The organism is Mesorhizobium sp. ES1-6 (assembly GCF_020164775.1).
In the GTDB taxonomy this organism is placed as follows: Bacteria; Pseudomonadota; Alphaproteobacteria; order Rhizobiales; family Rhizobiaceae; genus Mesorhizobium.
This window is the reverse complement of record NZ_JAIUGU010000003.1, coordinates 113,291-556,127: the sequence shown is the minus strand read 5'-3', so window position 1 is coordinate 556,127 and position 442,837 is coordinate 113,291. Positions and strand designations below refer to the sequence as shown.

The window sequence follows — 442,837 nt, the reverse complement described above, 5'->3', positions numbered from 1 at the left end:
CCGATCAGGTCCTGATAGGCCCTGTTGAGCCTCGCGTCGGCGGCCTGATAGTCCTCGCCGGCACAGATGTTCATCATTTGCTGGCTGTCGTCGGAGCGGTCGCATTCCTGCGCGCGTGCAGCCGCCCCTGCCGCCAGGACGGCGAGACCGGCGAACAGGAAGATTCGGCGCATCGTTGTCCCCAATCAGTTGATGGTCGCGGCATCATCCCAGCCCGCCCATGGCCACGCAATGCCACGGGGCCGACTTGGCGGATATTTGATGATATAGGGGGCGCGGAGCACGCTTGCGGTTGACTCACGGTTGACATGGGCAAGACTCCTCGTTTATGAGCCACCCACCGTTCAAAAGGCGCGTCTTCTGGCGCGCCTTAAAATTTCGACCCGGAACCGGGTCCACACCGACAGGCAAGACCATGAAGATCAAGAATTCGCTCAAGGCGTTGAAGGCGCGTCACCGCGACAACCAGCTGGTTCGCCGCAAGGGCCGCGTCTACATCATCAACAAGACCGCCCCGCGCTACAAGGCGCGCCAGGGTTGAGTTTTCGGCCGGAGGCTTTTGTCGCCTCCGCCCATTGATGCTTGTTGGCCAACCGACCTTCTCACGCTAAAATCACTTTGATGTTCCGCCGCCCGGGACTAAACTCGGGCGATGCGGATTCTTTTTGCGTTTTTGACGACTTTCCTCGTTTCCGGCGTCATTTCCCTGCCGACGCGGGCCAGTGACCAGCCGATCGCGGCGGCGGTGCCGGATGGTCAGCCGGCCCCCTCCGATGCCCAGCCCGCGGCGCCGGACGCCCCAGCCCCGCCGATGACCAAACAGGCCCGGCTCGACAAGCTTTTCTCCGACCTGAAGCGCGAACGCAACGAAAAGGCCGCCGAGCGCATTGCCGGCAGCATCTGGACCGAATGGTTCCGGTCCGGCAGCGCCTCGATCGACCTGATGATGCAGTGGTCGCAAAAGGCGATGAACGATCAGAAGTTCGACGTCGCGCTCGATTTCCTGGACCAGGTGGTGACCTTGCAGCCAAGCTACGCCGAAGGCTGGAACCGCCGCGCCACCGTGCATTTCATGATGAAGAACTACGGCAAGTCGATGGCCGATATCGACCGCACGCTGCAACTCGAGCCACGCCATTTCGGCGCGCTGTCGGGCCTGGCCCAGATCATGGCGGAGACCGGTCACAAGCAATCGGCGCTCGAGGCCTGGCAGAAGGTGCTCGCCATCTATCCGATGATGCGCAGCGCCCAGAACCAGGTCGCAACCCTGTCGGAAGAGCTTGCCGGCGAGGGAATTTGAGGCCGTAGGTATTAGTCAGTAGTGAGGAGGGCAGGTGTCGAGGGAACCTACTCCCTACAACTTATCCTCCCTCCACCCCGTATCTCCCGCATGAACCTGATCTACGCCGTCCTCGCTTTCCTCGTCGCACTCATCTTGACCCTTGTCGGCGTGACCCGCGTCGGCTCATGGCTGATCGAGCGCCGCGGTCCGCCGGTCGGCGTGTTCGCCGACGTTGGCGGTGCCCGCATCCACTATATCCACATTCCCCCGCCAGCCAACGCGGACCTGCCACCGATCGTCTTCATCCATGGCGCCAGCGCCAATTTGAAGGACCAGATGCTGCCGCTCAGGCCGTTGCTCGAAGGTCGCGCCGAAATGCTGTTCTTCGACCGGCCGGGAGCCGGCTGGTCGGGACGCGGTCCCGGCAACAATGAAAATCCATCGGCACAGGCCAACACCATCGCCGCGCTGATGGACCATCTCGGGATCAAGAAGGCCATCATTGTCGGCCATTCCTTCGGCGGCGTGGTGACGGCGGCCTTCGGCCGCGAACATGCCGACAAGACGCTCGGCCTCGTCTTCCTGGCGCCGGCTACCCATCCCTGGCCTGGCGGCGCGACGTCCTGGTACTACGATGTGACCACTCTTCCGGTGATCGGCCGGCTGTTTTCCGAAACGCTGACCTATCCGGCCGGATCGCTGCAGATGGCCGATGCCACGACCTGCGTCTTCTCGCCCAACAAAGTGCCGGACAATTATCTCGCCTCGGCCTCGATCCCCCTGGTGCTGCGGCCATCGGCCTTTCGCGCCAACGCCACCGACGTCGCCGGCCTCTATCGCTATGCGCTCGGCGCGGCACCGCACTACAAGGAGATCACGGCGCCGACCGTGGTCATTTCGGGCGACAGGGACAAGGTCGTCTACGCGCATATCCATTCCGTTGGCCTGGTGCGCGACATAGCGGGCGCCGAGCTTGTCTGGGTTCACAATCTCGGCCACAAGCCGGACTGGATCGCCTCGGATCTCGTCGTCGGGGCCATCGAGAAAGTCGCTGGCAAGGATATCGATCTGGAGGCGATGGCCAGGACGGTGGAGACCCGGATATCGGGCGACGCCTCTGGCGTGGGCAAATGCGCCGACCTCAAGGAACCTGAAGCGGAGCTTGCGCCGACTTGACGGATGTCATCCAGGAGTCATCCGACGCGTGCGCCCTTCTCGGCAGACGTCGCCAGCCGCTAGAGCGGTTCAGCGTCTGGTAGAATCGCTGACCCGCTCTAACTCTCTGTTTTTACGCAATTCCGGACGGAAAACCGCTGCGCACTTTTCCTGGAATTGCTCTAGTCTAGATAACCAGCAGCGGCGTCTTGCCGGGAACCCGAGCGTAGAGGTCCATGACGTCCTGATTGAACATGCGCACGCAGCCGGATGACGCGGATTTGCCGATCGACTTCCAGTCCGGCGATCCATGGATCCGGTAAAGCGTATCGACGCCGTCTTTGAAGATGTAGAGCGCACGCGACCCGAGCGGGTTGCTGATGCCGGGCCGCATGCCCTGGCGCCATTTTTCCAGCTTCGGATCCCGGCGGATCATCGCCGAAGGCGGCGTCCAGGTCGGCCATTTGCGTTTCCACTGGACGATCGCGCGGCCCTTCCAGGAATAGCCCTGGCGTCCCAGTCCGACGCCGTAGCGCATGGCCTTGCCGCCCTCGAGCACCCAGTAAAGGTGCTTGTCGGTCGTATTGACCACGATCGTGCCGGGTTTTTCGCCTGTCGGATCGTCGACGATCTGCCGCAGGAACCGCCCGTCGACCTTGGCGAACGGGATTGCCGGCAGCGCATGGCCGCCGTCTTCGACCGCGCTGTACATGCCGGCATAATCGGGCGACGCCGGGCTTACGGTTTCAGGCGCGGCGGCGTCGATGGTCGCCTTTTCCGGTTTCGGTTCGAGCGGAACCGGGGCAGGCGTGCTCGCCAAGCTGATCGACTGCCTTGGCAGTTGGGCACAGGCGGAGATGGTCGAAACGCCAATAAGCGAAAGCCCGGTCAGCAGGGACCGGCGTGAAACGGCAAATGACATTCAATATACTTTCAAGCGAAGGAAATTCAGGCGGGTGAGCGGCTGTCAGCGCCGCCTCACCGTGTCTTGTAGAATGGATCGCGGCAGCCCTGTGTCGAGACAAGGGCGGCGATGATTGTCCAGACTTTTGTTGCACTGTGGCCACAGTGGGCTCTGCGCCAATGCATGTCGCCCAAAGGTGACATCGGTTCGCGCGGTGTTCCCTCGGGAAAGGCTTACCGGCCGGCTGTTTCCGACCCCACATAGGCGATGCGCAGCATGTTGGTCGATCCTGGCGTCCTGAGCGGCACACCGGCGGTGATGATGACGCGATCGCCGGGCTTGCCGAATTCTTCTTCGAGCGCAATGCGGCAGGCGCGGTTGACCATGTCGTCGAGATCGGTGGCATCGGGCGAGACGACACAGTGCGTGCCCCACAAAAGTGACAGCCGCCGCGCCGTGTTGAGGATCGGCGACAGCGCGATGATCGGCACTTGCGGTCGCTCGCGCGCGGCGCGCAGGCCTGTCGTCCCTGATGCCGTGTAGGTGATGATCGCCGACAGTTTTAGCGTCTCGGCGATCTCGCGGGCGGCCAGCGAAATGGCGTCGGCGCCCGTTGCTTCCGGCTCGGAGCGTTGCGCGTTGATGATGCCGGCATAGGTGGGATCGGTTTCGACCTTGGCGGCGATACGGTTCATCATCGCCACGGCTTCGACCGGATAGGCGCCTGCTGCCGATTCCGCGGACAGCATGATGGCGTCCGCGCCCTCGAAGACGGCGATCGAAACGTCGGAGACCTCGGCGCGGGTCGGCACCGCGGCGGTGATCATCGATTCCAGCATCTGCGTGGCGACCACCACCGGCTTGCCGGCGCGGCGCGCGGCGCGCGTGATCTGCTTCTGGATGCCGGGCACGGCTTCGAGCGGCATTTCGACACCGAGATCGCCGCGGGCGACCATCAGCGCGTCGGACAGTTCGATGATCTCGGCCAGCCGGGCCACAGCCTGCGGCTTTTCGATCTTGGCCATGATCAGCGCCCGGCCACGGGCGATCTTGCGCGCCTCGGCCAGATCTTCCGGCCGCTGCACGAAGGATAGCGCGACCCAGTCAACGCCCGTCGCCAGCACCGCGTCGAGGTCCTTGCGGTCCTTCTCGGTCAGCGCGCCGACCGGCAGGTCGGTGTCGGGCAGGCTGACGCCCTTCTTGTCGGAAATGGTGGTGCCGGCAATGACGGTGCAGACGATCGACTTGCCGTCGCTCTTCACCGCCTTCAGCTCGAGCTTGCCATCGTCGATGAGGAGGCGATGGCCTGTTTCGACCGAGCTCAGGATTTCGGGATGCGGCAGATAGACCCTGGTCGACGTGCCGGGTTCGGGATTGTCGTCGAGCGTGAACGTCTGGCCCGGCGTCAACACTTCCTTGCCATTGGCGAACTTGCCGACACGCAGCTTCGGGCCTTGCAGGTCGGCCAGGATGCCGATCGGCCGGCCGACCTTTTCCTCGACGGATCGGATACGGCCGACCAGCGTGCGCATCAGTTCATGATCGGTATGGCTCATATTGATGCGGAACACATCGGCGCCCGCTTCGAACAGCTTCTGCAGCATCTCCTCGGACGAGGAGGCCGGACCGATTGTGGCTAGGATCTTGACCTTGCGGCTACGTCTCATTGACTATTCGTTCCCGGGGCGGCTGGGGCGCCTCCCGTTGCGGGCTCGTCGGTCAGCTGGACCATCCAGCTTGCCTGCTCGCCCGTGTCATATTCTTGGAATCCGGCGCGCTGGAAGCCCCGGGCGACGCAGTCGTTTACGCCGGCAATCTTGAACTCTTTTTCAGCCACGCACATGTTGATCGGGCCGTCCCAGCGTCCACCGCGCTCGGCGTCTTCTGCATAAAGATAGTAAAACCTTGATGACAGCGGCCCTTCGATCAACGTCTTGCAGCTCGATCCTTCGATGTGCCACCAGCCCTCGGTGATCCAGCCGGCCTTGGCGCGGTAGCCGATGCCGACGCCGACCAGGTTTTGCGTGGCGTTGCAGACGCGGAAATCGGCGCGCGCCGGTGAGGCCGCCACCATCGCGGACAGGCTCACGCCGAGCGTCAGGAGCGGCATGGCAAAGGCAAGGCGCGCGCGCTGCCCGCCGACGGAACCCATCCCAAAACCCCTGAAGAACCACATCAGCATCTCTCTGCGCCCCTTTTCGGAAAAGTCCGGGCGCATGTCAACGCGCCGTTTTGACCAATTCCAATCGATTTAGGAAGGCTCCCGGCGCACGATCCGTCGCCCTTGCCAGATTTCCCGGGAAACCTTGGCCAAACAACGGCATTGCGCACACGTCGTCTTCGTGGAATGACGATAGCATCCTCCCCGAAGGCCAGCGAACGACCATTTCCCGCCAATGACCCGATCCACAGTTTTCGCGCCCTTCGATATTGTCGAGGGCGACCGCAAGCGGGGCGTCGTCCTTCTGGCCGATCATGCCCGCCGCGACCTGCCGGAGGAGTATGGCAGCCTGGGCTTGCCTGCGGCCGAGTTCGATCGCCATATCGCCTATGACATCGGCGTCGAAGCGGTGACGCGCGAACTGGCGGCCTTGCTGGACGCGCCGGCGGTGCTCGCCAATTTCTCGCGGCTGCTGATCGATCCCAACCGGGGCGAGGACGATCCGACCCTTATTCGCCAGCTCTACGACGGCACCATCATTCCGGGCAATTATCCCCTGGCGCCGGAGGAGCGCGAAAGGCGGCTCGATCGCTTCTACCGCCCCTATCACGACGCCGTCGGCGCCATGATCGCGTCGGTGGCGCAGGCTTCGGGGCAAGCGCCCTTCATCTTCTCGGTGCATTCCTTCACCCCGGCCATGCAGGGCAGGCAGCGGCCCTGGCATGTCGGCATCCTCTGGGACAGGGACGACCGCGTGGCGCGGCCACTGATCGACATGCTCGCCGCCGATGCCAACCTCGTCGTTGGCGACAACGAGCCCTATGACGGCGCGCTGCGCGGCGACACCATGTTCAAGCATGCCATCGTCAATGGCTATGCCCACGCGCTGATCGAAATCCGCCAGGACCTGATAGCGGACCAGAAGGGCATTCTCGCCTGGGCCGGGCGGCTGGCCCCGATCGTTGACGCGATCGATCGCCGTGCCGATATACATGCGGTAAAGATGTTCGGCTCGCGCACCGGGCCGTTATGACGGAGGTTTCGATGACCCAACTCAGCGACGAGCAGAAGCGCGACTTCGAGGCCGGCGCCTTTCGCCGGCTGGTGAGCCATCTGCGCGAACGCAGCGACGTCCAGAACATCGACCTGATGAACCTTGCCGGCTTCTGCCGCAACTGCCTGTCGAACTGGTATCGAGAGGCGGCCAATGCCGAGGGCGTCGATCTCGGCAAGGATCAGTCGCGCGAGATCGTCTACGGCATGCCTTATGCCGAGTGGCAGGCGCTCAACCAGACAGAGGCTTCCGACGCCAAGAAGGCCGAGTTCGAAGCACGGCGGCCTAGGGATCACTAAGTCCGTTTGGCCCAAATGCTTTCCCACAACAGCGCTTGACTGGAAATTGAATCGATCTAATTTGCCGCGCAGAGCCATTTTCTGACCGGAATCGACCCATGAATGCTTCCAACGCCATGCAGACGGCCATTCGCGGGCGATGGGCGGTGGCGGCCATTTTCCTCGCCAACGGTTTCCTGACCGGCAGTTGGGCGCCGCAGATCCCGGTGTTCCTGACCCGGCTCGATATTTCGAAATTCACCCTCGGCCTGCTGATCCTTTTGTTCGGCGCCGGCGCGGTCACCGCCATGACATGGTGCGGTCACCTCATCTCCAGACATGGCTCGCGCACCGTCCTGCGCTGGTTCGCCCTGTGCGGCAGCCTCGGCCTGCTGGTCGTGGCGCTGGCGCCCGATGTGCCGCTGGCGGCCGTCGCCATGTTCATCTTCGGCGGCTCGATCGGCGGCATGGATGTCGCCATGAACGCCAACGCGGTGGTCGTGGAACGGCGGCTGGGGCGCGCCATCATGTCGTCCTCGCACGGCTTCTGGAGCCTTGGCGGCTTTGCCGGCGGCGCCCTTGGCGGCTTTGCCATCCAGACCTATGGCCATCTCGCCCATGCCGCGGTGGTGACCGTGCTTGCCTTCGCGGCCATCGCGGCGGCGGTGCCCCATATCGTGGCCGAAAACAGGCCGCAGGTGGCCGAGCATCATAAATTTACGTTGCCGGCAAACCCATTGGTCTACCTGATCGGCCTGATGGCCCTGCTGACGATGATTTCCGAGGGCGCGGTGCTTGACTGGGCGGCGCTGTATCTGCGGCAAGAACTCGGCGCCGACCTTGCCGTTGCCGGTCTTGCCTATGCGGCCTTCTCCGGCGTCATGGCGATCATGCGCTTCTTTGGCGATGGCGTCCGCAACCGCTTCGGCGCGGTGACGACGCTGCGCGGCTCGGCCATCGTCGCGGCCGCCGGCATGCTGATCGCCGGCCTGTCACCCTCGCCCTGGCTGGCCATCGCGGCCTTCGCGCTTTGCGGGTTCGGCATCGCCAACATGGTGCCGATCATCTTTTCGGCCGGCGGCAACCAGGAAGGCATGTCGTCGGGTACCGGCATGAGCGTCGTAACCACCATGGGCTATTCCGGCATTCTGGTGGCGCCGTCGGCGATCGGCTTCGTCGCCGAACATTTCAGCTTCGGCCCGATCTTCATCGCCATGTCGGCTCTGCTGATCGTCGTGCTTCTGATGGCCGGATTGGCTCACCGCGCCGAGTTTGCGGCCGAGCCGGCGCCTGCCGAATAGCGTTTCAAGTCCTCGTGCAGAAAGTCCGCCACGCGGCGGATGCGCACGCTGGTGCGCACGTCGCGATGCATGGCCAGCCATACCGGGAGGGTGGGCAATGGCAGCCCGGGCAAAACCTTCTCCACCAGCGGATCGCGGTCCGCCAGCGGATCCTGGCCAAGACCAATGCCGTTTCCCGCCCGCACCGCTTCCCATAGAACGATCTGGTTGTCGGCCCGGAAACGAAAACTGTTTCGGTTGACCGAGGCGCCATACTGGGAAAAGGCTCGGATCATCTCGTCGCTGCGATCGAAGCCTATCAGGGCGTGATTGACAAGATCGGCCGGCTCCGCCGGGCGGCCGCGCCTGTCGAGATAGGAGGTCGCCGCACAGGCACAGAGCGCGATATCGCACACCTTGCGCGCCACCAGTTCGTTCTGCGCCGGCTTGACCATGCGAATGGCGATGTCGGCATCCCGGCGCAGCAGGTTCTCGACCTGGTTCGAGGCAACGATCTCGACCTCGATGCCGGGTTCCTCGATGCCCAGCCTTGCCATCATGTCGGGCAGCACATAGGCCGCCACCACTTCGCTTGCGGCAATACGCACCGTGCCCTCGATCGCCTCGACCGAGCCCAGCGCGAGCCGTGAAAAGGCACTCGCCTGTTCGCTGACCGCCTTGCCGCGTTCGAACAGCGTGGCTCCCGCTTCCGTCAGCGCATAGCCGCTTCGCCCACGCCGGAAAAGCGTGACGCCGAGCACCTGTTCCAACTCCCCGATGTGACGGCCGAGCGTCGGCTGGCTTGCCGACAGCTTTCGCGCCGCAGCCGACAGGCTGCCGGTTTCCGCCACGGCGACGAAGCTCTTGATCAGGTCCCAGTCGATGTCGTCCATTCAATAATGAATATCAAGACTGCATTCGTAGTCAATTTTAATTCATCGATGAAACGGCGATATTCACCCTGCAGACACCGATAAGGACTGCAACAACCATCCATCCAACCAACCAGGAGAAACTCAAATGACCAAGATCGCACTCACCGCCGCCGCCCTCCTCATCGCCGCCAGCACCGCTTTTGCCGGCAGCGACAAGTTTGGCTCGGACAATGCGAGCCAGCCGGCCGTCGCCAGCACCGACAACACGGTCACCAATTCGATCCGCAAATCCGAGGCGACCAATCAGAAGCCTGTCGTGCAGGGCAGCAACCGCGACCTCTTCGGCAGCCGCTGAACGGCGATGCCGGAGGATCCGGAAAGCGGCGGGCTTGTCCCGTCGCTTCAACTCAACCTCAGCACTTCAAGGCAAACCCCGCACTTCAAGGCAAGCAAGGAGACCAGAAATGACCAAAATCGCAATTCTCGGCGCCAATGGCCGGCTGGGCCGCACAGTCGCCAAGGCCTTCATAGACGCCGGCTACGATGTGCGCGCCGTCACCCGCAACGGCAAGGTACCAGCTGAGCTCAAAGGCGCCACCGCATTTGCCGGCGATGCGCTGGACCGCCAGTCGCTGATCCTCGCCACGCAAGGTGTCGACATCATCTTCAACGGCTTGAACCCGATCTACACCGACTGGGGCAAATGCCTGCCGATGGCCGAAAACGTCATGGCCGCCTGCCATGCCAACGGTGCGCTACACCTCTTCCCCGGCACGGTCTACAATTACGGCTCGCCGATGCCGGTGGTGTTATCGGAAGATACGCCGTTCCATCCGACCACCGAAAAAGGCCGCATTCGCTGTGCCATGGAGGATCTGTTCCGCCGCGAGGCCGAGGCGGGCAGGGTGCGCACCATTCTCCTGCGCGCCGGCGACTTCTTCGGCGGCACCGGCAGCGGATCGTGGTTCGACCTGATCGTCGCCGCCAAGATCAACAAGGGCATCTACACAGCACCCGGTCCCGCTGACCTGGTACATGAATGGGCCTATCTGCCGGACTTCGCCGCCGGCTTCGTCGCGCTTGCCCGCAATCTCGACAAGCTCGGTTTCTATGAGGCGCTGAACTTCCCAAGTCACGCCGTCACCGATCTCGAGATCAAGGCCGCCGCCGAGAAGGCCGTCGGCCATCAGTTGAAGATGACCGCGATGGCTTGGTGGGTGCTGCGCGTCGGCAGCCCGTTCGTGGCGATGTGGCGCGAGATCGTCTCGATGTCCTACCTGCGTTTCGAGCCGCATCGGCTGGCCTCGACGCGTCTGGAAAGCATCATCGGCGAGATTCCCCACACGCCTCTCGACCAGGCGGTGAACAAAGCCTTGCAGGATATTGGTATCGCCGTCGCACCCTCCCGGCGCCAAGCCGCCTGATCACTGAACTTGCTGGCGTGAGAACGGCCGGGCTCGGTAAAGGCCCGGCCCTGAATCGTTGCCGATCAGATCCTTCCCATCACCAGCAGGATCAGCACCACGACCAGGATGACGCCGACAATGCCCGAAGGGCCGTAGCCCCAGGAGCGCGAATGCGGCCATGCCGGCACAGCGCCGATCAGGATCAGGATCAGGATGATAACGAGAAGTGTGCTGATCGTCATTTTAAGCCCTCGCCGTCTGGTTGCATTGGAGGGAACAATGCAAAAGGCCGCCCGGTTGTTCCCGGACGGCCTTTGTTGCTTGGCTTGCGAAACGCTCTATTCCGCGGCCTTCGGGAAGCTGACTGCCGGCTCGGCGCCGACATCCGCCAGAGGCTCATGGGACGAGATCTCGCCCTTGCCGCGCCGAAACAGCCGGCTGAACCAGCCGCGTTTGGCGCCCGGCTTGACCTTGGCGCGGGTGAACACCATCAGCATCGACGGGGTCACAACCAGCGTCAGAATGGTGGCGAAGGACAGGCCGAAGACGATCGCCGAAGACAGCGAAATCCACCATTGCGTCGACGGCGCGTTGATCGTCGTCTCGTGATGGAAGATTTCCAGGCCAAGGCCGAAGGCGATCGGCAGCACACCAAGAATGGCCGACACTGCGGTCAGCACGACAGGGCGCGCGCGCTCGCGGCAGGTCTGCAGCACCGCCTCCATCTTGTCCCAGCCTTCCTCGCGCAGCCGGTCATAGGTGTCGATCAGCACGATGTTGTTGTTGACCACCACGCCGGCGAGCGCGATGACGCCGATGCCCGACATGACGATGCCGAAGGTCTCGCCTGTAATCAGCAGTCCGAGGAACACGCCGATCGTCGCCATGACGACGCAGGACAGCACCAGCCAGACGCTGGTGAACTTGTTGAACTGCGCGAGCAGCACCAGGAAGATCAGGAAGATCGCCGCGCCGAAGGCCTTGCTGAGGAAGGCGCTGGCTTCCGCGCTGTCCTCGTTCGAGCCGGCCAGCTTCCAGCGTATGCCGCTGCCCAGATTCATGTCGGTGACGGCCTGGGTGACCTCCTGCTGTACGACGGCGACTTGGCTGCCGGCCGTGACGTTGGCCTGCACCACCACGGTGCGGGCGCCGTCGATGCGGTTGAGGATGCCGACCGTCGGCTCGGGCTTGCGCACGACGAAGTTCGAGATCGGAACCGACCCTTGCGAGGTCTGCACCCTGAGCTCGTCCAGCGTCGACAGCGTGCGTCGGTCTTCCGGCAGACGCAGGCGGATGTCGACGGCATCGTCGGCGCCGGCGGGCCGGTATTCGGAGAGCTTCAGCCCGTTCGTCACCAGCTGCACCACTGTGCCGACCGAAGTCGGGCTGATGCCGTATTGGGCGGCCTTGGCGCGGTCGACCTCGAGCGCCCAGTCGACGCCAGGCGGCGGCAGCCCATCGGAGATATCTATGACGCCAGGCACCTTGGCGATACGCGCAGCCACGGCGCGCGCCTTGTCGTCGAGGCCGGCGGGATCGACGGCCGAAAGCCTGATCTGGATCGGCTTGCCGGTCGGCGGGCCGGCTTCCGGCACGCGCACCTCGACGTCGACGCCGGGAATGCCGGCCATGACACCGCGCAGATCGCTCAGGATCTGGTTGGCGGATTTGCGTTCGCGCCAATCGATGAATTCGTACTGGATGACGCCGACCACGTCCTCGGGCACATCCTGGCCGCCGCCCTGCGTCTTGCCGACTCGGGTGTAGACCGATTTCACGCCGGGCCAGCCGAGCAATCTGTTTTCGGCGATCTTGGTCGCCGTATCCATTTCGGCCAGCGAAAGGTTGCCGCGGGCATGCACGTAGAGCAGGCCGTAATCCGGTTCGACACTCGGGAAGAACTCGACGCCCGCGCCATATTTCGAATAGCCAACGAAGATGCCCGCCAGCAGGACGACGGTCAGCACCAGGACCGTGATGGGAAAGCGCACCGCTTGCTTGACGACGGCCATGTACCAGCCATCGCGGTTGTCGTCTTCGTGATGGTCCGGCGCCTTGGCGAAGATGGCGCCCAGGGTCGGCGCGAACACCAGCGCATAGAGCATCGAGGCCGACAGCGTCACGATCAGCGTGATCGGCATGTATTTCATGAAATCGCCGATGATGCCGGGCCAGAACAAGAGCGGCGAGAAGGCGGCGATACGCGTCATCGTCGCGGCGATGACAGGGCCGGCCATGCGCTTGGCGGCCAGCGCGAAGGCCTCCTGCTTCGGCATGCCCTCGCTCATGCGTCGTTCGGCGAATTCGGTGACGATGATGGCGTCGTCGACCAGCATGCCGACCGCCAGGATGAGGCTGAACAGCACGATCATGTTGATCGTGTAGCCCATCATCGCAAGCAGCAGGATACCGATCAGGAAGGACGACGGAATGGCCAGCCCAATCAGCAACGAGGCACGGCCGGAGAGCGCGTAGAGGATGACGATGAACACCAGGATCACGGCGATCATCACGTGGTTCTGCAGGTCGCCGAGCAGCTGGTTGACGAAGACCGACTTGTCCTGCGTGTAGGTGACGTGCATGCCTTCGGGCATGGTTTTGACGAAGGCGTCGGAGACCTCCCTGACCTTGGTCAGTGTGTCGATCAGATTGGCGCCGATGCGCTTCTTGACTTCGATGGCGATGGCCGGCTTGCCGTTGAGGCGCGTGATCGTCGTGGCGTCGGCAAAGGTCGAGCGGATGGTCGCGATGTCCTTGGCCTGAACCACCGCATTGGGCCCGGCGACCACGGGAAGTGCAGCGACATCCTCGGGCGTCTCGATCAAGGACGGCACCTTGACGGCATATTTGCCTTCCGAGCCCTCGATGTTGCCAGCCGCGACCAGGCTGTTGGAGGCGCCGACCGCGCCGATCAGCTGGTCGAGTTGCAGGCCGTAGGAAGACAGTTTCATTGGATCGATGACGACTTCGACGAGATCGTCGCGCGAGCCCTGCAACGAGCCTTCGAGAACGCCAGGCACTTCCTCGATGCGATCGCGCAGTTCACGCGCCGCTGCCGTCAAGACGCGCTCGGGCAATTCGCCCGATAGCGTGACGACGAGCACCGGGAATTCCGAGATGTTGACCTCGGTGACGACAGGCTCCTCGGCCGCCTGCGGCAGGTCGGCCTTGCCGTCCTGCACCTTGGAGCGCGTATCCTGCAGCGCCGTCGCCAGGTTCGTCTGCGGCTGGAACTCGACCAGGACATAGCCGCCGCCCTGGAACGCGGCCGAGCGCATCTCCTTGAGGCCCTTCAGGCTCTTCAGCTTGCTTTCCATCGGCCGCAGCAGAAGGCGCTCGGAATCTTCAGGCGAAATGCCTTGATAGATCAGGCTGACATACATCATCGGAATCGGAACGTCCGGTTCCGCTTCCTTCGGCGTCGACTGATAGGCTATCCAGCCGGCGATCAGCAGGAAAACCAGGACCGAGATGGTCAGGCGGGCATTGTTGATTGCGAGTCTGACGATATCCATGACTTATGCCTGCTGTTGGCTTCGGGAGTGGCGAACGGACATGCTGTCGCCGGGCAAGCCCGGCGCCGGCGCCCTGCGCTACTGCGTCCCGGCAGTGGCTTCACCGATCAGCTTGTTGATGGTCGCCTGGTCGGCCTCGACCGGGTTGACCTCGTCGCCTTCCTTCACCAGTTCCTGGCCGGCGACGATGATGCGCGCATCGGCCGGGATGCCGCCAAGCACGAGACCGGTCGGCGTGTCGTCGACCAGGTCGATCGGGAAGAACGCCACCTTGTTGTCCTTGCCGACGGAGCGGATGCCGAGATCCCCCTTGTCGCCCAGCGTCACCACCGAGCGCGGCAAAAGCACCGCGTCGGTCGGCAAGGCGCTGAGCTGGATTTCCGCCGTCATACCGGCCGGCACCGAGCCATCGGCATTGGGGATGGCGATCTCGACGCGGAAGGTGCGGGTCGCCGACGAAGCGTCGCGGCTGATATAGCGCACGGTGCCTTCGACGGTCTGGCCGCTGACCAGCCGGACGTTGGCCTTGTCGCCGATCTTTAGATAGCCGAGGTCGCGCTCGCTGATCTCGCCGCGCGCGATCACCGGGTCGAGCTTGAGGATGGTAGCCACCTCGCCGCCCTGCATGACGGAGCTGCCTAGTTCCACCGGCACCCGGTCGATGACGCCGTCGAACGGCGCCTTCACTTCGTTGCGGTCGAGCTCGGCCTGCGCGGTATCCAGCTGCGATTGCGCCAGGGTCAGATTGGAGCGGGCGGTGTCGAGCTGCAGCTTGGGCAAATTACCGGTCCTCATCAGCCGCAGCGAGGCGTCCAGTTCGGCCTGCCGCTGCGCGACGAGTTGCTTGGCATTGTCGCGCATCGAGATCTTTTCTTCCGCCGCCAGCATCAGCACCAGGTCGCCGGTCTTGACGTGATCGCCTTGCTTGACCGGCAGCTTTTCGATGATGCCGGCGACGCGGGTTGCCAGCACCGCGCGCTTATCGGCCTCGGTCAGCCCCGAAATGCGGATGGCGCGCGCATAGGTCTTGCGCGGCGGTGTCACCACCGCGACGGTGCGCAACGGGGCCTTGGGTTCGGCTTCCGCCGTCTTCGGCTTGCTCGCGTCCGGCGCCTTGCCCTGCTCGACCTCGGCTGCCTTGGCCTTGTTGGCCGCTACGCTGCCGACCGACGAGAACTCGCCTGTCGCCATCCAGGCCGCGAAACCGATGAGCACAACAATGGCTGCAAGCTTGTGAAACCTGATTTTAGGCATCGTCGTTTTTCCGTTGCGGGTTCGGCCAGCACCGCGCCGTGCGTAGCGCGGGCGCGTCGCCGATATGGGTGCGCGCCTGACTGTGTTCAAATTGCCGTGATCGGCGAGCGCGCTTCTACATCAAAGTTGCACCGCAATATAGTCCGAAAGTTGCAGCAGCATTGCGTAGCCGGACAAGGTGTGACCGCGATGAAACGGTTCTCGTGACTTGCCCTGTTACTCTGCCGATGCCTGCCCCCGGTTGCCGATCCGCCCTTGAAACGCCGACCACGGGCGGCCGGTCCGGCCGGCCATGGGTCCGTCCGCAGGTCCCGAAATACAGCCGCCATGCAAATCGCGTCTCTGATTGGAAGCGCCGGTATGAAGCCAACGATCCTTATCCGTTCGGTTGGCAAGGGTTCGATTGCCGTAGCGCGGCCAAATAACTGAAATTGCTTTAGAAATGGCTACACAATTCCTTCAGATCGCGTCCGCCCGACCCCAGTCCGCCGAAGTCCAGACAGATGCTGAAAACGCCAATGCGTCGACGCTACGAAACCCGGATCGGTATATCTTGACATGCGCGAGATCGGGTCCGAAGCGACGACAGCGCTTGTATCTCACCCCATTGACGATTCCTTGTCGACCGTTGCGCCTTTTGTTCGCGACCCCGCCACGGACCCGCGCCGCTCAAACCGTCGGTGGCAGCAGGCGTCAGCATGATGTGGACTCGCACGCACGCCAGGGTTGCTGTCAGGCCAACAAGCTTTCTCCTCCGCGGCCCTTGCAATGCGTGCAGGCAAACGATGCCGACGGGCTCAGGCCCGACGGCGCTCTGCCTCCGGGTTCTTGCGCACGGCGAGGAATTCCTTCACCCGGCGGCCGGGTGCGGGACCACGCACCGGCTTGAAACCGTCATCGAGTTCGCCGGAAAGATCCAGCGTAGCGCGCTTGCCGACGGCGTCGTAATTCTCTTCAAGCCAGTCGCTGGCTGCGGTGCGGCCGAGGTCGCGCAGATAGGTCAGGAACGCCCATTCTGCGTTGACCTTCGAGGATGCCGACAGATCCTTGAACGCCTCGTCGGCATCAATGCGATGCATGCGGATGTCGCGGTATTCGCCATGCGGCAGGCGGCCGGCGGCGATCAGTTCCTTGACGAAGGCGATCGAGCGGAACTCGCGCAGCAACCCGGCATTGAAGGTGATCTCGTCGATGCGGTTCTGGATCTCGTTGGCGCTTCTTGGTGTCCCCTCGCGCACCACCGGATTGATCTGCACCAGGAGCACGTCCTCGGTCGCCGCCGTCTTGAAGAACGGATAGAGCGCCGGATTGCCGCCATAGCCGCCATCCCAGTAGGGCACGCCCTTGATCTCGACGGCGCGGAACAGTTGCGGCAGGCAGGCCGACGCCATCACTGTGTCGAGGTCGATCTCGCCATCGGAAAAGACCCGCAACTGCCCCGTCTCGACATTGGTGGCGGAAATAAACAATTCCATCGACTTGCAGGCGCGGACATTCTTGAAATCGATCTCTTGGGCGACCACGTCGCGCAGCGGATTGAGGCCGAGCGGGTTGGCGACATAGGGCGAGAACACCCGCGACATGGTGTCGAAGAAGACATAGCCCGGCGTGTTCTCGATCGACCAGTTGCCCCAGGCAACGTCCCACGGCATGCGCTGCACCGGGCTGAACCGGCCCTTGGCCGCCACCGCGTGCCAGAAATCGTCGAGCTTTTTCCGCGCGCCCTCGACCCCGCCGCGCACGAAACCATCGGCCAATGCGACCGCGTTCATGGCGCCGGCGCTGGTGCCGGAAACGGCCGATATATCCAGCCTGCCGTCCTCGAGCAGCCGGTCGAGCACGCCCCAAGAGAAAGCGCCGTGCGAGCCGCCGCCCTGGAGCGCGATGTTGATTTTCTTCTTTTCCTCCGCCTTGCCGTTCTTCGTCATGGCGTTCCTGTCATCCCGATGCGCCGGCCTGCCTGGGCAAGAACACGAACACGGTCGCGTGATCACATGAAATTTCGGTCATGCGAAAAGCCCCTCCGCTGCAAGGCGGAGAGGCTATAGCTTTCGAACAGGCATGAACCTTGGCGGACAGGGCTTAGGCGACGAGGTCCGGCACCGGCCCGACATACCGTGACTGCGGACGGATCAGCCGTCCGGTGGTCTGCTGTTCGCGGGCATGCGCAACCCAGCCGGCGACGCGCCCGGCGGCAAAGACATTGCTGAACGCGCCCGGCGGAAAGCCCGATGCTTCCAGGACGAGCGCGGTGTAGAACTCGACATTGGTCTGCAGCGAGCGCTGCGGCTTGGCGATCCGAAGCACCTCGAGCGCCGTCTGCTCGATGGTTTCGGCGAAGGCCAGCCGGCGGCCGGTCTCGCCGTCGCCGCCAAGCTTGCGCACCACCGCTTTCAGCACATCGGCGCGCGGATCCCGCACGCGGTAGATGCGATGGCCGAAGCCCATGATGCGCCGGCCTTGCGCGATCTCGTTACGCAGCCAGCCGGCCGCGTCGCCATGCGCGGCGATGGCGTCGAGCATCTCGATGACCGGCCCGGGCGCGCCGCCATGCAGCGGTCCCTTGAGGGCACCGAGGCCCGCCAGCACCGACGACGTCAGCCCGGCCTGCGTCGAGGCAACCACGCGAGTGGCGAAGGTGGAGGCATTGAGGCCGTGGTCGCAGACGGTCACCAGATAGGTGTCGAGGGGCTTGGCCAGCTCGGGCGAAACAGACTCGTCGTTGAGCATGCGCAGCATGTCGGCGGCATGGTCGGCCTTGCCGTATGGCGCGACCGGCTGCTCGCCGCGCCGCAGGCGCAGCAGCGCCGGCGTCAGCACCACAGGCGCCGCGATCAGCCGCAAGGCGTCCGTCAGCGTCTCGCCATCCGGCAGCAGCGCCATGCCGGCGCGCATGGCGCTGTAGACCTCAAGCGGGGCCAGCAAGGGCAGCGCTGGCACGACCCGGTCGAAGACATCGACGCGTGCCTCACCCAGTCTTGCCGCCAGTTCGGCGTCATCGGGCAGATTTTCGAAGAATCCGTCCAGCAGCAGGCGCACGACCTGGACGAAGCTCCATCGTCCAGCCAATTGCGCGAGCGCATGACCGCAGATCGTCAGACGACCGCCAAGTCCGTCCACATCCGACAGCGAGGTTTCCGCCGCCACCACATCATCGAGCCCATTCGCCATAGCCTTGTCTCCTTGAAGCTTTTCCCGATGGGAGATAAGGGTGAGCGCCATATCCATCAATCTTGATCAACAGAATCAATATCAGGGCCGAAAATGTCGGAATGGTTGTCGCGGGAGGAGGCACTGGAAAGGCTTCGCGTGAGGCCGCAGACACTCTACGCCTATGTCAGCCGTGGCCGCATCGGCATGCGCCCGGACCGCGACGATCCGCGCCGCAGCCAATACCGCGCCGACGACATCGTCGCGCTGGCAACGCGAAGGGCGCGCGGACGCAGCCCCTCGGCCATCGCCGAAAGCGCGATCGCCTGGGGCGAGCCCTCGATCGTCACGGCGATTTCGACCGTCTGGCACGGCCGCCTCATCTATCGGGGCCGGGACGCCGCAGCGCTGTCCGACCATGCCACGCTGGAAGAAACCGCTGGCGTGCTTTGGGCCATGCCTCAACCCGTTCGTTTCGAAGCGCCACCAACAGATGCGCCCCGCCCGCCCGGCCGCGCCCAGGCCTTTGCGCAACTCGCTCTGCTTGCCGGCCAGTCGCGGCCTTCCCTGGGACGGAGTGCCGCCTCGCTGTGCGCTGATGCCGCGCATGCGATCGGCGTCCTGGCCAGCGCCCTCGGCGCCGAGGCGGGGCCGGATCCGGTGCATATGCGATTGGCACGGGGCTGGTCGGTGGACGACGATGGCGCGGACGCGATCCGGCGCGCCCTTGTGCTGCTCGCCGATCACGAACTCAACGCTTCGACCTTCGCCGCCCGCGTCGCCGCCTCGACCGGCGCCTCGCCCGCCGCCTGTCTGATGACGGGCCTGCCGACGCTATCCGGCCCACGCCATGGCGGCGCCGGCGAAGCGGTGATGCAGTTGACCGAAGACGCGGCGCGGCATGGCGCCGATGCCGCGATCCGGCGCTGGCTCGGCCACGACCGGCCGCTGCCGGGTTTCGGCCATCAGCTCTATCCCGAGGGCGATCCCCGGGCCACGGCGCTTCTGGCGGCCATCGGCAACACCGACGAGACATTGCGGTCGCTGGAAACCGCCGCCATTGCCGCGACCGGCGCGCCAGCGAATATCGACTTTGCCCTGGCCGTGCTGACGCGCGGCCTTGGCCTGCCGCGCGATGCACCGTTCCACCTGTTCGCGCTTGGACGCAGTGTCGGCTGGGCCGCGCATATGGTTGAGCAGATCGTGAGCGGCAGCATCATCCGGCCGCGCGGCCGCTATGAGGGATTGCTGCCGTAAACGGCGTGAGCGCTATGTGCTCACGACATCGTGTCGAGCTTGCGCTGCATGGCCGCGATCTGGCTTTTCAGCTCCTGAAGGTCGTCGGACTTCTCAGGCGCTTCCTTCCTGGCTGGCTCGGTCGGGGCAGCGGCCGGCGCCGGGCCAACGGGCGGAAATGGTGTGAACAGCCGCATCGCGTTCTGGAACATTTCCATGTTGCGCCGGGTCTGCTCTTCGAGCGCCTTCATCGGCGTCGCCATCTTCATCACGTCGAGCGGCGACTTGCCGATGGCGCCCTTCATCTGCTCGCGAAAGCGCTCCTGCTCCTTGGAGAAAGCCAACATCGACTGTTCGAGGAAGCTCGGCACGATCATCTGCATCTGGTCGCCATAATAGGCGATCAGCTGACGCAGGAACGGGATCGGCAGCATGTTCTGCCCGTCCTTGTTCTCCAGCTCGAAGATGATCTGGGTCAGCACCGGATGGGTGATGTCGTCACCGGTCTTGGCATCCTGGACGGTGAATTCCTCGCCCTTCTTGACCATCTCGGCCAGATCCTCGAGCGTCACATAGGTGCTCGTCCCCGTGTTATAGAGGCGGCGGTTGGCGTATTTCTTGATAATGATCGGGTCGTCTTTTGCGGCCATCTGCATCCTCCCCGGACACCGGCAAGCCTGCGTAAGCAGCCGGTAACGATTGCGCCCTTTTTGAGGATATGCGCAAAAGCCTCACAATTCCAAGCAGTTTGTGCACTGCGGGATCATATAATGCTGCATAGCAGGCAAAACATGCTGCGCAGCAGCGGCCGTACCCTCGGCGCGGCGAGACGCGACCTGCTTGCGGCGCATGGGCGCCATGCCGATTTCCGGTTTGACTTGGGGTTGGGAAACGGCAAGAAAAGTCCCCAACGGCACAACAACACCTTGAAGTCTGGAGAAGAAAATGTCCGCTTCCATCGTCATTGCCAGCGCCGCGCGCACGGCCGTCGGCTCCTTCAACGGCGCCTTCGCCGCCACCCCCGCGCATGAACTCGGCGCCGTCGTCGTCAGGGAACTTTTGGCGCGTGCCGGTGTCGAGGCGGCCGAGGTGGACGAGGTCATCCTCGGCCAGGTGCTGACCGCGGCGCAAGGTCAGAACCCGGCCCGCCAAGCCTCGATCCTTGCTGGCCTGCCCAAGGAAACCACCGCCTGGGGCCTCAACCAGGTGTGCGGCTCGGGCCTGCGCGCCATCGCGCTCGGCATGCAGCAGATCGCCACCGGCGACGCCAAGGTGATCATCGCTGGCGGCCAGGAATCGATGTCGCTGTCGCCGCACGCCGAGCACCTGCGCGCCGGCGTCAAGATGGGCGACTACAAGATGATCGACACCATGATCAAGGACGGGCTGTGGGACGCCTTCAATGGCTATCACATGGGCAACACCGCCGAGAACGTGGCGCGCCAGTTCCAGATCACCCGCGACGACCAGGACCAGTTCGCGCTGGCCTCGCAGAACAAGGCCGAAGCCGCGCAGAAGGCTGGCAAGTTCAAGGACGAGATCGTCGCCTTCACCATCAAGGGCAAGAAGGGCGACACCATTGTCGACCAGGACGAATATATCCGCCATGGCGCGACGATCGACGCCATGACCAAGCTGAAGCCGGCCTTCGACAAGGACGGCACGGTGACCGCCGCCAACGCCTCCGGCATCAATGACGGTGCGGCCGGCGCGCTGCTGATGACCGAAGCCGAAGCCGCCAGGCGCGGCATCACCCCGCTGGCGCGCATCGCCTCCTGGGCGACCGCCGGCGTCGATCCCGCTATCATGGGCACCGGCCCCATCCCCGCCTCGCGCAAGGCTCTGGAAAAGGCAGGCTGGTCCGTCGGCGATCTCGATCTTGTCGAGGCCAACGAGGCTTTCGCGGCGCAGGCCTGCGCCGTCAACAAGGACATGGGCTGGGATCCCTCGATCGTCAACGTCAATGGCGGCGCCATCGCCATCGGTCATCCGATCGGCGCCTCGGGCGCCCGCGTCTTCAACACGCTGGTCTACGAAATGCGCCGTCGCGGCGCCAAGAAGGGCCTCGCCACGCTCTGCATCGGCGGCGGCATGGGCGTCGCCATGTGCGTGGAAGCGCTCTGAAGAAAGTGAGCAGTGAATAGGAGTAGCGAATAGGGAAGAATGGCTTCAGCGCGGCGGGACATCAAATCCCTACTCGCTATTGGCTACTCCCTACTCACTCTTCCGACCAAAGGGAGGACATATGACCAAGGTTGCAATCGTCACGGGCGGATCGCGCGGTATCGGCGCGGCCATCTCGATCGCTTTGAAGAACGCCGGCTACTCGGTTGCCGCCAATTATGCCGGCAATGACGAGGCTGCGGCGAAATTCAAGGCCGAGACCGGCATTCCAGCCTACAAATGGTCCGTCGCCGATTATGACGCCTGCGCCGCCGGCATCAAGCAGGTCGAGGCCGATCTCGGCCCGGTCTCGGTGCTGGTCAACAATGCCGGCATCACCCGCGACGCCATGTTCCACAAGCTGACGCGAGAACAGTGGAAAGAGGTGATCGATACCAATCTGTCCGGTGTTTTCAACATGACGCATCCGCTGTGGGGCGGCATGCGCGACCGCAAGTTCGGCCGCGTCATCACCATCTCCTCGATTAATGGCCAGAAGGGCCAGGCGGGCCAGGTCAATTACTCCGCCGCAAAGGCCGGCGACATCGGCTTCTCCAAGGCGCTCGCCCAGGAAGGCGCGCGCGCGGGCATCACTGTCAACGTCATCTGCCCCGGCTACATCGCCACCGAGATGGTCAAGGCGATCGACGAGAAGGTGCTCAACGAGCGCATCATCCCGCAAATCCCGGTCGGCCGCCTCGGTGAACCGGAGGAGATCGCGCGCTGCGTCGTCTTCCTCGCTTCCGAGGATGCCGGCTTTATCACCGGCTCGACCCTCACCGCCAATGGCGGCCAGTATTTCGTCTAGGCGTTGATTTTCGACTGGCCCACCGGCCGGCGGCCTTGACCGGCGGGTCGGGAAACCGATCCGTTTTTCAATTGATGCTCTGGAGCTACAGCGCCCCGCTGGCACCGGCTGCCCCAATCCGGCACGCAAGGGTTAATGGGGGTGGCGCCTCTGTGCGAAACCCTGTGGCCAAGTCTGTGGATTCTCGGTGGATAAGCTGTTCACAACACAAGATATTGAGGGAACAAACCAAGAAAATATCGCCGGCGCCGCTTTGTCGCCGATTCGTTCCGGCTTTGAGCGCAATGTTAACATTAATGGCCGCGATTGCCTGCAATTCCTTAACACCGAGTTCAGAAAGATTAACAATATCATAATGTTGAGCGGGTCGCGTCATGCCTCGCGCATCGTTTACTGGCAAAAGTTAAGGGCAGGATACACTTAGCATAAAACGGGCCAGTTCGGTGATTCAGCATGTGGTGAGACTCATGGTCACAAAATCCATATCTAGCCGTGAACAAAAGCCGAATCTGACGGAGTCACCGATTCGTCGCTGATTCGTTCCAGACTCGTTCCAACTGTTAAGCAGGGGCTGATTTGCGGGCTGACGCGGGCACCTTCGGAACCCGGACGGAACATTCCGCTTTCGCTTCGCGCCTGAAATCCCTATGTGTCGGCTGTCATACGCGCCGTCCAGGCACGCTCCCGACAACGAGAGGCCAGAAAGCCTTATTTCCGAGCCGATGAACATCCAGCAGAAACACACCGAGCCGCTGATCCTGTCGGGCCGCGACGTGACCGCCGTGCTTGGCCCGACCAACACCGGCAAGACCCATCTCGCCATCGAGCGCATGGTGGCGCACGAAACCGGCGTCATCGGCCTGCCGCTGAGGTTGCTGGCCCGGGAGGTCTACAGCCGCGTCTGCGAAAAGGTCGGCGCCCACAAGGTCGCGCTGATCACCGGCGAGGAGAAGATCCAGCCGCCGGGCGCCAAATATTCGGTCTGCACCGTCGAGGCCATGCCGCGCGAGACCGACGCTGCTTTCGTGGCAATCGACGAGGTGCAACTGGCCGGCGACCTCGAGCGCGGCCATATCTTCACAGACCGCATCCTGCATCTGCGCGGCCGCCAGGAAACGCTGCTGCTCGGTGCCGCCACCATGCATGGCATTCTCCAGCGGCTGCTGAAAGGCGTCTCGGTGGTGACGCGGCCAAGGCTGTCGCATCTCGCCTATGCCGGCTCCAAGAAACTGACCCGCCTGCCCAGGCGCACCGCGATCGTCGCCTTCTCCGCCGACGAAGTCTACGCCATCGCCGAACTGATCCGCCGCCAGCAAGGCGGTGCGGCCGTCGTGCTCGGAGCGCTCTCGCCGCGCACCCGCAATGCCCAGGTGGCGCTGTTCCAGTCCGGCGACGTCGACTATCTCATTGCCACCGACGCCATCGGCATGGGCCTCAATCTCGATCTCGACCATGTCGCTTTTGCCCAGAACCGCAAGTTCGACGGCTACCAGTACCGCAATCTGACCGCGGCCGAGCTTGGCCAGATCGCTGGCCGCGCCGGCCGGCATCTGCGCGACGGCACCTTCGGCGTCACCGGTCAGGTCGATCCGCTGGACGAGAATCTGGTCCAGAAGATCGAGAGCCATGATTTCGACCCGGTGAAGGTGCTGCAGTGGCGCACCGCCCAATTCGATTTCGCCAGCCTTGAGGCGCTGAAGCGCTCGATCGAAACCAACGCCCCGGTCGAGGGCCTGACACGCGCGCTGCCGGCCGTCGACGCGCAGGCGCTCGAACATCTCTCCCGCGACGAAGACATCTGCGCGCTCGCGACCAATGCCAAGCGCGTGGCGCTGCTTTGGGAAGCCTGCGCGCTGCCCGACTACCGCAAGATCGCGCCCGCCCAGCATGCCGACCTGATCGCCTCGATCTACATGGACCTCGCTCGCCACGGCCATGTCGACGAAAACTACATGGCCGAGCAGGTGCGCCGCGCCGACACCACCGAGGGCGACATCGACACGCTGTCGCACCGCATCGCCCAGATCCGTACCTGGACATTCGTGTCGAACCGGCCCGGCTGGCTGGCCGATCAGGCACACTGGCAGGAAAAGACGCGCGAAATCGAAGACAGATTGTCGGATGCGCTGCATGAGCGGTTGACGAAACGCTTCGTAGACCGCAGGACTTCCGTCCTCATGCGGCGCCTTAGAGAAAATACCATGCCTGAAGCCGAAATCAGCCCTACCGGAACCGTCCTTGTCGAAGGCCATCACGTCGGCGAGTTGCAAGGGTTCCGCTTCACCGCCGACCAGACCGCCGGCGGCGAAGACGCCAAGGCGGTGCGCACGGCCGCGCAAAAGGCGCTGGCCGCCGAATTCGATGCCCGCGCGGAGCGCTTCGGCGCCTGCGCCAATGGCGACCTCGCGCTCGGTTCGGACGGCACGCTGCGCTGGATCGGCGCGCCGATCGGCACGCTGGTTTCGGGCGAGGACGCGCTGAAGCCGCGTCTGGTGCTTCTGGCGGACGAACAGCTCACCGGCCCGGCGCGCGACAAGGTCGCCGCGCGTGCCGAGCGCTTTGTCAATTTCCAGATCGAGTCCCTGCTGAAGCCGCTGGTCGACCTGAAAAATGCCGAGCAGATTTCCGGCATCGGCCGCGGCATCGCCTTCCAGCTGGTCGAGAATTTCGGCCTCATCAACCGCCGCGACATCGCCGAGGAGATGAAGTCGCTCGACCAGGAGGGCCGCGCCGCACTGCGCCGGCTCGGCGTACGCTTCGGCGCCTACCACGTCTTCGTGCCGGCGCTGATCAAGCCCGCGCCGGCCGGACTGGTGACCTTGCTGTGGGCGTTGAAGAACGACGGCAAGGACAAGCCTGGCTTCGGCGACGTCGTCCATGCGCTGGCATCGGGCCGCACCTCGGTTGTCATCGATCCGGCCTTCGACAAGGCCTTCTACAAGCTGGCCGGATACCGCAATCTCGGCCGCCGCGCCGTGCGCATCGACATTCTGGAGCGGCTGGCCGACCTGATCCGCCCGGCGACCAACTGGAAGCCCGGCCTCGGCCAGCGCCCGGACGGCGCCTATGACGGCCAGGCCTTCATGGTGACGCCACCGATGATGTCGATCCTCGGCGCCACCGCCGACGACATGGAAGAAATCCTCAAGGGGCTCGGCTATCGCGCCGAGCCGAAGCCGGCGGCGGAAGTCAAGGCACGGCTGGAAGCACAGGACAGTGCCGCGCGGGAAGCCGCAGCGGCCAAGCTCGCGGCCGAAGAGGCCGCGCGAGCCGAACAAGCCAAGGCAGCGGAAGAGGCGGCGGCGCCGGCCGTCGTCGAGGGTTCGGAGTCGTCGCCCGATGTGGACGCGGAGACCGTATCCGAGGTTCCAGCCGAAATCGTTGCGGACGCCCCGGCGGAGGCTGTCGCGGAAGAGCAATCAGAAGCGACCGCCGAGGTTGCGGATGAGGAGACGCCTGTAGCTGAAGCCGCCGAGCCGGCACAGGTTGAACCACAAGCCGAACCTGAAACCGCCGAACCTGAAGCTGCGGCGGTTGAAGCCTCGCCCGCGGACGAAGCAGCGCCGGCGGAGCCGGCCGCTGACGCTTCCACCTCGACGGAGGCGGCCGAACCCGTTGCCGTGGCGGAAGCCGCGGCTGAACCGGCCGCCGAAGCCGAAGCGCCAAAGCCTATCCTGCTGTGGCGGCAAGGGCGCTTCGACCAGCGCCCCCGCCATCACGAAGGCCGTAACAATCGCCAGCGCAACGGCCAGGCGCGCGGCCGCGGCAACGCGCCGGCCGATGCCGCCGCCGCGCCCGTCACGCCAGGAGAGCGTCCCGCTCATGAAGGACGCCGCGACGGCGCCGGCAAGCCGCGCTTCGACCGCTCGAAGTTCAAGCCCAAGCCTGGCGCCGAAGGCGAACAAAGGCGCGAAGGCCGGCCGGACTGGAAGGGCGGCAGGCCGGAAGGCAAGGGCGGGCCGCAAGGCGGCAAGCCTGCATTCCAGGCCAAGCCACGCGAGGAGCGCCCGGTGCGCTTCGACCCGGATTCCCCCTTCGCCAAGCTCGCCGCCTTGCGCGACCAGCTAAAGAAGTAGGCTCGGCACTTCGATGGTTGCTGAAGGCCGCCAGCGCATCGACAAATGGCTGTTCTTCTCGCGTGCGGTCAAATCGCGCTCGCTGGCGGCCAAATTGGTGGTCGCTGGCCGCGTGCGCATCAATCGCGACAAAGCAGCGCAGGCTTCCGATCTGGTCAAGCCGGGCGACGTGCTGACCATCACGCTCGACCGGCGTATCTTCGTCTGGAAGGTGCTTGGCGCTGGTGCGCGGCGCGGCCCGGCCGAGGAAGCCCGCACCCTTTATGAAGACATGTCGCCGCCGCCCACACCCAAGGGCGACGCCCTTCCCGATGCCATCCCGGCGCTGCGCGAGGCTGGCAGCGGCCGGCCGACCAAAAAAGAGCGCCGCCAGACCGACCGGTTGCTCGACGAAGATTGAGCCCCCGTCGACCAGACGCGCGGTGCTCCGCAGGGCAACCGCAGGCAAAAAACAAAACCGGCGCCGGCAAACGGGCGGTGCGCGAGGCATGCCAGGCCTTCGCGGCGGCGCCCTTGCGGATTTCCATTCCCAAACCTTGGCGTCGCTGGGAATGGCCACCCTTGCAAGCGACCGATAAAGGCGTTACCTCACGGAAAAAGCCAGCAAAAACTGGACGTCCCGGAGCCGCCCGATGACCTATGTCGTGACCGACAACTGCATCAAATGCAAATATATGGACTGCATCGAGGTCTGTCCGGTCGACTGTTTCTACGAAGGCGAGAACATGCTCGTCATCCATCCCGACGAGTGCATCGACTGCGGCGTCTGCGAACCGGAATGCCCGGCCGACGCGATCAAGCCCGACACCGAGTCGGGCCTCGACAAATGGCTGCAGATCAACACCGAATATGCCGACAAATGGCCCAACATCACCGCCAAGAAGGAGCCGCCGGCCGACGCCAAGAGCTTCGACGGTGAGGCCGGCAAGTTCGAGAAATACTTCTCCGCCGAGCCCGGCGAAGGCGATTGACAACACCGCTGTAAAGGCTTGTATGACGTAGCGTAACAGGCAAGTCGGATTAACCGCCTTGACAGGCGGCGATTGGTTATGACCTCCGCTTACGCAGCAAAACCTTGATTCTTCCGACTTTTTGTGTTACATCAGCGAAACATGCCGGTGACACAACGTCGATTTATGGCGCAGACGCCCCAAATCACTGAAAGGTGAAAATCCCACTCCGGACCAGAGCGATCTGGGCCAGGCGGTCGCAATTCGTGCGGTTTGCCGGTCCCGGCTTTTCCGGTGGGTTCATCTGTTGTGCGGCTAATGATCGGTGACCCCGATCACGTGAGTTCAGCCGGCACCGCCGCCGGCCCACAACAAGGAGTTCAGGGCGTAATGGCAACGATCACCCCGCAGAAGAAGTCCACGGCCGCGCGTCACGGTTTCAAGACCGGCGAGTACATCGTCTATCCGGCGCATGGCGTCGGCCAGATCGTCTCGATCGACGAGCAGGAAGTGGCTGGCCACAAGCTGGAACTGTTCGTCATCGACTTCCAGAAGGACAAGATGCGCCTGAAGGTGCCGGTCGCCAAGGCGACCTCGATCGGCATGCGCAAGCTGTCGGAAGAGGATTATGTCGAGCGCGCGCTGAAGGTCGTGCAGGGTCGCGCCCGCGTCAAGCGCACCATGTGGTCGCGTCGCGCCCAGGAATATGATGCCAAGATCAATTCGGGCGATTTGATCTCGATCTCGGAAGTCGTGCGCGACCTCTACCGCGCCGACAACCAGCCGGAACAGTCCTATTCCGAACGCCAGCTCTACGAGGCGGCACTCGACCGCATGGCGCGCGAGATAGCGGCCGTCAACCGTATGTCGGAAACCGAAGCCGTGCGCCTGATCGAGGTCAACCTCAACAAGGGACCCAAGCGCGGCGCCAAGGCCGACAACGAGGAAGCCGAGCAGGAAGAAGCTGCCTGAATCCCCTCGTCCTAGAGTTCACGAAAAACCCGGCCTCGCGCCGGGTTTTTTGTCTTTGGCATTGCCGGAGATTGCCGCGGCTATGCGCCGCCTTCCTTCTCCGCCTCCTGCTTCAGCGTCGCGATGAATCGCTTGGTGCGTTCGCGCTCCGGATTGCCGAACAGCGTGGCGGACGGCCCCTGCTCGACGACGACGCCGGCGTCGAGGAACACCGCTTCCCGGGCGATCTTGGAGGCGAGGCGCAGATCATGCGTTGCCATCACCATGGTCGTTCCCTCGCTGGCGAGTTGACCGAGCACATCGACCACCTCCTGCGCCAACTCCGGGTCGAGGGCGGAAGTCGGCTCGTCGCACAGAAGCACCTTGGGTGACGGCGCCAGCGCCCGGGCAATCGCCACGCGCTGCTGCTGGCCGCCCGACAGCGTCGCCGGCCAGGCATCGACCTTGTGTGCCATGCCGACCTTCTCCAGCAGGGCCAGCGCCCGCTCACGGGCCCGAGCCTCCGGCCATTTCAGCACCGTGACCAGGCCTTCCATGACGTTCTCGATGGCCGTGCGGTGTGGAAACAGCTGGAAATTCTGGAACACCATGCCGGTCTGCAGCCGCAGGCGCCTAATGTCCGCGGCCGGCACCTTCACGCCCGGGCGGAACTCAAGCGTCTCGTCGCCGATGCGCACCGTGCCCGAGGTCGGGATCTCCAGCAGGTTGATGCAGCGCAGCAGCGTGCTTTTTCCGCCACCCGAAGGGCCGACCAGCGCGGTGACGCTGCCTTCGGCAATGGTAACCGTCACGCCCTTCAGCACGAGATTGTCGCCGAACCGCTTCTCGATGTTGGTCAGGCTGATCATGAGCGTGCCTCCAGGAAGCCGCCATACCGGTTGAGCCGCTCCTCCAGCCGCGTCTGCAGGGCCGACAGCACCGAACTCAAGGCGAGATAGAGGATCGCCGCCTCGACATAGAGGATGAGCGGCTCATAGGTGGTGGCGACGATGCGCTGCGCCGCCTGGAACATCTCCGGCACGGTGATGGCGGCGGCCAGCGAGGTATCCTTGACCAGCGAGATGAAGGTGTTGGAGAGCGGCGGCACCGCGACGCGTCCGGCCTGCGGCAGGATGGTGCGCTGCATCGCCTGGCTCCAGGTCATGCCGATCGAATAGGCGGCCTCCCACTGGCCCTTGGGTACCGAACCGATGGCCGCGCGGATGATTTCCGATGTGTAGGCGCCGATGTTGAGGGTGAAGCCGATCAGCGCCGCGGTAAAGGCATCGAGCAGGATGCCGACCGAAGGCAGGCCATAGAAGATCAGGAACAACTGCACCAGGAGCGGCGTGCCGCGGAAGATCCAGACATAGAAGCGCACGAGCGCCACAAGCGGCTTGGGGCCAAACAGCCGGCCGAGCGCCGCGCCCAGCCCCACCGTCAGGCCAAGCACGAAGGACAGCAGCGTCAACGGCACGGTAAAGATCAACGCGGCCCACAGCAGCGAAGGCAGCGACTCCAGCATCAGTTGCAGCCAGTGCGGCACGAAATATCCTCCGGAATGGACGAGCGGCGTCATCGAAGCGCGAATGCGCCGGCCATATCACGACAAAAGCGGCGAGCCGTCAAAGACGGCTCGCCGCTGAGCGGGGTTCGGACCTGCGGAAGGCCCCGTGCGTGAAATTACTTCGACACGTCCTGGCCGAAATAGGTGTCGGCGATCTTCTGATAGGTGCCATCGGCCTTGATGTCGGCCAGCGCCTTGTTGATGGCCGCGACCAGTTCCGGGTCGCCCTTGCGGACGATGACGCCGGAGTAATCGGCATTCTCTTCCTGGGCGGCGATCTTCACATTGGCGTCGGGCTTGTGCTTCTTGAAGTCGAGGAACGACAGGCTGTCATTGATGGTGGCGTCGGCACGGCCGGTCAGAAGAAGCTGGATCGACTGGTCGAAGCCATCGGTGCCGACCAGTTCGGCGCCGTTCGATTCGGCCAGCTTGCCAAAATTGGAGGTCAGCGACTGTGCCGACTTCTTGCCCTTGAGGTCGGCGAAGGTCTTGATGTCGGTGTTGTCGCCGCGCACGATCAGCACCGCCTTGGAGGCGATGTAGGGATCGGAGAAGTCGTACTTGGCCTTGCGGGCGTCGGTGATGCCGACTTCGTTGATCACGGCATCATAACGGCTGACGTCGAGGCCGGCGATCAGCCCGTCCCACTTGCCTTCGAGGAACTCGACCTTGACGCCGAGCTTGTCGCCGATCGCCTTGGCGATTTCGACGTCGAAGCCGACCAGCGCGCCGGAAGCGTCATGATAGGTGAAGGGCGCGTAAGTGCCTTCCGTGCCGACCTTGATGATGCCGGCCTGCTTGATCTGGTCGAGATTGGCGCCGGCATGGCCCGATGCAACGGCGAGCGCCTGCAGCGTTCCGGCGATGATGAGCGACTTAAGCCATTTCATTTTTCTGTGATCCCGTCCTTGGCCTGATGTCAGGCATGTTGTGAGGGCTGGAAAATGCCAGATGCAGGTCGAAAAAATAAGGAATGAAATTTCAAAGACAGGAAATTCCAGAAATCAAATTCTCTGAAGACATTTCTTCGCACATTCGGAGGCTGCAGGCAGCCGCGCCGAAATTGCCCGGACTTCGGCGCGCGCCAGCCTGCGGCGGCGGAACCTTTCCCGCGCACGGCAGTTTTGGCTGTTCTAGGGCACGACGCCGTCATTTCAAGCCGGTGCCTGTCATTCGCACCGCCTGAGCCAGGAGCGCCTTATGATGGAAGACACGGCAGGTCGGATCATGGTCCGCGCGGCAATGAGGGCGCCATACCTCGAGCGCGACGAGGAGCATCGTCTCGCATTGCTCTGGAAAGAGGACAACGACCAGAACGCATTGCACAGCATCACCGTGGCCCACATGCGGCTGGTCATTTCCATGGCCTCCAAATTCCGTCATTACGGCCTGCCGCTCGGCGACCTGATCCAGGAAGGGCATGTTGGCTTGCTGGAGGCAGCCGCCCGCTTCGAGCCCGAGCGCGAGGTGCGGTTTTCGACCTACGCGACGTGGTGGATCCGCGCTTCTATGCAGGACTATATCCTGCGCAACTGGTCGATCGTGCGCGGCGGCACCAGTTCGGCGCAGAAGGCCCTGTTCTTCAATCTCAGACGTTTGCGCGCCCGCCTTGCGAATGGCGCCGAGCCGCTTTCCAACGAGACGCTCTATCGTGAGGTTTCGGTTGCGCTCGGCGTTTCAGAGGCCGATGTGGCAATGATGGATTCGCGGCTGTCCGCGCCGGATTCCTCGCTGAACATGCCGCTTGCCGACGATTCCGGCGCCACCGAGCGGATGGACTTCCTGGTCGCGGACGACCCCCTGCCCGATGAGGTCGCCAGCGACACGATCGATGTCGAACGCCGTTCTGGATGGCTGAAAACAGCGCTCGGCGCGCTCAACGCACGTGAACTCAGGATCATCGAGGAGCGCCGGCTGAGCGATGAGGGCGCCACGCTCGAGGCGCTCGGCGAGACTCTCGGCATTTCCAAGGAGCGCGTCCGCCAGATCGAGGCCCGTGCCATGGAAAAGCTGAAAGTGGCGCTGGTGAAGCAGAACCCGGAATTCCTGGCGACCGCCGCCTGATTCTCGCAACGAGCGCTACTTGTCGGTGACGATCTTGACCTTGTCGCCGGCCGAAACCGCGGCACCCGGCGACAACGCATTAAGCACGCGGAACAGGTCGAGCTTGCGATCGACCCCCACCATCTGCGCGGCAAGCGAGCCCATGGTCTGACCCGGCTGTACCGTTAGCACGCGGATATGCAGCGGCTTCAGGGCCGCTTTTTCAGCCGGGCTCAGGATGCGGAAGGATCCGCTGACCGACCGCGCCACTGTCTCGAGCGAGGTGCTGGCCGAGGGCGCCGCGGTCAGCAGGCGATAGACCTGGCCGCCGGCGCGGATCACCGCGATGTCGAACTGCCAGCCCTCGGCGCCGGCATGCGCGGTCGCCGCCTCATTGCCGTTGATGGTCTCCTGCTTGACGGTGCTGTCGTCGAGGCCTGCCACCCAGCCGCTTCTGATATAGTCGGTCAAGGCGCGGTTCTTGTCGATCGAAACGCCGTCGAAGCGGATCGCTATGTCGCCGGGACCGGTCGCCGTCACCGCTGCCGCCGAATTGTCGATGATGAAACCGTCCGGCACCGTGAACGACACGCCAAGGCCCGGATGCAGGAAGGTCTCGCCCCGCACATACCCTTCTTCCGGCGTATCGCCATAGAGCAGGCCATCTATGCCGGCAAGAAAGGAATCGCGGTCGCGCGTGCCGAAGCCCGGGGCGCCGAACTGGCGCGCGTGGCGCTGCGCCAGGTCAATGCGCTGCGGTGTGTTGGGATGCGTGGCCAGGAAGTCGAGGCTGGCGTCGGTGGCGCCTGATATCGAGCGGAAATCGGTATAGGCCGACATCGACTGCAGGAAGCGGCCGGCCGCGTAAGGATCGTAGCCCGCCTCGCCAATCGACTTGATGCCGATGGCGTCGGCCTCCAGTTCCTGGTTGCGCGAGAACTGCGCCAGCCTGAGCTTGCCGCGGATCAGCGCCGCCTTGGCGGTCGGGCTGTCGCCGAGCACATCGGAAACCACCTTGGTTGCCAGGCCTTCCTCGGCCTCCAACTGCTGGCGCTGCAGCCCGTGATTGGCGGTGACATGGCCCATTTCATGCGCGATGACGGCGGCGAGTTCGGACGAATCATTGGCCAGCGCGAGCAGGCCGCGCGTGATGTAGAGATAGCCGCCCGGCAGCGCGAAGGCGTTGACGTTGGGCGAATTGAGGATGGTGATGCGATAGGTCTGGGTCGGGTTGGCCGACACCACGGTCAAATTGCCGACCACCTTGGCGACCATGCGCTCGAGCTTGGGATCGGAATACTCGCCGCCATAGGTCGCCAGGATGCGCGGATGCTGCGCCTTGGCGAGTTCGGCAAGCTTGCTGTTGGCGGCGACATTATCCACCGTGATCGGCTTGTCGGACGGCTGGAAGCCGGATTCCTGCACGTCCGGCGGCGTGAACATCTGGCAGCTGGCGAGAGCCACGGCAAAGCCGGACAGCGCCAGAAAGCGTGCCAGCGGATTGCGTCTTGCTCTGTCAACGCCGATCGCCAGAACGGCTTCCTTTCAGATCCTGGGCGCATGACCATGAAAATCGGGGGCGATCTTCGGAGCCGTCATGCGCAAGAAAACAAACTGCTACAGCATCCGTCACGCGGCCCTCGGGGCGTGCGGCGGATGCTGTAGGCAAATCACGGCCTGTGCCGGACCATTGGGCGGACCTAGCCACACTACATGGACCATGGCAAGCAAGCGTCCCTTCGCCAGAAGCCGGTTTGACCGTAAATTATGTCGGCTTCCGGGCAATATCTCGTGATACGGCATCCCCTCCACTGGCGCCGATATAGCGCCGGAATGCCTCTGGACCAGCCCCGGCGAAGAAATCGTCCGCGGCGCCTGCGGCGGCGACGGCGCCATTGTCCAGAAACACCACATTCTGGCCGATGCGGCGGGCATCCTGCGGCTGGTGCGTGACGAACAGCACCGTCATGCCACGCTCGGCATGCAGGTCGGCAACCAGGTCGAGCATGTCGTTTCGCAGGGCGGGCCCAAGCGAGGCGAAGGGCTCGTCGAGCAGCAGCACCGGGCGGTCACGCACCAGCACGCGGGCAAGGGCGACACGCTGGCGCTCGCCGCCCGAGAGTTCGCGCGGCAGCCGCTTCTGCTTGCCGGCGAGGCCGGTGCGCGCAAGCGCCTCCGCGATATCGGCATGGTCGGCTTCTGTCAGCCGCAACGATGGCGAACGGCCGAGCCCGACATTCTGCTCGACGGAAAGATGGGCGAAAAGATTGTTTTCCTGAAACACCATCGACACCGGCCGCGAGGCTGGCGGCGAGGCGCCGACATCGGCTCCGCCGATCAGCACGCGGCCGGACAGTGGCGTCTCGAACCCGGCCACCAGATTGAGCAGCGTCGACTTCCCCGATCCGCTCGGCCCCATGATGGCGGTGATTTCGGCCGCCGCGAACGCGACATCGAAGGAAAGCGGAGCCTCGCCATAGGTGAACGAAACCTTGTCCAGCTGCACTGGAACACCCTTCCTGGCAATCGCTCCGTCAGACATCGCGGCCCTTCTCCCTTCCCAGCCAGTCCGCTGCCAGCACCAGTGCCAGGCAGACCAGGCCGAGCAGCAGCGCCAGGCCGGCGGCGTCCTGCGTGCGGTAGCTGCCCATGCGTGCCAGGAGAAGGTAGGGCAAGGTCTGCACGGAATCACTGCCGAACAGGGCGATGACGCCGAGATCGCCAAGCGACAGCGCCATGGCGAAGGCAAAGGCGGTGGCAAGCGGGCGCCGCAGCGACGGCCAGTCCACCAGCCGCAACCTGGCCAGGCCGGAAATGCCAAGCTGCGCGCAGAGCCGTTCGTGCCGCTCGCTCGCCGCATCATAGGCGGGGCGGATGGCGCGCAGCGCGAAAGGCATCGCCATGACGGCGTTAACGGTGACGACCATGAGCGGGGCGATGGCAAAGACGTCGCCGGCATGGCGCAACAGAAGGAACCAGCCGGCGCCGATGACGATTGGCGGAACCACCAGGACAAAGCCGGCACCGGTGTCGGTTGCGTGTTCGAGCAGCGTCCTCGGACCGGCGCGTCGGTTCAGTGCCAGCGCCCGGCGCGCCATGGTCAGCGCCAGCGACAGCATCACGGAAAGCCATGCCGACAGGAAGGCAAGCGCGGCACTGGTCAGTGTCGCTTGCCGCACAGTGGCCTCGCCGGCCAGCCGGCCGAGATCGGCGCCCAATCCGGCCATCACGGTCGCGGCCATCGGTCCCGCGACGAACAGCAGCGTCAGCACGATGAGCAAGGCATTCAGCGAAGTCTCGGTCCCGTTGACGAAACCGTAACGGCGCGGCGCGACCGGCAGGTTCGCGTCGCCGACGACATTGGCGCCAAGCCGGGTCAGCGCCAGCACCACGATGAAGGTCAAGGCGATCTGCAGCAATGTCAGAGCCACAGCCCTCGCGGGATCGAAATCGAAGCGCAAGGCCTGATAGATGCCGACTTCGAGCGTCGTCGCGGCCGGCCCGCCGCCGAGCGTCAGCACGATGGTGAAGGATGTGATGCAGAGCATGAAGACCAGCCCGGCGACACCGGGCAGATCGGCGCGCAGCGTCGGCCATTCGATCAGCCGGAACGCCGGACGCGCGCCCATGCCGAGCTGGCTTGCCAGCCGCCACTGGTCGGAGGGAATGGTTTGCAACGCTTCCAGGAACAGGCGGGTGGCCAGCGGCAGGTTGAAGAAGACATGCGCGACGAGAATGCCGGACAGGCCGTAGATGCCCCGCCAGCCCTGGCCGCCGACGGCACCGAGCATGCCGGCGAAGTAACCGGCACGGCCATAGAGCGCCAGGATGCCGAGCGCCGCGACGATCGCCGGCAGCGCCAGCGGCACGGCGAAGAGTTGCAGAATGAAAGCGCGGCCGAAGAAGCGTGGATGCCGCGACAGGGCTCGCGCCACGAACAACGCCGGTATCACCGAAAGCAGGGTCGATAGGGTTGCCTGCCAGAGCGTGAAGCGCACGACGCGCAGCAGGTAAGGATCGAAGGCCGCCCAGGCGCCGGAGAGGTCATGCGCGCCTTCGAGGAGCAGTCCGGCAAAGGCGCCGCCGATCAGCAGCGCGATCCCGGCGAGCGCGACGACGCCGGCGGTGATGCGGGGATCAGACGCGCGTTGCACGCCGCACCGTCGGCAAATGGGCGAAGCTTAGAGCACTCATCTCAGGATGATTAGCCCATAAAACCTACTTGCTCATCATCGCCAGCCATTCGTCCACCCAGGCCTTGCGGTTGGCCGCGACCTCCTCCGGGCTGAACAGCAAGGTCTTGGTCGGCTTGACCAGCTTGTCGAAGGCCGGGTTTAGCGGCTTGTCGGTCTTGCCGGCCGGGAACATCCAGTTGGTCTCGGGGATGGCGTCCTGGAATTTCGGTCCGGTCATGAAGGCCATGAACTTTTCCGCCAGCGGATTCTTGGCTCCCGTGGTGGTGATGCCGGCGACCTCGATCTGCAGGTATTCGCCCTCTTCGAACGACGCGGCCTGGTAGCGCTCGGTATTCTCGGCGACCATGTGATAGGCCGGCGAGGTAGTGTAGGACAGCACCATCGGCGCCTCGCCCTTGGTGAACAGGCCATAGGCCTCGCTCCAGCCCGGCGTCACGGTCAAAACCTTGGTCTTGAGCTTGGCCCAGGCTTCCGGCGCCTTGTCGCCATAGACCGACTTCACCCAGAGCAGCAGGCCGAGGCCGGGCGTCGAGGTGCGCGGATCCTGGATGACGATCTTGTCGTCGGCGCTGCCCTCGACCAGGTCCTTCAGGCTTTTCGGCGGTGACTTCAGCTTCTGCGTATCGTAGACGACGGCGAAATAGCCATAATCAAAGGGGACAAAAGTATCGTCGGCCCAGCCGCCCGGCACATTGACATCGCTCACCGGGCCATGCGGCGCGAACAGGCCCGTGGCCTTGGCATCGGCGGTGAGATTGGTGTCGAGGCCAAGCACGATGTCGGCCTTGGTCGAGGCGCCTTCCAGCTTGACGCGGTTGAGCAACGCGACGCCGTCGGCGACCGAGACGAACTCGACATCGCAGCCGCATTCGGCCTCGAATGCCTTCCTCACCACGGGACCTGGACCCCAATCGGCGGTGAAGCTCTCATAGGTGTAGACGGTGAGCTTGTCCTTGGCCAAGGCCGGCCCGGACAAGGCCACTGCCGTGGCTGCGATGAGAGAATATAAAAGCGTGCGCATCGGCGCCTCCTTCGTTTGCGTTGAAAGGAATTGAGGCGTCGGACTGTCCGAAACGTCTAATCCCTCCGCCGGTACAAACCGGATCAGGTTCAGCGGGTTGGCGAGACTGCCTCTCAGCCGGCCCGCGAAATTCGCGTCCGGCACCCCGTTAGAGCGTTCCGACACATAGGCCGGCCCGAAGACCCGCGCAAGTGGGAGTTTGCCGCCTTCCGTTTCCCGTGCCGGGCTGGTAAGGCGACGGGATATGAGCACATTCACCATCCTGCTTGGCGGCGATCTCATCCGCACGCCCCGGCTCGACCGCCAGGTCGAAGGCTCGCGCGTCATCGCCGCCGACGCCGGCATCGGCCATGCCCGGGTGCTGGGCCTTGTCCCGGAATTGTGGGTGGGCGATTTCGATTCGGTTCCGGCCGATCTGCCTGCTGACCTGGCCGCCGTGCCCCGCCAGACCTTCCCGGCGGAAAAGGACAAGACCGACGGCGAACTGGCGATCGCGGCGGCACTCGGGCACGGGGCGACCCGTCTCGTGCTGGCGGGCGCCTTCGGCGGCAAGCGCGCCGATCACGCCTTCCTGCATCTGGCGCTTGGCCTGCGGCTGGCCGAGGCCGGAACGGATGTGCTTTTGACCAGCGGCGCCCAGGAGGCTGTCCCCTTGCTCAACGGCAGGACGAGCTTCGATTATGCCGACGGCACGCTGTTTTCCATTCTCGGCTTTTCCGAACTCTCCGGTCTGACCGTCACCGGCGCCAAATGGCCACTCGACAAGGTCGAGGTGGCTTTCGGTTCGTCGCTGACCATTTCCAACGAGGTCAAGTTCGACAAGACCGGGGGCCGCCTCGACATAGCGCTCGGCAACGGCCGCGCACTGCTGCTCGCCCATCCCCATCCACTGCCTGAAAGCTGACATGGCCCCGCCTCTTCTCAATCTCGACGGGATAAGACTGACTTTTGGCGGCACGCCGCTGCTCGACGGCGCCGCCTTGACCGCGTCGGCCGGCGACAAGATCGCGTTGGTCGGCCGCAACGGGTCGGGCAAATCGACGCTGCTCAAGATCGCCGCCGGCCTGATCGAACCGCAGGACGGCGAGGTGTTCCGCCAACCTTCGGCGACGGTGCGCTATCTGCCGCAGATGCCCGACATGGACGGTTTTGCCTCGGTGCGCGCCTATGTCGAAGCCGGGCTCGGGCCTGCCGACGATCCCTACCGCGCCAGCTATCTGATGGAACATCTCGGCCTGTCGGGCGATGAGCGGCCTGGCGACCTCTCCGGTGGCGAGGCCAGGCGCGCCGCTTTGGCCCGCGTCATGGCGCCGGAGCCCGACATTCTGCTGCTTGATGAGCCGACTAATCACCTCGATCTCTCGGTGATCGAATGGCTGGAAGAGGAACTCGTCCGCACGTCCTCGGCGCTCATCGTCATCTCGCACGACCGCCGCTTCCTGGAGCGCGTGTCGCGCGCCACCGTCTGGCTCGACCGTGGCCAGACCCGTCGGCTGGATAAAGGTTTTGGCCATTTCGAGGAATGGCGTGACCTTGTGCTGGAAGAAGAAGAGCGCGAACAGCACAAGCTCGGCCGCCAGATCGTGCGCGAGGAACACTGGCTGCGCTATGGCGTGACGGCACGGCGCAAGCGCAACATGCGACGCCTCGGCGAACTGCAGACCATGCGCCAGCGGTTTCGCGGCCATCGCGGCGCCGAAGGCAGCGCGACCATGGTCGCCAGCGACGCCGCCGAGTCCGGCAAGCTGGTGATCGAAGCGAAGAATATCGAGAAGAGCTTTGGCGACCTCACCGTGGTCAAGGGCTTCTCGACCCGCATCCAGCGTGGCGACCGCGTCGGTCTGGTCGGACCGAACGGTGCCGGCAAGACGACGCTTCTGAAGATGCTGACCGGCGAATTGGCGCCGGATGCCGGCTCGGTGCGGCTCGGCACCAATCTGGAGATCGCCACGCTCGACCAGAAGCGCGAGGCGGTCGACCCGCAGGAGACGCTGGCCCAATACCTGACCGACGGGCGCGGCGAGAACCTCGTCATCAATGGCGAGCAGCGCCATGTCGTCTCCTACATGAAGGATTTCCTTTTCAAGCCGGAGCAGGCGCGCACGCCGGTGCGCGAGCTTTCCGGCGGGGAGCGGGCGCGGCTGATCCTGGCGCGCGTGCTGGCGCGCCCGGCGAACCTTCTGGTGCTCGATGAGCCGACCAATGATCTCGACATGGAGACACTGGAACTGCTGCAGGAATTGGTCGCCGGGTTCGCCGGCACCGTCATCCTGGTCAGCCACGACCGCGATTTCCTCGACCGCACCGTGACCAGCGTCATCGCGCCCGATAGCGGGGGCCGCTGGGTCGAATATGCCGGTGGCTATTCCGACATGCTGGCGCAGCGGGGCGGTACCAGGCTCGACGACCGCAAGGCGCGCGCCAAGTCCGAAACCAGCGATGCGCCCACTGCCAAGGCTGAACCCGCCGCACAAAAGGGGCCGGTCAAAAAACTGTCGTTCAAGCAGAAATTCGCGCTGGACTCGTTGCCCAAGAAGATCGAGGCGGTGACCGCGTCGATCTCGCGCCTGGAGAACAACATCGCCGATCCGGCCTATTACGAGCGCGATCCGGTCTCGTTCCAGAAAACCATCGCCGCCCTCGACAAGGAGCGCGCCACCTTGGCGGCGCTCGAGGAAGAGTGGCTGGAACTGGAGATGCTGCGGGAAGAGATGGAAGGGTGAAGAGCGTTCGGCCGTAGGCCGATCGCGATCGACAACGATCTTTCGATTGAAGCCACAAACGGCGAAAGCTTGAACGCCCGAAAGGCTGGGAGCCGCAGCGAAGGCCCGACGCTCCGTCCGCAGCCAGAGTTGACTGATTATTGCCTCTGCACCGGAATGCGCATACATTATGCGCATGTTGCGGAGGCTATTATGCGTAAGATTGCCCTGAATGCGATCCGCCAACCGGCAAATCTATCGATCGACTCTAACCTCATGAGGGAAGCCAAGGGGCTTGATGTGAATGTCTCGCGCGCCGCGGAAGCCGGTATCGCGGAAGCGGTGGCGGCCGAAAAAACGCGGCTATGGAAGCTTGAGAACCGTGCCACGATGGAGTCGTGGAACGACTACATCGACAAAAACGGCATCCCGTTGGAAGAGTACCGGCAGTTCTGATGCCCCGCTATGATGTCTTCGCCGGTCGCGTCGAAGGCAACTATTTGCTCGACGTTCAATCCGATCTGCTCGACAATTTCAGGACGCGCGTGGTCGTCCCGCTTCTGCCGGTCGCAACGGTGCCGCCGCCGATGCGAAAGCTTCATCCGATCTTTGACATCAACGGCCGGAAGCTGGTTATGGCGACACACCTGATTGCTACCGTTCCGGCAAGCGAATTGGGTGAAAGTCGGCTGAACTTGACGAAACATCACGATGACATCGTCGCCGCGCTCGACATGCTGTTCCAGGGCTTCTGATCGAAGGCGGCCGTTACGCCGCCTGCTCAACCCGCCGTCTTCGCCTGCCAGGCCTTGATCGCCTCGTCGAACACTTTCTCGCCGGGAATGCCCTTTTCCATGGTCAGCAGCGCCCGCCGTCCGGTCTTGTAGACGACCGGCACGTCGATCCAGTCCTGGCCGCGCAACAGGGTCATATTGGCGTCTTCGTCGGCCTTGGTGTCGTTGAGCGCGACGAGGAAGAAACCGTCGGCGATCTTGGCCGGAATGCCGATCAAGGGGCTGCCGGCGTCCTGTTCCGAACTCTTCATGGCGACGCGCAATATGTTGTCGACGCCGCCGCCCTCGAAGCCGTCGGGCGTCAGGAAGATCATCTCGATAATGTGGCTGGCCGGCAAGGTCTGGTCGGTGTTGCGGCGGATGGTCATGCGCAGCTGGATGTCCTTGCCGGGAATGGTCGCCTCGGCGCGGATCGCCGGCTCTGGCGGCAGGTCGCCGCCGGGCGATTCCTGCACCAACGACCAGACGATGTTGCCGGGTTCGGCCGAACCTTGGGCGGTGCTGGTGCGCTCCTCATAGAAGATTGCCTTCTGGCCGACCGGAACCGAGGCTGGAGCCACGGCCGGAGCCGCCGGCGTGGCACCTGCCGGCGCGGGCGGCGGTGTGGCGGCCGCATCGGCCGGTGCCGCGGGCGCGGCTCCGGCGGCGGGCGGTGTCGCCGGCGTGGCGCCTGGCGCGGGCGTGGTCGCGGTCGGCGTGCCTGCCGCAGGCGTATCGGCCGGTGCCGGAACCGCCGGCGCCGCGGTGGCCGGCGCATTCGTTGCCGTTGGCGGCGTCGTCAGCGCGGCGACGGATTCACCCTCGCCTATGCCGCTTTGTCCACCGGCCGGGCCGGGATCGGTTTCGCCACCCTCGGGCGTCAGCCGCTGCGTGAATTTCGTGCCTTCGGCACCCGCGGGCGCCGGTGGCGTCGCCGCCGCATCGGTCGCGGGCTTGGCCGGCGCCGGTTTCACCGGTTCGACCTTGGCGACAACCTTGCTGTCGCCCAGGCCCAGCATCTTGCCGAAGGCGTCCTTGTTCAGCCAGATACCGTAACCGCCGCCGGCAACGACCAGCAGCGCGACGGCGGCGGCGATCAACCCGCCATAGCCGCGCTTGCGTTCGGCCGGGCGCAAACGCTCGAAAGTGTCGGCGCCCGCAGGCCTTTCATCATTGGCAAAGACGTCGTCCTGATCGTCCTCCCGATCCGTTTCCATCCCCGCCAAGGGCTTTTCCGAAAAGTCCGGAACGGGCTGCACCGGCGTCGGCCTTTGCCAGCCCGGTTCGGCCTTGGCGGCTGGAGCGGGACGGTAGGGTTCGGGGTTCGCCACGGGCTGCGCCGGCTTGTACGGCTCCGGCCTGGCCGGGGCAGGGGCGGGCCGATACGGAGACGGCGCGGGAATGGCGGCAGCCTCCGCCTTCACTGGCTGCTTGGTGTGGTTCGACTGGTTCTTGTTACGGTCGATGGAGGAAAAGATGTGCTCCAGCTCCGCGAGCGGATCCGTTTCCGGCACAGTCTTGGCATAGTCCCGTTCGACGCCTGCGATGGCGTCCTCCAGCGAGCGTTTCTGCCTGTCTATGGCCTCGGGAGCCATCGGCGGCGAATATTCCGCAAGCTTCTTGGCCAGCATGGAACGAACGCTGCTATAGATGCGCGCACGCTTCTCGGGCGTCTCGTCGCCGTGCTTCTCGAAGGCGTTTTTCAGAACAGCAACGAAATCTGCCATGCTTCAGTCGACCTGTATTTTGCTTCCGCGCCGGCCCCCGCAAATCAGCCGCGATGCCCGGAAAGGCTTCAGAAACTAGTCTTGAAACGGATCGGTCACAAGTATCGTGTCGTCCCGTTCCGGACTGGTGGAAAGGAGTGCCACCGGCGCGCCGATCAGCTCCTCGATGTATCGGACATACTTGACCGCCTGCGCCGGCAGATCGTTCCAGCTGCGTGCGCCGGCGGTGGTGCCTTTCCAGCCTTCCAGCGTCTCGTAGATGGGTTCCACGCGGGCCTGCGCGCCCTGGCTTGCCGGCAGGTAGTCGATCGTCTCGCCATCGAGCCTGTAGCCGGTACAGACCTTGATCTCGTCCAGCCCGTCGAGCACGTCGAGCTTGGTCAGCGCGATGCCCTTGATGCCGTTGACGGCGACAGCCTGACGCACCAGCACCGCGTCGAACCAGCCGCAGCGGCGCTTGCGCCCGGTGACGACGCCGAATTCATGGCCGCGCGTGCCGAGGAACTCGCCAATCTCGTTCTTCTGCTCGGTCGGGAACGGGCCTTCGCCGACGCGCGTCGTATAGGCCTTGGTTATTCCCAGGACATAACCGATGGTCCCGGGGCCGACACCGGAGCCGGCGGCGGCCTGGCCGGCGACCGTGTTCGACGAGGTGACGAACGGATAGGTGCCGTGGTCGATGTCGAGCAGCGTGCCTTGCGCGCCTTCGAACAGGATGCGCTCGCCGGCGCGGCGCTTGTCGTCGAGCACCTTCCAGACGCGGTCCATATAGGGCAGGATCTCATTCGCGACCGTGGTCAATTCCTGCATAATCGCATCACGCGTGACTTCGTCATGGCCAAGCCCGCGACGCAGCGCATTGTGGTGCGTCAGCAGCCTGTCGACCTTCAAGGGAAGCGTTTCCAAATCCGCCAGATCCATCACCCGCACCGCGCGCCGACCCACCTTGTCCTCATAGGCCGGACCAATGCCCCGGCGGGTCGTGCCAATCTTTGTTCCGGAATTTGAAGCGGCATCCTCGCGGAACCCGTCCAGCTCCCGGTGTACGGACAGGATAAGCGCCGTGTTTTCGGCTATTTTCAGGCGATCCGGCGTCACGTCCACGCCCTGCGCTTTGAGTTTTTGCACTTCGGCGACGAAAGCATGCGGATCGAAGACCACGCCATTGCCGATGATGGACAGCTTGCCTTCCCGCACGACGCCCGAAGGCAAGAGCGAAAGCTTGTAGATCTTGCCGTCGACGACCAGCGTGTGGCCGGCATTGTGGCCGCCCTGGAAACGCACCACGACATCGGCGCGCTCCGACAGCCAGTCGACGATCTTGCCCTTGCCCTCGTCGCCCCACTGCGAGCCGACGACCACCACATTGGCCATGTTTCTTTTCCCTTGAGACGCCGCAGCGCGGCTTGGATATGGTTCGAAACGACAGGCCTCTATAGCGTCAAGACCTCGCGAGTGCGACCTTTCTTTGGCGCCGAAAATGCCCTGAGGCACAACAATTTTCGGCTTTGACATCATTTACTTGGGCCGACGGGGGCAATAGGCCGGCAAACACCGCGGCCCATGCCGCGGCCGGAAGCCCGGCATGCATCGAAACGCCTACATGTTCCTGTTGCTCACCACCTTGTTGTGGGGCGGCAATTCCGTGGCCGGCAAGCTGGCGGTCGGCCACGTCTCGCCGATGACGCTCGTCTTTCTGCGCTGGATGCTGGCCGTGGCGATCCTGCTGCCGATCGGCTGGCGCACGATCCAGGAGGATTGGCCTGTCGTGCGCAGGCACTGGCTGGTTCTGGCTGCGCTGGGCGCCAGCGGCTTCACCCTGTTCAACACGATCTTCTACACCGCGCTCAATTACACCACCGCGATCAATGTCTCGATCGAACAGGCGGCGATGCCGATCCTGATCATGACAGCCAATTTCATCTTCTTCCGCCTGCGCGTGAACTGGGCACAGATCGCCGGCGTGGTGCTGACCATCCTCGGCGTCATCCTGACGGCCTGTCATGGCGATCCGCGCCGGCTGCTGACGCTGGAACTCAATTTCGGCGACGCCATCATGCTAGTCGCGGTCGTCCTCTACAGCGGCTATTCGGTCGGGTTGCGGCTGAAGCCGGCGATGCGCTGGCAAAGCCTGATGCTGGCCATGTCCTTCGCCGCGCTCATCACCTCGCTGCCCTTCTTCCTGTGGGAAGCCGCCGCCGGCAAGGTGATCGTGCCCGATGCGCGCGGCTGGGCTGTCATCGTCTACACGGCGATCGGCGCCTCGGTGATCTCGCAGATAACCTATATCAGGGGCAACGAGTTGATCGGCGCCAACCGCGCCGGCCTGTTCATCAACCTGGTGCCGATCTTCGGCACGCTGCTTTCGGTGCTGATCGTCGGCGAGACGTTCCAGCTCTATCAGGCGCTGGCGCTGGTTCTCGTGCTGGGCGGCATCGGGCTCGCCGAATACAGCGGGCGCAGGACCTCCCGCCTCTGACGGCGCGCCGAAATTACGGTTCCAATTCCTTGCGCACCGCCGCGATATCGTCGGGCGAGACTGCCGGAGCGGAATTGCCCCAGCTGCCTCGCACATAGGTCAGCACGTCGGCGATTTCCTGGTCCTTCAGCCGCCATGCCAGCGAAGGCATCGAAGGCGTCGTCGGCGCGCCGGCCGTGTGCACCGCCTGGCTTCCGGCGAGAACGACGCGGGCAAGCGTTTCGGGATTGCCTTGCGCGACGATGGAATTGCCGACCAGCGTCGGGAACAACGCCCCGGCCCCGGCGCCATCGCCGCCATGGCAGGCCGAACAATTGTCGTGGTAGATCGCCTCGCCGGCCACCATCCGCGCCGCGTCGGGTTTGGGCGCCTGCGCATTGCCGGTGTCCGACCCGAGGCTCTTGAGATAGACGGCGACGGCCTTGAGATCGGGATCCGTCATCTTGGAGGTCGAGTTCTCGATCGCCTCGGCCATCGGACCGGACGCGATCGAATGCGCGTTGACGCCGGTCTTGAGGTAAGCGACCACATCCTCTTGCGACCATTTGCCAAGGCCGGATTGTGCATTGTTGGTGATGTCGGGAGCGAACCAGCCCTGCAGCGACGCCCCTTGCAGGAAGCTGGAGTCCTGATCGGCGCCCAGGAAGGACTTGGGCGTGTGGCAGGTGCCGCAGTGCCCGGCGCCCTGGACGATATAGGCGCCGCGATTCCACTCCGCCGACTTGGAGGGATCGTCCTCGAAGCTTACCTCGCTGAAGTTCAGCAGGTTCCAACCCCACATCGACAGCCGGATGTTCAGGGGAAACGGCAACTGGTTGGCCTCGACCTTGTTCGAGACCGGCTCGACCGTGGTGAGGTACGCCCAGAGATCGGAAATGTCCTGCTCGGTCATCCTGGTATAGGCGGGGTACGGCATGGCGGGATAGAGCCGCACGCCATCGTGGCCGACGCCGGTCTTCATCATGTTGCGGAAATCGATCTCTGACCAATTGCCGATGCCCGTCTCGTGGTCCGGCGTTATGTTGGGCGGCACCAGCGCGCCGAAAGGCGTTTCGAGCGGCAGGCCACCGGCCAACGGCTTGCCGCCCGGCCTCGTATGACAACCCGCGCAATCGCCGAGCACGGCCTGGTATTGGCCGCGGATGATCTGGTCGGCCTGGTCGGCGGCAAGTGCCGGCGTGATCGCCAGCAGGGCCGCGCTGGCGTAGAGTGACGCTGCGAGCGCTTTCATGCCTGCACCAGCGGCGCGCCGGGATTGCGCAAATAGTGATTGCGGATGCCGTCGGCCGCGCGGTAGGCGAGCGCGCCGACCGTTCCCGTCGGATTCTTGCCGGCATTCTGCGGAAAGGCCGAGGCGCCGATGACGAAGACGTTGGGCACATCCCAGCTTTGCAGGAAGCTGTTGACCGCGCTCTTCTTCGGGTCCGTTCCCATGATGGCACCGCCGGTATTGTGGGTGCTTTGATAGGGGACGCTGTCCCATCCCTTCTTGCGGCGGCCGACATTGTACTGCTTGCCGCCAAGCGTCTTGGCGATCTCCTCCATCCGGTCGCAGAGATAGTTCGACATCCTGATATCGTTGTCTGGAAAATCGAAGGTCATGCGCATCAGCGGCCGGCCGAAGCGATCCGTGTAGGTCGGGTCGAGGTCGAGATAGTTGGTGCGTGTCGCGTAGCTGCTGCCCTGCGAGGAGAAGCCGAGCGTGCTTTTGTAGCCCGCGACGGTCGCCTTCTTCCAGGCGCTGCCCCATTTCGGCGTGCCGGGCAGCGTCGGCCTTGTCCCGATCGGACGTCCATTGGTGGGGATGCAGTTGATGCCCGCGCCGCCGACGAAATCGAGCCCGCCATGATCGAAGGCGTCGCCATTATAGTCATCGATCGTCTGGCCAAGCGCGCCCGCGGCAATGAACGGATTGAAGTTCTTGTCATCGAAGAACACCTGCACGCCGGCATTGGTCTGGTAGCAGTAATTGCGCCCGACCGTGCCCTCGCCGGTGACGGGATCGTAGATCTTGCCGATGCCCGACAGCATCATCAGCCGGGCATTGTGCAGGCCGTAGGCGCACAGCAGCACGAGATCGGCCGGCTGGAAGAATTCCTGTCCCGAGGTGTCGACATAGGTGACACCCCGCGCTGACTTGCCGCCGGCGGCGAGATCGACATGCAGCACCTCGCTGTCGGTCCGGACCTCGAAATTGGCCTTCTTCATCAGGACCGGAAGGATGGTGGTCTGGGCGCTAGACTTGGAATAGTTGGCGCAGCCGAACCGCTCGCAGAATCCACAATAGGTACACTGCCCCATGGTGATGCCGAGCGGATTGACATAGGTCCGCGACATGTTGGCCGACGGTGTCGGGAACGGGTGCAATCCCATGGACCGGCCGGCATTGGCGAACAGGGTCGGCGCGTAGGTCATCTCCATCGGCGGGTTCGGATAATCCCGGGACCGCGGATCCTCGAACGGGTTGCCGCCTTCCTGTATCTGCCCCTTGATGTTGCCGGCCTTGCCCGAGATGCCCGCCAGATATTCGAACTGGTCGTAATATGGCTCCATCTCGGTGCCGGTCACGCCCCAGTCCTCGACCTGGAGATCGGCGATCCGCGCCGCGCCATACCTCTTGGTGAGGTTGGTCTTGATCTGGAAATCCGAATCCCAGAACCGCCAGGTGTGGCCGTTCCAATGGACGCCTGCGCCGCCGACGCCGTTGCCGGGCAGGAACGAGCCGAAATCGCGCATCGGCAGCGCCGTCTGCGAAGGGTCGTTGCGCATCGTCAGGGTTTCGACGGCGGGCTGCAGGAACAGGTCGCGCCGCACGCTGTAGCGCAGTTCGTCCTGAGCGTAGCCGATGTTGAAATCGGTTGCCGTGTCGCGCCAGGGGCCACGCTCGATGGCCAGCACGTCCAGGCCCTGATCGGTCAGTTCATGTGCAAGGATGGACCCAGTCCAACCGAGGCCAACGATCACGACGTCCTTGCGGGGCAGTATCGTCGTCATGGTCAGCTCCTTTTCACCAGCCATTCCGGGCTGCCCTCGATAGAGACGGGCGGCCTCGGATAGGGTTGATTGTGCTTGCTGACGTGGTCCCGGTAGTCATAGCGCGCGCCGGGAAAACCGAGCATGCGCCACGAGACCATGTCCTTGTTTCCGCCATAGACCGGATCGGCGAAGAACCCTTCCATGGTGTTCTGCAGCAGAAGTCCGAAGAAGCCGGCGGCCTTGACGCCACCGGGCAATTCGACCTTTCCGGCTTCCATGGCGGTCAGGAACGCATCCTGGTCGGCCGGCTGGAGCTCGACGAATGTCTTGCCGTCGCGCAGCTTCAGGAAAGCGTCGATGGCGGCAAGGCCCGAGCGATAGCGTTGGGCCGGGTTCGGCTCGCCCTGATATCCCTGCGTGGGCAATCCCGGCAGGAACGGTCCTTTCGTGTAGAGCCGGCTCGACGTTCCGAACGCGCCCGTCAACTGACGGTCTATATAGACGGCGCAGCCAGCCTCCTTGCCGCCCATCGACAGGTCGTCGGCGGGAATGATGCGGTCGACGATGGCTTCGACCAGGGCGGCTTCCTGCGGCGTGAAGAACTGCCAGCCGCCTGACACGACCTGCACCGGCGGATCGGACGACAGCGGCGCCCAAGGCAGCGAGCCCGACAAGGATCGGGCAAAGCTTGCCGATGTTGCCGTGACCGTGAACATCGCGACCGAAGACAGAAAAAGACGCCGGCTCAGGCGGACAGTATTATAACGATCCATCGAAGGCACTCCGGCAGTAACAGACACGCGCCACGGAACACGCACAAATCATGACCAAACCAGTTTAGTTTAAGTCATGCCCATCCATTGGAGTCAGCGTGCGGAAAGAAACCGCCATCGTCAAGCAGATCACGAAATCGTTAGATTAGGCCAAGCCGCCTGCTTATCGCCGTCCGCTAATGTATTGGCGACTAAACCATATAATCTTAGTCGATGGAGGCAAAGGGGACCGCCAGCCGCCGCTCCGGCGATAGCCGAATTGACCGGGATATGACAGGCCAACCATCCGTTCCGCGCGGCGTCTGGCTGCGACGGCGCAATCCGCCGGATGGTGTCGGCGCTGATGGAAACGCCCCGCTTGCATGCCTGCAAACGGGGCGTCGTAAATGGTATCGCTTGTCGCCCGTGATAGGTGCGGGGATTAGATCCCGCCGACGTCGAACTGCAGCCGCTTTGCCGAGTCGATCGACTTGTGGTCCCGCACCTGCGCCAGCACCTTTTCCGGGAACGGCGCGTCGAGATAGAGCAGCGCGATGGCGTCGCCGCCCGGCCGGTTGCGGCCAAGCTGGAAGTTGGCGATGTTGACATCGTTCTCGCCGCACACCGTGCCGAGCAGGCCGATGATGCCGGGCGCATCGGCGTTGGTCGTATACAGCATGTGCTGGCCGACTTCGGCGTCGAGATTGATGCCCTTGATCTGGATGAAGCGCGGCTTGCCGTCGGAGAAGCAGGTGCCGGCGATCGAGCGGGTCATATGCTCGGTCTTGACGGTCAGCTTGATATAGCCGTCGAACACGCCCGACTTGTCGCGCTTGACCTCGGCGACAATGATGCCGCGCTCCTTCACCATGATCGGCGCCGACACCATGTTGACGTCGGCGACCTGCGGGCGGATCAGTCCGGCAAGCGCGGCACTGATCAGCGCGCGCGTGTTCATCGTCGCGGTCGAACCATCGAACAGGATCTCGACCTCGCTGATCGGATCGTCGGTGACCTGGCCGACGAAGGCGCCCAGCACTTCGGCGAGCTTCACGAACGGCTTCAGCCGCGGCGCTTCTTCCGCCGTGATCGACGGCATGTTGATGGCGTTGGAGACCGCGCCCTTGATCAGGTAGTCGGCCATCTGCTCGGCGACCTGCAGCGCGACATTCTCCTGCGCCTCCGCCGTCGAGGCGCCAAGATGTGGTGTCGCCACCACGTTCTCCATGCCGAACAGCGCATTCTGCTCGGCCGGCTCGACCTCGAACACGTCGATGCCGGCGCCCGCCACCTTGCCGCTCTTCAGCGCCGCGACGAGGTCGGCCTCGACCACCAGCCCGCCGCGAGCGCAATTGATGATGCGCACGCCCTTCTTCATCTTGGCGATCGCCGCCGCGTCGATGATGTTGCGCGTCTTGTCGGTCAGCGGCGTGTGGAGCGTGATGAAGTCCGCACGGGCGAAGAGTTCGTCCAGTTCGACCTTGTCGACGCCGAGTTCCTCGGCGCGCTTGTCCGACAGGAACGGGTCGAAGGCCACGACATGCATCTTCAGCCCGACGCCGCGTGTGGCGACGATCGAACCGATATTGCCGCAGCCGATGACGCCCAAGGTCTTGCCGGTGATCTCGACTCCCATGAAGCGGTTCTTCTCCCATTTGCCGGCATGGGTCGAAGCATTGGCTTCCGGGATCTGGCGGGCGAGCGCGAAGATCATCGCCACCGCGTGTTCGGCCGTCGTGATCGAATTGCCGAAGGGCGTGTTCATCACGATGATGCCCTTGCGGCTCGCCGCCGGGATATCGACATTGTCGACGCCGATGCCGGCGCGGCCGATGACCTTGAGATTGGTTGCGGCGTTGATCAGCTTCTCGGTGACCTTGGTCGCCGAGCGGATGGCGAGGCCATCATACTGGCCGATCACTTCAAGCAGCTTTTCCTTGTCCTTGCCGAGATCGGGCAGATAGTCGACTTCGACGCCGCGATCCTTGAAGATCTGCACGGCGGTGGGTGAGAGTTTGTCTGAGACGAGAACGCGGGGCGCCATGGCGGCCTCCTTGAAAATGGGATTGGTCCGGAAATGGGCGGCCCGCGAGCCGCCACAGGATTATCAGGCAGCCGCTTTCAGCGACGCCTTCTGGCTGGCAAAAGCCCAGTCGAGCCAAGGCAGCAGCGCCTCGAGATCGGAGGTTTCGACGGTTGCGCCGCACCAGATGCGCAATCCCGGCGGGGCGTCGCGGTAGGAACCGATGTCGTAGGCAACGCCTTCCTTGTCGAGCGTCGAGACAAGGCCCTTGGCGAACGCCGCCTGCCCGTCGGCGTCGAGCGCCGCGATATCCGGGTCGCTGAAGGACAGGCAGACCGACGTGTTCGAGCGCGTCGCCGGCGCGGCGGCGAGATGGCCGAGCCAGGATGAGCTCTCCACGAACCGGTCGAGAACCGCGGCATTGGCATCCGCCCGGGCGACCAGCGCATCGAGCCCGCCGATCGACTTCGCCCAATTGAGCGCGTCGAGATAGTCCTCGACGCACAGCATCGACGGCGTGTTGATGGTTTCGCCCTTGAAGATGCCCTCGATCAGCTTGCCGCCCGAGGTCAGGCGGAAGATTTTCGGCAGCGGCCATGCGGGCTTGTAGCTCTCCAGCCGTGCGACGGCACGTGGGCTGAGGATCAGCATGCCATGCGCGCCCTCGCCGCCCAGCACCTTCTGCCAGGAGAACGTCACGACATCGAGCTTCTCGAAATCGAGCCTCTGCGCGAAGGCGGCCGACGTCGCATCGCAGATGGTCAGGCCCTTGCGATCCGCCGGGATGAAATCGCCGTCCGGCACGCGCACGCCCGAGGTCGTGCCGTTCCAGGTGAAGACCACGTCGCGGTCGAAATCGACATTGGTCAGATCGGGCAGCGCGCCATAGCCGGCCTCGATCTTTCTGGTATCGGCGAGTTTCAGCTGCTTGACCACATCGGTGACCCAGCCGGAGCCGAAGCTTTCCCAGGCGACCATGTCGACGCCGCGCTCGCCGAGCAGCGACCACAGCGCCATCTCGACAGCACCTGTGTCCGAGGCCGGCACGATACCGATGCGGTAGTCCTGGGGAACCTTGAGAATCTCGCGCGTCAGCTCGATCGCCTGCTCGAGCTTGGTCTTGCCGATCTTGGCGCGGTGGGAACGGCCGAGCGCGGCGGATTTCAGCGCCTCGACCGACCAGCCGGGGCGTTTTGCGCAGGGACCTGAGGAAAAATTGGGATTTGCCGGACGGAGTCCGGGCTTCGCATGCGTCGTCATCGTGGTCTATCCTTCCAGATAGTGGCCCCTCGTTGGGGAGGGGTGGCCCACGGACGGCGATATGCGTTCAAGCCTCGGGCGTCAAGAGGAAAGTTTTTGTCGCTGGCAGGATACCAGATGCACGTCGCCCAAAGTGCACAGCGGTTTTGGCGAACGGCGCGCTATCAGGATCTCGCGCTTTCAAACGCAAACAGCGGACCACAGGATCCGCCGTCAAGGTCCCGATTTTTCCCGACGCTACCAGAGATCGTAGCGCAGCCCGAGCTTGACCTGGTGATTGCTGATCCCCTTGTGGACCGGAAAGGAAGTCAGGCTCTCGGCCGTCTGGTATTCGGCACTCGGAGCGGAGAAATACTGGTAGCCCACATCGACCGAGACGTTTTTCGTCACCTGGTAAGCCAGCCCCGCATTCAGCGTATAGGCGAGGGAGTATTGTGTCGCATTGTCCTGCACGCTGAAACTGTTGGCGGGGACATTGTTGTCCGTGTAAATCGCCGAAAGCTTCCGCGAACTGCGGACAAAACCGATGCCGGCGCCGACATAAGGCGTGACCCCGACATATGTGCCGAGATCGACATAGCCGTTGAGTATTCCCGAGAAGGCATAGTTCTTCAGCGATCCCGATCCCTGGGTCGGCAATGTCGGCAACGCGATGACCGCAGAATCGTCATAGCCGAAGCTGGCCTTGTTACCCGGCAGATAACCGAAATTGACATCGGCGCGGAGGTAATCGTTGAAATGGTAGCCGAAGCCGACGCTCGCAAACACTGCGTCTTCGCTCTCGCTGAAGTTCTCGTTGTTGAGCGTTGAGGGGAAGGTGAAATCCCCATTCTTGAAGCTCTTCTGCACCAAATAGGAGACGTCGCCGCGCAAGTACCAACCCGAGCCAACCTCGACCGGCACATAGTCCGGCGCCTGGTCGACATAGATCGGCGGATCGTAGTCGGCGGCGAGTGCGGACGTTAGCGGCAACAGGGCGAATGTGCCAAGCGCCAGCGCCGTACGCGATATTGATATCATGGTCCCCGGCTCCCGAATTCAGCGCCGTCAAACAAGCAACGGCGGCCAACGTTTCATGAGCCATTGTTAACCATAGTGGTTAAGTGCCGGTTAAGGCTAACAGAGCGTTAGCGAATTGATTTTCGAACGGGCTGACTTCGGATCGTCTCAAACGAAAACCGCCCGGCTGATACCGGGCGGTCGACGAATTCTGGAAGTCCGAGGCGGTTACTTGGTATAGATCGGCTCGGGTTCCGGCTGGTAGGCCACCACAGGTGCGGCGCAACCATTGTTGCCGCCGAACTGGTAGCGCAGGCCGCCGCGCACCTCGTGGGTGTTGAAGCCATGGTCGAAGCCCGGCCCGGCGCCCGGCGTGGCGCCGGCTGGACCATATTCGAACATGCGACCGCCCTGGATATGGGAGAAGCGGTAGCCGGCATCGAGGATGACTTTGTCGGTCAGGCAGTAGGAAGCACCGGCCATGACCGCATAGGCGAAGCGCCAGCTGGATGTTCCCGGGTTGGACTCGGTAGCGCCCGGGGTCGGGTCGTAGACAGTATCCCACTTGACGCGCGCGCCACCGATACCGGCGCCAACATAAGGCGTGATGCCGTGCCAGGTGCCGATATCGACATAGGCATTGGCGAGCAGCAGCAAGGCGCTCATCTTCGACGATTCGACCGAGGTCGTGGTGGCGTCCGAAGTGCCGCCGCTGAAGTTCGACTTGAACCAGTAGTCGGCGGTCAGGTCGGTGCGGAAGTGTTCGTTGATCTTGTAGCCGACGCCCGCGCCGAGCGAGAATCCGCCCTTGAGCTTGCCATAGTCGAAGGACTTGCTGCCGGCGACCCCGACAGGAGGTCCGCACGGGCAAGGGTCGGCTCCGTAAGTGATGTAGTCGATGTCGCCCACCTTTGACTTGTGGTAGTCGATGTCGCCACGGATGTACCAGCCGCCAACGTCGACCGGTTGCTCGTAGACCGGCGGCGGCGCCTCTTCGACCTGCGGCTCGGGCAGGTCGGCTGCGAACACTGGCCAGGCCAGGCCCGCGAACAGCAGCGCGAACAGGGCCTTTCTTGCTGTATTGAACATGCTTGTCACCCCTAGAAATCCTCGGAACGCCGATCGTGTCCGAATGAGATTGGCTTTCAGGCGTGGATAATGAATTGCAAAAGTTAAAAGGCGTTTAACCCTGTCGATTAACCACGAATCTCTAAAATTCGAGGGATTCGGCGATGATTTCGACAGAAATTGACCGGTTCCGCGGCCAACAAAAAAGCCCGCCGAGGGGCGAGCTTTCGATGCGTTGTCTTCCAGGCGGAGCGCAGATCAGGCGGCGCTGCGGGTTTCCGAAATGACCTCGACGATATCGTTGACGACCGCCTCGACCAGTTGCGGATCGTCACCCTCGGCCATGACACGGATCAGCGGTTCGGTGCCGGATGGACGGATGACGAGGCGCCCCGCCTTGCCGAGGCGATTGCGGGCATCCTCGATCGCGGCCTTGACCGGGGCTTCCTCCAACGGCTTGCCGCCGGCGATGCGAACGTTCTTCAACAATTGCGGCACCGGCTCGAACTTCCTCGACAGTTCGCTCACCGGGCGGCCCTGCCGCTTGATGCAGGCCAGCACCTGCAGCGCCGAGACCAGCCCGTCGCCGGTCGTCGAGAAATCGGACAGAACGATGTGGCCCGACTGCTCGCCGCCGACATTGAGCCCATGCGCGCGCATATGCTCCACGACATAGCGGTCGCCGACCTTGGTGCGGTGCAATTGCAACTTCATGTCGCCGAGGAAGCGTTCGAGGCCGAGATTGGACATGACGGTCGAAACGACGCCACCGCCGGCCAGCCGCCCGCTCTGGTGCCAGGACTCGGCAATAAGCGCCATGATCTGGTCGCCATCGACGATGGCGCCGTTCTCGTCGACGATGACGACACGGTCGGCGTCGCCGTCGAGCGCGATGCCGATGTCGGCGCGCACTTCATGCACCTTCTTCTGCAGCCCGGCCGGATGGGTCGAGCCGCATTCCCTGTTGATGTTGAAGCCGTTGGGTTCGACATTGATGGCCACGACCTCGGCGCCGAGTTCCCACAACGCCTCGGGCGCCACCTTGTAGGCAGCACCGTTGGCGCAATCGACGACGATCCGCAGACCCGAAAGCGACATCGAGCGCGGCAGCGTGCGCTTGGCGAATTCGATGTAGCGGTCATGCACGCCGTCGACGCGCTTGGCGCGGCCAAGTCCGTCGGAATCGGCGAGCGCCAGTTCGATATCCTTGTCGAGCATGCTTTCGATGCGTTCTTCGATCTCGTCGGAGAGCTTGTAGCCATCCGGCCCGAATAGCTTGATGCCGTTGTCGTAATAGGGGTTGTGGGAGGCCGAGATCATGACGCCGATGTCGGCGCGCAGCGAGCGTACCAGCATGGCCACCGCCGGGGTCGGGATGGGGCCGAGCAGGAACACGTCCATGCCGGCGGCGCAAAGGCCGGCCACCATCGCGTTTTCGATCATATAGCCGGAAAGCCTGGTGTCCTTGCCGAGCACGACGCGATGGCGGTGGCTGCCGCGCTGGAACGAGAGGCCGGCGGCCATGCCGACCCGCATCGCGATTTCGGCGGTCATCGGAAACTTGTTGGCGCGCCCGCGAATGCCGTCCGTGCCGAAGTAATTCCCTGCCATGCTAGCCAGTATCCCTGATTGTCCTTAGCCGGCACGTCATGCCACAATTGGCCGTCGCGCCTCGATCACATTGTGTGATTATATGTTACCAATCCTTAGAAAATCATTGTTGTGCGCTGCACACAACATGGCCACCGCGTTGCATGGGAACACTGTTGCGCCACAATATACCAGTTTTGCGAGCCATTCGGCGCAGATGCACCCTGAAAATTCTTGCCACGCCGGCGCTGACGCCCAATGATTTCATCACCTTGTCGTTAGAACGCGACTTTCGGCGATATATAAGCCACCTGGCATCTGGCGCAACCGATCGTTGAGCGTTATTGATTCGCTGGGACGTATAATGGGCTGCAGCAACGGAGAAACGCTATGCTCATCCACCGACTTGCCACTCTGACCGGCCTTGCGGTCGCGACGTTGTTCCTGGCGGCGCCAGCCAATGCGCTGACGATGGCCGAGTGCAGCACGAAGTATAACGCCGCCAAGGACGCGGGGACACTTGCCGGGGCGACCTGGAACCAGTTCCGCAAGGCGCAATGCGGTACCGACGCCGCAGCCACCACGGACACCAAGGCGGCCACGACCAAAGCCGCCGAGACGAAGCCGGCCAAGACGACCAAGGCCGCGGCCGCCGCCGATGACGGCGCTGCCAAAGGGCTGACCGCCAAGGAATGCAGCACCAAGTATCAGGCGGCCAAGGCCGCGGGCACGCTGAACGGCATGAAGTGGAACGACTTCCGCAAGACCGAATGCGCCGCTGGCGCATCCGCTGCAGCAACCACCACCAAGCCGGCCACCACCAAGGCGGCTGCCGCTCCGGCGGATGGCGGCAAAGGGCTGACCATGGCCGAATGCAGCACCAAGTACCAGGCGGCCAAGACGGCAAACACGTTGAAGGGCCAGAAGTGGAACGACTTCCGCAAGGCCGAATGCGGCGCCGGCGCGTCCGACGATGACAGCGTGCCTGCCCCCAGCGAGGCGACCTACACCAAGGAGCCGGCAAAGCCGACGACGGTTGCACCCAAGGGCGTCACTTTCCCCTCCGCGATCTCGGCGAAATATGCCAGCGAGACCCCCGGAAAGGGCCGCATGCATACCTGCCTCGACCAATATTACGTCCTCAAGGACGCCAACGCGCTCGGCGGCCTGAAGTGGATCCAGAAGGGCGGCGGTTTCTACAGCCTTTGCAACGCCAAGCTGAAGGGCTGACCGCCTAGCCACATTCTCCAAACAAAGGCCCGCGCATCGCAAGATGCGCGGGCCTTTTTTTGTTGCGCGCTAAAGCGCCTGCGGCCTTGCTCGCATCTGCATACCGGGGAAGGGTCGGCATCATCAATTCGCCCACGCCGATAACGCGCAAGATTCTGATTGAACATATCAAGAACAAACAGTATACAAAAAGACGTCTGCTTGTTATCAACCAGGAGGGTTTTATGCGCGGTTTGAAATTGGCGGTATTGGCTGTGACGGCATCGGTTGCTTGGAGCGTCGCGCCGGCAAGCGCCCTGACGATGAAGGAATGCGGAGAGACCTATCGAGCAGCCAAGGAAGGCGGCACCCTGAACGGCATGGACTGGTCCGCTTTCCGCAAGGAGAAATGCGCGACATCAGCTACGGAAGGTGCCAGCGCGGATACGGTCAAAACCGAGCCGCAGCCGACAAAGGAAGCCAGCGCGGCGGTCGCTCCCACTGTAGCCCCGGCGGGCGTGACATTCCCGACCACCCTTGCCGCCGAGTTCAAGGCCGAAAAGCCCGCGAAGGCGCGGATGAAGACCTGCCTGCAGGGTTACCACGGCAACAAGGAGGCGGGGACGTTGAACGGCCTTCGCTGGATCCAGAAGGGCGGCGGCTATTACAGCCTTTGCAATGCGCGGCTTAAAGCTGAATCATAAAAATCGAATACGGCGGATAAAACGGTCACCGTTTTCCGCGGACGTTGGACCTTCATCCTCGGGCTTGTCCCGAGGATCTGCTGTCGCGGGCGACATCTGGGCGCCGGATATGAGTTTGAAAACCGCCAACTCGGTTGCGTTGGCAGGTCCTCGGGACAAGCCCGAGGATGGCGCTCCAACGTACGTCCGGCCGGCTCATGGCGTTCCGTGAACGGTGAACCGCTCTGGCCTAGCTCGACGGCTGTGGCTCCATGCCGCCTTCCGGCTCGGGGCCCTTCTTGCGGCGACCACCGGACTTCGGCACGGCCGAGCCACGGCTGGGCGGTGTGTCGTCGCCAAGATCGCGCGAGGGTTTGTTGCCCGCGATCAACTGCTTGATCTCCTCGCCCGACAGCGTCTCGTATTCGAGCAGGCCTTGCGCCAGCGCGATCCATTCCTTCTTCTTCTTGGTCAGGATGGACTTCGCGGTCGAGTAGGCCTCGTCGATCAGGCGGCGCACTTCGCCGTCAATGATCTGCGCGGTCTCTTCCGAGATGTTCTGCGTGCGCGCCACCGAATGGCCGAGGAACACTTCCTCCTGGTTGTCGCCATAGGCGACATGGCCGAGCTTGTCGGAGAAGCCCCAGCGCGTGACCATGGCGCGCGCCAGCTTGGTCGCCTGCTCGATGTCGGAGGAGGCGCCCGACGTGATATTCTCCTTGCCGAACTTGAACTCCTCGGCGACGCGGCCACCCATCATGATGGCGAGGCGCGAGACCATGTATTTGTAGCTCATGGAGTAGCGGTCGCCTTCCGGCAACTGCATGACCATGCCGAGCGCCCGGCCGCGCGGGATGATTGTCGCCTTGTGCAGCGGATCGGCCGACGGAACGTTGAGCGCCAGGATGGCGTGGCCGGCCTCATGATAGGCGGTCAGCTCCTTCTCGGCCTGCGTCATGGCCGAGGAGCGGCGCTCCGCGCCCATCATGATCTTGTCCTTGGCGTCCTCGAACTCGGCCATGGTGACGAGGCGCTTGTTGCGCCGCGCCGCCATCAGCGCGGATTCGTTGACCAGGTTCATCAGGTCGGCGCCGGAAAAACCGGGCGTGCCACGGGCGACCACCTTGAGGTCGACATTGGGCGCCAGCGGCACGTTGCGCACATGCACCTTGAGGATCTTCTCGCGGCCGACGATGTCGGGGTTGGGCACCACCACCTGGCGGTCGAAACGGCCCGGACGCAGCAGCGCCGGATCGAGCACGTCGGGCCGGTTGGTGGCGGCGATCAGGATGATGCTTTCGTTGGACTCGAAACCATCCATCTCGACCAGCAGCTGGTTCAGCGTCTGCTCGCGTTCGTCATTGCCGCCGCCGAGACCGGCGCCGCGATGACGTCCGACGGCGTCGATTTCGTCGATGAAGATGATGCAGGGCGCGTTCTTCTTGGCCTGGTCGAACATGTCGCGGACACGGGACGCACCGACGCCGACGAACATTTCGACGAAGTCCGAACCCGAAATGGTGAAGAACGGCACGTTGGCTTCACCGGCGACCGAGCGGGCAAGCAGCGTCTTGCCGGTGCCGGGAGGGCCGACCAGCAGCACGCCGCGCGGAATCTTGCCGCCCAGGCGCTGGAACTTCTGCGGATCGCGCAGGAATTCGACGATCTCTTCCAGATCTTCCTTGGCTTCATCAACGCCGGCGACGTCCTGGAACGTGACGCGGCCATGCGCCTCGGTCAGCAGCTTGGCCTTCGACTTGCCAAAGCCCATGGCGCGCCCGGAACCGGATTGCATCTGGCGCATGAAGAATATCCATACGCCAAGGATGAGGATCATCGGCAGCCAGGAGATCAGGTAGCCGAACAGCGAATTGGAGCCGTCGGTCTCGGGCCGCGCATTGATGGTGACGTTCTTGTCCTGCAGCCGCGAGACCAGTTGGGGATCGCCCGGCGAATAGGTCTGGAAGCCGCTGGAATTGTCGGTGTAGGTGCCGGTGATGCGGGCGCCGGCGATGGTCACCGTCTTGACCCGGCCCGCCGCGACATCCTGCAGGAACTGCGAATAAGGCACATCGCTCGAAGCCCCGCGCGTCTGCGGCGTCTGGAACAGATTGAAGAGGGCGATGAGCAGGACCGCTATGATCGCCCAGAGCGCGAGGTTGCGATAATTCGGATTCATCAATTGTCCCGTTGGCGTCCGCGAGCGGACACGCGTCGTGAGAGGAAACTTGGGCCTAACATAGGGAGAGCACCTCCCCTTGCCAAGCAGAACAGCATGTCTGGGTTAAGCTTTCGCGCAGCATCAACCGGCACTGTGGCCGCGCCATGGCAAGGCAGGAAGCGGCGCCGCTCCGATCAACCCTGCCACGGAGCGCGCCAGAGCCAGATCGAAGGACGGCAGGAAGCGGCCAAAGGGAGCAACGACGGGTGAGGCCACGAACCCTTGCGATGCCGGCCAATCGGCAGCAGGCCCACCCCTCTCGGCGGTTTGCTGCAAGGCCGGTTCGGCGGCCAACGCCGCGCGCATCAGGCTTGGCGGAGTTTCGCCCCGGGCGACAGCCAGCCGCTTCGCCGCCGCTGCCCCGAAGGGCGCGATCAACAATGCGTTGCTGGCGTCGTTCAACGTGATCTGGCGCCGGCCGTCCCAGATGGCGGCGTCGACCGCTGCCGCGGCCACCGGCAAGCCTCGCATCTCCCGGCGCAGGAAGATGCCGGCGCGCCGGAAGTCGACCACCGTCCGCGACAATGTGGCGCAAAGAAATCCGGCCTTCAGCCGGCCGAACAGCGCCTCGCCGCGGGCCTGGTCCGGCGGAAAGGCCATCCCGCCCGAAGTCGCCAGAAGAATGCGCAATGCGTAAACGGCCGCCCGCTCATCGGCCACGCTGAGCAGGGCCGGATCGAGCCGGATGAGGCCCGCTGCCGGCTGGCTGGCAAAGCGCTCGACCAGACAGCCGGCAGCGTCGCCAAGCCGCGTCCGGGCGTCGGCCTCGCGCGCGGCCAATGCCAGCGCCTCGGTCCTGCGCCGCGCGCCGGCCTCGCCGGCAAGGGTTGCGCGCATGCGCGGTCGCTCGAAGGCTTCATCGGCATTGCTCGGGTCCTCGGCCCAGCCCACCTGCTGGCGCCGCAGGAAATCGCGCAGCGCCTGGCGCCGCACGCCAAGAAGCGGTCGCACGATCCAGTCGCGCCAGTCATGCAAGGTGGCGGGCGCCATGCCGGCAAGGCCCCGGCCCTCGTCGCCGGCCGCATCGCTGCGGTCACGCCGCATCAGCACGGTCTCGGCCTGGTCGTCGGATGTATGTCCGGTCACGATCAGGCCGATGCCTTCCGCCCGGGCGGCGCCCGCCAGCAGCCGGTAGCGCGCCTCGCGCGCCGCCGCCGGCAGGCCGGTCGACGGTTTTTCTCCGCCCCAGGCCAGGATGCGATGGTCGACGCCGCGTTCCGCGCAAAGCTTCGCCACGGCCCGCGCCTCATCGGCCGAACCTTGCCGCAAGCCGTGGTCGATCGTGACCGCGAGCAGCTTCGCGGACGGTGCGGTTTTATCGAGATGTTGTTTGAGAAGGAGAAGGAGCGCGGTCGAATCGCTGCCGCCGGACACGGCCGCAACGGCGCCGTTGGAAAAATCGATATGCGAAAAAATTCCGGTCGAAAGATCAGGCCCGATGTCGAGCATCAATGCATGTCGCGCAAGAGAGGTCCCGGTTTTGGGACGACGACATGCCTCGGAAAAATCAGCACGCAGCCAGGGCCTTCTCCTGCTTGACGCGTTCCTTGAGCGTGGCCGAAATATCGGGGTAACGCTTGCCGACCTCGCTGAAGGTGGCGCAGGCGACATCGTGCTGCTTGAGGCCGACCAGCGACACACCGAGCTTCAACAGCATGTCGGGGGCCTTCTTGGCCTTGGGGTAGTCCTTGCTGGCGGCGAGAAACACCTCGGCCGCGTCGCGGTATTTCTGCTGACCAAGCAGCGATTCACCCAGCCAGTAATGCGCGTCCGCCGTCTTGGCGTCCTTGGGGAAGCGGGAGATATGGTCGCGGAAACCCTGTTCGGCGGTGCCGTAGTCGCCCGACAGGATGAACTGGTAGGAGTTGCGGTAGAGCTCTTCGGGATCCTTGGTGGAGGGCAGCGCCGCGACCACCGTGCCGCCGGACTTGCCGGCCTTGGCCGGTGCGCCGGTGGCTGGTGCCGTGTCCTGTGCCGGCGCGGTTGCCTGGGTGCTGCCGCCGGCATCGATCACATTGCCATTCTTGTCGACGGTGATGGAACCAAAGGTCTTTTCGGGCGCTCCGGTACCTGGAATCACCTTGCCAGGGTCGCCATCGGGGGACTCGACGATGACGTCCTCGACCGTCTTGCCGCCCGCGGATTGATCGCCGCCGGGCGCGGCGCCGGCATCAGCCGGCGCCTGGGTTGCAGGCGCCGAGGCCACGTCGGTGTTGGTTCCGGTGGTGGCATCGGACTTCTTCTGCGCCGGCGGTTGTCCACCTTGCGAACCGCCTTCGAGCTGCTGAAAGCGGAACTCGTTGTCTTCCTGCTGTTTGCGGATCTGTTCCTGCATCTGCAGTATCTGGAAATTGAGTTCCTCGACCTTGCCGTTCAGCTGCCGCAACTGGTCCTCGAGCCCGGTCACGCCGGCGCCGCTCGACTGCGCGAACTGGACCTGATCCTGCTTTTTCTTCTCACCGAAAAGGCTGGGCAACTCAAGTGTCGGCAGATGGAAGGAAAAGCCGCTCTCGGTTGGTTGCCCGGTACCGCTCGCCAAAGCGGTTACGCCTGATAGGAGCAGCAGCGCCAGGGTGCCGCTCAGAACCGATCTCAAATGCATGTGCCTCTCGCCGTCCAATCGTTAGCTTGTTCGCGCCTTCCAATCGATGTGAGACCAGCCAAGCGCCCTCGGCTCATAGCAGGGCGCGAGACTTCGGCCAAATTTTGTTTCGGGCGTCGGGATATGAAAAAGGCGGCCCGAGGGCCGCCTTTCACAAAGAGGTGTTGTATTTTTGCCGATCAGGAACCGGCGCCGCTGAGCGTGGTGACCGCGCGGCGGTTCTGCGACCAGCAGGAGATGTCGTCGCACACGGCGACCGGACGTTCCTTGCCGTAGGAAATCGTCTTGAGGCGGCTGGCCGAGACGCCCTTGGAAACCAGGAAGTCGCGGGTGGCCGCGGCGCGGCGGGCGCCGAGCGCCAGATTGTATTCGCGCGTGCCGCGTTCGTCGGCATGGCCTTCGACGACGATGGCATACTGCTTGTACTGGTTCAGCCACTGCGCCTGGCGTGACAGCGTCGTCTGTGCATCGGCACGGATCGAGGTCGAGTCCGTGTCGAAGAAGATGCGGTCGCCGATGTTGACGGTGAAGTCCTGCGCCGAGCCCGGCGTTGCCGCGCCCGCGCCGTTGAGGCCAAGATCAGCCGCGTTGTTCGGCGTCTTCTTCGAGGCGCAACCGGCGACGGCGAGCATCGCCACCAGCGCGATCATGACTGGGTTTCTGGTAAGTGCTGCGATACGGCCCATGCCGCCTCTCCTTCGTATTCGAGTGGTCGTGTTTCGAGTGATTTCGTTGATCACCCAGTAACCACGTTTGGGTTAACCGGCATTCAAGAAACACGGTTAAAATTTGGTTTAGGCCGCCCGTCCGCAGCCGTTTGGTCATAGGCCACAGTTGGCGCGGACCCTAGGCGGAAATGCGGCCAAAACGCGACGGGGCTATGAAAAAAGAGGAATTGAAGAACTGACGAATTGAAGAATTGATGAAAAGAACCACTTTAGCCTTTCCCTCAGATTTACCAGCATTCCATAAATGTGGACGTAGGATTGCAACCATTGCTCGCGCTGGGCTTGCGTAATGTAATCAAGATCGAACGCATACGAAATCCATGTCTCTACTTCGCTGCACGATCCCATAGCCATCGAGACGAACCGCGCGAATTCAGCCTTCGAATGGCTCTGCTTGGCGAAGCCTTCGGCAAGGTTGGCGCAGATTGCCTTGCTGGATCGGCGCAACTGGTCGGCTAATGCGTATTGCTCGATTTTCGGGAAACCGAGCGTGGCTCTGTGAACGTCGAGGGAAACTGCATAAGCACGCTTATAGACCTCCAAATCCTTCGCGCGCTTGATGTAGCTACCCTCCGTCTCCATTTTTGCGTTCCACAATTCCTCAATTCTTCAGTTCTTCAGTTCCCCTTCACTCCAGCAGCGGCGACCAGGCCGGATCCGAAGCAAAATTCGCCGTCGGGACCGGCTGCTCGTTGCGGCCGCTGAGATCGACGGAAACCAGTTTCGGGCCGCCATTGGAGTCGCGAAAGAACATCAGCACGCGGCCGTTGGGTGCCCAGGTCGGCCCTTCCTGCTGGAAGCCGGACGACAGGATGCGCTCGCCAGAGCCGTCGGTCTTCATGACGCCGATCTGAAATTCGCCGCCGCTCTGCTTGGTGAAGGCGATGAGGTCGCCGCGCGGCGACCACACCGGCGTCGAATAGACGCCGTCGCCGAAGGAGATACGGGTCTGGCCCGAACCGTCGGCGCCCATCACGTAGATCTGCGCGCGACCGCCACGGTCGGAGGTGAACACCACCTTGCTGCCGTCCGGCGAATAGGAGGGCGAGGTGTCGATGGCGGTCGAGTTGGTCAGCCGCGTGGTCGAACGGCTGCGCAGGTCCATGGCGAAGATGTTGGAATTGCCGTCGTCGCGCAGCAGGCTCATGATCACCTTCTGGCCGTCGGGCGAGAAGCGCGGCGCGAACGTCATGCCCGGAAAATTGCCGACCAGTTCGCGTTGCCCGGTCTCGATCTGCAGGAGATAGACCCGGGGCTGCCCGCTCTCATAGGACATGTAGGTGATTTCCTGCCGGTTCGGCGAGAAACGCGGCGTCAGCACGATCGACCTGCCGTCCGAGAGATAGCGCACATTGGCGCCGTCCTGGTCCATGATGGCGAGGCGCTTCTTGCGCGCGTTCTTAGCGCCGGACTCGTCGATGAAGACCACGCGTGTGTCGAAATAGCCCTTCTCGCCGGTGATCTTCTCATAGATCGCATCGGCGATGATGTGGGCGACGCGGCGTTGATTGGCGTCGTTGGCGAAAAACTGCTCGCCGGCCAGCTGCGTGTTGCCAAAAATGTCCCACAGCCGGTACTGGGCGCGGATGCGGCCATCCGCTTCCTTGCTGACGCTTCCAGTCACCAGAGCCTGCGCGTTGATGACCTTCCAGTCTTCATAACGGGGAGGGGCGTCGGGGTTCGAGATCTTTTCGACAAAGGCGGCCTTGTCGATCGGCGCGAACAGTCCTGACCGTTTCAGATCGGCTGTGACGATTGCCGATATCTGCGCTCCGAGCTCTCCCTGAAAGTCGGGGATGGCGATCGGCATCGGCTCGACATTGCCTTTGTTGACGTTGAGCTCGAGGGTTGCCCGAGCAGGCAAGGTGGCGACAGAGATTATGCCCATCGCCATCGCGGCGACCATCAGGAGCGGCTTGAGGATGGATTTCATGTCTTCTCGCTTCTCTTGCTGATTTGTGGGTGCTCAGGCTAAAGGCCAAGCATCGCTCTTGGATCGAAGTTGACGCGAACGTCAGACCATATGTCCTGCTTCCCCGCGGGAACCTGCAATCCGGCAACGTCGCATTTCTGCACGGCGCGAACCGCACTGGCGTCGAATTGGGGGTTGCCGCTGGACTTTTCGACAGTCGGGCGGCCTTCCAGCTTGCCCGAGGCGTCCAGGTTGAAGCGGATGACCACGGTGAAATCCTCGGACCCTTCGAGGCCAACCGGAAGGGTCCAGCAATGACCGAGCTGATCTTCCAGGGCCCCCTGCTCCGACTTCGACAGCTTCTGGCCCTGATCCTTGTCACCGCCGAGCGAAGCCTGCTGCGTCGAGCGCTTGGCGCCGCCGCCGGACGGTTTCTGCTTGTCGAGCAGGGCTGATATCTCGTCGGCATTGTACTGCTTTTCATCTGACTTCGGCTTCGATGACGCTTCCTTGACCGGCTTTTCCGCATCCTTGCGGTCCGGCGCCTTGGCGCTTTCGGCCTGTGCCGGCTGCGGTTTCGGCCGCGCTTCCGGCGCGGGCGCCGAACTCGGCAGTTGCGTCTCTTCGGTCGGCGGATCCTTGGCTATCGCTTCGGCGACGGCATCCGGCTTGACCTCGGGCGTCGGATCGATAGCGGCGGTCTTGTCCTGCGGCGGCGGGGTCGGCGCCGGCTTGGCCGGTGTCGGCTTGGGTTCCGTCTGCTTGACCGGCTCGGGCTTGACCTCTTCCTTGGGCGTCGGCGCCGGCGCCACTTCCGTCGCCGGAGTGGGTTTCGGCTTTTCCTGCGGTTTCGGCACGTCCTCGGTCTTCGGCTGTTCCTTGGGCGTGGGCGCGGGGGGCGGGGCCGACGTCGTGTCGACCGGTTTCGGCTTGGCTTCCGGCGTTATCGGTTTGTCCGTGTCGGTGCTGTTCTCGCCCACTTTCTGCGCATCGGGCACGATATCGGGACGCTTGGTCGGCGTTGGCGCCGGCTTCTCATGCATCACGGCCTTCTTGTCGCCCTGCAGCGTCTGCGCGATGGCTTCCATCGGCACGATATCGACCGCGACCGACTCCACGTCGGCCGACGGCAGCGCGGCCGGCGCCGACAGCGTGAACAGGCCGAAGGCCAGCGCCGCCGTATGCAGGATCACCGATGTGGTGAGGCCGGTCCTCATCGTGGGTCTATTGATCCTGTTCCTGCAGTGAAACCAGGCCGATGTTCTTGTAGCCAGCGGCCGAAATGCGGGCCATGACCTTCATCGCCGTGCCGTAGTCGGTCGACTTGTCGCCACGAATGAAGATGCGTTCCTCGTAGCCGGTCTTGGAAATCGCCTGCAGCTTGGCGACCAACTCGTCCATCGGAATCTCGGTCTCCTGCAGGAAAATCTTGCCGGTGGCGTCGATCGAAACGGTGATCGGCTGCGTGTCGGCATTCATCGCCTTGGCCTGCGTGTCCGGCAGATCGATCGGCACGCCGACCGTCAGCATAGGTGCCGCGACCATGAAGATGATCAAAAGCACCAACATCACATCGACCATCGGCGTGACGTTGATTTCCGACATCAGCGCGTGATGGCGGCCGCGCCGCCTGTGGCCGCGCCCGCCGCGTCCTCCACCCATGCCTACGGACATACCCATCAGTTACTCCTCAGGCCTTCGGCGCGACTTTTTCATCGATTTGGCGCGAGAGTATGGCGGAGAACTCGTCGGAGAACCCTTCCATGCGCACCGCGATCTTGCTCGCGTCGGACGACAGCTTGTTGTAGGCGATGACCGCGGGAATGGCGGCGAGCAGGCCGATGGCTGTCGCCAGCAGCGCCTCGGCGATGCCGGGCGCGACCACCGCCAGGCTGGTGTTCTTGGAACCGGCAATGGCCTGGAACGAGGTCATGATGCCGATGACGGTGCCGAACAGGCCGATGAAGGGTGCCGCCGAGCCGGTGGTGGCGAGGAAGCCGAGGCGGCCTTCGAGCTTCTCCATCTCGCGCGTCAGCGCCAGGTCCATGGCCTTGTCGATGCGGGTCTGCAGGCCGAGCGGCGACTTGGCGCCTTTCTCGAAACTCTTCTTCCATTCGCGCATGGCGGCAACGAAAATGGCGCCCATGCCTGTCGTCTTGCGGTCGGCGAGGGTGCGGTAGAGCTCCTCCAGCGACTGCCCGGACCAGAAGACCTGCTCGAAGCGGTTCAGCGCCAGCCGCATGCGGCCATAGGCGACCAGCTTGTCGACAATGATCGCCCAGGTCCACACCGAGGCGCAGAGCAGCCCGATCATGACCAGCTTGACCACCCAGCTGGCCTGCATGAACAGCGCCCAAATCGACAATTGCGCGCCCGGGTCGGCGAGTGCGATATTTTCCATCGTTACGTCCTTAAGATTTTCCGGGCGAAGCTGGCGGCTGGCCCATGGCATCCCTTGTGGTCGGTTCGCACGAAGCTACCGGACACCCCAAACCGTGCCGTTAGCGGCCTTTTCGGGGCAAATATTGGTGAAAGGAAGGCGTTGGATAACGCCAATCTTCACCAATCTCTTCATGAACCGTTATGGTTAAGGATGGGTTAGTATATAAGGCGCGGCGCATTGCCGCGCCCGGAGCAGGGCGACCGGTATTTGCCAGCGGCTGAGACCAGGGGTCTAGCCGGAGGTCTTTGGCATAAACGCCGCGACCCATTCTTTTGGAAACCGGCGCGGCCGGCCGTTCTCGCCGATGATCGCCGCCTCGACCTTGGCCTCGACCAGCACCTCGTCGCCCCGCTTGAGTTGCTGCGCCATGAAGATGCGCGCGCCGGAAATCTCCTGCGTGCGGGTGTCGACGGTCAGAATGTCATCGATGCGGGCGGGGACGCGAAAGTCGATCTCCATGCGGCGCACCACCCAGACGATCTTCTCGCCATGCTTGCCTTCGGCGAGTTCGGTGTGATGCACGCCGGTGAGCCTGAGATAGTCGGAGCGGCCGCGCTCGAGGAATTCGAGATAGCGCGCGTGGTAGACGACGCCCGAGAAGTCGGTGTCGGCATAATAGACCCGCGCCATCAGCCGGTGGCCGGACGTCGTCAGCGCGCCGGAGAGCCCAGCCAGCAATGCCGTGGATTCACCATGATCGCCCATTGCGCTTCCCTTTTGGATGCCGACACGGCAGGTATTTTTGGCGCAATGATCCGATGGCACTGTTGACGACGATGATCAAGACCTTGACGGCAGTCGTGCTGGCGCTGGCGGCTTCGACACTTTCGGGTGAGGCGGCGACCTTCTCGATGAAGCGCGGTCTCAACCTCGACCAGTGGATCACCTGGCCGAGCGAGGATCGGTGGGGCGATGCCAAAGCCATCCTGCCCTACCCGGAATGGCGCAAGTTCCTCAATGAGGATGACCTCAAGGCGCTGAAGGATGCCGGCTTCGATTTCCTGCGCATGCCGGTCGACCCGTCGCCTTTCCTCTCGGACAAGACATCCGGCCTTCGCGACGAGCTCTATGCCAGCGTGCTGGACTCGGCGCGCATGATCAACCGCGCCGGGCTGAAGGTCATCGTCGACATGCACCTGATCCCGGCCGGCGGCAGCCGCAAGATCGGCATGGCTGAGGTGATGGACGACCCCGCGACCTTCGACCGCTACGTCGAGATGGTGCGCCGCATGGCGCGCACGCTGGCGGGCGAGGATCCTGGAAAGGTCGCTTTCGAACCGATGAACGAACCGATCGTCGATTGCGACAGCGACGGCACCAGCCTGTGGCCCGACCGCCAGCGCAAGCTGTTCGCCGCGGCGCGCGCCTCGGCGACGAAATTGACGCTGATCCTGACCGGAGCCTGCTATTCTTCTGCCTCGTCGCTACAGAAGATCGACCCGAAGGCGATCCCTGACGACAACGTGATCTGGACCTTCCATTCCTACGATCCGTTCCTGCTCACCCACCAGGGCGCGACCTGGGCTGGCGACTTCATCCCTTACGTGACCGGCCTGCCCTATCCGCTGACGGCGGTGCCCAAGGCTGAGCTCGACGTGACGCTCGACACCATCCGCGCCCGGATCAAGGTCGAGGCGCCATGGGCGAGGCAGAGCGGCCTGCTTGCCTATCTCGACGAGCAGGTCGCCAGCATGGACAGCCCCGAGAAGCTGCTTGGCCTGATGGACGCGCCGTTCAAGGCCGTCGAAGCCTGGGCGAAGGCCAACGGCATCAAGCCGGAAGACATTACGCTGGGCGAGTTCGGCATGATCCGCCAGGAATACGGCAATGCCTATGTCATGCCGGCGCAATACCGTGCCGCCTATGTCAGGGACATGATCGCGCGCGCCGAGGCGCACGGCTTTTCATGGTCGGTGTGGAGCTATGGCGGCGCTTTCGGCGTCGTCGATGCCTTCAATGGCGACAAGGCCGAGCCTGATGTGATGGACGCGATCCGAAGCCTGCCCTGAAGTGCCGGTCAGCCGAGGTCGATCTGCAGGATTTCCGGGCGCATGCCGAAACGGATGGGCAGGTTGCTGAAGCCGAGCCCGCCCGAGACGATCAGATTGCGGTCGTTCTCCACGACATGGCCATAGGCATAGCGATTGCCGTACTGCGACGGCACGATGGGCGAATAGCCGAACAGCCGCACCTGCCCGCCATGAGTGTGTCCCGACAGCGTCAGCGACACACGCCACGGCACTTTTGGAAATATGTCCGGCTCGTGCGCCAGCAGGATGACAGGCGAGGCGTCGCTGACCTTGGCCAGCGTGCCGTCGAGATCGTCCAGTCCCCTCGGAGGCTCGTGCTTCCTTTTCGGCAATAGCGCCAACTGGTCGGCAAGGCCGGCGATCCACACGCCATGTCCGTCCTTTTCCAGGCGCACGGCGTCGTTCTCCAGCACCGGGATGCCGGCCTTCTCCAGGGCCTTGCGCGCGATCGTCGGGCCAACCTCGGCACGCTGCGCGAACCCGTCGGCCCACCAGTCGTGATTGCCGAGGATCGACAGCACGCCGAGCGGCGCCTTGAGGCCCGACAGGGCACCAGCCCATTCCGGCGGCGTCACCCTTTGCGACACCAGGCGCATGCCGGCGATGTAGTCGCCGAGCAGCACGATCAGGTCCGGCTGCAAGGCATTCGCCTCCTCGGCAAGCGAGGCAATCCGTTCCGGCGTCATCCACGGCCGGCAGGCATGGATGTCGGCGAGCGCGACGACGCGCAGCTTCAGGCCGTCAGGCCAATGCGGCGGCGTCAGCGCATAGCGCTTCACATGCGTCAGCAGCATCGGCTCGATGCCGACGGCATAGGCGCTGAACGAGGCAACCGACAGGAACGACCCGCCGATGAAGCGCAGGAATCCGCGTCTGGTTATCATTGGTTGGCTCCGGCACCTGGATCGTTCACGCATGCCCTGAAGGCAGCGGGCCGATACAATCCATGAATACGCCGGCAAGCCGGCGAAGATGAGGAGAATTTGCGCAGGCCCGTTCACTGATGCTTGATCACGGGTCCGGGAACCCGTCGCTGATCGCTTGCCCGGCTATTCTTCCTGGAACAGGTTGATCTGCTGTTGCGCAAGATCCTTTGGCGCATCGAGGCCCAGATGACGCCAGGCATTGGCGGTCAGCATGCGGCCGCGCGGCGTGCGCTGGATGAAGCCCTGCTGGATCAGATAGGGCTCGATAATGTCCTCGATGGCGTCGCGCGGTTCGGACAGGCCGGCCGCGATCGTCTCGATGCCGACCGGCCCGCCGCCGAAATTGCGGGCGATCATCGAGAGGTAGCGGCGGTCGAGCGCGTCGAGGCCGAGTGCGTCGACCTCGAGCCGGGTCAAGGCTTCGTCGGCGACCAGCCGGTCGACATGGCCGTCTCCGGCGACCGAGGCGAAATCGCGCACGCGGCGCAACAGCCGGCCGGCGATGCGCGGCGTGCCGCGCGCGCGCCGCGCGATCTCGAGCGCGCCGTCGTCGCCGAGCGGCATCTGCAGGATGCGGGCGCCGCGCCGCACGATCTGTTCCAGCTCCTCGACCGTGTAGAAATTGAGCCGCACCGGAATGCCGAAGCGGTCGCGCAGCGGATTGGTGAGCAGGCCAAGCCGCGTGGTGGCGGCGACCAGCGTGAAACGGGCAAGGTCGATCTTGACCGAGCGCGCCGCCGGCCCCTCGCCGATGATCAGGTCGAGCTGGAAATCCTCCATCGCCGGATAGAGGATTTCCTCCACCGCCGGGTTGAGCCGGTGGATCTCGTCGATGAACAGCACGTCGCCTTCCTCGAGATTGGTGAGCAGGGCCGCGAGATCGCCGGCCTTGGCGATAACCGGGCCGGAGGTTGAGCGGAAATTGACGCCGAGCTCACGCGCCATGATCTGCGCCAGCGTCGTCTTGCCTAGCCCCGGCGGTCCGACGAACAGCACATGGTCGAGCGCTTCCTTGCGGCCCTTGGCGGCCTCGATGAAGACTTTGAGGTTTGCCCGCACCGCCGCCTGGCCGACGAAATCGTCAAGCGTCTGCGGCCGCAAGGTCTGCTCGGCATCCTCGCCGCGTTTGTCGGGAGCAATGAGGCGGGGAGAAAGGCTCATGCCAGCAATTCCATGCTTGCAATGGACCTTGCAGCCCGCTGATCGAAAGTGACCGTGTGGGAACAGCCCACATTTCGGTTGTGTTCGGCGATGAGCGCATCGGAAAAGTCAACCTGCGGCATGTTAGACCTTTCGAGCGCGATCACGATGGCATCGAAATCCTCGAACACCAACGTTCTGATTTTCAGCAGCCTTTGGACTGCCGCAAGGACTTGTTCCTTGGACATCCTGTAGCGAGAAATGAGCGACCAACTGAACTCGACCAGGACAATCAGACTGACAAAGCCTGGGGTATCCTCACTAAGACCTTTGCCGAAAGCCAAGGCTTTTGCCCTTTGCTCGGCATCATCGTTCAGTACCATTCGAAGCAGAACGTTCGTATCGATGCCTATCGACGTCACGCGTCGCCCTCACGCCCGCCATTCGGCGCACCCCCGACAACATGCCGCCCAACCGCGTCCCGAACCTCGGCATCGATTTCCTCGAACGAAGCCGGACCGCCGGGTGGATCTCCCAGGAATCCGGCGAGGTCAGCAAAGTCGAGATTGCGCGGCGTTCCGATCAAGTAGCCATCCACCACCGTCCAGGCGATCATGTCACCGGCCTTGAGCGACAACGCATCCCTGACGTCCTTTGGGATGGTAAGCTGGCCTTTCGATGTCAGGCTTGCATAAGCACCCATTCTTCTTACTTTCTAAGAAATTCCTTACAAAACATATTGTAGTTGGAATTTTGTTTTCAAGCAATCACCGCGCCAGTTCCCTCAGCCCGAAGCGGATGAGCTTCGAGGCATCGGCATCCTCGCCCGCGGTCTTCAGCGCGGCCGACACCGCATTGGCGGCGGTGTCGCGGGAATAGCCGAGATTGACCAGCGCCGAGACGGCGTCGGTGATCGGCGCCGGCGCCACGCCTTCGCCGAGCTCCTGTTTCAGGCCGATCGTGCCGGAGGCAGCGCCGGCATAGGCCGGCGCCTTGGCCTTCAATTCGGTGACGATGCGCTCGGCCACCTTCTTGCCGACACCGGGCGCACGCGAAACCATGGCGATGTCGCGCAACGCGATGGCATTGGCGAGGTCGGCCGGCGCCAGCGTCGACAGGATGGCGAGCGCCACCTTGGCGCCGACACCCGGCACATTGTTCATCAGCAGCCGGAACCATTCGCGCTCGAGTTGCGACTGGAAACCATAGAGCCGGATCATGTCCTCGCGCACATAGGTCTCGATGAACAGCACCACCGCTTCGCCGGGCGAAGGCAGTGCGGCAAGCGTGCGGGTCGAGCAGTAAGCGACATATCCGACGCCGTGGATATCGACGAGACAATGGTCTTCGTCGATATCGTCGAGCGTGCCCTTGAGCTTGCCGATCATGCCAGATCTTTCATGGAAGATAGGCCCCTCATGGGTGCGTTTCCGGAGAGATGATATCGATGTCGGGGAAGTAACTGCGATAACGCGCGGCGTCTCGGGTCAAAAGACGATGTCCGGCAACGGCCGCATGAGCGCCAATAAAGAAATCAGGCAGGGTGCGCTCCCGAACACCGCCGGCCCGGCGGTAGCGGGAATGCGTGACGCCCGCAAGGAATGCAGCGTCCCAAGGTACAAGTTGGCGATCCATCTCGAGCATGTCGACCGCTTTTCGAAGCGCCGTCTCCGTCGCGATCAGCGGCGCCAACTCGGACCAGACGATGGTATTGACGACCAATGCGCCGTCGCCTCGGCACAGGGCGATTTTAGACGCTGACCATTTTCTCAGAGGCCCGGCTGGCCCCCAAACATCGATCAGGACATTGGTGTCAATCAACGTCGAGATCTTCACGCGGGCCTCTCAACCACTCCATGTACTGGTCGCTGGTCATGCCCCCCAGATCCAATGTCCCCTCCATTTGGTCGAGAACATTGCTGAACCTGCGCAATTTCTCCTCCTCGGAGAGGTCCCCGTCGACGGCAACCAGCCGGACGTCCCCATTGGTGGCCACGAACTCCACCTCGGAGCCGGGCCCTATGCCCAGATGGTCCCTTATAGGTTTGGGGATCGTGACCTGCCCCTTGACGGTGACGCGCATGGTAATACCTCTGCGGTATTACTTACCCTATAGCCATGAACAAGTCAAGAACATCACTAACCGGCGAGCGCCAGCCGATAGGCGGCACTTTGCCGGTGATGCGCGTGGCAAATCGCGATGGCCAGCGCGTCGGCGGCGTGTTCGGTGTCGAAGATCGCTTTCGGCAACAGCACCTTCACCATCATGTGGATCTGCTTCTTGTCGCCATGACCGACGCCGATCACCGCTTTCTTCACCGCATTGGGCGCGTATTCGGCGACGACGAGGCCCGCCCGCGCCGGCACCAGCATGGCGATGCCGCGCGCCTGGCCGAGTTTCAGCGTCGCCACGGCGTCCTTGTTGACGAAGGTCTGTTCGACCGCGGCCTCATGCGGCATGGCCTGGTGCAGGATTTCGGCGAGCCCGTCATGCAGTTGACAGAGCCGCGTCGCCAGCGCCGCCTTGTCTTCGGAGCGCACGGTGCCCGAAGCGACGAAGCGCAAGGAATTGCCGAGGCTCTCGACTATGCCCCAGCCGGTGCGCCTGAGCCCCGGATCGATACCGATGATGCGAATCGCGTCCCCCATGCCGTGAGTGTACCTCCGGCGGACAGCGATGCCAGCGAAAAGTGAACAAACCGGAAACGACCGCCCGCCAACAGGGGAAGGCTTCGACGTTTCTCAGTTACGGGCGAAGGCGGTGTTGAGGAGGCTGATCTGGTCCGAGACCGGATTGGGCCGGCGAGCCACGGGCTGCATGTCGACCATCGCGCCGGCGCCATAAATCTCTTCGTCCATGCGGCGCACCAGGGCCTGCAGGCGCAGCGACCGATTGACGAGGTCGAGGAAATCGTTCGGCAGTTCAGCCCAGCCGGCCGCCTCGTCATGGGCGGAAGCGGTGTCGAGGCGCACCTTCGACTTTTCGGAAGCGACCTGATCGCGCGTCATCTCGCCGGAATTCGCCGCGCGCTGCAAAAGCAGCCATGAGGCGACCTGCATCAGCCTGGTTGTCAGCCGCATCGATTCGGCCGCGTAGAGCGTGGCCGCCAGCCGCGACAGTTTCTTGGCCTCGGCCCGGCCTTTGCCGTCGAGATACTCCGCCGCCTGTTCAACCAGGCCCATGCCTTCCTGGTAAAGCGGTTTGAAGGAGTGCGAAAACACCCGGCGTTCCGCCAGCTTGACGGTTTTCGCAATGCCCTTCGACGGCTCGTTCATTGATAACGCCCCTGCACTTGCAACCGGCCGATTCGGCTCTGTGCCGATACACCCGTGACCTTATAAAACTGAAGCTTGAAAATGCGCTTCGTCCGGGGTGAAGGCAAGTACATGTTTAACAGAAGGTTAACGGCGACCGGCGTCGCGGGATGCCGCCGAAACGCGGACAAAAAAAGAGCCGCGGATAAGGCGGCTCTCAGGAGTTTAACAGGGAGGCGTCAAACAAAGTGGCTCCAACCACTCGGTAAGAATCCAGATCACTGGATGGACATAGTAAACGCCTGTAAAGCTTAATGAACCCTTAACATCCTGATATTTTTTGACCCGACACGCTGCTCCTGTGCCGTAACAGCACAGCCGCACAGGCCAGGTTTCGGCCTTCCCTCAGGCCTTTTTCCACACCACCGGCAAGGCAATGAAGGCGAACAGCAGCATGCCCGCGTAGAAGCCGATCGAAGATATCCCCAGCAATGGCTCGATCCCCGGATTTCCGGCAAGCAGTATATATAGGCCGATCATCAGCCCGATGCCGCTGATTGCCGTCAGCCAGAAATGGACGAGGGCCAGCGTCTTTTGCCCGGCAGCGGGAAACAGGTGATAAAAGAACCCGAAGACCGCCGACATCAGCCAGCCAGCCACCATGATGTGGGCGTGGGTCGGCATCTGGCCATGGTCTTCGCTGATCGCCATGTGAATGCCGAGCGCCATGCCGCACAGCGCGTAGATGATCGCCAGCGTGAAGAAATTCCGTGCTACGCCTTGCATATTAGTCCCCCTGGATGCCTTTTCCCGTTTTCGGGAATGGGTTGATCGTCAGACGATTTTCATCGCCGCCGGCTCGCCAGCGTTGGCGCTCTAGCATCGCCCATGTTTCCAGACGATGTCGCGCCTCCCCTCCCGACACGTCGTATATTAGCAGAAACAAATCCGGGCACCCGCGTTCGTTGTAGGTTGTACCCGTGAAAAAGGGGGTCGAAACACAGCCGATTTTTCACGACATCGTTCCGAAACACGCGCCGCGCTAAACGCCCGCTCCTCTGGCGGCTGGCGCAAATCCGCGCCACCGCGAACCCGGAAGAACTGTCCCAAGGAGCAACGCATGGACTGGTATTCGATCGTCAAATTCCTTCACGTCGTCACGGCCACCCTGTGGGTCGGCGGCGGCTTCGTTCTGTTCCTGCTTGGCCTGCTTGCCGAGCGCGCCGGCAACATCGACGACAAGCTGCAGGCGATGCGCGCCAGCGGCGAACTGGGCGGCCGCTTCTTCGCGCCGATGTCGATGCTGACCCTGGTCTTCGGCCTCGTCATGTGCGGCTTCTGGGTCGGCTTTTCCGATCTATGGGTCGTGATCGGCCTCGCAGGCTACGCCACGACCTTCTCCATCGGCATGTTCATCTTCAAGCCGACCGGCGAGCGCATGGGCGCGATGATCGCCAAGGAAGGCGTCACGCCAGCCGTTCTTGGCGTTGGCCAGCGGATGATGCGCGTAGCGCGGTTCGACTATGCCGTGATGCTGGTCGTCGTCGCCGACATGGTGCTCAAGCCGACACCACGTGACGTCGGCATTCTGGCCGGCATGGCGTTGGTTGTCGCGATCGGCGCCATCCTGGCATTCGCTGGCGCCCGTCGCCTCGTCCCGAGCGCCGCCTGACCAACCGCGAGCGCGGCGCAAAGCCGGCACGCCCGCTACATCAGGCCGGCGATGCCGTCCCACAGAAGCTTCAGCGCCACGACCGCTACAGTGGCGTAGGTGAAGGGATAAAAAACCTCCGGCCGCATGCGCCGCACCAGCCACGCGCCGGCGATGGTCGACAGCGGCGCCAGCGGCATCAGCACGGCGGATGCCGTCAGATTGGCGGTGTCGAACTGGCCGAGCGCGAAATAGGGGATGAGCTTCAGCGCGTTGGTGGCGGCAAAGAAGATCGCCGCCGTGCCCGACAGCACCTTGGGGTCGAGCCGGATCGGCAAGGCATAGACCTGGAAGGGCGGTCCACCGACATGGGCGACGAAGCTGGTGAACCCGGCGACCGTGCCCCATACGGCCGCCGCCACGCGATTGGGTGGGGCTGCATGGTCGGAACCATGACGAAACTGCAGATAGAGCCAGCGCAGCACGAAGATGATGGCGACGGCGCCGACGATCAGCCGCACCGCTTCCTCGGTGACGAGTGCCGCCGTCAGCCAGCCAAGCCCGATGCCGATGATGGCGCCCGGCATCATGTCGACCAGCATCTTGCGATCGTACACGCCCCACCACGTCCACACCGAGACGATGTCCATCAGGCACAGGATCGGCAGCAGGATGGCGGCAGCCTGCACCGGCGGCATGGTCAGCGCCATCAGCGGCACGCCGACGAAACCGACGGCGCCGCCGAAGCCGCCCTTGGACAGGCCGACCAGAATGACCGCCGGGATGGCGGCCGCGTAGAACCACGGATCGAGAAGCAGGCCTGACATGGAAGGGACTGGTCTGGAGGGAAAGCGCGTCAACGCCTGAATAGCCCAGAATCGCCTGCTCGGCGACCGCAAATATAGGCCGGCAGCGGCATATCGGGCCGACCAGCTTTGAACACCTATCGGCGCGCCGAAACCAGCAGGAACATCGGCCGTTCCAGCTCTTCCGCCAGCTCCGGCCTAGCCGCGATCTGCGCGTCCGTCGGACGGAATTCCTCGACATGTTCGATCGTGAAATCCGTGCGGATCAGCGTGTTGAGCGTGGTGCCGATGGTGCGGTGATGTTTCACCACTCCCTTGGCCAGCCAGTCGGTCTTGCGCGGCCCTTCCACCAGATACCGGTCGACAGGCCAGGTCTTTTTCCCCGCCCCATCGATCGACCAGCCCGGACTGGTCGGCGCCATGTAGATCGGGTGCTCCGTCGAAAAGACGACATGGCCGCCGGGTGACAGGGCCTGATGCACGGTCCCGAACAGGCGCTCGATGTCCTCGACATAGTGCAAGGCGAGCGAACTGTAGGCGAGGTCGAAGCTGGCTTGTGGCAGGCTGAGCTGGTCGAGGTCGGTTCTCGCATAGGTGATACCCGTATCCGGGCCGGCCGCTCTCGCGCGGGCAAGCATCTTCTCCGACAGGTCCAGCCCAAGGACTTGCGTCGCCCCATGCTGATGCGCCCAGCGGCAGAACCAGCCGAAGCCGCAGCCGAGGTCGACGATCCTCAGGCCCGCGACATCGGGCAGCATCGCGCGCAGCGCCGGCCATTCGGCGGCCCCATCCAGGCCCTCGACCGAGCGGCCAAGCTTACTGTAGCCCGCGAAGAAATCCGGCTGATCGTAAATGTTCTGTGCCATCTTCTCTTGCTCCTCGGCCATCCGGCGGAAAGACCGACATTTGGCGGTCGCGCCTTTCCACCATGACCTGGCGGAGTCAAGACGACGAGCCCGGCGGCAACCCCAGTGGCGGCGGACGCCGCCGGATCGGCTGCGCCTTGACGATGGCGGTACTGGTCTCGGCCTTGTCGGCGATACGGTCGAGAATGCCGTCGAGATCGCCGATCGAGCGCACGAACAGACGGGCGACGAAACAATCGTCGCCGGTCACCTTGTCGCATTCGCCAAACGCTTCCATTTCCTCGATCAGTTTCTGGACGATGTGCAGCTTGCCCGGCAGAGGTTTGATCCGCACGATCGCCTGCAGCGTATAGCCCAGCGCCAGCGGATCGATCTCGACGGTGAACGCCCGGATGACGCCGCGCTCCTCGAGGCGCCGCAACCGCTCCGAAACGCTCGGCGACGACAGCCCGACCTGGGCCGCCAGATCCTTCAGCGAGGTCCGCGCATCCCTGACCAGGATTTCCAGCAGATTTCGGTCGAGTTCGTCCAGCATTCCTTTTCTCGCGGATTCCAAGGTGACACCTAATATAATTAGGAAATATATCCATATCGCCTTTACGAGGAGATGGAAAGCCTCGACATCGCATGAGATTATGCTGGCTCAACGGGTTCAGAGGCTTATCATGAACGATACGGTACGCGGCACGGTCGAGATGTCGGCCGCAATGGCGATCCTGGGAACGATCGGATGGTTCGTCACCATGTCCGGCCAGCCGATCATGGATGTGGTGTTCTGGCGTTGCGCGTTCGGCGCGCTGACACTGCTCGTCATCTGCGCTTCGCTTGGATTGTTGCGCAACAGGCTGTCGATGCGCATCATCGGCCTCGCGGCACTCGGCGGCGCGGCCATCGTCATCAACTGGCTGCTGCTGTTCGGCGCGTTCTCACGCGCCTCCATCTCGATCGCCACCGCGGTCTACAACACGCAACCCTTCATGCTGGTCGGCTTCGGCGCGGCCTTCTTCGCCGAGCGGCTGACATTGGCCAAGCTGACCTGGCTCGCCATCGCCTTCGCCGGGATGGTTCTGATCGTCGGGGCCGCCCCAGACGCCGGCGATGTCGGCACGAACTATTTCGCCGGCATCCTGATGGCGCTCGCCGCCGCCTTCTTCTGGGCCGTCGCGGCAATCGTCACCAAGAAACTCAAGGGCACCCCGCCGCATCTGATCGCGCTCATCCAGGTCTGCGTCGGCGTCGTCATGCTGGCGCCCTTCGCCAATCTTTCGCGTCTTCCCGCCGACCCATGGAGCTGGGCCATGCTGGCAACGCTCGGCATCGTCCACACCGGCCTGATGTACATCCTGATGTACGGCGCCATCCAGAAGCTGCCGACGCATCTGCAGGGGTCGCTGTCCTTCATCTATCCGGTGGTGGCGATCCTGGTCGATGTCACCGCCTTCGGCCACCGGCTGCATCTCAGTCAGGTCGTCGGCGCCGCCGCCATCCTGATCGCTGCCGCCGGCATGAACCTCGGCTGGACATTGTGGAAATCGAGACCGTCCGCCGCGAGCCCCCAGCCGATCAAGTAAGGCGGCACGCCGGCTGCAGGCCGGTCAAAACGCGATCCTGGCTGCCCGCCTGTTCAAAGCGGGCAGTTTGCTCTATGCCGCAATCCAACCATCTTCGCCCGGCATAGGCGAAACCCGGGATCGAAGAACCATGAACGACGCCACACCCCCAAATCGTTGCCGCATCGTGCTGATCGCGCCGCCCGGCGTGCCGGCCGCCCGCATTGCCGCCGCATTCGACGGCGGCGACGTCGCCTCGCTGATCCTGCCGGAGAACGGCATGGACGAGGCCTCCTTCCAGGCCTTCGCCGAGCAGGTCGTGCCGGCGGCGCAGGCCGCGGGCGTGGCCGTCATCATCGCCGGCGACACCCGCATTGCCGGCCGGGTCCAGGCCGACGGCATCCATGTCGAGGTCTCCAAGGCCGAACTCGCCGAGACGATCGAGCATTTCCAGGCGAAAATGATGGTCGGCGCCGGCGGCGCCAAGACGCGTGACGACGCGCTCGAGCTTGGCGAGACAAGGCCGGACTACATCTTCTTCGGCCGCTTCGGCTACGACAACAAGCCCGAGCCCCATCCGCGCAACCTGTCATTGGGGGAATGGTGGGCGCGGATGATCCAAATCCCTTGCATCGTCGAGGCCGGTTTCGATCTTGCATCCGTCGAAACCGTGGCCGCCACCGGCGCCGAATTCGTCGCGCTGTCGAGTGCCGTGTTCGCCGACGGCGTCGATCCGAAGGCAGCGATAGCCCGGGCCAATGCGCTGCTCGACGAAACAGCGCCGCGCTTCGAGGATTGACGTGTCCCTGGCAAGGCTTTCCCTTCAGGCCCTGCTTGCGGCGGCGATGATCCAGGGCGCCGCCGCCGAAACCATACCCTTGCCGCAACCCAAGCCTGAAACCGGCGTGCACACCGACAAGCCGATCGAAAAGCAGTTGCCGCAGCCCGCCACCACGGCGGAGCCCGCACCGCTGCCCTCGGTCGACAGCGTCAATCCCGACCGCTTCGGCGCCAAGCCGGCGGACGCCGCCTATGGCGCCTTCCAGCGCGGGCTTTACAAGACGGCATACAATCTGGCGCTGGTCCGCGCGCAGAACGGCGACCCGGCGGCGCAGACGCTGGTGGCCGAGATCCTGTCGCGTGGGCTGGGTGTGCCGCTGAACTCGGCCGAGGCCGCGAAATGGTACGCGCTGGCCGCCGAGCAGGGCGTGCCGGAATCGCAGTTCCAATATGCGCTGATGTTGCTCGACGGCCGTTACGTCAAGAAGGACACCAAGGGAGCCTACGCCCTGATGCAGGCGGCCGCCGAGGCCGGCAACCAGCTGGCGCAATTCAATTTCGCGCAGATGCTGGTGCAGCAGGATTCAGGCGACGCCGGCCTGGCCAAGGCGGTTTCCTACTATGAGCGCGCTGCCGCGACGGGTCTCGCCGACGCGCAGTACGCCATGTCGCAGATCTATGCCAACGGCGTCGGCGGCAAGCCGCGCGACGATGCCCAGGCACGGCGCCTGCTGGCGCAGGCCGCCCGCCAGAACTACGACACCGCGCAGATCGATCTCGCCGCCTGGATGATCGAAGGCCGCGGCGGCGCGCGCGACCTGAAATCGGCTTTCGGCTGGACGAAGCAGGCCGCCGAAGGCGGCAATGTCGCGGCCCAGAACCGCCTGGCAAAACTCTATATGCAAGGCATCGGCACCGATCCGGATCTCGTGCTCGCCGGCGCCTGGTACATAGTCGCCCGCCGCGCCGGCCTCATCGATCAGGAGATGGACGATTTCCTGCAAGGGCTGAGCGACGACCAGACCAAGCAGGCCCTGCAGAAGGCGAACCGCCTGCCCTGAGGACAGCTGGCAAGATCTGCCGGCGCCAGCCCCCTTGCCCGGCCCAAATGGGCCCCTCCCTTGCCTCTCCGGGCGATTTGTGGTCTTGGAGCCCTAAATCGCTTGTAACGGCGAACATCCCATACCGACGGCCCAGCCGTTGGCAGCATCCCGGATCCCATCATCATGGCCAAGATCAATGGCAACGAAATCCGTCCCGGCTACGTCATCGAACACGATGGCGGCCTCTGGGTCGCGGTCAGGACCAACACCGTCAAGCCCGGCAAGGGCGGCGCCTACAACCAGGTCGAACTGAAGAACCTCATCAACGGCACCAAGCTCAACGAGCGCTTCCGCTCGGCCGAGACCGTCGAGCAGATCCGGCTCGACCTGAAGGATTTCTCCTTCCTCTACGAGCAGGACGACGCGCTGGTGTTCATGGACACCCAAAGCTACGAACAGCTCGAACTGAACAAGGACTTCGTCGGCGACCGCGCCGCGTTCCTGCAGGACGGCATGATGGTGACGGTCCAGCTCTACGAGGAGCGGCCGATCGGCATATCGCTCCCCGACTACGTGACGCTGACCATCACCGAGGCGGATCCTGTGGTGAAGGGCCAGACGGCGGCGTCCTCCTACAAGCCGGCGGTACTGGAAAACGGCATTCGCGTGCTGGTGCCGCCCTTCATCGGCGCCGGCGAGCGCATCATCGTCGACACCAACGAAATCACTTACGTGCGCCGCGCCGACTGATCCGTGCCGCCAAAAGTGGCCCCCAATTTGGGTCACCGGCATGCATCGAGACAGAGTTTAAAGCGCCGTACCAGGAAGAAGCACTATGGCACGCTCAGCCCTCCTCAACGTCATGGTCCAGGCCGCAATGAAGGCCGGCCGCTCGCTGTCGCGCGACTTCGGCGAGGTCCAGAACCTCCAGGTTTCGATGAAGGGTCCCGGCGATTATGTCAGCCAGGCCGACCGCAAGGCCGAGGACATCGTCTTCGCCGAATTGTCGAAGGCGCGTCCGGGCTACGGCTTCCTGATGGAAGAGCGCGGCGCCGTCGCCGGCGATGACAGCCAGCACCGCTGGATCGTCGATCCGCTCGACGGCACCACCAATTTCCTGCACGGCATTCCGCTGTTCGCCGTCTCGATCGCGCTTGAGCGCCAGGGCCAGATCGTTGCCGGCGTCATCTACAATCCGGCCATGGACGAGCTCTATACGACCGAGCGCGGCGGCGGCGCCTTCATGAATGATCGCCGCCTGCGCGTCGCCGGCCGCACGAAGCTTGTCGACACGGTGATCGGCTGCGGCGTACCGCATCTCGGCCGCGGCCATCACGGCAATTTCCTGGTCGAACTGCGCAACGTCATGGCCGAGGTCTCCGGCATCAGGCGCCTGGGTTCGGCCTCGCTCGATCTTGCCTATGTCGCCGCCGGCCGCATGGACGGGTTCTGGGAAGTCGGTCTGTCGGCCTGGGACATTGCCGCCGGCTTGCTCCTGATCCGCGAAGCGGGCGGCTTCGCCTCCGACATGGATGGCGGACAGGATATGCTCGACACCGGCTCGGTCGTCGCCGGCAACGAGATCATCCAGCGCGCGTTGCTGAAGGCGGTGAAAAAGCCGCTGGCGCCGCGCTGAGGAAAAGTGCGGGCCGCCCAGGAATTTGCCTGGAAGCAAATGCCTGGCGCGCTGAACCGCCGCAGTCGCAAAACCGCAAACAAAGCTTGAAATACTGTCCGGCGGTTGCCCAGATAACGGGTGACGCTAGGACGATAGATGACCAACACGCCGCCACAGACGGAAATTCCCTTCATCGGACGCTGGCATTATTCGCGCGCCGAGATGATCGCCGACGGGATCGTCCATGCGGTCGGCATCGTGCTGGCGATCGCCGCCGGTTCGGCGTTGCTGGCGCTCGCCGCCTTCCGGGTCGGGCCCGGCGAATACATCGCCGCGGCCTTCTATGTCGTCTCCTTGCTCACCGTGCTCTCGGTATCGCTGACCTACAATCTGTGGCCGGTGACCTCGCCCGCGAAATGGATCCTGCGGCGTTTCGATCATGCCGCGATCTATCTGTTGATCGCCGCCACCTACACACCCTTTCTGGCCCAGTTGGGAGCCTCGCCGCTGGCGAGATGGATGATCGTACTGGTCTGGGCCGCGGCGGCAACGGGGATTGCCATCAAGGTGTTTTTCCCGGGGCGCTTCGACAGGCTGGCGATCGTCTTCTACCTTGCCATCGGCTGGAGCGGCATCATCCTCGTCAAACCGCTCGTCGAGACGCTGCCGACCACGTCGATCATGCTCATCGTCGCCGGTGGTGTCGTCTATTCCTGCGGCGTCATCTTCTTCGCCTGGAAGGCGCTGCGTTTCCACAACGCGCTCTGGCACGGCTTCGTCGTCACCGGCGCCGGCCTGCATCTGGCGGCCATGGTCGACTGCCTGGTCATCAACCGCCTCTGATGCGCCGGCCGCAAAGGCCGCCTGTGGCAATATTGCCAAGCACCATTCAATTTGGTCACAATTCCGTTTAGAGTCGCCAACTACGTGATCGGCGGCGCTGGAGCAATTCCAGGGAAAGCGTGAGCGGTTTCCCGTTCGGAATTGCGTGAAGGCAAAATAGAGCATCGGAAACGGGGCACGGATGGCTTTTCTCAGATCCTTCGGCATGGGCAGGCGCTCCGACGTACTGGTCTACGATCCGCACAAATTGTCGAGTCCGCAGGTCTTCCTGCTGACCATGGTCATCTTCCTGGCCATCGTCGCCTTCATCGCCGCCATCCTGACCCGTCAGGTCACGACCGCTTTCGTCACCAATCCCGGCCTCAACGGCCTGATCGTCGGCGTGCTGGTCGTCGGTATCCTGCTGGCGTTCACGCAGGTCGGGCGGCTATTTCGCGAGGTGCGCTGGGTCAACTCTTTCCGCGCCGGCTCGGAAACCACGGAACCGGTGCTGCTGGCGCCGATGAAGGCAATGATCGGCCGCTCCTCGTCGATGGCCTTTTCGACCTCCTCGATGCGCACAATGCTCGATTCCATCGCAACGCGCCTCGACGAAAGCCGCGACACCTCGCGCTACCTGGTCGGCCTGCTGGTGTTCCTCGGCCTGCTCGGTACCTTCTGGGGCCTGTTGAACACGATCGGCTCGATCCGCGAGACCATCGAATCGCTCGATCCAGGCACGGGTGACGCCGCGGCGGTGCTCGATTCGCTGAAACAGGGCCTGTCGGCGCCGCTGGCCGGCATGGGCACTGCCTTCTCGTCCTCGCTGTTCGGCCTCTCCGGCTCGCTCGTGCTCGGCTTCCTCGACCTGCAGGCTGGCCGCGCCCAGACGCGCTTCTACACCGAACTCGAAAACTGGCTGTCCTCGGTCACCGATCTGTCGTCCGACATCGTCGTCTCCGACCCGGCCAAGGCCGAACCTTCCGACGAGATCCGCCTGTTGTCGGAGCGGCTGCGTAGCATGCAGGAGAACGGCGGCGGCTCCAACCCTCGCGTCGCCACCGCCATGGCCAATCTCGCCGACGGCATTTCCGGCCTAGTCAAGAACATGCGCTCCGAGCAGCAGATCATGCGCGACTGGGTCGAGGCCCAGTCCGACGAGCAGAAGGCGATGCGCAACACGCTGGAGAAGATCGCCGACGCCCTGAAGAAGCCCGAGGTTCACTAGCATGGCGCTTGCCAGGGGCCGGCGTACCGATCGCCGCATCGATTATTGGCCTGGCTTCGTCGACGCGCTGTCGACGCTGCTGCTCGCCATCATGTTCCTGCTCACCGTTTTCGTGCTGGCACAGTTCCTGCTCGGCCGCGAGATCTCCGGCAAGGACACGGCGCTGTCGCGCCTCAATTCGCAGATCAACGAATTGACCCAGCTGCTCGCGCTGGAGCGCTCGACGGCGCAGGACAAGGAGGATTCGCTCGCCAATTTGCAGGCGTCCCTGTCGGCGGCCGAGGCGGAAAAAAGCCGGCTCGAACAATTGCTGGCACAAGGTGCCGGCGCCGGTGACGCCGCCAACCAGCGTGCCGCCGAACTGGGCGGTGAACTCGACAACCAGCGCCAGATCAGCCAGCAGGCGCTGAGCCAGGTCGAGATCCTCAACCAGCAGATCGCGGCCTTGCGCAAGCAGATCGGCGCGCTCGAGGATGCCCTCAATGTATCAGAAACGCGCGACCGTGATTCCAACACCAAGATCGCCGATCTCGGCCGCCGCCTGAACGTGGCGCTGGCGCAGCGTGTGCAGGAATTGAACCGCTATCGCTCCGATTTCTTCGGACGGCTGCGCGAAATCCTCGCCGATCGCGAGAACATCCGCATCGTCGGCGATCGCTTCGTCTTTCAGTCGGAGGTGCTGTTCCCGACCGGCTCCGAAGTGATCAACGATGCCGGTAAGGTCGAGATGAGGAAGCTCGCCGACGCCATCATCGAGTTGCAGAAAGAAATCCCGCCGGAGATCAACTGGGTGCTGCGCGTCGACGGCCACACCGACAACAAGCCGCTTTCCGGCAATGGCCGCTATCGCGACAATTGGGAACTGTCGACGGCACGCTCGACCTCGGTGGTCAAGTTCCTGATCGAGAACGGCGTGCCGGCCAACCGGCTGGTCGCCGCCGGTTTCGGCGAGTTCCAGCCGCTCGATCCCGCCGACACCGACGAAGCGCGCAACAAGAATCGCCGCATCGAGCTGAAGCTAACCGAACGTTGATCCATCATCACGCGAACTCACGCGAAATTGTTCGCCGGCTCAACTCTAGGGCGCAGAGACCGGCCGGCAAGGCCTGAAAAGATTATCTTTTTTTAATTACACTTCGCGCCAAGGCGCTCCTAGCTTGCCGTGCAGGGCCGAGAACCGCCGGCGATGCCTCCCATCGCGACGCGACGGAACTGGACGACCCAAAATGGTCGGAAGGCGAGCGGCGCGGCCGCTCTCCCTTCCCAGCAGGAGGAAGCGCATCATGCGCTCATCAGCATCTCTCAAGACTGCAACGCTTGCGGCAATTCTCATTGCCGTCCCGCTCGCCGGCGCTTACGCCGCGGGCCATCACAAGGGCGCCCTCGATGCCACCGCCCCGACCGACTTGACGGGTCCGCGTGTCGAAGCCGTCATTGACCAGGTTCAGGGCGTCCATCAAGGCATCGTCGACGCCAGGCAGGCCAACAACATCACCCCGGCCGTCGCGGAGCGCCTGGAAATGCGCGCCGCCCGCATCGGTCACGCCGCCGAAAAGATAGCCGCGTCGGATCACGGCAGGATCCCGGCCGCGCAATACCATGACCTGCTGCGCCGGCTCGACAATGTCGATCAACGTCTGATGGTCGACACCGGCAGCGGTTTCCTGATGGGTGATGGTGCCGACGGCGGAAACTATCCGAACGGCTGAAGCCATCCTGTCTGAGAGGGTCCAAGAGGAAGGGACCATCTTGGCGCCTTCGGGACCCCAATCCCGCGGGCGTCCTTTTTCCTCACCGGCCCATCTTACCTGCCAGCCCATCCTGCCTACCAACCCATCCTGCCTACCAACCCATTCTGCCTACCACCCAAACCAGACCGCGATCAGGGCGATCGCCGCCGGCACGGTCTGGATGAACAGGATCTTGCGGCCGACCGTCGCCGCGCCATAGAGACCGGCACTGGCCACGCACAACAGGAAGAAGACCTTGACCTGGAAACCGCCTGCGCCGAGGTAAAGCCCCCAGATCAGGCCGGCGGCGAGAAAGCCGTTATAGAGACCCTGATTGGCGGCGAGCACTTTGGAGGCGCTGGCGAATTCCGGTGTCAGGCGGAATGTCTTGTGCCCGCGCGGCGTGTCCCAGAGCACCATCTCGAGATAGACTATGTAGACATGGATCAGGGCCACCAGCCCGACCAGTAGGTTGCCGATCATCTGCTCCCCCTTCATGCCTCGCCCGCAGCATTTCATGTCTGGCATCGCCTGCGCAAGGTGTATCCGCCGGAGGCATCCGAGGGTTGCCATTGCTTTTGCGTTGGTGTCTTTTCGCCCCGTCCTCAACCACGGAAGCCGCAATGTCCTTTCACAAACTCGACGATCTCGGCCACAAGCTCGAAGCGCTTGAACATGCGCTGGCAATCCTCGGCGCCGATGAAGCGACCCACATGGCCGTTGGTGGTGGCGAGAAGCGCGCCGAGGCGATGGCGGCCCTTGCCGGCATGTACCACGCCAGGGCGACAGCGCCCGAAATATCGGACTGGATCGCCGCGGCCGAAGGCGAGGCATTGGACGATGAGCAGCGGGCGGCCCTCGCCGAACTGCGGCGGCAATACACCAACCTGACCTGCCTGCCGGTCGAATTCGTCGAGCGCCAGACCACGGCGCGCATGCGCTGCGAGCAATTGTGGCGCGCGCTGCGCGCCAAGAACGACTGGACTGGCTTCCAGCCGGCGCTGGAGGGCGTGGTGGCGCTGGTGCGCGAGGAGGCGGCCCTGCGCTCCGACGTGCTTGGCCTCGCTCCCTATGACGCGCTGATGGAGCAATACGATCCCGGCAACCGCACGGCCGATATCACCCCCGTCTTCGCCGACCTGAAGGCCTTCCTCAAAGGCTTCGTGCCGGAGGCGCTGGCGATACAGGAAGCGCGGCTGCGCAAGCATCCGCTGAAACCGCTTTCGGGTATCTATGCCATCGACCGGCAGCGCGAGCTCGGGCTTGCCATGATGGCTGCGGTCGGCTTCGACCTGACCCATGGCTCATTGTCTGTGTCGCACCATCCCTTCTGCGGTGGCGTGCCGAGCGACGTGCGCATCACCACGCGCTACAAGACGTCGGATTTCCTGTCGGCGCTGATGGGCGTGCTGCACGAGACGGGTCACGCGCTCTATGAACAGAACCTGCCCAAGGCATGGTCGCACTGGCCGCTCGGCAAGGCCCGCGGCATGGCGGTGCATGAAAGCCAGAGCCTGTTCGTCGAAAAGCAGGTCGGCCGCAATCCGGCCTTCTGGCGCTGGGCGCTGCCGGTGGTGGAAAAACATCTTGGCGAGGCCTGGTCGCTCGACGATCTCCTGCCCCATGTACACCGCGTCGAGCGCGGCTTGATCCGCGTCGATGCCGACGAGGTGACCTACCCGCTGCATGTCATCCTGCGCTACGAACTGGAGCAGGAGCTTGTCTCGGGTCGCCTGGAGGTGGCTGATCTGCCTGAAGCCTGGGATGCCAGGATGCGCGACTATCTAGGCCTCTCAACCATCGACAATCCGGCCGATGGACCCATGCAGGACGTGCATTGGCCAGGTGCCGCCTTCGGCTATTTCCCCTCCTACACGCTGGGCGCGATGATGGCGGCGCAGCAATGGGCCGCGCTGGTGCGCGAGCATCCTTCAGCCGACGATGATCTCGCCAAAGGGAATTTCGAGGCGATCAACGGATGGCGCCGTGAGAAAATCTGGTCGCAGGGGTCGCGCTGGTCGACGCCGGACCTGCTCGAACGCGCCACCGGCGAAAAACTCAACGCCGTCTATTTCGTCAACCACCTGAAGCAGCGCTACGGCGGATGACGCCGGCCGCGTGACCCACGAAGCGACAATGCGCCTGGGATGACCGAGTTTCGTTACGCCGAGGCGCGTAGAGCCCGTTACTCCGCCGCGCCCCTGAAGGCGCTGGCTCCGGTCTCGAATTGCAGCTTGGCCAGCCGGGCATAGATGCCGCCCTTGGCGACCAGGCTCTGGTGCGTGCCTTCCTCGACGATGCGGCCGCCGTCCATGACCAGGATCCTGTCGGCCTTGAGCACCGTCGCCAGCCGGTGGGCGATGACGATGGTGGTGCGCCCCCGCATCAGCCGCTCGAGCGCCGTCTGCACAAGCGTTTCGCTTTCGGCGTCGAGGGCCGAGGTCGCCTCGTCGAGCAAAAGGATCGGCGCGTCACGCAGGATGGCGCGGGCGATCGCCACCCGCTGGCGCTGGCCGCCCGACAGCGTCACGCCGCGTTCGCCGACCTGGCTGTCGTAGCCTTTTTCGAGCTTGAGGATGAATTCGTCGGCCAGCGCGTCCTTCGCCGCCGCCTCGATCTCGGCCTCGCTGGCGCCGGGCCGGCCAAAGCCGATATTGTCGCGCGCGCTCGCCGCGAAGATGGTGACGTCCTGCGGCACGATGGCGATGCGCTGCCTGACCGCAACAGGATCGGCCTCGCGCACATCGACGCCGTCGATCAGGATTTTTCCTGTCTCCGGATCGTAGAAGCGCAGGATCAGCGAGAACACAGTGCTTTTGCCGGCACCCGAGGGGCCGACGATGGCCACCGTCTCGCCGGGCTTGACCGAAAAACTCAAGCCATGGACGGCGGCGCGGTCGGGCCTCGCCGGATAGGAAAAGGAGACGTCGTCGAAGGCGATCGCGCCCTTGGCGACCGCCGGCAGCGGTTTCGGACTGGCCGGCGCCTGGATCGCCGGCGTCTCGGCCAGGATCTCGGTCAGCCGTTCGGCCGCGCCGGCTGCTTGCGCGAGTTCGCCCCAGACTTCCGAGAGCGCGCCGAGCGCGCCGGCGGCGAACACCGAGTAGAGCAGGAACTGGCCGAGCGTGCCGGGCGATATCATGCCGTCGAGCACGTCGCGCGAGCCGAACCACAGCACCGCCACGACGGACGAAAAAATGGTGAAAATAGCGAAGAAGGTCAGGAAGGAGCGTGCGAAAATCGAGGCGCGTGCCGCCTCGAAGGCGGCTTCCACCGCGCCCGAAAAGCGACCGGTGACCAGTTTCTCATTGGTGAAGGCCTGCAGCGTGCGCACCGCGCCGATCTGCTCGCTGGCATAGGCTGTCGCGTCGGCAAGCGTGTCCTGCGCCTGTCTCGACTTGCGCCGCACCGAGCGGCCGAAGGCGACCAGCGGCAGCACGATGATGGGAATGGCCGCGATGACGAGGCTGGACAGTTTCGGGCTGGTGACGACCATCATCCCCACCGCGCCGAGGCCGAGGATGACATTGCGCAGCGCCACGGACGCTGTGGCGCCGACCGCCGACTTGACCTGCGTGGTGTCGGCGGCCAGCCGTGACACGATCTCGCCCGACTGGGCGGTGTCGAAAAAGGCAGGCGACAGCGTCGTCACATGGGCGAAGACGTCGCGCCTGATATCGGCGACGACGCGCTCGCCGAGCGTGATGACGAAATAGTAACGGCCGGCCGATGCCGCCGCCAGCACGGCGGCCATCGCCACCAGCGCCGCGAAGTACTCGGCGATGAAGGTGGTGCCGGTCGACGAGAAACCATGGTCGATCATGCGCCGTACCGCCAGCGGCAGCGCCAATGTGGTTGCCGCCGCGATGGCCAGCGAGATGAGCGCGCCGACGACCAGCGTGCGATATCCCGCGATATAGGGGAACAGGCGCCTGAGCGGCTTGAGCGAGCGTCGGCGCTCGTCTGCGCTGCTTGATTGCGCCATTCTAGGTGTTCCTCTAGCCGCCTCGGCCTATGCGCCTGAATTGCGCTTGCCACGGCCTTGTGATTCAATTCCGGCTGATGTATAGGCACGCCGACCGTTTTAGAAGCCGTGGCTCCTCAATAGCTGCGGCTTCGAGTTTTAAAAAGGGGCGCATCGACGCAGGCTTATGCCCGTCCGCCGCGCCAGCAAGCCAGGAACCGAGCCATGAAGAGCGCCATTCACCCCGACTACCACACCATCAAGGTCGTCATGACCGACGGCACCGAATACACGACCCGTTCGACCTGGGGCAAGGAAGGCGATACGATGAACCTCGATATCGATCCGACGACCCACCCGGCCTGGACCGGCGGCCAGCAGACCCTGCTCGACCGCGGCGGCCGCCTGTCGAAGTTCAAGAAGCGCTTCGAGGGCTTCGGCCTCTAAGCCAAGCGACCTTCGCAGTTCAAAGACCCGCCCTCGTGGCGGGTTTTTGTTGCGCGCAACCATCTCCCCTCTCCCCGTCACTATACGGGGAGAGGGCTCCGTCCTTGGCGGCTTCGCCAGATGTTAAAGCTATGGGAAGCTCAAGGGCACCTACGCGCCCAGCAGTTCCCGCAGCGCCATGCGCTTGTAGGCGGCGACCAGCCTGTCGCCTTCCTGCCGGTCGACCGAGATCGCCAGCCGCACGGCCGCCTCGCCCATCTGCCAGACCAGAAACGCCGTCGTCTCCAAGGCTTCGGCATCGGCATCGGGCTTTAGCCGCCTCAAGACGGCACTGAGGAATTCGGCATTGGCGCGGCTGTCGGCGAGCTCGAGCTGGCGCAGGGTCTTGTCGGCCTGCGTGCCCGACCAGATGTCGCGCATCACTGGCTCGGCCAGGAACAGCCCATAGTAGATATCGACCAGCTCCGAAAACGCTCGGCCCAGCCCCTCCGCATCCGTGACGTCCTTGAGCGCCTCTGAGATGCAGGCTTGGCTTTCCACCGTATAGCGCTCGGCCAGCGCCCAGACGATCGCCCGCTTGTCGGGAAAGAACTGGTAGAGCGAGCCGATCGACACGCCTGCCCGTTCCGCCACCTCGCCCATGCGCATGGCATCGCTGCCTTGCTCGGCGATCAGCGCCGAGGCGGCGGCAAGCATGCGCTCGACCCGTTCGCGGCTGCGCTGCTGGCTTGGTGCCTTGCGCGGCGAAGCGATCTGCTCGTTGGCCGCTGTGCCTTCCATGACTGTCTCCAACAAATGCGCTCGGCAAAATCCATTCGAATGGCTTGACTCACAAAATACGAGGGTTTATCACGTTTTGCAAATGTGAGGATTGCTCATATTTTGTAACGGAGGAACCCGAAATGACTGACACTAATGAAACCGCCGCAACCGGCATCTGGAGCAATTGAGATGACCAAGCTTTTCCCCGCCCTCACCATCATTGCCGCGATCGGCTCGGGCGTCGTCGGCGGCGTGTTCTTCGCCTTTTCCAACTTCGTCATGGCGGCACTTGCCCGGCTGCCCGTTCCAACCGGCATCGCCGCGATGAATTCGATCAACATCACGGTGATCACCCCGACCTTCATGACCGCGCTTTTCGGCACCGGACTGATCTGCCTGGTGCTTATAGCCGCCGCCCTCATGGGCTGGAGCCAGTCCGGCTCGTACTGGCTGCTGGCCGGCGCGGTGATCTACCTGATCGGCAACCCGATCGTGACCATGGTTTTCAACGTGCCGCTCAACGACGCGCTCGCCGCTGTCGATCCGACCAGCAGCAACGGCGCCGCCGTCTGGGCGAACCACCTGAGCCAATGGGTGATGTGGAACCACGTCCGCACCGTCACCGCCATCGCGGCGATGGCCTGCTTTATCTTCGCATTGCTCTGAAGAGGTCTAACGAGACGCAAAAGACTCCGCTCAGGCGGGGTCTTTCTGCGTGTCACCCTTCGACGTGTGACCCTTGCGGTCGGCATGGCCGAGATCGCGATCCGGATCGATAACGTCGCGGACCAGTTGCTTCAGTTTTGCCGCATCCGGAAAACCGCCATCGCGCTTGCGGTCCCAGACCAGCACATCGTTGCAGGAGATGGTGAAGATGCCGCCGGTGCCCGGCACCAGCGTCACCTCGCCGAGTTCGGTACCGAAGGTGGAAAGCAGCTCCTGCGCCATCCAGCCGGCACGCAACAGCCAATGACATTGCGTGCAGTAGGTGATGCGGATGGCGGGCAACTGAGCTGTGCTCATGTCGGACGGCCTTCGCTCACGCCGCGCTGAGCTTGGCCATGGTCTCGTCATCGACCTCGAAATTGGCGTAGACGCTTTGCACGTCGTCGTCGTCCTCGAGCGTGGCGACCAGCTTCATCAGCGACTGCGCGCGCTCCTCGTCGACCGGGACATTGTTCTGCGGCTGCCAGATCGGCTTCACCGATTCGGCCTCGCCCAGCGAGGCTTCCAGGGCCTTCGACACGTCGCCGAGATTTTCGAAGGAACAATAGATTGTGTGGCCTTCCTCGTCGGACTCGACATCGTCGGCGCCGGCTTCGATCGCCGCCTCCATGACCTTGTCGGCGCTGCCGGCCGAGGCCGGATAATAGATTTCGCCAACGCGGTTCCACATGAACGACACCGACCCGGTTTCACCGAGTGCGCCGCCGGCCTTGGTGAAGGCTGCGCGCACATTGGAGGCCGAACGGTTACGGTTGTCGGTCAGCGCCTCGACGATCAGCGCCACGCCGCCGGGACCATACCCCTCATAACGCACGGCTTCATAGTTTTCGGCATCGCCCATCGAGGCCTTGTTGACGGCGCGCTGGATGTTGTCCTTAGGCATCGACACCGCCTTGGCGTTCTGGATCGCCAGGCGCAGGCGCGGATTCATCGATGGGTCGGGCGTTCCGCTCTTGGCGGCGACGGTGATTTCGCGCGCCAGCTTGGAAAACATTTTCGACCGCACCGCGTCCTGACGGCCCTTGCGGTGCATGATGTTCTTGAACTGTGAATGGCCAGCCATGGCACCCCTGTCGTGTTCGGCTAGAGCATCTTGCCGCGAGATGCGTGACCTCGCTTTCCAAAACACTCGAATTCAAAATTTCAGAACGTCCCTGATGCGTCCGGATGGACGCGCGGCGCTCTTGTCGGAATGGCCGGCTTATAGATAAATCGGCTCAATTCGTCCAGCCGCGCCGCACTAAGGCGACCCGGGACGTGTCTATGCTTCAAGATCGGACTTCAGCCGGTCGATGATGCTAAGCGCATGGCCGGCATACTGGCTGATCCAGCGGTCGTGGATCTGCTTGATCGGCAGTGCGTTGAGATGGTTCCAGCGCTCGCGTCCTTCGCGGCGCGCAACGATCAGGTCAGCCTCCTCCAGCACCTTGAGGTGCAGCATGACGGTGCAGCGATCAATGTCGGGAAAGGCCTCGCACAGCATGCCGGTGGTTTTCGGCTCGTCTTTCAATTGATCCAGCATTTCGCGCCGGCGCGGATGCGCCAGCGCCTTGAAAACATTGTCGTCCTGCGCTCGGCTTGACATGTTATGTTTCTATAACATATCGTTGTCGCGATCAAGCAAGGAGCTGTGGATATGTCTCTTGGGTTCAGAATTTCCGGCCGCATCGGCAGGCCGGTTGCCGAGGTCTTCGACGCGGTCGTCAATCCGAGGAAGCTCAGCGGCTATTTCACCACCATCGGCGGCGCCAGCGCGCCGTTGGTTGCCGGTTCTGGTGTCGTCTGGTGGGGCAAGGTGCCTGTCGAGGTCGACGAAGTGGTCAAGGACAGCCGCATCGTGCTGCGCTGGGATGCTACCGACGCCGACGGCAAGCCGGCGTACAAGACCCGCATCGAGATGAATTTCGAGCCGCTCGACGATGGCGGCACCTTCGTCACCATCGCCGAGAGCGGCTGGCAGGAAGGCGCGGTCGGCCTGAAGAAATCCTACCTCAATTGCGAGGGCTGGTCGCAGATGCTGGCCTGCATGAAGGCCTATGTCGAATACGGCATCAACCTGCGCGACGGTTATTACCGCAGCGAGATGAAGGGCGAGCCCGCCAGCGAAGACAACATTTGAACGCCAAGAAAATGGAGCCCGCAATGACCGCGAAGATCACCGGCGGCATCAACATCGCCATGAAGGTGCCGCCGCACCAATATGAGGCGACGATCGCCTTTTACCGGGACGTCGTCGGCCTCAAGCCGTTCACCGCCAAGGCGCCGGCCGTCGGCTTCGAGCTTGGACCCAACCGCCTGTGGATCGACGAGGCACCCATGATGAGCCAGGCGGAAGTCTGGCTGGAGCTGTTCACGCAGGATTTTTCGGGCGCTGCCGAGCGTTTCGCCGACGCCGGCATCACAAGATGCGATGCCATCGAACCGCTGGGCGAAGGGTTCCGCGGTGGCTGGATCACCAACCCGGCCAACATCGTTCACATGGTCCGTGAACCCGACGCCTGGTGAGTTCGGAAAGGAGAACGGCAATGCAGATCCATGAAACGCCCACGGCCGAGGCCGGCATGCTGATCCGGCGGCCCATCGCCGAGGTGTTCGAGGCCATTGTCGACCCGGCGATCACGACAAAATTCTGGTTCACCCATGGCAGCGGCCGGCTGGATGGGAGCAAGGAGGTGCATTGGGAGTGGCGCATGTACGGCGTCTCTACGACGGTCCGCGTGAGCGAAATCGTCAGGAACGAACGGATCGTGATGACGTGGGGCGACCCGCCTACCACCGTGGTCTGGATCTTCACGGAAATGCCCGGCCGGACAACCTTCCTCGAAGTTCGCAATTTCGGCTTTGCCGGCAATGGCGACGAGCAGGTGAAAGGAGCGGTCGGTTCAACCGGAGGCTTCACACTGGTGCTCGCCGGCGCCAAGGCCTGGCTGGAACAGGGCCTGACGCTGGGCCTCATCGGTGATCGGCACCCGAACGGAGTACCGGCAGGTTAAGCGACTCAGGATCGCCGCTTTTCCTGTTCGATCACATGGCGGCGGAGCACCCGATTAATCTCGGTTTGATAGCCCCCGCCTCCGACATGTTCCTTGATCCATGAAAGCACGTCGGCATCGAGCCGAATGGTCACCGGCTGCTTGACTGGGCGGTAAAGATTCCCGCGACGGGCGTGTATCCAGTTCTCGGCCGGAGCCTCCGGAATATCGGAAGTATCAATCTCGCTGTCAGGCAAATCGACCAGCTTTGCAAGCTGGTCTCGCTGGTCGCGGCTAAGATCCTTCCTGCTCATAGCGCCTCCTTTCATGCGGCGTCGCTTTCCGAGCCCGACAATCCTAAGCGTCCGCGCTCTAATGCCCGTCGCTGGATTTCGCTTTCTTGCGCCGCCGCGCCAGCATGTTGAGGCCCTCGACCAGCGCCGAGAAACCCATCGCCGCGTAGATGTAGCCCTTGGGCACATGGTACCCCATGCCATCGGCGATCAGCGTCATGCCGATCATCAGCAGGAAGCCCAGTGCCAGCATGACGATGCTGGGGTTCTTGGCGATGAAATCCGCCAGCGGCCCGGCCGCCAGCATCATCACCGTGACGGCCACGACGACCGCGATGTACATGATGGCGATCTCGTCGGTCATGCCGACGGCGGTGATGATGGAATCGATCGAGAAGACCAGGTCGAGCAGCAGGATCTGGAAGATCGCGCCGGCGAGCGAGATCTTGAGCGTTTCGCCCAGCATCGTGTCCTGATGGTCGTCGGGGTCGACCGTGTGATGGATCTCCTTGGTCGCCTTCCACACCAGGAACAGGCCGCCGGCGATCAGGATCAGGTCGCGCCAGGAGAAACCGTGGCCGAACGCGGTAAACACCGGCGTCGTCAGCTGGACGATGATGGAAATGGTGGCGAGCAGCACCAGGCGCATGATCAGCGCCGCTGAGATGCCAAGGCGGCGCGCGCGCGCCCTCTGCTCCACGGGCAGCTTGTTGGTCAGGATGGAGATGAAGATCAGATTGTCGATGCCGAGCACAATCTCAAGCACCACCAGCGTCAGCAAGGCGACCCAGGCGGTCGGATCGGAAACGAATTGAAAATGCGGCGCCAGGAATTCAATAAGCTGCATGGAGGTCGTCCCCTACGATCTAGAGCAGTGTCGCCGGCAATTAGGTACTGCGAACCTCTATATCAATGTCACGACCAGAAGGACGGTGCCGTTTCTTCCAATCGCGGCCCGCGACGAAACGGCGCGATCTTCTCGGTCAGCCCCGTGCGGTCGGAAATATCGACGCCGACGCCGCACAATGTCGCCGGTCCGGTCGCTGCCTCGAAACGTCCTTTCGGCACTTTCGACAGGAACCGGTTGAGCGGCTCCTCCTTGTCCATGCCGAGCGAGGAATCATAGTCGCCGCACATGCCGGCATCCGACAGGTATCCGGTGCCGCCATTGAGGATCTGGTGATCGGCGGTGGGCTGGTGCGTGTGGGTGCCGACGACGAGGCTGGCGCGGCCGTCGACGAAATGCGCGAAGCACATTTTCTCCGAGGTCGCCTCCGCATGGAAGTCGATGATCACCGCATCGGCCTGCTCGCCGAGCGGACAGGCCGCAAGCTCACGCTCGCCGGCCTGGAACGGATCGTCGAGTTCGGGATGCATGAACACCCGGCCCATGATGTTGGCGACCAGAACACGCGCCCCGCTTCTGGCGATATAGACGCCGGAGCCGCGTCCGGGCGTGCCCTTGGGAAAGTTGGAGGGACGCAGGAAGCGCTGCTCGCGTGGCGCGAAGGCCAGCGCATCGCGCTGGTCCCAGACATGGTTGCCCGTGGTCACCACATCGGCGCCGGCCGCGATCGTCTCGCGAAAAATCTCTTCGGTTATGCCGAAGCCGCCGGCGGCGTTCTCGCCGTTGACGATGACGAAATCCAGTTTGAAGTCGGAGATGAGCCCAGGCAGTTGTTCCCACACAGCGGTGCGGCCCGTCTTTCCAACCATGTCCCCGAGGAAGAGAAGTCTCATCTATGCCTGATCCCGAAAAGTTGCATGACTTTTCGGCAAAGATCATGCGTTCAAAGAACTATCTACAATTTTGGCGCGAAGCGGCGCAACCCGCTCTCGGTGAGTATTTCCGGGATGACCACGTCATGGGGTTCGTCCGGAACTTGCGAAACTTCTTGGCAGTCGAAAGCGATGCCGATCAGCCGGGGCGCATGCCCCTTGTCGACGAGCTTCGCGATCGCGCGGTCGTAATAGCCGGCGCCATAACCGATGCGGTGGCCGCGCGCGTCGAAGGCGGCGAGCGGCACGAGCATGACCGAGGGGTCGAGGACTTCGGCCTCCGCATGCGGCCCGACCGTGCCAAAGCCCATGTCGACCATCGGCGCGCCACGCACCAGTTCGCGAAAGACGATGGTGGTCTTGTCGAGAATGGCGGGCAGGCAGAGCCGCGCCCCTTGCTCGCGCAAGGCAAACATCAGTGGGCGAACGTCAACTTCTGAACGCATCGGCCAGAAGCCGGACACGATCTGGCCGAGTTCGATGGAGAACTGGTCGCGCGCCGTCTCTGCCATTTCGAGCGCCGCCTCCACCCGCCACAGTTCATCAAGCGCGTCGCGGCGCCCAAGGGCCTCGAGCCGAAGCTGCTTTTTCAGGTCTTTCGAAGATGTCATGCCAGGACGATAGAAAAGGCCGTATCAGGATGGCGTTTTAGGAGCGACGTTTTCTACCGCATCACCCGCAGGAATGCGTGGCAATTAGTGACGATCCACACAACCGGTGGAGAGGTCGATCCCGGGTGCCTACAAAGTAGGTGGGCGCCGTGTGAGAAAACCCACGGGTCTTCCCAGGGACAGCTCCCTAAGGATCGTTAAGGCCCCGGGGAAAAGTGTCTCCTGCCGGGAAGCGCAGACCGTCTCCCCCAATATAGGCCGCTGGCCGGCTAAGCGCCAGAGAGTTGCCCCCTCCCGGCGGCTTTATTCGCGACACGGCCCTGCCACACGACCAGCGCCGGTACTGCGAGCAGCTCGACGCATAGCCCGGCGACGTGACCCAGCGAAGGCGCGCCGACCAAAAACAACGAAACAAGCCGCGCCAGGCCGCCCGTGAACGTGCAGGCGGCAAGCAACCGGAACCGCTCGGTCTTTGCCTCTATGCCGGGAATGCAGCTGTACCAGGCAATACCAACAGCCAGGAAAAACCCGGACAGGAAGCGGAAATGGCTGTCGAGATCGACCGGCCATGGTGCGGCTACATGCAGGAACGCCGGTCCGAACAGAATGCCCTCAATACCGACCAGGACCGGCGTTGCCGCCAGCACCGCGACAACGATCTGTAGCGCCGTCTTGGCTGATATTTTTCCGTCCATGTTGCCCTTTCGGCCTGCCGGGCGGCCTTCCCTCATGAACGGATAATTTTGATCCCGGGTTTCAAGCCCATTCGTCGCAGCCGGCGCGCCCTTGCACAGGTTGAGCCGCCTCCTTACGGTCGTCCGGACCAACCGAGGAGCAAAGATGCGTTTTGAAGGCACCGCGGCCTATGTCGCCGACAAGGATCTGATGGTGGCGGTCAACGCGGCGATCGCGCTGGAACGGCCGCTGCTGGTCAAGGGCGAGCCCGGCACCGGCAAGACGGAACTTGCCAGGCAGGTGGCGGCGGCACTCGGCCTCGACCTCATCGAATGGCATGTCAAGTCGACGACGCGGGCGCAGCAGGGCCTCTACGAATATGACGCCGTCTCGCGGCTGCGCGACAGCCAGCTTGGCGACGCGAGGTTCAATGACATCAGGAACTACATCAAGCGCGGCAAGCTTTGGGAGGCCTTCGCCGCCGGCAAGAAAGTCGTGCTTCTGATCGACGAGATCGACAAGGCCGACATCGAATTCCCCAACGACCTCCTGCAGGAGCTCGATCGGATGGAGTTCTTCGTCTACGAGACCGGCGAGACGATCCGCGCCGCCGTGCGGCCCATTGTCATCATCACCTCCAACAACGAGAAGGAACTGCCGGACGCCTTCCTGCGCCGCTGCTTCTTCCACTACATCCGCTTTCCCGATGTCGAGACCCTGCACAAGATTGTCGACGTCCACTATCCCGGCATCAAGCAGAACCTGGTGCGCGCCGCACTCACCCAGTTCTACGAAATCCGCGACGTGCCGGGGCTGAAGAAGAAGCCGTCGACATCGGAGGCGTTGGACTGGATCCGGCTGCTGGTCGCCGACGACATCGCGCCCGAGGATTTGCGCGCCGACGCCAAGAACGCGCTGCCCAAGCTGCACGGCGCCCTGCTGAAGAACGAACAGGATGTGCATCTGTTCGAACGGCTGGCCTTCATGGCGCGACGGCAGGGGTGAAGATCGAGCGAAGCTCCCTCCACGAGCAGTCTTCGGCCGCTCACTCGGCGGCGGCAAACCTTCTCTCCAGCGGCGCGACGCGCTTCGGTCCGAAGATGACGAAACCGATGACCGACAGGGCAAGAACGCCAATCCCGCAATAGAGCATGACCCAGCCGAAGCCATGGACCAGGGCTGCATGCACGATGGCGCCGGACGGGTCGAGGGTTGCAAGCGAGGGCGTCTCCCGCACAAGATCGGAGAGATTGCCGGTGGCGATCCTTTCCGCCAGCGTCCTTATCTCACCGGCATCAAGCGCCGGGCCGAGCGCCTTGCCGAGATAAGCGGCGATCCCTTGCGTCAGCAACAGGCCCAGAACCGCTATGTTGATGGCGAGCGTGATCAGCCGCGCGCTGATATCGATGCCGGAAGCCATGCCGGCCCGGTCCGGCGACACCGCGCCGGTCGTGGTGTTGGTGGTCGGTGAATTGGTCAGGCCGATGCCGATGCCGGCGATCAGCGTGCCCGGCAGCATGGTCATCCAGTTCGCTCCCTCCAGCCCGGACCCGACCCACATGGCGATGAACCCGATCCCCAGCGTCAACAGGCCAAGCGGAATGGCAATCCGCGCCTGATACCGTGCGCGCAGGCGCTCGGCGAGCGGCGGCATCACCATGAACGGCAGCGTATAGACCAGCAGCAGAAGGCCGGTGGTTGTGCTGTCGTAGCCAAGCACGCCGGAATAATAGATCGGCAGATAGATGATGAACGGCCAGTAGCTGAAATTCATGCCGATCGCGCCCATGATCGCGCCCGAAAACTGGCGGATGCGGAACACGGAGAAATCGAACATCGGATAGGGATTGATCTTTTCGGCGACAACGAATGCGATGAAGGCCGCCACCGACGCGATGGTCACGCCGATGCGGACGCCTGTGCCGAGATCGCCACCTTGCGTGATCAGATAGGAGAAGCCGAAAACCGCGGCCGAAAGTGTCAGCATGCCCGCCCAGTCGAGCTTCCGGGCGTTGTGATCGCGCGATTCCGCCACACCGGCGCCGATGAAGGCGAGCGCCAGGATAGCCAGCGGCACGTGGATCAGAAATACCCATTGCCAGTTCGACAACGCCACGATCAGCCCGCCGATGGCGGGGCCGAACCCGAGCCCGATGCCGGCCACGACGCTCCAGGCGACAAAGGCCTTGCCGCGCGCCTTTCCATCCTGGAACTGATGCGACAGCACGGCCACGCTGCAGGTCAGCATCGCCCCGCCCGCGAGCCCCTGCAGAAAGCGCGCGGCAATCAACAGCGGCGCGCTGGTCGCCAGGCCGCACAGCAGCGATGCGAGGCCGAAGGCGACGGTTGTGGCCACCATCACGCGCTTGCGGCCGAAACGATCGGCCAGGGTGCCCGTCGCCATCAGCACCGTGGTGCAGGCGATCGTATAGGCGTTCATGATCCATTGCAGGTCTTTGAAGTCGGCGGCGAGAACGCTTTCCAGTTTCGACAGGATCACCGGCACGCTGGAGATTTCGAGCCCGAACAGCAGCGACGCCAGGCACACGCCGGTCAGCGCGATGGTGTTTCGTTCAAACGGCATATCGGTCCTCGCAACATTGAGATGAGCGGCAGTGCTCTTCCGCGGTCAGCGTGGAATAAAGGAGACTCGACCATGAAAAAAGGCTATGAATTTCTATTTCAGAAATGACAAAATCGAATGCCTACCCAAAGAGGTCCTGAATGACCAGCCTAGACGTCGATGCCGTTCGCACCTTTGTGATGGTGGCCGACCTGCAGAGCTTTACCCGTGCCGCCGCCGCGCTCGGCAGCACCCAGGCAACGATCAGCGTCAAGCTGCGCCGGCTCGAGGAAAAGCTCGGGGCGCGGCTGATCGAACGCACGCCGCGCCGGGTCAGCCTGTCGCCGAAGGGAGCGGTTTTTCTCCCGTCCGCACGAGATTTCCTTGCCGCGCATGAGCGCGCCATGGCGGAGTTTGCCGCCGCCCCTTGCCGGCTTGCGCTCGGCTTTGTCGATCACGCCGCCGGCCCGGAGCTTTCCGTCCTGATCGCCCAGATCCACGCGCATGATCCTTCGCTCACGCTCAGTCTGAGGATCGACACCAGCACGGTGCTGAAAGAGGCGTTCGATCGCGGCGAACTCGATGCGATCATCGTGCACCGCGAAGGCGACAGCCGTCCGGGCCGGACCTTGTCGCGCAACCATTATGGCTGGTTCGCGACCCCTTCCTTCGAATGGCAGCGCGGGACGCCGCTACGCCTCGCTCTCCTGAGCACCATATGCAGCTGCCCGGACCGTGTGCGGGCGGTCGAGACACTGGACAAGGCTGGCATCGCCTGGGAGGAGTCCTTCGTCGGTGGCGGTGGCGCGGCCGTCAACATTGCGGTGTCGGCGGGCTTTGCGGTTTCCGCCCTCGCCCACCGCGTCGCTCCTCCAGGACTGGTCGAAGTCAGCCGCAAGCTCGGCCTGCCGCCGCTTGATCCGTCCGAAGTGGTGCTGCATTCGCACAGGCTGGCGCCGCGAGCCCGCGAGGCACTGCATATGCTGGCGACCGCATTTGGCGAGTACAATTCGCCGGCGGTTTAGGCGAAACTGCGCGCAACCCTGATTCTGTCTGGACGGATCAGGCCCTGGAGGAGGCGAAATGACCGAAATCACCGTCCGCCCGCTCGCGCAATCCGACCATGCCGACTGGCGGCGCCTGTGGACCGACTACCTGACCTTCTACGAGACGAAGCTGCCGGAAGAGGTCTACGCGATCACCTGGAAGCGGCTGTTCACGGCTGGCGAGTTCGAGCCGAAGGGTTTTATCGCAACCCTAGACGGCAGGGCCGTCGGCCTCACCCATTATCTCTACCACCGCTCCGGCTGGTCGGAGAAAAACAACTGCTACCTGCAAGACCTGTTCGCCGACCCTGATGTGCGCGGCAAGGGCATCGGCGCCGCCCTCATCGAAGCGGTGAAGCAGGAGGCCGGCAAGATCGGGGTGAAAAACGTCTACTGGATGACGCACGAAACCAACGCCACCGCGCGCAAGCTCTACGACCGCGTCGCGCGCAGGACGGGCTTCATCGAGTATGATTTGCTGTAACCGGCCATGTTCCTTCCCTTCTTCCTCGAACTGAAGGCAGCACGCGTTCCCGTCTCGCTCAGGGAATATCTCTCTCTGCTCGAAGGGCTGGAAGCCGGGCTTGTCGATTATGACGTCGAGGGGTTTTACTACCTCGCCCGCGCCGCCCTGGTGAAGGACGAGCGCCACATCGACCGCTTCGACCAGGTCTTCGCGCATGTCTTCAAGGGCATCGAGGCGCTGGGCGGACCGGATGCGGTTGATGTCGCCAATATTCCCGAGGAATGGCTGCGCCGGCTCGCCGAAAAGCACCTGACCGAGGAAGAGAAAAAACTGGTCGAGGCGCTCGGCGGTTTCGAGAAGCTGATGGAGACCTTGAAGCAGCGGCTCGAGGAGCAGAAGGGCCGTCACCAGGGCGGCTCGAAATGGATCGGCACGGGCGGCACCTCGCCCTTCGGCGCCTATGGTTACAATCCCGAAGGCGTGCGCATCGGGCAAGCTGAAAGCCGCAACCGGCGCGCGGTGAAAGTCTGGGACAAGCGCGAATTCAGGAATTTTGACGATGCGGTCGAACTCGGCACCCGCAACATCAAGATCGCGCTGAAGCGCCTGCGCCGCTGGGTGCGCGAGGGTGCCGAGGAAGAGTTCGACTTGCCCGGCACCATCCACGCCACCGCCGAGCACGGCTATCTCGATGTCCAGACACGGCCCGAGCGCCGCAACGCGGTGAAGCTTCTGATGTTCTTCGATGTCGGCGGCTCGATGGACGATCACATCAAGAGCGTCGAGGAGCTGTTTTCGGCGGCGCGCGCGGAATTCCGCCAGCTCGAATATTTCTATTTCCACAACTGCCTCTACGAAGGCGTGTGGAAGGACAATCGCCGCCGCCATGCCGAGACGATTTCGACCTTCGATCTCCTCCACAAATACGGCCCCGACTACAAGGTCATCGTCGTCGGCGACGCCTCGATGAGCCCTTACGAGATCGCTCACCCCGGTGGCTCGGTCGAGCATTGGAACCCGGAGGCTGGCTCGGTTTGGCTCGGCCGGCTCTTGCAGCAATGGCCGAACGCGGTGTGGCTGAACCCCGAGAGCGAAAAGAACTGGGGCTACACCCATTCGATCGCCATGATCCGCGGCATCTTCGGCGACCGCATGTTCCCCATGACGCTCGCCGGGCTGGAGGCGGCGACCAGACAATTGTCTCGGAAACATTGAGACGGGCGACATGCCAGACACTGGGCAGACGTGTAACAAACGCCTATCTTTTGGCGAATAGCGATTACAACCAACAACGAGCCGCCAAGGCCGAGGAGATTCTTCATGGACACCCACGCCTATCCCGTCACCCGCACCGATGCCGAATGGCGCGCCCGGCTGACTCCTGAGCAATACGCCGTCATGCGCAACCACGGCACCGAGCGGCCGGGCAGCTGCGCCCTGCTCTACGAGAAGCGCGCCGGCACTTTTTCCTGCGTCGGCTGCGACCAGCCGCTGTTCCAATCCACGCTGAAGTTCGAGAGCGGCACCGGCTGGCCGAGCTTCAACGATCCCGTTCCGGGTTCGGTCGAGAACACCGTCGACCGCAGCTACGGCATGGTCCGCACCGAATGCCACTGCTCCCGTTGCGGCAGCCATCTCGGCCATGTCTTCGAGGACGGCCCGCCGCCGACAGGCCTGCGCTACTGCATCAACGGCGTTGCGCTGAAATTCGAGCCGGCGGCCTGAACGAGGCGTCAGCATCTCTCGCGAAGGGCGGCTGCGGCCGCCCTTTTTCGTAATTGGATGCCTGCCTCAGACGACGACCGTGGCGATCAGCCAGAGCGCCGAACCCAGCATCATCAGCGAGGCCTTGGCGCCGCCGGATTTCTCGGCGGTCCGCCAGACGGCGAGAGCGAGAAAGACGTTGTAGGGCACCGGGGCGAAATGCACCGCCAGCACCAGCGCGAGCGGCATCTTCAGGCCGAGCAGCACCAGGGCGGCCGCCGATGAAGCGATGTTGATTGCAGTGGCGATCAACATCGTGTCGCGCCAGAACAGCCGCTCCAGCGGTATCTGCCCACGCCAGCGCGCGCCGAAGAAATCCACCATCATGGCGGCTTACCCCGCCCAAGCACTTCGACAACAGCGTGCTCGACACGCGAGCATTCCGTCACCAGCCAGTCGGTCATCGCCGGCCAATTGTCCTCGGCAAAGCAGTTCACCCGCCACATCGAATTGATGCCGAGGCCTTCGCAGCTTTGTTCCGGCCGGAGCTTCAGCCTGTCCTCGATCGCCGGCCGGAACGGCTCCAGCCGCGCCCACGCCTGCGTGGCGCCGAACTTCTCGTTGCGGCCGAAGAAGACGCCGACATGGTTCTGCGCCGGCGCGACATACATGGAAAGGACCAAAGCGAAATCCGGCAGCCCGCGCTGCCAGAACCAGGGCCCGCGCCGCGCCAGCCGGGCTCTTTCTTCCGGATGCCGTTCGGCAAACAGCGACCAGAAGCCGCGATGACGGAATTCCAAGGCACGACGGCCGCCGAAGTCGAACTCACTCATGGTCGACCCCGGAAACCATCATGAGCCCTTGGCCTTACTCCATGCCGAGCGCGGCCATGTACAGATCAAGGATGGCATCCTCTTCCTGGCGCTCGGCCTGGTCCTTCTTGCGCAACCGGATGATGGTGCGAATTGCCTTGGTGTCGAAGCCGGTGCCCTTGGCCTCGGCGAACACTTCCTTGATGTCGTCGGAAATCGTCTTCTTTTCTTCCTCGAGCCGCTCGATGCGCTCGATCAAGGCACGCAGCTGGCCGGCGGCAACAGTCTGGCTGGTTTCGGTGATATCGTCGGCCATGTTTTTCTCCAGGGAACGGTTCCGCGCCGCGACTCGGGAACCGTGCCGCGGCGAATTTCAGCGGTTCGATGCCCGACCGGGGCCGGCGGGTCAAGCTGTTATCGAATGAGCGGTGAGGGCTGCCGTCAGAAGCCGCCAGCCATCCAGCAAGGGTGCCTGGCTAATTGAACGCTATGAGCAGATCCTTGGCATCGATCTGGTCGCCTGCCTTGACCAGCACCTCGGCAACCGTGCCGTCGCGCTCGGCATGCAGCGCCGTCTCCATCTTCATCGCCTCGATGGAAAGCAGCACGTCGCCGGCCTTCACCGCCTGGCCAGCTGCCACCGAGAGCGCCGAGACCACGCCCGGCATCGGTGCCCCGACATGCGCCTCGTTGCCGGGCTCGGCCTTGCGGCGTGCCTTGGCGGCGGATGCGCCATGCGCCCGGTCGGGCACCTTCACGCGGCGCGGCTGGCCGTTGAGCTCGAAGAACACGGTGACCATGCCTTTGTCGTCGACATCGCCGATGGCGAGGCAGCGCACGACCAGCGTCTTGCCCTTCTCGATATCGACGAAAATCTCGTCTTCGGACTTCATGCCGTAGAAATAAGTGGGCGTCGGCAGGACGCTGACCGGGCCATAGGTCTCCTGCGCCGCGACGAAGTCGGAAAACACCTTCGGATACATTAGCCACGAGGCGAACTCGTATTCCGACAGCTTGCGCTCGAGCTTGTCCTCGATCTCCTTGCGGCTCTTTTCGAGGTCGGCCGGCTTGAGCAAGGATCCAGGCCGCGCCGTGATCGGCTTGTCGCCCTTCAGCGCCTTCTTCTGCAGCTCCTGTGGCCAGCCGCCCGGGGACTGGCCTAGATCGCCGCGCAGCATCGACACGACCGAGTCCGGGAAGGCGATGTCGCGCGCCGGGTTCTCGACATCGGCAACGGTCAGGTCCTGGCTCACCATCATCAGCGCCATGTCGCCGACGACCTTGGACGACGGCGTCACCTTGACGATATCACCGAACATCAGATTGACGTCGTGGTAGGTCTGCGCCACCTCGTGCCAGCGTGTCTCCAGCCCGAGCGAACGTGCCTGTTCCTTCAGATTGGTGAACTGCCCGCCCGGCATTTCATGCAGATAGACCTCCGAGGCCGGCCCTTTCAGGTCGCTCTCGAAGGCGGCGTACTGGTTGCGCACCGCTTCCCAGTAGAACGAGATCTTGCGGATCCATTGCGGATCGAGGCCCGGATCGCGCTCGGTGCCCTTCAGCGCTTCGACGATCGAGCCGAGGCATGGCTGCGACGTGTTGCCGGAGAAGGCGTCCATCGCCGCGTCGATGGCGTCGACGCCGCTTTCCACCGCCGCCAGCACCGTCGCGGCCGACAGGCCCGACGTGTCGTGGGTGTGGAAATGGATCGGCAGGTCGGTCGCCTCGCGCAGCGCCTTGAACAGCACACGGGCCGCCGCCGGCTTCAGCAGGCCGGCCATGTCCTTGACCGCGATGATGTGAGCGCCGGCGGCCCGCAATTCGCCGGCCAGCCCGACATAATATTTGAGATCGTATTTGGCCCGCGCCGGATCGAGGATGTCGCCGGTATAGCACATCGCCGCTTCGATCAGCTTGCCCTCGGCCCCCACCGCATCCATGGCGACGCGCATGTTCTCGACCCAGTTCAGGCAATCGAAGACGCGGAACAGGTCGATGCCGCCCGCCGCCGCCTGCTTGACGAAATGCTGCACGACATTGTCGGGATAATTGGTGTAGCCGACGCCGTTGGCGCCGCGCAGCAGCATCTGCAGCAACAGGTTGGGCGCGGCTTCCCGCACCAGCGACAGCCGCTCCCACGGATCCTCTGTGAGGAAGCGCATCGCGACGTCGAAAGTGGCGCCGCCCCAGCACTCCAGCGACAACAGTTGCGGCAGCGCCCGCGCGTAAGTGCCGGCGATGCCGGCAATGTCATGCGTGCGCACGCGCGTCGCCAGGAGCGACTGATGGCCGTCGCGCATCGTCGTGTCGGTGACCAGCACTTGCCTCTGCTCGCGCATCCAGCCGGCGAATTTCTCCGGCCCCAGCACGTCGAGCTTCTGCTTGCTGCCACCAGGCACATTGCCGTTGAGGTAGGGCACCACGGGCGCTGCCGCGTCCGCCTTCGGCATTGGCCGGCCGCGCGTCTCGGGATGGCCGTTGACGCTGACGTCGGCCAGATAATTGATGAGCTTGGTGGCGCGGTCCTGGCGCTTGACCTGCTGGAACAGCTCCGGCGTCGTGTCGATGAACCTGGTCGTATAGGAATTGTCGGCGAAGCTCGGGTGATTGATGATCGCTTCGAGGAAGGTGAGGTTGGTGGCGACGCCGCGGATGCGGAATTCGCGCAGGGCGCGGTTCATGCGGGCGATCGTCTCGGCCGGTCTCGGCGCCCAGGCCGTGACCTTCTCCAGCAGCGGATCGTAGAAGCGGGTGATGACCGCGCCGGAATAGGCCGTGCCGCCATCAAGGCGGATGCCGAAGCCGGTGGCGCCGCGATAGGCGGTGATGCGGCCATAGTCCGGAATGAAATTGTGCTCCGGGTCTTCCGTGGTGATGCGGCATTGCAAGGCATGACCGTTCAGCCGGATGTCCCGCTGCGCCGGCACGCCCGATTCCGGCGTGCCGATGGCGAAGCCGTCGAGGATGTGGATCTGCGCCTTCACGATGTCGATGCCGGTCACCATCTCGGTGACGGTGTGCTCGACCTGGATGCGCGGATTGACCTCGATGAAGTAGAACTTGCCGGTGTCGGCGTCCTGCAGGAATTCGACCGTGCCGGCGCCGATATAGCTGGTCTCGCGCGCGATCTTCAGCGCGTAGCCGCAAAGCTCCTGGCGCAGGTCCTCGCTGAGATAGGGCGCCGGCGCGCGTTCCACGACCTTCTGGTTGCGGCGCTGGATCGAGCAGTCGCGCTCGAACAGATGCACGGCGTTGCCATGCGTGTCGCCAAGCACCTGCACCTCGACATGGCGGGCGCGCTCGATCAGCTTTTCGAGATAGACCTCGTCCTTGCCGAAGGCGGCTTTCGCCTCGCGCTTGCCTTCCATGACCTCGCGGGCGAGCTCGGCCTCGGAACGGATGGCGCGCATGCCGCGACCACCGCCTCCCCACGAAGCCTTCAGCATGACCGGATAACCGACCGTCTTGGCGAGCTCCTTGACCGCTTCCATGTCGTCCGGCAACGGATCGGTGGCCGGCACCACGGGCACGCCGACCTCGATGGCGAGATTGCGCGCGGCGACCTTGTTGCCGAGGCGCCGCATCGTGTCCGGCTTCGGACCAATGAAGGTGATGCCTGCTTGCGCGCAGGCCTCGGCGAATTCGGGGCTTTCCGACAGCAGCCCGTAGCCGGGGTGGATGGCATCGGCGCCCGACAGCCTGGCGACGCGGATCACCTCCTCGATCGACAGATAGCTCTCGATCGGCCCCATGTCCTTGCTCAGATGCGGGCCGCGCCCGACCTGATAGCTTTCGTCGGCCTTGAAGCGGTGCAGCGAATATTTGTCTTCCTCGGCCCAGATCGCCACGGTTTTGAGGCCCAGCTCATTGGCCGCGCGAAAGACGCGGATGGCGATTTCTGACCGGTTGGCGACGAGGATCTTCGTGATGGCCAAGGATTGGGCTCCAGCAACGGAAGGAACGGGAAATCGCGGCAATGATTAGCGTGAAAATGCTGCAGTGCAAACAAAATCGGCACAGATTTAAACCGATTTAGGCCAATTGTCCGGCCAACACTCGCACGCATCGTGTCGAACGGACGGAACAATGGCGACAATTTCGATCCTGGATGCGATCTCTCCTGGCTGACGAAGGCTCACCCTGACGTAGCCGGCTGCAGGCGCGCGTAAAAAAAATGCCCGGCGCGAGGCGCCGGGCATCGTTGGTTGCGGAACCGAATGAATTACGACTTCGGGAACCAGGAATACTTCCCGTCGTCCTTCTTCTTCCATTCGTACATGATGTAGCCCGGCAGCTTCGGGTCGCCCTTGGCGTCATAGGCGAGATCGCCCAGCACGGTCGGGTACGGTCCGTTTTCATGCAGCGCCTTGGCAACGGCCTGCGGGTCGTTCGACTTGGCGTTGGTAGCCGCTTCGGCGATCGCCTGCACGGCTGCGTAGGCGTAAAGCGTGTAGGCTTCCGGCTCGAAACCCTGCGCGCGGAACTTCTCGACGAGTTCCTTGTTGGCCGGAATCAGGCGCGGGTCGGGGCCGAACGTGTTGAGCGTGCCGGCGACGGCGTCGCCCGCGATCGCGGCGAGTTCGTCCGTGACGATGCCGTCACCCGACATCAACGTGGCCTTGAGGCCCTGGTCCGCGGACTGGCGGATGATCAGGCCGGCTTCGGTGTGCAGGCCACCCCAATAGATCAGGGTGACGCCGGCTTCCTTCATCTTGGCGATGAGCGCCGAGAAGTCCTTGTCGCCGACATTGACGCCTTCATACATCACTTCCGTGACGCCGGCGGCATTCATCGCCTTCTTGGTTTCGTCGGCAAGGCCCTGGCCATAAGGGGTCTTGTCATGGATGACCGCTACCTTGGCATCCTTGAAATTCGCCGCGATGTAGGCGCCGGCGATGCCGCCCTGCTGGTCGTCGCGTCCGCAGGTACGGAACACGTTCCACAGGCCACGCTCGGTGAACTTCGGATTGGTCGCGGCCGGCGTGACTTCGACGATGTTGTTTTCAGCGTAGACTTCCGAGGCCGGGATCGACACGCCCGAGTTGAAGTGGCCGACCACGAACTTGACGCCGTCGCCGACGAACTTGTTGGCGACCGAGATGCCCTGCTTCGGATCGGAGACGTCGTCGCCGACTTCGAGCTTGATCTGCTCGCCATTGATGCCGCCCTTGGCATTGATGTCGGCAACGGCTGCTTCCGCGCCCTTCTGCAGCTGTGCGCCGAAGGCAGCGTTCGGGCCGGTGATCGGACCGGCAACGCCGAACATTACATCAGCCCACGCATTGCCGCCGAACGCGACGAGCGCGGTCAGGGCCACGGCGGACAAAAGTGACTTTTTCATTTAAACGCTCCCATTAACGGAGTGGGCGTGGATGAAGCTTTCATGCGATGCCCACCCTTATCGCAGAAAGCATAGTTTGCCGATTTTCAGGCACTTGTCACGCCGATTCATCCCTGACGCGGCGTTAATGATGAACGTCAACCTTTCGGTTTCCAGCTCAAGATTGAAGCTCTTTCGTAGAGCCAATTATACTGTGTGACCATCTGGTTCGTTCGTGTGTATTGATAGCCGACGAAGCCCAGTATCATCAGCACGATGGTGTCGACGATATAGTAATGCAGCGAGAACATCGTGCCGTTGAACAGCGCGTGGTGGATGAAGCGGATGCCGACGCCGAGGCCGAGCAGATAGGCAAACAGCTGGATGAAGCTGCGCCATGTCTGGGCACTGGCTTTGCCCGTCATCCATGCCGCCCAGCCGCCGAGCAGGCAGGTGACGAAGAAGAACTGCCAGACCGACGGTTCCTCGTAGAGAATGCCTTGCATGGGAAGTCTCCTGAACTCAGTGATGTCCGCCTTCGAGATAGGCGGCGCGCACTTCCGGATTGGCGAGCAGCTCCTTGCCGGTGCCGCTCATCGTCACATTGCCGTTGACCATGACATAGCCGCGCGTGGCGAGCTTGAGCGCGCCGAACGCGTTCTGCTCGACCAGGAACACGGTCAGCCCCTGCGTGCGGTTCAACTCACGGATGGCATCGAAGATCTGCTTGACGATCAGCGGTGCCAGACCCAGCGACGGCTCGTCGAGCAGAAGTAGTTTCGGCCGCGCCATCAACGCGCGCCCGATCGACAGCATCTGCTGCTCTCCGCCCGACAGCGTGCCGCCGCGCTGGGCGATGCGCTCCTTCAGGCGCGGGAATAGGGTGAACACCTTCTCGACGTCCTCGTCATAGTGCTTGAGGTTGTCGAGGCTGGCCCCCATCTGCAGGTTTTCCATCACCGTCATGCGCGGAAAGATGCGCCGGCCCTCGGGCGATTGCGCGATGCGAAGGCGCGCGATCTCGTGCGTCGGCAACTGGGTGATGTCGGTGCCGGCGAAGGTGATGGTACCCGTTCGGGCGCGTGGCGCTCCGAATATGGTCATCATCAGCGTCGATTTGCCGGCGCCGTTGGCTCCGATCAGCGCCACGATCTCACCCTCGTTGACGGAGACATCGACGCCGTTCAGCGCACGGATGTTGCCGTAATAGGTCTGCACGCCCTTGATATCGAGCAGCGTTTTCCCGGCCATCACTTGCCCCCTCCGCGCTTGCCCGTCGCAGGCTTGGTCGCGGCTTTCCCCGACGCCGCGCCGGCAGTCTTTCCGGACGTATGGCTGGTCGCCACCTTGCCGGCGTCGACGCGGCGCGAGAACTCCGTATCCTTGCCCCGGTCGAGCAGCTTGGCTTGCTTGACCCATTCCTCGCGGCTGATGCGTCCGTCGAAGGCGAGATAGGCTTCGACCGCCTCGACGTCGGCTTTCTTCCAGGCGCCGATCTGGTCGAAGTGGAAAATGCCGTGTTCGTTGAGCTTCTTCTCGTTGACCGTGCCGATGCCCTTGATGCGGGTCAGATTGTCGGCCTTGCCGCCACGCGGGGCAGGGAGACGGTTCGAAACGCCTTCGGCCTTCGCCGCAGGCGCCTTGGCAGCCATTTTCCTTGGTGCCGCCTTCTTCGCGGCGGGCTTGGCCGGCGCCGGTGTCGGCGCAACGGGCCTGCTTGCCACGCTGACGGCACGGGCATCGACCTGCGCCGCTTTGGAGGCGCCTTTCGACACGGTTACGCGTTCACCTTGGCTATGGCCGACCGTGTCGCTCACCGGACCGGCCAGATACGACGACGATGTTCCCGGGCCATGCGCGGAGTCAGGACCGATGTCGAGCTGTTCGATAACGTCCTCGTCGCCGACTTCGGTGAGCACGGTCTCGACCTCCTCGTCGTCGACGCCGAGATAGGCGGCGATGACGCGCGGATCGGTGCGCACCGACTGCGGATTGCCGTCGGAAATCTTGCGGCCATATTCCAGCACCACGACATGGTCGGAGATCTGCATGACCACCGACATGTCGTGCTCGATCAGGAGGATCGAGGTGCCTGTCGTGTGCTTGATCCCCATCAACAGTTCGTTGAGAGCCGCCGATTCCTTCGGGTTGAGACCGGCCGCCGGTTCGTCGAGGCACAGAAGCTCCGGGCCGGTGCACATGGCGCGCGCGATCTCGAGCCGCCGCTGCGCGCCGTAAGGCAGGTCGCCGGCCGGATCGTCGGCGCGATCGACGAGATCGGCCTTCTCCAGCCAGTGCTTGGCAAGCTCCACCGATTCGGCCGAGGCCTTTCGATAGCCGCTGAAGCCAAACAGCCCTAGGATCGTGTAGCCCGAAGCTTTCATCAGCTTGTTGTGCTGGGCGACCAGCAGGTTCTCCAGCAGCGTCATGCCTGAGAACAGGCGGATGTTCTGGAAGGTGCGCGCCACCTTGGCGCGCGCCGGGATCTCATGGTTGGGCAGCCGTTCCAGCAGGTAGCTGGAGCCATCGGCGCGGTTGAGCGTGATCATGCCTTCCGAAGGCTTGTAGAAGCCGGTGATGCAGTTGAACACGGTGGTCTTGCCGGCACCGTTGGGCCCGATCAGCGCCGTGATCTCGCCGCGCCGGGCTTCGAACGACAGGTCGCCGATGGCGACCAGGCCGCCGAACTTCATCGACAGGTGCTCGACCTGCAGAATGGCGTCTTTCATGCCCGGATTGGTCCTCTGAATTGCGCTTGCGTTCATCAGCCGTGTCCTTCCTTGGTGAAGGAGCTCGAGACAGCCCTTCGCTCCTTAAGGAAGGCGGTCGGCTCACGACTGCCCACGAAGCCGCGCGGCTTCCACAGCATGACGATGACCATGGCCATGCCGAACAGCAGCATGCGGTAGAGTTCCGGCGTGAAATCGGGCCCGAAGACCTGCTTGAGGAAGTCGAGTTCGCGCAGCGCCTCGGTGCCGCCGATCATGACCAGCGCCGCGACGGCGATGCCGACCAGCGAGCCCATGCCGCCAAGCACGACGATGGCCAGGATGATGGCCGATTCCAGGAAGACGAAGGATTCCGGGCTGACGAAGCCTTGCCGGGCGGCGAAGAATGCGCCGGCGAAACCGCCGAACATGGCGCCGGTGGCAAAGGCGGTCAGCTTGGTCGTCGTCGTGTTGATGCCGAGCGAACGGCAGGCGATCTCGTCCTCGCGCAAGGCTTCCCAGGCGCGGCCGACAGGCATGCGCCTCAGCCTGATGGTGACGAAGGCGGTGAGCATGCAAAGCGCCAGGATCAGGTAGTAGAGGAAGATCTTGTAGTAGGCACTCGAGGTCGCGAGGTGCAGGACCTTGGCGATATAGTTGGGGTCCGAGACATTGAAGGTCATCAGGCCGAAGAAGGTGACTTTCGGGATGCCGGAGATACCGGCCGATCCGTTGGTCACGTCGCGCCAGTTGATCAGCACAAGGCGGATGATCTCGCCGAAGGCAAGGGTGACGATCGCCAGATAGTCGCCGCGCAGGCGTAGCACCGGAAAGCCGAGCAGCACGCCCCAGAAGGCGGCCATGGCACCGGCCGCCGGAAGCAGTATCCAGAACGACAGGCCATAGGTCGTGCCAAGCAGCGCATAGGCGTAGGCGCCGACCGCATAGAAGGCGACGTAGCCGAGATCGAGCAGTCCGGCGAGGCCGACGACGATGTTGAGGCCCCAGGCCAGCATCACATAGATCAGGATCTGGATGCCGAAATTGTCGACCCATTTCAGCGAGCCCTGCAGCCCGGTGGCGATAGACCACGACATCAACGACAGCACGACGACGACAAGGATCGGATAGAGCACCAACGCGGCAATGCCGAGTTTGGTGAAGTTGGCGTGGATGAAGCCACGGAAGTAATAGATCACGCAGGCCAGCACGTAGATGACCGCCAGGGCGCGCAGGAACTGCAGATAGCCTGCCGGTTCCGCTCCGACCCATCCGGCGAGCGAGCTGTTGAACACGAACAACAGCACCACAGCGACGATTGCCGCTATGAACCAGGGCAGTTGGAAGAAGCGCGATGCGACGCTGGCCGGCAACAGGCCGGTGGCGACATTGGTGATTTTCTGGTTGGCCATGAAAGGCTGGCCATAGGCGACGTAGAGGAAACGGCCGACGGCCGTGGCGATGACCACGGCGGCCAGCAGGCCCCAGCGCTGCACCAAGACCAGTTCGTTGGAGATGTTCTGGTCGGTCTTGAGGCCGATGAACAGCACGAACAAGCCAAGCGCGATGGCGCCGGCATAGAAGCCCTCGCGCAGCGCGCGCTGCATGGGACTGGCGACGGTGTCGCGCTCAGGAGATACGGTCACGGCCATGGTCTCAGACCTTTTCGACTTCTGGCCGGCCCAATATGCCGGAAGGCAGGAAGATCAGCACGATCGCCAGGATCGAAAACGCCGCGACGTCCTTGTAGTCGATGGAGAAGTAAGCCGACCACATGCTTTCGATGAAGCCGATCAGCAAGCCGCCCAGCACGGCACCAGGCAATGAGCCGATACCGCCAAGCACCGCCGCCGTGAATGCCTTAACACCCGGCGTAAAGCCGTCAGAGAAGGCGATGACGCCGTAGTACATCAGGAACAACGTGCCGGCGACGGCCGCGAGTGCTGCACCCATGATGAAGGTGATCGAGATGGTGCGGTCGACGTCGATGCCCAGCAGTGCCGCCATCTTGCGGTCCTGCTCGCAGGCGCGTTGCGCCCGGCCAAGCGAGGTCTTGTTGACCAGGTACCAGAACAGCGCCAGCAGCAAGGCCGTGACGATGACGATGATGATCTGCTTCAGCGACACGCTGACGCCGTTGATGTTGTAGACTTGGCTGACCATCGGCGGGATCGGCTTGTTGCGCGGCCCTTGCGTCACCTGGACGAAGTTCGACAGCGCGATCGACATCCCGATGGCGGTGATCAGCGGCGCCAGCCGGAACGAACCGCGCAGCGGCCGGTAGGCCACCTTCTCGATCGTCCAGTTGTAGAGGCTGGTGAGCAGCATCGCCACGACCATCATGATCAGCAGCGCGATGACCACGGGCACCGAATAAAACAGCGAAGTCAGGATCAGGAAAACGATCAGCGCCGCGAAGGCACCCACCATGAAGATATCGCCATGGGCGAAATTGATCATGCCGATGATGCCGTAGACCATCGTGTAGCCGATCGCGATCAGCCCATAGATCGATCCCAGCGTCAGCCCATTGATAAGCTGCTGGACAAAGTACTGCATGTGTACATGGCTCCCCTGGAATGTCGCCCATGCAGACGCATTCCTTTTCGTATTTCCCCTAGTCGTAAAGTTTCGAGCCCGGATTGCAACGTGATTTTTCTGATCGCTCCGCGTGCTTCCACATCACGCCTTTCCGATCGCCCCTTTTTTGCACCCGACCCCTGGACTATCGCGGACCCTATCATTGGCATAACGCAATGTCTTTGACGATTGAGGCGCATCATGCGCCGCGTTTCGAAGAAATCACCGTCAAAATTAGGTGATGAGAGGAATCCTTGCGTTCCTGACACGGTTCGCTTTTTCGTCACACTACTTTCCGTTGGGTCAGGATTCTCCTTACCTGACCACAAAACCGTGCGCGAACGGATCGCGGTCGTCGATGAAGATGGTGTTCAGTCCAGTCATCCTCGCCCAGCCGCCGATCGATGGGATGATCGCCGATTTACCAGCAACAGTGACCTCCTTTTCGACCTTGCCCTTGAACAGCGAACCGATGATCGATTCATGGACGAAGGCGTCGCCGGCCTTGAGCTTGCCCTTGGCATGGAGCTGCGCCATGCGCGCCGAGGTGCCGGTGCCGCAGGGGGAGCGGTCGATCGCCTTGTCGCCGTAGAAGACGGCATTGCGCGCGTCCGCGCCCTCGACCGTCGGCTTCCCGGTCCACAGCATGTGCGACAGTCCGGCGATGCCGGGATTTTCCGGATGGACGAAGGTGTACTTCTCGTTGAGCCGCTGCCGCACCACCGGGCTCCAGGCGATGAAGTCCCCGGCGGAATGATCGGCCATGTCACGGTAGTTCGCCTGCGGCTCGACAATGGCGTAGAAATTGCCGCCATAGGCGACATCGACTGATATTTCGCCGAGCCCCGGACATTCGACCGTCAGCCCTTCGGCATGGAGGAAGGACGGCACGTTGGTGATGCGCACCTCCTCGACATACTCGCCGACCTGCTTGTACTCGGCGATGACAAGGCCGGCCGGCGTATCGAGCCTGAGCACGCCGGGCGTCTTCGGCTTGATCAAGCCGTGCTCGATGGCCATCGTCACCGTGCCGATGGTGCCGTGGCCGCACATGGGCAGGCAACCGGAGGTCTCGATGAACAGGATGGCGATGTCGCAATCCTCGCGCGTCGGCGGATAGAGGATCGAGCCGGACATCACGTCATGGCCGCGCGGCTCGAACATCAGCCCGGTGCGGATCCAGTCATACTCGGCAAGGAAATGCGCGCGCCGCTCCATCATCGTCGAGCCCTGCAGCAGCGGGCCGCCGCCGGCGACCAGCCGCACCGGGTTGCCGCAGGTGTGGCCGTCGATGCAGAAGAAGGATTTCTTGGCCATGTCGCTCCTCGAAAATCAAAACTCGAAAAAATCAAAATCGTTGTGGGCTGAAGGGGGCCGGATCAACGGACGAAGTCTGCCCCAGAACGAATTCCAGGATCAACCTTCCGGTTGCCGCGGCCTGGGTCAGGCCGAGATGGCCGTGGCCGAAGGCATAGATAACCTGACGGCTTCGCGTCGCCTTGCCGATGACGGGCACCGAATCCGGCAGCGAGGGCCGGAACCCCATCCATTCGCGCCCGCCGGAGGGATCGAGCCCCGGCAGGAATTTCCGCGCCTTTTGCAGGAGCGCTTTCGACCTGTCGAAATTGGGCGGCCGATCGATGCCGCCGAGCTCCACGGCACCGCCGACACGCAGGCCGGTTTCGAGCGGCGTGACGACGAAGCCATGGCCGGAGAAGATCAGCTGCCGCTTCACGTCGAAGGCGCTCCCCGGCAAGGTCGTGTTGTAGCCGCGTTCGGTCTCCAGCGGAATGCGATCGCCGAGTTGTCGCGCCAGCAGGTGCGACCATGCGCCCGCGGCTATGACGAGTTGCCTGGCTTGCCTCGTCGAGCCGTCGGCCAGCGTCAGCACAGCGCCTTCCTGGTCTGCGGCGACCCGCTCGACGCGGGCCATCTCGAAGCGGGCACCCCTGGACTGCGCGTAAGCCCACACCGCCTTGCCGAGCAGTTTTGGGTCGGCGACCGTCTTCCATCCCGGCACGAAGGTGCCCTTGACGAAACGCGGCGACAGCCCCGGCTGCAAGCCCGCCAGTGCCTCGCCCTCGACATGCCGGAAGCCGATGCCGAAACGCTCGCGCGCCGCCCAGCCCGACAGCGAGGCGCGGAATTCCGCCTCGCTTTCGTAGAGTTCGAGCGAACCGTCCTCGCGCAGCATCGGCCGCGTTCCGGAACGATCGATCAGATCCATCCATTCGGCCTCGGCAAGCTTCATCATGCCGGCCTGAGCCGTCAGGCTCGCCTCGTATTTCCCTGGCGCGCCGGCGCGCCAGAACCGGATCAACCAGGGCAGAAGCTTCGGCAGGTAGGCGGGCGGAATGCTGAGCGGGCCGAGTGGATCGGCGAGCCATTTCGGCAGCTGGCGGATCATGCCCTTGTGGGCCAGCGGCAGCACGTCGGAAAAGGCAAAGGCGGCGGCGTTGCCGGAGCTCGTCTCCTCGCAGATGCCGGTGCGGTCGAAAACGGTGACATCCAGCCCCGCCTCGGCCAAGAAGGCCGCCGCGCAGATGCCGATGATGCCGCCGCCGATGATGGCGATGTCTGCCCGAAGGGCGGATGAGGGGCTGTGCCCCTCGTTTGCCAATTTGGAATCATCCTGCACGTGGGCGCTGCCCCTCATCTGACTGCCCGTCCCTCGCGGCAGCTGCGCTGCGGCTACGGAGGGTGAGCCGCCATATCCAGCCCGTGAACGGGGAGAAGAAACTTCTCCTCAGAACCGCGGCAGCGTCGGCCGCACCGCGAGCGCGTCCTTGACGATCTTCTCGACCGTCTTGCGGCGCTCGCCCGACAGCGGTTGGCGCGGCATGCGCACGCGGTCATTGGTGTTGATGGCGAACACTTCGGCGAGCTTGATGTTCTGCACCAGATAGGTCGAGACGTCGAGATCGAGCAGCGGCCGGAACCAACGGTAGATGGCGAGCGCTTCCTCGCGGCGGCCCTGCTTCATCAACTGGTAGATGGCGACGGTCTCGCGCGGGAAAGCGGTGACCAGGCCGGCCACCCAGCCGATGGCGCCGACCGACAGCGCCTCGAAGGCGAGGTTGTCGACGCCGGTGAACAGGTCGTAGCGGCTGCCCAGGCGATTGATGATCTCGGTCGAACGCCTGATATCGTCGGAGGACTCCTTGATGGCGACGAAGCGCTTGTCCGACGCCAGTTCCTCCATCTGGTCGACGCTGACGTCGACGCGATAGGCGAGCCTGTTGGAGTAGATCATCACCGGCAGGTCACCGGCTTCGGCGACGGCGCGGAGAGCCGCGATCGTCTCTTCCGCGTTGGTATGGTAGATCGGGCTCGGCACCACCATCAGGCCGTTGGCGCCTTCCTTGGCGGCACGCCTGGCGATGCTGGCCGCCTCGCGGGTGCCAGCCTCGTTGACCGTCAGCAGCACCGGCTTCTTGCCGGCGACCTTCTGCGCGGTCTTCAGCACCTCGATCTTCTCGTCCGGCGACAACATCGGCCCTTCGCCGAGCGAGCCGCAGACGATGATGCCGTCACAGCCGGCATCCATCTGCAGGCCGAAGCAGCGCTCCATCTCGGCATGGTCGAGCCGGTCGTCGGCGGTGAATTTGGTCGTGACGGCGGGGAAAACTCCGGTCCACATGGCTATGTCTCTCCATCTGATATATCAGCCATATATCTGTTAGGAAAGCCGCTGTCAATGCGGATTCTGTTATGATATATTCTAGATATATCAGGAGACCGCCTTTGATATCCATGGAAGCAAGCACCATGCCCGAGCCTGCGGCGGCCAAGGCCTACCGTGTCCTCGAACACATGATCGTCACGCTCGAACTGGCGCCGGCGAGCTTTGTCACCGAAGGCTCCCTGATCGAGCGGCTGGCGCTCGGCCGCACGCCGGTGCGCGAGGCGATCCAGCGGCTGGCCTGGGAGGGGCTGCTCGATGTCAGGCCACGCGCCGGCATCGCCATCGCGCCGCTGCACCCGGGCGACTGGCTGCGCGTGCTCGACGCAAGGCGCGGCGTCGAGGTGGTGCTTGCACGATCGGCCGCACGCTTTGTTACCCGCGAGGCCGCCGACCTGTTTCACGAGGCCGCACTTGCCATGCAGAAGGCGGTCATCTCGGGCAACGTGCTTGCCTTTATCCAGGCCGACAAGGCGCTCGACGACGCGCTGGCGCTGGCCGCCGACAACCCGTTCGCCGCGAGACTGGCCGCCCCGTTGCAGACCCACAGCCGCCGCTTCTGGTTCCGTTACAAGGCCGACACCGGCCTGGCCGAATCCGCCGAGCACCATGTCGCGTTGATCCGCTCGATCCTGGACGGCGACGAGGAAGGCGCCGCCAAGGACGCCAAGAAGCTGATGGCGCTGCTGCGCGGCCATGCCGAGGTGGCTGCGACGCGATAGCTGCGAGAGCGAGAAGGCAAATAGCTCAGGCGCCCGGCAAGGCCGCCTTGAGCGGACTGTCCCAGCCTTCGCCGACCGACAGGATGCAACTCTGGCCCTTCGTGTCGGAAGCCAGAACCGTCCAGTGCCGTGATCGGAAACGAACACTTCGAGGACCACATTGGGATTGATCAGGCCGTGCCCGGCTTCGCTTTCGTGGAAGTTCTCCCCGAGCGCTTTCACGATATCGGCGCGTGCCGCGCAGATTCCATCACATTAGCGTTTGCAACGCCAAAAGGCCTAAGTCGGGGACTTAGGCCTTGAGCAAAATCGCGTCTTCTCGTTCGGCTTTAGTTCATCGTCGGGATGACGAACTCCGCACCGTCCTTGATGCCGGACGGCCAGCGCGAGGTCACCGTCTTGGTCTTGGTGTAGAAGCGGAAGGCGTCCGGGCCATGCTGGTTGAGGTCGCCGAAGGAAGACGCTTTCCAACCGCCGAACGTGTAGTAGGCAATCGGCACCGGGATCGGCACGTTGACGCCGACCATGCCGACCTGGACCCTGGAAGCAAAGTCACGCGCGGCATCGCCGTCGCGGGTGAAGATGGCGACGCCATTGCCCATCTCGTGGTCGTTGGCGAGCTTGATCGCATCCTCGTAACGCGGTGCACGCACCACCGAGAGCACCGGCCCGAAGATCTCTTCCTTGTAGATGCGCATGTCCGCGGTCACGTTGTCGAACAGGCAGCCGCCCATATAGTAGCCGTCCTCGTAGCCCTGCATCTTGAAGCCACGACCGTCGACGACGAGCTTGGCGCCTTCCTTGACGCCCGTGTCGACGTAACCCTTGACCCGCTCCAGCGCCTGCGCCGTCACCAGCGGGCCAAAATCGGCGGCCGAATCCGTCGAGGGACCGACCTTCAGGCTCTCGACGCGCGGGATCAGCTTTTCCATCAGCCGGTTGGCGGTATCGTTGCCGACCGGGACGGCGACCGAGATTGCCATGCAGCGCTCGCCGGCAGAACCGTAGCCGGCGCCGATCAGTGCGTCGACGGTCTGGTCCATGTCGGCGTCGGGCATGATGATCATGTGGTTCTTGGCGCCGCCGAAGCACTGCACGCGCTTGCCCGCCGCCGTGCCGCGCGAATAGATGTAATGGGCGATCGGCGTCGAGCCGACAAAGCCGACGGCCTTGATATCGGGATCGTCGAGGATGGCGTCGACCACTTCCTTGTCGCCGTTGACGACATTGAGGATGCCGGCGGGCAACCCTGCTTCGAGGAACAGTTCGGCGATGCGCATCGGCACGCCCGGATCACGCTCGGACGGCTTGAGGATGAAGGCGTTGCCGCAGGCGATGGCCGGTGCGATCTTCCACAGCGGGATCATGGCCGGAAAATTGAACGGCGTGATGCCGGCGACGACGCCGAGCGGCTGGCGCATCGAATAGACGTCGATGCCGGGGCCGGCGCCGTCGGTGAACTCGCCCTTCATCATGTGCGGCGCGCCGATGCAGACCTCGACCACTTCGAGGCCGCGCTGGATGTCGCCCTTGGCGTCGGCGATGGTCTTGCCATGTTCGCGCGCCAGGATGTCGGCCAGTTCGTCATAGTCGCGGGCGACCAGTTCGAGAAACTTCATCAGCACGCGCACGCGGCGCTGCGGGTTGGTGGCAGCCCATTTCGGCTGCGCCGCCTTGGCGTTCTCGACCGCCGCGCGCAGTTCCGCCTGCGAGGCCAGCGCCACCGTGCCGCGCACCGTGCCGTCCATCGGCTGCATCACGTCCTGCTTGCGGCCGCTGGTGCCGGCGACATGCTTGCCGCCGATGTAATGACCGTACTCGATCATGATTTCTCTCCCTGGGTTTGATGATGATGCATTGTCCGCCTTTGCGCGGGCGATGGCAACGCGAGGGAGATCGCAACCGTTGTGCGAAAAATAGACAACGGCAGTTGGTTGTGCATTAATTGCCGCAAATGACGCTATCGTCGGGTGGGGTAGATGAACTGGGATGACGTCCGCATCTTCCTCGCCGTGGCGCGCGCCGGCCAGATCCTCGGTGCGGCCAAACGCCTGGAGCTCAACCACGCCACCGTCTCGCGCCGCATCGCGGCCCTTGAGGAGGCGCTCAGGACAAAACTCTTTCGCCGGCTGACCACCGGCAGCGAACTGACGCCGGCCGGCGAGCGCTTCCTGGACATCGCCGAGCGCATGGAAGGCGACATGATCGCCGCGCGCTCGACCATATCGGGCGAGGGCGACGATGTTTCCGGAACCGTGCGCATCGGCGCGCCCGACGGCTTCGGCGTCGCCTTCCTGGCCAAGCGGCTGGGCGAGCTCACCGCCCTTCACCGCGAACTCACCATCCAGCTCGTGCCGGTGCCGCGCTCCTTCTCGCTGTCGCGGCGCGAGGCCGATATCGCGATCACCGTCGAGCGGCCGACCGAAGGGCGGCTGGTTGCGAGCAAGCTGGTCGACTATACCCTCGGGCTGTTCGCCGCGCGCGCCTATGCCGAAGCCAATGGCTTGCCCAAAACCGCCGCCGATCTTGGCCAGCACACTCTCATCGGTTATGTGCCGGACCTCATCGTCAGCCCCTCGCTCGATTATGCCGCCGAGTTCAGCGCCGACTGGCATACCAGCTTTGCCATATCCTCGGCGCTCGGCCAGGCCGAGGCCGTGCGTTCGGGCGCCGGCATCGGCATCCTGCACACCTTCGTCGCCCGCTCGATGCCGGAACTGGTGCCGGTCGACATCGTCGCGCCTATCCGCCGCGCCTACTGGCTGGTCTATCACGAATCGGTGAGGCCGCTGCGCCGCGTCCAGATCGTCGCCAGCTTCATCACCAAGGCGGTGGAGCGGGAACGGGGCCTGTTCCTGTGAACCCAAAAATCTGGAAGCACTGCGCGCAGGTCAGGGCGGGTCCAGGATGAACGAATTGACCACACGCTCTGCTTTGTCCGCGAGCGGCGTCCACATCTGCGCCACTTGCTCGGCACTTTGGCCCATCACGGAGCAGTTCACATAGCCGTAACTCGCGCCCCGAACCGAAAACGCGAATCTGGAATGGCCATGGATGGTCGTGTCCTGGCTGAGAACCGTGAACTTCGCGTCCGCAAGGCGCACAGGGTAGCCATCGGGGAACGTCGAGAGCCTGTCATTGCTGAAATCGGCCGTGTTGAATGAGGGCCCGAATGTCTTCTTCCAATTGTCCATCGACCAGCCTTCGATGTATTCGCGCGTACTGGATTGCGAGTTCGCTGCCGAACGATCGTAAATTGAGGCCGATACCATGCAGGTCAGATCGGCGGACACCACGCTCAGCTTTATCTCTTCATCGGAAGGCGATTGGATGGTCCAGTCCGAGGGAAAGGTCAGCGAGAACCCGTTCTTCTGATCATGAAAGGTCTTGTCTTCCGCATTGGCTGCAAAAGTACAGGACAGAGTTGCAAGAGTGGTAATCGCAAAGCTTAAACGTATCATCGGTGCTTTCGAATGCCTGGCCGGAATGTCCGTATGGGAGATGTCACCTTAGCATATCACGATCAGGCGACATCCGCCGCCTTTTCCTTGCCACAAAACCGGCCTGTGTGGCATCAGGCGTGCGGTCGTCAGCCATCGGCAGGGCCACCGGGTGGGAATCTTTCAGAAAGCTGGCGCGGATAGACATGCGAGCCCATCTTGCCATCCTGCCGCTGCTTCTCGTCTCCGCATGCGCCAATCCATGGACGAAAGTACCGGAAGCCGAATTGCCCAAGCCGATCCGCTACGCCATGGCCCGTCCCTCGCCTTTCGTCATCGGCAATTATTGCGGTCCCGGCACCCGCACCGGCGATCTGTCGGCCCGACCCGTCGATCGCCTCGACGCGGTCTGCCGAACCCATGACGCCTGCTACATCGCCCAACACGACCATTGCGCCTGTGACGGCGCCCTCGTCGCCTCGGCGCGGGCCATCCGCGACGACAAGACGGCATCCCGCAAGATGCGCGACGAGGCAGAATTACTGATCGCCACTTTTGCCATTCCGGTGTGCAAAGTCTTCCCACATGGTTTCATGCCGCCGCGCGACCCGGCGCAGCTGAGTGCCATGAAGGCCGGAGCCGCCGGGTGAACAGCCGCCCGTCGATCCTCCCCGCTTTGTTGGCGCTCGCGGTCCTCGCCGGCTGTGCCGGCGCGGGCCGCAATGGCTGCGCCCTCATGCCGGGACAGGAGGGCTGCGCGCGGCCCTCGCTGTCGGCCGGCACATCCGGCCCCCAGGTGGCGGCCGCGCAGTTTTTTGGGGATGCCGCTACCAGCGATTACGAGAAGCGGTTCCTGGCGCTGCTCGCCAACAACGAGCTCGGCGCCATGGACCGTGCCAACGGCACCGGTCCGTTCGGGCGCAACCGGCGCGATGTCCAGAACCGCGACTTCCAGGCAACATATTCGACGCTGCGGCAACTGGCCGGACCGGTTGCCAAGGCGCATCTGCCGCCGGCCAGTGAAGGCAGCGGCGACGGCCGGTTCGATGCCCGCTGGCGGGCGTCGCGGCAGACGCTCTACATCGACGCGGCGGCGTGGCCCTCGGCCCCCAAGACGTTCGATTTTTCCGGCCTGCAGGCACGCAGCACCGAGATCGTCGTGCGCCAGGCGGGCAGGCAGCCGGCCGACATCGAGGGCACCTGCGACGGCGCCTTGGCGATCCGTGCCGCCGGCGCCTCGCGCACCATTACCGCTGGCGCGGCATTCCGCTTTCGCCTGTCCGGCGAGGATGACACGGTCAGCCTGTTCCCAAGCGACAGCCTGAACCGGTGCACGGCAAAGGTCCGCTCCAGCCTTGCACCCACGGGCGCGCCGCTCACCATCCGCCGCGAAGAGACCGCCGATCCGGCGCTCGCCGCCCTGGACAGCCGCTACCAGCGCTGCCCGGTTCCCAGCGGTGCCGGCCTCGACGCGCTCGAGCGCGCCTTCTATGCCAGCCGCTGGCTGTCGCAGACCTGCGCGCTGCCGTTGGGAGAACCCAAACTGCTGCGCAAGTCGCGCGACGGCTTCAACGCCAAGGTCGAGGCGCTGATGGGCGCGCCGCTATCCGACGCAGCCATAGACAAGGGCGATCCGGAACTGCCGCTCGATTTCTCACACGCGCCAAGGCTGAAGCTGATCTATCTGTCCTCGCTCGAGTTCAAGGCCGACTTTACCGGGCGCATCATCGAGCGGCTGATCCGCCACCACGCCGCGCTCGGCACCAAGGTGCGCATCATGGTCACCGATGTGCTGGAGCGCGACAAGGACGACGCCATGCTGCACCGGCTGGCGGCGGAATTCCCCAATGTCGAGCTGCAGGAATATCGCTGGCGGGCGGACCATGGCGCGCCGATCGACGAGCAGATTTCACAATTGCACAAGGTCCTTCACATCAAGATGCTGGCGACGCTGGCGCGGGATCCCGCGCGTTCGCGCGTCATCATCGGCGGCCGCAACATCCATGACGGTTTTCTGTTCCACCAACCGATCGACCTGTCGCGCTATCCGGACCTCGAGCAATACGGCAAGACCGACGGTCTTTCGCTGAACTACTATTCGAACTGGAGCGACTTCGACATCGAGTTCGCCAACCAGGCGACGGTCGAGACGCTCGCCGCGCATCTGTCGACGATGTGGTTGCGCGATGCCGACACCAACCTGGCGCGCCCCTTCTCCATCCCGGTCCGCGCCGATGGCCGCCGCCCGTCAGGTACCGCCCGGCATTTCATTTCCGTGCCCTACGAGGACGGCCATGCGCTCGAAGCCTATTTCGTCGAGTTGGTCGACGCCGCCCAGCGCCATATCCAGATCGTCAACCCTTACCTCAATCTGACCCCGAACCTCGCCCAGGCCTTTGACCGGGCCCTCGCCCGCGGCGTCAGGATCGACATTGTCGGCCGCATCGACCTCAAGGGCGATATCGGCGGCAAGTTCCTCACCGCGCTCAACAAGCTGTTCGTCGAGAAATATGGCGACCGCATCAACATTCGCGAATTCAAGGCGCCTGACGTGGTGCTGCATTCCAAGATCATGATGATCGACGAGAGGCTGGTCGCCATCTCGTCGGTCAACCTCAACAACCGCAGCTTCTTCCACGATTCGGAGAACGGCATGATGGTGCTCGACCCGGCCTTTTACGCCAGGATGAAGCCGGTCTATGACGACTACCTCGCCCATTCCAACCCGGTCGCCACCAATGTGACGATCCCATGGGCCTACCGGCTGCTGTTCGACGAGGCCTGGGTCAGGCAGGCGTTCTGATCATTGCCCAAAGTCGGCGAGACGCGCGGATGACTATTTGAGATACCGCTCCTGCGCCAGGGCACGCACGTCGATGTCGGGCACCCGGTTGGAGATGATGTCGGACAACACCTTGGCCGAGCCGCAGGCCATGGTCCAGCCGAGCGTGCCATGGCCGGTGTTGAGATAGAGGTTGGACAGCTCGGTGCGGCCGATCAGCGGTGGTCCGTCCGGCGTCATCGGCCTCAGCCCGCACCAGAACGTCGCCTCGCGCATGGCGCCTGCGCCCGGAAAGAGATCGCCGACCGAGTGTTCGAGCGTGCGCCGCCGCGATTCGTGCAGCCTGAGATCGAAGCCGGAAATCTCGGCCGTGCCGCCGACGCGGATGCGGTCGCCGAGCCGGGTTATGGCGACCTTGTACGTTTCGTCCATCACTGTCGACACGGGTGCGGCGGCGGCGTCCTTGATCGGCACGGTGATCGAATAACCCTTGACCGGATAGACCGGGATCGATCGCTTCATCCGGCGCATGAAACCCGCCGAATAGCTGCCCAGCGCCATGACATAGGCGTCCGCCGCCTTCCAGCCCGCGCTGGTGCTCAGATTGGCGACGCGATTGCGGCTGCGGATGACGCGCCAGATCGTCACGTCGTACTCGAACTTGACACCCCGCGCCACGCAGAGCTCGGTCAGCCGGTCGGTGAACATCTTGCAGTCGCCGGTCTCGTCATGCGGCAGCCTCAGGCCGCCGACGAATTTCTCACGTACCCCTGCCAGGCCCGGCTCGGCCGCGATGCAACCGTCCTGGTCGAGGACTTCATAAGGAACGCCATATTTCTTCAGCACCTCGACATCGCCACCGGTGCCGTCGAGCTGCTTTTGCGTACGGAAGAGCTGCAGCGTGCCCTGGGTCCGCTCGTCATAGGCAATGCCCGTCGCTTCGCGCAGCGCCTTCAACGTGTCGCGGCTGTATTCGGCCAACGGCACCATGCGCGATTTGTTGATGGCGTAGCGCTCGGCCGTGCAGTTGCGCAGCATCTTGACCAGCCATGTCCACATATGCGGATCGAAGGCCGGCCGCACCACCAGCGGGCCGTGCTTCATCAGCAGCCACTTGATGGCCTTGAGCGGAATGCCGGGCCCTGCCCAGGGCGAGGCATAGCCGGGGGAAATCTCGCCGGCATTGGCGAAGCTGGTTTCCAGCGCCGGACCTTTCTGGCGGTCGATCACCGTCACCTCATGGCCGGCCTCGGCGAGATAATAGGCCGTGGTCACCCCGATGACGCCACTGCCCAGCACCATGATCTTCATCGTTCACTCCTTACGCCGTGTCCCTCGGCAACGCCGTTGGACACGGCCGCATCCGCGATTTGCGCACGATCGCCGGCGAAAATCGATCCCGATCTTCGCCATCATGCGCCATGGCTCTTCACGCCGCCGACGGACCGGGATCGTCATCTCCCTCTGTCTGCCGCATTCGGGCCGTCTCGCCAAGAGGCCGCATGGAAGCGCCGGCGCTATGGACGAGGGTCAGCCCGTGCGGCCGCGGTTTGCCGGCCGAAGCCCTTTCCCGGGCCGCCCGCCGCGCGGCTTCCGGTTGATAGAGCACCGCCTCGATCCGGACCTGCTCGCGCCTGCCCTCGGGGAACTCGATCGAGACCGTCTGGCCTTGCGCCATGCCAAGCATGCACAGCCCGCGCCTGGTTGCCACCGACAGGCTGGAGCCGACCGGCCCGCGCATGTCGTTCTGCACCAGGGTGCGCGTCTCGGCCGCACCGGCATCGACGCGAAACACCACGCGGCTGTTCAGCGTCACGATATCGGGTCCGACGGACTCGGTCGGTACGGTACTGGCATTGGAAAGCTTCTCTTCGAGCATCGCGACCATCGGATCCGCGAATGCGCGTCGGCGCTCGAGCATCACTTCCAGGACGGCGAAATCCTTCATTGTCAGGCGGCAGCTCCTGTCTTTCATCACTGCCTCCATGATCGACGCTCGCCGCCGGCGGCCGTACCGACGGCTTCCACGGTCGCCGACAATTTGCGTCCGCCACGACCGCTCCAGCACACCACCTGTCCGGTGCTGGCGCCGATCAGCGCCGTTCCCATCGGCGTCAGCACCGAGATCCGGTTGTCGGCAATGTCGGCTTCGCCTGGATAGACCAGCACGACGCGCTTGATGTCGCCGCCTTCATCGCGGATCGTCACTGTCGAGCCCATTCGCACCACACTGGCGGGCATTGCCGCCGCTTTCACGATCACGGCCCGGTCCAGCTCCGAGAGCAGCTCCTCGGCCGTCTCGGGTGCGCGGTCCAGCACCGTCCTCGCCAAGCCAGTCAACCTGTCGTGGTCGGTGTCGCTGATCAGAATCTGGCTCGATGGACGCTGTCCTGTTGCATGTTGCATGGCAAAACCTCTTGGATCGGCGCATCGACCCGATGCGCGCTTGCCGCGCTGATGGCGGCCTGATGAAAGCCGGCAGCCGCTGGCAGCTGACGACTTGATGACGATGGTGAATGTATGGATGCCCCGGTACGGACGGACGCCGGAAGGCGGCCGCGCCGGGGCTACGATCCCGCGATCGGGCAGACCCTGAACAAGGTTCTGGTATAAGCGAGGTTGCTCATTCCCCGAACGTTGCCGACAGGCGCCCGCTTGTCAAGCGCGGCCAAACCGCTCAGCCGCCGAGATAGTGCCGGTGGAAGCGCGTTCCGAGGCTGGCCAGGATTTCGTAGCCGATCGTGCCGGCATGCCCGGCGGCGTCATCGACGCTTTGCGAAGGGCCGAGCAGTTCGACGAGATCTCCTTCGCGAAGCTTGCCGGGCGGGAGCGCCGATATGTCGAGAATGATCGAATCCATCGACACCCGCCCGAGGAAGGGCAGGCGCACCCCCTCGAACCAGGCGGCCGAGGCGGACCGGCGCAGCCAACCATCCGCATAGCCGAACGAGATCGTCGCCAGGCTGAGCGGGCCATCCGCGTGATAGGTGTGGCCGTAGCCGATGCCGGTGCCTTTTTCGACGCGGCGCGTCTGCGCCACCTTCGCCTGCAGCCGCACGACAGGTAGCATCGGGTTGGGTTCGGCGGGCGTCGGATTGATGCCGTAGAGCGCGGCGCCGGGACGGGCGAGATCATAATGGTAAGACTGCCCGAGAAAGATGCCGGAGGAATTGGCGAGCGAGGCCGGCCCCTTGGGCAGCAGGGCGCGCAGCCGCTCGAAAGCCAACCGCTGCTGTTCATTGGCCGGATGGCGCGGCTCGTCCGCGCAGGCCAGGTGGCTCATCACATATCTGACGCCGATACCGTCGAACGCGGCGGCATCGCCGGCGACCGCCTCGACTTCGGCCGGCGCCATGCCAAGCCGCGACATGCCGCTGTCGACCTGGATGGCGGCCGCAAGTTTTCGGCCGACGCGGCGGGCCGCGGCGCGCCAGGCTTCGAGTTGCGCGCCACTGTTGATCACCGCGCACAGGCCAGCCGCCACCGCCTCAGGCTCGGAACCGGGCGGCAGCCCGTTCAGCACGTAGATTTCGGGTCCGGCCCCGATCGCCTTGCGCAAGGCGATGCCTTCGGCCAGCAGCGCGACGAAGAAGATGCCGCAGCCTTCCTTCGCCAGCGCCGATGCCACCTGGCGCGCGCCGAGGCCGTAGCCGTCGGCCTTGACCACGCCGGCACAGCGCGCGCCGCCCAGCAATGCCTTGAGCCGCCGGTAATTTTCGCGAATCGCACCGAGATCGATGGTGAGAATGGCCCCCGCGGCCTCTTGGCTTACGGCGGCGACGTCATCGGGCAGAGACTTTTTGGGGGCGTCGTTCATGGCGACCCTGCTTGCAGCGGATAAACATCAATAGAGCCGCCCGGCCGGCGCGGCAACCATCCGCCCAGCTACCGCACCAGGTGCCGGAACGCCGCCACCACGTCCTCATAGACCTTGCGCTTGAACGGCACGATAAGCTCCGGAAGATCCTGCATCGGCCGCCATGACCATTTGTCGAATTCGGCGGTATGGCCGCCCGGCGGCGGATTGATCTGGATTTCGCTGGTGTCGCCGTCGAAGCGGAAGGCGAACCATTTCTGCGTCTGGCCGCGATACCGCCCCTTGAAGGCAATGCCGACGAGATGGTCCGGCAGGTCGTAATTGATCCAGTCCGGCGCCTCGGCGAGCAGCGAGACGCTGCGCATGCCGGTTTCCTCGTAGAGCTCCCGCTCCGCCGCCTGCAGCGGCTCCTCGCCCTTGTCGATGCCGCCTTGCGGCATCTGCCAGAGCTGTGTCGTGCCTGAAAATTCGCTGTCGGGTTCGGCAATGCGGTGCCCGACCCAGACGAGGCCTTGGGCATTGAGGATCATCAACCCGACACAGGGGCGATAGGGCAGTGTTTCGCGGTCGACCTTGCCAGTCCTTGCCATCATTCAATCTTCCGAGCCGTTTTCCGATGGCTATCTTTTTTGCGGATCGATGGCCACAGCCGAAATCGGCACGATCTCGATGCCGCGTTTCTTGGCCTCGCCCACCCATGACGACACCGTGTCGACTGTCAGGTCGAAAGCCGAGCCGATACCAACGGCGCTGCCCTTGGCCCGCGCTGTCGCTTCGAGACTGTCCAGTTTCTTGAGGATGGCGCCACGATCCTGCACCGCATCGATCGCCGTGTCGCCGGCGACGAAAGGCACGCCATCCCTGAGCGCCATGTCGGGCGCCAGGCTGCGCGCCGACGAGCCGTCGTCGATATAGGCGAGGCCCCTTTTGCCGAGCTCGGCCATGAACGGTTCCATCGCCGCGGCGTCGGCGGAAAACCGCGCCCCCATATAGTTCATGACCCCGGTATAGTTCGTCGTCCGCGACAGCGCCCAGTGCAGGTTTTTCAGATTCTCGTCGGGGGTCGCCGCAACCGTCAGTGTGTTGCGGCCAGGATTGACGTTCGGGTAATCGAACGGCTCGAGCGGCACCTGCATGACGACCTCGTGGCCGCTCTGCCGCGCGGCCTGCATCCAGCGGCCGATGCTGTTGCCCTGCGGCGCGAAGGCGAGCGTCACTTCCGCCGGCAGCTTGGCGATGGCAGCCTGGGTGCCCGTCTGCGAAACCGCGAGCCCGCCGATGACGATCGCCACGCGCGCGCCACGCGAGCCCGACCATGGCCGCGCATAGACGTCGAACGGCCGCCTTCCGTCGGCGGAGCGCGTCGGCAAGGGTCCGGTTTCACTGGTTTCGATCAGCGCCTTGTCGGGAATATGCGCGATCTTGAGATTCTGGCCGACGGTCGATGGATCGCGAATGACGATTGCCGCCTTGGGCGGGCCATCGCCCTCTTCCGTCTGCACATGAATGATCTGCGGACCGCCGCTCTTCGTCGACAAATCCTTCGTCTCCGCCTTTGGCGTCGCCGCCGGAGCCAAGGCGGGAGGCGACGTCGCGGACTCGGCCGAAGCGGTCACTTTCGGCGTCGAACCGGCGACTTCCTGCGGTTTTCGAAACGGCTTTTCCCTGAGCGCGATCGCGGCGGAGACGCCGACCACCGCCAGCACGACCGCGCTCGCCGCGATCACGCCGACGCTGACCTTGCCGGCGGCGCGCGGCGCCCGGACGCTCTGTCCAAGCGGGCGTTCGATGTCCTTGCCGATATCAGCCAAGCCCTGTCCCCGGTGCGCACGGTTCCGAAGGCGACCGCCTTCGGCAAGACATGCACGAATTCATCAATCCTGGCGCGGCGCCGTATCTGGAGGCCTGGTCCTGGCCTCCGAATCAAACTGCCGGAACCTTTCGGTCCCGGCAGCATCGCATTGCTTCGTTCAACCGGCCAGACCGGTTGCCGGCCTTACTGGTTGAGCACGGCCTTTTCCGGATTGGGCGGGAAGGACGGATCGGTCTTCTGGCCGCGCAGCAGCTGCTCGGCATAGATGAGCTGCAGGTCGTCCTTCGGATCCGGCGGCACATAAGCGGCCGAACCGGAACCGGTCGAGCTCTCGTCGGCGCCCTTGATATGGCCCTTGAGATCGGATTCGCCGCGGGTCAGGTCCCTGCCCTGCAGTTCCGGCGGCAGCGGCTGATCGACCTTGATGTCGGGCGTGATGCCCTTGCCTTGGATCGACTTGCCCGACGGCGTGTAATACAGCGCCGTCGTCAGCCTGAGCGCGCCATTTTCGCCGAGCGGAATGATGGTCTGCACCGAACCCTTGCCGAAGGACTGCGTGCCGACCACCGTGACGCGGCGCAGGTCCTGCAGCGCGCCGGCGACGATTTCCGAAGCGCTGGCCGAGCCGCCATTGACGAGCACGATCATCGGCTTGCCGTTGATGTCGTCGGTCTGCTTGGGCTTGGCGTCGAAGCGGGTGACGTCCTTCGGATCGCGGCCGCGCGTCGAGACGATCTCGCCGCGCTTGAGGAAGGCATCCGACACGCTCACCGCCTGGTCGAGCAGACCGCCCGGGTTGAGGCGCAGGTCGAGCACATAGCCCTTCAGCTTGTCGTCCGGCACCTGCTTCTTGATGGTGTCGATGGCGTTCTCGAGATCGTCATAGGTCTTTTCGGTGAAGGAGGTGATCTTCATGTAGCCGATATCGTTCTCGACCCTGAACTTGACCGCCTTGACCTTGATGATGTCGCGCACGACGGTCAGTTCGATCGGCTTGTCGGCGCCCTGGCGCAGGATGGTCAGCTTGATCGGCGTGTTGACCAGGCCGCGCATCTTGTCGACCGCGTCGTTGAGCGTCAGGCCGCGAACCTCCTCGCCGTCGATCTTGGCGATATAGTCGCCGGCCAGCACGCCAGCCTTGGCGGCCGGCGTGTCGTCGATCGGCGTGATCACCTTGACCAGGTCGTTCTCCATGGTGACCTCGATGCCGAGGCCGCCGAACTCGCCCTTGGTCTGCACGCGCATGTCCTGCGCCTGCTCGGCGTTCATATAGGAGGAATGCGGGTCGAGCGAGGAAAGCATGCCGTTGATGGCGTTCTCGACCAGCGACTTGTCGTCGGGCGGGGTCACATACTGCGCCCGCACCCGCTCGAAGATGTCGCCGAAGATCGCCAGTTGCTTGTAGGTCTCCGATCCCGCAGCGTTCGCCGCCGAGCCGGGAGCGCCATAGACAAGGCTCATGGCGGACGCGCCCATCAGCGCACCGGCAAACAGAAGCGACAGTTTCCGCATCATTTCACGTCCTTCCAGAAAAACGGTCCGCCCACCATGGGGCCGGATCGACGGGTTTTCCATCCTTGCGGAACTCGACATAGAGTTCCGGCGTGGCATTTCCATTCTTCGAAACCGAGGTGCTTGCCACCCGGGCTTCTCCCATCGCGCCGACCGGCTCTCCTGCGAGCACCGACTGGCCAGTCACGACGCTGATTCTGCTCATCCCAGCCAAGACGACATGATAACCGTCGCCGGCATTGAGGATCAAGAGTTGACCATAGGAGCGAAACGGCCCCGCATAAAGCACATTCCCATCCGCCGGCGCGGTGACGATGGCTCCCGATTGTGTCGCAACCATGTCCCCAAGCATCAAGGCGCCGTTACCGTCGTCGGCGCCAAACCGGCGTTTGATGCGGCCTGTGACCGGCAGGGCGATCTGTCCCTGCAGCGCCGAGAAAGGTGCTGCCGCGGTCAATCTGTTGCCCTCGGGAACCTGTAGCGACGCCGTCTGGTCGCCACTCGGCGCCGTGCCATCGGACTCGGCGCTACCCGCCTGACCGGCAGCGGCGGCCTTGGCGGCATCGGCGGCCTTGCGGGTCTTGTCGGCCTGCGCTTCGAGCGACGCGATGAGGTCCTTCAGGCTGCTGGCCTTGGCCGCCAATTGCTCGGAACGCTGCTGTTCGGCCGCCATTTGCGCCTTCGTGTCGGCCTCGAGCTTCTGCTTGGCTTCGAGCAGCATGCCGAGCCGTTTCTTCTCCGCCGCCTGCTCGCCGACCGCCGCCGTCAGCCGCGCCCGTTCGGCTTCGATCGAGGCCGTCACCCGAGTCTGTTCCTTGAGGTCGGTCAGCAGCGCGTCGGTCTGCTGGCGCAGTTCCGGCACCACGGCGCCGAGCAGAATGGCGCTGCGCACCGACGACAGCGCGTCCTCCGGCTTGACCAGGATCGCCGGCGGCGGGTTGAGTCCCATGCGCTGGAGGGCGCCCAGCACTTCGGCCAGCACGTCGCGCCGCGCCATCAGCGAAGCGCGGATCTTCTGCTGCTGGCCCTTCAGCCCTTCCAGCTTGGCGCCAATGTCCTCGATGTCCTGGCCAAGCTTCTGCTCGGTCATCGCCGACTGGATCAGGGCGGCGGTGATCGAGGCGTGGTCCTTCTTGACGGCGGCAATGTCGGCGGCGAGCTGCGCCAGCCTTTCAGACGACAGCGTGATTTCCTTGGAAACCTGCTCGTATTCGGCGCGGCTCTGGTCCGGATCGGGCGCCATGTCGAGGGTGTTTTCGGCCCGCGCCGCATGAAACGACAGGACGATCGCAGCCGCGATACCGCAGCGCGCGCGCCATGAGCCCCCTATCAATGAGCCCCTCGTCGATTTCCAGCCATCAGCCATGCACTGTGGACTCTATCCGCGGCTTCGTTAACGAATCATCAACCATGTTAACGCGCGTCGCCCCAACCGCGCGAATAACGACATGCAAGGAAAACCAACCCACGGTAATCTTGCGCGGCATTGGGGCTAAATTCTGCGCGACCAGGCCGCTTTCACGACCTGTGGTAGGGATGGCCGGACAGGATCGTCGCGACCCTGTAGAGCTGCTCCCCCAGCATGACGCGCACCAGTTGATGCGGCCAGGTGAGCGCCCCGAACGACATCACCAGCTCCGCCTGGTCACGTAGCGATGGATCATGGCCGTCGGCGCCGCCTATGGCGAGCACCAGCGCTTTGCGTCCGCCATCGCGCAACTGGCCGATACGGCCGGCGAAATCCGCTGAGGACAGGCTCTTGCCGCGCTCGTCGAGCAGGATGAGGGCCGTGCCTGGCTGCAACTGAGCCTGCAGCCGCGAGCCTTCGTCGCGCTGGCGCTCGCTGGCGCTCTGCGCGCGGCCCTCGGCGATCTCGGTGATCCCGGCGAATTCAAGGCCCACGCCGGGTCCGCTCTTGGCGAAGCGCTCGAAATAGCGGTCGGCCAACTCCCGCTCGGGGCCGGCTTTCATTCGGCCCACGGCATGAACTGAAATCTTCATCCCGCCTCTATAAGCCGTTCGTGCCTGTCACCCAAAGGTGAAATCCGATTTGGGCGACGACCCGGGCGGCTTAGTGGAGGGTCTCTTCCTCGAGATCCGGCGCCTGCCACATCTTTTCGAGATTGTAGAATTCGCGGACTTCGGGGCGGAAGACGTGGACGATGATATCGCCAGAATCGATCAGGACCCAGTCGGCGCCGGACAATCCCTCGACGCGCGCTGTGCCGAGGCCGGCATCCTTGAGCGCCTTGAGGAGATGATCGGCGACAGCCGCGACATGACGGTGCGATCGGCCCGACGCGACGACCATGTAGTCGCCGAGGCTCGATTTCCCCTGAATGTCGATTGAGACAATATTTTCGGCCTTGGAGTCTTCCAGACTGACAAGGACTGTCTTGATGGCGCGGGACACGGCGTCGTCTACGCTGATCCTGGCCGGCGAAGGCACGATATCGGCCCTCTTCCGCAGTGCTGTTCTCAGTGTATTTCCTTTCGCAGCAAGAACAACCAAATCACCCCTAAAAGCGGGTGACACCTCTTAGATAGGCAGAGTTCCGTTGCAGTTTCAAGACGGAGCCCCTACTCACGCGAACTCGCCGACTGGGATATTGTTCCACGCGACACGCAAAAACATCGGAACCCAGGCGTGCTGGAGGGGTTGTCGGCTGACCGACCAACCGGAATCCCGCCATGCCGATCGACCCGCAAAACACCCTTCTCACCGTCCAGGCCGGCCTCGCGCAGCTCAGTACGCTGATCGTCTCCTATTCCTTCTCCGCCATCGGTGCCGTCATCCTCCTGGTGGTCGGCTATATCGTCGCCAACCTTGCCGAGCGCTCGATCTCGGCTGGCCTCGGCCACATCCACGGCTTCGACGCGACGCTGCGGCATTTCTTTTCCAAGATCGTTCGCTATGCGATCCTGATCCTTGTCGTCATCATGGTGCTCGGTCAGTTCGGCGTGCAGACCGCATCGATCATCGCCGCGATCGGCGCCATTGGCCTCGCCATCGGTCTGGCGCTGCAAGGCACATTGCAGAACATCGCGGCCGGCATCATGCTTCTGGCGCTGCGGCCGTTCCGCATCGGTGAATCCGTCGAGGTCGGCTCCATATCAGGTTCGATCGAGGAAATCGGCCTCTTCGCCACCAAGCTTAGGACCGCCGACGGCGTTTACATACTGGCGCCCAATTCGACGCTGTGGAACCAGCCGGTGCGCAATTTCACCCGCAACGGCGTGCGCCGCACCGACATCACGCTGAGCATCGGCTCCTGGAACGACATAGACGGGGCGCAGAAGACATTGCTTGCCATTGCCGGCGCCGAGAAGCGCATTCGCCGCGAACCGGCGCCGATCGCCTTCGTGGCCGGGCTCGGCGACACCACCGTTTCGCTCACCTTGCGCTACTGGACGGCGGCGGCGGACTATTTCGCCACCCAGATCGACATGACGAAACGCGCCAAGCAGGCCTTCGACAGCGAAGGGATTTCGATCCCGCTGCCGCCTCCGCAAGCGGCGCCGCCCGAGGCGCGCAAGCAATAATCAGTCGCCCCTGCGGCGGACCTCTTCCTCCGGCGCGAAAGCGAGTTCCACCGGCAAGGGTGCTTGCGCCGACATCGGCGCGAAACTGCCCGTGGCGGCCGCCGGAACGGGTCGCACCGCGATCACCCGCCACAGCACGAACAGGCAGAACGCCGAGGCGATGACGATGCCGACATAGATGAAGGTCGCGGTGCCGAAAACCGCCGATAGCGCCGTGACGATGCCCGGCACCACGAAGCCGGCCAGCGACCAGGCAAACAGCATCGAGCTCGACAGAGCGAGCAGTTCGTCCTTCCTGGCGCGGTCGGCGGCATGCGCGCTGGACAGCGCATAGATCGATTCCGCCGCCCCGTCCCAGATCAGGTAGATCACCACCAGCGCCATCAGCGCGCCGCCGTCGAAGGTGATGGCGAGCACGCTGGCGACGACCGCCAATGCCGCCGCACCCGCAAGCACGTAACGCCGGTCGGTGCGGTCGGAGAGCCAGCCGAGCGGTATCTGCAGGATCAGCGTGCCGACCGGCATGGCCGACAGCAGCAGCGCGACATCGCCCTGGCTGTAGCCCTTGGCCGTGGCGTGGATGGGCGCGAAGCCGGAAATGATCATCGACAGGCCGCCGACCGCGAGCATGCCGGCGACGCCGACCGGCGAAATCCGCCAGGCCTGGCGCAGCGCCACCGAAGCCGCCTGCGGCGCCGGCGGCTGTGCAAGGCGCGTCATACCGACGGGCAGGATCGACAGGGCGGTAAAGGTGATGCCGATCAGCGACGCGGCGGCCGTGTGGATGTCGATGACGGCCAGCGTCGCATAGCCCACACCCAGGCCCGCGATGTAGGCGACATAGAACACCGCCATCACCCGGCCGCGTATGGCGTTCGGCAGCGCGTCGTTGAGCCAGCTCTGCGCGACGATGAACAGGCCGCATATGGCAAAGCCGTAAAGCGCGCGCGCCGCGATCCACAGCAGCGGGTGCGGCCCGGCGCCGATGGCGGCATTGGACAGCGCGATCAGCGCCGACAGCACCATGAAGGCGCGGGCATGGCCGACCCTGCGCACCAGCGGCCCGGTCAGGATGCAGCCGGCAAGGCCGCCGGCCGACAGCCCGGTGACGATCAGCCCTGCCCAGGTCGGATCGAAGCCCTCGACGCCGAGCCGGACGGGGATGTAGGCGAACATCAACCCGTTGCCGATGGCGATCAGCGCCATGGATACGATGACGCTGGCAATGGCGATCAGCGGCGCGGGAGCACTGCCCTGTTCCGGATCGATTGCGGGTTGGGTCTTGGTTTGAATTGCCATGTCCGCGAGCATCGCTGATTGGCGGGGCGAACACCGCTGTAAAAACGACATGTCGCGCGCCCGAAATACTGGCTCCTCCTGCCGCGAAGAGCCCTTATTCCCTCGCCATCTTGCGGATCGCGCTCGACGACAGGGACGAACGTGGACCGTGAATGAAGGTCCAGGCCGGCGCCTTCATACGGGCGAGAAGCGGCGCGTCGCCCTCGTCGATGCGGGCATAGTCGAAGGTCTTGGCGACGACCGACGACAGGAAGGACAGCGTGGCGCCCGGACGATCGATGACCGCGATCGGAAAGGTCAGCACGATCTCGCGCCAGCGCTGCCAGCGATGGAAGTCCCGCAAACTATCCGCGCCCATGATCCAGACGAACTCGACGCCGGGATTGCGCGCCTTGACCAGCGCCAGCGTGTCGGCGGTGTAGCGCACATGATGCGCCGCCTCGAAGGCGGTGACCTTGATCTTCGGGTTCTTGGCGATCTTCTCGGAAAGCATGATGCGCTCGGCGAGCGGCGCCAGCTCGCGCGTGCTCTTCAGGGGATTGCCCGGCGTCACCATCCACCACAGCTGGTCGAGCGCCAGGCGCCTGAGCGCGATCTCGGCGACCAGCGCGTGACCGGCATGCGGTGGGTTGAACGAACCGCCGAACAGGCCGACCGCCAGCCCCTTCTCGGCATGCGGCATCTTCAGATAGCTGGAGGGCACCGCCGGTTCGGAAGAAGCCAGCATCGCTTCAGGCTCTGGCGACGAAAAGCGTCAAGGCCTCACCTGTCCCGACCCGCGCACACGGTATTTGAACGAGGTCAGTTGCTCGACGCCGACCGGCCCGCGTGCATGCATCTTGCCGGTGGCGATGCCGATCTCGGCGCCCATGCCGAACTCGCCGCCATCGGCGAACTGCGTCGAGGCATTGTGCAGCAGGATCGCCGAATCGATCTCGTTGAAGAAGCGCTCCACCGCCGCCGCATCCTCGGCGATGATCGCCTCGGTGTGATGCGAGGAGAAGGTTTCGATGTGCTCGATCGCGCCACTGATGCCGTCGACCAGCTTCACCGCGAGGATGGCGTCGAGATATTCCGTCACCCAGTCGGCATCATCAGCCGGTTTGGCGTCGAAGAACAGCTTCAGTACCTCGGCATCGGCATGGATTTCACAGCCGGCGGCGCGCAAGGCATCGAGGATCGGCACCAGATGGCTTGATGCCACGGCGCGGTCGACCAGCAGCGTTTCGGCCGCGCCGCAGACGCCGGTGCGCCGCATCTTGGCGTTGACAGCGATCCTGACCGCCATGTCGAGGTCGGCGGATCGGTCGATGTAGAGGTGGCAGATGCCTTCGAGGTGGGCGAAGACCGGCACGTGCGCCTCGCTCTGCACCCGCCCGACGAGGCTTTTGCCGCCACGCGGAATGATCACGTCGAGATTGCCGCCCAGCCCTTTGAGCATTTCGCCGACCGCGGCGCGGTCGGTGGTCGGCACCAGCTGGATGGCATCCTCGGGCAGACCGGCCGCCTTCAGCCCCTCGACCAGGCATGCATGGATGGCGGCGGACGAATTGAGCGAATCCGAGCCGCCGCGCAGGATCACCGGATTGCCGGCCTTGAGGCAGAGCGCGCCGGCATCCGCCGTCACATTGGGGCGACTCTCATAGATGACGCCGACAACGCCGAGCGGCGTACGCACGCGCTCGATCTGCAGGCCGTTCGGCCGCTGCCACGCGGCGATCACGTCGCCGACCGGATCCTTGAGTTCGGCGATCTCGCGAATGCCGTCCGCCATGGCACGAATGCGCGCCGGATCGAGCTTCAGCCGGTCCATGAAGGAGCCGGACAAGCCGGATTCGTGGCCATTCGAGACATCGATGGCGTTGGCGTCGAGAATCTCCTGCTCACGTGAAATGATCGCGTCGGCCATGGCAACGAGCGCGGCATTCTTGGCGGCGGTGGTGGCGATGGCCAGCGGTCGAGCGGCAGCGCGGGCCTTGCGACCTGCCCGTGCCATCAAACTGACTACATCTTCGCCTTGGTGTTTGTTCAACATCTGACCGCTCCGGTGAAGCTTGGTGGATTTACACGCGGCTGGCCCTCGCGGCAATGGCTGCGAATTTGGGAGGCAGCATGAAGAGCGCCGTAGTCCTCTTTACATTGGCCACTATGCTGGCGCCCACCGGCCTCCGCGCCGCCGATTACTGTGATGACAAGATCGAACCCGGCGAGAGCCCGGACGGCAAGGCTATGGTTATGTACAGCTTGATGGTGCAACTGGCTTTTGCTGAACGCTATTGCGGCGCGCCGGCGACACCGCCCTCTCGGATCGCGGTGGTTGTCGAGGAGTTTCATGGATGCGGGCCGCGCGCGCGGCTTGAGGCGGAAATAGAAAAGAGGACGAAGGACGGTACAACTGCGAAAATAACGACAACCGACGAGCTTATTCGCGATGTCGTCGCCGGCGACGACAACATTTCTCAAATCGAGGTCGACCGACGAGCCAAGGCGGGTATCGAAGCCGAGATGGGAGGCTGCAGCGAGTTGCTGAAAACTCAACGCGACGTTGAGGAAAGGTACCGCAATCCGCCCAAATGGCCGCCCAGCCCTGACAAGTAACGCGTCTGGAGCCTTGCCTCAGCCGGCCGCGCCGCTCACCACAAGATCGTCGCGGTGGATCATCGCCGAACGCGCCTCGTAACCGAGCACCGTTTCGATCTCGGCCGTCTTCAGGCCTGCGATCCTGACCGCATCGGCGGCATCATAGGCAACCAGCCCGCGCGCGATCTCGCGGCCCTCGGGCGACAGGATCGCCACCGTGTCGCCGCGCGAGAAATTGCCGCTGACCAGTTTGACGCCGGCCGGCAGCAGCGATTTGCCCGACAAGAGCGCGCCGATGGCGCCGACATCGACGGTCAGCCGCCCGGCCGGTTCGAGCTGGCCGGCGATCCAGGTCTTGTAGCCCTTGACCGGATTGGCGCTGGGCTTGAAGAACGTCGCGCGCTCGCCGCGCTCGATCGCCATCAGCGGCGACAGCCTAGTGCCCGACGTGATGATCATAGCGGTGCCCGCTGCATTGGCGATCTTGCCGGCATCGAGTTTTGTCCGCATCCCGCCGCGCGACAGCTCGGAAGCAGCCGCACCCGCCATCGCCTCGATGTCAGGCGTGATGCGGTCGACCACCGGAATGAATTTCGCCTGCGGATCGCGCGCCGGCGGCGCGGTGTAGAGCCCGTCAATGTCGGACAGCAGCACCAGGAGGTCGGCGCCCATCATCGTCGCCACCCGCGCGGCCAGCCGGTCGTTGTCGCCATAGCGGATTTCGGAGGTCGCTACCGTGTCGTTCTCGTTGATGACCGGCACCGCCTTCATCTTGAGCAGCGTCGAGATCGTCGCGCGCGCGTTAAGGTAGCGGCGGCGCTCCTCGGTGTCGCCGAGCGTCAAAAGGATCTGGCCCGACTTCAGGGCACCGTTGCCGAGTGCGTCCGACCAGGCGCCGGCCAGCGCAATCTGGCCGACGGCGGCCGCTGCCTGGCTTTCCTCGAGCTTCAACGCCCTCTTGCCGAGGCCCAGAATGGTACGGCCAAGCGCGATGGCGCCCGACGACACGACGAGGATCTCGGCACCGCCATTGGCAAGCACGGCGATATCGTCGGCGAGCGAGGCGAGCCAGTCGCGCTTCAGGCCGCTCGTGCGGTCGACGAGCAGCGCCGAGCCGATCTTGACGGTGATGCGCCGGTATTTCCTGAGCGACTGCATGGCTACTTTTCCCAGCGCGTCTCGACCGGGGCGGCAATTTGCGCGCGGGCTTCGGCGATCACCGCCATCAGCGCGCGCTGCACCGCCTCGACGCCCTCGCCGGTGACGGCCGACAGCAGCATCGGCGCACGCCCCGCGGCGCGTTTGAGCGAAGCGACCTTTTTCTTGCGTGCGTCGGCGTCGAGCGTATCGACCTGGGAAAGCGCCAGGATCTCGGCCTTGTCGGTCAGGCCGTGGCCATAGGCTTCGAGTTCGCCGCGCACGGTCTTGTAGGCCTTGCCGGGATTTTCCTCCTGCGCCGAAACCAGATGCAGCAGCACACGCGTGCGCTCGACATGGCCAAGGAAGCGGTCGCCGATGCCGACGCCTTCATGCGCGCCTTCGATAAGGCCGGGAATGTCGGCGATGACGAACTCGCGCGCATCGATGCGCGCGACTCCCAAGCCTGGATGCAGCGTGGTGAAGGGATAGTCGGCGATCTTCGGCTTTGCGGCGGTGACGGCGGCGAGAAAGGTCGATTTGCCGGCATTGGGCAGCCCGACCAGCCCGGCATCGGCGATCAGCTTCAGCCTGAGCCAGATGTTGAGCTCCTCGCCGGGTTGACCCGGATTGGCGCGGCGCGGCGCCTGGTTGGTCGAGGTCTTGAAATGCTGGTTGCCGAAGCCGCCATTGCCGCCCTTGGCCAGCAGAAACCGCTGGCCGACCACGGTCATGTCGCAGATCATCGTTTCATTGTCTTCCTCGAACACCTGCGTTCCGGCCGGCACTTTCAGCGTGACGTCGGCGCCCTTGGCGCCGGTCATGTTGCGGCCCATGCCATGGACGCCGGTCTTGGCCTTGAAATGCTGCTGGTAGCGATAGTCGATCAGCGTGTTCAGCCCGTTGACCGCTTCCAGCCAGACATCGCCGCCACGGCCGCCATCGCCGCCATCCGGCCCGCCGAACTCGATGAATTTTTCGCGCCGGAACGACACCGAACCGGCGCCGCCGTCGCCGGAGCGGACATAGACCTTGGCTTGATCGAGAAATTTCATTGGATCGCAGTTTCTTTTATTGGCCTTGCGGCATTGCTCTAAACCTTGGGCCTTGCTCTAAACCAAGGCGCGGCCAAGGGCGAGGCCGTTTTATGACGATGGCCGCGTGGGTTGATCGGAAAGACTGCTGCATGAAGCTTGTAACCTACAACATTCAATACGGCATCGGCCTCGATGGACGCTACGATGTCGGGCGTATTGCCGACGCCGTGCGCGGCGCCGATGTGATCGCCCTGCAGGAGGTCACCCGCAACAATCCCAGGAATGGCAGCCGCGACATGGTCGCCGAGATCGGCGAGGCGCTGCCCGATTATTTCGCCGTCTATGGCAGCAATTTCGAGGCCAATATCGGCTCGCGCATCGAGGACGGTCGCGCCATCACCACGACCTTCCAGCTCGGCAACATGGTCTTGTCGAAGACGCCCATTCATCTGTCGCGCAACCTGCTTCTGCCGCGCAGCCGCAGCTTCGAGATGATGAACTTCCAGCGCGGCGCGCTGGAAGCGCTTATCGAGACGCCGCTTGGTTTCATCCGCTTCTATTCCATCCATCTCGATCACCGCAGCCCGGTTGAGCGCGCCAGCCAGATCCAGTTCCTGCGCCAGCGCCTGTTGAATTACGCGCTCGAAGGCGGTGCGCTCTCCGGCGTCGCCGAGATCGGCCTGCCGGAACTGCCGCATCCGGAAGCCTTTGTCGGCATGGGCGATTTCAACATGCTGGCCGGCTCGCCCGAATATGTCGAACTTGCCGGCCGGCCGGACCATGAATTCGGCATGCCGCTGACCGCCGACTTCGCCGTCGACGCCGCCGTGCGCCTCAATGTCGCCGGCGACGATCTCGTCAGCTTGGTCGACCCCAAGGACCCCACCAACGCCAGCCGCCACAAGCGCATCGACTACGTCTTCACCAGCGCCTCGCTTGCCCGCTCGCTGAAGCGCCTGTGGGTCGACCGGAAGGCAACCGGTTCGGACCACCTGCCCGTGTGGGTCGAACTGGGCTGACCATAGATCCAGCCCGAATCTGATTACCGTTTCACGCCCAGCGCCTAGGTGGGCCGAGATTCAGGTCAGGCCGAGCCGAGAATGGTGGCTTCCGAGAACCGGAGCGGAGCGGACATCAAGTCCGTGAGCACCGGAAGCGCAGGAAGCCGCCATTCGCAGGCCGGCATCACCTGAATATCGACGCACCTAGAAGTGGACCCAGTTCCGCAGGCTGGTCCAGGTCTTCCTGTCGAGCCGGTAGCGCTCGACCGGCACCTGGCCTGCGACGATGGAGTTCAGCATGCCCTGGCCGGCATACTGGAAGCCGCACTTGTGGATCACCCGGCGCGAGGCCGGATTGATGACCCGGGTCGAGGCATGCAGCACCTGGATCGACGTCTTCTGGAAGGCGAGGTCGACCAGCGCATGGGCGGCTTCGGTCGCATAGCCGCGCTTCCAGTGGGGTTCGCCGATCCAGTAGCCGAGTTCCAGCCCGCGATCGGTGGTGTTCAAGCCCGCGCAGCCGACAAAGGTGTCGGTGCCGGCCAGCGTCAGCGCGTAGGCGATGCCGGCGCGGCGCGACTTGGTCATGGCCAGGAAGGCACGCCCCTCGGCCTCGCCATAGGGGTGCGGCATGCGCGCCAGCATTTCGGCGACGTGGCGGTTGTCGGCAAGCTCGACCAGTTGCGTGATATCCCGCTCATCGGGAGCGCGCATCACCAGCCGCTCGGTGACCAGCACCGGGCAGTCTATCGCGTAACTTTCGTCGTCACTGTCTTCCGCTTCGGCAACCATTTCAAAGTCCTCCAGGCACAAGAAAAAGGGGAGATGGAAACCCATCTCCCCTGATCCTTTTCCTGGCTTTGCCAAACCTTATGGCTTCCAGACACCGGTTCCCGAGATGGGCGCCGGTGTTCTAGTGCGGAACCGGCTACTCCGCGGCTTTGGCAATCGGGTTGACCGATACGTAGGTTCGGCCGTTGGCTTTTTTGTTGAACGTCACGGCGCCGGATTCGAGCGCGAAAAGGGTATGGTCCGTGCCCATGCCGACATTGACGCCGGGATGCCAGGTCGTGCCGCGTTGACGAATGATGATGTTGCCCGGGATGACGGCTTCGCCGCCGAACTTCTTCACGCCCAGACGCTTGGAATGCGAGTCGCGACCGTTGCGCGACGAGCCGCCAGCTTTCTTGTGTGCCATCTAACTAACTCCGTTGCGCCGCAAGGCGCCTAAAAGGCCTTATGAACGCGTTCGCGTTCCGTTTCAAGTCCGATCCGGCTGATGTCCCGCCGGAAAAATTACTTCTTCGCCAGTTCCTTGGCCTGTTCGCGCCAGTCCTTGATCTGGTCGGCGCTGAACGGCATGTGCTCGTCGATCTTGACGACATCCTTGTCGCTGAGCTTGGCGAGCTGCGCGAAGGTGATGATGCCCTGCTCGGCGAGATCCTTGGCGGCGGCCGGGCCGATGCCCTTGATCACGGTCAAATCGTCCGGCTCGCCCTTCGGCGCCTTGAACAGCGGCGCGGCGACGGCCTCGGCCTTCGCTTCTTCCTTGGGGGCGTCCTTCTTGGCCTTGGCTTCCTTCGGCGCCGCGTCGGCGGCGACCTCTGCCTTGGCTTCCGCCTTCACGGCGGCCTTCTTGGCGGGCTTGGCGCCACCCAGCAGGATCTCGGAGATCCGCACGGTGGTCAGCAACTGGCGATGGCCGATCTTGCGGCGCGAATTCTGGCGGCGGCGCTTCTTGAAAGCGATGACCGTGCGGTTCTTGCCCTGCTCGACGACTTCAGCGGTGACCAGAGCACCATCGACGAACGGCGCGCCGAACGTGACATTCTCGCCCTCGCCATGCGCGAGCACGTGGCCGATTTCGACGATATCGCCGACATTGGCTTCGACTTTTTCGATCTTCAGGAGATCGTTGGCGGCAACGCGATACTGCTTACCGCCCGTTTTAATGACTGCGAACATTTTTTGCCTTTCGCTGTTCGGTCGGCCTTGATGAACCGCCTCTGGCGGTTCGGCCGTCTTTTTGTCAGTCTGCGGGTTCAAAAAACAAGCGGCGCGGAAGAACCCTCCACGCCGATTGCGCGCTGTCCCTAACCGAAGGTTGAGTGGGAGTCAAGGCAAACGGGCCGATTCCTTGCCTTGGTGGACCAGTCGTCGTTGCCTGCCGGGGATGGGTGACCTCGATCCAGGCAAGGCCCGGGACAGCAAGCTGAATTTCCGGCGGATTTGGCCTTGTAACCTGCCCCATCAGCCGTTATCTAGTGCGCCGCGCCGGCAACGGCGGACCATGACCGCGGAGAGGTGGCAGAGTGGTCGAATGCACCGCACTCGAAATGCGGCATGGGTGCAAGCCCATCGGGGGTTCGAATCCCTCCCTCTCCGCCACCCGGAACCGCAATCGGGTGTAGACCAATACGCGGCAGCTTGAGCGATATTTCGAAATCGGATCAGGCAAGGCCTTCGCGAACAAGCGTTTTTGGCCAACGGAGCCGAACTAACGGCGATCTTGCCACTTATACTGCTTCACGTACTCGACCAGCGCGCGCAGCTTTGGCGCGGCGTTCCGTCGGCTTGGATAATAGAGATAGAATCCGGCGAAGCGTGGGCTGTAGTCCTCCAGAAGCACGACCAGCTCCCCGCGCTCGACGAAGGGACGAAAACTCTCTTCCATGCCGAAGGTGATGCCGGCGCCGGCGACCGCCAGCTTGATCATCAGCGCCATGTCGTTGGTGGTGATTTCCGGCGCGACCGTGACGCGAAATTCCTTGCCATCCTCGGCGAATTCCCAGCAGTAGGGAGCCGCCCTGGGTGAAGGTCGCCAGCCGATGCAGCGATGTCCGGCAAGGCCGGCGGGATGCAAGGGAATGCCGGAACGGTCCCTATAGGCAGGGGAACAGACCGTCAGTTGCCGCTCGTCACCCGCGACAGGCACCGCGATCATGTCCTGTTCGATGACCTCTCCCAGCCGGACGCCGGCATCATAGCCCTCGGCGACGATGTCGAACTCCTCGTCGGTCACCGTGATGTCGAGCTGGATTTCCGGATTGGCCTGGGCGAAGCCGGCGAGAAACGGCCCGGACAGGAACCGTTCGGCGATCGAGGACACCGCCAGCCGCAACAGCCCGCGCGGCCGGTCGCGCCACTGCTCGGTCTGGCTGAGCGCCGAGCGCAAGCCGGCAATGGCCGGCGCCACGTCCTCATACAACTGCTCGCCGGCCTCGGTCAGGCTGACGCTGCGCGTCGTTCGCCGCACCAGTGCGATGCCGAGGCTCTCCTCCAGCCGCCGGATCGTCTGGCTGACGGCGGACCGGCTAACGCCCAGCCGTTCGCCCGCCGCGCGGAAGCTCCGCTCCTCGGCGACGAGCGCGAACACCGAAAGCATGTTGAGGTCGTGCGAATTGGTTAGCTGAACTTTCCATATTAGCAAGAATTAGACGCCTTATCGCGACAATGGCCGGAACATACATTCCTGACAATCTTGATCACATGGAAGACGAAAGGATTAGCGATGTCCCTCGACAAGGTCGTTCTCATCACCGGAGCCTCCAGCGGCATCGGCGCCGGCATTGCCCGCGAACTTGGCGCCGCCGGCGCCAGATTGATGCTGGGTGCACGCCGCACCGACAGGCTGGAAATTCTGGCGCGCGAGATCCGGGAGAAAGGCGGCGAGGCGATGGCGCACAGGCTCGACGTGACCGACCGGGCCGATGTCGCCGCCTTCGCGGAAGCCGCGCGCCAGGCCTGGGGTCGGGTCGACGTGATCGTCAACAATGCCGGCATCATGCCGCTGTCGCTGATGGCATCGATGAAGGTCGACGAATGGGACCGCATGGTCGAGGTCAACATCAAGGGGGTCCTGCATGGCATCGCCGCCGTGCTACCGCAAATGACGGCGCGGGGAACGGGTCACATCATCAACATCGCCTCGATCGGCGCCCTCTCCGTCTCGCCGACGGCCGCCGTCTATTGCGCCACCAAACATGCGGTGCGGGCGATCTCCGACGGCCTCCGGCAGGAGCGGGACGATATTCGGGTCACTTGCATTCATCCCGGCGTGGTCGAAAGCGAGCTGGCCAGCACGATTACCGATCCCGCCGCCATCGATGCAATGAGGACATATCGCGCCATAGCACTTCAGCCGGATGCCATCGGCCGGGCGGTACGCTTCGCCATCGAGCAGCCCGACGACGTCGATGTCAACGAGATCGTCGTGCGTCCGACACGGGCGGCGCACTGATGCGCGGGCTGGCCGTGGCCGCATCGCTCGTTGCGATATCAGCCGGATTTGCCATTGCAAAGGACATGACAATGAATAGCCAGACTCACGAATACACCGGCCTCTGGGTGACCGGAGACGGCCACATACGCCACCAGCTCCTGCCGAACGGCCGTTATGTCGAGGCCAGGGGAACGCGCGAAAAGGCCTATCAGGGGCGCTACCTCGTCACGGGCAATCACATCGACTATTGGGACGACACCGGCTTCACCGCCGATGGAGAGTTCATCGAAGACGTGCTGCATCATGCCGGAATGGTTCTGCGCCGGCGAAAATGAGCAATGGCGACCGGCCGAGCATGCCTATCCGAGAGGAGGTGCATACGCTCGAAAATTTTAGGGACCGAAGTCCGTGGCGCAAGTGGCAAAGGTCCGACGTTTTCACTTACGTTCCGTGCTTGTCCTTAAGGCGTTCTTTAGATTAGCAAAACATGATGTATGGCTTATTGTCGGTGGCGGGGTCATAGCCGAGAATGGCAGCGGCATCGCCTGAAATCATTGCCCGGCATGTCGCGGGGAAGCACGATTATGTTCATTGACTACTACGAAGTGCTGGAAGTCAGCCCGAACGCCAATTCCGAAACGATAGAACGGATATTTCGTCATCTTGCCATGCGCTACCACCCCGACAATCGGGACAGTGGCGACGAGTCACGCTTCAGCGAAGTCGTGGAGGCCCATAATACGCTCAAGGACCCGGTCAAACGCGCGCAATACGATATCCAGTATAAAGACCATTCGGCGCTTCGCCTCGAACTGACCGGGGAAGCCAGTGATACCAAAGGCTTTGCGCGGGACGCCGGTGTCCAGGCCAAACTGCTCTCGCTTCTCTACGTAAAACGCCGACAAGACGTCAACAACGCGGGCATTGGCGATGTGGAGCTCGAACGATTGTCGGGCTGCCCGCGTGAACACCTGGAGTTTCATCTCTGGTATCTAAAGGCAAAGGGCTGGATAGGAAGAATCGAAAACGGGACGCTCGCCATCACCGTCGAGGGGATCGATCGCGCCAACTCGGAACATCGGCGTGAAGGCACGACCAGACTGCTGGAATGAGGCTCGCCGGTGGTTTGGTCGACCGCTCCTCAGATTTACAAAGGCCGCCCATTGGCCCGGCGTCATCGCCGAAGGGCGATGACATGCGCGCGGCGGAATCCGACCCGCTTTTCGCGGCTCGGAAATTTGACGGCGATGCCGAGGAACCAAAGCATGGTCGCTCAAGTTCGATATCCGTTTCCACGGAGATCGAGTTCAGCATGCAAGGTCGAGGGCCAATCAAAGCAGCACTTCGAGCACAGGCCGATGAGGTCCGCATCCACATTGGCGTCCTCCAGCAGGAGCTGACCACCAACCGCAAAAGCATAGTTGGCACATTGCGGCTGGGGTACGAGATAAAGTCGAGGAAAGTTCTGCTGGGGCGTCTGGAAAGGGTATTGGCGCAGTACGCGCCGGGCTGCCTGCGTGACGAGGCCGCAGCGCTGGGGCGCTCCGAGAAAGGCCCCCGATCGCAAGGCTCTCAGTGCAGCTTCTGACTTCAGCCATTCGACGCCCAACCCAGACGGTGGTCAGGGCCTGACGGCGCTCCCCGCAGTCAACTGTGCTGCACGGGCGACCTTCGCCGACAAGCCGCTGTTGCGCGGGCAGCCTTCGCCGACAGGCCGCGCGGGAACCTGCGTTACGGTCGAAAGTTCCTGCTCATGGCAAATCACCCCATTACCGGCGCGCTCACCTCGATCGGCACGTGGACGTCCCGTCCAGCAGCATTCCTGGTGCTGCTGGCCTATGCGATCTTCTGGATAATTTTCGATCGGCAAAGCTTGAACTGGCATGGTGCGGCCACACTCCTCACCTGGGCCATGACGCTGTTCATTCAGCGCGCGGAGCATCGCGATACCCAGGCCATTCATGCCAAGTTGGACGAAATGTTGAGATCGAACAGTTCGGCTTCGACCATCACCCGTATCGATGATGAAGAGCCCGAGGACATCGAAGAACAACGCAACCGCAAGCAGCAGGGCGACTGAGATGCGCGCTGCCGGTTTCGTGGCGTTGCTGACAGGCGCGAAGCAGATCGGGCGGCGTCGAAAATTCAGCCCGCTGCTCAGGGGACTGAGCTATCTGGCCGTTGCGGTCGTCGCGGGGCTGGCGACGTTGGCAGCCATAAACCTGACCCCTGAACCGCGGGTTTTGCGGACGATCGTCCCGCATCGTTTCGATGCATCGGACCCCCAGTTCGCCAGGTCGATGAGCAGCTACTCGCTGGGACAGATGTCCGACGCGAACGCGGTGCAAACCCTCGTGAACGGCGACGAGATTTTTCCTTCGATGCTCCAGGCGATCGGCGCGGCCCGGTCCTCGATCGATTTTGAGACTTATATCTATTGGTCCGGGGCAGTCGGATATGAGTTCGCACAAGCCTTGGCGGGCAAGGCACGTCAAGGGGTCGAGGTCCGGGTGCTCGTCGACTGGGTCGGCAGCCTGCCTTTCGATGAAGACCTGATCCACATCATGACAAGCGCCGGCGTGAGATTCCAGCGCTACCGGCCCATCCATTGGTATACGTTGGACCGTGTGAACAACCGGACCCATCGCAAGCTGCTCGTTGTTGACGGACGGGTGGCTTTCACGGGTGGCGTGGGCATCGCGGACAATTGGCGTGGAAACGCTCGCAACCCGGATGAATGGCGCGATACGCACTACCGGATCGAAGGGCCCGCCGTGCCTGCTTTCCAGGCAGCGTTTGCCGAAAACTGGCTGGAAACGACCGGTGAGACGTTGCAAGGCCGGAAGTTCTATCCTCCGCCCGAATCCGCGGGAGCGCTCGGCGCCCAACTGATACTTTCTTCCCAGCCAAATGGCTCGGAAACCATGGAACTGATGATGCTGGCCGCGATAGCCGCCGCCAAGGATCACCTGCGAATCGGAATGGCGTATTTCGTGCCCGACGACATCGCGCTCCAGCAGATCCTGGATGCCAGGAAGCGAGGCGTGTCCGTTGATGTGATCGTTCCCAATGCGCTGACTGACGTGCCTCTGGTTCGAAAAGGCTCGCGCTATTTCTGGGGCGACTTGCTTAGGGCGGGTGTGCGCATCTACGAGTTTCAGCCCACGATGTATCATCCCAAGCTGCTGATCGTCGACGACGTCTGGGCGAGCTTTGGTTCCACCAATCTGGACGAACGCTCCTTGCGGTTGAACGACGAAGCCAGTCTGAACGTCTACGGCAGGGATTTCGCAAACACGCAGATCGATTTGTTCAACCAGGATCTTGGGCGGTCGCGGCAGATCACTCTGGCCGAATGGGAAGCGCGTCCCCTGCGGGAAAAGATTTCTGACTGGCTGGCCAGCAGGCTGCGCTCCCAGCTTTGAGGCCTCGGCTCTCATCGCTCGTTCGGAGCAGTCAGATCAACACTATGGCTTGAGCCCGGGCTCGCATCGGGTCTTCAAGCAGCCTCATGCGCCGTGATCGCGGCGAGAAAAACCGCACCGAATTCCTTGAGCTTCGCCGCACCCACGCCATTCACTTCGGCGAAGGCATCGAGGTCTAGCGGGCGGCGGTCGGCCATGTCGATCAGCGTGCGGTCGGAAAACACCACATAGGCCGGCACCTGGCGCTCCTTGGCCAGCCGCAGCCGCAGCGTCTTGAGCGCCGCCAGCAGCGAGGCATCCACACCCTCGGCGCCGGCGGCGGAGCCTTCCCCGGAACGCTTCCTGCCGCGCGCCAGAGGGTCGCGGTTCTCGACGCGATACCGGAATTCACCCTCGCCACGGCCGAGCGCGCGGCCGCTCTCCGAGATGGCGAGGCCGCCATGGCCCTCGGGATCCGGAATCAGGAACCCGCCGGCGACCAGTTGCCGGATCAGTGACAGCCACACGGTCTTCCGGTGCGCGGCACCGGTGCCAAAACTGCTCAGCGTCTGATGGCCCCGCGCCAGCACCTTCTCGGTCTCGTGGCCAAGCAGGATATCGATGACATGGGCGGCGCCAAAGCGTTCGCCGCTCTGCGCGACCGCCGCGAGGATTTTCCGCGCCTCGGCACTGCCATCGGCGCGCGGCGCCTGATCGAGGCAATTGTCGCAATTGCCGCAAGGTTCGGCCTCTTCGCCGAAATAGCCGAGCAGCACCTGGCGCCGGCATTGCGCCGTCTCGCAATAGCCGATCAGCGTGTCGAGCCGGCGATGCGACCGTCTCTTGTGCTCGGGCGCGGCGTCCTCGTCGTCGATGAACAGCCGCCGCATGCGGATGTCGCCAAGGCCGTAAAGCATATGCGCCTCGGCCTCGCGCCCGTCGCGGCCGGCACGACCGATTTCCTGATAATAGGCTTCCAGACTGCCCGGCATGTCAGTGTGGAAGACATAGGCGACGTCGGGCTTGTCGATGCCCATGCCGAAGGCGATGGTCGCCACCATGACGACGCCGGACAAGGTCATGAAGGCGTTTTGATTGGCCTCGCGCGCGTCCTTGCTCATGCCGGCATGATAGGCGAGCGCTCTGACGCCGTTCTTCTCGAGGAAGCCTGCCATCTCCTCGGTCTTCTTGCGCGACAGGCAATAGACGATGCCGCTTTTGCCCGCGTGACGCTCGATGAACCGCAGCAATTGCCGCTTGCTGTCCTGCTTGGACTCGATCGCCAGTTTGATGTTGGGGCGGTCGAAACCCAGCACCAGCGTTTCGACGCGCTCGGCGAACAGCCGGGCGGCGATGTCGGTGCGCGTGCTCTCATCGGCCGTCGCCGTCACCGCGATGATCGGCACGTTGGCGAAGATGCCGCGCAACCGCGACAGGTCCTCATATTCGGGCCGGAACGCCGGACCCCATTGCGAGATGCAATGCGCCTCGTCGATGGCGATCAGGCTGACGTCGAGCCTGGAGAGCGCCTCCAGCATGCGCTCGGTCATCAGCCGCTCCGGCGCCAGGTAGAGCAGCCGCGTCTGGCCCGACGCCACGCGGCGCCATGCAGCGACATTGGCCTCGCGGTCGAGCGCGGAATTGATCGTATCGGCCGCCACGCCGGCAAGCCGCAGCGCCGCGACCTGGTCCTGCATCAGCGCCACCAGCGGCGACACGACGAGGGTGAGCCCGCCCAGGACCAGCGCCGGAACCTGGTAGCAGAGCGATTTTCCGGCCCCCGTCGGCATGACGGCCAGCACATGGCGCCCATTGAGCAGCGCGTCCATGACGTCGGCCTGGCCGGGGCGGAAATCGTCGAAGCCGAACACATCCTTCAGGACGCGCCGCTTGGGATCCTCCGCCCTCATGCCCGCCGCCTGCACCGGCATCAGGCGGCCACCTGGCGGCAAGCGATTTTTCGCGTACGGGAGAGATCGGGCAAGACGGTCAAGGGCGACTCCTTGTGGGGCCTTGGAGTAGCCCACCGCTCATTCCATCACAACAGCCCTTTCAATGCCTTCGGCCGTTGCTGTCACTCGCCGCTGTTGCCTTGCTCCAACTCGTCATAATAGCGCTGGGCAGCCTTGCCCCTCTCCAATCGGTAGGTCTCCGACCGGCGATCGAATTCGGCGTTGAGAACCTTCGACAGCTGCAATCCATAAAAGCAATAGCCGGTAAGGCCCGCCAACAGCAGGACAAACAGGCCCATCAGTGACAGGCCATCCGTTAGCATCAGGATGCCAATGATAGCTTCGAGCAGCATGGCGAGAGCTGCCATGACCGTCAGGAAAATCTTCGCCGGCCTCGACCCTTTCAGGAAGTAGTAGGCGCCCACCACATAGGCCACACCCGAGGCGGAACCTACAATATTCGGCGAATGTCCAAAGGCCAGCAGGACGGTCGCGGACAGGATGCCGAGCGCGCCGGTTGCGAAGAAAAGCCGGCCACCGCCAGCATGTGGTGTTTTCCGCTCATTCCAACCCCCTTGTTGTCGAGACCTTGCCCGTCCACATTGCAGCATACAACCAAGGATTGCACAAGGCCCTACCCCACAAACGCCCACAAATCGCGGAAGCGACTTTCTGGAACACCCCGGCGCTTCCGCAGCGGCACACGCACCCCTGATGGATTCCGCAGCGTTGCGATGTAAGCTTGCCGCACCGACACGCCAGGGAGGGCGCGATGCTGCAGGTGAGACAGGATTTGTTGGGCGAGCGGTTCCGGTTGCAGCGCGCCGCCTTCGAGAAGCAGCCCTTTCCCGACCTCGGCCTGAGGAAGGACCGCCTCAAGCGCCTGCTGGCGCTGACCGAGCGGCACGAGACTGAAATCTGCGCCGCGATCGACGCCGACTTCGGCGGCCGCTCGGCGCATGAGACGCGGCTCGCGGAACTGTTCGTCGTGCGCGCCGGCATTCGCCATGCCCTCGCTCATGTCGGCGGCTGGATGCGGGAGCGTCGCGTCGCCACCACCTTGCCGTTCCTGCCGGGCAGGAACCGCCTCTTGCCGCAGCCGCTTGGGGTCGTCGGCATCGTGTCGCCCTGGAATTATCCCTTTCAGCTCGCCGTCGCGCCGGTCACGGCAGCGCTCGCCGCCGGCAATCGCGTGCTCGTCAAGCCTTCCGAACTGACGCCGGCTTTCTCCGAGCTGCTGGCCAGACTGGCCAGCGAGCATTTCGCTCCGGATGAGTTGAGCGTCATCACCGGCGATGCCGAAATGGGCAAGGCCTTCGTGTCGATGCCGTTCGATCATCTGCTGTTCACCGGTTCGACCGCGGTCGGCCGCCAGGTCGCGATCGCCGCCGCCGCCAACCTGACCCCGGTGACGCTCGAACTCGGCGGCAAGTCGCCGGCAATTCTCGACCCCTCCTGCGATCTCGACGCGGCAACAGCCAGCGTCGCCTATGGCAAGCTGTTGAATGCCGGGCAGACCTGCATCGCGCCGGACTATCTGCTGGTGCCCAAGGGACAGGCGGGCATGGTCGCAACCAAGCTCGCAACCGCGATGGCGCGGCTCTACCCCACCCTGCGCGACAACCCCGACTACACCGCCATCATCAGCGACCGGCACTTTCAGCGACTGCGCGCCATGATCGCGGAAGCCCGCGACGCCGGCGCCGATGTCACCGAAATCAATCCGGCGGGCGAGAATTTCGGCACCGCGGGCCGGAAGCTTGCGCCGACCTTGGTCGCGAACGCCGGCGCGGACCTGCGGCTGATGCGCGAAGAGATATTCGGCCCGGTGCTGCCGATCGTCGAATACGCCACGCTCGACGACGCCATCGACCATGTGAACCGGGCCGACCGGCCGCTGGCGCTCTACTGGTTCGGGCGCGACAGTGCCAACCGCCAGCGCATCCTGCGCGAGACCGCCGCCGGCGGCGTCACCATCAATGACTGCATGCTGCATCTGGTGCAGGAGAACCAGCCCTTCGGCGGCGTCGGCGCCTCGGGCATGGGTGCCTATCACGGCGAATGGGGATTCCGCACCTTCAGCAAGGAGAAACCGGTTTTCCTGCAGTCGCGCTTGAGCGCCGGAGCCCTTCTTCGCCCGCCCTATGGCAAGACGTTCGAAAGGCTTTTCGGCCTGCTCAGGCGCATCACCTGACCATTGTCGCGGCTTCGATGCCGGACCGACGAGGCGTGCCACGGCGATATCTGTTGGTGCCGCCCGTTTTATTACGTTCGGCGCATATTCGCTCTGGATTAAGCCGGGATTTGCTGTCTTCTTGCACAAACCTCTCGAAGCTTGTTGTCCTCTTGAAATCAGACCGAACGGATCCGCCCTGGCCATGAATTTGCCCGCGCCGCTGCTGATTTTCTACGTCCGCAACGACGCCCTCGGCGACGGGTTGCTGAGGATACCGGCGTTGCGGGCGGCAAGAACGGCCTTTCCGCAAAGCCGGATCGTCTATGGCAGCATGCACAGATCATCGCTCACCGGCGTGCTGCGCAGGCATGCGGCACCCCTGGTTGATGATTTCAGGACGATTGTGCCGCTTTCCACCATCCTGGCCGAGTTTGCACGGCCCGGCAGGCCAATGACCGTCGTCGATTTCCGCACCGGCGTGCCTGCCCTGATCGTGGCCAAACTACAGCTCCTCGCGCGTGGTGTTCGTTACGAACCCAACTTTGCCGGTCACCTTCTGTCGTCGCACTGGCGCGCCAGATGGACCTTGCGGCCGGAGCACAATGCCTGGCGCTACCACAGGCTGATCGAACGCCTGGCCGGCCGGCACCTGCCGTTCGACCACAGGCTGGAGGTTTCGCAGGCTGCCCGCGTTCTGGCAGGCCAGATCCGCGGTGCGGACCAACGCGCGCTCATCTTGCTGGGCGGCAATTCCAAGGGCAGCAACAAGATGATGAGCGACGCTCAGGTCGCCGCCATTGCCACCAACCTCATCGAGGCCGGCTACCAGGTGCTGTATCTGGTCACCCCAGGCAACGGACCGACGCCGCAAAGCCTGGCCGCAAGGGAAAGCCGGCTGGTGACGATCGGTCCGGACCTTGGGCTCGATGTCGAGGCATTCGGCGACCTGCTGCTGGCGCTGGGCGAGATCGCCGACGCCTATGTCGGCATGGAAGGCGGTCTGGGCCACCTCTTCGCCACCGTCATGACGCCGACGGTCATCATCAACCACGGAGCCAACATCGAACGGTGGCGGCCGCTGTCGAACAGGGTCGAGGTGGTGACCGCTCCAAGGCGCGGACGATCGGCCAATATTTCCGACACGCCGGTCGAGGCCATCCTCGAGGCCACGCATCGCTTGCTGGCCACCAGCCGCCGCGACCACCCGGAGCCGGCGCATTAGGTTTATATTCACCATGATCCGGCAGGTTTCCGGTCCTGCGGTGATGTTTTGAGTACCGCGGCGCCATTGGCGCCCAGGCAACAGACCCGCGCTTCTTGCGAGGCGCGGGTTTTTCATTTTCGGAAGTGGCCGCGACCGGCCCTATCTCTTTGCTTTCACGCTTTTCCTGGAATTGCTCAGGCAAGAAAATCGGCGCGGTGCGGCGTAAAACTGTCGACCAGCCTTCCCGCCTCCAGCGCCTTGACGCCGTGCACCAGGCCGGACGGCACGATGAAACTGCCGCCGGTCTCCAGGATTTCGGTCCGGCCGTCTATGGTCACCTCGAAGCGGCCTTCGGCGACGTAGCTTGCCTGGACGTGCGGGTGCGAATGCAGCGCGCCGACGCCGCCCTTGTCGAAGCCGAACTCGACCATCATCAGTTCGTCGGTGGACAGCAGCACGCGCCGGCGATTGCCGTCCGCGGTCGGCGTCCAGGCACCCTCGCCGGCTTGCGCGAAAATCTTCGGCTCGCTCATTGTCGTCTCCTCACCGCGCCAGCCAGCCGCCGTCCACCGGCACCACCGCGCCATGCATGTAGTTCGAGGCCGGCGCCAACAGGAAGACGGCGGCATCGCCAATATCTCCCGGCTCGCCCCAGCGTCCGGCGGGAATGCGCCCCAGGATAGCAGCACTGCGGTCGGGGTCGGCGCGCAGCGCCTGTGTGTTGTTGGTCTCGATATAGCCCGGCGCGATGCCGTTGACGTTGATGCCTTTGGCCGCCCACTCGCAGGCGAGCAACCGGGTGATACCGAGCACACCGTGCTTTGAGGCAGTATAGGACGCGACGCGGATGCCGCCCTGGAAACTCAGCACCGAGGCGATGTTGACGATCTTGCCCTGGCGTCCCCCGGCAAGGACGTGCCGGGCAAAGGACTGGCTGAGCAGGAAGACCGTCTTCAGATTGACATCGATCACCTCGTCCCAATCGGCCTCGCCGAGATCGACGGCATCGGCGCGCCGGATGATGCCGGCATTGTTGACCAGCCCGTCAAGCGGCCCGCTGTCTTGCCAGACCCGGTCCAGCATCGGCCCCGCGGCGCCCGTGTCCGCGAGGTCGGCGGCCACGGCCTCGAACCGTCCACCGGTCTCGGAAACCTTTTCCGCCGTCTCAGCCATCGATGAACGGCCGACACCGATCACCGCGCCCCCGGCACGCGCGATCGACACCGCGATGCCCTGGCCGATGCCGGTGTTGGCGCCGGTGACCAGGATGCGCTTGCCGGCCAGGCTGAACGCTGTGAGGTCGCTCACCGCAGGTCCTCCATCGGCACCGGATCGACATCGGTATAGTCGACATTGTCGCCGGCCATCGCCCAGACGAAGGCGTAGTTGGAAGTGCCGGCGCCCGAATGGATCGACCAGCCCGGCGACAGCACCGCCTCCTCGTTGCGCATGACGATATGGCGCGTCTCGTCCGGCTCGCCCATGAAATGGAAGACGCGCGCCGCCTCCGGCAGGTCGAAATAGAGATAGGCCTCCATGCGCCGGTCGTGCACATGGCATGGCATGGTGTTCCAGATCGAGCCCGGCGCAAGTTGCGTCATGCCGACGACGAGTTGGCAGGTCCTGGCCCCGTCGGCATGGATGAACTGGAAGATCGAGCGTTCGTTGCAGGCCTCCTTGCTGCCGAGATCGAGGCGCTTGGCGTCATCGAGGCGGATCAGCCGGCTGGGATGGGCCTGATGCGCCGGCGCGCTGAGCAGGTAGAACTTGGCCGGGTCGCCTTTATCGGCCGAAGCGAATGACACATCGCTGGCGCCCATGCCGAGATAGAGCATGTCGCGCGCCCGCAGGTCGAAAGACTGGCCGCCGGCTTCGATCGTGCCGGTGCCGCCGATATTGACGGCGATGAGTTCGCGCCGGTCGAGAAACCCTTTGGTACCGGTCGGCTTGATCGCTTCCAACGGCAATGCCGTGGCCACCGGCACGGCACCGCCGACGATCATGCGATCATAGTGCGTGTAGGTCAGGCTGATGCGGCCGGATCGAAAGAGATCCTCGATATGAAAATTATGGCGCAGTTCGTCCGTCCCCATGGCGGCGGCCGCGGCCGGATCGATGGCGAAGCGCGATGTGTAGTCGGTGTGGTTCTGGCTCATCTCTAATCCTGGCTTCCGGTGGATCATTCGCCGGCGGCGACCGTGCTCGAACTGGCGTAATAGGCCTGCCGCGCCTGCAGGCGCTCGCGGTAGCGCCGTTGGCTGGCGCCCAGATGGGCGCGCATCGCTTCGCGCGCGGCCTCGGGATCGCCCGCCGAGATCGCGTTCAGGATCACCAGATGCTCGCGTTGCAGCCCGCGCTGATAATCGTCGGATTGCACCAGTTCCGTCGACCAGGGCGAGGTCACGTCGCACGGAATGGCGCGCCGGCCGAGCACGTCGAGCATCTCGACATAGAACGGATTGTTGGTGGCGCTGGCGATGGCGCGATGGAAGGCGAGGTCGGCCGGTCCGGTCGGCTGGCTGTCGAGCAGCAGCCGCTCGAACTCGAAGAAGGCTTCCTGGATGGCCGCCTCCTGCGCGGCGTTGCGGCGGATGGCGGCGAGTCCGGCCGATTCGATCTCGATCGCCAGCCGCACCTCGAGCACGTTGAGCGCGACGGAATCCTTGGCTCCCATGTCGGCGGCCAGCGTCCCGAACATGGTCGAGACGTGCTCGGTGACGAAGACGCCGGCACCTTGCCGCGGCTCGACAAGCCCGTCGGCGGCAAGCTTGACCAGCGCCTCGCGGATGACGGTACGGCTGACGCCGAAGGTTTCGGTCAACTGGCCCTCGGTCGGCAATTTGTGGCCGGGCGGGATCTCGCCAGCCTGCAACTGCCTGCGGATCGCCGCCACGACGGTTTCCGACAGTTTGGGTTTTCTCTCGACCCTGAGATCGGTTGCGGTATCGGACATGTGGCGATCTCCTAATGGAACAGGCTCGGCAGCCACAATGAGATTTCCGGAATGTAGGTGACAAGCATCAGCACCGCGAAGGCGGCGCCATAGAATGGCCAGATCGAGCGCATCGCCGTCCAGATCGGAATGCGGCCGATGGCGCAGCTGACGAACAGCACCGCGCCAACTGGTGGCGTGCAAAGGCCGATGCCGAGATTGAGGATGAGGATCACGCCGAAATGCACGGGGTCGACGCCATAGGCCATGACGACAGGCAGGAAGATCGGCGTCGTGATGATGATCAGCGGCGACATGTCCATGAACGTGCCGAGGATGAGCAGGATGAGATTGAGCAGCAGCAGGATGACAAGCTTGTTGTCGGACACCGAGTGCAGGAAGGCGACCAGCGCCGCCGGCACCCTGAGATAGGCGAGCAGCCAGCCGAAAGCCGCCGCGCAGCCGATGATCATCAGCACCATGGCGGTGGTGCGCACCGAGGCCGTCGTCGCCGCGACGAAGTCGCCCCAGCTCATCGAGCGGTAGATGATCAGCGTCACCAGGAAAGCATAGACGATGGCGATGCAGGAACTCTCGGTCGCGGTGAAGACGCCGGACCTGACGCCACCGAAGATGATGGCGATCAGGACAAGGCCGGGAATGGCGGCGACAAGCAGCTGCAGGGCCCGGCCGAAGCCAGCGAAAGGTTCTGTCGGATAGCCTCGGCGGCTGGCGACCCAATAAGCCGTTATCATCAGCGACAGCGCCAGCAGCAGACCCGGCAGCACGCCAGCCGTGAACAGGTCGGCGATCGAGATACGGCCGCCGGCCGAAATCGAGTAGATGATCATGTTGTGGGACGGTGGAATGAGAAGGGCGATGATGGCGCCGACAGACGTGATGTTGACGGCGTAGTCGACGCCGTAGCCGCGCGCCTTCATTTGCGGGATCATCAGCCCGCCGACCGCCGACGCATCCGCCACCGCCGAGCCGGAAATACCGCCGAACATGGTCGACGCCGCGATGTTGACCTGCCCCAGGCCGCCGCGCAAATGGCCAACCAGGGAGCCTGCCAGCGCGACCAGCCGCGCGGCGATGCCGCCGCGCACCATCAGGTCACCGGCGAAGATGAAGAAGGGGATGGCCATCAGCGAAAAAACGCTGACGCCGGAATTGAGCCGCTGGAACACCACGACGGGCGGCAGGCCGAGCGTGAGGATCGTCGCGAAGCTGGCGACGCCGAGGCAGAACGCGATCGGCGTGCCGATGAGCAAGAGGAACACGAAGGTGCCGAAGAGGACGGTCAGCGCCATGGTTCAGACCTCCTCGCCGGTTGCATGGATGTCGGCGTCGACGGGCAGGCCGGCAAAGCGCCCGGCCAGTCGTTCCAGCGAAAACAGGCAGACCAGCGCGCCGCCGAGGATGACCGGCAGGAAGCTGACGCCGCCCGGCAAAGCCAGCGAAGGCATCACCGTGTTCCAGGTCAGCCTGGCCAGCTGCACGCCATAGACGATCATGCCGGCGCCGAAGGCCAGCACGACGAGATCGGAGATGCTGCGCAGCACCGCCTTGGCTGAAACAGGCAGGACGTAGAGCAGCACGTCGAAGCCCAGATGCGTGCGCTCGCGCACGCCGACGGCGGCCCCCAGGAAGATGAACCAGCCCATCAGCAGCACCGAGAAGGATTCGGTCCAGCTCGGCGAGCGGTTCAGCACATAGCGCGAAAAGACCTGCCAGAAGATGATGATCGTCATCAGCGTCAGCCCCGCGCCGCTGACCCAAAGAGCCAGCCGGGCAATCCCTGACAGAATGCGCTCCGCACCCAGCCAGAACCCTCGCATGGCCGGCTCGCGCGCGGGCAGCGCGGAGGTCTCCGCACTGCCTGGTCCGTTGCCCCTGGCGTTCATTTCTCGGCCTGTATCCGCGCGGCAAGGTCCTTCAGCTCGGGCGTCGACAGGTATTTGTCGTAGACCGGCTTCATCGCGTCGATCAGCGGCTGCTTGTCGATCTCGCTGACCTTGACGCCCGCGGCTTCGACGATGCCGCGCGACTTCTTCTCCTGAGCGTCCCAGAGTTCGCGCATCTTGACGACGCTGTCCTTGGCCGCCTGGCGCACGATCGCTTGGTCCTCCGGCGAAAGCTTGTCCCAGCTTGCCTTCGACATGACCAGCACTTCCGGCACGATCTGGTGTTCGTCCATCGTGTAATGCTTGGCGACTTCGTAGTGCTTGGCGGATTCGAAACTCGGCCAGTTGTTTTCGGCGCCGTCGATAACGCCGGTCTGCAGCGCCGAATAGACTTCACCATAGGCCATCGGCGTGGCGTTGGCGCCAAGCGCATTGACCATGTCGACGAACACGTCGGACTGGATGACGCGGAACTTCATGCCTTTCATGTCCGCCATGGAGGTGATGTCCTTCTTGGTGTTGTAGAAGGACCGGGCGCCGGAATCGTAGAAGGCGAGACCGACGAGGTCATGCGCCTCGAACGCCTTCAGGATCTGATCGCCGACTGGCCCGTCCATGACGTGGCGCATGTGCTCGACCGAACGGAACATGTAGGGTAGCGACGGTACGGCGGTCTCCGGCACGATGCCATTGAACGGTCCCATCGAGACACGGTCGAGGTCGATGACGCCGGCCTGGGTCTGCTCGATCGTGTCCTTTTCCTCGCCGAGCTGTGCCGAGTGATAGACCTCGATCGAATAGCGGCCGGCGGTGCGCTGCTTGATCAGGTCGCCCATGTACTTCACCGCCTCCACGGTCGGGTAGCCGTCCGGATGGGTATCCGAGGATCGCAGCACGGTCTCGGCATTGGCGATGCCGATCAGCAGCGAGCCGAAGGCGAATGTGGCTGCCGTCAATTTCGAAAAATGCAACATGACTTCCTCCCTTTGAAAATCGGAGCGTCCGGCTCAGAGCCGGTACGCCGTCTTGGCAAGCGTGTAGGCAAGCTCCTTCGCGAGTTCATGCGCCTCGTCCTCGCGCAGCCTGTGCTCGGCGACGAGGCGCGCCAGGAACGCGCAGTCGACCCGCCGCGCCAAATCGTGACGGGCGGGGATCGAGGGAAAGGCGCGGGTGTCATCGTTGAAGCCGACCGTGTTGTAGAAGCCGGCGGTCTCGGTCGTCATCTCGCGGAAACGGCGCATCCCTTCCGGGCTGTCGTGGAACCACCAGGCCGGCCCGAGCTTCAGCGCCGGGTAGACGCCGGCCAGCGGCGCCAACTCGCGCGCGTAACTGGTCTCGTCCAGCGTGAAGAGAATGACGGTCAGATCACGCTCCAGCCCGACGCAGTCGAGCAGCGGTTTCAGCGCGGTTACATAGTCGGTGCGGGTCGGGATATCGAAGCCCTTGTCCCTGCCGAATTTCTGGAAAATTCCAGGCGAATGATTGCGCCAGGAGCCGGGGTGGATTTGCAGCACCAGCCCGTCGTCCCGGCTCATCTTGGCCATCTCGGTCAGCATCTGGGCGCGAAACAGCTTTCGCTCGCGCTCGTCCTGCGAGCCGGCGCGGATCCGGTTGAACAGCTCTTGCGCCGCCGCGTCGGAAAGATTGGCGGTCTCGGCCGTCGGATGGCCATGGTCGGACGACGTCGCGCCGAAGCTCTTGAAGACGGCGCGGCGCTGGCGATGCGCGTCGAGATAGCCGGCCCAGCTTCCGGTGTCGCAGCCAGTGATCTCACCGAGCCGATCGAGATTGGCAAAAAACCCTTCGAAATCGGGATCGACGACGGCGTCCGGCCGGTAGGCGGTGACGACGCGGCCTTGCCAGCCGCTGTCGCGGATCATCTTGTGCCATTTGAGGTCGTCGAGCGCGCCTTCGGTCGTCGCGATGACCTCGATGTTGAAGCGCTCGAACAGTGCGCGGGGGCGGAAGTTGTCCCACTGCAGCAGCGTCGCGATCGTGTCGTAGTGACGGTCGGCGGTTGCGGCCGTCAGGGGCTCTTCGATGTTGAACAGATGCGCAAGCACATGGTCGAACCACAGCCGGGTCGGTGTGCCCCGGAAGAGATGATAGTGTCCGGCGAACAGCCGCCAGATCGCCCTCCCATCGGTCGCGACGGGCGCACCATCGAGGCTCGGCACGCCGAGATCCTCAAGCCGCAAGCCCTGGCTGAACAGCATGCGGAAAATATAGTGGTCCGGCACGATGAGCAGTTGCGCCGGATCGGGGAACGGCTCGTTCAGCGCATACCAGCGCGGGTCGGTATGGCCGTGCGGGCTGACGATGGGCAGGTCCTTGATGCCGGCGTAGAGATCGCGGGCGATCGAGAGCGGACGCGCCTCGGCTGGAAACAGCAAATCCGCATTGGTCAGTGCCACGGCCGTCCTCCCAGGGTCCCTATCGGTATGGCCGGCCAGAAATAATGTCAACATACAACAATCAGATTGTTGTATGATGACTTTTGAGCAAAGCTGAGCATTGTGACCAAACGCCGCCAATGTTACGCCGCTAGCGGTCCGCCCAGAGACCATCAGCCCGTTCACGAGATGAGTGCCGCAATCCAATGACAGACGGTCGCCTTTCCAACCGCACGGCGCAGGCATTGCCGGCCGGGGTCGCAGCACCTCGATACGATCGTGGCGCCGTCACGCCGGGGATTGTACATCTGGGCGTCGGCGCCTTTCATCGCGCCCACCAGGCTGCTTACATCGATGAATGCCTGGCCGCCGGCGAGATGGGCTGGGGCATAACAGGCGTGTCGCTGCGCAGCGCCGATACACGAGACGCGCTGGCGCCGCAGGATGGGCTCTACACCCTGGCGGTACGCGGCAGCGGCGGCGAGACGCTGCATGTCATCGGCTCGATCGGCGCGATGCTGGTGGCGCCGGAAGACCCGGCCGCGGTGCTGGCGGTGCTGACCGATCCGCGCACCCGCATCGTGACGCTGACGATCACCGAGAAGGCCTATCTGCGGGCCGCCGCCGGCGGGCTGGACGCGGCGCATCCCGACATCGTCCACGACCTCGCCAATCCGCAAACACCGAAGACGGCCCATGGCTTTCTGACCGAAGCGCTCGCCCGCAGGCTGGCCGCCGGCACCCCGCCCTTCACCGTGCTGTGTTGCGACAACCTGCCGGCCAACGGCGCCACCTTGCACAGGCTGCTGATCGAATTCGCCACACTGCGCGACGCCAGTCCTGGTTCGGCAGGCAAGGCCGGAATCGCCGGCCACATTGCCGGCCAGGTCGCATTTCCCTCGAGCATGGTCGACCGCATTGTGCCGGCCACGACCGACGCCGACCGGGCGCGGATATCAGGCGAACTTGGCGTCGAGGACGCCTGGCCCGTGATGACGGAACCCTTCCGCCAATGGGTGATCGAGGACGATTTCCCGGCCGGCCGGCCGGCCTGGGAGAAATTCGGCGTCACCATGGTCGGCGATGTCGCGCCCTTCGAGGACATGAAGCTGAGGCTCCTCAACGGGTCGCATTCGGGCATCGCCTATCTCGGCCTGCTCAGCGGCCACGCCACCGTCGACAGCGCCTTCGCCGATCCAGCGATAAGGCAGTTCGTCGATGCGCTCTGGAGAGAGGCCATACCGACGCTGCCCGAGGATGCCGGGCTCGACACATCGGCATACACGGCCGAACTTGCCGGGCGTTTTTCGAACACGGCACTTGCCCATCGCACGGCGCAGATCGCCAATGACGGCAGCCAGAAACTGCCGCAGCGTATCATCGCCTCCGCCATCGAATGCCTCGAGGCCGGTACCGAGTTCGTGCACCTGACGCTGGTGGTGGCCGCCTGGATCGCCGCCTGCGCGGCGCGGGGAAAGACATTGCCGGAAGGCCACTTCACCGATCCGCTCGATACGAGCCTGACGGCACTTTTGAGCCAGCAATTGCCGGCGAACGAAACCGTGACGGCGGTGTTCGACCTGACCGGCTTCGCCGGGGATCACGCCGAACGCCAGACGCTGATCGAACTCGTGGCCGTGCATCTCGTCCACCTCAGGCGGGACGGTACGACCTTGGCCTTCGCCGCGCTCGGCATCGAAGCCCAAGGCGCGTAGGACGGATCTGGCACATCGCCGCTGCCTGAACTCTCTCGCCACCCGACAAACAAAAAGCGGGGCAATGCCCCGCTTTTCATCAAGTCATCCAATGCAAGTCTCAGGCCGGCAGGATCGCGCCTTCCAGCGTGGTGAGCTGGCTAAGGAACTGTTCCGCCTTGCTGCGCGACTGATCGTCCTTGGCATCGGCGGCATCTTCCTTGGCTTCCTGGATGCGGCGCGCGAGATCGGCACGGTCGACATCCTTCACCGCGACAGCCGATTCCGCCAGCAGCGTGCAGCCGGCCGGGACGATGTCGGCGAAGCCGCCGAACACGACATAGCGTTCTTCGCTGCCCGAGGCGTTCTTCACCGTGACGACGCCCGGCTTGATCGTGGTCATGACCGGCGCGTGATGCGCCATGACGGTCATCTCGCCTTCGGCGCCCGGGATGACAACGGATTCGACCTCGGCGGAAACCAGCAGGCGCTCCGGCGAGACCAGTTCGAACTTGAAAGCTTCAGCCATATCAACTTAGCAGGTAGGGAATAGTGAGTAGTCAGTAGTGAAGGGGTGCAAAGGACCCCGGTCACGTCTGCTATTCTCTACTCACCACTCACTACTCCCTATTCGCTTGAATTACGCCGCTTCGGCCGCCAGGCGCTGGGCCTTCTCGACCGCCTCGTCGATGCCGCCGACCATGTAGAAGGCGGCTTCAGGCAGGTGATCATAGTCGCCGTTGCAGAGGCCCTTGAAGCCCTTGATGGTGTCGGCGAGGTCGACCAGCTTGCCCGGCGCGCCGGTGAACACTTCGGCGACGAAGAACGGCTGCGACAGGAAGCGCTCGATTTTGCGGGCGCGGGCCACGGTCTGCTTGTCCTCTTCCGAGAGCTCGTCCATGCCCAGGATGGCGATGATGTCCTGCAGCGACTTGTAGCGCTGGAGGATCGACTGCACCTGGCGAGCAACGCCATAGTGCTCGTCGCCGACAACCAGCGGGTCGAGCATGCGCGAGGTCGAGTCCAGCGGATCGACGGCCGGGTAGATGCCTTTTTCGGCGATCGAACGGTTCAGCGTCGTCGTCGCGTCAAGGTGCGCGAACGAGGTCGCGGGCGCCGGGTCGGTCAAATCGTCGGCCGGCACGTAGATCGCCTGCACCGAGGTGATCGAGCCCTTGGTGGTGGTGGTGATGCGTTCCTGCAGCGCGCCCATGTCGGTGGCGAGCGTCGGCTGATAGCCCACGGCCGAAGGGATACGGCCGAGCAGAGCCGACACTTCCGAACCTGCCTGCGTGAAGCGGAAGATGTTGTCGACGAAGAACAGCACGTCCTGGCCCTGGTCGCGGAAATATTCGGCGACCGTCAGGCCCGTCAGGCCGACGCGGGCGCGCGCGCCCGGCGGTTCGTTCATCTGGCCGTACACGAGTGCCGCCTTCGAGCCTTCGCCGCCGCCCTTCTTGTTGACGCCGGATTCGATGAACTCGTGATAGAGGTCGTTGCCTTCGCGGGTGCGCTCGCCGACGCCGGCGAACACCGAGTAACCACCATGCGCCTTGGCGATATTGTTGATCAGTTCCTGGATCAGCACGGTCTTGCCGACGCCGGCGCCGCCGAACAGGCCGATCTTGCCGCCCTTGGCGTAGGGCGCGAGCAGGTCGAGCACCTTGATGCCGGTGATCAGGATCTGCGCTTCCGTCGACTGTTCGATATAGGCCGGAGCCGGCTGGTGGATCGAGCGCAGTTCGACCGCGTCGACAGGGCCTGCCTCATCGACCGGCTCGCCGATGACGTTGATGATGCGGCCGAGCATGCCCGGGCCGACCGGCACGGCGATCGGGCCGCCGGTGTCGCGCACTTCCTGACCACGCACCAGACCTTCGGTGGAGTCCATCGCGATGCAGCGCACGGTGTTTTCACCCAAATGCTGGGCAACTTCCAGCACCAGGCGGTTGCCGACATTGTTGGTCTCGAGCGCGTTCAGGATCGGCGGCAGATGCTCGCCGAACTGCACGTCGACAACTGCGCCGATGACCTGGCGAACCTTGCCGACAACGCCGGTGGCCTTGGTGGCCACCGCCTGGGTCTTGGCAGCGGCGGCCTTGGCCGGCACGGCTGCTGCCTTGGCCGGAGCCGCCTTTGCTGCCGCTGCCGGAGCCTTGGCCGCCTTCGCGGGGGCTGCGGCCTTGGGGGCTGCCGTCTTCGGGGTTGCCTTCTGGGGGGTCGCTGCTTTCGCCATCGTCTTTACCCTTTTCGTCCTTTGTTTCTCACGCGGTCCGGTTCGCGGGCCAATGACCCGCGGACCGCGCCTAGAGCGCCTCGGCGCCCGAAATGATTTCGATCAATTCCTTGGTGATCTGCGCCTGCCGCTGGCGGTTGTAGGTGATCGACAGCTTGTTGATCATCTCGCCGGCGTTGCGCGTCGCATTGTCCATGGCGCTCATCTTGGCGCCCATTTCGCCCGCCGCGTTTTCGAGCAGCGCGCGGAAAATCTGCACCGCGATGTTGCGCGGGATGAGGTCGGACAGGATTTCGCCCGGCTCCGGCTCATACTCGTAGACGGCGCTGGCGCCATCCGCCGTTTCGGGCTGGGCCGAAGCGGCGGTCGCCGCCGGGATGATCTGTTGCGCGGTCGGAATCTGGCTGATCACCGATCTGAACTGCGAGTAGAACAGCGTGCAGACGTCGAAGGCGCCTTCGTTGAACAGGTGAATGACCTTGCGGGCGATCGCATCGGCATTGACGAAGCCGAGCGTCTTGACCTCGCGCAGATCGACGCGTTCGATGATCATCGAGGCATAGTCGCGGCGCAGGATGTCGAAACCCTTCTTGCCGACGCAGATGATCTTGACCTGCTTGCCATCGGCCAGGAGCCGGCGGATATGGTCGCGGGCATGACGGGCGATCTGCGAATTGAAGCCGCCGCACAGGCCGCGCTCGGCTGTACAGACGACGAGCAGATGCACGTCGTCCTTGCCGGTTCCGGTCATCAGCGCCGGGGCATCGCCACCGCCGCCGACCGCCTGGGTGATGTTGGCCAGCACGGAACCCATGCGCTCCGAATAGGGACGCGCCGCTTCCGCCGCCTCTTGCGCGCGGCGCAGCTTCGCCGCGGCGACCATCTGCATCGCCTTGGTGATCTTCTGCGTCGCCTTGACCGAGGCGATACGGTTACGAAGGTCTTTTAATGAAGGCATGCTTCAAACCTGATCCCGTCTTGTCTCATCCGGACTGGCGCTTCGCTCAGGCGAAGGTCTTGGCGAAGGCGTCGATCTCGGCCTTCAGCTTGGCGCGCAGATCGTCCGACAGCGCCTTTTCCTTGCGGATGGCGTCGAGGACGGCCTTGCCGGCCGAACGCATGTGGCTGAGCAGGCCGTGCTCGAACTTGCCGACCTGGTTGACCGGCAGCTTGTCGAGATAGCCGTTGACGCCGGCGAAGATCACCGCGACCTGCTCTTCGGTCTTGAGCGGCGAGAACTGCGGCTGCTTCAGGAGTTCGGTCAGGCGCGAGCCGCGGTTGAGCAGGCGCTGCGTGGCGGCGTCGAGATCCGAGCCGAACTGCGCGAAGGCAGCCATTTCACGGTACTGCGCGAGTTCGCCCTTGATCGAGCCGGCAACCTGCTTCATCGCCTTGATCTGCGCCGACGAACCGACGCGCGACACCGACAGGCCGACGTTGACGGCCGGACGGATGCCTTGGAAGAACAGGTTGGTTTCGAGGAAGATCTGGCCGTCGGTGATCGAGATCACGTTGGTCGGGATGTAGGCCGACACGTCGTTGGCCTGCGTTTCGATGACCGGCAGCGCGGTCAGCGAGCCACCGCCCAGATCGTCGTTGAGCTTGGCGGCGCGCTCGAGCAGGCGCGAGTGCAGGTAGAAGACGTCGCCCGGATAGGCTTCGCGGCCCGGCGGGCGGCGCAGCAACAGCGACATCTGGCGGTAGGCGACGGCCTGCTTCGACAGATCGTCGTAAGAGATCAGCGCGTGCATGCCGTTGTCGCGGAAATACTCGCCCATGGTGCAAGCCGTGAACGGCGCCAGGAACTGCATCGGCGCCGGATCGGAAGCGGTGGCGGCGACGATGATCGAATATTCGAGCGCGCCGCGCTCTTCCAGCACCTTGACGAACTGCGCGACGGTCGAGCGCTTCTGGCCGACGGCGACGTAGACGCAGTAGAGCTTTTCCTTCTCGGGGCCGTTGTCGTGCACCGACTTCTGGTTGAGCATCGTGTCGAGGATGATGGCGGTCTTGCCGGTCTGGCGATCGCCGATGACCAGCTCGCGCTGGCCGCGACCGACCGGGATCAGCGCATCGATGGCCTTGAGGCCCGTCGACATCGGCTCGTTCACCGACTTGCGCGGAATGATGCCGGGCGCCTTGACGTCGACGCGCTTGCGCTCGACCGCCTTGATCGGACCTTTGCCGTCGATCGGATTGCCGAGCGCGTCGACGACGCGGCCGAGCAGGCCGGGGCCGACAGGCGCGTCGACGATGGCGCCGGTGCGCTTGACGGTGTCGCCTTCCTTGATGTCGCGGTCGGCGCCGAAGATGACGACGCCGACATTGTCGGCTTCGAGGTTGAGCGCCATGCCGCGGATGCCGCCGGGGAATTCGACCATTTCGCCGGCCTGGACATTGTCGAGGCCGTAGACGCGGGCGATACCGTCACCGACGGACAACACCTGTCCGACTTCGGAGACCTCGGCCTCCTTGCCGAAATTCTTGATCTGGTCTTTCAGAATTGCGGAAATTTCCGCGGCGCGGATGTCCATCAGCCGACCTCTTTCAGTGCAAGCTTGAGCGAATTGAGTTTGGTTTTGAGCGACGTATCGATCTGGCGCGAGCCCATCTTGACCACCAGCCCGCCGAGCAGCGACGGGTCGACGGTGACGGCGATGGTCACGTCCTTGCCGGCAACGCTCTTCAGCGCCGCCTTGAGTTCGGTCTGCTGGGCCGCCGTCAACTCATGAGCCGACGTGACTTCGGCGGAGGCCTCGCCACGGGCTTCGGCCGCGATCTGGCGGAACGCCTTGATCATGCCGGGCACCGCGAACAGGCGCCGGTTCTTGGCGACGACGCGCAGGAAATTGCCGGTCAGGCCGGTGATCCCCGCCTTGTCGGCGATCGCCGCGATGGCCTTGGCCTGGTCCTCGCTGGAAAACACCGGGCTGTTGATCAGCCGGGTGAGGTCCGCGCTGCTCGCGAGCAGTGCCTCGAAACCGTTGAGATCGGCTTCGACCTTGGCCACCGAATTGGACTGCGATGCCAGTTCGAACAACGAACCGGCATAGCGTTCTGCGACACCTGAGATTGGCGATGACGATTGGGCCACGGACCGTCTTTTCTCTTGTCTGACAGGCCGCAGATTGTTGGCGCGAGCAAAAACTCTGGCTAAATCTTTGACCTTACTGCATTTTTCCAAGCACGGAGGCGCGGCTTCCGCTATCCCCGGCCGAAAGTCGATTGCCGTCTAGCACAGGCATTTTAAGACCGCAATGCGTCGTTCCGCATGGTTTTCAGGCACTATTGTCGCATCCGGCGAATGATCAGGGCCCTAGGGGCCGCAATACCCTTGGATTCATGGCACAAAGCCGAAGGCAAAGGCGAGCGGCAAGGCTGCGAGCGCCAATTCCACCACAATGGAAACCCAATTGAAAGGTGTGTTGGCGCCATCCGACATCATCGACAGCAGCCGGCCGAAGGCGGTGAACAGCCAGGAGAAGCCGAGCGCCATGTAGACCAGCGGCTGCGCGAGCAGGATGCAGCACAGCCCGACACCGAGATAGAAGCCCGACATGCGGCCGCGTCCTTCCGCGATCGCCGCCGCCTTCTCAGGCTTTGCCTGCAGGCGCAGGATGCGGAACGCCAGCCCGGGCGCCAGGAAAAACAGCAGGCCGAGCAGCACGGTGAAGACCGCGCTCGACCAGGCCAGCCATTCGCCCTGGCTCGTCGGCCATGGAAGCGCAAAATCCATCGTGTCCCCTCGAAATGCCTGTTTTGAAATCGTGGACATTCTAGCGGAGGAAAAATGCCGCGCCAGATGGCGCCAGGCACTTTAGGAGACGCGCATCAACCGAGCGCGAATTCCACGGCTGCCTCGGCATGGATGCGCGTCGTGTCGAAAACCGGAATGTCGAAATCGCCCGGGCCGATCAGCATGGTGATCTCGGTGCAGCCCATGATCAGGCTGTCGGCGGCCTCTTCGCGGCGCAAGCGGTTTGCCTCCGCGACATAGGCGGCCTTCGAGACTTCGGAGACAATGCCCCGGCAAAGCTCGTCATAGATGACGCGGTGCACCATGTCGCGGCCTGCCACATCGGGTACGACTGGCGACAGGCCGTATTTGTCGGCGAGCCGGCCCTTGTAGAAATCCTGCTCCATGGTGAACCGCGTTGCCAGCAGCGCCGGCCGCTGCATGCCCGCGCGCTTGATCGCTAACGCCGTGGCATCCGCGACGTGAATCAGCGGGATCGATACCGATGCCTGCACCTGATCGGCCAGCTTGTGCATGGTGTTGGTGCACAAAAGCAGGCCTTGCGCGCCACCCGCCTCGAGCTTGCGCGCGGCATCGGCCAGCAGCGCGCCGGCGCCGTCCCAATCACCATGATGCTGCCGCTCGGCGATCTCGGCGAAATCGAACGACCACATGAGAAGTTTTGCCGAATGCAGCCCACCCAGCCGCTCGCGCACGATCTCGTTGAGCAGGCGGTAGTAGATGGCGGTGGATTCCCAGCTCATGCCGCCGATGAGGCCAAGGGTTTTCATGACGGGCTGTTCCTATTCCTGTGCAATTCCTATATTGTGACCACATGGGACCACAAGGAGACCCTGCCATGAAATCGATGCAACTTCGGGAGGCCAAGGCAGGACTGTCGGCTCTCGTCGAGGCTGCCGGGAACGGTGAGCCTACAATCATCACCAGGCACGGCAAACCGACTGCAATGGTCGTTCCAATCGAAGAGGGGCGAAAGCTTTATCCGCAAGATACCCAAAGGAACTTTGTGGACTTTCTGTTGCAGTATCCCGGCGGCATTGAGCTTGAGCGCAACGAATCGCCGTCCCGGGACGTCGAACTTTGAACGGCTACCTGCTCGACACATCCTTTGTCTCAGCCTTCGCACCTGATCGTCCCGCACTCCCGCATCCTATTCAAAAATGGGTTGCCGAACAACGCGAACAGGGAACCTGGTACATGTCTTCAATTGCCGTTCTGGAGGTGGAAAGAGGGATTGCGAGATTGATGCGATCCGGCGGAACGGCAAAAGCGGACCGGTTGACGCTTTGGTTCGGACGACTTGTCCAGGAATTCGATCAACGCATCATTCCGGTCGACTCAGCCGTTGCCCGGGAGGCCGGACAACTAGAGGATGCGACCATCGCACGCGGCTTCAATCCGGGTTTGGCGGATGTCCTGATCGCCGCGACTGCTCGTTTGAACGATCTTTCCGTGCTCACAGCCAATGTCCGGCACTTTGCCACCCTTGGTGTGGCTTATCTCAATCCGTTCAATGGGGACATCTGAGGAGTTCCCACTACAAAAAGCTTTGCGGGTCGATGTCGACCTGCACCCTGACCGAGCCTCTGACCTTCGGTCCTTCGGCCAGCATGGCCCTGATAAACCCCTGCATGTCGGCGCGCCGTTCGCCCTGGATCAGCAGGCGGAAGCGATGGCGGCCGCCGAGCAGGGACAGCGGCGCTTCGGCCGGCCCGAGCACGAACAGGTCCGACGCCTCGGGCGCCGCGCGGCGCAGGCCGCGTGCGTGGCCTTCCGCCTCCGCCCGGGTCACCGCGCTGACGATGACGCCCGCCAACCGGCCGAAGGGCGGCAAGGCAGCGCGTTCGCGCTCCGAAATCTCGCGCTGATAGAAGGATTCGGCGTCGCCGGAGACGATCGCCCGCATCACCGGATGATCGGGCTGGAAGGTCTGCAGCAGGCCAAGGCTCTTCTTGCCGGTGCGGCCGGCGCGGCCGGTCACCTGGCTGAGCAGCTGGAAGGTCCGCTCGGCGGCGCGCGGATCGCCATTGGCAAGGCCGAGATCGGCGTCGACGACGCCGACCAGCGTCATGTTCGGGAAATTGTGGCCCTTGGCGACCAATTGCGTGCCGATGACGATATCGGCCTCGCCATTGGCGATTGCCTCCAGTTCCAGCCGCAACCGCCGTACACCTCCCATGATGTCCGACGACAGCACGATGGTGCGCGCGTCCGGGAAATGCGTCACCACCTCCTCGGCGATGCGTTCGACCCCCGGCCCGCACGCCACCAGATGGTCGAGCGTGCCGCATTCCGGACAGGCCTCGGGACGGCGCTCATTGTGGCCGCAATGGTGGCAGACCAACTGGCCGCGAAAGCGGTGTTCGACCAGCCAGGCCGAGCACACCGGGCAGCCGAAGCGGTGGCCGCAGACCCGGCACAGCGTCAGCGGTGCATAGCCGCGCCGGTTGAGGAACAGCAGCGACTGCTCCTTCTTCTCCAGCGTCCGGCGCATATGCTCGATCAGCACCGGCGACAGGAAGCCGCCACGCGCCGGCGGCGCGCGCCGCATGTCGATCGATTTGAGATCGGGAAGTGCTGCCTCGGCAAAGCGGGCGGACAGAACGGCCCGGTTGTATTTGCCCTGGCTGGCATTGACCCGGCTCTCGACCGACGGCGTCGCCGATGCCAGCACGACGGGGAAGCCGCCTATATGGCCGCGCACGACAGCCATGTCGCGCGCATTGTAGAAGACCCGGTCTTCCTGCTTGTAGGCGGGGTCGTGCTCCTCGTCGACGACGATCAGGCCAAGCTCCTTGAACGGCAGGAACAGCGCCGAGCGCGCACCGGCGACGACGCGCACACCGCCTTCCGCCACTTGCCGCCAGACTTTTTCGCGCATTCGCGGCGGCAGGTCGGAATGCCACTCGGCCGGCTTGGCGCCAAAACGCTGCTGGAAGCGTTCGAGGAAAGCATGCGTCAGCGCGATCTCCGGCAGCAGGATGAGCACCTGGCCGCCCCGGTCGAGAGCTGCCGCCACCGCCTCGAAATAGACCTCCGTCTTGCCCGATCCGGTGACGCCATCGAGCAGCGCGACATTGAACTCGCCGGCCGCGACATTGGCGCGCAGCATCGACGCGGCCTCGCTTTGGTCCGGCATCAATTCGGGAACGGCATAGCTCGGGTCGGGCGCGGCCACCACCGGGCGCGGCGGGATCATCACCATCTCGAACACGCCTTGCGCCTTCAGCCCCTCGATCACCGTCGACGACACGCCAGCGGCATGCGCGAGCCCGGAGCGCGTCCAGGCCAGCCCGCCTTCGGCCGTTTCCAGCACGCGCGCCCGCGCATCCGTCATCCGGTCGGGCATGACGAGCGTCCGCTGCAGCCCTTCGATCCAGGGTTCGGGATCAAAGGCCTCCGGCGCTCGCAGCAGCATGCGCGCCACCATGCCCGGCGCCGACAGCGTGTATTGCGCCACCCAGTCGACGAAGCGGCGCGTCGCGCGGTCGATAGGCGGACAGTCGAAAACCTGTTCGATGGGGCGCAGCTTTTTTGCGTCAACCTTCTCGACCACGCCGTCCCAGACGATGCCGGCGACCTGGCGCGGCCCGAGCGGCACACGCACGATCGAGCCCGGCACCACGCGCATGCCGGCCGGCACGGCATAGGTGTAGGGGCGTTCGGCAGGCATCGGCACCAGCACCGGTGCGGCCGCGACAAAGGGCGAATCTTCGATCATGAGGCGTGACCTTGCCCCGACTTTGGTCTAGATCAAAGAGCAACGCTGAACGTGCCTTCCCAAGCACGACGAAATCGTCAGGAGACCCGCCATGAAATTTTTTGTCGACACCGCCGACGTCAAGGATATCCGTGAGCTGAACGATCTGGGACTGCTCGACGGCGTCACCACCAATCCGTCGCTGATTCTCAAATCCGGCGGCAAGATCGCCGAGGTCACCAAGCAGATCTGCGACATCGTCAAAGGCCCGGTATCGGCGGAAGTCGTGGCGAGCGAGTACAAGGATATGATGGCCGAGGCCGAGGTGCTGGCCAAGATAGCGCCCAATGTGTGCATCAAGGTGCCGCTGACGCTGGACGGCCTGAGGGCCTGCAAGACGATCCGCACCGAAATGAACCGCATGGTCAATGTAACGCTGTGCTTCTCGGCCAACCAGGCGCTGCTCGCCGCCAAGGCCGGCGCTTCGTTCATTTCGCCCTTCGTCGGACGCGTCGACGACACCGGCGCGGACGGCATGGAGCTGATCCAGGAAATCCGTCAGATCTACGACAATTACGATTTCCAGACCGAAATCCTCGTCGCCTCCGTGCGTACGGTGAACCATATCAAGCAGGCGGCGCTCATCGGCGCCGATGTCGTCACCGCGCCGCCGGCCACACTGAAGGCATTGGTGAAACACCCGCTGACCGACAAGGGTCTGGAGCAGTTCACCGCCGACTGGGCCAAGACCGGCCAGAAGATCGGCTGAGACCATTCAGCTTCCAACAAAAAAGGCCGGGCAACCGGCCTTTTTTGTTGGTGGTGGCACCTGCAGCTCAATCCGCGTCGTCATCGCCGGGCGCGGCCGCCGGCTGGCGCTTGCCCGCCATGATCTCGCGCTTGCCGACATGGTTGGGCGCGCCGACCAGACCTTCCTTCTCCATGCGCTCGACCAGCGAAGCGGCGCGGTTATAACCGATGCCGAGACGGCGCTGGATGTAGGACGTCGAACATTTCTTGTCGCGCAACACCACCTTGACCGCCTCGTCATAGCTGGAATCGCCGTCCTCGGCCGCGACCGACCCCTTGTCGAACACCGCGCCCTGGTCGGCTTCCTCTTCCTCTTCATCCTCGTCGGCCGTTACCGTCTCCAGATATTCGGGACGGCCCTGCGCCTTCAGATGCGCCACGACATGCTCGACCTCGGCATCGGAAACGAAGGGGCCATGCACGCGGGCAATACGCCCGCCACCCATCATGTGCAGCATGTCGCCCTGGCCGAGCAGCTGCTCGGCGCCCTGCTCGCCCAAAATGGTACGGCTGTCGATCTTGGAAGTGACCTGGAAGGAAATCCGTGTCGGGAAGTTGGCCTTGATGGTGCCGGTGATGACGTCGACGGAAGGGCGCTGCGTCGCCATGATCAGGTGGATGCCGGCCGCGCGCGCCATTTGCGCCAGGCGCTGGATGGCGCCTTCGATCTCCTTGCCGGCGACCATCATCAGGTCGGCCATCTCGTCGACGATGACGACGATGTAGGGCATCGGCGCGAGGTCGATTTCCTGCTGCTCGAACAGCGGCTCGCCGGTGCCCTTCTCGAAGCCGGCCTGCACGGTCATGACGACCGTCTCGCCCTTGTCGCGGGCTTGAGCGGCGCGCTCGTTGTAGCCATCGATGTTGCGCACGCCGAGCCGCGCCATCTTGCGATAGCGGTCCTCCATCTCGCGCACCGCCCATTTGAGCGCCGTGACCGCCTTCTTGGGATCCGTGACGACCGGGGTCAGAAGGTGCGGGATGCCGTCATAGACGGAGAGTTCGAGCATCTTCGGGTCGACCATGATCAGCCGGCACTCTTCCGGCTTCAGCCGGTAGAGCAGCGACAGGATCATGGTGTTGATGGCGACCGACTTGCCCGAGCCGGTGGTGCCGGCGACCAGCAGATGCGGCATCTTCGCCAACTCGGCGATGACAGGTTCGCCGCCGATCGTCTTGCCCAGGCAAAGCGCCAGTTTGCAGCTGGTCTTGCGGAAACCCTGCGATTCGATCAGCTCGCGGAAATAGACGGTCTCGCGGGTCTCGTTGGGCAGCTCGATGCCGATGACGTTGCGGCCGGGCACCACCGCGACGCGCGCCGACACCGCCGACATGGAGCGGGCGATATCGTCGGCAAGACCGATGACCCGGGAGGATTTGACGCCTGGCGCCGGCTCGAACTCATACAGGGTGACGACCGGACCGGGACGAACGTGGATGATTTCGCCGCGCACGCCGAAATCCTCGAGCACGCTTTCCAGGAGGTCGGCATTTTGCTCGAGCCGCTCCTGCGACATATAGAAGCCCTGGCCCTCGGGTGGCTGCTGCAGCAGTTCCTCCGAGGGAAGCTCGTAGCTTTCGCCTGTCATCGGCTGCGCAAGCTTGCCGGCCATGGGCAGCGACGGTGCGCGCGCTGGGGGAACGGTTTCCCCGACGCGTTGCACAGTCGGCGCCGGGGCCGCGCTGCTTGCGGCGGGTGCGATGGCGGCGGCCGCCCGAGCCTGCCGGGCGGCCCTGCCAGCCGGAACGGACGGCTCGATCGCTGCCTTGTTGGAGTTGGCCGGAAGGACGTCCGGCAAGGTGGACGGGGCCTGGCCCGGAAGGCATTCGATGACACGGAACAAGGCGGTGACATCGGCCACGGCGGACGCGGAGATGGCGGTCCGCCCGGCAAGCGGCCGAGCCGCGACCGGTGCGGGCGCGACCGGGCTGATCGGCCGGACCGACGAGGTCACGTCGACCAGAAGCGGCGCCAGACCCTCGAAGAAGGCGTGATCCGAAAGATAAGGCCGCCGGGCTTTTTCGGCGGCGGCGGGTGCCGCTGCGGGCACCATCGGAACCGTGGCCGCAACGCCTTGCGCCCTCTCGACGGCGCGCGCCGCCTGAGCTGACGCGGATGCTGGCGGTCCGCGATGGGCGACGCTGGCAGGCCCGGCCTGCCGCGTCGGAAGTGGTTGTGCTGTGGCCTGCTCGACCACCTCGTCGTGCGGCTGGCGCTGCTTTGGCTCATAGTCTGGCGTGCGTGTAAAACGCACATTGGGCGCGAGGAAGAAATACTCTTGCCAGGCAGGGCTTTCGGTGTCGCCGTGCTGCGGGGCAGTATTGTCCGTCGCGGGCTTGGCGTTCGCCCGCGCCAAATGGCTCGCCTGGGAAGCACCAGACCGGGCGACGTCCACCTTGCCGCCCGGACCGCCAGAACGCTCCCCTTCGGGGTCGTCGGGCGCGGTTGCGTGCAACGAATTGACCGGAGAAAAACGCCTGGCTTCCATTCTGAGGACCCACTGTGAACCGACCGCTGAGCAATAGGGAGCGAGTGGTTAACAGTTGCTTCCCGCCACGCGTCCCGGAGCAGTCGAATTTTTTTTCGAGGCCCTATCGACAAATTGGAATTGCCGGGGATGTCGGCAGGAGAGCAGCAAGCCCTCTGCCATGACGGATCGGCCCGGCGAGAGCCAGGGTCGGGTCCGTACGAGGCCGGAATGCTTAGCTGGCCGTCTTGCCGTGCCGGACGAGATCCTGGGCGATGGACAGTTGCAGAGCTTGCGCCAGTTCGCGCGCGGCTCGGTTCTCGGCGTCGATCTGCGCCCGGTAGGAGGCGAACTCCTGACGCGGCCTGTCGAAGGACGAGGTGATCGCCCGCTTGCCGACGGCGATCACGGCGCCGGTTTTCGCGTCGGTCAGCGTGTAGCCGGCGGTCAGCGTCACCGAACCGGCGGTCGGCTCGTCTTCATCGGTTCCATTCTGGACCAGCGCCGCCGAATCGACGCCCTCGCTCACGCCGAGATCGAGCGAATAGAGCGGCGAGGCCGGCTCGCCGGCGCCACGCCCGAACCCGAAGATCAGATTGTTGCGCACTTGCTGGGCATAGCGTGTCTTGACCGGCTTGATGGCGATCGACGCCAGTTCGGCATTGGCGGTGGAGCCTGTCGACAGCGGCGCGCTCGAATAGAGAGGTCGCACCTGGCAGGCCGAGACGAGCGCAAGCGAGCCGACAAGGCCGGCAAGAGCGATGTGGCGCAGCAGAGGGCCCAGCTCCGTCTTTTTCCGATCAGGCAACGACATTGACGATCCTCTGCGGCACGATGATCACCTTGCGCGGAGCCTTACCTTCAAGTGCTTTCTGCACGAAGTCGAGAGCCAAGACCGCTTTTTCGACCGCACCTTGGTCCGCGTCGCGGGCAATTGTCAAATCCCCCCGCTTCTTGCCGTTGACCTGAACCGGATAGGTGACTTCGTTGTCGACGACCAGCGCCGGATCGAAGAGCGGCCACGGCCGCTCGGCGACCAGATCGGTGCCGCCCAGCGCCTCCCAGCACTCCTCGGCCAGATGCGGCATCACGGGCGCGATCAGATGCACCATGATCTCCACCGCCTGGCGGCACGCGCTTTTCAACACTGCGTCGGCCTTGCCTTCGGTCACCTCGTTGAGCGGCGTGGTCAACACATTGGCCAGTTCATAGATGCGGGCGATGGCGCGGTTGAAGGCGAGCTTCTCGATGTCCTCGCCGACCGCCTTCAGTATCTTGTGCGTGGCCTTCGAGACCGCTCCGGCCTCACCGGCGGTGGCCGCGGCAGGATTGACGCCCGCCAACGTCTCGGCCGCCATCGACACCAGGCGCCAGACGCGCTGCATGAAGCGATGCGCGCCGGCAGCGCCGTCGTCGGTCCACTCGACATCGCGCTCGGGTGGCGAATCGGACAGCATGAACCAGCGCGCGGTATCGGCGCCGTAGCCATCGGTAATGTCCTCGGGGCTGACCGTGTTCTTTTTCGACTTCGACATTTTTTCGAGCGCGCCGATCGTCGCCTCTTCGCCGGTCGCGATCTCGATGGCCCGGCGCGTGCCGCCGACGTCTTCCAGCCGCACCTCTGTTGGCGCCAGCCAGCGCCCATTGGTCGAAGGGCCGCCGACACGATAGGTCTCGTGCACCACCATGCCTTGCGTGAACAGGCCCTTGAACGGCTCGGCCAAATCGACATGGCCGGTCTCGCGCATGGCGCGGGTGAAGAAGCGTGAATAGAGCAGATGCAGAATCGCATGCTCGATGCCGCCAATATACTGGTCGACGGCGAGCCATTCATTGGCCGCTTTAGGGTCGGTCGGCTCATGCGCCCACGGCGCCGTGAAGCGGGCGAAATACCAGGACGAATCGACGAACGTGTCCATCGTGTCGGTTTCGCGCCGCGCGTCCTTGCCGCATTGCGGGCACTTCACATGCCGCCAGGTCGGGTGACGGTCGAGCGGATTGCCCGGCCTGTCGAAATCGACATCTTCCGGCAGTTTGACCGGCAGGTCGGCCTTCGGCACCGGCACCACGCCGCAATCCTCGCAATGGATCATCGGGATCGGGCAGCCCCAGTAACGTTGCCGCGAAATGCCCCAGTCGCGCAGGCGGAAGTTCACCTTGCGCTCGGCCATAGGCCGGTTGCCGATCGTCTTTTGTTCCAGCAGCCTGGCGACTTCGTCGAAGGCCAGATCCGGCTTCATGCCGTCGAGGAAGCGCGAATTGATCATCGCGCCGTCGTCGGCATAGGCCACGTCGATCACCTGGAAAGTCGACGGATTCTCACCTTCCGGCATCACCACCGGCACCACCGGCAGGCCGTATTTGTTGGCGAAATCGAGGTCGCGCTGGTCATGCGCCGGGCAGCCGAAGATGGCGCCGGTGCCGTATTCCATCAGCACGAAATTGGCGACATAGACCGGCAGCGTCCAGGTCTCGTCGAAGGGGTGGACGACACGGATGCCGGTATCGAAGCCCTTCTTCTCCGCCGTCTCCAGCGCCGCCACCGAAGTGCCCATATGGCGCACTTCCTCGATGAATTTCGCCAGCGCCGGATTGGTCGCTGCGGCCTTTTTGGCCAGCGGATGATCAGCGGCGATCGCCATGAAGGAGGCGCCGAAAATGGTGTCGGGCCTTGTCGTGTAGACTTCCAGTTCATGCTCGCCGGCAATGTCCGAAGCCAGCGGCCAGCGGATCAGCAGGCCTTCCGAACGGCCGATCCAGTTCTGCTGCATCAGCTTCACTTTTTCGGGCCACTCGCCGAGGCCGTCGAGCGAATCGAGCAGGTCCTGCGCGAAATCGGTGATCTTGAAGAACCATTGTGTCAGCTCGCGCTGCTCGACCAGCGCGCCCGAGCGCCAGCCGCGCCCGTCGATGACCTGTTCGTTGGCGAGCACGGTCATGTCCTCGGGGTCCCAATTGACCTTGGAGGATTTGCGCGTCACCAGCCCCTTCTCGACAAAGTCGAGGAACAGCATCTGCTGGCGGTGGTAGTAGTCGACGTCGCAGGTGGCGAATTCGCGCGCCCAGTCCAGCGACAGGCCCATCACCTTGAGCTGCTCGCGCATAGTGGCGATGTTCTGGTAGGTCCACTCCTTGGGATGGACCTTGTTCTGCATCGCCGCGTTTTCGGCCGGCATGCCGAAGGCGTCCCAGCCCATCGGATGCAGCACGTTGAAACCCTTGGCCCGCTTGTAGCGCGCCACCACGTCGCCCATCGTGTAATTGCGGGTATGGCCGATATGGATGCGCCCCGACGGATAGGGGAACATCTCCAGCACATAGTATTTCGGGCGCGGATCGTCATTGTGCGCCTCGAAAAGCTTCTTTTCGGCCCACGCCTTCTGCCATTTGGGTTCTGACGCGCGCGGATTGTATCGTTCGGTTGCCATGAGACGTTTTTCACTTAAAAGCATGCGAGAACCGCTGGCGACTGGCTCGGCGGTTCAGGGAATGTGGTCCGGGTGTTCACCATGGTTTGGCAAACCCGTCAACCATATGGGCATCGCGGCGGCCAAAAACGCCGGTCAAAACAGCGGGAATTGCATATGGGTGACGCCGTTCAGCAGTTTTTCGCGGTCAAGGCGAAGATCGCCGCCGCCGAGCGGGAGGCAGGCCGTGAAGCCGGCGCGGTGACGCTGGTGGCGGTCTCCAAGACCTTCGACGCGGTCGATATCCAACCGGTCATCGAGGCCGGCCAGCGTGTCTTCGGCGAGAACCGCGTCCAGGAAGCGCAGGGCAAATGGCCTGGCCTGAAGGCAACTTTCCCCGATATCGAACTGCACCTGATCGGCCCGCTGCAGTCGAACAAGGCGAAGGAGGCGGTGGCGCTGTTCGACGTCATCGAAACGGTCGACCGCGACAAGATCGCCGCCGAACTCGCCAAGGAAATCGTCCGCCAAGGCCAGGCGCCAAAGCTCTATGTCCAGGTCAACACCGGCTCCGAACCGCAAAAGGCCGGCATCGAGCCCCGCGACGCCGTCGCCTTCGTGAAGCGATGCCGGGACGTCCACGGCCTCGCCATCGAAGGCCTGATGTGCATCCCGCCGGCCGACGAGAACCCCGGCCCCCACTTCGCCCTGCTGGAGAAGCTCGGCAGGGAAGCCGGCGTCGCCAAACTGTCGATGGGCATGTCCGGTGACTACGAGACGGCTATCGCCTTCGGCGCCACCAGCGTGCGAGTGGGCTCGGCGATCTTCGGCAGCCGGTGACCATTTCCCCGTATCTTCCGCTGAAGTTGATTGATAATCCAAGACTATCGCGCTATAGCTAGCCAAGCTAGCTAGGAGCTGCGAATGAACTGGCATCTTCAGGACGCAAAGAACAATTTTTCGAAGGTGGTTCAACAGGCGAGGACCGAAGGCCCTCAGACCGTGACGCTTCGTGGCGAACGGGCCGTGGTTGTGCTGTCCGTGGAGGACTACGACCGCCTGGCCGGGAAGAAGAAATCGCTCGGCGAATATCTGCTGACTGGTCCCGGCTGGGACGATGAGTTCGACAAGGAAATTACCCGTCGCCCGGACACCATGATCCGGGATGTCGACCTCTGATGTACCTGTTCGACACGAACGTGGTTTCGGATGTGCAGAGGCGCCTGCCGAAGCCGACCGCCTGGGTGGCTTCGGTTGATCCGGCATCAATCAGCCTTAGCGTAATTACTCTTGGCGAGATCGAGCGGGGAATCGTCAAGCGGCGCAAGGTCGACCCTGTTCGGGCAGCGCGGCTCGACATCTGGCTGCGAGAATTGCGAAGAGACAACGCGGACCGAATTCTTCCAGTCACGGAAGAGGTTGCCTTGGCATGGAGCCGCATCACGGCAGGTCGGACTCAAGGCAGCGCGGACATGCTCATTGCGGCGACCGCTCTCGTCCATGACCTTGTCGTGGTCACCCGCAATGTCGCCGACTTCGAAGACATGGGCGTCACCGTGCTTAACCCTTGGGAGGCCTGACCTTGCGCGAGTCGACCCACCTTTCTTAGGCCAATCGGCCGGCGCACTTGCGCCAGAGCTTGAAACGAAACGTACCGTTCCTATTTCCTTTGTGCCACCACACAATTCTCCTGGAGTTTTCACCATGCGTTTCAATCAGCTTGGAAATACGGGGCTATTCGTCTCCGAACTTTGCCTCGGCACCATGACCTTCGGCGCCGCCGGCCAGAACGCCCAATGGGGCCTGATCGCCAGCCTCGACCAGAAGGGCGTCAACGAGATCGTCGGCCGCTCGATCGCCGCCGGCGTCAACTTCTTCGACACGGCCGACGTCTATTCGTTCGGCGAGTCCGAACGCCTGCTCGGCCAGTCTTTCAGGGATCTCGGCGTTGCCCGGTCGAGCGTGGTCATCGCCACCAAGGTCCATGGCGCCATGGGCGAAGGCGCTAACCAGCGCGGCTCCTCGCGCGGCCACATCATGGATTCGGTCGATGCCAGCCTCGAACGGCTGCAACTCGACCATATCGATCTCTATCAGTTGCACGGCGCCGACGCGGTGACGCCGATCGACGAGACGCTGCGGGCGCTCGATGATCTCGTCTCAAGCGGCAAGGTTCGCTATGTCGGTGTGTCGAACTGGCAGGCCTGGCGCATCGCCAAGGCGCTCGGCATCGCCGACCGCAAGGGCTTTGCCCGCTTCGAAACCATTCAGTCCTATTATTCGATCGCCGGCCGCGACCTCGAGCGCGAGATCGTGCCGCTGATCCACGAGGAGAAGCTCGGCCTGATGGTGTGGTCGCCGATGGCCGGCGGGCTGCTCTCCGGCAAATACGGCCCCGGCGCGCCGGGCAATGGCGAGGGCCGCCGCGCATCCTTCAACTTCCCGCCGGTCAACGAGGACCGCGCCTGGGCAGCGGTCGCCGTCATGCGCGAGGTCGCCAGGAAGCATGATGTCAGCGTCGCCACCGTGGCGCTGGGCTATGTCCTGGCCAAGCCCTTCGTTATGAGCGTCATCATCGGCGCCAGCCGCATGGAGCAGCTCGAACAGAACCTCGCCGCCACCAGCCTCAAGCTCGATGCCGACGACCTCGCCAGACTGGACGAAGTCAGCGCTCTGCCGGCCGAATATCCCGGCTGGATGGTCGAACGCCAGGCCGCGGGCCGTCGTCCGGCGCCCTTCGTGCCGAAGGCGTAACCGCCGCGACGGCAAGCCCACCTTTCGAAGCCGCGCGCCCAATGGACGCGCGGCTTTCGACTACAGCCGAACGGTCTCGGCGAGAAAATCGAGAAAGGCGCGCACCCGCGCGGGCAGATGCTTGCCCTGGCCGACATAGACGGCATGCGTCGGCTCTTCGTCGCCGGGGTTGAAGTCCTCCAGCAGCGGCACCAGCCGGCCGGCGGCAATGTCGGGCTCGACATGCCAGCGCGCCAGCCGCGCAATGCCCGCGCCCGAAAGCGCGGACAGCCGCATCGCCTCGCCGTCACTCATCGTGGCATTGCCGTTGATCGGGACCATGACCGGGGCCCCGCCCACGTCGATGAACGGCCAGCCGTCGACATAGCGCGCAAAGCCGAAGGCGGCCATGTTGTGGCGGGCGAGATCGCCAGGCACCGACGGCGTACCGCGTGCGTCGAGATAGGCGGGCGCGGCGACCACCACCATCCGGCTCTGGCCGAGCTTGCGCGCCACCAGCCGTGATTCGCGCAGCGGCCCGGCGCGGATCGCGACGTCGGCGCGCTCTTCCATCAGATCGATGACGCTGTCGGTCAGCACGGCCTCGACGAAAATCTCCGGATACCGTTCCAGGAAACGTGGCAGCAGCGGCATCAGCCGATGCTGGCCGAACGGCACATAGGCGTTGACCCTCAGACGCCCGCGCGGCGCCGCACCCGCCGCCGCTTCGCGCTCGGCGGCATCGAGGTCGGCCAGGATACGTATGCCGTTGTCGTAGAACGCCGTCCCTTCCGGCGTCAGTAGCAGTTTGCGCGTCGAGCGGCTGACCAGCCGCGCCCCGAGCCGCATCTCCAGCCGCGCGACCAGCTTGCTGACCGCCGACGGCGTCATGCGCAGCCGGCGCGCGGCGGCCGAGAAGCTGCCCGCCTCGACGACGCGCGTGAAGACTTCGATCTCGCCGGAGCGGTTGATGTCGGGTCTGGCCATCTGTGAATCTATTTCACAAGAAATATGCCTTGGGCAAGTCTGGTTCACAGGCTGGCGGATCACGATCTTCCGGGCCGGGGCGCGGGACTGGACAGGCGCCCGGTTGCCGCAACCGCCGCCGACGAAGGGAAAACCGTCATGCCTCTCGCTCTTTACGCCCTCGCCGCCGGCGCTTTCGGCATCGGCGTTACCGAATTCGTCATCATGGGTCTGCTCATCGATGTCAGCAAGGATTTCGGCGTCTCGATCTCGGCCGCCGGCCAGCTCATTTCAGGCTATGCGCTAGGCGTCGTCATCGGCGCGCCCTTGCTGACCATCGCCACGAGCAATTGGCCGCGCAAGACCGTGCTTCTGGTGCTGATGGCGATCTTCACGCTTGGCAACCTCGCTTGCGCGCTGGCGCCCGATTACTGGACGCTGATGGGCGCCCGCATCATCACCGCTTTTGCCCACGGCACCTTCTTCGGCGTCGGCTCGGTCGTGGCCACAGGCCTGGTCGCGCCCAGCAAGAAGGCCTCGGCGATCGCGCTGATGTTCACCGGCCTGACCATCGCCAACATCCTCGGCGTGCCCTTCGGCACCTGGCTTGGCCAGGCCTTCGGCTGGCGCGCCACCTTCTGGGCGGTGACCATAGTTGGTGTGTTGGCCTTCGCCGTCACCCTGGCCTTGGTCCCGCGCGACGAGGCGGCGGCCGAAAAGAGCGACTTGCGCGCCGATCTCGCGGTGCTGCGCCGCACGTCCGTCCTGCTTGGCCTCGCCACCACCGTGCTCGGCTATGCCGGCGTCTTCGTCGTCTTCACCTACATCGCCCCGTTGCTGACCGAGATCAGCGGCTTCAAGGAAGCGGCCGTATCGCCGATCCTGCTCGTCTTCGGTGGCGGCCTCATCGCCGGCAACCTCGCCGGCGGCAGGGCCGCCGACCGCCGGTTGGTGCCGGCGGTGCTGGGCAGCCTCGTGCTGCTGGCGCTGGTGCTGGCAACCATGAGCTTCGCCATCCACAGCCAGGTCCTGGCCGTCCTCTATGTCGGCCTGCTCGGCGCGGCCGCCTTCGCCACCGTGGCGCCGCTGCAGATGTGGGTGCTGGAGAAAGCGCAAGGGGCGGGCCAAAGCCTGGCCTCATCCTTCAACATCGCCGCCTTCAATCTCGGCAATGCCGCCGGCGCATGGCTCGGCGGCGCGGTTATCGCGCATGGCTTCGGGCTGGGTTCGCTGACCTGGGTCGCCGCCTTGCTGCCGGTCGCGGGCCTGGGTGTGGCCGGGCTGGCGCTGCGTCTCGATCGCCGTGCCGCGCTCGGCGCTCCCGTCTGCGTTCAGTCGTAACCCCTCCAGCACATCCGTTTCCAAACATCAAGGAGCAAGAAGATGGACTATCGACCTCTCGGCGCATCGGGCCTGAAAGTCCCGGCGCTTTCCTTCGGCGCGGGAACTTTCGGTGGCTCCGGCCCGCTGTTCGGCGCCTGGGGCAACAGCGACGCGCAAGAAGCGCGGCGGCTGATCGACATCTGCCTCGAGGCCGGCGTCAACCTCTTCGATACCGCCGATGTCTATTCGAACGGCGCATCGGAGAAGGTGCTCGGCGAGGCGATCAAGGGCCGGCGCGATGCCGTGCTGATCTCGACCAAGACCGCGCTGCCGATGGGCGACGGACCGGCCGACTACGGCTCGTCGCGTTCGCGGCTGATCAAATCCGTCGATGCCGCATTGAAACGCCTCGGCACCGATTACATCGACCTCTTGCAGCTGCACGCCTTCGACGCCGGCACGCCGATCGAGGAAGTCCTGTCGACGCTGGACGGCCTGGTGCGCGCCGGCAAGCTGCGTTATGTCGGCGTCTCCAATTTCTCCGGCTGGCAGGTGATGAAGTCGCTCGGCCTGGCGGAGAAGCAGGGCTACCCACGTTATGTCGCGCATCAGGTCTACTATTCGTTGCTCGGCCGCGACTATGAATGGGAGCTGATGCCGCTCGGCCTCGACCAGGGCGTCGGCGCGCTGGTGTGGAGCCCGCTCGGCTGGGGTCGCCTGACCGGCAAGATCCGCCGTGGCCAGCCCCTGCCGGAACAGAGCCGGCTGCACGACACCGCGAGCTTCGGCCCGCCGGTCGAGGACGAGCATCTGTACCGGGTCATGGATGCACTCGACGCCGTGGCCGGGGAGACCGGCAAGACCGTGCCGCAAATCGCGATCAACTGGCTGCTCAGGCGCCCGACGGTCTCGTCGGTCATCATCGGCGCCCGCAACGAGGAGCAGTTGCGCCAGAACCTCGGCGCCGTCGGCTGGACGCTGACGCCGGAACAGGTGAAAAAACTCGACGCGGCAAGCGAGGTCACCGCGCCCTACCCGTATTTCCCTTATCACCGCCAGGAAGGTTTTGCCCGGTTGAACCCGCCGGCGGTGTAAGGGCGAGGCCCGTCAACTTCGTCGAAGCAGCCGCGAAGCGGCGTCGCGAAGACCCGAGGATCCATTCCGTGACCTCGGTCGAAGATCGCAGCGGAGTAAAATTCGGCACCGCTGCAACGCTTTGAAGGCGCGGCATGGATCCTATGGTCTGCGCCGCGTCGCTTCGCTCCTTGCTTCGCCATAGGATGACGAAAGCGATGGGCGGTTTCGCTAATCGTTGGTCGATAGATCTCGAAACTACCCCCTCAATGCAGCACAAATTCTCCATCCACCTTGAGCCACTCGTTCGGCGCGATCAGCTTCTGGTGCGTATAGACCACCGAATGCAGCGGACCATCCAGCTTGGCCTTCCAGAATTCGATGAACCGGATCAGCACCGGAAACTTCGGAGCGATGTCGTAGTCCTGCCAGACGAAGCTCTGCAGGAGATGCGGATGGTCGGGGAAATGATAAAGAATCTTGGCCGTCGTCAGGCCATAGCCTTTGAGCATCAGGTTCATTTCAAGATGGTCGCGCATTGCGGTCCCCAAGGTTGATTCTCCGTTCCTCCCAGGCACCAATTGTGCGCGTCGTTACTTAACTGTCTATTGATTTTTCTTGATCGCAAAACGAACTTTTCCCGCAAAAACATGCGGTTAGCAGCGAACCGTGCCGAGTGCTGACAGGCTCGACAGGCCCGCCTGCGGCATCCCGCCACGCGAATCCAACGTCTAATGTTGCCGTCGCGGCGGAACTGGTAATAATGCCGCCGAATTCGCGGCCGCTTCGCCGCGATCCCGCCGGCGTTCAAGCCGGCGGATTGGTTCGGGAGGAAGGCAAAAATGTCCGAGGTTCATGTCCATCGCGTCCAGCCGGCGTGGAAGAAGAACGCCCTGATCGACAATGACACCTACCTCAAATGGTATGCCGACAGCGTGAAGAACCCGGACAAGTTCTGGGGCAAGCACGGCAAGCGCATCGACTGGTTCAAGCCCTTCTCCAAGGTCAAGAACACCTCCTTCGAAGGCAAGGTCTCGATCAAGTGGTTCGAGGATGGCCAGACCAATGTCTCGTACAATTGCATCGACCGCCATTTGAAGAAACGCGGCGACCAGACCGCCATCATCTGGGAAGGCGACAATCCCTACGACGACAAGAAGATCACCTACAACGAGCTTCACGAGCATGTCTGCCGGCTCGCCAATGTGATGAAGAAGCACGGCGTCAAGAAAGGCGACCGCATCACCATATACATGCCGATGATCCCGGAGGCGGCCTACGCGATGCTAGCCTGCACGCGCATCGGCGCCATCCATTCGGTCGTCTTCGGCGGCTTTTCGCCCGACGCGCTGGCTGGCCGCATCGTCGACTGCGAATCGACCTTCGTCATCACTTCGGACGAGGGCCTGCGCGGCGGCAAGCCCATCCCGCTGAAGGAGAACACCGACAAGGCGATCGACATCGCCGCCAAGCACCACGTCATGGTCAAGAACGTCGTGGTCGTGCGCCGCACCGGCGGCAAGATCGGCTGGGCGCCGGGCCGCGACCTCTGGTATCACGACGAAGTCGCGACGGTGAAGGCCGAGTGCAAGCCCGAGAAGATGAAAGCGGAGGATCCGCTGTTCATCCTCTACACGTCGGGCTCGACCGGCAAGCCGAAAGGGGTGCTGCACACCACGGCCGGCTATCTCGTCTATGTGTCGATGACGCACCAATATGTCTTCGACTACCATGACGGCGACATCTACTGGTGCACCGCCGATGTCGGCTGGGTGACCGGCCACAGCTACATCGTCTACGGGCCGCTCGCCAACGGCGCCACCACGCTGATGTTCGAAGGCGTGCCGAACTACCCCTCGCAGTCGCGCTTCTGGGAAGTCATCGACAAGCACAAGGTCAACATCTTCTACACCGCGCCGACGGCGCTGCGCGCGCTGATGGGCGCCGGCAACGACCCGGTGAAGAAGACGTCGCGCAAATCGCTGCGCGTACTGGGCTCGGTCGGCGAGCCGATCAACCCGGAAGCCTGGGAGTGGTATTTCAACGTCGTCGGCGAAGCCAAGGTGCCGATCGTCGACACATGGTGGCAGACCGAGACCGGCGGCATCCTGATCACGCCGCTGCCCGGCGCCACCGACCTCAAGGCGGGCTCGGCGACGCGGCCCTTCTTCGGCGTCAAGCCGCAGCTGGTCGACGGCGAGGGCAAGGTGCTCGAAGGAGCGGCCGACGGCAATCTCTGCATCACCGATTCCTGGCCAGGCCAGATGCGCACCGTCTATGGCGATCACGACCGTTTCGTGCAGACCTATTTTTCCACCTACAAGGGCAAGTACTTCACCGGTGACGGCTGCCGCCGCGACGCCGATGGCTATTACTGGATCACCGGCCGCGTCGACGACGTCATCAACGTCTCGGGCCACCGCATGGGCACGGCCGAGGTCGAATCGGCGCTGGTCAGCCACGACAAGGTTTCCGAGGCCGCCGTCGTCGGCTATCCCCACGACATCAAGGGCCAGGGCATCTACAGCTACGTCACCTTGATGAAGGGCGTCGAAGCGACCGAGGATCTGCGCAAGGAACTCGTCGCCCATGTCCGCAAGGAGATCGGCGCCATCGCCACGCCCGACAAGATCCAGTTCGCGCCGGGCCTGCCCAAGACGCGTTCGGGCAAGATCATGCGCCGCATCCTTCGCAAGATCGCCGAGGACGATTTTTCCGCGCTTGGCGACACATCGACGCTCGCCGATCCGGCAGTCGTCGATGATCTCGTCGCCAACCGGCAGAACAAGAAGGGCTGATGGCTGGCGACGCTGCACTGGGTACCGTCACGGAGCTTTGGCGCTACCCGGCGAGTTCGCTCGCCGGCGAGCGCCGAGGCGCCATCTCGGTCGGGCAGGCGGGCATCGACGGCGATCGCCTGTTCGGCCTCGTCGATAGCTCGGACAATGAAATCGCCCGGCCAGATCGTGACGCCAAGTGGCACAAGGTGCCGCGCATCCGCACCCGGTTGACCAATGACCGCGAATTGCAGATCGCGGTTCCCGACGGCGACTGGCTGGCCGCGCCCGGCGTTGAATGCGACCGCGCGGTGTCGGCCTATCTTGGCTTTGCCGCCTCTATCAGGCCGTTCGGCCAGGAGAATGCCCCGCCCGCCTACAGCGGCCCGCTGACGCAGGCGCGCTACGGCAAGGCGCCGATCCACCTGCTGACCACGGCCTCGCTGGCGCGGCTGAAGGCGCTGCATCCGGACGGTGCCGCCGATCCGCGCCGCTTCCGCCCCAACATCGTCGTCGACATGACGGCGGTCGAGGGGTCGTTTCCCGAAACGGAATGGATCGGCAAGAAGCTCGCCATCGGCGATCTGCTGCTGACCATCTCCGAGCCGTGCCGGCGCTGCGGCTTCACCATCATTTCGCAAGATGGTTTCGACCACGATCCCGGCATCCTGCGCAACCTGGTCCGCCACAACGCCCACAATCTCGGCGTCTACTGCACCGTCGACCGGCCCGGCCATGTCGAGATCGGCGCGCCGATGCGGTTCGTCTAGGGAAGACCTTCGCATCATCTGTAATACGAATGACAGAAAACCGGGCCATACACCTCCGGCGCGACCCGACTTGTCGCTCTCATTTTCGAATCCATCGGAGTGCCTATGACTTCCCTGCCCATTCTTGGCGCCGCCATGACGCTGGACGACGTCGAAACCCATCGCGACTGGCTGTTCGAAAAGCCGCGCGACCTCGAATTGCAGGACTTTGCCGAGGCCCGTGTTCTCAACGGCGACTGGGCACCGCTCGCCGCCCGCGCCGGAAAGCTCCTCGACGGCCATGGGGGCCGGCTCGGCATTCATGGGCCTTTCTGGGGCTTCACCATCGCCTCGCAGGACCCCGACATTCGCGACGTCGTCAGCAGACGTCTGCTGCAAGGTCTCGATGTCTGCGCCGCCATCGGCGCCAGCCACATGGTCGTCCACAGCCCCTACACGACCTGGTCCTACAACAACCTCGACAACAATCCCGGCGAGCGCGAAAAAATCATCGAATACTCCCGGCTGACGCTGCGCGATGCCGTCAAGCGGGCCGAGGATATCGGCTGCACCATGGTGCTCGAGAACATTGAGGACAAGGACCCGCATATCCGCGTGGTCTTGGCCGACAGCTTCAACTCGCCCGCGGTCGCCGTATCGATCGATACCGGCCACGCCTACTATGCCCATGGCTCCACCGGCGCGCCACCGGTCGACTATTATGTGCACGCCGCCGGCAACCGCCTGCAACATGTCCATCTGCAGGACGCCGACGGTTACGCGGATCGCCACTGGAGCCTCGGCGAAGGCACGATCCAATGGCGCTCGGTCTTTGCCGCGCTGGCGAAACTCGAAAGCAATCCGCGTCTCATCATCGAGATCAGGGACAAGTCCAGGATACCGGCGTCGGCGGCTTATCTCGCCTCGCTTGGTATCGCCGAATAAGGCCCCGGCGCACCGCGCTACCGGTACAGATCCGCCCGCGTCGGCGGCAGGCCACTTGGGCCCCGCGCGCGCTTGGTGACGACGGTCTGGAAAATCTGCGCCGAGGCGCGTTCGAAGGCGATCGAACAGCCGGTCAGGTAGAGCAGCCAGAGCCGCGCCCGAGGCTCGCCCACCTCCGCGATCGCCTCGTCGAACCGCGCCCGCAGGCGCTCGGCCCACAGCCTGCAGGTGCGGGCATAGTGTTCGCGCAGGTTCTCGACGTCATGGACGAGAAAACCGTGTGCCTCCAGATTGCCCAGCGTCATGCCGATCGTGTCGACCTCGCCGCCGGGAAAGATGTATTTGATCAGCGCCTTGTACTCCCCGCCCTTGCGCAGCGTCTTCCTGGCGCTGCCCTTGCCGCGCCTTGTGATGGCATGGTGCAGGTAGATGCCGCCGGGCTTGAGCAGGCGATGGACGGTGGAGAAATAGGTGGCGTGGTTGGCGATGCCGACCGCCTCGAACATGCCGATCGACGAGATCTTGTCGTAGCCGCCGTCGAGCTCGGTGTAGGACTTGATGTCGATGGTGATCCTGTCTTCCAGCCTTTCGGCGCGGATGCGCTCGCGTGCCAGCCTGGTCTGCTCCTCGGACAACGAGACGCCATGGCCAATGGCGCCATAATGCTTGGCCGCGTGGATCAGCATGGCGCCCCAGCCGCAACCGATGTCGAGCAGCCTGTCGCCCGGCCTCAGCCTGAGCTTGCGGCAGATATGGTCGAGCTTATCCTTCTGCGCCTGGTCGATGCCGTTGGCGAAATCGGTGAAATAGGCGCAGGTATAGACCATGCGCTGATCGAGGAAGAGCCGGTAGAACGCGTTCGAAATGTCATAATGATGCTCGATCGCCTTCTTGTTGGAACCGCTGACGAAGGGATTTTGCCCAGCAAGATCGGCCCGCTTCGTCATCTCTCTTCGCGAGAACAGCACGGCGGGCAGGTCGCGCAGGATGGCAAGCTTGGGCAGGGATTTGAGCCGGAGCTTGCCCTTCGACGGCAGCGCGTAGAGGTCGAAAATCGACCCGCCCTCGATGTCGATCGTCTTGGCGATCCACATTTCCACCAGCGTCGAGAAATTCGGCCTGCGCGCCAGCTGCCAGACGATGTCCTGGTCGTTGATCGCAAGCACCGGCCCGCCTGGCGGACCGATGCGCTCGCCGGTCCACAGCCTGACGGCGAACCCTGGCTTCAGCGCCTCGACGACGCTCCGAACGATGCGTGCTGCCTTGTCGGCTGCATCCATGCCCCTCTCCTCTGGGCCTGGTGCCGACGGCCCGATGTGATTGTGGCCGCTCGGCCGTTCGGGTGCAACCCGCGGGCGCGGCGCGGCCGTGAAGTGTCTCAATTGGGACACATCGGAGCGCCCTGAACACACCTCGCGTCACAGCGGCGCATCGTGGCACTTGCCAAATCAGCCGAAACACCCCACCTTGGGATCGTGTTCAACGAACTGAAAGGAGGTGATCCGATGTCGAGTGATTTCGTTTTCCAGAACGTGGCCTCAGCGGATTGCACTTTCGGGAAGCAGTCTTCCCGTTAAGGCGCGAGATGCGCGGCGGGTGATGTAAACGTCACCGCCATTGAGCCGCGCCATGGACGGAAACACGGAAGGCCGCCGGCTTCGAAAGAAGCGGCGGCCTTTTCCTTTTCGGGACTACTGGGTCAGTACGACCTTTTCGGTATTGCGGATGATTTCCTGAAAGGCATTGTCCAATTCTGCTCCGGTGGACACCTCGAAATAATGTCTCTCGGCGGCGGAGGCGTCTTTCGACGAACAACCCTTCAGCACTGCCTTTGCCTGGTCCCGCTCGATTGCCGACATGTCCTTGTCGTTCAGGTCGAAGCCGATGGTGAAAATCTCGATGCCGTCGTTTTTCATGTTGCCGCACAGCGTTTCGGCGTTGCCACGCGCAAGGCTCCCCTGGCCGTTGTAGCGCCCGGCGGCGCCCGCGAAGGCGGTATTGAACTGGCCGTCGGTCATCAGGATTGCAACCTTGGCAATCTTCCTCGGATCGGCGTTCGAAGCGCCGTTGCCAAGACCGGCATTCTTGATCGCGGTGCGCCATTGCGGCGACAGCATATAATAGGTCCACTGAATGGCGATCGCGCCGGCCGTATAACCACCGGCCTGGAAGTCGCCGATCGAATCGAGCAATGCTTTAGAATCCGCCGTCAGCGGGATCACTTCTGCATCAGGACACTTGTTCATACCCTCACCGGCGAGATGGTCATCCCGGTTGACCAGCGCATAATATTTCTTGCCGTTCGTGTCCGTGCGAACCGTGTCCGGGCCGTCGGCGCTCAAATCCGCATCGCCGTTCTTGGTTTTCCGCTCCGTAGCGCAATTATCCGTGCGTGGCATGGCCGCGCCGACAATGGAGATGTACTCGCTGAAGGACGGCAGCAGATTTTTGCCCGTCTTGGCAACGAGAAGCGGACTGCCGGCGACGGGTGGCAGTTCAGAACTCCCTTGCTTTTCGGCATAGACGTTTTCGGCCAGCTTTCCGGCGTTCACGCCCGATGCGTAAGGCACGATAGCGACACGGACGCGAGGGTTCTTCGGATCCTGGTTCTCCAGCATCGTCCGGACGGCGTTCTCGGCAGCTGTTCTCAGATCGCCGATCTTGTTGACGTTGCCCCGCTTAGCCATCGATCCTGTTATGTCGAGCATCATCGCCACCTCAATCTGCTTGTCCGAATAAAGCGATGTCGTCGAGGCGGTGACGCGCTTCATGTTCCCCATGTCGAAAATCGGGAAAAACAGGGTGAGGTCGACATGGACATCCGCCTGCACTGTCTTGGCGGTCCTGTTGACGACCAGCCTGTCCAACGTCACCTGACCGGTGTGTAGAATGCCGGCCGCGTTGTTGGCCTCGAGAAAGGCCTGCACGGATTTGTTGGCGTCGGCTTCCTTGATGGCGCCGGTTGTCAGGTCGCGTGCCGTCGACGTCACTGCCGCGTCGACCACGCCCTGCAAGCTCGATTTGGCATTGTAGAGCTGCGTGACGTTGACAGAGAAGCCCGCGACCAGCGCCAAGACCGAGGCAGCAAAGCCGAACAGGACCGCGAAATTTCCACGGCGATCCCTGGCGAATGCGCCGACCGCGTGAACAAGACCCCCGTAATTCCGCATCCAACAGCCTCCGCTTGCCTCGGCCTCGTCGCCGCATTGAAGGCAATGCAGGATTCCGGCCGGGCCATGCGGAGATCCGTCCTAAGACAGGAGGTCGGCAGCAAATCGTTGTTTTTGTTGGATTTTCACCTGGCGAGAAGGTGAACGACTGGTAAACGCCGCGCTATATCGGCGCCGACGTTTACCGGATGCTTACCATGCCCGGCCGAAGAGCTCGTACGGTATCAGGCGACGTCTTGTTGCGGCACAGCATCGCTGTGCCGAAGCGGGCCAACTGTCTCAGGCTTGCCAGGCATGTCGAGGCGCGAACCAACTGGATGTGGCAAGATTCAGGTCAGACAATTGCAGGCCCGGGTCTCATTTCGGCTAGGCCAGCATCTGTGCGCTGGCCGTCCTGTCGACGCCGTGATGAGGCGGATTGAACAGCCTGCCTTCCTGCTCGTAGGTCCATACCTTGAACAAGGTAAGCCGGTGGGGGCCAAAACTGTGCAGCAAGGGAACGTCGGTGGCATCGCGGCCGCGCGCGACGACGACGCGACCAATTCTGGGCCGGTTGTGGCGCGGATCGAACGTGTACCACTTGCCGTCGAGGAACACTTCCATCCAGGCCGAGAAATCCATCGGCGCCGGATCGGCCGGCACGCCGATGTCGCCTAGATAGCCGTTCACGTAGCGCGCCGGAATGTTCATGCAGCGGCAGAGCGTGATCGCCAGATGGGCGAAGTCGCGGCACACGCCGACACGTTCCTCGTGCGCCTGCGCGGCGGTGCGGGTCGAACGCGCATAGCCGTAGCCGAAGGACAGGCGGTTGTGGACATAGTCGACGATCGCCTGCACGCGCGCCCAGCCGGACGGAAGATGGCCGAAAAGCTGCCAGGCGAGATTGCTCAGGTGATCGGTCTCGCAATAGCGGCTGCCGAGGAGATAGCCGAGCACCTCATCGGGCAGTTCGGCGACTGGCATTTCCCGGGCCAGCGTATTGACCTCGTCCGTCTCGCCACTGTCCTCGATCACCGCATCGTAGAGGATGCGAATGCCCCCGGCGGGCGCCGTGAAACGGCGGCAGGCATTGCCGTGCAGGTCGTGGTAGAGCCGGGTTGGCACCGAAGGCGACGTCAGCACGCGCGTCTGCCGCTTGATGTCGGCCTGCCTGTCGTTGTGGATTTCGAGCAACGAAATCACCGGAGTGGCCTCGGCGCATTCGATGGCGATCTCGTAGCCGAGGCGGATAAGCATGAGCGTCGTCCCCTTCGCATGACTGGAATGGTCCGGTTTAAAACGCCGCAAGGTGATCGTGGTTCCCTGGACGCTGCCAAAATGCGCGCTCGCGGGTTTCCATATCCGCGCCTTCACGTTACGGTCGCGCCCTCCCTCGCCACCCTCCCCCCGACTTCAAGGAAAATCATGTTTGCTGGCAGAAAATTCGCCGCCTTCCTCTTCGACATGGACGGCACGCTGATCAATTCCATCGCCTCGGCGGAGCGGGTGTGGAGCGATTGGGCGCGGCGCCACGGCCTCGACGTCGCGGCCTTCCTGCCGACCATTCACGGCGTGCGGGCGATCGAGACCATCACCGCGCTGGCGCTCCCGGGCGTCGATCCGACACACGAAGCAGACCTGCTGCTGAAGGCGGAAGCGGCCGATCTGGACGGTATCGTTCAGATCGCCGGTGCCGTTTCCTTTCTGAACGCGCTGCCGCCCGAGCGCTGGGCGATCGTGACCTCGGCGCCGCGCTCGTTGGCCCTTGCCCGCATGAAGGTTGCCGGCATCCCCGTGCCTGGCGTCCTGATCGCGGCCGAGGATGTGTCGCGCGGCAAGCCGGCGCCCGATTGCTTCCAGCTTGGCGCCAGCCGGCTCGGCTTCGACGCGCGCGACTGCCTGGTGTTCGAGGATGCCCCGGCCGGCATAGCGGCGGCCGAGGCGGCGGGAGCTTCGATCATGGTGATCAACGCCACGCACCAGCATGTGCTGCAGACACCGCATGCCGCGATATCGGCCTATGACACGGTCGGCATCACCGTCGACGAGCAAGGCTGGCTGGCACTCGAACCGCAACGCGACGCCGCCTAGTCTTGGCGCGCGGTATGGGGGAGATTCGGGGCAGCCGACCTGACCCGAATCGTCTCTAGAAGTCGCTGGTCAGGCCTTTGACCTCCCAGTCACCGTAGCGGCCGGGCTCCTTGCCGCCACGGCCGCCGATCTCCTTGGGCAGTTGGGCTTCCCGCGCGCGATAGTCGGTGCGCCGTGCCTCGGCTTCCGCCAGTGCGCGGCGGGCGGCGGGCGTCAGCTCTTTTGGCGGAGCGTCGCCATCCGTGCCGGCCGGCGTTTTACTGGTCTCGTCGTTCATGCGATATTTCCAGTGGATTGAAACGGGAACGGGCGTTTCCCATCATATAGCCATGACCTCACGAGGATCGACCCTTTTTCACCACCATCCCGACAGGAGCAGACGATGAACACCATTCGCACCGCCATGCTTCTCGCCGCCATGACGGCGCTGTTCATGGGCGTCGGCTTCCTGATCGGCGGTTCGGGCGGCATGATGATCGCGCTGGTGATCGCCGCCGGCACCAATCTGTTCAGCTACTGGAACGCCGACAAGATGGTGCTGTCGATGAACCGAGCCGTCGAGGTCGACGAGAAGAACGCACCGGAATACTACGCCATCGTCCAGGCACTGGCCAAGCAGGCCGGGCTGCCGATGCCGAAAACCTATCTGATCGACAATCCGCAGCCGAACGCCTTCGCCACCGGCCGCAATCCACAGAACGCGGCGGTTGCCGCTTCCACCGGCCTGCTGCAGCGGCTGACCCATGAAGAGGTCGCCGCGGTGATGGCGCATGAGCTTGCCCACGTCCAGCACCGCGACACGCTGACCATGACCATCGTCGCCACCTTTGCCGGCGCCATCTCGATGCTCGGCAATTTGGCCTTTTTCCTCGGCGGCAACCGCGACAACAACAACCCGTTCGGCTTCGTCGGCGTGCTGGCGGCGATGATCGTGGCGCCCTTTGCCGCCATGATCGTGCAGATGGCGGTCAGCCGCACCCGCGAATACGAGGCCGACCGGCGCGGCGCCGAAATCTGTGGACACCCGCTGTGGCTGGCCTCCGCGCTTGACAAGATCGCCCGCGGAGCCGAACGCATTCCCAACCCCGACGCCGAGCGCAACCCCGCTATGGCGCATCTCTTCATCATCAACCCCCTGCATGGCGAGCGCATGGACAGTCTGTTCTCCACCCATCCGAGCACCGACAACCGCATTGCCGCCTTGCAGGCATTGGCGCGCGAGATGGGCGATGGTGCGTCCCAGGCCCTGCGGCGCCAGGCGCCGACGCCGCCGCGGGCGGACGAGCCGCAAGCGGCGGGTCCGTGGGGCAAGCCGCCCCAACCGGAACAAGCCGAACCGGAACAACAGGCTGAACCGGCCAGCCCGAAATCCAATCCGTGGGGTCGCAACCCGACAGGGCCTAAGGGCCGATGGTTGTGAGCGTGACGGGTCGGGCACCTCGACGCACAGGCGATCAGGAACAGGGTGACGGCGGCGAGTTCGTTGCCGGCCTTGCCGCGCGCAAGGCGGCGGCGCGGTTGCTGGCCGCCGTCATCGATGCCAGGACGCCGCTTGACGGCCTGACCGACCACGAGAACGGCCACCCGCAATACAAGGCGCTCGATTTGCGCGACCGTGGCCTGGTGCGGGCCATTCTGGTCACCGCGCTGCGCTTCCGCATGACCATATCGGGGCTGCTGGCGCGGCGGCTGGAGAAGCCGCTGCCGCCCAACGCCACCGCGCTGTCGCACATACTGCATGTGGCGGCCGCGCAGATCCTGTTCCTCGACATTCCCGACAGCGCCGCCGTCGACCTCGCGGTGACGCACGCCAAGTCCGACCCGCGCACGCAGCGCTTTTCGGGCCTGGTCAACGGCGTGCTGCGCACGCTCGCGCGGGCCAAGGAAACGGAGTTGCCGGCGGCACTTGCCGCCACCGACGAAGCGCCGAAATGGTTTTCCGACCGGCTGCAGGCCACCTATGGTCAGGACAAGGCCCCTCTCATTCTGGCAGCCCACCGCCATGAGGCGCCCGTCGATTTCTCGGTCAAGGCCGATCCCGAACTCTGGGCCGAAAAGCTCGGCGGCATTGTCCTGCCCACGGGAACGGTTCGGGTGGAGAAGCTTGCCGCGGCCGTCACCGAATTGCCGGGTTTCACCGAAGGCGCATGGTGGGTCCAGGACGCCGCCGCCAGCCTCCCCGCCCGGCTGTTTGGCGATGTCAGCGGATTGCGCGTCGCCGATCTCTGCGCCGCGCCCGGCGGCAAGACCGCCCAGTTGATCCTGGCCGGCGCCAGGGTCACCGCCGTCGACACCTCGAAGAACCGGCTGGCTCGGCTGGCGCAGAATCTGGACCGCCTTGGCCTGTCGGCCGAAATCGTCCAGGCCGACCTGCTCAAGTTTGAGCCGAAGGGGCTGTTCGACGCCGTGCTGCTGGATGCGCCATGCTCGTCGACCGGTACGGTGCGCCGGCATCCCGACGTGCCATGGACCAAGACGGCGGCGGACGTCGAAAAGCTCGCCGACCTGCAACGCAGGCTGCTCGCCCGCGCCGTCACGCTGGTCAGGCCCGGCGGCCGGATCGTCTTTTCCAATTGTTCGCTCGACCCGCTCGAAGGTGAGGATCTCCACGGCGCTTTCCTCAGAGCGACGCCTGATATCGCCGACGATCCGCTGCATCAGGGCGAGATCGCCGGCATCGATTCGTTCCTGACGCCGCAAGGCACGCTTCGCACCACGCCCGCCGATCTCGACCTCGGCGCGCCGGAGCGCTCCGGTCTGGACGGCTTCTTCGCCGCACGCATGCGTCGCGCCGGCTAAGGGACTAAGAGCAGGGATTTGCTGAATTTTTTGGGGAGAGTGTGGCCCGACGCCAGGCCAGAGGGCATCGTTTGAAGGAATTCGCCTTCGCACGAGTCGCGCAATCATGTAGACTCGACGCCGGGGTTGAGGACGATCAGGAGGGGTCTTGGCACTGGCTGCCAGCAGCACGACGCGTCTGTGGACGCTGGTCGCGAAGGAGTTCTGGCGCAAAACACGCCGGCGCCTGCGCGCCGGGCCGGTGTATCGCTGGCGCTATTCCGGCCGCACGCCCGAACGCGTCCTGATCGCGCCGCCGGACCTGCGCCTGGCCGACCCGCAGATCGCACTCGAGATCTATTACGGCCGTTATCCTCTGTCTGGCCATCTGGTCGAGACCGGTGGCAAATCCCCATTCCAGATCAATGTCCCCAATCACGGTTGGCAAAAGACGCTGCATGGCTTCCGCTGGCTGCGCCATATGCGTGCCGCCGGCACGGAGCTTGCCGCCGCCAATGCGCGTGCGCTGGTGTCCGACTGGATCACCATGCATGGCAACAACATCGCCGGCGTCGCCTGGGAGCCCGGCACGACGGCCAAGCGCATCATCGCCTGGCTGCAGCATTCTTCCGTCGTGCTGCAGGGCGCTGAATTTCCCTTCTACCGCGCCTTCCTGAAATCGCTGGCGGTGCAGATCCGCTATCTCAGGTCGATGGCGCGCGAAATGCCCGACGGCAAGGACCGGCTGCGCGCCCGCATCGCGCTGGCGTTCGCCGCACTGTCCCTGCCGGCGCCGGCCTCGGCGCTGCGCGGCGCCACCCGCAACCTCGCCGACGAACTCAATCGCCAGATCCTTGCCGATGGCGGCCATATCTCGCGCAACCCGATGGCGGTGCTGGAAATCCTTGCCGACCTGCTGCCGCTGCGCCAGACCTATGCCAACCAGGCCGAAGCGCCGCCGCAGGCGCTGATCGGCGCCATCGACCGCATGCTGCCGGCGCTGCGCTTCTTCCGCCACCAGGATGGCAGCCTCGCCCGCTTCAACGGCATGGGCGCCACCATCCATGACCGCATCGCCACCATCCTGCGCCATGACGACACGGCCGGCTCGCCGCTGCTGCATGCACCGCATTCGGGCTACGAGCGGCTGGCGATGGGCGGCACCACCGTCATCGCCGATACCGGCCTGCCGCCGCCGGTCGACGTGTCCAACGCGGCGCATGCCGGCTGCCTCGCCTTCGAACTGTCGTCGGGCCGCCAGCATTACATCGTCAACGCCGGCATCGACACTTACGGCGCCGCCGAGTTCCGGCCGCTGGCCCGTGCCACCGCAGCGCACTCGACAGCCACCATCAACGACACGTCATCGGCGCGTTTCACCCATGCGCTGCGGGTCAATGACCAGCTCGGGTCGCCGTTGATAGGCGGGCCGCAGCAGGTGCAATGCAAGCGCATCGACCAGAAGGGCGTCCACGGTTTCATTGCCCGTCATGACGGCTATCTCCAGCGTTTCGGCTTCCTGCATGAGCGCGAGCTGAAACTCTCCTCGGACGGCAATGTGCTGGCGGGCCGGGACCGGTTCCAGCGGCCTGGCAACGCAGCGATCCGCAACAATGGCCGTGATTTCGTCACCGTGCGCTTTCACGTCCACCCCGACATCAATCTGCTGCAGGACGAACAGGAGCGGCTGGTGCTGACCGCCGACCAGGCCGACACCTGGGTGTTCACCTCTGGCGAAGTGGTGCCCGAAGTCGAGGAATCGATCTACTTCGCCGGCCTTGGCGGCCCGCGCCGCAGTCGCCAGATCGTGCTTGCCTTCAAGGCGTCCGACATTGCCGAGGTCCACTGGCAACTGACGCGGACAAAGATCGCCGGTTATCCCCAAAACAACTGAGCTTGCGGCGGCAATCGGGTGTGCGAAGCAGCGAACGCTTGATTTCCGGGCCTCATGTGCTACGGCGCGGGCCTGCTCCTCCAGACTTGAAAGGCCGCCAGCCCATGGCCGTTCCAGCCAAGAACATTCCAGCCCCCGATCTCGTTCCGGTCCGCCGCGCGCTGCTCTCCGTCTTCGATAAGACCGGCCTGATCGACTTTGCCCGGGCGTTGGCCGCGGCCGGCGTCGAACTGGTCTCCACCGGCGGCACGGCAAAGGCGATCGCCGAAGCCGGCATGGCGGTGCGCGACGTCTCGGAACTCACCGACTTCCCCGAGATCATGGACGGCCGCGTCAAGACGCTGCATCCGTCCGTGCATGGCGCACTGCTTGGCGTGCGCGACGACCCCGAGCACGCATTGGCGATGCGCAAATACGGCATCGAGCCGATCGATCTCCTCGTCTCCAATCTTTATCCGTTCGAGGAAGTCCGCCGCTCCGGCGCCGATTACGCGTCGATCGTCGAGAACATCGACATTGGCGGCCCGGCGATGATCCGCGCCTCGGCCAAGAACCACGCCTATGTCGCCATCGTCACCGATCCCGGCGACTACGCCGCCGTGCTCAACGCGCTGGAGATGAACATCGGCTCGCTGTCGCTGGATTTCCGCAAGAAGCTCGCGGCCAAGGCCTTCGCCCGGACCGCGACCTATGACGCGGCAATCTCGGGGTGGTTCGCCGAGGCGCTCGAGATCGAGCATCCGACCTGGCGCGCCTTCGGCGGCCGGCTGGCCGAAGTGATGCGCTACGGCGAAAACCCGCACCAGGCCGCCGGCTTCTACGTCAATGGCGACAAACGCCCGGGTGTCGCCACGGCGCGACAGCTGCAGGGCAAGCAGCTGTCCTACAACAACATCAACGACACCGACGCCGCCTTCGAACTGGCCGGCGAATTCGATCCGGCGCGCTCGGCGGCCGTCGCCATCATCAAGCACGCCAACCCGTGTGGCGTGGCCGAAGGCACGTCGCTGAAGGCGGCCTACGCCAAGGCGCTCGCCTGCGACCCGGTCTCGGCTTTCGGCGGCATCGTCGCTGTCAACCGCATTCTCGACGCCGAGGCGGCGCAGGAAATCGTCAAGACCTTCACCGAGGTGATCATCGCGCCCGACGCGACCGACGAAGCCGCGGCAATCATAGCCGCCAAGAAGAATTTGCGCCTGCTGGTCACCGGCGGCCTGCCGGATCCGCGCGCGCCCGGCACCACGGTCAAGTCCGTTTCCGGCGGCCTGCTGGTCCAGGGCCGCGACAATGCCGTGGTCGACGACCTCGACCTGAGGGTGATGACGAAGCGGGCACCGACCCCGGCCGAGATGGCGGACCTAAAATTCGCCTTCCGCGTCGCCAAGCACGTCAAGTCGAACGCCATCGTCTATGCCAAGGACGGCGCCACCGTGGGCATCGGCGCCGGCCAGATGAGCCGGGTCGATTCCTCGCGCATCGCCGCCCGCAAGGCACTCGACGCCGCTGAAGCCGCCGGCCATCCGGAGCCGCTGACCAAGGGGTCGGTGGTCGGCTCCGACGCCTTCTTCCCCTTCGCCGACGGGCTGATATCGGCCATCGAAGCCGGCGCCACCGCCGTCATCCAGCCGGGCGGCTCGATGCGCGACGACGACGTCATCGCCGCCGCCGACGAACACGGCGTTGCCATGGTGTTCACCGGGACAAGGCATTTCCGGCATTGAGCACCCTTTTCCTTCTCCCCTTGTGGGAGAAGGAAAAGGCGCTGCTACTCAACCGGCCGATCCGCCGGATAGGGCGTCCTGACCAGGATCGCCATGCCAATCGCCAGGAACAAAATAATCGCTGCCATGCCGAGCCGCGCCGAGCCGCTGGTCGCGGTGATCGTCGCGACCATGAACGGCGCCAGGAAACTGGTCGCCCGTCCGGCCAGCGCATAAATGCCGAAATAGCGGCCGGATTCCGCCGCCGTGACGCTGCGCGCCATGTAGGAGCGCGACGAGGCCTGCACCGGGCCGAAAGCCAGGCCGATCAGCAGGCCGTACATGATGTAGGCCTTTTCGGCCGCCGTCCCGAACAGGCCACCCGAGTCCGCGGTCGAAAGCTGGATCAGGCCAAGCAGCGTGAAGCCCGGCCCCGTCGAAACGACGCCGATCGTGGCGATGGACAGCATGACCAGCGAAATCATCACCACCACCTTGGAGCCCAGCGCCGTGTCGAGGCGCGCCGCGATCCAGCAGCCGAAGATGGCGACGACGTTGAGGATGATGCCGAACATGCCGATCTCGGTGATCGACCAATGGAACATACCGGCCGCGAAGGTACCGCCGAGTGCCAGCAGCGCATTGACGCCATCCTGATAGATCATGCGGGCAACGAGGAAGCGGAATATGCCGCCGCGCTTGCGCACTTCGGCAAGCGTCGATTTCAGCTCCGACAGGCCCTCGCGCACCGCCGGTCCGATCGGAATCCCCTTGATGGCGTCGGGCGTGAAGAAGAACATCGGCAGGATGAACAGGAAATACCAGCCGGCCGACAAGGGCCCGGTCGCGCGGGCATCCTCGCCCAGATGCGGATCGAGACCGAACAGCGGGCTGATGCCGATGATCGTCTTGCCGCTCTCCGGCGAGCCGGCGAGACAGGTGACGACGAAGATCAGCGCGATCATGCCACCGAGATAGCCGAGACCCCAGGCGGTGTTGGAGATGCGGCCGATCTCGCTCTTCGGCACCAGCCGCGGCATCATGGAATCATTGAACACGGTGGAGAATTCGGCCGCCACCGAGGCCAGCGAAAACAGCGCCACGATCAGGAACAGGTTCGAGCCGGGCGCTGCAAACCAAAGCAAGGTGAGGCTGGTGATCTTGATCGCCGCGAAGAAGGCGATCCACGGCTTGCGCGGTCCGGTCTGGTCGGCGATCGAGCCGAGGATCGGCGACAGCACCGCGATGACCAGCCCGGCCGCCGCTATGCCGTAACCCCAGACAGCCTGGCCCGTGGTGGGATCGCCCGCCATGCGCGAAACGAAATAGGGGCCGAAGATGAAAGTGGTGACGACCGTGAAGAACGGCTGCGCCGCCCAGTCGAAGAACATCCACCCCCAGATGCCGCGCCCGGACGCCCGCTGCACTGTCTCTACCGCCATGCTAATTCCCCCGGACACGCCCGTATCGGGCGCCATGTCTGCATGTTTCCGATGCTCGTGCAAATGACAAGCGTCGCGCCGCCAGCCTCGGAAATGATCCGCTCACATCCCGGTCAGATCGCTCATCAGGCCCGACGCAACCGACAGCCGCGACACGGTGATGTCGCCGCCTTCGGTCAGCGCCTGCAGTCGCTCGCGGATACGCCCCACCCGGTCGCCGCCGGCTTCGAGCCAGGCCGCCACCGGATCGGCCGCCTTGGCCTGGCCGGTGAGCGCGGCGACCGCGATGCCGCGCCGAGCCGCGCCGATCGTGTCGGTAGCGCGGGACAGTGCGAGCTGGTCATAATAGTCCGAAGGCGTGATCGAGCGCGCCGCGTCCTCGACACGCGGGATGCGGAAGGCGTCGCTGACGGCGAAGAACGCCTTTGCGGCCGCGACGATATCGGCACCGGCGGTGCGCGCCGTCAGCGCGATGTCGGGAATGAGTTCCGCCACCTCGCTCAGCGCCAGCTGCTCGGCCAGCTTTTCCGGGGCGCCGGCCTTGAACAGGCCGTGCCGCTTCTCCTCGATCCGCTCGCGCGAGAAGGCGGGCAGCAGCGATACCAGTTTGGGCTCCAGCGCCTTGCGCGCGTCCTGCAGTTCGGCGATGCGCTGGCCGAGGGCCGCGGTGCCGGCGTCGTTCTTCAGATACCAGCCGCTGGTCACATAGATAAGCCGGCTCACCATCTGATAGAGATCGAGCTGCACCTGGCCGTCGATCTGGTTGTCGAGCGCGTCGATCTCGCGATAGAGCGCCGGCAGCCCAAAGCCGTCGCGCACCACGGCGAAGGTGCGCACCACGTCGGCGGCGGTGCGGCCCGTGGCCTCCTGCAGCCGGTTGACGAAGGACGGGCCGCCACGATTGACCAGATCGTTGGCCACGACACGGGCAATGATCTCGCGGCGCAGCCGGTGGCCATGGATTTCGGCGACGTATTTCTTCGCCATCCGGTCCGGGAAATAGCCCATGAGATCGCGGTCGAAATGCGCATCGTCCGGCACGTCGCTGGCGACGATGTCGGAGAACAGCACGATCTTGGCATAGGCGAGCAGCACGCCGAGTTCGGCCCGGGTCAGCGGCTCGCCGCGCGCCTCGCGCTCGGCAAGGGCCGCCGGTGACGGCAGCGTCTCGACCACGCGGTCGAGCAGGCCGCGCGCTTCGAGCGCCGACATGAAACGGCTTTGATGCGCGATGTCGGCCAGGCCGCGCTTGCGAGCGATCGAAAGCGCCAGCGTCTGCTGATAATTGTTGGACAGCACCAGGCCGCCAACCTCGTCGGTCATCTCGGCCAGCAGCTTGTTGCGTGCCGGGCGCGTCAGCGAACCCTTGCGCATGGCCGATGCCAGCGCGATCTTGATGTTGACCTCGACGTCGGAGCAGTTGACGCCGCCCGAATTGTCGATGGCATCGGAATTGCAACGGCCGCCATTCATGCCGAACTCGATGCGTGCCCGCTGCGTGACGCCGAGATTGGCGCCCTCGCCGATCACCTTGGCGCGCACGTCGAGCGCGGTGATGCGGATGGCATCGTTGGCGCGATCGCCGACCTCGGCATTGGTCTCGGTCGATGCCCTGAGATAGGTGCCGATGCCGCCGAACCACAAAAGGTCGACCGGCGCCTTGAGGATGGCCGTCATGATCTCGACCGGCGTGGCGGTCGTCTTGGCGAGGCCGATCGCAGCGGCGGCGGCAGCCGGCAAGGTGATCGACTTCTGGCTGCGCGAGACGATGACGCCGCCTTCCGACAGCTTGGTCTTGTCATAGTCCTGCCAGCTCGAACGCGGCAGCGCGAACATGCGTTCGCGCTCGGCCATCGAGGCAGCCATGTCAGGATCGGGATCGATGAAAATGTCGCGATGGTCGAAGGCGGCGATCAGCCGCGTCTTCGGCGACAACAGCATGCCGTTGCCGAACACGTCGCCCGACATGTCGCCGACGCCGACCACTGTGAAGGACGACGTCTGGATGTCGCGGTTCATCTCGCGGAAATGCCGCTTGACCGCTTCCCAGGCGCCCTTGGCGGTGATGCCCATCTTCTTGTGGTCATAGCCGGCCGAGCCGCCGCTGGCGAAGGCATCGTCGAGCCAGAAGCCATGCTTCTCCGAGATGGCGTTGGCGGTATCGGAGAAGGTCGCCGTGCCCTTGTCGGCGGCGACCACGAAATAGGGATCGTCCTGGTCGCGGCGCACGACGCCGGCGGGCGGGATGACACCGTCCAGGCCGATATTGTCGGTGATCGACAACAGGCTGGAAACGAAGTTCTTGTAGGCCGAGGTGCCGACCTCGAAGATCGCGTCGCGGCTGCCGCCCACCGGCAGCTTCTTGGGATAGAAGCCGCCCTTGGCGCCGACCGGCACGATGACGGCATTCTTGACCTGCTGCGCCTTGACCAGGCCGAGCACCTCGGTGCGGTAGTCCTGGGCACGGTCCGACCAGCGCAGGCCGCCGCGCGCCACCGGGCCGAAGCGCAGATGCAGGCCTTCGACCTCGGAACCGTAGACGAAAATCTCCCGCCATGGCCGCGGCGCCGGCAATCCCTCGACCGCCTGCGACTCGAGCTTGATTGCCAGTGACTGGCCTTTCGCTTTCGTATCGGCAACGAAATGATTGGTGCGCAGCGAGGCTTCGATGAGGTTCAGGTAGCGCCGGATGATCGTGTCATCGTCGATGTTGGGGACATCTTCCAGCGCATCCTTGATCTTGGCCTTGAGGTGCTTTGCCGCTACCACACCTTCGCCTTCAGCCGTCGGGCCAAGCCGGGCGATGAACAGCGCATGCAAGCCGCGCGCGATGTCAGGATAGCGGTTGAGCGCCGCGGCAATAAAATCCTGGCTTTGCGGAATGCCGACCTGCTGCAGATAGCGGCCATAGGCGCGCAGGATGGTGATTTCGCCGGACCACAGGCCGGCTGTCTGGGCAAGACCATTATAGCCGTCATTGTCGACGTCGCCGCGCCAGACAGACAGGAAAGCATCCTCGAACAATGCACCGCCATCGGCGAGGTCGATCGGCTTGCCGTAGCTGTTTTCCAGCTCCATGTCGTGGATGAAGACCATGCCGGACTGCTCGTCGCCGACCTCGAAAGTCCGCTCGCTGATGACGCGGAAGCCGATATTCTCCAGCACCGGCACGCGCCGTGACAGCGCCACCGGGCTGCCATGGTGATAGATCTTCAGCGCCGCCTGGTGCGGCTTCTGCTCGGCATGGCGGTAATAGTCGATGGCGATAGGATTGCCGGCGCTGATCTTGGCGATGCGTCCGGCATCGGCGAGCGCCACACCGGCGCTGAACGAATCCCGGTAGCTTTCCGGCAGCCGCGCGGCGATCGCCTTCAACGCCGGGTCGCTGCCGCTGGCTTCCGCCGCATCGGCAAGGGCATCTTCCCAGGTACGCACGATGTCGCGGATCGCCGCCTCGATCGTTGCCTGCTCGACCTTCGGCGTCTTGCCGCCGGAGCGGCCGATGATGAAATGCACGCGCGCCAGCCCGCCTTCAGGAAAGGCCGGGTAATAGGCCGACAGCCGGCCCTCGAACACGGTTTTCAGATAGGTGCCGATCTTCTCGCGCACGACGCTGTCATAGCGGTCGCGCGGCACGAAGACGAGGATCGACACGAACCGATCGAACTGGTCGGCGCGCACCAGCGCCCGCACGCGCGGCCGTTCGACCAGGCCGAGAATGGCCGCGGCATGCTTGCGCAGGATCGGCACCGGCACCTGGAAAAGCTCGTCGCGCGGATAGCTTTCCAGCACGTTGATCAGCGCCTTGCCGGAATGGTCGTGCCGGTCGAAGCCCGACTTGGCGATGATGGTTTCGGCCTTGGACCTGAGATACGGGATCTTCATCACCGAGCGCGTGTAGGCGGTCGAGGTGAACAGGCCGACGATGCGCAATTCCCCCGCCAGCGCGCCCTTGGCGGTGTAGGTCTTGACGCCGATGTAATCGAGATAGATGCGCCGGTGCACCAGCGACTTGGCATTGGCCTTGGTGACGATCAGCGGCTCCGGTCCATGCAGGAAAGCACGGATTTCAGGCGTCGTCGTTACGGCCTCGGTACCGCGCCTCAGGACAAGCACGTCGGGATCGGACAGGATGCCGAGGCCGGGTTTTTCGGCGCGCTCCAGATTGCCGCTTTCCTCGCCACCCGTATATTTGAATTCGCGCATGCCGAGGAAGGTGAAATTGTCGTCGCGCAGCCACTCCAGGAAGGCGATGGCCTCGGCGACGCTCTTCTTGTCGAGCGGCACCGCGGAATAGCGGAATTCGGAGATCGCCTGATCGAGCCGCGCCAGCATCGGCCGCCAGTCGTTGACCGCGGCGTGGACCTGGCCGAGCATCTTGCGCAGCCGCTCGGCCAAGCCGGTTGCCTGCTCGGGCGTCAGCCGGGGAATGTGGACGTGGATGACGCTCAGCCGGTCGTGGCTGCCATCGTCCTTGGCGAAATTGCCGTCGCCGAGGATTTCGTCCACCCCCGTTTTGCCATGGCGAACAGTGATCACCGGATGGGTGACCAGGGTCGGCTCACCGGATGTTTCGGTAACTTCGCCGAGGATGGAATCGAACAGGAACGGCATATTGTCGTTGACGACCGTGATGACCGTCACCGGGCGGCCTTCGCGGACGACGCCCGAATCGGCCTCGACGGCGACGACGCACTCCCCCTTTTTGTGGGCCGCGACCGCCTGGCCGGCGAGATCGGCGGCGCGTTCGAGGTCGGCGGCGTCGTAGGCGGCGATATCCTCCGCCGGTGCGCGGGCGAGCAGGTAGTCGGCAAGTCTGGCCGGCCTGTCCTCCGTCTTCGCCGCGACGGCCTTCTTCTTCGACTTAGCTGCGGACTTCACGCTGGCCATGACGCTTCTTCCCTCCCGTCGCATGCTTTTGCGACTATGGTAGCAGATGACCGCTGTTTGGCGACAAAGGTTTGACGGCTTGCCGAGAATTATCGGAATTCGGCGGCAAGGCGTCGCGTGACGAGGAGGAATGATCCATGACCGGCAAAATCACCGCGCTTGACCTGGGTTCGGAAGAGTTGAGCGAGGCGACAAAAGCCTATTTCGCCAAATGCGAGGAAAAGCTCGGCCTCGTCCCCAATGTGCTCAAGGCCTATGCCTTCGACGACAAGAAACTGCGCGCCTTCACCGACATGTACAATGATCTGATGCTGGGCGAATCCGGATTGTCGAAGCTGGAACGCGAGATGATCGCGGTCGCCGTCTCCTCGATCAACCATTGCTACTATTGCCTGACCGCTCATGGCGCGGCGGTGCGCCAGCTCTCGGGCGACCCCATGCTTGGCGAGATGATGGTGATGAACTTCCGCGCCGCCGACCTCTCACCCAAGCAAACGGCGATGCTCGAATTCGCCGTCAAGCTGACGCAAGAGCCGGCCAGGATCGTCGAGGCCGACCGCGCGGCGCTGCGCCAGGCCGGCTTCAGCGACCGCGACATCTGGGACATCGCCTCGACGGCGGCCTTCTTCAACATGTCGAACCGCGTCGCGGCGGCAATCGACATGCGCCCGAACGACGAATACCACGCCATGGCGCGATAGGGCCACGCGCGCTCCACCATCGGGCCTGTTTCTCATCAAGCGTTGACAGGCGAATGCAGCCAGCTAGTTTTCTGGGAAACAAAATTTCCGAGGGGTGAAACTTCGTGCCCGAGGCTGACGCTTCGTGAATGGGAGCCCTTATGCCTGAGCGAATTGCCAAACCCCGGATTTTCCTCTGCGCCCTGACCGTGACGTTGGCGCTCGCAGCGCCAGCCGCCCACGCCTTCGAGGCGGCGACCACCTACCAGCCCATTTTCGAGACGGCGGCGGCCAAGACAGTCACGCTGACCGGTCGTGACCTGACCGTCGACCAGGTCATCGACATCGCCCGCAACGGCGCCAAGGTCGAGCTAAGTCCCGAGGCCCTGCAGCGTTCGGCTGATGCCTATGGTCTGCTGCTCGAAGGGGCCGCCGAAGGCGTCACGATCTACTGGTTCAACCGTGGCGCCGGCGATCAGCGCGAAACGGTGATCTTTTCGGGCGACCCGACGACGCCGGAAAACACCAAGCTGCTCAAGGAACAGCAGCTCGCCCGCTTCAAGGGCGGCGTCAACCGGGGTTACGGGCCGGAATTGCAGGAAGAAGCGCTGGTGCGCGCGATCATGGCGATCCGCGCCAACACCATGTCCTACGAAGCAGCCAGCCCGCAGCTGACGCATATGCTTGTCGACATGCTGAACAAGCGGGTGACGCCGGTGGTGCAATCGCGCGGCACGCTCGGCGAAGGCGACCTCGCGACACTCGGCAATATCGGCGCGGCCATGGTCGGCGAAGGCGAAGCCTATCTCGACGGCACACGAATGCCCGCCTCCCAGGCCCTCTCCCAGGCCGGCCTGAAACCGCTCGAACCGTTCGCCGCCGACCAAGCCGCGCTGATCAGCACCAACGCCTATGCACAGGCGCAGGCGGTGCTCTTGCTGGAGGACGCGCGAAAGCTGCTGGAATGGACCGACCTCAGCTACGCCATGGGGCTGAACGGCATGAATTCCAGCGTGACGCCGATTTCGGTGCCGGTGCAATCCATGCGGCCTTACCCCTGGCTGACATGGGACGCGGCGAGGATCATGGACATGATCAAGGGCAGCTATCTCTTCGACGACGATCCGGCCCGCATCATCCAGGACCCGGAAAGCATGCGCGCCTCCAGCCAGCGCCAGGGCTCGGCCTGGCAGGCCTGGGCGGATCTGCGTCAATCCGTGCTGCTTTCCATCAATTCGTCGGATCACAATCCGGCCGTGTTGCCCGGCCTGACGCCGCAGAGTTCGCCGGAGCTGAGCACGCCGCAATTCATGAAATATTACATCAAGGGCGGGCCACTGAGTAACGGCAAGTCAGGCTATATCTTCTCCAACGCCAACTGGGATCCTTATCCCATGGCCAATCAGGTCGAGGCTTTCACCATTTCGCTCACCAATCTCGGCGTCGCGGTGGCGCAGCGCATCGAGCGCTTCCGCAACCCCTTCTTCACCGTGGTCAAGCCGGCCGATGTGCTGAAGCCCGAAGAGCTCAAGGACATCCCGACCTTCGACGGCTATCTGCCGACCGATCTCTGGCAGGAATTGGCCGACCTCGGCACGCCGGTGACACCGAACGGCCAGGCAATCGTTGCCACCGTCGAGGACCTCGAAGCGCAAACCCGCATCAAGACGCAGCGCGCCCGCGAGGCGGTCGATGTCTCCTTTCACCTCGTGGCGCAGGACCTGCTGACGGCAAGCTATTGGATGGAAATCCGCAAGGCGCAGAACCCGCAGCGGAAATTCGGCGACGCGCCAACCGCCGCGCTTGAGGCGCTGCGCCAGGTGATCCCCTGGCATCAGGCGGCATCGGAACGGCAAAAGCGGCCGCTCGGCATGGTCGCCTACGATTTCATGCAGGAGAATCCGGCCTCGAAATTCTATTCCGGCGGACCGCCAGCGCAGCCCGCCGCCATGCCGGCGGCTGGGGTCTTGCCGAGATAGGCCTCAGCGCGCCGCGATGGCCGCCGCGGCTCCGGCCATCGTCGTGGCGCTGATGCGGTTGGCGATCTTCATGGCGCGCTGGCTCTTCAACAGTTTGCGCGCCTGCGAGGCGGCGAGCACCCAGGCGAGATCGATGGCGATCAGCACCACCGCCATCGTCGCCGTCAGTTCGACCCAGCCGACGAGGCTGACCGAAGCGAGGTCGATGATGGCCGGCAGCAGCGCCAGATAGAACATCATGATCTTGGGATTGCCGAGCGTGACGGCCATGCCGGCGAAGAACAGCTTGCCGGCCGAATCTTCACGCGGCATCTCGCCCTCCTTGGCGTCGACAGGCGCCGTCCACATCTTCCAGGCAAGGTAGGCGAGATAGGCGACGCCAGCCCATTTCACGATGACGAAAGCAAGATGAAAGGTCTGCGCCACCACGGCGAGCCCGAACACCGCCAGCGACAGCCAGATGCCTTCGCCGATCCACATGGCGAGCAGGAACGGGAACACATCGCGGAAGCCCTTGGAGATGACGCGCGCGACGAGCGCAGCGATCGATGGACCGGGCGAGCCGGCGGCCACGAACAAGGCGGCGGCGAAGATCAGCAGCGAGGTCAGGTGCATTGCGGTGTGCCTCTGTCTGGACAGACTTTGAAGTCCGACATTAGCGCAAGCGATCGAGCCGTGGTAGCGCCGACAAAAAGACGCTTGCCGGTCCGGCGTCACGCCGATAGAACGGCCGCCGCGAAACAATTCCGAGCTTCACTTTGCCTCAGTAACCGCCGGTCTCGTCAACTCCCCCGACACCTGCATGGCGCCGCGTCAGCGGTGCCTGTTTCGTTTCATGTGTTCCTCTGGGCGGCGGTTCGAGACCGGTTTGGCATTGCTGGACCGCTGTCGCTCGGCTTTGCGCCAACGGCACCTGACCTCACGATCTCCGCAGCCACCCGCCACGCCGCGCCCGCAAGGGCATCTCGACATCGCCGACCTGATGAACTTCCCGACGGGAAGGGCTTACCGGCATGTCTTCCATCCTGCGCGTCCACTGGACGATCGCGCCTGAAATCGCACCACGCCCGCAGATCAACTGCAATCGATGCGGCGGCTTGAAAGCCTATCGCTGCAGCGGGAAATTCCGCGTCAACGCCAACGGCAAGCGCATCGACGTCTGGCTGATCTATCGTTGCGTCGACTGCGACAATTCGTGGAATTTCGGCATTTTCGAGCGCTGCAACCGCCGCGACATCGAGCCGGCGCTGCTCGCGGCGCTCGAAAGCAACGATCCAGGTCTGGCACGTCGCCATGCCTTCGACATCGTCGCCCTGCGCAACCAGGTTGGACGCGTCGAGGAATTCGCCGATGCCGCCGTGCGCAAACAGGTGATCGGCGAGACGAAGCAAGGCGCGACGGCGCTGGAACTCCGGCTCGGTCTGGAAGTGCCGGTATCGCTAAGGCTCGACCGCTTGCTGGCCAGCGAACTCGGCATCTCGCGGTCGCGACTCCAGGCGCTGGAGGGACGACAACTGCTGCTCGTTGATCCCGAGGGGAGCAAAGCCCTTCGCAAGCCTGTCCGCGAGGGAACGACGATCCGCGTCGATCTTGCCGGCGAACCGGATCGGCAGGCCATCATCCTGGCCGCTGGCGGATAAAAAAGGGGCGAGGCACCGATGTGCCCGCCCCTCTGTCAGTTCCGTAAAATGAAAAAATTACGCCGCGCCGACCGCCTTGGACGACTTCTCGAAGCGCTTGCGCTCGTTGGGGTCGAGATAGAGTTTGCGCAGGCGAATGGTCTTCGGCGTCACCTCGACCAGCTCGTCGTCCTGGATCCAGGCCAGCGCGCGTTCCAGCGTCATGCGGATCGGCGGGGTGAGCTTGACCGCCTCGTCCTTGCCGGCGGCGCGGATGTTGGTCAGCTTCTTGCCCTTCAGCACGTTGACTTCGAGGTCGTTGTCCCTGGAGTGAATGCCGATGATCATGCCCTGATAGACCTTGACGCCCGGATCGATGACCATCGGGCCACGGTCTTCCAGGTTCCACATGGCGTAGGCGACCGACTCGCCCTGCTCGTTGGAGATCAGGACGCCGTTGGTGCGGCCGGGCAGCTCGCCCTTGTAGGGCTCGTAGGCATGGAACAGCCGGTTCATCACGGCGGTGCCGCGCGTGTCGGTCAACAGTTCCGACTGGTAGCCGATCAGGCCGCGCGTCGGCGCGTGGAAGACGATGCGCTGGCGGTTGCCACCCGAGGGCCGCAGTTCGACCATCTCGGCCTTGCGCTCCGACATCTTCTGCACGACGACGCCTGCATGCTCCTCGTCGACGTCGATGACGACTTCCTCGACCGGCTCCAGCAATTCGCCGTTCTCGCCCTTCTGCATGACGACGCGCGGACGCGAGACGGCGATCTCGAAGCCTTCGCGGCGCATGGTCTCGATCAGCACGGCGAGCTGCAATTCGCCACGGCCCGAAACGAAGAACGAATCCTTGTCAGGCGATTCCTCGATCTTGAGCGCGACATTGCCTTCGGCCTCGCGCAGCAGGCGGTCACGAATGACGCGGCTGGTCACCTTGTCCCCTTCGGTGCCGGCGAGCGGGCTGTCGTTGACGAGGAACGACATCGTCACCGTCGGCGGGTCGATCGGCTGCGCATGCAGCGCCTCGGTCACCGCCAGGTCGCAAAACGTGTCGGCGACGGTGCCTTTCGACAGGCCGGCAATGGCAACGATGTCGCCCGCCTGCGCTTCTTCGATCGGCTGGCGCTCGAGGCCACGGAAAGCGAGGATCTTCGAAATGCGACCGGTTTCAATCTGGGTGCCGTCATTGTGCAGCACCTTGACCGCCTGGTTGGACTTCAGCGTGCCGCTCTCGATGCGGCCGGTGATGATGCGGCCAAGGAACGGGTTAGCCTCCAGGATGGTGCCAATCATGCGGAACGGGCCGGGATGCACGGTCGGCGCCGGGACATGCTTGATGACGAGATCGAACAGCGGCGCGAGTTGCTGGTCCTTGGGGCCCTCGGGGTTTTCCGACACCCAGCCGTCGCGGCCAGAACCGTAGAGGATCGGGAAGTCGAGCTGCTCGTCGGTGGCGTCGAGCGCGGCGAACAGGTCGAACACCTCGTTGACCACTTCGACATGGCGCGCGTCGGGCCGGTCGATCTTGTTGATGACGACGATCGGCTTCAGGCCGACCTTAAGCGCCTTGCCGACGACGAACTTGGTCTGCGGCATCGGCCCTTCGGCCGCGTCGACCAGCACGATGGCCGAATCCACCATCGACAGGATGCGCTCGACCTCACCGCCGAAATCGGCGTGGCCGGGGGTGTCGACGATGTTGATGCGGGTGTCCTTCCAGTCGACCGAGGTCGCCTTGGCAAGAATGGTGATGCCGCGTTCTTTTTCGAGGTCGTTGGAATCCATGGCGCGCTCGGCGACGCGCTGGTTGTCGCGGAAGGAGCCGGACTGCTTCAAAAGCTGGTCGACCAGGGTGGTCTTTCCATGGTCGACGTGCGCGATGATCGCGATATTACGGAGGTTCATGATTCTGGTCTCGGAAGCGTTGCAGGCAGCAGGCCAAGGGCGCTGCCTCTTTCGGTTGCGCGGCTCATACAGGGTTTTTCGCAGTTGCGAAAGGGGACGCGCGACACCAAATACTCATCAAATCTTAACGGTCTCGGTGTGAAATGATTTTGTTAACCAAGGCGGGAACCTTTCGAGGCCCGGACAGTTCGAACGTCATGACCGATAAACTCAACCGTTTTTGGCCGCTTATCGCGTCCGCCGCTTTCGCCATGCTGCTGGCGGCCAACGCCGCGCAGTCGGCGGCGACGCTGAAGGAAGCGCGCTCTCTCCTGCCGCCTGAGGCGCCTTCCGCGCAACAGGCCTTCGCCGACGCGCCCGATGGCGTCGACCCGATGGTGACCGGCCCGGTCAGCACCGCCTTCAAGCAGAAACAGGCCAGCGCCAATTGCGATGCGGCGGTTTGGCCCAACATTCCGATGGTCTGCTACCCGGATTGATGGTTTGGGCAGCCGGCAAAGCTGCCAATCTCACCCCTCGTGGAGAGAACGCCAATTCCCCTGCCGCCTCAAGCCGCCTGCGGTTCAGGATCGAAAGCCGGCCGGCTCGTATTGATCAGTAGCGAAATACAGGCGGCGGCGATCGCCGTCATGCCGGCAATCAGGAACGCCAGTTCGTAATTGCCCTGCAGTTCGCGCATCGTGCCGCCGAAGGCCGCGGCGGTGGCGGCACCCACCTGATGGCCGGCGACGATCCAGCCGAACACGATCGGCCCGCTGCGGTCGCCGAAGGCTTCGTTGGCGAGCCTGAGCGTCGGCGGTACGGTGGCGATCCAGTCGAGCCCGTAGAGCACGGCGAAGATGATCAGGCTGGTTGCCGAGAAGCCGGAATAGGGCAGGTAGATCAGCGACAGGCCACGGATGGCATAATAGACGCCGAGCAGCTTGCGCGGGTCGAAGCGGTCGGTGAGCCAGCCCGACAGCGTGGTGCCGATCAGGTCGAAAATGCCCATCATCGACAGCAGGCCGGCCGCCTGCACCTCGCCGATGCCCATATCGCCGCAGAACGCGATCAGATGCGTGCCGACAAGGCCATTGGTGGTGAAGCCGCAGACGAAGAAGGTGGCGAACAGGTACCAGAACACCCTTGTCCCGGCGGCGCGGCGCAACGTGTTGAGCGTATGCGCCAGGAAGTTGCCTTGTGACGCGGGCGAAGTCGGCGGCACATCATCCGCCTCCGCGCCATAACGCACCATGCCGATCGAGGCCGGGCGCTCCGGCACCAGCAGCCAGACAAAAGGGATCAACGCCGCGGTGGCGATGGCGACAGTGATGACGACAGGCTGCCAGCCGCCTGCCTGGGCAAGGGAGGCGATCAGCGGCAGGAAAATCAGCATGCCGGTGGCGCTGGAGGCCGACATCAGCCCCATGACAAGGCCGCGATTGGTCTTGAACCAGCGGTTGACGATGGTTGCGCCCAGCACGCTGGCGACGGCGCCGGATCCGATGCCGGAAAAAACGCCCCAGGTGATGAACAGATGCCAGGGCTTGGTCATGAGCAGGCTGAGCGCGGTTGAAGCCGACATCACCACCAGCGACGCTAGCAGCGTGCGGCGCAGCCCGATGCGTTCCATGAGCGCGGCGGCGAACGGACCGGTCAGCCCGTAGAGCAGGATACCGACGCCCGCGGCCAGCGAAATGACGTCGCGCCGCCAGCCGAAGCTGTTTTCCAACGGCAGCATCATGACCGACGGCGCGGAGCGCAGGCCAGCCGCGATCAGCAGGCAGAGGAAGATTACGCCCACCACGACGAAAGCGTAGCGCTGGCCAAAGGGACGGGATTGAGCTATCATGTTACTGACCGGTACGTTGCAAGGTGGGGGTATGTATACGTACCGATCGGTAACATTGTCAATCGAGTCCCATGATGCCAGCCGACAAAAATATTGAACTGACCATCAGCGGCCGTCATGCATCGGCGCCACCTAAGGCCGCCAAGAAGATCCTCGACGTGGCCTATGACCTGTTCTACCGGCGAGGCATCAGGGCGATCGGCGTCGACGAGATCGTGAAGCGGGCCGGCGTCACCAAGCCGAGCCTCTATCGCAGCTTTCCTTCCAAGGACGAACTGGCCGCTTCTTACCTCAGGCAATACGACCACGAGTACTGGGAGCGGTTCGACGAGGCCGTTGCCGCCCATCCCGGCGATCCCCGCGCACAGATCATCGCTTTCCTGACTCGCGTCGGCAAGCGGACGCAGAAACCGGACTATCGCGGCTGCGGCATGACCAATGCGGCCGTTGAATATCCCGAGCGTGGCCATCCGGCTCGCCTGGTGAGCGAGGACAACAAACAGGAACTGCGCCGCCGGCTGCGTGCCATGGCGGCCGCGATGGGCGCGCAGGACCCCGACACGCTGGGCGACGGGCTGCTGCTGCTCATCGAAGGCGCCTATATCAGCGGCCAGCTGTTCGGCCTCGGTGGCCCCGCGCAGTCGGTCGCCCGCAACGCCGACCTGCTGATCGAAGCCAGCTTGAAGAAATAGCGATTGGCGGTACGCTGTTCCGGCCCGAACCGGAGGTGTCCGTCATGCGTGCCGTTCTGATCCCGCTTGCCCTCGCCGGTCTCTGCCAAGCAGCCCATGCCGGCGACATTTCCAGCGCCTACACCGACCTCGACTGGACGAAGGACTGCGTGACCTACGCGCAGGCCGAAGGCGACGGCGAGTGGGCCGATCTCGCTTGCTCAGGCTATCGCGGCTATCCCGTGCTGATCGCCTATGATGATGCCCGTGAATCGCTGTTTTACGGTTTTCCACCCGGCGGCGACATGACATCCGTCTGGGAGAGCTTCTCAGACTTCAGTTCTTCGGGCGCCAGGATCGAATGGCGCATCGAAACGACCCGCGACAGGGCCGTTCCGTTCGCTGTCATCCATCGCCGCACGGTCAGCAATCCGGAGGATGACAAAAAGTCGACGGATGTGCTGCTTGTCGCCAAGGTCGGCCAGATGGATGGGCGGGAAAGCTGCACGGTCGGCCTTGTCCTGGCCACCGGCAACCCGCAAGCCAACGATCAGGCGCGAAAACTCGCCGACGAAAAGGCGCGCACCTTTGCCTGCGGCAAGGACCGGCACACAGCCATCGGCAATGTGCCTGCCTTTGGGAGGGTGGATAACTGAGCACCAGTAACTTCGTCGTCCACGGGCGGAGCAAGGAGCGACGCGGCGCAGAATTCTGCGCCGCCCCGCACTGCACCTGGGCGTCACGGCATGGATACCAGGGTCTACGCGACGCCGCTTCGCGGCTGCTCCGCCCTGGTATGACGAAGCTGAGAGGCTTCTCCAACCCTTCCGGCCGTGCAAGGTAAAGGGTCCGTAGGGTCCAAGCGTCGCCTACTTGCTCGCCTTCGCCCGTTCAACCGCGTCGATGATCATCTTCTTGGCGTATTTGGAATCGTGCCAGCCTTCGATCTTGACCCATTTGCCGGGTTCGAGATCCTTGTAGTGCTCGAAGAAGTGCTGCACCTGCTGGCGCGTGATGTCGGGCAGCTGCGTGTATTCGGTGACGTTCTCGTAGCGCAGCGTCAGCTTCGGCGACGGCACGGCGATGATCTTTTCATCCTGGCCGGCATTGTCTTCCATGATCAGCACGCCGATCGGCCGCACATTGATGACGCAGCCCGGCACCAGCGCGCGCGTGTTGCAGACCAGCACGTCGATCGGGTCGCCGTCCCCCGACAGCGTGTGCGGCACGAAGCCGTAATTGCCGGGGTAGCGCATCGAGGTGTGCAGGAAGCGGTCGACGAACAGCGTGCCGGCCTCCTTGTCCATCTCGTACTTGATCGGCTCGCCGCCGATCGGCACCTCGATGATGACGTTGACGTCCTCAGGCGGATTCTTTCCAGTGGCTATGGCTTCGATGCGCATGGCTTTTGTCCCTCTCTCGATTGGCAGGAGATAGCGGGCGGCGCAAAATGGTGCAATGCGGCGAATGGCGCTCACATGCATCGGGAGCGACGCGAGTGCCTTCGACGCGTTCAATCATCGGCACAAGATATTTCAGCGGCGTGATTTGCGTGAGCCCGGGACTGCGCCTTGCGCGATCGCCCCGGCAGTCATTCCCAGATGAAGGCGACCTTCTTCAGAGCCTTCTGCTCGAAGATCTCGACACCCTCGGCGATATCGCGGCCGCCGGCCCCTGCGTAGAAGGCGAGCGCGTTCTGGTTGTCTTCCAGCGCCCACACCACCATGCCCTTCAGCCCATGATCGGCAAGCCGCGCCCTGGCCGCCGAAAACAGCCGCCTGCCGAGACCGATGCCCTGATATTCCGGGCGCAGGTACAGTTCGTAGATCTCGCCCTGCTGCTTGAGCTCCTTGGCGCGGTTCTTGCCGATCGTCGCATAGCCGGCAATCGTGCCGCCGATCTCGACGACCAGCACGGTGGCCGCGCGGCGGATGGCATTCGCCCACCAGTCGGCTCCCCGGCGGTTGATCATCGACGTCAGCGTGCGGTGCGGAATGATGCCGGAATAGGCGCCGCGCCAAGCTTCCAGGTGCACTTCGGCGATGGCGCCGGCATCGCGCGGGTCTGCCTTCCGAATGTCGATCGTCAGCGTATTCATGATTTGTTAACCATAAACCCGCATCGGGCGATTGCAAGAGTCCGGGCGCCCCGCCAACCGCTTTCTCACAGCCGATCCTGACATTGCAGACATTGCCCAAAGCCTGCCTGAAAACGCGTTAAGCCGAGGCGGATGGCGTGGCTTTCGAGAACCGAAGCGCAGCGGACTTTTAGGTCCGTGAGCTCAGTTCTACTGCGACGCAGTAGAACGGGGAAGCACAGAAAGCCGCGTCAGGCGGCCGGCTGAGTAGCGTTTGCAGGCAGGCTTTTCAGATTTCGACCAGATGGTCGTCCAGCTCGTTGGTATCACCCGAGGTGACCGGGAAATGCTCGGCCAGCACCGCCCCGACCTGTCCGATCGCCTTGACGAAGCCGTCGGCGAGCCGGTCGTCCCCGGCATGGGCGGTGAGATCGCGCACCACGCCGTCCCAGACATGTTGGCCGACCTTGGCGTCGATGCCCGAATCGGCGACCACCTCGGCATAGCGCTCGGCGATCGAGACGAAGATCAGCACGCCGGTGCGCGCCGTTGTGCGGTGGACGTTGCGGGCCAGGAACTGCTTGACCGCATTGGCGTGCGCCGCCTGATAGCGCAGCCGGCGCGGCACCATGTGGATGCGCAAGCCGGGCAGCGCCCACAGCAGGGCAAGCACGCAGGCCAGCGCCAGGAGCTCGGCGATGACGAAATGCGGCAGCCGGATGGTGAGCCACCAGGCTTCCAGCCCATAGGCGACGGCAAGGCTGACGATCAGCATGCCGAGCGTCGCCATCAGCGCGGCGGGAGCGAAATAGCCGTCGCTGGCATGCGCCACGACGCAATAGATCTCACCGTCGGTTTGCGCTTCGGCGGCGCGGATCGCGGCGGCGATGCGCTCATGATCCTGCGGGCTGATCGGTCGTGTTGCCATGATCTTGTCTCACCAGCTTCCTGAAGAACCGCCACCGCCGGACGAGCCGCCGCCGCCCGAAAACCCGCCGCCGCTGCTCGACCCCGAGGACCACCCGCCGCCGCCAGACGACCAGCCGCCGCCAGACGATCCCGTCGTCCAGCCGCCGGTTCCGGATGATCCGCTCGGCCCCTGCCCGTAACGAAACGTCATGCCCAGCCATCTATACACGCCCGGCGACAGCTTCGTGCCGAACATCGGCGGCAGGAAGGCCATGGCCAGGCCACCGAAGAACATCGTCGCCCACAGGATCAGGAACACGGCGACGATCGGGTCCATGGGAGTGTTGCTGTCGGCGGGATTGCGGCGGCCGCGCGCTTCCAGCTCCTCCGGATTGCCTTCCAGCACCATGACCATGTCATCGACGGCCTTGGATATCCCGCCCGGGAAATCGCCGGCGCGGAACGCCGGCACCATGTCGTTCTCGATGATCAGCTTGGTATGCAGGTCGGTCAGCGTGCCTTCCAGACCATAGCCGATCTCGATGCGCATCTTGCGGTCGTTGGGCGCGACCAGCAGCAGGACGCCATTGTTCTCCTTGGCCTGGCCGAGCTTCCAGAAGCGGAACAACCGGTTGGCGTAGGGCTCGATCTCCTCGCCGCCGAGGCTCGGGATGGTGGCGACGACGATCTGGTCGGAACCCTTTGCCTCGAAATCCGCCAGCTTCTGCGTCAATGCCGCTTTCGTGTCGGCATCGATGATGCCGGCATTGTCGACCACCCGGCCGGTCAGCGCCGGGAGATCGGCGGCCAAGGCGGTGATCGTGGCAAGCAGCAGCGCCGCCAGGGTGATAAAGGCCAGGCGCAGTCGCGAAGCGAGTTGGCCGGGCATCGAAGGAACGGCAGCTATCACCATGCCTACCAGCTTCCCGAGGAGCCGCCGCCGCCGGACGAACCGCCGCCGCCCGAAAATCCGCCGCCGCCACCACCCGAAGACCAGCCGCCGCCGGAACTTCCGGACGACCAGCCGCCACCGGATGAGGACCGCCGATGGGGCTCGAAGGTCATGCCGAGCCAGCGATAGCGCCCGGGCCCCAGTTTCGGGCCGAAGATCGGGGGCAGGACCGAGGCCGCGATGCTGCCGAAGAAAATGATCGCCCAGATGCCGATGAAAATGGCGAAGAACAGGTCGTCGGAATTGAAGGGCGCCTGCTCGTTGCGCTTGCCGCGCGCCTCCAGCTCCTCCGGATTGCCCTCCAGCACCATGATCATGTCGTCGACGGCCTTGGAGATGCCGCCCGGGAAATCACCGGCGCGGAACGCCGGCACCATGTCGTTTTCGATGATCAGCTTGGTGTGCAGGTCGGTCAGCGTGCCTTCCAGCCCATAGCCGACCTCGATGCGCATCTTGCGGTCGTTGGGCGCGACGAGCAGCAGAACGCCATTGTTTTCCTTGGCCTGGCCGAGCTTCCAGAAGCGAAACAGACGGTTGGCGTAGGGTTCGATTTCCTCGCCATCGAGGCTGGGAATGGTGGCGACAACGATCTGGTCGGAGCCTTTTGCCTCGAAGTCGGCGAGTTTCTGGGTCAGCGCGGCACGGGTGCCGGCGTCGATGATGCCGGCATAGTCAACCACGCGGCCAGTCAGCGCGGGGAGATCGGCGGCGAAGGCGGTTAGGGGGAAAAGGAGGATGCCGGCAAGAAGGCCAAGAAAGGTAGCGTAGGCGCGAGGCCTCCCTCTCTGTCCTGCCGGACATCTCCCCCTCAAGGGGGGAGATTGGCGGCTTCGCTGCCGGCTCTCACTTTGAGAGGTTGAAAATTGGCCAAAGCCTGGACAACGGCTGATCTCCCCCCTTGAGGGGGAGATGTCCGGCAGGACAGAGGGGGGTGTTTGCACGCCAGCGGTCCGTCTTGTGGCAAAGAGACGCTCAGCCGATTTCGCGAATTACCCGCCCTGCTTCGTGCCGAAATCGACCTTCGGCGGCTGCATCTTGTCTTCGTCGACGGTGAAATTGGCGAAGGGCTCGTTGCTCCGGAACCAGAATGTCGCCCACAGCACCGACGGGAAGGTCTTCAGCGTCAGATTGTAGTCCTTGACCGCCTGGATGTAGTCGCGGCGGGCAACGGCGATCCGGTTTTCCGTGCCTTCGAGCTGTGCCTGCAGCGCCAGGAAGTTCTGGTTGGCCTTGAGGTCGGGATAGGCCTCCGACACCGCGATCAGCCGCGACAGCGCGCTGGTCAGCCCGGACTGGGCATCCTGGAACTTCTTCAGCGCTTCGGGATCCTTCAGCGTTTCCGGCGTCACCGTGATCTGCGTCGCCTTGGCGCGCGCCTCGACCACTGCGTCGAGCGTGTCCTTTTCATGCGAGGCATAGCCCTTCACCGTCTCGACCAGATTGGGGATGAGGTCGGCCCGGCGCTGATATTGGTTCAGCACCTCGCTCCATGCCGCCTTGGCGTTTTCTTCCGCCGTCGGGATGGTGTTGTAGCCGCAGCCGGCAAGCAGCGGCAGCACGATTGCCATCATCAGGAAGGCGGGCAGCGTGCGGAATGTCGACGGTCGGGCAAGGCGCTGGGCAAGCATGATGGGATCCCTCGATAGAAGTTGCATGCGAAGCATTACCACAATCGGCGCGCAAGAAAACGGCAACGGCGTGCCAGGAATACACCGCGCCTCGCAGGGCCCTGTGATTGGCCGCGCGAACGCGATAAGCTCCTGTGAAAACAGGACATCATCATGGCGCAACGCCAGGACAGCGACAGCGAATCGCGCCGTATCCTCGAGCGCGTCGCGCAGGAGACCGATCCGGCCGGCAACTCTTTCGTGGCGCGGACGACGAAAGGCGTGCGCGACCATGTCTCCGCCGTCGATGCCGACCGAACGGATCCGATCGAGGTCTGGGGCACGCGTATTGGCCGGATACTCGGCCTGCTTCTGGCGCTGGGCCTGATGGTCTGGCTCGTGCTTTTCCTCACCCGGGGCAGCTAGGAATCAAAAAACAATGAGCGCCGAAAAACCCGACGCGCCGCGCGCGGTCATCGTCATTTCCAGCCATGTCGCCCGTGGCTCCGTCGGCAACCGCGCCGCCGTCTTCGCGCTGGAGACGCTGGGGTTTCCGGTCTGGGCGGTGCCGACAATCATCCTGCCCTGGCATCCCGGCCATGGCCGCGCCACCCGCATCGTGCCGCCGCTCGACCAGTTCAAGGCGCTGATGGCCGATCTGGAGCGCGCGCCGTGGCTCGGTGAAGTGGGCGCGGTGCTCTCCGGTTACCTCGGCGAGGCCGGCCAGGCCGAGGCCGTCGCCTCGCTGGTTGCAGCGGTCAAGGCCAGGACGCCTGATGCCGTCTATATCTGCGATCCGGTGATGGGCGATTCCGGCGGCCTCTACGTGCCCGAGCCCACCGCCGCCGCCATGCGCGACCGGCTGATGCCGATCGCCGACATCGCTACCCCCAACCGCTATGAGCTGGAATGGATGGCGGGCGCGCCGCTGCCCGACCTCAAATCGGTGATCTCGGCCGCACTTCATGCCGGACCGTCGACCATGCTGGTCACCTCGGCACCGTCGATGATTTCAGGCGGCACCGGCAATTTGCTGCTCGACGGCACGCAGGCGCTGCTCGCCGAACACCGCCTGATCGACAAGCCGCCGAACGGTCTGGGCGACCTGACGGCGGCGGTCTACCTGGCGCGCATCCTCTCCGGCCAGCCGGCGATCAAGGCGCTGCAGTCGACCACGGCGGCGGTCTACGAGATCCTGGCGCGCACGGCCAAGCGCGGCGGCGATGAATTGCAGCTCGAAACCGATGCGCAAAGCCTGTCGCACCCGATGGCCATGGTGCAGTTGCGCCACCTCACGCATCCGGGGCGGGACCGCCGGGCGTGACCTCGGACGAGGTCGTGCTCGTCGGCGCCGATGGCTGCAAGGCCGGCTGGATTGCCGTGCGACGCAATCCGGGGATCGCGCCGTCGGTCGATGTCTTCCCCACATTCGCTGCCCTGCTGGCAACGATCCCCGATGACGCGATCGTCGCCGTCGACATGCCGATCGGCCTGCCGGAGTTGTCGCAAAAGGGCGGGCGCGGACCGGAAGCGCTGGTCCGCCCGCTGCTCGGCGCGCGCCAGTCCAGCGTCTTTTCGATCCCGTCCCGCGCCGCGCTCTATGCCGATACCAGCGGCTTCACCACCGTCGAAGCCTGGTACGCCGCGCATCGCCAGGCGAGCGACGTGGCCAAGGCCACATCCGATCCACCGCGCGGCGTTTCCATCCAGGCTTTCGGGATCTTTTCCAAGATCCGTGAGATAGACGCGTTGCTGATCGCGCAGCCCGATTTGCGGCGCCGCGTCTTCGAATCGCATCCGGAAGTCGCCTTCTGTCGCCTGAACGGCGATCAGGCTATGTCGCTGCCGAAGAAGTTCAAAGGCGCGGTCAACCCGGCAGGCATGGCGGAGCGCAGGGCACTGCTTTGCCGGCACGGCTATGACATGGATTTCCTCGACCAACCGCCGCCCCGTGGTGCGGCCGCCGACGATTTCCTCGATGCGGCCGCGATGGCGCTGATCGCCGGCCGCATCGCCAGCGGCGAAGCAAAACCGTTTCCCGACCCGCCGCTCGCTGACGGTTTTGGCATACCCGTCGCCATCTGGGCGTGACAATGTCCGCAGGCAACCCGCTTCGGCGCATGGCATTTGTGGCCAGCCCCTACAATTCCGCATTGCTCGAAGCGGGCTTTTACCGTTAGAGCCTTCCTCGGCCGCAACGCATCGGCCCGAAAGCCGGAATCGGTTTTCGCGTAAGCAAAATAGCAGAGCTGCCGCCTCCAACCGGAAAGGCCTTAGCCGCCCATGCCTCATCTTCCCGAACACCTCCTCGTCGGCTACCGCAATTTCATGAACGGCCGCTACCTCACCGAGAGCGGCCGCTATCGCGAACTCGCCCGCGAAGGCCAGGCGCCCGAAACCATGATCGTCGCCTGTTGCGACTCGCGATCCGCGCCCGAGGCGATCTTCGACGCCGGCCCCGGCGAACTCTTCGTGCTGCGCAATGTCGGCAATCTGGTGCCGCCCTACGAGCCGGATGGCGAGTTCCATTCGACCTCGGCCGCGCTCGAATTCGCCGTGCAGAGCCTCAAGGTCAAGAACATCGTCGTCATGGGTCATGGCCGCTGCGGCGGCATCCGCGCCGCGCTCGATACCAATTCCGCGCCGCTTTCTCCCGGCGACTTCATCGGCAAGTGGATGAGCCTGATCGCGCCGGCCGCCGAAACAGTGTCGGCCAGCACCCTCATGACGGCGACGGAGCGCCAGACGGCACTCGAGCGCATCTCGATCCGCTATTCCATTGCCAATCTGAGAACCTTTCCCTGCGTCTCGATCCTCGAGGGCAAGGGGCGGCTGTCGCTGCACGGAGCCTGGTTCGACATTTCGACCGGCGAACTCTGGGTGATGAACAAGGAGACCGGCGATTTCGAGCGGCCGGTGCTGGAATGAGCGGCACGGCGCGCCGGGGGATGAACGTCCGGCCGGTCGTTTTCACCGCCGTCGCACTGCTGATAGCGATCGTTGCCGCCCGCGCCGATGACCGCGCCCTCATCAGCCGCTGGTATTCGGCGCTGCTGGTCGCCGACCGCACAGAACTCGCCGACCTGCTCGCCGACGATGTCCGCATCAAGCTCGACGACCTTGGCGTCGTCCAGAGCAAGCAGGAATTCATCGCTTCGCTCGACGAATGGAAAGGCGCGGTTGCCGGTGCCGCTATCCGGCACCGCATCGAGAAGAGCGAAGGCGGGGTCACCACCGTGATCGCCTGCTACGATTTCCCCAACAATGACATGCTGATGCAGGAAACCTTCGCGGTGAGCGACAACCGCATCACCGCCAGCTCGCAAGCCGCGATCGCTGAAAACTGCGAGGGCTACTGAGGCGGATCGCCCAACTGGCATATTGCGGGCCCGCGGGCCGCGCCCTACATCGGTGACACCCTCCTTCCTGACGCCAGCGAAAGACCCTCCATGCCCTCTACGAAAGCCGTCGACCTCGCCGCTCATCCCTTGACCGCGTGGCAAGGACCGCTCGGCCTGCCCGATTTTGCCCAGATTGGCGACGGTGATTTCTCCCCGGTCTTCGACGCCGCGCTGAAGGCGCATGAAGCAGAGATCGACGCGATATCAGGCAACGAGGAGGCGCCGACCATCGAGAACACGCTTGCCGCGCTGGAACTGGGCGGCGAGGCGCTCGACCACGTCTCGTCGATCTTCTGGTGCCGCGCCGGCGCCTATACCAACGAAACGATCCAGGCGCTGGAGCGCGACATTTCGCCGAAGATGTCGAGGCATTTCTCCGCGATCTCGATGAACGAAAAACTGTTTGCCCGCATCGACGACCTCTACCAGCGCCGCGAGAGCCTGCAGCTCGATCCCGAGACGCTGCGTGTCCTGGAGAAGACCTGGAAGGGTTTCGTCCGTTCCGGCGCCAAGCTCGATGCCGACGGCAAGAAGCGGCTGGCCAAGATCAGTGAAGAGCTGTCGTCGCTCGGCACGACTTTCGGGCAAAACGTGCTGGCCGACGAGCGCGACTGGGCGCTGTTCCTCGACGAGGCGGACCTTGCCGGCCTGCCGGACTTCGTGAAAAGCTCGATGGCCGAGGCCGCCGAGATACGTGGCCAGAAGGGCCGCTACGCCGTCACCCTGTCGCGCTCGATCTACGAGCCGTTCACCACCTTCTCCGAGCGCCGCGACCTGCGTGAGATTGCCTATCGCGCCTTCACCATGCGCGGCCAGAATGGTGGTGCGTCCGACAACACGGCCGTGGTGCGCGATATGCTGAAGCTGCGCGCCGAAAAGGCGAAGCTGCTCGGCTATGCCTCCTTCGCCGCGCTCAAGCTCGACGACACAATGGCCAAGACACCGAAGGCGGTACATGCGCTGCTCGACCCGGTCTGGGAAAAGGCGCTGGAAAAGGCCGCCGCCGACCAGAAGGAACTGGAGCGGCTTGCGGCGCAAGCCGGCAGCAACGAAAAATTCGCCGCCTGGGACTGGCGCTTCTACCAGGAAAAGCTGCGCGCGGAAAAGTTCGCTTTCGATGAGGCCGAACTGAAACCCTACCTGCAGCTCGACCGCGTCATCGACGCCTGTTTCGACGTGGCGACACGGCTGTTCGGCATCACTTTCGAGGAGAAGCAGGGGATCGCAGCCTGGCACCCGGACGCGCGCGTCTTCGTGGTGAAAAACGCCGATGGCAGCGAGCGTGGCCTGTTCCTGGCCGACTATTTCGCGCGGCCTTCAAAACGCTCCGGCGCCTGGATGAGCGCGCTGAAGTCCGGCTACCGTCTCGGCCATGGCTCCAGGCCGGTGATCTACAACATCATGAACTTCGCCAAGCCGCCGGCGGGCGAACCGGCGCTGCTGTCGGTCGACGAGGCGAAAACCTTGTTCCATGAGTTCGGCCATGCGCTGCACGGCATGCTGACCGACGTCACCTGGCCATCGGTTTCCGGAACCTCGGTCAGCCGCGACTTCGTCGAGTTGCCTTCCCAACTCTACGAGCACTGGCTGACAGTGCCGGCGGTGCTGGAAAAGCACGCGCTGCATGTCAAGACCGGCAAGCCGATGCCCAAGGCGCTGCTCGACAAGATGCTGGCCGCGCGCACTTTCGGCGCCGGCTTCGCGACCGTCGAATTCACCGCCTCGGCGCTGATCGACATGGCCTATCACGCGCGGCCCGATGCGCCGGAAGAGCCACTTCGTTTCGAGGCCGAAACATTGCAAAAGCTCGACATGCCCGATACGATCGCGATGCGCCATCGCACCCCGCATTTCGGTCATGTCTTTGCGGGCGACGGCTATTCGGCCGGCTATTATTCCTACATGTGGTCGGAAGTGCTCGACGCCGACGCTTTCGCCGCCTTCGAGGAAACGGGCGACCCCTTCAACCCGGCGCTGGCCGAACGGCTGCGCAAGAACATCTACGCCGCCGGGGGCTCGAAGGATCCCGAAGAACTGTACACGGCGTTTCGCGGCAAGATGCCTTCGCCGAACGCGATGATGGTGAAGCGGGGCTTGGTGTAGCGCCCTTTTTCCTTCTCCCCTTGTGGGAGAACCCTACATCCCCCAAGGATCCTTCACCCGTGGCCACACCGGCCGCGTCAGCTTCTTGTAATTCGTCGCCGCCGGGTTGCTGGGATACGAACTCGGCGCCGCGACATAGATGATCTCGGCGGCGATCGGCTCGAAGCCGGCATAAAAGTGGTTGGTCGACTTGATCAGCAGAATGTCTTTCGACAGCGGTTCGATGCCGATGTTGGAAAAGACATCCGGCTCGAAGGTCTGCGTGCGATTGGTGTTCAGGATCACATCGACCTCGGTGCCTTCGATCCGCACCACCGCCGACGGTCCCAATGTCACGCGACTCGGCCCGAAACTCTGCCAGCCCTGCCCGACAGCCTTCAGCACGGTGACGCGCGCGTCGATCGGCTCGCCGGCCTGCGGCCCGGCCTTGCCGCCGAAGCGCAGGTCGATGACCGCGCCCTCGCCCGCCGCCTGGCAGAACATCACCGCGATCGGATCCCAGATCGTCGCCACGCCGACGTTTGCGATGCCGCGCGTCAGGAGTTCGCGCAGCACGATGGTGCCGTCGCCCGGCACGCCGCCACCGGGATTGTCCCAGATATCGGCGATGACGACCGGCTTGTCGCTGCGTTGCGCGCGCACCGCGAGCGCCCGTTCGATGCCGGCGGCGGCGGAGAGCATGGCCATGGCCGTCGTTTCGCGCATGGCGTAGAGCTCGCGCCCCAGCCGCTCGGCCAGCGCATCGCCCCTGGCCTTGTCATTGTCGGTGACGACAAGGATGCGCGTGCCCATCTCGGGCACGTCGGCGGCCATGAAGCCGTGGATGACCGAGACAGACAGCACGCCGTCCTTGCCGTGCAGCGCCTTGATGCGGTCGACGAAGGAGCGCATCGGCTCGCGGCTGGTCGGCAGCACCTGGATCATGCGGCAATCGAAGGTCGAGATGACAGGCTTGATCTCGCCACGCGCCGCCGCCAGCCCAAGCTCGACGACATGCTCGCCACGCTCGTAGAAATCGGTGTGCGGGAATTCGAGGAAATAGGCCATGACATTGCACGCCCCCACGCGCCTCGGCGTAAGATGGCTGTGCGGATCGAACTCGCAGGCGATCGTCACGCCAGGCCCGACGATGCCGCGCACGCGCTCCAGCAGATCGCCCTCGCAATCGTCATAGCCTTGCGCCACCATGGCGCCATGCAGGCCCAGCATGACGGCATCGACCGGCAAGGCGGCCTTCAGTTGATCGAGGATCTCGTCGCGCAGCGCCTCATAGGTCTGGCGCTGCACCAGGCCGCCGGGCTCGGCCCAGGTCGCGGTGCCTTCGATCACGGTGAGACCTTCCGCGGCCGCGCGGCGGCGCAGCGCCACGATCGGCGAGGAGCACAGCGTCGGCGTTTCCGGATGCTTGCCCGGCCCGGCATAGAACGCCATCTCGAACGAGGCCCGGTCTGTCGGCACCGGCGAGAAGGTGTTGGTTTCCGTCGCCAGCGAGGCGGTGAAGATGCGCATGAAAGCTCCGTGGACTTCTTGTTTTTTCGCAAGTCCGGGCGGAAACCGCTGCGCCCTTCTTGCTGGAATTGCTATTTGACCGCCCCGAGCGCCAGCCCGCGCACGAGATAGCGCTGCAGCCAGATGAACAGGATCGCCACCGGCAAGGTCGCCAGCAGCGTCGCCGCCATGACGTGATGCCATTCGATCGTGTAGCGGCCAGCGACCAGAGAGAACACCTGGATCGGCAGCGTATAGCTTTCCTGGCTGCGCAGCATGGTCAGCGCCACGACGAATTCGTTCCAGGCATTGATGAAGGTGAAGATCGCAGTCACCGCGATCGCCGGCAGGCAAAGCGGCAGGAACACTTTTCGCAAGGTCAGCCAGCGCCCGGCGCCCTCCATCCAGGCGGCCTCCTCGAGGTCGCGCGGAATGGTGTCGAAATAGCTCTGCAGCATCCAGACCGTGAAGGCGACGTTGAAGGCCATGTAGATGAAGCCAAGCGCGGTGGTCGATTCGACCAGCCCCCAGGCGGCCATCAGCCGGAACAGGCCGAGCACCAGCACGATCGGCGAGATCATCTGCGAGATCAACAGGAACTGGCGGAAGGCGCCATAGCCGGCAAAAGCGAAAGCGCGACATGGCGTAGGCGGCCGGCACGGAGATGAGGATGGCGCCAACGGTGGCGATCACCGAGACGTAGAGCGAATTGGCCAGCGCCTGGCCGAAGCCGGTCGCCACCCACATGTCGGAGAAATTCGACCAGCGGAACTCGCTCGGCCACCAGCTGGGCGTCAGCACTTCGGTCCTCGGCTTGACCGCCGTCAGGAACATCACCGCGAAGGGGAAGAGCGTCACCACGATCAAGGGCGACAGCAGCAACCAGGCGACGATGGTACGCTTCAATTTGCTTCTCATGCGCGCTGCTCCCGCATGGCAAGCCGGACATAGATCAGGGTGAAGACCAGCAAAATGGCGAACATCACCAGCGACACCGCGGAGGCCTCGCCGAGTTTGCCGATGCGGAAGGCCAGCTTGTAGAGGTGGGTGACCAGGATGTCGGTCGAATTGGCGGGCCCGCCCTGCGTCATCACCCAGATGATCGGGAAGGAATTGAAGACGTAGATGGTGTTGAGCACGATGGCGATGTTGATGAAGGGTTTCAGCAGCGGAAAGGTGATTTCGCGGAACTGCTGCAGCGGCGTTGCCCCCTCCAATGCGGCCGCCTCGTAGAGATCGTCTGGGATGGACGACAGGCCGCCGAGGAAGATCGTCGTGGTGAACGGCACCGTCACCAATATGCCGATCAGCACCTGCATCGGAAAGGCGGTTTCAGCCTGCGCCAGCCACTGGATGTTGTGGTCGATCAGGCCGAGCCCGATCAACGCCGAATTCAGCATGCCGCTTTCACCGCTCAGCGCCCAGCGCCAGACAACGGCCGTCATGGTCAGCGACACCGCCCAGGGCAGCATGATGATGACGCGGGCAAGGCCACGACCATAGAAATCGGTGTTGAGGATCATCGCCACCGGGATCGAGAGCAGCAGCGCGCCGCCGACCACCAGTACCGTCCACAGGCCGGTGCGCCAGAGGGCCGCGACAAAGTCGGGATCGGCGGTGAGCGCGGCGAAATTGGTCAGGCCGCTGAAGTCGCGCAACTGGCCGAAACGGCTGACGTCGTGCGTCGAAATCTGGATCAGGTCCCAGACCGGCCAGAAGATGACCACCGCCGCCAGGAACAGGCTGGGCAAGGTCAGGAGATAGGGCAGGAAGCGATTTTGCATCGGCTTGGGTTGTACCGCTTTGCTTTGGCTTGGGTGGCCTTGAATTCCTTACGCACGGTCTGTGCTGCCCCTCACCTGCCTGCCCGCATCCTCTCCCGTATAGTGACGGGGAGAGGGGCGCTCCCTTCGCCGGTTTCGCCAATCACCGACGTCGCAGGAAAGGTGCCTAGGTCGCGGCCAGCCCTTTCTCCCCGTCCCTATACGGGGAGAAACGCCCGGCAGGGCAATGAGGGGCAGCGCCGACACTGCGATTTTTGCTTCGTCCGGAGTGATTACCTGTCAGTCTTCGTATTTACGTGGAGAGCACCCGAATACCTGTTTTTAGAAGTGTGGCGCGCCCCGCCTGAGTCGGGGGCGCGCCACGGGCGCAGGGAGATACGCCCTATTTCTTCAGCGCCGCCCTATTTCTTCAGCACCGCATTCGCCTTGGCCGCCGCGTCCTTCAAGCCGGCCTCGGGGTCGCCGCCGAGATAGATCTTCTGCATGGCGTCGGACGTGATCTGGGCGACCTCTTCCCAGCCCGGAATGACGGGCGCGAAGCGGGCATCGGGCAACAGCGCGGTAAAGGCGGCCAGATCGGCGTTGTTGACGTAGTAGTCCATCTTGGCCTCTTCCTTGTTCACCGGCAGGAAGCCTTCGCCCTGCGTGAACTTGGCGCGCTGCTCCGTGGTGAACAGGAAGTCCATCAGCTTCCAGGCCTCGTCCTTGTTCTTGGAGTTCTTGAACATGATCATGGAATCGGTGACGCCATAGGTGCCGCGCGCACCCGTCGGACCGGCCGGAATGGCGGCGACGCCGTATTTGAGGCTCGGCGCCTCATCCTTGATCTGGTTGGACAGGAAGGGCGCGGTGATCATCATGCCGACCTTGCCCTGCTTGAACAGGTTCTGCACGTCCTCGCGGTTGTTGGAGGTGACGCCGGGCTCCGTTAGCCCCTCGTCGATCATCGATTTGTAGAGCTTGGCCGCTTCGAGCGCGCCCGGCGTGCCGAGGCCCGACGTACCGTCCTTGTTGAGGATTTCTGTGCCCTGCGACCACATCGCGTAGTAATAATAGACGTCGGTCTCGATCTCCTTGCCCTGCAGGCCGAAGCCGAAGGCACCCTGCGCCTTGATCTTGCGTGCATCCTCCTGCAGCTCGGTCCAGGTTGCCGGCGGCTTGGCGATGCCGGCCTTCTCGAACAGCTCCTTGTTGTAATACATGGCGCGCGCCGAAGCGGCGATCGGCAGACCATAGGTCTTGCCGCCCATGATCGAGGGCGACAGGAAGGTGTCTATGAAGCGGCCCTTGAAGTCGGGCGTGATGTAGCCGTCGAGCGGCTCGGCGACATCCTGCTGGACGAAGTCGATCAGCCAGCGTGTGCCGATGATGGAGAGATCCGCATTGGTGCCGGCGGTGATGTCGGTGGTCAGCTTCTGCAACAGCACATCCCACGGCACCACCTCGAACTTGACGGTGATGCCGGGATTCTTGGCCTCGAACTCCTTCTTGACCTGTTCGAAATACGGGCCGGTCTTGGCGCTGTATTCGGCGACGGTAACCCGCACTTCGCCGGCCTGCGCCTGCGCGGCAAAGGCCAACATGCCCATTCCGGCCATCAGGCCGGCAGTCCATTTCGCAAGGTTCATCCGATCTCTCCCATTTGGTCCGCGCTTTTGCGCTCCTTGTGCCGGTGCTGACATAAGATTTATGTGACTTTCCTACATTATCCATGAATTTGCCGCATGCAAGCGGATTATTATGTTGCTTAATTACATTCCATTCTTTAGCCTGCCGGCATCTGCCTGACCTGCGGGAGGAGTACGCGCCGTGGTTTCGAGAGCCGAATTCGAAGGCCGGACCGTTCTTGTCACCGGCGCCGGCGGCGGCCTTGGCTCGGCGATCGTCGCACTGCTGGCCGGCAGGGGTGCGCGGGTCGTCGGCTGCGACCAGTCCGAAGCGGCGCTGGCGAGCCCGCACCTTGCCTCGCGCCATGTCTTCGATCTTCTCGACCGGGCTTCGGTCGAAGCCGCGGTCGCCGCAGTGCTCGAAAAGGACGGCGTCCCCGACATTCTGATCAACAATGCCGGCTGGACGCGCGCCGAGACGCTTGACGCGCTGACGGCGGACAGGATCGAGCACGAACTCGACCTCAACCTGACCGGTGTGATGATTTTCGCCGACCCCATTGCCAAGGCGATGGCCGCGCGCGGTTCGGGCAGCGTCGTCTTCATTTCGTCCGTCAACGCCATCGCGCATTTCGGCAACCCCGCCTATGCCGCCGCCAAGGCCGGCATCAACGCCTATGCCAAATCGATCGCTGTCGAGCTCGGCCGCAGCGGCGTGCGCGCCAATGTCGTCTGCCCCGGATCGATCCGCACCGCCGCCTGGGACCATCGCCTCGCCAAGAACCCCGACGTCATCGGCAAGCTGCAGCGGCTCTACCCGCTCGGCCGCATCGTCAGCGCCTCGGAAGTGGCGGAAGCGGTCGCCTTCCTTGCCTCCGACCGGGCCTCGGGCGTAACAGGCGTGGTTATGCCCGTGGATGCGGGATTGACCGCCGGCTGCCTGCCGTTCATCGACGACATATTGGGAGCGTGACCATGACCGACGTCGAGTTCCGCAACCTGTCGAAATCCTTCGGCCAGCACAGGATCCTCGAGGAGATCAGCCTCGACATCAAGAGCGGCGAGTTCGTCGTGCTGGTCGGCCCGTCCGGCTGCGGCAAGTCGACCTTGCTGCGCATGCTGGCGGGCCTGGAGACCATCAGTTCCGGCGATCTGCTGATCGGCGGCGTGCGCGCCAACGACCTGCCACCGCAGCAGCGCAACATCGCCATGGTGTTCCAGTCCTATGCCCTGTTCCCGCATCTGAGCGCCGCCGAAAATATCGGCTTCGGCCCCAAGATCCGGGGAGAGAGCCGCACCGCCATCGACCAGAAGGTTAAGAAGGCGTCCGGCGTCCTCAACCTGTTTTCCTACCTCGACCGCTACCCCCGCCAGCTCTCGGGCGGCCAGCGCCAGCGCGTCGCCATGGGCCGCGCCATCGTGCGCGAACCCTCCGTCTTCCTGTTCGATGAGCCGCTCAGCAATCTCGACGCGCAATTGCGCGTGCAGATGCGCACCGAGATCAAGGCGCTGCATCAGCGGCTGAAATCGACCATCGTCTACGTCACCCACGATCAGATCGAGGCCATGACCATGGCCGACCGCATCGTCGTGATGGATCGCGGCAGGATCCAGCAGGTCGGGGCGCCACTGGAGCTCTATGACCGGCCGGCCAACAAGTTCGTCGCCGGCTTCCTCGGCTCGCCGTCGATGAGTTTTGTCTCCGGCGCGCTCAAGACGACGCCCGAGAGAACCTGGTTCGAGTCGGCCGGCGGCGGACGGTTGGCACTTGCCGGCAAACCGCTGCCGGCGGGCAGTGCCGTGGAGGCCGGCATCCGGCCCGAGCATTTCATCGTCGGCGAGGCCACTGATGCCATGGCGCTCAAGGTCGATGTCGTCGAGCCGACCGGTTCCGAGACCCATGTCTACGGCGCCATTGGCGCCGACACGGTACGCGCCGTTTTCCGCGACCGGGTGCCGGTCCGGCCGGGGGACCTGCTGCCGGTCTCGGTCGCCCCCGGCAACATCCATCTGTTCGACAAGGCAACGGGCCTGCCGCTGGGATGACGATGGAAACTCGGACATGAAGACGCCGGCCGACATCATCACGCGGCTGCAACTGATGTCGCAGGACGGCACCAAGTCGGATCGCCGGCTGGCAAGTCTCGTTCTGTCCGATCTCGACTTCGCCTCCAAGGCGGCAATCTCGGAAATTGCAGCGCGCGTCGGCGTCAGTGAGCCGACGGTCACCCGTTTCTGCCGCAACCTCGGCTGCGAGGGCCTGCGCGACTTCAAGTTCTACCTGGCACAGGCCATTGCCATCGGCGGCCAGTATCTGTCGCCGGAACCGCTGAGCCGCGACGCCCGCGAACAGCGCATTGCGTCGGCCATCACCGAGGCCGCGATCGCCTCCATCCAGCGCGTTAGCGAAAACCTCGACATGACGACGCTGGTCGACGTCGCCGCGCGCCTTGCGGGGTCAGGCAATGTGCTGTGCATTGGTTCGGGCGGCATTTCCTCGATGATGGCGACCGAGATGCAGAACCGCCTGTTCAGGCTCGGCCTGCCGGTTCTGGCGCAGATCGATGGCCAGTTGCAGCGCATGTACGCCGCCGTTGCCACGCCGGACACCACCGTGGTCGCCTTCTCGGTCTCGGGCTATGCGCGCTCGGTCATCGAGGCGGTGCAGGTCGCCCAGCAATATGGCGCCGCCACGGTCGCCGTCACCGCGCCCGATTCCGCGCTGGCCAAGGCCGCCGACACGGTCATCCATCTCCAGCCGCTCGAGGACGGCAACATCTACAAGCCGACATCGTCGCGCTACGCGCTGCTGGCGATCGTCGACATGATCGTGACGTCGGTCGCCGAGACGCGCGGCCCCAAGGTGCTGGAGAATTTGCGCCGCATCAAGCAGAGCGTCAACACGCTCAAGGTCGACGATCCCCGCCTGCCGTTAGGGGATTGATTACGGCGTCTTTCTCCCGTCGCTATACGGGGAGAAATGCCCGGCAGGGCAATGAGGGGCGGCGCCGACCTACGACAATCGATCGAAGTACTCTCAACGGATTGTCAGCTACGTGCTTCGGCTGTCGCAGAGCGCTTCGACGCTTCTTGCCAGCGCCGACGGTTCGCCTGAAATGCGCAGCGTCTTGAGCCGGGCGGTACCGCCGGCAGTGACCGAAACGGCCGATGCCGGCACGCCCAGACCCTTGGCGACCAGCTTCTCCAGCGCTTGATTGGCGGCGCCGTTTTCCGGCACGGCGCGGACCCGCGCCTTCAGGTGGCTTCGTCCGTCCGCCGATGTTTCGACACCTTCCAGCCGGTCCACGGAAGACTTCGGCGTCAGCCGGACGAACAGATCGACGCCGTTCTCGCGAATGCGCAACGGCGCGCTCATCCGATCGTCAGGCCAGCAGCAGCGGCGCCACCGTGGTGAGGATGAACTGCCTGAGGAAGAACAGGATCAAAAGCAGGATGATCGGCGAGATGTCGATGCCGCCAAGGTCGGGCATGAAGCGGCGGATCGGCCGCAGCGCCGGCTCGGTCAGCCGGTAGAGCATGTTGCCGATGCTGCCGACGAACTGGTTGCGCGAGTTGACGACGTTGAAGGCATAGAGCCAGGAAAAGATCGCCGAGGCGATGATGACCCACCAATAGAGGTCGAGCGCCATGACGATGGTTTGAATGAGGGCGAGCATGCCGGTCTCCAATTGTTGCCGACATGTAGCCATTGCACGCCGAGCCGGCAAGAGCAGGCTTCCGCACACGGCCGGCGGTCGGGTTTTTCGGCAAAACGCCGCCTTGACAGGAAACCGTGCCGCCCGATAAATGCGCCATCCGCTGGACGGGGCTGTAGCTCAGCTGGGAGAGCGCGTCGTTCGCAATGACGAGGTCAGGAGTTCGATCCTCCTCAGCTCCACCAGCGGAATAATCGATAGTCCGCTTCCCATGCGGTAGGGTCCAAGCCTCATCCGATGAGGCGCGCGGCATCAATGCTCCCAAAAATGGCCAGATGCGATTTCGCGTTTCCCAGGCGAAATGGCTGTCAATTGGACTTATGGCGGGACCGTCGTCGAGTCGGCGCTATTTTTTTTGGAAATCACGCCATTAGACTGGCGTTCTCAAATCAGTTTTTTCTGTGTGTTGTGACAAGGCGTTTCGGCGGGGGCGACCGAAGGCGCTATAGGGTTTCGAGTCGAAATGAAGAGTTCGCCTGCGAAAGCAAAGCCGTGTCCATTCGGGAGAATCTCGCTGCAAATCTCAGACGGCTCTGCAAGGACCATGCTTCCGTCAGCGCGGTATGCCGCGAGCTGGGTATCAACCGCACGCAGTTCGAGCGCTACCTGCAGGGACAGACCGTTCCCAACAAGGCCACCGCCAAGCTGATCTGTGATTATTTCCGCGTCGACGAAGCCGAACTGTACCGGGACCCCGGTACGCCCGAGCCCACGGCTACCGGCCTGCCGCCGATTTCCGAAAGCCTGTTTGCCCAGATGATCCGCCCGCCCGCCCCGTCGATCGCGGGCGGCACCTATTTCACCTATTTTTCGATCCCCGGCCGATCCGACCTGCTGGTGCGGGCGATCACCTTTGTCCGGCGCGAAGCCGAACTGGTCACATTCCGCAGGGTCACGGGATGGTCGGAGCGTCGCGGCTCGACATGGGCGCGGGCACGCGGCAATCACTATGGCGTGGCGATCTCGCGTCTCAACTGGATCTATTTCAGCGGCGTCAACCGCCGCCAGACCGGCGAGCCGTCGCTGATCTCGGTGCAATGGGCGCCGATCTCCGAACCGGTGCTGACAGGCAAGGCGATGCTTCTGACCGAAGCCGGGCCGGCCTTCGTATCGGTCATCATGCGGCAGGATATGTCCAACATGCGGCCCAGGCATGCGATCCGCTTGGCACATGTCGTCAGGCTCGATGATCCCGGCATTGACCAACTCGTCGTCAGCCTGGCACGGGACGGGATGGCCTAGCCGCCCCGTTACGCTAAATAAGAACAAGATATCCCGAAAAAGCGTATGTTAGCGATTGCCTACTCCATATCTGAGTAAAATCGATTTTTTAGACTTTGGATCGAAAGAAAGATATTTTAGATCATATTTGATTTACTACAATTTTAACAACTCATTAACTCTTCCGACCTTACCTTTCTTCTCGCGGATCCCGTTTGGGATTTCTCAAAAGATCCCATTGGGGGGTCGGGAAAGGGACGAAAATGGCCAAGAAAGTCAACAATGCCCCGAAGCTGACGGTTGCCGCGGGCACGCAGACCGTCTTCTTCTCGCAGGGCATGCACTACAACAAGCGCTGAAGTCGTCGGCGCCGACGGGCATTCGCCTGTCGGCGCTCCGCATCCCCGAACGGCATTCAGCATCATGAAAATGCGCTCTTCAAAAACGCTCGTTTTCTACCCCGGGACCAACAAGGTCACGGCATGCAATTTCCTGACCAGAAGCGTCTTCGACTGCAGCCCCGAAGTGGTCGGCCTTCTCGCTTCCTGGGATGATTGGGCTTCCACGGCGCAGATCGCGCGCGCCCACGGCTGGTCGAAGGCGGACCTGAACGCCGTCGTTCCGCAACTGCTCGATTTTTCCGCCCTCGTCACCGCCGGCTCGCCGCTGGCCGAACAGGAAACGCGGTTCTCCGGGCAGTGGGGATGGGGCCTGCCGACCGCGCTGATGCATTTCTGCGTCCAGGACAGCGAGTTCATGACCATCGAACAGGCCGAGGCGCGGCAGATCGACCGTGCCGGCCATGTCGCCCAGCCGGACCTCCTGCTCAAGAACGCGCCGGGCGCCATCCGGCTGCCGGACGCACTGGCCGACAACGACCTTCTGAGCCTGATGGCCCGGCGCCGCACCAACCGCACCGCGGCCGCGCCCACCATCACCGCGCGGCAGCTTTCCGATTGCCTGTTCGCGGGCATGGGCATCACCGGCGAGACCAGCAACTGCGTCGGCGCCCTGCCGCTCGGCATGACCCCTTCGGGCGGTGCGCGAAACCCCTACGAAGCCTATGTGGTCGCGACCGGCGTCGAAGATCTGGAACCCGGCGTCTATCACTATTCCGCCGCCGGTCATGACCTCGGCAGGATCTCGGCCAACCATGTGCCGAAAATTTCGGAACTGGTCGGCGGACAGGAATGGGCCGACGCCATGCCGTGCCTCATTCTGCTTTGCGCCCGGCTCGACCGCACTATGTGGAAATATGAGGATGCCAACGCCTACCGCGTCGTGCTGATCGAGGCGGGCCATATCGGCCAGAACATGATGCTGGCGGCAACCAGGCATGGCCTGTCGGCCTGCCCCACGGCAGCGCTGAGCCATTCGGCGATCAAGCGCCTCCTGGGCCTCGACCGCCTCACCGACGCGCCCATCTATGCCTTGACCCTCTCAACACCGGAAACCGACCCGCATCCGGCGGGCAGGTCGATCAATTAGCCGTCTCAGCATGCCCAGAGTAGCCGTTACGCGTTCCCAAGGTTTCATCCGACGACAGGAGCAGCACATGCCAAATCAGACCCTACGGCAGTCAGAGATCGATAGCCTTCAATACATCGCGTCGATGACCAATGAGCTGGTGCAGATGGCCGAAGCAAGCCGTTTTCCCATGATCTCCTATCTCCTGGGCATGGCCTATGCCGAGGCCTTCGATGTCCTGCGCGGCGCCCGACCGGCGAGGCACGCGCAGCTCAGCGGCAACCCGATGCATCCCAAGGCGCACGCGAAAGACAACCACGCTCAGCCAAGGACGGCGTAGCGCGATGCAAATATCCGGCTGGTGCGGGACGGCCCACACGCGGCCGAACCGGTGGGAGACGCTCTGTGCGCTGCAAAGCTTGCTGCCGCTGCTGAGAGAGGCCGCCGCCGACCTCGGCAGCGCCGAGATGATCTATTGGTTCGAACTGGCCGATGCCGAAATTGCCAGCATCATCAGGGGCCGGCCATCCGATGCGGCCGGGATGCCCGCCTTGATCGCCCGCAGCCCGCAAGGCGGTCATCCTTACGCAGAAAATTGAGGGGACCAGCAAATGAACATGATCGCCACCATCAGGAGCGCCGACGCCAGCGAAAGCGTCTTTGCCCGGCTGAACGGCTTGATCGCCGGCCGCCCGGCCTCGGCGCGGGCCGCGCGCGTCGAGGCCCGGCAGCTGATTGCCATGGCGATGGCCGATACCTGGCAGGCCGACAGCCTCTGGGGCGCGGCGGATGCCTTTCACGCCCATTTCGACTTCATGATGCAGAGCATCGAGATCAACGGCGCCGACGACCCCAACCTCGGAACCCTGCGGACGAAATGCCGCTTCTACCTGGTGCAGGTCGAGGCACTGTGCCAGTCGATGAGCTGAGTTAATCTCGCAAACTGAATACGAACGGCGCCGTGCGGCTGACGCGCGAGCCGAGTTCCGGCGGCGGCGCCGGCACGGTGGCACCCTGCAGCACCGCGAGCGCGGCGCGGTCGAGTTCGGCGTCACCGGAAGAACGGACGATCCGGGCCGACAGCACCCGGCCGGATGGGTCCATGGTGAAAGTCACGTCCACATTGCCCTGCGCGCGCCGCGATTTCGCGGCACTCGGGTAGCGCTTGTGGCGATTGATCCACGCTGTCAGCCGCGACTCCCATTTGGCCGGACTGACTCCCGAAAACCCGGCCCCCGATCTCGGCACCGCCGCCCTGGCGGCGGGCCTGGCCTCGGCGCTCGCGGCACTTGCCGTCTTCGGTGGTTCGGCCTTTTCCTTCTTCGGCCCTGGTTTGAGCTTGTCGGCGGGCTTCTTGACCTTGGCTTCGGCCGGTTTCTTTTCCTTGCGCGTCTCGGCCGGCTTTGGCCGCGGCAGCGGAACGACAACCTCCGGCGCGACGGTCTCGACGATGTCGGGGACGACCTCCTCCAGCGGCGGTTGGTCGACCGGTCCGGCCTTCGTCATCTCCACCGGCTCGTCCGGCGGCACCGCTTGCGGCTCGGCAACAGGCTCCGCTTGCTCGACCACCTTGTCGGGCTCGGCCTCGGCGATCTTCTCAGTCTCCTCGACCGGCTCGGTTTGGTCGGGAACGACCGCATCCAGCATCGCGGCCTGTTCGGGCACCGCCGGCGTCACCATCATCGGCGCCATCTCGATCACCGGGGCCGGCGGCGGCCCGCCATCCGACGGATCGACCGGGCTGAAATTCTGCACGGCATAAGCGACCGCGACATGCGCCCCGAGCATCAGCACGGCCGCACATGCCCATAGGCCAAGGTCGCGCCAGCCGAAGCGCGACAGCACCGCCGTGGGCGAGCCGGCCGGTCGTGTCATGGGACGGCCGTTCCGCCGGGCGCCGGCGCGGCGGCATCACCGGCGGGCGCGGCCTCCAGTCCGACCAGGGCGACCTTCAGATAGCCGGCGGCGCGCAGCAGGTTCATCGCTTCCATCAGGTCGCCATAGGCGACCGCCTTGTCGGCGCGCAGGAAGATCCGCGTCTGCTTGTCGCCCTTGGTGCGGCTGTCGAGCGTGGCGGCAAAGGCCGGGCGCGGCACGGGATCATTGCCGATCGCCAGCGTGAGATCATCCTTCAACGTCAGGAACAGTGGAGTTTCGGGGCGCGGCGCCGGCGTCGCGGTCGAGCCGGGCAGATCGACATTGACATCCACCGTCGCCAGCGGCGCGGCGACCATGAAGATTATCAACAGCACCAGGATGACATCGATGAACGGCGTGACGTTGATCTCGTGGCTCTCCTCGAGATCGTCATCCATGATCTGGCGGATTCGGCTGCCCATCGTCCTGCTCCGCTATTGCGCCGCCAGCGCCGTCGCGGGTGCGACCGTGCGGAAATCGAGGTCGCGGCTGACCAGCCGTTCGACGCCCGCCGAGGCGTCGGCCAGTATCTGCCGGTAGCCGGCTATCGAGCGGGCAAAGACGTTGTAGATGACGACGGCGGGGATTGCCGCCACCAGGCCCATCGCGGTGGCAAGCAAAGCCTCGGCGATGCCTGGCGCGACCACGGCAAGATTGGTGGTCTGCGCCTGTGAAATGCCGATGAAGGCGTTCATGATGCCCCAGACGGTACCGAACAGGCCGACGAAAGGCGCCGTGGAACCGATCGTCGCCAGCAGGCCGGTACCGCGCGACATGCGCCGCGACGCGGCGGCCTCGATGCGCGACAGGCGCGAGGTGACCCGTTCCTTCAGCCCGTCCCCGCCGACATGGTCGAGCGCGCCGGCCGAAAGCGCGGTCTCTTCCTCCGCCGCCCGCACCAGAAGCGCGCCGGCACCCCCGCTGCGGTCGAGTGCGCGGCTCGCCTGCCGCAACGTCGCTGCGTCGCCGATCGCCCGGACGGCACGGCGGACGCGCAGCTTGCCGCCGAAAATCTCCAGCGATTTGGCCAGCCATATCGTCCAGGTGACGAGCGATGCGAAGGCCAGCCCGATCATCACGGCCTTCACGATGATGTCGGCGGCCATGAACATGCCCCATGGCGACAAATCGTGCGGCAAGTTCAGCTCCATCGCCCCAGCCGCCGGGCTGGCGGGTACCGAGGCGGCTGGAGCACCTTGTGCCGCTGCGGCGGGTGCGGCAGGCGTCGCGATTGCTGGAACCGCGCCAGCCGGCTGCTCCTGGGCCGTCGCGCCGGTCGTCGTCAGGATCACCGATGCGACCAACGCCGCCAACAAACCATGTCTCGACACGAACTTCTTCCTTGTTCTCACAACGAAGTCCTCACTGCACATACCCGACGGGCTGGCCGGTGACGGGATGCGCGAACACACCCATCTCCACGCCGAAAATGCCCTTGAGCACATCGCTCCGCATGATTTCGCCCGGTGTGCCGCGGGTCAGCAGCTTGCCATCCTTCAGCGCGATCAGCTCATCGCAGTAGCGCGCCGCCATGTTGGGATCGTGCAGCACCACGACGACGCAGAGGTCGCGCTTGCGGCTGAGATCCCTGACCAGGCCCAGCACCTCGACCTGATGGGCGATGTCGAGCGCCGAGATCGGCTCGTCGAGCAGCATGACGCCGGCATTCTGCGCTACCAGCATGGCGAGCCAGGCACGCTGGCGCTCGCCGCCGGACAATTCGTCGACCAGCCGGTCCGCGAAACCTTCCATGTCGGTCAGCACCAGCGCCTCCTCGACATGGCGCCTGTCCCCGGCGCCGAAACGGCCAAGCGCGCCGTGCCAGGGGTAGCGTCCGAGCGTCGCCAGTTCGCGCACGGTGAGGCCCGTCGCCGCCGGCGTCGTCTGCGGCAGATAGGCAAGGGCCCGCGCCAGCTCGCGCGCGCCCCATTGCGGCAGCGGCCGTCTGGCGAAGGTGATCGCGCCGGAGCTTGCCGGCTCCTGGCGCGCCAGAAGCTTGATCAGCGTCGACTTGCCCGAACCATTATGGCCGATCAGCCCGTAGACGCGCGCCCGTCGCAATTCGAGCGAGACCGGTCCGAGCAGCGTCCGCTCGCCAACGGCAAAACGCACGGCATCGATGTCGAAAGCGGTCTGGGTATCGGCTACGGCCACGGTCATGGCATTTCTCCAGTGCGGCCGCCGCATTCCAATCCTGGCTACGGCAGGCAGGCGCCCGGTTGACCTATAAAACATGAACTTACTAGTCAACATTGAAGGTGACTGCAATACGCAACAAATCGTGGGAGTTCCGGCCAAAACCCTGAAGCGCCGCGACGCCGGTGGCATTGTTGCCGCTTACGGGGCTGTCGTTCGCCCGATCCGCGCCGGCAATATCCACCGGCCGATACCCGATATCCGGTGTCGCGGCATCGATGTGAAGGCGCTAGAGTAATCCGGCAAGGAGATCCGGATGATCAAGGCAACGCCCTTCGACTACCCCTATGACGGCAGGCTGGTGGCCGAAAGCACCGCGTTGATCGTCATCGACCTGCAACAGGATTTCCTGTCGACATCGGGCTATTTCGCCAGGAAAGGGTATGACCCCTCGCCGCTGCGAGCGATCCTGCCGGCGGTGAACCGCCTGATATCAGCCGCGCGTAAAGCCGGCGTCGCCGTCATCCACACCAGGCAGGGATACCGCGCCGACATGGCCGACATGACGCCTTATGAGAAATGGCGCCGCGAGCGTGCTGGTCTCGACGGCACCGACATCCTGTTGCGCTCGGGCGCGGGGTTCCAGATCGTTCCCGAGATCGATGTCGCCCCGCATGACATCATCGTCGACAAGACCTGCAACAGCGCCTTCACCTATACGGATTTCGAGCATGTGCTGCGTGCGCAAGGCATCACGAATCTGATGTTTTCCGGATGCACGACCGATGTCTGCGTCCACACCACGCTGCGCGAAGCCTGTGATCGCAACTTTCAGTGCCTGACCATCTCGGACGCCTGCGCCAGCGGTGACCAAAGGGCGCATGAAGCGGCATTGCACATGGTGACGGTCGAGGACGGCGTCTTCGGCGTGCTGGCCGATTCGGACGCCGTTATCGATGGCCTGTCGCGGCTTGCGGTCAGACAGGAAGCAACAGAGGATTGACGGGCCTCAGCCCGCTGCTCGCGTCTCCAACCCTGCGCCAGGCGCATAGGCTGCGTGGTGGAATTCGCTGGCTTCGCGGCGCGCCAGGGAGTTGCGCAGCAACGCGATCGTTTCCCGGCCAGCGGTCGCGATCTCGCGTGGCGTGTCGACACCGACGATCATGAATTCATCGATGCCGAGCGCCGCATAGGCAAGCAGTGACAGCGCGACCTGGGCCGGTGGCCCGGAGAGGTCGACCGTCTTGTGGCCGGCGGCGGAAACACCTTGGTGGATCCTGACCGGAAGCGCGAAGCGCAGTTTGCCGGCGCGGCCATGTTCGGCCGCGGCGCTACGCGCCCGCTCCATCAATTGCCTGATATCGTCGATCGGACCCGGCGCCAGTTCGAAGACATCGGCATGCCGGCCCGCCACCTTCAGCGCCGTTCCCGATTGCCCGCCCATGCGGATCACCAGGTCGGCGCCATGCGGACCCTTGCGCTCGATATAACCGCCCTTGATGCTGTAGAACGCGCCTTCGTGGTCGAAGGGCCGGTCGTTCGACCACAGCCGCTTCAACAGCACCAGATATTCATCGATGCGCTGCCAGACGACGCCATGTCCGACCGGCCGTGTCTCGGCATCGTCGTCGTTCAGCGGCTCGCTGATCATCCTGAGCGCCAGCCGGCCGCCGCTCCCCCTGTCGATGGACGCCAACTGACGGGCAGCCACCGTCGGTTCGATCACGCCGGCCCAATGGGTGAGCACCACTTCCAGCGAAGCGGTGCGGTTGAGCACCTGGGCGGCAAGATCCATATTGGTCAGCAGCCCAGCCGAATCGTCGACGACGATCTTCTGGAAACCGACGTCCTCGATCAGCCCAAGCTTGGTCGCGGTCTCCGCGAAGTCATAGAAAAAGGGGACCGTCTCGTCGGCGGCCTTGCCGGGAACATGCGTGAATTCGATCGGCATTGTCATCTCCTCCATCACTGGAATCACTGATGCTGTGAAATGCGAATCCTCGGCCACGCGAAAGCGCTCCGGGATCCGGTTCATTCAACTCCGATTGCCTGAAAGCCGTGGGGCGACGGCCCCTGCCGATCCGGCGCCTTAGGGAATAAGGCCCAGCACGACCGCTCCGGTGAACACGAACGCAAGAGCAAAGACGAGATAGGCGAAAGCGCCGGCATAGGCCGGACGAAAGCTCTGGGCGTTGGCCACCCTCTGGCCGCTGCCGTCTGTCTGAGCGTTCTGAATATAGGACATATCGACCTCCGTCTCACCGGTTAATCTATAAAACTTGTAGACTTTGTCGATTGCTATTTTTGCGTCTTTGGCAGAAATATTTTCTCGTCAGTAGGAAGAAATTGGTGCAAAATTGCTGTGAACGCGGATTTAGGCCATCGGGAGAGAGGGTGCCACGGCAGCGCTCCATGCGCCTTGAATGGACCTATGCGCTTGTCATCACGCACCTATTTCCTGCATTGGCCACGCGAGCAGGGAGGGATAGCATCGTCACCAGCGACAACATGACATGATCCAGAAGGACGGTGGGGGCGGGAAATGGGCACAAGACTGGCCGGTAAGATTGCCATCATTTCGGGCGGCGCGACCGGAATGGGCGGCGCGGCTTCGGAACTATTCGCCGCCGAAGGCGCCAAGGTGGCGATCATCGACCGCAACGGTGAAGCAGCCGCCGCAACCGCGGCGGCGATCCGGGCGCGCGGCCATGTCGCCGAGCACTTTGTCGCCGACGTGTCTGATGAAGCGCAGGTCGAAGCGGCGGTGAAAGGGGCGTCCGAAAAGCTCGGGCCCGTCACCGTGCTGTTCAACCATGCCGGCACCATTGTGATAAAGCCGTTCCTGGAGACGACGCTCGAGGAATGGGACTGGCTGCACGCCGTCAATGTGCGCTCGATGTTCCTGATGACGCGCGCCGTGCTGCCCGGCATGGTCGCGGCGGGCGGTGGCTCGATCGTCTGCACCTCGTCGATCTCGGCGGTAGCGGCGACGCCCAACGAAGTGCTCTACGACACCACCAAGGGCGCCTGCCACATGTTCGCCCGCGCCATCGCCGTGGAATTCCGCGACCGCAACATCCGCTGCAACGCGGTTTGCCCCGGCTTTATCAGGACCCCGCACGGCCTGCGCGAAGTCGCCGACCTCGGCAAGCTCGGCGTCGATGTCTCCGACGCCGCGCTGGCCGCGCAGCAGGGGCGGATCGGCGAGCCCGACGAGGTGGCCAAGGCAGCGCTTTACCTGGCCAGCGACGAGTCGAGTTTCGTCAACGGCACGCATCTGTTCGTCGACAATGGTTTTACGGCGATGTGAGGCGACAGCTCGGCGCCAGGTTCTATTCGCCTACCGCTCTTCTCGTCGAAACGGCTTCAGCAGCGCCGACGGCGCCACCGCGTTGCGCGACATCACCGCCATGGCGACGATGGTGAAGATGAAAGGCAGCATCAGGAACGCCTCGTAGGGGATATGCCCCAGCCCGCTCGCCTGCATGCGCAGCTGGAGCGCATCGACGAAGGCGAACAGCAGCGCGGCCCCCGCCGAGCGCCACGGGTCCCAGCGGCCGAACACCACCAGCGCGATCGCCACCCAGCCGCGTCCGGACACGACGCCGAAGGTGAAGGCGTTGAACTGCGCCATCGACAGGAAGGCTCCGGCGAGCCCCATCAAGGCACCACCGAGGATGACTGCCTGGAAGCGCGTGGCAATGACGCTGACGCCGGCGGAATCGGCGGCACGCGGGTTCTCTCCGACCATGCGCACCGACAGGCCCCAGGGCGTGCGATAGAGCACAAAGGCTGCGAGCGGGATGGCCAGGATCGCCATGTAGACCAGCACAAACTGGTTGAACACCGCCGGCCCGAGCACCGGAATGTTGGACAGGACCGGGATCGGCAGTGTCTGAAAGCCCTTGATGCTCGGCGGCACCGATTGCTGGCCGAAGATCAGCCGGTAGAGGAAATAGGCAAGCCCCGAACTGAACAGCGTCACGCCGATGCCGCAGACATGCTGGCTCAAGCCCAGCGCCACCGTGAACAGCGCATGCAGCGCGCCCATAAGCATGCCGGTCAGCACCGCCACCAGCACGCCCAGCCACAGGCTGCCGCTGAGACTGGTGGCGGTGAAGCCGGTCATGGCGCACAGCAGCATGATGCCTTCGATGCCGAGATTGAGCACGCCGGCCCGTTCGGAGAACATTTCGCCCAGCGTGGCAAAGGCCAACGGTGTGGCGATGCGGATGATGGCGGCGAGGAACCCGACCTGAAAGATCTGCTCGAACACCGCGTTCATTGGACGGCTCCGACGCGGCGAATGCGATAGGCGGTGAACAGCAGCGCGACCAGCATGGCGAGCAGCGCCGTGCCCTGGATGACATCGCTGAGGAAGGCCGGCACGCCGGTCGCGCGCGACATCGCCTCGGCGCCGGTCATCACGGCGGCCAGGAAGATCGCCGCCGGCACGACGCCAAGCGGATTGAGCCGCGCCAACATGGCAACGACAATGCCGGAATAGCCGTAGCCCGGCGAAATATCGCTCATCACCTGGAAGTGCACGCCGCCGACCTCTCCGACGCCGGCCAGCCCCGCCAGCGCGCCCGACAGCAGCGCCGTCGAAAGCAGCACGCGCTGGACGTGGATGCCGCCATAGCGGGCCGCTTCCGGGTTCTCGCCGGTGACGCGGATGCGGAAGCCGAGCGTGGTGCGCACGATCAGGAACCAGATCAACGGTGCGGCGACCAGTGCCGCGATGACGCCGAGATGCAGCCGCGTGCCTTCGATCAGCACCGGGAAATTGGCCGAATCCTCGATCGGCGGCGAGATCGGATAGCCGCTGAAGCTGTCCTTCCACGGCCCCTCGATGAGCGCCATCAGCGCGTAATAGATGACCGAATTGAGCAGCAGCGAACTGACGACATCATCGACCTTGAATTTTACACGCAGCGTCGCCGGAACCAGCGCGACGGCGGCACCCGCGGCGGCACCGGCCAGTGCCATCAAGAGCATGGCGAGCGGTCCCGGCATCGGGATGGCGCCGACGAAACAACTGGCGACGGCACCGGCCAGCAATTGGCCCTCGGCGCCGATGTTCCAGAATTTGGCGCGGAAGGCGACGGCGACCGCCAGCCCGGTGAAGATCATCGGTGCGGCGCGCACCAGCGTTTCGGTGATGGCATAGCTGTCGCCGAGCGAGGCCGTGAACATCACGCCATAGGCCTCGAGCACGCCGGCGCCAGCCAATGCGATAAGACCGCTGCACAGGATGAGCGTCGCCGCGATTGCCAGCAGCGGAAGCGCCAGGTTGAACCAGGCGGGCGTCGAGGTGCGAACTTCCAGGCGAAACATCAGCCGCGGCCCTCCGCACCGGTCATCAGCAGGCCGAGCCGCGCGATGGTCGCATCGGCGCTGTCCAGCGTGCCGGCGATGCGGCCCTCATACATCACCGCGATGCGGTCGCAGAGCACCAGCAGTTCTTCCAGATCCTCGCCGATGACGATGATGCCGCAGCCCTTGGCGCGCATGTCGAGGAATTTTGCGTGGATGAAGCGGGCCGCGCCAATATCGAGGCCGCGCGTCGGCTGTGAGACGATCAGAACTTTTGGGTCGAAGGCAAGCTCGCGCGCCAAAAGCGCCTTCTGCAGATTGCCCCCTGACAGCGCGCCGGCCCGCGTCATCGGCCCGGGACATCTGATATCGTAGGCCTTGATCTGTTCTTCGGCGAAGGCGCGGATCGCATCCGGCTTGAGCAGGCCCCTGGCGGAGAAGGCTGCCGTGCCGATGCGTGGCAGCACCATGGAATCGGCGAGCGGCAAATTGGTGACCAGACCTGTCGTCATGCGGTCTTCCGGGATGCGGCCAAGGCCAAGCGCCTGCACCTCGCGCGGCGAGAACCGCGATACGTTCTGGCCGGCGATGGTCATCCTTCCGGCATCCGGCGCGCGCACGCCGGAGATGACCTCCGCCAGCGCCCGCTGGCCATTGCCGGAGACGCCGGCAATGCCGAGGATTTCCCCGGCCCGCACGACAAGCGATATGTCGCGCAGCGTCGTACCCGAATCTTTCGAGGTCGAAATGCCGTCGAGGGCGAGCACTGCTTCGCCCGGCGTCGATGGCCCGCGCGCCGGCGGCACGATCTCGTGGCCGCACATCAGCTCGGCCATCGCGGCCGACGTCGTGTTGGCCGGATCGTCTACCCGCCCGGCGACGCGGCCATGCCGCAGCACGGTGCAGCGATGCGTCAGCGCCCGCACCTCATTGAGCTTGTGCGAGATGAAGATGATGCCGAGCCCCTGCGCCGCCATCGACCGCAAGGCCGAAAACAGTCCATCGACCTCGCTCGGCGCCAGCACGGCGGTAGGCTCGTCGAGGATCAGCAGCCTGGCGCCGCGAAACAGCGCCTTGACGATTTCGAGCCGCTGCTGCTCGCCGACCGACAGCGCCGAGACCGGCAGGCTGGGATCGAGCGTCAACCCATGCTGGCGGCTGATTTCGGCCAGCCGCGCCAGGCCACCGGCGCGATCGATCCGTCCCGATTTGCCAGGAATGCCAATGAGCAGGTTTTCCAGCACGGTGAGCCGAGCTGCCAGATGAAAATGCTGGTGCACCATGCCGATGCCGGCGGCCAGCGCGTCGGCCGAGCTGGAGATCCGCGCCGGCTGACCCTGGATCAGAATCTCGCCGGCATCAGGCGCATAGGCGCCGAACAGCACGTTCATCAGCGTCGTCTTGCCAGCGCCGTTTTCGCCCAGCAGCCCGAGGATTTCGCCCGGCGCCACGCTGAGGTCGACAGCTTCGTTTGCCTTGACGGCGCCGAAGCTCTTGGTGATGCCGCGCATTTCGATGAGTGGGGCGGGCGTCGGCAAGGATACTCCTGATCGGTCTGCGATTTAGCTTTGCTTGACAGGGATGCGCCGCACCCCCCTCTGGCCTGCCGGCCATCTCCCCCTCAAGGGGGGAGATCGGCAGCTTTGTCGGCGACGCCGCTTATTCACGGTGAAAATTGGCGAAAGCCGAGGTGACATTCGATCTCCCCCCTTGAGGGGGAGATGTCCGGCAGGACAGAGGGGGGCGCCTAGCACCAACCCCTAAAGATCGGAACTCAATCCGAAACTGGCGTGTTCTCGTCGACATCCACCCGGAAATTGCCTTCGAGAATCTCGGCCTTCTTCTTCTCGACCAGATCCTTCACGTCCGCCGGCAGCGTCTTGTCGAACTTGTGGAAGGGGGCGAGATAGGAGCCGCCCTTGGCCATGCGCGAGAAATCGCCGTAATCCTGCGCCGTGTAGACGCCGGCCTTGACCAGCTTGATCGCCTGTTCGACCGTCGGGTACATGTCCCAGACCGGCCCGGTGATCACCGTATCGGGGCCGAGGCTCGACTGGTCTGACATGTTGGAAATGGCAAGGATCTTCTTCTCCACCGCCGCCTCGATGACGCCGAAGCGCTCGGCGTAGATGACGTCGACGCCGGCATCGATCTGCGCCACCGCGGCTTCCTTGGCTTTTGGCGGATCGAAGAACGAACCGATGAAAGCGACCTTCTTCTTGACGTTCGGGTTGACCTCCTTGGCGCCGGCGAAGAAGGCGTTGACCAGCCGGTTCACTTCCGGAATGCCCATCGCCGCCACCGCGCCGACCGTGCCCGACTTCGACATCTTGCCGGCGATCATTCCCGAGAGATAAGCGGGCTCGTGAATCCAGTTGTCGAAGACGCCGAAATTGGGTTCGGCCGGCCCGGCGCCGGAGCCGAACAGCCAGGCGGTCTTGGGAAACTGCTTGGCGGTGCGGCGCGATTCACGCTCGGCGGCGAAGGCATCGCCCAGCACCAGCTGGTACCCGCCCTGCGCATATTCGCGCATGACGCGGCTGAAATCGGCGGTCTGCACCTTCTCCGACCATTTGTATTCGATGCCGAGTTCCTTCTCGGCCTTCTGCAGGGCGACGTGGATCTGGTTGTCCCACGGCTCCTCGATCGGCGTGGCGAAGATCGCCGCCACTTTCAGCTTCTTGTCCTTGGCGAAGGCCGCACCTGGCAGCATCGCCGCGGCTAGGCCTAGTGCGCCCAGCTCCAGCACGTTGCGTCGCGAAAACCCTTCGCGTGTCGAATGGGATTTGTTCTTCCGGTCTTCCATTGCATGCCCCTCTGTTTGACAGCCGTGTCGAGCCGGCTGTTCCAAAAATCAGACGGGGAACTATGGAACGGGTCCGGACTTTTGTCCACATGGTCAAATTTGGCGACGCGTGAGCCGCCGCGATTGTCAAAGCGCGACGACCCGCCGGCCAGTCGCTTCAGCTCCCCGCGACGCACCCTCAATGCTTGATCCGATCCCGCATCGCGTACCACAGCATGCCCAGCACATAGAGCGGGCCGCGCAGCGCCGTGCCGCCGGGGAACGGCATGGGCGTCAGCGTCGAGAACAGATCGAGCCGCGAGGCATCGCCGGTGATGGCTTCGGCGAGCAGCTTGCCAGACAGCGTCGACAGGATAACGCCCTTGCCGGAATAGCCATGCGCGAAATAGACCTCGCCATAGTGCCCGACATGCGGCAGCCGCGACGTCGTCACCGACACCAGCCCGCCCCAGGCATGATCGATGCGGCAGCCCTTGAGCTGCGGGAAGGTCGCTTCCATATGCGGCCGCACGAAGCCGGCAATGTCGGTCGGCGGTGACGGCGTGTAGCGTTCGCCGCCGCCGAACAACAGCCGCCCATCCGCCGACATGCGGTAATAATTGACCACAAAACGCGTGTCCGACACCGCGACATTGGCCGGAATGACGTTGCGCGCGCCTTCCAGCGGCTCGGTGGCGACGATGTAGTTGCCGACCGGCATGATGCGGCTGTTGACGCGCGGCTCCAACCCGTGGAGCAGCGCGTCGCCCGCCAGCACCACATGTTTGGCTCGCACAGAGCCCTTCTCCGTCGAGACCCGGATCGAGGGCTCGCGTTCCAGCTTCACGGCTACTGAGTTCTCGTGGATAACGACGCCGGCAGCAACCGCTGCACGAGCAAGTCCGAGCGTGTAGTTCAAGGGATGCATGTGGCCGCCGAGCGGTTCATACATGGCGCCATGATAGGGCGTGTCGACTCTGGCGCGCGCCTCAGCCGCCGACAGGATCTCGACCTCCCGAAACTTCATCACGCTCTCGAGGCATTTGGCCTCTTCCTCCAGATCCCTGAGGTCGGAGCCGTTGACCGCGCCGACCAGATGGCCGGTCAGCCTGAGATCGCAGTCGATGGCGTTGCGCTCGATGATGTCGAGCACCAGCCCGCGGGCCTCGAAAGCGAGGTCGAACAGCACCTTCGCCCGCTCGGGTCCGTAGAGCTTGACCAGACCCTTGGCGCCCTTGCGCAGGCCGGGGATCATCTGGCCGCCATTGCGGCCCGACGCCCCCCAGCCGATCTTGCCGCCTTCGAGCAGCACCACTTTCAGGCCGCGCTCGGCGGCGTGAAGGGCGGCCGACAGGCCGGTGCAGCCGCCGCCGACCACAACCAGATCGGCATCGACATCGCCCGCAAGCGCCGGATGGTCCGGCGCCGGATTGGCGGTGGCGACATAGTAGGATTTGCCGATATCGAGACCGGAATTAAAACCCGTTGAAGATGCCATGATCACACCTTCAGCAAGAGGTGGTCGCGTTCCCAACTCGTCACCACGCTCTGGAACAGGTCGAGTTCGACGCTCTTGACGCGCAGATAGGTCTGGAAGAAGTCCTCGCCCAAAAGCTCCCGCACCGGGGCACAAGCCTCGAAACGATCCAGCGCTTCCTCCATGGTCTTCGGCAACGTGCTCCTGATCTTGTAGGCATTGCCCGACGCCTCGGCCGAGCGCGCCAGCTTCTGCTCGACCCCGAGATAGCCGGCAAGCAGCGAACCGGCGATCGCCAGATAGGGATTGGAATCCGCGCCCGGCAGGCGGTTCTCCACGCGCCGCGCCATCCGCCCGCCGGCCGGCACGCGCAGGCCGCAGGAGCGGTTGTCGTGCGACCACTCGATGTTGGCCGGCGCACTGTGGTTCGGCCTTATGCGGCGGTACGAATTCACGTTGGGCGCGAACAGCGGCATGATCTCGGGAACATATTTCTGCAGGCCGCCGATAAAATGGCCGAACATCTCGGTGTCGGCATCGTCAGTGCTGGCAAACAGCGCGTTGCCGGCTTCGTCGACGACCGACATGTGCAGATGCATCGAACTACCCGCCTGGGCCGCGATCGGCTTGGCCATGAAGGTCGCATGCATGCCGCATTGCTGCGCCGCCTGGCGCGTGAACCGCTTGAACAAAAGCACCTGGTCGGCCAGCGGCAGGGCGTCGCCATGCAGCAGATTGATCTCGAGCTGCGCCGTGCCCGATTCATGGATCAGCGTGTCGAGCGGCAGCCCGGCCGCCGCTGAATAGTCGTAGATACGCCGGATCACCGGCTCGAATTCTTCCAGCGCCGCCATATCATAGGGATGCTGCACAGTTTCCGCGCGGCCATTGCCGCCGACCGGCGCGGTCAGCGGTCTGTCCGGATCGGGGTTGTGCGCGGTGAGATAGAATTCGAGCTCCGGCGCCACCACGGCGCGCCAGCCGCGCTGGCGATAGAGGTCGAGCACGGCGCGCAGCACATGGCGCGGCGAGGCCATCCATGGCCTGCCGTCCATATGAAAGGCATCGGCGAAGACATAGGCTTTCCCCGCCCCGGCACCCGGCGCCAGGCACAGTGTCGAGACATCGGGCACCATGCGCATGTCCGGGTCCGAATAGGCGAAACCCTCGTCGATCGAGCCGGAATATCGGCCGTCGATGCTGACCAGGAAGGCGCTGCTCGGCAGATAGAGCGCGCGGTCTTCCAGCGCCTTGAGGAATTTGGCGGTCGGCAGCGCCTTGCCGCGCAGCACGCCGTTCATGTCCGGCACCAGGCATTCGACCTCGGTGATGCCGTGCTGTGTGAACCAGGCCTTGGGATCGTTGGAGATGGTCGCGGTGTTCTTGTCAGGCATTTCGTTCAAGTCCGTATCAGAGAGAGTATGGCTTGCGCGGCCATTTCCGTTCCGGGTTTCAGCGCCATCTCGGCTGCATTGTCCCTCAGGCGGGCGCGCATGGCGTCATCGGCCAGCAAGCCGAGAATGGCTCTCTCCAATACTCCTTCTGTCCAGCCGTCACGGCCGATATGGTCGCCGACGCCGGTCTCTCCGGCGCGTTGCGCGTTGTCGTGTCCGTCCCAGCAATAGGGCATGATCAGCGACGGCACGCCGAAACGCAGCGCCTCGCAAAAACTGTTGTTGCCGCCATGGTGGATGAACAGGTCCGACTTCGCGACCACCGAGGGCTGCGGAAACCAGGCATCGAGATAGACATTGTCCGGCACCGCGCGATAGGCGTCGCGCAGGCCGCCGACATTGACGATGAAGCGGGCCGGCAGCCGGTCGAACACGGCAAGCATGCGCTCGATCAGGCCGACATCCATGGCGCCGAGACTGCCGAAACTGACATAGACCAGCGGCCCGCCATTGCGTGGAAAGACCGGCACCTCGAACGGCCCTTCCGACCGAACGCAGCCTTCGAGATAGACGAAGCGATCCGGGTCGAGCGGTTCCGCGCGCTCGCGCTTCACGATCGACGGCGTCAACAGCAGATTGAGATCGGGCGAGGCTTCGAGGAACAAACCCTTGGGCAATGGCGCTAGGCCGGCATCCACGCGAAAACGGTTGAAGCGATCATGCGCCGGGGCCGAGGCCGCGATGTACCGGCTCTCGAACGCCGCGCGTTGCGGATCGTCAGCGCCGAGGCCGGAGAGATAGGGCGGAACCGCCGCGTCCGGCAGCTCGGTCTCGGCGCAGGAGACGACGCGCACCCACGGACAGCCGGCACTCGCGATCGCCGGGAACATGATGACGTTGTCGAGCACCACGGCGTCGGGCTTCAGCCGTGCCAGAAGCTGGCGCAGCGGCGCCTCGGCATTGACCGCGGTGTCGACGATCGCCTGCCAGGTCGGCGCCACATAGGTTTCGAGCTGGTCGATCGGGCTCAGTCGGAAATGCGGCAGGTGCCGGCGCACGAAGGCCTGCCAGTAGCTCTGGCGTTCGCTGTCGCTCAGCGGCTCGTCGGTCGGCAACTGGTATTCCTGGAAACCATAGTCGGCAAAGACGCCGGAGAAGCCGGCATGGCAGATGAACACCGGCCGCGCGCCCCGGGCACGCAAAGCCTGCGCGATGCCGACGCAATTCAACGCCGCCCCGAAACTAGCTTCGGGAAACAGCGCGATGGTCGGACTCGCTCGACGCGTCAATTAATCCTCTTCATTCCGGCCGGCTGATCATGCCGAACAGCGCGGGAGCGCCACGGCTGGCCGCTTGCGGCCGCTGGCTGCGCGACAGCCGCAAATGGATGCGCAGCAGATCGGCAGCCACCTCATACTGCCGGCTTTCCAGATGGTCGAGTATGTTCAGGTGCTCGCGCAGCGATTGCTTCAGCCGGAATACATTGACCCCGGCATAGATGCCCGGCAGCCGCCGCAGCCTGAGATGATCGGCCAGCGCGTCGGCGACGAAGCGGTTGGCGCTGCCCTCGGCGATCATGCCGTGGAAATCGATGTCGAGCCGCTGGAACTCGCGTGTGTCGAAAGCGGCATCGGGCAGCGCCGACAGCGCCTCCATGCCCTGGCGCAGCACCGCGGCGCGCGCGCCATCCAGCCTGAAGCCCGGCGTCAGGATCGCCGCCGGCTCCAGCAAAAGCCGGAACTCGTAGCTTTCGCCCTGCGCCTCCGGATCGTCGGGCGCGCGGCGGAACAGCCAGGACTGACCAGGCGCACGGTCGAGCAGATTCTCTTCCGTCAGTCTGTTAAGCGATTTTAGTACCGTCTTTCTCTCGGCACTGTAGCGCCGCATCAATCCGGCGACGGTCACCGTCTGGTCCAGACGCCGGGCCGACCGGTCGCGCAGGATCGCTTCGGCAAGCTCGTCTTCCTCGGCGGCGGGCAATTCGGCTGATATCGCCGGCTGCGCGGCGAGGTCGATCGCCAGGTGATATCCGGTGTCCGCCTCCCAGCGCACGACACCCTGCTCCGCGAGCAGGCTGAGCGCCGCCCGCACAGGCGTTCGAGATACATTGCACAATGAGGCTATCTGCTGCTCGGGCAGGCGCGTGCCGGGCGCGAACCCACGCTGCCGCGCCACATCCAGGATGCGCTGCGCCAGATCGAGATGGTTGGTGCGAGGTCGGCGGGCTGCGGCTTGCATGACTGGTCTCGGGAACGACGTTGCCGGCATGGTTTGACCGATCGGCCCCGTGGACGCAATCGGCCAGATTCCTCGGCCGGTTGACAAATTATGGATTGACGTACTTTTTTCTGCAATAGTACTGTCAGGGCAATCGGCGATAAAAAGACCGAGGGAACAGGACCGAAGCTGCGGCGCATGTCGCGCGGGGTCCAGCACGAATTCGACGATCAACCGGAATGGGAGACTGCCATGACCGCTACCAGCCTGCGGCGCCGTGCGCTGAAAATGCCTTCGATCGCCCTGGGTCTTGCGGTGGCGCTGTCGGCGCCGGCAATGGCTGCCGACCTCGTCATTTCAAACTGGGACGGCTACATGGCGCCCGACGCCATGGCTGCCTTCAAGACCGCGACGGGCGCCTCCGGCGAAGTCGTGGTGCACGCCACCAATGAAGAGATCATGGGCAAGCTGATCGCCGCCGGCGGCAAGGGCTACGACGTGGTCTTCGTCTCCTCGCCCTTCGCCGAGGTGCTGAACAAGCTCGGCCTGACCGAGCCGATGGACCACGCTAAGATACCCAACCTCGCCAACCTCTATCCCGAAGCGACGAAGCTGCCGCATGATGTCGGCAACACTTTCTCGGTGCCCTACACCTGGGGCACGACCGGCCTCTGCTATCGTTCGGATCTGGTGAAAACCGCGCCGACGAGCTGGAGCGACCTGCTCGCTCCATCCGACGAGCTGAAGGGGAAGACCACGATGCTGGCGACCGATCGCTGGCTGCTTGCCGCCGGCCAGCTCGACAAGGGTTTTTCGGTCAACGAGACCGACCCGGCCAAGATGGCCGAGGTCAAGGATCTGCTGATCTCGGCCAAGAAGACCCTGCTCGCCTATGACGACACCACCTTCTATTCCAAGCTGGTTTCTGGCGAAGCTCTGATGGTGCAGGCCTGGGACGGCTGGTGCAATTACGGCATCGCCGACAAGCCGGAGATCAAATACGTCATCCCGAAGGAAGGTTCGGATCTCTGGGTCGACACGATGGTGGTGATGAAGGCCTCCGAACATAAGGACGCCGCCTTCCAGTTCATCAACTTCATGCTCGACGCCAAGAACCACGCCTGGGCGGCGCAAAACATCGACTACAAGGTGCCGAACAAGCCGGCCATGGAAAGCCTGCCGGCCGACTTCCTCGCCAAATTCCCCAACATGGCGATGCCGGTGGCCGATCTCGTCAAGTTCGAGCAGCTGCGCGACGTCGGCGAAGCCCAGCGCGACTATTCCAAGATCGTCAGCGAGATCAAGGCCGCGCAGTAAGATCGATTGCTGGAATCACGCTTGCGTTCCTTCACGCCCCCCTTTGACCTGCCGGCCATCTCCCCCTCAAGCGGGGAGATGGGCTGGCTCGCGGGCCTTCGCCAATCTCCAGCGCAGCGCCCCCTCATCCGGCCGCTTAGCGGCCACCTTCTCCCCGGCGGGGAGAAGAGGCTGGAGCCAGCTCTGGCGCGCTCCTCTCCCCTTGGGGAGAGGTCGGATTGCCCCGAATTGCCCTTCGCAATTCGGTTGGCAATCCGGGTGAGGGGGAACTCGCCTGCTGCTAGCGAGGGCGCGGCATGACACGACCGTCCCGCTCCTCCCTCCTGATGGCTCCGGCGCTGGTCTGGTTGACCGCGCTGATGGTTGTGCCGTGCGCGCTGGTGCTGGCGCTCGCCTTCTTCCGGCGCGGCATCTATGGCGGCATCGACTACACTTTCACGCTGGAGAATTTCGGGCTGGTCTTCGACCCGCTCTATGCCGGCATCTTCCTGAACTCGGCACGCATTGCCGGCACGGCCACACTGATCGCGGTGGTGGTCGGCTATGCCGCCGCCTATGCCATCGCGGCCGCCCCACGCCGCTGGCAACCGGTGTTCCTGTTCTTCGCCGTGCTGCCGTTCTGGTCCAACTATCTGATCCGCACCTATGCCTGGATCGTGCTGCTCAACCGCGAAGGGCTGGTCACTCAGCTCCTGCGCTGGGTGGGCTACACCGGCGAGCCGCCATCGATGCTCTACACCGAGGGGGCGGTCATCGCCGGCCTGGTCTACAACTACCTGCCCTTTGTCATCCTCGCCTGCTACGCGCCGCTGTCGCGCCTCAACCCGGAACTGGCCGAAGCATCGCGCGATCTCGGCGCTTCTGCCATGACGACGTTTCGCCGTGTCGTCCTGCCGCTGACCGTGCCTGGCATCGCCGCCGGCGCCGTCTTCGTCTTCGTGCTGTCGATCGGCAATTTCGTCACGCCAGCGCTGCTTGGCGGCGGCCGTTTCCAGATGATCGGCAATCTCGTCTACGACCAGTTCCTGACCGCCAATGACTGGCCCTTCGGTGCGGCCCTGGCGATGGCGCTGATCGCCATCATGCTGCTGGTGTTGATGGCGCAAGCGCTCGTCGCCAATCGCGCCTCTGGCCGTACCGCGGAAGCCCAGGGCAACGCGAATGGCTGAACGCTCACCAGCCACACGGCGCATGCTTTGGCTCGTGTTGAGTCTCGTCTTCGCCTTCCTCTACATCCCGATCGCCGTGCTGGTGGCACTCTCCTTCAACGAAGGCGGGCTGCCGACGGCGTGGTCCGGTTTTTCGCTGAAATGGTACGCCTCGCTGGCCGGCAATTCCGCCATCCTGTCGGCCGCCCTCAACACGCTGATCGTGGCGCTGGTCTCGACAGCCATCGCTACCTTGCTCGGCACGCTGCTGGCCATCGGCGTCGAGATGCGCCGGCACTATGGCAAGGGACTGGAAGCGCTGATCTTTGCCCCGATGATCATCCCCGACATCGTGCTGGCCATCGCGCTTCTGTCCTTCTTCTCCATGATCAACCTGACCATGGGCCTGCACACCATCATCCTCGCCCATGTCGTCTTCAACCTCGCCTTCGTCTGCTCGGTGGTCCGCGCCCGGCTGAAGAGCTTCGACTGGTCGATCGTCGAGGCTTCCGCCGATCTCGGCGCCTCCGCCATCACCACCTTCCGGCGGATCACCTTGCCGGTCATCCTGCCGGCCGTGATCGCCGGCGCGCTGCTCGCCTTCACGCTTTCGGTCGACGAGTTCATCATCGCCTTCTTCACCGCCGGCGCCGGCCGCGCCTCGACGACCCTGCCGATGCAGATCTACGCCATGATCCGCTTCGGCATCACGCCCGAGGTCAACGCCCTGGCCACCATCGTCATGGCGGTCTCGGTCACCGCGCTGACCCTTTCGCAGCGGCTCAACCGGGGGATAGCAGGCCAATGAGCGAACCGCGCACGCTGCTGGCCATCGATCATGTGTCGAAGAGTTTCGGCCACGTCACCGCCGTCGACGGCATCTCGCTGGATATCCGCGAGAACGAGTTCTTCGCGCTGCTCGGCCCATCGGGTTGCGGCAAGACCACGCTCTTGCGCATGCTGGCCGGCTTCGAGACGCCGAGCGATGGGCGCATCCTGCTCGACGGCAAGGACATCGCCAGGACGCCGCCCAACAAGCGGCCGGTCAATCTGATGTTCCAGTCCTACGCGCTGTTTCCGCATATGAGCGTCAGGGCGAATGTGTCCTACGGGCTCGAAATGGAGCGTTTGCCGGCGGCCGAAATCCGCGCGCGCGTCGACGCCATCCTGGCCACCACCGAACTGGTGCCCTTCGCCGACCGCAAGCCCGAGCAATTGTCCGGCGGCCAGAAGCAGCGCGTGGCGCTGGCCCGCGCGTTGGTCAAGCGGCCCCGGCTGCTGCTGCTCGACGAGCCGCTCGGCGCACTCGACAAGAAGCTGCGCGGCGCCATGCAGCTGGAATTGAAGCGCCTGCAGCACGAGGTCGGCATCACCTTCGTCATCGTCACCCATGACCAGGAGGAATCGCTTGTGATGGCCGACCGCATGGCGGTGCTGAAAGACGGCAAGCTGCTGCAATGCGACACGCCGCACGCGGTCTACGAACATCCCGCCGACCGCTTCGTCGCCGACTTCATCGGCGTGATGAACTTTGTGCCGGGCACAATATCAGCCGACGGCGTAATCGCGGCCAACGGCACGAGCGTTGCCGGCAAGGTTCCTGCCATGCTCACACCAGGTGCATCGGCAGTGGCCTCCGTGCGGCCCGAACGCATCCGGCTGTTCCCGTCGTCGGAAACCGCCAACCGCACCACCGGCACGGTCGAGGCGCTGGCCTATCAGGGGCTCGATCTGCAGCTGCACGTCCGCACGCCGCTGGCGCCAAAGCCGTTCCTGGTGCGCGTCACCGCGGATGCCGCCGACCGCCGGCCGGTCTCGTCGGGCGACCAGATCGAACTCGGCTGGGACGCCGCCGATGTCAGAATTTTCAAGGAATAGAGGAGAAGCCTGATGGCGCAGAAGACGATCGCGTTTTTTCCGGAAGCCGCCTATGGCCCGGCGCTCAATTCCGTCGGCATCGCGCAAGCGGTCGAGGCGCGCGGCCACAAGGCGGTGTTTCTGTCCGACCCGGGCTTCGTCGATGTCTACAGGGGCTATGGCTTCGAGGCGCATCCGGTGAACCTTTCCGAACCGATGCCGCCGGAACAGATGGCGAGATTCTGGGAGGACTTCATCAACGGCCACATCCCCAACTTCCGCAAGTCGCCCTACGACCAAGTCGACAATTACGTCAAGGATTGCTGGACGGCGATCGTCGACAGCGCCAAATGGGCGCAGAAGGACCTGCCGCGCGTGCTCGCCTCCATCACGCCTGACGTGATCTGCGTCGACAACGTCATCCTGTTCCCGGCGATCAGGCAGTTCGGCAAGCCGTGGGTGCGTGTCATCTCCTGCTCGGAAAACGAGATCGAGGACGAGGACATCCCACCGCATCTGTCGGGCTGCGGCGAGAACGACCATGCCGGCCACCAGCGCTACCGCGACCATTTCAACGCGGTGATCAAGCCGATCCATGACGACTTCAACGCCTTCCTGACCGCCAACAATGAGGCGCCCTATCCGATCGGCCAGTTCTTCGAGGCCTCGCCCTATCTGAACCTGTTGCTCTATCCCGAAGCGGCGAAATTCAAGCGCCGCCATCCGCTCGATCCGGCAAAATTCCAGTATCTCGAAGGCTGCGTGCGGCAGGAAAAACCCTACGCCGTGCCGACCTTCGCTGAGAATAATGACGGACCGCTGCTCTACGTCTCCTTCGGCAGCTTGGGCGCCGGCGATGTCGACCTGTTGAAGCGGATCATCGCCACGCTCGGCAAGACGCGCTATCGCGGGCTGGTCAATGTCGGCGGCTACAAGGACCAGTACACCGACGTCCCCGGCAACGTCATCGTCGATAGCTGGTTCCCGCAGCCTTCGGTGATCCCGCAGGTCGATGCCGTGATCCACCATGGCGGCAACAACTCGTTCACCGAATGCCTCTATTTCGGCAAGCCGGCCATCATCATGCCCTATGTCTGGGACGGCCACGACAACGCCACGCGCGTCCAGGAAACCGGCCACGGCTTCGGCATGCCGCGTTACGATTGGACGGACGCCGAGCTGGTCGCCAGGATAGAGAGCTGCCTGACCGATCCGGCGATGAAGGCGAAGCTGGCGAAGACCTCGGCACAGATGCAGGCGCAGAACGGGCCGGAAAAAGCGGCAGGTTTGCTGGAGGCGCTGCTGTGAGACCGATTGCTATGTCGAGCCCAGGCGCCCCTCTCTGTCCTGCCGGACATCTCCCCCTCAAGGGGGGAGATTGGCAGCTTCGCCGCCGGCTCTCCTTTAGCAATATTGGTGATTGGCGAAAGCCGAGACATCATCTGATCTCCCCCCTTGAGGGGGAGATGTCCGGCAGGACAGAGGGGGGCCTCGTAGAGTGGCAACGCATCGATGCTCGGCGTCATAACTGCGGACCATGCCCATGACCTCCTCCGCCCCGCACCTCCACCAGGCGTCCACCCGCACCGACCTCGTCGACTGGGGCGCCCAGCCCGATTCGCTGGAAGGCACCTCGCACTCCACCGGCAAACTGGTGCACAAGGGCCCCAACAATCAGCCGGAGTCAGGCATCTGGGTGTGTACGCCGGGCCGCTGGCGGCTCTCTATCCCGCGCGACGAACTGTGCCACTTCGTGTCCGGCCGCGCGACCTACCGCTCCGATGTCGGCGAGGTGATAGAAGTTACGGCCGGAACCGTGGTCATGTTCCCCGCCGGCTGGACGGGCGAATGCACGGTTCATGAGACCATGCGCAACGTCTACATGCTGGCCTGAGCAAGAAATCAGCCGCCTAGGAGCACAACATGCCGACACCGCACTGGCCTGATGCCGCAAGCGTGGAACTGGAGGATTGGGGCGCGGGCGTCAACACGCTCGCCGGCGCGCCGCGTGCCTCAGGCAGGATTCTCTCGCAAAACCCTGACGGATCGAGCGAATGCGGCCTGTGGTCCTGCACGCCGGGCACCCGCAAGGTCAGCTTTGCCACTGACGAATTCTGTCATTTCCTATCGGGACGCGGAAGCTATGTCAGGGACGACGGCGAAGACATTCCGGTCGAGGCCGGCACGCTCGTCTTCTTCCCCGCCGGCTGGACCGGCATCTCCATCATCACGCAAACGCTGACCAAGGCCTTCATGTGCCGGTGAGCATTTTACCAGGGAAATCCATATGACCACGCCGATCATGCAATCGCCGCTTGCCATCACGGACCTCGTCGACTGGGGTGTCATCCCGACAATGATCGAGGGGCAATCCCACACCTCGGGCAAGCTGCTCCACAAGGGCCCGGAAGGCCGTTCCGAATGCGGCCTATGGGTCTGCACCCCCGGCAAATGGCACTGCCACGTCACCCGCGACGAGTTCTGCCACTTCCTGGAGGGGCGTTGCACCTATATCCATGAATCCGGCGAGGTCATCGAGATCGAGCCGGACACGGCGGCCTTCTTTCCGCAGGACTGGAAAGGCGTCTGCACCGTCCATGAGACAATCAAGAAGGTCTACATGATCCGCTAAGCGGGCCAGAGAGGATGTCCATGCAGTTCGCCCCCGACCGGCCGACTTTCTTCGTCAATCCGGACTACCGGCCGATGACTGGTGCGGCGAAACCGGTGATCGATCCGGCCACACTGGAGACGGTCGGCGCCATCGCTTCCGCCAGCGACGGTGAGATCGACGCCGCCCTCACCGCCGCGACCAAGGCGCAGCTTGCCTGGAAAAAGCTCGACGCCAAGAGCCGGGCAAAGCATCTGCACGCCGTCGCCAACGCCATCGAGGCGGCGGATTTCACGCGCTGCGCCGAACTGATGGTGCGCGAGATGGGCAAGCCCTATCCCGAAGCCATCGGCGAGATCGCCAATTGCGCGCCGATCTTCCGCTACTATGCCGAGATGGCGCGCGACGATGCCGGCAAGGTCGCCGGCACGACACAGGCCGGCTCGTTCCAGTATGCGCGCTATGAGCCCTACGGCGTCTCCGTCCACATCATGCCCTACAACTTCCCGATCCTGCTGATGTGCTGGACCGTTGCCGCCTCGCTCGCCGCCGGCAACGCCTGCCTCATCAAGCCGGCGGAAGCGACGACGCTGTCGACGCTGGAGTACATGACCGTCTTCCGCGCGCTGCCGGAAGGCCTGGTCTCCTGTCTGCCGGGCGGCGCGGCCACGGCGCAGGCACTAATCACTTCGGATCGCACCCATGCGGTTGCGTTCACAGGCTCGGTCGCCGCCGGCAAGGCGGTCGCGGTGGCCTGCGCCGAGCGCATGAAGCCCAGTGTCATCGAGGCCGGCGGCAGCGATCCGCTGATCATCAGCCAACACGCGCCGCTCGACGTGGCGGCGGCCGGCAGCGTCACCGCCGCCTTCCATCTCACTGGGCAGGTCTGCACTTCGGCCGAGCGCTTTTTCGTCGTCGATGCCGTGCACGACCGCTTTGTCGAGCTGTTTGCGCAAAAGACCCGCGCGCTGCGCATCGGCAACGGCATGGAAAAAACCGAGATCGGCCCGCTGGTCAGCGAAGCGGCAAGAGCCAAGGTGATGCGGCTGGTCGATGACGCGATCCGCAACGGCGCCACCGCTGTCACTGGCGGGCGCATTCCGCAGGCGCACAACACCGGCTGGTTCTACGAACCGACCATTCTGACCGGCGTCACCTCGGATATGGCGATCGTGCGTGAGGAGTGTTTCGGCCCAGTCGCCGCGATCTGCCGGGTGAAGGATTTCGACGAGGCGATCCGGCTTGCCAATGACAGCCCGTTCGGCCTCGGCGCCTCGGTCTTCACCACGGATCTGGCCGAAGCCCATGAGGCGGCCGAACGGCTTGAGGCCGGCATGGTCTGGGTCAACAACCCGTTGATCGACAATGACGCCTTGCCCTTCGGCGGCTGGAAGGCTTCCGGTCTAGGCCGCGAACTCGGGCGCCAGGGGCTCGATGCCTTCCGCCGCTCCAAGATGGTGATCATCGACCACAGACCGGCAATCCAGGACTGGTGGTACCCCTATCCCGACAGCTGGTTTCGCGAAACCGGCGGCCGCAAACACGTATGAAGTAGGGCGCGCGGCACAGCCGCGCGCCCATATGCTTATGCCTCGATCCGTTAGGGCGTCGTTCCCGCCTGAAGCTTGGCCGCCGCCTGATCGATCTTGCCGGCGAGCACGCCTTGGGCCCACGCCGTGACCTCGGCGTCGACGGGCTTGTTGGCCATGTCCGTCAGCGCTGCATCGAGCGACGCCGGGTCGGTCCCGACCGCGGCTGCATCGACCACTTTCTGCTGGGCAGCGACCTGCTCCGTCAAATCCGATATCTGTCCGGGCAAGGCCGCCTGATCCTCGGGCGACATGGCGGCTATCTCCTCCGGGGTCAGCGATGTCAACGCGGCCAGCTGCGCATTCAGAGCATCCAGCTGGGTCTGCGCATTCTTGGCCTTTGCGGACTGCGTCACGAATGCCTGAATGGCGGCGAACTTCTTGCTCTTGGAGTTCATATAGGCGTTGATATTGCGCTGCAGCGAGTTCAGCCGGCCGAGTTTGGCGTGGATGTTCTTCTCCTTCGGCGAGACGTTTGTCGTCGTATCGGCCGTGGTGCTGGCTGTCGTGTCCGTGTCCGTCTTGGCTACCTGTCCCGGGGCCGAGGCGGACTTGCCATGCGAAGCACCGCTTTTGCCGTTACTATTGCTGTTGCCGCCGGCGTTACCGTGACCATTGCCGTTACCGCCGCCGCCGCCGCCATTGCCGTTGCCGCCATTGCCGCCGCCGCTATTGCCACCGCCATTCCCGTGCCCGTTGCCGCCGGCTCCGGCAAGCGCCGGAGACGCCAGAAGCGCCAATGTGGCAATCGCCGCGAAAAGAGTTTTTCGATTAGTCATGGGTAACCTCCTCTGGGAATCGCCGCCCTATGCCCAGCCGCTAGGTCAAGTTCGTATGAGAAGTCGCTAATTGTGCGCAGTAAACTTTAGATAAATGCCGTCTCAATGCGCGAGCAGGGCAAGCAGAACGCGCAGCAACAGTTTGATATTGAACGCAAATCGCCACTCTTGAACTGTCGTGCTACTGAAGTCCCATGCCGGCCGGACCATGGTCCTAGGACGAATTCCAGGGAAAATGCGCGGGGTGGTTTTTCGTCGCCTATTGCGCGGAAAGTAACAGTCAGCCGATACTTTCGCCGCCATCGATCACCAGCGCCTGCCCGGTCATGAAGGATGAGCGATCCGAGACCAGGAACAGGATCGCCTCGGCGATCTCTTCGGCCACGGCCCAGCGCCCCATCGGGATCTTGGTGCGGACATAGGTTTCGATTGCATCGCGTCCGCCCATCTGGGCGATGAACGGCTCGTTGAAAGGCGTGTCGACCCAGCCGGGGCAGAGCGCGTTGACGCGCACATTGTGCCGGGCATAGTCGAGCGACATCTGCCTGGTCATCGCCACCACGGCATGTTTCGACGTCGCATAGGCGATCATCTCGCGGTCATAGAAGACACCCGAATTCGAAGCCGTGTTGAGGATGACGCCGCCGCCTTGCGCGATCATCGACGGCATGACGATCCTCGCCGCCAGGAATTGTGCCCGCACATTGACCCGCCACGACGCATCCATGCCATCGGTCTCGACCTCGGTCAGCGTGCCGCCGACCTGGATGCCGGCATGATTGTGCAGGATGTCGATGCGCCCATGCTTGTCGAGCGTACGGCCAAGGAGTTGGTCGACCGCATTGTCGTCGCGGACGTCGGTCGCGATCGCCTCGGCCCGACCTCCGACAGCGCGGATGTCCGATGCCGCGGCTTCGCCGGCGGCCTGATCCCTGTCTGCAATGACGACGACCGCGCCTTCCCTGGCCATGATCATGGCGCCGGCGCGCCCGATGCCGGAGCCGGCGCCTGTCACCACGGCGATGCGGTCTTTGAGGATCATGGAGCGGCTTTCAGTTTGACGGCTTGCGCTGGCGCAATTGCCATTGGGCAAGCACCACGAGCAGCACGGAAGCGACGAGCACGATGGTCGCGATGGCGTTGATCTCCGGCGTCACCCCGCGCCGGATCGAGGCAAAGACATAGATCGGCAGCGTCGTCTGCGCGCCAGCGACGAAGAAGGCGATGATGAAATCGTCGAAGGAGAAGGTGAAGGCGAGCAGGAAGCCGGCGACCACGGCGGGCATGATCTGCGGGAGCACGATCGAGCGGAAGGTCGTCAGCGGCGTGGCGTAGAGATCGCTTGAGGCTTCGACCAGATTGCGGTCGAGGCTGCCGAGCCGCGTGCCGACGATCATCGTCACCAGCGCCATCGAGAACAAGCCGTGCGCGGCGATGATCGAGCCGTAGCCGAGCGACAAGCGCGGCGGCTGATCGTTGGGCCAGATCGAGGCGAGGAACGGGTTGACGACGGCGAACAGCTGGACCAGCGCGACCAGCGTCGAGATGCCTATGACGACGCCGGGAACAACGATAGCCGCTCCCAGCAATCCGTCGAAAACGGCGCGCGTGCGTGCGCCGACACGCGCCAGGCCAAGCGCTGCCGCGGTGCCGAAAACCGCCGCCAGCAGGGCGCTGGTGGTGGCGATGAACAGGCTGTTCTTCAGCGCCTCGACCAGGAACGGGTTGGACAGGGCCTTGCCGTACCACTGCACCGAGAAACCGGTGAACTCGCTGGCATGGTGGCCGGCGTTGAAGGAAAACAGCACGACCAGCACGATCGGCAGGTAGAGGAACGCAAAGACGGCAATGACGAAGGCGCGCATCAGATGAGGTCCACCCGGCGAGCGCCCGCAACCCGGTTCGAAATACGATTGGCAACGACCAGCACCACCACCGAAACCAGCACCAGCGTGATCGCGATGGCCGATCCGAACGGCCAGTTGCGCGACTGCAGAAACAGGTCGACCAGCGCGTTGCCGATGAAGAACACCTTGCCGCCGCCAAGCAGCGTCGGGATCAAATATTCGCCAAGCAGCAGGATCATCACCAGCGAGAAGCCGGTCATCACCCCCGGTAGCGACAGCTTCAGGGTCACGCCCAGGAAGGTGGAGAGCGGCTTTGCGCCGAGATCGGCGGAGGCTTCCAGCAGCCTGCGGTCGAGCCGCTCGAGGCTGACATAGATCGGCAGGATCATGAGCGGCAGATAGCCGTAGACGATGCCGAGCAGGACGGCGCCCGGCGTATTGATCAGCCTGACATCCTCGATGCCGACAAAGGCGAGCAGCGCCGGTATGCCGCGACCGCCCAGAATGTACATCCAGGCATAGGTCCGCATCAGCAGGCTGGTCCAGAACGGAATGACGACCAGCGCGAGCAGGATTAGCCGCCAGCGCGGCGGCGCTTTCAGGGCAAGGTAATAGGCGACAGGATAGGCAACGAGCAGGCAGGCGAGCGCGCCGACCGGCGCCAGCACCATCGTGTTCCAGAACGCCGTCGCCCGTGCCGGAAGGTTGGCATATTGCGCCAGCGTGAAGGCCGCCTGGTAGCCGCCCTCGGGCGCCCGCTCGCCGACGCTGAACACGGCGATGGCGACGAACGGCAGCACCAGGAACACCACCAGCCATGCCGTCGCCGGCGCGAGCAGCAAGGCGGTCAGGATATTATGCCGAAATCTGTTGCCGTGCATTGAAACCGCCCCGGTACCGGCGGACATGGCCCGCCGGTCGATTGTCCCTGTGAGGCCGGTCTCAGGCCGACTTGAAGCGCGCCATCAGTTCGGCACGGCCCGGATCGGTCAGCGTTGCCGCTGCGCCGAATTCCAGCGGCGTCAGCAGGTCCGCCGCCGGATAGAGGATCGGATTGTCCAGCACCTCCTTCGGCAGCAGCTTGTTGACGCGCGCATCGGTGGAGGGCGCTCCGTTGGCGAGATGCTCCTTCACCGCGACCTGCGGGTTCATCAGATAGTTGAGCAGCGCATAACCGGCGGGCTTGTTCGGTGCGTCCTTCGGGATGGCGTAGAAATCGGTCCAGATCTCGCCACCTTCCTTGCCAAGCACATAGGCGATCTCGGGAATGTCGCGATGGAGCTGCGCGCCGTCATTGGTCCAGCACATGGTCATCCAGGCGTCGCCCGCGCGCATGCCAGGCTGGTAGTCGGACGAGACGGCGAACAGATGCGGCTTGACCCTGAGCAACAATTCTTCCGCCTTGGCGAGTTCGTCCTGTTTCAGCGAATTGAACGAATAGCCGTAATATTTCAGCGCGTTGCCGATGGTGGTCAGCTGGTAGTCGTGCACCATGGTGCGTCCATCGCCCTCGGCCATGGCGGTATCCCAGAACTCCTTCCAGCTCGTCATCGGCTTGGCGAGTTTCTTGGTGTTGACGGCAAAGCCTGTCGTGCCCCAATTCTTTGGCACGGCGTAAATGGTGCCGTCGATGGTACCCTCGGACGTGAAGCGCGGGTCTTCCTGCGTGCCATCGAAATTTGGCAGCTTCGCCATCTCCAGCGGCTCGATGATGCCGAGCTTCTTATAAGTCGAGATCGTATAATTGGTCGGCACGAACAGGCTCCAGCCCGAGGCACCGGCCTGCAGCTTGGCCAGCATCTCCTCATTGGAGCCGAACACGTTGACCTCGACGGCGACGCCGGTGTCCTTCTTGAAGTTCTCGAAGGTCTGCGGGTCGTGATAATTCGGCCAAGTGGCGATCGACATGCGGTCGCCGAGGTTTTCAGCGGCGAAGGCCGGCGTCGGCATGATGCCGATCTCGCGCGCCATCACCGCCGTTGCGATGCCAAGGCCGGTGAGGCCAAGGAAATCGCGGCGGCCGATCGAGCCGCGCTTCAAACGCATCAGTTGGTCGACGAAATTCTCGGGGCTTATCGGCAGTCCGTCACGATATGATTTCGACATGTTTGTTTACCCTCTGGTTGGTCCCGTTGTTCTTGGTTTCGGGAAACGCCAGCGGCGTCCCCGTGGCAAAGCCGATGGCGACGGGTTCACCCGGCTTGAAGAGATTGCCTTGGCCGACCACATGGTCGGCCTTGGCGAGCAATGTTCCGATACCCTGGACCTCGATCGCGTACTCCGCCGTCGAGCCCAGGAAAATCCGGTTGCGGACGACACCCTTGAGCGGGCCGCTGTCGGGAGCCCCGAGGCTAAGCGATTCAGGACGCAGGCTGACCGAGACGGTCTCGCCCTGCCGCAGGGCGGTGCGTTTGCGCGCGGCGATGACGGTGCCGTCCGCCAGCGCAACGTCCACGAGATCGCCGGCATGCCCGGCCACCTTGCCGGCCAGCAGATTGGTCTTGCCGACGAAATCGGCGACGAACAGGTCGGCCGGCTCGTCATAGATTTCGCTCGGCTGGCCGAGCTGGACGATGCGGCCGCCATTCATGACGCAGACGAAATCGCTCATCGACAGCGCTTCTTCCTGGTCGTGGGTGACCAGCACGAAGGTGATGCCGATCTCGCGCTGCAGGTTCTGCAGCTCGATCTGCATGTCGGTGCGCAGCTTCTTGTCGAGCGCCGCCAGCGGCTCGTCGAGCAGCAGCACCGCCGGCTTGTTGACCAGTGCACGCGCCAGCGCGACACGCTGCTGCTGGCCGCCGGACAGTTCATGGATCTTGCGGCCGCCATAGCCGGCGAGCCGCACCATTTCGAGCGCCTCCCCGGCCCTCTGGCCGATCTCGCCCGGCGACAGCCGTGGCCTTGCCTGGCGCAGCCCATAGGAAACATTGGCTTCGACGTCGAGATGCGGAAACAGCGCATATTGCTGGAACACCATGTTGACCGGCCGCCGGTAGGGCGGCGTGCCGGCCATGTCCTGGCCACGGATCAACACCTGGCCTTCGCTCGGCTGTTCGAAGCCGCCGATCATGCGCAGGCAGGTCGTCTTTCCGCAGCCGGACGGCCCGAGCAAGGCGACGAAGGCGGAGGGAGGTACCGCCAGATCGATGCCGCTGACCGCGGTCACCGCGCCGTAGCGCTTGGTGACGCCTCGAAACTCGATGTCGGGCACTGCGGTCAAAGGCTGCGGGCTCCAGTGACTGATCGATTTTGAGAACGCTACCAGAGCCAATGGCGGCTAGTATATACCTCAACGGTGGTATATCTGATCTATTTTCTCATCCAGAGGGGTATCAATTGTCCCGCAGCGACGAATACCGAAAGCTGGCAGGAGTCGTCGCGGCGACGCGGGAGACCGGCGGCGACCTATTCGGCCAGGCGATGGTCGATTGGCTGCGCAAGCATGTCGGGTTCGACCATTGCGTGATCTTCGGCTATCGCGGCGCCTCACGGCCGCCGCTGCTGTTCGAGACCTTCTCCCCGGCCGAAAGCCATGTCTTCGTCGCCCTCTATCAGGAGGGACCCTATCTGCTCGATCCGTTCCACCACGCGGCTGTCGAGCGCAAGGAAGGGTTCTGGCGCATGCGCGAACTCGCGCCCGACCGTTTCTATGCCAGCGAGTATTTTCGATCTTATTACAGCCAGACCAGGCTGGCCGAGGAGGTCGGCTTCTTCGTGCCGCTGGCGGGCAAGGACGCGCTGGTGCTGTCGCTGATGCGGCTCAGCGCATCGGGCCCGTTCGGCACGGCGGACGCCAGGCTGTTGCGCGACATGGCGCCGGCGGTGATCGAGTTCGCCAAGCTGCGCTGGCCTGCCCTTCCGGCCGAAGAACCGGCCGAGGCGAAGCACGATGAGACGATAGCCGCCGTCAACGAGTTCGACCGCGCCCATATCTGGAAGAGCCTGTCGCTGACGCCGCGCGAAAAGCATGTCGTCGACCTGGTGCTCCAGGGCCATTCGACGGAATCGATCGCGAGGGCCATGCGCATCGTGCCGGGAACGGTGAAGGTTCATCGCCGCAACATCTACCGCAAGCTCAAGATCAAATCGCAGGCCGGTCTCTTCGCCCGCTTCGTCGAGATCATCGACGCGCGGATTCGCTGATTCACGCAGGCCGCTGACCAACCTCGGATCAGGCTTCCCAGGAACCCGTTTCGGCCATCCGCTTCAGCAAGGGCGCCGGCTTGAACACATCCTTGCCGGTCCGCTCGTGCCAATGCTCGAGCCGCTCGACGATCTTCCCCGCCCCTTCGAGGCCGGCCCAGAACATCGGGCCGCCCTTGCCGATGGGAAAGCCGTAGCCATTGACCCAGACGACATCAATGTCGGACGCACGGGCCGCGATCCCTTCCTGCAGGATCTTCGCCCCCTCATTGACCAGCGGATAGAGCGTACGTTCGATGATCTCGTCCGCGCCGATGGCACGCGGCACGATGCCTTTCTCGGCGGCCTTGTCGCGGATCAGCGCCTCGACCTCGGGATCGGGAACGCCTGACCGGGCACCAGCCTCGTAGAGATAGAAGCCACGCCCGGTCTTCTGGCCGAAACGCCCCTGTTCGCACAGCGTGTCGGCGATCACGGCCGTCAGCCCGCGCGCCTTGCGGTTGCGCCAGCCGATGTCGAGACCGGCAAGGTCGCCCATCTGGAACGGACCCATTGGCCAGCCGAAATCGGTGAACGCCTTGTCGATCTGGCTGGGGGTAGCGCCTTCCAACAGCAACGCCTCGGATTCCGAGCCGCGCGCGGCCAGCATGCGGTTGCCGACGAAGCCGTGGCAGACGCCGACGACGACAGCCACCTTGCCGATCCGGCGTGCAAGGTCGACCACGGTCGCCAGCGCATCCGGTGCGGTTTTTTCGGCGCGCACGATCTCCAGGAGCTTCATGACATTGGCCGGCGAGAAAAAATGCAGGCCGAGCACATCCTGCGGCCGCGACGTCGAGGCGGCGATCTCGTCGATGTCGAGATAGGAAGTGTTGGTGGCAAGGATGGCGCCCGGCCTGGCCACCGCGTCGAGCTTGCCGAAGATGTCTTTCTTGACCGCCATGTCCTCGAACGCCGCCTCGACGATCAGGTCGCAATCGGCGAGATCGGCATGGTCGATCGAGCCCTTGAACTGGGCGAGCCGCTGCAGCTTGGCCTCTTCGCTCAAGGACCCCCGCGAAACCGAGACGGCATAATTCTTCTCGATCGTCGCCAGCCCGCGCTGTAGCGCCTCCTGACTGGTTTCCAGCAAGGTGACGGGATAGCCGCCATTGGCGAAAGCCATGGCGATGCCGCCGCCCATCGTGCCGGCGCCGATCACGCCGACGCGACCGATCCTGCGCTTGGGCGTGTCCTTGCCGGGCAGCTTTGCCGCCTCGCGTTCGGCGAAAAACAGATGCCGTTGCGCGCGAGACTGGTCGCTGGCGACGAGTTTCACGAACAGTGCCCGCTCCGCCGCCAGTGCCTCGTCGAAGGGCAACGTGACGGCATTGCGCACTGCCTGCGCACAGGCGATTGGCGCCTCGAGGCCCCGCGCCTTCCGGGCAAGGCCCTGGGCTTCCGCATCGAAGGCCACGAGATCGGTGTCCTTCAGCTCCTCATCGCGATCGCGCACCGGGGTGAAGGGGCCGCCCTTGCGGGCCATTTCCCCGGCAAAATTCACGGCGTGGATGGTCAGATCGCCCTCGAAGACGGCGTCGACCAAGCCGGCGCCATGTGCCTCATCGGCGCCGATCGGAGTGCCGGAAACGATCATTCTCACCGCCTTTAAAGCGCCCACGAGGCGCGGCAGCCGTACCGTGCCGCCGCCGCCGGGCAGGAGCCCGAGCTTCACCTCGGGCAGGCCAAGCCTGGCGCTTCGATCGGCAACGCGGAAATGGCAGCCGAGCGCCAGCTCCAGCCCGCCGCCGAGCGCGGTGCCGTGGATGGCGGCGACCGTCGGCTTGGCGATGGTTTCGAGCGTCGCCACGATGGCGCGCAGGTCGGGCTGCCGCACCGGCTTGCCGAATTCGGTGATGTCGGCGCCGGCAACGAAGGTCCGGCCGGCGCAGGCAATGACGATCGCCGCGACCGATGCGTCGTCGCGCAGCGCGACCAGCGCCTGCGTCAGCGGCCCGCGGACGTGGAAACTCAGCGCATTGACCGGCGGATTGTCGATGGTGACGACGGCGACGCCGTCCTCGTTCACGACACTGACAGAATTGGACAAGCGGAGCCTCCCGAGACCGGCTGAGATCGCGAAAGGGTTTACTAGGCCATGCGGCGAATGGGAACCCGATGTTGAGCTGGTCCAATGGTTGGCCCGACAGGCTACGGTCGTGCCGTAGACGTTGCAGTCAGCGCACCGCCTTCTCGCCACCCGCCGCCGTGATCACGCCAACGATGATCAGCCCTGTCAGCAGCAACCGCACCCCGGCACTGACGCCGAATGTGTTGAGCATGGTGAGCAGCAGCACCAGGAACAGCGCCGCGCCCCAGACGCCGGGCACATTGGCCTTGCCGCCAGCCACCGATGTGCCGCCGATGACGACGACCGCGATCGAGGCCAGCAGATATTCATTGCCGATGTCGACATTGGCGCCGCGGAAATAGCCGGCGAGCAGCGCGCCGTCGAGGCCGCCAAGCGCGCCCGACAGCGTGTAGGTGAGGAAGCGGATGCGCCCGACATTGACGCCGGCGAGCCAGGCGGCGCGGATGTTCTGGCCAATCGCCAGCACCGAGCGGCCATAGATCATGCGCTGCAAGGCGATGGCCGCGCCGATGGTGAACAACACGGTGAGGATCGCCAGCACCGGAATGCCCAGCACTTGCCAGTTGGTGAAATCGGCGAAGGCCGGCGGCGGCTTGATCTGCAGCCCGCGGCCATAGCTGATGTCGACCGACTGGATGATGAAGCTCGCCGACAGCGTCGCGATGATCGGCGGAATGCGCAGCGCCCAGATCAGCAGATAGTTGATGGCGCCGATCGCGGCGCCGCAGGCGAGCGCCGCCAGCAAGCCTATCACGATCATGGAATCGCTGCCGCCCATCACCTTCATGGCAACCGCGCTGGCCAAGCCGATATTGGTCGGCAGCGACAGGTCGACATTGCCGGGTCCGAGCGTGATTACGAACATCTGGCCGACGCCAACGATGACAGTGAAAACGGCAAGCGACAATGCGGCCGTCACCATGCCGCCGGCGCCATAACCGCCGGTGAAGGCGATCGTCGCCAGCCACACCAGCAAGGCACCGACGAACGACCAGATCCAGGGTCTTGTGAGCAGCTTTTTCAGCGCGGCCATCGCTCACCTTTCCCTGCGGCTGATCAGCACCCGCGCCGCCAGCACGATGATCAGGATGGCGCCGTTGGCCGCCACCTGCCAGTCGGGTGGAATGTGCATGAAGGTGAGCAGCGGCGAAGCAGCCAGCGCCAGAGTCAGCGCCCCGATGACGGCGCCGATCGGCGACACCCTGCCGCCGACGAACTCGCCGCCGCCGAGGATGACGCCGGCAATCGCCAGCAGCGTGTAGCCATTGCCGATATTGGCATCGGCCGATGTGGTGATGCCGATCAGCGCCATGCCCGACAGCACGCCGAACAGTCCGGCCAGCGCAAACAGCACGATCTTGGTCTTGAGCAGCGACCAGCCGGCGCGCCGCAGTGCCGCCGGATTGCCGCCGGAACCGCGCAGGATCACCCCATAGGAGGTGCGCATCAGGCCGAAATGCACGACCGCAGCGATCAGCAGCGCGGCGATGATCGGGAACGGGATGAAGGGCGGCTTGAAGGACATGATCGCCAGCAGCCAGTCCGGCGCCTTGCCGCCGGGCTTTGGCAGGACGAGGATGGCCAGCCCCTGCCAGACGAAACTCATGCCGAGCGTCACCACGATGGACGGCAGGTTGCGCAGATGGATCAGCGCGCCAAGCAGCGCATAGATGCCGATTGATCCGGCGAGAATGAGGACGCCGACGAGCGGCGCATCCTTCAGCCAGGTCGCGGTGACGCAGCCGACAAAGCCGACAAAGGTGCCGATCGAGAGATCGAGCTCGTTGCCGGATATGACGAACATCTGCGCGATCGTCGCCAGCGCGATCGGGATCGCCAGGTTCAGCATCAGGCTGAAGCCGAAATAGCTGATGGCGCGCGGATTGAGCCAGGCGATGGCAAGCAACACCAGTGCCAGCGACAGCGCCGGCAGCAGGCCGCGCAAGAGCCGCGCACGCGCCGCCGCATTGCGCGCCGCCGATCCCTTGAAGCCAGTGTCGATTGGCGTCGCGCTCATCTCAGGCCGCGTCGCCGAAGGAGGACTGGATGATCTTCTCCTCGGTCAGCTCGTCGCGCGTCAAATTGGCGACGATGCGGCCGTTCTTGAAGACATGGATATGGTCGCAATTGTCGAGCTCTTCGGTTTCGGTGGTGTACCAGAGGAAGGTACGGCCCTTGGCTGCTTCCTCGCGCACGAGGTCGTAGACCTCCAGCTTGGTGCCGATGTCGACGCCGCGCATTGGGTCGTCCATCAGCACGATCTGGGCATCGGAACCTAGCGCCCTGGCGAACAGCGCCTTCTGCTGGTTGCCGCCCGACAGGGAGAAGATGTTGTTGTTCATGTCGGGTGTGCGGATGCCGATCTTCTTCTGCCAGAACGCGGCGAGTTCGGCCTCGCGCTGGGGCGAGATCAGCAAGCCGTTGCGCAGACGCGCCAGCGAGCGGATGCCGATGTTTTCGGCAATCGACCATTGCGGGAAAATGCCGTCCGACTGGCGGTCGCCCGCCACCAGCGCCACCGGCGCCGTGACCTCGATACCGGCCTTGGCGCGTGCGGCGGCATCGAAGATCCGCAGCAGCAAGTCGGTCTGTCCGTGACCGGCCAGCCCGGCAAGGCCAATGATCTCGCCCGCGCAAGCGACTAGCTCCTTGCCGTCGGTCTGCCCGGCGGGCCGCGCCCGGACGCGCAGCGGGCGCGCCTCAGGTTTCGCGGCGGCAGCGGCGGCAACCTTCTGGCGCGCCTCGGCCCCGCCCATCACCGTCACCAGCCGGTCGCGGTCGAAGGCGCCGGCCGCGTCCGACGCCACCATCTTGCCGTCGCGCATCACCACGATGCGGTCGGCGTTGCGCAACACCTCGCCAAGCACGTGCGAGATCAGGATGCAGCTCTTGCCGCCGGCGACGAAGCGGCGCACGAACGCCAGCAACTGGCCTGATGTGTGCGCGTCGAGCGACGAGGTCGGCTCGTCGAGGATGACGAGGTCAAGCCGGTCCTGCGTCATCGTGAAGGCGCGCGCCACCTCGACCATCTGGCGCCGGCCGATCGACAGGTCGCCGACGATGTCCCAGGCCGAAATGCCATGGTCCGGGAAGATTTCGTCGAGCTTGGCGGCGATCAGCTCGGCCGCCTTGCGCCGCCAGCCGAAGCCGGACAGCGAAGCGTGGTTGATGCGCGTGTTTTCGGCGACGCTGAGATTGGGGCACAGCGACAGCTCCTGGAACACGCAGCGTATGCCGAGCTGCCGCGCCCGCGACACCGAGTAGCTTTCCTCGATGCCGCCATGCACGCGGATCGCCCCGCTGTCGGGCGTCAAGGTGCCGGCCACCATGTGCATCAGCGTCGACTTGCCGGCGCCGTTATGGCCGACGAGGCCGACGCATTCGCCGGGTTCGACATGGAAATCCACTCCGGCCAATGCCCTGACGGCGCCGAAATGCTTTTCGGCACCGTCAAGTCTTACGATGTCGACATTGGCGGCGCCGGATTGTTTTTCGGCGCCGCTCGGTCTGATGACGTTCGTGTTACCCGCGGCCATGCTCAACGATATCCGCCCAGTGATAGCCGCGGCAACGCGTCTGCGACCGTCACTTGATATTGGCTTTGATGGCCGCGATGGCATCTTCCTGGGTGTATTCGTGGGTAGCGACGCCGCCCTCCTTGATGTTCGGCAGGGCCGCCTCGAAATCGTCCTGGGTGAAGGCCAGATACGGCACCAAGAGATCGTGCGGAATGTCCTTGCGGCCATCGAGCACCTGCTGCGCCACCCAGAAGGCGAGCGTCGAGACGCCGGGCGCGATCGATGCCGACCATGTCTGGTAGCCGTCCTTGTCCTTCTGTTCCTTCCACCACTTCAATTCGTCCTGACGGTTGCCCATGATGATGGTCGGGCGCGGCTTGCCGGCCGCGGCGAAGGCCTGCGCGGCGCCATAGCCGTCGCCGCCCTGGTCGACGATGCCGACGATGTCGGGCAAGGACGGCAGGATGGTCGCGACCGCCTTCTGCGCCGTGGTCTGGTCCCAGTCGCCGGTTACCGAACCGACGATCTTGAATTCTGGATGCGCGGCCACGCCTTCGAGGATGCCGGCATGGATGGCGTCGTCGATCGATGTGCCGGCCAGGCCACGGATTTCCAGCAGGTTGCCGCCCTTTGGCTGGAACTTGGCCATCTGCTCGACTTCCTGCTTGCCCATGTCCTTGAAGTCGACGACGACGCGGTAGGCGCAAGGCTCGGTGACTGTGCCGTCGAAGGAAACGACGACGATGCCGGCGTCGCAGGCCTGCTTGATGGCGCCGTTCAACGCATCCGGCGAGGCGGCGTTGATGACGATCGCGTCATAGCCCTGCAGGATCAGGTTCTGCACCTGGGCGGCCTGCGTCGGCACCTCCTTGTCGGCGGTGGTGAAGACATCGGCCGCGCCGACGATCTTGTCGTCGACCGCCTTCTTGGTGACGATGCCGTAGCTGTCGAGCATCGCCTGCCGCCACGAATTGCCGGCATAATTGTTGGAGAACGCGATCTTCTTGCCGCTGGTGTCGGCAAAGGCCGTACCGGCGGCGAGCATCGCCGCAAGCGTGCTGAGAACGAACAGTTTCTTCATGTCATACTCCTCCCGAGTGTTAATGGTCTGGTTGCTTGCTGATAAAAGTGCCGCGTATTGCGTTCCTGTTTTTTATCTATTGTCAGACAAAAGTGCATGAAGGGCCGGCGAGCTGTCAACTGCAATCCGCGAAGAGCCCGTGATCACTTTGCGGTGCGACGATTGAAAAAGCTTCGGCTGATGGGCTAGGCATGCGGATATGAGGTTGAAAGCATGACGGCGACGCCGATCGTTCCCCCTGACGCACCGGGAATTCCGGCACGCTGGACGTCAAGCGCCAAGAGCGGCGTTGGAACAGCGCTTTCGCGGGCCGGCCGGGTCTGGTTCACCATCAGCCATGGCATTCTGAACGAAATCTACTATCCGCGCGTCGACAGCGCCTGCACGCGCGACCTCGGCCTGATCGTCACCGGCCAGGATGGATATTTCTCGGAAGAAAAGCGCGATGCCGCGCACGTCATCGAGCCGTTCGAGGACGGCGTGCCCGCCTACAGGCTGGTCAACACGGCCGATGACGGCGCCTACCGGATCGAGAAGCGCGTCGTGGCCGACCCGTCGCGGCCGACGCTGCTGCAGGAGATCACCTTCACACCGCTCACGGGGGCTGCCGAAGACTACCGCGTCTACGCGCTTCTGGCGCCGCATCTGGTCAATGCAGGCATGGGCAACACCGCCTGGGTCGGCGAACACGAGGGAAAGCCTGTCCTGTTTGCCTCGGGGCGCGGCACCTGCCTGGCGCTGGCCTCGTCGCTGCCCTGGCATGACTGTTCGGCCGGCTATGTCGGCTTCTCCGACGGCTGGCAGCAATTGAACCATGCCGGGATGCTCGATCCTGCATGCCAGCGCGCCGAGGACGGCAATGTCGCGCTGACCGGTGAGATCGGCTTCACCGCCACGAACACAAAAGCCGTGCTGGCGCTGGGTTTTGGCGCGACACCGGACGAAGCCGCCGAAAACGCCTGCGCCAGCCTGAAGCGGGGTTTTGAGCCGGCGGCGAAATCCTATGTCGAAGCATGGCGCGAATGGCAGGCGGCCCTGCTGCCGTTGGACCGCCACCGGACGCCCGGAGTGAACAGCTACCGCGTTTCAACCGCGGTGCTGGCAACCCACCGGTCATCGGCCATGCCGGGCGCGGCGGTGGCCAGCCTTTCGATCCCGTGGGGATTCAACAAAGGCGATGACGACCTCGGCGGCTACCACCTGGTCTGGCCGCGCGATCTGGTCGAGACTGCGGGCGGTTTTCTCGCCGCCGGCGATGCCGCCTCGGCACTGCGGACTCTGGAGTACCTCCGTTCCATTCAGCAACCGGACGGCCATTGGCCGCAGAACGCCTGGCTCGACGGCTCGGCCTATTGGCCCGGGATTCAGATGGACGAATGCGCCTTTCCCCTGCTGCTCGCCGATGCTCTGCATCGCGCCGGCCACTTGCCTGGTGCCAAGCTCAAGGCCTTCCTGCCGATGATCGAGCGCGCCGCCTCCTATGTCGTCCGCAATGGCCCCGTCACCGGCGAGGACCGCTGGGAAGAGGACGCCGGCTACAGCCCGTTCACGCTGGCCGTCGAGATCGCGGCGCTGCTTGCCGGCGCCGACCTTCTTGACGTCTGCGGCCGGACAACCGAGGCGGCCTATCTGCGCGAGACCGCGGACTGCTGGAACGATCAGGTCGAGCGCTGGACCTATGTCACAGGCACGGCCACCTGCGAGGCGGCAGGCGTCGCCGGCTACTACGTCCGCATCGCGCCGCCCAACGACCCCGATGCCGGCTCGCCGAAGGACGGCTATGTGCCCATCAAGAACCGCCCGCCGGGCGACACGGAACGGCCAGCCGAGGAAATCGTCAGCCCCGACGCGCTGGCGCTCGTGCGCTTTGGCCTGAGAGCCGCCGACGATCCGCGCATCGTAGACACCGTCAAGGTCATCGATGCGCAATTGCGCCGCGAGCTGCCGCAAGGACCGCTCTGGTACCGCTACAACAGCGACGGCTACGGCGAGCACGCGGATGGCTCGCCCTTCGACGGCACCGGCCAGGGCCGGCCCTGGCCTCTGCTCGCCGGCGAACGCGCCCATTACGAGCTGGCGGCCGGCCGCAAGGACATGGCGGCCAGCCTGCTCGACGCGCTGGAAGGGTCGGCAGGGCTTGGCGGCCTGCTGCCGGAACAGGTGTGGGACGGCGCCGACATTCCCGAGCGCGAGCTGCTGCATGGCAAGCCGTCGGGCAGCGCCATGCCATTGGTCTGGGCGCATTCCGAACATATCAAGCTGCTGCGCTCGCTTCGCGACGGCGCCGTCTTCGACATGCCGCCGCAAGGCGTGAAGCGCTACATCGAGGACAACACCCTATCGCCGTTCAGGACATGGCGCTTCAACAACAAGATCCGTGCGCTGCCTGAAGGCAAGACATTGCGCATCGAGCTGTTGGCGGCGGCGACCGTACACTGGAGCGCCGACAATTGGGCGACCGCCCGTGACAGCCAGACAGTGGAAAATGCCTTCGGCATCCACCTTGTCGATCTGCCCACGGCCGGGCTCCCCAGCGGAAGCACGCTGATCTTCACTTTTTTCTGGCCCGGCACCGGCGATTGGGAGAATGTCGACTTCTCTGTCATATCTGGCGGGCAGGATAGCCAGTAGACCCTTCTCCAGGGAAACCCCGAGACTCTTTCAGGAAACAGGGACGAAACCATGCAGATCGGAATGATGGGACTGGGCCGGATGGGCGCCAACATGGTGCGGCGCCTGATGCGCGACAACCACGAATGCGTCGTCTACGACATCAACCCGGCCAGCGTCGCCGCGCTTGTGAGCGACGGCGCCTTGGGGGCGGCATCCCTGGAGGAATTCGTCGGCAAGCTCGCCAAGCCGCGCTGTGTCTGGCTGATGCTGCCGGCGGCGATCACCGGCAGGATCATCGATCAGGTCGCGGCGCTGATGGAGCCCGGCGACATCGTCATCGACGGCGGCAATTCCTACTACCACGACGCCGTCGACCAGGCCGCGAAACTGGCCACCAAGGGCATGCATCTTGTCGATGTCGGCACCAGCGGCGGTGTCTGGGGCCTGGAGCGTGGCTACTGCCTGATGATCGGCGGTCCCGACGTGGCGGTGCAGCACCTCGATTCGGTCTTTGCCACGCTGGCGCCGGGCCTCGATGCCGGCGCGGCGGCGCCGGACAAGGCCGCCGGGACCGCGCCTTTCGGCTACCTGCATTGCGGACCGAGCGGAGCCGGCCACTTCGTCAAGATGGTGCACAACGGCATCGAATATGGCGTCATGGCCGCCTATGCGGAAGGCATGAACATCCTGAAGTCGGCCAATGCCGGCAAAAGGCCGCGCACGGCGGACGCCGAGACCAGCCCGCTGGAAAACCCGCAATACTACCAGTTCGACATCGACCTTCCGCAGGTGGCCGAGGTGTGGCGGCATGGCAGCGTCATCGGCTCCTGGCTGCTCGATCTCACCGCCGGCGCGCTGAAGAGCGATCCGGGCCTCGCCCAGTTCGGCGGCCGGGTTTCGGATTCCGGCGAGGGACGCTGGACGCTGAAGGCAGCGATCGACACCGGCGTGCCGGCCCCGGTCCTGTCCTCGGCCCTGTTCGACCGCTTCTCCTCGCAGGGCGAATCCGAATTCGCCGACAAGCTCTTGTCCGCCATGCGCTACGCTTTCGGCGGCCACATCGAAAAGCCGAAGGCCGGCAAGTGACGGCGACAGGGGAGACGCGCGCATGAGCCAGGAACGGTCCGACACGCTGGTGCTCTTCGGAGCGACCGGCGACCTCGCCCACAAGAAGATATTTCCAGCCCTTTACCAGATGGTCGCCAAGGGCACGCTCACCGAACCGGTGATCGGCGTCGCCTTCGATGCCTGGGATTTGAAGCAGTTGCAGGACCGTGCCCGCGACGGAATCGTCAACGCGCTCGGCAAGATCGACGAAAAGGTGTTCGCCAAGCTGGCGTCGCTGCTGCGTTATGTCAGCGGCGACTACCGCGATCCGGCCACTTTCGAGAAGCTGAAGACCGCGCTCGGCAGCGCCCAGCGGCCGCTGCACTACATGGCGGTGCCGCCGACCATGTTCGAGACCGTCGTTCAAGGGCTGGAGCAATCGGGCACCGCGCATGGCGCGCGGCTGATGGTGGAAAAGCCGTTCGGCCACGATCTGCAGTCGGCGCGCTGGCTGAACCGTGTGCTGCACCTGGTATTCGACGAACAGTCGATCTTCCGCATCGACCACTATCTCGGCAAGGAAGCGATCCAGAACCTGCTCTATTTCCGCTTCGCCAACGCCCTGCTCGAACCGATCTGGAACCGCAACTTCGTCGAGAGCGTGCAGATCACGATGGCCGAGGATTTCGGCGTCGAAGGGCGCGGCCGCTTCTATGACGATGTCGGTGCGATCCGCGACGTCATCGAGAACCACCTGCTCAACATCCTGCTGCTGCTCGCCATGGAGCCGCCGGTCGGCCGCTCCGCCGACGATTTGATCGACGAGAAGGTGCAGGTGCTGCGCGCTATCAGGACATTGACGAAGGACGATGTCGTGCGCGGCCAGTTCGCCGGCTATCTCGCCGAGCCCGGCGTGGCGCCGAACTCGCCGGTCGAGACCTTCGCGGCCGTGCGCTTCTTCGTCGACACCTGGCGTTGGCAGGACGTGCCCTTCTTCATCCGCGCCGGCAAGAACATGCCGGTGCATGTCACCGAAGTGGTGGTGCGGCTGAAGCGGCCGCCCCTCGACGTCTTCGACCCGATTAAGCCCGCCGACCAGAATTACGTCCGTTTCCGCATCGACCCGCAGGTGATGATCGCCATCGGCGCCCAGCGCAAGGCGCCCGGCGACGACATGATCGGCGAACAGGTGGAACTCACCGCGCTCGACGACTCCAAGGGCGACATGCCGCCCTATGAACGGCTGATCGGCGACGCCATGAACGGCAATGGCCAGCTCTTCACCCGCCAGGACGCGGCGGAACTCGCCTGGCGCATCGTCGGTCCGGTGCTCGGCGACACCACGCCGCCGCATCTTTACGAACCCAAGACATGGGGACCGGCGGACGCCATGGCCGGCTTCGGGCCGCCCAATGGCTGGATCGACCCGGTGGCATGAGCGGAGGGAACAGGATGGCCAAGGCGGTGAAGCAGGCTGCGCCGGAGACCGGGCAGGTCGTCCTTTCGATCGACATTGGCGGCTCGCACGTCAAGATCCTGACCAGCGACGGCGGCACCGAACGCCGGACCGATTCCGGCCCGGACCTGACGCCGCGGCAAATGATCGACAAGGTCAAGACGCTCGCCGAGGGCCTGTCCTATGACGTTATCTCGATGGGTTACCCAGGCCCGGTGCGCCACAACAAGCCGGTGCTCGACCCCATGAATCTCGGCAAGGGCTGGGCCGGCTTCGATTTCGCCGCGGAGTTCGGCAAGCCGGTCAAGGTGGTCAACGATGCGCTGATGCAGGCCATCGGCAGTTATGAGGGCGGGCGCATGCTGTTCCTGGGCCTCGGAACCGGCCTCGGTGCGGCGATGGTCCTCGAAAATGTCGGCCAGCCGATGGAACTCGCCCACCTTCCCTACAGAAAAGGCCAGAGTTTCGAGGACTATGTCGGCGAACGCGGTCTCGTAAAGCGCGGCAAGAAGAAGTGGCGCGGTCATGTCTTCGACGTCGTCAACAGGCTGCGCGCCGCCCTGCAGCCAGACTATGTCGTCATCGGTGGCGGCAATGTCGACAAGCTCGACGAATTGCCCGCCAACTCCAGGCGCGGCGACAACACACGCGCCTTCGAAGGCGGATTTCGTCTGTGGCGAGACAAGGCCCTGATCGTCTGATATTATTACAGTTTAGTATAGTCGTTCAAAATGCCGTGTTATGTCGCCCCGATAGATTGCATTGTGCAGATTTGCCGACTAGGTAGTCAGCCCCACTACATCACGTCGCGCGCGACGCACAAAGACGACGCACTTTAATTTTGCGCATCATCCTTTTTGAAAACGGCCCCATTTTCGAGGTCATGCGCCATGGATGGAGGAAACAGATTGAACGACGAAAACAGCCACGCCAGCAAGACCCTCGACCTTCTCGAACTGACGGCCCATATCGTATCGGCCTATGTCGAGAAGAATCGCCTGCCCGCGTCCGGCCTTGCCGAACTGATCGCCAGCGTCAGCGCCTCGATCAGCGGGCTGAGCCAGCCGGCGGCCCCGGTGGCGGCACCGCTGGTCCCGGCCGTCAACCCGAAGAAGTCGGTAACGCCGGATTTCATCATCTGCCTCGAGGACGGCAAGAAGTTCAAATCGCTGAAGCGTCACCTCGGCGTGCATTTCGGCCTGACCCCGGACGCCTACCGTGCCAAATGGGGCTTGCCGTCGGACTACCCGATGGTTGCCCCCAACTACGCCGCTTCGCGCTCCGAACTGGCGAAGTCGATCGGTCTCGGCCGCAAGGCCGCCGTGGTGGTGCCCGTCAAGGGCAAGGGCCGGAAGGCCAAAGTCCCGGCCTGAGCAATCCCGCCTGAGCCAATACTCAGGACGGCTGGAACAGAAGCCTGCCGGCGAATCCGCCTTGGCAGGCTTCATGTTTTTGTGGCTTGGATAGGCCGGACAAGGTGCCTTGAGGGGGAGCTGATATGAACTACACCAGGATGGTGATCGAGAAGGAAGCGCCGGAGGAATACGGCTATGACCGTATCCGCCACAATCTTTCCGAAAGCTCGATCGCCGACCAGAAGCTTTCCGATATCGGCCTGTCGCTGCCCGACCTGACGCTTTTCTACGGCGAGCATCGCGGCGACAAGGACTTGCGCGCGCTGGTCGCGGCGCAGGATGCCGGCATCTCGCCCGATGATGTGCTGGTGACCGCGGGTGCCGCCGGCGCGCTGTTCATCATCTCGACCTCACTGCTATCGGCCAGCGACCACCTCGTCGTCATCAGGCCCAACTACGCCACCAACATCGAAACGCCACGCGCCATCGGCTGTGCCATCAGCTTCGTCGACCTCGCCTTCGAGGACGGCTTCGCCATCGACGTCGAGCGCATCAAGGCCGCGATGCGGCCGAACACCAGGCTGATCAGCGTCACCTGCCCGCACAACCCGACCGGCACCATGATGGGCCGCGCCGATCTCGACGCGCTGGTCGCGCTCGCCGACGCCAACGGCTGCCATTTGCTGGTCGACGAGACCTATCGCGACCTCTCCTATAGCAGGCGGCTGCCCTCGGCTGCCTCGCTGAGCAAAAAGGCGATCAGCGTCTCGTCGCTGTCGAAAGCCTTCGGCATTCCCGGCATCCGCATCGGCTGGCTGGTCACCAGGGATGCCGCCCTGCAGGAAAAATTCCTCGCCGCCAAGGAGCAGATCGGCATCTGCGGCAGCGTCATCGACGAAGGCATAGCGCGCGGCATGCTGGAGCGCCGGGACGCGTTCCTGGGAAAGCTGCTGCCCGACATGGCCAGGCGCCGCGATATCGTCCAGGCCTGGATCGACCGCGAACCGCTGGTCGACTGGGTGCGGCCCGAGGGCGGTGTCGTCGGCTTCCCGCGCCTCAATGTCGAGCCCGGCTTCGACCTCGACCGGTTCTATGTCAGGCTGCTGGAAGACCACGGCACCTATGTCGGACCCGGCCACTGGTTCGAAATGGAAAAGCGCTTCTTCCGCGTCGGCTTCGGCTGGCCGACGGAGGCCGAGTTGAAAGGCGGATTGGACGCCATTTCGGCTGCGCTGCGCGGGTAAATTCCGCGTGCGGTGGGCGGTGTGGATCGAAAGTCCCTTGATCCAGGCCTAAATTTAAAGCATATCCGCCCCGAACTTTATCCAGTTCCATTGGTCGAACAGCGCCCATCCGGGAAGTGCCCCGCGAGCCGATGCCCACCGCAACGGGGCCTCTTTCCATGATACCAGAACAGACTTTGCCGGAGCAGCGTTACGCGGCTTTCCGGCACAAGGCCTTCCTCAGCTACTGGACGGCGCGCTTTCTCACCACCTTCGCGACCATGATCGTTTCCGTCGCCGTCGGCTGGCAGGTCTATGACCTGACACGCGATCCGTTCGATCTCGGCATTGTCGGCATCGTCCAGTTCCTGCCGGCGCTGCTTCTGGTGCTGGTGACAGGTGTCGTCGCCGACCGCTTCGGTCGCCGGCTGATCATGACGCTGGCAACATTGGTCGAAGGCACCTGCGCGCTGGCTCTGCTTGTTCTGACCCTGCGCGGCCTTACCAGCCCGCTGCCGATCTTCGCCGTGCTGGTCATGTTCGGCATTGCCCGCGCCTTCTATGGCCCGGCCTCCTCCTCCCTGTTCGCCAATCTCGTGCCGCAGCGGGATTTCGCCAATGCCATCGCCTGGAACTCTTCCGCCTGGCAGACGGCAACGATTGTCGGTCCAGTCGCCGGCGGCTTGCTCTATGGCGTGTCGGCGGAAGTGGCCTATGCCACGGCGGCAGTCCTGATGCTCGCCGCCGCGGTGCTCATCTTCACCATTCCCAAGCCCGCGCAGCAGACCGCCACGGACAAGCCGACAATGGAAACGCTGTTTGCCGGCTTCCGCTACATCTGGAGCGAGAAGATCGTGCTCGGCGCCATCTCGCTCGACCTCTTCGCCGTGCTTCTGTCCGGCGCCTCGGCACTGCTGCCGGTCTATGCCCGCGATATCCTACAACTCGGCCCCTGGGGCCTCGGCCTGCTGCGCTCGGCACCGGGAATCGGCGCCATCTGCGTCGCGGTATGGCTTGCCGGCCATCCGATCCGCGATCATGCCGGCAAGATCATGCTGAGCTTCGTCGCGGCGTTCGGCGCCTGCACTGTGCTGTTCGGTCTGTCGACCCTTACCTGGCTGTCGATCGTGGCGCTTGCCCTGCTCGGCGCCACCGACATGTTCAGCGTCTACATCAGGGAAACGCTGATCCAGCTCTGGACGCCGGACGAGGTGCGCGGCCGCGTCAACGCCGTCAACCAGGTCTTCGTCGGCGCCTCCAACGAAGTCGGCGAATTCCGCGCCGGCACCATGGCGGCGCTGATCGGCACGGTTCCGGCGGTGGTCATAGGCGGCATCGGCGCCGTCGCGGTCGCCGGCCTGTGGGCCTATCTGTTCCCGGCGCTGCGGAAGGTGCAGCATCTCAACAGCCGAAACTGATTGACATCGCGCTTCGCCGCCGGCTGCCACGGTTGGGAATTGTTTGACATCTGCCTTTGCAAGTTCGAAGCAACGCTGTAGTCGCTTTGCAAAACCGGGGCGCACCGGCGCAGCCGCGACTCTGTGCCAAGCCGCCGCCCAACCAACCAAAGGACGATACAAGTGAGCGAACCGACCGTGGCCGAAGCGACTGAAAATATCTATGCGTCGCTCAGAGCGGACAATGCCGACATCGACGCCCATATCGCGGCGCTCAAGGCAGCGCTGACGCGCGAGGGGATAAAACAGGCGGTGTTCGATCCTGCCAAATTGGCGCAGAGCAACCGCTCGGGCCGCAAGTTGATGCAGGCCTATTTTCGCCAGCGCGGCGTGAGCGTGAGCTTTTCGGACTAATTTTCCCCCTGCGAAAGCCGAAAGAGCACTGGTTCGGCTTTAACGCGCCACCGGCCCGCCAAAAATCATCCGCAAGAACTCGTCCAGCCAGCGCTTGAGGTGCATGTCCCAGATCAGCCGGCCGCCGAGATGGTCGCGGCCGGGCTGGGCGCCGGGCAGTTCGAAGCGATGCGCGCCGCGCACCACCCAGCGCTGCATCATCACCCTGGTCAGTTCGCCATGGAACTGGATGCCCCAGGCATTGTCGCCATAGCGGAAGGCCTGGTTGGGATAGGTTTCGTTGGTGGCCAGCAGCGTCGCGTCGCCGGGCAGCGAAAAGCCTTCGCGGTGGAACTGGTAGACCATTTCGGGCCAGTGCATCAGTTTCCTGCCGGCCTCGGTCGCCTTGAGCGGATACCAGCCGATCTCGACCAGACCTTCGTCGTGCCCCTCGACCTTGCCGCCCAGATGATTGGCCAGCATCTGCGCGCCAAGACAGATGCCGAGCAGTGGCCGGTTTTCCCTGAGCGGGATTTGCAGCCAGTTGGTCTCGCGGCGAACGAACTCGTCCTCGTCATTGGCACTCATCGGGCCGCCGAACACCACCGCGCCGGCATGGCCATCCAGCGTTTCGGGCAAGGCATCGCCGAGCGGCGGGCGGCGGATATCGAGGTCGAAGCCTTCTTCCAGAAGCATGTGGCCAACGCGTCCGGAGCTCGAATTCTCCTGATGCAGCACGATCAGGATCTTTGGCTTCGACCTCGTCTGGCGTGGCATGAGACGGCGAAAATCCTATTCGTCCGAGGATGTTCCAGTGGCGCCCGGCGCATGTGCGGCCGCCTTGCGGCGCGCCTCCACCCGGTCATGACGCTCGACACCGATCAGCTCGGCGACACGCCACACCGTATTGTCCTCGAGTTCATGCAACTCGCCATCGGCGTAGACGATCTCCCACATCAGGCCGATGAAGGCCTTGCGCCCCTCGGCATCGAGATGCCGCTTGAGCACGCTGGTGAAGGCGTAGAGGTCAATCGCTTCGTTGTCGGCGCGTTCACCGGCGGCGGCGAGCGCTTCGAGTTCGGCACCGCTGATCGAATAGCTCTGCGCCAGCACTGCCTTGAAGCGTTCCCATTCGACATCCTGGCGTACGCCATCGGCATTCATCACATGGTAGAGCAGCGCCGAAGCCGCGACGCGCGGATCGTCCGTGCTGGTATGGCTGCCGGAGCCGGCCGGCAAATCCCTGAGAAACGACAGAACGCGCTCGAACATCAATTCATTCCCAAACGGCCCGATGCCAAGTCAATCACCCGAAGGCCCAAATCAAAACAGCCGGAACCGGCGCGGCGACTTCTCCGCCTCCTCGTCCGGATCGACGCCTGGATCGTCCGGCAGGCGCGCCAACTCTTCCGCCGGCTCGACGGCCTCGGCATCCTCCGGCACCGCCGCGAACGCCGCCGCCGTGACCGGCGTGACATGATCCTCCCGATTGTCGGCTTGCTTGCTCTCGCTTTCAACGTCGGCATGATCGATGACGTCGATCGGCTTTTCCGGCTTGGCCGGCGCTTCTATGGCCACCACCGAAGCATCCGGCGCATCGTCGCGGCTGTCGATCAACTGCCCGAGCCGTTCCATCGGCGCGCGCCACTCGAAGGCGTCGAGCCGGCCAGTGACCGGCGATACCGGCGCCCAGCGCTCCGAAACGACGCCGTCGGCGACCCAGGCCGGGTCGCGCGGCGCCCGCACCGCCTTGGAAAGCAACTGCCGCACCTTGCCCTGGTCGCCGGTCTCCGCCTCCTCGATGTCAGCGAGCAGCAGATAGGCGCCCTCGCGACGGTCCATGCGGATCGCGGCTTCGGCCTCGCGGCGGGCGGTCGACAAATCCTGCGCGTCGAGCGCGGCGCGCGCCACGGTCATCGACGATTCGGCGTGGTTCTTCTTCATCTCCTGCAGCTTCCTGGCCCGGTTGAGCCGGTCCAGCACCGCGTCGCCCGGGCGGGCGTGGGTATAGAGTTCCGCGATCTCCGGATGCGGCTCTGCTCTCCACGCCGTCTCCAGGATCTTGGAGCCCTTGCGCACGTCGTTCTGCTTGAACAGCGCGGCGGCGGCGGCAACGGCGGCTGGGGCGAAGTCGGGGGCGAGTCTGTTGGCCTCGATCGCCGCTGTCCGGGCGGCAGTGGGATCGCTGTCGGCGAGCGACTGTGCCTTGGCGGTCAACAGCACGGCGCGGCGGCGGTTGGCGGCGTCGCGTTCGATCTGCCGCGTCGACTTCTGCGCCTCGACCAGTTTCAGGGCGCCGTCCCAGTCGCCGCGCGCGGTCAGTTCCTCCAGCGTCGATTCGGCCGCCCACGCCAATTGCGGCGCCACCGCGGCGGCACGGCCGGCATAGTGCCGGGCGGCGTTGCGGTCGCCCAGGCGTTCAGCCTCGAGATAGAGCCCGCGCAGGCCAAGCAGCCGCATTTCGGGGTCGTCGAGCATGCTCTCGAATTTTTGCCGCGCGCCTTCGTGGTCGCCTTCAAGCAGCGATGCCTGCGCCTCGAGCAGGTGGATCAGCGGCTCCTGGTCGGAACGGATCAGCTTGGCCGCCTCCTTGGTCTTCTTGCGGGCCAGCGCCCCGTCGCCGGCGCCGGCGGCGATCATGCCGGTCGACAGCGCCTGGTAGCCACGGTCGCGGCGGCGCACGCGGAAATAGCGCGAGATGGTGTAGGGGCTGTTCCACAGCGACTTGATCAGCCACCAGACGATCATCACCGCGGCGACGATGGCGACGACGGCGACGGCGGCAACCATCAGGCTGACCTGATACTGATAGCCGTTGAAGGTGACGACCATGTCGCCCGGCCGGTCGGCCAGCCAGGCAAAGCCCAGTCCGAGCGCGAAGACAACGACGAGGAAGGCGAGCAGGCGGATCATCGTGTTGCCCTCATGCCTTCATCGCGCCGGAGATCAGCGCGTCGACCTGGGTTTCGACCTCGATGCGTGCCTTCAGTTTGCCGGCGAAGTCGGCACCCGCCGCCTTCGCGGCTTCCGGCAGCGTGTCATATTCACCGAGCGCCTTGGCATAGTCACCCTGGGTGACCGCGACCTCCATGCGCGCCACGGTTTCCGGCGCGCCTTTGCCTTCCACGGCCCCGATCGGCCGGACCTTGACCAGCGATTCGGCACTCGCCATCAGATTCTGCAAAAAGCCGGCATTCTGGTCGACCGGCGTGGCGGCGGCGACCATGGCGTTGGCGGCCGCATCCATCTGCGAGGCGATCTCGGTGCGGGTCGGCACGCCCTTTTCGGCATAGGGGCGCAAGGTCGCGAGCTCGGGTGCGTTGGGCGAAATCGCGGCCAGCGTATCGAGTTCGGCCGAAAACGGCGCACCACGGTCGAGCGCCGACTTTAGTGCGGAAGCCGCGATGGCGAGCGCGATCTTCGGCTGCGACGCCTGTGCATCGACCTTGCCGGAAAGCTGCGACAGCGACTGTTCGAGTGCCGAGAGACGGCCTTCCTGGTTCTTCGCCGCCTCCCCTGTCGATTTCACCAGCGCATCGAGGCCCGCCAGCTTTTCATTGAGCGGCCCGAGATCGACGGGAGCAGCACTGCCCGCCTTGCCGAGCGCCGCGACCGCGGTTTCTATCTGCTTGACCTTGTCGCCGAGAGCGGCGAGCCCGGCATTATCGCCGGCGCCGCCCTGTTCGACCGCCGATTTCAGCGCCGCGACGTCGCTCTTGACCTGATCGAGCGCCGACGACAGGCCGTCGACCTTGGCCGAAGCACCGCTGCCGCCGCCGGCTTCCCTCATGTCCGCGATTTCGCTCTTCAACGACGCAATCTCGCCATTGACGCCGTCGAGCGAGACACCAGCGCCGGAACCCGGCGCGCCGAGCAGGCCGGCGACTTGCAAGCCGCCCGCGCCGACCAGCGCGATGACACCACCGATGATGCCGGCGGCAATGCCGTTGAGGCCGCCACGCTTCGGCTGCCCTGCCATGGTTTCGCTCCTTGCGTCGGTTTTCCCCGTAGCCGCCTTGGTCTCTCCGGCCTTTGTGCTTGCGTCCTCGAAATTATAGTCGGAAGCCCTGGCACGGTCGGGCGGCGCGTCCGAACCGGGATAAGGCAACTCCGGCTCCTCGGATTTGCCTTGGGCATCCGCAGGCGCATCCGCACCGGCCTGCGATCCGGCGGCATCGGCATGCTCCCAGGGTTCGAGATCGGTCTGGTCGGCATGCACGGGCTCTTCCGGCGTCTCTGGCCGCGAAGCGTTCGCGGCCTCCTCGGCCTTCGCCTCGTCGGTCTGGGCGGCATCCTTGGCAGCATCCTCGTCGACGATGCGCGACACGGCGCCCGGCTCCAGATCGATGGTCACCGGCTCGCGGCGGCCTTTCGAGTGTCGCATCTTCGGCGTCTTGACCATGCATGGGCTCCGCAAAATTCGCTTCGTCTCAACGCCCGGCGGCGCGTGATGGTTCTAAAAGGGTCTAGCACATCACCAAGCGGTGAAAAGGGGCGGTGTGATGACGCGGTTCAGGGCCATGCCCGCAAAAGCCTCAGCAGCGCCTCCTCGTCGGGCCGTGCGGCAATGCGCATCGCTTTGCCGGCGCTGTCGCCGAGGGCGGCTGCTATGCGCGCTGAAAGGGCGAAAAACCGTGTTTTTTCAAAGATTTTTTGCAAGGCAGGCCGTTTGGCAAGGCTCTGCATCGCTGCCGCCGCCGTGGCCGAATAGAGCAGCACCGCATCGACCGGTTGGCCGTACAGCCGCGCGAAGATGGCCTCGTCCTGATAATCCACCGCCGCTGTGTCATAAGTCTCGATGGCCTCGACGCGGACTCCGGCCGCTTCCAGCCTCCGCTCGAACAGGGGAAAGCGCACGCGTCCGCAGAGATAGGCGATTGCCTCGCCGGGAAAAGCCGCGGCAAGGCCGTCGGCCAGCGACCCGGCATCGCCGGGACCGTCAATGACGGACGCGAAACCCGCCTCGCGCGCGGCCTCTGCGGTCCTGGCGCCCACGGCATGGCAAGGCAGCGCGGCAAGCGCCGCGACAATGCCCTTAGAGGCATGGCGCACGGCGTTGGCGCTAGTGATCGCGACCGCCGCGGCATCCCTGGGGATCAGTCCGGCATCGACCGGCAAAGCCACGGTTTCGGTCAAGGACAGGAGAAGCGGCTGAAAGCCCGCCTCCTGAAGCCGCCGCGCCGTGCGCGAGGCGCCCGGTTCCGGTCTTGTCACCAGGACGCGAAGCATTTCAGAGCCAGCCGTCGAAGAACTTCTCGCCGGCCTTGGCCCGCACCGTCCTTGCGGCCTCATCGCCGATGCGTGAAGCATCCTCGGCCGCCCCCAGCAACTCGACCGTATGCGACTGCGTGCCGTCGGGCGAGATGATCAGCCCGGCGAAAGACAGCTTTCCGGCTTCGATCGCCGCATAGCCGGCGATCGGCGTACGGCAGGAGCCGTCGAGCGCCGCCAGGAAGGCGCGCTCGCAGGCAAGCGCCTGTCCCGTCGGCACGTCGTGGATCGCCACCAGCATCCTTTCGACATCGCGGTCGCCAATACGCGTCTCGATGCCGATCGCGCCTTGTCCGGGCGCCGGCGGAAAAATGTCAAGCGGCATCAGGTCGGTGGCGACATGCTCCAGACCCAGCCGTTTCAGCCCGGCATAGGCGAGGATGGTGCCGGCGGCGACGTCTTCGTCGAGCTTGCGCAGCCGCGTCTGCACATTGCCGCGGAACATCACCACGTCCAGATCCGGCCGCATGCGGCGGATCAGCGCCTGGCGCCTGAGCGACGAGGAGCCGACTTTAGCGCCCTGTGGCAGCCCGGCGATGGTCTTTGCCGCCTTGCCGACAAAGGCGTCGCGCGCGTCCTCGCGCGGCAGGAAGGCGGAGAGTTCCAGGCCGTCGGGCAATTGTGTCGGCATGTCCTTGGATGAATGCACGGCGAGGTCGATCGCGCCGGCGAGCAGCGCTTCCTCGATCTCCTTGGTGAACAGGCCCTTGCCGCCAGCTTCCGACAGCGGCCGGTCCTGGATGCGGTCGCCGCTGGTCGAGATGACGACGACCTCGAAGGCCTGCGCCGGCAGGCCGTGCGCGGCCATCAGCCGCGCCTGCGTTTCATGCGCCTGCGCCAGTGCCAGCGGGCTGCCGCGTGTTCCTATTTTCAAGATTGTTTGCATGGCGCGCGGTCCGTGATAACCCCCGGCTGGCTTTGCGTTTCCGGGCACTCTCCTAAACAGGAACGCCCGGCTACACAATCTCTGGAGACAGCGACGAATTGATCCGCGTTCTGGGCATTGAGACGAGTTGCGACGAGACCGCCGCCAGCGTCGTGGCGCTGGAGGGCGATGCCGCGCCGAAAATCCTGTCCAACATCGTGCTCTCCCAGATCGAGGAACATGCCGCTTTCGGCGGTGTCGTGCCCGAGATCGCCGCGCGCGCCCATGTCGAGGCGCTGGACGGCATCGTCGAGGCAGCACTCGCCGATTCGGGCGTGGCGCTGGCCGATATCGATGCGATCGCGGCGACCGCCGGGCCAGGCCTCGTCGGCGGGCTGATCGTCGGCCTGATGACGGCCAAGGCAATCGCGGCCGCGACGAACAAGCCACTGATCGCCGTCAACCATCTCGAAGGCCATGCCCTGACCGCGCGGCTGACCGACGGGCTCGAATTCCCCTATCTCTTGCTGCTGGTCTCCGGCGGCCACACGCAGATCCTCGCCGTGCGCGGCGTCGGCGATTACCAGCGCTGGGCCACCACCATCGACGACGCGCTCGGCGAAGCCTTCGACAAGACCGCCAAGATGCTCGGCCTGCCTTATCCCGGCGGTCCCAATGTCGAGAAGGCGGCGCTGTCGGGCGACCCCTCGCGCTTTGCCTTCCCCCGGCCGATGAAGGGTTCGGCGCAGCCAGACTTTTCCTTTTCCGGCCTGAAGACGGCCGTGCGCCAGGCCGCGACGGCGATCGAGCCCTTGAGCGACCAGGACGTTGCCGACATCTGCGCCTCGTTCCAGGCGGCGGTCGCCGATGCGCTCGCCGACCGCGTTTCTCGCACCCTGGCTCGATTTGCCGAGACATTTCCTGGCACGAAAAAGTCCGCACTGGTTGTCGCCGGCGGCGTCGCCGCCAACCGCACCATCAAGGCGACCCTGGAGCGGCTTTGCACTGACGCCGGCTTCACCTTCGTCGCGCCACCGTTGAAGCTGTGCACCGACAATGCCGCGATGATTGCCTGGGCCGGCATCGAGCGGCTGCGCGAAGGCATGGCGCAGGAGAACGGCTTCGATTTCGTGCCGCGCTCGCGCTGGCCGCTCGACAGCATCTCGACGCCAATGATCGGCTCGGGCCGGCGCGGAGCCAAGGCATGACCGATCGAGCCGTGAAGAGCGCGGGCACGGACAGTCCCGGCAGGAGCGGCTGGCATGTCGCCGTGCTCGGCGGCGGCGCCTGGGGCACGGCGCTTGCGCTCGCCATGCTGCGCGCCGGCCATGCCGTGCGGCTGTTCGCGCGTGACCCTGCAACCGTGGCCGCGATCGCTCGCGGCGAGAACCCGCGCTATCTGCCCGGCATCGCCATCGCCCCCGGCATCGAGGCGACCAGCGACATCGAGGCGGCGCTCGCCGGGGCCGATTGCGTGCTGGCGGTGACGCCGGCGCAGGCGTTGCGGGCGACACTGGCGGCCGCCCGAGATCATATGCCGCCTGGCATTCCGCTCGTGCTTTGCGCCAAGGGCATCGAGCGCGACACCGGCGCCTTGCTGTCGGCGATCGCCGCGGAAATCCTGCCGCGAAACGCGGTCGCCGCCCTGTCGGGGCCGAGCTTCGCCAGCGATGTCGCTCGAGGCCTGCCGACGGCGGTGGTGGTCGCCGCCGGCGACGAGACCCTGGCCGCCGACCTTGCTGCCCGTTTTTCAGCGGAAAACCTGCGCTGCTATTCCAGCGACGACCTGATCGGCGTCGAAATCGGCGGCGCCTTGAAGAACGTCTTCGCCATCGCCGCCGGCGCTGTCACCGGCGCCGGGCTCGGCGCCAGCGCCCAGGCCGCCATGGTGACGCGCGGCTTCGTCGAACTGCGCCGCATCGGCGCCGCCTTCGACGCCAGGCCCGAGACCCTGATGGGGCTTTCCGGCCTTGGCGACCTGTTGCTGACCTGCTCGTCGGCGCAATCGCGCAATTTCGCCTACGGGCTGGCGCTCGGGCAAGGCAAGGCGCTTGCCGGACTGCCGCTGGCCGAGGGCGTGCCGACGGCGGCCATCGCCGCCCGCATCGCCGCCGAGCGCAACATCGACACGCCCATCATAGCCGCCGTGGCGGCCATACTGGATGGCACCATCACCATCGGCCAGGCCGTGACGGCGCTGATGACCCGGCCGCTGAAGACCGAGACCAACGATTGATCCCCACCCTCTGATCCAACGTCAGGAGAAAGACATGCTGTTTGCACTGATTTGCAAGGACAAGCCCGCAAGCCTGCAGGTGCGCCTCGACACGCGGCCCGAGCATGTTGCCTTTCTCGAGGGGCTGAACGGCGACAAGAAACTGGCCTTTGCCGGTCCGTTCCTCGATGCCGACGGCAAGCCCAATGGCAGTCTCGTGGTCGTGGAGGCGCCCGATCTGGCGGGTGCGCAGGCCTTATCGGCAGCGGACCCCTATGCCAAGGCCGGGCTGTTCGAAAGCGTCGAAATCCGCCAGTGGAACTGGACGTTCAACAAGCCTGCGGCTAGTTAAATCAGGTCGCCCGCGACCGGGCCGCTAGGAGGAGAAAAAATGAACTACTGGCTGTTCAAATCGGAGCCATTCAAGTTCTCCTTCGAGATGCTGAAAGCCAAGGGCAAGGCCGGCACGCAGTGGGACGGCGTGCGCAATTACGCCGCCCGCAACAACATGAAGGCCATGCAGGTCGGCGATCTCGGCTTCTTCTATCATTCCAATGAAGGGCTCAACATCGTCGGCATCGCCGAGGTCTGCGGGCTGGCCCATCCCGACACGACGTCGGACGACCCGCGCTGGGAGTGCGTTGATATTCGGGCCTTCAAGGACGTGCCAAATCCGCCGACACTGGGAGACGTCAAGGCCAATCCGAAGCTTGCGGAAATGGCGCTGGTGCGGCTCGGACGGCTTTCCGTGCAGCCGGTGACGCCGGCCGAATGGAAGGAAGTCTGCCGCATGGGCGGCTTGACGCCGGCGCCGTGACGGCGCTCACCCCCGACAGCGCCAGGCAGTTCATTCTCGACAACACGGCGCTGATGGCGCCGCCGCATGTGCCCGGGATTCTTCTGCATCTCGCCGACGAAGCGCACGATCTCTGGCAACGGACCGAGGACGAACTGGTCGAAATCGGCCTGCCGCCACCCTTCTGGGCCTTCGCCTGGGCCGGCGGCCAGGGTCTCGCCCGCCATGTCATCGATAATCCCTATATGGTGCGGGGCAAGCGCGTGCTCGATTTCGCCTCGGGCTCCGGCCTGGTCGCCATCGCTGCCGCCAAGGCCGGTGCCGCGCAGGTGACGGCGGCCGACATCGACCCGTTCTGCGCCACCGCGATTCGCCTCAATAGCGAGGCCAACGGTGTTCCGATCGAATTCCTCGGCACGGACTGTATCGGCAGCGACGCCGGCTGGGACGTGATCCTGGCCGGTGACGTCTTCTATGACAAACCCTTCGCCGACCGGCTGATGCCGTGGTTTTCGGTGCTCAAACGGCGTGGCGCCGAGATCCTGATCGGCGATCCCGGCCGGTCCTACCTGCCGCGATCGGGGCTGGAGCCGCTTGGCGTCTATCAGGTGCCGGTGACACGGGCTCTAGAGGATGCCGAAGTCAAGCGCACGACCGTATGGCGCCTGCTTGACGCCATCGCCGAACAAGCGTTTCCATAAACCGAACAGGAGGGGGGACTCATGGATTTTTCCGCGGTGAACTGGATAGCGGTGATTGCTGCCGCCGTCGTCGCATGGCTGTTCGGTGCCGCCTGGTACATGGCGTTGAGCAAGCCCTGGCTGAAGGCCGCCAAGCTCAATCCGGCGATGATGAAGAAGTCGCCGCTGCCCTTCGTCATCTCCTTCATCGCCGAGCTGCTCATGGCCACCATCATGGCGCTGGTCGTCGGCGCGATGACGGGTGGTGAACCGACCTGGCTCGCCGGGCTGATCTTCGGTTTCGTGCTCTGGCTGGGCTTTGTCGCCACCACGCTGTCCGTCAACCACCGCTACGAGAATTTCGGCTGGGACCTGACCCTGATCGATGGCGGCCATTGGCTGGGCGTATTGCTGATCATCGGCGCGGTGATCGGCTGGTTCGGCGCCGCGGCAAGCTGAACGATGGTGATTTGATGCTGGCGGAAAGTTTCGGATTTCCTCGCGACCTGGTTTTCACCCGTATCTGCCACGTCAAGCACGGCTACGAGGACAGGCGCCGCCACATCGTCAAGGAGTTCGAGCGGCGCGGTGTGCCGGTCTATTTCTACACCGACTGGGACCGGCCCGACATCACGCCGGAGATACGCGACGAATTGATCGCGCCCGGCTTTACCCATCCGGCGGCGGTCTCGCTAGCGCTCAAGCATCTTGGCATCTGGCGAGATTTCCTCGAGACCGACCAGCCCTATTGCCTGGTGTTCGAGGACGACGTGTTCCTGGCCCGCGACTTTGTCGCCAAGTTCCGGCAGGGGCTCTCCGAACTCGGCGATCCCAACCGCAAGGCCGTCATCTATCTCGGCAATGGCAGCAACTATTACACCCCGAGCTGGAAGCTGCGGAAGGGTCAAAGGCTCTATCCGGCGCTGCATGCAAGATGCGCCGATTCCTACCTGATTACGCGCCCCGTCGCCGAGGCCCGCTGCGCCTGGATCGAGCAAAACAAAATATCCACGGCGATCGATCACCAGATCGAGCAGATGGACGAAAAGCTCGGGGTTGAAATGCTCTGGTTCGAGCGGCCGATCGCCGAACAAGGCAGCGAGAACGGTGCCTTCCACACCTCCGTCGCCGGCAAGAAGCAGCCGCTGCTCTACAAAAGCCTGAAATGGAAGTGGAAGAAGTACACGAGGATGGTCTTCGGCCACAACGCCCGGTCCTGAATCGGCGTTGCCGGTCGCGGCGACCTACAGCTTGTCCGCTGTCCGCGTCCTGGCAACTTCCTCCAGTATCCACTCGCGGAAGGCAACGATGCGGGGATCGTCGGCCGTGGCCTGGGGATAGACCAGGAAATAGGCGAATTCCGGCGCAACCCTGATGCTGAGTTCGAAGGGCCGCACCAGCCGCCCCTCTGACAGGTCGTTCGCCACCATGGCGAAATCAGCGAGCGCCACTGCATTGCCGTCGAGCGCCGCCTGGACAGCATCCGTCGACGTGCCGAAGACGACTGTGCGGCTGTCGTCGAAATCGTCCACGCCGGCCGCCGCCATCCACATGCGCCAGTTCGGCCATGTCACGCCCTGGCGCGCCCATTCGATATGGGCAAGCGTGTGGTTGAACAGGTCGCGCGGTTCCCGCAGGGGCGGCCCGGAGTTCAACAGGCTTGGGCTGCACACCGGAATGATGATGTTGTCGAACAGGCGGTGCGCGCAAAGGCCCGGATATTTGCCGGCGCCGAAGCGGATCCCGACATCGACGTCGTCGAGATCGAAATCGCGCAAGCCATAGGCGATGTCGAACCTCAGCTCGATGCCTGGGTGCTGTTTGCGGAAATTCTCGACGCGCCGCATCAGCCATTTCGCCGCGAATTGCGCGTCCAGCGTCACTTTCAGGAATTCGGTGCCGCGCGCCAGCTTGCGCGCCCGCATGACGGCCCGGCCAAGCAGGTCGAGCGTGTCGGTCGCCGCCTCGTACAGCACCGTGCCCGCCTCCGTCAGCCGGATGGTGCGGCTGGTGCGGGTGAACAGCACGAAGCCGAGCTGATCCTCGATTTCCTTGATCTGGTGGCTGACCGCGGCCGGGGTCAGCCCAAGCTCGTCGGCGGCGCGGGTGAAATTGAGGTGCCTGGCCGCCGCCTCCAGCGTCCTCAGCGCCCGCGTTCCCGGCAGAAGCGCCGCCATCAACGCGTAACCCGACCACAGCGGCTCATGGAGCCTCGATCCTCAAATAAAACTTGACGGTGAGAAAAGAACTACTCGTTTCCCGGCTGTTTTTCAATCGGGCATGATCGAAACATCAAAACACCATCAAACCGGATTTGATGTCCGGAGAGTACGGATACGATCATGTCTCACATTGCTCTTCACCCAGCATACATCGCTCGGCCCTCCTGGCTGTCGGCGGTCCGTGACTGGCTGCGTCAGGCCAGGGTCGCGGTCAACCTGCCACACCAGAATGTCGAGGACCTGTCCGATCGCCAGCTGCGCGACATCGGCGCCGCCCGCAAGGACATCGCGAAGGCCATGGACCGTGAACTCGGCCGGATCGGGTTGCTGGATCTCGGTTGGCAGCAGCCAAGGAGGTAAGGCAGTAGGGGAGTAGGTTAAGGGAAAGCGGCCCGGATACACCCACCCTATTCCCCTATTCCCCTATTCCCCTCACCTCACCACCCTCACCACCGTCCTGTCCGACAGCAGCGGCAGGAGCCGCGCCATCGTACGCGCGGTCACCGCCACGCAACCTTCCGTCGGCGTGAAGCCGGGACGCGCCAGGTGGAAGAAGATCGCGCTGCCGCGCGCGCGTCGGCGCGGCGCGATATTCCAGTCGAGCACCAGGCAGGCGTCATAGAGCCGGTCGTCGCGCCGCATGCGTTCGTGGCTGGCGCCGTAGGGTATCCTGACCGGCCTGTTGTAGTTGCGGTCGTCAGGCACTTCGCACCAGCCGAGATCCGGCCCGATCGGCGCCATCGCCAAGCGTGTTTTGCGGCCTGTGGCAAACTGATCTCCCCGGAAATAGCCTGCCAGAATGCGCATCGAAGCGAGCGGCGTGGCGCCGTCGCCCTCGCGCTTGCCGGCCGAGATCCCGCCGCGCCCCAGCGCGCACGAAAACACCGTTTTGCCGGCCTGCAGCAGGCCCTGGCTCGGGTGGCCGGGCCTCGCCCGCACGGTCAGCACGCGCAACCCTTTTGGCAAAATTGCGCCGGCTGCATTGCGATCGCGTTTTTTCTTGTATGATCGTGCCACGGAACAAATCACTGTGATCGGCTATTGTGCTGGCCAGCTTCCGCATAAATACGCAGCGGTCAACTGAATTCACTTTTCAAAACAACGGATTGATCCATGACCTCACGTACCATCCTGATCGTCGATGACGATGACGACCTGCGCGGCACGCTCGTCGAGCAGCTGTCCCTCTACGAGGAATTCGACGTGCTGCAGGAAGCCACTGCGGCAAAAGGCGTCACCGCCGCGCGTGGCGGCCTCATCGACCTGCTCATCATGGATGTCGGCTTGCCCGACATGGATGGCCGGGAAGCGGTGAAAATCCTGCGCAAGGGCGGCTACAAGGCTCCCATCATCATGCTGACCGGCCACGACACCGATTCGGACACGATTCTGGGTCTCGAGGCTGGCGCCAACGACTATGTGACCAAGCCGTTCCGCTTCGCGGTGCTGCTTGCCCGCATCCGCGCCCAGTTGCGCCAGCATGAGCAGAGCGAGGACGCGACCTTCTCGGTCGGCCCCTACACCTTCAAACCCAGCCAGAAGCTGCTCATCGACCCGCGCGGCGGCAAGGTGCGGCTGACGGAGAAGGAAGCCTCGATCATCAAATATCTCTACCGTGCCGACCAGAAGGTGGTGACGCGCGACGTGCTGCTGGAGGAGGTCTGGGGCTACAATTCCGGCGTCACCACGCACACGCTGGAAACCCATGTCTACCGTCTGCGGCAGAAGATCGAGCGCGATCCTTCCAATGCGGAAATTCTTGTGACAGAAAGCGGCGGCTACAAGCTGGTTCCTTAAACATTTCATTATCCAATGAGCGGTCTGGGCGGGGCCGCTTCGGGTGCGATCCTGTTGGAGGGTATTCAGGATCGACTCGTGAAGGAGGGATTGGACTGACCGTTCGGGGACGCAGCTAGAGATGGCGTTGGATGACGACATCCGTATCCTGTCCGCCGTGAGGCTTTTCGAGGGCTTCACGCAGGAACAGTTGCGCCTGCTCGCCTTCGGTGCCGAGACCACTTTCGTGCAGGCGGGCCACAAGCTTTATCGCGAGGACGACGTGGCCGACTCGGCCTATGTCGTGGTCAGCGGGCGTATCGTGCTCTATCGCGAGCAGAATGGGGAGCGCCTCCCGATTGGCAAAGCCGGCCCCGGCACGATGCTCAGCGAGCTGGCGCTGATCGCCGACACCAATCGGCTGACCAGCGCTTCGGCCGAAATCGATTCGGAAGTGATAAGGCTGAGCCGCAAAATGTTCCGGCGCATCCTGGAGGAGTATCCCGATGTCGCGGTGAAGCTCCACCAGCGCATCTCCGAGGAATTCCACGACATGATCCGCCGCATCGAGGAACTGGCCCCCCGCTTTTCGGGGTGAATTCTGAATCGTCGGTCGCAGCCTATCCTTCGACATCAGCCGAAGCCGCCATCCACCCTTGGGCTAATCCAGATCAAACCTGGCGATGACCGGCACATGGTCCGACGGCCGGTCCCAGCCGCGCGCCGCCCTCAGGATCTCGTAGCCGGTAAAATCGGGCACCAGGTTCGGCGACGACCAGACATGGTCGAGCCGCCGGCCACGATTGGACGCCTCCCAATCCTGCGCCCGATAACTCCACCAGGTGTAGAGCTTCTGCTCCGGTGGCACGTTGTGCCGCATCAGGTCGACCCAACCGCCGGCCTGGCGCATCGCCTCGAAGTTTTCGGTCTCGGCCGGCGTGTGGCTGACCACGTTGAGCAATTGCTTGTGCGACCAGACATCATGCTCCAGCGGCGCGATGTTGAGGTCACCGACCAGCACCGAGGCCGACATCTCGCCGTGCTCGGCCCGGATGGCGTTCATCTCGGCGACGAAATCGAGTTTGTGCCTGAACTTCCTGTTGATCTCGGGATTCGGCTCGTCGCCGCCAGCGGGCACGTAGAAATTGTGCAGCAGGATTGCCTTGCCGCCGGCGCGCACCGTCACCGACAGGTGCCGGCTGTCCTCGATGTCGCAGAAGCGGCGCCTTTCGACCACCTCGATCGGCCGCCGCGCCACCGTCGCCACGCCGTGATAGCCCTTCTGGCCATGGAAGGCGATGTAGGGATAGCCGACCTTGCGAAAGGCTTTTTCGGGGAACAGTTCGTCCGGGACCTTGGTTTCCTGCAGGCAAAGCACATCGGGCGCATATTCATCGAGCAGGCGTTCGATGATCGGCATGCGCAGGCGCACGGAGTTGATGTTCCAGGTCGCTATCGAAAAGGGCATGCGGCAAGGTCCGGCGAGAGATCGCCGAACTACTGCCAGCCACACGCCGGAAAGACAAGCGAGGCGGCGAAAGCCTACCTGGTTTTCGTATTCAACTCGCGGTTGGCCGTATAGTCGATGGCAAAAGTGTCGGCCGCGAAGCTGACACCTTCCTTGGTGTTGAAGATCATCACCGTGGTGTCCTTGCCCTGCGCGTCGGTGATCGTCCACTGGCGCAGATCATAGGTTTTCGGGTCGAACATCATGGTGATCATCGCATTGCCGAACACCGACTTGTCGGACAGCTTGATGGTGGTGAGGTCGTCCTCTTCCTTGACGGACTTGACGCGGTTGCCCGAGAGGTCGATGCGATCGTCGAGCAGCAGCTTCAGCGGCGTCTTCGCCAGCGGATAAAGGTCCGACGTGTTCAGTTTCTTGTTGAGGATGACCACCGATTTGCCGTCGGAAATCACCCGGAAATTCGACGACCCGTCGTAGTTGAAGCGAATCTTGCCCGGCCGTTCCAGGAAGAATTTGCCGCCGGTCTGCTCGCCCTTGGGGCCGAACTGGACGAATTCGCCGCTCATCGATTTGACCGAGGAGAAATGGTCGGCGATCTTCTGCGCCGCCGCCGGCACCGCCGCCTGTGCCGAGGCCAGCAGCTCGAAACCGGGCACCACGTTGAGCGCGGCGGCACCCGCGAGTACAAGGCCGAGGCCAAGCAGTTGGCGGCGTGTCGGGGCAAGATCGCTGAGCGCTGAAAGATCGTTTTTCATATCGGTCACTCTTGTCTGATTCCTGATTTGGTCGCTGTCGTGAACCCCCAGTTGGGCTGAAGTTTGGCGAGGCGATCGCTGCTCAGTCGCTTGAACGCGCCAGAAGGTTCAAAGTTGCCGCGAACTCCGCGTCCATCAGAATTTGTCGTCTTCGGTCGGCACCAGGATTTCGCGTTTTCCGGCATGGTTGGCCGGGCCGACAATGCCTTCCTTCTCCATCTTCTCGATGATCGAGGCCGCTCTGTTGTAGCCGATGCCGAGACGCCGCTGGATATAGCTGGTCGAAGCCTTGCCGTCGCGCAGCACCACCGAGACCGCCTGATCGTAGGGGTCGTCGGAATCCTCGAAATTGCCACCGCCGCCGCCGGAGCCGCCCTTGCCGGACGGCTCGTCGTCGTCCTCGCCGTCATCCTCGGTGATGGCGTCGAGATATTCCGGCACGCCCTGCAGCTTCAGGTGTCCGACGATCTTCTCGACCTCGTCGTCGGAGACGAACGGCCCGTGCACACGCTGGATGCGGCCGCCGCCGGCCATGTAGAGCATGTCCCCCATGCCGAGCAGTTGTTCGGCGCCCTGCTCCCCCAGGATGGTGCGGCTGTCGATCTTCGACGTCACCTGGAAGGAGATGCGGGTCGGGAAATTGGCCTTGATGGTGCCGGTGATGACGTCGACCGAGGGACGTTGCGTCGCCATGATGACATGGATGCCGGCGGCGCGCGCCATCTGCGCCAGGCGCTGGACGGCGCCTTCGATGTCCTTGCCGGCGACCATCATCAGGTCGGCCATCTCGTCGATGATGACGACGATATAGGGCATCGGCTCGAGATCGAGATTCTCGGTCTCGTAGATCGCCTCGCCGGTCTGGCGGTCGAAGCCGGTCTGCACGGTGCGCGAGATCCTTTCGCCCTTCTTCTCGGCCTGTTGCACGCGCGCGTTGAACCCGTCGATGTTGCGCACGCCGACCTTGGACATCTTGCGGTAGCGGTCCTCCATCTCGCGCACGGTCCATTTCAGCGCCACGACAGCCTTCTTCGGGTCGGTCACGACGGGCGTGAGCAGATGCGGAATGCCATCATAGACGGAGAGTTCGAGCATCTTCGGGTCGATCATGATCAGCCGGCATTCCTGCGGGGTGAGCCGGTAGAGCAGCGACAGGATCATGGTGTTGATGGCGACCGACTTGCCCGAACCGGTGGTGCCGGCGACCAGCACGTGCGGCATCTTGGCGATGTCGACGATGACCGCCTCGCCATTGATGGTCTTGCCCAGCGCCAGCGCCAGCTTGGCCTTCGTCGTCTCGAAGTCGCGGCTGGCCATGATTTCCCTGAGATAGACGGTCTCGCGCTTGGCATTGGGCAGTTCGATGCCGATGGCGTTGCGGCCCGGGACCACCGCGACGCGGCAGGCGATGGCGCTCATCGAGCGGGCGATGTCGTCGGAGAGGCCGATGACGCGCGATGACTTGATACCAGGCGCGGGTTCGAGCTCGTAAAGAGTGACGACCGGGCCCGGGCGAACGGCGATGATCTCGCCCTTGACGCCGAAATCCTCCAGCACGCCTTCGAGCAGGCGCGCATTCTGCTCCAGCGCGTCCTTGGAAAGACTTGGGTCGCGCGCGACGTTCTTCGGTTCGGACAGGAAATGCAGCGACGGCATTTCGAACGTGTCCGGGCCGATCAGCGAGGTCTGCGCCTCGCGCTGGACGCGGCCGCCCGGAGCCGGACGCGGTGCCGGCGCGGCCACACGCGTGGCGGCGTCGGAGCGGAACTGCTGGACCTTGGCGCCCGGCGACGCGCGGCGCGCGACGACAGGCTCATCGTCGAGATCGACATCGTCCTCGCCGGTTTCGAAACGATCGTCGAAGACATCGTCGTCATCGGGATCGACGGAGACGCTGCGGTCATTGACCATCGCGGCGAAGAATTCCGGTTCGACACGGGCGCGCCCGTCATGGCTCATGCGCTGCTCGGCGAACTCGGCCGACTCGACCCGTTCGGCGGCGCGGCGCCAGGCGCTGGCGCGTGGCTCCATGTCGGGTTCGAACTCGTCGCGCTCCTGCCGGCGGCGCGCCGCGCGGCGATGCATCCACGCGCGGAAGGAAAGCCACCAATGGGTGATGGCGCCGAGCGCCAGTATGCCCTCGTCGCCCTCGTCCTCGTCATTGTCGAACAGAAGCTCGTCCTCGCGCGGTTCCGCGGCGGCCGGTTCTTCCATGACGGCGAAGCCGTTCTTGCGCCCGATCAGCGCGGCGCCATAGGCGAACAGCCAGAGCGCGGGTGCCGCCAGCAACACCGCGAGCACGCTGGCGACCAGACCGGTCGGATAGCCGCCGATCAGGACACCGGGAATCTTGAGCACCATGTCACCGAAGACGCCGCCGAGACCGGTGGGCAGCGGCCAGGTCTTGGGCGGAACGACGCAGCCGGCGATCGCCGCCGCGAGCAGCGCGAAGCCGAACCAGAACAGCCCGCGCTTGGGCATCCGGTCGACGCCGCGCGCCGAAAACAGCAGATAGCCCCAGATGACGGCTGGAACCAGCGCGGCAACGGCGGCAAGCCCGAAGAACTGCATGGCAAGGTCGGAGAAGACCGCGCCGGCATAGCCCATGGCGTTGGTGACGATGTTGGCGGTGGCATGCGAGAAGCTCGGGTCGGCGACGTTCCAGGTCGCCAGGCTGGCGACGGCGAAGGCCGCGAACGCGAACAGGCCGGCGCCGACCAGACGGCCGACCTGGCGCCGCGCGAATGCCTGGATGCCGTGCCCCGTATCGGTCAGCGCGAGCGGTGCTGAAGCCCCTGAACGCATGCTCTTCCCCGTCTGTGCGTGACTGGCCCGAGCGCATGACGCACTCCGGCAGATTCGGACGCCAGACTAGGCGTGGGAAGGTTAAGGGCGCATTAACTATAAGGCTGCCGGCGGCTGTCCTTTGGCATTGCGACCTTCTGGTGCCCGCACAGCACGAAAATGGCGAGCCCTTGTGGCCCGCCATCCATTCGTTGGCTTGGGCCGCGCGTTACTTGCTGGCGCCGCCGAGCATCTTCAAATTGGCGCAGAACTCCGCGTGCGGCTTGCTCATCGCCGCATCTTGGCATTCCTTCATCATGGCGTCCTGCTTCTCCTTCGGCATGGCCATGAAGGCCGCCTTGAACTCCTCCATCGGCTTCATGGTTTTCATGCCGGTATCGGTGAAGAACGGCGCCATATTGTCCGGCTCGTCCAGGGCACCGGCAAATGCAAAGCCGCTGACCATGGAAAGCGCGAGTGCCCCGAGGCAGATATTCTTGAGGTTCATGAGAAAAGTTCCTTCCCTGTGTTTAAAAAACACGAGCGTCAGAACGACGATCGCCCCCATGATTTCGCGGGCAGGGCGGTCGATGTTTCCTCAGGAATCTTCATCACGCGAATGTGATTGCGCAAAGTCAGGTGAAGTCAGAACGGATTTCCAAAAAAGAGGCCCGGAGCGATCCGGGCCTCAAGGCGTGAACTCCTTGCGGGAGCGTCACGACGGGATGCTTTTCAAAGCAATCCGGGAAAAGTGCTTTCGCGGTTTTCCGAATTGCCTGGAAGTATGGGGCCGGCGGGAGGAGGGTTCCGCCGGCCCCGTGGCAAGGATGCCTTACGGCACCACTTCGCCATGCTGGGAAATATCGAGGCCCTCGACCTCTTCCTGGGTCGTCGGACGCAGGCCGACCAGCGCCTTGACGATGTAGAGGATCACGAAGGTGGCGATCGCCGTCCACAGGATGGTGAAGACGATACCGTAGAGCTGCCTGCCGAGCGAAGCGCCCGACGACAGGCTGTTGATCGCCGGATCGGCGAGCACGCCGGTGAGCAACGCACCGACCACGCCGCCGACGCCATGCACGCCGAAGGCGTCGAGCGAGTCGTCATAGCCGAACATGTGCTTCACCTTGACCGCCGAGATGTAGCAGACCACGCCGGCGACGATGCCGACGATGAAGGCGCCGGTCGGGTTGACGAAGCCGGAAGCCGGCGTCACCGCGACGAGGCCGGCGACGGCACCCGAGATGATGCCGAGCACGGAAGGCTTCTTGGCTACGATCCATTCCGCGAACATCCAGGCCAAGGCCGCCGCGGCGGTGGCAACCTGGGTGTTGAGCATGGCAGCGCCCGCGAGGCCGTCGGCCGCCAGTTCCGAACCGGCGTTGAAGCCGAACCAGCCCACCCACAGCAGCGAAGCGCCGATGACCGAGTAGACCAGGTTGTGCGGCGCCATGTTGGTGGTGCCATAGCCTTCACGCTTGCCAAGCACCAGCGCGCAGACGAGACCCGCGACACCGGCATTGATGTGGACGACCGTGCCGCCGGCGAAGTCGAGAACGCCCGCCGCGCCGAGGAAGCCGCCGCCCCAGACCCAATGCGCGATCGGCGCGTAGACGACCAGCAGCCACAGTGCCATGAAGATCAGCAGCGCCGAGAACTTCATGCGTTCGGCGAAGGCGCCAGCAATCAGCGCCGGGGTGATGATGGCGAAGGTCATCTGGAACATCGAGAAGACGAATTCAGGAATGTTCGCCACGCCCGGCGCCCACAGCGTCGACGTGGTGATGCCGTGATGGAAGAATTTCGAGAAGCCGCCGAGATAGGCATTCATGCCGCCGCCGTCGGAAAAGGCCAGCGAATAGCCGAACATGAACCAAAGCACCGTCACCAGGCAGGTGATGGCGAAGCTCTGCATGATAGTGGCGAGCACGTTCTTCTTGCGCACCATGCCGCCGTAGAACAGCGCCAAGCCGGGGATGGTCATCATCAGCACCAGCGCCGTCGAGGTCAGCATCCAGGCGGTGTTGCCCGTATCGAGAACCGGGGTCGGAGCAGCAGCCGGCGCGGCCGCCGCGGCAGCAGGTGCGGCTTCCTGCGCGAAGGCGGCGACGCTGCCCAACGCTGCCAGGGCAAGCGAACCCAGCAGGGCCGCCCGTCCCGTCGTCTTCAAGGTGGAAGGTATGTTCATTGAACTCTCCATTGGAATACGTGTTCGCCGCTCAGAGTGCGTCGGTGTCTGTTTCGCCGGTGCGGATGCGCACCGCCTGGTCGATGCCGAAGACGAAGATCTTGCCGTCGCCGATCTGGCCGGTCTTGGCCGCGGCGGTGATGGCTTCGACGGCCTTGTCGACCGTGTCCGCCGCGACCGCGACCTCGATCTTGATCTTCGGCAGGAAGGAGACCGCGTATTCCGCCCCGCGATAGATTTCCGTATGTCCCTTCTGACGCCCGTAGCCTTTGACTTCGGTGACGGTCAGGCCCTGGATGCCGACGGCGGTAAGCGCTTCGCGTACCTCGTCCAGCTTGAACGGCTTGATGATTGCCATCACGATTTTCATAAGGTTTCACCCTTTGCTGTTGCGGTCCCCCGCGTTTGCACACCTTCACCGATCCCGAGGAGCCGGAGAGTGCCCCCAAGGATTCAAGCTCCGTGCCAAGTGCCGAAGCAGGGTGTTAACCTGTTGTAAACAAAGGGGTTGGAGGGATCGCAGCCAGCAGGTGCCGGGACTCACGCCATACAGTTTGCTCAAAAATTATGCATTTTTCCGAAAGTGCCTAATTTGCCGGCTTCTGCTCAACGCTTGAGCCGGATGAGCCCTTCTTGCGCCATCGAGGCGATCAGCGTGCCGTCGCGGGCATAGAGCGTGCCACGGCTGAAACCACGTGATCCCGAACTCGAGGGACTGTCCTGAGCATAGAGCAGCCAGCCATCAAGCGAATGCGGCCGGTGGAACCACATCGAATGGTCGATGCTGGCGGCCTGGATGTCGGGATCGAACAGGCCCCGCCCGTGCGCGAAGGTCGAGGTGTCGAGCAGCGTCATGTCGGAGAGGTAGGCGAGCAGCACCGACTGCAGCGCGCGGTCATCGGGGACGGGACCGGCCAGGCGGATCCAGACATTCTGTCGGGGCGGCAGCTTATCGCGGCTTTCATAGTGCTGGAGGTTGACTGGCCGCAGTTCTAGTGGCCGCTCGCGCGCCCAGAAACGGCGAACCGCCTCCGGCACCCGATCGGCGGTTTCGAGCAGTTGGCGCTGCGTCTTCAGCCCTTCCGGCGGCGGCACGTCGTCAGGCAGCGCGAACTGATGCTCGAGCCCCTTCTCGTCGACCTGGAACGAGGCCTCCAGCGAAAAGATCGCCTGCCCGTGCTGGATCGCCAGCACGCGCCGCGTGGTGAACGAACCGCCGTCGCGGATACGGTCGACTTCGTAGATGATCGGCACCTTGATGTCGCCCGGGCGCATGAAATAGCCGTGCAGCGAATGCACGAAACGGTCCGGCTCCACCGTCCGCTGCGCCGCCACCAGCGCCTGGGCGATCGTCTGGCCGCCGAACACGCGCTGCCATTCCACCTGGGGGCTGCGACCACGATACAGATTGTGTTCCAGCCTCTCGAGGTCGAGAATGCGCAGAAGCTCGTCGATCGCCGCCGTCATTGTTTTGTGACCTCGCCGCAAAATTGCTATGGCGGTTTCCGACAGGAAGGACGAGCCGTCAAGGGCGCAAGCCCCGCCCGGCACGCCCAAAGGTTGCCGAGAGAAGGAGCCAGGACAATGGAACGCAAGGCGGACGCCAAGACCAGATCCGGGCTCGATGTTCTCGTCGCCGGCGCCGGCTATGTCGGGCTGGCCGCCGCCGTCTCGCTGAAGCAGGCCCGCCCGGGCCTCGCCGTGGCACTGGTCGATGCCGCGCCCGCCGGTTCCTGGCAAAGGGATGGCCGTGCCTCGGCCATCGCCGCGGCCGCCTGCCGCATGCTCGACCAGCTCGGCGTCTGGGCCGAGATCGCGCCTCGGGCGCAGGCGATCACCGAGATGATCATCACCGATTCGCGCAGCGCCGATCCGGTTCGCCCGGTCTTCCTGACCTTCGGCGGCGAGGTGGCGCCCGGCGAACCCTTCGCGCATATGGTCGCCAACAGGGCGTTGAACGGCGCCTTGCGGGCCAAGGCCGAAAAGCTCGGCATCGACATCATCGAAGGCGTGGCGGTGCAAGGTTTTGAGACCAATGGCGCCGGCATCACGGTGCATCTGGCCGACTGCGCCGCCTTGACGGCGCGGCTGCTGGTCGCCGCCGATGGCGTCAATTCGAAACTGCGCGACATGGCCGGCATCAAGACGGTCAAGTGGGAATACGGCCAGTCCGGCATCGTCTGCACCGTGGCGCATGAACGTCCGCATAATGGCCGCGCCGAAGAACACTTTTTACCCGCCGGCCCCTTCGCCACGCTGCCGCTGAAACCCGACGAGGACGGCACCAACCGCTCGTCGATCGTCTGGGTCGAACGGGCGGAGGATGCCAAGGCGCTGGTTGAAGGCGACGATCTCGTCTTCGAGCATGAACTCGAACAGCGCTTCGGTCTCAAGCTGGGAGAGATTCGCGTCGCGGACAAGCCGCGCGCCTGGCCGCTCGGCCTGACCATCGCGCGCGCCTTCGTTGCGCCGCGCGTCGCGCTTGCCGGCGACGCTGCCCACGGCATCCATCCGATCGCCGGCCAGGGCCTCAATCTTGGCTTCAAGGATGTTGCGGCCCTTGCCGAGGTGATCGTCGAGGCCGACCGGCTCGGCCAGGACATCGGCGCGCTCGACGTGCTGGAGCGCTACCAGCAATGGCGCCGTTTCGACACGGTGCAGATGGGCGTCACCACCGATGTGTTGAACCGGCTGTTTTCCAACGACATCACCCCGCTGCGCACCGTGCGCGACATCGGCCTCGGCCTCGTCGAGCGCATGCCGCGCCTGAAGGAGTTCTTCATCCGCCAGGCCTCGGGACTGTCGGCCGGCACGCCGAGACTGCTGAAGGGCGAGGCGATCTGACCGTCTCGCTGACGACGCAGCGGGCGTTTCGCGCCAATCGCCGGGGCCAGCGATCTCAGTTCACCTCGAACCCGAGCTTCTGCCTCAGCCGCAGCATGCGCTGGTCGGGTATCTTCAGGCTCTGCTCTCCGCCCTGAGCCACCCGGTTCAGCATCTGCAGCAGATCGTCCCGTTCGCTCGGATCGAGCTTTTCGCGCAGGAAGGGTGCCAGCTTGTCGATGACGATGGTGGCGTCGTCTATCTGCGTCGCGGCCCACTTGGCATAGACAACCGCCTCGTCGGTCTTCTTCGCCCCGGCCGCGATCTGCGAGATCACCTCGCGAATGACGGCTTCGCGCAGCGGCAGAACCGGCCCGTCTTCCGAAACCATCGCGGTGATCAACGTCGCGGCGGCCACCACCGGATCGTCGATCGCCGTCAACGGCGACAGCGCCGCCTGCTTGCGCAGTTTCTTGCGCCTGATGTTGCCTTGCACGCGCCCGACGACATCGGCGACCTCGCGCGCGGCATCGTTCATCGCCTTCATCCGGTACCACCAGAACGCCGCCGCGCCCAGTGCGCCAAGGATAGCAATCAGGAAAGGCATATCGAACCCCCGAAATCCGGGTGACGATAGGAGAACTATCCCGTTGCTTCAACACGCAAGAGTTGCTTCCGGCGAAGAAAATTCAATTCACGGAAGGTGAAGCTTAGGCGGATAAACAAGCTTTGCTCACGTGCCGCAAGCAAGGCCGGTCATGACTATGATCCCGGTATGTCGTAGATCGCCCGAACCTCGACCGTGCCGAGTTCGGCCAGCGGAATGCCGGCGGCGATGTCCAGCGCCTCATCGAGAGTGCCGGCCTCGACCATCACGAAGCCGAGCAATTGTTCCTTGGTCTCCGCGAAGGGACCATCGGTGACCAGGCGCTTGCCCTTGCGCCGCCGCACCGACTTCGACGTCCCCACCGATTGCAGCGCCTGCGCGATGATCAGCTTGCCTTGCTGATCCAGCGACCTGTCATAGGCGAGCGAATCGGCGTCGAGCTTGGCCCCGCGTTCCGCGGTCAGTGCATGGAGGTCTTTTTCCTTACCATAGACGAGCAAGACATATTTCATTTCATGCTCCCTTCCTCTGACGAACCATAGGATGCGGCCACAACCATGTCAGTCTTGCCCGCGGCCGCATGATCGAGAAGGCATGCCGCGGCCACAATGATGGCAACCGCCGCCAGCAGCCGGCCAAAGCCGGCGGATTCAGCCAGAAGTCCTCCTGTCGCTCAGGCCCGCGACCCGGGTTCTTCCATAGCGCGAAAAACAGATTCTCCATGAAAACCTCCATCAGGCCACAACCCCGTGACCACCCGCAGGACGGACGCCTCGGACGGAAGCCGACATTTTTGCGCGCATATTTTTTCGCAAGGGAAGGGGCCGTCATTGTGCCGTGGTGCAAACAGCGCAGTGGTCTTCGCGCACGCCCGCGCTATAGTTGACCGGACGCCGGCTCACCCGAGACAAATTCACGACAACCCAGGAGGACTCCATGGACCGCACCGCAAACGCCGTCTGGAAAGGCAATCTGAAAGAGGGCAAGGGTACGCTTGACACCCAGAGCGGAACCTTGAAGGGCACGCCCTATTCGTTCAAGGCGCGTTTCGAGGACGAAAGCGGCAAGTCCGGCACCAATCCGGAAGAGCTGATCGCCGCCGCCCATGCCGGCTGCTACGCCATGCAGCTGTCGCATTTCCTGGCCGAGAACGGCACGCCGGCGCAAGAGCTCGACGCCAAGGCGGTGGTCACCCTGGTTCCCGGCACAGGCATCACCGGCAGCGCGATCACGCTGGTCGGCAAGGTGCCCGGCATCGATGCGGCGAAATTCAAGGAGCTGGCCGAGAAGGCCAAGGCCGAATGCCCGGTCTCCAAGGCGCTCGGAGCGATCAAGGTTTCGCTCGACGCCAGGCTTGGCTGAGATTGCGGCATCCCGTGTGAAATCCGGCGCGCATGGTCGCGCCGGGCACGTTAATCAGAGAAGAGGGCTAAGCGCCCAGGGCGTCAAGCCGGGCGCGCAGAGCCGCGACTTCCTGCTCCAGCGCTTCCACCCTGGCTTCAAGGTCGGAAACGGGCACGGCCGAAGCACCGCGTTGCGCGGATAGTGCAGCCACGTCCACAGGCCCGGCAAGCAGATGCACATAGCGGTCCTCGCGCTGGCCCGGTCCGCGCGGGATTTCCTGGATCAGCGCCGGCCGCCGGCCGATCAGCATGTCGAGTTCAGCGCGCAGATCCTCGATCGACGAGAACCGCGCCATGCGTTCGCTCCGCGCCAACAGCTCATGCGCCGTCTGCGGTCCGCGCAGCAAGAGCAGGCCAAGCAAGGCGGTCTGCGGCGTGGTCAGCGAAAAGCGCTGCGCCATCTGATGCTCGTAGCGCTCGACGCGCGAACCGAACATCTGCCGCACAAGTCCCTTCTGCTCGAGCAGCTTCAGCGCCCTGTGCACCTCCGTCTGTTCCAGCGCCATGACAGGCTCGCGCGCCGTCTTCTGGTTGGCGGCGGCAAGTGCCGCATTGAGCGTCAGCGGATAAACATCAGGCGTCAGCTCCTTCTTCTCGATCAGGCAGCCAAGCACGCGCGCTTCGACGGGAGAGAGGATGGGAAGATCGGAGTCGGTCATTGATACTTATTCGCTGTTGTCGGCGCTGATGATTTTGACAGACATCAAGGCGTTGCGACAGGGCAGAACGCCATCGCTACATGTACCTGAGCCGCTGTACCGCCGCTCAAGCATCATCTTCCTGGTTCCGACGCTCGCGTCGGCATTAATGTGCATCGGCCCTGGGCGCCACAGCCGTCCGCACTGGTTTCAGCTGCCAGAATGATCTGACGAGCACATCCTCGGCATGGATCGCATCATCAAACTCAGCCTGTCCAAGGACCTGGACCATCGCCGGCCGATCCCGGAGCAACGAAACGCCAAAGGCAGCCTGGCCATTCACCAGCGGCAGGCCTAACGCGTCCAGAATTGTGGGAAATATGTCGATCGTGCCTGAGAGTCCGGTGTACGTTTTGGCGGGAACGCCGTCGCCCGATACAGAGAAGAAGTTGCGTCGCTCGTATTTGTTCAGAATGTCCGTCACCGTGCTCGGCGCGGAAAGGTGATCGCTTTGCAGCGCCAGAACGGTGTCCTTCATCAGGCCTTCGGCCTCGGCTTCGTGAAGGAAATCCGCGATGAGCATGTTCGTGCATTTCACGGCATGGAGAATGTTGGGGGACCGGGAAGGAAGTCCCGTCTTGCCGATGCATTTTTCGGTCAGGTAGCCGTCCATCGCATGTCCACCACTGACGGCGATCGTCAGCGAGAACGGCTTGCCGTCTCGCTGCGCGCGCCGCAAAACGTCGAGGCTCATATTCAGAACCTGGGCGTCGTCGGCGCCGAATGAGCTGCCGGGCCCGCCGACAGCGGCCACGACTTCCGGTCCCCCAAAAAGCGACGAGTAGCCGTGGGTGGCATAGAAAGATCCCTGACCGGTGAAGTCGAGCGGCCAGCCCGAAATGAAATTCTGCCGATAACCCCGCGCCTTCAGAACGTCTCCCAGGCAGGTCAGGCCTGGCAGGAATTGCGAATTCTCCTCCAGATACTGGCGCGTCGTGAAATACGTCATCAGCAACGGCGTTCCGCAGTTCGCCGCCACCATCCCGGCCATGGAGTTGTTGGTGTAGGCAAGCTGGACCATATTGGTCGCCGAAAGGCCACGCCTGTCGAATTCGAGCAGCGGGTCCATGACATCGCCGAACTCGGCCTCGTTCATGTAGGTGCGCTCGGCGCTTTCGATGAAAATATGAATGAGGTTCCTTGGCGCAACGGTCACGGACGCCGTTCCAGCCTCCGGCTTTGTCAAGGAAGTGACATCGACGAACCGCTTGGACAGGAAATCGTGCAGCGGGTTGGGATGGATCGCTGCGGCGATCGGACGTGTCAGCATCGGATTTGCCGCCAGGAAGAACACCATCAAGGCAACGTCCAATCCTCTTGTGAGCGTGCCACGTGCCTTCAGCGCGCCAAGACCGAAAAGAACCAATAAAATGATCAGTATCGTGCTGCCGGTATTCATCAGGTATTCAAAAACGACACCGGGCGTCAGGATGCCCGCATCGACATGCATGAGCATCGCACCCCAATCAAAGTAGCCGAAGACACTTTCGAGATAGACATACACAAGGAAGAAAAGGCCAGGAAGGAGCGAGAAATAGACCTTGAGCCATCCGCTTTTTGGCTGATCCCTTTTGTCCTGGAGGTGATCCAGCAACACAAGCGCGAGCAAAATCCCCAGGCCGAGGGCCACGAGCAGCCCCTTCTCCTGAAAATAGATCAGCGACACAAGCCAAGTGAGCGATCCCACTGTTGCGACGCTGATCAATGGACCAGATACCCAGTAGCGATTCATGATGAAGCCGTCCATCACTTTGCACCCGAGCAACGCTCTGGAAAGCAGATATCGAGGATCGCTTAAAACTATACTAAGGCAATGCGGTGTTATTCCGGGTATAGACGGTTGATTATTTGAGAAATAACTAATATACGCAGCGAGAAAATGTCCCCGGTCCTGCCGAGTGACATGCTTGGAAACAATGATGGTGGCGTTCGGCGCGCGTCAGCAATTGATCCGCAGTCAGCGGCCTACGCCACAAGAACAGGCAAGGTGAGACGGACTGTGCGGCCGCGACAATCGCTGCGCCATCTGATGCTTATAGCGCTCGATGCACGGGTCCAATTTCTGCCGCACGAGCCATTCTGCTCAGGCACTTGGAATGCCCGAGGCATCAGCGCCGTCACCGGCGCGCGCGTCGTCCTTTGGTTGGCTGCGGGATGCATCACATTGAGAGTTGGCGGATTCGGCGTTTCGACCAGACAACTGCCTTGGGAGCCGCTAAACCCTTCCCTCCTCCATCACCTTCTTCATCTCGGCAGCCGTGTCGCCGAAGGCGCAAAAAAGAGAAACCGATCGCCGTCAGACGCGCCGCTCCACCATCATCTTCTTGATCTCGGCGATCGCCTTCGCCGGGTTCAGCCCCTTCGGGCAGGTCTGGGCGCAGTTCATGATGGTGTGGCAGCGGTAGAGCCGGAACGGGTCTTCGAGATTGTCGAGCCGTTCCCCCTTGGCCTCGTCGCGGCTGTCGATCAGCCAGCGATAGGCCTGCAGCAACGTCGCCGGGCCGAGATAGCGGTCGCCGTTCCACCAGTAGCTCGGACATGAGGTGGAGCAGCAGGCGCACAGGATGCATTCGTAGAGCCCGTCGAGCTTTTCGCGATCCTCATGGCTCTGCAGCCATTCCTTGGCCGGCGTCGGCGACACCGTCTTCAGCCACGGCTCGATCGAGGCGTGCTGGGCGTAGAAATTGGTGAGGTCCGGCACCAGGTCCTTGATCACGGGCATATGCGGCAGCGGATAGATCTTGACCGCGCCGGAAATGTCGTCGCAGCCCTTGGTGCAGGCCAGCGTATTGGAGCCGTCGATGTTCATGGCGCAGGAACCGCAAATGCCTTCGCGGCAGGAGCGGCGCAGGGTCAGCGTCGGGTCGATCTTGTTCTTGATCCAGAGCAGCGCGTCTAGCACCATCGGCCCGCAATCGTCCATGTCGACGAAATAGGTGTCGATGCGGGGGTTCTCGTCATCGTCGGGCGACCAGCGATAGATGCGGTATTCCCGCAGGTTGGTGGCACCCTCCGGCTTCGGCCAGGTCTTGCCCTGCTGGACCTTCGAATTCTTGGGGAGCGTGAGTTCGACCATTACCTCAGGTCCTTTCGGATGACGAGCTTCAGCCCGGACCAGATTTCATTCACGGCGGCGACCTTGACGTCGACAAGATCGAGCTTGAGCGCTTCGGCGCGGACAACGCCCTCGGTGACATCGGAGGCCACCTTGGAGGCCTTCTTCGGCCAGGACACCCAGACCATGCCGTCGCGCTTGATCGCCGCCTCGACGGTGCCGAGGCGATCCTCGATCTCGGCGCGCTGTCGGGTGAAAGCGTGGACGGCGTCGTATTTCAGCACCGCGCCCGAAATCTCGGACCATTCGGCGAGCCGATCGACCTCGGCGAAATCGACGGCTTCGGTGAGGTCCGCGAGTTCGGACGGCAGCGCGATGAAAGCGGCAACCATGCCGTCCTTCAGGCCGAGCTTGGCCGGAAGGGGCGTGCCGGAATATCCCGCCGCCATCGCCATCGTCAGTACACCCTGGCCTTCGGCGCGATCTTGGCGAGGCTGATGCCGCCGTCCTTTTCGGCCACCAGCGGCTCGGTGTGCACCGGCCGGTAGGTCAGCGTCACCTTGCCGTCCTCGCTCAGATGAGCCAGCGTGTGCTTGCGCCAAGTGGCGTCGTCGCGGGCGGAGAAATCCTCGCGCGCATGCGCGCCACGGCTCTCCTTGCGCGCCTCGGCGCCATAGACGGTGGTGATGGCGTTGGCCATCAGGTTTTCCAGTTCCAGCGTCTCGACCAGGTCCGAATTCCAGATCATCGAGCGGTCGAAGACCTTGACGTCCTTGAGCTCGGTCCAGATTTCCGAAATGCGCTTGCAACCGTTTTCCAGCGATTCCTGCGTGCGGAACACGGCTGCGTCCTCCTGCATCGCCTTCTGCATCTTCTCACGCAACACCGCCGTCGGCGTCGAGCCATTGGCGTGGCGCAGCCGGTCGAAGCGGTCCATGATCCTGTCGACCGAAGCCTGGTTGGGCGACGGGATCGCCGCCTTGCGGTCGATGACCTGACCGGCGCGAATCGCCGCCGCGCGGCCGAACACCACCAGGTCGATCAGCGAGTTCGAGCCCAGCCGGTTGGCGCCGTGCACGGAGGCGCAGCCGGCCTCGCCGACCGCCATCAGGCCGGGCGAGACCCGGTCGGGGTTTTCGGCGGTCGGGTTCAGCACCTCGCCCCAGTAATTGGTCGGCACGCCGCCCATATTGTAGTGCACCGTCGGCAGCACCGGGATCGGCTCCTTGGCCAGATCGACGCCGGCGAAGATTTTTGCCGATTCCGAAATGCCCGGAAGCCTTTCGTGCAGCACCGCCGGATCGAGATGATCGAGGTGAAGGAAGATGTGGTCCTTGTTCTTGCCGACGCCACGGCCCTCGCGGATCTCCAGCGTCATGCAGCGCGAGACGACGTCGCGCGAGGCGAGGTCCTTGGCCGACGGCGCGTAGCGCTCCATGAAGCGCTCGCCCTCGGAGTTGACGAGGTAGCCGCCCTCGCCGCGCGCGCCCTCGGTGATCAGGCAGCCGGCGCCGTAAATGCCGGTCGGATGGAACTGCACGAACTCCATGTCCTGCAAGGGCAGTCCGGCCCGAGCCGCCATGCCGCCGCCGTCGCCGGTGCAGGTATGCGCCGAGGTGGCGGAGAAATAGGCGCGCCCATAGCCGCCGGTCGCCAGCACCACCATCTTGGCCGAGAAGCGGTGGATGGTGCCGTCGTCGAGATTCCAGGCCACGACGCCGGTGCAGGTGCCGTCGGGCTCCATGATCAGGTCGAGCGCGAAATACTCGATGAAGAACTGCGCGTTGTTCTTCAAGGACTGGCCGTAAAGCGTGTGCAGGATGGCGTGGCCGGTGCGGTCGGCGGCGGCGCAGGTGCGCTGCACGGGCGGGCCGTCGCCATAGTTCATCATGTGGCCGCCGAACGGCCGCTGGTAGATCTTGCCCTCTTCGGTGCGCGAGAACGGCACGCCGTAATGTTCGAGCTCGTAGACCGCCGCCGGTGCCTCGCGCACCATGTATTCCATGGCATCGACATCGCCCAGCCAGTCAGACCCCTTGACGGTGTCGTACATGTGCCACTGCCAGGAATCCGGGCCCATGTTGGACAGCGAGGCGGCGATGCCGCCTTGCGCGGCGACCGTATGCGAGCGCGTCGGAAACACTTTGGTGATGCAGGCGGTGCGCAAGCCCTGTTCGGCCATGCCGAGCGTGGCGCGCAGGCCGGCCCCCCCGGCGCCGACGATGACCACGTCGAACTTGTGGTCGACAAAGGTGTAGCCCGCCGTGCCGGCTGATTTCGTGTCCTGGGCCAAGACTTCAGCCTCCGAATGCCAGTTTCAGCAGGGCGAAGAGCGAGGCGACGCCGACCGCTATGGTGAAGAATGTATTGAGGGCGATCAACGCCAGCTTCATGCCTTCGCCATGCACATAGTCCTCGATGATCACCTGCATGCCGATCCGCATGTGATAGAGCGGCGAGATGAGCACCAGGGCCATCACCAGGGCCACGAACGGGTTGGCGAGCGCTGCCCGTACCTGCGCATAGCCGGCGCCGTTGAGCGCGATCAGAAAGCCGGTGAAAAACAGGATCAGCGGGATGTTGGCGATCGCCGTCAGTCGCTGGCGCCAGAAATGTCCGGTGCCCTCGCGGGCCGAGCCCAGGCCGCGCACCCTGGCGAGCGGGGTGCGCATGTCCGTGTTTTTCGCACTCATCACAAAGCTCCCCGCGCCATGTAGCCGGCGATCCAGATCAAGAGCGTGAGCGGAACCGAGCCGGCAAGCGTCGCCCAGGCGATCTTCGAGGCCGTGTGCTTTTCAAGACCGGCGCCGGTGTCCCAGATCAGATGGCGGACACCGCCCAGCATGTGATGCATCAGCGCCCAGGTGTAGCCAAACAGGATGAACCGGCCGAGCCAGGTGCCGAAGGCCCAGTTCACCCAGTCGAAGGCACCCTGCGAACTTGCCGCCGCCATCAGCCAGACGGCGACCAGCAACGTGCCGAAATACAGCGCGCCGCCGGTGATGCGATGGACGATCGACATCGTCATTGTGATCGGCGGCCGGTAGACGCTCAGGTGCGGCGAAAGCGGCCTTTCGCGTCTGGCTTGGGTGGCTGGTGATTTGCTCATGGCTGCCCCAGTTCGGCGTCTCCCGCCTCAGGTGGAAATGCGGCGTTGCCGCTTCCGGTTGTGACTTCGGACAGCCGGTTTCTAATGCTCTTTTTGCACCGCGTCAAAGCCAGAAAACCGTTTCGAAAACGTAATTTAGTCTGACTAAAAGGCCGCATGCGGCTTCAATCGATTAGCGACTCAACACCCCAAGCCGGCTCGATATCGCTGCAGTGCAGCATGTCTGGCCCAGGGCGCTGCCGTGCCGGGATTTGCGTCAGCGGGTGCAGGTCTGCGGCGTCGACCCTCTCTTCATCACCAGCGCCTCGCGTCCGTCGATCACGATTGCGTCATGCGTCACCGCCTGGTAGCGGCTGCTCTGGTTGGCAGGCGACGCCGCGAACTCCTCGGTGGCGCCTTCCTGTCCCACCACGCGCAGCGACGTTCCGAGATTCTGGATGGTGATCGTGCCGCCATTGCCGCATCTGTAGGTGGCCGTGCCCGTGGTGATACGCGGCGCGGTAAGGTCCGTGGTTATCTTGGTCGCCGGTGGCGCCGGCTGCTGCGGGGCAGGAACAGCTGGCGACACCACCGGGGGCACCGCGTTCGCTGCCTTGGGTGCCCCGCCTTCCGGCACGCAGGCACCTGCCGCCAGAAGCAGCGGAATGACGAACGAGACCCGAACCTGTCGGCCAGACATCATGTGCTGCCCCCTCTCATGCGCGGGCACGCTAGCCACGCGGCGCGTCAATATCAAGTTCACCCGGGATTCGACCAGGCCACGCGGCCGCTCTGAAAATCGGCGGCTCGAACGCGGTCGCAGCAAAAATTAACCATGTTCATTAAGAAACGGCCATCTAGCCGCGCCTCCTCTTAACAAAGGTTAAGAAAGGGTTAATTTCCGATTCGGACCAGATCGGGGCGCGGTCTCTCTCGCGCCGGCAAAGGAGAGCGACATGGCTTCCAAATCAGTGCGTTCCAAATCAGTGCGGACCAAATCAGTGCGGACAAGCCTCGCGGCCGTCACGCTGGCGGCACTTGCGGTTGTGTTGGTGGCGCCGGCACAAGCCGGCATGCGGCACCATGACCGCGTCTACGCCGATTCGTTCGGCAATCTCGTCATTGACAGCGCCGCCGGCTACAAGCGCATCATCGTCGGCGAAGGCAAGCTGGCCAAGCAACTGTCGGACTACACCAGCGCCGGCCAGCCCAAGGTGGTCTACCAGAACGAATCCGACGACATATCGGGCGACGGCGACTGCTATCGCGCGCCCGTATTCGTCAAGGGCCGCTCCTATATGTACGGCCTTTCCGAAGGCGAGATGCCGCAGCTCAGCCCCTGCCGCTGATACGGGCCAGGCCGGCTTTTACCACGGCCAGCCCATCGGCCGGCCCCGTGGAGACACGCACGCAGTCGCGCCCGGCATTCTTTGCCAGGTAAAGCGCTTCATCCGCACGCCGCATCAGGTCGGAGACACCCTCGCCCGCGTGAAGTTCGGCAATGCCGAAGCTCGACGTGCAGCGGCTGTCGGCCGGCAGCCCGTTGACGGCCAACGCCCCGAATGCGTTGCGGGTGCCTTCCGCGAACAGTCGGGCGGCTGCGAGATTGGCTCCCGTCAGGATAACGGCGAATTCCTCGCCGCCGATGCGGCCGACCACGTGGTGGGCCTCGGCCGCCTCTCGCAGCAGGCCGGCGAAGGCCTCGATCACCCGGTCGCCGGAGGCATGGCCGAAGCTGTCATTGATGGTCTTGAAATGATCGAGATCGGCAATGACGATTGCCACCGGCATGCCGATGCGCGTGGCGCCGTGCACGGCCAGTTCCGCGTGCCGTGTGAAGCCGCCACGGTTGAGCAGGCCCGACAGCGTATCCACTTCCGACTTCGACGTCGCGTCGGCAAGCACGTCGCGGACCAGAACGGCCAGCATCAGCAGCGCCAGCGCCAGCGCGAAGACCGTGCCGAGCGATTGCGACACCAGCGCGTAATTACTTTGCAGATAGGCCTGCGGATTGGCGCCCCAGCCGCCGAGCGCATGCGCGATGAACGGCTTTGAGGCAAATTGCAGCCCGCTGGCCGCCAGCACCGCCATCAGGATCAGATCGAGCCGACCCCGGCTTTGCCTCGACCGCCAGACGATTCCCAGGCCGACGAACTGCATGACGGCGTAGGGAAGCTGGTAGGCCATCATGCGGGTAAGCGACTGGCGCGGCAGATCCTGCACGAAATGGACCGCGATGGTGGCGGCGACCAGGAAGAACAGCATCGGCGTCCAGGGCGGCGCCACGCCGTATTTGCGGGCAAGCCCGCCATTGAAGGCAATGGTGGCGCCAAGGAAAACGGCGAAGGCGGCAACCACCGGAAGCCGCGCGTCACTGAAGGCGGGAATGCTGAATTCGATGGCCGAATAGGCCATGCCCAGGACGTAGCCCGCCGCCAACCAGCGCGCCGGCGCGCGGCCGACCTCGTGGAAGGAGACCGCCATGAAGGATGCCGCCAGCAGGCCGGCAACCGCCAGGTTGATCAACAGGATGAAGTTGGCGCCGCTCATATATCCTCAAACCCCCGCCGACAGCTAACCATCGACGGGCGAAAAAGACGTTAACGCCAGGCGCGGACGCCCGCGGTCAGCCAGCCTTGAGCGGCTCCGGCCCGAACACCGTCTCCGGGCGTTCGTAGGACAGTCGCACGCTGTCGCGGCCGTTCTTCTTGGCCTTGTAGAGCGCCTCGTCGGCCCGGCGCATCAAGGGCTCCAGCGTCTCGTCGCCGCTGCGGGCGGCCACGCCAAAGCTGGCGGTGACCTTGGTACCGGCGGGAAGCCCGTCGACGCCGCCGGCCGAATAGAGTGTGCGCACCGCCTCGGCGAAAAGGCGCGCGGCGGCGAGATCCGTCAGCGGCAGGAGCACGGCGAATTCCTCGCCGCCGATGCGCCCAGCGGCACCCCGGGCCCCCGTGGCCGAGCGCAGCTTGGCGGCGAAGTCCGCAATCACGCGGTCGCCTGCGGCGTGCCCGTGCACGTCGTTGAGGGCCTTGAAATGGTCGAGATCGGCCAGCACCAGCGCCACCGGGAATTTGGCGATGGCGCAACGCTGCAGCAGCATGGCGGCGCGTTCCTCGAAACCTCGGCGGTTGAGCAGTCCCGACAGCGGGTCGGTAAAGGTTTCCGTCTTCAGCGCCTTCATCACGTCGAGCGCCGCGGCGGTGAAGAGGCAAAGCGCGATCAGCAGGGACAGCAGCGCGTGCGACAACAGCGCCGTCGTCCAGTAGGACGATCCGTAGAAGCCGTCATAGCTGACGAATGGCCCGTGCGCGATGATGACCGCCAGCGTGCGCACGAAGAAATTGACGCCGGACAGCAGCGACAGCACGAACAGGATCATCTCCGTCGGGCCATTGTTGCGCACCGGGCGCAGCTCGGCGGCGACCAGCAGGCTGATGCCGCCGAAGGCGAAATTAATCGCCAGGATGCGCCAGGTGAGATCCGGCGTGACGAAAAGGAACCACGCGAACGCCGCAAGGCCGCCGCTCGCCAGAACGGCGATCCCGACAGCGGGCACCTTCCTGCCGTAGCGGGCGATGATGGCGCCGGACAGGCAGCAGGCGGCGATGGTGAAGCAGATGTTCGACACCAGCTTGGTCAGCGCAACGCCGATCGGCAAGGTGAAATACTGGAACAGGAAGCCTGGCGCTGAGACGCAGTAGCTCACGGCCAGCACTGCCAGATAGGGCCGATGGCGCTGATAAAACCACAGCACGAGGAACGCCGCGCCGAGCGCCAGCGCGATCGTCGGATTGAGCAACGCTATGAACAGGCCCGTGTCCAAAGGACGGCGACTTCCCTTCGCTTGACGTCACGGAAGACCTTAGAGAGCAACACCAAACAAGCCGTTAAGCCTGCCTGTCGGCCTCGTATGCTTTGCGGGAACCCGGTGCTGTCGGAAGCGTTCCTGAATTCACAATCCAGGAGCAGGGCATGGCCGACACGATCACCTTGACCGACCACGATGCAATCCGTTCTTGGGCTGCCGGGCGCGCCGGCTTTCCGGCAATCGTCGACATATCGCCCGAGGCTGGAACGCAGCCCATGCTGAGGCTGGTCTTCGGTCAGCACGCCTATCAGGACCAGGACCAGCCGGAGCGGCCCGTCAATGCCGGCGGCTATGAGCTTGTCGAATGGGAGGAGTGGTTCAAGATCTTTGACGAAGAGCAGCTGGCGCTCGTGGTGGCGGCGGACGAACCCGGGCGCCGCGAGGAATTTCACGAATTCATACGGCGCGACAGGAAGGTCTGACCCGAACCCTCAAGGCTCGGGCCAGGCCCAGCCTGGCTTATTTCCAGTCGCGGATGTCGACGAAGTGGCCGGCAATCGCCGCCGCCGCCGCCATGGCCGGCGACACCAGATGGGTGCGGCCCTTGAAGCCCTGCCGACCCTCGAAATTGCGGTTCGAGGTCGAGGCGCAGCGTTCATGCGGCTTGAGCCGGTCGTCGTTCATGGCCAGGCACATGGAGCAGCCCGGCTCGCGCCAGTCGAAGCCGGCGGCGCGGAAGATCTTGTCCAGCCCCTCGGCTTCCGCCTGTTCCTTGACCAGGCCGGAGCCCGGCACGATCATGGCATCGACATGCGGGCTGACCGTCTTGCCTTCGACCACCTTGGCGACGGCGCGCAGATCCTCGATGCGGCCATTGGTGCAGGAGCCGATGAAGACGCGGTCGAGCGTGATGTCGGTGATCTTGGTGCCCGGCGTCAGCCCCATATAGTCGAGCGCGCGGATCTTTGAGGTGCGCTTGTTCTCGTCCGTGATCTCTTCCGGATTGGGGACGACGCCTTGCACCGAAACCACGTCCTCGGGCGAGGAGCCCCAGGAGACGATCGGCGGCAGCTTGGCCGCGTCGAGCACGATCACCTTGTCGAAATGCGCCCCTTCGTCCGACTGCAGCGTCTTCCAGTATTCGAGTGCCGCATCCCACGCAGCGCCCTTGGGCGCGCGCGGCTTGTCCTTGACGTAGGCGAAGGTCGTCTCGTCGGCGGCGATCAGGCCGGCGCGCGCGCCGCCTTCGATCGACATGTTGCAGATCGTCATGCGGCCTTCCATCGACAGCGCGCGGATCGCCTCGCCGGCATATTCGATGACGTAGCCGGTGCCGCCGGCGGTGCCGATCTCGCCGATGATGGCAAGGATGATGTCCTTGGCTGTGACGCCTTCCGGCAGCACGCCGTCGACGCGCACCAGCATGTTCTTGGCCTTGCGCTGGATCAGCGTTTGCGTCGCCAGCACGTGCTCGACCTCGGACGTGCCGATGCCATGCGCCAATGCTCCAAAAGCACCGTGCGTGGAGGTGTGGCTGTCGCCGCAGACGATGGTCATGCCGGGCAGCGTAAAGCCCTGCTCGGGACCGATGATGTGGACGATGCCCTGGCGGATATCGTTCTCGGAATAGTATTCGACGCCGAAATCCCTGGCATTCCTGGCCAGCGCCTCGACCTGGATGCGGCTTTCCTCGTTCTTGATGCCGAACTTGCGCTCGGGCGAGGTCGAGACATTGTGATCGACCACGGCCAGCGTCTTTTCAGGATGGCGGACTTTTCGGCCGCTCATGCGCAGGCCTTCGAAGGCCTGCGGGCTGGTCACTTCATGGACGAGGTGGCGGTCGATGTAGAGCAGGCAGGTGCCGTCGTCCTGGCGGTCGACGACATGGTCGTCGAAAATCTTGTCGTAGAGGGTGCGCGGTGCGCTCATGTGCGTAAATCCGTCGATATGAGAATGGGAAAGAGCTGATGCCGCAAGCGCGCGGCCGACCGTCAGGGATCAGCGAAGTCGGCTGGTGAGGGCGCCGGACACGCGCGCGGAAAAGCGCGACGGCAGGCGTTTTCTGTCCTGCAGCACGAATCCCTTGTAAGCCGGATCGCTAAAAAGCTCTTCCATGGCGGGGTAGATAGCAATGTTTTGGCTTTTCGGCAATTGCGGGGTGGCGCCAGCGCCTCTCCTCACAAAACCTCGAACACAAACGTTTTCACCAGCGCCTCCGGGTCGCCGATCGCATAGCAGCGAAACCATGGGCTCTCCTCGGCCAGCCGCCATTTGCCTGCCCGCGCAAGCGCGTCGAACACCGCCTGAAAACCGCCGCTCTCGAACACCTGGTCACGCACGGTGAAGATGGCGTGGCCGCCCTTTTTGGTGATGCGCACCAGTTCGTGCAGGGCCGACGCCGGGGCATGGCTGATGGTGAACACGCCGGTCGAGAAGAAGGCGCGGAAATGACCGTCCGGCCATGGCAGCGGCCCGCCCAGCATCGCCTGCTTCAGCTCGCCATAGGCATTGCGGCTGCCGGCGATCCTGAGCATGTCATCCGAGAGATCCAGCCCGGCAACGTCGCCGTAGCCCAGCGCCTTCAGCGACGGCCCCGACAGGCCGGTGCCGCAGCCGGCATCGAGCAGCGGCCCTTCGCCCACGGGCACATGGCGCGCCACCCAGGCGGTGATCAGGAACGGCAGGAGATAACCGAGCGTGGCGGTTTCGCTGTCATAGGTCGCGGCCCATGCGGCATAGGCCTGCGCCAGCGTTTCGGGCGTATCGGCCGTGTAGACCGAATCCAGTGCCGCGTTGGCCTTGTCGACGTTCATGGGCGAGCTCCTCTTCCGATACGCTGCCCGAGCGTAGCGCTGTCCTTGCCGAAAAACTATTCCTCGTGCTGGCGGCGCAAACGCCGCTCCAGCGCCCTGAGCGCCAGCGACAGGCCGACGGTGAGGATGAGATAGATATAGGCCGTTATCGAATAGGTCTCGAAGAAGCGGAACGAGCCGGCCGCATAGACCTTGCCCATCTGCGTGATGTCGGCGACGCCCAGCACCGAAACCAGCGAGGAATCCTTGACCAGGGCGACGAAATCATTGCCGAGCGGCGGCAGGATTGTGCGGATCGCCTGCGGGAACACGACCAACCGGAAGCGCTGCGCCCGCGTCAGCCCGAGCGCCTTCGCAGCCTCGATCTGGCCCTTCTCGACCGACTGGATGCCGGCCCGGAAAACCTCGGAGATGAAAGCCGAATAGCCGATGGTCAGCGCCATGATGGCGCGCCACAGCAACGACACGTCGCGCACCAGCAGCTCGCCGAGAATGCCGGCATTCTGCAGCGGCGCGGTCAGCGCGTTCCACGCCGCGACGAAGGCCGGCGCGCCGGCGAACGCGATCCAGAACAGCAGCACCAGGATCGGCACGCCACGGATGATCTCGACATAGAAGCGCGCGATCTGCCGCAGCCAGGTCGAGCCAGACAGGCCCATCAGCGCGATGCCGAGGCCGATCGCCGAGGCCAGCGCGAAGGCGACCACGGTGACGAAGACGGTGATGCCGATGCCCTTGGCGACGGTGGCGAAGACCTGGGCGTAGAGGTCGCTGGCGGCGATGGCGAGGGCGGCAGCCAAGGCAAGCACGGCGGCAACGGCGAGCCACCAGGGGAATTCGGATTTGGAGGTGGAGGGGGCTGCCATCAGGCGGCGGCGCAAAGAGTATCGAAAGACCGCGCCCAGGCGCCCCCCTCTGTCCTGCCGGACATCTCCCCCTCTAGGGGGGAGATCGGCAGTTCGATCGGCTTTCGCCAATTTTGGGCGATGCAAGATGTGCGGCGGCGCTGAGGCTGTCGATCTCCCCCCTTGAGGGGGAGATGCCCGGCAGGGCAGAGAGGGGGGCCTGGGCGCAATGTCAGCGCGATTTCGTGCACAGGCACTGCCGTCAACAACAGGACCTACTGCCCCATCTTGTAATCAAGGAACCACTTCTTGTTCAGTGCATCCAGCGTGCCATCCGCCTTGAGTGCCGCGATCGCCGCGTTGACCGGCTTCACCAGATCCGAACCCCTGGGGAAGATGAAGCCGAAATCCTCGGTGCCGAGCGGGCCGCCGATCAGCTTGAGCTTGCCCGCCGAAGCATCGACATAACCCTTGCCGGCGGTGCCGTCGGTCAGCACGACATCGACATCGCCGGATTTCAGCGCCTGCACCGTGGCCCCGAAGGTCTCGAACAGCTTGATGCGCGGGTTCTGTTCATTGCCGTCGAGTACGCTGTAGACGGCGGTGTAGAAAGGCGTCGTGCCCGCCTGCGCGCCGACCAGCCCGTCCTTGAAGGCGCCGAAGGTCTTGGCATCGGTGAAACGGCTTTCATCGCCGCGCACCAGCATGAACTGCTCCGAGCGCATATAGGGGTCGGAGAAGTCCACCTTCTGCTTGCGGTCATCCTTGATGGTGATGCCGGTCATGCCGATGTTGTACTGGTTGTCGGAAACCGCCTGGATCATCGCGTCCCAGGAGGTGTTCTGGTACTCGACCTTGAAATTGAGCCGCTTGGCGATCTCGTTCATCGCGTCATATTCCCAGCCGATCTGTTTTCCCGTCTTGGCATCGATGAACTGCAGCGGCGGATAGGCGTTTTCGGTCACCACCACGACTTGTCTGCCGCCGAGGTCGGGCAGCGCCTGCGCGAAGGCGGCAACGGGCGCCAGGACGAGAGCCAACAGGCCGGCCAGCAGCAATTTTGATTTTGTCATGACACACTCCCCGGAATGATTGGCCGCGCGATGCCGGCGCGGCAGAGAAATCCGGCGCCGACTTTAGCTTTCCGCAAGCGCCATGCAAGACGGGTCCACTGCGACGTTGCGCGTCACCGTGGATTCCCGTGCTTCCGGGAGGCGATTTTTGAGGACAGTCCTTGCCGCGATCAGTCTTGGTCGGTCGTGGCCTCGCGCAATCCTGAGACCAATCGGGTGAGCGTGCCGTGGAGTGCCTTGAGTTCGGCCCGCTCCAGGGGCATGCCGCAATCGAGCCCGGCCTGGACATCCGTCATGTTCGCGCGCAGGGCCTGGCCCTTGGCCGTCGGCTCGACCAGCACCCGGCGCTCGTCGGCGGCATCGCGCCGGCGGGTGACGAGCCCACCCGCTTCCATCCGCTTGAGCAGCGGCGTCAGCGTCGCTGAATCCAGGCCGAGCGCTTCGCCAAGGTCGCCCACCGTGCTTGGCGCGCGCTCCCACAGCGCCAGCATCGCCAGATATTGCGGATAGGTCAGGCCGAGCGGATCGAGCAACGGCCGGTAGAGCTTGGTCATCAGCCCGCTTGCCGAATAGAGCGCGAAGCACAGCTGCTGATCCAGCCTTGGCACGGGAAAAGCCCCGGCGGCCTCCGCCGGGACTTCTCTGGCTTCCGTTTCGACCTTTGTCGTCATGCGGCCTTTACCGAGAGCGCCACCTCGATATTACCCCTGATGGCGTTGGAATAGGGGCAAACCTGGTGCGCCGCCGATACAAGCGCTTCGGCCGCCGCCTGATCAAGGCCTTTCGTTTCCACCGCCAATGCGACGCCGAGCTTGAAGCCCTCGCCATCGGGAAGCAGGCTGACGGTGGAGGTTATCGCGGCATCCTGGAGCGGCAGCTTCTGCTTGCGCGCGACAAAACGGACGGCGCTTTCGAAGCAGGCGGCGTAGCCGATGGCGAAAAGCTGTTCGGGATTGGTGGCCCCACCCGGCCCGCCGAGCTCCTTGGGCATCGCCAGGTCGACCTTGAGCAGGCCGTCGCTGGTCTCGCCATGGCCGGCGCGGCCGCCGGTGACGTGAGCCTGTGTGGTGTAGAGTGCCATATCGTAGTCTCCAATTAATTTGTACACGATTATTTAATGTACAAGATAAAATGCGTCAAGCCTCCCGCTGCTGTGTTTTTCGCTATCTTAGACGATGGCGGGAACCCCCGACTTCGTCATCCTAGGGTGTAGCAGTCGCGAAGCGACGTCGCGGAAACCCTAGGATCCGTGCCGAGACGGTCAACCTAGCACAGCGGTTCGGAATGAGATCGCGGTCACCGAAGTCAGCTCTGCACCGTAGCGGCGCTCAGAAGTCGCGGCTTGGATCCCTTGGGCTGCGAAGCAGCTCCAAGGGTCTGCGCGCGTGGCTTCGCTCCTTGCTTCGCCCGTGGATGACGACACACGGCTGTCTCGGCCAATCGCCAAGGTTTCCGTGGACACCAAGAACCATGGCCGAATGCCGCCTTGGCTGTTCGCCAAAACGAAAAAAGGCGGCCGAAGCCGCCTTTTCAAAAACCTTCGGCGAAACCTTATTCGGCCGGAGTGGCTTCCGCGGCAGCCTTGGCTGCTGCTTCGGCCTCGGCGGCCGCCTTCTTCTCGGCGGCTTCCTTGGCGGCCGTCTCTGCGGCCAGCGCCTGGGCGGCGGCGACCTTCTCGGCCTCGATGCGGGCCTTCTCTGCGTTCAGCGCGTCGCGCTCCTCATCGTTGAGCTTGCGGGCGCGCACGCCGGTGTTTTCCGAGATACGGGCCGACTTGCCGCGACGATCGCGCAGGTAATAGAGCTTGGCGCGACGCACCTTGCCGCGGCGCACGATCTCGACGCCTTCGACCATCGGCGAATAGACCGGGAACACGCGCTCGACGCCTTCGCCGTAGGAGATCTTGCGGACGGTGAAATTTTCCTGGAAGCCGGAACCGGCGCGGGCGATGACGACGCCCTCATAAGCCTGGACGCGGGTGCGGGTGCCTTCGGTCACGCGGACCTGGACGCGCACCGTGTCGCCGGGCTGGAATTCGGGAAGCTTGCGCTTGGCTTCGATCTTGGCGGCCTGTTCGGCCTCGAGCTGACGGATGAGATCCATCTAAAAATCCACTTCTTGTTCTTCCGACAGTCAGAGCGCCCTACGCTTGCCTTGCAGTTCCAATGACCGCTCGGCTATGTCCTTTGTCTCCAAGACGTTTGTCTTTGAACATCGGGCAGGGGCGACTACACCGTCATTGTTGACGGGTCCGGAAGATTGTTCTTGCCGGTACGGGCGGGCACATACAGCTATTTCGGCGCTTTGTCACGCCTTGCCCATGCATTTTTTGCCGGCATGGCTCCCGGCATGGCACCATCGTAATCCTGCCGTGTCGGGTTGCGCCGGTCCGCCAAGCTTCCTAAGCCAGAGATAGCACACTTGTTCACGGCGGCCTTGCATGTCTGTCTTCAACGCCATCCTGCTCTTCCTGGCGGGCTTTCTGTCAGGCGCTGCCAACGCGGTCGCCGGGGGCGGAACCTTCATCACCTTCGGCGCCATGACATTGGTCGGCGTGCCGCCGATCGTCGCCAACGCCACCTCCTCGGTGACGCAGTTTCCGGGCTACATCACCTCGACGCTCGCCTACTCGGCCGACATCAGGCATTTCTGGCGCGGCGCCCTGCTGCTGTGCCTGATCTCGGCGGTCGGCGCGCTGGCCGGCGCGTTGATCCTGCTGGCGCTCGACAATCCGTCCTTTCGCGTCCTGGTGCCGTGGCTGCTCTTGGGCGCGACCGCTCTCTTCGCCGCCGGACCGTGGCTGAAACCGGCGCCGAAACCCGGACATGAAGCGGCCGTCGGCTCGCTCGCCGGTTCGCTGGCGCAGTTCGTCACCGCGATCTATGGCGGCTTCTTCGGCGCCGGCATGGGGGTGATGATGCTGGCGACCCTCGGCCTGACCCAGGCCGGCGACTACCACCGGCTGAACGCGCTGAAGAATATGCTGGCCGTGGTCATCGCCGCCGTCGCCATCATCGTCTTCGTATCCGGCGGCGTCGTCGCCTGGCCCCAGGCCATCGTCATGATCCCCGGCGGCGCGCTCGGGGGCTATGCCGGCGTCTGGATCGCCAAACGCGTACCGCAAAACGTGGTGCGCGGCTTCGTCATCGCCGTCGGCCTGTTTTTGGCTTTTTACTACTTCACCAAGGGCTGAGCGCTCAGCAGATCGGGCCGCCTCTCCTGCGTCAGCCGCTCCGACTGCTCCCGTCGCCAGGCGGCGATCTTCTTGTGATTGCCGGAGATCAGCACTTCGGGTATCTCCCGGCCCTCGAATTCCTGGGGCCGCGTATAGTGCGGATGTTCGAGCAGGCCGTTCTCGAAACTCTCTTCCTCGCCGGAGACGGCATTGCCCATCACGCCCGGCAACAGCCGCACCACCGCGTCGAGCAGCACGAGCGCCGCCGGCTCGCCACCTGAGAGGATGAAATCGCCAATCGAAACCTCTTCCAGCTTTCGCGCGTCGATCAGCCGTTGATCGACGCCTTCGAAGCGGCCGCACAGGATGACGGCGCCCGGCCCGGCGGCGAGTTCGCGCACGCGCGCCTGCGTCAGCGGTTTGCCGCGCGGGCTCATCAGCAGGCGGGGGCGCGCATCGCCCGGCGGCGAGGCGTGGTCGATCGCCCTGGCCAGCACATCGGCGCGCATCACCATGCCGGCGCCGCCGCCGGCTGGCGTGTCGTCGACGGTGCGGTGCCTGTCGGTAGCAAAGTCGCGGATCTGGATCGCATCAAGCGACCAGGTGCCGGCTTCGAGCGCCCGCCCGGCCAGCGACAGGCCGAGCGCGCCCGGAAACATCTCGGGATAGAGCGTCAGCACGCTTGCCGAAAAACTCACCGGTTGCCCCCGGCGTCGCGCGGTCCGCGCGGCCTGCCCTTCGGATCGAAATTGTCCTCGCTGGGTGCGGCGCCGTCCTCGTCCTCGACCAGCCCGGCCGCAACCGGGTCGACGCGGACAAAACCCTCGGCGATCGACACTTGCGGCACGGCGGCCTGCGTGAACGGGATCAGCACGCCCTTGCGCCCGGCGAGCGTCACATCGAGGATGTCGCCGCCTCCGAAATTGTGCACCGCGACGACCTTGCCGAGGACGGCGCCCGTATCGTCACGAACGTCGAGCCCGATCAGGTCGGCGTGGTAGAATTCATCCTCCTCGCCGTCATCGGGCAGCATCGACCGGTCGACGAACAGTTCGGTGCCGGCGAGCGCTTCGGCGGCGTTGCGGTCGATGACACCCTTAAAACGCACCACGACGACGGTGTTGGCGGGCCTTATATCCGTTATCTGGAAGGCACGGCCGTCCCTGGCATAGAGCGGCCCATAGTCGGCCAGCGCCATTGGCTCGCCGGTGAAGGTTTTTACCCGCAACTCGCCCTTGATGCCGTGGGCGGCGCCGATAACAGCCATCTGGACGGGATTCTGGGGTTTGCTCATCGGCGAAAAATCCTTTGGCCTGCTCTAGCGCCAGCCGGTTGTCATTTCAATGACGGGCTCTTCACCGCTTCCTAACCCGGCTGCCGGAAAATGGCGGCGAACCGGAACAGACGCCATGCCTGAATTCCTCATCCCGGCGAAACCCGATCTCCAGGGGGCGCGTGAAAACTGGCTGAAGATGCTGGCGCGCGAACGCCGGCTGTCGCCGGAAACCGTCGAGGCCTATGAGCGCGATTCGCGCCAGTTCCTGCATTTCCTCACCGGCCATCTCGGCGGGCCGCCCGGGATTTCCGATATTGCCGATCTGCGCCCGGCCGATCTGCGCGGCTTCCTCGCCGCGCGGCGTAACGCCGGTGCTGGCGCCCGCACGCTTGGCCGAGGTCTCGCCGGCATCCGTTCGCTGCTACGCTTTCTCGAACGTCGCGGCCTGGCCAATGCAGCGGGTGCCGCGGCCCTGCGCGCGCCACGCCAGCCCAAATCGCTGCCAAAACCGCTGACGGCGAGCGATGCCAGGCACGTGGTCTCCGTCGAAGGTCAGCTGGCCGAGGAACCCTGGATCGCGGCCCGCAACGCCGCCGTGCTGACACTGCTCTACGGCTCGGGCCTGCGCATCTCGGAGGCACTTGGCCTCAGCGCCGCCAATCTGGCCTCGGAGGCCGACACCGTGCTGCGCGTCACCGGCAAGGGCGGCAAGACGCGGCTGGTGCCGGTGCTGCCGGTGGCGCTCAGGGCGATCGCCGAATACCGCCGGCTCTGTCCCTACCATCTCGACCCGAAGGGGCTTTTGTTTCGCGGCGCGCGCGGCGGCCCGCTCAACCCGGCCATCATCCAGCGCGCCATGGTCAAACTGCGTTCGGCGCTCAATCTGCCCGACACGGCGACGCCGCATGCGCTGCGCCATTCCTTCGCCACCCATCTGCTCGGCCGCGGCGGCGATCTGCGCACCATCCAGGAACTCTTAGGCCACGCCAGCCTGTCGACGACGCAGATCTACACCGGCGTCGACACGGCGAGACTGCTGGAAATCTACGAATCGGCGCATCCAAGGGCGTGAACCCTTCAATTTCGCCGCACCAATTAACCGTTTTGCCGCTTTTCGATCCTAGAAAGGCATCATGAAACGCGTCATTACCATCGTCGACCGTGCGGCCTCCATCTCGCTGAAGCTGCTTGTCGCGCTCAACGTGCTGTTTTTCCTGTCCTTCCTTGCAGTTTTGCTGTTCGCGGCCGGCAGGGCGCATGCGGAAATCCCGACCTGCAGCGGCGCCGACATGCTGTCTGCCTTGCAGAAGGCAAGCCCTGCCACCTACGACAAGATCGAGGCGGAGGCCGCTGCCACGCTCAACGGCAAGGGCCTGTTGTGGAAGCTCGAAAAACCGGGCGAACAGCCATCCTATCTCTTCGGCACCATGCATATGACCGATCCGCGCGTCACCACGCTGCCGGCATACGCGCAGAAGGCCTTCGATGCCGCCGGCACCCTCATCATCGAGACCACCGACGTGCTCGACAAGCAGAAGATGATGTTGGCGATGCTGAAGGAGCCGGACCTGATGATGTTCACCGACTCCACGACGCTGTCGTCCTTGCTGTCGCCGCGGGACGCGGCGGCCATGAACGCCGCTCTCGACGCGCGCGGCATCCCGCCGGCAACGGTCGCCAAGATGAAGCCCTGGATGCTGTCGGCCATGATGGCGCTTCCGGCTTGCGAACTCGCCCGCCAGTCCGGCGGCGCGCCGGTGCTCGACGTCAAGCTGGCCGAGAGCGCCAAGGCTGCCGGCAAGCCGGTGGAAGGGCTGGAAACAGCCGAGAGCCAGTTGCGCGCCATGGCTTCGCTGCCGCTCGCCTTTCATATGAAGGGCCTGATCGACACGCTGAAGCTGGGCGACAAGGTCAACGACATCAACGAGACCATGATCCTGCTCTACCAGCGCGGCGACACCGGCATGTTCTGGCCGCTGTTCCGCGCCGCCATGCCCGACGAGCAGGAGGATCCGGCAGGCTATGCCGCCTTCGAGGAAACCATGATCACCAGCCGCAACAAGGTGATGGTCGATCATGCCGGGCCGATCCTGGCCAAGGGCAACGCCTTCATGGCGGTCGGCGCCCTGCATCTTCCCGGCCCGGAGGGACTGGTCGAGGATTTCCGCAAAGCCGGCTATACTGTCACGGCGGTCGGGCTTTAGCCCTATTTGATCAAGACCTGGGCCAGCATCGCCGGAACGATGATGCGGTGAAACGGCATGATGATGGCGAGATAGGCCCGCCCAAGCAGATTGTGCGTCTTCACGATCGTCGACGCGGCCACCTCCTGCCGGCCCGCGCCGAGGTCGTTCACCTCCACCAGGATGCGGAAATCGAGATGCCGGTCGTCCAGCCCAAGGACAACCCTGCCATCTGCCTGGCTGATAAGCGGAAATATGCCGATCCTGCTTTCCGGCGGCGCGTCGGGTTCCGCCCCCGTTTTCAACCCAAATGGCCTCACCGCGAGGTTGCGCAGCCGCGTCAGCCGGCCGACCCATCCCGGTGTTCGCCCCAGCACGCGTTCGGCCGCGCCAATAGCGGTCAGGGCAAGGCCATCGGTTGTCAGCGCGTATCGGTCGGTGAACTGAGCGCCGGCAAGAGTACCTTCGGGATCAGGAAAAGTCCGTGCAGTGGGCGTCATACCGGCAAATCCTTCGTGACCAACGATAGCATCGGCTGGTTCGGCTCGCTGCGTGGCGAAACGCCGCCTGGCCAACGCCTTCATGGCGGTCGGCGCGCTGCATCTTCCCGGTCCGGAGGGATCGGTCGAGGATTTCCGCAAAGCCGGCTATACTGTCACCGCCGTCAATTGAGTCGGATGGCAGCGGAGGCTCGCAAACGCCGCGTTTCCGGCGTTTTCGTCCGCTAGCGTGAAACCCATTCAACGGTTGCGCGTTGATGGCTGTTGATTGACCATTTTCATTTTCTCCGGAGGACACATTTATGACCAACACACCAAACCCAAACGATCCGTACAATTCGACCACCAATGCCCCTCGGCCGAGCGGCGGTGGCGGCAGCCCTTGGCTGATTGCGCTGGTCGTCGTTATTCTGGCTGTAGTCGCGTATTACGTTTTCGGAAGAAGCGGTGAGCATCCGGCACCCGCCGAGCCGCCAGCGGCCAGCACACCGGCCCCGGCGCCCGCGCCGGCTGAACCGATGAAGCCCGCCGAACCGGCACCCGCGCCTGCACCAGCACCCGCGCCGGCTCCTGCACCGGCGACACCGGCTCCTGCGCCGGCTCCTGCGCCGGCTCCTGCGCCGGCCCCAGCTCCCGCACCGGCCCAGTAATCCGGGCCACGGCTTTCAACGAAGAACGGCCCGCCTTCCGGCGGGCCGTTCCGTTTGGGCAGGCAAGGAGGCAATTCCCTCAGGGAAAGCTACGCGCTTTTCCGGGAAACCGTTTCACGGTTTTCCCGGATCGTTCTAAATATGGATCGGCTTGAAGAACGTCGCCAGCGCCGCTTCCTTCACCGCTTCCGACATCGTCGGATGCGCGTGGGTGGTGCGGGCGAGATCCTCCGACGAGCCGCCGAACTCCATCAGCACCGCCGCCTCGTGGATCATCTCGCCGGCGCCGAAGCCGACAATGTGGACGCCCAGTACACGATCGGTCGTCTTGTCGGCGAGTATCTTCACGAAGCCATCCGTGTGCAGCATGGCGCGCGCGCGGCCGTTGGCGGTGAAGGGGAATTTGCCGACCTTGTAGTCGATGCCGGCCTTCTTCAGCTCTTCCTCGGTCTTGCCGACCGAGGCGATTTCCGGGCTGGTGTAGACGACGCTCGGAATGACCTCGTAATTCACATGACCGGCCTGGCCGGCGATGGTTTCGGCCACCGCGACGCCCTCGTCCTCGGCCTTGTGCGCCAGCATCGGCCCCGCGATGACGTCGCCGATGGCATAGATGCCCGGCACGTTGGTCCGGAGATGCCCGTCGGTTTTGACGCGGCCGCGCTCGTCGACCTCGACGCCCGCTTCCTTGAGCCCGAGGTTGTCTGAAAAGGCGCGGCGTCCCGTCGAGATCAGCACCGCGTCCGCCTCGATGGTCTCGGCCGCGCCGCCCTTGACCGGCTCGAAGGTGACGGTCGCGCCGTTCTTGGCCTTGGCGACGCCGGTGACCTTGGCGCCGAGCTTGAACTCGAAGCCTTGCTTGGAGAGCAGCCGCTGGAACTGTTTCGACACCTCGCCGTCCATGCCGCCCAGGATCGTGTCGAGGAACTCGACCACCGTGACCTTGGCGCCAAGCCGTGCCCAGACCGAGCCGAGCTCGAGCCCGATGACGCCGCCACCGACCACCACCAGGTGGCCCGGCACCTTGTCCAGCGCCAGCGCGCCCGTCGACGACACGATGATTTTCTCGTCGATGTCGACCTTGACGCCTGGAATGCCGGCGACGTCCGAGCCGGTGGCGATGACGATGTTTTTGGTCTCTATCTCCTCGACCTTGCCGTCCTCGGAGGTCACCGAAACCTTACCGGCCGCGACCACCTTGCCGGTGCCGCGAAAACTGTCGATCTTGTTCTTCTTGAACAGGAAGGCGACGCCATTGACGTTGGACAACACCGTCGCGTCCTTGTGCGCCATCATCTTCTTCAGGTTGAGCTTGGGTGCCGGGATTTCGACGCCGAGCGTGTCGAAGGAATGGCCGGCCTCGGCGAACATTTCGGAGGCGTAGAGCAGCGCCTTGGACGGAATGCAGCCGATGTTGAGGCAGGTGCCGCCGAAGGTCGCGTTCTTCTCGACCACGGCGACCTTCAGCCCAAGCTGTGCCGCCTTGATGGCGCAGACATAGCCGCCCGGTCCCGATCCGATGATAACGACGTCATAAGCCATGATACTGTCCTTTTCGATTGGGGCTCAGCGGCCGCCGCTGACATTCAGGATCGCGCCCGTCGTATAGGACGCGGCGTCGGACAAAAGATAGAGAATCGCGCCCGCGACTTCATCCGCGGTGCCGGCTCTTTTCATCGGCAGCGTGTCCTGGATCAGCGCCACCCGGTCCGGCTGCCCGCCGGAAGCGTGGATATCGGTGTCGATGATGCCCGGCCGCACCGCGTTGACGCGGATGCCTTCGGACGCCACCTCGCGGGCAAGCCCGATGGTGAGGGTGTCGATGGCGCCCTTGGAAGCGGCATAGTCTACATAATTGTCCGGCGCGCCCAACACCGCCGCCGCCGAAGAGAGGTTGACGATCGATCCACCCGAACCGCCATGGCGCGTCGACATGCGCTTGACCGCTTCGCGGGCGCACAGGATCGACCCGACAACATTGATGCGCATCATCCGTTCGAGCCGCGCCGCGCTCATCTCGTCGACCCGCGCCTTGGCATCGACGATGCCGGCATTGTTGACGAAGGCGTCGAGCCGGCCATGGGTGCGGTCCACCGCCTCGAAGATGGCCAGGATGTCGGCCTCGCTGCCGACGTCGCCCTTCACGGCGAAAGCGTCGCCGCCGGCGGCCTTGATCTCGGCGACCAGCGCGTCGGCCGCCGCCCGGTTCGAGGCATAGTTGATTGCAACGCGATAGCCGGCCTGCGACCCCTGCCGACACACGGCCGCGCCGATGCCACGGCTGCCGCCGGTGACCAGCAGCACTTTTTGCGCGGCGCTCATTCCTGGCATCCCTTCATCGCGAACACATCCGACGGCACTTTCGAGAAGCCGCTGCCGCCATAGGCCGGGGATTGCCGGAGCACCGGCCCGAGATCGGGCAGGATCAGCGTCTTCGGCGCTTCGACGCCCTCGGCCGGCAGCAGCCCGACAGTCCCCTTGTCATCCGCCGTGTAGATGACGCCGTTCCACAGCGTGCAGGCGGCAAGCTCCTCGCCGGTGACGTCGCCCTCCGGACATTTGTACATCAGCGCGCCGTTCGGGCGCGCAACATCCTGGGTCCACATGACGACGCCGTTCAGAACCACATTGTTGTCGAGGATCAAGCGGAACGTATTGGTGACGGTGGCCGAGGTGCCCGTCGGAGTAAAGTCGATCTCGCTGCCGTTCTGTGCATCGCCATAGACCGAGAGTTCGATCGGGCAGGCGGCGCCTGCCGTAGAACACGTGACCCCGAAGGCCAGCAATCCAGCGAGACATCTGATGACGGGCGACAGGGCGCTTTGCATCAGGATAACCTACTTGCTCTCGCGGCCATCGGCGTTTTCCAGAACGCCAAAATCGGTCATCAGCAGCAGCGGCTCGCCGGCCGCGTCCAGCCCCCAGAACGATGGATAGAATCCGTCACCCCAGCCGCTCCAGAACATGGCGATGTTGAGCGGGTTGCCGGCAACCGGATGATGCATGACGAACCTGTCCTGGTTTGGCGCGAATTCGGCCGCCAGCACGTCGTCATAGTAATTCTGCTCGGCTTGGAGCTTGTCCTGCTCACCCGACATCAGCGCCATAGCCGTTTTGTCCATGAACGAGCCAAGGCCGGCATCGACGGGATACCCGAAGATCTCGTCGCCCTTCAAGGTCGATGCATCCTGGCCCGGCACTGTCGCCAGTTCCCAGCGAACCGGCGTGCCGGGCTTGAAGCGCAGCACCGAAATCCCGACGCGGCCCTGGGCTTCCAGCAGCGAAACCGGGTAGCTCCCCGGTTTGACCCTGCGGCTCAAGGCCGGCATCTCGGTACCGCTGATCAGAGGATCGCAGGCGATGATTTCACCGGTCGGCAACTCGAGTTCGCCGATCGGAGTTACGGTGATCTTCCGCTCTTCCAGTTGAGCATCGCTCAAAGCGAAAACGCCAAGATTGCTGCTCGCCTGCGAAGGATCCCATTGGGCGGCGGCCGTCGCCAGCGACGGAACGACGGCGGCGGCCAGGCCAACAGACCGCAGCATCCCACCGGCTCGCCGGCCCAGGCTGTAACCAAACTGCTCCAGCCAGCCGCTCATTGCGGGTCAGCTCCGATCACAGATCGAGCACCAGCCGTTCCGGATCCTCCAGGCTGTCCTTGACGCGGACCAGGAAGGTGACCGCTTCCTTGCCGTCGACGATGCGGTGATCGTAGGAGAGCGCCAGATACATCATCGGCCGGATCACGATCTGGCCGCCGACCACGACCGGCCGGTCCTGGATCTTGTGCATGCCGAGAATGCCCGACTGCGGCGCATTGAGGATCGGCGTCGACATCAGCGACCCGTAGACGCCGCCATTGGAGATGGTGAAGGTGCCGCCCTGCATATCGGCGACCGACAGCTTGCCGTCGCGCGCGGCGATGCCCAGCCGGCCGATCTCCTTCTCGATCTCGGCGATGGACATCTGGTCGGCATCACGCACGACCGGAACCACGAGCCCCTTTTCGGTGCCGACGGCGACGCCGATATGGGCATAGTTCTTGAAGATAATATCGGTGCCGTCGATCTCGGCATTGACCGAGGGGATTTCCTTCAAGGCATGCGTCACGGCCTTGGTGAAAAAGCCCATGAAGCCGAGCTTCACGCCATGCTTCTTCTCGAACACGTCCTTGTACTTGGTCCGCAGCGCCATCACCGACGACATGTCCACTTCATTGAAGGTGGTCAGCATGGCGGCGGTCGACTGCGCTTCCTTCAGCCGGCGCGCGATGGTCTGGCGCAGCTTGGTCATGCGCACGCGCTCTTCACGGGAAGCGTCGTCGCCGGACGACGGCGCCCGCACGGCAACCGGTGCCGGCGCTGCCTTTGGCGTTTCGGCAGGCTGCGACGGCGCGCCCTTGGAGATGGCGTCGAGCACGTCGCCTTTCAGCACCTGGCCGCGCTTGCCCGAGCCGGAAAGCTGGTCGACCGACAGATTGTTCTCGGCGATCAGTTTTGCCGCCGCCGGCGCCGGCGGCATGGTGCGCGGCTCGACCGCGCCGGCATCGCCCGCGACCTTGGCGGTCTCTGCCGCGGCCTGCTTGGTGGTCTGCGCCGCGTCGGGGCTGGAAGCCTGCGCCACCGCCTGCGGCTTGGTCGCGGGAGCAGCCGCGCCACCGCCCGAAATCGAACCCAACAGCGCGCCGACGCCAACGGTCTCGCCTTCGTTGACTGTGATTTCGCCGAGCGTGCCGGAGGCGGCGGCGGGCACCTCCACCGTCACCTTGTCGGTCTCGAGCTCGACCAGCGGCTCGTCGGCGGCAATGGCATCGCCGACCTTCTTGAACCATTTGCCGACGGTCGCTTCGGTGACGGATTCGCCCAGGGTGGGGACGCGGATTTCGGTAGCCATTGTGCCTGTCCGTTCTTTCGGTTCAGTTCTATTCGCCCAGTTCTGCTTATTCGCCGAGCGCGTCTTCGAGCAAGGCGGCGAGCTGGGCAAGGTGCTTCGACATCAGGCCGGTCGCCGGCGACGCGGCCGCCGGACGGCCGGTGTAGCGCACCCGCTGATGCTTGGCGTCGATATGCGCCAGCACCCATTCCAGATACGGGTCGATGAACGACCAAGCGCCCATGTTCTTGGGTTCCTCCTGGCACCACACCATCTCGGCGTTGCGGAAGCGTGACAGCTCGGTGATCAGCGCCTTGGCCGGGAACGGATAGAGCTGTTCGACGCGCAGCAGGTAGATGTCGTTGATGCCGCGCTTCTCGCGCTCCTCGTAGAGGTCGTAATAGACCTTGCCCGAGCACAGCACGACGCGGCGGATCTTGGAATCCTTGGTCAGCTTGATCGCCTGGTTGGGCAACAGCTGGGCATCGTCCCACAGGAGCCGGTGGAACGAGCTTTCGCCCGAGATTTCCGGTAGCGTCGACACCGCCCGCTTGTGACGCAGCAGCGACTTCGGCGTCATCAGGATCAATGGCTTGCGGAAGTCGCGCTTCAGCTGCCGGCGCAATATGTGGAAGTAGTTGGCCGGCGTCGTGCAGTTGGCGACTTGCATGTTGTCTTCGGCGCAAAGCTGCAGGAAGCGCTCCAGCCGGGCCGAGGAATGCTCAGGGCCCTGGCCTTCATAGCCATGCGGCAGCAGACAGACGAGGCCCGACATGCGGAGCCACTTGCGCTCGCCGCTAGAGATGAACTGGTCGAACACCACCTGGGCGCCGTTGGCGAAGTCGCCAAACTGCGCCTCCCACAAGGTCAGCGCCTTCGGCTCGGCCAGGCTGTAGCCATATTCGAAGCCCAGCACCGCCTCTTCCGACAGCATCGAGTTGATCACTTCGTAGCCGGCCTGCGCCGCCGACAGATTGTTGAGCGGAATATAGCGGGTCTCGTCGCGCTGGTCGTAAAGCACGGAGTGGCGCTGCGAGAAGGTGCCGCGCTCGGAATCCTGTCCCGAAAGCCGGATCGGATTGCCGTCGAGCAGGATGGCGCCGAACGCAAGCGCTTCCGCCGTCGACCAGTCGATGCCTTCGCCGGACTCGATCGCCTGGCGCCGGTTCTCGAGGAAGCGGATGATCGTCTTGTGCGCCTCGAAATCCTTCGGCACCTCGGTCAGCTTCTTGCCGATTTCCTTCAGCGTCTTGACCGGCACGGCGGTCTTGCCGCGCCGCTGTTCGTCCTGGTTGTCGGCCGTGCGCAGGCCCGACCAGGCGCCGTCGAGCCAATCGGCCTTGTTGGGCTTGTAGTGCTGGCCGACTTCCCATTCGGCTTCCAGATGCGCGCGCCAGTCGGCCTTGAGCTGGTCGAGCTCGGCCTGAGTGATGTGGCCTTCGGAGATCAGCCGCTCGCCATAGATCTGCACCGTCGTCTTGTGGGTGCGGATGTTGCGGTACATCAGCGGCTGGGTGAAGGCTGGTTCATCGCCCTCATTGTGGCCGAAGCGGCGGTAGCAGAACATGTCCACGACCACCGGCTTGTGGAACTTCATGCGGAACTCGATCGCCACCTTGGTGGCGTGCACCACGGCTTCCGGGTCGTCGCCATTGACGTGGAAGATCGGCGCCTCGATCATCTTGGCGACGTCGGACGGATAGGGCGACGAGCGCGAGAAGCGCGGATTGGTGGTGAAGCCGATCTGGTTGTTGATGATGAAATGCAGCGTCCCGGCGACGCGGTGACCACGCAGGCCCGACAGGCCGAGGATTTCGGCGATCACGCCCTGGCCGGCGAAGGCGGCGTCGCCATGCAGCAGCAGCGGCAGCACCTTGGCGCGCTCTTCCAGCGGCACGATCTCTTCGCGGCCGCGGCCGAACAGATAATCCTGCTTGGCGCGCGCCTTGCCCATCACGACGGGATCGACAATTTCCAGATGTGAAGGATTGGCGGTGAGCGACAGGTGCACCTTGTTGCCGTCGAACTCGCGGTCCGAAGAGGCGCCGAGATGGTACTTCACGTCACCAGAGCCCTCGACCTCGTCGGGGGCGGCCGAGCCGCCCTTGAACTCATGGAAGATGGCGCGGTGCGGCTTGGCCATCACCTGCGAAAGCACGTTCAGCCGGCCGCGATGCGCCATGCCGAGCACGATCTCCTTCATGCCGAGCTGGCCGCCACGCTTGACGATCTGCTCCAGCGCCGGGATCAGCGCCTCACTGCCGTCGAGGCCGAAGCGCTTGGTGCCTTTGTACTTGACGTCGATGAACTGCTCGAAACCTTCCGCCTCGACCAGCTTCTGCAGGATCGCCTTCTTGCCGGTGGCGGTGAAGGAAATCTCCTTGTCGGCGCCTTCGATGCGCGCCTGGATCCAGGCCTTCTCCTCGGGGTCGGAGATGTGCATGAACTCGACGCCAAGCGTCGAACAATAGGTGCGGGTCAGGATTTCCAGCATCTGCCGGACGGTGCCGAATTCGAGCCCCAGCACGTTGTCGAGGAAGATCGGCCGGTCGTAGTCGGCTTCCGTAAAACCGTAATTCTCGGGCGACAGTTCATTGTAGTCCTCGAGCGGCTTGGCGATGCCGAGCGGATCGAGATTGGCATGCAGATGGCCGCGCATGCGGTAGGCGCGGATCATCATGATGGCGCGCACCGAATCGCGCGTCGCCTGGTGCACGTCGGCGTCGGACGGCGCCACGCCGTTGACGACCACCTTCTCCTTGACCTTTTTCTCGATGTGCTTCTCGACCAGGCCCCAATTGCCGTCGAGCGCCGACACCAGTTCGCCATTGGCCTGCAGCGGCCAGGAGGGTCTTGCCCACGACGCGCCCTTGGCATTCATGCGCACATCGCCGGCATCGTCCTTCAGCCCGGCGAAGAATTCCTGCCATTCGGGATTGACCGAGGCTGGATCATCCTCATAGGCGGCATAGAGCGCGTCGATGTAATCGGCGTTGCCGCCATAAAGGAATGAGGTTAGCGAAAATTGGTCGTTGGCCTGATCTTGTCGTGCCATTTTTTGTCCGCGGAGCCTGGCTCCGTCTCCTTTTCCAAGGGGAATAGTGAATAGTCAGTAGTGAGTAGAACGATGGAAATCTCTGCTCAGCTGCCACTCACTGGTTCGTCCCTTTTTCACTACTAACTACTGACTACTGCCTCAGCCCTTGATGGCTTCAACCAGCGTCGTGCCAAGCCGCGCCGGTGACGGCGAGACCTTGATGCCGGCCGATTCCATCGCCGCGATCTTGTCTTCCGCGCCGCCCTTGCCGCCGGAGATCACCGCGCCCGCATGGCCCATGGTGCGGCCAGCCGGTGCCGTGCGCCCGGCGATGAAGCCCGCCATCGGTTTCCTGCGCCCGCGCTTGGCCTCGTCCTTGAGGAACTGCGCGGCGTCTTCCTCGGCCGAGCCGCCGATCTCGCCGATCATGATGATCGACTTGGTCTCGTCGTCGGCCAGGAACATCTCGAGCATGTCGATGAACTCTGTGCCCTTGACGGGGTCGCCGCCGATGCCGACGGCCGTGGTCTGGCCGAGACCGACATTGGTGGTCTGGAACACAGCCTCATAGGTAAGTGTTCCCGAGCGCGAAACAACGCCGACCGAGCCCTTGCGGAAGATGTTGCCGGGCATGATGCCGATCTTGCATTCGTCTGGGGTGAGCACGCCCGGGCAGTTCGGGCCGATCAGCCGCGACTTGGAGCGGTCGAGCCGCGCCTTGACCTTGACCATGTCCATGACCGGGATGCCCTCGGTGATGCAGACGATCAGCGGGATCTCCGCCTCGATCGCCTCGATGATGGCTTCGCCCGCGCCCGCCGGCGGCACGTAGATGACGGAGGCGTTGGCGCCCGTCCTGTCCTTGCCTTCGGCGACCGTGGCGAAGATCGGCAGGCTCTCGCCTTTCGAGCCGGTCCATGTCTCGCCGCCCTTCTTGGGATGGATGCCGCCCACCATCTTGGTGCCGTGATAGGCCAGCGCCTGTTCGGTGTGGAACGTGCCGGTCTTGCCGGTCAGGCCCTGCACCAGCACCTTGGTGTTCTTGTCGATAAGAATGGACATCGGAGCCCTTTTTAACCGTTGATCGAGGAAGGCGAGACGCGCCGATAGACGCCGCTCACCATGTCTTGCCAGCCATCGCTGCCGGCGGGTTTGAATTGCAGTCGCATGCGATAGGTGTCGGCATCGTTGAAAACATAGGTCACGCGCGCGGCGCCACGCGGCGACGACCGCTCCAGCACCAGTTCGTCGCCATTCCATGCGCCCGTGGCGGGCGACACCGGCACGAAGCCCATGGAATCGAATTGATGCATGGTGACGAGGCTGTTCTGCTGGTCGAAGCCGAACACATTGTGCGCGCCGAAGGAGACCGTGCCGTCGCGGCGCTGACGATAGCGCTGCACCACGAACAGACCGCCGAACTGCGCTTCCGCCGTCACTTCGGAGGTTGCCGCACCCTCATCGGCCCATTGCGTCGCCGCGATATCCTCCTCGCCGCGCCACGCGCCGACCAGCGCCTGCAGGCGCTGATGGTCGGCCGAGAGCGAGGAGAAGGAGGCCGCGTTCATGGGATCACAGCCGCTTCAGATCGGTGACGGTAAGGTCGCTCTTGGCATCGCCGGTGTTGAGCGTCGTCGCCGGTTCGAACATCAGCACCACCGGCTCCGCGGTCAGCGAACGCGGCCGGTGCTCGACGCCGCGCGGCACGACGATGAAATCGCCTTCGCCAAGCTCGAACGGCCCGTCGCGAAAATCGATCGCGATCCTGCCCCGCAGCACGAGAAAAGCTTCGTCCTCATTGTCATGCGCATGCCAGTCGAAGGCCTCGCCGAACTTGGCAACCTTGGCCTGGCTGTCGTTGACGTCGCCGGCGACATGCGGATCGAAGACCTTGGTGATGGTCCGATCCGCCGCCTCGACGAGGTTTATCTTGCGCGGAGGCATCCGCTCAGCCTTTCACCGCCGCCACGATCTTCTTGGCGGCATCGTCGAGATCATCGGCCGACACGACATTCAAGCCGCTGTCGTTGATGATCTTCTTGCCGAGCTCGGCATTGGTGCCTTCCAGGCGGACCACCAGCGGAACCTGGAGGCCGACTTCCTTGACCGCGGCTATCACGCCCTCGGCGATGATGTCGCACTTCATGATGCCGCCGAAGATGTTGATCAGGATGCCCTTCACCGCCGGGTCCTTGGTGATGATCTTGAACGCCGCCGTCACCTTCTCCTTCGAAGCGCCGCCGCCGACGTCCAGGAAGTTGGCGGGTTCGGCGCCATAGAGCTTGATGATGTCCATCGTCGCCATGGCGAGGCCGGCGCCGTTGACCATGCAGCCGATATTGCCGTCGAGGGCGACATAGGCGAGGTCGTATTTCGAGGCCTCGATCTCCTTCTCGTCCTCTTCGGTCGTGTCGCGCAATTCCATCAGTTCGGGGTGGCGAAACAGCGCGTTGTTGTCGAACGACACTTTCGCGTCGAGCACGCGCAGGCGGCCGTTCTTCATGACGATCAGCGGGTTGACCTCGAGCAGGCTCATGTCCTTTTCGACAAAGGCCTTATAGAGGATCGGGAACAGCGTGCCGCCGTCCTTGGCCGCGTCACCGTCGAGCTTCAGCGCGCCGTTGAGCGCCTTAACGTCGTCAGCCGTGACGCCCTTTTCCGGGTCGATGGCGACGGTGATGATCTTTTCCGGCGTATCGTGGGCGACGCCCTCGATGTCCATGCCGCCCTCGGTCGAGACGACGAAGGCGATGCGGCCGACCGAGCGGTCGACCAGGATCGAGAGATAGAGCTCGCGCTCGATGTCGGCGCCGTCCTCGATATAGAGGCGGTTGACCTGCTTGCCAGCCGGGCCGGTCTGCTTGGTCACCAGCGTGTGGCCGAGCATCTCGTTGGCGTTGGCGACGACGTCGGCGACCGACTTCGCCAGCCTGACGCCACCCTTGGCGTCGGGCCCGAGTTCCTTGAACTTGCCCTTGCCGCGGCCGCCGGCATGGATCTGGCTCTTCACCACATAGAGCGGGCCAGGCAGCGCTTGCGCGGCGGCTTCCGCCTCGCTCGCCTTGAACACCGGCACGCCTTCGGCCACCGGCGCGCCAAAGCTCTTCAGCAGCGCCTTGCCTTGATATTCATGGATGTTCATCGGGAACTATCTCCAGGTCGTTTGCCGGGGGGGTGTCGTTTTGCCGGGGTTTACTTCGAGGCGAGTTGCGGCGCGATCTTGACGCAGGCCTCGGTAAGGCCCTGCACCGTCGCCACCGACGCGTCGAACATCTTCTGCTCGGCCTTGTTGAGGTCGATCTCGATGACGCGCTCGACACCGCCGGCACCGATCACCACGGGAACGCCGACATACGTGCCCTTGACGCCATACTGGCCGGAGAGGTGCGCCGCGCACGGCAGCACGCGCTTCTTGTCCTTGAGGTAGGATTCCGCCATCGAAATCGCCGAAGCCGCCGGCGCGTAGTAGGCCGATCCGGTCTTCAGGAGGCCGACGATCTCGGCGCCGCCGTCGCGGGTGCGCTGCACGATCTGGTCGAGCTTTTCCTTCGAGGTCCAGCCCATCTTGATCAGGTCGGGCAGCGGAATGCCCGACACCGTCGAATAGCGGATCATCGGCACCATGGAATCGCCATGGCCGCCGAGCACGAAGGCGGTGACGTCCTCGACCGAGACCTTGAATTCCTCGGCCAGGAAATAGCGGAAGCGCGCGCTGTCGAGCACGCCGGCCATGCCGACGACATGGGTCTTGGGCAGGCCGGAAAACTTCTGCAGTGCCCACACCATGGCGTCGAGCGGGTTGGTGATGCAGATGACGAAGGCCTTCGGCGCGTACTTCTTCAGCCCGGCGCCGACCTGTTCCATGACCTTGAGGTTGATGCCCAGCAGATCGTCGCGGCTCATGCCCGGCTTACGCGGCACGCCGGCGGTGACGATGCAGACATCCGCGCCCTCGATGCCGGCGTAATCATTGACGCCGGTCAGCCGGGAGTCGAAACCGTCGACCGGCGACGACTGCGCGATATCGAGCCCCTTGCCCTGCGGGATGCCCTCGGCAATATCGAACAGGACCACGTCGCCGAGATCCTTGAGGCCGATCATATGGGCGAGCGTGCCGCCGATCATGCCAGAGCCGATAAGCGCTATCTTGTTGCGTGCCATGTGAGGATGATTTCCCTTTGTCAGTGACGGCGCCAACACGGCGTCGAGGAAGAGGCCGGAATGCAGCGGGGGAACCGCGGATTTCGCCGCACCCAATAGCTCCGGTACGGAATAAATTCAAACGATTATTTCGACCCCTGCATTTTCAATCGGTTAGAGCGCTTGGGATTTACGTAAACGTCAAAATTTGTAAGCCGACTTGGGGGAATTTATACAATGACGGTTGAGATCAGAAGACTCTATCCCGGCGATGACGCCCTTGTGATGCGGGTTGCCGACGACGTGTTCGACGAACCGGTGCGGGCCGATCATCTGGCCAGCTATCTCGCGCAATCGGGCCATTTCATGATCATGGCCCTGGCCGGGGCGTTATCGTCGGCCAATGCGCGGCGGTCATCCACCGCCATCCGGACAAGCCGACCGAACTTTATATCGACGAGGTAGGCGTGTCGCCGGCCTTCCAGCGCCAGGGGATTGCACGCAAAATGCTCGACGCGATGTTCGCTCTCGGCAGGGAGCATGGCTGCGAAGAGCTTGGGTGGGCACCGAACCTGACAATCTGCCCGCCCGCGCGCTTTATAAGCGCGCGCCCGTGACGAGGCGGAGACCTTTGTAATGTATGTCTATCGGCTGTAGGCGCGCCGACGAGCCTGACGACCCCTAAGGCGACCGGTTGGGGCGTTCGGCAAAAAAGATTCGACCGGAACCTCGGAGTGGATCGCCCGTTTTGGCACTGTGATCAACAGGAGACAGACCGCCATGGATTGGAACCGCGTCGAAGGAAATTGGAAGCAGGTCAAGGGCAAGGTCAAGGAACAGTGGGGCAAGCTCACCGACGATGATCTCGACCGGATCGCCGGCAAGCGCGACCAGCTCGAAGGCAAGATCCAGGAACGCTACGGCATCGAGAAAGACCGCGTTCGCCGCGACGTTGACGACTGGTACAGCATGCAGGGCTGGTAGTTCCCCCGCACGTGAAAAGGGCCCGGCATGCGCCCTTTTCACGACTTGGCCGCGAGGCTGGGCTTCTCTCAAAGGCTCAGCAGGGACTTAATTGACTCGCTTATCTCCGTCCGAAAGCGTACAGAGATGAATCGTCAGCAGCACGACAAAGGGCCCTGACGCTTGGGAGCGACCATCGCACTCCTGCCCGATACGAGGCATAGGATGGCATGGTTAGTGAACCGGAACGTCCCAGTCTGACGGCAGAGGCCGTACGCGAACTCGCTCGAATATCCGGCGCCACCGAGCAGCAGATACGCGAGATAGTATCGCTGGTTGGGCTCGACCGTGGCTCTATCCTCCGGGAAGCTCGCATCGCTGCAAGGAATGGATAGCTCCAGGGTGCCGTAACAGTAACTGTCGCTTTCATACCAAGGTGGTGGCTTGCCTAGTGCTGTGCGTGCGGCAAGGTCTACAACCCGTCATCGTCGGCTCACGAACGGGCGCCGACGGCCGAGAGATCCAGTGCTCTCTTGCCCGGTGGAGAGATGGTTGGATCAAAGCGCGCTTCGGGCCAAGAGCGAATTGTTGCGGCGGATGAGCCCGGACGATCTTTCGCTGCTTCAACCGCATTTCGAGAGCGTGTTTCTTGAGCTGCGAGCGCCTTTGGAGACGGCCGGTCAAAAGATCGACTTCGTTTATTTTATCGAAAGTGGGCTGGCATCCATCGTGGCCAGGACGTCGGCGACAACCGAGGCCGAAGTCGGGATAATCGGCTTTGAGGGAATGACCGGCTCTGCCCTGATCATGGGAGACGACCAGGCGGCTTTTGATTGTTATATCCAATCGACATGCGAAGCGGTCCGCATCGGCGTCGATCCGTTCGTCGAAGCCTTGCGAGCCAGCGGTACCCTGCGCGCTTTCCTGCTTCGGTATGTACAATATCTTCACATCCAGACAAGTTACACTGCGTCCGTCAATGCGCGGCGGAGCCTGGAGGTTCGGCTGGCCAGGTGGCTTCTGATGTGCGGCGACCGGACTGTCGGAGACCGGCTTTTGATAACGCACGAATTTCTCTCGGTCATGCTGGGGGTCAGGCGCCCCGGCGTTACCGTGGGACTGCAGATGATCGAGAGCCATGGCTATATCCGGGCTCGTCGTGGAGAGGTCACGATCCGCGATCGGAACGGTCTTTTGCGGTTGGCCCAGGATTCCTACGGTCCTCCGGAGTTTGAATACCATCGGCTGGTCGGAGATTTGGGATCGAAGACCCCCGCAAGACAGGAACGCCCCGCCACGTGACCTTCGCTCTCCTGCGAGTTGCAGATGGCCGACGCGATGATGCCGGTGAAGACATGTTGCCCGATCCCCGCGTCGGCCACTACGGCTTCCTGAGGATTTGCCGTCAGCGCAAGCTAGAGCACGCCGAACGATCGGCAACAGCAGTTCGCCGCATGGTAAAAACTGTACAATGCAAGCGCTTGCGAGCGGATTTGGCGGGGAGTACTTTCCGGCTTCGTGCTGGAGGTTTGGATGCAGAGCCCGGACAAGGCAAATGCGAGATCCCGGGTCCAGGTCATCGAAAGCTGCGGCGAATGGTTTGTCCATGTAACCAAGGGCGGCAGGACCGCTGCAACCAATTCCTTCGAGATCGAGGCTCTTGCGCTTGCGTTCGCGGAACGCCAACGCATCCGTCTTGGCCTTGAACGCTATGAGAGACTGTAGTGCAGACCGCTTAGAAAAATTCTAGGAAAAGTGCGTAGCGGTTTTCCGTCCGGAATTGCTTAAAACAAAGGCTTAGAGCGAGCCGGCGATTGCATAAAACAATAACCCGCTTAGCTGGCTCGCGCCTCCGCATTTTGCGAACTCTTCTCCTTCCGCCGCTTGGTCCAGTCCTCCAGCCAGTCGCGGCTTTGCATCTCGATCAGGCGCGAGGCCGTGCGCTCGAATTCGAACACCTCGACGCCGCGCTTGGCCACATAAAGCGCGTGCGGCGGCGCCGCTGCGCTCACCACCAGGCGCATATGATGGTCGTAGAGCGTGTCGATCAGCAGGATGAAGCGCTTGGCCTCGTTGCGCTTGCCTTCGCCCAGCACCGGGACGTGGTCGATGAAGACGGTCGAGAACCGGCCGGCGATCGCCAGATAATCGCGCGCGCCGAGCGGCTTCTCGCAGAGATCGGCAAAGGAAAACCGCGCGGCGTCGCCGGCGGCGGCCGGCACCACCAGCTTGCGGCCCTTCAGCGTCAGCGACGTTTCGGATGTCGGTGCCCCGTGCGTCATCGTCCGCCAGGCCTCGTCCAACGCCTGGTCGGCCGCCGCATCGGCCGGCGTGACATAGACCGGCGTGCGTGCGAGCTTTTCCAGCCGATAGTCCTTGTCGCTGTCGAGCGACAGCACCAGCGCGTGGCGTTCCAATATGGCGATGAACGGCAGGAAAAGCTGGCGGTTCAACCCGTCACGGTAGAGCTCTTGCGGCGCCACGTTCGAGGTGGCGACCAGCACGACCCCATTGGCGAACAGCGCCGAAAACAGCCTGGACAGGATCATGGCGTCGGCGATGTCGGTGACCGAGAACTCGTCGAAGCACAGCACCCAGGCCTGCTCGGCCAGTGCCTTGGCGACCGGCGGGATGGGATCGTCTTCCCTGACAGTGCCTTCCTTGCGCGCCTGCCGGTGCTTCTGGATGCGGTCCTGCACGTCGGCCATGAAATCGTTGAAATGGACGCGGCGCTTGCGCCGCACCGGCAAGAGCTCGAAGAACATGTCCATCAGCATGGTCTTGCCGCGGCCGACGCCGCCATGGATATAGAGACCCTTGACCGCCTCATGCGTCTCGCGCTTGCGGGCAAACAGCCAGCCCAGCGCACTGGACTTGTGCGCCAGCCGCTTGGCCGAGATCTCCACGGTCAGCCGGTCGAGCGCGGCGGCGATCTCTTCCTGCGCCGCATCGCGTTGGATCGCGCCCGACACCACCAGATGGTCGTAGCGCTGCCGGACGGTGGCATGGGTCTGGAGGCCGTCACGCAGATGCATCGGTCACGTCGTTGTTCAGGGCAGGATGCTCAAGAGAGGGTGGGGTATGTTGATATTCAGGTCAGGCCGGGCCGCGATGCGCGGGCCGGCATCACCTGAATATCGACACGCCTGGCCTATCTTGTAAGCGAGATCGGCTGCCCGTTGGAAGTCTGGCCGTCGAACTTCGAGCCGCCCGACGAATAGAGCCGCGCCAGCGAGCCGCCATTCTCATCATAAAGCGTCAGCTGCTTGCCGGCGACGTTCCATGACTTGATGCCATCGATCGGCGCCGGGCAATGCAGCGGCCCGGCGCGGAAGCCGGCGCCGAATTTGGTCTGCGGCGTCGCCACCTTGCAGCTCTGGCCGGAGACATTGACGTTCCAGACCCCGGCGACAGCTGCCGCGCTGAGGTCCGCGGCACCTGCTGGCGCCGTGCCGTCCGGCGGCAGCGAGGCGACCTGCGTGTTGGCCGGCGCCGTCGGGAATTGCGAAGGGTCGGTGGTGCCGGGCGACGCCGGCGGCGGCAGCTGGTTGGAGCTCACCTGGCCAGCGGGGGCTGGCTGCAACGGTGCCGGTTGCTGATCGTCCATCGACGAGAAGCGTGAGGTTGAGCAGCCGCTCGCAACGAGCGCCGCCAGGGATACGGCCACAAGGCCGCCTTTGGAAAAATTCATTACAACCTCCGTCGGATCCGGCTGGGGGGAAGCCGTCCGCGCAATAGCACCTCCACCAAGATGGAGAAGGTGGCGAAATTTCAACCCGATATGGTTAAAATAGGGTTTGCGGCAAGATTGTTGCAAATTTATCGCAATCATTGCGCCAGCGCGGCACTTGGGACGAACACATACCCGTCCGGCCCGACAATATAGCACTCCCGCAGGCCATGCGGCTTGTCGACGGCGCCGGAGAGCACAATGTAGCCATGTTCCAGCGCCGCCGCCTCGACCGCGTCCGGATCGGCGCCATAGAGGCGCAATTCGATGCCGGCACCGCGTGTCTCGGCGCCGGTGATGACACCTGTCATCGGATTGTCGAGATAGGAATGATCCGCATGCAGCATGAAGACCGACCCCAGAAGCTCGATGGCCGCGAAATCCTCGTCGGCATAGATCACCCGGGCGCCCAGCACGTCGCGGCAGAAGGCTTCCATCGCCTGCATGTCTGACACCAGCAGATTGACGCCGATGCCGCGCGGCAGCGCGCGGCCGAAATCCTCGGCTTTCATCCAGGGCGCCTTCGTCCGCTTCATTGCCATGGCATTGTCCTCCTGATCCCGCGATCCTAACCGAGGCCGCTTCGCCGCCCTTGGCACTCGGCCGGCGCACGCTTGCGCCAGCCGGCGTTCGGCCTATCTCTGGGGGAACACAACCCAGTGGGAGCCGCAAAATTGGCCGCGAGACAGAGAGCCGCCAACCGCTATTACAGCGGCCCGCCCAGCGACCATTTCGACGGCACCCTGTTCTTCAATCCGGGCGGCCGAATGCCCGGCCCCTTCAAGGATCTGCTGAAATGGCAGTTCAGCGGTCAGCGTTCGAAATGGCCACCTGCCAGCCCAAGCCCTTTTGCCCAGGCAAAGCCGATGGCGACGGTCGAAGGTGCCGAACTGACCGTGACCATGGTCGGCCATTCCACCTTGCTGATCCAGACCGCCGGGCTGAACCTCCTCACCGATCCTGTGTGGTCGCAGCGTAGCTCGCCGTTCTCCTTTGCCGGCCCCAGACGCGTCAATCCGCCTGGCATCGCTTTTGGCGATCTGCCGGCGATCGACCTCGTGCTGGTCAGCCACAACCACTATGACCATCTCGACCTCGCCACGCTGAAGCAGTTGAAGGAGAAGCACGATCCGCTGGTGGTGACGCCGCTCGGCAACGATGCCATCATCGCCGCCGCTGTATCAGGCATGCGGCTTTCCGCGCATGACTGGGGCGACAGGCGCGATGTCGGCCGTGGCACCACTATCCATGTCGAGCCCGCGCATCACTGGTCGGCGCGCGGCGCGCGCGACCGGCGCATGGCGCTGTGGGCGGGCTTCGTCATCGACACGCCGGGGGGAAAAATCTATTTCGCCGGCGATACCGGCTTCCACGACGGCATCAACTACCGGCTGATGGCTGAAAAACACGGCGGCTTCCGCTTCGCCATCCTGCCGATCGGCGCCTACGAGCCGCGCTGGTTCATGGCACCGCAGCATCAAAATCCCGAGGAAGCGGTGCAAGGTATGAAACTATGCAACGCCGCCTTCGCCGCCGGCTGCCATTGGGGCACTTTCCAGCTCACTGACGAGCCGTTCGACGAACCGGTCCGCAAACTGGGCGAAGCGCTGGACGCCGAAGGCGTGCCGCGCGAGAATTTCCGGGCCTTGCGACCCGGCGAGGCCTGGGACGTGCCGCGGATTTAATGGCCTCGACAGAATGGCCGTTTACGCTGCCGTGGTTTTCGCTGATGGTCGTCCCCGGACAGAATAGGGGAATCAGATGAAGTCGATCATGGCGGGTCTTTTGGCGCTGGCGGTCTCGGTGCCGGCGGCTTTCGCGGGCGAGATCGGCGACCGGGCGGCCGAGGCCGAGAAACTTCTCCAATCGGGCGATGGCGCCGGTGCGCTGGAGAAGTTCGGCAGCGCCCAGGAGGCGCTCTGGAAGGCGATGCCGCTTGCCGTGATGAACGTCAAGCAGGTGGATACAGCCTCCGGCTTCGGCATCTACAGTGAACGCGCCAACCATGTGTACAAACAAGGCGAGCAGGTCGCTCTCTACATGGAGCCGGTTGGCTACGGCTATGGCTCGGACGGGCTCGGCAACAGCTCGATCGCGCTCTCCGTCGACCTGACCGTCCTTTCCGAGGCCGGTGAAAAACTTGGCACCTTCGAAAAGATCGGCCGCGTGCAGGTCGCCTCGCGTTCGCACAACCGCGAACTGTTCTTCAAGCTGGACCTCTCCCTCACCGGCCTGCCGCCCGGCAAATACCGCTGTGACTTCGTCATGCATGACGAGAATTCGAGCAAGACGGCCCCCTTCAGCACGGATGTCGAGATCGCCGGCTGAGGCGGGTTCAAGAAAATGTCCGACAGAGACGGCACCAGGACAATTCACCGCGGGACGCCGGAATCGGCGGCCATGCTGGCGAATGTCAGGCGGGCGATGGCGATCACCGCCCGGCTCAACCGCCTGACGTTCGACGATGCGGACGAAGTCAGGGCCTTGTTCAGCCAGCTCATCGGCCGGGAGGTGGACGCGAGTTTCTGCTGATCCCGCCATTCTATACGGCAGGAGGCGACGAAATCCGCGTCGGGCGCAACGTCTTCGTCAATCAGAACTGCACTTTCTATGACATCGGCGGCCTCGACATCGCCGACGATGTGATGATCGGGCCAAATGTGAGCATGATCACGACGGGCCATCCGCTCGACCCGTCGCAGCGCCGCGCCGTCACGATCGGAAAGCCGATCGCCATCGAGAGAAATGTCTGGATCGCGGCTGGTGCGACTGTCATCGGCGGGGTGACGGTGGGCGAAAACGCGGTGGTGGCCGCCAGTTCGGTGGTTACCAGGAACGTTCCCCCAAATACCCTTGTCGGCGGCAATCCGGCACGGGTCATCAGGTCGATTGGCGCCGACTGAACGACACCCGCAAGGGGCTATCCCCTCGCAGCCTCGGGAACCCAAGCGCGACGGCCGCGTTTTTCAACCGGTTTCAATGTGTTCGGCTTGCGAGGCATACCATGCTCAAATGGATCATCATTCTCCTGATCATCGCCGCCGCTGCGAGCCTGCTCGGCATGCCGGCACTGGCCGGCGCGGCCGCCACCGGCGCGCGCATTCTCATCGGCATCGTGCTCGTCATCTTCCTGTTGATCCTGCTTGGGGTCTTCGCGGTGACGTAAGTCCGCCGCCTTTGCCGTGAAAGCGCCTGCGCACTGGTAATTCCTGCCCATTTCCGCCATATAGCGCCGAACGGACATGGAATTTTCGGAGCAATGGCAGGCACGGCCCCTTTCGCCAAGATGAACGGCATCGGCAACGAAATCATCGTTGCCGATATGCGTGGTCGTGCGGATCGGGTGACGGCCGCGGCCGCCATCGCGCTCAATGCCGACGCCGCGACGCGGTTCGACCAGATCATGGCGATCCACGACGCCAGGACGCCGGGCACCGCCTATTTCGTCGACATCCTGAATTCCGACGGGTCGGGGGCGCAGGCCTGCGGCAACGGCATGCGCTGCGTCGTCCAGGCACTGGCCGCCGAGACCGGCGAGAAGACCTTCACCTTCGAGACCGTGGCCGGCATCCTCAATGCCCGCGAACACGCCGACGGCTCGATCTCGGTCGACATGGGCACGCCGCGCTTCGGCTGGCGCGACATTCCGCTGGCCGAGGAGTTCCGCGACACCCGCATGATCGAGTTGCAGGTCGGCCCGATCGACGCGCCGGTGCTGCATTCGCCCTCGGCCGTCTCGATGGGCAACCCGCACGCCATCTTCTGGGTCGACAACGACGTCTGGAGCTATGAACTCGACCGTTTCGGTCCGCTCTTGGAAAACCATCCGATCTTTCCCGAGCGCGCCAACATCACCATCGCCCAGGTAACCTCGCCAGACTCTATGACAATCCGCACCTGGGAGCGCGGCGCCGGCCTGACCAAGGCCTGCGGCACCGCCTCCTGCGCGGCTGTCGTTGCCGCCGCGCGCACCAGGCGCACCTGCCGCTCCGTCAACCTGCTGACGCCTGGCGGCGGCACGCTGCATGTCGAGTGGCGCGATGACGACCACGTCATCCTGACTGGCGCGGCCGAATGGGAATTTTCCGGCAGCTTCGATCCTTCGAACGGCGCCTGGGCCCGCGACACCGAAAGCGCGGCCTGATGTCGGCTGTGTCCAAGGGCGTCGACGTGGCGAAGCAGCCCGGCCGCATCGACATGGTGACCTTCGGCTGCCGCCTCAACACCTATGAGTCCGAGGTGATGCGGCGCGAGGCCGAAAGTGCCGGCCTCGGCGCGCTGGACGGCGGCGCCGTCATCTTCAACACCTGCGCCGTCACCGGTGAAGCCGTGCGCCAGGCCAGGCAGGCGATCCGCAAGGCGCGCCGCGACAACCCGGCCGCGTGTATCATCGTCACCGGCTGCGCCGCGCAGACCGAGCCCGAAAAATTCGCCGCCATGGACGAGGTCGATCTCGTGCTTGGCAATGAGGAAAAGCTCAAGGCCAACTCCTATCGCGCGCTGCCGGATTTCGGCGTCAACGACACCGAGAAGGCACGCGTCAACGACATCTTCTCGGTGCGCGAAACCGCCGGCCACATGGTCGACGCGATCGAGGGCCGCGCGCGCGCCTTCGTCCAGGTGCAGAATGGCTGTGACCACCGCTGCACCTTTTGCATCATCCCCTATGGCCGCGGCAATTCGCGCTCGGTGCCGATGGGCGCCGTGGTTGAACAGGTCAAGCGCCTGGCGGGCAACGGCTATGCAGAGGTCGTGCTGACCGGCGTCGACATGACCAGTTTCGGCGCCGACCTGCCTGGTGCGCCCAAGCTCGGCAAATTGGTGAAAACCATCCTGAAACAGGTGCCCGACGTGAAGCGGCTCAGGCTGTCCTCCATCGATTCGATCGAGGCCGACGAGGACTTGCTCGACGCCATCGCCACCGAATCCAGGCTGATGCCGCATCTGCATCTGTCGCTGCAGTCGGGCGACGACATCATCCTCAAGCGCATGAAGCGCCGGCATCTGCGCGACCAGTCGATCCGCTTTTGCGAGGATGTGCGCAAGCTCCGTCCCGGCATTGTCTTCGGCGCCGACATCATCGCCGGCTTCCCGACCGAGACCGAAGCCATGTTCGAGAATTCCGAAAAAATCGTCGAGGAATGCGGCCTGACCCACCTCCATGTCTTCCCGTTTTCACCGCGCGAAGGCACTCCCGCCGCGCGCATGCCGCAGGTTCGCCGCGAGCTCGTCAAGCAACGCGCCGCCCGGCTGCGCGCCGCCGGCGAAGCGGCCTACCAGCGCCATCTGTCGTCCATGGCCGGCAGCCGCCAGTCGATCCTGATCGAGCGCGACGGTCTTGGCCGCACCGAAGGGTTCACGCTTGCCGCACTCGGCACCGGCGCGCCGGGCGAGATCGTCGAAGCTGAAATAACCGGCCACGACGGCATCAGGCTGACAGCCGCCCCCCTTGCCGCCCGCGCCGCCTGAGAACGCAAAAGCATGGCTGGTTTTTTCAAGAAGATATTTTCGTTCGGCAAGAAGGAGGTGGTCGAGGAGCGCATCGACGAGACCGCTCCGCTGCCGCCGATCAAATGGGAACAGCTCGACGCGCTGAAGCCGGCGGCCGAGCAGGCCCTGCCGGAGTTTTTGAAGCGCGAGGAGGTGGTGGCGGAAGCCGCGCCGGCGGCCGCGCCGGCTCCGGTCGAGGCCGCGGCTGGACCGGCGCCCGAGGAACCCAAGCCCGAACCTGTCCCCACCATTCCGCCGGCGCCGGAGCCGACCGTTCCGTCGGAACCGGAACGGCAGCCGGAGCCTGCTCCGGAAGAGAAGCCGGCACCCCCACCCCAGACGCCTGAACCGCCCGCGCCCGAAGAGGTCCCGCCGCCGCCCGTCGTTCCGGAGCCCACACCCGAGCCGCGGCCGCAAGAAATCCCGCCCGCGCCATCCGAGCCGGAGATCGTTCCTTCGCCTCCGGAAAGGCAACCGGAACCCGCGCCGGTCGAAGTGCCGACGCCGCCAGCCGTTCCGGCCGAACAGCCCATACCGGTCGAGGTGCCGCCGGCGGCACCGGTTGAGGCCCCCCAGTCGGTGGCTGCCTCCGAGCAGCCAACGTCAGAGGCCAGCGCTGCCCCTCATCCGCCTGCCGGCACCTTCTCGCCGTATAGGGATAGGGAGAAGAGAGAAGCTTCCTCGCCGGCGCCGTCTTCCCAGGTCGCGCCTGCGACCGAAGCGCCTTCAGCCGAGATCGCTCCGCCCATCCGCCAGCCGGCACCGGTCGAGACACAGCCGGTCATCGCCGAGATCGCGCCCGAGCCTCAATCGATCCCGCAACCCGCCCCGGAAGCAAAACCCGCGCCCGGCAAGGTAACTGTTGCCAAGAAGGTCGAGCAGAAGGCTGAACCGGTAAAGGCGCCGGAGCCTGCGCCGAGGCGGTCCTGGTTCCAGCGCATGCGCGACGGGCTCGCCCGGTCCTCGCGCGAACTGACCGGCAACATCGCCGGCGTCTTCACCAAGCGCAAGCTGGACGAGGAGACGCTGCAGGACCTGGAGGACGTGCTGATCCGCGCCGATCTCGGCGTGGAAACCGCGCTTCGTATCACGGACGCGCTGGCCGCAAGCCGCTACGGCAAGGACGTCTCCGATACAGACGTGCGCACCGTCATGGCGACCGAGGTCGAAAAGGTGCTGACCCCTGTCGCCCGATCGCTGGAGCTCGATCTGTCGCACAAGCCGCACGTCATCCTGGTGGTCGGCGTCAACGGCACGGGCAAGACCACGACGATCGGCAAGCTCGCCGCCAAGCTGACCGATGGCGGCCTGTCGGTGATGCTGGCCGCCGGCGACACGTTCCGCGCCGCGGCCATCGAACAGCTGAAGATCTGGGGCGAACGCACGAAATCGCCGGTCATTGCCTCCAAACTCGGCGCCGATGCCGCCGGCCTTGCCTATGACGCCTTCGAACGGGCAAAGGAAGCGGGCTCGGACGTGCTGATCATCGACACCGCCGGGCGGCTGCAGAACAAGACCGAGCTGATGGCGGAGCTGGAAAAGATCGTCCGCGTGCTGGGCAAGCTCGATCCCGAAGCGCCGCACACCGTGCTGCAGACGGTCGACGCCACCACCGGCCAGAACGCGCTCAACCAGGTCGAGATCTTCCGCAACATCGCCGGCGTCAACGGCCTGGTGATGACCAAGCTGGACGGCACGGCGCGCGGCGGTATTTTGGTGGCGATCGCGGCAAAGCACAAATTGCCAGTCTATTTCATCGGCGTCGGCGAACAGGTCGACGACCTCGAACCTTTCTCGGCAAGCGAATTCGCCAGGGCGATCGCTGGCGTGGCTTGAACAGGCGCGATGCCGGAAGTGAGGCTTCCGGCCAGGATCGTGCGTTAGAAGGAAACCATGAACCCACCCATTCTCGAACGCGATCCATCCGACCCGCAGAAAGAGAAGAAGGAAAGCATCAATCCCGTGCTCAAGCTGGCGCTGGAGCTCGGGCCGCTGCTGGTCTTTTTCTTCGCCAACGCGCGCGGCGAGTGGCTGACGCGGAAATTTCCCGTGCTGGCCGAATTCGGCGGTCCGATCTTCGTCGCCACCGGCCTGTTCATGGCCGCGACCGCGATTGCGTTGATCGCCTCGTGGCTGCTCACCCGGACCTTGCCGATCATGCCAATGGTCTCGGGCGTCGTCGTCTTCATCTTCGGCGCGCTGACGCTCTATCTGCAGGACGACATCTTCATCAAGATGAAGCCGACCATCGTCAACACGCTGTTCGGCGGCGTACTGCTCGGCGGCCTGTATTTCGGCCGCTCGCTGCTCGGCTATGTCTTCGAGTCCGCCTTCAAGCTCGATGCCGAGGGCTGGCGCAAGCTCACCTTCCGCTGGGGCCTGTTCTTCCTGTTCCTGGCCCTCGTCAATGAGATTGTCTGGCGGAATTTTTCCACCGACGCCTGGGTTACTTTCAAGGTCTGGGGCATCATGCCGATCACGCTTCTGTTCACCTTCAGCCAGATGCCGCTGATCCTGCGCCATTCGCTCGACGACAAGGCCGGCGGCGAAGAGAAAGCCGGCAAATAAGGCAGGGACTAAAGGGGAGAGCCATGGAATTCGTCGCCACGCACGAGGAACTGCGGACGATCTACAAGACGCCGCGCCCGACCGATGGTTCGATCCGTAAGGAATTGAAGGCGCTCGACGGCCATTGCCGCTCCTTCATCGGCAAGAGCCCGTTCGTGCTGATCGGCTCGTCCGACGGCGAAGGCAATGCCGACGTCACCCCGAAAGGCGACAAGCCTGGCTTCGCCGCCATTATCGACGAAAAGACCATCGCCATCCCCGACCGGCCCGGCAACAACCGGCTGGATACGCTGGAAAACATCCTGCGCAACCCCTCCGTCGGGCTGCTCTTCCTCATTCCCGGCATGAACGAGACGCTGCGCGTCAACGGCGACGCCCGCATCACCGTGGATGCCACTTTGCGCGGGCGCCTCGCGGTCGACGGCAAGGAGCCGCTCAGCGTCATCGTCGTCGCCGTCAAGGCCGCCTACATGCACTGCGCCAAGGCCTTCATGCGCTCCGATCTGTGGAAGCCCGACAGCTGGTACGAACGCGCCACGTTGCCGACGCTCGGCCAGATCCTGCGCGACCAGTTGGCGCTGGCCGATTCGGCCGAGGCGACCGACCGCTGGCTGGACGACGAATACAAGCAGACGATGTGGTAGCCTGCGCGGACGAATCGCCCGAGCGTTACCTTGCTAAAGATTCTCGCCATTTCCGGCAGCCTGCGGGCGGCCTCGACCAATTCGGCCCTGGTCGCGGCCCTGGCGCTGAACGCGCCGGAAGGCTGTCGCGTCACCGTCTATGACGAACTTGGCCGGCTGCCGATCTTCAACCCCGACGACGAGGGCGAGCGCACGCCGCGCGAAGCCTCCGACCTGATCGACGCCGTCACCCGCGCCGACGGCGTCATCGTCTCCTGCCCCGAATATGCCCATGGCGTGCCGGGCGGGCTGAAGAACGCGCTCGACTGGCTGGTCTCGCGCGACGCCGCCGTGGCCAAGCCCGCCATGCTGGCCCACGCCTCGCCACGCTCGCTGTTTGCCCGCGCCGCGCTGGCCGAGATCATGCGGACCATGTCCTTCGCGCTGTTTGAGGGCGGGCCGGAGATTGCCTTGCTCGGCAAGAAGCCGGCTGAGGTGGAGGCTATTTTGGCGGAGCAGGCAAACCGGCAGGTGATGCGCGAGGCGGTTCAGGGTTTCGCGGATTTTATCCGATCGCGTTGAGCGGCGCGACGCCCTTCCTCTCCCCTTGTGGGAGAAGGTGGCCTCGCGAAGCGAGGTCGGATGAGGGGTGCTCCAGCTTGGCAAAGACGGCGATCCGGCACCCACCCCCTCAACCGTCTCGGCGCTGCGCGCCGATCCACCTTCTCCCACAAGGGGAGAAGGAAAAAGCGGCCGCTACCCCTTCCGCAACGTCTCGACATCGGTCTTGCCGACATACCAGTCGCGGGCGTTGACCTCCTCGAAGACCACCCAGACATCGTCATTGCCGAGCCCGGTGGCCTCCATGATGGCCGCGGTCACCTTCTTGGCGATGTCAGCCTTCTTGCCGGCCGGATCGGCGGCGATCACTTCCTTGACGATGCGGATGTTGACGAATGGCATGACGTCCTTCCCTTCAAATACTATCGCCTCTGAGACTGTTTCGAAATTCGCTCTGGCGAGTCATATGATGGTGGTTTCGAGAACCGGAGCGCAGCGGACATTTGGGTCCGTGAGCACCGGAAGCGCAGAAAACGCCTTCAGATGGCCGCCAGAGTAGAATTTCCAAACAGTCTCATTCAATAGGTCTTGGCCCCGTTCACCATCAGCCGGACGCTGTACAGCGAGGTGGTGCCGGCGATGTAGAGGCAGTTCAGCTTGGCGCCGCCGAACACGCAATTGGCGGTCACCTCCGGCACCTTGACCTTGCCGATCAGCGTGCCGTCCGGGTCGTAGCAATGGATGCCGTCGGCCGCGCTCGTCCAGATGCGTCCGTCCGCGTCGAGCCGGAAGCCGTCGAACAGGCCTGATGTGCAGTCGGCGAACACCTTGCCGCCCGAAACCTTCTTGCCGTGCTTGCCTACATTGAACACCCGCATATGCGCCGGATTCTCAGCGCCATGCGTGCGCCCGGTGTCGACGACATAAAGCAGGCTTTCGTCGAGCGAGAAGGCGAGACCATTCGGCCTGACCATGTCGGTGATGACGGCTTCGACCTCGCCCGTGTCGGGATCAACCCGGTAGACGTGGCAGGCACCGATCTCGCTCTCGGCCTTGTCGCCCTCATAGTCGGTGTCGATGCCATAGGTCGGGTCGGTGAACCAGATCGAGCCGTCGGACTTCACCACCGCGTCGTTGGGTGAGTTCAGCGGCTTGCCCTTCCATTTGGCGGCGATGGTGGTGACCGAGCCATCGTGCTCGGTGCGGCTGACGCGGCGGCCCGAATGCTCGCAGGTGACCAGCCGGCCCTGCCGGTCGACTGTGTTGCCGTTGGAATTGCCCGACGGCTGGCGGAAGACGCTGACGCTGCCGTCGGTCTCGTCATAGCGCAGCATCCGGTTGTTCGGTATGTCCGACCACACGACGTAGCGGCCGGCGGCGAACCAGGCCGGCCCTTCCGCCCAGCGGCATCCAGTGAACAGTTTCTCCACCTGCGCATTGCCGTTGAACAGGCGCGCGAAGCGCGGATCGAGAATTTCATAATAGTCTGCGGCCGCCATGCATTTCCTCCAGGCATCACGTGACGCCGGATCAAGCCAGCCCGCGATCGATCTGGCAAGACGGGGCATCGGCAATTGTAAGACAAAACGGAGGGAATGTTCTTTAGGATGCCATTAACCGGCTATGCGCGCAGTGCAATGGTGCATTGCAACATCTTCTTTTTGCAACGCACCATTACTATGTCATGATCCATATCGATCAAGGGAGGAAGAAACCGGCCGCCAAATGCGGCACAGAAGGAACCTTGCTATGATCTTCAACGATCTCATGACCCGCGCTCGCTCCAGCATTGCCAAGCGCAAGCACTACAATCGCCTCGTCGCCGAAATCGACAGCTTCTCCAGCCGCGACCTGGCCGACATGCGCGCCGACCGCTCGGAAATGCTCTACCAGATCCACAAGCAGATCTACGGCTGAGTCGCCGGCCAAGCCGTCACGCTCGTCATCCTTGGGCGTAGCTCCGCGAAGCGGAGTGAAGACCCAGGGATCCATGCCGCGACTTGCGCCGCAAGAATTTCGGTCCAGCGCCGCGCTCAGCCCTATCCTGATCCGGGCCATTCCTCGACCTGTTACGGCATGGAAGAGAGAAGGGCCTCGGCGCTGTCCCCTACCAGTCGCTGAGCTTGGTATCCGGCCCGTATTCCTGGCCATCGACATCCTTCACCACGGCCTGGCCGCAGCGCATGGTCTTGACTTTCTTGTCATAGGCATAGGTCGGCGAGCCGAACAGGTGCCAGCCCTTGTTCAGTGCCGCCGTCACCTTGTGGCAGAAACTGGCGTCGTCCGGCGCGGTGAGAAAGCGGTAGAGTTTCATCGTCCAAGTCCTGTCGTATCCATGGTCGGCGAATATCATGCGCCGATGGCGGCGGCTTTCGCCAGCAGTTTTTCGGCCTGCGCCAGGTGCAGCCGCTCGATCATCCTGCCATTCAGCGCGATGACGCCCTTGCCGCTGTTTTGCGCCTCAGCGAAGGCATCCTTGACCGCGCGCGCCTCCGCCAGCGCCGGCGCCGACGGCGCGAAGGCGAGGTTGGCGGCCTCGATCTGCGAGGGATGGATCAGCGTCTTGCCGTCGAAGCCCATGGCCGCGGCCTGCGTGCATTCGCGGGCGAACGCGTCCGGGTCGCGAAAATCCTTGAACACCCCATCGAGCATGTCGAGGCCGCCGGCGCGCGCCGCTAGCAGCATCTGCATCAGCCATGGCAGGAGATAGGCCCGGTCGGGTGTAGCCAGGACGCCAGTGTCCTTGATCAGGTCATTCGTTCCGGCAATGAAACAATCCAGCCGCGAGGCCGGGTCGCGGCCGAGTTCGGCGATAGCGCCGATGTTGAGCATGGCCTTGGGCGTTTCGATCATCGCCCATAGTTTGACGCTGCCGGGAGCAAAATTGTCGTCCAGCACATCGCCAACCTCGAGCACGTCGCGCGGCGTGTCGACCTTGGGCAGCAGGATGCCGTCCGGTTCCACCTTGGCCACGGCCGCAAGGTCGTCGGCGCCCCATTCGCTGGACAGCGCATTGACGCGCACCACCATCTCGCAGCGCCAGCCATTGGGGCCGGCATCAGGGCGATTGGCGAAAATACCGGCCAGTTTTTCGCGCGCGCCGATCTTGTCGGCGGGGGCGACGGCGTCCTCCAGATCAATGATGACGGCGTCGCAGGCAAGCTGCGCGATCTTGGCCAGCGCCTTGTCATTGGAGGCCGGGACATAGAGCACGGAGCGGCGCGGACGGTAGGTTTCCATACCCGATCTATGCCGCGTGTGGTTGGTCGAGGCAAGCGCGGGACAGCCTATGAGATCGGCCAATCGCGAATGCTGGCGCCGCCCCTCATTGCCCTGCCGGGAATATCTCCCCGTAAACGGGGAGAAAGAAGCTGGCATCGCCTCTGCACGAAAACTGCACGCGCCTGCGGAAATCCTCCTCCAATCCGCCGCACCGTCTCCCATCGCGCCTGCGAGACAGGCGGCATGCAAAAGCGAGCAAAACCCCGTTGGTCCCTGCCTTATCGGCTGCGCAGCGAAGGCTGGTGGCTGGCCGATCCACCGACGGCGACGCTCACGCCTTTCGTTCGCGGACGCCCACCGATGGTCCGGGTGGAAGCCATGGGGAAGATCAGGTCATGATATTGTCGCTCACCGCCGCGCCGAGCTATTGCAACCGCTTCGGCGTTGCCCTGCTGCTGGTGGCGATCGCCGATTTCCTGTTCTACGGCCAGCCAGCCGGCATTACGGTTCTCCTGTTCGCCATCCTGATTGCCGCGGCGGTGGTTGCCGTGCATCCCGCCGCCTTCAGCGACGGCAAGGTATGGCTCAAGCCCGCGGCCTTGCTTGTCGCGCTGCTGCCGCTGGCCGAAACCGTCAGCCCCTTGTCCGTCTCGGTCGCGCTTGCCGCCCTGGCGGCGTTCGCGCTTTCCCTGAGCGGCCAGCTGCGGCACTGCATGGCGCGCATTGCCGGCCAGATCGTGCTGTTTTGGCTGGCGGCTCCGGTCCGGTTCCTCGGCGATTTCTTGCAGTGGCGAAAGGCGGCGCGGCGGTTCGGCGGGCGCCGCATAAGGTTGGCGGCGATCGCGGTCTGGGTGATGCCGCTGACGCTCGGCGCGATCTTCGTCGCTTTGTTCGGTGCCGCCAATCCGGTCATCGAATACTGGCTGTCGCTGATCGATCTGATGAAGCTGCTCGATCTGATCCAACTGGCGCGGATTGCCTTCTGGCTGTTCGCGCTCGCCGGCGTCTGGGTCTTTTTGCGGCCGCGCCTGCCACGTTTTTCGAAGCGCGTCTCCCGGCCAAACAATCCTCTTGCCGCTGCTCAACCGGCGATCAATCCGCAAAGGCACGTCGTTGACATCGTGTTCGGCAAGGCTGCCATCCTGCGCGCGCTGATCGTCTTCAACATCCTGTTCGCGCTGCAGAGCGGGCTCGACGCCACCTATCTGTGGGGCGGGGCAGCGCTTCCCGACGGCTTGAGCTACGCCGCTTACGCGCATCGCGGCGCCTACCCCTTGATCGTCACCGCGCTGCTTGCCGCCGGCTTTGTGCTGGCGGCGCTGAGGCCCGGCAGCGAGACATCGGCCGATCCGCTCATTCGCCGGCTTGTCTATACCTGGGTAGCGCAGAACATCATGCTGGTCGTCTCGTCGATCCTGCGCCTCGACCTCTATGTCGGCATCTATGCGCTGACCTACTGGCGCATCGCCGCTTTCGTCTGGATGGGGCTGGTGGCGGCGGGCCTTGCCCTGATCATTGCCCGCATCGCGCTAGGAAAATCCAATGAATGGCTGTTCTCCGCCAATCTTCTGACGTTATCCCTGGCGCTTTATGCCTGCTGTTACATCAACTTCGCAGCCACGATCGCCAGCTACAATGTCGACCATTCCCTCGAAATGACCGGCCAAGGCATCCCGCTCGACGCCTGGTACCTGCGCTCGCTCGGGCCGGAGGCCTTTCCGGCGCTCGACCGCTTCCTCGACCATCAGGGCAGCACGGCGGATGCCGGTGCCGCCGCCGAATTCGCAAGGTTGCGCGGTGTCGATGAAGGCTGGTATCGCCACCTGCAGGAAAACTGGCGGAGCTGGAGCTTTCGCGACTGGCGCCTGCTTCGCTATCTCGACAGCAGGCGGCCGCTCGTGTTGCCTAGCGTCGCAGAGCCGGATCGCTGAGCCATGCCGCATCATATCCTCGTCGCCGACGACGACCCGCATATCCGCGAGGTGATCTGCTTCGCGCTGGAAAAGGCCGGCATGAAGACATCTGCCGTATACGATGGCGCCACCGCCCTGCGGGCGGTCGAACGGCGCACGCCCGACCTTGTCGTGCTCGACATCGGCATGCCGGAGATGGACGGGCTGGAGGTCTGCCGGAGGCTGCGGCAGCAATCCGACGTGCCGGTGCTGTTCCTATCCGCGCGCGATGAAGAGATCGACCGCATCCTCGGGCTGGAAATGGGTGGCGACGATTATGTCACCAAGCCGTTCAGCCCGCGCGAGCTGGTCGCCCGCGTCAACGTCATCCTGCGCCGCGCCCGCCCAGTGGCGCCCGAACCGGCCGACGACAGGCAGTTCTCGCATGGCAAGCTCATCCTTGCGCCCGCCAGCCACGCCGCCGCCTTCGACGGCAAGCCGCTTACCTTGACCGGCATCGAGTTCTCGATCCTGAAAGGGTTTCTGGCGCGGCCAACCCATGTCCTCGACCGCGACGCGGTAATGGCCAGTGCCTATGCGGGAAAAATCCATGTCGCCGACCGCACCGTCGACAGCCACATCCGCAACCTCCGCGCAAAGCTGGCGGCGGTCGGATGCCTGGATGCCATCGAAACGGTGCATGGCGTCGGCTTCCGGCTCGGCCGATGCGGCTGACGACGTCAAGCAAATGGATCGGCCGCAAATGGCGGCCGCGCCTGGCCACGGTCGTCGTCGCCATCCTGATCCTGGTGATGGCGCTGCCGCTGGTCGGCCTGTTCTTCTTCCGCCTCTACGAGAACCAGCTGATCCGCCAGACCGAGGCGGAGCTGATCGCGCAAGGTGCCGCCATTGCCGCCATCTATGCGCAAGAGGTGCGCGACGCCGGCATTCCCGGCGACAAGCTCGGCGCGCCGATGCCGTCGGCCAATGACGGCGCGAGCCGCGGCGCCAATCCCGATGCACCCTATCGGCCCGTCGAGCCGGAGCTCGATCTCGCCTCGGACTACGTACTTGCGACCCGGCCGGCGGGGACGCCCGCCGTGGCCGAGCCCGCTTTCGCTGTAATCGGGGCGCGCCTGTCCGGCATTCTCGACGCGACGCAGAAGACCACGCTCGCCGGCTTCCGGCTGCTCGATCCCACAGGCGTCGTCATTGCCGGGCGCGACGAGCTCGGGCAGTCGCTTGCCGGGGTCGAGGAGGTGCGTGCAGCCCTTGCCGGGCGCTATGCCAGCGCACTCCGGCTGCGCATCCCCAACCAGCCGGCCCCGCCGCTCTATTCGGTCAGCCGCGGCACCAAGGTGCGCGTCTTCGTCGCTTTGCCGGTGGCGGTGGATGGCCAGGTCGCCGGCGTGGTCTATGTCTCGCGGACGCCCAACAACATCATAAAACATCTCTATGGCGAACGCGGCAAGGTGACGGCGGCGGCGATCGCCATCCTCGGCGGCACGCTGCTCATCGGCCTCGTCTTCCTGCGCACCGTCAGCCGGCCGATCTATGCGCTGATCGACCGCACCCAGCGCATCGCCGCCGGCGAGCGCGACGCGATCCGGCCGCTCGATCATCATGGCACGCGCGAAATGGCCGAATTGTCCGCCGCCTTTCTCGACATGGCCGAGAAACTGCAGGCGCGCTCGGATAGCATCCAGACCTTCGCCACCCATGTCTCGCATGAGCTGAAATCGCCGCTGACGGCGATCCAGGGGGCCGCCGAACTGCTGCGCGATTCCGGCTCGGCGATGGACGATGCCGAGCGGCGGCGCTTCTCCAACAATATCGTCACCGATGCCGGACGGCTCAACCTTTTGGTCCGGCGGCTGCTCGATCTGGCGCGGGCGGAAAACCTCGCGCCGAGCGGCGAAAGCACCTCGGTCGGCGCGGCGCTGGCGTTGCTTCCCGCCGAGACCAGGCTGATGGTTGAAGTCGAGGCCGGCGGCGACCTGGCCCTGCGCATCTCGGCCGAGAACGCGGCAATCGTGCTTGCCAACCTCATCGACAACTCGGCCAGGCATGGCGCAACGCTGGTTTCGATCGCTGCCGCGAGCGCTGGCGGCAAGGCAACCGTGCTGGTCAGCGATGACGGCGCCGGCATTTCGCCAAGCAACCGGGCGCGCATCTTCGAGCCGTTCTTCACCACGCGGCGAGAGTCCGGCGGCACCGGCATGGGCCTCGGCATCGTGCTGGCCCTCCTGAAAGCGCATGATGGTACCATCCGGCTGGTTGACAGCGCGCGCGGCACGCGCTTCGAGATCACTTTGCCGGTCGCGTAGAGTGTGGACGGCGGATCGGAGAAAAAGTGCGCTACGACATCGTCATCATCGGCGGGGCCATCGTCGGGTCCTCGATCGCATATTATCTGCGCGAGGAAGGGTTTTCCGGCTCGATCGCCTTGATCGAACGCGATCCGCAATTCGCCCACGCGGCGACGACGCTCTCCATGGCCTCGATCCGCCAGCAATTCTCGATTCCGGAAAACATCCGCCTGTCGCAGTTCACGCTGAAACTGTTCCGGCGGCTGAAGGAGGAATTCGGCGCGGACGCCGATATCGGTTTTCGCGAAGGCGGCTATCTCATCCTTGCCGGCGAGGCCGGGCTGCCAATCCTCAGGGCCAACCACGAGGCGCAGGTCGCCGAGGGCGCCGACATACTGCTCGAGGACGCCGAACAACTGACGCGCCGCTTCCCCTGGCTGTCGGCCGAAGGCATCATCGCCGGCGCCTATGGCCGCACCGGCGAAGGCTGGTTCGACGCCCATGCGATGCTGATGCTGTTCCGCAAGGCGCTGCGGCAGAAGAAAGTCGATTTCATCAGCGCTTCGGTCACCGGCATCGAGCGGCAGGGCGGCCGCGTCACCGGTGTCAGCCTCGACAACGGCGAGACGCTGGAAGCCGGTATTGTCGTCAACGCCGCCGGCCCGAACGCCGGCAAGGTCGCCGCCCTTGCCGGGCTGGCGCTGCCGGTCGAGCCGCGCAAGCGCAACGTCTTCGTCTTCGAGGCGCGCGAGAAATATGCCGACATGCCGCTGCTGGTCGATCCCTCGGGCATCTATGTCAGGCCGGAAGGCTCGGTCTATCTCACCGGCGGCGCCGAGCCGGAAGAGGGCGACGGCCCGGCCGATCCCGGAGATTTCGAGGTCGACTGGCCGCTGTTCGAAGAGGTGATCTGGCCGGTGCTGGCGACCCGCATCCCGGCTTTCGAAGCCATCAAGCCGACGCGCGCCTGGGCCGGGCATTATGACTACAACACGCTCGACCAGAACGCGGTGATCGGCCCGCATCCGGCGGTGACGAATTTCCTGTTCGCCAACGGCTTCTCCGGCCACGGCCTGCAGCAGGCGCCGGCGGTCGGCAAGGCGCTGGCGGAACTCATCGTGCATGGCGGCTACCGGACGATCGACTGCTCGGCGTTTGGCTATGAACGGGTGGCCGAAGGGCGGGCGTTCCGGGAATTGAACGTGATTTGAAACGCGCTTCTTCCTTCTCCCCTTGTGGGAGAAGGAAGAAGTGCCTGGGGTATCATCGCCTCCACCTTGAGCGCATTGCCCAACGCATGGCCCCCGGCCGTGTTGTCGAAAATCCCCCAGACCTCGGCGCCGGAAGCCGCCGCCGCCGCCATCTGCCCGCTGAATCGGGCGAGGCTTTCGGCGTCGTAGTCGGAGTAATAAACGCGCGGCGCGCCATGCCAGCGGAAATAGGCAAGGCAGGGCCAGCCGCCCGGCGACGCGGCGGCCGGCACCAGAGCGGGGTCGGCGGCGACGCGCGCGACCCGGCGATCGGCCAGAAGCGCTTCCGCCTCGGCTTCGAACCAGCTGGGATGGCGCGGTTCGCAGGTCAGCCGGGTTTGGGTTCGCTTGCCCGCCATGTCGAAGAAGCCGCTCGCGACATCCGGCTCGAAGGAGAGGCTCGGCGGCAGTTGCACCAGAAGCACGCTCAGCTTTGCACCGAGACCTTCGACCTCTTGGAGGAAACTGTCGAGGAGGTCGTCGCAGCCGGCGAGACGGCGCTCATGGGTGATGGCCTTCGGCATCTTGACCGCGAAGCGGAAATGCTCCGGCACGGAGCGTGCCCAACGCTCATAGGTCTCGCGGCGATGCGGCTTGTAGAAGGAGGTGTCGATCTCGACGATCGGGAAGTGCCTGGAGTAGCGTTCGAGATGCGATCCGGGTTCTGGAAAATCCTGCCTGTATCGTGTCGGAATACCCCAGCCGGCCGTGCCCATGAAACATGCCTGTTTTCCCATGCATGGGATGTGGGCCGAATGAGGTGTGGGTCAAGGCGGACAGAGGCTGCGCAAAGCAACGACCCCCTGCTCACGCCGCGGCCAGTCTTCCGCCTCGACATGCGCCTGCAGCCAGGCCAGCACCCGCGCCCAGCTCTCTGCATGTTCCGCCGCCGCCCCGTGCAGCCCGGCAAAACCGCCATGGCAGATGGTGAGGCGCGTGCCCCTAGCAATCGGCTGCAGCAGCCAGGCTACCGTGGTTTGCCGCCGGCCAAGCGTGGGATGGTCCCATGTATAGGCCCGCGTCTGGACGATCCGGCGCGGCACCTCGATCTCGAGGAATTCGCCACTGGCCGGCAGGTCCGTGCCGTCGGCAGTTCGGACAATAGCGGTCCAATGGCCGCCGACGCGCAGGTCGGCCGACCAGTCGACCATGCGGCCGGTGTCGGCCGACCCCCACCATTGCTCGACTTCCTTGCCAACCAGTGCCTCGAAGATGCGTTCCGGAGGCGCCTCGATCTCGGTCGATGCCATGACGGTGTCGCCATTGGTCATGCTCCGTACCCTGAGAGCATGGATCATGGATGCCTCCACATCGATTTGTTTCGTTGACGAAACAAGCCTTCAGCTCTTTGATGGCGGTCGCTCGAACCCCTTGCCGGTCTCGAGCAGGCTCTTCAGGCTGGCCAGCACCAGCGGCCATCCCTTGGCGACGTTGCCGATCAGCCTGTGGGGAGCTTCATCAGCTCGCCGTCCGGCTCGATGGTGAAGGTGCAGCGCGTGTAGCCGTCTTCCCTGATCTCGGGCATCCATTCATTGCGCCATTTGATGACCAGGCGCCGCGGCGGATCGATCTCGAGGATCTCGCCGCTGTCGGCGACACGGCCGTCGGGGAAGATCAGCTTCCAGCTAGAGCCCACCTTCCATTCGCTCTCCTGATAGGAGCAGAGGAAAAACTGCCGGTTGAACTCCGGGTCGGTCAACGCTTCCCAGAGCTTTTCGGCCGTGGTGCGAATATAGGTCACATAAACGAAGCTGTTGCTCATCGGTCTTCCCTTTCGAGGCGTTTCTTCAGGTCGCTGAGGGCGGTCAGCCGCCCCCGCTCGAATTTGCCAATCCAGCGTTCGGCGATCTCGTTGATCGGAACCGGGTTGAGATAGTGCTCCTTCTCTCGCCCCCGGCGGATGGTGGCGACGAGGTTTGCTTCCTCCAGGATCGCCAGGTGCTTGGTCACCGCCTGCCGGGTCATGGCCATCTCGGCGCACAGCGCATTCAGCGTCTGCCCATTCCTGGCATGGAGACTGTCCAGCAATTGCCGGCGTGTCGGGTCCGCCAGGGCGCGAAAGACTGCATCCATGCTCATAGCTCTAATATGCAACCGTTTGGTTGCATGTCAAGCGGCAAGATCGCACGCCGTTGACGACCGGATAGATCGCAGGAGCGAAAAAATCAGCGCTTGCGGGAGATCCAGAAGGCGTCGGGCATGCGCTTCATGCCGATGCGTTGGTAGAAGCCGACGGCGTCGGGCATCGAAATCAGGCTGATGGCGACCGACGGTCCGAGCTGCCGGGCCACTTCGTCCATCAGCCCCTTGCCGATGCCCAGCCCCTGCGCCTTGGCCGAGACGGCGAGATCGCTCATATAGCAGACCCAGGAAAAGTCGGTCAGGCAGCGGGCAACGCCGATCAGCGGCTTGCCTTCCATGTCGAGACGGGCGGTCACGATCAGATTGGCGCCGTCCAGCATGGCCTTCAGCCTTGCCTCGTCATCGACGGGCCGGACTTCGCCGAGACCGGATTCCACCAGCACGCGGCGGAATTCTGGCGTATCGAGCGATGCTTCGCGGGCGTAGAGAATGTGCGACTGTTCGGCCATGGCGTCCACACTGCATCAGTCCCGGCCGATCCCAAACCGCTTTTTCCGCTTTTGTCCGATGGGTCAAGGGCGCGCACGAACAGTTGCCTTTTATTTGCCGCCGGCTTTGTGTAAACCGGGCTCCAGAAAATCCCCCGCAACGAAAACACGGGCCAAAGCCATGGAAAAATTCACCAAGCTGACCGGCGTCGCCGCTCCCATGCCGATCGTCAATGTCGACACCGACATGATCATCCCGAAGGATTATCTCAAGACGATCAAGCGCACCGGGCTTGGCACCGGCCTGTTCGCCGAGATGCGCTACAAGGACGACGGTTCGGAAAACCCGGATTTCGTGCTCAACAAGCCGGCCTACCGCAAGGCGCAGATCCTGGTCGCCGGCGACAATTTCGGCTGCGGCTCGAGCCGCGAACACGCGCCATGGGCGCTGCTCGACTTCGGCATTCGCTGCGTCATCTCGACCTCGTTCGCCGACATCTTCTACAACAACTGCTTCAAGAACGGCGTGCTGCCGATCACCGTCAGCCCCGAGGATCTGGAGAAGCTGATGGATGACGCCTCGCGCGGCTCCAACGCCACGCTGTCTGTGGACCTCGAAGCCAAGGAAATCCGCGGCCCCGATGGCGGCGTGGTCGCCTTCGACCTCGACGACTTCAAGCGCCATTGCCTGCTCAATGGCCTCGACGACATCGGCCTGACCATGGAAAAGGCCGGCGCCATCGCCTCGTTCGAGAAGCGCAACGCCGAACAGCGCCCCTGGGCCTGAGCGGCGCCGTTCGGAACGATAGGTCCGGCCCTTTGAGGCCGGTTTGGTGCGACTGAAGGAGGGACAGTCATGCGAGATCAGCTTCTTGCCGGCGCCTGCGGGCTGGCCTTGCTGCTCATGCCTGTCTCAAGCATCCTCGCGCAGACGCAGACGCCGGCCACGCAGCCGGCGCCAGCCGAACAGCCGGCCGCCGGGCAGGACACGGGAACCAACGCCGCCGACGCTTCCGACGACGACAAGCAGGCGCCGGTGCCGTTCGAGGGCGGCCAGCTGACCATTACGCAGCCGGAGCAGGATGGCGAGAAGGTGCTGGCCTATGAAGGCAAGCAGCTGGCCAGCAACTACGACGTCTTCTTCGACAAAATCGTGGAGGTCGGCGGCGTCAAGGTGGCGCTGTTCGATGTCGGCGACGGCGGCAACCAGTGCGGTCCGGCCAAGGTGATCGTCTGGAAACCTGAGGGCGGCAGCATCCAGAGCACAAGGGTCGAACAGGACGAGTGCGGCGCGCCGCCGGCGGCGGTGTCAGACGACGCCATCTATTTCGTACCGTATCTTCTACCGGGCGACGACAAACCGGCCCTACAGTGGTCGCCGACATCAGGGCTGACCATTTCGGGCAATCTGACCTACATGCCGGAGCCCGGCACCGACTGGAAGGATCTCGACCCGGCGAAATACGACAACATCATCGACGCCTTCCACAATGAGGCGGTCTACAAGGAAGCGCAAAACCTGCTCGGCAAGGACATGCCCGACATGGCGACCAGCCTGCTGGTCGGTGGCGGCACGGAAAAGACCGCGTCCGGCGCGTTCTACGCCAGCGGCTGCGTGCCGCATGATTGCGGCGGCAATGACGGCTTCATGGCGGTCGACCCGGCCAAGCACCAGCTCTATTTCGCCCGCCGCGGCGACAAGCCCGAACCGGATGCCTGGCCGGCGCTGGCGACATGGCCGGCAGACGTGAAGGACGCGCTGGACAAGGCGATGGGATCGGCAAACTAGCCAGAGCATTTCCGGCGAACGAGGGAGCGCACTCCAGTGCTCTGCCCTTTGTTTCGCGCAGGACGCGGTTTTGTACGCCCTTCTTCCTTTGAGCGCCGCCGGTCGCCTTTCTGCCCAACGCGCGTCAGCGGCAATATTCACTGGGACAAATGGAACCAGATCGCCCGCGCGGCGTCATAGAAACAGCTTCGCGGCAGTGCCTGGAGTAACATTGATGGGCAGGCTCATTCTTCTGGCGCTTATTTTGTTCGCCTTTGCATCTGGCATCACGGAGGCGGCAAAGCTGGACGGCACCGCCGTCAACGATGCTCAATTCGGCGACGCCGCAACGAAAGGCGTTGATGCGACCGTTCTGAAGGCGCAGATCCTTTTGGATCGCGCGCGGTTCTCGCCTGGCCTCATTGACGGCCACCAAGCGGAGAACTTCGCCAAGGCGGTGCAGGCATTTCAGGCGGCAAACGCCCTGCCCGCCGATGGCAAGCTCAACCGGGAGACCTGGGACAAGCTGGTCGCAACCTCGCCAGGCGCGGTTCTTGTGAACTACGAGTTGACGCGCAAGGACGTGCGTGGACCGTTTGCCAAACGCATTCCGGCAAGCATGGAAAGGATGGCTCGCCTGCGCGGGCTCGGCTATCGCAATTCGCTGGAACGGATCGCGGAGCACTTCCACATCAGCGAACAATTGCTGCGGAAGCTCAACCCGGGCATCAGCTTCAGGACGGCGGGCTCAAAGGTGCTGGTGCCGGCTATCGACCGAGGCGATTCGCCCTCAACCGTTGTCAGCGTCGAAATCGACAAGGCCGCGCGCCAGGTTCGCGTTCTCGACGACTCCGGCAAAGTGGTTTCGGTCTACCCCGCCTCGATTGGAAGCAAAGAGAAGCCGGCGCCGAGCGGCGATGCACAAGTAACCCGCGTGGTCCACAATCCCACTTATCACTACGATCCCCGCTTCGCCTTCAAGGGGGTTAGGACCAAACGGCCCTTCACCATCGCTGCTGGGCCCAACAATCCTGTCGGATCTATCTGGATCGATCTGTCCATTGAAAGTTACGGGATTCACGGCACGCCCGAACCAGGCAAGATCGGGAAGACCTTTTCGCACGGTTGCATCAGACTGACCAATTGGGATGCCGAAGACCTCGCCCTTGAGGTGCACAAAGGCACAAAGGTTGTCTTCACCGGAGAAACGGCTGAATCGGCCAAGGGCCAACCCGGCTGACGCATCGCAGTCAATGCAATTTATGAACCCCTGGAAGAGGATGAGGGAGCTGGCCGCCGACTTTGCGGAGTCTGTACCGCCGATCCGCCCGTGTTTGGCCCATGACGGGATCGGGATTTGTCCCCACAGAATGGCAGCAACAATCCGAGGCTCCTCATGCGCAAGCTCATCTCCACCGGCTCACCATTCGAAAAGACCGCCGGCTATTCGCGCGCCGTGGTCCAGGGCGACTGGTGCTTCGTGTCCGGGACCACCGGCTATGACTATGCCACCATGACGATGCCGGAGACGGTCGAGGCACAGACGCGCAATTGCCTGGCGACGATCGGCAAGGCGCTCGGGGATGGCGGCTTCGAGATGGCCGATGTGGTGCGGGCGCATTACTACATCACCGACCAGGCCTTCGTGGATGTCGTCTTCCCGATCCTGGGCGAGACGTTCGGCGACATCAGGCCGGCGGCGACGATGATCGTCTGCCAGCTCAACAAGCCGGAGATGAAGATCGAAATCGAGGTGACGGCGCTGCGGCGCACGGCTTGAGAGGACCAGAGCATGAAGGTCCGGCGCATCGTCGCCAATATCGAGACGCAGGACGCGGCGGCGGCCAGCCGTTTCTACCATGACGTGCTCGGCCTCGACCTGCTCATGGACCATGGCTGGATCGCGACCTACGGCTCCCCGGAGACCATGCAGGTGCAGGTCAGCTTCATGGAGCAAGGCGGGTCCGGCACGCCGGTACCGGATCTGTCGATTGAGGTCGACGATGTCGATGCGGCGTTCGAGGCCATGAAGCAAGCGGGTTTCGCCGTCGAATACGGGCCGGCCGACGAGCCCTGGGGCGTGCGGCGCTTTTATGTGCGCGATCCCTACGGCCGGCTGGTCAACATTCTCTCGCATCGGTGATGGCATCTTCGGTGAGGCAGTAACTTAGGCAGGACAGAGGGGCGCGCGAAGGACCGCAGACGGCGCCCTTGTTCGCATCGCGGCATTCTCCCTCCCCGTTACGGCTTGCGCTGCAACCACTTGGCGTTTAGCAAGGCGCCGGTTCAATTCTCTCCCAGGACGGTTTTCACCATGGCGACGAAGCATCTTTTCCTGCTCCCCGGCGACGGCATCGGCCCCGAGGCCATGGCCGAGGTCAAGAAGCTGATCGCGGCCATGAACGAAAAGCTCGGCAGCGGCTTCGCCACCGATGAAGGCCTCGTCGGCGGCTGCGCCTATGATGCGCATGGTGCTGCGATTTCCGATGCCGACATGGAAAAGGCTGTTGCAGCTGACGCGGTGTTGTTCGGCGCCGTCGGCGGGCCGAAATGGGATGCGGTGCCTTACGAGGTGCGCCCCGAGGCCGGCCTGCTGCGGCTGCGCAAGGACATGGAGCTGTTCGCCAATCTCAGGCCCGCCATCTGCTATCCGGCGCTCGCCGCATCGTCCTCGCTGAAGCAGGAAGTGGTCGAAGGCCTCGACATCCTCATCGTGCGCGAGCTGACCGGCGGCGTCTATTTCGGCGAGCCCAAGCAGATCATCGATCTCGGCAACGGCCAGAAGCGCGGCATCGACACGCAGGTCTACGACACGTTCGAGATCGAGCGCATTTCGGGCGTCGCCTTCGAGCTGGCGCGGACCCGCAAGAACCACGTCACCTCGATGGAAAAGCGCAACGTCATGAAGTCGGGCGTGCTGTGGAACGAGGTCGTCACCCAAACCCACAAGGCGCGCTATTCCGACGTCAAGCTCGACCACATGCTGGCGGACGCCGGCGGCATGCAACTGGTGCGCTGGCCAAAGCAGTTCGACGTCATCGTCACCGACAATCTGTTCGGCGACATGCTGTCCGACATCGCCGCCATGCTGACCGGCTCGATCGGCATGCTGCCGTCGGCCTCGCTCGGCGCGCCCGATGTGAAGACCAAGAAGCGCAAGGCGCTCTACGAGCCGGTGCACGGCTCGGCGCCCGATATCGCCGGCAAGGGCATCGCCAACCCGATCGCCATGATTGCCTCCTTCGCCATGTGCCTGCGCTATTCCTTCGGCATGGTCGCCGAAGCCGACAAGCTCGAAGGGGCGATCGCCGCCGTGCTCGACGACGGATTGCGCACCAAGGATATCTTCTCTCAAGGGATGACCGAGGTCGGCACCGTCGCGATGGGCGACGCCATCATCGCAAAGTTCCTGGGTTGATCCGGCGCGCGCCGCCTCGCACAGAGGCGGCGCCATGATGCGCCGGCGGCATGGCCAGGGATGCCTGGCCACCGCTTCGTCAAACCCTGACGCCCGCCGGCACCGGTCCCCAGCGGTTTTCCCGCGCCTGCGTCGGGATGAGGGCGAAGACCAGTATGGCCAGGCTGCCGATGGTCGGGAGCAGGATCACCAGGCAGAGCCAGCCCGACAGGCCGATATCGTGCAGCCGTCGCACGGTCATGCCGAGGCCGGGCAGGAAGGTTGCCAGCAGGAAGGTGCCGCAGAGGCCGACCGTCACCGCCGCCGAGACGTCGGTGTCGAAATTGCCCATCTGGGCGTCGGTGAAGATACCGATGCCGCCGATGATCAACAGGCTGACCACCCAGAACAGGCAATAGCTCCAATATTCCTTGCGGCGGGCGCGGCCGCCGAAATTGAAGTAGTTCTGGGTCACGGCGCGCCAGAAATAGCCCCAGAGGTCGGTGGGTTCGGCAGGTTCGGAGGAGCGGCCGAAATGCCGCGCCTGCGGTGCGGCCCCTGCCGTCTCGTTGCCGGCGGGAGCGGCCTTGGCGCCGGCGGCCGGAGCCGCGGTCTGGGCGAGGGCAAGCAAAAAGACGTCACGCGCCTGGCCGTGGGCCGGCAGAAATTCGACGGCCGCGCCGTTGGCGAGAATGGCTTGGCCGCGCAGATCCTCGCGCCTGAAGGTGTAGCGGTTGCCGTCGGCGCCGGTGATGAAGCCGAAGCCCTGGCTCTCGTCATAGTGAAGAACTTCGCCGCGCATGCGCCACCCCCTCCTTGCCCCGCCAAGATGTGGCACAGGGCGAAGTGCATGGGCAAGACCGGCGCAATGGCTACCGTCCTGGCGGCAAATCAGGGATAAGACATCGACAGCAACCGCCTTCAGCAGAACCAGACAATGACAGAGCCTACCGATGCCAGCGTCACGAACGGGAATGAGCAGGCCGCAAGTCCACCTACCCTGGCCATCGACGCCACCGGGCTGATGTTATGGCCGCCCGGCAAGGGCTTGGCGGGCATTCCGCGCGTGGAGAGCTTTCTCGTCAACGCGGCGCTGGCGGATCCGGATCCTTGCGTGGAAGCGGTGGCGTTCAGGTCGAGCGAGGGCAAGTTCCGGCCGCTTGCCCCCTATGAACTGGATCATGTCGCGGTGGGCCCGATTTCACCCCATCAAGTCAAACGGTGGCCAGGAAGACGAGCGGCCCTGTCTCAGGCTTTCGAGGCTGTGAGGCAGCGGCCATGGGACAAGCGCGAGACGGACCGTCATCTCGCCAGGACGGTGACGAACGGCCGCAAAGGGGTCGCCTACCAGGCAACGCGGCTGCTGATCCGCGCCTATCGCCTGTGCCAGCGGGTCCGTATCCGGTTGGGCGCGGAACCCCATGCGCCGGGCCGGGGCACCGAGGCGGAACGAGGCCTCGTGCTGATCAGCCATCACATCCTGACCCAGCAGGACCGGTCCGCGGTGTCGAGCACCACCGGCACGCTTGCCTTCCTTTGCCATGACCTCATCCCGACATTGCGCCCCGACCTGATCGGTACGGGCATCGGCGAAACCCGTTTCGGATCTTATCTCGAACAGCTGGTACGCAGCGGCGCGCCGGCGTTCTGCGCCTCCGACGAGGTTGGCGCGACGCTGACCGACCATATGCGCAAGGCCGGCATCGCCGCGCCTGTCGTGTACCGGTTTCCGATGCCCTCCATCCTGCACGAGACCGCGGCCCGCATGGGCGCGACCTCGCGCATCGAGACGGGCGAACCGTTCGTCATCTATTGTTCGACCATCGAAGTGCGCAAGAACCACATCCTTCTGGCCCGCATCTGGCAGCAGGCGCTGGAGGAAGGCGTCAAGCTGCCGCGGCTTGTCTGCGCCGGGCGCTGGGGCTGGATGATCGAGCCGCTGCGCGCCTATCTCAAGGATCATCCCGCGCTGCTCAATTCGGTCACCTTCACCGGGCTGGTCAGCGACGAGGAGCTCATCCAATATTATCGCAGCGCCGCTTTCGGTGTCTTTCCCTCGCATATAGAGGGCTGGGGCTACGGCGCCTCGGAATGCCTCGATTTCGGCATTCCGGTCATCGTCTCGACGGCGCCGTCGCTGATCGAGGCAAGCGGCGGGATGATGCCGGCGATCGACCCCAACGACCAGGCCGGCTGGTACGCCGCGATCCGCAAAATGGCGGAGGACCATGGCTGGCGTTCATCGCTGACGGAACGCATTGCCAGGCAGCACCGGCCGACGCCGACATCGGCAAGCTGGGCCGCCATCAAGGCCGGCCTGCGGGAGAACGCGGCCCGCCGTCTCCAGAGCAATTCCAGGAAAAGTGTGTAACGGTTTTCCCGGGCGAAGCGCGTAGCGCCTCCCCTTGGGAATTGCGTGAAAACAAAGAGTTAGAGCGTGTCGGCGATTCCATCAAACGCTGAACCGCTCTAGACTTATGACGGGCGCTTCTTCGTCTTCTTGTGCTTTGGCGCGCCGGCATTTTCGAATTTCGGCTTGCCCGGCTTCTTCGCCCACGGCTTTGCCTCATGCGCGGCTGCCGGGCGCTGGTCGGCCGGCGCCGGCGCGCGTTTCTCGAATTTGCGCTTCGGCGCGTTCGGGTCGAACGGCGCCTTGCCGCGATGCGGCTTCTTCTCCGGACTTGGCGGCTGGTAGCCGGCGCGCGACAAATCGGGCGTGCCGTCCAGCCGCTTGACCAGGATGGTGCCCTGCAATTTGCGATCGGGGCCGATTGCCGCCACGAACCGGTCGGCCCAATCGGCCGCTATCTGCACGAAGGTCTCTTCCGGCTGCATCTTGATGGCGCCGATCTCGCGCTTGGAAATGCTGCCGGCGCGGCACAGCATCGGGATCAGCCAGCGCGGCTCGGCATTCTGCCGGCGTCCGACCGACAGCGAGAACCAGACGCTGGCGCCGAAATCGTCGCGGCGGCTCGGCGCCTCGTCGCGATGGGTGAATTTTTCGCCCGCCGGTCTTTCACGCGCCAGTCCTTCCCGCGAAGGCGTGAACGGCGCGACATCCATGAGATCCTCGGGCGCCGAGCGGCTGGAACGGCACTGGCGCACGAAGGCCGCCGCCACCAGTTCGGCGCCATGCCGGCTGAGAAGCGCCTCGATGAAGCCGCGCTCTTCGTCCTTCACCGGTTCGTCGAAAGCCGGGTCGGCAAGAATGCGCTCGTCGTCACGGCGCAGCACGTCGTCGGCCGAGGGCGGGCTCGCCCATGTCGCGGTCAGCTTGGCGCTTTGCAGCAGCCGCTCGGTGCGCCGGCGGGCGCTATTGGGCACGATCAGCGCGCTGACGCCCTTGCGCCCGGCGCGCCCGGTGCGGCCGCTGCGGTGCAAAAGCGTTTCGGGATTGGTCGGCAGATCGGCGTGGATGACCAGTTCGAGATTGGGCAGGTCGATGCCGCGCGCCGCGACATCGGTGGCGATGCAGACTTTCGCGCGACCGTCGCGCATCGCCTGCAGCGCATGGCTGCGCTCGTTCTGGCTGAGCTCGCCCGAAAGCGCCACAACCGAAAAATTCCGGTTGTTGAAGCGCGCCGTCAGATGATTGACGGCGGCGCGCGTGTTGCAGAACACCAGCGCGTTCTTGGCCTCATAAAAGCGCAGCACGTTGATGATGGCGTTCTCGCGGTCGGCTTGGGCGACATTCAGCGCCCGGTACTCGATGTCGAGATGCTGCTTTTCCTCGCCAGCGGCCGAGATGCGCACGGCATCGCGCTGATAGCCTTGCGCGAGCGTGGCGATGGAGCGCGGCACGGTGGCCGAAAACATCAGCGTGCGGCGCTCGGCGGGTGCGGCGTCGAGGATGAATTCGAGATCCTCGCGAAAGCCGAGATCGAGCATCTCGTCGGCCTCGTCCAGCACCACCGCCTTCAGCGCCGACATGTCGAGCGAGTTTCGGGTGATGTGATCGCGCAGCCGGCCGGGCGTGCCGACGACGATATGGGCACCGCGATCCAGCGCGCGCCGTTCGGTGCGCATGTCCATGCCGCCGACGCAGGAGGCAACCGTGGCGCCGGTCGGCTCGTAGAGCCATTCGAGCTCGCGCGTCACCTGCAGCGCCAGCTCGCGCGTCGGCGCCACCGCCAAGGCCAGTGGGGCCGCGGCCGGGCCAAAGCGCTCCGCGCCGTCGAGAAGCGTCGGCGCCATGGCAAGGCCGAAGGCCACGGTCTTGCCCGAGCCGGTCTGGGCCGACACCAGCGCGTCGGCCTGGCCGAGCTCCAGCACCGCCTTCTGCACCGGGGTCAGGTCGGAATAACCGCGTTTTTCCAGCGCTTGTGCCAGCGCGGGAACAATACCATCGAAGTTAGACATCTCGTTCTTTCGGAATTCAGGGTTCTGCGCTCATCATGGAGCACATGCCGGGGGCTGGCGCCGCGCCAGCCAAACAATCTTGGCCGTTCGTACTTCCTGCCGCCCTTCTTGTACAGGGTGCCATGCAGGCTATGCGACGCGCCGCCAATTGACTCCTGCCGCAAACCGCGTAAAAGCCCGCTTCGAACGGGATCAATTTCGATGCGCGGCCTTTTGATGGCTCTTCTTGCGTTCGATGCCCCCAGCCTCGATGCGAACCATTGGGCCGGGCGCGTCGCCGCGTCCTCTCGTTCCAGCAAAACCCCATTCTTGGCCAAGAAAACTACCAAAACCACCACCAAAACGGTGTGATTCCCTTGGCCTAACCACCCTCTCCCGGGTCCGGCCCGGGGGACGGAACCCGCATTGGCCGGCGGGTTTTCTCCAACAACCAAGCGGAGAGGGACAGGAGATCTTTATGAGTTTCAAGGTTGCGATAGTCGGCGCCACGGGCAATGTGGGCCGCGAAATGCTCAACATACTGGAAGAGCGCGGCTTTCCGGTCAGCGAGGTCGTGGCGCTGGCGTCGCGGCGCAGCATGGGCACGGAAGTGTCGTTCGGCGACCGCACGCTGAAGGTCAGGCCGCTCGACCAGCATGATTTTTCCGACACCGACATCTGCATCATGTCGGCCGGCGGCAACGTCTCCAAGGAATGGTCGCCGAAGATCGGCAAGCAGGGCTGCGTCGTCATCGATAATTCATCCGCCTTCCGCTACGATCAGGACGTGCCGCTGATCGTGCCGGAGGTGAATCCGGACGCGATCTCGCTGTTCACGCGCAAGAACATCATCGCCAACCCTAACTGCTCGACGGCGCAACTGGTCGTGGCGCTGAAGCCGCTGCACGACGTCGCCACCATCAAGCGCGTCGTCGTCGCCACCTACCAGTCGGTGTCGGGCGCCGGCAAGGAAGGCATGGACGAGCTGTTCACGCAGACACGCGCGGTTTTCGTCGCCGATCAGGTCGACGTCAAGAAGTTCACCAAGCGCATCGCCTTCAACGTCATCCCGCATATCGACGTCTTCCTCGACGACGGCTTCACCAAGGAAGAGTGGAAGATGGTCGCCGAGACCAAGAAGATGCTCGACCCCAAGATCAAGCTGACGGCGACCTGCGTGCGCGTGCCGGTGTTCATCGGCCATTCCGAAGCGGTCAACATCGAGTTCGAGAAGCCGATCACCGCCGACGAGGCGCGCGACATCCTGCGCGAGGCGCCGGGCTGCCAGGTGCTCGATAAGCGCGAGGATGGCGGCTACATCACGCCGCTGGAATCGGCGGGCGAGGACGCCACCTTCATCTCGCGCATCCGCGAGGATTCGACCATCGACAATGGCCTGTCGATGTGGATCGTCGCCGACAATCTGCGCAAGGGCGCGGCGCTGAACGCCGTGCAGATAGCCGAGCTGCTGGTCGAGCGCGGCCTGATCCAGCCGAAGAAGAAGGCGGCCTGACTTTTCGCTCACGGGCCGCACCGCCGCTGCCGCGGCGGGCCCTCCGCGAGGGCACCGGACGACCGGCGGCCCGCTGTCGCGGGCTCGGCCTTCGGCCGTTAGCTCCCTTCTCCCCGTCACTATACGGGGAGAAGGTGCCGGCAGGCGGATGAGGGGCAGCGCTGGCCTGTGAACGAGCACACCAGGGCTCAGCCACAAGCTAGGACGCCGCCGCCATAGCCACTATGATGCATAGCATCACCCAATGCCTTTGACTGCGCCATCCTGCTCTATTCGCGATCGCGCATGGCATCCAGATGATCGTTCTCCTGTGACATGCGGGCGTTCGCGATTGCCTCGACATCTTCGTGCTTCAAATCCTTGGTTGCGAATGACTGCCCGGTCAGCTCCCGCAATACCTCCATCGCCTCTTCCGCCCTCTCCGTCGGCACGAACAGATGGTCATGGTAAAAGCCCGAGACCGGATTGACGCCCATGCCGGCGGCGGCGAGGCGAGCTGTGACGGCGGCGAGGAAGCCGACGGCCTCCAGAGAGGAGTGGATGTTCAGCGTGATCATCCGGCAGCGGAATACAGCTTCCAGCCCGGCAGCCTCCGCTGCGTCTTCGGTCACGATCAGCGTCATGCCTTCGCGCTCGCGAAACACCATCACAGGCTCCAGGCCTTCTGGCTGGGGCGCATCGGGCGCCAGCGTGGCGAAGACGTAGGTGCCATCGAGCAGTTCCAGCCTCATTGATGCCAACAATGTCCCGAGATCGGTCTCACCGGTCATGTTTCTCGCCTGCACAAGGACGGGCCACGGCCCTCAGGTCCTCCATATCCGCAAGCGGCGACCGCCGATAGCCCGTGCGCCGCGCGGGCGACATGACGATGTGACGACATGGCGATGTCGTTGTCGGCTGGGCTTGCGCATCTGGCGCATCGCACAATAGAGGAGCTGAGGGCCGACGCAGGCCTGTGAAAGGCCCCAATGATCGTTCGTCCGCGCCCCACCTTCCTGCAGCTGTTCTTCATCATGCGCGGCTCGGTGGTGCCACGCATCCTGCCGCAGATTTTCGGCTTCGCGATCTATTCGGCGGTCATCCTTGTCGTGGCGCGCTGGTTCCAACTCGATCTCGGCGTCTTCAACATCACGCCCTTCGGACTGGTCGGCGTGACCTTGTCGATCTATCTGTCCTTCCGCAACAACGCCGCCTATGACCGCTGGTGGGAGGCGCGCAAGCTGTGGGGCGCGCTGGTCTTCGAAATCCGCAATCTGGCCCGCGCCACGACCAGCCTCATTCCCGATCTGACCGAGCAGCGCGCCCTGCTGATGGAGGCGCTGGCCTTCTGTCATTTCCTGCGCGGCCAGTTGCGCAGGATCGACAGTGTGAAAGACGCCCATGCCTTCATCGACACCGAAGCGGAGACGGCGGCGGGTTTTGCCAATCCGGCGGACGAGATGGTCAGGCGCATGGGCCGCCGCGCCAATGCGCAGCGCCAGGGTGGCGAGCTCGACACGATCGGTTTCCGCATCCTCGATGAGAGGCTGGCGTCCATCACCGCCATCCAGGCCGGCTGCGAGCGGATCGCCGGCACGCCCTTGCCCTTCGCCTACACGCTGCTGGTGCACCGAACGGCCTACATCGTTTGCCTGCTCCTGCCGATCGGCCTGATCTCGACCACCGGCTGGGCGACGCCTTTGTTCACGGCGCTGATCGCCTACACCTTCTTCGGCCTCGACGCGCTTTCGGAAGAACTCGAGGATCCGTTCGGCACCGAAGCCAACGACCTCGCGCTCGATAGTCTCTGCCGGGTCTGCGAAATCTCGGTGTTCGAGGCCTTGGGCGAGACGCCGCCAAAGATGCTGCCGGCCGAGAAGTTCTATTTTTCGTAAGCTTGAGACATGGATGGCATCCGCGTGCCGGAGTGGCTTCCGGGGCCACTTTGCCAAAAGAATCCAGCCCCCCTGTAGGATCGTCGCCTTGGGGCGCGTCCTTGGCTCGACCCCGAAAAAGGGGCTCGAACCATCAGGAGGGTACACCAATGAGCATTTCCGAAATCGCGCCCGTCTCGTCCGGCGCCTTGTGGACCGGCCGCGTGCTCAGCGGCCTCATCGTCCTGTTCATGATCTTCGACGGCGCCATCAAGCTGCCGCCGCTCGATGTGGTGACCCAGACGATGGTGCCGCTGGGCTGGCCGGCCGACGCCAACGTCGCGCGCATGCTGGGTGTTATTGGCCTGGTCTCGACCGCGCTTTATGCCTTGCCGCGTACCTCGGTGCTCGGCGCCATCCTGCTCACCGCCTATATGGGCGGCGCCATCGCCACCAATGCGCGGATCGGCAACCCCTTGTTCTCGCACACGCTGTTCGGCGTCTATCTCGGTATCATCCTGTGGGGCGGCCTCTATCTGCGCGACCCCAGGGTGCGTGCGCTGGTCCCGTTCAGCCGATAGCAGCTCCGCGCCAACCGCGGCTGCTGGTGTCGTCGCGATCTTCGTTCCCCTCGGGATCAAATTAGCCGTCTGAGAGTTAAGCCCTTGGCGGCGAGACGGCGATCCGCATGTGAGAGGAACGAAAATGAAGAAAATTATTACGGTTCTTGTGTTGGCGACGGCGCTCGGCGCCTGTTCGCAGACGGAAAAAGGCGCCGCCGTGGGCGGTCTTGGCGGTGCCGCGATCGGCGCGGCCGTGGCTGGCGATCCGGTCCAGGGCGCGGTTGTCGGCGGCGCGGTTGGCGCCGTGGCGGGCGCCCTGATCGGCCATGCCAGCGAAAGCGGCCAATGCCGGTACCGCGACCGTTACGGCCGCACCTATGTCGATCGCTGCCCCAGCGGTTATTGATCGAGCGCATTCCGGACATGAAGAGCAAAACGGCGGGCTTTTGGCCTGCCGTTTTCGATCGATGAATTGCGGCCCGCTTGAGACATCCGGTGGGGGCCGCGCTACAGCAGGTTCCGAATGTATCGCCAGGCTTCCTGGCCCAGGGCGGCATCAGCGCGGTCATTGCCGCCATGCGCGTGCGAGCTTGAGCGCGGGGTGGTTTCGCCAGGCAGGAGAATGCGGTGGCCGGCGTCGGGGGCCGAAACGAGGCGCGTGGCCTTTCCGGCATCTTGCCGACGCCGGACAATCGACGTGGCGAATTCCAGGGATGGCCACAGCGCGTCGCCGCCGCCAGCGACCAGCACGATCTCCCCCGAAAGTGCCTCGACGGGAATGGCGGCCTTGTCGGCTTCCTGCCTGAACCTTGTCAGGCAGTGCTCGAAAAGTCCTCGGTAGGACACAAGACCATCAACATGGCTTGCCTTCCAATCCGGGTCGGTTGGAACAAAGGGGAGAGGGCGACCGTCAACAGTCCATGACGATCGCTCGGGCCAGCTGACGCCGTCGCGGCCCGGCCCGATGTTTCCCCAGACCACCGATGTCGGGCTGATTGCAACCACGGCATCGACGCGCGGGTCTTGGGCCGCCGCGAGCAAGGATGCCTCGGCGCCCTTGGACGTGCCGACATAGACGATGCGCCGGCATCCCAATCCAACGAGGCGGTCGGTCGCGGCGAAAAACGTCTCAAGGGGGATTTCACATATGCCGGGAACCTGGCCTTCGCCGCCGAACCACTGGAGGGCAAGGACAGAGACGCCCTCGCTGGCAAATAGTCGTGCACGGGAAATATCGACACGGCCGCTCGATCCGCTCAAGACAACGACACCTGTCGTGGCATCAGCGCATCGCAGCAGGGTCCCGGCGACGACGCCGGACAGGATCTCCTGCGTGACAGCCCGTTCGTCCATCCGATCCTCGGCCGGAAATCAGAAGCTTTCCGGGACAACAGCAAAGGGCAGGTCGACGACAAATGCAAACAGCAAAACGGCGGGCACAGGCCCGCCGTTTCGTTTCCGCAAATGGGAAGCGAGATTACTCCGCCGTGGCGGCTTCCTCGGCCGGTGCGGCAGCGGCGGCGGCAACCGCGGCAGCGGCGTCTTCCTGCGCCTTCTTCAGCAGCGAGGCGCGTTCCTGCGCCTTCTTGCCGGGCTCGGCCTTCTTCGGGTTGGAGCGGGCGTCGCGCTTGGCAAGGCCGGCCTCGTCGAGGAAGCGCAGCACGCGGTCGGTCGGCTGGGCGCCGTGCGACAGCCAATGCTTGACGCGGTCGGCGTCGACCTTGACGCGCTCGCCGTCCTTCGGCAGCAGCGGGTTCCACGAGCCGAGCGACTCGATGAACCGGCCGTCGCGCGGCGAACGGGCGTCGGCGACGACGACGTGGTAGTAAGGACGCTTCTTCGAGCCCGCACGGGCCAGTCTGATCTTCAGTGCCATTTCTTTTCTCCTAAAAGCTCTGATTTCGTTTGATTGGATTTCGGTTGAGTCTTTCAGCCGGTTTTCATCACGCCGTTTGCTGCGGCGATCTGTTCGTGGTGGCGGATCACTTCGCGGACGACGAAGTTGAGGAATTTCTCCGCGAAATCCGGGTCGAGATGCGCGTCATGCGCCAGCTGGCGAAGACGGGCGATCTGCTGCTGCTCGCGCGCCGGATCGGCCGGCGGCAGGCCATGCTCGGCCTTGAGCACGCCGACCGCCTTGGTGCAGCGGAAGCGCTCGGCCAGCATATGGATGAGGGCGGCATCGATGTTGTCGATCGATGCACGGTAGCCGGCCAGGATGATGCGGGCGTCGGCCATGTCCTTTTCTTCGTTCATCCGCAGTCTCACTTCTTCTTGCCAAGGCCGGGTAGTCCGCCGCCACCCAGGCCGGGAAGCCCCGGTAGTTTCATGCCGCCGGGCAGCCCGGGCAGGCCGCCGCCGCCGGGGGCGGGCAGACCCTTCATGCCGCCGAGACCGGCGGCCTGCGCCTGCTTCTGCAGGGCTTCGAGCTGCTTGGGATCCATCTTCGACAGGTCCGGCATGCCGCCGCCCATCATGCCGCCCATGCCGCCAGGCATCATGCCGCCGAGGCCCATCTTGGAAGCGAGGCCGCCCATCATGCCGCGCATCAGGCCGCCGCCTTTGCCCTTGCCGCCCATCGCCTTCATCATGTCGGCCATGCCGCGATGCATCTTCAAGAGCTTGTTGATCTCGGCGGCGTCGGTGCCGGAACCGGCGGCGATGCGCTTCTTGCGTGAGTGTTTCAGCATATCGGGGTTGGCGCGCTCGGCCTTGGTCATCGACGAGATGATGGCGAGCTGGCGGCCGAACATCTTGTCGTCGAGGCCGGCGGCGGCCATCTGGTCCTTCATCTTGCCCATGCCGGGCATCATGCCCATGATGCCGCCCATGCCACCCATTTTCGACATCTGCTGAAGCTGCTGGGCAAGGTCGTTCAGGTCGAACTTGCCCGACTGCATCTTCTTGGCCATGGCCGCCGCCTGCTCGGCGTCGATGTTTTCGGCGGCCTTCTCGACGAGCGAGACGATGTCGCCCATCCCCAGAATGCGGTCGGCGATGCGCTTGGGATGGAATTCCTCCAGCCCGTCCATCTTTTCGCCGGTACCGATCAGCTTGATCGGCTTGCCGGTGACGGCGCGCATCGACAGCGCGGCGCCGCCGCGGCCGTCGCCGTCCATGCGGGTCAGCACCAGGCCGGTGATGCCGACGCGTTCGTCGAAGCTCTTGGCCAGGTTGACGGCGTCCTGGCCGGTCAGCGAATCCGCGACCAGCAGGATTTCGTGCGGGCTCGACACCTTCTTGATGTCGGCCATCTCGACCATCAGCGGCTCGTCGATATGGGTGCGGCCGGCGGTGTCGAGGATGACCACGTCATGACCGCCGAGCTTGGCCGCCTGCACGGCGCGCTTGGCGATATCGACCGGATTCTGGCCTGCGATAACAGGCAGCGTCGCGACCTGGACCTGCTCGCCGAGCTGGCGCAACTGCTCCTGCGCGGCGGGACGCCGCGTGTCGAGCGAGGCCATCAGGACCTTCTTGTTCTGACGCTCGGTCAGCCGCTTGGCGATCTTGGCCGAAGTCGTGGTCTTGCCGGAGCCCTGCAGGCCGACCATCATGACGACGACCGGCGCCGGCGCGTTGAGGTCGACGGCGACGCCCTCGGCACCCAGCATGTCGACCAGCTCGTCATGGACGATCTTGACGACCATCTGTCCCGGCTTGATCGACTTCAGCACGGCGGCGCCGACGGCCTTCTCGCGCACCTTGTCGGTGAAGGAGCGCACCACTTCCAGCGCCACGTCGGCCTCGAGCAGCGCACGGCGCACCTCGCGCAGCGCCGCCGAGACATCCGCCTCGGAAAGCGCGCCGCGGCCGGTCAGGCCGTTCAGGATGGAGCCAAGGCGCTCCTGCAGCGATTCAAACATCTTGCTTCCTTCGATCCCGGTTCATTCGATCCGAGAGGTAATGCGTTCGCGCCCAGTCTCCAAGCAAAAGCCAGTCCAAGCAAAAGCCCAAAACCAAAAAGCACCCGGGGGCGCACAGCGCTGCCGGGTGTTGGCCTCCAGGATCTGTTTACAGCACTCGGCCTCGAAGAGGCTTCGGCGTCCTGGTCGGCTTGCTCGGAGGGATACTCGTCGCGGAATTGCTGGACTGTAGACAGGAAATCGGCGCGAGAGTCAAGGCAACGGCCCGGGCAGGCCACTCCTGGCACCGTGATCAGACCGCCTGACCCGCCGGAACCCAGGCCCTGACCTGCGGATACGGCACGTCCGATCGTGAACATCGCCGGCGGCCGCGACAGCCCCCCCCGGCCTTGCGTTCAACGCACCACGTACATGATGCGCCGCGTCTGCGGATCGATCAGCGCCCGCTGGCCGTTCACATAGACATAGCGGTAGTTGTAGTCAGGAATTTCGCGCAGCTCGACCGTGTCTGGCAAGGTCGCGCCGGTGACCACCTCGCCGTCGAGATAGACGGGGTCGAGGCGATGGGTGTCGACATAGGTCCGCACTTCAGCTGGCGGCGCCGGAAAATCGCCAACCACCGGATCGCTGGCGATGATCGCTCCTGTATAGTCGGTGGAGTAGTTGCCGATGTCTTCCGGTGGCGAGACGACGGCAACGCTGGAGCCGTGCGGTCGCTGCGTCAGCACCACCCGGCTGCCGCTGAAATCGGCCGTGACATAGTCGGAATAGACCCAGCCCTGTCCGCCGGCTTCGGCGATCGTGCACCATTTGCTGTTTTCGATGCAGCCATTGAGCGTCGCCGACTGGCCCGCGGCGAGCACGCCGATGACAGGATATTGCGGGCCGGGACCGGCGCGCACGTTGAGATCGGTGACTGCCGAGACCGCGGTATCGGCCAGCGCGGCGCCCGACATTGCGGTCAGCATCCCGGCTATTGCGGGAAACAATAAGGATTTCATGGGTTCTCTCCGTTTCACAGTCCCTCGGCGGTGACAACGGGGCAGCGGCGCATGCGTTCCGGCTAAAATGCACGGGCCAACTCAAGATTTGTTCCCGCATCCTTGGGCAAACCGGTCAAAAGGTCGTGTACGAAGGCCAGTTTCCGCGCCGTCACGTCCGAAATGACGAAGGGGTAGAGGTCGGGCAGGCCCATGCAGCGGTTTATCGAATTGGAGGCTTCCGACAGCACCAGCCAGCGAACGAGGATCCGGTCGAAGGGCTCGGGCGTGTTCGCGGGTTCCGAGGGCGCTGCCTGCGGTTCTCCGCCAGTGTCGCCACGCGGCAATTCATTGGCCTCCACCGTCTCCAGCCGGCCGAGCGGGAAGTTCAGCGCATGGACCATCTCCAGCGTGTCGGTGATATGCAGATGATGGGCCCAGGTCTCGGCCCAATCCTCCCAGGGGTGCGAGGTGGCGTAGGCCGAGATGTGGGTTTGCTGCCAGTCGGGCGCGGCGCCATTGGCATAATAGGCCTTCAGCGCCTGTTCGTAATCGGCGCGTTCGTCGCCGAACAGGGCGCGGAACGCTTCCAGCCGGTGCGGGTCGTCGCGGATCAGGCGGTCCCAGTAATAATGGCCGAGTTCGTGGCGGAAATGGCCGAGCAGCGTGCGGTAGTTCTCGCCCATCTCGACGCGCCGTTTTTCGCGCTCGGCCGAATCGGCCTCGGCGACATTGAGCGTGATCAGGCCATTGTCGTGACCGGTGAGGATGCGTTCGCCGCCCGGGCCGCCGCCGATCGGATCGGCGAGGAAGTCGAAGGCCAGCCCGATCTCGTCCGTCGGGCTCTGCTTGGGCGCGACCGGCAGGCCGAAGGCGAGCAGCGAATAGATGGCGCGCTTCTTCGCCGCCTCGACGCGGATCCAGCGGCGGCGGTTGCCGTCGACGGAGAGATCGGGGATCAGTTGGTTCAGCACGCAGGCACGGCAGAAGACCTGTCCCGGTTCGGCCATCCAGTTGCAGGCGCATTCATCGGCGTTGGTGCACTGGATGGCGCCGTCGACACCGGACAGGACAAAGCGCGCGCCCTCGGCGTCATAGAGCACGAGGCTTCTGCAGTTCAGGCACTGGGCGTTCTCGAAATAGAGACGGTGGCCGCAATGCGGGCAGTCGAAAAGTTTCATGTCGGTCTCAATTCATCGGGAGGGCATAGGAGGCGGCCCGTGCCCAAACGCTAACCACCGGCCGGCGTTCCGCACTCCATCGAGACAATTTCGCTTCGCCGGTCCAGGCGCCTGCCGCCGCGGTCCATGGCCGCGGCAACGTCTTCCATGCCTGGCCCCTCGCCACAATAATCACTTGATCGTAAGCAAATTCCACGGCATTCGCCAGCATGGCGGCTCAGACAGTGACAAGAACGCGTTTCGCTGGCAAATTCGCCGCCGGGACGTGATTCAGGCAACCAGGAGAACAACATGGCATTTCTTGCCAAGGGTAGAACTTTAGCGGCCGCGGTGGTGGCGGTGCTTGCGCTTGCAACGGGCGCGCAGGCGGCGGCCAGCTGCGGCAAGACCGGCGCCGGCTTCGACGCTTGGAAGCAGGATTTCGCCGGGGAGGCCAAGTCCGAAGGCGTCGGGCCGAGGGGTCTGGCCGCCCTGGCCGGAGCGACCTACGCAACAAGGACGATCGCCGCCGACCGCGCCATCCACAAGGCCTTCAGCGGCTCGGTGGACGATTTCATGAAGCGTCGTGGCGGATCCGCGATCATTTCCAAGGGCCGTTCGCTGAAGAAGTCGAACGCGGCGCTGTTCAACCAGATCGAGAACAATTACGGCGTGTCGCCGGGCGTGCTGCTTGCCATCTGGGGCATGGAGACCGGCTTCGGCGCCTCGATGGGCAACCAGAACACGGTCTCCGCCATTGTGACGCTTGCCTATGATTGCCGCCGTCCGGATTACTTTCACCCGCATGCCATCGCGGCCCTGAAGCTGGTCGATCGCGGCGCGTTGAGCTCCTCGTCGGTCGGCGCCATGCATGGCGAGATCGGCCACACGCAGTTCCTGCCCGGAAATGTCCTGAAGTATGCCGTCGGCAGCGGAAACCTGCGCGACAAGGCCACCGCGTTGGCCTCCACCGCCAACTTCCTCAAGGGCCACGGCTGGCGGGCTGGTGCAAGCGCGCAGTCGAATATGGGCGCGATCGCCGGCTGGAATTCCGCCAGCGTCTATCAGCAGGCCATCGCCCGCATCGCCACCGCCATCGACGCCGATTGATCGAACCGTACGATGTTGAACGAAGAACCCGGCCTCCGCGCCGGGTTTTTCATTTCACGTCGAGCGCATAGGAGCAGCCGGCCAGCGTCTTGCCGGAATGGGATGCGACCGTCGAGACGTTGAGCGCGATGTGCGTGGCGAGGGTCACGCCGCCGGCCTCCTCGGTATTTTCGGCCACGACCTTCTCGCCGAGGAATTTGTCTGGCGTCGAGGCTGTCGCCTGAATGCCCAGCTCCTTGGCGAGGTCCGGCGCGGCGACACCGTCGAGCACGGCCATCAATCCTGTCGCGGTAAAGACGATTGTCCCGGTGTCGTGCCCGAAGACATGGATCGGAGCGGGCAGTCGATACTGCCGCAGGAAGGGATTGCCCGACGGAACTTCCTTCCAGCCAAGCTTCCGCACAGCACCGGATTCGCCGGTCAGCCAGAGCGCAAAGCCGTTGTAGCCGGGCACACCCGTCCTGCATTCGATCAGCGCGGCAAGGTCGAGCGATGCCGGATCGAAATCATCGGCCGTGGCCGGCGCCGCCATAAGGACCAGCAGCGCCAGGCAGAGACCGGGATGGCGCACCGCGTTTATTTGTTGCGGTTGCGGGCGGCGAGCGTGCGCAGCCTCAGCGCATTGAGGCGGATGAAGCCGGCGGCGTCCTTCTGGTCGTAGGCGCCGCGGTCGTCCTCGAAGGTGACCAGCGCGTCGGAATAGAGCGTTTTCCTCGACTTGCGGCCGGTGACCATGACATTGCCCTTGTAGAGCTTAAGCCGCACCGTGCCTTCGACGTCTTCCTGGCTCTTGTCGATCATCGCCTGCAGCATCAGGCGCTCGGGCGCGAACCAGAAGCCGTTGTAGATGAGTTCGGCGTAGCGCGGCATGAACTCGTCCTTGAGGTGCGCGGCACCCCGGTCGAGCGTGATCGATTCGATGGCGCGGTGGGCCGCGATCAGGATCGTGCCGCCCGGCGTCTCGTAGACGCCGCGCGACTTCATGCCGACGAAGCGGTTCTCGACCAGGTCTAGCCGCCCGATGCCATTGTCGCGACCGAGATCGTTGAGGGCAGCCAGCATCGTGGCCGGCGACAGTTTCTTGCCGTTGAGCGCGACCGGATCACCCTTCAGGAACTCGATCTCGATTTCGGTGACGGCATCCGGCGCATCCATCGGCGATACGGTGCGCTGATGGACGAACTCCGGCGCCTCGCTCCACGGATCTTCCAGCACCTTGCCCTCGGACGAGGAGTGCAGCAGGTTGGCGTCGACCGAGAACGGCGCGTCGCCCTTCTTGTCCTTCGGCACCGGAATCTGGTGCTGCTCGGCGAAGTTCATCAGGTCCGTGCGCGACTTGAAGGACCAGTCGCGCCACGGCGCGATGACCTTGATGTCGGGGTTCAGCGCGTAAGCCGAAAGCTCGAAGCGGACCTGGTCGTTGCCCTTGCCGGTGGCGCCATGCGCGATGGCGTCGGCGCCGGTTTCCCTGGCGATGTCGACCAGGTGCTTGGAGATCAGCGGCCGCGCGATCGAGGTGCCCAGGAGATAGGTGCCTTCATAGACGGTGTTGGCCCGGAACATCGGGAAGACGAAGTCGGCGACGAATTCCTCGCGCACGTCGACGATGCGGATGTCCTTGATGCCCATCATCTCGGCTTTCTTGCGCGCCGGTTCGAGCTCTTCGCCCTGGCCGAGGTCGGCCGTGAAGGTGATGACTTCGGCGCCGAGTTCGGTCTGCAGCCATTTGAGAATGATCGAGGTGTCGAGGCCGCCGGAATAAGAGAGCACGACTTTCTTGACGTCTTTGAACTTGGACATTTCCGCTCCGTCGAAAAGCGACGCCTGAGCCCGGCGTCACGCATTGTCGGAGCGCCTTTTAGCAGGAACCGCAAAGCGAGCAAGCGCGGGCGGCGCCAGACTTCTGATCCAGCCGGCGCGCGGCGCCGGCACGCTGGACCAGGCCGCCCGTCGAATTCGTCATCCTTGTCTATGTCCCTGCGGGTGCACGACCGCTTGCGAAAACCGGTTCCCAGTTTTCGGGATCAAGCTCTGGGAACAACCTGCTGCAATCACTGGCCGTCGCCGTCGTCGGCCTGATCGTCGCGGCCACCGGCTTTGCCAGCTACCTGATCGACGAACGCGGCCGGCTGGAGAGCTTCGAACGGCTGCAGCACCTTGCCCTCAACGATGCGCTGACCGGACTTGCCAACCGCGTTTCCTTCAACGACCGCCTTGACCATGAAATCGGGCGGACACGCGAGGACGGCGACACGATGACGGCGGTCATCGTCATCGATCTCGACCGTTTCAAGGAGATCAACGACCTCAGGGGACACGCGGCCGGCGACCAGGCGCTCAAGATCATCGCCCGCAGGCTTGCGAAACTGACCGGCGACGGCGAATTCGTCGCCAGGCTCGGCGGCGACGAGTTCGCCGCGATCAAGCGCTTCAGGGACCAGAACGAGCTGCTCGGCCTGGTCTCGCGCCTGGAGAAGTCCTTGTTCGAGCCGTTGCGGATCGACGATTTCGAAACCGTCACGGGCGCCAGCATCGGCGTCGCCGTCTATCCGCGCGACGGCAGCGACCGGGAGAGGCTGGTCAGCAATGCGGATCTGGCGATGTACCGGGCCAAGAACGACGTGGCGCGGGCCGTGTGTTTCTACGAATCGGCCATGGATGAGACGGCACGCGCTCGGCGGGCGCTGGCCACCGATCTACGCCAGGCCATCGAACGCGGCGAACTCACGCTCCACTACCAGGTGCAGACCTCGGTCTCGACCGGCGCCACCTGCGGCTACGAGGCGCTGCTGCGCTGGACCCATCCGGTGCATGGCATGGTCCCGCCCACCGAGTTCATCCCGATCGCCGAGGAGAACGGCTCGATCCTGGCGATCGGCGAATGGGTGCTGCGCACCGCGTGCCGCCAGGCGGCGTCCTGGGACAAGGGTCACAAGATCGCGGTCAATTTGTCGCCGGTGCAGCTCGCCCATGCCGATCTCGCCAAGCTCGTCCACCAGATTCTGGTCGAAACCGGCCTGTCGCCGAGGCGCCTCGAACTTGAGCTGACCGAATCGACGATCGTCGCCGACAAGGTCCGCACGCTGCACGTGCTGCGCCAGATCAAGGCGCTCGGCGTGACGATCGCGATCGACGATTTCGGCACCGGCTATTCCTCGCTCGATACGCTGCGCTCGTTCCCGTTCGACAAGATCAAGCTCGACCGCTCCTTCATGGCCGATGTCGAGCGCAGCCCGCAGGCCAAGGCGATCATCCGCGCGGTGCTGACGCTGGGGCGCAGCCTCGACATTCCGGTGCTTGCCGAAGGTGTCGAGACGCATGTCCAGCTCACCATCCTGCAGGTCGAAGGCTGCAACGAGGCGCAAGGCTATTTCCTCGGCCGGCCGAAGCCGATCGACCAGATTTTGCTGACCGGAGCGGCAGCCCATTCGCTGGCCGAGATCGATCTGTCGGCGGCTTAGAAACCGCCGTGGGAGGATACGCCAGCCTTCGCATCTGGCGTCGGCGCGACGTATCTTGTATAGGCTCGGGACCTTCCCGAGGCCCCGCATGTCCTTCATTCCCGACACCACCACGCTGATCCAGTTCGCCATCGCCACCGTGATCTTGGCGATCACGCCAGGCCCTGATATGACGCTGTTCGTCTCGCGCACGCTGAGCCAGGGGCGGGCCACCGGCTTTGCCTCGATGGCCGGCGCGCTGTGCGGCACGCTGATCCACACCACGCTGGTGGTGGTCGGCGTCTCGGCGCTGATCGTCGCCTCGCCGATGGCGTTCTTCGTGCTGAAGATTTTCGGCGCCGGCTATCTCGTCTTCCTGGCCTGGCAGGCGATCGCCAAGGGGTCGGCCTTTTCACCGGAGAAGAAGACGGGGCCGCAGATCTCGCTGCTGCGCAGCTGGGCGGCGGGGCTCGGCGTCAATCTGCTCAACCCGAAGATCATCCTGTTCTTCATGACCTTCCTGCCGCAATTCGTCTCCGCGCACGACCCGAACGCGCCCGGGAAGCTGTTCTTCCTCGGTTCCATGTTCATCGTGCTGTCGATCCCGGTGACGGTGCCGATGGTGCTGGCGGCAGAGAAATTCTCGGCGGCGATGAAGGCCAGCCCGCGCGTGACGCGAGTGGTCGACTATCTCTTCGCCGGCGTGTTCTCGGCCTTCGCGCTCAAGATCCTGACGGCCCAGGCGAAGTAGGGGCTTTCTCGGTCTTCCACCAGCTTCCGGCCCAACGACCGGCGCTGAGCCAGTAGAAGATGCCGCCGACCATGCCGCCGCCAATCACGGCCATGATGGCGGTGGCCTCGGTGACCGCGAAAGGGGAATCGCGGAGATTGTCGACGAGGCCGAGGAACACCCCCGCCACTACGGCACCCGCCAGCGCATAGAACAGCCAGTCGCGCCGGCCGAGGATTTCGGCGATCAGGATGACGACCGCCGCCGGCATGAAGGCGAAGTAAGCGACAAACAGGGCGACGAAGGGAATTGAAAAATAGAGCGATGCCGTCGCCGCCGGATGGGCTTGCGCCGGCACGTAGCCGAGCGAGGCCAGGAACAGGATGTTGAGGAAGGCGCTCGCCGCCAGCGAGGCGACGGCATAGCCGAACAGGATGATGGCCAAGCGCACGATATAGGAGACGAGGCGGTTCATTGGGGATCAGCGCCCGTGAGACGACCGGACTTGCGCCCGGCGAGCAGCCAATAGACCCAGCCGGCGGCCGTGCCGGCCGTGGCCAGGAAGCCGAGGAAACCCGGATTGAAGACAAACCCTCCGGCCGAGCCGGGGACCAGAACACCAAAGGCGATGGAGGTGATCGCCCCGGTGACGGCGAAGTAGGACCAGCTTCGCAGCGACCACCGTTCGGCGACAAGGATGGCGGGGCCGACGATCAGCAGCGCACAGAGGGCCACGGTCAGCACGGCGAGCGGGAAGGAGCCCAGCCAGTCGAATGCAAAAACCATCGACCAGTTGCCATACTCGATCCCTTCCAGAAGGGTGATCAGCAGCACAGGCACCACGATCGAGGTCAGCACGGCGGCGACATAACCGACTGCTATCAGGACCAGACGCTTGAGCCAGGCAACGAGACGGGTCACGCCTCGCCATGCCCCGCGATCATCATGGCTTCCAGTGCCAACCGGTCGACCTTGCGCATGCGCTCCGATTCCGACTTCAGCTGACCGCAGGCGGCGAGGATGTCGCGGCCGCGCGGCGTGCGGATCGGCGAGGCATAGCCGGCATTGTTGATGTAGTCGGCGAATTTCTCGATCGTTTCCCAGTCCGAGCACTGGTAATTGGTGCCCGGCCACGGGTTGAACGGGATCAAATTGATCTTGGCCGGAACGCCCTTGAGCAGCTTGATCAGCGCCTTGGCGTCCTCGATGGAATCGTTGACGTCCTTCAGCATTACATATTCGAAGGTGATGCGCTTGGCGTTGGAGAGGCCGGGATAGGCCTTGCAGGCGGCGATCAGCTCGCTCAGCGGATACTTCTTGTTGATCGGCACAAGCAGGTCGCGCAGATCGTCATTGGTGGCATGCAGCGAGATCGCCAGCATGACGCCGATCTCCTCGCCGGTGCGGAAGATTTCCGGCACCACGCCGGAGGTCGACAGCGTGATACGCCGCTTCGACAGCGAGAGGCCGTCGCCGTCGGAGGCGATCAGCAGCGCCTTCTTGACCGCCTCGAAATTGTAGAGCGGCTCGCCCATGCCCATCATGACGATGTTGGACACTTTGCGGCCCTCGGCCGGCACGATGGCGCCGTCGGGCGTGTCGCGGTCGGGGAAGTCGCCGAGCCGGTCGCGCGCGGTGAGCAGCTGCGCCAGGATTTCCTCGGCGGTGAGATTGCGCACCAGCTTCTGCGTGCCGGTGTGGCAGAACGAACAGGTCAGCGTGCAGCCGACCTGCGAGGAGATGCAGAGCGTGCCGCGGCCTTCCTCGGGGATATAGACGGTTTCGATCTCGACCGGCCGGCCGGCGCCGCGCGGCGGGAAGCGGAACAGCCACTTTCGCGTGCCGTCGGCGGAAATCTGCTCCTCGACGATCTCGGGCCGGGCGACGGTGAAATGCTTGTCCAGCTCGGCGCGAAGGTCCTTGGAGATGTTAAACATATGAGCGAAGTCGGACACGCCGCGCACATACATCCAGTGCCAGAGCTGCTGAGCGCGCATTTTTGCCTGACGCTCCGGCACGATGCCTGAAGCGACGAGAGCCTCGCCGAGTTCGGCCCGTGTCAGGCCAATCAGCGAGGGCTTTTCTGCCTGCGCGGGGCGAGCGCGCAAGGCGTCGCGGGCGCCTTCGGCGGTAAGGTCGAGTGAAAGGGTCATGGTTCCACTGATATAAGCGGTTTACGGCCGATTTCATCCATCGGCCCGATGTCAAGAGCGGCGCATAGCACAGCTTGGCGGCAGAGTCATGCCGCGGGTGATCGGGCAGTCTTTCCCGCCGCCTTGTCGCGGTGGACAAGCCGCGCCTGCCTGGTGCTGTTTCCCGGCGCGCGAGCGATCACATATTCGTGTCGGCGTAACGGCTGGCGAGCCATCCGCGAACCCTGAAATGGGGCAACTGTGCCCCGCACAATGGGAGTATGCAGAATGAAATCGATCAAGCTCGCCGTCCTTGCCGGCGTCGCCGCTCTTTGCGCCTCGCAGGCGTTTGCCGAGGATACGATGGGCACCATGACCATGATGAAAGGTGGCCAGGTGACGGCGATCATGCCGGACGGCCACATGGGCACCATGATGCCGGACGCGAAGATGGGCGCCGACATGATGAAAATGGCCAAGCCCATCAAGCATTGCATGATGATGATGACCGACGCCAAGGGTAAAGCCTACATGATCGATACATCGACCAAGAAGGCCCAGGCCGAATGTGAAAAAATGGCCATGTGACGATCTCGGAAAAACTTGCCCGCCGGCCTGGAAGCCGGCGGGATGGTCAGCTTCCGTGTCATCCGCACGTCCATCCTCGCCTACCTGTCGATGGAGAGCGTATCGATACCGGTGCTCTGGTCGGTCTCCGGCGGCGGCGGCGGAGCACCCCGGGCTCGGTAGGACGGCAGGTCGGGAGCGCCGGCCGCTACGGGATTCGCTTCGAGCCGCGCAATCAGACGCTTCATTTGCGTGATCTCGCGCACCTGGGCGTCTATGATGCCGTCCGCGAGCTTTCGCACCTCCGGGTCGCGGATGTGGGCGCGTTCGCTGGTCATGATCGCGATCGAGTGGTGCGGGATCATTGCCTTCATATACGACACGTCGCTCACGGTTTCCTGGCTTCTGACCAGCCATAGGGCACCAGCGAATACGAGCATGCCGCCAATGACGATGCCGACATTCGCGGTCAAGCTCTTGTACATTCCCCACATGAAGCCGATCATGACAATTGCCATTGCGGCGCCCATCACGATAGCCATCCAGACCCGGGTCTGGCTGAAGAAAACGTGATCCAGCGCATAGGTGTTCAGGTACATGAGCCCGTACATGAGGACCGTGGACGCCAGGATCATCGCGGCAAATCTGACATAGCTCATGACTGCGGATTCCTTGCTCAAAGGGACACAACCGCGACGGCGGCCTTTTGATCCCGGTCCGATCGTCAGTCTCTCACTTGATCGGCATCATGCCTGTGTTAGGGCTGGGTTTTCCCACGAGGACAGACATGGCCGGCCAATCGCGAAGACATCCCTTGCTGCGGCGCTCGCGCGCCATATGGGGCTCGCGGCGCGTGTGGCAGCCGCGCCTGGTGTTCTGGGCCGGCGCCATTTCGATCGGCGTCATCAGCGTGCTGTTCGCGGTGCTGGCCGACAAGGCGCAGGCACTGTTCCATCTGGTGATCGGCAATGATGGCGGCTGGCGCTTCTATCTGCCGCTGGCGATCACGCCGCTCGGCTTTGTCCTGTGCGCGTGGCTGGCGCACGCCTTTTTCCCGGGCTCGCAAGGCAGCGGCATTCCGCAGGCGATCGCCGCCCGGCACCTGCGTGACGACGACGACCGCAGCCATATCCTGTCGCTCAGGTTGGTGGCGGGCAAGATCGCGCTCACCATCGTCGGCCTGTTCTGCGGCGCGTCCATCGGCCGCGAAGGGCCGACGGTCCAGGTCGGCGCATCTCTGATGCTGCAGGCGGCGCGCTGGGGCGGCATGGCGCAGGCACGCGGCCTGATCCTGGCCGGTTCTGCCGCCGGCATCGCGGCTGCCTTCAACACGCCGCTTGCCGGCATTGTTTTCGCCATCGAGGAAATGGGCCGAACTTATGAAGCCCGCACCAACGGGCTGGTGCTGACGGCGGTGATCCTGGCCGGCCTCGCCTCGCTCGGGCTGGTCGGCAACTACACCTATTTCGGCGTGTCCAAGGACACGATCTCGTTCGCCGCCGACTGGCCGCTGGTGATCGCCTGCGGGATCATCGGCGGCGGCTTCGGGGCGCTGTTCTCGTTACTGGCGCTGAAGGCGACGCGCCGCATCCGGCGCTGGAACGCGCTGCAGCCGCTGTGGCGCGCGCTGCTGGTGGCAGCCGTCTGCGGGCTCGCCGTGGCGGTGATCGGCATCCTCTCTGGCGGCCTGACCTTCGGCACCGGCTACGCGCAGGCGCGCAGCGCCGTCGAAGGGACGCCGCTGCCCTGGTTCTTCTTCCTCGAGAAATTCGCGGCCGGACTGCTGTCGATGATCTCAGGCATTCCCGGCGGCATCTTCGCGCCCTCGCTGGCGGTCGGCGCCGGCATCGGCAGTTCGCTCGGCCTGCTGTTCGGCGGCAGCGCTGGCGTCGCGGCCCTGCTCGGCATGGCCGGCTATTTCGCCGGCGTGGTGCAGGCGCCGATGACGGCTTTCGTCATCATCCTCGAAATGACCGGCAATCACGACAATGTCATCGGCCTGATGCTGGCCTCGATGCTGGGCTACGGCACGGCGCGCCTGATCTCGCACGAGCCGCTCTATCACGCCCTGTCGCGGGTCTTCATCGCCGAGGCGATCCGGCGGCGGCGGGCCACGGTCGAAAGTTGAAGCCTTAACTTCGGCCGGAAACCGCTTCGCATTTTCCCGGAATTGCTTAGGCTCCGACTCACATCCGGCAAGACAGCGCCCGCGATGTTGCCGCGGCGAAGCAAGAGATAGGATCTCCATGACAGAAAGAATCACCCTGGCCGAGTCGTTGCCGACAACGGCCGTCGTCCGCGTCTCCCGCGCCAGCTACGAGCCGAGCCGGTTCGCCGAGGTCGACGCCGCGAGCAAGAAGACCTCGGAGTACATAATCCCGGCCATCAGGCGGTTGCCAGGGCTGCTTCATTTTTATGCGGGCGTCTCGCCGAAGGGCTCGATCGTGCAAGTTAGCGTCTGGGACACCGACGAGCATGCGGCGCAGTTGGACCATCTGAAGGAGATGGTCGTCGACGGCCGCAGGGACATGGAGGCGGCTGGCGTGACGTTTACCCCGATTTTCAACTACCCGATCGACTGGACCTGGACCGTCTGACCGGGAGCCGAACTCATAACCGGTCAGCGGCCGCGATGCGGACGCAGCGAGAAGGGCCTGAGGAGGCTTTGGCCTGCCTTGCCTATTTGCATTTGGCGATCGAGGACAGCGCCGCCGAGATGCCCTTCAGCGAGAAGACATAGTTGGTGGGGTTGCCGCGGCCCGACTTCGCAGACACCTTCATGTCGGTGCCTGTCTTCATCGCCGCGATCAGCACCGGCTCTTCCGCCGCATTCTCCACCCAGGCCGATTTTCCGCGCGTGAACATCGAGAAGGTCTTCTTGTCGATGGTGACGGTGGCCTTGGAGCCTTCCTGGAAATTATAGCCGGCGATGAACTGCGGCTCATAGGAGACCTGCTGGCCGGGCCGCTGGCTGACGAAGAAGAACATGTCGCCATGGTCGAGCGTCGGCGGCTGCTTGTCGGTCGGCACGGTCAGCACGTAGCAGACCTTGCCGCCCGACGCCTGGTAGCTGTAGGTGCCCCAGGCATTGTGCTGGCCGATCTTGGTGGCCTGCTGCGCCAGCGCCGGCGCCGCCGAGGCCGCCAGGACCAGGCTCGAAACTAGTGCAATCAATCCGCGCATCGCTTTTCCCGTATTCCAAATGGTGCGGAGGCGGGCCGCATGGCGTCCTGCCGTCGCTTCATTTTGATTTAATCTGGGTTACCAAACGGTGAAGTTCCCAAGAGAAAAGGACCTTCACCCCAGGAAACCGCCGCCATTTCCGCGCCGCCGCCTTGTCAGCGGCTGGCACGGCGTCCCTTTGGTGACTTGGAGGCCACGAAAACGGCAAGAGTTTGACTTTTGGCCCGCCGCTGAACGCCTCTGTCCAGGGACCGGGCCGGCGCGGCGGGATTCGGGCCGCGGGACTTAGCTCTTGTCCGCGATCGCGTTCTTGGCGGCCTGCCGGTGCGCCGGCGTGATATGGGCGCTGACGGCGGTGATCGCGGCGGTCAGCACGGCGATGTCGTCGGTGAAGCCCAACCCGAAGATGAAGTCGGGGATGAGGTCCACCGGCAGCACGAAATAGCCGAGCGCGGCCACCAAGATGCCCTTGGCGCGCAGCGGCGTGTTCTTGTCCATGGCGCAGTAATAGGCGGCGACGACGTCCTCCATGAAGGGGATCTGCCGCGCGGCCTTCTTGGCCGTGCGCCAGAATTTCTCGCGCACTTCGCCCTCGCCGCCCAGCCTGTCGCCAAAGCCGAAGAAGTCAAAACCGGATTCTTGCGCCATCAATCTCTCCTCGCGGGTCTCACGCGCTTACTGGCGCATGGCCGCCGATCAAAATGTGGTGAAAGCCGACCCCGGCTGCAAGATGCGAGCGCCGATTTGGCGGTCCACGCCGGCCCAGAACATGGACAGCCGGTGTTCAGCCGCCGAAATAGCGGTTCATCTTCTTGGCCAGTTCGATATCGAGCGCCGTCACGCCGCCGGCGTCGTGCGTGTTGAGGGTCACGACGACCGTCTTGTAGACATTCGACCAGTCGGGATGATGGTCCATCTTCTCGGCGGCGAGCGCCACACGGGTCATGAAGGCGAAGGCCTCGGAGAAATTGTTGAAGGTGAAGGTGCGGCCGATCGAGGCGCCGTCCTGCGCCAGTGTCCAGCCGTCAAGCCCGGTGAGGGCGGCTTCGGCGGCTTGCCTGCCCAGTTTCTCTCTCGTCATGTCCGCTTCCTATGCTATGGCGCTGAAGTCGTCACCATAGCGCCGGATCCATGATCGCGAAGCCCATAAATTCCGTTCTTTTCGTCTGCCTCGGCAACATCTGCCGGTCGCCGCTGGCCGAAGGCGTCCTTCGCGCCGTGCTGGCGGAGCGCGGAAACGGTGGGGATATCGTGCTCGATTCGGCCGCCACCGGCGGCTGGGAGGTCGGCTCCGCTCCCGATCCGCGCTCGATCGCCATCGCGTCGCGCCACGGCATCGACATCTCGCGCCAGCGGGCGCGCAGGATCACGCCGGAGGATTTTCACCGCTTCGACCTGATCTTCGGCATGGACCGGTCCAATGTCGCCGACCTGAGAGCGCTGGCGCCGGCGGCGGTGCGCGATCGCATCCACCTGTTCCTCGAATTCGCGCAGGGCAGGGCGCGCGATGTGCCCGATCCCTATTATGAGGATCAGGAAGCGTTCGCTTCGGTCTACCGCATGATCCGCGAGGCGTCGGAGGCGCTGGCAACACGGCTGACACGCGTATCGACGCCGGACAGCGGCCAGGCTTCCTCGACTATATAGGGGCCGCCGCCGACCGAATCGCGCGACGACATCAGCACGAAACGGCCGATGCGGAACGGCAGCGTCGAGAAATTGCCGCGCGCCGACAGATATTGGGCGACGTCGAGCGGGCTCGAGTTGCGCAGCCGCGCCAGCGTCACATGCGGCATGAACCTGCGCGGATCGGCGGGGATGCCGAGCCGCTGGCAGATGCGCTCGATCTCGCCCTGAAGGGCGTTGAGATCGGGCGAGGGAAAGGCGCCCGCCCACACCGCATGCGGCTTCTTCTGGCCGAAAGCCCCGACCCCGGACAAGGTCAGCGAGAAGGAAGGGCGGTGGACCCGGTCGAGCGCATTGGCGATCTCGTCGGCGACATGGCCCTGGACATCGCCGATGAAGCGCAGCGTCAGATGGTAGTTTTCGACGTCGATCCAGCGGGCCCCGGGCAGGCCGCCCCGGAGCAGCGACAGCGAAAGGGCGGCATCACGCGGAATTTCGAGGGCGGTGAAAAGACGCGGCATGAAGAGCCTCCCTTCCTCGAATCGAACTGTCATCCCTAGCGAATCATCGATAATCAAATGGAGCAAGTGGTTTGTTGGTCGCAGGCTTTGCTAAAACTTTCCCTAACGGAAGGGCTTTGTCGGATCTCACGAGCCTCCCGGCGCCGCCGCGATGGTCCGCTCGACCGTCGGCAGGACGCGCTCGACCATCAGGTCGACCCCTTTGGCGCTCGGATGCAAGCCGTCCTCGAGTTGCAACCCAGGCTGGCCGGCGACGCCATCGAGAAAGAACGGGTACAGCGTAACGCCGTATTTGGCGGCTAGTTCCGGAAAGACGGCGTCGAAGGCGTTCTGGTAGTCGGCGCCTAGATTGGGCGCCGCCCGCATTCCGGCCAGAAGCACGGCGATCTTGCGCTGCTTCAGCCTGCCCAGCATCTCGTCCAGATTCCTTTTGGTGATGTCGGGCGCAACGCCGCGCAGCATGTCGTTGGCGCCGAGTTCGAGGATGACCAGCTGCGTGCCGTCGGGCACCGACCAGTCGAGCCGCGCCAGGCCGCCGCTGGACGTGTCGCCGGAGACGCCGGCATTGGCGACGGTGACATCATGGCCCTTGGCGCGAAGGGCTGCCTGCAGTTTGTCGGTAAAGCCCTCGCCCGGGCCAAGGCCGTAACCCGCCATCAGGCTGTCACCGAAGCCGACGATCTTGAATGGCTCGGCGCGCGCCGACGAAATGGCGCCGCAAATGGCGAGGAAAACGATCAGGCCTGCGGCAAAGCGGCGTTTGAAAGACATGCGGCAAGCCCCATATGACAATGAATTCTTCCGGCGACGGCTTGCGACAGGCAGAGCCTCCCTTCCCATATAGGACGCTTTCATTTTGACAGAAGCCGTCATCGCGCTGAAAGACGTATCCCTGACACTCGGCGAAGGCGCTTCGTCCGTCCATGTGCTGAAGGGCGTCAGCCTCGAGGTGGCGCGCGGCGAGGCGACCGGCATCGTCGGTCCGTCGGGGTCCGGCAAGTCGACATTGCTGATGGTGCTAGCAGGGCTGGAGCGAGTCGATGCGGGTACGGTGCGAATCGCCGGCGAACTGCTAAACGGCAAAACCGAGGATCAGATTGCTTCGTTTCGTGGCCGAAACATTGGCATCGTATTCCAGTCCTTCCATCTCATCCCCAACATGACGGCGCTCGAAAATGTCGCGGTGCCGCTGGAACTGGCCGGCCATGCCGATCCCTTCTCGGTGGCGGAGCGGGAACTGGCGGCCGTGGGCTTGAGCGACCGCGTCACCCATTATCCCGGCGAACTCTCCGGCGGCGAGCAGCAGCGCGTGGCTATCGCCCGGGCGCTGGCACCGTCGCCGCGCATCCTGATCGCCGACGAGCCGACCGGCAATCTCGACCAGGCGACCGGACGCCAGGTCGCCGATCTCCTGTTCGCCAAGGCGGCCGAACGCGGCATGACGCTGGTTCTGGTCACCCACGATCCGGCGCTCGCGGCGCGCTGTTTACGCCAGGTGTCGATGCGCTCCGGCCGCATCGAGGCGCCGGCGCCGATCAAGGTCACCGCCTGATGCCGCTGGCGCGGACCTTGAAGCTCGCCGTCCGCTTCTCGCTGCGCGAGATGCGCGGCGGCCTGTCCGGCTTCCTCATCTTCCTAGCCTGCATCGCGCTCGGCGTCGCGGCTATCGGCGGCGTCAATTCGGTGGCCCGCTCCATCACCGCGGGCGTCGCCGATCAGGGCCAGACGCTGCTTGGCGGCGACCTTCGCTTCCAGATCAACCAGCGCGACGCCAGCCAGGCCGAACTTGGCTTTCTCGATGGGCTGGGCGTGGTTTCGCACAGCGCCGGCATGCGCTCGATGGCGCGGCTCGCCGACGGATCCGACCAGGCGCTGGTCGAGGCCAAGGCGGTCGACGAGGCCTATCCGCTCTTTGGCGCGCTGGAGACCGACCCGGCACTGACGAAGCAGGAACTGTTCGGCGGGCAGTTCGGCGTTTTCGGCGCCGCGGCACCCGACCTTCTGTTCGAACGGCTGCATCTCAAGATCGGCGACCGGCTGAAGCTCGGCACCGCCACCTTCGAATTGCGCGCCAGGCTGGTGGCCGAGCCCGACGCGGTCTCCGACGGGTTCGGTTTCGCGCCAAGGCTGATGATCTCGACCGAGGGGCTGGCCGCGACCGGACTGATCCAGCCGGGCAGCCTGGTGGAGAACGCCTACAAGGTCCGGCTGCCCGCCGATGCCGACGAGGCGCGGCTCAAGGCCATCCAGGACCAGGCGGCCAGGGATTTTCCGGAGGCCGGCTGGTCGATCCGCACACGTGGCAATGCCGCCCCGGCGCTGTCTTCAAACATCGAACGCTTCTCGCAGTTCCTGACGCTGGTCGGGCTCACCGCGCTGGTGGTCGGCGGCGTCGGCGTCGCCAACGCGGTGCGCGCCTATCTCGACGGCAAGCGCGGCGTCATCGCCACTTTCAAGAGCCTGGGAGCGTCCGGCGGCTTCGTCTTTGCCGTTTACCTCGTGCAGATCCTGATCATCGCGCTCATCGGCATCGGCGCCGGCCTGGTGCTGGGCGCGCTGATGCCGTTTGCCGCGAGTGCCGCCCTGCAGTCCGTCATCCCGGTGCCGGCGCAAGGCGGCTTCTATCCCGGCGCGCTCGCCATGGCCGCCCTGTTCGGCCTGCTGGTGACGCTCGCCTTCGCGCTGTTGCCGCTCGGCCGCGCCCGCGACGTGCCGGCAACCGCGCTGTTTAGGGAAATGGGGCTGGAGGGCCGGGGCCTGCCGCGCCCCGTCTATGTCGTTTCAGCGCTCGGCATCGCGCTGTTGCTGGCAGCGCTGGCGATCCTGTTTTCGGGCGACCAGCGCATCGCCTCGATCTTCGTCGGAGCCACTATTTTTGCTTTCCTGGTGCTGCGCGTCGTCGGCGCGCTGGTGCAATGGGCGGCGAGGAAGAGCCCGCGCGTGCGCTTCGTAGCGCTGAGACTGGCCATCGGCAACATCCACCGGCCCGGTGCGCTGACGCCGTCGGTGGTGCTGTCGCTGGGGCTTGGGCTGACGCTGCTGGTGACGCTGGCGCTGATCGACGGCAACCTCAGGCGGCAGATTTCGGGCAACCTGCCGGAGCGGGCACCGAACTTCTTCTTCGTCGACATCCAGGGCAGCGAGGTCGATGCGTTCTCCCAGCTGATCGCCAAGGAGGCGCCGCGGGGAACACTGGCCAAGGTGCCGATGCTGCGCGGCCGGGTGATGGCACTCAACGGCGTCGATGTCGACAAGGTCAAGGTACCGGCCGAGGGCGCCTGGGTGCTTAAGGGCGATCGCGGCCTGACCTATGACACCAGGCAGCCGGAAAACACGACGCTGACCGAGGGCAAATGGTGGCCGGACAATTATGCCGGCGAGCCGCTGGTTTCGTTTTCCGACAAGGAAGGCAAGGAAATCGGCCTGAAGCTCGGCGACACCGTCACCGTCAATGTGCTCGGCCGCAATGTCACGGCCCGGATCGCCAATTTCCGCCAGGTCGAATGGGAGACGATGGGCATCAATTTCGTCATGGTGTTCTCGCCCAACACATTCGCCGGCGCCCCGCATGGCTGGATCGCGACGCTTAATGAAAAGAACGCCTCGACGGCCGACGACGCGCGCGTCCTCAACGCCGTCACCCGCGCTTTCCCGGCCGTGACGACGGTGCGGGTCAAGGACGCGCTCGACATCGTCAACCGGCTGGTCGGCCAGCTCGGCACGGCGATCCGGGCGGCGGCCGGCGTGGCGCTCATCGCTTCGGTCCTGGTGCTGGCCGGCGCGCTTGCCGCCGGCAACCGGGCGCGCATCCATGACGCGGTGGTGCTGAAGACGCTGGGCGCGACGCGCACGACGCTGATATCGGCCTTCTCGCTGGAATATATGCTGATCGGGCTCGCCACCGCGATCTTCGCGCTCGCCGCCGGCAGTGCCGCGGCCTGGTACATCGTCGCGCGCATCATGACCCTGCCGTCGCATTTCATGCCGGAAGTGGCGGTGGCGACCATTCTGTTTTCGCTGGTCATAACGGTCGGCATCGGCCTTGCCGGCACCTGGCGGGTGCTCGGCCACAAGGCGGCGCCCGTGCTGCGCAACCTCTGATTCGCCGGCCGGGCCTGCTTCGTCAGGTTAAATCTTGGTAAGAAAGCCGTCCCAAACGGTTGGCGAAGCGGCATTTCGGCCCCTCACGAACCGTTACAACAGGTTACGGTCTTGTTCTCGACGCGAATAACCATCATATTCCGCCGCAGGCATGCTGGAGCCCCCCAGCGGCGCCTGGGCCCGCAAGAGGCCCGACACCGGACGGGGCAGAAGCAACGAGGATTTCCAATGGCTGATCCCATTCGCAACTATCAGACGTCGGCGGTGCCCGGCGTCCGCGCCGACATCGATCAGGGTCTGCGCGCCTATATGATCAAGGTCTACAATCTGATGGGGCTTGGCCTGCTCATCACCGGCCTTGCCGCCATCGGCACGATCATGCTGGCCACCACCACCGACCCGGCCTCGGCCGTCGCGACGCTGCCAAGCGGCGAGATGCTGACTTCCTTCGGCTACGCGATCTTCGGCTCGCCGCTGCGCTGGGTTGTCATGCTGGCGCCGCTGGCCGCCGTGTTCTTCCTGTCGTTCAGGATCCAGTCGATGAGCGTCGCCGCCGCGCAGACGACCTTCTGGGTCTATGCCGGCCTCGTCGGCCTGTCGCTGTCGTCGATCTTCCTGGTCTACACCACGGCCAGCATCTCGCAGACCTTCTTCGCCACCGCCGCTGCTTTCGGCGCGCTGTCGCTGTTCGGCTACACCACCAAGCGTGACCTCTCGGCGATGGGCTCGTTCCTGATCATGGGCGTGTTCGGCATCATCATCGCGTCGGTGATCAACATCTTCCTGCAGTCGTCGGCGCTGACCTTCGCCGTCTCGGCCATCGGCGTGCTGGTGTTCGCCGGCCTCACCGCCTACGACACGCAGAAGATCAAGGAAATGTATTTCGAGGGCGACGCTTCCGATGTCGCGGGCCGCAAGGCCATCATGGGCGCGCTGTCGCTCTACCTCGATTTCATCAACCTGTTCATGTTCCTGCTCCAGTTCATGGGCGACCGCCGCTAAGGCTGGCCTCGGATTTCACTGGACCATCGAGTTTGGAAAGGGCGGCCCAACGGCCGCCCTTTTCTTTTGCGCGGGGCTCTGCTGTTATCGAAAGCACATAAGAGGCTTGCATAAAGAATGAGCAATATCGTGATCAGGCCAGCGATCCCGGCCGACCTCGACGCGATTACGGAAATATACGCCGACGCGGTCGCCAACGGCACGGCGAGCTATGAACTGGAGCCGCCCGCCCGCGCCGAAATGGAGACACGATTCGCCGCGCTCTCGGCCGGCGGCTTTCCCTATCTGGTGGCGGAAAAGGACGGCGTCGTGCTCGGCTATGCCTATGCCGGCGCCTTCCGCCCGCGCCCGGCCTATCGCTTCATCGTCGAGGATTCGGTCTATGTCGCCCCTGGCGCCAAGGGCCAGGGCGTCGGCCTCAAGCTGATGCGGAGCTTGATCGAAGCGGTCGAGGCGGCGGGCTTTCGCCAGATCGTCGCGGTGATCGGCGATGGCCGCGCCGACAGCGCTTCGGTCAGGCTGCACGAAAAACTCGGCTTTCGCCATTCCGGCCGCCTCGAAGGCTCCGGATACAAGCACGGCCGCTGGCTGGACACGGTGTTCATGCAGCTGTCGCTCAACGGCGGGGCATCGGTGGCGCCCGATCCGGAATCGCTGCCGGAGCGGAAGTTCCGGGGGAGGAATTGAAGAACTGAAGAATTGAGGAATGAGGAATTGAGGAATTGAGGAATTGAGGAATTGAAGAAAAAGGCGCTTACGTCAGGCGCGCCGAATGTCTTTTCCTCAATTCCTCAATTCCTCAATTCTCCAGTTCCCCCATTTCCCGTTCACGCCTGCACGACCTTCAACTTCGCGTCGAAGACGCCCAGCACCCGGCCGAGTTCCTGTCCGCGCTTGAGGATGCGCCCCCCCGCCGCGATGACGGCGAAGGCGCCTTGCTTGCGCGCCAGTTTCGGATCCTTGACGATCTGGAACAGAGGCACTTCGCTGGCCCGGCGGAAGACGGAAAAGACAGCGCGGTCCGTGAGATGGTCGATGGCGTAGTCGCGCCATTCATTGGCGGCGACCATGCGTCCGTAGAGCCTCAGGATCTGGTCCAGTTCACGCCGGTCGAAGCGAACCGGCTGGTCGAGGCGTGCATTGCGCGCCTCGTGTAGCGGGATCAATATTGCGGATGCGTCTCCATCCCCCATCCCGCCGCCATCATCGGTCATGCCTCGATCCTTCAAAATGAATCTTCGCCAACCAAAGTTGGCCCCTTCGGATCGCAATTGCAAGAGCCGGCGAAGCGAAGCGCCGGCGCGCCCTTTCCGTCGCGTCCAGTCACGTTTGTAAAACGCGTGTTGGAATTGGTGATGCTTCGCCACATTTCTGCCTTTTTTTATCCGCGCTCATGCCCCAATGTCCGACGAATTTACCGGCGTTGCCTGAGACGGTTCGGTCCGGCACCGGCTCGTAAACCCCAAGCCCCCCGCCCACGGGTCTGCGTCGGATCGAACCAACCTCGGCTTTTCCTCGGAAAAGCCAGGTGCGACGATCCCAAACCTAAATGACCGACGTCAGAAGCAAGCTGGCGTCGGTTTTTTCGTTTTTGGACCTTTTCACACCGGACCGCGACGCAGGCGGAACGCGGCCGAAGCTTACGTTTCGATCTAATTGCGCCGCACCGTGCTTGCCATTTCTCGTTCCACTTAATAGGGTGTTAAGTGAAACGGAGACGGCAATGCCACGCGCATCGGTTTCCACGGCAGAACAGTTTGATGGCGGAGCGGCCGTGCCGCAGACCGGCGGCGTCGGTCCCCGCATAAAGGCATTGCGCACGGCCCGGCGCGTCTCGCTGCGCCAACTTGCCGACATGACCGGCACGACGGCGAGCTTCATCAGCCAGCTCGAGCGCAATCTGTGCGGCGCCAACACCGGGACACTGCTCAAGATCGCCGCCGCTCTCGATCTCGGTATAAACGATCTGTTCGAGGATAATGCCCGGCCCCTGCACAGGGTGCTGAAGCGCGAGGAGCGGCCGGTCGTTCCGGTCGGCGTGCACGGCCGCAAGATGCTCTTGTCGCGGCGGCCGATCCATCAGTTCGAGGTCTATGCAGGCCATTTCGAGGTCGGCGGCTCGACCGGCGACGAGGCCTATGTCCATGGCGGCGAACACGAAATGTTCCTGGTGCTCAAGGGCACCGTCGAACTGACTCTTGCCGACGAGCGCCATGTGATGCGCGAGGGCGACAGCGTCGAATACGCGACCTCGGTGCCGCACCGCACGGTCAATGTCGGCGACACGCCGGCCGAGGTGCTTTGGATCATTGCCCCGCCCACCGCCGGGGCGCTCGAACTCGACCAATACAGGCCCGGAAACCGCTCGCATCCGGGTGAATGAAAACAAATGCGAGTTCTGCAATGGGAGAGTTGATCATGAGATTGAGATTTGGGCATGCGGCGTGCGTCGCCGTGCTTCTGGCGGCAACGGCCGCATTGGCGCAATCGAAGCCGGTGGCCGGCGAGGTGGCCGAGGGCTCGCTGAAGGGCAAGACGTTGACGCTGGTCTCCTATGGCGGCATCTACCAGGACGGCCAGGCGGCCGCGCTCAAGGAGTTCGTCGACAAGTCCGGCGTCAAGCTGCTCAATGACGGCCCGACCGAGATCGCCAAACTGCAGGCGCAGGTCGAGTCCGGCAATGTGACATGGGACGTCGTCGATACCGACGATCTGCCGCCCTATGTCTATTGCGGCAAACTGTTCCAGAAGCTGGACCTCACCAAGCTCGACGTCTCGAAAATCCCCGAGGGCCAGGTCGGCGAATGCTCCGTGCCGGCGATGAATTACGGCGTCGTGCTGATGTACAACACCGAAAAGTACAAGGACAATCCGCCCAAGAGCTGGGCCGACTTCTTCGACACGCAGAAATTCCCCGGCGTGCGCGGCATCGACGGCTCCGGCAGCCCGACCGGCGGCTTGCTCGAACAGGCGTTCAAGGTTGCCGGTGGCGACCCCAAGGCGATGACGGTGGCCGATATCGACAAGGCCATCGATGTGGTTCGCAAGCTCGGCCCCGATACCATCTTCTGGAAAACGGGTGCCGAATCGCAGCAGCTCGCCGAATCCGGCGAGGCCGACATGCTGATGATGTGGACCGGCCGCGCCATGACCGCGGTCAAGAACGGCGCCAAATACACGCCGGCCTGGCAGGACTGGCTGGTGGTGATGGATCAGATGACGATCCCTGTCGGCGTCAAGGACACGGACGCGTCCTACGCGCTGCTCAATGCCTATCTCGGCAAGCACGCGCAGGAGATCCTGGCGGAGCAGACGTCCTACACGCCCATCAACAGCGACGCGCAGCCCAAGGTCGACGCCTCCGTTTCCGCGTTCCTGACCAACTCGCCCGAACGCCAGAAGCAGGGCTACAAGCAGAACTTCAAGTTCTGGGTCCCGAACTTCGCGGTGGCGCAGGAAAAGTGGTCCGCACTGATGTCCGGCAACTGACCGGCTGAAGGAACAGACGCCGTGAGCGCGTCCGAGCCAACCATTCCGGCCGCCGAAAGACGCCGGGCATGGCGGCCGTTCGCGCTCGCGTTGCCGGCGCTGGTCCTGCTTCTGGCGGTGATCGGCTATCCGCTGCTCACCATCGTCGTGCGCAGCCTGTCGGAGCCGCAGTGGGGTCTGCAGAACTATGTCTGGTTCTTCAGTGTGCCGATCAACCTTATTGTGCTCCAGCGGACCTTCGTCATCTCGGCCTGGGTCACGCTGGTCTGCGTGGTTTGCGCCTATCCCTACGCCTATCTGATGACCGCGGTCGGACCGCGCGTGCGGTTGCTGCTGCTGCTATGCGTCCTGATCCCGTTTTGGGTGAGCGGCGTGGTGCGCACCCTGTCCTGGGTGATATTGCTGCAGGACTCCGGGGTGATCAACTCGGTCCTGCGCTCGCTCGGCTTCGGTGGCGTCAGGCTGATCCGCACCCAGACGGGCGTGGTCATCGGCATGGCGCAGGTGCTTTTGCCGTTCATGATCCTGCCGCTATATTCGGTCATGAAAGGCATCGATCTCAGGCTGGTGCAAGCCGCGCGCAGCCTCGGGGCGAGGCCGTCACGCGCCTTCCTCACCGTGTATCTGCCGCTGTCGCTGCCTGGCGTCTATGCCGGCGCGGTCATCGTCTTCATCCTGGCGCTCGGTTTCTACATCACGCCAGCCCTGCTCGGCGGACCGCGCTCGACGATGCTGTCGACGCTGGTGCAGACGCAGGTGCTCAGCCTGCTGCAATGGGGCAGGGGCGGCGCCATGGGCGTCGTGCTGCTGGTCACGACCTTCGTGCTCCTTGCGCTCGCCGCTCCGGTGATGCGCTCCAGGCACCGGCAAGCGGGGCGGTCCTGATGGAGATGAAGCCGCTCACGCGCATCATGCTGGGCCTTGTCTGCCTGCTGGTGGCCATATGGTTGGTGGCGCCGACGCTGGTCGTGGTGCCGATGTCGTTCAACGAGAACAAATCGCTGGCGTTTCCGCCGCAGGGCTTCTCCTGGCAATGGTACGAAAACTTCGTCACCAATCCGGACTGGTCGAACAGCTTCCTCAATTCACTGAAAGTCGCATCGATCGTCGCGGTTCTGGCAACCGTGCTCGGCACCCTTGCCGCGTTCGGCCTCGACCGCATGCAGGCGCGGCCGGCAAACCTCCTGCGCATGCTGATGCTGACGCCGATGGTGGTGCCGGGCGTGGTGCTGGCCATCGGCATCTACGCCGTCTATCTCGACACACGGCTTGTCGGCACGCTGCTCGGCTTCGTGCTTGCCCACACCATCCTGGCACTGCCCTTCGTGCTGATCGCCGTCTCGGCCAATCTCGAAGTTTTCGACAAGCGGCTGGAGACTGCCGCCGCGAGCCTGGGCGCGAATGCGCTCACCACGTTCCGCACGGTGACGCTGCCGCTGATCGCGCCCGGCGTCATGTCAGGCTTGCTGTTCGCCTTCGCCACCTCCTTCGATGAGATCGTCGTGTCGCTGTTCATCACCAACCCGTATCTCAAGACGCTGCCGGTGCAGATCTTCGCTTCGATCACACGCGACGCCGACCCGACGGTCGCGGCCGTCGGCACGATCCTGTTATGCGCAACGACACTCCTGATCGGCGGCGGCATGCTGCTTCTTGGTCGTGAGCGGAAGGGAGCCTCATGAATCCGAAGGCGCAAAATCGCGGTGCGGCGATCGACCTGGAGCAGGTCAGCAAGGCCTATGGCGCCTTCAAGGCGCTCGACGGCGTGTCGCTGCGCATCGAGCCGGGTGAATTCATGACGCTGCTCGGCCCCAGCGGCTCGGGCAAGACGACGACGCTGAACGTGATCGCCGGGTTTACCGACGTGACCAGCGGCAAGCTGCTGGTCGGGGAGAAGAGCGTTGTCGGCGTGCCGGCGCACAAGCGCAACATCGGCGTGGTGTTCCAGCACTATGCATTGTTCCCGCACATGACGGTCGACCGCAACGTCGCCTATCCACTGAGGCTGCGCGGCGTCACCGGGGCAGAGCGCGAACGTCGCGTCCGCCACGCGCTCGACATGGTCAAGATGGCGGATTTCGGCCACCGCTACCCCAGCGAGCTTTCGGGCGGCCAGCAGCAGCGAGTGGCGCTCGCCCGCGCCATCGTCTTCGATCCGCCGCTGCTTCTGATGGACGAACCGCTCGGCGCGCTCGACAAGAAACTGCGTGAATGGCTGCAACTCGAAATCAAGCGCATCCACCGCGAACTCGGCACCACCTTCGTCTATGTGACGCACGACCAGGAAGAGGCGCTGGTGCTGTCGGACCGCATCGCCGTGTTCAACCGGGGCCGCATCGAACAGATCGGCACCGGCCGCGAGTTGTATGACGAACCGGCGACGCTGTTCGTCGGCAAGTTCGTTGGCGATTCCACCGTGCTGCGCGGACCAGCCGCCACTTCCGGTGGGGAGACGGCGATCGAGATATCGGGCCAGAAAGTGGCGACAGCCAAGCGGCTCGCCAATGGCGGCAAGCCGGTGATGCTGCTGCGGCCCGAAAAGCTGGCGTTGGCCCGCCCCGGCGCCGGCAACGATGGCCGCAATCGGCTCACGGGGCGTATCGGCGAAGCCATCTATCTTGGCTCGGGCTCCAAATACGAGGTCGATCTGGCCGACGGGTCGAAGGCGATCGTGCGCTCGACGCTCGAGGCGCAGTCCTTCGCCATCGGCGACGAGGTCGATTTGCTGTTCGCCGGCAGCGACGTGAAGCTGCTCGCCGACGACGACAAGGCCGACCTGACGCTCACCTGATTTCGGAACGGATCTCAAAAAAATGCAAGCCAAGCACAATGGCGACGTGTCGTTCTGGTATGCCGATATCGGCGGCGTCCCGGCCTATCGCCCGTCCTTGCCCGGCGACATCGAGGCCGATGTCTGCATCGTCGGCGCCGGCTATACCGGCCTGTGGACCGCCTACTATCTGAAAAAGGCGCAGCCTTTGCTGCGCATCGCCATCGTCGAGAAGGAGTTCGCCGGCTTCGGCGCCTCGGGCCGCAATGGCGGCTGGCTGTCGGGCGGCTTCAGCTGGTCGCGCGAGAAATACGCGAAGACATCGTCGCGCGGCGCCGTGATCGACATGCAGCGCGCCATGTTCGGCACGGTCGACGAAGTGATCGCGGTGACGCAAGCCGAGGGCATCGACGCCGATATCCGCCGTGTCGACAACGTCACCGTCGCCACCAACGCCGCGCAATTGCAGCGCGCCAGGGCCGAGTATGAGGAACTGCTGGCATGGGAGATGCCGCCGGAACGGCTCGCCCTTCTTGACGCGCGTGAGGCGCGCGAGCGCATCGCCATCGACAAGGTGCTGGGCGGTTTTGTGGTGCGCAACGTCGCGCGCGTGCAGCCGGCCAAGCTCGTCCAGGGTCTGGCCGCGGCAGTGGTGCGATCAGGGGTGCCGATCTACGAGCAGACGCAGGTGCTGGCGATCGAGAAAGGCAAGGTCACGACGTCAAGAGGCATCGTGCGGGCGCAAAAGATCGTGCGCGCCACCGAGGGGTTCACGGCGGGCATTCCCGGCTATGAGCGTCTCTGGCTGCCGCTGAACAGCGCCATCGTGGTGACGGAGAAGCTGCCGCGGGAACTCTGGGACAAGATCGGCTGGAACGGCTACGAGGTGCTGGGCGATGCCGCCCACACCTATTGCTACGCGCAGCGCACGCGCGAAGGCCGCATCGCCATGGGCGGCCGTGGCGTGCCCTACCGCTTCGGCTCGCGCACCGATGTGCGGGGCCAGACCCAGCAGGCGACCATCGACCAGCTGCACGAGGTGCTGACCAGGCTGTTGCCGCAGACCAAGGGCGTGCGCCTCGACCATGCCTGGTGCGGGACCCTTGGCGTGCCACGCGACTGGTGCACCACGTCGGGCTTTGACCGCGAGACCGGCATCGGCTGGGCCGGCGGCTATGTCGGGCTCGGCGTCTCGAGTTCCAACCTGTCGGGCCGCACCTTGCGCGACCTCGTGCTCGGACATGACACCGAGCTGACACGGCTGCCCTGGGTCAACCGCACGGTGAAAAAATGGGAGCCGGAGCCGCTGCGCTGGCTCGGCGTGCACACCATGTACCAGCTCTATCGCATCGCCGACCGTCGTGAAGCAAACGGCTTGGGCCGGACCTCACGTCTTGCGGCCCTTGCCGATCGCCTGACCGGACATTGAAATCATTCGTGCCAGAATGCGTAAGGGCTTCCGTCTGGAATGCCCCGAACCCGTGACGTTACAGTTTTCGATCGAGGGAGGTCTCGGGCTTGTGGATGAAAGCCGCACCCAGGATGGGTCCTGGAAGGCCATCCTTGCCGACCGACTGCAGGAGCACGGCAGAGCCGCCCTTCTTGGTGATCTCGCTCAGCGGCAATTCGAAGCGCTGCGCCTTGCCGTGCCACATGCCAGCGGTCTGGATACCGGTGACCGCGTTCCAATAGGTCATCTTGCGGCCGGAGTTCTCGCCCTCGGCGATCTTGACCGTCTGCGGCGCGTCGAAATAGACGATGACGACATGGGCGTCGTTCGGACCGGTGCCGGCATCACCGGTGTCGATGATCACGCGGTCGCCGGTGCGGCTGACCTTCACGGGAACACGCATGCCTTCGCCGGCACGGGCCATGCGGGCAAGCGCGCCGTCGACCTCGCCGCGATTGGCGCCGTTGACATGCATGCGGCCGTTCAGGACCGCTTGCGGCGTATAGACGGAGCGGCTGCTGAAGTAGCGCATATAGTCATATTGCCGCTCGGTGTTTTCCTTGTGGCTCAGCGTGTCCTTCCAGCCGAGATAATCCCAGTAATCGACGTGATAGGCGAGCGCGACAAGGTCCTGCCTGGTGGCGAGTTCGGCGAAGAACGCGTCCGCCGGCGGGCAGGAGCTGCAGCCCTGGCTGGTGAACAGTTCGACCACGCCGAGCGGCTTGTCCTGCTGGGGCTTGTCTGCCTGGGTTCGTTCGGCCTCGCCCGCATGGCCGGCGCCGGCAAGCGCCGAGAGAGCCAGCGCGAAGGCTGCCAGCCACAGTGATCTTCGCGAAGCCATGACCATTCCAATTCCCGCCGGTGACGCCGGCTTTGTTCTGCTTTGCCGAAATATGTGGCAGAACGGGAAGTCAACGGGAAGTCACGTTGCGGTGAAATTTTCCGTTGCAACCGTGAGGTAAGGCCGCAATAGGAGAAGCCACTGCATTTCAAGGCGTGGTTCGATTCAGCGGCGGCATCATCCCCATGTGGCAGGTTCTCCTCACTTCCCGTCGATCTCTATTGCGAGCGAACCGGCCCTGGACTTTGGTCCGAGCCGGTCAATGCTTTGACGAACCTTGCCTTCATCGCCGCAGGACTGTGGGGCGTGCGGGAGGTACGGCGCTGCAAGACCGGCACCTTCGCCGAGATTCTGGCCTGGTGGGTGGTGGCGATCGGCATTGGCTCGACCATCTTCCATACCTTTGCCACGAGAGGCACGGTCTGGGTCGACGTGCTGCCGATCGCGGGTTTCACGCTGGCCTATACGCTGTTCAACCTGCGTCGCTTCCTCGGCCTGGATTGGGGCAAGGCAATCGTTGTTTTCATCGTCTTCTATGTCGTTGCCGGGGCGATCACCTTTGCAGTGCCGGACTGGCTGCACCAGGCATCGAACGGCACGACGGGTTATCTCCCGCCATTCCTGGCGCTGGCCTTCTTCGGTGTCTGGGTGACGGTCAGCGGCAACCGGGCCGGCTGGTACAATCTGACGGGGTCGGCGATCTTCGTCGTCTCCGTCATCTGCCGCATGATCGACCCGCTGGTCTGCGCCAGCTTTCCGCTCGGCACGCACTTCCTGTGGCACGTGCTGAACGGGCTGATGCTGGGGGTGCTTTTGGCGGCCGTGGCGCGGTTTGGAGCGCCGAAGGTAAGTGAGTAGTGAGTAGTGAGTAGTGAGTAGTGAGTAGTGAGTAGGTTCTTCCCTACGTCCTACTCACTACTCACTATTTTCTACGCAGCCAGATCGCGCAGCACGTATTGCAAGATGCCGCCGTTCTTGAAGTAGTCGAGCTCATCCAGCGTATCGATGCGGCAGATGATCGGCACGTTCTTCACCGTGCCGTCGCCATAGGTGATCTTGGCGGTCATCGTCTGGCGTGGCTTGATCGCGTCCAGCCCGTCGATCTCGACCAGCTCGTCGCCCTTGAGATTGAGGGAAGCCCATGAAGTGCCTTCCTCGAAGACGAAGGGGATGACGCCCATGCCGACCAGGTTCGAGCGGTGGATGCGCTCGAAGGACTGGGCGATGACGGCGCGGACACCCAAGAGGTTGGTGCCCTTGGCCGCCCAGTCGCGCGACGAGCCGTTGCCGTATTCGACGCCGGCGAAGATGACCAGCGGCACGCCTTCCTTCTTGTATTCCATCGCCGCGTCGTAGATCGATTCCTCTTCCTTGGTGGGATAGTGGATCGTGTAGCCGCCTTCGCGGCCATTCTCGCCCAGCATGTGGTTGCGGATGCGGATATTGGCGAAGGTGCCGCGCATCATCACCTCATGGTTGCCGCGCCGCGTGCCGTACTGGTTGAAGTCGGCAACGCCGACGCCATGGTCGGTGAGGTATTTGCCGGCCGGCGACGCCGCCTTGATCGAACCGGCCGGCGAGATGTGATCGGTGGTGATCTTGTCGCCGAACAGGCCGAGCACGCGCGCGCCCTTGATGTCGCCGATCTTGCCGAAGCCCGTGGTCATGCCGGCGAAGTAGGGCGGGTTCTGCACATAGGTCGAATTGTTGTCCCAGGCATAGGTCTGGCCTTCCGGCGCCTTGACGTTCTGCCAGTACTCGTCGCCCTTGAAGACGTCGGCATATTTGCGGGCGAACAGCTCGCGAGTGACGTTCTTCTCGATGAACTCCTGGATCTCGGCCGAGCTCGGCCAGATATCCCTGAGATAGACCGGATTGCCGTTCTTGTCGTCGCCGAGCGGCTCCGTGGTGAGGTCCTTGGTAACCGTGCCGGCCAGCGCGTGCGCGACGACCAGCGGCGGCGACGCCAGATAGTTGGCCTGCACATCGGGCGAGACGCGGCCTTCGAAGTTGCGGTTGCCGGAGAGCACCGCGGCGGCGATCAAACCCTTGTCGTTGATGGTCTTGGAGATCGGCGCCGGCAGCGGGCCGGAATTGCCGATGCAGGTGGTGCAGCCGAAGCCGACCAGGTTGAAGCCGATCTGGTCGAGTTCCTTCTGCAGGCCCGACTTCTCCAGATATTCGGCCACCACCTGGCTGCCGGGGGCCAGCGAGGTTTTCACCCACGGCTTCTGCTTCAAACCGAGGCGGTTGGCGTTGCGGGCAAGCAGCCCGGCGCCGATCAGCACCGATGGATTCGAGGTGTTGGTGCACGAGGTGATGGCGGCGATGACGACGTCGCCATGGCCGAGATCATGGTCGGTGCCTTCGACGGCGTAGCGCTTGGAGATTTCCGCGGCCTTCTTGTACTCGGTATCCATCGCCTTGGCGAAGCCAGCCGGAATGCCTTCGAGCGCGACACGGCCTTCCGGACGCTTGGGGCCGGCCATCGACGGCACGACGCTGTCGAGTTCCAGTTCGAGCAGGGCGGTGAAGACCGGGTCGGCGGAACCGGCCTCGCGCCACATGCCTTGCGCCTTGGCATAGGCTTCGACCAGGGCGATACGGCTTTCCTCGCGGCCCGACATTGTGAGGTAGCGAATGGTTTCCGAATCGACCGGGAAGAAGCCGCAGGTGGCGCCGTATTCGGGCGCCATGTTGCCGATGGTGGCGCGGTCGGCCAGCGTCATGTTGGAGAGGCCAGGGCCGAAGAACTCGACGAACTTGCCGACGACGCCCTTCTTGCGCAGCATCTGGGTGACGGTGAGCACAAGGTCGGTGGCGGTGACGCCCTCCTTGAGCTTGCCGGTGAGGCGGAAGCCGATAACTTCGGGCAGCAGCATGGAGACCGGCTGGCCGAGCATGGCCGCCTCGGCCTCGATGCCGCCGACGCCCCAGCCGAGCACGCCAAGGCCGTTGATCATGGTGGTGTGCGAATCGGTGCCGACGCAGGTGTCGGGATAGGCCGTCGTTTCGCCGTCCTCGGTGTTGGTCCACACCACCTGGCCGAGATATTCGAGGTTGACCTGGTGGCAGATGCCTGTGCCGGGCGGCACGACGCGGAAGTTGCGGAACGCCTGCTGGCCCCATTTCAGGAACTTGTAGCGCTCTTCGTTGCGCTCATATTCGAGCTCGACATTGCGGGCGAAGGCCATCGGCGTGCCGAACTCGTCAACGATGACGGAATGGTCGATGACGAGGTCGACCGGCACCAGCGGGTTGATCTTCTGCGGGTCGCCGCCGAGCGAAGCCATGGCGTCGCGCATCGCGGCAAGGTCGACCACGGCCGGGACGCCGGTGAAATCCTGCATCAGGACGCGGGCCGGGCGATAGGCGATCTCGACGCCGGCGGTGCCCTTGTCGGTCAGCCAGCCGGCCACCGCCTGGATGCTCTCCTTGGTGACAGAGCGGCCATCCTCGTTGCGCAGCAGGTTTTCCAGCAGCACCTTCATCGAATAAGGCAGCTGGGCAATGCCGGTGAGGCCGTTCTTCTCGGCCTCGACGAGGTCGAAATAGACATACTCGGCGTCGCCCGCTTTCAGCGTGCGGCGGCAATTGAAACTGTCGAGGGATTTTGACACGTGCGATCCTTGTCTGTTCAGCCTGAAAGGGAACGGACGCCGATGGCATGCAATCACGCGCAAAGGTGCGGGTACGGCCATTTCCGCTGTCCGCTCCCAAGCAACCCGAGCCGTTCAAGGCGGCGCGTGCGCTGGTTCGGCGCTAATTCTGTTCCCGTGCCGACCGCTGGCACGGATGACCCGCATATAGAGAATTTTCTGGAATAGTTCTAGACAGTTGCAAAGCAAATTTGTGCGATGCGGCAGCGACCGTGCCGCTTCGTTCGAGGGACAGGCAAGGGATGCGGCTGATCGCCGAAAATCTGGGCGGCGAGCGCGGCGGCGAGCCGGTGTTTTCCGGCATCGGGTTTGCGTTGGAGGCCGGGCAGGCGCTGGTCGTGACCGGGCCGAACGGTTCGGGCAAATCGACCTTGCTCAGGGTGGTCGCCGGCCTGTTGCCGAAGATGCAAGGCCGGCTGCTGCTCGAGGGCGGCGGCGACGAATTTCCCTCGATCGCCTCTGCCTGCCACTATCTCGGCCACCAGAACGCAATGAAGACGGCGCTGAGCGTGGCGGAGAATTTGCGCTTCTGGCGGGCGTTTCAAGGCGAAGGCCGGCTCGATGTCGAGGAGGCGCTGGAAACGGTCGGACTGGGCGGCATCGGCCATCTGCCGTTCGGCTATCTCTCGACCGGGCAAAGGCGCCGCGCGGCGATCGCCAAGCTCCTGGTCAGCCATAGGCCGCTGTGGCTGCTGGATGAGCCGACGGCAGGTCTGGACAAGGCTTCGGAGGGGCGGTTCGCGGGGTTGATGCGCGGGTATTGCGCGGAAGGCGGAATGATCGTGGCGGCGACGCACCTGCCGCTGGGATTGGAGGGGACAGAGTTGAGAATGGGGGAAACGGGTTGATGACAGTGCGAGGCGCCCCCCTCTGCCCTGCCGGGCATCTCCCCCTCAAGGGGGGAGATTGGCAGCTTCAACGTTACGCCAATCTTTCACCTGTTGTGATTGGCGAAAGCCGAGATGACATCCAATCTCCCCCCTTGCGGGGGAGATGGCCGGCAGGCCAGAGGGGGGGGCCTGGGCGCAGGCATCTCAAATCATGCTAAGCCTCTTCGCCCGCGACATCCGCCTCAATATCCGCGCCGGCGGCGGCGCGCTGACCGGGGTCATCTTCTTCCTCGCCGTCATCGCCACCATTCCGTTCGGCGTCGGCCCGGACCTCAAGCTGCTTGCCCGCATCGGTCCGGCGATCCTGTGGATCGGCGCGCTGCTTGCCTGCCTGCTCGGGCTCGACCGGCTGTTCCAGGCCGACCGCGAGGATGGCTCGCTCGACCTCTTGGTGCTCGGCCACGACCGCCACATGCTGGCGCTGACGGTGCTGGTGAAATGCGTCGCGCATTGGGCGGGCAGCGTCCTGCCGCTGGTGATCGCCGCTCCCCTGCTCGGCCTGTTCATGAATATGGAACCGCTCGCCATCGGCGCCACGGCGTTGACGCTTCTGGTCGGCACGCCGGCCATCACCTTCATCGGCGCCGTGGGCGCGGCGGTGGCGGTGGCGCTGCCGCGTGGCGGTCTCCTGATCTCGGTGCTGGTGCTGCCGCTGACCATCCCGGTGCTGATCTTCGGCGTCTCGGCGAGCTATGGCGCGACGGCCAATCCCGATCCGTTCCTGCAGCCTTTCCTCATTCTTGCCGCGCTGACCATGTTTCTTGGCGTGCTGGGGCCGACCGCGGCGGCGCTGGCGCTGCGCCATGGGACGGATTGAGGCGGCCACGAGCGGCGGAGGCTGCGGCGCGGCGGCCGATTGCGCGGCCCGTGGCGCGAGGTTAAGGGAAGGCATGAGCGAGCGCAGCGAACGGATCGGGTTGGCGGGCGGCAGGCCAGGAAGGCGGCCGGCATGAGCCCGCACGCACTCTACGTCACCGCCGCCTATGCCATCACGGCAATCGTGCTGGCCGGACTGATCGGCTGGATTCTCATCGACCAGCGGGCACGCAAGCGCGAACTCGCCGAGCTCGAGGCGGCCGGCGTGCGCCGCCGTTCCGACAAGACCAAGGCGGGAAAACCGTGAGCAGCGAAATCGAAACGCCGACGCCGGCCCGTCGCCGCCTGTTCGTGTTCTTGCCGCTGCTGGTCTTCCTCGGCCTGGCCGGACTGTTCCTGTCGCAGCTCTTGTCGGGACGCGATGTCTCGGAAGTGCCCTCGGCGCTCATCGGCCTGCCGGCGCCACGGACGAGCCTGCCGGCGCTGGAGGGGTCGAACCTGCCCGGACTCGACTCGAACGCTTTCGCCGGCAAGGTCACGCTGGTCAATGTCTTTGCGTCGTGGTGCGCGCCATGCCGGGAAGAGCACCCGGTGCTTCTGGGGCTGGCGCAGGACAAGCGGTTCACGATGGCGGCGCTGAATTACAAGGACCGGCCGGAAAATGCCCGCCGGTTCCTCGGCGATCTCGGCAATCCGTTCCAGGCGATCGGCGTCGACGAAGCCGGCCGCACGGCGATCGACTGGGGCGTCTATGGCGTGCCGGAGACCTTCCTCATCGGCAAGGATGGCAAGATAGCCTACAAGCATGTCGGGCCGCTGACGGCGGAGTCGGCGCGGACGCTGCTGCTGCCTCGGATCGAGAAGGCATTGGCGGCGCCGGGTTAGGCGCCCCTTCTTTCGTCATTCCAAGGGGAAGCAGGGAGCGGCGTAGACCCTGAGACGACGAAAAACCGAGGCTACTCCGCAGCCTCTTCGATCTTCTCCATGTCATCGTCCGACAGGCCGAAATGGTGGCCGATCTCGTGGATCAGCACGTGGGTGACGATGTCGCCCAGCGTCTCCTCGTTTTCGGCCCAGTAATCGAGCATGGCACGGCGGTAGAGCGTGATGCGGTTCGGGCCTTCGCCGGTCTGCGGGTTCCAGCGTTCGGCAATGCCGCGCCCCTCGAACAGGCCGAGCAGGTCGAACGGCGTTTCCAGCGACAGATCGTCCATGATTTCGTCGGTCGGGAATTCGGCGATCTGGATGACGATTTCGCCGGTCAGCTGGCGAAAATCCTCCGGCAGATGGGCGTAGGCCTCCAGGGCCAGGAACTCCAACTCTTCCATCGAGGGCGCGAGTTCGCCATGCCATGTGCGGGTCTTGTAGATGCGGGCCATGCTTTGTCCTTTGATCCCGGCATATAGGCGTTCGCACCGGTCGAGGCAAATATCCCCTATACGTCGGCGTTGCACAGCGGCAGGAATAAATTCCTTATGACTCTGCTTGACTCTTCCAGGCGCCTCTGGAATCTATGTGAACATAACAGGAACAATTGTGAGTGGAAGCTGACCGTCATGGCGATATCAGCCGTGGCGCGGGAGACTGTTTTTGCCCTGCGCCGCCAGATCGCGAAAATCGAGGGAACGCTGCCCGAGCGCCTGCAGGCGCCGGCGCGGGCGACCCTTGATGCCGACGCCGACGTTGGCCCCGGCGTCGATCTGACGATCGTCCGGCGCGGTCTTGCCGCCGCCTTGCCGGATGCTTTCCTGCCCATCGGCGTCGAGCGGCTCGATGCCGCGCTCGGCGGCGGCCTGCCGAAAGCCGCCCTGACCGAAATCCATGGGCTGGAAACACGCGATGCGGGAGCCGTGGCCGGCTTCGCTTTGTCGCTCGTCAGCCTGATCCTCAACCAGGCGCAAGGGTTGCCCATCCTGTGGATCGGGACATCGGAAATTTTCCACGAGGCCGGCTTTCCCTACGCCAGGGGGCTGCATGCCACCTTCGGCATCGAGCCCGGGCAATTGCTGTTTTCCGAGGCGCCAAGGCTCGTCGATGCACTGTGGGTCGCCGAGGAGGCGGCCCGCATGACCGCGCTTGCCGCCGTCATCCTGGAAATCCGCGGCAATCCGCAGCGGCTGGACCTGACCGCGACACGCCGCCTGCATGCGCGGGCGCAAGGCGCCGGCCGGCCGGTGGTCCTGCTGCGGCAGGCGGCCGGGCCGGAACCGACGGCGGCGCCTGTCCGTCTGATCGCCGCGTCGGCGCCGGCCGTGCCGCGCGAAACGATCGCTGGGCCGCTCGCCGGTTCGATCGGCCGCCCCGCCTTCACCATCAGCATCGGCAAGAGCCGCACGGCCCTGCCTGGACAATTCACACTGGAGTGGAACCCCGATGAACGCGGATTCGAAGAAAGAGGGGACAAGGAAAGACGGGCAGAGAATCCTGTCCCTGTGGTTTCCCTATCTGGCGGCCGAAAGGATCCTGCGGCAGCGGCTGGGGAAATCCTGGCGTTCCCGGCCGTCGGATCACCCATCTCACCCACCGTTGGTAATCAGCCACCGCCAGGGCAACGCGCAACGCATCTCGGCCCTCGACGAGCGGGCTGAGGCGCTGCACCTGAAGCGCGACATGGGGATTGCCGATGCGCGCGCCATGCATCCCTCGATCGACATCGTCGAGGCCGATCCGGAGGCCGACCGGCGCCTGCTCGAGGGCCTTGCCGACTGGTGCGACCGCTACACGCCGCTGGTGGCGCTGGATGGCATTGACGGCCTGTTCCTCGACGTCACCGGCTGCACTCATCTGTTCGGCGGCGAACGTGCCATGCTGGACGAAATCCTGTCGCGCTTCCTCCAGCAGGGTTTCGACGTTCGCGCCGGGCTTGCCGGCACCCCCGGAGCCGCCTGGGCGGCGGCCCGCTTTTGTGGCGCCCGCATCGTCGCATCGGGCGAGGAGGAAGCCTTGCTCGCCCCCTTGCCGCTGGCCGCCCTTCGCATAGCACAGGAAATCCGTACCAGCCTGGAAAGTGTCGGGCTGCGCACGGCGGGCGCCGTCATGGCCGCACCGCGCGCGCCGCTCGTCCGCCGCTTCGGCGCTTTGCTGCTCCAGCGCCTCGACCAGGCGCTTGGCCGTCTCGACGAGGCGATCTCCCCACGTCTTCCCGTCGCGCCGCTTTCGGTCGAACGGCACCTCGCCGAGCCCGTCACGCTGACGGAGGAGATCGAACGGCTGGTCGGCATGCTGGCGACGACCTTGAAAACCGATCTCGAACGCCGCGGCGAAGGCGCAAGGAGCCTGGCGCTGTTGCTCTTTCGCGTCGACGGCGCCGTCAGCCGCATCGCGCTCGGCACCTCGCGGCCCATGCGCGAACCCTTGCTGATCAAGAAATTGTTCCATGAGCGGCTGGCGGCATTGGAGCAGCAAATCGATGCCGGCTATGGCTTCGACCTGGTGCGCCTCTCGGTGCTGGCCGTCGCCGCTTTCGATGCGCAGCAGACCGATCTGACCGGTGAAGCGGCCGATGACGGCGCCGACATCGCTCTGTTCGCCGACCGCATCCGCGCCCGCCTCGGCGAGGGCGCGATCCTGCAGCCGGTCCCCGTGGAAAGCCATCTGCCCGAACGCGCCGTCGCCATCGTCCCCTTCGCCGAGGCGCCGCGCCGGACCACGCCGCCGAAGAAGCCGGACAGGATGCAGGCGCCGATGACCATTTTTCCGCCGGAACGGCCGATCCGGCTGTTCCGCGCGCCCGAGCCCATCGAGGTGCCGGTCACCGGAATGCCGGAGGGACCGCCGCTGCATTTTCGTTGGCGCCGCGCGCTGTACCGCGTTACCCGCGCCGAAGGGCCCGAACGCATCGCCGCCGAATGGTGGCGCGAGGCGCCAGGCGATCCGGCGGCATCGACACGCGACTATTTCCGCATCGAGGATGGCGATGGCCGCCGCTACTGGCTCTACCGGCAAGGCCTTTACGGCAACCCGCAAGTACCGCCACGCTGGTTCATGCACGGGGTCTTCGCATGAACGCGCTGACCGTCATCCCCTATGCCGAGTTCGGCATCCAGTCGAATTTCTCCTTCCTGCGCGGCGCCTCCAAGCCGGAGGAGCTGGTGGTCGCCGCCAAGCTCCTGGGCTTCTCCGCGATCGGGCTCGCCGACCGCAACAGCGTGGCCGGCGTGGTGCGCGCCTGGCAGCAGGCCAAGGTCGAAAAGCTTGCCTACCACCCCGGCTGCCGGCTGGTTTTTGGCGACGGCACGCCGGACATTCTTGCCTATCCCAGGGACCGCGCCGGCTGGGGGCATCTGTGCCGCATGCTCACCCAGGCCAATCTGCGCGACGAGACCGAGAAGGGCGCCACCTTGCTCCGGCGCGACGACCTGCTCGAATGGGGGGACCGGATGGCGCTGGCGGTCCTGCCCGATCTGGCGCAGGGCGCGCAGGACAGTCTTGCCCTGCTGCGCCAGCTCAAGGACCGCTTCGGCAGCGCCCTGCGGGTTGCCGTCTCGCCCTGTTATGCCGGCCATGACCGTTTCCGGATCGAGCAGGCGGCGGCGTTGGCCGAAAGCACCGGCATTGCGCTGATGGCGACCAACGATGTGCTCTACCACACCGCCGAACGCCGCCCCTTGCAGGATGTGCTGACCGCGATCCGCCTCAATGTTCCGGTCGCTGAGGTGGGGCTGGAGCTGACCGCCAATGCCGAACGCCATCTGAAGCCGCCGCTGGAAATGGCGCGCCTGTTCCGCAGGCATCCGCGGGCGCTGGCGGAAACGCTGCGTTTTGCTGAAGGACTGAGCTTCTCGCTCAGCGACCTCCAATACAATTATCCGGACGAGCCGACGGAATCGGGCCTCGGGCCGCAGGCCGAATTGGAAAGATTGGCTCGGGAGGGAGCGCTCAACCGCTATCCGGGGGGTGTGCCCGCCTCCGTGATTAGCCGCATCGAGGAGGAACTCGCCCTGATCGAGCGCCTCAACTATGCCCGCTACTTCCTGACCGTATATGACATCGTCAAGTTTGCTCGCAGCAAGAATATTCTCTGCCAAGGCCGTGGGTCGGCCGCCAATTCGGTGGTCTGCTTCTGCATCGGCATCACTGAAATCGGGCCGGAAAAAATTAACTCGCTTTTCGAGCGCTTCATCTCCGAGGAGAGAAACGAACCGCCTGACATCGACGTCGACTTCGAGCATGAGCGACGTGAGGAGGTGATGCAGTACATCTACGAGAAATACAGCGGCAAGCGCACCGCGCTCGCCGCCGCCGTCATCAGCTATCGCGGCCGCTCGGCGCTGCGCGAGGTGTCGAAGGCGATGGGCCTGTCGGAAGATGTCAGGGCGTCGCTCTCCGGCTCGATCTGGGGCTGGTCGACCTCGGAACTCGGCGAGAAGGAAGCCCGGGCCGGCGGCCTCGATCGCAGCGATCCGGTGTCGCGGCATGTAATGGAGCGCGCCAACGAGATCATGGGTTTTCCCCGTCACCTGTCCCAGCATGTCGGTGGCTTCGTCATCACCAGGGACCGGCTCGACGAGATCGTGCCCATCGTCAAGACGGCGATGGATGAGCGCAAGATGGTGGAATGGGACAAGGACGATCTCGACTCGGTGAAAATCCTGAAAGTAGATATTCTGGCGCTCGGCATGCTGACCTGCCTGCAACGCGCCTTCACCTTGCTCACGGACCATTATCCGAAGGCGCGTGACCCGTATGGACGGCCTTATGTGCTGGCCACCCTGCCGGAAGAGGACAAGCAAGTCTACAAGATGATCTGCAGGGCCGATACGCTTGGCGTCTTCCAGATCGAATCGCGCGCCCAGATGTCGATGCTTCCGCGCCTCAGGCCAGAAGAGTTTTATGACCTTGTCATCGAGGTGGCGATCGTCCGGCCAGGTCCCATTCAGGGCGACATGGTCCACCCCTACCTGCGCAGACGGCAGAAGAAGGAGAAACCAGAATATCCCAAGCCGGAGCTGGAAAAGATTCTCGGCAAGACGCTTGGCGTGCCGTTGTTCCAGGAGCAGGCGATGAATATCGCCATCGTTGCCGGAGGGTTCAAACCGGGCGAGGCTGACGAACTGCGACGTGCCATGGCCACCTTCAAGCGCACCGGGACTATCGGCAATTATCGAGAGCGTATGATCAAAGGCATGGTCGGAAATGGGTACACGAAGGACTTCGCCGAGCGCTGCTTCAAGCAGATCGAGGGGTTCGGCGAATATGGCTTTCCCGAAAGCCATGCCGCGTCCTTCGCGCTGCTGGTCTATGCCTCCTGCTGGTTCAAGACCTTCTATCCCGACGTCTTCTGCGCCGCGATCCTGAACTCGCAGCCGATGGGGTTTTATCAGCCGGCGCAGCTGGTGCGCGATGCGCGCGACCATGGCGTCGACATCCGCGCGGTCGACGTCAATTTCTCCGTTTGGGACTGCACGCTCGAAAAAGCGCCTTTCGATCCTGGCCGCATCCTGCCGCGCCATGCCGAGATGCGCGGCGTCATCGAGACAAATCATGCGCTGCGGCTCGGCTTCCGCCAGATCAAGGGCCTGTCGAAGGAGCGCATGGCGGCTTTCGTCGCGCGGCGCGGTTCAGGCTTCGAAACCGTCCGGGACGTCTGGCTGCGCTCCGGCCTCGATGTCGACGAGATCGAGAAGCTGGCGCAGGCCGACGCCTTCCGGTCCATCGGCCTCGATCGCCGCGCGGCACTCTGGGAAGTCCGCGCGCTGGGCGCCAGGAGTGCCGCCGAGAAGCTGCCTTTGTTCGACCAGCCGGCGCTGCGCCTGCGCGAGCTGGAGCCCGAAACGAAGCTGCCGAAAATGCCGCTCGGCGAGCATGTCATCCACGACTACCGCTCGCTCGGCCTGTCGCTGAAGGCGCATCCGGTGGCCTTCCTGCGCGAGCGGCTCGACCGCGCCGGCGTCATCCCCAATGCCAGCCTGCCCTCCGTGCGCGACGGCAGGCGGGTCTCCGTTGCCGGTCTGGTGCTGGTGCGCCAGCGCCCCGGCAAGGGCAATGCGATCTTTCTCACGCTGGAAGACGACAAGGCCGTCGCCAATGTCATCTTCTGGGAGCGGACCTTCACCCGCTTCCGGCCCATCGTCATGGGCGCGCGCTTCGTCAAGGTCAGCGGCAAACTGCAGTCGGAATCCGGTGTGGTGCATATCGTCGCCGAGAAGATCGAGGATCTGACGCCATGGCTGACCGTGCTGCTGGAAAAGGTCAGTGCGGGCGCACCGCCGGCCGCCGATCCGTCGGACCCTGCCGCCAAGGCGAACGATCCGGATCGTTCCAGCCAGCCCGCACTGCGGAAAGTCGGACAGGATCTCGCCATGTTGTCGGAAGAAGCGGAAAAGGTCATGCCGAAGGGGCGCAATTTTCAGTAGGCGAGGGACTGGCCCTTCCCATCAAACGCTGGCGGGACAGCGCCCCCCCTTCAGCCTGGCCCGCCCGGCTTCGGCGGCGATAGCACATCCTCGGCCGAGATGGTCCGCGCCTCCGAGGGCAGCATGATCGGGATGCCGTCGCGCACGGGATAGGCGAGCTTGGCGACCCGCGAGACAAGCTCGCCGCGCTGGGGATCCCAGGCCAGCGGTCCCTTGGTCAGCGGACAGGCCAGCAATTCCAGGAGCTTCGGGTCGACACTGGTTTTCTTGCCGTCACGCCCATCCGCCATCGCATGCCCCTTCCAGCTCCAGGCCTGCCTTCATCCTACTGCAGGCTTGAGCCAAAATCCTCATTCTCGCGCGCCAGCGTCATCTCGGTGATGGCGATCAGCGTCTCGGCCCGCGTTTTCAGGTCCGCTGCTTCGAGCAGCGCCTGCTTCTCGGCCGGCCCGTAGGGCGCCATCATCGACAGCGCGTTGACCAGCATGGCGTTTTCGGCCCGGCTGACGCTTTCCCAGTCGGCTTCCAGGTCATTGGCCTGCAGATAGGCGCGGAATGCCCTGAGCAGCGCCGGCCGGTCGATTTCCTCGGCCGCCTGATCCTCGTCGAGATCGGTCAGGAATGGCGCCGGTTTGCACTGGCGAAACGGCGTCTTGGCCGGCAGCTCGTGGGCGATGCGGAAACGGCACACGCCTTGCAGCGAAATCAGATAGCGTCCGTCGCCGGTTTCGGAAAAGGCGATGATGCGGCCGATACAGCCGACATTGCAAAGTTCAGGCTCGCCATCCTCGCGTAAGGCCCCATCGAGAGCGGGCTGGATGATGCCGATCAGGCGCGAGCCGGCGACCGCCTGGTCCAGCATCTGCAGGTAGCGCGGCTCGAAGATGTTGAGCGGCATGCGGCCACCCGGCAGCAGCAGCGCGCCCTCGAGCGGAAAGATCGGGATCGCCGACGGCAGATCCTTGGCGAGCCGGTAATGCGCGTTTCCCGCTTGCACCTCATTCCTCCGATCGCTTCCGCCGGGAAGCGTCAATCCCGCGTCGCCCTGTCCTATCTGGCGCACAGGCTTGGCGACACAAGCCCATGCGACAAAACAACCGGCAGCCGGCTCAGGAAAACAGCAGCGACGACAGTTTCCGCCGCGCGGCGAGCGTCGCCTCGTCGGTCATGCCCCACGCCTCGAAGAACTGCAGCAATTGCGTCTTGGCGCCATCCTCGTTCCAGGCGCGGTCGGCCTTGATGATCGACAGCAGATTGTCTGCGGCCGCCGTACGCTCGCCCCTGGCGTTCTGGATCATGGCCAGATCGAAGCGCGCCCGGTGATCGCCAGGGTTTTCGGCCAGGCGCCGTTCGAATTCGGCCGGGTTGCCGAGTTCGGCGGCTTGCGCGGCAAGCGCCATCTTAGCGCGCAGCGCGGCGAGAACAGGCGCGTCCTTCTTGGCCTCCGGGGCCGTGGCCAACAGCGCCTCGGCGCCTTCCGTGTCGCCGGCCTCGAACAGCAGCTCGCCCAGCCCGGCAATCGCCTCGACCGTTTCCGGCGCCTGCGCCAGGACGGCGTCATAAATGTCGGCAGCGCCCTGCATGTCGCCGGCGTCGCGGGCTTCGGTCGCCGCCGCCAGCGCCTCGGCCACGGCCTGGGCGCCATTGCCCTTGCCGCCGACCTTGGTGATGAATTCGTTGATCTGGCTCTCCGGGATGGCGCCCATGAAGCCGTCGACCGGCTGGCCGTCTTTGAAGGCGATGACGGCCGGTATGGACTGGATGCCGAGCTGGCCGGCGATCGAGGGATGGTCGTCGATGTTCATCTTGACCAGCTTGACCTTGCCGCCGGCGGCCTTGACCGCCTTTTCCAGCTGCGGGGTGAGTTGCTTGCACGGCCCGCACCACGGCGCCCAGAAATCGACCAGCACCGGTTGGCGGCGCGATTCCTGGATGACGTCGGCGGCGAAGGCAGCGGTCGTCGTGTCTTTGATGACCTCGCCGACGGGGCCCGCGGGCGCTTCGCCAAGCACGGCCTTCGCAGGGGCCGGCGCCGTTCCGCCATATTGGACCGTGGTGGCATACTGGCCGCCATTGTTCCCGAATGATCCGCCAAACGGATTGTTGTCGCTCATCTCGTCACCCTTTCGGTCGCGCCCGCCGGCCCGCGGCTCCGCGCAATGTCGTATTGGAAATCGGCTTCGCCATCCATGTGGCGATCAAGCCGAGACTTTCAAGATAGCAGCATCGTGCCCGGTTGCCTCGACGAATCTGATGAGGTCGGCCGCCGCGATCGACGTCGTCGCCTCATTGGTCAGCGGATGCGCGTTGATGACCGAATGCTCCATCAGATCCTTGTCGAGCACCAGCCTGACCCGGTTTTCCCTGTCGTTGATGACGCCGAAGACGGTGACCGCGCCCGGCGTGACCCCCAGAAGCTCCAGCAGCATCTCCGGCTTGCCGAAGGAGACCCGGCTGGCGGCGCCGATCAGCTGGTGGATCTGCTTGAGATCGACAACCGCGTCCTCGCCGACGGTGACCAGGAAGAAATTGTCTTTCTTGTCCTTCAGGAACAGGTTTTTCGTGTGCCCGCCGGCGATTTCGCCGCGCAACGCCTGCGAATCGGCGACCGTATAGAGCGGCGGATGGCGTATCGTCGAAACGGCGATGCCCAGTTCGGCGAGAAAGGCGAAAAGCTCGGCTTCGGTCTTCGGCATTGATTTTCTTCCCGGGCTTGGTGTGAGGCCATGCCGTTTATCGCATTGCCCGGAGAATCGGAATCGTTTTTGCGCAAGTCCGAAGCGCTGAGCCGCGAAAGCCGGCGATTCCCACGCACGCCGCGCCGACACGCGCGCCGCAATGCCGTGGCAGCCCACGCCATCGCCTGGCGGAAGGCGCAAAATCCGGCCGGCGCCTTGTCCGCACGGGCTAGCCGGCTTCATTGCGCCGGGTTGCAAAAAGCCTGCTATTCCCTGTTGCAATCGCCGCGCTCTTCAGCCATATAGGCCCGGCTTGCGGCCAAGACGCCGTGTGAGCGGGTGTAGCTCAGGGGTAGAGCACAACCTTGCCAAGGTTGGGGTCGAGCGTTCGAATCGCTTCACCCGCTCCAGTTTCCTCCAGGGAAATCAAGCATCGAAAAGCCGCGGTCCGCCGCGGCTTTTTCGCGTTGGGGGGCGGACGCTGGTCTCGTCGCCACGGCCGAGGCCCCAGGATTCCCGGAAGTCACATAAAATTACAGCAGGAACGCTTCCCGCCGGGCCTCGTTAGCCTCCATCAATCCAAAGATGGAGAAAATGATGCAGAACATTTCTGGCAAGCGCATCGCCGTTCTCGCCACCAACGGCTTTGAACAGTCCGAATTGGAAGTTCCGTTGAAAAAACTGCGCGAGGCGGGTGCGCAAGTGGATGTCGTGTCGCTCGCAAGCGGCGAGATCAGAGGCTGGGATCACAAGGATTGGGGACGGAGCGTTCCCGTCGATAAGACCCTGGATGAAGCGCGGGTGGACGACTACGACGCCATCGTTCTGCCTGGCGGCGTCATCAACCCCGACCTGCTGCGGGTCGAGCAGAAGGCATTGGACTTCGTCAAATCATTCTGGTCCGCCAAGAAGGTCGTCGGTGCGATCTGCCACGCGCCCTGGCTTCTCGTGGAGACCGGGATCGCCAATGGGCGCCGCGTCACGTCTTACAAGTCGGTCAAGACCGACGTGATCAATGCCGGCGGTCTTTGGGAAGACAGTGCCGTCGTCACCGATCAGGGGCTCGTCACCAGTCGCAACCCCGGCGATCTCGACGCGTTCTGCGACAAGCTCACCGAGGAGATCAGGGAGGGCGCCCACGACCGGCGGGCAGCGGCATAGCTCGCCTGTCGACGACGAGCCGCCTTCTCAGCTTCCCGCCCCCTCCGCCTTGCGCACCGAGGCCTGATGCACCAGCGAGGTCCAGCTGTTGGTCGAGGCGAGGTGGCAGTAGAGCAGGCTGAGCGCGCCTGATTTTCTCAGGTCGAGGAAGGCCGCGTCGCTCAATTTGTTGAAGGCGGCTTCGTCGATCACCTGGAAATCGGTGAGGTTGAGCACTTCGCCCCCTTCCAGCGTCACCTTGCTCTGGCGCGGTGCGAACAGGCCGTGGGCGTCGATCTTGTCGACCATCTCGCGGGTCGCCCTGAAGTCGATCTGGAACTGGTTGCAGAAGGCGAGCGCCTGCTTGGTTGCCTCGGTCGCTTCATTGCCGCTGAAGAAAGGCAGCACCTTGTCGTCGCGCGACGGCGCCGCGAGCTGGTCGACGACGCGCTCGCTCGCCCGGTCGACGCACAATGTCAGCCGGCCGGCCGAACCCGGGTCCTCGGCCAGGATGAAGGGGTAGCGGCGGACATAGGCCGGGATATAGTGCGGCGCGCTCCACTTGCCGTCGGCCTCAACGAACAGGTTCTCGTCCTGGCGCACGCCGGCGATGATCACGGGCGCCTTGGCGGCACCGATGAACACGATCGGATAGGAGCGCATCGCCGCCGGCATTTCCGACGCCACCACCGGAATGGCATGCGCCCGCCGGGCGAAGGAAAAGTCGCTGCGCGCGGTCAGCCCCAGCGAGCCGTGCCGGGCCGGATTGAGCGCCTCGGGCCTCGAATAGAACAACGGCAAGGCGTCGCCCCCTGTTGCCGGCGGCGTCCCTGTTTTCGCATCACCCTCAGCCATCGTCCGTCCTTTTTCTCCCGCAAGCCGGCCAGGCCGGCCATTCCGCGTCAGGCATCGTTGCCGAAACTTCCGTCTTGTCGCGCCGGGCTCGTAAACATCCCGCGCCCGAACCAAGTACTATAGTGTCGATGGCGCGCATAAAAGGACATGGACTGCTGTATTTTTGGATTTACGGTCGCGAAATGTCTTGCGCGCTGGCTCTCCAGGCGCGGCGGGCAAAAGGTGGCGAAGTGTTCGTCGGCTTGGTCCGCAGCGGACTCGGACAAAGAGCTCTGGACAGCCCGTGGCGAAGCGGCGACAGTGCCCCGCAAACGGTTTTGGGGCGAACGCAATGGCGGCGGCGGCGGATTTCGAACAGGCGATCGGACAGGCGTTCATCGTCGAGACCGGAGCGGGACGGGTCTCGCTCGAACTGAGCGCCGTCAACCGCATCGCGTCCAGCCCGCGCCCGGGCGGCGGTTTTTCCCTGTTGTTTCGGGGGCCGCCCGAGATCGCGCTGCCGCAGGCGACCTACAGCCTTGCCGGCGCCAGCGGTGTCCACGACATCTTCATCGTGCCGATTGCCGCCGACGCGGTGGGCCGGGTCTACGAAGCGGTGTTCAATTAAAGCCCGCGTCCGTGGTCGAAGGCACGGGCCTTCGACTATCCGGGGTCTGCGCCGCGTCGCTTCGCTCCTTGCTCCGCCCCAGGATGACGAAGGCAGAAAGGCTTCAGCCGATCTCAGGGTTTGCGGCGATCACCTCGCCTGCCGCCGGCGCGCACGCCATCAGGTCATAGACGCCCTTGTCCTCGACGACGGCAAAGCCGAGGTCCAGATAGAGCCGCCTCGCGGGACTGTTCTTCTCGACATGGATCGAGACATATTTGCCTGACAACCATGCCTCGTCGATGAGGTCCCGCAGCAGCGCGGTGCCATGGCCCTTGCGGCGATGCGCCGGCAAAAAAGCGATGTCGATGATGCGGTGCTGACTTGGCCAGCGCTCGATGTAGAGGCGGCCGATGTCTTCACGGGCGTGTTCGACCACCAGCCAATCGGCCTCCGGATAGTGAGCGTGGTAATGCGCGTGCTGGGCCTGGAACTGCATGTCGAGGAAGGCGGCCTTCTGTACCTCGCTCCAGCCCGTTACGGCGAGTTCTTCCATGCGGGTCGAGGCGTAGAGCCGCGACAGGAAGGCAATGTCGGCCTCGCCGGCGGCCCGGAAAGCGAGCCCGGCCCGGCGTGACCGGGACCAGGCTGCGGCGGGAGAGGTTGGGTTGATCGCTGTCACGCCGTCCGTGATCAACTGTCAGGCGGGCGGCGTCAGGTCGCGCACGACGGCGATCTGCTTGAGGTTGCCGGTTGCCAGCGCCGTCCAGCTCCACTCCCATTCGGAACTGTCCATGGCCATCTGGTTGATCACCCACAGACTATTGGTGCCATCGTTCGTGATCATCATACTGAACAAGGCGAGGCGGCCATCGGCATTGTAGTCGAGCGACAGCCGTGTGTTGGCGCCAGAGGCGCTGAAATCACGCCATCCCGACCAGTTTTGGGTGGCCGCGTCGTA

The 442,837-nt window shown here is 64.2% G+C and carries 447 protein-coding genes, 3 tRNA genes, 1 other RNA gene, 7 pseudogenes and 1 riboswitch (2 of these 459 cut by a window edge); of the genes and pseudogenes, 198 read left to right on the top strand and 260 right to left on the bottom strand.

The genetic code is table 11. The annotated features are described in order from the left end of the window. Positions 1 to 173 carry the beginning of a lysozyme inhibitor LprI family protein gene (locus tag LB564_RS11535; RefSeq protein ID WP_224537633.1) on the bottom strand. Its footprint begins 247 nt before the window's first position, so only the first 173 of its 420 coding nucleotides appear in the window; the start codon lies at positions 171 to 173; its stop codon lies beyond the left edge, outside the window. Positions 174 to 415: 242 nt separating this feature from the next. On the opposite strand from LB564_RS11535, the gene ykgO reads away from it, so the two are divergent. From ykgO to LB564_RS11520, 3 genes are all read left to right on the top strand, one after another. Then, positions 416 to 541 (top strand): type B 50S ribosomal protein L36, encoded by a 126-nt coding sequence (ykgO, locus tag LB564_RS11530; protein ID WP_006327841.1) that lies wholly within the window; start codon positions 416 to 418, stop codon positions 539 to 541. A gap of 111 nt (positions 542 to 652) precedes the next feature. Further along, the gene (locus LB564_RS11525) at positions 653 to 1,300 is read left to right on the top strand and encodes a tetratricopeptide repeat protein (protein ID WP_224537629.1); all 648 of its coding nucleotides are present in this window, start codon (positions 653 to 655) and stop codon (positions 1,298 to 1,300) included. 90 nt (positions 1,301 to 1,390) lie between these two features. Then, positions 1,391 to 2,458, top strand: a complete 1,068-nt coding sequence (locus LB564_RS11520) for an alpha/beta fold hydrolase (RefSeq protein WP_224537627.1) — start codon at positions 1,391 to 1,393, stop codon at positions 2,456 to 2,458. Positions 2,459 to 2,624: 166 nt separating this feature from the next. On the opposite strand, the gene LB564_RS11515 is transcribed toward LB564_RS11520, so the two are convergent. The 3 genes from LB564_RS11515 to LB564_RS11505 form a co-directional block, all read right to left on the bottom strand. Continuing rightward, positions 2,625 to 3,359: a L,D-transpeptidase gene (locus tag LB564_RS11515; protein WP_224537625.1), complete on the bottom strand. Its 735-nt coding sequence runs from the start codon at positions 3,357 to 3,359 to the stop codon at positions 2,625 to 2,627. Between the two features lie 215 nt (positions 3,360 to 3,574). Further along, positions 3,575 to 5,008: a pyruvate kinase gene (pyk, locus tag LB564_RS11510; RefSeq protein ID WP_224537623.1), complete on the bottom strand. Its 1,434-nt coding sequence runs from the start codon at positions 5,006 to 5,008 to the stop codon at positions 3,575 to 3,577. Continuing rightward, complete coding sequence (locus LB564_RS11505) at positions 5,005 to 5,451, bottom strand: DUF1036 domain-containing protein (protein WP_224537823.1); 447 nt, start codon at positions 5,449 to 5,451, stop codon at positions 5,005 to 5,007. Before LB564_RS11505 ends, pyk begins: the two co-directional genes overlap by 4 nt. A 286-nt stretch (positions 5,452 to 5,737) precedes the next feature. On the opposite strand from LB564_RS11505, the gene LB564_RS11500 reads away from it, so the two are divergent. From LB564_RS11500 to LB564_RS11490, 3 genes are all read left to right on the top strand, one after another. Further along, a complete protein-coding gene (locus LB564_RS11500) occupies positions 5,738 to 6,535 on the top strand; it encodes an N-formylglutamate amidohydrolase (RefSeq protein ID WP_140702281.1) in 798 nt (265 codons plus the stop codon). Positions 6,536 to 6,546: 11 nt separating this feature from the next. Then, entirely contained in the window at positions 6,547 to 6,855 is a 309-nt protein-coding gene (locus LB564_RS11495; protein ID WP_224537620.1) for a DUF1244 domain-containing protein, read from the top strand. 98 nt (positions 6,856 to 6,953) lie between these two features. Next, positions 6,954 to 8,135, top strand: coding sequence for an MFS transporter (locus LB564_RS11490; RefSeq protein ID WP_224537616.1), 1,182 nt, complete (start codon positions 6,954 to 6,956; stop codon positions 8,133 to 8,135). Here the strand turns inward: LB564_RS11490 and LB564_RS11485 are convergent. Next, positions 8,093 to 9,007, bottom strand: coding sequence for a LysR family transcriptional regulator (locus tag LB564_RS11485; RefSeq protein WP_224537614.1), 915 nt, complete (start codon positions 9,005 to 9,007; stop codon positions 8,093 to 8,095). The genes LB564_RS11490 and LB564_RS11485 overlap by 43 nt on opposite strands. Positions 9,008 to 9,134: 127 nt before the next feature. Between LB564_RS11485 and LB564_RS11480 the strand changes: the two genes are divergently transcribed. Next, the gene (locus LB564_RS11480; RefSeq protein ID WP_140702289.1) at positions 9,135 to 9,344 is read left to right on the top strand and encodes a DUF680 domain-containing protein; all 210 of its coding nucleotides are present in this window, start codon (positions 9,135 to 9,137) and stop codon (positions 9,342 to 9,344) included. Between the two features lie 109 nt (positions 9,345 to 9,453). After that, on the top strand, positions 9,454 to 10,413 hold the full coding sequence (locus tag LB564_RS11475; protein WP_224537611.1) for an SDR family oxidoreductase: 960 nt from the start codon (positions 9,454 to 9,456) through the stop codon (positions 10,411 to 10,413). Positions 10,414 to 10,478: 65 nt separating this feature from the next. Here LB564_RS11475 and LB564_RS11470 read toward each other — a convergent pair whose 3' ends face one another. The 5 genes from LB564_RS11470 to LB564_RS11450 form a co-directional block, all read right to left on the bottom strand. Continuing rightward, positions 10,479 to 10,637 (bottom strand): DUF3309 family protein, encoded by a 159-nt coding sequence (locus tag LB564_RS11470; RefSeq protein ID WP_140702293.1) that lies wholly within the window; start codon positions 10,635 to 10,637, stop codon positions 10,479 to 10,481. Positions 10,638 to 10,733: 96 nt separating this feature from the next. Next, positions 10,734 to 13,910, bottom strand: coding sequence for an efflux RND transporter permease subunit (locus tag LB564_RS11465; RefSeq protein ID WP_224537610.1), 3,177 nt, complete (start codon positions 13,908 to 13,910; stop codon positions 10,734 to 10,736). A gap of 78 nt (positions 13,911 to 13,988) precedes the next feature. After that, a complete protein-coding gene (locus LB564_RS11460; protein ID WP_140702296.1) occupies positions 13,989 to 15,164 on the bottom strand; it encodes an efflux RND transporter periplasmic adaptor subunit in 1,176 nt (391 codons plus the stop codon). Positions 15,165 to 15,961: 797 nt separating this feature from the next. After that, a complete protein-coding gene (locus LB564_RS11455) occupies positions 15,962 to 17,092 on the bottom strand; it encodes a patatin-like phospholipase family protein (protein WP_224537608.1) in 1,131 nt (376 codons plus the stop codon). A gap of 154 nt (positions 17,093 to 17,246) precedes the next feature. Continuing rightward, entirely contained in the window at positions 17,247 to 18,335 is a 1,089-nt protein-coding gene (locus tag LB564_RS11450) for a citrate synthase/methylcitrate synthase (protein ID WP_224537605.1), read from the bottom strand. Positions 18,336 to 18,428: 93 nt separating this feature from the next. On the opposite strand from LB564_RS11450, the gene LB564_RS11445 reads away from it, so the two are divergent. Beyond that, on the top strand, positions 18,429 to 19,571 hold the full coding sequence (locus LB564_RS11445; RefSeq protein WP_224537603.1) for a citrate synthase: 1,143 nt from the start codon (positions 18,429 to 18,431) through the stop codon (positions 19,569 to 19,571). 20 nt (positions 19,572 to 19,591) lie between these two features. Here LB564_RS11445 and phaR read toward each other — a convergent pair whose 3' ends face one another. Continuing rightward, positions 19,592 to 20,200 carry a polyhydroxyalkanoate synthesis repressor PhaR gene (gene phaR, locus LB564_RS11440; protein WP_224537600.1) on the bottom strand — a complete coding sequence of 203 codons (609 nt, stop codon included), beginning with the start codon at positions 20,198 to 20,200 and terminating at the stop codon, positions 19,592 to 19,594. Positions 20,201 to 20,281: 81 nt separating this feature from the next. Beyond that, on the bottom strand, positions 20,282 to 20,515 hold the full coding sequence (locus LB564_RS11435; RefSeq protein WP_140702304.1) for a hypothetical protein: 234 nt from the start codon (positions 20,513 to 20,515) through the stop codon (positions 20,282 to 20,284). Between LB564_RS11435 and LB564_RS11430 the strand changes: the two genes are divergently transcribed. The 7 genes from LB564_RS11430 to LB564_RS11400 all read left to right on the top strand — a co-directional run bounded on the left by LB564_RS11430 (position 20,496) and on the right by LB564_RS11400 (position 28,519). Further along, positions 20,496 to 21,674 (top strand): acetyl-CoA C-acetyltransferase, encoded by a 1,179-nt coding sequence (locus tag LB564_RS11430; RefSeq protein WP_224537598.1) that lies wholly within the window; start codon positions 20,496 to 20,498, stop codon positions 21,672 to 21,674. The two genes, LB564_RS11435 and LB564_RS11430, sit on opposite strands and share 20 nt — an antisense overlap. 121 nt (positions 21,675 to 21,795) lie before the next feature. After that, the gene (gene phbB / locus LB564_RS11425) at positions 21,796 to 22,521 is read left to right on the top strand and encodes an acetoacetyl-CoA reductase (RefSeq protein ID WP_140702307.1); all 726 of its coding nucleotides are present in this window, start codon (positions 21,796 to 21,798) and stop codon (positions 22,519 to 22,521) included. 187 nt (positions 22,522 to 22,708) lie between these two features. After that, on the top strand, positions 22,709 to 22,945 hold the full coding sequence (locus tag LB564_RS11420; protein ID WP_224537596.1) for a hypothetical protein: 237 nt from the start codon (positions 22,709 to 22,711) through the stop codon (positions 22,943 to 22,945). 298 nt (positions 22,946 to 23,243) lie between these two features. After that, entirely contained in the window at positions 23,244 to 26,597 is a 3,354-nt protein-coding gene (locus LB564_RS11415; RefSeq protein ID WP_224537594.1) for a helicase-related protein, read from the top strand. 13 nt (positions 26,598 to 26,610) lie between these two features. Continuing rightward, a complete protein-coding gene (locus tag LB564_RS11410) occupies positions 26,611 to 26,997 on the top strand; it encodes an RNA-binding S4 domain-containing protein (protein WP_140702310.1) in 387 nt (128 codons plus the stop codon). A 232-nt stretch (positions 26,998 to 27,229) separates the two neighbouring features. Beyond that, on the top strand, positions 27,230 to 27,568 hold the full coding sequence (gene fdxA / locus LB564_RS11405) for a ferredoxin FdxA (RefSeq protein ID WP_015315302.1): 339 nt from the start codon (positions 27,230 to 27,232) through the stop codon (positions 27,566 to 27,568). 369 nt (positions 27,569 to 27,937) lie between these two features. Next, positions 27,938 to 28,519, top strand: a complete 582-nt coding sequence (locus tag LB564_RS11400; protein WP_006327799.1) for a CarD family transcriptional regulator — start codon at positions 27,938 to 27,940, stop codon at positions 28,517 to 28,519. 80 nt (positions 28,520 to 28,599) lie between these two features. Here LB564_RS11400 and LB564_RS11395 read toward each other — a convergent pair whose 3' ends face one another. The 3 genes from LB564_RS11395 to LB564_RS11385 form a co-directional block, all read right to left on the bottom strand. Continuing rightward, the gene (locus LB564_RS11395; protein WP_224537591.1) at positions 28,600 to 29,367 is read right to left on the bottom strand and encodes an amino acid ABC transporter ATP-binding protein; all 768 of its coding nucleotides are present in this window, start codon (positions 29,365 to 29,367) and stop codon (positions 28,600 to 28,602) included. Then, the gene (locus LB564_RS11390) at positions 29,364 to 30,044 is read right to left on the bottom strand and encodes an amino acid ABC transporter permease (RefSeq protein WP_224537820.1); all 681 of its coding nucleotides are present in this window, start codon (positions 30,042 to 30,044) and stop codon (positions 29,364 to 29,366) included. Before LB564_RS11390 ends, LB564_RS11395 begins: the two co-directional genes overlap by 4 nt. Positions 30,045 to 30,181: 137 nt before the next feature. Then, positions 30,182 to 30,955 (bottom strand): amino acid ABC transporter substrate-binding protein, encoded by a 774-nt coding sequence (locus tag LB564_RS11385; RefSeq protein WP_224537588.1) that lies wholly within the window; start codon positions 30,953 to 30,955, stop codon positions 30,182 to 30,184. Between the two features lie 310 nt (positions 30,956 to 31,265). On the opposite strand from LB564_RS11385, the gene LB564_RS11380 reads away from it, so the two are divergent. Beyond that, entirely contained in the window at positions 31,266 to 32,129 is an 864-nt protein-coding gene (locus LB564_RS11380) for an RNA polymerase factor sigma-32 (protein ID WP_140702316.1), read from the top strand. 15 nt (positions 32,130 to 32,144) lie between these two features. On the opposite strand, the gene LB564_RS11375 is transcribed toward LB564_RS11380, so the two are convergent. The 4 genes from LB564_RS11375 to thiB all read right to left on the bottom strand — a co-directional run bounded on the left by LB564_RS11375 (position 32,145) and on the right by thiB (position 37,325). Beyond that, positions 32,145 to 33,551 (bottom strand): M48 family metalloprotease, encoded by a 1,407-nt coding sequence (locus LB564_RS11375; RefSeq protein WP_224537818.1) that lies wholly within the window; start codon positions 33,549 to 33,551, stop codon positions 32,145 to 32,147. Positions 33,552 to 33,873: 322 nt separating this feature from the next. Next, the gene (thiQ, locus tag LB564_RS11370) at positions 33,874 to 34,650 is read right to left on the bottom strand and encodes a thiamine ABC transporter ATP-binding protein (protein ID WP_140702319.1); all 777 of its coding nucleotides are present in this window, start codon (positions 34,648 to 34,650) and stop codon (positions 33,874 to 33,876) included. Beyond that, a complete protein-coding gene (gene thiP / locus LB564_RS11365) occupies positions 34,643 to 36,262 on the bottom strand; it encodes a thiamine/thiamine pyrophosphate ABC transporter permease (RefSeq protein ID WP_224537586.1) in 1,620 nt (539 codons plus the stop codon). The genes thiQ and thiP overlap by 8 nt, the downstream gene beginning before the upstream one ends. A 64-nt stretch (positions 36,263 to 36,326) precedes the next feature. Then, the gene (gene thiB, locus LB564_RS11360) at positions 36,327 to 37,325 is read right to left on the bottom strand and encodes a thiamine ABC transporter substrate binding subunit (protein WP_224537584.1); all 999 of its coding nucleotides are present in this window, start codon (positions 37,323 to 37,325) and stop codon (positions 36,327 to 36,329) included. Between the two features lie 43 nt (positions 37,326 to 37,368). Beyond that, positions 37,369 to 37,483, bottom strand: a riboswitch (TPP riboswitch). A gap of 86 nt (positions 37,484 to 37,569) precedes the next feature. On the opposite strand from thiB, the gene LB564_RS11355 reads away from it, so the two are divergent. The 4 genes from LB564_RS11355 (at position 37,570) to LB564_RS11340 (ending at position 40,782) form a co-directional block, all read left to right on the top strand. Next, positions 37,570 to 38,229 (top strand): thiamine diphosphokinase, encoded by a 660-nt coding sequence (locus LB564_RS11355; protein ID WP_224537582.1) that lies wholly within the window; start codon positions 37,570 to 37,572, stop codon positions 38,227 to 38,229. Position 38,230: 1 nt separating this feature from the next. Then, on the top strand, positions 38,231 to 40,048 hold the full coding sequence (locus tag LB564_RS11350; RefSeq protein ID WP_224537580.1) for an ABC-F family ATP-binding cassette domain-containing protein: 1,818 nt from the start codon (positions 38,231 to 38,233) through the stop codon (positions 40,046 to 40,048). Between the two features lie 192 nt (positions 40,049 to 40,240). Beyond that, positions 40,241 to 40,483, top strand: a complete 243-nt coding sequence (locus LB564_RS11345; RefSeq protein ID WP_140702328.1) for a type II toxin-antitoxin system CcdA family antitoxin — start codon at positions 40,241 to 40,243, stop codon at positions 40,481 to 40,483. Next, positions 40,483 to 40,782, top strand: coding sequence for a CcdB family protein (locus tag LB564_RS11340; RefSeq protein WP_140702330.1), 300 nt, complete (start codon positions 40,483 to 40,485; stop codon positions 40,780 to 40,782). Before LB564_RS11345 ends, LB564_RS11340 begins: the two co-directional genes overlap by 1 nt. Positions 40,783 to 40,808: 26 nt before the next feature. Here the strand turns inward: LB564_RS11340 and LB564_RS11335 are convergent, their stop codons facing one another. Both LB564_RS11335 and LB564_RS11330 read right to left on the bottom strand, forming a co-directional pair. Further along, positions 40,809 to 42,527, bottom strand: coding sequence for a hypothetical protein (locus LB564_RS11335; protein ID WP_224537578.1), 1,719 nt, complete (start codon positions 42,525 to 42,527; stop codon positions 40,809 to 40,811). A gap of 75 nt (positions 42,528 to 42,602) precedes the next feature. Continuing rightward, positions 42,603 to 43,901, bottom strand: a complete 1,299-nt coding sequence (locus LB564_RS11330) for an adenylosuccinate synthase (RefSeq protein WP_224537576.1) — start codon at positions 43,899 to 43,901, stop codon at positions 42,603 to 42,605. A gap of 211 nt (positions 43,902 to 44,112) precedes the next feature. Between LB564_RS11330 and LB564_RS11325 the strand changes: the two genes are divergently transcribed. Continuing rightward, the gene (locus LB564_RS11325; RefSeq protein WP_224537573.1) at positions 44,113 to 45,006 is read left to right on the top strand and encodes a DMT family transporter; all 894 of its coding nucleotides are present in this window, start codon (positions 44,113 to 44,115) and stop codon (positions 45,004 to 45,006) included. Between the two features lie 13 nt (positions 45,007 to 45,019). On the opposite strand, the gene LB564_RS11320 is transcribed toward LB564_RS11325, so the two are convergent. The 8 genes from LB564_RS11320 to glmM all read right to left on the bottom strand — a co-directional run bounded on the left by LB564_RS11320 (position 45,020) and on the right by glmM (position 55,695). Continuing rightward, positions 45,020 to 46,237, bottom strand: coding sequence for a cytochrome c (locus tag LB564_RS11320; protein ID WP_224537572.1), 1,218 nt, complete (start codon positions 46,235 to 46,237; stop codon positions 45,020 to 45,022). Then, complete coding sequence (locus LB564_RS11315) at positions 46,234 to 48,000, bottom strand: GMC family oxidoreductase (RefSeq protein ID WP_224537570.1); 1,767 nt, start codon at positions 47,998 to 48,000, stop codon at positions 46,234 to 46,236. Before LB564_RS11315 ends, LB564_RS11320 begins: the two co-directional genes overlap by 4 nt. Before the next feature lie 2 nt (positions 48,001 to 48,002). Then, positions 48,003 to 48,755: a gluconate 2-dehydrogenase subunit 3 family protein gene (locus LB564_RS11310; RefSeq protein ID WP_224537567.1), complete on the bottom strand. Its 753-nt coding sequence runs from the start codon at positions 48,753 to 48,755 to the stop codon at positions 48,003 to 48,005. 421 nt (positions 48,756 to 49,176) lie between these two features. Beyond that, positions 49,177 to 50,778 carry a phosphoglycerate dehydrogenase gene (serA, locus tag LB564_RS11305; RefSeq protein ID WP_224537565.1) on the bottom strand — a complete coding sequence of 534 codons (1,602 nt, stop codon included), beginning with the start codon at positions 50,776 to 50,778 and terminating at the stop codon, positions 49,177 to 49,179. 63 nt (positions 50,779 to 50,841) lie between these two features. Further along, a complete protein-coding gene (locus LB564_RS11300) occupies positions 50,842 to 52,017 on the bottom strand; it encodes a phosphoserine transaminase (protein WP_224537563.1) in 1,176 nt (391 codons plus the stop codon). Between the two features lie 237 nt (positions 52,018 to 52,254). Then, the gene (locus tag LB564_RS11295) at positions 52,255 to 53,037 is read right to left on the bottom strand and encodes an outer membrane protein (protein WP_224537561.1); all 783 of its coding nucleotides are present in this window, start codon (positions 53,035 to 53,037) and stop codon (positions 52,255 to 52,257) included. A gap of 207 nt (positions 53,038 to 53,244) precedes the next feature. Further along, on the bottom strand, positions 53,245 to 54,105 hold the full coding sequence (locus LB564_RS11290) for an outer membrane protein (RefSeq protein ID WP_140702348.1): 861 nt from the start codon (positions 54,103 to 54,105) through the stop codon (positions 53,245 to 53,247). Between the two features lie 237 nt (positions 54,106 to 54,342). Next, positions 54,343 to 55,695 (bottom strand): phosphoglucosamine mutase, encoded by a 1,353-nt coding sequence (gene glmM / locus LB564_RS11285; protein ID WP_140702350.1) that lies wholly within the window; start codon positions 55,693 to 55,695, stop codon positions 54,343 to 54,345. A 369-nt stretch (positions 55,696 to 56,064) separates the two neighbouring features. Here glmM and LB564_RS11280 point away from each other — a divergent pair, with 369 nt between their 5' ends. Further along, positions 56,065 to 56,904, top strand: coding sequence for a hypothetical protein (locus tag LB564_RS11280; protein WP_140702352.1), 840 nt, complete (start codon positions 56,065 to 56,067; stop codon positions 56,902 to 56,904). A 224-nt stretch (positions 56,905 to 57,128) separates the two neighbouring features. Beyond that, positions 57,129 to 57,587: a hypothetical protein gene (locus tag LB564_RS11275; protein ID WP_140702353.1), complete on the top strand. Its 459-nt coding sequence runs from the start codon at positions 57,129 to 57,131 to the stop codon at positions 57,585 to 57,587. 229 nt (positions 57,588 to 57,816) lie between these two features. On the opposite strand, the gene ftsH is transcribed toward LB564_RS11275, so the two are convergent. The 10 genes from ftsH to ybgC all read right to left on the bottom strand — a co-directional run bounded on the left by ftsH (position 57,817) and on the right by ybgC (position 68,177). After that, the gene (ftsH, locus tag LB564_RS11270) at positions 57,817 to 59,745 is read right to left on the bottom strand and encodes an ATP-dependent zinc metalloprotease FtsH (protein WP_140702355.1); all 1,929 of its coding nucleotides are present in this window, start codon (positions 59,743 to 59,745) and stop codon (positions 57,817 to 57,819) included. A gap of 123 nt (positions 59,746 to 59,868) precedes the next feature. Continuing rightward, on the bottom strand, positions 59,869 to 61,236 hold the full coding sequence (gene tilS, locus LB564_RS11265; RefSeq protein WP_224537558.1) for a tRNA lysidine(34) synthetase TilS: 1,368 nt from the start codon (positions 61,234 to 61,236) through the stop codon (positions 59,869 to 59,871). A 58-nt stretch (positions 61,237 to 61,294) separates the two neighbouring features. Beyond that, positions 61,295 to 62,389 carry a tol-pal system protein YbgF gene (gene ybgF, locus LB564_RS11260; RefSeq protein WP_224537555.1) on the bottom strand — a complete coding sequence of 365 codons (1,095 nt, stop codon included), beginning with the start codon at positions 62,387 to 62,389 and terminating at the stop codon, positions 61,295 to 61,297. 179 nt (positions 62,390 to 62,568) lie between these two features. After that, positions 62,569 to 63,075, bottom strand: coding sequence for a peptidoglycan-associated lipoprotein Pal (pal, locus tag LB564_RS11255; RefSeq protein ID WP_127279987.1), 507 nt, complete (start codon positions 63,073 to 63,075; stop codon positions 62,569 to 62,571). Between the two features lie 192 nt (positions 63,076 to 63,267). Beyond that, positions 63,268 to 63,699: a four helix bundle protein gene (locus LB564_RS11250; protein WP_224537553.1), complete on the bottom strand. Its 432-nt coding sequence runs from the start codon at positions 63,697 to 63,699 to the stop codon at positions 63,268 to 63,270. 46 nt (positions 63,700 to 63,745) lie between these two features. Beyond that, a complete protein-coding gene (tolB, locus tag LB564_RS11245; protein WP_140702362.1) occupies positions 63,746 to 65,050 on the bottom strand; it encodes a Tol-Pal system beta propeller repeat protein TolB in 1,305 nt (434 codons plus the stop codon). A 38-nt stretch (positions 65,051 to 65,088) separates the two neighbouring features. Next, positions 65,089 to 66,246, bottom strand: coding sequence for a TonB family protein (locus LB564_RS11240; RefSeq protein WP_224537551.1), 1,158 nt, complete (start codon positions 66,244 to 66,246; stop codon positions 65,089 to 65,091). Positions 66,247 to 66,253: 7 nt separating this feature from the next. Further along, complete coding sequence (gene tolR / locus LB564_RS11235; protein WP_140702364.1) at positions 66,254 to 66,709, bottom strand: protein TolR; 456 nt, start codon at positions 66,707 to 66,709, stop codon at positions 66,254 to 66,256. Positions 66,710 to 66,719: 10 nt separating this feature from the next. Next, entirely contained in the window at positions 66,720 to 67,430 is a 711-nt protein-coding gene (gene tolQ / locus LB564_RS11230; protein WP_140702365.1) for a protein TolQ, read from the bottom strand. A 273-nt stretch (positions 67,431 to 67,703) separates the two neighbouring features. Beyond that, complete coding sequence (ybgC, locus tag LB564_RS11225; RefSeq protein WP_140702366.1) at positions 67,704 to 68,177, bottom strand: tol-pal system-associated acyl-CoA thioesterase; 474 nt, start codon at positions 68,175 to 68,177, stop codon at positions 67,704 to 67,706. Positions 68,178 to 68,230: 53 nt separating this feature from the next. Here ybgC and LB564_RS11220 point away from each other — a divergent pair, with 53 nt between their 5' ends. Continuing rightward, positions 68,231 to 69,481, top strand: a complete 1,251-nt coding sequence (locus tag LB564_RS11220) for a glycoside hydrolase family 5 protein (protein WP_224537549.1) — start codon at positions 68,231 to 68,233, stop codon at positions 69,479 to 69,481. 8 nt (positions 69,482 to 69,489) lie between these two features. Here the strand turns inward: LB564_RS11220 and LB564_RS11215 are convergent, their stop codons facing one another. From LB564_RS11215 to LB564_RS11170, 10 genes are all read right to left on the bottom strand, one after another. Then, positions 69,490 to 70,386 carry a metallophosphoesterase gene (locus tag LB564_RS11215; RefSeq protein ID WP_140702369.1) on the bottom strand — a complete coding sequence of 299 codons (897 nt, stop codon included), beginning with the start codon at positions 70,384 to 70,386 and terminating at the stop codon, positions 69,490 to 69,492. Between the two features lie 165 nt (positions 70,387 to 70,551). Next, positions 70,552 to 71,589 carry a Holliday junction branch migration DNA helicase RuvB gene (gene ruvB, locus LB564_RS11210; RefSeq protein WP_140702370.1) on the bottom strand — a complete coding sequence of 346 codons (1,038 nt, stop codon included), beginning with the start codon at positions 71,587 to 71,589 and terminating at the stop codon, positions 70,552 to 70,554. After that, positions 71,586 to 71,990 (bottom strand): PIN domain-containing protein, encoded by a 405-nt coding sequence (locus LB564_RS11205; protein WP_224537547.1) that lies wholly within the window; start codon positions 71,988 to 71,990, stop codon positions 71,586 to 71,588. The genes ruvB and LB564_RS11205 overlap by 4 nt, the downstream gene beginning before the upstream one ends. Continuing rightward, positions 71,987 to 72,271 (bottom strand): AbrB/MazE/SpoVT family DNA-binding domain-containing protein, encoded by a 285-nt coding sequence (locus LB564_RS11200; protein ID WP_140702371.1) that lies wholly within the window; start codon positions 72,269 to 72,271, stop codon positions 71,987 to 71,989. Before LB564_RS11200 ends, LB564_RS11205 begins: the two co-directional genes overlap by 4 nt. 64 nt (positions 72,272 to 72,335) lie before the next feature. Then, a complete protein-coding gene (gene ruvA, locus LB564_RS11195) occupies positions 72,336 to 72,956 on the bottom strand; it encodes a Holliday junction branch migration protein RuvA (protein WP_140702372.1) in 621 nt (206 codons plus the stop codon). A 28-nt stretch (positions 72,957 to 72,984) separates the two neighbouring features. Further along, the gene (locus LB564_RS11190; RefSeq protein ID WP_140702374.1) at positions 72,985 to 73,404 is read right to left on the bottom strand and encodes a type II toxin-antitoxin system VapC family toxin; all 420 of its coding nucleotides are present in this window, start codon (positions 73,402 to 73,404) and stop codon (positions 72,985 to 72,987) included. Continuing rightward, positions 73,382 to 73,651 (bottom strand): AbrB/MazE/SpoVT family DNA-binding domain-containing protein, encoded by a 270-nt coding sequence (locus tag LB564_RS11185; RefSeq protein ID WP_140702376.1) that lies wholly within the window; start codon positions 73,649 to 73,651, stop codon positions 73,382 to 73,384. Before LB564_RS11185 ends, LB564_RS11190 begins: the two co-directional genes overlap by 23 nt. 56 nt (positions 73,652 to 73,707) lie before the next feature. Then, on the bottom strand, positions 73,708 to 74,217 hold the full coding sequence (ruvC, locus tag LB564_RS11180; RefSeq protein WP_140702378.1) for a crossover junction endodeoxyribonuclease RuvC: 510 nt from the start codon (positions 74,215 to 74,217) through the stop codon (positions 73,708 to 73,710). A 93-nt stretch (positions 74,218 to 74,310) separates the two neighbouring features. Further along, complete coding sequence (locus tag LB564_RS11175) at positions 74,311 to 74,844, bottom strand: DUF1465 family protein (RefSeq protein WP_140702380.1); 534 nt, start codon at positions 74,842 to 74,844, stop codon at positions 74,311 to 74,313. 384 nt (positions 74,845 to 75,228) lie between these two features. After that, positions 75,229 to 75,609 (bottom strand): hypothetical protein, encoded by a 381-nt coding sequence (locus LB564_RS11170; RefSeq protein WP_224537546.1) that lies wholly within the window; start codon positions 75,607 to 75,609, stop codon positions 75,229 to 75,231. A 334-nt stretch (positions 75,610 to 75,943) separates the two neighbouring features. On the opposite strand from LB564_RS11170, the gene LB564_RS11165 reads away from it, so the two are divergent. Further along, complete coding sequence (locus tag LB564_RS11165; protein WP_224537544.1) at positions 75,944 to 76,495, top strand: hypothetical protein; 552 nt, start codon at positions 75,944 to 75,946, stop codon at positions 76,493 to 76,495. A gap of 35 nt (positions 76,496 to 76,530) precedes the next feature. Here LB564_RS11165 and LB564_RS11160 read toward each other — a convergent pair whose 3' ends face one another. The 3 genes from LB564_RS11160 to LB564_RS11150 all read right to left on the bottom strand — a co-directional run bounded on the left by LB564_RS11160 (position 76,531) and on the right by LB564_RS11150 (position 78,681). Then, positions 76,531 to 77,301, bottom strand: coding sequence for a sulfite exporter TauE/SafE family protein (locus LB564_RS11160; RefSeq protein ID WP_224537541.1), 771 nt, complete (start codon positions 77,299 to 77,301; stop codon positions 76,531 to 76,533). A 116-nt stretch (positions 77,302 to 77,417) separates the two neighbouring features. Further along, complete coding sequence (locus LB564_RS11155; RefSeq protein ID WP_224537539.1) at positions 77,418 to 78,146, bottom strand: class I SAM-dependent methyltransferase; 729 nt, start codon at positions 78,144 to 78,146, stop codon at positions 77,418 to 77,420. Between the two features lie 76 nt (positions 78,147 to 78,222). Further along, positions 78,223 to 78,681 carry an Lrp/AsnC family transcriptional regulator gene (locus tag LB564_RS11150; protein ID WP_224537536.1) on the bottom strand — a complete coding sequence of 153 codons (459 nt, stop codon included), beginning with the start codon at positions 78,679 to 78,681 and terminating at the stop codon, positions 78,223 to 78,225. 130 nt (positions 78,682 to 78,811) lie between these two features. Between LB564_RS11150 and LB564_RS11145 the strand changes: the two genes are divergently transcribed. The 9 genes from LB564_RS11145 (at position 78,812) to LB564_RS11105 (ending at position 86,896) form a co-directional block, all read left to right on the top strand. Beyond that, on the top strand, positions 78,812 to 79,717 hold the full coding sequence (locus tag LB564_RS11145; protein ID WP_224537534.1) for a DMT family transporter: 906 nt from the start codon (positions 78,812 to 78,814) through the stop codon (positions 79,715 to 79,717). Positions 79,718 to 79,847: 130 nt separating this feature from the next. Then, complete coding sequence (locus LB564_RS11140; protein WP_140702396.1) at positions 79,848 to 80,495, top strand: thiamine phosphate synthase; 648 nt, start codon at positions 79,848 to 79,850, stop codon at positions 80,493 to 80,495. 46 nt (positions 80,496 to 80,541) lie between these two features. Beyond that, a complete protein-coding gene (locus tag LB564_RS11135; RefSeq protein ID WP_263491092.1) occupies positions 80,542 to 81,537 on the top strand; it encodes a tetratricopeptide repeat protein in 996 nt (331 codons plus the stop codon). 165 nt (positions 81,538 to 81,702) lie between these two features. Next, a complete protein-coding gene (efp, locus tag LB564_RS11130; protein ID WP_019861758.1) occupies positions 81,703 to 82,269 on the top strand; it encodes an elongation factor P in 567 nt (188 codons plus the stop codon). 85 nt (positions 82,270 to 82,354) lie between these two features. After that, positions 82,355 to 83,155 (top strand): inositol monophosphatase family protein, encoded by an 801-nt coding sequence (locus tag LB564_RS11125; RefSeq protein WP_140702400.1) that lies wholly within the window; start codon positions 82,355 to 82,357, stop codon positions 83,153 to 83,155. Between the two features lie 138 nt (positions 83,156 to 83,293). Continuing rightward, on the top strand, positions 83,294 to 83,980 hold the full coding sequence (gene trhA / locus LB564_RS11120; RefSeq protein WP_224537532.1) for a PAQR family membrane homeostasis protein TrhA: 687 nt from the start codon (positions 83,294 to 83,296) through the stop codon (positions 83,978 to 83,980). 181 nt (positions 83,981 to 84,161) lie between these two features. Next, complete coding sequence (locus LB564_RS11115) at positions 84,162 to 85,187, top strand: MotA/TolQ/ExbB proton channel family protein (RefSeq protein WP_140702403.1); 1,026 nt, start codon at positions 84,162 to 84,164, stop codon at positions 85,185 to 85,187. A gap of 1 nt (position 85,188) precedes the next feature. Next, positions 85,189 to 86,220, top strand: coding sequence for a peptidoglycan -binding protein (locus LB564_RS11110; RefSeq protein WP_224537530.1), 1,032 nt, complete (start codon positions 85,189 to 85,191; stop codon positions 86,218 to 86,220). A 250-nt stretch (positions 86,221 to 86,470) separates the two neighbouring features. Continuing rightward, positions 86,471 to 86,896: a hypothetical protein gene (locus LB564_RS11105; RefSeq protein ID WP_224537528.1), complete on the top strand. Its 426-nt coding sequence runs from the start codon at positions 86,471 to 86,473 to the stop codon at positions 86,894 to 86,896. Positions 86,897 to 87,046: 150 nt separating this feature from the next. Here the strand turns inward: LB564_RS11105 and LB564_RS11100 are convergent, their stop codons facing one another. Then, positions 87,047 to 87,400 (bottom strand): DUF1304 domain-containing protein, encoded by a 354-nt coding sequence (locus LB564_RS11100; RefSeq protein WP_224537525.1) that lies wholly within the window; start codon positions 87,398 to 87,400, stop codon positions 87,047 to 87,049. A gap of 140 nt (positions 87,401 to 87,540) precedes the next feature. Here LB564_RS11100 and LB564_RS11095 point away from each other — a divergent pair, with 140 nt between their 5' ends. Next, complete coding sequence (locus LB564_RS11095; RefSeq protein WP_224537523.1) at positions 87,541 to 89,025, top strand: carboxypeptidase M32; 1,485 nt, start codon at positions 87,541 to 87,543, stop codon at positions 89,023 to 89,025. A gap of 77 nt (positions 89,026 to 89,102) precedes the next feature. On the opposite strand, the gene LB564_RS11090 is transcribed toward LB564_RS11095, so the two are convergent. After that, positions 89,103 to 90,902 carry an ABC transporter transmembrane domain-containing protein gene (locus tag LB564_RS11090; protein ID WP_224537521.1) on the bottom strand — a complete coding sequence of 600 codons (1,800 nt, stop codon included), beginning with the start codon at positions 90,900 to 90,902 and terminating at the stop codon, positions 89,103 to 89,105. Between the two features lie 204 nt (positions 90,903 to 91,106). Here LB564_RS11090 and rpmE point away from each other — a divergent pair, with 204 nt between their 5' ends. After that, positions 91,107 to 91,328 (top strand): 50S ribosomal protein L31, encoded by a 222-nt coding sequence (gene rpmE / locus LB564_RS11085; RefSeq protein ID WP_010912060.1) that lies wholly within the window; start codon positions 91,107 to 91,109, stop codon positions 91,326 to 91,328. Positions 91,329 to 91,478: 150 nt separating this feature from the next. On the opposite strand, the gene LB564_RS11080 is transcribed toward rpmE, so the two are convergent. Further along, entirely contained in the window at positions 91,479 to 92,108 is a 630-nt protein-coding gene (locus LB564_RS11080) for a TetR/AcrR family transcriptional regulator (protein WP_224537520.1), read from the bottom strand. A gap of 171 nt (positions 92,109 to 92,279) precedes the next feature. Here LB564_RS11080 and LB564_RS11075 point away from each other — a divergent pair, with 171 nt between their 5' ends. Next, entirely contained in the window at positions 92,280 to 92,756 is a 477-nt protein-coding gene (locus tag LB564_RS11075; protein WP_224537518.1) for a DUF1772 domain-containing protein, read from the top strand. A gap of 30 nt (positions 92,757 to 92,786) precedes the next feature. On the opposite strand, the gene LB564_RS11070 is transcribed toward LB564_RS11075, so the two are convergent. The 3 genes from LB564_RS11070 to LB564_RS11060 form a co-directional block, all read right to left on the bottom strand. Then, positions 92,787 to 93,113, bottom strand: a complete 327-nt coding sequence (locus tag LB564_RS11070) for a SelT/SelW/SelH family protein (RefSeq protein WP_224537516.1) — start codon at positions 93,111 to 93,113, stop codon at positions 92,787 to 92,789. Positions 93,114 to 93,129: 16 nt separating this feature from the next. Continuing rightward, entirely contained in the window at positions 93,130 to 93,879 is a 750-nt protein-coding gene (locus LB564_RS11065) for a YebC/PmpR family DNA-binding transcriptional regulator (RefSeq protein ID WP_140702425.1), read from the bottom strand. 198 nt (positions 93,880 to 94,077) lie between these two features. After that, positions 94,078 to 94,401: an ArsR/SmtB family transcription factor gene (locus tag LB564_RS11060; protein ID WP_224537514.1), complete on the bottom strand. Its 324-nt coding sequence runs from the start codon at positions 94,399 to 94,401 to the stop codon at positions 94,078 to 94,080. Between the two features lie 51 nt (positions 94,402 to 94,452). Here LB564_RS11060 and LB564_RS11055 point away from each other — a divergent pair, with 51 nt between their 5' ends. Genes LB564_RS11055 through LB564_RS11045 form a run of 3 tightly spaced genes read left to right on the top strand, consistent with a single transcriptional unit; the run spans position 94,453 to position 95,809 of the window. Continuing rightward, positions 94,453 to 94,935: an SRPBCC domain-containing protein gene (locus LB564_RS11055; RefSeq protein WP_224537512.1), complete on the top strand. Its 483-nt coding sequence runs from the start codon at positions 94,453 to 94,455 to the stop codon at positions 94,933 to 94,935. 23 nt (positions 94,936 to 94,958) lie between these two features. Continuing rightward, entirely contained in the window at positions 94,959 to 95,321 is a 363-nt protein-coding gene (locus tag LB564_RS11050) for a hypothetical protein (protein ID WP_224537510.1), read from the top strand. Between the two features lie 20 nt (positions 95,322 to 95,341). Beyond that, positions 95,342 to 95,809 carry an SRPBCC family protein gene (locus LB564_RS11045; protein WP_224537508.1) on the top strand — a complete coding sequence of 156 codons (468 nt, stop codon included), beginning with the start codon at positions 95,342 to 95,344 and terminating at the stop codon, positions 95,807 to 95,809. Between the two features lie 5 nt (positions 95,810 to 95,814). Here LB564_RS11045 and LB564_RS11040 read toward each other — a convergent pair whose 3' ends face one another. The 6 genes from LB564_RS11040 to LB564_RS11015 all read right to left on the bottom strand — a co-directional run bounded on the left by LB564_RS11040 (position 95,815) and on the right by LB564_RS11015 (position 99,328). Beyond that, on the bottom strand, positions 95,815 to 96,102 hold the full coding sequence (locus LB564_RS11040; protein WP_224537505.1) for a BrnA antitoxin family protein: 288 nt from the start codon (positions 96,100 to 96,102) through the stop codon (positions 95,815 to 95,817). 58 nt (positions 96,103 to 96,160) lie between these two features. Continuing rightward, positions 96,161 to 96,928, bottom strand: coding sequence for a TerC family protein (locus LB564_RS11035; protein ID WP_224537503.1), 768 nt, complete (start codon positions 96,926 to 96,928; stop codon positions 96,161 to 96,163). A 68-nt stretch (positions 96,929 to 96,996) separates the two neighbouring features. Then, complete coding sequence (locus LB564_RS11030) at positions 96,997 to 97,821, bottom strand: YmdB family metallophosphoesterase (RefSeq protein WP_140702437.1); 825 nt, start codon at positions 97,819 to 97,821, stop codon at positions 96,997 to 96,999. A gap of 62 nt (positions 97,822 to 97,883) precedes the next feature. Then, positions 97,884 to 98,471 carry a 5-formyltetrahydrofolate cyclo-ligase gene (locus LB564_RS11025; RefSeq protein WP_224537501.1) on the bottom strand — a complete coding sequence of 196 codons (588 nt, stop codon included), beginning with the start codon at positions 98,469 to 98,471 and terminating at the stop codon, positions 97,884 to 97,886. Between the two features lie 88 nt (positions 98,472 to 98,559). Further along, positions 98,560 to 98,715: non-coding RNA, 6S RNA (ssrS, locus tag LB564_RS11020), on the bottom strand. Between the two features lie 25 nt (positions 98,716 to 98,740). Continuing rightward, a complete protein-coding gene (locus LB564_RS11015; protein WP_224537498.1) occupies positions 98,741 to 99,328 on the bottom strand; it encodes a DUF4345 domain-containing protein in 588 nt (195 codons plus the stop codon). Between LB564_RS11015 and LB564_RS11010 the strand changes: the two genes are divergently transcribed. After that, positions 99,312 to 100,151, top strand: a complete 840-nt coding sequence (locus tag LB564_RS11010) for an AAA family ATPase (protein ID WP_224537496.1) — start codon at positions 99,312 to 99,314, stop codon at positions 100,149 to 100,151. The genes LB564_RS11015 and LB564_RS11010 overlap by 17 nt on opposite strands. Positions 100,152 to 100,191: 40 nt before the next feature. On the opposite strand, the gene LB564_RS11005 is transcribed toward LB564_RS11010, so the two are convergent. Next, complete coding sequence (locus LB564_RS11005; protein WP_224537493.1) at positions 100,192 to 101,730, bottom strand: MFS transporter; 1,539 nt, start codon at positions 101,728 to 101,730, stop codon at positions 100,192 to 100,194. Positions 101,731 to 101,870: 140 nt separating this feature from the next. Between LB564_RS11005 and LB564_RS11000 the strand changes: the two genes are divergently transcribed. The 4 genes from LB564_RS11000 (at position 101,871) to msrB (ending at position 104,946) form a co-directional block, all read left to right on the top strand. Further along, positions 101,871 to 102,734 carry a LysR family transcriptional regulator gene (locus LB564_RS11000; RefSeq protein WP_140702445.1) on the top strand — a complete coding sequence of 288 codons (864 nt, stop codon included), beginning with the start codon at positions 101,871 to 101,873 and terminating at the stop codon, positions 102,732 to 102,734. Between the two features lie 58 nt (positions 102,735 to 102,792). Continuing rightward, positions 102,793 to 103,239, top strand: coding sequence for a GNAT family N-acetyltransferase (locus LB564_RS10995; RefSeq protein ID WP_224537491.1), 447 nt, complete (start codon positions 102,793 to 102,795; stop codon positions 103,237 to 103,239). Positions 103,240 to 103,245: 6 nt separating this feature from the next. Continuing rightward, a complete protein-coding gene (locus LB564_RS10990; protein WP_224537488.1) occupies positions 103,246 to 104,436 on the top strand; it encodes a vWA domain-containing protein in 1,191 nt (396 codons plus the stop codon). Positions 104,437 to 104,541: 105 nt separating this feature from the next. After that, positions 104,542 to 104,946 (top strand): peptide-methionine (R)-S-oxide reductase MsrB, encoded by a 405-nt coding sequence (msrB, locus tag LB564_RS10985; RefSeq protein ID WP_140702451.1) that lies wholly within the window; start codon positions 104,542 to 104,544, stop codon positions 104,944 to 104,946. Between the two features lie 66 nt (positions 104,947 to 105,012). On the opposite strand, the gene LB564_RS10980 is transcribed toward msrB, so the two are convergent. The 13 genes from LB564_RS10980 to LB564_RS10920 all read right to left on the bottom strand — a co-directional run bounded on the left by LB564_RS10980 (position 105,013) and on the right by LB564_RS10920 (position 119,985). Beyond that, positions 105,013 to 105,312: a hypothetical protein gene (locus LB564_RS10980; RefSeq protein WP_140702453.1), complete on the bottom strand. Its 300-nt coding sequence runs from the start codon at positions 105,310 to 105,312 to the stop codon at positions 105,013 to 105,015. Beyond that, the gene (locus LB564_RS10975) at positions 105,309 to 105,758 is read right to left on the bottom strand and encodes a hypothetical protein (protein ID WP_140702455.1); all 450 of its coding nucleotides are present in this window, start codon (positions 105,756 to 105,758) and stop codon (positions 105,309 to 105,311) included. The genes LB564_RS10980 and LB564_RS10975 overlap by 4 nt, the downstream gene beginning before the upstream one ends. A 34-nt stretch (positions 105,759 to 105,792) precedes the next feature. Next, entirely contained in the window at positions 105,793 to 106,053 is a 261-nt protein-coding gene (locus tag LB564_RS10970) for a DUF2312 domain-containing protein (RefSeq protein WP_140702457.1), read from the bottom strand. 160 nt (positions 106,054 to 106,213) lie between these two features. Then, complete coding sequence (gene pyc / locus LB564_RS10965; protein WP_224537486.1) at positions 106,214 to 109,672, bottom strand: pyruvate carboxylase; 3,459 nt, start codon at positions 109,670 to 109,672, stop codon at positions 106,214 to 106,216. Positions 109,673 to 109,959: 287 nt separating this feature from the next. Then, the gene (locus LB564_RS10960) at positions 109,960 to 111,078 is read right to left on the bottom strand and encodes a branched-chain amino acid ABC transporter substrate-binding protein (protein WP_140702461.1); all 1,119 of its coding nucleotides are present in this window, start codon (positions 111,076 to 111,078) and stop codon (positions 109,960 to 109,962) included. Positions 111,079 to 111,215: 137 nt separating this feature from the next. Continuing rightward, positions 111,216 to 111,563 (bottom strand): DUF6867 family protein, encoded by a 348-nt coding sequence (locus LB564_RS10955; RefSeq protein WP_140702463.1) that lies wholly within the window; start codon positions 111,561 to 111,563, stop codon positions 111,216 to 111,218. Between the two features lie 16 nt (positions 111,564 to 111,579). Then, positions 111,580 to 112,308, bottom strand: coding sequence for an ABC transporter ATP-binding protein (locus tag LB564_RS10950; RefSeq protein WP_140702465.1), 729 nt, complete (start codon positions 112,306 to 112,308; stop codon positions 111,580 to 111,582). Beyond that, the gene (locus LB564_RS10945; protein ID WP_224537483.1) at positions 112,308 to 113,822 is read right to left on the bottom strand and encodes an ATP-binding cassette domain-containing protein; all 1,515 of its coding nucleotides are present in this window, start codon (positions 113,820 to 113,822) and stop codon (positions 112,308 to 112,310) included. Before LB564_RS10945 ends, LB564_RS10950 begins: the two co-directional genes overlap by 1 nt. Beyond that, complete coding sequence (livM, locus tag LB564_RS10940) at positions 113,822 to 115,417, bottom strand: high-affinity branched-chain amino acid ABC transporter permease LivM (protein WP_224537481.1); 1,596 nt, start codon at positions 115,415 to 115,417, stop codon at positions 113,822 to 113,824. The genes LB564_RS10945 and livM overlap by 1 nt, the downstream gene beginning before the upstream one ends. Positions 115,418 to 115,421: 4 nt before the next feature. Further along, positions 115,422 to 116,324, bottom strand: a complete 903-nt coding sequence (locus tag LB564_RS10935; protein ID WP_140702470.1) for a branched-chain amino acid ABC transporter permease — start codon at positions 116,322 to 116,324, stop codon at positions 115,422 to 115,424. 336 nt (positions 116,325 to 116,660) lie between these two features. Continuing rightward, positions 116,661 to 117,662 carry a 4-hydroxyproline epimerase gene (locus tag LB564_RS10930; RefSeq protein ID WP_140702472.1) on the bottom strand — a complete coding sequence of 334 codons (1,002 nt, stop codon included), beginning with the start codon at positions 117,660 to 117,662 and terminating at the stop codon, positions 116,661 to 116,663. A 31-nt stretch (positions 117,663 to 117,693) separates the two neighbouring features. Continuing rightward, on the bottom strand, positions 117,694 to 119,001 hold the full coding sequence (locus LB564_RS10925; protein ID WP_224537479.1) for an NAD(P)/FAD-dependent oxidoreductase: 1,308 nt from the start codon (positions 118,999 to 119,001) through the stop codon (positions 117,694 to 117,696). Between the two features lie 90 nt (positions 119,002 to 119,091). Then, entirely contained in the window at positions 119,092 to 119,985 is an 894-nt protein-coding gene (locus LB564_RS10920; RefSeq protein ID WP_224537476.1) for a dihydrodipicolinate synthase family protein, read from the bottom strand. A 128-nt stretch (positions 119,986 to 120,113) separates the two neighbouring features. Between LB564_RS10920 and LB564_RS10915 the strand changes: the two genes are divergently transcribed. Beyond that, complete coding sequence (locus LB564_RS10915; RefSeq protein WP_224537474.1) at positions 120,114 to 120,749, top strand: GntR family transcriptional regulator; 636 nt, start codon at positions 120,114 to 120,116, stop codon at positions 120,747 to 120,749. Between the two features lie 329 nt (positions 120,750 to 121,078). On the opposite strand, the gene LB564_RS10910 is transcribed toward LB564_RS10915, so the two are convergent. Beyond that, positions 121,079 to 122,575 (bottom strand): CoA-acylating methylmalonate-semialdehyde dehydrogenase, encoded by a 1,497-nt coding sequence (locus tag LB564_RS10910; protein ID WP_224537472.1) that lies wholly within the window; start codon positions 122,573 to 122,575, stop codon positions 121,079 to 121,081. A 153-nt stretch (positions 122,576 to 122,728) separates the two neighbouring features. On the opposite strand from LB564_RS10910, the gene LB564_RS10905 reads away from it, so the two are divergent. Beyond that, on the top strand, positions 122,729 to 123,610 hold the full coding sequence (locus tag LB564_RS10905) for a LysR family transcriptional regulator (RefSeq protein WP_140702482.1): 882 nt from the start codon (positions 122,729 to 122,731) through the stop codon (positions 123,608 to 123,610). Positions 123,611 to 123,640: 30 nt separating this feature from the next. Here the strand turns inward: LB564_RS10905 and LB564_RS10900 are convergent, their stop codons facing one another. Continuing rightward, entirely contained in the window at positions 123,641 to 124,210 is a 570-nt protein-coding gene (locus LB564_RS10900; RefSeq protein ID WP_140702484.1) for a hypothetical protein, read from the bottom strand. A gap of 185 nt (positions 124,211 to 124,395) precedes the next feature. On the opposite strand from LB564_RS10900, the gene LB564_RS10895 reads away from it, so the two are divergent. Both LB564_RS10895 and LB564_RS10890 read left to right on the top strand, forming a co-directional pair. Then, on the top strand, positions 124,396 to 124,839 hold the full coding sequence (locus LB564_RS10895) for a hypothetical protein (protein WP_140702486.1): 444 nt from the start codon (positions 124,396 to 124,398) through the stop codon (positions 124,837 to 124,839). Between the two features lie 86 nt (positions 124,840 to 124,925). Next, positions 124,926 to 126,992 carry a phospholipase D-like domain-containing protein gene (locus tag LB564_RS10890; protein WP_224537816.1) on the top strand — a complete coding sequence of 689 codons (2,067 nt, stop codon included), beginning with the start codon at positions 124,926 to 124,928 and terminating at the stop codon, positions 126,990 to 126,992. A 33-nt stretch (positions 126,993 to 127,025) separates the two neighbouring features. Here the strand turns inward: LB564_RS10890 and LB564_RS10885 are convergent, their stop codons facing one another. From LB564_RS10885 to rsfS, 10 genes are all read right to left on the bottom strand, one after another. Continuing rightward, positions 127,026 to 128,282: a D-amino acid dehydrogenase gene (locus tag LB564_RS10885; RefSeq protein WP_140702488.1), complete on the bottom strand. Its 1,257-nt coding sequence runs from the start codon at positions 128,280 to 128,282 to the stop codon at positions 127,026 to 127,028. Between the two features lie 118 nt (positions 128,283 to 128,400). Further along, on the bottom strand, positions 128,401 to 128,919 hold the full coding sequence (locus LB564_RS10880) for a GreA/GreB family elongation factor (RefSeq protein ID WP_224537470.1): 519 nt from the start codon (positions 128,917 to 128,919) through the stop codon (positions 128,401 to 128,403). Between the two features lie 26 nt (positions 128,920 to 128,945). Continuing rightward, positions 128,946 to 129,377 (bottom strand): nucleoside diphosphate kinase regulator, encoded by a 432-nt coding sequence (gene rnk / locus LB564_RS10875; protein WP_224537468.1) that lies wholly within the window; start codon positions 129,375 to 129,377, stop codon positions 128,946 to 128,948. A 271-nt stretch (positions 129,378 to 129,648) separates the two neighbouring features. Then, the gene (gene alr / locus LB564_RS10870) at positions 129,649 to 130,788 is read right to left on the bottom strand and encodes an alanine racemase (RefSeq protein WP_224537466.1); all 1,140 of its coding nucleotides are present in this window, start codon (positions 130,786 to 130,788) and stop codon (positions 129,649 to 129,651) included. 68 nt (positions 130,789 to 130,856) lie between these two features. Next, positions 130,857 to 131,378, bottom strand: a complete 522-nt coding sequence (locus LB564_RS10865) for an RNA pyrophosphohydrolase (RefSeq protein WP_224537814.1) — start codon at positions 131,376 to 131,378, stop codon at positions 130,857 to 130,859. Between the two features lie 30 nt (positions 131,379 to 131,408). Continuing rightward, complete coding sequence (locus tag LB564_RS10860) at positions 131,409 to 132,599, bottom strand: divergent polysaccharide deacetylase family protein (protein ID WP_224537463.1); 1,191 nt, start codon at positions 132,597 to 132,599, stop codon at positions 131,409 to 131,411. Positions 132,600 to 132,784: 185 nt separating this feature from the next. After that, positions 132,785 to 134,116, bottom strand: a complete 1,332-nt coding sequence (locus LB564_RS10855) for a S41 family peptidase (protein WP_224537461.1) — start codon at positions 134,114 to 134,116, stop codon at positions 132,785 to 132,787. 1 nt (position 134,117) lies between these two features. Further along, entirely contained in the window at positions 134,118 to 135,479 is a 1,362-nt protein-coding gene (locus LB564_RS10850) for a murein hydrolase activator EnvC family protein (RefSeq protein ID WP_224537459.1), read from the bottom strand. Between the two features lie 152 nt (positions 135,480 to 135,631). After that, the gene (rlmH, locus tag LB564_RS10845; RefSeq protein WP_140702497.1) at positions 135,632 to 136,114 is read right to left on the bottom strand and encodes a 23S rRNA (pseudouridine(1915)-N(3))-methyltransferase RlmH; all 483 of its coding nucleotides are present in this window, start codon (positions 136,112 to 136,114) and stop codon (positions 135,632 to 135,634) included. A gap of 70 nt (positions 136,115 to 136,184) precedes the next feature. After that, positions 136,185 to 136,565, bottom strand: coding sequence for a ribosome silencing factor (rsfS, locus tag LB564_RS10840; RefSeq protein WP_411910148.1), 381 nt, complete (start codon positions 136,563 to 136,565; stop codon positions 136,185 to 136,187). A gap of 239 nt (positions 136,566 to 136,804) precedes the next feature. Here rsfS and LB564_RS10835 point away from each other — a divergent pair, with 239 nt between their 5' ends. Then, positions 136,805 to 137,656 (top strand): mechanosensitive ion channel family protein, encoded by an 852-nt coding sequence (locus tag LB564_RS10835; RefSeq protein WP_224537456.1) that lies wholly within the window; start codon positions 136,805 to 136,807, stop codon positions 137,654 to 137,656. On the opposite strand, the gene LB564_RS10830 is transcribed toward LB564_RS10835, so the two are convergent. The 3 genes from LB564_RS10830 to LB564_RS10820 all read right to left on the bottom strand — a co-directional run bounded on the left by LB564_RS10830 (position 137,657) and on the right by LB564_RS10820 (position 140,990). After that, on the bottom strand, positions 137,657 to 138,955 hold the full coding sequence (locus tag LB564_RS10830) for an MFS transporter (RefSeq protein WP_140702503.1): 1,299 nt from the start codon (positions 138,953 to 138,955) through the stop codon (positions 137,657 to 137,659). A 94-nt stretch (positions 138,956 to 139,049) separates the two neighbouring features. Further along, positions 139,050 to 139,637, bottom strand: a complete 588-nt coding sequence (locus LB564_RS10825; RefSeq protein ID WP_140703873.1) for a nicotinate-nucleotide adenylyltransferase — start codon at positions 139,635 to 139,637, stop codon at positions 139,050 to 139,052. Positions 139,638 to 139,709: 72 nt separating this feature from the next. Continuing rightward, positions 139,710 to 140,990, bottom strand: a complete 1,281-nt coding sequence (locus LB564_RS10820) for a glutamate-5-semialdehyde dehydrogenase (protein ID WP_224537452.1) — start codon at positions 140,988 to 140,990, stop codon at positions 139,710 to 139,712. Between the two features lie 77 nt (positions 140,991 to 141,067). Between LB564_RS10820 and LB564_RS10815 the strand changes: the two genes are divergently transcribed. Then, complete coding sequence (locus LB564_RS10815) at positions 141,068 to 141,553, top strand: hypothetical protein (RefSeq protein WP_224537449.1); 486 nt, start codon at positions 141,068 to 141,070, stop codon at positions 141,551 to 141,553. A gap of 18 nt (positions 141,554 to 141,571) precedes the next feature. Here LB564_RS10815 and proB read toward each other — a convergent pair whose 3' ends face one another. Beyond that, complete coding sequence (gene proB / locus LB564_RS10810) at positions 141,572 to 142,693, bottom strand: glutamate 5-kinase (protein ID WP_224537446.1); 1,122 nt, start codon at positions 142,691 to 142,693, stop codon at positions 141,572 to 141,574. Between the two features lie 2 nt (positions 142,694 to 142,695). Beyond that, positions 142,696 to 143,727, bottom strand: coding sequence for a GTPase ObgE (gene obgE, locus LB564_RS10805; RefSeq protein WP_140702511.1), 1,032 nt, complete (start codon positions 143,725 to 143,727; stop codon positions 142,696 to 142,698). 131 nt (positions 143,728 to 143,858) lie between these two features. Between obgE and LB564_RS10800 the strand changes: the two genes are divergently transcribed. Continuing rightward, the gene (locus LB564_RS10800; RefSeq protein WP_224537444.1) at positions 143,859 to 144,728 is read left to right on the top strand and encodes an endonuclease/exonuclease/phosphatase family protein; all 870 of its coding nucleotides are present in this window, start codon (positions 143,859 to 143,861) and stop codon (positions 144,726 to 144,728) included. Between the two features lie 186 nt (positions 144,729 to 144,914). Here the strand turns inward: LB564_RS10800 and LB564_RS10795 are convergent, their stop codons facing one another. The 3 genes from LB564_RS10795 to LB564_RS10785 all read right to left on the bottom strand — a co-directional run bounded on the left by LB564_RS10795 (position 144,915) and on the right by LB564_RS10785 (position 146,675). After that, positions 144,915 to 145,502 carry a GNAT family N-acetyltransferase gene (locus LB564_RS10795; RefSeq protein ID WP_181173572.1) on the bottom strand — a complete coding sequence of 196 codons (588 nt, stop codon included), beginning with the start codon at positions 145,500 to 145,502 and terminating at the stop codon, positions 144,915 to 144,917. Between the two features lie 136 nt (positions 145,503 to 145,638). Further along, on the bottom strand, positions 145,639 to 145,908 hold the full coding sequence (rpmA, locus tag LB564_RS10790) for a 50S ribosomal protein L27 (RefSeq protein WP_095771984.1): 270 nt from the start codon (positions 145,906 to 145,908) through the stop codon (positions 145,639 to 145,641). A 98-nt stretch (positions 145,909 to 146,006) separates the two neighbouring features. Then, a complete protein-coding gene (locus tag LB564_RS10785; RefSeq protein WP_224537442.1) occupies positions 146,007 to 146,675 on the bottom strand; it encodes a 50S ribosomal protein L21 in 669 nt (222 codons plus the stop codon). Between the two features lie 333 nt (positions 146,676 to 147,008). Between LB564_RS10785 and LB564_RS10780 the strand changes: the two genes are divergently transcribed. Continuing rightward, positions 147,009 to 147,098: transfer RNA gene (locus LB564_RS10780), tRNA-Ser, on the top strand. A gap of 109 nt (positions 147,099 to 147,207) precedes the next feature. On the opposite strand, the gene LB564_RS10775 is transcribed toward LB564_RS10780, so the two are convergent. Beyond that, complete coding sequence (locus LB564_RS10775) at positions 147,208 to 148,095, bottom strand: LysR family transcriptional regulator (RefSeq protein ID WP_224537440.1); 888 nt, start codon at positions 148,093 to 148,095, stop codon at positions 147,208 to 147,210. Positions 148,096 to 148,221: 126 nt separating this feature from the next. Here LB564_RS10775 and LB564_RS10770 point away from each other — a divergent pair, with 126 nt between their 5' ends. From LB564_RS10770 to LB564_RS10745, 6 genes are all read left to right on the top strand, one after another. Further along, positions 148,222 to 148,950 carry an SDR family oxidoreductase gene (locus tag LB564_RS10770; protein WP_224537437.1) on the top strand — a complete coding sequence of 243 codons (729 nt, stop codon included), beginning with the start codon at positions 148,222 to 148,224 and terminating at the stop codon, positions 148,948 to 148,950. Beyond that, entirely contained in the window at positions 148,950 to 149,267 is a 318-nt protein-coding gene (locus tag LB564_RS10765; RefSeq protein WP_224537435.1) for an Atu4866 domain-containing protein, read from the top strand. Before LB564_RS10770 ends, LB564_RS10765 begins: the two co-directional genes overlap by 1 nt. Positions 149,268 to 149,516: 249 nt before the next feature. Beyond that, positions 149,517 to 150,044, top strand: a complete 528-nt coding sequence (locus tag LB564_RS10760) for a J domain-containing protein (RefSeq protein ID WP_140702525.1) — start codon at positions 149,517 to 149,519, stop codon at positions 150,042 to 150,044. An 83-nt stretch (positions 150,045 to 150,127) separates the two neighbouring features. Continuing rightward, positions 150,128 to 150,520, top strand: a complete 393-nt coding sequence (locus LB564_RS10755) for a hypothetical protein (RefSeq protein WP_224537433.1) — start codon at positions 150,128 to 150,130, stop codon at positions 150,518 to 150,520. A gap of 165 nt (positions 150,521 to 150,685) precedes the next feature. Then, on the top strand, positions 150,686 to 151,012 hold the full coding sequence (locus LB564_RS10750; protein WP_140702529.1) for a low affinity iron permease family protein: 327 nt from the start codon (positions 150,686 to 150,688) through the stop codon (positions 151,010 to 151,012). A 1-nt stretch (position 151,013) separates the two neighbouring features. Beyond that, positions 151,014 to 152,357, top strand: a complete 1,344-nt coding sequence (locus tag LB564_RS10745) for a phospholipase D-like domain-containing protein (protein ID WP_224537431.1) — start codon at positions 151,014 to 151,016, stop codon at positions 152,355 to 152,357. Between the two features lie 74 nt (positions 152,358 to 152,431). Here LB564_RS10745 and recQ read toward each other — a convergent pair whose 3' ends face one another. Both recQ and LB564_RS10735 read right to left on the bottom strand, forming a co-directional pair. Next, the gene (recQ, locus tag LB564_RS10740) at positions 152,432 to 154,267 is read right to left on the bottom strand and encodes a DNA helicase RecQ (RefSeq protein WP_224537429.1); all 1,836 of its coding nucleotides are present in this window, start codon (positions 154,265 to 154,267) and stop codon (positions 152,432 to 152,434) included. Positions 154,268 to 154,410: 143 nt separating this feature from the next. Beyond that, entirely contained in the window at positions 154,411 to 154,899 is a 489-nt protein-coding gene (locus LB564_RS10735) for a hypothetical protein (protein ID WP_224537427.1), read from the bottom strand. Between the two features lie 161 nt (positions 154,900 to 155,060). Here LB564_RS10735 and LB564_RS10730 point away from each other — a divergent pair, with 161 nt between their 5' ends. Next, positions 155,061 to 156,482, top strand: coding sequence for a coniferyl aldehyde dehydrogenase (locus LB564_RS10730; RefSeq protein ID WP_224537425.1), 1,422 nt, complete (start codon positions 155,061 to 155,063; stop codon positions 156,480 to 156,482). A 184-nt stretch (positions 156,483 to 156,666) separates the two neighbouring features. Beyond that, complete coding sequence (locus LB564_RS10725) at positions 156,667 to 157,686, top strand: glycosyltransferase family 9 protein (protein ID WP_224537423.1); 1,020 nt, start codon at positions 156,667 to 156,669, stop codon at positions 157,684 to 157,686. A gap of 176 nt (positions 157,687 to 157,862) precedes the next feature. Here the strand turns inward: LB564_RS10725 and LB564_RS10720 are convergent, their stop codons facing one another. The 8 genes from LB564_RS10720 to uxaC all read right to left on the bottom strand — a co-directional run bounded on the left by LB564_RS10720 (position 157,863) and on the right by uxaC (position 164,975). Then, positions 157,863 to 158,201: a cupin domain-containing protein gene (locus tag LB564_RS10720; protein WP_140702539.1), complete on the bottom strand. Its 339-nt coding sequence runs from the start codon at positions 158,199 to 158,201 to the stop codon at positions 157,863 to 157,865. 10 nt (positions 158,202 to 158,211) lie between these two features. After that, the gene (gene kduD, locus LB564_RS10715) at positions 158,212 to 158,976 is read right to left on the bottom strand and encodes a 2-dehydro-3-deoxy-D-gluconate 5-dehydrogenase KduD (protein WP_140702541.1); all 765 of its coding nucleotides are present in this window, start codon (positions 158,974 to 158,976) and stop codon (positions 158,212 to 158,214) included. Then, on the bottom strand, positions 158,973 to 159,824 hold the full coding sequence (kduI, locus tag LB564_RS10710) for a 5-dehydro-4-deoxy-D-glucuronate isomerase (protein WP_140702543.1): 852 nt from the start codon (positions 159,822 to 159,824) through the stop codon (positions 158,973 to 158,975). Before kduI ends, kduD begins: the two co-directional genes overlap by 4 nt. A gap of 23 nt (positions 159,825 to 159,847) precedes the next feature. Then, positions 159,848 to 160,621, bottom strand: a complete 774-nt coding sequence (locus tag LB564_RS10705) for a FadR/GntR family transcriptional regulator (protein ID WP_140702545.1) — start codon at positions 160,619 to 160,621, stop codon at positions 159,848 to 159,850. Positions 160,622 to 160,632: 11 nt separating this feature from the next. Further along, positions 160,633 to 161,913 (bottom strand): TRAP transporter large permease, encoded by a 1,281-nt coding sequence (locus LB564_RS10700; protein WP_224537421.1) that lies wholly within the window; start codon positions 161,911 to 161,913, stop codon positions 160,633 to 160,635. Positions 161,914 to 161,916: 3 nt separating this feature from the next. After that, a complete protein-coding gene (locus LB564_RS10695; protein ID WP_224537811.1) occupies positions 161,917 to 162,441 on the bottom strand; it encodes a TRAP transporter small permease in 525 nt (174 codons plus the stop codon). Positions 162,442 to 162,503: 62 nt separating this feature from the next. After that, positions 162,504 to 163,481 carry a TRAP transporter substrate-binding protein gene (locus tag LB564_RS10690; RefSeq protein WP_140702549.1) on the bottom strand — a complete coding sequence of 326 codons (978 nt, stop codon included), beginning with the start codon at positions 163,479 to 163,481 and terminating at the stop codon, positions 162,504 to 162,506. A 33-nt stretch (positions 163,482 to 163,514) separates the two neighbouring features. After that, entirely contained in the window at positions 163,515 to 164,975 is a 1,461-nt protein-coding gene (gene uxaC / locus LB564_RS10685; protein ID WP_224537419.1) for a glucuronate isomerase, read from the bottom strand. A gap of 131 nt (positions 164,976 to 165,106) precedes the next feature. On the opposite strand from uxaC, the gene LB564_RS10680 reads away from it, so the two are divergent. Continuing rightward, positions 165,107 to 166,615 carry a mannitol dehydrogenase family protein gene (locus LB564_RS10680; RefSeq protein ID WP_224537417.1) on the top strand — a complete coding sequence of 503 codons (1,509 nt, stop codon included), beginning with the start codon at positions 165,107 to 165,109 and terminating at the stop codon, positions 166,613 to 166,615. A gap of 100 nt (positions 166,616 to 166,715) precedes the next feature. Here LB564_RS10680 and LB564_RS10675 read toward each other — a convergent pair whose 3' ends face one another. The 7 genes from LB564_RS10675 to LB564_RS10645 all read right to left on the bottom strand — a co-directional run bounded on the left by LB564_RS10675 (position 166,716) and on the right by LB564_RS10645 (position 173,357). Then, positions 166,716 to 167,123 (bottom strand): F0F1 ATP synthase subunit epsilon, encoded by a 408-nt coding sequence (locus tag LB564_RS10675; RefSeq protein ID WP_135883279.1) that lies wholly within the window; start codon positions 167,121 to 167,123, stop codon positions 166,716 to 166,718. Positions 167,124 to 167,234: 111 nt separating this feature from the next. Next, positions 167,235 to 168,830, bottom strand: coding sequence for a F0F1 ATP synthase subunit beta (gene atpD / locus LB564_RS10670; protein WP_181173576.1), 1,596 nt, complete (start codon positions 168,828 to 168,830; stop codon positions 167,235 to 167,237). A 70-nt stretch (positions 168,831 to 168,900) separates the two neighbouring features. After that, positions 168,901 to 169,788, bottom strand: a complete 888-nt coding sequence (locus tag LB564_RS10665) for a F0F1 ATP synthase subunit gamma (RefSeq protein ID WP_140702555.1) — start codon at positions 169,786 to 169,788, stop codon at positions 168,901 to 168,903. Positions 169,789 to 169,834: 46 nt separating this feature from the next. Next, positions 169,835 to 171,364 carry a F0F1 ATP synthase subunit alpha gene (gene atpA / locus LB564_RS10660; RefSeq protein ID WP_224537414.1) on the bottom strand — a complete coding sequence of 510 codons (1,530 nt, stop codon included), beginning with the start codon at positions 171,362 to 171,364 and terminating at the stop codon, positions 169,835 to 169,837. Then, positions 171,364 to 171,924: a F0F1 ATP synthase subunit delta gene (locus tag LB564_RS10655; RefSeq protein ID WP_224537412.1), complete on the bottom strand. Its 561-nt coding sequence runs from the start codon at positions 171,922 to 171,924 to the stop codon at positions 171,364 to 171,366. Before LB564_RS10655 ends, atpA begins: the two co-directional genes overlap by 1 nt. A gap of 246 nt (positions 171,925 to 172,170) precedes the next feature. Beyond that, entirely contained in the window at positions 172,171 to 172,566 is a 396-nt protein-coding gene (locus LB564_RS10650) for a DUF4345 family protein (protein WP_127275645.1), read from the bottom strand. 95 nt (positions 172,567 to 172,661) lie between these two features. After that, positions 172,662 to 173,357 (bottom strand): aspartate/glutamate racemase family protein, encoded by a 696-nt coding sequence (locus tag LB564_RS10645; protein WP_224537408.1) that lies wholly within the window; start codon positions 173,355 to 173,357, stop codon positions 172,662 to 172,664. 68 nt (positions 173,358 to 173,425) lie between these two features. Between LB564_RS10645 and LB564_RS10640 the strand changes: the two genes are divergently transcribed. Together LB564_RS10640 and LB564_RS10635 are read left to right on the top strand one after the other, a co-directional pair. After that, a complete protein-coding gene (locus LB564_RS10640) occupies positions 173,426 to 173,671 on the top strand; it encodes a type II toxin-antitoxin system Phd/YefM family antitoxin (RefSeq protein WP_140702565.1) in 246 nt (81 codons plus the stop codon). Then, positions 173,668 to 174,114 (top strand): type II toxin-antitoxin system VapC family toxin, encoded by a 447-nt coding sequence (locus tag LB564_RS10635; RefSeq protein WP_224537406.1) that lies wholly within the window; start codon positions 173,668 to 173,670, stop codon positions 174,112 to 174,114. Before LB564_RS10640 ends, LB564_RS10635 begins: the two co-directional genes overlap by 4 nt. Positions 174,115 to 174,124: 10 nt before the next feature. Here LB564_RS10635 and LB564_RS10630 read toward each other — a convergent pair whose 3' ends face one another. Continuing rightward, on the bottom strand, positions 174,125 to 176,308 hold the full coding sequence (locus LB564_RS10630; protein WP_224537404.1) for a primosomal protein N': 2,184 nt from the start codon (positions 176,306 to 176,308) through the stop codon (positions 174,125 to 174,127). Between the two features lie 91 nt (positions 176,309 to 176,399). Here LB564_RS10630 and fsa point away from each other — a divergent pair, with 91 nt between their 5' ends. Further along, the gene (gene fsa, locus LB564_RS10625; protein ID WP_224537402.1) at positions 176,400 to 177,056 is read left to right on the top strand and encodes a fructose-6-phosphate aldolase; all 657 of its coding nucleotides are present in this window, start codon (positions 176,400 to 176,402) and stop codon (positions 177,054 to 177,056) included. Between the two features lie 67 nt (positions 177,057 to 177,123). Here the strand turns inward: fsa and LB564_RS10620 are convergent, their stop codons facing one another. The 3 genes from LB564_RS10620 to leuS form a co-directional block, all read right to left on the bottom strand. After that, positions 177,124 to 179,586, bottom strand: coding sequence for a DNA translocase FtsK (locus LB564_RS10620; RefSeq protein ID WP_224537400.1), 2,463 nt, complete (start codon positions 179,584 to 179,586; stop codon positions 177,124 to 177,126). A gap of 214 nt (positions 179,587 to 179,800) precedes the next feature. After that, complete coding sequence (gene lptE, locus LB564_RS10615) at positions 179,801 to 180,379, bottom strand: LPS assembly lipoprotein LptE (protein ID WP_224537397.1); 579 nt, start codon at positions 180,377 to 180,379, stop codon at positions 179,801 to 179,803. After that, positions 180,366 to 182,993, bottom strand: a complete 2,628-nt coding sequence (leuS, locus tag LB564_RS10610; protein WP_224537395.1) for a leucine--tRNA ligase — start codon at positions 182,991 to 182,993, stop codon at positions 180,366 to 180,368. The genes lptE and leuS overlap by 14 nt, the downstream gene beginning before the upstream one ends. 156 nt (positions 182,994 to 183,149) lie before the next feature. Between leuS and LB564_RS10605 the strand changes: the two genes are divergently transcribed. The 4 genes from LB564_RS10605 (at position 183,150) to LB564_RS10590 (ending at position 185,726) form a co-directional block, all read left to right on the top strand. Then, complete coding sequence (locus LB564_RS10605; protein WP_224537393.1) at positions 183,150 to 183,812, top strand: YggS family pyridoxal phosphate-dependent enzyme; 663 nt, start codon at positions 183,150 to 183,152, stop codon at positions 183,810 to 183,812. Between the two features lie 84 nt (positions 183,813 to 183,896). Next, positions 183,897 to 184,151 (top strand): type II toxin-antitoxin system Phd/YefM family antitoxin, encoded by a 255-nt coding sequence (locus LB564_RS10600; RefSeq protein WP_224537391.1) that lies wholly within the window; start codon positions 183,897 to 183,899, stop codon positions 184,149 to 184,151. Continuing rightward, positions 184,151 to 184,552 (top strand): type II toxin-antitoxin system VapC family toxin, encoded by a 402-nt coding sequence (locus LB564_RS10595; RefSeq protein ID WP_224537389.1) that lies wholly within the window; start codon positions 184,151 to 184,153, stop codon positions 184,550 to 184,552. Before LB564_RS10600 ends, LB564_RS10595 begins: the two co-directional genes overlap by 1 nt. Before the next feature lie 124 nt (positions 184,553 to 184,676). Then, positions 184,677 to 185,726: an aldo/keto reductase gene (locus tag LB564_RS10590; RefSeq protein ID WP_224537387.1), complete on the top strand. Its 1,050-nt coding sequence runs from the start codon at positions 184,677 to 184,679 to the stop codon at positions 185,724 to 185,726. A gap of 60 nt (positions 185,727 to 185,786) precedes the next feature. On the opposite strand, the gene LB564_RS10585 is transcribed toward LB564_RS10590, so the two are convergent. Then, complete coding sequence (locus LB564_RS10585; protein ID WP_224537385.1) at positions 185,787 to 186,692, bottom strand: LysR family transcriptional regulator; 906 nt, start codon at positions 186,690 to 186,692, stop codon at positions 185,787 to 185,789. Positions 186,693 to 186,830: 138 nt separating this feature from the next. Here LB564_RS10585 and LB564_RS10580 point away from each other — a divergent pair, with 138 nt between their 5' ends. Further along, complete coding sequence (locus LB564_RS10580) at positions 186,831 to 188,012, top strand: MFS transporter (protein WP_224537383.1); 1,182 nt, start codon at positions 186,831 to 186,833, stop codon at positions 188,010 to 188,012. 42 nt (positions 188,013 to 188,054) lie between these two features. Next, positions 188,055 to 189,089 carry an aldo/keto reductase gene (locus LB564_RS10575; protein WP_224537381.1) on the top strand — a complete coding sequence of 345 codons (1,035 nt, stop codon included), beginning with the start codon at positions 188,055 to 188,057 and terminating at the stop codon, positions 189,087 to 189,089. A 245-nt stretch (positions 189,090 to 189,334) separates the two neighbouring features. Here the strand turns inward: LB564_RS10575 and LB564_RS10570 are convergent, their stop codons facing one another. Then, entirely contained in the window at positions 189,335 to 189,607 is a 273-nt protein-coding gene (locus LB564_RS10570) for an usg protein (RefSeq protein ID WP_224537378.1), read from the bottom strand. A gap of 303 nt (positions 189,608 to 189,910) precedes the next feature. Here LB564_RS10570 and acs point away from each other — a divergent pair, with 303 nt between their 5' ends. From acs to LB564_RS10555, 3 genes are all read left to right on the top strand, one after another. Next, positions 189,911 to 191,866 carry an acetate--CoA ligase gene (gene acs, locus LB564_RS10565; RefSeq protein WP_140702594.1) on the top strand — a complete coding sequence of 652 codons (1,956 nt, stop codon included), beginning with the start codon at positions 189,911 to 189,913 and terminating at the stop codon, positions 191,864 to 191,866. Then, on the top strand, positions 191,866 to 192,615 hold the full coding sequence (locus LB564_RS10560) for an MOSC domain-containing protein (protein WP_224537376.1): 750 nt from the start codon (positions 191,866 to 191,868) through the stop codon (positions 192,613 to 192,615). Before acs ends, LB564_RS10560 begins: the two co-directional genes overlap by 1 nt. 105 nt (positions 192,616 to 192,720) lie before the next feature. After that, the gene (locus tag LB564_RS10555; RefSeq protein ID WP_224537373.1) at positions 192,721 to 193,539 is read left to right on the top strand and encodes a sugar phosphate isomerase/epimerase family protein; all 819 of its coding nucleotides are present in this window, start codon (positions 192,721 to 192,723) and stop codon (positions 193,537 to 193,539) included. 17 nt (positions 193,540 to 193,556) lie between these two features. Here the strand turns inward: LB564_RS10555 and LB564_RS10550 are convergent, their stop codons facing one another. The 3 genes from LB564_RS10550 to LB564_RS10540 all read right to left on the bottom strand — a co-directional run bounded on the left by LB564_RS10550 (position 193,557) and on the right by LB564_RS10540 (position 197,945). Further along, on the bottom strand, positions 193,557 to 194,819 hold the full coding sequence (locus LB564_RS10550; protein WP_224537371.1) for an SAM-dependent methyltransferase: 1,263 nt from the start codon (positions 194,817 to 194,819) through the stop codon (positions 193,557 to 193,559). 411 nt (positions 194,820 to 195,230) lie between these two features. Next, the gene (locus LB564_RS10545; RefSeq protein ID WP_224537369.1) at positions 195,231 to 196,709 is read right to left on the bottom strand and encodes a TadE/TadG family type IV pilus assembly protein; all 1,479 of its coding nucleotides are present in this window, start codon (positions 196,707 to 196,709) and stop codon (positions 195,231 to 195,233) included. A gap of 366 nt (positions 196,710 to 197,075) precedes the next feature. Beyond that, entirely contained in the window at positions 197,076 to 197,945 is an 870-nt protein-coding gene (locus tag LB564_RS10540) for a transglutaminase-like domain-containing protein (protein WP_140702604.1), read from the bottom strand. Between the two features lie 168 nt (positions 197,946 to 198,113). Between LB564_RS10540 and LB564_RS10535 the strand changes: the two genes are divergently transcribed. After that, entirely contained in the window at positions 198,114 to 198,779 is a 666-nt protein-coding gene (locus tag LB564_RS10535) for an HAD-IA family hydrolase (protein WP_140702606.1), read from the top strand. Between the two features lie 55 nt (positions 198,780 to 198,834). Here LB564_RS10535 and LB564_RS10530 read toward each other — a convergent pair whose 3' ends face one another. Next, positions 198,835 to 199,056, bottom strand: coding sequence for a DUF1674 domain-containing protein (locus LB564_RS10530; protein ID WP_140702608.1), 222 nt, complete (start codon positions 199,054 to 199,056; stop codon positions 198,835 to 198,837). A 105-nt stretch (positions 199,057 to 199,161) separates the two neighbouring features. Here LB564_RS10530 and htpX point away from each other — a divergent pair, with 105 nt between their 5' ends. The 4 genes from htpX to purH all read left to right on the top strand — a co-directional run bounded on the left by htpX (position 199,162) and on the right by purH (position 205,172). Next, entirely contained in the window at positions 199,162 to 200,199 is a 1,038-nt protein-coding gene (htpX, locus tag LB564_RS10525; protein ID WP_224537366.1) for a zinc metalloprotease HtpX, read from the top strand. Then, a complete protein-coding gene (locus LB564_RS10520; RefSeq protein WP_224537364.1) occupies positions 200,190 to 201,578 on the top strand; it encodes an RsmB/NOP family class I SAM-dependent RNA methyltransferase in 1,389 nt (462 codons plus the stop codon). The genes htpX and LB564_RS10520 overlap by 10 nt, the downstream gene beginning before the upstream one ends. A gap of 148 nt (positions 201,579 to 201,726) precedes the next feature. Continuing rightward, complete coding sequence (locus tag LB564_RS10515) at positions 201,727 to 203,451, top strand: heparinase II/III family protein (protein WP_224537362.1); 1,725 nt, start codon at positions 201,727 to 201,729, stop codon at positions 203,449 to 203,451. Between the two features lie 104 nt (positions 203,452 to 203,555). Further along, positions 203,556 to 205,172 (top strand): bifunctional phosphoribosylaminoimidazolecarboxamide formyltransferase/IMP cyclohydrolase, encoded by a 1,617-nt coding sequence (purH, locus tag LB564_RS10510; RefSeq protein ID WP_224537360.1) that lies wholly within the window; start codon positions 203,556 to 203,558, stop codon positions 205,170 to 205,172. A gap of 44 nt (positions 205,173 to 205,216) precedes the next feature. On the opposite strand, the gene LB564_RS10505 is transcribed toward purH, so the two are convergent. Together LB564_RS10505 and LB564_RS10500 are read right to left on the bottom strand one after the other, a co-directional pair. Further along, positions 205,217 to 206,593 (bottom strand): MFS transporter, encoded by a 1,377-nt coding sequence (locus tag LB564_RS10505; protein WP_224537358.1) that lies wholly within the window; start codon positions 206,591 to 206,593, stop codon positions 205,217 to 205,219. A 102-nt stretch (positions 206,594 to 206,695) separates the two neighbouring features. Then, positions 206,696 to 211,483 (bottom strand): NAD-glutamate dehydrogenase, encoded by a 4,788-nt coding sequence (locus tag LB564_RS10500; protein ID WP_224537355.1) that lies wholly within the window; start codon positions 211,481 to 211,483, stop codon positions 206,696 to 206,698. Positions 211,484 to 211,620: 137 nt separating this feature from the next. Here LB564_RS10500 and LB564_RS10495 point away from each other — a divergent pair, with 137 nt between their 5' ends. Together LB564_RS10495 and LB564_RS10490 are read left to right on the top strand one after the other, a co-directional pair. After that, a complete protein-coding gene (locus LB564_RS10495) occupies positions 211,621 to 212,184 on the top strand; it encodes a peroxidase-related enzyme (RefSeq protein WP_224537353.1) in 564 nt (187 codons plus the stop codon). A gap of 140 nt (positions 212,185 to 212,324) precedes the next feature. Further along, complete coding sequence (locus LB564_RS10490; RefSeq protein WP_224537351.1) at positions 212,325 to 214,142, top strand: aromatic amino acid ammonia-lyase; 1,818 nt, start codon at positions 212,325 to 212,327, stop codon at positions 214,140 to 214,142. A 3-nt stretch (positions 214,143 to 214,145) separates the two neighbouring features. On the opposite strand, the gene LB564_RS10485 is transcribed toward LB564_RS10490, so the two are convergent. Next, positions 214,146 to 214,757: a LysE family translocator gene (locus LB564_RS10485; protein WP_224537348.1), complete on the bottom strand. Its 612-nt coding sequence runs from the start codon at positions 214,755 to 214,757 to the stop codon at positions 214,146 to 214,148. A 398-nt stretch (positions 214,758 to 215,155) separates the two neighbouring features. Between LB564_RS10485 and LB564_RS10480 the strand changes: the two genes are divergently transcribed. Continuing rightward, complete coding sequence (locus LB564_RS10480; RefSeq protein ID WP_224537346.1) at positions 215,156 to 215,782, top strand: DUF1062 domain-containing protein; 627 nt, start codon at positions 215,156 to 215,158, stop codon at positions 215,780 to 215,782. Positions 215,783 to 215,839: 57 nt separating this feature from the next. On the opposite strand, the gene typA is transcribed toward LB564_RS10480, so the two are convergent. Continuing rightward, positions 215,840 to 217,669, bottom strand: coding sequence for a translational GTPase TypA (typA, locus tag LB564_RS10475; RefSeq protein ID WP_027145159.1), 1,830 nt, complete (start codon positions 217,667 to 217,669; stop codon positions 215,840 to 215,842). Positions 217,670 to 217,866: 197 nt separating this feature from the next. Here typA and LB564_RS10470 point away from each other — a divergent pair, with 197 nt between their 5' ends. Then, entirely contained in the window at positions 217,867 to 218,148 is a 282-nt protein-coding gene (locus LB564_RS10470; protein WP_224537344.1) for a hypothetical protein, read from the top strand. A gap of 68 nt (positions 218,149 to 218,216) precedes the next feature. Here the strand turns inward: LB564_RS10470 and LB564_RS10465 are convergent, their stop codons facing one another. Further along, positions 218,217 to 219,500, bottom strand: coding sequence for an MFS transporter (locus LB564_RS10465; RefSeq protein ID WP_224537343.1), 1,284 nt, complete (start codon positions 219,498 to 219,500; stop codon positions 218,217 to 218,219). Positions 219,501 to 219,574: 74 nt separating this feature from the next. On the opposite strand from LB564_RS10465, the gene LB564_RS10460 reads away from it, so the two are divergent. Together LB564_RS10460 and LB564_RS10455 are read left to right on the top strand one after the other, a co-directional pair. Beyond that, positions 219,575 to 220,192 carry a TetR/AcrR family transcriptional regulator gene (locus tag LB564_RS10460; RefSeq protein ID WP_224537340.1) on the top strand — a complete coding sequence of 206 codons (618 nt, stop codon included), beginning with the start codon at positions 219,575 to 219,577 and terminating at the stop codon, positions 220,190 to 220,192. A 44-nt stretch (positions 220,193 to 220,236) separates the two neighbouring features. Continuing rightward, a complete protein-coding gene (locus LB564_RS10455; protein ID WP_224537339.1) occupies positions 220,237 to 220,827 on the top strand; it encodes a hypothetical protein in 591 nt (196 codons plus the stop codon). Positions 220,828 to 221,040: 213 nt separating this feature from the next. Here LB564_RS10455 and ppa read toward each other — a convergent pair whose 3' ends face one another. The 6 genes from ppa to LB564_RS10425 form a co-directional block, all read right to left on the bottom strand. Beyond that, entirely contained in the window at positions 221,041 to 221,574 is a 534-nt protein-coding gene (gene ppa, locus LB564_RS10450; protein ID WP_140702635.1) for an inorganic diphosphatase, read from the bottom strand. Positions 221,575 to 221,762: 188 nt separating this feature from the next. Next, positions 221,763 to 222,269, bottom strand: a complete 507-nt coding sequence (locus LB564_RS10445) for a GNAT family N-acetyltransferase (RefSeq protein WP_224537337.1) — start codon at positions 222,267 to 222,269, stop codon at positions 221,763 to 221,765. A 268-nt stretch (positions 222,270 to 222,537) separates the two neighbouring features. Continuing rightward, positions 222,538 to 223,176 carry a TPM domain-containing protein gene (locus LB564_RS10440; protein ID WP_140702638.1) on the bottom strand — a complete coding sequence of 213 codons (639 nt, stop codon included), beginning with the start codon at positions 223,174 to 223,176 and terminating at the stop codon, positions 222,538 to 222,540. A gap of 9 nt (positions 223,177 to 223,185) precedes the next feature. Beyond that, positions 223,186 to 224,046: a TPM domain-containing protein gene (locus tag LB564_RS10435; RefSeq protein ID WP_411910149.1), complete on the bottom strand. Its 861-nt coding sequence runs from the start codon at positions 224,044 to 224,046 to the stop codon at positions 223,186 to 223,188. Positions 224,047 to 224,072: 26 nt separating this feature from the next. Next, entirely contained in the window at positions 224,073 to 224,921 is an 849-nt protein-coding gene (locus tag LB564_RS10430; protein ID WP_224537333.1) for a TPM domain-containing protein, read from the bottom strand. 177 nt (positions 224,922 to 225,098) lie between these two features. After that, positions 225,099 to 225,737, bottom strand: a complete 639-nt coding sequence (locus LB564_RS10425) for a LemA family protein (RefSeq protein ID WP_140702643.1) — start codon at positions 225,735 to 225,737, stop codon at positions 225,099 to 225,101. 153 nt (positions 225,738 to 225,890) lie between these two features. Between LB564_RS10425 and LB564_RS10420 the strand changes: the two genes are divergently transcribed. From LB564_RS10420 to LB564_RS10395, 6 genes are all read left to right on the top strand, one after another. Then, the gene (locus LB564_RS10420) at positions 225,891 to 226,142 is read left to right on the top strand and encodes a hypothetical protein (RefSeq protein ID WP_140702644.1); all 252 of its coding nucleotides are present in this window, start codon (positions 225,891 to 225,893) and stop codon (positions 226,140 to 226,142) included. 13 nt (positions 226,143 to 226,155) lie between these two features. Further along, a complete protein-coding gene (pdxY, locus tag LB564_RS10415) occupies positions 226,156 to 227,040 on the top strand; it encodes a pyridoxal kinase PdxY (RefSeq protein WP_224537331.1) in 885 nt (294 codons plus the stop codon). After that, positions 227,037 to 227,807 carry a DUF429 domain-containing protein gene (locus LB564_RS10410; protein WP_224537329.1) on the top strand — a complete coding sequence of 257 codons (771 nt, stop codon included), beginning with the start codon at positions 227,037 to 227,039 and terminating at the stop codon, positions 227,805 to 227,807. Before pdxY ends, LB564_RS10410 begins: the two co-directional genes overlap by 4 nt. A 192-nt stretch (positions 227,808 to 227,999) precedes the next feature. Beyond that, positions 228,000 to 228,644 (top strand): carbonic anhydrase, encoded by a 645-nt coding sequence (locus LB564_RS10405; RefSeq protein WP_140702650.1) that lies wholly within the window; start codon positions 228,000 to 228,002, stop codon positions 228,642 to 228,644. Continuing rightward, positions 228,641 to 229,075 (top strand): nuclear transport factor 2 family protein, encoded by a 435-nt coding sequence (locus LB564_RS10400; RefSeq protein WP_224537327.1) that lies wholly within the window; start codon positions 228,641 to 228,643, stop codon positions 229,073 to 229,075. Before LB564_RS10405 ends, LB564_RS10400 begins: the two co-directional genes overlap by 4 nt. A 90-nt stretch (positions 229,076 to 229,165) precedes the next feature. Continuing rightward, on the top strand, positions 229,166 to 231,220 hold the full coding sequence (locus LB564_RS10395) for a M3 family metallopeptidase (RefSeq protein ID WP_224537325.1): 2,055 nt from the start codon (positions 229,166 to 229,168) through the stop codon (positions 231,218 to 231,220). Positions 231,221 to 231,253: 33 nt separating this feature from the next. Here the strand turns inward: LB564_RS10395 and LB564_RS10390 are convergent, their stop codons facing one another. From LB564_RS10390 to LB564_RS10375, 4 genes and pseudogenes are all read right to left on the bottom strand, one after another. Then, positions 231,254 to 232,729, bottom strand: coding sequence for a M81 family metallopeptidase (locus tag LB564_RS10390; protein WP_224537323.1), 1,476 nt, complete (start codon positions 232,727 to 232,729; stop codon positions 231,254 to 231,256). A 71-nt stretch (positions 232,730 to 232,800) separates the two neighbouring features. Continuing rightward, positions 232,801 to 233,626: pseudogene (locus tag LB564_RS10385) on the bottom strand (carbohydrate ABC transporter permease). Beyond that, positions 233,623 to 234,492, bottom strand: coding sequence for a carbohydrate ABC transporter permease (locus LB564_RS10380; protein WP_224537321.1), 870 nt, complete (start codon positions 234,490 to 234,492; stop codon positions 233,623 to 233,625). The pseudogene LB564_RS10385 and the gene LB564_RS10380 overlap by 4 nt, the downstream one beginning before the upstream one ends. Positions 234,493 to 234,893: 401 nt before the next feature. Then, positions 234,894 to 236,120, bottom strand: coding sequence for an ABC transporter substrate-binding protein (locus LB564_RS10375; protein ID WP_224537318.1), 1,227 nt, complete (start codon positions 236,118 to 236,120; stop codon positions 234,894 to 234,896). Between the two features lie 181 nt (positions 236,121 to 236,301). On the opposite strand from LB564_RS10375, the gene LB564_RS10370 reads away from it, so the two are divergent. Genes LB564_RS10370 through LB564_RS10360 form a run of 3 tightly spaced genes read left to right on the top strand, consistent with a single transcriptional unit; the run spans position 236,302 to position 239,043 of the window. After that, a complete protein-coding gene (locus LB564_RS10370; protein WP_224537317.1) occupies positions 236,302 to 237,072 on the top strand; it encodes an SDR family oxidoreductase in 771 nt (256 codons plus the stop codon). Positions 237,073 to 237,074: 2 nt separating this feature from the next. Then, entirely contained in the window at positions 237,075 to 238,145 is a 1,071-nt protein-coding gene (locus LB564_RS10365) for an ABC transporter ATP-binding protein (RefSeq protein ID WP_224537315.1), read from the top strand. Between the two features lie 16 nt (positions 238,146 to 238,161). Continuing rightward, positions 238,162 to 239,043: a MurR/RpiR family transcriptional regulator gene (locus tag LB564_RS10360; protein ID WP_224537312.1), complete on the top strand. Its 882-nt coding sequence runs from the start codon at positions 238,162 to 238,164 to the stop codon at positions 239,041 to 239,043. Between the two features lie 108 nt (positions 239,044 to 239,151). Here LB564_RS10360 and LB564_RS10355 read toward each other — a convergent pair whose 3' ends face one another. Continuing rightward, positions 239,152 to 239,475 carry a DUF167 family protein gene (locus tag LB564_RS10355; RefSeq protein ID WP_224537310.1) on the bottom strand — a complete coding sequence of 108 codons (324 nt, stop codon included), beginning with the start codon at positions 239,473 to 239,475 and terminating at the stop codon, positions 239,152 to 239,154. 7 nt (positions 239,476 to 239,482) lie between these two features. Beyond that, positions 239,483 to 239,776: a YggT family protein gene (locus LB564_RS10350; RefSeq protein ID WP_015315112.1), complete on the bottom strand. Its 294-nt coding sequence runs from the start codon at positions 239,774 to 239,776 to the stop codon at positions 239,483 to 239,485. 148 nt (positions 239,777 to 239,924) lie between these two features. Here LB564_RS10350 and LB564_RS10345 point away from each other — a divergent pair. The 6 genes from LB564_RS10345 (at position 239,925) to LB564_RS10320 (ending at position 243,432) form a co-directional block, all read left to right on the top strand. Beyond that, a tRNA-Ala gene (locus LB564_RS10345) sits at positions 239,925 to 240,000 on the top strand. A gap of 307 nt (positions 240,001 to 240,307) precedes the next feature. Then, complete coding sequence (locus LB564_RS10340) at positions 240,308 to 241,057, top strand: helix-turn-helix domain-containing protein (RefSeq protein WP_224537308.1); 750 nt, start codon at positions 240,308 to 240,310, stop codon at positions 241,055 to 241,057. Between the two features lie 408 nt (positions 241,058 to 241,465). Then, complete coding sequence (locus LB564_RS10335) at positions 241,466 to 242,524, top strand: SagB/ThcOx family dehydrogenase (protein ID WP_224537305.1); 1,059 nt, start codon at positions 241,466 to 241,468, stop codon at positions 242,522 to 242,524. Positions 242,525 to 242,591: 67 nt separating this feature from the next. Next, positions 242,592 to 242,843: a hypothetical protein gene (locus LB564_RS10330; RefSeq protein ID WP_140702672.1), complete on the top strand. Its 252-nt coding sequence runs from the start codon at positions 242,592 to 242,594 to the stop codon at positions 242,841 to 242,843. Positions 242,844 to 242,922: 79 nt separating this feature from the next. Next, positions 242,923 to 243,102, top strand: coding sequence for a hypothetical protein (locus LB564_RS10325; RefSeq protein WP_224537302.1), 180 nt, complete (start codon positions 242,923 to 242,925; stop codon positions 243,100 to 243,102). Between the two features lie 18 nt (positions 243,103 to 243,120). Then, complete coding sequence (locus LB564_RS10320; RefSeq protein WP_224537299.1) at positions 243,121 to 243,432, top strand: hypothetical protein; 312 nt, start codon at positions 243,121 to 243,123, stop codon at positions 243,430 to 243,432. A 1-nt stretch (position 243,433) separates the two neighbouring features. On the opposite strand, the gene LB564_RS10315 is transcribed toward LB564_RS10320, so the two are convergent. Genes LB564_RS10315 through LB564_RS10300 form a run of 4 tightly spaced genes read right to left on the bottom strand, consistent with a single transcriptional unit; the run spans position 243,434 to position 246,580 of the window. Next, positions 243,434 to 244,378, bottom strand: coding sequence for an energy transducer TonB (locus LB564_RS10315; RefSeq protein WP_224537297.1), 945 nt, complete (start codon positions 244,376 to 244,378; stop codon positions 243,434 to 243,436). Beyond that, positions 244,375 to 244,842, bottom strand: a complete 468-nt coding sequence (gene exbD, locus LB564_RS10310) for a TonB system transport protein ExbD (protein ID WP_224537295.1) — start codon at positions 244,840 to 244,842, stop codon at positions 244,375 to 244,377. Before exbD ends, LB564_RS10315 begins: the two co-directional genes overlap by 4 nt. 12 nt (positions 244,843 to 244,854) lie before the next feature. Beyond that, positions 244,855 to 245,751, bottom strand: coding sequence for a tonB-system energizer ExbB (exbB, locus tag LB564_RS10305; RefSeq protein ID WP_224537293.1), 897 nt, complete (start codon positions 245,749 to 245,751; stop codon positions 244,855 to 244,857). A gap of 31 nt (positions 245,752 to 245,782) precedes the next feature. Continuing rightward, on the bottom strand, positions 245,783 to 246,580 hold the full coding sequence (locus LB564_RS10300; RefSeq protein WP_224537291.1) for an ATP-binding cassette domain-containing protein: 798 nt from the start codon (positions 246,578 to 246,580) through the stop codon (positions 245,783 to 245,785). A 292-nt stretch (positions 246,581 to 246,872) separates the two neighbouring features. Here LB564_RS10300 and LB564_RS10295 point away from each other — a divergent pair, with 292 nt between their 5' ends. Next, positions 246,873 to 247,559, top strand: coding sequence for a cysteine hydrolase family protein (locus tag LB564_RS10295; RefSeq protein ID WP_224537289.1), 687 nt, complete (start codon positions 246,873 to 246,875; stop codon positions 247,557 to 247,559). A gap of 6 nt (positions 247,560 to 247,565) precedes the next feature. Here LB564_RS10295 and LB564_RS10290 read toward each other — a convergent pair whose 3' ends face one another. Beyond that, complete coding sequence (locus tag LB564_RS10290) at positions 247,566 to 248,507, bottom strand: LLM class flavin-dependent oxidoreductase (protein WP_224537287.1); 942 nt, start codon at positions 248,505 to 248,507, stop codon at positions 247,566 to 247,568. A 138-nt stretch (positions 248,508 to 248,645) separates the two neighbouring features. Next, a complete protein-coding gene (locus tag LB564_RS10285; protein ID WP_140702687.1) occupies positions 248,646 to 248,801 on the bottom strand; it encodes a hypothetical protein in 156 nt (51 codons plus the stop codon). A gap of 297 nt (positions 248,802 to 249,098) precedes the next feature. Here LB564_RS10285 and LB564_RS10280 point away from each other — a divergent pair, with 297 nt between their 5' ends. Then, positions 249,099 to 249,866, top strand: coding sequence for an SDR family NAD(P)-dependent oxidoreductase (locus tag LB564_RS10280; protein ID WP_224537285.1), 768 nt, complete (start codon positions 249,099 to 249,101; stop codon positions 249,864 to 249,866). A gap of 30 nt (positions 249,867 to 249,896) precedes the next feature. On the opposite strand, the gene LB564_RS10275 is transcribed toward LB564_RS10280, so the two are convergent. The 8 genes and pseudogenes from LB564_RS10275 to LB564_RS10240 form a co-directional block, all read right to left on the bottom strand. After that, the gene (locus LB564_RS10275; protein WP_224537283.1) at positions 249,897 to 250,841 is read right to left on the bottom strand and encodes an ABC transporter permease; all 945 of its coding nucleotides are present in this window, start codon (positions 250,839 to 250,841) and stop codon (positions 249,897 to 249,899) included. Beyond that, positions 250,838 to 251,893, bottom strand: coding sequence for an ABC transporter permease (locus LB564_RS10270; RefSeq protein ID WP_224537281.1), 1,056 nt, complete (start codon positions 251,891 to 251,893; stop codon positions 250,838 to 250,840). The genes LB564_RS10275 and LB564_RS10270 overlap by 4 nt, the downstream gene beginning before the upstream one ends. A 239-nt stretch (positions 251,894 to 252,132) precedes the next feature. Next, positions 252,133 to 253,383 (bottom strand): annotated as a pseudogene (locus tag LB564_RS10265) (ABC transporter ATP-binding protein); the annotation flags it as partial. 263 nt (positions 253,384 to 253,646) lie between these two features. Beyond that, positions 253,647 to 254,678, bottom strand: coding sequence for a BMP family protein (locus tag LB564_RS10260; protein WP_224537279.1), 1,032 nt, complete (start codon positions 254,676 to 254,678; stop codon positions 253,647 to 253,649). Positions 254,679 to 254,856: 178 nt separating this feature from the next. After that, positions 254,857 to 256,155: an NAD(P)/FAD-dependent oxidoreductase gene (locus LB564_RS10255; RefSeq protein ID WP_224537277.1), complete on the bottom strand. Its 1,299-nt coding sequence runs from the start codon at positions 256,153 to 256,155 to the stop codon at positions 254,857 to 254,859. A 2-nt stretch (positions 256,156 to 256,157) separates the two neighbouring features. Then, the gene (locus tag LB564_RS10250; protein ID WP_224537274.1) at positions 256,158 to 257,528 is read right to left on the bottom strand and encodes a glutamine synthetase family protein; all 1,371 of its coding nucleotides are present in this window, start codon (positions 257,526 to 257,528) and stop codon (positions 256,158 to 256,160) included. Positions 257,529 to 257,533: 5 nt separating this feature from the next. Then, positions 257,534 to 258,817, bottom strand: coding sequence for a nucleotide disphospho-sugar-binding domain-containing protein (locus LB564_RS10245; protein WP_224537272.1), 1,284 nt, complete (start codon positions 258,815 to 258,817; stop codon positions 257,534 to 257,536). A gap of 10 nt (positions 258,818 to 258,827) precedes the next feature. Continuing rightward, complete coding sequence (locus LB564_RS10240; protein WP_224537270.1) at positions 258,828 to 259,766, bottom strand: GntR family transcriptional regulator; 939 nt, start codon at positions 259,764 to 259,766, stop codon at positions 258,828 to 258,830. Between the two features lie 231 nt (positions 259,767 to 259,997). Here LB564_RS10240 and LB564_RS10235 point away from each other — a divergent pair, with 231 nt between their 5' ends. The 9 genes from LB564_RS10235 (at position 259,998) to LB564_RS10195 (ending at position 268,228) form a co-directional block, all read left to right on the top strand. Then, the gene (locus tag LB564_RS10235; RefSeq protein WP_224537267.1) at positions 259,998 to 261,062 is read left to right on the top strand and encodes a spermidine/putrescine ABC transporter substrate-binding protein; all 1,065 of its coding nucleotides are present in this window, start codon (positions 259,998 to 260,000) and stop codon (positions 261,060 to 261,062) included. 326 nt (positions 261,063 to 261,388) lie between these two features. After that, complete coding sequence (locus LB564_RS10230; RefSeq protein ID WP_224537806.1) at positions 261,389 to 262,231, top strand: ABC transporter permease; 843 nt, start codon at positions 261,389 to 261,391, stop codon at positions 262,229 to 262,231. Further along, positions 262,224 to 263,018: an ABC transporter permease gene (locus LB564_RS10225; RefSeq protein ID WP_224537265.1), complete on the top strand. Its 795-nt coding sequence runs from the start codon at positions 262,224 to 262,226 to the stop codon at positions 263,016 to 263,018. Before LB564_RS10230 ends, LB564_RS10225 begins: the two co-directional genes overlap by 8 nt. Next, positions 263,015 to 264,088: an ABC transporter ATP-binding protein gene (locus tag LB564_RS10220; RefSeq protein ID WP_224537263.1), complete on the top strand. Its 1,074-nt coding sequence runs from the start codon at positions 263,015 to 263,017 to the stop codon at positions 264,086 to 264,088. The genes LB564_RS10225 and LB564_RS10220 overlap by 4 nt, the downstream gene beginning before the upstream one ends. Positions 264,089 to 264,100: 12 nt before the next feature. Continuing rightward, the gene (locus LB564_RS10215) at positions 264,101 to 265,375 is read left to right on the top strand and encodes a glycosyltransferase (RefSeq protein ID WP_224537261.1); all 1,275 of its coding nucleotides are present in this window, start codon (positions 264,101 to 264,103) and stop codon (positions 265,373 to 265,375) included. 235 nt (positions 265,376 to 265,610) lie between these two features. Then, positions 265,611 to 265,961: a cupin domain-containing protein gene (locus tag LB564_RS10210; protein WP_140702711.1), complete on the top strand. Its 351-nt coding sequence runs from the start codon at positions 265,611 to 265,613 to the stop codon at positions 265,959 to 265,961. Positions 265,962 to 265,990: 29 nt separating this feature from the next. Continuing rightward, positions 265,991 to 266,332, top strand: coding sequence for a cupin domain-containing protein (locus LB564_RS10205; RefSeq protein ID WP_224537259.1), 342 nt, complete (start codon positions 265,991 to 265,993; stop codon positions 266,330 to 266,332). A gap of 22 nt (positions 266,333 to 266,354) precedes the next feature. Beyond that, the gene (locus tag LB564_RS10200) at positions 266,355 to 266,699 is read left to right on the top strand and encodes a cupin domain-containing protein (RefSeq protein WP_224537257.1); all 345 of its coding nucleotides are present in this window, start codon (positions 266,355 to 266,357) and stop codon (positions 266,697 to 266,699) included. A 20-nt stretch (positions 266,700 to 266,719) separates the two neighbouring features. Continuing rightward, on the top strand, positions 266,720 to 268,228 hold the full coding sequence (locus tag LB564_RS10195) for an aldehyde dehydrogenase family protein (protein WP_224537255.1): 1,509 nt from the start codon (positions 266,720 to 266,722) through the stop codon (positions 268,226 to 268,228). A gap of 50 nt (positions 268,229 to 268,278) precedes the next feature. On the opposite strand, the gene LB564_RS10190 is transcribed toward LB564_RS10195, so the two are convergent. The 6 genes from LB564_RS10190 to LB564_RS10165 all read right to left on the bottom strand — a co-directional run bounded on the left by LB564_RS10190 (position 268,279) and on the right by LB564_RS10165 (position 274,116). Then, positions 268,279 to 269,046 (bottom strand): hypothetical protein, encoded by a 768-nt coding sequence (locus tag LB564_RS10190; protein ID WP_224537253.1) that lies wholly within the window; start codon positions 269,044 to 269,046, stop codon positions 268,279 to 268,281. A gap of 280 nt (positions 269,047 to 269,326) precedes the next feature. Beyond that, positions 269,327 to 270,088, bottom strand: a complete 762-nt coding sequence (locus LB564_RS10185) for an SDR family NAD(P)-dependent oxidoreductase (RefSeq protein WP_140702721.1) — start codon at positions 270,086 to 270,088, stop codon at positions 269,327 to 269,329. Positions 270,089 to 270,098: 10 nt separating this feature from the next. Continuing rightward, positions 270,099 to 270,911 (bottom strand): ABC transporter permease, encoded by an 813-nt coding sequence (locus LB564_RS10180; RefSeq protein ID WP_140702723.1) that lies wholly within the window; start codon positions 270,909 to 270,911, stop codon positions 270,099 to 270,101. After that, a complete protein-coding gene (locus LB564_RS10175) occupies positions 270,911 to 271,774 on the bottom strand; it encodes an ABC transporter permease (RefSeq protein WP_140702725.1) in 864 nt (287 codons plus the stop codon). The genes LB564_RS10180 and LB564_RS10175 overlap by 1 nt, the downstream gene beginning before the upstream one ends. A gap of 61 nt (positions 271,775 to 271,835) precedes the next feature. Further along, the gene (locus LB564_RS10170) at positions 271,836 to 272,999 is read right to left on the bottom strand and encodes a PotD/PotF family extracellular solute-binding protein (RefSeq protein WP_224537251.1); all 1,164 of its coding nucleotides are present in this window, start codon (positions 272,997 to 272,999) and stop codon (positions 271,836 to 271,838) included. Further along, positions 272,980 to 274,116 (bottom strand): ABC transporter ATP-binding protein, encoded by a 1,137-nt coding sequence (locus LB564_RS10165; RefSeq protein ID WP_224537249.1) that lies wholly within the window; start codon positions 274,114 to 274,116, stop codon positions 272,980 to 272,982. The genes LB564_RS10170 and LB564_RS10165 overlap by 20 nt, the downstream gene beginning before the upstream one ends. Positions 274,117 to 274,232: 116 nt before the next feature. Between LB564_RS10165 and LB564_RS10160 the strand changes: the two genes are divergently transcribed. Continuing rightward, positions 274,233 to 275,039: a helix-turn-helix transcriptional regulator gene (locus LB564_RS10160; RefSeq protein ID WP_224537247.1), complete on the top strand. Its 807-nt coding sequence runs from the start codon at positions 274,233 to 274,235 to the stop codon at positions 275,037 to 275,039. Positions 275,040 to 275,067: 28 nt separating this feature from the next. Here LB564_RS10160 and LB564_RS10155 read toward each other — a convergent pair whose 3' ends face one another. The 5 genes from LB564_RS10155 to LB564_RS10135 form a co-directional block, all read right to left on the bottom strand. Continuing rightward, positions 275,068 to 277,128: a 3-hydroxyacyl-CoA dehydrogenase NAD-binding domain-containing protein gene (locus tag LB564_RS10155; RefSeq protein WP_224537246.1), complete on the bottom strand. Its 2,061-nt coding sequence runs from the start codon at positions 277,126 to 277,128 to the stop codon at positions 275,068 to 275,070. 127 nt (positions 277,129 to 277,255) lie between these two features. Next, positions 277,256 to 278,203, bottom strand: coding sequence for an ABC transporter permease (locus LB564_RS10150; RefSeq protein ID WP_224537243.1), 948 nt, complete (start codon positions 278,201 to 278,203; stop codon positions 277,256 to 277,258). Between the two features lie 3 nt (positions 278,204 to 278,206). Beyond that, positions 278,207 to 279,187: an ABC transporter permease gene (locus LB564_RS10145; RefSeq protein ID WP_224537241.1), complete on the bottom strand. Its 981-nt coding sequence runs from the start codon at positions 279,185 to 279,187 to the stop codon at positions 278,207 to 278,209. Position 279,188: 1 nt separating this feature from the next. Then, the gene (locus tag LB564_RS10140) at positions 279,189 to 280,706 is read right to left on the bottom strand and encodes a sugar ABC transporter ATP-binding protein (protein ID WP_224537239.1); all 1,518 of its coding nucleotides are present in this window, start codon (positions 280,704 to 280,706) and stop codon (positions 279,189 to 279,191) included. Positions 280,707 to 280,755: 49 nt separating this feature from the next. Next, entirely contained in the window at positions 280,756 to 281,769 is a 1,014-nt protein-coding gene (locus LB564_RS10135) for an ABC transporter substrate-binding protein (protein ID WP_224537237.1), read from the bottom strand. A 213-nt stretch (positions 281,770 to 281,982) separates the two neighbouring features. On the opposite strand from LB564_RS10135, the gene LB564_RS10130 reads away from it, so the two are divergent. The 8 genes from LB564_RS10130 to LB564_RS10095 all read left to right on the top strand — a co-directional run bounded on the left by LB564_RS10130 (position 281,983) and on the right by LB564_RS10095 (position 291,274). Then, on the top strand, positions 281,983 to 284,400 hold the full coding sequence (locus LB564_RS10130; protein WP_224537234.1) for a glucan 1,4-alpha-glucosidase: 2,418 nt from the start codon (positions 281,983 to 281,985) through the stop codon (positions 284,398 to 284,400). Between the two features lie 51 nt (positions 284,401 to 284,451). Further along, positions 284,452 to 285,468 (top strand): phosphogluconate dehydrogenase (NAD(+)-dependent, decarboxylating), encoded by a 1,017-nt coding sequence (gene gnd, locus LB564_RS10125; RefSeq protein WP_224537232.1) that lies wholly within the window; start codon positions 284,452 to 284,454, stop codon positions 285,466 to 285,468. Positions 285,469 to 285,490: 22 nt separating this feature from the next. Continuing rightward, positions 285,491 to 286,867 (top strand): glucose-6-phosphate dehydrogenase, encoded by a 1,377-nt coding sequence (zwf, locus tag LB564_RS10120; RefSeq protein WP_224537230.1) that lies wholly within the window; start codon positions 285,491 to 285,493, stop codon positions 286,865 to 286,867. 14 nt (positions 286,868 to 286,881) lie between these two features. Continuing rightward, positions 286,882 to 287,586, top strand: a complete 705-nt coding sequence (locus LB564_RS10115; RefSeq protein WP_224537228.1) for an ROK family protein — start codon at positions 286,882 to 286,884, stop codon at positions 287,584 to 287,586. 189 nt (positions 287,587 to 287,775) lie between these two features. Next, on the top strand, positions 287,776 to 288,258 hold the full coding sequence (locus LB564_RS10110) for a MucR family transcriptional regulator (protein ID WP_224537225.1): 483 nt from the start codon (positions 287,776 to 287,778) through the stop codon (positions 288,256 to 288,258). 125 nt (positions 288,259 to 288,383) lie between these two features. Next, on the top strand, positions 288,384 to 289,484 hold the full coding sequence (locus tag LB564_RS10105; protein WP_224537223.1) for an aminotransferase class I/II-fold pyridoxal phosphate-dependent enzyme: 1,101 nt from the start codon (positions 288,384 to 288,386) through the stop codon (positions 289,482 to 289,484). Between the two features lie 158 nt (positions 289,485 to 289,642). Next, positions 289,643 to 290,881, top strand: coding sequence for an MFS transporter (locus tag LB564_RS10100; protein WP_224537221.1), 1,239 nt, complete (start codon positions 289,643 to 289,645; stop codon positions 290,879 to 290,881). Positions 290,882 to 291,043: 162 nt separating this feature from the next. Next, entirely contained in the window at positions 291,044 to 291,274 is a 231-nt protein-coding gene (locus LB564_RS10095; protein WP_224537219.1) for a hypothetical protein, read from the top strand. A gap of 39 nt (positions 291,275 to 291,313) precedes the next feature. On the opposite strand, the gene LB564_RS10090 is transcribed toward LB564_RS10095, so the two are convergent. From LB564_RS10090 to hemC, 6 genes are all read right to left on the bottom strand, one after another. Then, positions 291,314 to 292,030 carry a glutamine amidotransferase gene (locus tag LB564_RS10090; protein WP_140702756.1) on the bottom strand — a complete coding sequence of 239 codons (717 nt, stop codon included), beginning with the start codon at positions 292,028 to 292,030 and terminating at the stop codon, positions 291,314 to 291,316. Positions 292,031 to 292,045: 15 nt separating this feature from the next. Then, positions 292,046 to 292,525 carry a TerB family tellurite resistance protein gene (locus tag LB564_RS10085; protein ID WP_140702758.1) on the bottom strand — a complete coding sequence of 160 codons (480 nt, stop codon included), beginning with the start codon at positions 292,523 to 292,525 and terminating at the stop codon, positions 292,046 to 292,048. A gap of 51 nt (positions 292,526 to 292,576) precedes the next feature. After that, on the bottom strand, positions 292,577 to 294,166 hold the full coding sequence (locus tag LB564_RS10080; RefSeq protein WP_140702760.1) for a heme biosynthesis protein HemY: 1,590 nt from the start codon (positions 294,164 to 294,166) through the stop codon (positions 292,577 to 292,579). A gap of 10 nt (positions 294,167 to 294,176) precedes the next feature. Next, positions 294,177 to 295,655, bottom strand: a complete 1,479-nt coding sequence (locus LB564_RS10075; protein WP_224537215.1) for a COG4223 family protein — start codon at positions 295,653 to 295,655, stop codon at positions 294,177 to 294,179. 110 nt (positions 295,656 to 295,765) lie between these two features. After that, positions 295,766 to 296,482, bottom strand: a complete 717-nt coding sequence (locus LB564_RS10070; protein WP_224537213.1) for a uroporphyrinogen-III synthase — start codon at positions 296,480 to 296,482, stop codon at positions 295,766 to 295,768. A gap of 1 nt (position 296,483) precedes the next feature. Further along, positions 296,484 to 297,410 (bottom strand): hydroxymethylbilane synthase, encoded by a 927-nt coding sequence (gene hemC / locus LB564_RS10065; RefSeq protein ID WP_224537211.1) that lies wholly within the window; start codon positions 297,408 to 297,410, stop codon positions 296,484 to 296,486. A gap of 101 nt (positions 297,411 to 297,511) precedes the next feature. Between hemC and tsaD the strand changes: the two genes are divergently transcribed. From tsaD to LB564_RS10030, 7 genes are read left to right on the top strand one after another with little or no spacing between them, the layout of a single operon-like run. Beyond that, positions 297,512 to 298,597, top strand: a complete 1,086-nt coding sequence (gene tsaD / locus LB564_RS10060; protein ID WP_224537804.1) for a tRNA (adenosine(37)-N6)-threonylcarbamoyltransferase complex transferase subunit TsaD — start codon at positions 297,512 to 297,514, stop codon at positions 298,595 to 298,597. Then, positions 298,594 to 299,625 carry an NAD(P)H-dependent glycerol-3-phosphate dehydrogenase gene (locus tag LB564_RS10055; RefSeq protein ID WP_224537208.1) on the top strand — a complete coding sequence of 344 codons (1,032 nt, stop codon included), beginning with the start codon at positions 298,594 to 298,596 and terminating at the stop codon, positions 299,623 to 299,625. The genes tsaD and LB564_RS10055 overlap by 4 nt, the downstream gene beginning before the upstream one ends. A 34-nt stretch (positions 299,626 to 299,659) precedes the next feature. Then, positions 299,660 to 299,956 carry a YciI-like protein gene (locus LB564_RS10050; protein WP_224537206.1) on the top strand — a complete coding sequence of 99 codons (297 nt, stop codon included), beginning with the start codon at positions 299,660 to 299,662 and terminating at the stop codon, positions 299,954 to 299,956. Between the two features lie 39 nt (positions 299,957 to 299,995). Continuing rightward, complete coding sequence (locus LB564_RS10045) at positions 299,996 to 300,421, top strand: EVE domain-containing protein (RefSeq protein WP_224537203.1); 426 nt, start codon at positions 299,996 to 299,998, stop codon at positions 300,419 to 300,421. After that, the gene (locus tag LB564_RS10040; protein ID WP_224537200.1) at positions 300,376 to 301,101 is read left to right on the top strand and encodes a class I SAM-dependent methyltransferase; all 726 of its coding nucleotides are present in this window, start codon (positions 300,376 to 300,378) and stop codon (positions 301,099 to 301,101) included. The genes LB564_RS10045 and LB564_RS10040 overlap by 46 nt, the downstream gene beginning before the upstream one ends. Positions 301,102 to 301,122: 21 nt before the next feature. Next, on the top strand, positions 301,123 to 301,539 hold the full coding sequence (locus LB564_RS10035; protein WP_224537198.1) for a DUF1761 domain-containing protein: 417 nt from the start codon (positions 301,123 to 301,125) through the stop codon (positions 301,537 to 301,539). Positions 301,540 to 301,553: 14 nt separating this feature from the next. Further along, positions 301,554 to 302,300, top strand: coding sequence for a glycosyltransferase family 25 protein (locus LB564_RS10030; protein ID WP_224537196.1), 747 nt, complete (start codon positions 301,554 to 301,556; stop codon positions 302,298 to 302,300). A 24-nt stretch (positions 302,301 to 302,324) separates the two neighbouring features. Here LB564_RS10030 and gcvA read toward each other — a convergent pair whose 3' ends face one another. Beyond that, entirely contained in the window at positions 302,325 to 303,257 is a 933-nt protein-coding gene (gcvA, locus tag LB564_RS10025) for a transcriptional regulator GcvA (protein ID WP_224537194.1), read from the bottom strand. A 165-nt stretch (positions 303,258 to 303,422) separates the two neighbouring features. On the opposite strand from gcvA, the gene LB564_RS10020 reads away from it, so the two are divergent. Next, positions 303,423 to 303,662: a hypothetical protein gene (locus tag LB564_RS10020; protein WP_224537192.1), complete on the top strand. Its 240-nt coding sequence runs from the start codon at positions 303,423 to 303,425 to the stop codon at positions 303,660 to 303,662. Positions 303,663 to 303,734: 72 nt separating this feature from the next. On the opposite strand, the gene LB564_RS10015 is transcribed toward LB564_RS10020, so the two are convergent. Then, positions 303,735 to 304,271 (bottom strand): L,D-transpeptidase, encoded by a 537-nt coding sequence (locus LB564_RS10015; RefSeq protein WP_181173862.1) that lies wholly within the window; start codon positions 304,269 to 304,271, stop codon positions 303,735 to 303,737. A 144-nt stretch (positions 304,272 to 304,415) separates the two neighbouring features. On the opposite strand from LB564_RS10015, the gene LB564_RS10010 reads away from it, so the two are divergent. Together LB564_RS10010 and LB564_RS10005 are read left to right on the top strand one after the other, a co-directional pair. Then, positions 304,416 to 305,099 carry a response regulator transcription factor gene (locus tag LB564_RS10010; RefSeq protein ID WP_140710149.1) on the top strand — a complete coding sequence of 228 codons (684 nt, stop codon included), beginning with the start codon at positions 304,416 to 304,418 and terminating at the stop codon, positions 305,097 to 305,099. 121 nt (positions 305,100 to 305,220) lie between these two features. Continuing rightward, positions 305,221 to 305,676: a Crp/Fnr family transcriptional regulator gene (locus LB564_RS10005; protein ID WP_224537191.1), complete on the top strand. Its 456-nt coding sequence runs from the start codon at positions 305,221 to 305,223 to the stop codon at positions 305,674 to 305,676. A gap of 63 nt (positions 305,677 to 305,739) precedes the next feature. Here the strand turns inward: LB564_RS10005 and LB564_RS10000 are convergent, their stop codons facing one another. From LB564_RS10000 to tesB, 7 genes are all read right to left on the bottom strand, one after another. Continuing rightward, positions 305,740 to 306,546 carry an exodeoxyribonuclease III gene (locus LB564_RS10000; protein WP_224537189.1) on the bottom strand — a complete coding sequence of 269 codons (807 nt, stop codon included), beginning with the start codon at positions 306,544 to 306,546 and terminating at the stop codon, positions 305,740 to 305,742. Positions 306,547 to 306,620: 74 nt separating this feature from the next. Then, positions 306,621 to 307,301, bottom strand: coding sequence for an outer-membrane lipoprotein carrier protein LolA (locus LB564_RS09995; protein ID WP_224537802.1), 681 nt, complete (start codon positions 307,299 to 307,301; stop codon positions 306,621 to 306,623). A gap of 135 nt (positions 307,302 to 307,436) precedes the next feature. Continuing rightward, entirely contained in the window at positions 307,437 to 310,106 is a 2,670-nt protein-coding gene (locus LB564_RS09990; protein ID WP_224537187.1) for an FtsK/SpoIIIE family DNA translocase, read from the bottom strand. 208 nt (positions 310,107 to 310,314) lie between these two features. Then, on the bottom strand, positions 310,315 to 310,593 hold the full coding sequence (locus LB564_RS09985; RefSeq protein ID WP_140710157.1) for a hypothetical protein: 279 nt from the start codon (positions 310,591 to 310,593) through the stop codon (positions 310,315 to 310,317). Positions 310,594 to 310,917: 324 nt separating this feature from the next. Beyond that, positions 310,918 to 312,273 carry an ammonium transporter gene (locus LB564_RS09980; protein ID WP_224537185.1) on the bottom strand — a complete coding sequence of 452 codons (1,356 nt, stop codon included), beginning with the start codon at positions 312,271 to 312,273 and terminating at the stop codon, positions 310,918 to 310,920. A gap of 31 nt (positions 312,274 to 312,304) precedes the next feature. Continuing rightward, positions 312,305 to 312,643, bottom strand: coding sequence for a P-II family nitrogen regulator (locus tag LB564_RS09975; RefSeq protein ID WP_140710161.1), 339 nt, complete (start codon positions 312,641 to 312,643; stop codon positions 312,305 to 312,307). A gap of 236 nt (positions 312,644 to 312,879) precedes the next feature. Further along, positions 312,880 to 313,740 (bottom strand): acyl-CoA thioesterase II, encoded by an 861-nt coding sequence (gene tesB, locus LB564_RS09970; protein WP_224537182.1) that lies wholly within the window; start codon positions 313,738 to 313,740, stop codon positions 312,880 to 312,882. 117 nt (positions 313,741 to 313,857) lie between these two features. On the opposite strand from tesB, the gene LB564_RS09965 reads away from it, so the two are divergent. Beyond that, positions 313,858 to 315,117, top strand: coding sequence for a ubiquinone biosynthesis hydroxylase (locus tag LB564_RS09965; RefSeq protein WP_224537180.1), 1,260 nt, complete (start codon positions 313,858 to 313,860; stop codon positions 315,115 to 315,117). 55 nt (positions 315,118 to 315,172) lie between these two features. Here the strand turns inward: LB564_RS09965 and LB564_RS09960 are convergent, their stop codons facing one another. Next, positions 315,173 to 315,703 (bottom strand): hypothetical protein, encoded by a 531-nt coding sequence (locus LB564_RS09960; protein WP_224537178.1) that lies wholly within the window; start codon positions 315,701 to 315,703, stop codon positions 315,173 to 315,175. Between the two features lie 155 nt (positions 315,704 to 315,858). After that, the gene (locus LB564_RS09955) at positions 315,859 to 316,215 is read right to left on the bottom strand and encodes a YciI family protein (protein WP_224537176.1); all 357 of its coding nucleotides are present in this window, start codon (positions 316,213 to 316,215) and stop codon (positions 315,859 to 315,861) included. Between the two features lie 424 nt (positions 316,216 to 316,639). Here LB564_RS09955 and LB564_RS09950 point away from each other — a divergent pair, with 424 nt between their 5' ends. After that, on the top strand, positions 316,640 to 317,065 hold the full coding sequence (locus tag LB564_RS09950) for an OsmC family protein (RefSeq protein ID WP_224537174.1): 426 nt from the start codon (positions 316,640 to 316,642) through the stop codon (positions 317,063 to 317,065). Positions 317,066 to 317,132: 67 nt separating this feature from the next. Here the strand turns inward: LB564_RS09950 and LB564_RS09945 are convergent, their stop codons facing one another. The 8 genes from LB564_RS09945 to LB564_RS09910 all read right to left on the bottom strand — a co-directional run bounded on the left by LB564_RS09945 (position 317,133) and on the right by LB564_RS09910 (position 324,650). Further along, positions 317,133 to 317,765 (bottom strand): YceH family protein, encoded by a 633-nt coding sequence (locus tag LB564_RS09945; protein WP_224537172.1) that lies wholly within the window; start codon positions 317,763 to 317,765, stop codon positions 317,133 to 317,135. A gap of 145 nt (positions 317,766 to 317,910) precedes the next feature. Continuing rightward, positions 317,911 to 319,551: a sulfatase-like hydrolase/transferase gene (locus tag LB564_RS09940; RefSeq protein WP_224537169.1), complete on the bottom strand. Its 1,641-nt coding sequence runs from the start codon at positions 319,549 to 319,551 to the stop codon at positions 317,911 to 317,913. A 549-nt stretch (positions 319,552 to 320,100) separates the two neighbouring features. After that, entirely contained in the window at positions 320,101 to 320,880 is a 780-nt protein-coding gene (locus LB564_RS09935) for a succinate dehydrogenase iron-sulfur subunit (RefSeq protein ID WP_224537167.1), read from the bottom strand. Then, complete coding sequence (locus LB564_RS09930; RefSeq protein WP_224537165.1) at positions 320,880 to 321,314, bottom strand: DUF3052 domain-containing protein; 435 nt, start codon at positions 321,312 to 321,314, stop codon at positions 320,880 to 320,882. The genes LB564_RS09935 and LB564_RS09930 overlap by 1 nt, the downstream gene beginning before the upstream one ends. 2 nt (positions 321,315 to 321,316) lie before the next feature. Next, positions 321,317 to 323,152 (bottom strand): succinate dehydrogenase flavoprotein subunit, encoded by a 1,836-nt coding sequence (sdhA, locus tag LB564_RS09925; RefSeq protein WP_224537163.1) that lies wholly within the window; start codon positions 323,150 to 323,152, stop codon positions 321,317 to 321,319. Between the two features lie 4 nt (positions 323,153 to 323,156). Next, positions 323,157 to 323,552, bottom strand: coding sequence for a succinate dehydrogenase, hydrophobic membrane anchor protein (sdhD, locus tag LB564_RS09920; protein WP_023771889.1), 396 nt, complete (start codon positions 323,550 to 323,552; stop codon positions 323,157 to 323,159). Further along, the gene (gene sdhC / locus LB564_RS09915; protein WP_224537160.1) at positions 323,552 to 323,968 is read right to left on the bottom strand and encodes a succinate dehydrogenase, cytochrome b556 subunit; all 417 of its coding nucleotides are present in this window, start codon (positions 323,966 to 323,968) and stop codon (positions 323,552 to 323,554) included. Before sdhC ends, sdhD begins: the two co-directional genes overlap by 1 nt. A 256-nt stretch (positions 323,969 to 324,224) precedes the next feature. Then, positions 324,225 to 324,650 (bottom strand): hypothetical protein, encoded by a 426-nt coding sequence (locus LB564_RS09910; protein WP_224537158.1) that lies wholly within the window; start codon positions 324,648 to 324,650, stop codon positions 324,225 to 324,227. A 253-nt stretch (positions 324,651 to 324,903) separates the two neighbouring features. Between LB564_RS09910 and LB564_RS09905 the strand changes: the two genes are divergently transcribed. Beyond that, positions 324,904 to 325,296, top strand: a complete 393-nt coding sequence (locus LB564_RS09905) for a hypothetical protein (protein WP_263491080.1) — start codon at positions 324,904 to 324,906, stop codon at positions 325,294 to 325,296. On the opposite strand, the gene LB564_RS09900 is transcribed toward LB564_RS09905, so the two are convergent. Then, positions 325,280 to 326,497 carry a sensor domain-containing diguanylate cyclase gene (locus tag LB564_RS09900; protein ID WP_224537156.1) on the bottom strand — a complete coding sequence of 406 codons (1,218 nt, stop codon included), beginning with the start codon at positions 326,495 to 326,497 and terminating at the stop codon, positions 325,280 to 325,282. The two genes, LB564_RS09905 and LB564_RS09900, sit on opposite strands and share 17 nt — an antisense overlap. 76 nt (positions 326,498 to 326,573) lie before the next feature. Then, positions 326,574 to 327,770 carry a sensor domain-containing diguanylate cyclase gene (locus tag LB564_RS09895; RefSeq protein ID WP_224537153.1) on the bottom strand — a complete coding sequence of 399 codons (1,197 nt, stop codon included), beginning with the start codon at positions 327,768 to 327,770 and terminating at the stop codon, positions 326,574 to 326,576. A 149-nt stretch (positions 327,771 to 327,919) separates the two neighbouring features. On the opposite strand from LB564_RS09895, the gene LB564_RS09890 reads away from it, so the two are divergent. Next, positions 327,920 to 328,237 carry a hypothetical protein gene (locus LB564_RS09890; RefSeq protein WP_224537151.1) on the top strand — a complete coding sequence of 106 codons (318 nt, stop codon included), beginning with the start codon at positions 327,920 to 327,922 and terminating at the stop codon, positions 328,235 to 328,237. A 37-nt stretch (positions 328,238 to 328,274) separates the two neighbouring features. Here the strand turns inward: LB564_RS09890 and leuC are convergent, their stop codons facing one another. The 7 genes from leuC to rplS form a co-directional block, all read right to left on the bottom strand. Next, positions 328,275 to 329,684 (bottom strand): 3-isopropylmalate dehydratase large subunit, encoded by a 1,410-nt coding sequence (leuC, locus tag LB564_RS09885; RefSeq protein ID WP_140710193.1) that lies wholly within the window; start codon positions 329,682 to 329,684, stop codon positions 328,275 to 328,277. 248 nt (positions 329,685 to 329,932) lie between these two features. Next, on the bottom strand, positions 329,933 to 330,568 hold the full coding sequence (locus tag LB564_RS09880) for a class I SAM-dependent DNA methyltransferase (RefSeq protein ID WP_224537149.1): 636 nt from the start codon (positions 330,566 to 330,568) through the stop codon (positions 329,933 to 329,935). A gap of 56 nt (positions 330,569 to 330,624) precedes the next feature. Then, positions 330,625 to 331,434, bottom strand: coding sequence for an amino acid ABC transporter permease (locus LB564_RS09875; RefSeq protein ID WP_224537147.1), 810 nt, complete (start codon positions 331,432 to 331,434; stop codon positions 330,625 to 330,627). A gap of 254 nt (positions 331,435 to 331,688) precedes the next feature. After that, positions 331,689 to 332,486 (bottom strand): transporter substrate-binding domain-containing protein, encoded by a 798-nt coding sequence (locus LB564_RS09870; protein WP_140710199.1) that lies wholly within the window; start codon positions 332,484 to 332,486, stop codon positions 331,689 to 331,691. Positions 332,487 to 332,656: 170 nt separating this feature from the next. Beyond that, a complete protein-coding gene (locus LB564_RS09865; protein WP_224537144.1) occupies positions 332,657 to 333,157 on the bottom strand; it encodes a MarR family winged helix-turn-helix transcriptional regulator in 501 nt (166 codons plus the stop codon). Then, on the bottom strand, positions 333,154 to 333,567 hold the full coding sequence (locus LB564_RS09860; protein WP_224537142.1) for an organic hydroperoxide resistance protein: 414 nt from the start codon (positions 333,565 to 333,567) through the stop codon (positions 333,154 to 333,156). Before LB564_RS09860 ends, LB564_RS09865 begins: the two co-directional genes overlap by 4 nt. Before the next feature lie 470 nt (positions 333,568 to 334,037). Beyond that, positions 334,038 to 334,589 carry a 50S ribosomal protein L19 gene (rplS, locus tag LB564_RS09855; protein ID WP_013892267.1) on the bottom strand — a complete coding sequence of 184 codons (552 nt, stop codon included), beginning with the start codon at positions 334,587 to 334,589 and terminating at the stop codon, positions 334,038 to 334,040. Between the two features lie 337 nt (positions 334,590 to 334,926). On the opposite strand from rplS, the gene LB564_RS09850 reads away from it, so the two are divergent. Further along, positions 334,927 to 335,679, top strand: coding sequence for a sulfite exporter TauE/SafE family protein (locus tag LB564_RS09850; protein WP_224537139.1), 753 nt, complete (start codon positions 334,927 to 334,929; stop codon positions 335,677 to 335,679). On the opposite strand, the gene trmD is transcribed toward LB564_RS09850, so the two are convergent. Both trmD and rimM read right to left on the bottom strand, forming a co-directional pair. Then, positions 335,661 to 336,359, bottom strand: a complete 699-nt coding sequence (trmD, locus tag LB564_RS09845) for a tRNA (guanosine(37)-N1)-methyltransferase TrmD (RefSeq protein WP_140710207.1) — start codon at positions 336,357 to 336,359, stop codon at positions 335,661 to 335,663. The two genes, LB564_RS09850 and trmD, sit on opposite strands and share 19 nt — an antisense overlap. Then, the gene (rimM, locus tag LB564_RS09840; RefSeq protein WP_224537137.1) at positions 336,356 to 336,955 is read right to left on the bottom strand and encodes a ribosome maturation factor RimM; all 600 of its coding nucleotides are present in this window, start codon (positions 336,953 to 336,955) and stop codon (positions 336,356 to 336,358) included. Before rimM ends, trmD begins: the two co-directional genes overlap by 4 nt. A gap of 115 nt (positions 336,956 to 337,070) precedes the next feature. Here rimM and LB564_RS09835 point away from each other — a divergent pair, with 115 nt between their 5' ends. Both LB564_RS09835 and LB564_RS09830 read left to right on the top strand, forming a co-directional pair. Then, complete coding sequence (locus tag LB564_RS09835; RefSeq protein WP_224537134.1) at positions 337,071 to 338,009, top strand: tyrosine recombinase XerC; 939 nt, start codon at positions 337,071 to 337,073, stop codon at positions 338,007 to 338,009. Between the two features lie 61 nt (positions 338,010 to 338,070). Then, complete coding sequence (locus LB564_RS09830) at positions 338,071 to 339,141, top strand: TraB/GumN family protein (protein ID WP_224537132.1); 1,071 nt, start codon at positions 338,071 to 338,073, stop codon at positions 339,139 to 339,141. A 2-nt stretch (positions 339,142 to 339,143) separates the two neighbouring features. On the opposite strand, the gene LB564_RS09825 is transcribed toward LB564_RS09830, so the two are convergent. Next, positions 339,144 to 339,620, bottom strand: a complete 477-nt coding sequence (locus LB564_RS09825) for a DUF2867 domain-containing protein (protein WP_224537130.1) — start codon at positions 339,618 to 339,620, stop codon at positions 339,144 to 339,146. A 73-nt stretch (positions 339,621 to 339,693) separates the two neighbouring features. Between LB564_RS09825 and LB564_RS09820 the strand changes: the two are divergent. Continuing rightward, a pseudogene (locus LB564_RS09820) lies at positions 339,694 to 339,792 on the top strand (TraB/GumN family protein); the annotation flags it as partial. A 613-nt stretch (positions 339,793 to 340,405) separates the two neighbouring features. Here LB564_RS09820 and lpdA read toward each other — a convergent pair. From lpdA to mdh, 11 genes are all read right to left on the bottom strand, one after another. Continuing rightward, the gene (gene lpdA / locus LB564_RS09815) at positions 340,406 to 341,812 is read right to left on the bottom strand and encodes a dihydrolipoyl dehydrogenase (protein WP_224537126.1); all 1,407 of its coding nucleotides are present in this window, start codon (positions 341,810 to 341,812) and stop codon (positions 340,406 to 340,408) included. A 24-nt stretch (positions 341,813 to 341,836) separates the two neighbouring features. Continuing rightward, positions 341,837 to 342,592: an SDR family oxidoreductase gene (locus tag LB564_RS09810; RefSeq protein WP_224537123.1), complete on the bottom strand. Its 756-nt coding sequence runs from the start codon at positions 342,590 to 342,592 to the stop codon at positions 341,837 to 341,839. Further along, positions 342,589 to 343,098: a hypothetical protein gene (locus LB564_RS09805; RefSeq protein WP_224537121.1), complete on the bottom strand. Its 510-nt coding sequence runs from the start codon at positions 343,096 to 343,098 to the stop codon at positions 342,589 to 342,591. Before LB564_RS09805 ends, LB564_RS09810 begins: the two co-directional genes overlap by 4 nt. Positions 343,099 to 343,107: 9 nt before the next feature. Continuing rightward, positions 343,108 to 343,815 (bottom strand): DUF4241 domain-containing protein, encoded by a 708-nt coding sequence (locus LB564_RS09800; protein WP_411910150.1) that lies wholly within the window; start codon positions 343,813 to 343,815, stop codon positions 343,108 to 343,110. 70 nt (positions 343,816 to 343,885) lie between these two features. Continuing rightward, on the bottom strand, positions 343,886 to 345,163 hold the full coding sequence (gene odhB, locus LB564_RS09795; RefSeq protein ID WP_224537119.1) for a 2-oxoglutarate dehydrogenase complex dihydrolipoyllysine-residue succinyltransferase: 1,278 nt from the start codon (positions 345,161 to 345,163) through the stop codon (positions 343,886 to 343,888). 46 nt (positions 345,164 to 345,209) lie between these two features. Beyond that, on the bottom strand, positions 345,210 to 348,197 hold the full coding sequence (locus tag LB564_RS09790) for a 2-oxoglutarate dehydrogenase E1 component (RefSeq protein ID WP_224537116.1): 2,988 nt from the start codon (positions 348,195 to 348,197) through the stop codon (positions 345,210 to 345,212). A gap of 141 nt (positions 348,198 to 348,338) precedes the next feature. Next, positions 348,339 to 349,241, bottom strand: coding sequence for a succinate--CoA ligase subunit alpha (sucD, locus tag LB564_RS09785; protein ID WP_140710229.1), 903 nt, complete (start codon positions 349,239 to 349,241; stop codon positions 348,339 to 348,341). Between the two features lie 11 nt (positions 349,242 to 349,252). Then, positions 349,253 to 349,747, bottom strand: a complete 495-nt coding sequence (locus LB564_RS09780; protein ID WP_224537114.1) for a DUF1579 family protein — start codon at positions 349,745 to 349,747, stop codon at positions 349,253 to 349,255. 4 nt (positions 349,748 to 349,751) lie between these two features. After that, positions 349,752 to 350,123, bottom strand: a complete 372-nt coding sequence (locus LB564_RS09775; RefSeq protein WP_224537112.1) for a cupin domain-containing protein — start codon at positions 350,121 to 350,123, stop codon at positions 349,752 to 349,754. Positions 350,124 to 350,127: 4 nt separating this feature from the next. After that, a complete protein-coding gene (gene sucC / locus LB564_RS09770) occupies positions 350,128 to 351,321 on the bottom strand; it encodes an ADP-forming succinate--CoA ligase subunit beta (protein WP_224537109.1) in 1,194 nt (397 codons plus the stop codon). Between the two features lie 50 nt (positions 351,322 to 351,371). After that, positions 351,372 to 352,340, bottom strand: a complete 969-nt coding sequence (gene mdh, locus LB564_RS09765) for a malate dehydrogenase (protein ID WP_224537107.1) — start codon at positions 352,338 to 352,340, stop codon at positions 351,372 to 351,374. 216 nt (positions 352,341 to 352,556) lie between these two features. Between mdh and LB564_RS09760 the strand changes: the two genes are divergently transcribed. The 5 genes from LB564_RS09760 to LB564_RS09740 all read left to right on the top strand — a co-directional run bounded on the left by LB564_RS09760 (position 352,557) and on the right by LB564_RS09740 (position 355,007). Continuing rightward, a complete protein-coding gene (locus LB564_RS09760; RefSeq protein WP_224537105.1) occupies positions 352,557 to 352,784 on the top strand; it encodes a hypothetical protein in 228 nt (75 codons plus the stop codon). Next, the gene (locus LB564_RS09755) at positions 352,712 to 352,936 is read left to right on the top strand and encodes a GNAT family N-acetyltransferase (RefSeq protein WP_224537798.1); all 225 of its coding nucleotides are present in this window, start codon (positions 352,712 to 352,714) and stop codon (positions 352,934 to 352,936) included. The genes LB564_RS09760 and LB564_RS09755 overlap by 73 nt, the downstream gene beginning before the upstream one ends. Positions 352,937 to 353,099: 163 nt before the next feature. Further along, positions 353,100 to 353,303: a CsbD family protein gene (locus LB564_RS09750; protein WP_112564507.1), complete on the top strand. Its 204-nt coding sequence runs from the start codon at positions 353,100 to 353,102 to the stop codon at positions 353,301 to 353,303. A 576-nt stretch (positions 353,304 to 353,879) separates the two neighbouring features. Then, positions 353,880 to 354,584 (top strand): Crp/Fnr family transcriptional regulator, encoded by a 705-nt coding sequence (locus LB564_RS09745; protein WP_411910151.1) that lies wholly within the window; start codon positions 353,880 to 353,882, stop codon positions 354,582 to 354,584. A 231-nt stretch (positions 354,585 to 354,815) separates the two neighbouring features. After that, positions 354,816 to 355,007 (top strand): hypothetical protein, encoded by a 192-nt coding sequence (locus LB564_RS09740; protein ID WP_224537101.1) that lies wholly within the window; start codon positions 354,816 to 354,818, stop codon positions 355,005 to 355,007. A gap of 110 nt (positions 355,008 to 355,117) precedes the next feature. Here LB564_RS09740 and zapE read toward each other — a convergent pair whose 3' ends face one another. The 3 genes from zapE to LB564_RS09725 form a co-directional block, all read right to left on the bottom strand. Further along, positions 355,118 to 356,317, bottom strand: coding sequence for a cell division protein ZapE (gene zapE, locus LB564_RS09735; protein ID WP_224537098.1), 1,200 nt, complete (start codon positions 356,315 to 356,317; stop codon positions 355,118 to 355,120). 116 nt (positions 356,318 to 356,433) lie between these two features. Further along, positions 356,434 to 356,973, bottom strand: coding sequence for an AprI/Inh family metalloprotease inhibitor (locus LB564_RS09730; RefSeq protein ID WP_140710244.1), 540 nt, complete (start codon positions 356,971 to 356,973; stop codon positions 356,434 to 356,436). 137 nt (positions 356,974 to 357,110) lie between these two features. Continuing rightward, complete coding sequence (locus tag LB564_RS09725) at positions 357,111 to 357,554, bottom strand: VOC family protein (protein ID WP_224537096.1); 444 nt, start codon at positions 357,552 to 357,554, stop codon at positions 357,111 to 357,113. A gap of 132 nt (positions 357,555 to 357,686) precedes the next feature. Here LB564_RS09725 and LB564_RS09720 point away from each other — a divergent pair, with 132 nt between their 5' ends. Together LB564_RS09720 and LB564_RS09715 are read left to right on the top strand one after the other, a co-directional pair. Beyond that, complete coding sequence (locus LB564_RS09720; RefSeq protein WP_224537093.1) at positions 357,687 to 358,697, top strand: MBL fold metallo-hydrolase; 1,011 nt, start codon at positions 357,687 to 357,689, stop codon at positions 358,695 to 358,697. Between the two features lie 76 nt (positions 358,698 to 358,773). Beyond that, entirely contained in the window at positions 358,774 to 359,340 is a 567-nt protein-coding gene (locus LB564_RS09715; protein WP_224537091.1) for a hypothetical protein, read from the top strand. A gap of 44 nt (positions 359,341 to 359,384) precedes the next feature. On the opposite strand, the gene LB564_RS09710 is transcribed toward LB564_RS09715, so the two are convergent. Continuing rightward, positions 359,385 to 359,696: a hypothetical protein gene (locus tag LB564_RS09710; RefSeq protein ID WP_224537089.1), complete on the bottom strand. Its 312-nt coding sequence runs from the start codon at positions 359,694 to 359,696 to the stop codon at positions 359,385 to 359,387. Here LB564_RS09710 and LB564_RS09705 point away from each other — a divergent pair. From LB564_RS09705 to LB564_RS09670, 8 genes are all read left to right on the top strand, one after another. Continuing rightward, positions 359,679 to 359,915: a DapH/DapD/GlmU-related protein gene (locus LB564_RS09705; RefSeq protein WP_224537087.1), complete on the top strand. Its 237-nt coding sequence runs from the start codon at positions 359,679 to 359,681 to the stop codon at positions 359,913 to 359,915. The genes LB564_RS09710 and LB564_RS09705 overlap by 18 nt on opposite strands. 101 nt (positions 359,916 to 360,016) lie before the next feature. Further along, positions 360,017 to 360,178, top strand: coding sequence for a DUF1328 family protein (locus LB564_RS09700; RefSeq protein ID WP_140710252.1), 162 nt, complete (start codon positions 360,017 to 360,019; stop codon positions 360,176 to 360,178). 93 nt (positions 360,179 to 360,271) lie between these two features. Then, a complete protein-coding gene (gene dapF / locus LB564_RS09695; RefSeq protein ID WP_224537084.1) occupies positions 360,272 to 361,156 on the top strand; it encodes a diaminopimelate epimerase in 885 nt (294 codons plus the stop codon). Further along, positions 361,156 to 362,481: a tRNA (N(6)-L-threonylcarbamoyladenosine(37)-C(2))-methylthiotransferase MtaB gene (gene mtaB, locus LB564_RS09690; protein WP_224537082.1), complete on the top strand. Its 1,326-nt coding sequence runs from the start codon at positions 361,156 to 361,158 to the stop codon at positions 362,479 to 362,481. The genes dapF and mtaB overlap by 1 nt, the downstream gene beginning before the upstream one ends. Positions 362,482 to 362,493: 12 nt before the next feature. Beyond that, the gene (gene ftsY, locus LB564_RS09685; protein WP_224537080.1) at positions 362,494 to 364,338 is read left to right on the top strand and encodes a signal recognition particle-docking protein FtsY; all 1,845 of its coding nucleotides are present in this window, start codon (positions 362,494 to 362,496) and stop codon (positions 364,336 to 364,338) included. 57 nt (positions 364,339 to 364,395) lie between these two features. Next, complete coding sequence (locus LB564_RS09680) at positions 364,396 to 365,070, top strand: septation protein A (protein WP_140710260.1); 675 nt, start codon at positions 364,396 to 364,398, stop codon at positions 365,068 to 365,070. Positions 365,071 to 365,093: 23 nt separating this feature from the next. Next, complete coding sequence (locus LB564_RS09675) at positions 365,094 to 365,714, top strand: pyridoxamine 5'-phosphate oxidase family protein (RefSeq protein ID WP_140710262.1); 621 nt, start codon at positions 365,094 to 365,096, stop codon at positions 365,712 to 365,714. 30 nt (positions 365,715 to 365,744) lie between these two features. Next, the gene (locus LB564_RS09670) at positions 365,745 to 366,275 is read left to right on the top strand and encodes an NADPH-dependent FMN reductase (RefSeq protein WP_224537078.1); all 531 of its coding nucleotides are present in this window, start codon (positions 365,745 to 365,747) and stop codon (positions 366,273 to 366,275) included. A 174-nt stretch (positions 366,276 to 366,449) separates the two neighbouring features. Here the strand turns inward: LB564_RS09670 and LB564_RS09665 are convergent, their stop codons facing one another. Both LB564_RS09665 and LB564_RS09660 read right to left on the bottom strand, forming a co-directional pair. Then, entirely contained in the window at positions 366,450 to 366,656 is a 207-nt protein-coding gene (locus LB564_RS09665) for a tautomerase family protein (protein WP_010912352.1), read from the bottom strand. A 176-nt stretch (positions 366,657 to 366,832) separates the two neighbouring features. Further along, complete coding sequence (locus LB564_RS09660; protein WP_140703855.1) at positions 366,833 to 367,753, bottom strand: SMP-30/gluconolactonase/LRE family protein; 921 nt, start codon at positions 367,751 to 367,753, stop codon at positions 366,833 to 366,835. 250 nt (positions 367,754 to 368,003) lie between these two features. Here LB564_RS09660 and LB564_RS09655 point away from each other — a divergent pair, with 250 nt between their 5' ends. Continuing rightward, entirely contained in the window at positions 368,004 to 368,171 is a 168-nt protein-coding gene (locus LB564_RS09655) for a hypothetical protein (protein ID WP_023774506.1), read from the top strand. Positions 368,172 to 368,361: 190 nt separating this feature from the next. Here LB564_RS09655 and LB564_RS09650 read toward each other — a convergent pair whose 3' ends face one another. Together LB564_RS09650 and LB564_RS09645 are read right to left on the bottom strand one after the other, a co-directional pair. Continuing rightward, on the bottom strand, positions 368,362 to 368,568 hold the full coding sequence (locus LB564_RS09650; protein ID WP_224537076.1) for a DUF1737 domain-containing protein: 207 nt from the start codon (positions 368,566 to 368,568) through the stop codon (positions 368,362 to 368,364). A gap of 35 nt (positions 368,569 to 368,603) precedes the next feature. Then, positions 368,604 to 369,494, bottom strand: coding sequence for an HpcH/HpaI aldolase/citrate lyase family protein (locus LB564_RS09645; RefSeq protein WP_224537074.1), 891 nt, complete (start codon positions 369,492 to 369,494; stop codon positions 368,604 to 368,606). 377 nt (positions 369,495 to 369,871) lie between these two features. Between LB564_RS09645 and LB564_RS09640 the strand changes: the two genes are divergently transcribed. From LB564_RS09640 to LB564_RS09625, 4 genes are read left to right on the top strand one after another with little or no spacing between them, the layout of a single operon-like run. Further along, positions 369,872 to 371,407, top strand: coding sequence for a DUF4173 domain-containing protein (locus LB564_RS09640; RefSeq protein WP_224537072.1), 1,536 nt, complete (start codon positions 369,872 to 369,874; stop codon positions 371,405 to 371,407). 3 nt (positions 371,408 to 371,410) lie between these two features. Then, complete coding sequence (locus LB564_RS09635; RefSeq protein WP_224537069.1) at positions 371,411 to 372,103, top strand: response regulator transcription factor; 693 nt, start codon at positions 371,411 to 371,413, stop codon at positions 372,101 to 372,103. Further along, complete coding sequence (locus LB564_RS09630) at positions 372,094 to 373,695, top strand: ATP-binding protein (RefSeq protein ID WP_224537067.1); 1,602 nt, start codon at positions 372,094 to 372,096, stop codon at positions 373,693 to 373,695. Before LB564_RS09635 ends, LB564_RS09630 begins: the two co-directional genes overlap by 10 nt. 26 nt (positions 373,696 to 373,721) lie before the next feature. Further along, entirely contained in the window at positions 373,722 to 374,888 is a 1,167-nt protein-coding gene (locus tag LB564_RS09625; RefSeq protein WP_224537065.1) for an NAD(P)/FAD-dependent oxidoreductase, read from the top strand. Here the strand turns inward: LB564_RS09625 and LB564_RS09620 are convergent. From LB564_RS09620 to LB564_RS09600, 5 genes and pseudogenes are all read right to left on the bottom strand, one after another. Continuing rightward, on the bottom strand, positions 374,837 to 375,664 hold the full coding sequence (locus LB564_RS09620) for a DUF72 domain-containing protein (RefSeq protein WP_224537062.1): 828 nt from the start codon (positions 375,662 to 375,664) through the stop codon (positions 374,837 to 374,839). The two genes, LB564_RS09625 and LB564_RS09620, sit on opposite strands and share 52 nt — an antisense overlap. 30 nt (positions 375,665 to 375,694) lie before the next feature. After that, a complete protein-coding gene (locus tag LB564_RS09615; protein ID WP_224537060.1) occupies positions 375,695 to 376,225 on the bottom strand; it encodes an SRPBCC domain-containing protein in 531 nt (176 codons plus the stop codon). A 42-nt stretch (positions 376,226 to 376,267) separates the two neighbouring features. Next, positions 376,268 to 376,689, bottom strand: a pseudogene (locus tag LB564_RS09610) (SRPBCC family protein). Then, complete coding sequence (locus LB564_RS09605; RefSeq protein WP_224537058.1) at positions 376,686 to 377,006, bottom strand: ArsR/SmtB family transcription factor; 321 nt, start codon at positions 377,004 to 377,006, stop codon at positions 376,686 to 376,688. Before LB564_RS09605 ends, LB564_RS09610 begins: the two are co-directional and overlap by 4 nt. 86 nt (positions 377,007 to 377,092) lie before the next feature. Next, positions 377,093 to 377,518, bottom strand: a complete 426-nt coding sequence (locus LB564_RS09600) for a GNAT family N-acetyltransferase (RefSeq protein WP_224537055.1) — start codon at positions 377,516 to 377,518, stop codon at positions 377,093 to 377,095. A gap of 160 nt (positions 377,519 to 377,678) precedes the next feature. Between LB564_RS09600 and leuD the strand changes: the two genes are divergently transcribed. From leuD to leuB, 6 genes are all read left to right on the top strand, one after another. Then, on the top strand, positions 377,679 to 378,284 hold the full coding sequence (leuD, locus tag LB564_RS09595; RefSeq protein WP_224537053.1) for a 3-isopropylmalate dehydratase small subunit: 606 nt from the start codon (positions 377,679 to 377,681) through the stop codon (positions 378,282 to 378,284). A 69-nt stretch (positions 378,285 to 378,353) separates the two neighbouring features. Next, positions 378,354 to 379,286 (top strand): hypothetical protein, encoded by a 933-nt coding sequence (locus tag LB564_RS09590; RefSeq protein WP_224537051.1) that lies wholly within the window; start codon positions 378,354 to 378,356, stop codon positions 379,284 to 379,286. 214 nt (positions 379,287 to 379,500) lie between these two features. After that, positions 379,501 to 380,505: a L,D-transpeptidase gene (locus LB564_RS09585; RefSeq protein ID WP_224537049.1), complete on the top strand. Its 1,005-nt coding sequence runs from the start codon at positions 379,501 to 379,503 to the stop codon at positions 380,503 to 380,505. Positions 380,506 to 380,661: 156 nt separating this feature from the next. After that, positions 380,662 to 381,045, top strand: coding sequence for a RidA family protein (locus tag LB564_RS09580; RefSeq protein ID WP_127276581.1), 384 nt, complete (start codon positions 380,662 to 380,664; stop codon positions 381,043 to 381,045). Positions 381,046 to 381,057: 12 nt separating this feature from the next. After that, the gene (locus tag LB564_RS09575) at positions 381,058 to 381,408 is read left to right on the top strand and encodes a VOC family protein (protein WP_224537047.1); all 351 of its coding nucleotides are present in this window, start codon (positions 381,058 to 381,060) and stop codon (positions 381,406 to 381,408) included. Between the two features lie 171 nt (positions 381,409 to 381,579). After that, complete coding sequence (leuB, locus tag LB564_RS09570) at positions 381,580 to 382,683, top strand: 3-isopropylmalate dehydrogenase (RefSeq protein WP_224537045.1); 1,104 nt, start codon at positions 381,580 to 381,582, stop codon at positions 382,681 to 382,683. A gap of 79 nt (positions 382,684 to 382,762) precedes the next feature. On the opposite strand, the gene LB564_RS09565 is transcribed toward leuB, so the two are convergent. Then, positions 382,763 to 383,464 carry a DUF805 domain-containing protein gene (locus tag LB564_RS09565; protein ID WP_224537043.1) on the bottom strand — a complete coding sequence of 234 codons (702 nt, stop codon included), beginning with the start codon at positions 383,462 to 383,464 and terminating at the stop codon, positions 382,763 to 382,765. Positions 383,465 to 383,599: 135 nt separating this feature from the next. Between LB564_RS09565 and LB564_RS09560 the strand changes: the two genes are divergently transcribed. After that, positions 383,600 to 385,033 (top strand): glycosyltransferase, encoded by a 1,434-nt coding sequence (locus tag LB564_RS09560; RefSeq protein ID WP_224537040.1) that lies wholly within the window; start codon positions 383,600 to 383,602, stop codon positions 385,031 to 385,033. 104 nt (positions 385,034 to 385,137) lie between these two features. On the opposite strand, the gene LB564_RS09555 is transcribed toward LB564_RS09560, so the two are convergent. Further along, positions 385,138 to 387,021 carry a DEAD/DEAH box helicase gene (locus tag LB564_RS09555; protein WP_224537038.1) on the bottom strand — a complete coding sequence of 628 codons (1,884 nt, stop codon included), beginning with the start codon at positions 387,019 to 387,021 and terminating at the stop codon, positions 385,138 to 385,140. Positions 387,022 to 387,478: 457 nt separating this feature from the next. On the opposite strand from LB564_RS09555, the gene LB564_RS09550 reads away from it, so the two are divergent. Continuing rightward, positions 387,479 to 388,513 (top strand): aspartate-semialdehyde dehydrogenase, encoded by a 1,035-nt coding sequence (locus LB564_RS09550; RefSeq protein WP_140703814.1) that lies wholly within the window; start codon positions 387,479 to 387,481, stop codon positions 388,511 to 388,513. A 371-nt stretch (positions 388,514 to 388,884) separates the two neighbouring features. Here the strand turns inward: LB564_RS09550 and LB564_RS09545 are convergent. Next, a pseudogene (locus LB564_RS09545) lies at positions 388,885 to 389,283 on the bottom strand (ACT domain-containing protein); the annotation flags it as partial. Between the two features lie 198 nt (positions 389,284 to 389,481). Here LB564_RS09545 and LB564_RS09540 point away from each other — a divergent pair. The 3 genes from LB564_RS09540 to LB564_RS09530 all read left to right on the top strand — a co-directional run bounded on the left by LB564_RS09540 (position 389,482) and on the right by LB564_RS09530 (position 391,335). Continuing rightward, on the top strand, positions 389,482 to 390,387 hold the full coding sequence (locus LB564_RS09540; RefSeq protein ID WP_224537036.1) for a bestrophin family protein: 906 nt from the start codon (positions 389,482 to 389,484) through the stop codon (positions 390,385 to 390,387). A gap of 149 nt (positions 390,388 to 390,536) precedes the next feature. Then, positions 390,537 to 390,947, top strand: a complete 411-nt coding sequence (locus tag LB564_RS09535; RefSeq protein ID WP_140703808.1) for a DoxX family protein — start codon at positions 390,537 to 390,539, stop codon at positions 390,945 to 390,947. A gap of 124 nt (positions 390,948 to 391,071) precedes the next feature. Next, positions 391,072 to 391,335 carry a YMGG-like glycine zipper-containing protein gene (locus tag LB564_RS09530; protein WP_140703807.1) on the top strand — a complete coding sequence of 88 codons (264 nt, stop codon included), beginning with the start codon at positions 391,072 to 391,074 and terminating at the stop codon, positions 391,333 to 391,335. A 101-nt stretch (positions 391,336 to 391,436) separates the two neighbouring features. Here LB564_RS09530 and LB564_RS09525 read toward each other — a convergent pair whose 3' ends face one another. The 6 genes from LB564_RS09525 to LB564_RS09500 all read right to left on the bottom strand — a co-directional run bounded on the left by LB564_RS09525 (position 391,437) and on the right by LB564_RS09500 (position 396,956). Beyond that, positions 391,437 to 392,282 (bottom strand): acyl-CoA thioester hydrolase/BAAT C-terminal domain-containing protein, encoded by an 846-nt coding sequence (locus tag LB564_RS09525; protein WP_224537034.1) that lies wholly within the window; start codon positions 392,280 to 392,282, stop codon positions 391,437 to 391,439. Between the two features lie 124 nt (positions 392,283 to 392,406). After that, on the bottom strand, positions 392,407 to 392,805 hold the full coding sequence (gene rpsP / locus LB564_RS09520; RefSeq protein WP_140703803.1) for a 30S ribosomal protein S16: 399 nt from the start codon (positions 392,803 to 392,805) through the stop codon (positions 392,407 to 392,409). 53 nt (positions 392,806 to 392,858) lie between these two features. Further along, the gene (locus LB564_RS09515) at positions 392,859 to 393,185 is read right to left on the bottom strand and encodes a chorismate mutase (protein ID WP_140703801.1); all 327 of its coding nucleotides are present in this window, start codon (positions 393,183 to 393,185) and stop codon (positions 392,859 to 392,861) included. Positions 393,186 to 393,193: 8 nt separating this feature from the next. Then, the gene (gene ffh, locus LB564_RS09510) at positions 393,194 to 394,795 is read right to left on the bottom strand and encodes a signal recognition particle protein (RefSeq protein WP_224537032.1); all 1,602 of its coding nucleotides are present in this window, start codon (positions 394,793 to 394,795) and stop codon (positions 393,194 to 393,196) included. 395 nt (positions 394,796 to 395,190) lie between these two features. Then, positions 395,191 to 395,796, bottom strand: coding sequence for a DUF1236 domain-containing protein (locus tag LB564_RS09505; RefSeq protein WP_224537030.1), 606 nt, complete (start codon positions 395,794 to 395,796; stop codon positions 395,191 to 395,193). A gap of 62 nt (positions 395,797 to 395,858) precedes the next feature. Continuing rightward, the gene (locus LB564_RS09500) at positions 395,859 to 396,956 is read right to left on the bottom strand and encodes a putative zinc-binding metallopeptidase (RefSeq protein WP_224537027.1); all 1,098 of its coding nucleotides are present in this window, start codon (positions 396,954 to 396,956) and stop codon (positions 395,859 to 395,861) included. 291 nt (positions 396,957 to 397,247) lie between these two features. On the opposite strand from LB564_RS09500, the gene LB564_RS09495 reads away from it, so the two are divergent. Then, the gene (locus LB564_RS09495; protein WP_224537024.1) at positions 397,248 to 398,045 is read left to right on the top strand and encodes a lytic transglycosylase domain-containing protein; all 798 of its coding nucleotides are present in this window, start codon (positions 397,248 to 397,250) and stop codon (positions 398,043 to 398,045) included. A gap of 49 nt (positions 398,046 to 398,094) precedes the next feature. Here LB564_RS09495 and LB564_RS09490 read toward each other — a convergent pair whose 3' ends face one another. Further along, positions 398,095 to 398,616: a hypothetical protein gene (locus LB564_RS09490; protein WP_224537022.1), complete on the bottom strand. Its 522-nt coding sequence runs from the start codon at positions 398,614 to 398,616 to the stop codon at positions 398,095 to 398,097. Between the two features lie 5 nt (positions 398,617 to 398,621). After that, on the bottom strand, positions 398,622 to 399,845 hold the full coding sequence (locus LB564_RS09485; protein ID WP_140703792.1) for an argininosuccinate synthase: 1,224 nt from the start codon (positions 399,843 to 399,845) through the stop codon (positions 398,622 to 398,624). Positions 399,846 to 400,102: 257 nt separating this feature from the next. Here LB564_RS09485 and LB564_RS09480 point away from each other — a divergent pair. Next, positions 400,103 to 401,506: pseudogene (locus tag LB564_RS09480) on the top strand (putative bifunctional diguanylate cyclase/phosphodiesterase); the annotation flags it as partial. A gap of 88 nt (positions 401,507 to 401,594) precedes the next feature. Continuing rightward, positions 401,595 to 402,236: a LysE family translocator gene (locus LB564_RS09475; protein ID WP_140703788.1), complete on the top strand. Its 642-nt coding sequence runs from the start codon at positions 401,595 to 401,597 to the stop codon at positions 402,234 to 402,236. Here the strand turns inward: LB564_RS09475 and LB564_RS09470 are convergent. From LB564_RS09470 to rlmN, 3 genes are read right to left on the bottom strand one after another with little or no spacing between them, the layout of a single operon-like run. Then, positions 402,208 to 402,690, bottom strand: coding sequence for a hypothetical protein (locus tag LB564_RS09470; RefSeq protein WP_224537020.1), 483 nt, complete (start codon positions 402,688 to 402,690; stop codon positions 402,208 to 402,210). The two genes, LB564_RS09475 and LB564_RS09470, sit on opposite strands and share 29 nt — an antisense overlap. Next, on the bottom strand, positions 402,687 to 403,136 hold the full coding sequence (locus LB564_RS09465; protein WP_224537018.1) for a hypothetical protein: 450 nt from the start codon (positions 403,134 to 403,136) through the stop codon (positions 402,687 to 402,689). The genes LB564_RS09470 and LB564_RS09465 overlap by 4 nt, the downstream gene beginning before the upstream one ends. Then, positions 403,133 to 404,368, bottom strand: a complete 1,236-nt coding sequence (rlmN, locus tag LB564_RS09460) for a 23S rRNA (adenine(2503)-C(2))-methyltransferase RlmN (protein ID WP_224537016.1) — start codon at positions 404,366 to 404,368, stop codon at positions 403,133 to 403,135. Before rlmN ends, LB564_RS09465 begins: the two co-directional genes overlap by 4 nt. Positions 404,369 to 404,635: 267 nt before the next feature. Here rlmN and LB564_RS09455 point away from each other — a divergent pair, with 267 nt between their 5' ends. Continuing rightward, complete coding sequence (locus LB564_RS09455; RefSeq protein ID WP_224537014.1) at positions 404,636 to 404,935, top strand: hypothetical protein; 300 nt, start codon at positions 404,636 to 404,638, stop codon at positions 404,933 to 404,935. An 80-nt stretch (positions 404,936 to 405,015) separates the two neighbouring features. Here LB564_RS09455 and LB564_RS09450 read toward each other — a convergent pair whose 3' ends face one another. After that, a complete protein-coding gene (locus LB564_RS09450) occupies positions 405,016 to 405,573 on the bottom strand; it encodes a DUF305 domain-containing protein (protein WP_224537012.1) in 558 nt (185 codons plus the stop codon). A 128-nt stretch (positions 405,574 to 405,701) separates the two neighbouring features. On the opposite strand from LB564_RS09450, the gene LB564_RS09445 reads away from it, so the two are divergent. Together LB564_RS09445 and LB564_RS09440 are read left to right on the top strand one after the other, a co-directional pair. Beyond that, positions 405,702 to 407,042: a chloride channel protein gene (locus tag LB564_RS09445; protein WP_140703777.1), complete on the top strand. Its 1,341-nt coding sequence runs from the start codon at positions 405,702 to 405,704 to the stop codon at positions 407,040 to 407,042. 118 nt (positions 407,043 to 407,160) lie between these two features. After that, positions 407,161 to 407,511 carry a hypothetical protein gene (locus LB564_RS09440; protein WP_140703775.1) on the top strand — a complete coding sequence of 117 codons (351 nt, stop codon included), beginning with the start codon at positions 407,161 to 407,163 and terminating at the stop codon, positions 407,509 to 407,511. An 82-nt stretch (positions 407,512 to 407,593) separates the two neighbouring features. Here LB564_RS09440 and LB564_RS09435 read toward each other — a convergent pair whose 3' ends face one another. From LB564_RS09435 to LB564_RS09425, 3 genes are all read right to left on the bottom strand, one after another. After that, on the bottom strand, positions 407,594 to 408,097 hold the full coding sequence (locus tag LB564_RS09435; RefSeq protein WP_127278701.1) for an invasion associated locus B family protein: 504 nt from the start codon (positions 408,095 to 408,097) through the stop codon (positions 407,594 to 407,596). A 285-nt stretch (positions 408,098 to 408,382) separates the two neighbouring features. Next, on the bottom strand, positions 408,383 to 408,745 hold the full coding sequence (locus LB564_RS09430) for a YkvA family protein (protein ID WP_224537010.1): 363 nt from the start codon (positions 408,743 to 408,745) through the stop codon (positions 408,383 to 408,385). Between the two features lie 136 nt (positions 408,746 to 408,881). Beyond that, positions 408,882 to 409,178 carry a 4a-hydroxytetrahydrobiopterin dehydratase gene (locus LB564_RS09425; protein WP_140703771.1) on the bottom strand — a complete coding sequence of 99 codons (297 nt, stop codon included), beginning with the start codon at positions 409,176 to 409,178 and terminating at the stop codon, positions 408,882 to 408,884. Between the two features lie 50 nt (positions 409,179 to 409,228). Here LB564_RS09425 and LB564_RS09420 point away from each other — a divergent pair, with 50 nt between their 5' ends. Beyond that, a complete protein-coding gene (locus LB564_RS09420; protein ID WP_224537008.1) occupies positions 409,229 to 409,744 on the top strand; it encodes a low molecular weight protein-tyrosine-phosphatase in 516 nt (171 codons plus the stop codon). Here LB564_RS09420 and thpR read toward each other — a convergent pair. Beyond that, positions 409,651 to 410,244: an RNA 2',3'-cyclic phosphodiesterase gene (gene thpR, locus LB564_RS09415; protein WP_224537005.1), complete on the bottom strand. Its 594-nt coding sequence runs from the start codon at positions 410,242 to 410,244 to the stop codon at positions 409,651 to 409,653. The two genes, LB564_RS09420 and thpR, sit on opposite strands and share 94 nt — an antisense overlap. 126 nt (positions 410,245 to 410,370) lie before the next feature. After that, positions 410,371 to 411,015 carry an arylesterase gene (locus LB564_RS09410; RefSeq protein ID WP_224537003.1) on the bottom strand — a complete coding sequence of 215 codons (645 nt, stop codon included), beginning with the start codon at positions 411,013 to 411,015 and terminating at the stop codon, positions 410,371 to 410,373. Positions 411,016 to 411,100: 85 nt separating this feature from the next. Between LB564_RS09410 and LB564_RS09405 the strand changes: the two genes are divergently transcribed. The 4 genes from LB564_RS09405 to LB564_RS09390 all read left to right on the top strand — a co-directional run bounded on the left by LB564_RS09405 (position 411,101) and on the right by LB564_RS09390 (position 416,034). Next, positions 411,101 to 411,796 (top strand): ABC transporter ATP-binding protein, encoded by a 696-nt coding sequence (locus LB564_RS09405; RefSeq protein WP_224537001.1) that lies wholly within the window; start codon positions 411,101 to 411,103, stop codon positions 411,794 to 411,796. Then, positions 411,796 to 414,345, top strand: coding sequence for an ABC transporter permease (locus tag LB564_RS09400; protein ID WP_224536999.1), 2,550 nt, complete (start codon positions 411,796 to 411,798; stop codon positions 414,343 to 414,345). Before LB564_RS09405 ends, LB564_RS09400 begins: the two co-directional genes overlap by 1 nt. Positions 414,346 to 414,573: 228 nt before the next feature. After that, positions 414,574 to 415,347 (top strand): Bax inhibitor-1/YccA family protein, encoded by a 774-nt coding sequence (locus LB564_RS09395; RefSeq protein WP_140703759.1) that lies wholly within the window; start codon positions 414,574 to 414,576, stop codon positions 415,345 to 415,347. Positions 415,348 to 415,464: 117 nt separating this feature from the next. Further along, positions 415,465 to 416,034: a GNAT family N-acetyltransferase gene (locus LB564_RS09390; RefSeq protein ID WP_224536996.1), complete on the top strand. Its 570-nt coding sequence runs from the start codon at positions 415,465 to 415,467 to the stop codon at positions 416,032 to 416,034. A 140-nt stretch (positions 416,035 to 416,174) separates the two neighbouring features. Here LB564_RS09390 and LB564_RS09385 read toward each other — a convergent pair whose 3' ends face one another. Then, positions 416,175 to 416,561 (bottom strand): DUF2794 domain-containing protein, encoded by a 387-nt coding sequence (locus LB564_RS09385; protein ID WP_140703755.1) that lies wholly within the window; start codon positions 416,559 to 416,561, stop codon positions 416,175 to 416,177. A gap of 509 nt (positions 416,562 to 417,070) precedes the next feature. Here LB564_RS09385 and LB564_RS09380 point away from each other — a divergent pair. Genes LB564_RS09380 through LB564_RS09355 form a run of 6 tightly spaced genes read left to right on the top strand, consistent with a single transcriptional unit; the run spans position 417,071 to position 423,035 of the window. Beyond that, the gene (locus LB564_RS09380; RefSeq protein ID WP_224536994.1) at positions 417,071 to 417,730 is read left to right on the top strand and encodes a helix-turn-helix domain-containing protein; all 660 of its coding nucleotides are present in this window, start codon (positions 417,071 to 417,073) and stop codon (positions 417,728 to 417,730) included. Between the two features lie 35 nt (positions 417,731 to 417,765). Continuing rightward, a complete protein-coding gene (locus LB564_RS09375) occupies positions 417,766 to 418,836 on the top strand; it encodes an extracellular solute-binding protein (RefSeq protein WP_181173616.1) in 1,071 nt (356 codons plus the stop codon). A 21-nt stretch (positions 418,837 to 418,857) separates the two neighbouring features. Continuing rightward, positions 418,858 to 419,721, top strand: a complete 864-nt coding sequence (locus LB564_RS09370; RefSeq protein ID WP_224536992.1) for an ABC transporter permease — start codon at positions 418,858 to 418,860, stop codon at positions 419,719 to 419,721. Continuing rightward, positions 419,721 to 420,518 (top strand): ABC transporter permease, encoded by a 798-nt coding sequence (locus LB564_RS09365; RefSeq protein WP_224536990.1) that lies wholly within the window; start codon positions 419,721 to 419,723, stop codon positions 420,516 to 420,518. Before LB564_RS09370 ends, LB564_RS09365 begins: the two co-directional genes overlap by 1 nt. Then, positions 420,515 to 421,627: an ABC transporter ATP-binding protein gene (locus tag LB564_RS09360; protein WP_224536988.1), complete on the top strand. Its 1,113-nt coding sequence runs from the start codon at positions 420,515 to 420,517 to the stop codon at positions 421,625 to 421,627. Before LB564_RS09365 ends, LB564_RS09360 begins: the two co-directional genes overlap by 4 nt. Positions 421,628 to 421,649: 22 nt before the next feature. Next, positions 421,650 to 423,035, top strand: coding sequence for an NAD(P)/FAD-dependent oxidoreductase (locus LB564_RS09355; RefSeq protein WP_224536985.1), 1,386 nt, complete (start codon positions 421,650 to 421,652; stop codon positions 423,033 to 423,035). 58 nt (positions 423,036 to 423,093) lie between these two features. Here the strand turns inward: LB564_RS09355 and LB564_RS09350 are convergent, their stop codons facing one another. After that, positions 423,094 to 423,903 carry a DUF1223 domain-containing protein gene (locus LB564_RS09350; RefSeq protein WP_140703741.1) on the bottom strand — a complete coding sequence of 270 codons (810 nt, stop codon included), beginning with the start codon at positions 423,901 to 423,903 and terminating at the stop codon, positions 423,094 to 423,096. Between the two features lie 179 nt (positions 423,904 to 424,082). Here LB564_RS09350 and LB564_RS09345 point away from each other — a divergent pair. Further along, positions 424,083 to 424,755: pseudogene (locus LB564_RS09345) on the top strand (ceramidase domain-containing protein). 71 nt (positions 424,756 to 424,826) lie between these two features. Here the strand turns inward: LB564_RS09345 and acnA are convergent. Next, the gene (acnA, locus tag LB564_RS09340) at positions 424,827 to 427,517 is read right to left on the bottom strand and encodes an aconitate hydratase AcnA (RefSeq protein ID WP_224536982.1); all 2,691 of its coding nucleotides are present in this window, start codon (positions 427,515 to 427,517) and stop codon (positions 424,827 to 424,829) included. Positions 427,518 to 427,798: 281 nt separating this feature from the next. Between acnA and ccmA the strand changes: the two genes are divergently transcribed. From ccmA to LB564_RS09320, 4 genes are all read left to right on the top strand, one after another. Next, positions 427,799 to 428,404 (top strand): heme ABC exporter ATP-binding protein CcmA, encoded by a 606-nt coding sequence (gene ccmA, locus LB564_RS09335; RefSeq protein WP_224536979.1) that lies wholly within the window; start codon positions 427,799 to 427,801, stop codon positions 428,402 to 428,404. Positions 428,405 to 428,597: 193 nt separating this feature from the next. Beyond that, the gene (gene ccmB, locus LB564_RS09330; protein WP_224536977.1) at positions 428,598 to 429,263 is read left to right on the top strand and encodes a heme exporter protein CcmB; all 666 of its coding nucleotides are present in this window, start codon (positions 428,598 to 428,600) and stop codon (positions 429,261 to 429,263) included. Between the two features lie 132 nt (positions 429,264 to 429,395). Further along, positions 429,396 to 429,569, top strand: a complete 174-nt coding sequence (ccmD, locus tag LB564_RS09325; RefSeq protein ID WP_140703732.1) for a heme exporter protein CcmD — start codon at positions 429,396 to 429,398, stop codon at positions 429,567 to 429,569. Further along, positions 429,566 to 430,147 carry a DsbE family thiol:disulfide interchange protein gene (locus tag LB564_RS09320; protein ID WP_224536975.1) on the top strand — a complete coding sequence of 194 codons (582 nt, stop codon included), beginning with the start codon at positions 429,566 to 429,568 and terminating at the stop codon, positions 430,145 to 430,147. The genes ccmD and LB564_RS09320 overlap by 4 nt, the downstream gene beginning before the upstream one ends. A 71-nt stretch (positions 430,148 to 430,218) precedes the next feature. Here LB564_RS09320 and LB564_RS09315 read toward each other — a convergent pair whose 3' ends face one another. Then, complete coding sequence (locus tag LB564_RS09315) at positions 430,219 to 430,641, bottom strand: metallopeptidase family protein (RefSeq protein ID WP_140703729.1); 423 nt, start codon at positions 430,639 to 430,641, stop codon at positions 430,219 to 430,221. 177 nt (positions 430,642 to 430,818) lie between these two features. Here LB564_RS09315 and LB564_RS09310 point away from each other — a divergent pair, with 177 nt between their 5' ends. Genes LB564_RS09310 through LB564_RS09300 form a run of 3 tightly spaced genes read left to right on the top strand, consistent with a single transcriptional unit; the run spans position 430,819 to position 436,617 of the window. Next, a complete protein-coding gene (locus tag LB564_RS09310) occupies positions 430,819 to 431,850 on the top strand; it encodes an ImuA family protein (RefSeq protein WP_224536972.1) in 1,032 nt (343 codons plus the stop codon). Then, the gene (locus LB564_RS09305) at positions 431,789 to 433,267 is read left to right on the top strand and encodes a DUF6504 family protein (protein ID WP_224536970.1); all 1,479 of its coding nucleotides are present in this window, start codon (positions 431,789 to 431,791) and stop codon (positions 433,265 to 433,267) included. Before LB564_RS09310 ends, LB564_RS09305 begins: the two co-directional genes overlap by 62 nt. Continuing rightward, on the top strand, positions 433,264 to 436,617 hold the full coding sequence (locus LB564_RS09300; RefSeq protein WP_224536968.1) for an error-prone DNA polymerase: 3,354 nt from the start codon (positions 433,264 to 433,266) through the stop codon (positions 436,615 to 436,617). The genes LB564_RS09305 and LB564_RS09300 overlap by 4 nt, the downstream gene beginning before the upstream one ends. Before the next feature lie 50 nt (positions 436,618 to 436,667). On the opposite strand, the gene LB564_RS09295 is transcribed toward LB564_RS09300, so the two are convergent. The 4 genes from LB564_RS09295 to LB564_RS09280 form a co-directional block, all read right to left on the bottom strand. After that, complete coding sequence (locus LB564_RS09295) at positions 436,668 to 436,907, bottom strand: Trm112 family protein (RefSeq protein ID WP_224536966.1); 240 nt, start codon at positions 436,905 to 436,907, stop codon at positions 436,668 to 436,670. A 35-nt stretch (positions 436,908 to 436,942) separates the two neighbouring features. Next, entirely contained in the window at positions 436,943 to 437,614 is a 672-nt protein-coding gene (locus LB564_RS09290) for an LON peptidase substrate-binding domain-containing protein (RefSeq protein ID WP_140703722.1), read from the bottom strand. A 112-nt stretch (positions 437,615 to 437,726) separates the two neighbouring features. After that, a complete protein-coding gene (gene trxA / locus LB564_RS09285) occupies positions 437,727 to 438,731 on the bottom strand; it encodes a thioredoxin (RefSeq protein ID WP_224536963.1) in 1,005 nt (334 codons plus the stop codon). Positions 438,732 to 438,815: 84 nt separating this feature from the next. Further along, the gene (locus LB564_RS09280; protein ID WP_224536960.1) at positions 438,816 to 439,313 is read right to left on the bottom strand and encodes a prolyl-tRNA synthetase associated domain-containing protein; all 498 of its coding nucleotides are present in this window, start codon (positions 439,311 to 439,313) and stop codon (positions 438,816 to 438,818) included. Between the two features lie 317 nt (positions 439,314 to 439,630). Between LB564_RS09280 and LB564_RS09275 the strand changes: the two genes are divergently transcribed. Continuing rightward, positions 439,631 to 439,705: transfer RNA gene (locus LB564_RS09275), tRNA-Gly, on the top strand. 187 nt (positions 439,706 to 439,892) lie between these two features. Then, positions 439,893 to 440,456 (top strand): type 1 glutamine amidotransferase domain-containing protein, encoded by a 564-nt coding sequence (locus LB564_RS09270; protein WP_224537793.1) that lies wholly within the window; start codon positions 439,893 to 439,895, stop codon positions 440,454 to 440,456. Between the two features lie 27 nt (positions 440,457 to 440,483). Here the strand turns inward: LB564_RS09270 and LB564_RS09265 are convergent, their stop codons facing one another. Further along, positions 440,484 to 441,290: a SapC family protein gene (locus tag LB564_RS09265; RefSeq protein ID WP_224536957.1), complete on the bottom strand. Its 807-nt coding sequence runs from the start codon at positions 441,288 to 441,290 to the stop codon at positions 440,484 to 440,486. Between the two features lie 331 nt (positions 441,291 to 441,621). On the opposite strand from LB564_RS09265, the gene LB564_RS09260 reads away from it, so the two are divergent. Beyond that, positions 441,622 to 441,897, top strand: a complete 276-nt coding sequence (locus tag LB564_RS09260) for a DUF6916 family protein (RefSeq protein ID WP_224536955.1) — start codon at positions 441,622 to 441,624, stop codon at positions 441,895 to 441,897. 103 nt (positions 441,898 to 442,000) lie between these two features. Here LB564_RS09260 and LB564_RS09255 read toward each other — a convergent pair whose 3' ends face one another. Then, positions 442,001 to 442,558 carry a GNAT family N-acetyltransferase gene (locus LB564_RS09255; protein ID WP_224536951.1) on the bottom strand — a complete coding sequence of 186 codons (558 nt, stop codon included), beginning with the start codon at positions 442,556 to 442,558 and terminating at the stop codon, positions 442,001 to 442,003. A gap of 18 nt (positions 442,559 to 442,576) precedes the next feature. Then, positions 442,577 to 442,837, bottom strand: partial view of a hypothetical protein gene (locus tag LB564_RS09250; RefSeq protein WP_224536949.1) — the final stretch only. Its footprint extends 1,014 nt past the window's final position; the window shows 261 of its 1,275 coding nt (coding positions 1,015-1,275); its start codon lies off the right edge, out of view — the gene reads right to left on this strand; it ends in the stop codon at positions 442,577 to 442,579.

What these genes read in the sequence shown, in the direction of transcription:
- LB564_RS10240 (WP_224537270.1), bottom strand. Translation starts at nt 259,766, where the DNA reads ATGCAAGCCGCAGCCCGCCGACCTCGCACCAACCATCTCGATCTGGCG.
- ruvC (WP_140702378.1), bottom strand. Translation starts at nt 74,217, where the DNA reads ATGGGGGACGCGATTCGCATCATCGGTATCGATCCGGGGCTCAGGCGC.
- LB564_RS11435 (WP_140702304.1), bottom strand. Translation starts at nt 20,515, where the DNA reads ATGACGATGGAAGCGGACATTTTCTTCTCCAGACTTCAAGGTGTTGTT.
- tolQ (WP_140702365.1), bottom strand. Translation starts at nt 67,430, where the DNA reads ATGGAAAATATCGCACTCGCCGACCCGGGCGCGCAATTGTCGATTTGG.
- htpX (WP_224537366.1), top strand. Translation starts at nt 199,162, where the DNA reads ATGAACACCATTCGCACCGCCATGCTTCTCGCCGCCATGACGGCGCTG.
- sdhC (WP_224537160.1), bottom strand. Translation starts at nt 323,968, where the DNA reads ATGAGCAAATCACCAGCCACCCAAGCCAGACGCGAAAGGCCGCTTTCG.
- pdxY (WP_224537331.1), top strand. Translation starts at nt 226,156, where the DNA reads ATGAGCGCCGAAAAACCCGACGCGCCGCGCGCGGTCATCGTCATTTCC.
- LB564_RS10435 (WP_411910149.1), bottom strand. Translation starts at nt 224,046, where the DNA reads ATGCCCGGCCAACTCGCTTCGCGACTGCGCCTGGCCTTTATCACCCTG.
- LB564_RS09880 (WP_224537149.1), bottom strand. Translation starts at nt 330,568, where the DNA reads ATGAACGTCGACAAGGCCAACGCGGCACTGGATTCGGTCTACACGGCC.
- LB564_RS10850 (WP_224537459.1), bottom strand. Translation starts at nt 135,479, where the DNA reads ATGGCTGATGGCTGGAAATCGACGAGGGGCTCATTGATAGGGGGCTCA.
- LB564_RS09835 (WP_224537134.1), top strand. Translation starts at nt 337,071, where the DNA reads ATGCCTGAATTCCTCATCCCGGCGAAACCCGATCTCCAGGGGGCGCGT.
- LB564_RS09455 (WP_224537014.1), top strand. Translation starts at nt 404,636, where the DNA reads ATGAAATCGATCAAGCTCGCCGTCCTTGCCGGCGTCGCCGCTCTTTGC.
- LB564_RS09750 (WP_112564507.1), top strand. Translation starts at nt 353,100, where the DNA reads ATGGATTGGAACCGCGTCGAAGGAAATTGGAAGCAGGTCAAGGGCAAG.
- LB564_RS10640 (WP_140702565.1), top strand. Translation starts at nt 173,426, where the DNA reads ATGAAATCGATGCAACTTCGGGAGGCCAAGGCAGGACTGTCGGCTCTC.
- LB564_RS09635 (WP_224537069.1), top strand. Translation starts at nt 371,411, where the DNA reads ATGCCGCATCATATCCTCGTCGCCGACGACGACCCGCATATCCGCGAG.
- LB564_RS09780 (WP_224537114.1), bottom strand. Translation starts at nt 349,747, where the DNA reads ATGAACGCGGCCTCCTTCTCCTCGCTCTCGGCCGACCATCAGCGCCTG.
- thpR (WP_224537005.1), bottom strand. Translation starts at nt 410,244, where the DNA reads ATGCCGCGTCTTTTCACCGCCCTCGAAATTCCGCGTGATGCCGCCCTT.
- LB564_RS09535 (WP_140703808.1), top strand. Translation starts at nt 390,537, where the DNA reads ATGAGCATTTCCGAAATCGCGCCCGTCTCGTCCGGCGCCTTGTGGACC.
- ccmD (WP_140703732.1), top strand. Translation starts at nt 429,396, where the DNA reads ATGAGCCCGCACGCACTCTACGTCACCGCCGCCTATGCCATCACGGCA.
- LB564_RS10205 (WP_224537259.1), top strand. Translation starts at nt 265,991, where the DNA reads ATGCCGACACCGCACTGGCCTGATGCCGCAAGCGTGGAACTGGAGGAT.
- LB564_RS09900 (WP_224537156.1), bottom strand. Translation starts at nt 326,497, where the DNA reads ATGAGCGGCGCCAACTTCATCCTGTTGATCAACCTGGCGGTTGCCGGC.
- LB564_RS09940 (WP_224537169.1), bottom strand. Translation starts at nt 319,551, where the DNA reads ATGGACGGCTTCATCATGAATCGCTACTGGGTATCTGGTCCATTGATC.
- LB564_RS10315 (WP_224537297.1), bottom strand. Translation starts at nt 244,378, where the DNA reads ATGACACGACCGGCCGGCTCGCCCACGGCGGTGCTGTCGCGCTTCGGC.
- LB564_RS11065 (WP_140702425.1), bottom strand. Translation starts at nt 93,879, where the DNA reads ATGGCTGGCCATTCACAGTTCAAGAACATCATGCACCGCAAGGGCCGT.
- LB564_RS11240 (WP_224537551.1), bottom strand. Translation starts at nt 66,246, where the DNA reads ATGAGGACCGGCCTCACCACATCGGTGATCCTGCATACGGCGGCGCTG.
- ykgO (WP_006327841.1), top strand. Translation starts at nt 416, where the DNA reads ATGAAGATCAAGAATTCGCTCAAGGCGTTGAAGGCGCGTCACCGCGAC.
- LB564_RS10750 (WP_140702529.1), top strand. Translation starts at nt 150,686, where the DNA reads ATGGCAAATCACCCCATTACCGGCGCGCTCACCTCGATCGGCACGTGG.
- LB564_RS11035 (WP_224537503.1), bottom strand. Translation starts at nt 96,928, where the DNA reads ATGCAGCTTATTGAATTCCTGGCGCCGCATTTTCAATTCGTTTCCGAT.
- LB564_RS09525 (WP_224537034.1), bottom strand. Translation starts at nt 392,282, where the DNA reads ATGGACGAACGGGCTGTCACGCAGGAGATCCTGTCCGGCGTCGTCGCC.
- LB564_RS10905 (WP_140702482.1), top strand. Translation starts at nt 122,729, where the DNA reads ATGAACTGGGATGACGTCCGCATCTTCCTCGCCGTGGCGCGCGCCGGC.
- LB564_RS10000 (WP_224537189.1), bottom strand. Translation starts at nt 306,546, where the DNA reads ATGCCCTTTTCGATAGCGACCTGGAACATCAACTCCGTGCGCCTGCGC.
- LB564_RS10195 (WP_224537255.1), top strand. Translation starts at nt 266,720, where the DNA reads ATGCAGTTCGCCCCCGACCGGCCGACTTTCTTCGTCAATCCGGACTAC.
- LB564_RS11160 (WP_224537541.1), bottom strand. Translation starts at nt 77,301, where the DNA reads ATGTCAGGCCTGCTTCTCGATCCGTGGTTCTACGCGGCCGCCATCCCG.
- LB564_RS10575 (WP_224537381.1), top strand. Translation starts at nt 188,055, where the DNA reads ATGGACTATCGACCTCTCGGCGCATCGGGCCTGAAAGTCCCGGCGCTT.
- LB564_RS10975 (WP_140702455.1), bottom strand. Translation starts at nt 105,758, where the DNA reads ATGAGTGAGTTCGACTTCGGCGGCCGTCGTGCCTTGGAATTCCGTCAT.
- LB564_RS09495 (WP_224537024.1), top strand. Translation starts at nt 397,248, where the DNA reads ATGGCATTTCTTGCCAAGGGTAGAACTTTAGCGGCCGCGGTGGTGGCG.
- LB564_RS09385 (WP_140703755.1), bottom strand. Translation starts at nt 416,561, where the DNA reads ATGACCGATGATGGCGGCGGGATGGGGGATGGAGACGCATCCGCAATA.
- atpD (WP_181173576.1), bottom strand. Translation starts at nt 168,830, where the DNA reads ATGGCGAAAGCAGCGACCCCCCAGAAGGCAACCCCGAAGACGGCAGCC.
- LB564_RS09910 (WP_224537158.1), bottom strand. Translation starts at nt 324,650, where the DNA reads ATGATGTCTGGCCGACAGGTTCGGGTCTCGTTCGTCATTCCGCTGCTT.
- LB564_RS11465 (WP_224537610.1), bottom strand. Translation starts at nt 13,910, where the DNA reads ATGGATATCGTCAGACTCGCAATCAACAATGCCCGCCTGACCATCTCG.
- zwf (WP_224537230.1), top strand. Translation starts at nt 285,491, where the DNA reads ATGAGCCAGGAACGGTCCGACACGCTGGTGCTCTTCGGAGCGACCGGC.
- LB564_RS10650 (WP_127275645.1), bottom strand. Translation starts at nt 172,566, where the DNA reads ATGGATTTTGCGCTTCCATGGCCGACGAGCCAGGGCGAATGGCTGGCC.
- LB564_RS11380 (WP_140702316.1), top strand. Translation starts at nt 31,266, where the DNA reads ATGATGGAAGACACGGCAGGTCGGATCATGGTCCGCGCGGCAATGAGG.
- serA (WP_224537565.1), bottom strand. Translation starts at nt 50,778, where the DNA reads ATGGCGCCCCGCGTTCTCGTCTCAGACAAACTCTCACCCACCGCCGTG.
- LB564_RS09380 (WP_224536994.1), top strand. Translation starts at nt 417,071, where the DNA reads ATGCCACGCGCATCGGTTTCCACGGCAGAACAGTTTGATGGCGGAGCG.
- dapF (WP_224537084.1), top strand. Translation starts at nt 360,272, where the DNA reads ATGGCAGGCACGGCCCCTTTCGCCAAGATGAACGGCATCGGCAACGAA.
- LB564_RS11505 (WP_224537823.1), bottom strand. Translation starts at nt 5,451, where the DNA reads ATGCCGCTCCTGACGCTCGGCGTGAGCCTGTCCGCGATGGTGGCGGCC.
- LB564_RS09975 (WP_140710161.1), bottom strand. Translation starts at nt 312,643, where the DNA reads ATGAAAATCGTGATGGCAATCATCAAGCCGTTCAAGCTGGACGAGGTA.
- LB564_RS11310 (WP_224537567.1), bottom strand. Translation starts at nt 48,755, where the DNA reads ATGGATCGTTATAATACTGTCCGCCTGAGCCGGCGTCTTTTTCTGTCT.
- LB564_RS10075 (WP_224537215.1), bottom strand. Translation starts at nt 295,655, where the DNA reads ATGGTCAAGACGCCGAAGATGCGACACTCGAAAGGCCGCCGCGAGCCG.
- tilS (WP_224537558.1), bottom strand. Translation starts at nt 61,236, where the DNA reads ATGCTCGACATCGGGCCTGATCTTTCGACCGGAATTTTTTCGCATATC.
- LB564_RS10880 (WP_224537470.1), bottom strand. Translation starts at nt 128,919, where the DNA reads ATGAAGGATTTCGCCGTCCTGGAAGTGATGCTCGAGCGCCGACGCGCA.
- LB564_RS09675 (WP_140710262.1), top strand. Translation starts at nt 365,094, where the DNA reads ATGGAATTCGTCGCCACGCACGAGGAACTGCGGACGATCTACAAGACG.
- LB564_RS10935 (WP_140702470.1), bottom strand. Translation starts at nt 116,324, where the DNA reads ATGCAGTACTTTGTCCAGCAGCTTATCAATGGGCTGACGCTGGGATCG.
- LB564_RS11485 (WP_224537614.1), bottom strand. Translation starts at nt 9,007, where the DNA reads ATGGACGACATCGACTGGGACCTGATCAAGAGCTTCGTCGCCGTGGCG.
- LB564_RS09865 (WP_224537144.1), bottom strand. Translation starts at nt 333,157, where the DNA reads ATGACGACAAAGGTCGAAACGGAAGCCAGAGAAGTCCCGGCGGAGGCC.
- LB564_RS10365 (WP_224537315.1), top strand. Translation starts at nt 237,075, where the DNA reads ATGACCGACGTCGAGTTCCGCAACCTGTCGAAATCCTTCGGCCAGCAC.
- LB564_RS10735 (WP_224537427.1), bottom strand. Translation starts at nt 154,899, where the DNA reads ATGCTGCAATGTGGACGGGCAAGGTCTCGACAACAAGGGGGTTGGAAT.
- ftsH (WP_140702355.1), bottom strand. Translation starts at nt 59,745, where the DNA reads ATGAATCCGAATTATCGCAACCTCGCGCTCTGGGCGATCATAGCGGTC.
- LB564_RS10210 (WP_140702711.1), top strand. Translation starts at nt 265,611, where the DNA reads ATGACCTCCTCCGCCCCGCACCTCCACCAGGCGTCCACCCGCACCGAC.
- LB564_RS10380 (WP_224537321.1), bottom strand. Translation starts at nt 234,492, where the DNA reads ATGCAAAATCGCTTCCTGCCCTATCTCCTGACCTTGCCCAGCCTGTTC.
- odhB (WP_224537119.1), bottom strand. Translation starts at nt 345,163, where the DNA reads ATGGCTACCGAAATCCGCGTCCCCACCCTGGGCGAATCCGTCACCGAA.
- LB564_RS10745 (WP_224537431.1), top strand. Translation starts at nt 151,014, where the DNA reads ATGCGCGCTGCCGGTTTCGTGGCGTTGCTGACAGGCGCGAAGCAGATC.
- sdhD (WP_023771889.1), bottom strand. Translation starts at nt 323,552, where the DNA reads ATGAGTGCGAAAAACACGGACATGCGCACCCCGCTCGCCAGGGTGCGC.
- LB564_RS09725 (WP_224537096.1), bottom strand. Translation starts at nt 357,554, where the DNA reads ATGGCAATGAAGCGGACGAAGGCGCCCTGGATGAAAGCCGAGGATTTC.
- LB564_RS10255 (WP_224537277.1), bottom strand. Translation starts at nt 256,155, where the DNA reads ATGGCATCTTCAACGGGTTTTAATTCCGGTCTCGATATCGGCAAATCC.
- zapE (WP_224537098.1), bottom strand. Translation starts at nt 356,317, where the DNA reads ATGCATCTGCGTGACGGCCTCCAGACCCATGCCACCGTCCGGCAGCGC.
- recQ (WP_224537429.1), bottom strand. Translation starts at nt 154,267, where the DNA reads ATGCCGGTGCAGGCGGCGGGCATGAGGGCGGAGGATCCCAAGCGGCGC.
- thiB (WP_224537584.1), bottom strand. Translation starts at nt 37,325, where the DNA reads ATGCGCACGCTTTTATATTCTCTCATCGCAGCCACGGCAGTGGCCTTG.
- LB564_RS10145 (WP_224537241.1), bottom strand. Translation starts at nt 279,187, where the DNA reads ATGAGCGCGACGCCAATCGACACTGGCTTCAAGGGATCGGCGGCGCGC.
- LB564_RS10230 (WP_224537806.1), top strand. Translation starts at nt 261,389, where the DNA reads ATGGCTCCGGCGCTGGTCTGGTTGACCGCGCTGATGGTTGTGCCGTGC.
- LB564_RS09375 (WP_181173616.1), top strand. Translation starts at nt 417,766, where the DNA reads ATGAGATTGAGATTTGGGCATGCGGCGTGCGTCGCCGTGCTTCTGGCG.
- LB564_RS11000 (WP_140702445.1), top strand. Translation starts at nt 101,871, where the DNA reads ATGACCAGCCTAGACGTCGATGCCGTTCGCACCTTTGTGATGGTGGCC.
- LB564_RS10350 (WP_015315112.1), bottom strand. Translation starts at nt 239,776, where the DNA reads ATGCTCGCCCTCATTCAAACCATCGTCATGGCGCTCGACCTCTATTGG.
- LB564_RS11295 (WP_224537561.1), bottom strand. Translation starts at nt 53,037, where the DNA reads ATGATATCAATATCGCGTACGGCGCTGGCGCTTGGCACATTCGCCCTG.
- LB564_RS10720 (WP_140702539.1), bottom strand. Translation starts at nt 158,201, where the DNA reads ATGAGCGAGCCGAAGATTTTCGCGCAAGCCGGCGAGGGTGCCTGGACG.
- LB564_RS10420 (WP_140702644.1), top strand. Translation starts at nt 225,891, where the DNA reads ATGGCGCAACGCCAGGACAGCGACAGCGAATCGCGCCGTATCCTCGAG.
- LB564_RS09605 (WP_224537058.1), bottom strand. Translation starts at nt 377,006, where the DNA reads ATGAGCATGGATGCAGTCTTTCGCGCCCTGGCGGACCCGACACGCCGG.
- LB564_RS09445 (WP_140703777.1), top strand. Translation starts at nt 405,702, where the DNA reads ATGGCCGGCCAATCGCGAAGACATCCCTTGCTGCGGCGCTCGCGCGCC.
- LB564_RS09990 (WP_224537187.1), bottom strand. Translation starts at nt 310,106, where the DNA reads ATGCGTTCAGGGGCTTCAGCACCGCTCGCGCTGACCGATACGGGGCAC.
- LB564_RS09410 (WP_224537003.1), bottom strand. Translation starts at nt 411,015, where the DNA reads ATGTCTTTCAAACGCCGCTTTGCCGCAGGCCTGATCGTTTTCCTCGCC.
- LB564_RS11145 (WP_224537534.1), top strand. Translation starts at nt 78,812, where the DNA reads ATGAACGATACGGTACGCGGCACGGTCGAGATGTCGGCCGCAATGGCG.
- LB564_RS11005 (WP_224537493.1), bottom strand. Translation starts at nt 101,730, where the DNA reads ATGCCGTTTGAACGAAACACCATCGCGCTGACCGGCGTGTGCCTGGCG.
- rpsP (WP_140703803.1), bottom strand. Translation starts at nt 392,805, where the DNA reads ATGGCACTGAAGATCAGACTGGCCCGTGCGGGCTCGAAGAAGCGTCCT.
- LB564_RS11415 (WP_224537594.1), top strand. Translation starts at nt 23,244, where the DNA reads ATGAACATCCAGCAGAAACACACCGAGCCGCTGATCCTGTCGGGCCGC.
- LB564_RS09430 (WP_224537010.1), bottom strand. Translation starts at nt 408,745, where the DNA reads ATGGCGCAAGAATCCGGTTTTGACTTCTTCGGCTTTGGCGACAGGCTG.
- LB564_RS10070 (WP_224537213.1), bottom strand. Translation starts at nt 296,482, where the DNA reads ATGCTTCGCGTCCTGGTGACAAGACCGGAACCGGGCGCCTCGCGCACG.
- LB564_RS10355 (WP_224537310.1), bottom strand. Translation starts at nt 239,475, where the DNA reads ATGAGCGCGCCGTTGCGCATTCGCGAGAACGGCGTCGATCTGTTCGTC.
- LB564_RS09440 (WP_140703775.1), top strand. Translation starts at nt 407,161, where the DNA reads ATGACAGAAAGAATCACCCTGGCCGAGTCGTTGCCGACAACGGCCGTC.
- LB564_RS09830 (WP_224537132.1), top strand. Translation starts at nt 338,071, where the DNA reads ATGAAACGCGTCATTACCATCGTCGACCGTGCGGCCTCCATCTCGCTG.
- LB564_RS09425 (WP_140703771.1), bottom strand. Translation starts at nt 409,178, where the DNA reads ATGACGAGAGAGAAACTGGGCAGGCAAGCCGCCGAAGCCGCCCTCACC.
- LB564_RS10530 (WP_140702608.1), bottom strand. Translation starts at nt 199,056, where the DNA reads ATGAACGACGAGACCAGTAAAACGCCGGCCGGCACGGATGGCGACGCT.
- purH (WP_224537360.1), top strand. Translation starts at nt 203,556, where the DNA reads ATGGCCGTTCCAGCCAAGAACATTCCAGCCCCCGATCTCGTTCCGGTC.
- obgE (WP_140702511.1), bottom strand. Translation starts at nt 143,727, where the DNA reads ATGAAATTTCTCGATCAAGCCAAGGTCTATGTCCGCTCCGGCGACGGC.
- LB564_RS09985 (WP_140710157.1), bottom strand. Translation starts at nt 310,593, where the DNA reads ATGAACCTCAAGAATATCTGCCTCGGGGCACTCGCGCTTTCCATGGTC.
- LB564_RS10115 (WP_224537228.1), top strand. Translation starts at nt 286,882, where the DNA reads ATGGCCAAGGCGGTGAAGCAGGCTGCGCCGGAGACCGGGCAGGTCGTC.
- tolR (WP_140702364.1), bottom strand. Translation starts at nt 66,709, where the DNA reads ATGGGTATGTCCGTAGGCATGGGTGGAGGACGCGGCGGGCGCGGCCAC.
- LB564_RS10585 (WP_224537385.1), bottom strand. Translation starts at nt 186,692, where the DNA reads ATGGCCAGACCCGACATCAACCGCTCCGGCGAGATCGAAGTCTTCACG.
- LB564_RS09530 (WP_140703807.1), top strand. Translation starts at nt 391,072, where the DNA reads ATGAAGAAAATTATTACGGTTCTTGTGTTGGCGACGGCGCTCGGCGCC.
- LB564_RS11170 (WP_224537546.1), bottom strand. Translation starts at nt 75,609, where the DNA reads ATGCAAGGCGTAGCACGGAATTTCTTCACGCTGGCGATCATCTACGCG.
- LB564_RS10270 (WP_224537281.1), bottom strand. Translation starts at nt 251,893, where the DNA reads ATGTTTCGCCTGGAAGTTCGCACCTCGACGCCCGCCTGGTTCAACCTG.
- LB564_RS10030 (WP_224537196.1), top strand. Translation starts at nt 301,554, where the DNA reads ATGCTGGCGGAAAGTTTCGGATTTCCTCGCGACCTGGTTTTCACCCGT.
- thiQ (WP_140702319.1), bottom strand. Translation starts at nt 34,650, where the DNA reads ATGTCTGACGGAGCGATTGCCAGGAAGGGTGTTCCAGTGCAGCTGGAC.
- LB564_RS10035 (WP_224537198.1), top strand. Translation starts at nt 301,123, where the DNA reads ATGGATTTTTCCGCGGTGAACTGGATAGCGGTGATTGCTGCCGCCGTC.
- LB564_RS10520 (WP_224537364.1), top strand. Translation starts at nt 200,190, where the DNA reads ATGGTTGTGAGCGTGACGGGTCGGGCACCTCGACGCACAGGCGATCAG.
- LB564_RS09620 (WP_224537062.1), bottom strand. Translation starts at nt 375,664, where the DNA reads ATGGGAAAACAGGCATGTTTCATGGGCACGGCCGGCTGGGGTATTCCG.
- msrB (WP_140702451.1), top strand. Translation starts at nt 104,542, where the DNA reads ATGGACACCCACGCCTATCCCGTCACCCGCACCGATGCCGAATGGCGC.
- LB564_RS10785 (WP_224537442.1), bottom strand. Translation starts at nt 146,675, where the DNA reads ATGTTCGCAGTCATTAAAACGGGCGGTAAGCAGTATCGCGTTGCCGCC.
- LB564_RS09705 (WP_224537087.1), top strand. Translation starts at nt 359,679, where the DNA reads ATGATCACGACGGGCCATCCGCTCGACCCGTCGCAGCGCCGCGCCGTC.
- LB564_RS09630 (WP_224537067.1), top strand. Translation starts at nt 372,094, where the DNA reads ATGCGGCTGACGACGTCAAGCAAATGGATCGGCCGCAAATGGCGGCCG.
- LB564_RS09710 (WP_224537089.1), bottom strand. Translation starts at nt 359,696, where the DNA reads ATGGCCCGTCGTGATCATGCTCACATTTGGCCCGATCATCACATCGTC.
- LB564_RS09680 (WP_140710260.1), top strand. Translation starts at nt 364,396, where the DNA reads ATGAACCCACCCATTCTCGAACGCGATCCATCCGACCCGCAGAAAGAG.
- LB564_RS09890 (WP_224537151.1), top strand. Translation starts at nt 327,920, where the DNA reads ATGGCCGACACGATCACCTTGACCGACCACGATGCAATCCGTTCTTGG.
- LB564_RS11335 (WP_224537578.1), bottom strand. Translation starts at nt 42,527, where the DNA reads ATGGCAGATTTCGTTGCTGTTCTGAAAAACGCCTTCGAGAAGCACGGC.
- LB564_RS09665 (WP_010912352.1), bottom strand. Translation starts at nt 366,656, where the DNA reads ATGCCATTCGTCAACATCCGCATCGTCAAGGAAGTGATCGCCGCCGAT.
- LB564_RS09660 (WP_140703855.1), bottom strand. Translation starts at nt 367,753, where the DNA reads ATGGCGGCCGCAGACTATTATGAAATTCTCGATCCGCGCTTCGCGCGC.
- LB564_RS10470 (WP_224537344.1), top strand. Translation starts at nt 217,867, where the DNA reads ATGACCGATAAACTCAACCGTTTTTGGCCGCTTATCGCGTCCGCCGCT.
- phaR (WP_224537600.1), bottom strand. Translation starts at nt 20,200, where the DNA reads ATGGCCGCAAAAGACGACCCGATCATTATCAAGAAATACGCCAACCGC.
- LB564_RS11495 (WP_224537620.1), top strand. Translation starts at nt 6,547, where the DNA reads ATGACCCAACTCAGCGACGAGCAGAAGCGCGACTTCGAGGCCGGCGCC.
- LB564_RS09935 (WP_224537167.1), bottom strand. Translation starts at nt 320,880, where the DNA reads ATGGTCGAACTCACGCTCCCCAAGAATTCGAAGGTCCAGCAGGGCAAG.
- LB564_RS09740 (WP_224537101.1), top strand. Translation starts at nt 354,816, where the DNA reads ATGCAGAGCCCGGACAAGGCAAATGCGAGATCCCGGGTCCAGGTCATC.
- LB564_RS11140 (WP_140702396.1), top strand. Translation starts at nt 79,848, where the DNA reads ATGAACGACGCCACACCCCCAAATCGTTGCCGCATCGTGCTGATCGCG.
- LB564_RS09485 (WP_140703792.1), bottom strand. Translation starts at nt 399,845, where the DNA reads ATGTCCAAGTTCAAAGACGTCAAGAAAGTCGTGCTCTCTTATTCCGGC.
- LB564_RS09420 (WP_224537008.1), top strand. Translation starts at nt 409,229, where the DNA reads ATGATCGCGAAGCCCATAAATTCCGTTCTTTTCGTCTGCCTCGGCAAC.
- LB564_RS10500 (WP_224537355.1), bottom strand. Translation starts at nt 211,483, where the DNA reads ATGGCCAGCGTGAAGTCCGCAGCTAAGTCGAAGAAGAAGGCCGTCGCG.
- LB564_RS10280 (WP_224537285.1), top strand. Translation starts at nt 249,099, where the DNA reads ATGGGCACAAGACTGGCCGGTAAGATTGCCATCATTTCGGGCGGCGCG.
- LB564_RS09475 (WP_140703788.1), top strand. Translation starts at nt 401,595, where the DNA reads ATGTCCTTCATTCCCGACACCACCACGCTGATCCAGTTCGCCATCGCC.
- LB564_RS09265 (WP_224536957.1), bottom strand. Translation starts at nt 441,290, where the DNA reads ATGGCTGAGGGTGATGCGAAAACAGGGACGCCGCCGGCAACAGGGGGC.
- LB564_RS10695 (WP_224537811.1), bottom strand. Translation starts at nt 162,441, where the DNA reads ATGCGAGGGTTCTGGCTGGGTGCGGAGCGCATTCTGTCAGGGATTGCC.
- LB564_RS11155 (WP_224537539.1), bottom strand. Translation starts at nt 78,146, where the DNA reads ATGGCACAGAACATTTACGATCAGCCGGATTTCTTCGCGGGCTACAGT.
- LB564_RS10555 (WP_224537373.1), top strand. Translation starts at nt 192,721, where the DNA reads ATGACTTCCCTGCCCATTCTTGGCGCCGCCATGACGCTGGACGACGTC.
- ruvA (WP_140702372.1), bottom strand. Translation starts at nt 72,956, where the DNA reads ATGATCGGCAAGCTCAAGGGCACGCTCGACGATATCGACGAAGACCAT.
- LB564_RS10445 (WP_224537337.1), bottom strand. Translation starts at nt 222,269, where the DNA reads ATGAATACGCTGACGATCGACATTCGGAAGGCAGACCCGCGCGATGCC.
- LB564_RS11110 (WP_224537530.1), top strand. Translation starts at nt 85,189, where the DNA reads ATGGCGCTTGCCAGGGGCCGGCGTACCGATCGCCGCATCGATTATTGG.
- LB564_RS09810 (WP_224537123.1), bottom strand. Translation starts at nt 342,592, where the DNA reads ATGAGCGCCGCGCAAAAAGTGCTGCTGGTCACCGGCGGCAGCCGTGGC.
- LB564_RS09315 (WP_140703729.1), bottom strand. Translation starts at nt 430,641, where the DNA reads ATGGCCCGCATCTACAAGACCCGCACATGGCATGGCGAACTCGCGCCC.
- LB564_RS10275 (WP_224537283.1), bottom strand. Translation starts at nt 250,841, where the DNA reads ATGAACGCGGTGTTCGAGCAGATCTTTCAGGTCGGGTTCCTCGCCGCC.
- tesB (WP_224537182.1), bottom strand. Translation starts at nt 313,740, where the DNA reads ATGACGGCGGCGATCGACGAGCTTCTGCGCATTCTCGACCTCGAGAGG.
- LB564_RS10045 (WP_224537203.1), top strand. Translation starts at nt 299,996, where the DNA reads ATGAACTACTGGCTGTTCAAATCGGAGCCATTCAAGTTCTCCTTCGAG.
- LB564_RS10395 (WP_224537325.1), top strand. Translation starts at nt 229,166, where the DNA reads ATGCCCTCTACGAAAGCCGTCGACCTCGCCGCTCATCCCTTGACCGCG.
- LB564_RS09715 (WP_224537091.1), top strand. Translation starts at nt 358,774, where the DNA reads ATGAAGTCGATCATGGCGGGTCTTTTGGCGCTGGCGGTCTCGGTGCCG.
- LB564_RS10360 (WP_224537312.1), top strand. Translation starts at nt 238,162, where the DNA reads ATGAAGACGCCGGCCGACATCATCACGCGGCTGCAACTGATGTCGCAG.
- LB564_RS09730 (WP_140710244.1), bottom strand. Translation starts at nt 356,973, where the DNA reads ATGAATTTTTCCAAAGGCGGCCTTGTGGCCGTATCCCTGGCGGCGCTC.
- LB564_RS11320 (WP_224537572.1), bottom strand. Translation starts at nt 46,237, where the DNA reads ATGAAAGCGCTCGCAGCGTCACTCTACGCCAGCGCGGCCCTGCTGGCG.
- ruvB (WP_140702370.1), bottom strand. Translation starts at nt 71,589, where the DNA reads ATGAGCCTTTCTCCCCGCCTCATTGCTCCCGACAAACGCGGCGAGGAT.
- LB564_RS09575 (WP_224537047.1), top strand. Translation starts at nt 381,058, where the DNA reads ATGAAGGTCCGGCGCATCGTCGCCAATATCGAGACGCAGGACGCGGCG.
- LB564_RS10535 (WP_140702606.1), top strand. Translation starts at nt 198,114, where the DNA reads ATGTTTGCTGGCAGAAAATTCGCCGCCTTCCTCTTCGACATGGACGGC.
- LB564_RS10890 (WP_224537816.1), top strand. Translation starts at nt 124,926, where the DNA reads ATGCCGGGACAGGAGGGCTGCGCGCGGCCCTCGCTGTCGGCCGGCACA.
- LB564_RS10930 (WP_140702472.1), bottom strand. Translation starts at nt 117,662, where the DNA reads ATGGCCAAGAAATCCTTCTTCTGCATCGACGGCCACACCTGCGGCAAC.
- LB564_RS10800 (WP_224537444.1), top strand. Translation starts at nt 143,859, where the DNA reads ATGAAGCTTGTAACCTACAACATTCAATACGGCATCGGCCTCGATGGA.
- LB564_RS11040 (WP_224537505.1), bottom strand. Translation starts at nt 96,102, where the DNA reads ATGAGCAGGAAGGATCTTAGCCGCGACCAGCGAGACCAGCTTGCAAAG.
- leuD (WP_224537053.1), top strand. Translation starts at nt 377,679, where the DNA reads ATGGAAAAATTCACCAAGCTGACCGGCGTCGCCGCTCCCATGCCGATC.
- LB564_RS11460 (WP_140702296.1), bottom strand. Translation starts at nt 15,164, where the DNA reads ATGCCTAAAATCAGGTTTCACAAGCTTGCAGCCATTGTTGTGCTCATC.
- gnd (WP_224537232.1), top strand. Translation starts at nt 284,452, where the DNA reads ATGCAGATCGGAATGATGGGACTGGGCCGGATGGGCGCCAACATGGTG.
- LB564_RS11345 (WP_140702328.1), top strand. Translation starts at nt 40,241, where the DNA reads ATGCGTAAGATTGCCCTGAATGCGATCCGCCAACCGGCAAATCTATCG.
- LB564_RS10910 (WP_224537472.1), bottom strand. Translation starts at nt 122,575, where the DNA reads ATGATCGAGTACGGTCATTACATCGGCGGCAAGCATGTCGCCGGCACC.
- LB564_RS09980 (WP_224537185.1), bottom strand. Translation starts at nt 312,273, where the DNA reads ATGAACATACCTTCCACCTTGAAGACGACGGGACGGGCGGCCCTGCTG.
- LB564_RS09995 (WP_224537802.1), bottom strand. Translation starts at nt 307,301, where the DNA reads ATGAAAAACGATCTTTCAGCGCTCAGCGATCTTGCCCCGACACGCCGC.
- LB564_RS10150 (WP_224537243.1), bottom strand. Translation starts at nt 278,203, where the DNA reads ATGGCCGCGCTGAAAAAGCTGCTCACAAGACCCTGGATCTGGTCGTTC.
- LB564_RS10235 (WP_224537267.1), top strand. Translation starts at nt 259,998, where the DNA reads ATGACCGCTACCAGCCTGCGGCGCCGTGCGCTGAAAATGCCTTCGATC.
- LB564_RS11515 (WP_224537625.1), bottom strand. Translation starts at nt 3,359, where the DNA reads ATGTCATTTGCCGTTTCACGCCGGTCCCTGCTGACCGGGCTTTCGCTT.
- LB564_RS10815 (WP_224537449.1), top strand. Translation starts at nt 141,068, where the DNA reads ATGAAGAGCGCCGTAGTCCTCTTTACATTGGCCACTATGCTGGCGCCC.
- LB564_RS10580 (WP_224537383.1), top strand. Translation starts at nt 186,831, where the DNA reads ATGCCTCTCGCTCTTTACGCCCTCGCCGCCGGCGCTTTCGGCATCGGC.
- LB564_RS09505 (WP_224537030.1), bottom strand. Translation starts at nt 395,796, where the DNA reads ATGAAATCCTTATTGTTTCCCGCAATAGCCGGGATGCTGACCGCAATG.
- LB564_RS10680 (WP_224537417.1), top strand. Translation starts at nt 165,107, where the DNA reads ATGACAGACGGTCGCCTTTCCAACCGCACGGCGCAGGCATTGCCGGCC.
- LB564_RS10620 (WP_224537400.1), bottom strand. Translation starts at nt 179,586, where the DNA reads ATGGAAGCCAGGCGTTTTTCTCCGGTCAATTCGTTGCACGCAACCGCG.
- LB564_RS10175 (WP_140702725.1), bottom strand. Translation starts at nt 271,774, where the DNA reads ATGCACGGCAACAGATTTCGGCATAATATCCTGACCGCCTTGCTGCTC.
- LB564_RS09365 (WP_224536990.1), top strand. Translation starts at nt 419,721, where the DNA reads ATGGAGATGAAGCCGCTCACGCGCATCATGCTGGGCCTTGTCTGCCTG.
- LB564_RS11165 (WP_224537544.1), top strand. Translation starts at nt 75,944, where the DNA reads ATGGACTGGTATTCGATCGTCAAATTCCTTCACGTCGTCACGGCCACC.
- LB564_RS09955 (WP_224537176.1), bottom strand. Translation starts at nt 316,215, where the DNA reads ATGAAATATGTCTTGCTCGTCTATGGTAAGGAAAAAGACCTCCATGCA.
- LB564_RS10730 (WP_224537425.1), top strand. Translation starts at nt 155,061, where the DNA reads ATGCTGCAGGTGAGACAGGATTTGTTGGGCGAGCGGTTCCGGTTGCAG.
- LB564_RS11010 (WP_224537496.1), top strand. Translation starts at nt 99,312, where the DNA reads ATGCGTTTTGAAGGCACCGCGGCCTATGTCGCCGACAAGGATCTGATG.
- lptE (WP_224537397.1), bottom strand. Translation starts at nt 180,379, where the DNA reads ATGTCGTTGCCTGATCGGAAAAAGACGGAGCTGGGCCCTCTGCTGCGC.
- LB564_RS10140 (WP_224537239.1), bottom strand. Translation starts at nt 280,706, where the DNA reads ATGGCCGCGGGTAACACGAACGTCATCAGACCGAGCGGCGCCGAAAAA.
- LB564_RS10885 (WP_140702488.1), bottom strand. Translation starts at nt 128,282, where the DNA reads ATGAAGATCATGGTGCTGGGCAGTGGCGTCATCGGGGTGACCACGGCC.
- LB564_RS11075 (WP_224537518.1), top strand. Translation starts at nt 92,280, where the DNA reads ATGACCAAGCTTTTCCCCGCCCTCACCATCATTGCCGCGATCGGCTCG.
- fdxA (WP_015315302.1), top strand. Translation starts at nt 27,230, where the DNA reads ATGACCTATGTCGTGACCGACAACTGCATCAAATGCAAATATATGGAC.
- LB564_RS11220 (WP_224537549.1), top strand. Translation starts at nt 68,231, where the DNA reads ATGGCACTGTTGACGACGATGATCAAGACCTTGACGGCAGTCGTGCTG.
- LB564_RS09395 (WP_140703759.1), top strand. Translation starts at nt 414,574, where the DNA reads ATGGCTGATCCCATTCGCAACTATCAGACGTCGGCGGTGCCCGGCGTC.
- rpmA (WP_095771984.1), bottom strand. Translation starts at nt 145,908, where the DNA reads ATGGCACACAAGAAAGCTGGCGGCTCGTCGCGCAACGGTCGCGACTCG.
- LB564_RS10100 (WP_224537221.1), top strand. Translation starts at nt 289,643, where the DNA reads ATGATACCAGAACAGACTTTGCCGGAGCAGCGTTACGCGGCTTTCCGG.
- LB564_RS10665 (WP_140702555.1), bottom strand. Translation starts at nt 169,788, where the DNA reads ATGCCTTCATTAAAAGACCTTCGTAACCGTATCGCCTCGGTCAAGGCG.
- LB564_RS10220 (WP_224537263.1), top strand. Translation starts at nt 263,015, where the DNA reads ATGAGCGAACCGCGCACGCTGCTGGCCATCGATCATGTGTCGAAGAGT.
- LB564_RS09640 (WP_224537072.1), top strand. Translation starts at nt 369,872, where the DNA reads ATGATATTGTCGCTCACCGCCGCGCCGAGCTATTGCAACCGCTTCGGC.
- LB564_RS10285 (WP_140702687.1), bottom strand. Translation starts at nt 248,801, where the DNA reads ATGTCCTATATTCAGAACGCTCAGACAGACGGCAGCGGCCAGAGGGTG.
- mdh (WP_224537107.1), bottom strand. Translation starts at nt 352,340, where the DNA reads ATGGCACGCAACAAGATAGCGCTTATCGGCTCTGGCATGATCGGCGGC.
- trxA (WP_224536963.1), bottom strand. Translation starts at nt 438,731, where the DNA reads ATGAGCGACAACAATCCGTTTGGCGGATCATTCGGGAACAATGGCGGC.
- LB564_RS09800 (WP_411910150.1), bottom strand. Translation starts at nt 343,815, where the DNA reads ATGCTGCGGTCTGTTGGCCTGGCCGCCGCCGTCGTTCCGTCGCTGGCG.
- LB564_RS09825 (WP_224537130.1), bottom strand. Translation starts at nt 339,620, where the DNA reads ATGACGCCCACTGCACGGACTTTTCCTGATCCCGAAGGTACTCTTGCC.
- LB564_RS10260 (WP_224537279.1), bottom strand. Translation starts at nt 254,678, where the DNA reads ATGGAAGACCGGAAGAACAAATCCCATTCGACACGCGAAGGGTTTTCG.
- LB564_RS09565 (WP_224537043.1), bottom strand. Translation starts at nt 383,464, where the DNA reads ATGCGCGGCGAAGTTCTTCACTATGACGAGAGCCAGGGCTTCGGCTTC.
- LB564_RS10425 (WP_140702643.1), bottom strand. Translation starts at nt 225,737, where the DNA reads ATGCTTGCCCAGCGCCTTGCCCGACCGTCGACATTCCGCACGCTGCCC.
- LB564_RS10440 (WP_140702638.1), bottom strand. Translation starts at nt 223,176, where the DNA reads ATGGCAACACGACCGATCAGCCCGCAGGATCATGAGCGCATCGCCGCC.
- LB564_RS11070 (WP_224537516.1), bottom strand. Translation starts at nt 93,113, where the DNA reads ATGAGCACAGCTCAGTTGCCCGCCATCCGCATCACCTACTGCACGCAA.
- LB564_RS10700 (WP_224537421.1), bottom strand. Translation starts at nt 161,913, where the DNA reads ATGGCGCTGACCGTCCTCTTCGGCACCTTCGTGTTCCTCTTGCTCATC.
- LB564_RS09950 (WP_224537174.1), top strand. Translation starts at nt 316,640, where the DNA reads ATGGACCGCACCGCAAACGCCGTCTGGAAAGGCAATCTGAAAGAGGGC.
- LB564_RS11470 (WP_140702293.1), bottom strand. Translation starts at nt 10,637, where the DNA reads ATGACGATCAGCACACTTCTCGTTATCATCCTGATCCTGATCCTGATC.
- LB564_RS10490 (WP_224537351.1), top strand. Translation starts at nt 212,325, where the DNA reads ATGCCTGAGCGAATTGCCAAACCCCGGATTTTCCTCTGCGCCCTGACC.
- LB564_RS10595 (WP_224537389.1), top strand. Translation starts at nt 184,151, where the DNA reads ATGTACCTGTTCGACACGAACGTGGTTTCGGATGTGCAGAGGCGCCTG.
- LB564_RS09655 (WP_023774506.1), top strand. Translation starts at nt 368,004, where the DNA reads ATGATCTTCAACGATCTCATGACCCGCGCTCGCTCCAGCATTGCCAAG.
- alr (WP_224537466.1), bottom strand. Translation starts at nt 130,788, where the DNA reads ATGAACGACGCCCCCAAAAAGTCTCTGCCCGATGACGTCGCCGCCGTA.
- LB564_RS10980 (WP_140702453.1), bottom strand. Translation starts at nt 105,312, where the DNA reads ATGATGGTGGATTTCTTCGGCGCGCGCTGGCGTGGGCAGATACCGCTG.
- LB564_RS10755 (WP_224537433.1), top strand. Translation starts at nt 150,128, where the DNA reads ATGCGCGCGGCGGAATCCGACCCGCTTTTCGCGGCTCGGAAATTTGAC.
- LB564_RS10185 (WP_140702721.1), bottom strand. Translation starts at nt 270,088, where the DNA reads ATGATCCTCAAAGACCGCATCGCCGTGGTGACAGGCGCCGGCTCCGGC.
- LB564_RS11100 (WP_224537525.1), bottom strand. Translation starts at nt 87,400, where the DNA reads ATGATCGGCAACCTACTGGTCGGGCTGGTGGCCCTGATCCATGTCTAC.
- LB564_RS09650 (WP_224537076.1), bottom strand. Translation starts at nt 368,568, where the DNA reads ATGAAACTCTACCGCTTTCTCACCGCGCCGGACGACGCCAGTTTCTGC.
- LB564_RS10550 (WP_224537371.1), bottom strand. Translation starts at nt 194,819, where the DNA reads ATGGATGCAGCCGACAAGGCAGCACGCATCGTTCGGAGCGTCGTCGAG.
- LB564_RS10995 (WP_224537491.1), top strand. Translation starts at nt 102,793, where the DNA reads ATGACCGAAATCACCGTCCGCCCGCTCGCGCAATCCGACCATGCCGAC.
- LB564_RS11300 (WP_224537563.1), bottom strand. Translation starts at nt 52,017, where the DNA reads ATGACGACGCATGCGAAGCCCGGACTCCGTCCGGCAAATCCCAATTTT.
- LB564_RS11095 (WP_224537523.1), top strand. Translation starts at nt 87,541, where the DNA reads ATGTCCTTTCACAAACTCGACGATCTCGGCCACAAGCTCGAAGCGCTT.
- glmM (WP_140702350.1), bottom strand. Translation starts at nt 55,695, where the DNA reads ATGGCAGGGAATTACTTCGGCACGGACGGCATTCGCGGGCGCGCCAAC.
- LB564_RS10505 (WP_224537358.1), bottom strand. Translation starts at nt 206,593, where the DNA reads ATGGCGGTAGAGACAGTGCAGCGGGCGTCCGGGCGCGGCATCTGGGGG.
- fsa (WP_224537402.1), top strand. Translation starts at nt 176,400, where the DNA reads ATGAAATTTTTTGTCGACACCGCCGACGTCAAGGATATCCGTGAGCTG.
- LB564_RS11475 (WP_224537611.1), top strand. Translation starts at nt 9,454, where the DNA reads ATGACCAAAATCGCAATTCTCGGCGCCAATGGCCGGCTGGGCCGCACA.
- gcvA (WP_224537194.1), bottom strand. Translation starts at nt 303,257, where the DNA reads ATGGCGGCGCTTCTGCCGGGAACGCGGGCGCTGAGGACGCTGGAGGCG.
- LB564_RS10190 (WP_224537253.1), bottom strand. Translation starts at nt 269,046, where the DNA reads ATGACTAATCGAAAAACTCTTTTCGCGGCGATTGCCACATTGGCGCTT.
- LB564_RS11410 (WP_140702310.1), top strand. Translation starts at nt 26,611, where the DNA reads ATGGTTGCTGAAGGCCGCCAGCGCATCGACAAATGGCTGTTCTTCTCG.
- ftsY (WP_224537080.1), top strand. Translation starts at nt 362,494, where the DNA reads ATGGCTGGTTTTTTCAAGAAGATATTTTCGTTCGGCAAGAAGGAGGTG.
- LB564_RS09560 (WP_224537040.1), top strand. Translation starts at nt 383,600, where the DNA reads ATGACAGAGCCTACCGATGCCAGCGTCACGAACGGGAATGAGCAGGCC.
- LB564_RS10830 (WP_140702503.1), bottom strand. Translation starts at nt 138,955, where the DNA reads ATGGCAATTCAAACCAAGACCCAACCCGCAATCGATCCGGAACAGGGC.
- LB564_RS10835 (WP_224537456.1), top strand. Translation starts at nt 136,805, where the DNA reads ATGCCGATCGACCCGCAAAACACCCTTCTCACCGTCCAGGCCGGCCTC.
- LB564_RS10545 (WP_224537369.1), bottom strand. Translation starts at nt 196,709, where the DNA reads ATGCGGAATTACGGGGGTCTTGTTCACGCGGTCGGCGCATTCGCCAGG.
- LB564_RS10540 (WP_140702604.1), bottom strand. Translation starts at nt 197,945, where the DNA reads ATGCTTATCCGCCTCGGCTACGAGATCGCCATCGAATGCGCCGAGGCC.
- LB564_RS10955 (WP_140702463.1), bottom strand. Translation starts at nt 111,563, where the DNA reads ATGCAAGGCATTCTCTACGAGGAACCGTCGGTCTGGCAGTTCTTCTTC.
- LB564_RS11315 (WP_224537570.1), bottom strand. Translation starts at nt 48,000, where the DNA reads ATGACGACGATACTGCCCCGCAAGGACGTCGTGATCGTTGGCCTCGGT.
- LB564_RS11525 (WP_224537629.1), top strand. Translation starts at nt 653, where the DNA reads ATGCGGATTCTTTTTGCGTTTTTGACGACTTTCCTCGTTTCCGGCGTC.
- LB564_RS09350 (WP_140703741.1), bottom strand. Translation starts at nt 423,903, where the DNA reads ATGGTCATGGCTTCGCGAAGATCACTGTGGCTGGCAGCCTTCGCGCTG.
- LB564_RS10725 (WP_224537423.1), top strand. Translation starts at nt 156,667, where the DNA reads ATGAATTTGCCCGCGCCGCTGCTGATTTTCTACGTCCGCAACGACGCC.
- ppa (WP_140702635.1), bottom strand. Translation starts at nt 221,574, where the DNA reads ATGCGCATCGAAGCCATAGCCACTGGAAAGAATCCGCCTGAGGACGTC.
- LB564_RS09550 (WP_140703814.1), top strand. Translation starts at nt 387,479, where the DNA reads ATGAGTTTCAAGGTTGCGATAGTCGGCGCCACGGGCAATGTGGGCCGC.
- LB564_RS09805 (WP_224537121.1), bottom strand. Translation starts at nt 343,098, where the DNA reads ATGCAAAGCGCCCTGTCGCCCGTCATCAGATGTCTCGCTGGATTGCTG.
- LB564_RS10300 (WP_224537291.1), bottom strand. Translation starts at nt 246,580, where the DNA reads ATGACCGTGGCCGTAGCCGATACCCAGACCGCTTTCGACATCGATGCC.
- LB564_RS10855 (WP_224537461.1), bottom strand. Translation starts at nt 134,116, where the DNA reads ATGATGCGGAAACTGTCGCTTCTGTTTGCCGGTGCGCTGATGGGCGCG.
- LB564_RS11050 (WP_224537510.1), top strand. Translation starts at nt 94,959, where the DNA reads ATGACCGCGAAGATCACCGGCGGCATCAACATCGCCATGAAGGTGCCG.
- LB564_RS11330 (WP_224537576.1), bottom strand. Translation starts at nt 43,901, where the DNA reads ATGGCCAATGTGGTGGTCGTCGGCTCGCAGTGGGGCGACGAGGGCAAG.
- LB564_RS10105 (WP_224537223.1), top strand. Translation starts at nt 288,384, where the DNA reads ATGAACTACACCAGGATGGTGATCGAGAAGGAAGCGCCGGAGGAATAC.
- LB564_RS10465 (WP_224537343.1), bottom strand. Translation starts at nt 219,500, where the DNA reads ATGATAGCTCAATCCCGTCCCTTTGGCCAGCGCTACGCTTTCGTCGTG.
- LB564_RS10005 (WP_224537191.1), top strand. Translation starts at nt 305,221, where the DNA reads ATGGCGTTGGATGACGACATCCGTATCCTGTCCGCCGTGAGGCTTTTC.
- LB564_RS11385 (WP_224537588.1), bottom strand. Translation starts at nt 30,955, where the DNA reads ATGAAATGGCTTAAGTCGCTCATCATCGCCGGAACGCTGCAGGCGCTC.
- LB564_RS11025 (WP_224537501.1), bottom strand. Translation starts at nt 98,471, where the DNA reads ATGACATCTTCGAAAGACCTGAAAAAGCAGCTTCGGCTCGAGGCCCTT.
- LB564_RS10295 (WP_224537289.1), top strand. Translation starts at nt 246,873, where the DNA reads ATGATCAAGGCAACGCCCTTCGACTACCCCTATGACGGCAGGCTGGTG.
- LB564_RS09590 (WP_224537051.1), top strand. Translation starts at nt 378,354, where the DNA reads ATGCGAGATCAGCTTCTTGCCGGCGCCTGCGGGCTGGCCTTGCTGCTC.
- LB564_RS10170 (WP_224537251.1), bottom strand. Translation starts at nt 272,999, where the DNA reads ATGTCGAAATCATATCGTGACGGACTGCCGATAAGCCCCGAGAATTTC.
- LB564_RS10920 (WP_224537476.1), bottom strand. Translation starts at nt 119,985, where the DNA reads ATGTGGACCGGAGTTTTCCCCGCCGTCACGACCAAATTCACCGCCGAC.
- LB564_RS09645 (WP_224537074.1), bottom strand. Translation starts at nt 369,494, where the DNA reads ATGGAAACCTACCGTCCGCGCCGCTCCGTGCTCTATGTCCCGGCCTCC.
- LB564_RS09400 (WP_224536999.1), top strand. Translation starts at nt 411,796, where the DNA reads ATGCCGCTGGCGCGGACCTTGAAGCTCGCCGTCCGCTTCTCGCTGCGC.
- sucD (WP_140710229.1), bottom strand. Translation starts at nt 349,241, where the DNA reads ATGTCCATTCTTATCGACAAGAACACCAAGGTGCTGGTGCAGGGCCTG.
- LB564_RS10225 (WP_224537265.1), top strand. Translation starts at nt 262,224, where the DNA reads ATGGCTGAACGCTCACCAGCCACACGGCGCATGCTTTGGCTCGTGTTG.
- LB564_RS10705 (WP_140702545.1), bottom strand. Translation starts at nt 160,621, where the DNA reads ATGTCCGATACCGCAACCGATCTCAGGGTCGAGAGAAAACCCAAACTG.
- LB564_RS11150 (WP_224537536.1), bottom strand. Translation starts at nt 78,681, where the DNA reads ATGCTGGACGAACTCGACCGAAATCTGCTGGAAATCCTGGTCAGGGAT.
- LB564_RS11520 (WP_224537627.1), top strand. Translation starts at nt 1,391, where the DNA reads ATGAACCTGATCTACGCCGTCCTCGCTTTCCTCGTCGCACTCATCTTG.
- tolB (WP_140702362.1), bottom strand. Translation starts at nt 65,050, where the DNA reads ATGAAATCCATCCTCAAGCCGCTCCTGATGGTCGCCGCGATGGCGATG.
- LB564_RS09760 (WP_224537105.1), top strand. Translation starts at nt 352,557, where the DNA reads ATGACGGTTGAGATCAGAAGACTCTATCCCGGCGATGACGCCCTTGTG.
- rlmH (WP_140702497.1), bottom strand. Translation starts at nt 136,114, where the DNA reads ATGAAGATTTCAGTTCATGCCGTGGGCCGAATGAAAGCCGGCCCCGAG.
- LB564_RS09360 (WP_224536988.1), top strand. Translation starts at nt 420,515, where the DNA reads ATGAATCCGAAGGCGCAAAATCGCGGTGCGGCGATCGACCTGGAGCAG.
- LB564_RS09960 (WP_224537178.1), bottom strand. Translation starts at nt 315,703, where the DNA reads ATGCCTTTCCTGATTGCTATCCTTGGCGCACTGGGCGCGGCGGCGTTC.
- kduI (WP_140702543.1), bottom strand. Translation starts at nt 159,824, where the DNA reads ATGAGCCAGAACCACACCGACTACACATCGCGCTTCGCCATCGATCCG.
- LB564_RS10200 (WP_224537257.1), top strand. Translation starts at nt 266,355, where the DNA reads ATGACCACGCCGATCATGCAATCGCCGCTTGCCATCACGGACCTCGTC.
- LB564_RS11060 (WP_224537514.1), bottom strand. Translation starts at nt 94,401, where the DNA reads ATGTCAAGCCGAGCGCAGGACGACAATGTTTTCAAGGCGCTGGCGCAT.
- LB564_RS09870 (WP_140710199.1), bottom strand. Translation starts at nt 332,486, where the DNA reads ATGACAAAATCAAAATTGCTGCTGGCCGGCCTGTTGGCTCTCGTCCTG.
- LB564_RS11430 (WP_224537598.1), top strand. Translation starts at nt 20,496, where the DNA reads ATGTCCGCTTCCATCGTCATTGCCAGCGCCGCGCGCACGGCCGTCGGC.
- LB564_RS11030 (WP_140702437.1), bottom strand. Translation starts at nt 97,821, where the DNA reads ATGAGACTTCTCTTCCTCGGGGACATGGTTGGAAAGACGGGCCGCACC.
- LB564_RS09355 (WP_224536985.1), top strand. Translation starts at nt 421,650, where the DNA reads ATGCAAGCCAAGCACAATGGCGACGTGTCGTTCTGGTATGCCGATATC.
- LB564_RS10085 (WP_140702758.1), bottom strand. Translation starts at nt 292,525, where the DNA reads ATGTTCGAGCGCGTTCTGTCGTTTCTCAGGGATTTGCCGGCCGGCTCC.
- LB564_RS10130 (WP_224537234.1), top strand. Translation starts at nt 281,983, where the DNA reads ATGACGGCGACGCCGATCGTTCCCCCTGACGCACCGGGAATTCCGGCA.
- LB564_RS10020 (WP_224537192.1), top strand. Translation starts at nt 303,423, where the DNA reads ATGTCTCACATTGCTCTTCACCCAGCATACATCGCTCGGCCCTCCTGG.
- LB564_RS10335 (WP_224537305.1), top strand. Translation starts at nt 241,466, where the DNA reads ATGCGCTCTTCAAAAACGCTCGTTTTCTACCCCGGGACCAACAAGGTC.
- LB564_RS09270 (WP_224537793.1), top strand. Translation starts at nt 439,893, where the DNA reads ATGCAGAACATTTCTGGCAAGCGCATCGCCGTTCTCGCCACCAACGGC.
- LB564_RS09945 (WP_224537172.1), bottom strand. Translation starts at nt 317,765, where the DNA reads ATGACCGACTCCGATCTTCCCATCCTCTCTCCCGTCGAAGCGCGCGTG.
- LB564_RS10865 (WP_224537814.1), bottom strand. Translation starts at nt 131,378, where the DNA reads ATGGCAAGGACTGGCAAGGTCGACCGCGAAACACTGCCCTATCGCCCC.
- LB564_RS09450 (WP_224537012.1), bottom strand. Translation starts at nt 405,573, where the DNA reads ATGAGCTATGTCAGATTTGCCGCGATGATCCTGGCGTCCACGGTCCTC.
- LB564_RS10960 (WP_140702461.1), bottom strand. Translation starts at nt 111,078, where the DNA reads ATGAAAAAGTCACTTTTGTCCGCCGTGGCCCTGACCGCGCTCGTCGCG.
- LB564_RS10055 (WP_224537208.1), top strand. Translation starts at nt 298,594, where the DNA reads ATGACCGATCGAGCCGTGAAGAGCGCGGGCACGGACAGTCCCGGCAGG.
- LB564_RS10900 (WP_140702484.1), bottom strand. Translation starts at nt 124,210, where the DNA reads ATGATACGTTTAAGCTTTGCGATTACCACTCTTGCAACTCTGTCCTGT.
- LB564_RS11400 (WP_006327799.1), top strand. Translation starts at nt 27,938, where the DNA reads ATGGCAACGATCACCCCGCAGAAGAAGTCCACGGCCGCGCGTCACGGT.
- LB564_RS10290 (WP_224537287.1), bottom strand. Translation starts at nt 248,507, where the DNA reads ATGCCGATCGAATTCACGCATGTTCCCGGCAAGGCCGCCGACGAGACG.
- LB564_RS10390 (WP_224537323.1), bottom strand. Translation starts at nt 232,729, where the DNA reads ATGCGCATCTTCACCGCCTCGCTGGCGACGGAAACCAACACCTTCTCG.
- LB564_RS10495 (WP_224537353.1), top strand. Translation starts at nt 211,621, where the DNA reads ATGACCGGCAAAATCACCGCGCTTGACCTGGGTTCGGAAGAGTTGAGC.
- LB564_RS10675 (WP_135883279.1), bottom strand. Translation starts at nt 167,123, where the DNA reads ATGGCTGAAGCTTTCAAGTTCGAACTGGTCTCGCCGGAGCGCCTGCTG.
- ccmA (WP_224536979.1), top strand. Translation starts at nt 427,799, where the DNA reads ATGCGGCTGATCGCCGAAAATCTGGGCGGCGAGCGCGGCGGCGAGCCG.
- LB564_RS10605 (WP_224537393.1), top strand. Translation starts at nt 183,150, where the DNA reads ATGGGTGACGCCGTTCAGCAGTTTTTCGCGGTCAAGGCGAAGATCGCC.
- LB564_RS09905 (WP_263491080.1), top strand. Translation starts at nt 324,904, where the DNA reads ATGGCTTCCAAATCAGTGCGTTCCAAATCAGTGCGGACCAAATCAGTG.
- LB564_RS10050 (WP_224537206.1), top strand. Translation starts at nt 299,660, where the DNA reads ATGCTGTTTGCACTGATTTGCAAGGACAAGCCCGCAAGCCTGCAGGTG.
- LB564_RS09700 (WP_140710252.1), top strand. Translation starts at nt 360,017, where the DNA reads ATGCTCAAATGGATCATCATTCTCCTGATCATCGCCGCCGCTGCGAGC.
- rimM (WP_224537137.1), bottom strand. Translation starts at nt 336,955, where the DNA reads ATGAGCAAACCCCAGAATCCCGTCCAGATGGCTGTTATCGGCGCCGCC.
- LB564_RS11355 (WP_224537582.1), top strand. Translation starts at nt 37,570, where the DNA reads ATGAGCACATTCACCATCCTGCTTGGCGGCGATCTCATCCGCACGCCC.
- LB564_RS10250 (WP_224537274.1), bottom strand. Translation starts at nt 257,528, where the DNA reads ATGCCTGACAAGAACACCGCGACCATCTCCAACGATCCCAAGGCCTGG.
- LB564_RS11280 (WP_140702352.1), top strand. Translation starts at nt 56,065, where the DNA reads ATGCTCATCCACCGACTTGCCACTCTGACCGGCCTTGCGGTCGCGACG.
- ybgF (WP_224537555.1), bottom strand. Translation starts at nt 62,389, where the DNA reads ATGCATTTGAGATCGGTTCTGAGCGGCACCCTGGCGCTGCTGCTCCTA.
- LB564_RS11200 (WP_140702371.1), bottom strand. Translation starts at nt 72,271, where the DNA reads ATGGGTGCTTATGCAAGCCTGACATCGAAAGGCCAGCTTACCATCCCA.
- LB564_RS09260 (WP_224536955.1), top strand. Translation starts at nt 441,622, where the DNA reads ATGGCGGCGGCGGCGGATTTCGAACAGGCGATCGGACAGGCGTTCATC.
- LB564_RS10915 (WP_224537474.1), top strand. Translation starts at nt 120,114, where the DNA reads ATGCCCGAGCCTGCGGCGGCCAAGGCCTACCGTGTCCTCGAACACATG.
- LB564_RS11340 (WP_140702330.1), top strand. Translation starts at nt 40,483, where the DNA reads ATGCCCCGCTATGATGTCTTCGCCGGTCGCGTCGAAGGCAACTATTTG.
- LB564_RS10795 (WP_181173572.1), bottom strand. Translation starts at nt 145,502, where the DNA reads ATGGTTGCCGAAGCGGAAGACAGTGACGACGAAAGTTACGCGATAGAC.
- LB564_RS09295 (WP_224536966.1), bottom strand. Translation starts at nt 436,907, where the DNA reads ATGGCGGATGGGCGTGACGGCAAGAAAACCAGTGTCGACCCGAAGCTC.
- LB564_RS09790 (WP_224537116.1), bottom strand. Translation starts at nt 348,197, where the DNA reads ATGGCACGACAAGATCAGGCCAACGACCAATTTTCGCTAACCTCATTC.
- leuB (WP_224537045.1), top strand. Translation starts at nt 381,580, where the DNA reads ATGGCGACGAAGCATCTTTTCCTGCTCCCCGGCGACGGCATCGGCCCC.
- LB564_RS11125 (WP_140702400.1), top strand. Translation starts at nt 82,355, where the DNA reads ATGGCACGCTCAGCCCTCCTCAACGTCATGGTCCAGGCCGCAATGAAG.
- LB564_RS09745 (WP_411910151.1), top strand. Translation starts at nt 353,880, where the DNA reads ATGAGCCCGGACGATCTTTCGCTGCTTCAACCGCATTTCGAGAGCGTG.
- LB564_RS09500 (WP_224537027.1), bottom strand. Translation starts at nt 396,956, where the DNA reads ATGAAACTTTTCGACTGCCCGCATTGCGGCCACCGTCTCTATTTCGAG.
- ccmB (WP_224536977.1), top strand. Translation starts at nt 428,598, where the DNA reads ATGCTAAGCCTCTTCGCCCGCGACATCCGCCTCAATATCCGCGCCGGC.
- livM (WP_224537481.1), bottom strand. Translation starts at nt 115,417, where the DNA reads ATGGCCGTGACCGTATCTCCTGAGCGCGACACCGTCGCCAGTCCCATG.
- LB564_RS11445 (WP_224537603.1), top strand. Translation starts at nt 18,429, where the DNA reads ATGTCGGAATGGTTGTCGCGGGAGGAGGCACTGGAAAGGCTTCGCGTG.
- rlmN (WP_224537016.1), bottom strand. Translation starts at nt 404,368, where the DNA reads ATGACCCTTTCACTCGACCTTACCGCCGAAGGCGCCCGCGACGCCTTG.
- LB564_RS10590 (WP_224537387.1), top strand. Translation starts at nt 184,677, where the DNA reads ATGCGTTTCAATCAGCTTGGAAATACGGGGCTATTCGTCTCCGAACTT.
- LB564_RS09775 (WP_224537112.1), bottom strand. Translation starts at nt 350,123, where the DNA reads ATGCCTCCGCGCAAGATAAACCTCGTCGAGGCGGCGGATCGGACCATC.
- LB564_RS10775 (WP_224537440.1), bottom strand. Translation starts at nt 148,095, where the DNA reads ATGCTTTCGGTGTTCGCGCTCGTCGCCGAGGAGCGGAGCTTCCGCGCG.
- LB564_RS10765 (WP_224537435.1), top strand. Translation starts at nt 148,950, where the DNA reads ATGCGCGGGCTGGCCGTGGCCGCATCGCTCGTTGCGATATCAGCCGGA.
- LB564_RS10600 (WP_224537391.1), top strand. Translation starts at nt 183,897, where the DNA reads ATGAACTGGCATCTTCAGGACGCAAAGAACAATTTTTCGAAGGTGGTT.
- LB564_RS11500 (WP_140702281.1), top strand. Translation starts at nt 5,738, where the DNA reads ATGACCCGATCCACAGTTTTCGCGCCCTTCGATATTGTCGAGGGCGAC.
- rplS (WP_013892267.1), bottom strand. Translation starts at nt 334,589, where the DNA reads ATGGATCTCATCCGTCAGCTCGAGGCCGAACAGGCCGCCAAGATCGAA.
- typA (WP_027145159.1), bottom strand. Translation starts at nt 217,669, where the DNA reads ATGAACCTCCGTAATATCGCGATCATCGCGCACGTCGACCATGGAAAG.
- lpdA (WP_224537126.1), bottom strand. Translation starts at nt 341,812, where the DNA reads ATGGCTTATGACGTCGTTATCATCGGATCGGGACCGGGCGGCTATGTC.
- LB564_RS11325 (WP_224537573.1), top strand. Translation starts at nt 44,113, where the DNA reads ATGCATCGAAACGCCTACATGTTCCTGTTGCTCACCACCTTGTTGTGG.
- LB564_RS09930 (WP_224537165.1), bottom strand. Translation starts at nt 321,314, where the DNA reads ATGGCGATGGCGGCGGGATATTCCGGCACGCCCCTTCCGGCCAAGCTC.
- LB564_RS09515 (WP_140703801.1), bottom strand. Translation starts at nt 393,185, where the DNA reads ATGAACGAAGAAAAGGACATGGCCGACGCCCGCATCATCCTGGCCGGC.
- trhA (WP_224537532.1), top strand. Translation starts at nt 83,294, where the DNA reads ATGACCAACACGCCGCCACAGACGGAAATTCCCTTCATCGGACGCTGG.
- exbD (WP_224537295.1), bottom strand. Translation starts at nt 244,842, where the DNA reads ATGGGCAGCCGAATCCGCCAGATCATGGATGACGATCTCGAGGAGAGC.
- LB564_RS10400 (WP_224537327.1), top strand. Translation starts at nt 228,641, where the DNA reads ATGAGCGGCACGGCGCGCCGGGGGATGAACGTCCGGCCGGTCGTTTTC.
- hemC (WP_224537211.1), bottom strand. Translation starts at nt 297,410, where the DNA reads ATGCAAACAATCTTGAAAATAGGAACACGCGGCAGCCCGCTGGCACTG.
- LB564_RS10215 (WP_224537261.1), top strand. Translation starts at nt 264,101, where the DNA reads ATGGCGCAGAAGACGATCGCGTTTTTTCCGGAAGCCGCCTATGGCCCG.
- LB564_RS10560 (WP_224537376.1), top strand. Translation starts at nt 191,866, where the DNA reads ATGGCTGGCGACGCTGCACTGGGTACCGTCACGGAGCTTTGGCGCTAC.
- LB564_RS11450 (WP_224537605.1), bottom strand. Translation starts at nt 18,335, where the DNA reads ATGGCGAATGGGCTCGATGATGTGGTGGCGGCGGAAACCTCGCTGTCG.
- LB564_RS09875 (WP_224537147.1), bottom strand. Translation starts at nt 331,434, where the DNA reads ATGGCAGCCCCCTCCACCTCCAAATCCGAATTCCCCTGGTGGCTCGCC.
- LB564_RS10375 (WP_224537318.1), bottom strand. Translation starts at nt 236,120, where the DNA reads ATGAACCTTGCGAAATGGACTGCCGGCCTGATGGCCGGAATGGGCATG.
- LB564_RS11290 (WP_140702348.1), bottom strand. Translation starts at nt 54,105, where the DNA reads ATGTTCAATACAGCAAGAAAGGCCCTGTTCGCGCTGCTGTTCGCGGGC.
- LB564_RS09470 (WP_224537020.1), bottom strand. Translation starts at nt 402,690, where the DNA reads ATGAACCGCCTCGTCTCCTATATCGTGCGCTTGGCCATCATCCTGTTC.
- sucC (WP_224537109.1), bottom strand. Translation starts at nt 351,321, where the DNA reads ATGAACATCCATGAATATCAAGGCAAGGCGCTGCTGAAGAGCTTTGGC.
- rnk (WP_224537468.1), bottom strand. Translation starts at nt 129,377, where the DNA reads ATGCAACATGCAACAGGACAGCGTCCATCGAGCCAGATTCTGATCAGC.
- LB564_RS10570 (WP_224537378.1), bottom strand. Translation starts at nt 189,607, where the DNA reads ATGCGCGACCATCTTGAAATGAACCTGATGCTCAAAGGCTATGGCCTG.
- leuC (WP_140710193.1), bottom strand. Translation starts at nt 329,684, where the DNA reads ATGAGCGCACCGCGCACCCTCTACGACAAGATTTTCGACGACCATGTC.
- LB564_RS09435 (WP_127278701.1), bottom strand. Translation starts at nt 408,097, where the DNA reads ATGCGCGGATTGATTGCACTAGTTTCGAGCCTGGTCCTGGCGGCCTCG.
- LB564_RS09310 (WP_224536972.1), top strand. Translation starts at nt 430,819, where the DNA reads ATGGCGATATCAGCCGTGGCGCGGGAGACTGTTTTTGCCCTGCGCCGC.
- LB564_RS10135 (WP_224537237.1), bottom strand. Translation starts at nt 281,769, where the DNA reads ATGAAGAAACTGTTCGTTCTCAGCACGCTTGCGGCGATGCTCGCCGCC.
- LB564_RS11135 (WP_263491092.1), top strand. Translation starts at nt 80,542, where the DNA reads ATGATCCAGGGCGCCGCCGCCGAAACCATACCCTTGCCGCAACCCAAG.
- efp (WP_019861758.1), top strand. Translation starts at nt 81,703, where the DNA reads ATGGCCAAGATCAATGGCAACGAAATCCGTCCCGGCTACGTCATCGAA.
- LB564_RS11185 (WP_140702376.1), bottom strand. Translation starts at nt 73,651, where the DNA reads ATGCGCGTCACCGTCAAGGGGCAGGTCACGATCCCCAAACCTATAAGG.
- LB564_RS11250 (WP_224537553.1), bottom strand. Translation starts at nt 63,699, where the DNA reads ATGGAGACGGAGGGTAGCTACATCAAGCGCGCGAAGGATTTGGAGGTC.
- LB564_RS09540 (WP_224537036.1), top strand. Translation starts at nt 389,482, where the DNA reads ATGATCGTTCGTCCGCGCCCCACCTTCCTGCAGCTGTTCTTCATCATG.
- ybgC (WP_140702366.1), bottom strand. Translation starts at nt 68,177, where the DNA reads ATGGGCGATCATGGTGAATCCACGGCATTGCTGGCTGGGCTCTCCGGC.
- uxaC (WP_224537419.1), bottom strand. Translation starts at nt 164,975, where the DNA reads ATGTTGACATTATTTCTGGCCGGCCATACCGATAGGGACCCTGGGAGG.
- LB564_RS10405 (WP_140702650.1), top strand. Translation starts at nt 228,000, where the DNA reads ATGCCTCATCTTCCCGAACACCTCCTCGTCGGCTACCGCAATTTCATG.
- LB564_RS10825 (WP_140703873.1), bottom strand. Translation starts at nt 139,637, where the DNA reads ATGCCGCATGCCGAGAAGGGGCTGGCGGTCGGCCTGTTCGGCGGTTCG.
- LB564_RS11480 (WP_140702289.1), top strand. Translation starts at nt 9,135, where the DNA reads ATGACCAAGATCGCACTCACCGCCGCCGCCCTCCTCATCGCCGCCAGC.
- LB564_RS09555 (WP_224537038.1), bottom strand. Translation starts at nt 387,021, where the DNA reads ATGTCTAACTTCGATGGTATTGTTCCCGCGCTGGCACAAGCGCTGGAA.
- LB564_RS09390 (WP_224536996.1), top strand. Translation starts at nt 415,465, where the DNA reads ATGAGCAATATCGTGATCAGGCCAGCGATCCCGGCCGACCTCGACGCG.
- LB564_RS11175 (WP_140702380.1), bottom strand. Translation starts at nt 74,844, where the DNA reads ATGAACGAGCCGTCGAAGGGCATTGCGAAAACCGTCAAGCTGGCGGAA.
- LB564_RS09850 (WP_224537139.1), top strand. Translation starts at nt 334,927, where the DNA reads ATGTCTGTCTTCAACGCCATCCTGCTCTTCCTGGCGGGCTTTCTGTCA.
- LB564_RS10480 (WP_224537346.1), top strand. Translation starts at nt 215,156, where the DNA reads ATGTCTTCCATCCTGCGCGTCCACTGGACGATCGCGCCTGAAATCGCA.
- proB (WP_224537446.1), bottom strand. Translation starts at nt 142,693, where the DNA reads ATGCAGTCGCTCAGGAAATACCGGCGCATCACCGTCAAGATCGGCTCG.
- LB564_RS11080 (WP_224537520.1), bottom strand. Translation starts at nt 92,108, where the DNA reads ATGGAAGGCACAGCGGCCAACGAGCAGATCGCTTCGCCGCGCAAGGCA.
- LB564_RS10690 (WP_140702549.1), bottom strand. Translation starts at nt 163,481, where the DNA reads ATGTTGCATTTTTCGAAATTGACGGCAGCCACATTCGCCTTCGGCTCG.
- LB564_RS10895 (WP_140702486.1), top strand. Translation starts at nt 124,396, where the DNA reads ATGCGAGCCCATCTTGCCATCCTGCCGCTGCTTCTCGTCTCCGCATGC.
- LB564_RS11395 (WP_224537591.1), bottom strand. Translation starts at nt 29,367, where the DNA reads ATGATCAGCCTGACCAACATCGAGAAGCGGTTCGGCGACAATCTCGTG.
- LB564_RS11375 (WP_224537818.1), bottom strand. Translation starts at nt 33,551, where the DNA reads ATGTTCACGCCGCCGGACGTGCAGGAATCCGGCTTCCAGCCGTCCGAC.
- LB564_RS10110 (WP_224537225.1), top strand. Translation starts at nt 287,776, where the DNA reads ATGGATGGAGGAAACAGATTGAACGACGAAAACAGCCACGCCAGCAAG.
- LB564_RS10080 (WP_140702760.1), bottom strand. Translation starts at nt 294,166, where the DNA reads ATGATCCGCCTGCTCGCCTTCCTCGTCGTTGTCTTCGCGCTCGGACTG.
- LB564_RS10320 (WP_224537299.1), top strand. Translation starts at nt 243,121, where the DNA reads ATGATCGCCACCATCAGGAGCGCCGACGCCAGCGAAAGCGTCTTTGCC.
- LB564_RS10485 (WP_224537348.1), bottom strand. Translation starts at nt 214,757, where the DNA reads ATGCACCTGACCTCGCTGCTGATCTTCGCCGCCGCCTTGTTCGTGGCC.
- LB564_RS10645 (WP_224537408.1), bottom strand. Translation starts at nt 173,357, where the DNA reads ATGAAAACCCTTGGCCTCATCGGCGGCATGAGCTGGGAATCCACCGCC.
- LB564_RS11045 (WP_224537508.1), top strand. Translation starts at nt 95,342, where the DNA reads ATGCAGATCCATGAAACGCCCACGGCCGAGGCCGGCATGCTGATCCGG.
- LB564_RS11275 (WP_140702353.1), top strand. Translation starts at nt 57,129, where the DNA reads ATGCGCGGTTTGAAATTGGCGGTATTGGCTGTGACGGCATCGGTTGCT.
- LB564_RS10040 (WP_224537200.1), top strand. Translation starts at nt 300,376, where the DNA reads ATGGAAGGAAGTCTGCCGCATGGGCGGCTTGACGCCGGCGCCGTGACG.
- leuS (WP_224537395.1), bottom strand. Translation starts at nt 182,993, where the DNA reads ATGGCAACCGAACGATACAATCCGCGCGCGTCAGAACCCAAATGGCAG.
- LB564_RS11090 (WP_224537521.1), bottom strand. Translation starts at nt 90,902, where the DNA reads ATGGCGCAATCAAGCAGCGCAGACGAGCGCCGACGCTCGCTCAAGCCG.
- pyk (WP_224537623.1), bottom strand. Translation starts at nt 5,008, where the DNA reads ATGAGACGTAGCCGCAAGGTCAAGATCCTAGCCACAATCGGTCCGGCC.
- LB564_RS11215 (WP_140702369.1), bottom strand. Translation starts at nt 70,386, where the DNA reads ATGATAACCAGACGCGGATTCCTGCGCTTCATCGGCGGGTCGTTCCTG.
- LB564_RS11115 (WP_140702403.1), top strand. Translation starts at nt 84,162, where the DNA reads ATGGCTTTTCTCAGATCCTTCGGCATGGGCAGGCGCTCCGACGTACTG.
- phbB (WP_140702307.1), top strand. Translation starts at nt 21,796, where the DNA reads ATGACCAAGGTTGCAATCGTCACGGGCGGATCGCGCGGTATCGGCGCG.
- pal (WP_127279987.1), bottom strand. Translation starts at nt 63,075, where the DNA reads ATGGGCCGTATCGCAGCACTTACCAGAAACCCAGTCATGATCGCGCTG.
- acs (WP_140702594.1), top strand. Translation starts at nt 189,911, where the DNA reads ATGTCCGAGGTTCATGTCCATCGCGTCCAGCCGGCGTGGAAGAAGAAC.
- ffh (WP_224537032.1), bottom strand. Translation starts at nt 394,795, where the DNA reads ATGTTTGAATCGCTGCAGGAGCGCCTTGGCTCCATCCTGAACGGCCTG.
- LB564_RS11105 (WP_224537528.1), top strand. Translation starts at nt 86,471, where the DNA reads ATGCGCTCATCAGCATCTCTCAAGACTGCAACGCTTGCGGCAATTCTC.
- LB564_RS10950 (WP_140702465.1), bottom strand. Translation starts at nt 112,308, where the DNA reads ATGGCCGGGAAAACGCTGCTCGATATCAAGGGCGTGCAGACCTATTAC.
- LB564_RS10990 (WP_224537488.1), top strand. Translation starts at nt 103,246, where the DNA reads ATGTTCCTTCCCTTCTTCCTCGAACTGAAGGCAGCACGCGTTCCCGTC.
- LB564_RS09615 (WP_224537060.1), bottom strand. Translation starts at nt 376,225, where the DNA reads ATGATCCATGCTCTCAGGGTACGGAGCATGACCAATGGCGACACCGTC.
- LB564_RS11055 (WP_224537512.1), top strand. Translation starts at nt 94,453, where the DNA reads ATGTCTCTTGGGTTCAGAATTTCCGGCCGCATCGGCAGGCCGGTTGCC.
- LB564_RS10820 (WP_224537452.1), bottom strand. Translation starts at nt 140,990, where the DNA reads ATGTTGAACAAACACCAAGGCGAAGATGTAGTCAGTTTGATGGCACGG.
- LB564_RS09580 (WP_127276581.1), top strand. Translation starts at nt 380,662, where the DNA reads ATGCGCAAGCTCATCTCCACCGGCTCACCATTCGAAAAGACCGCCGGC.
- LB564_RS10180 (WP_140702723.1), bottom strand. Translation starts at nt 270,911, where the DNA reads ATGCGCGCCTTCGTCATTGCCGTCTTTGCGTTCCTCTACCTGCCGATC.
- LB564_RS10090 (WP_140702756.1), bottom strand. Translation starts at nt 292,030, where the DNA reads ATGCCACGCCAGACGAGGTCGAAGCCAAAGATCCTGATCGTGCTGCAT.
- LB564_RS10925 (WP_224537479.1), bottom strand. Translation starts at nt 119,001, where the DNA reads ATGAGGGGCAGCGCCCACGTGCAGGATGATTCCAAATTGGCAAACGAG.
- LB564_RS10010 (WP_140710149.1), top strand. Translation starts at nt 304,416, where the DNA reads ATGACCTCACGTACCATCCTGATCGTCGATGACGATGACGACCTGCGC.
- LB564_RS10945 (WP_224537483.1), bottom strand. Translation starts at nt 113,822, where the DNA reads ATGAACGCAAGCGCAATTCAGAGGACCAATCCGGGCATGAAAGACGCC.
- LB564_RS09860 (WP_224537142.1), bottom strand. Translation starts at nt 333,567, where the DNA reads ATGGCACTCTACACCACACAGGCTCACGTCACCGGCGGCCGCGCCGGC.
- atpA (WP_224537414.1), bottom strand. Translation starts at nt 171,364, where the DNA reads ATGGACATCCGCGCCGCGGAAATTTCCGCAATTCTGAAAGACCAGATC.
- LB564_RS10455 (WP_224537339.1), top strand. Translation starts at nt 220,237, where the DNA reads ATGCGTGCCGTTCTGATCCCGCTTGCCCTCGCCGGTCTCTGCCAAGCA.
- LB564_RS10970 (WP_140702457.1), bottom strand. Translation starts at nt 106,053, where the DNA reads ATGGCCGACGATATCACCGAAACCAGCCAGACTGTTGCCGCCGGCCAG.
- LB564_RS09600 (WP_224537055.1), bottom strand. Translation starts at nt 377,518, where the DNA reads ATGGCCGAACAGTCGCACATTCTCTACGCCCGCGAAGCATCGCTCGAT.
- LB564_RS11350 (WP_224537580.1), top strand. Translation starts at nt 38,231, where the DNA reads ATGGCCCCGCCTCTTCTCAATCTCGACGGGATAAGACTGACTTTTGGC.
- LB564_RS09965 (WP_224537180.1), top strand. Translation starts at nt 313,858, where the DNA reads ATGGAACGCAAGGCGGACGCCAAGACCAGATCCGGGCTCGATGTTCTC.
- LB564_RS09585 (WP_224537049.1), top strand. Translation starts at nt 379,501, where the DNA reads ATGGGCAGGCTCATTCTTCTGGCGCTTATTTTGTTCGCCTTTGCATCT.
- LB564_RS11455 (WP_224537608.1), bottom strand. Translation starts at nt 17,092, where the DNA reads ATGACGAAGAACGGCAAGGCGGAGGAAAAGAAGAAAATCAACATCGCG.
- LB564_RS09300 (WP_224536968.1), top strand. Translation starts at nt 433,264, where the DNA reads ATGAACGCGCTGACCGTCATCCCCTATGCCGAGTTCGGCATCCAGTCG.
- LB564_RS10630 (WP_224537404.1), bottom strand. Translation starts at nt 176,308, where the DNA reads ATGATCGAAGATTCGCCCTTTGTCGCGGCCGCACCGGTGCTGGTGCCG.
- LB564_RS09280 (WP_224536960.1), bottom strand. Translation starts at nt 439,313, where the DNA reads ATGCCGAAGACCGAAGCCGAGCTTTTCGCCTTTCTCGCCGAACTGGGC.
- rpmE (WP_010912060.1), top strand. Translation starts at nt 91,107, where the DNA reads ATGAAGAGCGCCATTCACCCCGACTACCACACCATCAAGGTCGTCATG.
- LB564_RS10330 (WP_140702672.1), top strand. Translation starts at nt 242,592, where the DNA reads ATGCCAAATCAGACCCTACGGCAGTCAGAGATCGATAGCCTTCAATAC.
- LB564_RS10760 (WP_140702525.1), top strand. Translation starts at nt 149,517, where the DNA reads ATGTTCATTGACTACTACGAAGTGCTGGAAGTCAGCCCGAACGCCAAT.
- LB564_RS10460 (WP_224537340.1), top strand. Translation starts at nt 219,575, where the DNA reads ATGCCAGCCGACAAAAATATTGAACTGACCATCAGCGGCCGTCATGCA.
- LB564_RS11490 (WP_224537616.1), top strand. Translation starts at nt 6,954, where the DNA reads ATGAATGCTTCCAACGCCATGCAGACGGCCATTCGCGGGCGATGGGCG.
- LB564_RS10770 (WP_224537437.1), top strand. Translation starts at nt 148,222, where the DNA reads ATGTCCCTCGACAAGGTCGTTCTCATCACCGGAGCCTCCAGCGGCATC.
- mtaB (WP_224537082.1), top strand. Translation starts at nt 361,156, where the DNA reads ATGTCGGCTGTGTCCAAGGGCGTCGACGTGGCGAAGCAGCCCGGCCGC.